325 protein-coding genes, 5 tRNA genes, 1 other RNA gene and 1 riboswitch (1 of these 332 cut by a window edge) are annotated in these 397,838 nt (G+C 42.8%); of the genes, 133 read left to right on the forward strand and 198 right to left on the reverse strand.

Annotated features, from left to right (window positions below; genetic code table 11):
• The 33 genes from NH399_RS05670 to uvrB form a co-directional block, all read right to left on the reverse strand.
• On the reverse strand, window positions 1-558 hold the 5' portion of the coding sequence (locus NH399_RS05670; RefSeq protein WP_253037731.1) for an acetyltransferase. Its footprint begins 66 nt before the window's first position; only the first 558 of its 624 coding nucleotides appear in the window; the start codon lies at window positions 556-558; its stop codon lies off the left edge, out of view.
• Window positions 555-1,379 carry an aldo/keto reductase gene (locus NH399_RS05675; protein ID WP_253037732.1) on the reverse strand — a complete coding sequence of 275 codons (825 nt, stop codon included), beginning with the start codon at window positions 1,377-1,379 and terminating at the stop codon, window positions 555-557. The genes NH399_RS05670 and NH399_RS05675 overlap by 4 nt, the downstream gene beginning before the upstream one ends.
• A gap of 26 nt (window positions 1,380-1,405) precedes the next feature.
• Window positions 1,406-2,212: a TauD/TfdA family dioxygenase gene (locus NH399_RS05680; RefSeq protein WP_253037733.1), complete on the reverse strand. Its 807-nt coding sequence runs from the start codon at window positions 2,210-2,212 to the stop codon at window positions 1,406-1,408.
• Complete coding sequence (locus tag NH399_RS05685) at window positions 2,196-2,801, reverse strand: sugar transferase (protein WP_253037734.1); 606 nt, start codon at window positions 2,799-2,801, stop codon at window positions 2,196-2,198. The genes NH399_RS05680 and NH399_RS05685 overlap by 17 nt, the downstream gene beginning before the upstream one ends.
• Before the next feature lie 41 nt (window positions 2,802-2,842).
• Window positions 2,843-4,054 carry a glycosyltransferase family 4 protein gene (locus NH399_RS05690; protein WP_253037735.1) on the reverse strand — a complete coding sequence of 404 codons (1,212 nt, stop codon included), beginning with the start codon at window positions 4,052-4,054 and terminating at the stop codon, window positions 2,843-2,845.
• Between the two features lie 4 nt (window positions 4,055-4,058).
• Window positions 4,059-5,855 carry a heparinase II/III family protein gene (locus NH399_RS05695; RefSeq protein WP_253037736.1) on the reverse strand — a complete coding sequence of 599 codons (1,797 nt, stop codon included), beginning with the start codon at window positions 5,853-5,855 and terminating at the stop codon, window positions 4,059-4,061.
• Window positions 5,852-7,948 (reverse strand): bi-domain-containing oxidoreductase, encoded by a 2,097-nt coding sequence (locus NH399_RS05700; protein WP_253037737.1) that lies wholly within the window; start codon window positions 7,946-7,948, stop codon window positions 5,852-5,854. The genes NH399_RS05695 and NH399_RS05700 overlap by 4 nt, the downstream gene beginning before the upstream one ends.
• A gap of 35 nt (window positions 7,949-7,983) precedes the next feature.
• Window positions 7,984-9,075 (reverse strand): glycosyltransferase, encoded by a 1,092-nt coding sequence (locus tag NH399_RS05705; protein WP_253037738.1) that lies wholly within the window; start codon window positions 9,073-9,075, stop codon window positions 7,984-7,986.
• A complete protein-coding gene (gene asnB, locus NH399_RS05710) occupies window positions 9,072-10,952 on the reverse strand; it encodes an asparagine synthase (glutamine-hydrolyzing) (RefSeq protein ID WP_253037739.1) in 1,881 nt (626 codons plus the stop codon). The genes NH399_RS05705 and asnB (NH399_RS05710) overlap by 4 nt, the downstream gene beginning before the upstream one ends.
• Before the next feature lie 22 nt (window positions 10,953-10,974).
• Window positions 10,975-12,063, reverse strand: coding sequence for a glycosyltransferase (locus NH399_RS05715; RefSeq protein WP_253037740.1), 1,089 nt, complete (start codon window positions 12,061-12,063; stop codon window positions 10,975-10,977).
• Between the two features lie 13 nt (window positions 12,064-12,076).
• The gene (locus NH399_RS05720) at window positions 12,077-13,531 is read right to left on the reverse strand and encodes a hypothetical protein (RefSeq protein ID WP_253037741.1); all 1,455 of its coding nucleotides are present in this window, start codon (window positions 13,529-13,531) and stop codon (window positions 12,077-12,079) included.
• A complete protein-coding gene (gene asnB, locus NH399_RS05725; protein WP_253037742.1) occupies window positions 13,452-15,344 on the reverse strand; it encodes an asparagine synthase (glutamine-hydrolyzing) in 1,893 nt (630 codons plus the stop codon). The genes NH399_RS05720 and asnB (NH399_RS05725) overlap by 80 nt, the downstream gene beginning before the upstream one ends.
• Window positions 15,345-15,349: 5 nt before the next feature.
• Entirely contained in the window at window positions 15,350-16,675 is a 1,326-nt protein-coding gene (locus NH399_RS05730) for a lipopolysaccharide biosynthesis protein (RefSeq protein WP_253037743.1), read from the reverse strand.
• Window positions 16,675-17,877: a glycosyltransferase gene (locus NH399_RS05735; protein ID WP_253037744.1), complete on the reverse strand. Its 1,203-nt coding sequence runs from the start codon at window positions 17,875-17,877 to the stop codon at window positions 16,675-16,677. The genes NH399_RS05730 and NH399_RS05735 overlap by 1 nt, the downstream gene beginning before the upstream one ends.
• The gene (locus NH399_RS05740; protein WP_253037745.1) at window positions 17,864-18,634 is read right to left on the reverse strand and encodes an AglZ/HisF2 family acetamidino modification protein; all 771 of its coding nucleotides are present in this window, start codon (window positions 18,632-18,634) and stop codon (window positions 17,864-17,866) included. The genes NH399_RS05735 and NH399_RS05740 overlap by 14 nt, the downstream gene beginning before the upstream one ends.
• Window positions 18,634-19,239, reverse strand: a complete 606-nt coding sequence (gene hisH, locus NH399_RS05745; RefSeq protein ID WP_253037746.1) for an imidazole glycerol phosphate synthase subunit HisH — start codon at window positions 19,237-19,239, stop codon at window positions 18,634-18,636. The genes NH399_RS05740 and hisH overlap by 1 nt, the downstream gene beginning before the upstream one ends.
• 4 nt (window positions 19,240-19,243) lie before the next feature.
• Entirely contained in the window at window positions 19,244-20,413 is a 1,170-nt protein-coding gene (locus NH399_RS05750) for an N-acetyl sugar amidotransferase (RefSeq protein ID WP_253037747.1), read from the reverse strand.
• A 41-nt stretch (window positions 20,414-20,454) separates the two neighbouring features.
• Window positions 20,455-21,024, reverse strand: coding sequence for an acyltransferase (locus NH399_RS25835; protein WP_253037748.1), 570 nt, complete (start codon window positions 21,022-21,024; stop codon window positions 20,455-20,457).
• Entirely contained in the window at window positions 21,021-22,886 is a 1,866-nt protein-coding gene (gene asnB, locus NH399_RS05760; RefSeq protein WP_253037749.1) for an asparagine synthase (glutamine-hydrolyzing), read from the reverse strand. The genes NH399_RS25835 and asnB (NH399_RS05760) overlap by 4 nt, the downstream gene beginning before the upstream one ends.
• Entirely contained in the window at window positions 22,887-24,032 is a 1,146-nt protein-coding gene (locus tag NH399_RS05765) for a DegT/DnrJ/EryC1/StrS aminotransferase family protein (protein WP_253037750.1), read from the reverse strand.
• Between the two features lie 11 nt (window positions 24,033-24,043).
• The gene (locus NH399_RS05770) at window positions 24,044-25,009 is read right to left on the reverse strand and encodes an NAD-dependent epimerase/dehydratase family protein (protein WP_253037751.1); all 966 of its coding nucleotides are present in this window, start codon (window positions 25,007-25,009) and stop codon (window positions 24,044-24,046) included.
• Window positions 25,010-25,026: 17 nt separating this feature from the next.
• Entirely contained in the window at window positions 25,027-26,223 is a 1,197-nt protein-coding gene (gene lhgO, locus NH399_RS05775; RefSeq protein WP_253037752.1) for an L-2-hydroxyglutarate oxidase, read from the reverse strand.
• Between the two features lie 5 nt (window positions 26,224-26,228).
• The gene (locus NH399_RS05780; RefSeq protein WP_253037753.1) at window positions 26,229-27,335 is read right to left on the reverse strand and encodes an aminotransferase class I/II-fold pyridoxal phosphate-dependent enzyme; all 1,107 of its coding nucleotides are present in this window, start codon (window positions 27,333-27,335) and stop codon (window positions 26,229-26,231) included.
• Window positions 27,336-27,337: 2 nt separating this feature from the next.
• Window positions 27,338-27,922, reverse strand: a complete 585-nt coding sequence (locus NH399_RS05785; protein ID WP_253037754.1) for an acyltransferase — start codon at window positions 27,920-27,922, stop codon at window positions 27,338-27,340.
• Between the two features lies 1 nt (window position 27,923).
• Entirely contained in the window at window positions 27,924-28,877 is a 954-nt protein-coding gene (locus NH399_RS05790) for a Gfo/Idh/MocA family oxidoreductase (RefSeq protein WP_253037755.1), read from the reverse strand.
• 21 nt (window positions 28,878-28,898) lie between these two features.
• On the reverse strand, window positions 28,899-29,879 hold the full coding sequence (locus NH399_RS05795; RefSeq protein ID WP_253037756.1) for a Wzz/FepE/Etk N-terminal domain-containing protein: 981 nt from the start codon (window positions 29,877-29,879) through the stop codon (window positions 28,899-28,901).
• A gap of 9 nt (window positions 29,880-29,888) precedes the next feature.
• Window positions 29,889-31,388, reverse strand: a complete 1,500-nt coding sequence (locus NH399_RS05800) for a capsule assembly Wzi family protein (protein WP_253037757.1) — start codon at window positions 31,386-31,388, stop codon at window positions 29,889-29,891.
• A gap of 19 nt (window positions 31,389-31,407) precedes the next feature.
• On the reverse strand, window positions 31,408-33,906 hold the full coding sequence (locus NH399_RS05805; protein ID WP_253037758.1) for an SLBB domain-containing protein: 2,499 nt from the start codon (window positions 33,904-33,906) through the stop codon (window positions 31,408-31,410).
• A 189-nt stretch (window positions 33,907-34,095) separates the two neighbouring features.
• The gene (rfaH, locus tag NH399_RS05810; RefSeq protein ID WP_371876059.1) at window positions 34,096-34,623 is read right to left on the reverse strand and encodes a transcription/translation regulatory transformer protein RfaH; all 528 of its coding nucleotides are present in this window, start codon (window positions 34,621-34,623) and stop codon (window positions 34,096-34,098) included.
• Window positions 34,616-35,167, reverse strand: coding sequence for an ABC transporter substrate-binding protein (locus NH399_RS05815; protein ID WP_253037760.1), 552 nt, complete (start codon window positions 35,165-35,167; stop codon window positions 34,616-34,618). The genes rfaH and NH399_RS05815 overlap by 8 nt, the downstream gene beginning before the upstream one ends.
• A gap of 118 nt (window positions 35,168-35,285) precedes the next feature.
• Window positions 35,286-35,362: transfer RNA gene (locus NH399_RS05820), tRNA-Val, on the reverse strand.
• Between the two features lie 95 nt (window positions 35,363-35,457).
• Window positions 35,458-36,474: a UDP-glucose 4-epimerase GalE gene (gene galE / locus NH399_RS05825; protein ID WP_253037761.1), complete on the reverse strand. Its 1,017-nt coding sequence runs from the start codon at window positions 36,472-36,474 to the stop codon at window positions 35,458-35,460.
• A gap of 36 nt (window positions 36,475-36,510) precedes the next feature.
• Window positions 36,511-38,511: an excinuclease ABC subunit UvrB gene (gene uvrB, locus NH399_RS05830; RefSeq protein WP_253037762.1), complete on the reverse strand. Its 2,001-nt coding sequence runs from the start codon at window positions 38,509-38,511 to the stop codon at window positions 36,511-36,513.
• Between the two features lie 339 nt (window positions 38,512-38,850).
• Between uvrB and NH399_RS05835 the strand changes: the two genes are divergently transcribed.
• Both NH399_RS05835 and rrtA read left to right on the forward strand, forming a co-directional pair.
• A tRNA-Asn gene (locus tag NH399_RS05835) sits at window positions 38,851-38,927 on the forward strand.
• A gap of 238 nt (window positions 38,928-39,165) precedes the next feature.
• Window positions 39,166-39,783: a rhombosortase gene (rrtA, locus tag NH399_RS05840; protein ID WP_253037763.1), complete on the forward strand. Its 618-nt coding sequence runs from the start codon at window positions 39,166-39,168 to the stop codon at window positions 39,781-39,783.
• A 23-nt stretch (window positions 39,784-39,806) separates the two neighbouring features.
• Here rrtA and wecC read toward each other — a convergent pair whose 3' ends face one another.
• From wecC to gyrA, 34 genes are all read right to left on the reverse strand, one after another.
• Window positions 39,807-41,048, reverse strand: a complete 1,242-nt coding sequence (gene wecC, locus NH399_RS05845) for a UDP-N-acetyl-D-mannosamine dehydrogenase (RefSeq protein WP_253037764.1) — start codon at window positions 41,046-41,048, stop codon at window positions 39,807-39,809.
• Window positions 41,038-42,171, reverse strand: coding sequence for a non-hydrolyzing UDP-N-acetylglucosamine 2-epimerase (gene wecB / locus NH399_RS05850; protein WP_253037765.1), 1,134 nt, complete (start codon window positions 42,169-42,171; stop codon window positions 41,038-41,040). Before wecB ends, wecC begins: the two co-directional genes overlap by 11 nt.
• Before the next feature lie 5 nt (window positions 42,172-42,176).
• Complete coding sequence (locus NH399_RS05855; RefSeq protein ID WP_253037766.1) at window positions 42,177-43,634, reverse strand: mannose-1-phosphate guanylyltransferase/mannose-6-phosphate isomerase; 1,458 nt, start codon at window positions 43,632-43,634, stop codon at window positions 42,177-42,179.
• Between the two features lie 116 nt (window positions 43,635-43,750).
• Window positions 43,751-44,101, reverse strand: coding sequence for a helix-hairpin-helix domain-containing protein (locus NH399_RS05860; protein WP_253037767.1), 351 nt, complete (start codon window positions 44,099-44,101; stop codon window positions 43,751-43,753).
• Window positions 44,102-44,182: 81 nt separating this feature from the next.
• Window positions 44,183-44,896: an orotidine-5'-phosphate decarboxylase gene (pyrF, locus tag NH399_RS05865; protein ID WP_253037768.1), complete on the reverse strand. Its 714-nt coding sequence runs from the start codon at window positions 44,894-44,896 to the stop codon at window positions 44,183-44,185.
• 6 nt (window positions 44,897-44,902) lie between these two features.
• On the reverse strand, window positions 44,903-46,084 hold the full coding sequence (gene lapB, locus NH399_RS05870) for a lipopolysaccharide assembly protein LapB (protein WP_253037769.1): 1,182 nt from the start codon (window positions 46,082-46,084) through the stop codon (window positions 44,903-44,905).
• On the reverse strand, window positions 46,084-46,389 hold the full coding sequence (locus NH399_RS05875) for a lipopolysaccharide assembly protein LapA domain-containing protein (protein WP_253037770.1): 306 nt from the start codon (window positions 46,387-46,389) through the stop codon (window positions 46,084-46,086). The genes lapB and NH399_RS05875 overlap by 1 nt, the downstream gene beginning before the upstream one ends.
• 97 nt (window positions 46,390-46,486) lie before the next feature.
• Window positions 46,487-46,780 (reverse strand): integration host factor subunit beta, encoded by a 294-nt coding sequence (gene ihfB, locus NH399_RS05880; RefSeq protein WP_253037771.1) that lies wholly within the window; start codon window positions 46,778-46,780, stop codon window positions 46,487-46,489.
• A 132-nt stretch (window positions 46,781-46,912) separates the two neighbouring features.
• Window positions 46,913-48,592 (reverse strand): 30S ribosomal protein S1, encoded by a 1,680-nt coding sequence (gene rpsA, locus NH399_RS05885; protein WP_253037772.1) that lies wholly within the window; start codon window positions 48,590-48,592, stop codon window positions 46,913-46,915.
• A gap of 144 nt (window positions 48,593-48,736) precedes the next feature.
• Window positions 48,737-49,423, reverse strand: coding sequence for a (d)CMP kinase (cmk, locus tag NH399_RS05890; RefSeq protein ID WP_371876060.1), 687 nt, complete (start codon window positions 49,421-49,423; stop codon window positions 48,737-48,739).
• Window positions 49,424-49,522: 99 nt separating this feature from the next.
• On the reverse strand, window positions 49,523-52,543 hold the full coding sequence (locus NH399_RS05895) for a fused MFS/spermidine synthase (RefSeq protein WP_253037773.1): 3,021 nt from the start codon (window positions 52,541-52,543) through the stop codon (window positions 49,523-49,525).
• A gap of 130 nt (window positions 52,544-52,673) precedes the next feature.
• Complete coding sequence (locus NH399_RS05900; protein ID WP_253037774.1) at window positions 52,674-53,267, reverse strand: hypothetical protein; 594 nt, start codon at window positions 53,265-53,267, stop codon at window positions 52,674-52,676.
• A 14-nt stretch (window positions 53,268-53,281) separates the two neighbouring features.
• A complete protein-coding gene (locus NH399_RS05905; RefSeq protein WP_253037775.1) occupies window positions 53,282-54,358 on the reverse strand; it encodes a PQQ-like beta-propeller repeat protein in 1,077 nt (358 codons plus the stop codon).
• Window positions 54,358-56,505: a polymorphic toxin-type HINT domain-containing protein gene (locus NH399_RS05910; protein WP_253037776.1), complete on the reverse strand. Its 2,148-nt coding sequence runs from the start codon at window positions 56,503-56,505 to the stop codon at window positions 54,358-54,360. The genes NH399_RS05905 and NH399_RS05910 overlap by 1 nt, the downstream gene beginning before the upstream one ends.
• Window positions 56,506-56,531: 26 nt before the next feature.
• Window positions 56,532-57,101, reverse strand: a complete 570-nt coding sequence (locus NH399_RS05915) for a hypothetical protein (protein ID WP_253037777.1) — start codon at window positions 57,099-57,101, stop codon at window positions 56,532-56,534.
• The gene (locus tag NH399_RS05920) at window positions 57,098-57,292 is read right to left on the reverse strand and encodes a hypothetical protein (protein WP_253037778.1); all 195 of its coding nucleotides are present in this window, start codon (window positions 57,290-57,292) and stop codon (window positions 57,098-57,100) included. Before NH399_RS05920 ends, NH399_RS05915 begins: the two co-directional genes overlap by 4 nt.
• A gap of 37 nt (window positions 57,293-57,329) precedes the next feature.
• Window positions 57,330-58,265 carry an OmpA family protein gene (locus NH399_RS05925; RefSeq protein ID WP_253037779.1) on the reverse strand — a complete coding sequence of 312 codons (936 nt, stop codon included), beginning with the start codon at window positions 58,263-58,265 and terminating at the stop codon, window positions 57,330-57,332.
• A gap of 29 nt (window positions 58,266-58,294) precedes the next feature.
• Complete coding sequence (locus NH399_RS05930) at window positions 58,295-59,020, reverse strand: TadE/TadG family type IV pilus assembly protein (protein ID WP_253037780.1); 726 nt, start codon at window positions 59,018-59,020, stop codon at window positions 58,295-58,297.
• An 8-nt stretch (window positions 59,021-59,028) separates the two neighbouring features.
• The gene (locus tag NH399_RS05935; protein ID WP_253037781.1) at window positions 59,029-59,481 is read right to left on the reverse strand and encodes a tetratricopeptide repeat protein; all 453 of its coding nucleotides are present in this window, start codon (window positions 59,479-59,481) and stop codon (window positions 59,029-59,031) included.
• Window positions 59,478-59,831 carry a DUF192 domain-containing protein gene (locus tag NH399_RS05940; RefSeq protein WP_253037782.1) on the reverse strand — a complete coding sequence of 118 codons (354 nt, stop codon included), beginning with the start codon at window positions 59,829-59,831 and terminating at the stop codon, window positions 59,478-59,480. The genes NH399_RS05935 and NH399_RS05940 overlap by 4 nt, the downstream gene beginning before the upstream one ends.
• 3 nt (window positions 59,832-59,834) lie before the next feature.
• Window positions 59,835-60,659 carry a type II secretion system F family protein gene (locus NH399_RS05945; protein ID WP_253037783.1) on the reverse strand — a complete coding sequence of 275 codons (825 nt, stop codon included), beginning with the start codon at window positions 60,657-60,659 and terminating at the stop codon, window positions 59,835-59,837.
• Between the two features lie 46 nt (window positions 60,660-60,705).
• The gene (locus NH399_RS05950) at window positions 60,706-61,557 is read right to left on the reverse strand and encodes a type II secretion system F family protein (RefSeq protein ID WP_253037784.1); all 852 of its coding nucleotides are present in this window, start codon (window positions 61,555-61,557) and stop codon (window positions 60,706-60,708) included.
• On the reverse strand, window positions 61,554-63,248 hold the full coding sequence (locus NH399_RS05955; protein WP_253037785.1) for an ATPase, T2SS/T4P/T4SS family: 1,695 nt from the start codon (window positions 63,246-63,248) through the stop codon (window positions 61,554-61,556). The genes NH399_RS05950 and NH399_RS05955 overlap by 4 nt, the downstream gene beginning before the upstream one ends.
• 12 nt (window positions 63,249-63,260) lie before the next feature.
• Window positions 63,261-64,562, reverse strand: coding sequence for a type II and III secretion system protein family protein (locus tag NH399_RS05960; protein ID WP_253037786.1), 1,302 nt, complete (start codon window positions 64,560-64,562; stop codon window positions 63,261-63,263).
• A gap of 17 nt (window positions 64,563-64,579) precedes the next feature.
• The gene (gene cpaB, locus NH399_RS05965) at window positions 64,580-65,551 is read right to left on the reverse strand and encodes a Flp pilus assembly protein CpaB (RefSeq protein WP_253037787.1); all 972 of its coding nucleotides are present in this window, start codon (window positions 65,549-65,551) and stop codon (window positions 64,580-64,582) included.
• Between the two features lie 39 nt (window positions 65,552-65,590).
• Window positions 65,591-65,827, reverse strand: a complete 237-nt coding sequence (locus NH399_RS05970; protein WP_253037788.1) for a hypothetical protein — start codon at window positions 65,825-65,827, stop codon at window positions 65,591-65,593.
• 2 nt (window positions 65,828-65,829) lie between these two features.
• Window positions 65,830-66,513: a hypothetical protein gene (locus NH399_RS05975; RefSeq protein WP_253037789.1), complete on the reverse strand. Its 684-nt coding sequence runs from the start codon at window positions 66,511-66,513 to the stop codon at window positions 65,830-65,832.
• A 13-nt stretch (window positions 66,514-66,526) separates the two neighbouring features.
• Window positions 66,527-67,408 (reverse strand): hypothetical protein, encoded by an 882-nt coding sequence (locus tag NH399_RS05980; RefSeq protein ID WP_253037790.1) that lies wholly within the window; start codon window positions 67,406-67,408, stop codon window positions 66,527-66,529.
• Complete coding sequence (locus NH399_RS05985; protein ID WP_253037791.1) at window positions 67,408-68,991, reverse strand: Tad domain-containing protein; 1,584 nt, start codon at window positions 68,989-68,991, stop codon at window positions 67,408-67,410. Before NH399_RS05985 ends, NH399_RS05980 begins: the two co-directional genes overlap by 1 nt.
• A gap of 2 nt (window positions 68,992-68,993) precedes the next feature.
• The gene (locus NH399_RS05990; protein WP_253037792.1) at window positions 68,994-69,425 is read right to left on the reverse strand and encodes a hypothetical protein; all 432 of its coding nucleotides are present in this window, start codon (window positions 69,423-69,425) and stop codon (window positions 68,994-68,996) included.
• Between the two features lie 59 nt (window positions 69,426-69,484).
• Window positions 69,485-69,766, reverse strand: coding sequence for a pilus assembly protein (locus NH399_RS05995; protein ID WP_253037793.1), 282 nt, complete (start codon window positions 69,764-69,766; stop codon window positions 69,485-69,487).
• A 35-nt stretch (window positions 69,767-69,801) separates the two neighbouring features.
• Window positions 69,802-70,737 (reverse strand): OmpA family protein, encoded by a 936-nt coding sequence (locus NH399_RS06000; RefSeq protein WP_253037794.1) that lies wholly within the window; start codon window positions 70,735-70,737, stop codon window positions 69,802-69,804.
• An 871-nt stretch (window positions 70,738-71,608) separates the two neighbouring features.
• Window positions 71,609-72,697 carry a 3-phosphoserine/phosphohydroxythreonine transaminase gene (serC, locus tag NH399_RS06005; RefSeq protein WP_253037795.1) on the reverse strand — a complete coding sequence of 363 codons (1,089 nt, stop codon included), beginning with the start codon at window positions 72,695-72,697 and terminating at the stop codon, window positions 71,609-71,611.
• A complete protein-coding gene (gene gyrA, locus NH399_RS06010; RefSeq protein WP_253037796.1) occupies window positions 72,697-75,330 on the reverse strand; it encodes a DNA gyrase subunit A in 2,634 nt (877 codons plus the stop codon). The genes serC and gyrA overlap by 1 nt, the downstream gene beginning before the upstream one ends.
• Before the next feature lie 288 nt (window positions 75,331-75,618).
• On the opposite strand from gyrA, the gene NH399_RS06015 reads away from it, so the two are divergent.
• From NH399_RS06015 to gph, 3 genes are read left to right on the forward strand one after another with little or no spacing between them, the layout of a single operon-like run.
• Window positions 75,619-76,941 (forward strand): TRZ/ATZ family hydrolase, encoded by a 1,323-nt coding sequence (locus NH399_RS06015; protein ID WP_253037797.1) that lies wholly within the window; start codon window positions 75,619-75,621, stop codon window positions 76,939-76,941.
• Window positions 76,942-76,958: 17 nt separating this feature from the next.
• On the forward strand, window positions 76,959-77,669 hold the full coding sequence (gene ubiG, locus NH399_RS06020; protein ID WP_253037798.1) for a bifunctional 2-polyprenyl-6-hydroxyphenol methylase/3-demethylubiquinol 3-O-methyltransferase UbiG: 711 nt from the start codon (window positions 76,959-76,961) through the stop codon (window positions 77,667-77,669).
• A gap of 40 nt (window positions 77,670-77,709) precedes the next feature.
• Complete coding sequence (gph, locus tag NH399_RS06025; RefSeq protein ID WP_253037799.1) at window positions 77,710-78,381, forward strand: phosphoglycolate phosphatase; 672 nt, start codon at window positions 77,710-77,712, stop codon at window positions 78,379-78,381.
• Between the two features lie 52 nt (window positions 78,382-78,433).
• Here the strand turns inward: gph and NH399_RS06030 are convergent, their stop codons facing one another.
• The 4 genes from NH399_RS06030 to pdsR all read right to left on the reverse strand — a co-directional run bounded on the left by NH399_RS06030 (window position 78,434) and on the right by pdsR (window position 84,381).
• Complete coding sequence (locus NH399_RS06030; protein ID WP_253037800.1) at window positions 78,434-79,630, reverse strand: amino acid aminotransferase; 1,197 nt, start codon at window positions 79,628-79,630, stop codon at window positions 78,434-78,436.
• Between the two features lie 258 nt (window positions 79,631-79,888).
• Window positions 79,889-81,067, reverse strand: a complete 1,179-nt coding sequence (locus tag NH399_RS06035) for a serine protease (RefSeq protein ID WP_253037801.1) — start codon at window positions 81,065-81,067, stop codon at window positions 79,889-79,891.
• Between the two features lie 518 nt (window positions 81,068-81,585).
• A complete protein-coding gene (locus tag NH399_RS25840) occupies window positions 81,586-83,607 on the reverse strand; it encodes an ATP-binding protein (protein WP_253037802.1) in 2,022 nt (673 codons plus the stop codon).
• A gap of 84 nt (window positions 83,608-83,691) precedes the next feature.
• Window positions 83,692-84,381 carry a proteobacterial dedicated sortase system response regulator gene (gene pdsR, locus NH399_RS06045; protein WP_253037803.1) on the reverse strand — a complete coding sequence of 230 codons (690 nt, stop codon included), beginning with the start codon at window positions 84,379-84,381 and terminating at the stop codon, window positions 83,692-83,694.
• A gap of 217 nt (window positions 84,382-84,598) precedes the next feature.
• Here pdsR and NH399_RS06050 point away from each other — a divergent pair, with 217 nt between their 5' ends.
• Window positions 84,599-85,312, forward strand: a complete 714-nt coding sequence (locus tag NH399_RS06050) for a hypothetical protein (RefSeq protein WP_253037804.1) — start codon at window positions 84,599-84,601, stop codon at window positions 85,310-85,312.
• A gap of 155 nt (window positions 85,313-85,467) precedes the next feature.
• On the opposite strand, the gene NH399_RS06055 is transcribed toward NH399_RS06050, so the two are convergent.
• The gene (locus tag NH399_RS06055) at window positions 85,468-86,841 is read right to left on the reverse strand and encodes a hypothetical protein (protein ID WP_253037805.1); all 1,374 of its coding nucleotides are present in this window, start codon (window positions 86,839-86,841) and stop codon (window positions 85,468-85,470) included.
• Window positions 86,842-86,924: 83 nt separating this feature from the next.
• On the opposite strand from NH399_RS06055, the gene NH399_RS06060 reads away from it, so the two are divergent.
• From NH399_RS06060 to NH399_RS06085, 6 genes are all read left to right on the forward strand, one after another.
• A complete protein-coding gene (locus tag NH399_RS06060; RefSeq protein WP_253037806.1) occupies window positions 86,925-89,000 on the forward strand; it encodes a winged helix-turn-helix domain-containing protein in 2,076 nt (691 codons plus the stop codon).
• A 122-nt stretch (window positions 89,001-89,122) separates the two neighbouring features.
• Entirely contained in the window at window positions 89,123-89,860 is a 738-nt protein-coding gene (locus tag NH399_RS06065) for a YciK family oxidoreductase (RefSeq protein WP_253037807.1), read from the forward strand.
• Between the two features lie 256 nt (window positions 89,861-90,116).
• Window positions 90,117-91,034, forward strand: coding sequence for a GGDEF domain-containing protein (locus NH399_RS06070; protein WP_253037808.1), 918 nt, complete (start codon window positions 90,117-90,119; stop codon window positions 91,032-91,034).
• Between the two features lie 326 nt (window positions 91,035-91,360).
• Entirely contained in the window at window positions 91,361-93,874 is a 2,514-nt protein-coding gene (locus NH399_RS06075) for an RND family transporter (protein ID WP_253037809.1), read from the forward strand.
• An 844-nt stretch (window positions 93,875-94,718) separates the two neighbouring features.
• Window positions 94,719-96,431 carry a hypothetical protein gene (locus NH399_RS06080; protein ID WP_253037810.1) on the forward strand — a complete coding sequence of 571 codons (1,713 nt, stop codon included), beginning with the start codon at window positions 94,719-94,721 and terminating at the stop codon, window positions 96,429-96,431.
• 163 nt (window positions 96,432-96,594) lie between these two features.
• Window positions 96,595-97,164 (forward strand): hypothetical protein, encoded by a 570-nt coding sequence (locus NH399_RS06085; RefSeq protein ID WP_253037811.1) that lies wholly within the window; start codon window positions 96,595-96,597, stop codon window positions 97,162-97,164.
• A gap of 59 nt (window positions 97,165-97,223) precedes the next feature.
• Here NH399_RS06085 and NH399_RS06090 read toward each other — a convergent pair whose 3' ends face one another.
• Window positions 97,224-97,784 (reverse strand): hypothetical protein, encoded by a 561-nt coding sequence (locus NH399_RS06090; RefSeq protein WP_253037812.1) that lies wholly within the window; start codon window positions 97,782-97,784, stop codon window positions 97,224-97,226.
• A gap of 341 nt (window positions 97,785-98,125) precedes the next feature.
• A riboswitch (TPP riboswitch) is annotated at window positions 98,126-98,236 on the forward strand.
• A gap of 54 nt (window positions 98,237-98,290) precedes the next feature.
• Between NH399_RS06090 and thiC the strand changes: the two genes are divergently transcribed.
• From thiC to NH399_RS06135, 9 genes are all read left to right on the forward strand, one after another.
• Window positions 98,291-100,123 carry a phosphomethylpyrimidine synthase ThiC gene (thiC, locus tag NH399_RS06095; RefSeq protein WP_253037813.1) on the forward strand — a complete coding sequence of 611 codons (1,833 nt, stop codon included), beginning with the start codon at window positions 98,291-98,293 and terminating at the stop codon, window positions 100,121-100,123.
• A gap of 5 nt (window positions 100,124-100,128) precedes the next feature.
• Complete coding sequence (gene thiO / locus NH399_RS06100; protein WP_253037814.1) at window positions 100,129-101,229, forward strand: glycine oxidase ThiO; 1,101 nt, start codon at window positions 100,129-100,131, stop codon at window positions 101,227-101,229.
• Window positions 101,226-101,444, forward strand: a complete 219-nt coding sequence (thiS, locus tag NH399_RS06105) for a sulfur carrier protein ThiS (protein WP_253037815.1) — start codon at window positions 101,226-101,228, stop codon at window positions 101,442-101,444. Before thiO ends, thiS begins: the two co-directional genes overlap by 4 nt.
• Before the next feature lie 3 nt (window positions 101,445-101,447).
• Complete coding sequence (locus NH399_RS06110) at window positions 101,448-102,224, forward strand: thiazole synthase (RefSeq protein WP_253037816.1); 777 nt, start codon at window positions 101,448-101,450, stop codon at window positions 102,222-102,224.
• Between the two features lie 35 nt (window positions 102,225-102,259).
• Entirely contained in the window at window positions 102,260-103,747 is a 1,488-nt protein-coding gene (gene thiE, locus NH399_RS06115; RefSeq protein ID WP_253037817.1) for a thiamine phosphate synthase, read from the forward strand.
• Window positions 103,744-104,856 (forward strand): HesA/MoeB/ThiF family protein, encoded by a 1,113-nt coding sequence (gene moeB / locus NH399_RS06120; protein WP_253037818.1) that lies wholly within the window; start codon window positions 103,744-103,746, stop codon window positions 104,854-104,856. Before thiE ends, moeB begins: the two co-directional genes overlap by 4 nt.
• A gap of 153 nt (window positions 104,857-105,009) precedes the next feature.
• Window positions 105,010-106,146, forward strand: a complete 1,137-nt coding sequence (locus NH399_RS06125) for an FIST signal transduction protein (protein ID WP_253037819.1) — start codon at window positions 105,010-105,012, stop codon at window positions 106,144-106,146.
• A complete protein-coding gene (locus NH399_RS06130; RefSeq protein WP_253037820.1) occupies window positions 106,139-108,040 on the forward strand; it encodes an EAL domain-containing protein in 1,902 nt (633 codons plus the stop codon). Before NH399_RS06125 ends, NH399_RS06130 begins: the two co-directional genes overlap by 8 nt.
• 606 nt (window positions 108,041-108,646) lie before the next feature.
• On the forward strand, window positions 108,647-109,690 hold the full coding sequence (locus tag NH399_RS06135) for an AraC family transcriptional regulator (protein ID WP_253037821.1): 1,044 nt from the start codon (window positions 108,647-108,649) through the stop codon (window positions 109,688-109,690).
• A 63-nt stretch (window positions 109,691-109,753) separates the two neighbouring features.
• Here the strand turns inward: NH399_RS06135 and NH399_RS06140 are convergent, their stop codons facing one another.
• The 3 genes from NH399_RS06140 to NH399_RS25735 form a co-directional block, all read right to left on the reverse strand.
• A complete protein-coding gene (locus tag NH399_RS06140) occupies window positions 109,754-112,261 on the reverse strand; it encodes a neutral/alkaline non-lysosomal ceramidase N-terminal domain-containing protein (RefSeq protein ID WP_253037822.1) in 2,508 nt (835 codons plus the stop codon).
• 134 nt (window positions 112,262-112,395) lie between these two features.
• On the reverse strand, window positions 112,396-113,346 hold the full coding sequence (locus NH399_RS06145; RefSeq protein WP_253037823.1) for a helix-turn-helix transcriptional regulator: 951 nt from the start codon (window positions 113,344-113,346) through the stop codon (window positions 112,396-112,398).
• 195 nt (window positions 113,347-113,541) lie between these two features.
• Window positions 113,542-115,641: a S8 family serine peptidase gene (locus NH399_RS25735; RefSeq protein ID WP_305885089.1), complete on the reverse strand. Its 2,100-nt coding sequence runs from the start codon at window positions 115,639-115,641 to the stop codon at window positions 113,542-113,544.
• A gap of 681 nt (window positions 115,642-116,322) precedes the next feature.
• Between NH399_RS25735 and NH399_RS06160 the strand changes: the two genes are divergently transcribed.
• Window positions 116,323-118,740, forward strand: coding sequence for a M4 family metallopeptidase (locus NH399_RS06160; protein WP_253037824.1), 2,418 nt, complete (start codon window positions 116,323-116,325; stop codon window positions 118,738-118,740).
• 63 nt (window positions 118,741-118,803) lie between these two features.
• On the opposite strand, the gene NH399_RS06165 is transcribed toward NH399_RS06160, so the two are convergent.
• A complete protein-coding gene (locus NH399_RS06165) occupies window positions 118,804-119,112 on the reverse strand; it encodes a hypothetical protein (RefSeq protein ID WP_253037825.1) in 309 nt (102 codons plus the stop codon).
• A 379-nt stretch (window positions 119,113-119,491) separates the two neighbouring features.
• Between NH399_RS06165 and NH399_RS06170 the strand changes: the two genes are divergently transcribed.
• Entirely contained in the window at window positions 119,492-119,878 is a 387-nt protein-coding gene (locus NH399_RS06170; RefSeq protein WP_253037826.1) for a hypothetical protein, read from the forward strand.
• Window positions 119,879-119,917: 39 nt separating this feature from the next.
• On the opposite strand, the gene NH399_RS06175 is transcribed toward NH399_RS06170, so the two are convergent.
• From NH399_RS06175 to NH399_RS06185, 3 genes are all read right to left on the reverse strand, one after another.
• A complete protein-coding gene (locus NH399_RS06175) occupies window positions 119,918-121,009 on the reverse strand; it encodes a winged helix-turn-helix domain-containing protein (RefSeq protein ID WP_253037827.1) in 1,092 nt (363 codons plus the stop codon).
• A 152-nt stretch (window positions 121,010-121,161) separates the two neighbouring features.
• On the reverse strand, window positions 121,162-121,953 hold the full coding sequence (locus tag NH399_RS06180) for a VOC family protein (protein WP_253037828.1): 792 nt from the start codon (window positions 121,951-121,953) through the stop codon (window positions 121,162-121,164).
• A 125-nt stretch (window positions 121,954-122,078) separates the two neighbouring features.
• Complete coding sequence (locus tag NH399_RS06185) at window positions 122,079-123,152, reverse strand: glycosyltransferase family 9 protein (RefSeq protein WP_253037829.1); 1,074 nt, start codon at window positions 123,150-123,152, stop codon at window positions 122,079-122,081.
• Window positions 123,153-123,235: 83 nt separating this feature from the next.
• On the opposite strand from NH399_RS06185, the gene NH399_RS06190 reads away from it, so the two are divergent.
• Window positions 123,236-123,952, forward strand: a complete 717-nt coding sequence (locus tag NH399_RS06190; RefSeq protein WP_256489311.1) for a 3-deoxy-D-manno-octulosonic acid kinase — start codon at window positions 123,236-123,238, stop codon at window positions 123,950-123,952.
• A gap of 66 nt (window positions 123,953-124,018) precedes the next feature.
• On the opposite strand, the gene recQ is transcribed toward NH399_RS06190, so the two are convergent.
• The 8 genes from recQ to NH399_RS06230 form a co-directional block, all read right to left on the reverse strand.
• The gene (gene recQ / locus NH399_RS06195; protein ID WP_253037831.1) at window positions 124,019-126,130 is read right to left on the reverse strand and encodes a DNA helicase RecQ; all 2,112 of its coding nucleotides are present in this window, start codon (window positions 126,128-126,130) and stop codon (window positions 124,019-124,021) included.
• A gap of 149 nt (window positions 126,131-126,279) precedes the next feature.
• Window positions 126,280-127,269: a sensor domain-containing diguanylate cyclase gene (locus NH399_RS06200; RefSeq protein ID WP_253037832.1), complete on the reverse strand. Its 990-nt coding sequence runs from the start codon at window positions 127,267-127,269 to the stop codon at window positions 126,280-126,282.
• Window positions 127,270-127,544: 275 nt separating this feature from the next.
• Window positions 127,545-128,546 carry a lipin/Ned1/Smp2 family protein gene (locus tag NH399_RS06205; RefSeq protein ID WP_253037833.1) on the reverse strand — a complete coding sequence of 334 codons (1,002 nt, stop codon included), beginning with the start codon at window positions 128,544-128,546 and terminating at the stop codon, window positions 127,545-127,547.
• Between the two features lie 232 nt (window positions 128,547-128,778).
• Window positions 128,779-129,273 (reverse strand): GNAT family N-acetyltransferase, encoded by a 495-nt coding sequence (locus NH399_RS06210; RefSeq protein ID WP_253037834.1) that lies wholly within the window; start codon window positions 129,271-129,273, stop codon window positions 128,779-128,781.
• 27 nt (window positions 129,274-129,300) lie between these two features.
• Complete coding sequence (mazG, locus tag NH399_RS06215) at window positions 129,301-130,131, reverse strand: nucleoside triphosphate pyrophosphohydrolase (RefSeq protein WP_253037835.1); 831 nt, start codon at window positions 130,129-130,131, stop codon at window positions 129,301-129,303.
• A gap of 53 nt (window positions 130,132-130,184) precedes the next feature.
• Window positions 130,185-132,395 (reverse strand): GTP diphosphokinase, encoded by a 2,211-nt coding sequence (gene relA / locus NH399_RS06220; RefSeq protein ID WP_253037836.1) that lies wholly within the window; start codon window positions 132,393-132,395, stop codon window positions 130,185-130,187.
• Window positions 132,396-132,479: 84 nt separating this feature from the next.
• Window positions 132,480-133,811, reverse strand: a complete 1,332-nt coding sequence (gene rlmD, locus NH399_RS06225; protein ID WP_253037837.1) for a 23S rRNA (uracil(1939)-C(5))-methyltransferase RlmD — start codon at window positions 133,809-133,811, stop codon at window positions 132,480-132,482.
• Entirely contained in the window at window positions 133,811-134,605 is a 795-nt protein-coding gene (locus tag NH399_RS06230) for a 3'-5' exonuclease (RefSeq protein ID WP_253037838.1), read from the reverse strand. Before NH399_RS06230 ends, rlmD begins: the two co-directional genes overlap by 1 nt.
• 331 nt (window positions 134,606-134,936) lie before the next feature.
• Between NH399_RS06230 and NH399_RS06235 the strand changes: the two genes are divergently transcribed.
• Both NH399_RS06235 and barA read left to right on the forward strand, forming a co-directional pair.
• A complete protein-coding gene (locus NH399_RS06235; protein ID WP_253037839.1) occupies window positions 134,937-135,911 on the forward strand; it encodes an ABC transporter substrate-binding protein in 975 nt (324 codons plus the stop codon).
• Window positions 135,912-135,913: 2 nt separating this feature from the next.
• Window positions 135,914-138,811 carry a two-component sensor histidine kinase BarA gene (barA, locus tag NH399_RS06240; RefSeq protein WP_253037840.1) on the forward strand — a complete coding sequence of 966 codons (2,898 nt, stop codon included), beginning with the start codon at window positions 135,914-135,916 and terminating at the stop codon, window positions 138,809-138,811.
• Between the two features lie 178 nt (window positions 138,812-138,989).
• Here the strand turns inward: barA and NH399_RS06245 are convergent, their stop codons facing one another.
• From NH399_RS06245 to NH399_RS06275, 7 genes are all read right to left on the reverse strand, one after another.
• On the reverse strand, window positions 138,990-140,030 hold the full coding sequence (locus NH399_RS06245; protein ID WP_253037841.1) for an IS481 family transposase: 1,041 nt from the start codon (window positions 140,028-140,030) through the stop codon (window positions 138,990-138,992).
• Window positions 140,031-140,096: 66 nt separating this feature from the next.
• Entirely contained in the window at window positions 140,097-140,480 is a 384-nt protein-coding gene (locus NH399_RS06250; protein WP_253037842.1) for a hypothetical protein, read from the reverse strand.
• Between the two features lie 153 nt (window positions 140,481-140,633).
• Entirely contained in the window at window positions 140,634-141,149 is a 516-nt protein-coding gene (locus tag NH399_RS06255) for an EF-hand domain-containing protein (protein WP_253037843.1), read from the reverse strand.
• A gap of 402 nt (window positions 141,150-141,551) precedes the next feature.
• On the reverse strand, window positions 141,552-142,343 hold the full coding sequence (locus NH399_RS06260) for a hypothetical protein (protein WP_253037844.1): 792 nt from the start codon (window positions 142,341-142,343) through the stop codon (window positions 141,552-141,554).
• A gap of 239 nt (window positions 142,344-142,582) precedes the next feature.
• A complete protein-coding gene (gene mtaB / locus NH399_RS06265; RefSeq protein WP_253037845.1) occupies window positions 142,583-143,932 on the reverse strand; it encodes a tRNA (N(6)-L-threonylcarbamoyladenosine(37)-C(2))-methylthiotransferase MtaB in 1,350 nt (449 codons plus the stop codon).
• Window positions 143,933-143,951: 19 nt separating this feature from the next.
• A complete protein-coding gene (locus NH399_RS06270; RefSeq protein ID WP_253037846.1) occupies window positions 143,952-145,742 on the reverse strand; it encodes a M61 family metallopeptidase in 1,791 nt (596 codons plus the stop codon).
• A gap of 142 nt (window positions 145,743-145,884) precedes the next feature.
• Window positions 145,885-146,670, reverse strand: a complete 786-nt coding sequence (locus tag NH399_RS06275; RefSeq protein WP_253037847.1) for a hypothetical protein — start codon at window positions 146,668-146,670, stop codon at window positions 145,885-145,887.
• A 337-nt stretch (window positions 146,671-147,007) separates the two neighbouring features.
• On the opposite strand from NH399_RS06275, the gene NH399_RS06280 reads away from it, so the two are divergent.
• The 8 genes from NH399_RS06280 to NH399_RS06315 all read left to right on the forward strand — a co-directional run bounded on the left by NH399_RS06280 (window position 147,008) and on the right by NH399_RS06315 (window position 157,219).
• A complete protein-coding gene (locus tag NH399_RS06280) occupies window positions 147,008-148,936 on the forward strand; it encodes a methyl-accepting chemotaxis protein (protein WP_253037848.1) in 1,929 nt (642 codons plus the stop codon).
• A 155-nt stretch (window positions 148,937-149,091) separates the two neighbouring features.
• Window positions 149,092-150,123 (forward strand): AraC family transcriptional regulator, encoded by a 1,032-nt coding sequence (locus NH399_RS06285; RefSeq protein WP_253037849.1) that lies wholly within the window; start codon window positions 149,092-149,094, stop codon window positions 150,121-150,123.
• A 149-nt stretch (window positions 150,124-150,272) separates the two neighbouring features.
• A complete protein-coding gene (locus NH399_RS06290; RefSeq protein ID WP_253037850.1) occupies window positions 150,273-151,481 on the forward strand; it encodes an acetyl-CoA C-acetyltransferase in 1,209 nt (402 codons plus the stop codon).
• 21 nt (window positions 151,482-151,502) lie between these two features.
• A complete protein-coding gene (locus tag NH399_RS06295; RefSeq protein ID WP_253037851.1) occupies window positions 151,503-153,635 on the forward strand; it encodes a 3-hydroxyacyl-CoA dehydrogenase NAD-binding domain-containing protein in 2,133 nt (710 codons plus the stop codon).
• A gap of 23 nt (window positions 153,636-153,658) precedes the next feature.
• Window positions 153,659-154,807 (forward strand): acyl-CoA dehydrogenase family protein, encoded by a 1,149-nt coding sequence (locus tag NH399_RS06300; protein WP_253037852.1) that lies wholly within the window; start codon window positions 153,659-153,661, stop codon window positions 154,805-154,807.
• Between the two features lie 8 nt (window positions 154,808-154,815).
• Entirely contained in the window at window positions 154,816-156,000 is a 1,185-nt protein-coding gene (locus tag NH399_RS06305) for a CaiB/BaiF CoA-transferase family protein (RefSeq protein ID WP_253037853.1), read from the forward strand.
• Between the two features lie 68 nt (window positions 156,001-156,068).
• Window positions 156,069-156,713 (forward strand): transglutaminase family protein, encoded by a 645-nt coding sequence (locus tag NH399_RS06310; RefSeq protein WP_253037854.1) that lies wholly within the window; start codon window positions 156,069-156,071, stop codon window positions 156,711-156,713.
• Window positions 156,714-156,796: 83 nt separating this feature from the next.
• Window positions 156,797-157,219 carry a hypothetical protein gene (locus tag NH399_RS06315; protein WP_253037855.1) on the forward strand — a complete coding sequence of 141 codons (423 nt, stop codon included), beginning with the start codon at window positions 156,797-156,799 and terminating at the stop codon, window positions 157,217-157,219.
• A gap of 54 nt (window positions 157,220-157,273) precedes the next feature.
• On the opposite strand, the gene NH399_RS06320 is transcribed toward NH399_RS06315, so the two are convergent.
• The 3 genes from NH399_RS06320 to NH399_RS06330 form a co-directional block, all read right to left on the reverse strand.
• Complete coding sequence (locus NH399_RS06320) at window positions 157,274-157,762, reverse strand: DUF4442 domain-containing protein (protein ID WP_253037856.1); 489 nt, start codon at window positions 157,760-157,762, stop codon at window positions 157,274-157,276.
• Between the two features lie 126 nt (window positions 157,763-157,888).
• Entirely contained in the window at window positions 157,889-161,293 is a 3,405-nt protein-coding gene (locus NH399_RS06325; protein ID WP_253037857.1) for an exodeoxyribonuclease V subunit beta, read from the reverse strand.
• Window positions 161,290-163,932 (reverse strand): PD-(D/E)XK nuclease family protein, encoded by a 2,643-nt coding sequence (locus NH399_RS06330; protein WP_253037858.1) that lies wholly within the window; start codon window positions 163,930-163,932, stop codon window positions 161,290-161,292. Before NH399_RS06330 ends, NH399_RS06325 begins: the two co-directional genes overlap by 4 nt.
• 539 nt (window positions 163,933-164,471) lie before the next feature.
• On the opposite strand from NH399_RS06330, the gene NH399_RS06335 reads away from it, so the two are divergent.
• Complete coding sequence (locus NH399_RS06335; RefSeq protein ID WP_253037859.1) at window positions 164,472-166,016, forward strand: bifunctional diguanylate cyclase/phosphodiesterase; 1,545 nt, start codon at window positions 164,472-164,474, stop codon at window positions 166,014-166,016.
• A 55-nt stretch (window positions 166,017-166,071) separates the two neighbouring features.
• Here NH399_RS06335 and NH399_RS06340 read toward each other — a convergent pair whose 3' ends face one another.
• Both NH399_RS06340 and NH399_RS06345 read right to left on the reverse strand, forming a co-directional pair.
• On the reverse strand, window positions 166,072-167,061 hold the full coding sequence (locus NH399_RS06340) for a YhdH/YhfP family quinone oxidoreductase (RefSeq protein ID WP_253037860.1): 990 nt from the start codon (window positions 167,059-167,061) through the stop codon (window positions 166,072-166,074).
• A 92-nt stretch (window positions 167,062-167,153) separates the two neighbouring features.
• Window positions 167,154-167,765 (reverse strand): alpha-ketoglutarate-dependent dioxygenase AlkB, encoded by a 612-nt coding sequence (locus NH399_RS06345; protein WP_253037861.1) that lies wholly within the window; start codon window positions 167,763-167,765, stop codon window positions 167,154-167,156.
• A gap of 79 nt (window positions 167,766-167,844) precedes the next feature.
• Between NH399_RS06345 and NH399_RS06350 the strand changes: the two genes are divergently transcribed.
• From NH399_RS06350 to NH399_RS06365, 4 genes are all read left to right on the forward strand, one after another.
• The gene (locus NH399_RS06350; RefSeq protein WP_253037862.1) at window positions 167,845-168,357 is read left to right on the forward strand and encodes a TlpA disulfide reductase family protein; all 513 of its coding nucleotides are present in this window, start codon (window positions 167,845-167,847) and stop codon (window positions 168,355-168,357) included.
• A gap of 184 nt (window positions 168,358-168,541) precedes the next feature.
• On the forward strand, window positions 168,542-170,029 hold the full coding sequence (locus NH399_RS06355) for a peptide MFS transporter (RefSeq protein WP_253037863.1): 1,488 nt from the start codon (window positions 168,542-168,544) through the stop codon (window positions 170,027-170,029).
• A gap of 111 nt (window positions 170,030-170,140) precedes the next feature.
• Window positions 170,141-171,517 carry a YfcC family protein gene (locus NH399_RS06360; RefSeq protein ID WP_253037864.1) on the forward strand — a complete coding sequence of 459 codons (1,377 nt, stop codon included), beginning with the start codon at window positions 170,141-170,143 and terminating at the stop codon, window positions 171,515-171,517.
• Between the two features lie 216 nt (window positions 171,518-171,733).
• On the forward strand, window positions 171,734-172,165 hold the full coding sequence (locus NH399_RS06365) for a CBS domain-containing protein (protein WP_253037865.1): 432 nt from the start codon (window positions 171,734-171,736) through the stop codon (window positions 172,163-172,165).
• Between the two features lie 24 nt (window positions 172,166-172,189).
• Here NH399_RS06365 and NH399_RS06370 read toward each other — a convergent pair whose 3' ends face one another.
• Entirely contained in the window at window positions 172,190-172,441 is a 252-nt protein-coding gene (locus NH399_RS06370; protein WP_253037866.1) for a hypothetical protein, read from the reverse strand.
• Window positions 172,442-172,456: 15 nt separating this feature from the next.
• A complete protein-coding gene (locus NH399_RS06375) occupies window positions 172,457-172,690 on the reverse strand; it encodes a hypothetical protein (RefSeq protein ID WP_253037867.1) in 234 nt (77 codons plus the stop codon).
• A gap of 397 nt (window positions 172,691-173,087) precedes the next feature.
• Here NH399_RS06375 and NH399_RS06380 point away from each other — a divergent pair, with 397 nt between their 5' ends.
• Window positions 173,088-175,271 carry a TonB-dependent siderophore receptor gene (locus NH399_RS06380; protein WP_253037868.1) on the forward strand — a complete coding sequence of 728 codons (2,184 nt, stop codon included), beginning with the start codon at window positions 173,088-173,090 and terminating at the stop codon, window positions 175,269-175,271.
• A 109-nt stretch (window positions 175,272-175,380) separates the two neighbouring features.
• Here NH399_RS06380 and NH399_RS06385 read toward each other — a convergent pair whose 3' ends face one another.
• Complete coding sequence (locus tag NH399_RS06385) at window positions 175,381-177,417, reverse strand: hypothetical protein (protein WP_253037869.1); 2,037 nt, start codon at window positions 177,415-177,417, stop codon at window positions 175,381-175,383.
• A 722-nt stretch (window positions 177,418-178,139) separates the two neighbouring features.
• Here NH399_RS06385 and NH399_RS06390 point away from each other — a divergent pair.
• Window positions 178,140-179,468, forward strand: a complete 1,329-nt coding sequence (locus NH399_RS06390; RefSeq protein WP_253037870.1) for a dicarboxylate/amino acid:cation symporter — start codon at window positions 178,140-178,142, stop codon at window positions 179,466-179,468.
• 105 nt (window positions 179,469-179,573) lie between these two features.
• Here the strand turns inward: NH399_RS06390 and NH399_RS06395 are convergent, their stop codons facing one another.
• From NH399_RS06395 to NH399_RS06405, 3 genes are read right to left on the reverse strand one after another with little or no spacing between them, the layout of a single operon-like run.
• A complete protein-coding gene (locus tag NH399_RS06395) occupies window positions 179,574-180,296 on the reverse strand; it encodes a hypothetical protein (protein WP_253037871.1) in 723 nt (240 codons plus the stop codon).
• A 56-nt stretch (window positions 180,297-180,352) separates the two neighbouring features.
• Entirely contained in the window at window positions 180,353-182,221 is a 1,869-nt protein-coding gene (locus NH399_RS06400; RefSeq protein WP_253037872.1) for an alkaline phosphatase, read from the reverse strand.
• Window positions 182,221-183,819 carry an alkaline phosphatase gene (locus NH399_RS06405; RefSeq protein WP_253037873.1) on the reverse strand — a complete coding sequence of 533 codons (1,599 nt, stop codon included), beginning with the start codon at window positions 183,817-183,819 and terminating at the stop codon, window positions 182,221-182,223. Before NH399_RS06405 ends, NH399_RS06400 begins: the two co-directional genes overlap by 1 nt.
• A gap of 795 nt (window positions 183,820-184,614) precedes the next feature.
• Here NH399_RS06405 and NH399_RS06410 point away from each other — a divergent pair.
• The 3 genes from NH399_RS06410 to NH399_RS06420 all read left to right on the forward strand — a co-directional run bounded on the left by NH399_RS06410 (window position 184,615) and on the right by NH399_RS06420 (window position 188,400).
• Window positions 184,615-186,612: a methyl-accepting chemotaxis protein gene (locus NH399_RS06410; RefSeq protein WP_253037874.1), complete on the forward strand. Its 1,998-nt coding sequence runs from the start codon at window positions 184,615-184,617 to the stop codon at window positions 186,610-186,612.
• A 50-nt stretch (window positions 186,613-186,662) separates the two neighbouring features.
• A complete protein-coding gene (locus NH399_RS06415; RefSeq protein WP_253037875.1) occupies window positions 186,663-187,031 on the forward strand; it encodes a hypothetical protein in 369 nt (122 codons plus the stop codon).
• 526 nt (window positions 187,032-187,557) lie between these two features.
• On the forward strand, window positions 187,558-188,400 hold the full coding sequence (locus NH399_RS06420) for a hypothetical protein (RefSeq protein ID WP_253037876.1): 843 nt from the start codon (window positions 187,558-187,560) through the stop codon (window positions 188,398-188,400).
• A gap of 9 nt (window positions 188,401-188,409) precedes the next feature.
• Here the strand turns inward: NH399_RS06420 and NH399_RS06425 are convergent, their stop codons facing one another.
• Window positions 188,410-188,625 (reverse strand): hypothetical protein, encoded by a 216-nt coding sequence (locus tag NH399_RS06425; RefSeq protein WP_253037877.1) that lies wholly within the window; start codon window positions 188,623-188,625, stop codon window positions 188,410-188,412.
• Window positions 188,626-188,962: 337 nt separating this feature from the next.
• Here NH399_RS06425 and NH399_RS06430 point away from each other — a divergent pair, with 337 nt between their 5' ends.
• Window positions 188,963-191,017, forward strand: coding sequence for a TonB-dependent siderophore receptor (locus NH399_RS06430; protein ID WP_253037878.1), 2,055 nt, complete (start codon window positions 188,963-188,965; stop codon window positions 191,015-191,017).
• 62 nt (window positions 191,018-191,079) lie between these two features.
• Here the strand turns inward: NH399_RS06430 and NH399_RS06435 are convergent, their stop codons facing one another.
• Window positions 191,080-193,173, reverse strand: coding sequence for a M13 family metallopeptidase (locus NH399_RS06435; protein WP_253037879.1), 2,094 nt, complete (start codon window positions 193,171-193,173; stop codon window positions 191,080-191,082).
• A gap of 496 nt (window positions 193,174-193,669) precedes the next feature.
• Here NH399_RS06435 and ccoN point away from each other — a divergent pair, with 496 nt between their 5' ends.
• The 8 genes from ccoN to NH399_RS06475 all read left to right on the forward strand — a co-directional run bounded on the left by ccoN (window position 193,670) and on the right by NH399_RS06475 (window position 202,147).
• Window positions 193,670-195,097, forward strand: a complete 1,428-nt coding sequence (ccoN, locus tag NH399_RS06440) for a cytochrome-c oxidase, cbb3-type subunit I (RefSeq protein ID WP_253037880.1) — start codon at window positions 193,670-193,672, stop codon at window positions 195,095-195,097.
• A gap of 18 nt (window positions 195,098-195,115) precedes the next feature.
• Window positions 195,116-195,727: a cytochrome-c oxidase, cbb3-type subunit II gene (ccoO, locus tag NH399_RS06445; protein ID WP_253038147.1), complete on the forward strand. Its 612-nt coding sequence runs from the start codon at window positions 195,116-195,118 to the stop codon at window positions 195,725-195,727.
• A 3-nt stretch (window positions 195,728-195,730) separates the two neighbouring features.
• Window positions 195,731-195,928, forward strand: a complete 198-nt coding sequence (locus NH399_RS06450; protein WP_253037881.1) for a cbb3-type cytochrome c oxidase subunit 3 — start codon at window positions 195,731-195,733, stop codon at window positions 195,926-195,928.
• 12 nt (window positions 195,929-195,940) lie between these two features.
• Entirely contained in the window at window positions 195,941-196,834 is an 894-nt protein-coding gene (gene ccoP / locus NH399_RS06455) for a cytochrome-c oxidase, cbb3-type subunit III (RefSeq protein ID WP_253037882.1), read from the forward strand.
• A gap of 170 nt (window positions 196,835-197,004) precedes the next feature.
• The gene (gene ccoG, locus NH399_RS06460) at window positions 197,005-198,402 is read left to right on the forward strand and encodes a cytochrome c oxidase accessory protein CcoG (protein ID WP_253037884.1); all 1,398 of its coding nucleotides are present in this window, start codon (window positions 197,005-197,007) and stop codon (window positions 198,400-198,402) included.
• Between the two features lie 24 nt (window positions 198,403-198,426).
• The gene (locus NH399_RS06465) at window positions 198,427-198,924 is read left to right on the forward strand and encodes a FixH family protein (protein WP_253037885.1); all 498 of its coding nucleotides are present in this window, start codon (window positions 198,427-198,429) and stop codon (window positions 198,922-198,924) included.
• Window positions 198,921-201,317, forward strand: a complete 2,397-nt coding sequence (locus NH399_RS06470; protein WP_253037886.1) for a heavy metal translocating P-type ATPase — start codon at window positions 198,921-198,923, stop codon at window positions 201,315-201,317. The genes NH399_RS06465 and NH399_RS06470 overlap by 4 nt, the downstream gene beginning before the upstream one ends.
• A 467-nt stretch (window positions 201,318-201,784) precedes the next feature.
• Window positions 201,785-202,147 carry a hypothetical protein gene (locus NH399_RS06475; protein ID WP_253037887.1) on the forward strand — a complete coding sequence of 121 codons (363 nt, stop codon included), beginning with the start codon at window positions 201,785-201,787 and terminating at the stop codon, window positions 202,145-202,147.
• A 52-nt stretch (window positions 202,148-202,199) separates the two neighbouring features.
• Here NH399_RS06475 and NH399_RS06480 read toward each other — a convergent pair whose 3' ends face one another.
• Together NH399_RS06480 and NH399_RS06485 are read right to left on the reverse strand one after the other, a co-directional pair.
• On the reverse strand, window positions 202,200-202,490 hold the full coding sequence (locus tag NH399_RS06480) for a YebG family protein (RefSeq protein WP_253037888.1): 291 nt from the start codon (window positions 202,488-202,490) through the stop codon (window positions 202,200-202,202).
• Window positions 202,491-202,620: 130 nt separating this feature from the next.
• Window positions 202,621-203,895, reverse strand: coding sequence for a CDP-alcohol phosphatidyltransferase family protein (locus NH399_RS06485; protein WP_253037890.1), 1,275 nt, complete (start codon window positions 203,893-203,895; stop codon window positions 202,621-202,623).
• A 293-nt stretch (window positions 203,896-204,188) separates the two neighbouring features.
• Between NH399_RS06485 and ccoS the strand changes: the two genes are divergently transcribed.
• The 4 genes from ccoS (at window position 204,189) to pdxH (ending at window position 206,576) form a co-directional block, all read left to right on the forward strand.
• Window positions 204,189-204,419: a cbb3-type cytochrome oxidase assembly protein CcoS gene (gene ccoS, locus NH399_RS06490; RefSeq protein WP_253037891.1), complete on the forward strand. Its 231-nt coding sequence runs from the start codon at window positions 204,189-204,191 to the stop codon at window positions 204,417-204,419.
• On the forward strand, window positions 204,412-205,098 hold the full coding sequence (locus tag NH399_RS06495) for a DUF2982 domain-containing protein (RefSeq protein ID WP_253037892.1): 687 nt from the start codon (window positions 204,412-204,414) through the stop codon (window positions 205,096-205,098). Before ccoS ends, NH399_RS06495 begins: the two co-directional genes overlap by 8 nt.
• An 81-nt stretch (window positions 205,099-205,179) precedes the next feature.
• Window positions 205,180-205,956, forward strand: a complete 777-nt coding sequence (locus NH399_RS06500) for a sulfite exporter TauE/SafE family protein (protein WP_253037893.1) — start codon at window positions 205,180-205,182, stop codon at window positions 205,954-205,956.
• Window positions 205,957-205,979: 23 nt separating this feature from the next.
• Window positions 205,980-206,576, forward strand: coding sequence for a pyridoxamine 5'-phosphate oxidase (gene pdxH, locus NH399_RS06505; protein WP_253037894.1), 597 nt, complete (start codon window positions 205,980-205,982; stop codon window positions 206,574-206,576).
• A 96-nt stretch (window positions 206,577-206,672) separates the two neighbouring features.
• On the opposite strand, the gene fnr is transcribed toward pdxH, so the two are convergent.
• The gene (gene fnr / locus NH399_RS06510; protein ID WP_253037895.1) at window positions 206,673-207,380 is read right to left on the reverse strand and encodes a fumarate/nitrate reduction transcriptional regulator Fnr; all 708 of its coding nucleotides are present in this window, start codon (window positions 207,378-207,380) and stop codon (window positions 206,673-206,675) included.
• A 157-nt stretch (window positions 207,381-207,537) separates the two neighbouring features.
• On the reverse strand, window positions 207,538-208,923 hold the full coding sequence (hemN, locus tag NH399_RS06515; protein ID WP_253037896.1) for an oxygen-independent coproporphyrinogen III oxidase: 1,386 nt from the start codon (window positions 208,921-208,923) through the stop codon (window positions 207,538-207,540).
• Between the two features lie 165 nt (window positions 208,924-209,088).
• Between hemN and NH399_RS06520 the strand changes: the two genes are divergently transcribed.
• The 3 genes from NH399_RS06520 (at window position 209,089) to NH399_RS06530 (ending at window position 214,949) form a co-directional block, all read left to right on the forward strand.
• Window positions 209,089-210,105 (forward strand): polysaccharide deacetylase family protein, encoded by a 1,017-nt coding sequence (locus NH399_RS06520; RefSeq protein WP_253037897.1) that lies wholly within the window; start codon window positions 209,089-209,091, stop codon window positions 210,103-210,105.
• Window positions 210,106-210,552: 447 nt separating this feature from the next.
• Window positions 210,553-213,672, forward strand: a complete 3,120-nt coding sequence (locus NH399_RS06525) for an amidohydrolase family protein (RefSeq protein WP_253037898.1) — start codon at window positions 210,553-210,555, stop codon at window positions 213,670-213,672.
• Entirely contained in the window at window positions 213,672-214,949 is a 1,278-nt protein-coding gene (locus NH399_RS06530) for an amidohydrolase family protein (RefSeq protein ID WP_253037899.1), read from the forward strand. The genes NH399_RS06525 and NH399_RS06530 overlap by 1 nt, the downstream gene beginning before the upstream one ends.
• A gap of 211 nt (window positions 214,950-215,160) precedes the next feature.
• Here the strand turns inward: NH399_RS06530 and NH399_RS06535 are convergent, their stop codons facing one another.
• The 9 genes from NH399_RS06535 to NH399_RS06575 form a co-directional block, all read right to left on the reverse strand.
• The gene (locus NH399_RS06535; protein ID WP_253037900.1) at window positions 215,161-215,556 is read right to left on the reverse strand and encodes a hypothetical protein; all 396 of its coding nucleotides are present in this window, start codon (window positions 215,554-215,556) and stop codon (window positions 215,161-215,163) included.
• A 76-nt stretch (window positions 215,557-215,632) separates the two neighbouring features.
• Complete coding sequence (locus NH399_RS06540; RefSeq protein WP_253037901.1) at window positions 215,633-218,269, reverse strand: reprolysin-like metallopeptidase; 2,637 nt, start codon at window positions 218,267-218,269, stop codon at window positions 215,633-215,635.
• A gap of 237 nt (window positions 218,270-218,506) precedes the next feature.
• Window positions 218,507-219,490, reverse strand: a complete 984-nt coding sequence (cydB, locus tag NH399_RS06545) for a cytochrome d ubiquinol oxidase subunit II (RefSeq protein WP_253037902.1) — start codon at window positions 219,488-219,490, stop codon at window positions 218,507-218,509.
• The gene (locus tag NH399_RS06550; protein ID WP_253037903.1) at window positions 219,490-220,851 is read right to left on the reverse strand and encodes a cytochrome ubiquinol oxidase subunit I; all 1,362 of its coding nucleotides are present in this window, start codon (window positions 220,849-220,851) and stop codon (window positions 219,490-219,492) included. The genes cydB and NH399_RS06550 overlap by 1 nt, the downstream gene beginning before the upstream one ends.
• A 326-nt stretch (window positions 220,852-221,177) precedes the next feature.
• Window positions 221,178-221,735: a DUF805 domain-containing protein gene (locus NH399_RS06555; protein ID WP_253037904.1), complete on the reverse strand. Its 558-nt coding sequence runs from the start codon at window positions 221,733-221,735 to the stop codon at window positions 221,178-221,180.
• A 101-nt stretch (window positions 221,736-221,836) separates the two neighbouring features.
• Window positions 221,837-222,358, reverse strand: a complete 522-nt coding sequence (locus NH399_RS06560) for a DUF805 domain-containing protein (protein ID WP_253037905.1) — start codon at window positions 222,356-222,358, stop codon at window positions 221,837-221,839.
• A 187-nt stretch (window positions 222,359-222,545) separates the two neighbouring features.
• Window positions 222,546-223,088 carry a DUF805 domain-containing protein gene (locus NH399_RS06565; RefSeq protein ID WP_253037906.1) on the reverse strand — a complete coding sequence of 181 codons (543 nt, stop codon included), beginning with the start codon at window positions 223,086-223,088 and terminating at the stop codon, window positions 222,546-222,548.
• 50 nt (window positions 223,089-223,138) lie between these two features.
• Window positions 223,139-223,945: a glucosaminidase domain-containing protein gene (locus NH399_RS06570; protein WP_253037907.1), complete on the reverse strand. Its 807-nt coding sequence runs from the start codon at window positions 223,943-223,945 to the stop codon at window positions 223,139-223,141.
• 2 nt (window positions 223,946-223,947) lie between these two features.
• Complete coding sequence (locus NH399_RS06575) at window positions 223,948-226,185, reverse strand: S9 family peptidase (protein WP_253037909.1); 2,238 nt, start codon at window positions 226,183-226,185, stop codon at window positions 223,948-223,950.
• Window positions 226,186-226,392: 207 nt separating this feature from the next.
• Between NH399_RS06575 and NH399_RS06580 the strand changes: the two genes are divergently transcribed.
• Window positions 226,393-227,325 carry a DMT family transporter gene (locus NH399_RS06580; protein ID WP_253037910.1) on the forward strand — a complete coding sequence of 311 codons (933 nt, stop codon included), beginning with the start codon at window positions 226,393-226,395 and terminating at the stop codon, window positions 227,323-227,325.
• Here the strand turns inward: NH399_RS06580 and NH399_RS25845 are convergent.
• The 8 genes from NH399_RS25845 to NH399_RS06620 form a co-directional block, all read right to left on the reverse strand.
• Complete coding sequence (locus NH399_RS25845) at window positions 227,317-228,972, reverse strand: HDOD domain-containing protein (RefSeq protein ID WP_253037911.1); 1,656 nt, start codon at window positions 228,970-228,972, stop codon at window positions 227,317-227,319. The genes NH399_RS06580 and NH399_RS25845 overlap by 9 nt on opposite strands.
• 43 nt (window positions 228,973-229,015) lie before the next feature.
• Window positions 229,016-230,908, reverse strand: coding sequence for a GGDEF domain-containing protein (locus NH399_RS06590; protein WP_253037912.1), 1,893 nt, complete (start codon window positions 230,906-230,908; stop codon window positions 229,016-229,018).
• A gap of 116 nt (window positions 230,909-231,024) precedes the next feature.
• Complete coding sequence (gene lpdA / locus NH399_RS06595; protein WP_253037913.1) at window positions 231,025-232,449, reverse strand: dihydrolipoyl dehydrogenase; 1,425 nt, start codon at window positions 232,447-232,449, stop codon at window positions 231,025-231,027.
• A gap of 225 nt (window positions 232,450-232,674) precedes the next feature.
• Window positions 232,675-234,270 carry a dihydrolipoyllysine-residue acetyltransferase gene (aceF, locus tag NH399_RS06600; protein WP_253037914.1) on the reverse strand — a complete coding sequence of 532 codons (1,596 nt, stop codon included), beginning with the start codon at window positions 234,268-234,270 and terminating at the stop codon, window positions 232,675-232,677.
• A gap of 23 nt (window positions 234,271-234,293) precedes the next feature.
• Complete coding sequence (gene aceE, locus NH399_RS06605) at window positions 234,294-236,975, reverse strand: pyruvate dehydrogenase (acetyl-transferring), homodimeric type (RefSeq protein WP_253037915.1); 2,682 nt, start codon at window positions 236,973-236,975, stop codon at window positions 234,294-234,296.
• A 696-nt stretch (window positions 236,976-237,671) separates the two neighbouring features.
• Complete coding sequence (ampE, locus tag NH399_RS06610) at window positions 237,672-238,460, reverse strand: regulatory signaling modulator protein AmpE (protein WP_253037916.1); 789 nt, start codon at window positions 238,458-238,460, stop codon at window positions 237,672-237,674.
• 53 nt (window positions 238,461-238,513) lie between these two features.
• The gene (gene ampD, locus NH399_RS06615) at window positions 238,514-239,068 is read right to left on the reverse strand and encodes a 1,6-anhydro-N-acetylmuramyl-L-alanine amidase AmpD (RefSeq protein WP_253037917.1); all 555 of its coding nucleotides are present in this window, start codon (window positions 239,066-239,068) and stop codon (window positions 238,514-238,516) included.
• Window positions 239,069-239,156: 88 nt separating this feature from the next.
• A complete protein-coding gene (locus tag NH399_RS06620; RefSeq protein WP_253037918.1) occupies window positions 239,157-241,466 on the reverse strand; it encodes a DUF1631 family protein in 2,310 nt (769 codons plus the stop codon).
• A 301-nt stretch (window positions 241,467-241,767) separates the two neighbouring features.
• On the opposite strand from NH399_RS06620, the gene nadC reads away from it, so the two are divergent.
• The 5 genes from nadC to NH399_RS06650 all read left to right on the forward strand — a co-directional run bounded on the left by nadC (window position 241,768) and on the right by NH399_RS06650 (window position 247,227).
• Window positions 241,768-242,637, forward strand: a complete 870-nt coding sequence (nadC, locus tag NH399_RS06625; RefSeq protein ID WP_253037919.1) for a carboxylating nicotinate-nucleotide diphosphorylase — start codon at window positions 241,768-241,770, stop codon at window positions 242,635-242,637.
• A 446-nt stretch (window positions 242,638-243,083) separates the two neighbouring features.
• Window positions 243,084-243,500: a pilin gene (locus NH399_RS25425; protein ID WP_256489319.1), complete on the forward strand. Its 417-nt coding sequence runs from the start codon at window positions 243,084-243,086 to the stop codon at window positions 243,498-243,500.
• A gap of 329 nt (window positions 243,501-243,829) precedes the next feature.
• Window positions 243,830-245,758, forward strand: coding sequence for a hypothetical protein (locus NH399_RS06640; protein ID WP_253037920.1), 1,929 nt, complete (start codon window positions 243,830-243,832; stop codon window positions 245,756-245,758).
• Window positions 245,751-246,608, forward strand: a complete 858-nt coding sequence (locus NH399_RS06645) for a glycosyltransferase family 2 protein (protein WP_253037921.1) — start codon at window positions 245,751-245,753, stop codon at window positions 246,606-246,608. Before NH399_RS06640 ends, NH399_RS06645 begins: the two co-directional genes overlap by 8 nt.
• Window positions 246,592-247,227: a bifunctional 2-polyprenyl-6-hydroxyphenol methylase/3-demethylubiquinol 3-O-methyltransferase UbiG gene (locus NH399_RS06650; RefSeq protein WP_253037922.1), complete on the forward strand. Its 636-nt coding sequence runs from the start codon at window positions 246,592-246,594 to the stop codon at window positions 247,225-247,227. The genes NH399_RS06645 and NH399_RS06650 overlap by 17 nt, the downstream gene beginning before the upstream one ends.
• On the opposite strand, the gene NH399_RS06655 is transcribed toward NH399_RS06650, so the two are convergent.
• Window positions 247,224-248,054 carry a hypothetical protein gene (locus NH399_RS06655; protein WP_253037923.1) on the reverse strand — a complete coding sequence of 277 codons (831 nt, stop codon included), beginning with the start codon at window positions 248,052-248,054 and terminating at the stop codon, window positions 247,224-247,226. The genes NH399_RS06650 and NH399_RS06655 overlap by 4 nt on opposite strands.
• A gap of 323 nt (window positions 248,055-248,377) precedes the next feature.
• Here NH399_RS06655 and pilB point away from each other — a divergent pair, with 323 nt between their 5' ends.
• The 6 genes from pilB to yacG are packed head-to-tail and all read left to right on the forward strand — an operon-like array spanning window position 248,378 to window position 253,818.
• Entirely contained in the window at window positions 248,378-250,093 is a 1,716-nt protein-coding gene (gene pilB, locus NH399_RS06660) for a type IV-A pilus assembly ATPase PilB (protein ID WP_253037924.1), read from the forward strand.
• 5 nt (window positions 250,094-250,098) lie between these two features.
• The gene (locus NH399_RS06665) at window positions 250,099-251,352 is read left to right on the forward strand and encodes a type II secretion system F family protein (RefSeq protein WP_253037925.1); all 1,254 of its coding nucleotides are present in this window, start codon (window positions 250,099-250,101) and stop codon (window positions 251,350-251,352) included.
• A complete protein-coding gene (locus NH399_RS06670) occupies window positions 251,352-252,236 on the forward strand; it encodes an A24 family peptidase (RefSeq protein ID WP_253037926.1) in 885 nt (294 codons plus the stop codon). Before NH399_RS06665 ends, NH399_RS06670 begins: the two co-directional genes overlap by 1 nt.
• Before the next feature lie 14 nt (window positions 252,237-252,250).
• Window positions 252,251-252,847, forward strand: a complete 597-nt coding sequence (coaE, locus tag NH399_RS06675; RefSeq protein WP_253037927.1) for a dephospho-CoA kinase — start codon at window positions 252,251-252,253, stop codon at window positions 252,845-252,847.
• Window positions 252,840-253,634: a cell division protein ZapD gene (zapD, locus tag NH399_RS06680; protein WP_253037928.1), complete on the forward strand. Its 795-nt coding sequence runs from the start codon at window positions 252,840-252,842 to the stop codon at window positions 253,632-253,634. The genes coaE and zapD overlap by 8 nt, the downstream gene beginning before the upstream one ends.
• Window positions 253,627-253,818 carry a DNA gyrase inhibitor YacG gene (yacG, locus tag NH399_RS06685; RefSeq protein ID WP_253037929.1) on the forward strand — a complete coding sequence of 64 codons (192 nt, stop codon included), beginning with the start codon at window positions 253,627-253,629 and terminating at the stop codon, window positions 253,816-253,818. The genes zapD and yacG overlap by 8 nt, the downstream gene beginning before the upstream one ends.
• 53 nt (window positions 253,819-253,871) lie before the next feature.
• Here the strand turns inward: yacG and mutT are convergent, their stop codons facing one another.
• The 3 genes from mutT to NH399_RS06700 all read right to left on the reverse strand — a co-directional run bounded on the left by mutT (window position 253,872) and on the right by NH399_RS06700 (window position 258,370).
• Window positions 253,872-254,255: an 8-oxo-dGTP diphosphatase MutT gene (mutT, locus tag NH399_RS06690; RefSeq protein WP_253037930.1), complete on the reverse strand. Its 384-nt coding sequence runs from the start codon at window positions 254,253-254,255 to the stop codon at window positions 253,872-253,874.
• Window positions 254,256-254,320: 65 nt separating this feature from the next.
• Window positions 254,321-257,110: a preprotein translocase subunit SecA gene (gene secA, locus NH399_RS06695; protein ID WP_253037931.1), complete on the reverse strand. Its 2,790-nt coding sequence runs from the start codon at window positions 257,108-257,110 to the stop codon at window positions 254,321-254,323.
• A 324-nt stretch (window positions 257,111-257,434) separates the two neighbouring features.
• A complete protein-coding gene (locus tag NH399_RS06700) occupies window positions 257,435-258,370 on the reverse strand; it encodes a M23 family metallopeptidase (RefSeq protein WP_253037932.1) in 936 nt (311 codons plus the stop codon).
• 95 nt (window positions 258,371-258,465) lie between these two features.
• On the opposite strand from NH399_RS06700, the gene NH399_RS06705 reads away from it, so the two are divergent.
• Entirely contained in the window at window positions 258,466-258,789 is a 324-nt protein-coding gene (locus NH399_RS06705) for a DUF721 domain-containing protein (protein WP_253037933.1), read from the forward strand.
• Window positions 258,790-258,858: 69 nt separating this feature from the next.
• Here the strand turns inward: NH399_RS06705 and lpxC are convergent, their stop codons facing one another.
• The 17 genes from lpxC to rnpB form a co-directional block, all read right to left on the reverse strand.
• On the reverse strand, window positions 258,859-259,773 hold the full coding sequence (gene lpxC, locus NH399_RS06710; protein WP_253037934.1) for a UDP-3-O-acyl-N-acetylglucosamine deacetylase: 915 nt from the start codon (window positions 259,771-259,773) through the stop codon (window positions 258,859-258,861).
• Between the two features lie 334 nt (window positions 259,774-260,107).
• On the reverse strand, window positions 260,108-261,250 hold the full coding sequence (ftsZ, locus tag NH399_RS06715) for a cell division protein FtsZ (protein WP_253038153.1): 1,143 nt from the start codon (window positions 261,248-261,250) through the stop codon (window positions 260,108-260,110).
• A 57-nt stretch (window positions 261,251-261,307) separates the two neighbouring features.
• Complete coding sequence (gene ftsA, locus NH399_RS06720; RefSeq protein WP_253037935.1) at window positions 261,308-262,540, reverse strand: cell division protein FtsA; 1,233 nt, start codon at window positions 262,538-262,540, stop codon at window positions 261,308-261,310.
• Window positions 262,541-262,548: 8 nt separating this feature from the next.
• The gene (locus tag NH399_RS06725) at window positions 262,549-263,430 is read right to left on the reverse strand and encodes a cell division protein FtsQ/DivIB (RefSeq protein WP_253037936.1); all 882 of its coding nucleotides are present in this window, start codon (window positions 263,428-263,430) and stop codon (window positions 262,549-262,551) included.
• A complete protein-coding gene (locus tag NH399_RS06730) occupies window positions 263,431-264,375 on the reverse strand; it encodes a D-alanine--D-alanine ligase (RefSeq protein WP_253037937.1) in 945 nt (314 codons plus the stop codon).
• A gap of 25 nt (window positions 264,376-264,400) precedes the next feature.
• The gene (gene murC / locus NH399_RS06735; RefSeq protein WP_253038155.1) at window positions 264,401-265,801 is read right to left on the reverse strand and encodes a UDP-N-acetylmuramate--L-alanine ligase; all 1,401 of its coding nucleotides are present in this window, start codon (window positions 265,799-265,801) and stop codon (window positions 264,401-264,403) included.
• Between the two features lie 35 nt (window positions 265,802-265,836).
• Window positions 265,837-266,937, reverse strand: coding sequence for an undecaprenyldiphospho-muramoylpentapeptide beta-N-acetylglucosaminyltransferase (murG, locus tag NH399_RS06740; protein ID WP_253037938.1), 1,101 nt, complete (start codon window positions 266,935-266,937; stop codon window positions 265,837-265,839).
• Window positions 266,934-268,121: a putative lipid II flippase FtsW gene (ftsW, locus tag NH399_RS06745; RefSeq protein WP_253037939.1), complete on the reverse strand. Its 1,188-nt coding sequence runs from the start codon at window positions 268,119-268,121 to the stop codon at window positions 266,934-266,936. Before ftsW ends, murG begins: the two co-directional genes overlap by 4 nt.
• Complete coding sequence (gene murD, locus NH399_RS06750; RefSeq protein ID WP_253037940.1) at window positions 268,118-269,461, reverse strand: UDP-N-acetylmuramoyl-L-alanine--D-glutamate ligase; 1,344 nt, start codon at window positions 269,459-269,461, stop codon at window positions 268,118-268,120. The genes ftsW and murD overlap by 4 nt, the downstream gene beginning before the upstream one ends.
• A 10-nt stretch (window positions 269,462-269,471) precedes the next feature.
• Window positions 269,472-270,554 carry a phospho-N-acetylmuramoyl-pentapeptide-transferase gene (mraY, locus tag NH399_RS06755; protein ID WP_253037941.1) on the reverse strand — a complete coding sequence of 361 codons (1,083 nt, stop codon included), beginning with the start codon at window positions 270,552-270,554 and terminating at the stop codon, window positions 269,472-269,474.
• Complete coding sequence (gene murF / locus NH399_RS06760; protein ID WP_253037942.1) at window positions 270,554-271,933, reverse strand: UDP-N-acetylmuramoyl-tripeptide--D-alanyl-D-alanine ligase; 1,380 nt, start codon at window positions 271,931-271,933, stop codon at window positions 270,554-270,556. Before murF ends, mraY begins: the two co-directional genes overlap by 1 nt.
• On the reverse strand, window positions 271,930-273,450 hold the full coding sequence (locus NH399_RS06765; protein WP_253037943.1) for a UDP-N-acetylmuramoyl-L-alanyl-D-glutamate--2,6-diaminopimelate ligase: 1,521 nt from the start codon (window positions 273,448-273,450) through the stop codon (window positions 271,930-271,932). The genes murF and NH399_RS06765 overlap by 4 nt, the downstream gene beginning before the upstream one ends.
• Window positions 273,443-275,068, reverse strand: a complete 1,626-nt coding sequence (locus NH399_RS06770) for a penicillin-binding protein 2 (protein WP_253037944.1) — start codon at window positions 275,066-275,068, stop codon at window positions 273,443-273,445. Before NH399_RS06770 ends, NH399_RS06765 begins: the two co-directional genes overlap by 8 nt.
• A 110-nt stretch (window positions 275,069-275,178) precedes the next feature.
• Window positions 275,179-275,508, reverse strand: a complete 330-nt coding sequence (gene ftsL, locus NH399_RS06775; RefSeq protein ID WP_253037945.1) for a cell division protein FtsL — start codon at window positions 275,506-275,508, stop codon at window positions 275,179-275,181.
• The gene (rsmH, locus tag NH399_RS06780; protein WP_253037946.1) at window positions 275,502-276,437 is read right to left on the reverse strand and encodes a 16S rRNA (cytosine(1402)-N(4))-methyltransferase RsmH; all 936 of its coding nucleotides are present in this window, start codon (window positions 276,435-276,437) and stop codon (window positions 275,502-275,504) included. The genes ftsL and rsmH overlap by 7 nt, the downstream gene beginning before the upstream one ends.
• A gap of 2 nt (window positions 276,438-276,439) precedes the next feature.
• The gene (mraZ, locus tag NH399_RS06785; RefSeq protein WP_253037947.1) at window positions 276,440-276,904 is read right to left on the reverse strand and encodes a division/cell wall cluster transcriptional repressor MraZ; all 465 of its coding nucleotides are present in this window, start codon (window positions 276,902-276,904) and stop codon (window positions 276,440-276,442) included.
• Window positions 276,905-277,292: 388 nt separating this feature from the next.
• Window positions 277,293-277,643, reverse strand: an RNA gene (rnpB, locus tag NH399_RS06790) — RNase P RNA component class A.
• Window positions 277,644-277,802: 159 nt separating this feature from the next.
• On the opposite strand from rnpB, the gene NH399_RS06795 reads away from it, so the two are divergent.
• Entirely contained in the window at window positions 277,803-278,093 is a 291-nt protein-coding gene (locus tag NH399_RS06795) for a hypothetical protein (protein ID WP_253037948.1), read from the forward strand.
• 287 nt (window positions 278,094-278,380) lie between these two features.
• A complete protein-coding gene (locus tag NH399_RS06800) occupies window positions 278,381-278,641 on the forward strand; it encodes a hypothetical protein (protein ID WP_253037949.1) in 261 nt (86 codons plus the stop codon).
• A 2-nt stretch (window positions 278,642-278,643) separates the two neighbouring features.
• On the opposite strand, the gene rsmI is transcribed toward NH399_RS06800, so the two are convergent.
• Window positions 278,644-279,498, reverse strand: a complete 855-nt coding sequence (gene rsmI, locus NH399_RS06805) for a 16S rRNA (cytidine(1402)-2'-O)-methyltransferase (protein WP_371876061.1) — start codon at window positions 279,496-279,498, stop codon at window positions 278,644-278,646.
• 222 nt (window positions 279,499-279,720) lie between these two features.
• On the opposite strand from rsmI, the gene NH399_RS06810 reads away from it, so the two are divergent.
• The 6 genes from NH399_RS06810 to NH399_RS06835 all read left to right on the forward strand — a co-directional run bounded on the left by NH399_RS06810 (window position 279,721) and on the right by NH399_RS06835 (window position 287,225).
• Window positions 279,721-281,556 carry a penicillin-binding protein activator gene (locus NH399_RS06810; RefSeq protein ID WP_253037951.1) on the forward strand — a complete coding sequence of 612 codons (1,836 nt, stop codon included), beginning with the start codon at window positions 279,721-279,723 and terminating at the stop codon, window positions 281,554-281,556.
• Complete coding sequence (locus tag NH399_RS06815) at window positions 281,507-281,917, forward strand: YraN family protein (protein ID WP_253037952.1); 411 nt, start codon at window positions 281,507-281,509, stop codon at window positions 281,915-281,917. Before NH399_RS06810 ends, NH399_RS06815 begins: the two co-directional genes overlap by 50 nt.
• A gap of 4 nt (window positions 281,918-281,921) precedes the next feature.
• Window positions 281,922-282,509, forward strand: coding sequence for a phosphoheptose isomerase (locus tag NH399_RS06820; RefSeq protein WP_253037953.1), 588 nt, complete (start codon window positions 281,922-281,924; stop codon window positions 282,507-282,509).
• Window positions 282,509-283,090: a BON domain-containing protein gene (locus tag NH399_RS06825; RefSeq protein WP_253037954.1), complete on the forward strand. Its 582-nt coding sequence runs from the start codon at window positions 282,509-282,511 to the stop codon at window positions 283,088-283,090. Before NH399_RS06820 ends, NH399_RS06825 begins: the two co-directional genes overlap by 1 nt.
• A gap of 244 nt (window positions 283,091-283,334) precedes the next feature.
• On the forward strand, window positions 283,335-285,821 hold the full coding sequence (locus NH399_RS06830) for a TonB-dependent receptor (protein WP_253037955.1): 2,487 nt from the start codon (window positions 283,335-283,337) through the stop codon (window positions 285,819-285,821).
• Window positions 285,822-285,890: 69 nt separating this feature from the next.
• The gene (locus tag NH399_RS06835) at window positions 285,891-287,225 is read left to right on the forward strand and encodes a TonB family protein (RefSeq protein ID WP_253037956.1); all 1,335 of its coding nucleotides are present in this window, start codon (window positions 285,891-285,893) and stop codon (window positions 287,223-287,225) included.
• Window positions 287,226-287,268: 43 nt separating this feature from the next.
• Here the strand turns inward: NH399_RS06835 and NH399_RS06840 are convergent, their stop codons facing one another.
• From NH399_RS06840 to rplM, 7 genes are all read right to left on the reverse strand, one after another.
• Entirely contained in the window at window positions 287,269-287,712 is a 444-nt protein-coding gene (locus NH399_RS06840; protein ID WP_253037957.1) for a ClpXP protease specificity-enhancing factor, read from the reverse strand.
• A 5-nt stretch (window positions 287,713-287,717) separates the two neighbouring features.
• Window positions 287,718-288,344 (reverse strand): stringent starvation protein SspA, encoded by a 627-nt coding sequence (gene sspA / locus NH399_RS06845; RefSeq protein WP_253037958.1) that lies wholly within the window; start codon window positions 288,342-288,344, stop codon window positions 287,718-287,720.
• Window positions 288,345-288,412: 68 nt separating this feature from the next.
• Complete coding sequence (locus tag NH399_RS06850; RefSeq protein WP_253037959.1) at window positions 288,413-289,117, reverse strand: cytochrome c1; 705 nt, start codon at window positions 289,115-289,117, stop codon at window positions 288,413-288,415.
• A complete protein-coding gene (locus NH399_RS06855) occupies window positions 289,117-290,340 on the reverse strand; it encodes a cytochrome bc complex cytochrome b subunit (protein ID WP_253037960.1) in 1,224 nt (407 codons plus the stop codon). Before NH399_RS06855 ends, NH399_RS06850 begins: the two co-directional genes overlap by 1 nt.
• Window positions 290,340-290,921, reverse strand: a complete 582-nt coding sequence (gene petA / locus NH399_RS06860) for a ubiquinol-cytochrome c reductase iron-sulfur subunit (RefSeq protein WP_253037961.1) — start codon at window positions 290,919-290,921, stop codon at window positions 290,340-290,342. Before petA ends, NH399_RS06855 begins: the two co-directional genes overlap by 1 nt.
• Before the next feature lie 253 nt (window positions 290,922-291,174).
• Complete coding sequence (rpsI, locus tag NH399_RS06865; RefSeq protein WP_371876064.1) at window positions 291,175-291,567, reverse strand: 30S ribosomal protein S9; 393 nt, start codon at window positions 291,565-291,567, stop codon at window positions 291,175-291,177.
• Between the two features lie 13 nt (window positions 291,568-291,580).
• Complete coding sequence (gene rplM, locus NH399_RS06870; RefSeq protein WP_253037963.1) at window positions 291,581-292,009, reverse strand: 50S ribosomal protein L13; 429 nt, start codon at window positions 292,007-292,009, stop codon at window positions 291,581-291,583.
• Between the two features lie 333 nt (window positions 292,010-292,342).
• Between rplM and NH399_RS25430 the strand changes: the two genes are divergently transcribed.
• Window positions 292,343-292,840 (forward strand): HU family DNA-binding protein, encoded by a 498-nt coding sequence (locus NH399_RS25430; RefSeq protein ID WP_256489320.1) that lies wholly within the window; start codon window positions 292,343-292,345, stop codon window positions 292,838-292,840.
• Between the two features lie 69 nt (window positions 292,841-292,909).
• Here NH399_RS25430 and zapE read toward each other — a convergent pair whose 3' ends face one another.
• Window positions 292,910-294,004, reverse strand: coding sequence for a cell division protein ZapE (gene zapE / locus NH399_RS06880; RefSeq protein ID WP_253037964.1), 1,095 nt, complete (start codon window positions 294,002-294,004; stop codon window positions 292,910-292,912).
• Entirely contained in the window at window positions 293,998-294,675 is a 678-nt protein-coding gene (locus NH399_RS06885) for an alpha/beta hydrolase (protein ID WP_253037965.1), read from the reverse strand. Before NH399_RS06885 ends, zapE begins: the two co-directional genes overlap by 7 nt.
• Before the next feature lie 119 nt (window positions 294,676-294,794).
• Here NH399_RS06885 and def point away from each other — a divergent pair, with 119 nt between their 5' ends.
• The 4 genes from def (at window position 294,795) to NH399_RS06905 (ending at window position 299,050) form a co-directional block, all read left to right on the forward strand.
• The gene (gene def / locus NH399_RS06890) at window positions 294,795-295,322 is read left to right on the forward strand and encodes a peptide deformylase (RefSeq protein WP_253037966.1); all 528 of its coding nucleotides are present in this window, start codon (window positions 294,795-294,797) and stop codon (window positions 295,320-295,322) included.
• A gap of 150 nt (window positions 295,323-295,472) precedes the next feature.
• Window positions 295,473-296,027, forward strand: coding sequence for a YhcB family protein (locus tag NH399_RS06895; RefSeq protein WP_253037967.1), 555 nt, complete (start codon window positions 295,473-295,475; stop codon window positions 296,025-296,027).
• 119 nt (window positions 296,028-296,146) lie between these two features.
• Complete coding sequence (locus NH399_RS06900; RefSeq protein ID WP_253037968.1) at window positions 296,147-297,481, forward strand: DegQ family serine endoprotease; 1,335 nt, start codon at window positions 296,147-296,149, stop codon at window positions 297,479-297,481.
• Window positions 297,482-297,910: 429 nt separating this feature from the next.
• Window positions 297,911-299,050 carry a S1C family serine protease gene (locus NH399_RS06905; protein WP_253037969.1) on the forward strand — a complete coding sequence of 380 codons (1,140 nt, stop codon included), beginning with the start codon at window positions 297,911-297,913 and terminating at the stop codon, window positions 299,048-299,050.
• Window positions 299,051-299,109: 59 nt separating this feature from the next.
• Here NH399_RS06905 and murA read toward each other — a convergent pair whose 3' ends face one another.
• On the reverse strand, window positions 299,110-300,369 hold the full coding sequence (gene murA, locus NH399_RS06910; protein ID WP_253037970.1) for a UDP-N-acetylglucosamine 1-carboxyvinyltransferase: 1,260 nt from the start codon (window positions 300,367-300,369) through the stop codon (window positions 299,110-299,112).
• Between the two features lie 29 nt (window positions 300,370-300,398).
• The gene (locus tag NH399_RS06915; protein WP_253037971.1) at window positions 300,399-300,653 is read right to left on the reverse strand and encodes a BolA family protein; all 255 of its coding nucleotides are present in this window, start codon (window positions 300,651-300,653) and stop codon (window positions 300,399-300,401) included.
• A gap of 348 nt (window positions 300,654-301,001) precedes the next feature.
• Between NH399_RS06915 and NH399_RS06920 the strand changes: the two genes are divergently transcribed.
• The 13 genes from NH399_RS06920 to mgtE all read left to right on the forward strand — a co-directional run bounded on the left by NH399_RS06920 (window position 301,002) and on the right by mgtE (window position 311,366).
• Window positions 301,002-301,979 (forward strand): calcium/sodium antiporter, encoded by a 978-nt coding sequence (locus NH399_RS06920; RefSeq protein ID WP_253037972.1) that lies wholly within the window; start codon window positions 301,002-301,004, stop codon window positions 301,977-301,979.
• 202 nt (window positions 301,980-302,181) lie between these two features.
• Window positions 302,182-303,156 carry a KpsF/GutQ family sugar-phosphate isomerase gene (locus NH399_RS06925; protein WP_253037973.1) on the forward strand — a complete coding sequence of 325 codons (975 nt, stop codon included), beginning with the start codon at window positions 302,182-302,184 and terminating at the stop codon, window positions 303,154-303,156.
• Window positions 303,156-303,698, forward strand: a complete 543-nt coding sequence (gene kdsC, locus NH399_RS06930; protein ID WP_253037974.1) for a 3-deoxy-manno-octulosonate-8-phosphatase KdsC — start codon at window positions 303,156-303,158, stop codon at window positions 303,696-303,698. The genes NH399_RS06925 and kdsC overlap by 1 nt, the downstream gene beginning before the upstream one ends.
• A 15-nt stretch (window positions 303,699-303,713) precedes the next feature.
• Window positions 303,714-304,280, forward strand: a complete 567-nt coding sequence (gene lptC, locus NH399_RS06935) for an LPS export ABC transporter periplasmic protein LptC (RefSeq protein WP_253037975.1) — start codon at window positions 303,714-303,716, stop codon at window positions 304,278-304,280.
• The gene (locus NH399_RS06940) at window positions 304,252-304,941 is read left to right on the forward strand and encodes an LptA/OstA family protein (protein ID WP_253037976.1); all 690 of its coding nucleotides are present in this window, start codon (window positions 304,252-304,254) and stop codon (window positions 304,939-304,941) included. Before lptC ends, NH399_RS06940 begins: the two co-directional genes overlap by 29 nt.
• Window positions 304,938-305,663: an LPS export ABC transporter ATP-binding protein gene (lptB, locus tag NH399_RS06945; protein WP_253037977.1), complete on the forward strand. Its 726-nt coding sequence runs from the start codon at window positions 304,938-304,940 to the stop codon at window positions 305,661-305,663. Before NH399_RS06940 ends, lptB begins: the two co-directional genes overlap by 4 nt.
• 172 nt (window positions 305,664-305,835) lie before the next feature.
• Entirely contained in the window at window positions 305,836-307,335 is a 1,500-nt protein-coding gene (locus NH399_RS06950) for an RNA polymerase factor sigma-54 (RefSeq protein ID WP_253037978.1), read from the forward strand.
• Between the two features lie 88 nt (window positions 307,336-307,423).
• On the forward strand, window positions 307,424-307,711 hold the full coding sequence (hpf, locus tag NH399_RS06955) for a ribosome hibernation promoting factor (protein WP_253037979.1): 288 nt from the start codon (window positions 307,424-307,426) through the stop codon (window positions 307,709-307,711).
• Between the two features lie 2 nt (window positions 307,712-307,713).
• On the forward strand, window positions 307,714-308,184 hold the full coding sequence (locus tag NH399_RS06960; protein ID WP_253037980.1) for a PTS sugar transporter subunit IIA: 471 nt from the start codon (window positions 307,714-307,716) through the stop codon (window positions 308,182-308,184).
• 20 nt (window positions 308,185-308,204) lie between these two features.
• Window positions 308,205-309,056, forward strand: a complete 852-nt coding sequence (gene rapZ, locus NH399_RS06965; protein WP_253037981.1) for an RNase adapter RapZ — start codon at window positions 308,205-308,207, stop codon at window positions 309,054-309,056.
• On the forward strand, window positions 309,049-309,444 hold the full coding sequence (locus NH399_RS06970; RefSeq protein ID WP_253037982.1) for a hypothetical protein: 396 nt from the start codon (window positions 309,049-309,051) through the stop codon (window positions 309,442-309,444). The genes rapZ and NH399_RS06970 overlap by 8 nt, the downstream gene beginning before the upstream one ends.
• Window positions 309,441-309,710 (forward strand): HPr family phosphocarrier protein, encoded by a 270-nt coding sequence (locus NH399_RS06975; protein ID WP_253037983.1) that lies wholly within the window; start codon window positions 309,441-309,443, stop codon window positions 309,708-309,710. The genes NH399_RS06970 and NH399_RS06975 overlap by 4 nt, the downstream gene beginning before the upstream one ends.
• A gap of 285 nt (window positions 309,711-309,995) precedes the next feature.
• A complete protein-coding gene (gene mgtE, locus NH399_RS06980; RefSeq protein WP_253037984.1) occupies window positions 309,996-311,366 on the forward strand; it encodes a magnesium transporter in 1,371 nt (456 codons plus the stop codon).
• 19 nt (window positions 311,367-311,385) lie between these two features.
• Here the strand turns inward: mgtE and pmbA are convergent, their stop codons facing one another.
• On the reverse strand, window positions 311,386-312,750 hold the full coding sequence (gene pmbA, locus NH399_RS06985) for a metalloprotease PmbA (protein WP_253037985.1): 1,365 nt from the start codon (window positions 312,748-312,750) through the stop codon (window positions 311,386-311,388).
• A 350-nt stretch (window positions 312,751-313,100) separates the two neighbouring features.
• On the opposite strand from pmbA, the gene NH399_RS06990 reads away from it, so the two are divergent.
• The 9 genes from NH399_RS06990 (at window position 313,101) to NH399_RS07030 (ending at window position 324,961) form a co-directional block, all read left to right on the forward strand.
• Window positions 313,101-315,239, forward strand: coding sequence for a TonB-dependent siderophore receptor (locus tag NH399_RS06990; RefSeq protein WP_253037986.1), 2,139 nt, complete (start codon window positions 313,101-313,103; stop codon window positions 315,237-315,239).
• 9 nt (window positions 315,240-315,248) lie between these two features.
• A complete protein-coding gene (gene yjgA / locus NH399_RS06995) occupies window positions 315,249-315,770 on the forward strand; it encodes a ribosome biogenesis factor YjgA (protein WP_253037987.1) in 522 nt (173 codons plus the stop codon).
• A 166-nt stretch (window positions 315,771-315,936) separates the two neighbouring features.
• Entirely contained in the window at window positions 315,937-316,332 is a 396-nt protein-coding gene (locus NH399_RS07000) for a hypothetical protein (protein WP_253037988.1), read from the forward strand.
• Window positions 316,333-316,503: 171 nt separating this feature from the next.
• The gene (locus NH399_RS07005) at window positions 316,504-317,790 is read left to right on the forward strand and encodes an extracellular solute-binding protein (protein ID WP_253037989.1); all 1,287 of its coding nucleotides are present in this window, start codon (window positions 316,504-316,506) and stop codon (window positions 317,788-317,790) included.
• Window positions 317,774-319,702, forward strand: coding sequence for a histidine kinase (locus NH399_RS07010; protein WP_253037990.1), 1,929 nt, complete (start codon window positions 317,774-317,776; stop codon window positions 319,700-319,702). The genes NH399_RS07005 and NH399_RS07010 overlap by 17 nt, the downstream gene beginning before the upstream one ends.
• Window positions 319,699-320,328 carry a response regulator transcription factor gene (locus NH399_RS07015; RefSeq protein ID WP_253037991.1) on the forward strand — a complete coding sequence of 210 codons (630 nt, stop codon included), beginning with the start codon at window positions 319,699-319,701 and terminating at the stop codon, window positions 320,326-320,328. Before NH399_RS07010 ends, NH399_RS07015 begins: the two co-directional genes overlap by 4 nt.
• 125 nt (window positions 320,329-320,453) lie before the next feature.
• Window positions 320,454-321,008, forward strand: a complete 555-nt coding sequence (locus NH399_RS07020) for a hypothetical protein (RefSeq protein WP_253037992.1) — start codon at window positions 320,454-320,456, stop codon at window positions 321,006-321,008.
• 104 nt (window positions 321,009-321,112) lie between these two features.
• Entirely contained in the window at window positions 321,113-322,174 is a 1,062-nt protein-coding gene (locus NH399_RS07025; protein WP_253037993.1) for a hypothetical protein, read from the forward strand.
• 372 nt (window positions 322,175-322,546) lie between these two features.
• Entirely contained in the window at window positions 322,547-324,961 is a 2,415-nt protein-coding gene (locus NH399_RS07030; RefSeq protein ID WP_253037994.1) for a CHASE domain-containing protein, read from the forward strand.
• Window positions 324,962-325,087: 126 nt separating this feature from the next.
• Here the strand turns inward: NH399_RS07030 and NH399_RS07035 are convergent, their stop codons facing one another.
• The 4 genes from NH399_RS07035 to NH399_RS07050 form a co-directional block, all read right to left on the reverse strand.
• Complete coding sequence (locus NH399_RS07035) at window positions 325,088-325,786, reverse strand: hypothetical protein (RefSeq protein WP_253037995.1); 699 nt, start codon at window positions 325,784-325,786, stop codon at window positions 325,088-325,090.
• Window positions 325,749-334,118 carry an RHS repeat-associated core domain-containing protein gene (locus NH399_RS07040; RefSeq protein WP_253037996.1) on the reverse strand — a complete coding sequence of 2,790 codons (8,370 nt, stop codon included), beginning with the start codon at window positions 334,116-334,118 and terminating at the stop codon, window positions 325,749-325,751. The genes NH399_RS07035 and NH399_RS07040 overlap by 38 nt, the downstream gene beginning before the upstream one ends.
• Before the next feature lie 246 nt (window positions 334,119-334,364).
• Window positions 334,365-335,141 carry a hypothetical protein gene (locus NH399_RS07045; RefSeq protein ID WP_253037997.1) on the reverse strand — a complete coding sequence of 259 codons (777 nt, stop codon included), beginning with the start codon at window positions 335,139-335,141 and terminating at the stop codon, window positions 334,365-334,367.
• Window positions 335,142-335,156: 15 nt separating this feature from the next.
• The gene (locus tag NH399_RS07050) at window positions 335,157-335,789 is read right to left on the reverse strand and encodes a hypothetical protein (RefSeq protein ID WP_253037998.1); all 633 of its coding nucleotides are present in this window, start codon (window positions 335,787-335,789) and stop codon (window positions 335,157-335,159) included.
• Window positions 335,790-335,983: 194 nt separating this feature from the next.
• Between NH399_RS07050 and NH399_RS07055 the strand changes: the two genes are divergently transcribed.
• Window positions 335,984-336,286: an MTH1187 family thiamine-binding protein gene (locus NH399_RS07055; RefSeq protein ID WP_253037999.1), complete on the forward strand. Its 303-nt coding sequence runs from the start codon at window positions 335,984-335,986 to the stop codon at window positions 336,284-336,286.
• A gap of 43 nt (window positions 336,287-336,329) precedes the next feature.
• On the opposite strand, the gene tldD is transcribed toward NH399_RS07055, so the two are convergent.
• The 8 genes from tldD to NH399_RS07095 form a co-directional block, all read right to left on the reverse strand.
• Window positions 336,330-337,769 (reverse strand): metalloprotease TldD, encoded by a 1,440-nt coding sequence (tldD, locus tag NH399_RS07060; RefSeq protein ID WP_253038000.1) that lies wholly within the window; start codon window positions 337,767-337,769, stop codon window positions 336,330-336,332.
• A 26-nt stretch (window positions 337,770-337,795) separates the two neighbouring features.
• A complete protein-coding gene (locus NH399_RS07065) occupies window positions 337,796-338,638 on the reverse strand; it encodes a carbon-nitrogen hydrolase family protein (protein WP_253038001.1) in 843 nt (280 codons plus the stop codon).
• 1 nt (window position 338,639) lies between these two features.
• Complete coding sequence (locus NH399_RS07070; RefSeq protein WP_253038002.1) at window positions 338,640-342,683, reverse strand: YhdP family protein; 4,044 nt, start codon at window positions 342,681-342,683, stop codon at window positions 338,640-338,642.
• Window positions 342,684-342,710: 27 nt separating this feature from the next.
• Complete coding sequence (gene rng, locus NH399_RS07075) at window positions 342,711-344,171, reverse strand: ribonuclease G (protein ID WP_253038003.1); 1,461 nt, start codon at window positions 344,169-344,171, stop codon at window positions 342,711-342,713.
• Between the two features lie 110 nt (window positions 344,172-344,281).
• Window positions 344,282-344,911 (reverse strand): nucleoside triphosphate pyrophosphatase, encoded by a 630-nt coding sequence (locus tag NH399_RS07080; RefSeq protein WP_253038004.1) that lies wholly within the window; start codon window positions 344,909-344,911, stop codon window positions 344,282-344,284.
• The gene (mreD, locus tag NH399_RS07085) at window positions 344,911-345,399 is read right to left on the reverse strand and encodes a rod shape-determining protein MreD (RefSeq protein WP_253038005.1); all 489 of its coding nucleotides are present in this window, start codon (window positions 345,397-345,399) and stop codon (window positions 344,911-344,913) included. Before mreD ends, NH399_RS07080 begins: the two co-directional genes overlap by 1 nt.
• Window positions 345,389-346,276, reverse strand: a complete 888-nt coding sequence (mreC, locus tag NH399_RS07090) for a rod shape-determining protein MreC (RefSeq protein WP_371876065.1) — start codon at window positions 346,274-346,276, stop codon at window positions 345,389-345,391. The genes mreD and mreC overlap by 11 nt, the downstream gene beginning before the upstream one ends.
• Window positions 346,277-346,462: 186 nt before the next feature.
• Window positions 346,463-347,506, reverse strand: coding sequence for a rod shape-determining protein (locus tag NH399_RS07095; RefSeq protein WP_253038007.1), 1,044 nt, complete (start codon window positions 347,504-347,506; stop codon window positions 346,463-346,465).
• A 722-nt stretch (window positions 347,507-348,228) separates the two neighbouring features.
• Between NH399_RS07095 and NH399_RS07100 the strand changes: the two genes are divergently transcribed.
• From NH399_RS07100 to NH399_RS07115, 4 genes are all read left to right on the forward strand, one after another.
• Window positions 348,229-350,094 carry a DUF1631 family protein gene (locus NH399_RS07100; protein ID WP_253038008.1) on the forward strand — a complete coding sequence of 622 codons (1,866 nt, stop codon included), beginning with the start codon at window positions 348,229-348,231 and terminating at the stop codon, window positions 350,092-350,094.
• A 25-nt stretch (window positions 350,095-350,119) separates the two neighbouring features.
• Window positions 350,120-351,025, forward strand: coding sequence for a DNA polymerase beta superfamily protein (locus NH399_RS07105; protein ID WP_253038009.1), 906 nt, complete (start codon window positions 350,120-350,122; stop codon window positions 351,023-351,025).
• Window positions 351,026-351,070: 45 nt separating this feature from the next.
• On the forward strand, window positions 351,071-351,664 hold the full coding sequence (locus tag NH399_RS07110) for a DUF488 family protein (RefSeq protein ID WP_253038010.1): 594 nt from the start codon (window positions 351,071-351,073) through the stop codon (window positions 351,662-351,664).
• 861 nt (window positions 351,665-352,525) lie between these two features.
• Window positions 352,526-353,731, forward strand: coding sequence for a VWA domain-containing protein (locus NH399_RS07115; RefSeq protein ID WP_253038015.1), 1,206 nt, complete (start codon window positions 352,526-352,528; stop codon window positions 353,729-353,731).
• Between the two features lie 20 nt (window positions 353,732-353,751).
• On the opposite strand, the gene NH399_RS07120 is transcribed toward NH399_RS07115, so the two are convergent.
• From NH399_RS07120 to NH399_RS07135, 4 genes are all read right to left on the reverse strand, one after another.
• Window positions 353,752-354,294 carry a DUF1439 domain-containing protein gene (locus tag NH399_RS07120; RefSeq protein WP_253038016.1) on the reverse strand — a complete coding sequence of 181 codons (543 nt, stop codon included), beginning with the start codon at window positions 354,292-354,294 and terminating at the stop codon, window positions 353,752-353,754.
• Between the two features lie 41 nt (window positions 354,295-354,335).
• The gene (locus NH399_RS07125) at window positions 354,336-355,157 is read right to left on the reverse strand and encodes a DUF4097 domain-containing protein (protein ID WP_253038017.1); all 822 of its coding nucleotides are present in this window, start codon (window positions 355,155-355,157) and stop codon (window positions 354,336-354,338) included.
• 296 nt (window positions 355,158-355,453) lie between these two features.
• Window positions 355,454-356,020, reverse strand: a complete 567-nt coding sequence (locus NH399_RS07130; protein ID WP_253038018.1) for an STM3941 family protein — start codon at window positions 356,018-356,020, stop codon at window positions 355,454-355,456.
• Between the two features lie 112 nt (window positions 356,021-356,132).
• Entirely contained in the window at window positions 356,133-357,296 is a 1,164-nt protein-coding gene (locus NH399_RS07135) for an AAA family ATPase (protein ID WP_253038019.1), read from the reverse strand.
• 276 nt (window positions 357,297-357,572) lie between these two features.
• Between NH399_RS07135 and NH399_RS07140 the strand changes: the two genes are divergently transcribed.
• Entirely contained in the window at window positions 357,573-358,634 is a 1,062-nt protein-coding gene (locus NH399_RS07140) for a Mut7-C ubiquitin/RNAse domain-containing protein (protein ID WP_253038020.1), read from the forward strand.
• 6 nt (window positions 358,635-358,640) lie between these two features.
• Here NH399_RS07140 and NH399_RS07145 read toward each other — a convergent pair whose 3' ends face one another.
• The 5 genes from NH399_RS07145 to NH399_RS07165 form a co-directional block, all read right to left on the reverse strand.
• Complete coding sequence (locus tag NH399_RS07145; RefSeq protein WP_253038021.1) at window positions 358,641-359,894, reverse strand: NAD-binding protein; 1,254 nt, start codon at window positions 359,892-359,894, stop codon at window positions 358,641-358,643.
• A 79-nt stretch (window positions 359,895-359,973) separates the two neighbouring features.
• Complete coding sequence (locus tag NH399_RS07150; RefSeq protein ID WP_253038023.1) at window positions 359,974-360,795, reverse strand: metallophosphoesterase; 822 nt, start codon at window positions 360,793-360,795, stop codon at window positions 359,974-359,976.
• Between the two features lie 64 nt (window positions 360,796-360,859).
• Entirely contained in the window at window positions 360,860-361,570 is a 711-nt protein-coding gene (locus NH399_RS07155; protein ID WP_253038025.1) for an RNA ligase family protein, read from the reverse strand.
• 48 nt (window positions 361,571-361,618) lie between these two features.
• The gene (locus NH399_RS07160) at window positions 361,619-362,890 is read right to left on the reverse strand and encodes an AAA family ATPase (RefSeq protein ID WP_253038026.1); all 1,272 of its coding nucleotides are present in this window, start codon (window positions 362,888-362,890) and stop codon (window positions 361,619-361,621) included.
• Entirely contained in the window at window positions 362,887-363,519 is a 633-nt protein-coding gene (locus NH399_RS07165; protein ID WP_253038027.1) for an RNA ligase family protein, read from the reverse strand. Before NH399_RS07165 ends, NH399_RS07160 begins: the two co-directional genes overlap by 4 nt.
• A gap of 831 nt (window positions 363,520-364,350) precedes the next feature.
• On the opposite strand from NH399_RS07165, the gene NH399_RS07170 reads away from it, so the two are divergent.
• Window positions 364,351-364,917 (forward strand): hypothetical protein, encoded by a 567-nt coding sequence (locus tag NH399_RS07170; protein WP_253038028.1) that lies wholly within the window; start codon window positions 364,351-364,353, stop codon window positions 364,915-364,917.
• A 136-nt stretch (window positions 364,918-365,053) separates the two neighbouring features.
• On the opposite strand, the gene NH399_RS07175 is transcribed toward NH399_RS07170, so the two are convergent.
• Both NH399_RS07175 and gltB read right to left on the reverse strand, forming a co-directional pair.
• Window positions 365,054-366,484 (reverse strand): glutamate synthase subunit beta, encoded by a 1,431-nt coding sequence (locus tag NH399_RS07175; protein WP_253038029.1) that lies wholly within the window; start codon window positions 366,482-366,484, stop codon window positions 365,054-365,056.
• Window positions 366,485-366,493: 9 nt separating this feature from the next.
• Entirely contained in the window at window positions 366,494-370,960 is a 4,467-nt protein-coding gene (gene gltB, locus NH399_RS07180) for a glutamate synthase large subunit (RefSeq protein ID WP_253038035.1), read from the reverse strand.
• A gap of 692 nt (window positions 370,961-371,652) precedes the next feature.
• Between gltB and NH399_RS07185 the strand changes: the two genes are divergently transcribed.
• Together NH399_RS07185 and NH399_RS07190 are read left to right on the forward strand one after the other, a co-directional pair.
• Window positions 371,653-372,021, forward strand: coding sequence for a hypothetical protein (locus NH399_RS07185; RefSeq protein ID WP_253038037.1), 369 nt, complete (start codon window positions 371,653-371,655; stop codon window positions 372,019-372,021).
• A gap of 143 nt (window positions 372,022-372,164) precedes the next feature.
• Window positions 372,165-373,214 carry a hypothetical protein gene (locus NH399_RS07190; RefSeq protein WP_253038039.1) on the forward strand — a complete coding sequence of 350 codons (1,050 nt, stop codon included), beginning with the start codon at window positions 372,165-372,167 and terminating at the stop codon, window positions 373,212-373,214.
• A gap of 109 nt (window positions 373,215-373,323) precedes the next feature.
• Here NH399_RS07190 and NH399_RS07195 read toward each other — a convergent pair whose 3' ends face one another.
• The gene (locus tag NH399_RS07195; RefSeq protein WP_253038041.1) at window positions 373,324-374,814 is read right to left on the reverse strand and encodes a FimV family protein; all 1,491 of its coding nucleotides are present in this window, start codon (window positions 374,812-374,814) and stop codon (window positions 373,324-373,326) included.
• 412 nt (window positions 374,815-375,226) lie between these two features.
• On the opposite strand from NH399_RS07195, the gene NH399_RS07200 reads away from it, so the two are divergent.
• The gene (locus NH399_RS07200; protein ID WP_253038043.1) at window positions 375,227-375,856 is read left to right on the forward strand and encodes a methyltransferase; all 630 of its coding nucleotides are present in this window, start codon (window positions 375,227-375,229) and stop codon (window positions 375,854-375,856) included.
• 30 nt (window positions 375,857-375,886) lie between these two features.
• On the opposite strand, the gene NH399_RS07205 is transcribed toward NH399_RS07200, so the two are convergent.
• The 5 genes from NH399_RS07205 to NH399_RS07225 form a co-directional block, all read right to left on the reverse strand.
• Window positions 375,887-376,597, reverse strand: a complete 711-nt coding sequence (locus tag NH399_RS07205; protein WP_253038045.1) for a hypothetical protein — start codon at window positions 376,595-376,597, stop codon at window positions 375,887-375,889.
• 54 nt (window positions 376,598-376,651) lie between these two features.
• On the reverse strand, window positions 376,652-378,235 hold the full coding sequence (locus tag NH399_RS07210; RefSeq protein ID WP_253038047.1) for a hypothetical protein: 1,584 nt from the start codon (window positions 378,233-378,235) through the stop codon (window positions 376,652-376,654).
• Between the two features lie 380 nt (window positions 378,236-378,615).
• Complete coding sequence (locus NH399_RS07215) at window positions 378,616-379,617, reverse strand: GAF domain-containing protein (protein WP_253038049.1); 1,002 nt, start codon at window positions 379,615-379,617, stop codon at window positions 378,616-378,618.
• A gap of 296 nt (window positions 379,618-379,913) precedes the next feature.
• Window positions 379,914-380,879: a lipopolysaccharide assembly protein LapB gene (locus tag NH399_RS07220; protein WP_253038051.1), complete on the reverse strand. Its 966-nt coding sequence runs from the start codon at window positions 380,877-380,879 to the stop codon at window positions 379,914-379,916.
• Window positions 380,880-380,896: 17 nt separating this feature from the next.
• Window positions 380,897-381,640, reverse strand: a complete 744-nt coding sequence (locus tag NH399_RS07225) for a hypothetical protein (protein ID WP_253038053.1) — start codon at window positions 381,638-381,640, stop codon at window positions 380,897-380,899.
• A gap of 135 nt (window positions 381,641-381,775) precedes the next feature.
• Between NH399_RS07225 and NH399_RS07230 the strand changes: the two genes are divergently transcribed.
• Complete coding sequence (locus tag NH399_RS07230; RefSeq protein WP_253038055.1) at window positions 381,776-382,933, forward strand: sensor histidine kinase; 1,158 nt, start codon at window positions 381,776-381,778, stop codon at window positions 382,931-382,933.
• The gene (locus NH399_RS07235) at window positions 382,933-383,580 is read left to right on the forward strand and encodes a response regulator transcription factor (RefSeq protein ID WP_253038057.1); all 648 of its coding nucleotides are present in this window, start codon (window positions 382,933-382,935) and stop codon (window positions 383,578-383,580) included. The genes NH399_RS07230 and NH399_RS07235 overlap by 1 nt, the downstream gene beginning before the upstream one ends.
• Before the next feature lie 8 nt (window positions 383,581-383,588).
• Here NH399_RS07235 and prmC read toward each other — a convergent pair whose 3' ends face one another.
• Genes prmC through hemA form a run of 4 tightly spaced genes read right to left on the reverse strand, consistent with a single transcriptional unit; the run spans window position 383,589 to window position 387,695 of the window.
• Entirely contained in the window at window positions 383,589-384,425 is an 837-nt protein-coding gene (gene prmC, locus NH399_RS07240) for a peptide chain release factor N(5)-glutamine methyltransferase (protein WP_253038069.1), read from the reverse strand.
• Window positions 384,426-384,427: 2 nt separating this feature from the next.
• On the reverse strand, window positions 384,428-385,330 hold the full coding sequence (locus NH399_RS07245; protein ID WP_253038071.1) for an aspartoacylase: 903 nt from the start codon (window positions 385,328-385,330) through the stop codon (window positions 384,428-384,430).
• Entirely contained in the window at window positions 385,327-386,415 is a 1,089-nt protein-coding gene (gene prfA / locus NH399_RS07250; protein WP_253038073.1) for a peptide chain release factor 1, read from the reverse strand. Before prfA ends, NH399_RS07245 begins: the two co-directional genes overlap by 4 nt.
• A 17-nt stretch (window positions 386,416-386,432) precedes the next feature.
• Window positions 386,433-387,695, reverse strand: a complete 1,263-nt coding sequence (gene hemA, locus NH399_RS07255; RefSeq protein WP_253038075.1) for a glutamyl-tRNA reductase — start codon at window positions 387,693-387,695, stop codon at window positions 386,433-386,435.
• Window positions 387,696-387,891: 196 nt separating this feature from the next.
• Here hemA and NH399_RS25435 point away from each other — a divergent pair, with 196 nt between their 5' ends.
• The 9 genes from NH399_RS25435 (at window position 387,892) to ychF (ending at window position 395,176) form a co-directional block, all read left to right on the forward strand.
• Window positions 387,892-388,014, forward strand: a complete 123-nt coding sequence (locus tag NH399_RS25435) for a hypothetical protein (protein WP_256489322.1) — start codon at window positions 387,892-387,894, stop codon at window positions 388,012-388,014.
• Between the two features lie 29 nt (window positions 388,015-388,043).
• Entirely contained in the window at window positions 388,044-389,984 is a 1,941-nt protein-coding gene (locus tag NH399_RS07260; RefSeq protein ID WP_253038077.1) for a CDC27 family protein, read from the forward strand.
• A 6-nt stretch (window positions 389,985-389,990) separates the two neighbouring features.
• A complete protein-coding gene (lolB, locus tag NH399_RS07265; protein WP_253038087.1) occupies window positions 389,991-390,590 on the forward strand; it encodes a lipoprotein insertase outer membrane protein LolB in 600 nt (199 codons plus the stop codon).
• Between the two features lie 3 nt (window positions 390,591-390,593).
• Window positions 390,594-391,445, forward strand: coding sequence for a 4-(cytidine 5'-diphospho)-2-C-methyl-D-erythritol kinase (ispE, locus tag NH399_RS07270; protein WP_253038099.1), 852 nt, complete (start codon window positions 390,594-390,596; stop codon window positions 391,443-391,445).
• 6 nt (window positions 391,446-391,451) lie between these two features.
• A tRNA-Gln gene (locus NH399_RS07275) sits at window positions 391,452-391,526 on the forward strand.
• 81 nt (window positions 391,527-391,607) lie between these two features.
• On the forward strand, window positions 391,608-392,555 hold the full coding sequence (locus tag NH399_RS07280) for a ribose-phosphate pyrophosphokinase (protein WP_253038101.1): 948 nt from the start codon (window positions 391,608-391,610) through the stop codon (window positions 392,553-392,555).
• A 255-nt stretch (window positions 392,556-392,810) separates the two neighbouring features.
• On the forward strand, window positions 392,811-393,437 hold the full coding sequence (locus NH399_RS07285) for a 50S ribosomal protein L25/general stress protein Ctc (RefSeq protein WP_253038103.1): 627 nt from the start codon (window positions 392,811-392,813) through the stop codon (window positions 393,435-393,437).
• 28 nt (window positions 393,438-393,465) lie between these two features.
• On the forward strand, window positions 393,466-394,056 hold the full coding sequence (gene pth / locus NH399_RS07290) for an aminoacyl-tRNA hydrolase (RefSeq protein WP_256489323.1): 591 nt from the start codon (window positions 393,466-393,468) through the stop codon (window positions 394,054-394,056).
• A gap of 28 nt (window positions 394,057-394,084) precedes the next feature.
• On the forward strand, window positions 394,085-395,176 hold the full coding sequence (gene ychF, locus NH399_RS07295; protein WP_253038113.1) for a redox-regulated ATPase YchF: 1,092 nt from the start codon (window positions 394,085-394,087) through the stop codon (window positions 395,174-395,176).
• Between the two features lie 71 nt (window positions 395,177-395,247).
• Here ychF and NH399_RS07300 read toward each other — a convergent pair whose 3' ends face one another.
• Window positions 395,248-395,889, reverse strand: coding sequence for a peroxiredoxin-like family protein (locus NH399_RS07300; RefSeq protein ID WP_253038114.1), 642 nt, complete (start codon window positions 395,887-395,889; stop codon window positions 395,248-395,250).
• Between the two features lie 156 nt (window positions 395,890-396,045).
• On the opposite strand from NH399_RS07300, the gene NH399_RS07305 reads away from it, so the two are divergent.
• From NH399_RS07305 to NH399_RS07320, 4 genes are all read left to right on the forward strand, one after another.
• Window positions 396,046-396,122, forward strand: a tRNA-Met gene (locus NH399_RS07305).
• Between the two features lie 95 nt (window positions 396,123-396,217).
• A tRNA-Gln gene (locus tag NH399_RS07310) sits at window positions 396,218-396,292 on the forward strand.
• A gap of 106 nt (window positions 396,293-396,398) precedes the next feature.
• On the forward strand, window positions 396,399-396,971 hold the full coding sequence (locus tag NH399_RS07315) for a HutD family protein (RefSeq protein ID WP_253038116.1): 573 nt from the start codon (window positions 396,399-396,401) through the stop codon (window positions 396,969-396,971).
• Window positions 396,972-397,038: 67 nt separating this feature from the next.
• The gene (locus NH399_RS07320; RefSeq protein WP_253038118.1) at window positions 397,039-397,479 is read left to right on the forward strand and encodes an NADAR family protein; all 441 of its coding nucleotides are present in this window, start codon (window positions 397,039-397,041) and stop codon (window positions 397,477-397,479) included.
• Here the strand turns inward: NH399_RS07320 and NH399_RS25850 are convergent.
• Entirely contained in the window at window positions 397,476-397,757 is a 282-nt protein-coding gene (locus NH399_RS25850; RefSeq protein WP_371876062.1) for a hypothetical protein, read from the reverse strand. The two genes, NH399_RS07320 and NH399_RS25850, sit on opposite strands and share 4 nt — an antisense overlap.
• Between the last annotated feature and the right edge of the window lie 81 nt (window positions 397,758-397,838).

Raw genomic sequence — 397,838 nt, forward strand, 5'->3', positions numbered from 1 at the left:
TGCAGCGCCCGCACCAACTATTACTTTTTTACCAATAATGATCGATTGCTTGACTGAAGCACCAATTCCGACCCATGAGCCTTCTCCAACAGACACATTGCCAGCTAAAGATGCTCCAGGACTAATATGAACGCCTCTGCTCAAGTGGCAATCGTGATCAACAGATGCTCCCGTATTCACAATGCATCCGTCTTCGATGGTTGAATCGATATTAACCGACGCATTTGCCATAACGCAGACACCAACTCCCAAGGTTACATAACGACTCACAAAAGCTTTTGGGTGTAACAGCGAAGTGATATTAGCACCAGCATCCACTAATAACTGCTGCTTTTCCAGTCTAATCGTATTATTACCGATTCCAACAATGCAGGCATCATATTGAGTACAGTCAGAAAGAAGCTGTTCAGTACTTCCAATAACAGGCCAAGGGTAATTTTCTGACAGCAACTGCCACCTGTCATCATAAAAGGTAATATTATCGTACCCGTTTAGTTCAGCAATCTCTGCCAGAACCTTTCCATGTCCACTCGCCCCCAAGATGGCCAGTTTGGTCATGACTTAAAAGCTCCTGCAAATGCTTTGTACTTCATGTGTAAGGACTCAGAAGGAACGACACTCTCCTCAATTGACAAAATATCGTCAACTTGCGCAGTAGTAGACATACTGACAACAATGTTTTTCACGAAAGGTGCGCTTAAAGATAATGCAAAACTGTGAAACAAAGGAGAACGGTCATATACACCCACAGACTTTTCGAGCTCGTTCAAATCACTAGCTGTTATGGATGATACCTTTCCTGCTCCTAAAGGTCTTAGAACAACGGTGCTCATTTCTTCTACATCAACGGCATCCGACTCCCAGAAGTTTAAATAGTTAATATGACCATCGAGTTGAGAATTTGGAATGACGTGACGCATAAATCGAGCAGAATAAGGAAAGCACATAAACGACTTTACTTTGCCCGACTGTTTAAGCTCTGCGAAACATTCTTCTATCTGTTGGGATTGCGAGTCATACCTTTCAATCCTCAAGTCATCATCCAGGGGATTTAACCTCCACATCCATTGGCATACATCAATATGCTCAAGACCCGTTTCTTTTAAAAACTGATCAATACGATACTCGAACGTAGACTTGCAAAACGTCGACTCATCAAAATGTGGCCCAGAGACTTTTACAATACTGTCAATCTTAGCTCTATCAGCTTGGCTTAACTGAGACAAAGCAGAACAAAATAGTTGATAAGATTCGTACTCGTGAGATGCATGCAAGCTGGTAACTCCAGCTTTTAGGCAATACTCGATAAGAGAAGAGACTTCTTTAGCTCTCATCGACTTTTCTGCAAACCTCATTGTTCCAAGAGCGATACGAGACATATTGGCACTCATCCTTCTATTAAAGGTTAATCATTCCAAATGACTCCAGTCTTCCAGATAAAGCGATCATTAGTATCATAGGCTTCAAACGGATTACGCCCATGAACCACAAAATGATCCCACCAATAAACACTTTCACCAGGCCTTAAACCAACAGCATGCTCCAAATAGGAACCCTTAACATGGGTTTCTAAAAACTCGAAAAAGCGACGATTCAAACTCTTATTGGCGTCACTTTCATTAGGTGAAATGCAATAGTAGTTGTAATTAAAAACAGGTTGTAGAGGATTTTCTAAATCGATGATCTTCTCTATTCGCTTGTTGCCTGCTTTCTCAAATATAACCGAAGTTTCACTTAGTTCAGAGAGTAGCTCTGGATCAACAACTTTCATTCGCTCGACAAGTTCAACACCATCAACAAAGAGTGTCTCTCCTCCTCTGGCAGCCTTGTTTTTGCAATAAAACACCATAACATCGCAAGGTTCTGCAATGTATGACTCATCGGTATGAAGGGGTTGTGCATTCTTGCTGTGACGGTACGCACTCATATCAGGAACATCAGCATCGTAGCGAATTTCCATCCAACGCTCACCTGTCTGAGCTCCACCAGCGGCATAATCCTCTGCTATGTCCTGTGCTCTACCTAATCTATCAGTGATTACATTATAAAATTCTCGTAAGTTTTCTACATGAAATCCTAAAGTGAGCTTTACTACTTTGTTTTTCTTCAGTGCTTGTTTTATTTGAATAGCGACTTTTTCTGGATCATCAGAACGAGACTCAACGACCTCAATAAAACCATTGAGTTCTGGCTTACTAATTTGTGCCATCATATTTCTCCATTGTTTCAGTAGATGACTGGTTAACAGACTCTCTGCGAACAACTTTAACAATAGTTAACAATACGATCTTGATATCGATCAATAGAGATTGATTTTCTACATACCACAAGTCTAGCTTGAACTTTTGCTTCCAGGTTAAAGTATTTCTCCCATTAACCTGTGCCCAGCCAGTGATTCCGGGCTTGACATTATGTCGTTGGCGCTCTTCATCCGTATAAATATCTAAGTAATCAGAAAGAAACGGACGTGGTCCCACAAAAGACATATCTCCCTTAAGGATATTAAATAACTGTGGTAATTCGTCAAGACTCAGTGACCTGACAACGGCCCCAAACTTAGTTAAACGCTCAGAGTCAGGTAAAAGCTCACCACTACTATCTCTTTCGTTAGTCATGGTTTTGAACTTTATTATCTTAAATACTCGATTTTTATATCCTCCCCTTTTCTGAAGGAAAAAGGGGTTAGAGCTTAGAGAAATGGCTAATCCGACGCTGACTGCCAACATAAAAGGAAAAAGCAATATAAGTAAAATAAAAGCCATCACCTTATCCGAGAAAGGTTTGACTATTTGAGCATACATCTTAATCCAACACCTCGATAATTTTAACGCTTTCAACTAAATCAGGGAAGAACGACTTCAACCCATTTTTCAGCAAGCTCTTTCCGATTAAACTTTTTGTGGGCTAATTGTCTAGCGTTCTCCCCCATCTCAAATAATACTTCAGGAGAACTAGCCGCGGATTCCAGAGCATCAGCAAAAGCAGCGGGATCATCCGGAGGCACTACCAAGCCGCAGTTTTCATCTAATATCATATCAGCTAACCATCCAGGGTAGTTATTTAGCACCGGTAGCCCTGCTGAAATATAGTCAAAGAACTTATTAGGAGATGTTCCGTAATAAAACGCGGGTACATTTGCTAATATTTGCATTCCTAAATCGGCACTAGCCATTAAGCCAGTTAATTTTATTTTATTGACAGGATCTAAGAAAATAACATTGTCTAGAGACATATCTTTTGCCATATGAACTAAATCAGGCTTTAGTTTACCTTGACCAACCAATACAAGTTTAATATCTTCTCGGCCTCTCTTTTTTAGAACCTCGGCTGTTTTTAATACCGCATCTAACCCATTTGCTATTCCATGAGTCCCCGTAAATATTGCCATAAAGTCACTATCAGAAACGCTATCAGGCCTCCATTTACGTTCGGAGCCTGATGAAAATATGCCCAAATCACAACCATTAGGAATCATTTCGATAGCTTCATCTTTTATACCTCGACTATGAATGCCTTTTACAATTCCAGGTGACAAACCAACACAAGCATGAGCAGAGCGATATGAAGACCATTCCAAAATAGACATTAACTTAAGCACGACAGGATTGGTGATAACTCCCATTTCTCTTGGTAGTTCGGGCCAAAGATCTCGCACTTCAAAAACAAAGCGCTTTTTCCTTAACCAGCGCGCAGCTATCCCAGGGATACCGGCTGTCAACGGAGTCGATGTAGCAAAGACAACATCATAATCATGCGTCAAAGAAATACCAATACTTTTGAAGGCAAACTTCAAAAAAGTCATCGACCTTTTTAAAAAGCCATCTTTGTTTGAATAAGCTAAATCAAATTCAATAATATAGATATTATCTACTAAACCTTCTCGACGACCATTACGAAACTCTGTTGCCAATCCAGTTTCTCCTCCGCCATAACTGCCGCAAACCATCGTTACATCATGGCCGTGTTCAATGAGCTTTTTCGCCATCTCGTAAGAGCGAATTCCAGTAGAACCAGAAGGAGTGGAAAAGTGCTGGTGAAAATATAAAACTTTCATTAAATTACCATTGAATTGTTGTTAAAACACTGGATTGTTTTTGAAGCTCTACTTCCAGAACTGGCAGCTGCTTTTTTTGATAATAAAAGCGTGATTCCCAACCATCAACAATACGCAGTAGAACAGGCTCATCAGAATCCACATTAATAACTACCTGTTCGCCAATAACATGATTGCCTTGAATAGAATACTTTCCAGGTAGAAGACGCCATCGAAAAACTACCTTGTCTTTAAATCCTGAAGGTTGGTCTTTGACTTCAAGTACTGCATCTTTCAAAGTAACCTGTCGACAATGGCGACCTCCAAGATAATCAGTGTAACAAGCAGAATATGAACTCCCATCCTTCTCTGAGTGTATCTCATCTTTAGAAATCGCAGTTAACCATTCTCCAAATAGAAATCTAGATATTTTTGGCATCTGCTCTCGGTCATCAAACTGCGCAGTATTGTGAGAGGCTACCCCTTGAAAATATTCGAGCCATTGCTCCCCAGCATTGTAGCTATAAGAGCCGCCATCTCTGAGAATATTTTTTTCATTAACCCATAAATCAACATGCATAGCGTCACATTGACTAGGGCGAAATCGAAACCTAGGAAATCGAAAAAACACTTTTGAATTGCCATGACGAAGCAATGCGAAGCCACCTTCTTTAGAAAGCTTTTCGTGACTTAAGTCTAAGCGTTCACGGCAAGATGGTAAAGATAGGAGCATGATTGGCAAGTTATAATCGCCTTCTCCCTCAAACGCCAAAGCTCCATAAAACAGGTTTGCTGCTAGTTGAACCGTAGGCCGATAATCTCGATATGGAGCAGAAGATAGAGGAATAAGACGCGCACCATCGTTTGCTCCTAAATTAGGAACGTCGCCAGATATAGGTTCAACTAAATCAAAAAGCCAAGAGGTCGCTTTTCTGGCTTTTTTATAAAAACTGCTTGAAAAATCTGGTTGGCCAAAATGCCTGCGAATATACTCGCAGTAGGACAAGGTATCTAACATCAAACGATGATAGTTCGTTGAATACTGACTAAAACTCCCATCCTCTAAAATGAGTCTATTAGTTCTATTTTCTAACCAATAGCGACCTTTATTTAACCATTTTTGAGCTCTCGAATCTTTGCCTCGAAGAAAGCATCCACCTACGAACAAAGCCGCAGCTTCACTGGTACCATGATTATTGTCTTGAGCCACCGCATACATCATTGAAGGAGAAATGCGCTCTAAATGTTGAGTAAGTAGTTTTACAAAAGAATCGGAGAGCTCTTGCTTAAGCAAAAGAGCAGCAAGAGTAAGATGAATTACTCGGATAGAAGCTTCTTGTCCACATTTCCAGTTAACGCCTAGGTTGCAAGGATTCTTTTCGCTCCAATCACTTAGCCATTGATTAAGCTTATTGAAGGAAGCTTCATCACCAGACAAATAATTCAAAGCATGATGAATTACCCAATCAAATCTTGATAATTCCCAATATAACTTAATATCACCTGCCAGACCGAAGTCAGGAATATCACTCCAATGGGTTAAACCCGCGTTATGTTTTCCTCCATCTAATACAGATGCATGCCAATCGGGTATTTCATTTAATGAAACCTCATGCCACCCAAAAGCACTAAAGGAATCTTTATAATCTAGTGCTTCAATAATAGGTAATGTCTGCTTTGTAAAAAAAGAGCCTGCTATCGGCTCTCTAGACTTAAAAAGAGCTTTAGCCCCTCCAAACTTGAGAGCAGAGCGATAGAGCACCACTCTTAACAAATTAGGAATACCAAGCTTAACTAGTGTTTTTATTTTTTGCAGCTTCATGAATGTCTTATCTGTTCCGCTGCATCAAGCGTTGCTTCAGCGACTTCAAACAACTCTTCGACTGTAATAGGTGTATTCATACCTAACTCTACAGCTTCTAAAAAGCATCTTGCACACTCGTTGTGCCCTTTATCTTGACGCCATAAATTCAATTTATTAAATCCGGCCCAACCATATCCTTTCATTTTTCTGAAGTTATCAAGCTGTAGCACTTTTCCAGCGGCAAAAACCTCTACTCTCTCTTTAGGAAAACTTGAAGCACCATTGGCAAAATAATGAATGGTACCGAAAGAGCCATCTTCGAAGCGTATCGAAATCGAAGCTTTGTCTTCAGTAATATCAATGCCTTCTGTTCTTCCCATGCTATGAGCTTCAACGGATAATATTTTGCTACCTGCTAGATGTCTCATTAAGTCTATAAAATGACACGCCTCGCCAATGATTCGACCTCCTCCGACTTGAATGTCTTGAACCCAATGTTCAGAAGGGACTTCTCCTGCATTTACCGTAATAATAAAAGATTTTGGCTCATTGACAGTTATCAGCAACTCTTTCATCTTCTTTATGTGAGGAGAAAATCGTCGATTAAAACCGACCATTAAATGGGGTCCCGAACCATCCTTACAAACACTCCTATATGTATCTCGAATCTTATCTAGCTCATCTCTAGTTATCGCTAGCGGTTTCTCAACAAATATATTCTTATTTGTCTTTAATGCGGATACTACAAATTTCGCATGAGAGTTATGGCGAGTCACAATTGCTACCGTATTTATCTCATCATTCTCTAACAACTTTTGAGTATCTGTAGTAGCCTCACCGAACCCCGCTTTTTCTCCATGAATAACTCCACTGGTACCTCCAGACGTGGATATAGAGTGCAATTGTGCTCCAGCCTTTTTAAAAGCAGGTATCAACATTCTAGAAGCGTAATTGCCGGCCCCAATAAAACCTACTACTGGCTTATTTTTGCTATACGAAGTAGGCTGTAGAAGGACAGAGGGTGTATGCCTCGACTCAGAAGGGCTCGAGTAGTTGATTATAATTCCGAGAGCAGAACTGTCTTCGGTCAATACTTGATAGGCAGATTCAGCATCACTAAAATCAAAGCGATGTGTAATTAATGAAGTAACATTCAGCTGCCCTCTAGCCATCATGTCAAGCACAGCTTCAAAGTTCCGTTGTTCAGTCCACCGAACGAAAGCATAGGGGTAGTCTTGACCTTTTTCTTCATAGTTAGGGTCATAACGACCAGGGCCGTATGAGCAAGATACTTGAAAGCTTAATTCTTTTTCATAAAAGTCGGCACGACTTAAACTCAGCCCAGTTACTCCAACTAAAACAATTCTCCCTCTTTTGCGGCACATATGAGCAGCTTGAGAGATAGGCTCATTAGACTTAGTTGAAGCAGTGACAATAACACCGTCAACGCCCTTACCACGACTAAAGCTTTTAGCAACGGTTATAGGATCTTCACCTTTCGCCAGATTACAAACTTCGGCACCAAAAGATTTTGCAAGCTCTAGCTTTTGACTATCAAAGTCCAAAGCTAGTACACGACAGCCATGTGCCAGTAAGAGTTGAACTGTAAGCAATCCAATCAGTCCAACCCCAGTAACAACAAAGCACTCTCCAAGAGTCGGCTTCAATAACCGAATACCCTGCAGTCCAATGCTAGCTACAACAGTAAAAGCAGCCTCTTCGTCAGATACACCATCAGGAATCTTTGCGCAAAGATTCTTCGACACTCGTACTACATCTGCATGTGGGCCATTAGACACCACCCTATCTCCAGCCTTGAAATTTTCAGCGCTTTCTCCAGCTACATTTACTACACCGACATTACAGTAACCTAAGGGTAAAGGTTGTGCTAGTTTAGATCTTACGGCATCAATAGTTGTCATTAATCCATCAGTCTTAACTTTTTCTAACACTTGCTTAACTTTATCAGGTTGTTGTTTGGCTTTCGCGAGCATAGAAGCTTTTCCAAACTCCACCAACATTCTCTCTGTACCTACTGATACTAATGTAGACTGGGTATCAATTAATAATGTATTTTTTGCTGCCAATGGAGACGGAGCTTCTTTTATCATAGTGCTACCGTTCGACAAATCTTGAAGAACCTGTTTCATGAATCACCAATTATTCTGTTAAGTAAAATAGAGCAGTTTTCGTACCTACTATGATTTTGCTTATAAACTTCAATAGCCGCTTGAGAATAACATTCAACAAGCTCCGGCTTCTCAATGTATGACTTCATCGCATTATATATACTTTCACTAGAGTTATTTGCAAGTAAGTGGCCATTCTCTCCATTAATAAGGGAGTCAGATACCCCTCCAACATTCGTGCATATTGCAGGAAGACCTAATGCTAGAGCTTCTAAAAAGGAATTAGGGAATCCCTCCGCTTCGGAAGGCAAAATGAATACATGTGAGTTTTTATATGTTTCTACAACATAGTCTTTATCTTGCCATCCATGCAAGGTCACATAATCTTGAAGCTGATTATTCACTACATAATCAGAGCAATACCCTTCTAAAGTCCCACCTCCAACAAGATCAACATGAAATGTGAATTCTTTAGACAGCTCACTTATAGCACTAAGCAATTGAGTGACGCCTTTCTCTTTTACCATCCACCCAACGAAAACAAACCTAATCAGTTTATCCTCTGCCTTTTTGGGGACTGTTAATGTAGGAAAACTTGCAGAGAGCCAATTTCTTACTACGAAAACCTTAGACTCTTTAACACCAATACTACTATAGAATAGTTTCCAGTCCTCTCCTTGAGCACCTATATTTTGGGGGACTTTCAAGAAAGTCGAGGCGATAATTCGATAAAACTTACTTTTGTTGACCTGATTCATAAAGTGACCAGATCTCATGAAAAAGACATCGGGAACTTTGCGAAGCCGACATATCATTGAGAGAACAATTCTTTCATAAAAACTCATCCCCGAGCTGCTAAAAATAATTACCCCCTGAACATTATCACTGCTCAAAGAGGAAAAGAGCTCAACAACTCTTTGCCAACCTCGTTTTAAACGAGCCTTTAAAGGAGGCACTGGAAAACTAGACTGCGTGGTATCTATTACTTTTACAGAGTAGCCTAACTTCTCCGCGTGTTCGATCAGTCCTATGGACGCTGTCAATTGGCCACCTGGATTGGGGACTGATGACTCAGGAACTCTTGCTCCAACCAATATTATTGACTTCATTGTATTTTAATACTTCTTTGGTTTGCCCATAGGGTAAAATTCAAAACTTTCCACAAGAGAAAACCATAATCTTTCTGTTGGGCTTTATGTTGATTGAACTTATCTGCAATTGCTTTCAAATCGATGACGTCTGGATTTCTATCATTAAATCTTTTTAAGTTGTCAAATAACAAGTCTCGCAAAGCCCCTTCTACCCAGTACGCAAATGGCACACCAAATCCTGTCTTTGGCCCATAAAGAACATCATTTGGTACAATACCTTCTAAACTCTTCTTTAGTAACCACTTTTGTTTACCATTCGGTATCTTGTGTACTGAAGGCAGCTCTTGAACAAACTTAATCAAGTCATTATCTAAGAAGGGAACTCTTACCTCTACACTAGATGCCATCGTAGCTCGATCCACTTTCTCTAAGAAAATATCAGGGAGTATTATTTGAGAGTCAACGATGAGCATTTGATCTGTAATATCCAAGTTAGCAACTTCACTTTGACACTTTTTATATCTTGAAAATGGATCAAAACATAAAAACTCATCTCTGAATGCCTTGCTAAATACATCAATAGGCGAATGCTTTTTATCTTCTACAGTCAGTAGCAAGGCCATTAGTTCATGTTCAGGAGAACTTAGAAGAGCATTAATATAACGCTGTCGTTGTTGATGTTTCTTATTTTTTGGCAAAAACTTATTCGCAACATTGGCAATTCTAGATATGAAACGCATTTTCTTAATGTTCATTAAGGTATTATACCGCTTATATCCTCCGTACAACTCGTCGCCACCGTCGCCTTGAAGTACTACTTTTGTCTTCCCTTTTACTTCCTCACAGAGTAAAAACAACGGTATATTAGCAGCATCACAAAAAGGGTGATCGTGGTGATATATCATTTTTTCAACCACATCAGCCACATCAACACCAGAGATATGAATTTCATGATGCTCAGTTCCAAAGTGAGTGGCTACGCTTCTTGCTCTAGGTAACTCATTTATTCCCTTATCAAAGTCAAACCCAACGGAATAGGTAGATAGTTTTTTCTCATAATGCTTTGAAGCAAACGCTGTAACGGCGCTTGAATCAACACCTCCAGACAAAAATATACCTATAGGCACATCACTGACCAACTGTCTTTTAACTGCATTCTCCAAGAGCTCTCTATTTTTTGCAACGATACACCCTTCTTTTACTGTTCCTACTACCGGTTTATGAGGCTTCCAATATTGTGAAACGCTAACTTGTGAAGAGTCTACTTCAAACTCAATGAAGCTACCTGGCATTAACCTTTTTACGCCTTCATATAAAGTTTCCTCTCCCAGAGTGTTACCAAAATAAACCCACTCATGAACACTTTGTTTATTAAAGTCATCCAACGCATCGTCCATAAAGCACTGAATCACTTTCATTTCAGAACCAAAAGAAAGAGCATCACTACTAAGCTTGTAATAGAGGGGTTTGATGCCCAATCTATCTCTTGCGAGCCATACTTTCCGCTCTTGCTTATCGTAGATAGCAAGGGCAAACATTCCATTTAACTTAGAAAATAAATCCGTACCAACTTTTGCAAACCCCTCGACAATTACCTCTGTATCGGAAGTGGAGCGGAGGTTACTGAGTCCTAAATCTTCGGCTAACTCTCTATAATTATAAACTTCTCCATTATATGTAATCACATAACGTTCACTGGCATCTGACATCGGTTGAGCCGCTTTTGAACTCAAGTCAAGAATACTTAATCTTGTATGAACAAAGAGTACATCATCATTAACAAAGTGCCCATTCGCATCAGGGCCTCTATGTTCTATAGCATCAGTACACTTTTTGATATAGAAATCGTCTAGCTCTGTACCGTGTCTGTTAACTATTCCTGCTATTCCACACATATTCCAATCCACTTAAACTTCATTATAGGGAGCCTAAAAGCTTGAGATAATTCTCTGCATATTTTTTTGAGGATAAAGTATTGACTGCATACTCTCTGCACTGTGCTCTCTTCTCAGCAAGATCACTTTCAGATAACTTCTCGAAAGCAACTAAAGATGAAGCGATACTTCTAGCATCCTGAGGATCAAATGAAAAGCCGTTAAGTCCATTGTTTAAAAGTCTATAGTTATCACATACATTACTAATTAGTATCGGCAGCCCGCAAGCCAGTGCCTCACAAGCGACATTAGGGAAACCTTCAAACAATGAAGGTAAAATTAGGGCTTTATGATTCTGCATGATTTTTTCAACATGCTTCTGCTCCCCCATCCAATTCCAGTTAGATTGGAGTTTATTTACATTGAGGTACTCATTGACCTCTTTCGTATATTGTAAACTATCTTCAGAAGGGTCTTGCTTTCCAACCCAGTTAATAGTTGGGCAATAACCATAATCATCTTTAATAAGCCGAAGTGCTTGAGCTAAACGTAAAGGATTTTTTCCTCTATCAATTCTTGCAACCACAAGAAAGTCGGTTTTTATACTCTTAGCATCCGGTGAAAAATGTTCGATATCAACGCCATTAATAATGGTTGTAATTTTTTTATTAATCCAAGGATTCTGCTCTATCATTCGTTCTTTCTGGTAAAAAGAATTGCAAACAATGGCATCTGCTAATCGATGAAGTTGCTCTCTTATTCTTGTCTTAGCATTAATACTATTACCTGGTGGATAACATGATCTTTCAGATACGACTAGTTTGGTAGTCCTTCGGTTAATAAGATTAGCCAATTCAGCATAGATATTCGGAGTACTCAAAAAAGAAATGACGCTGTCATACTTGTTAGTCTTCAATAAATTACTCAAATAAAGAATTGGCTTTATGGAGAACTTTGATGATTTTTCACAAGAATGCACTTTCAAACCATACTCATTCAATTTATCTTTATATATATTGATATTAGGGTAATAAACAAAGAACTCAACAATGCAGCCACTCTCGACAAGCTCTTTGGCAAGTAGTACCAGTTGTCGTTGAGCTCCACCGGAGCCAAAATGATCGATTACCAATAGAAGTTTCATACTAGCTTAATAATTTATTAGCGGCCCAAAGAAGATATATTGATGTTAGAAACAACCAATAAGAATACATAATTAATTGATCTAATCTAGTTCGGGATTTGTTAATAGAAAACAGAGCTGCAGACAAAAACAGCAAATAAAACTGCCCTACGTGGCGAGTTTCCAAGGAAGTAATGGCTACAGCAGAAAAAGTTAAAAAATAGGATAGTATAACAAAGCGCATAGACTGCTTAATGTTACAACTACGAGAAAAATATGATTGAATACAGTACTTTATAGAAATAAACGCATAAGGTGTCAAAAATAGAGCGACGATTCCATAAAGACCTTTAAACCAGTGATAAGGAGTAGCTCCAAAATACATACTTACCCAAAATGGCAAAGGGCTTACATGTTGATAAACGAACCCGAGAGGCCATCGTATGAAAAAGGGCTGACTAATTATTGCTGCGGTCGCTAAACCTCCGCTAGATTCATTGGCGGCTAACTGCGAGTAACTTTGATTAGCAAAATCAAAGATGGATAAAGTGAGCTTTAGTATTCCCGTAACGTGAGCGACTACAAAAACACTACCTAAAACGACACCCATTGACAGTACATGAAAACCCTTCAAGTGCTTAATCTTAGACACATAAATTAGTCCTAGGAATAGGACAGGTACAAATAGAAGCTTGTATCTTAAAAATGGCATTACTATAACGAAAACCGCTGTAACCGCTACTAAAGGAAAAACAGATGACTTACCTTCGATATATAAAATAATTCGATACACAAAATAACAAATTATGAATAATAAAAAGCTATCTCTCATGTGTAGTGTAGCGAAGAGCCAAAACATACCATTAAATAGGCAGAGCAGCGTCGCAAGCTTTTTTTTGTTAGAATTTTCAGGAAAGAGTAGTTCTACAGTATTAACAATATAGCGAATTGATAGAGCCACGAAGAAAATATTAACATATATACCAATCCACGGATTCGGCTTAATACCATAACTTTCAGCTACGGCATAAAACACCCCCCATATTTTCACTGCTAGTGGAGCATTAATTATTCCTAGCAAAAGTTGAGGAATACTCATATCTCTGTAGTAGGACTTTGACGAAAGCTCAAAAAAAGTCCACTCGTCACTCTTCCCAACGATTGGCTCTTGAAAGACACCTATAGAATAGGCCAGCGCAATACTATAAACAAACAGGAGAAATGAAAAAGCGTCCTGAAATATAGTTAAATTTTGAGACTTTATTTTGTAGTTAGCAAAAAATAAAGGGATAAATACAAGAGCAATATAAGGAGAAGCTTGATCATATATCAATGCAACAATGCTGCTGCTTATAACCACCAATAAGGATGAAATAAGAAGATGAAACATGCTTAACTTAACAGTGCCTGTTATACCATGACTGAAACATAAGGATATTCCATAACCGTGAACCATGGTTTGCTTTTCGAGAAACATGCTCTTTCCAGAGGTTTCTCACCTTTGTACTGTTAAACAACTCGTGTTTTGAAAGTTGGTCAGCACCAAGTAATTCTTCTGCCCATTCTCTCAACTCATTTCTAATCCAATCATCGATAGGAATTCCAAATCCTCTTTTAGGACGGTCCATCATTGACTCAGGTAAATAACGATAAAGTAACTGTCTTAGTGGCCACTTGCCTTTACCATCATAATTCTTGATCGTAGCAGGCATTCCCATAGCAAACTCTACTATTCGATAGTCAAGCAACGGTACTCTAGATTCTAAACTCACCGCCATTGAAGCCCTATCTAGTTTAACGAGAATATCGTCTGGTAGATATATTCCAAAGTCCAAATATGGGGCAATATCTCTTAAGTCATTTTTTAGTATGTGAGTCGGTAACTCATAAGGAGACGAAAATAAAGCACCTTTTGATTCAAGTAGCTCTTCTGGCCGTTGAAAATGGGAAATCGTAGCTAAATAATGCTCTAAAGGGTTGGCAGCGGCCAAAATTATACCTACACGAGAAAGCCGATCATCTGGTTGGGCTCCGCTTAACCTAGCTAACCTTTTTATACTCTTTCCGAGCAACTTCTTTGAAGGAATACTCGAAAGTTTGCCATGCTGTTTAATAAATCTCTCATAACGAGAGTATCCATGAAACAGCTCATCACCACCATCTCCTGAAAGAGAAACCGTCACTTGTGATTTCGCTAACTTTGATACCAAATAGGTTGGTATCTGAGAAGAATCAGCAAACGGCTCATCGTAGATATCGAAAAGCGAGGGAACAACATCCAAAGCCATCTGATTTGTCACATATAACTCGGTGTGCTCGGTACCTAAGTAATCTGCAGTTTGCTTAGCGTAATGCGCCTCATTAAATGCCTCTTCATCAAAACCAATACTAAATGTTTTTATAGCACTGCTAGATAACGACTGCATAATAGCAACCACCGTTGATGAGTCAACGCCACCAGAAAGAAAAGCTCCTAAAGGTACATCAGAAGACATCTGTTGCTGTATAGAACGTGATAACAATAACTCTAATTCGTCAACATAATTACTCGCTTCTTTTGGCTCTTCAATATTTGCTCTAGCGCGACCATTTACATCCCAATAGCAAAACTCTTCCACGTCTAACTTTGAGCCTATGGAATCAGCTTTTACCTGCAAATAGTGTCCAGGTCGGAGTTTGAAAATATCTTCGTAGATGGAATGAGGAGCAGGAATGTAACCATGGCGCAAATAAATAGAAAGTACACTTTCATTGATTACCTTTTTAACTTCAGGATAACTTGAAAGAGCAGTTAACTCAGATGCGAAAACGAAACTATTATCGATACAAGAGAAGTATAGGGGTTTTTCGCCTACTCTGTCTCTAAAGATCCAAAGCACTTTTTCAGACTCTGACCATATAGCATACGCAAACATACCAGAGAATTTTCGAGCGGCTTGAACGGGCCCAAATGCTTCAGTAGCTGCTAGTAGTACTTCCGTATCCGAATCAGAACGAAACTTAACCCCAGACTTTACTAACTCTTCTCTAATTTCTTTATAATTGTAAATCTCTCCATTAAAAACTACTGTGTAATTCTCATTTGAAGATGTCATCGGTTGATGGCCCAAACTACTCAGATCATGAATAGATAATCTCCGGTGTCCTAGGGCCACTCTTGCAGTGGATGATAGCCATGAGCCTCTATCATCAGGACCTCGATGCTCTAAAAGCGATGACATGTTCGTTACGATATTACTAGCTTGCTCTGAACTATATTTATCGCTTATAAAACCTACAATTCCACACATACTTTCTATTGATACCTAATAAGTAAAAGAGCCGAAGTTACTACCAATATAGCTACTATTTTTATCCAGCTATAACTGAACGAGTATAGCTTTTCAGAAACGTATAGATGTGATGTTATTCGCATAACGCTAACTAATAGCGTGCTAAGAAACACTCCCCATAGTCCCCACTGTAAAGCAAAGACATAACCAATTCCGAGATTTAGGATTAAGGCGAAAAAAGTAATATAAAAAATGTACTGCGTTTTTCGCTTAATGTTATAAGAAAAACCAGAAAGTTGAGTGGCAGACGTAACCAGTACACTGACAAGCATAATGCTCATAAAGTGTGCATTATCAGAGTATGCTTTTCCTCCCATAAATTCTACAATATAAGACTCAAGAGCTACGGATAGGAGGAAAGCGAGCGGTATAGCATAGAAATAAATATGAAGAACTTCTCTTATAAACTGTTTACCATTTGGCGTCTCATAATTTTTATACAATATTGGCAAAAAACCAGAGCTAGCTACATTTATAACTAAGTTTGGAATCGATGCAATTCGACTTAGCAAAGCATAGATACCAAGAGCTTTGGAATCTAACACAGCTAAAATAACTAAACGGTCAGCCATAACCATTAAAGTATTACATAAATAATTAGGCACATAAGGTAGCGATAAAGTTAAAATTTCTCTAATTTGCTTCTTATTGACTATCCTTCCCGATTTCTCTTTTAAACAATCTCGTAAAGAAAAAACAACAAGAAAAGCTCCTATTAACCCACCTATAGAAAGCCCTAAAAAATAGCTATCTATGTTTTTATCTATACTTAAAAGCGAGAAGCCAAGTATGATACCAAGAATCGTTGATATCATTCCTATATAAGCGGCCACTTTAATTCTGCCAATCCACCTAGAAAAATTGATACAAAGGTAACTGGTCAACGACGAAAAAGTAAATACCGAAAAATAGAAAGCTCGCTTGATACTTAAGTCTTCCCACGGTAAAAAAGGTACTATTGAAAGAAATACTAAACACAAAATTAGGCATGCACTCAAAGATAAGAGCAAAGTAATCTTTAACAAACCAGATAACTTCGCTTTATCATTTTTTTGCTCAGCTATCAAAATAGCTGTACCAGAGTCCATCCCCAAGCTAAGAAAAACTATTGCAAAAGCATTCGCAGATAAAAACAAATCGTATACGGCAAACTCCTCTATCGATATCATCCTAGTAATAATAGGAATAACTACAACTGCAAGAAGCTTAATCGCTAAATTTGCAATTAAATAGTGAGAACTATCGGTTAGCGCCGTTTTCCAAAGAGCGGAAAGCTTCAATGTTCGCATTATTGTCTTGTTTCTTGGACTTTTGTATCTATTAGCTTGCTAATAACTCGAATCGGCTCATCAACAACATATTGCCTAAACCATTGATTTGCAGACTTTCCAATCTTGAGCATATTCGCTCTGTTTTTATAAGATTCAATAAGTCTATCCACTATTTCGTCAACTTCCTTTGCGTTCAGCATTGGATACATCTCGGGATACTGTTCTTTGTATAGAGAATCTTCTCTGTAATGCAATATTGGCTTGCTAGCTACCATAGCTTCGTAGACAACGCCGTATGAAAACCAGCTCATATTAAACTCACCAGCAACAATATCAGACTTCATTATACCAGCCATCAATTCCTTCCTTGACATCTTAGGAAGCCATGTAACATGCTCCTCAATCGCCAGCTCCTTTATTAACTCCTTAGAACTAGATACATCCTCTCCGTACTCTAAAGTTATCAGATGTATATCTTTCAAGTGATGTTTATGCACTAATTCAGATAATGCCCTCAAAAGTCTATCATTTCTCTTCACTGAAATTGGATCAGATAAGCTTTTCCAGACGTGTCTGGAGTGATGAAATATGAGTAGCTTTTTTCTACTCCGTAACTCATCCATTATTTTAAAACTGGACATTTCTCCACAATATTTAGATATTTTTTCAGGTGAATACTCCGGAAAAAATATCATCGGCACGCCATTATTTAGCCTCACACCCTGATAATTTAATTTCTTAAAAGGCTGTTCGAAGATTTCATTAGAAGAGTCAATTAAAATGCATTTAGCCCTAAGAATACCTTTCGATTGAAGTGAAGAAAAAACAATCCTCTTCAGTATACGCTTAGGGTGTACCAACTTAAAAAACGGTGCAGAGTAAAAATCGCTGCCATAAGGAACAAAAATATCCATATCGATACCTGCCTTATTAAGATAAGCAGCGGCTGTTCCACATCCTATAAAAAAATCATATCCGTCGATTGCAGAACGAATCTCATCTGGCGAAAACTGATTGAGCTTATAAGCGTTACCCCAAGGTAGCTCTACTGTATAGTTTTTGTAGCTATCACAAAAGCTATCTTTGCTTGGATGGAAATGTTCTTTTTCATCCTCTAGCAAAAAAAGAGTTGCGTCATAGCCATTAAGCCTCAAGTACCTAACAATATTAAACATATTGTTATTCATATTTCCAATGCATGCAATCTTACTCGCAATCATTAGAAAGTCCTTTTAAACTCGACGGCTCAGGAAAGTTAACTAATACTCCCATTCCCTTTTTTTGAAAAACCACACAGCTCCCCATCGCCACAGCAGACGCATTTCCATCCTTAACCGCTTGACGAGCATGCTCTACTGAGCCAGCACCTCCATTAGCTATTACTGGCACAGATACAACTTCAGAAACTTGTTTTACTAGATCAATATCATATCCATCCCAAGTACCTTCCTTATCTATTGAAGTCAATAAAATTTCGCCAGCTCCTAAACTTTCCAATTCTTCGGCCCACTCAATGGGAGATCGTTTTGTACTAACTTTGCCATTGTTCGCCATTACCTCATACTTTCCAAACATATTTTTTTTCACGTCGATAGAAGCAATTACGGCTTGACTACCGTAGTGTTCAGATAACTTAGTCACGAGTTCAGGGCGACTAAAGCAAGAACTATTAAGAGACACTTTTTCAAAACCTATGTTGAATATTCTCTTTGCCTGATCAAACTCTGATATGCCACCTCCATAACATAAAGGCATGAAGCATTCATTAGCAATGTCAGTAAGCAACTCAAAGTTTGGGCCACATCCTGTCCGCGTAGCTGCAATATCCAAAATAATGAGTTCATCAACCTCTAACTCATTAAAAATTCGAAGCGTATTACATGGGTCTCCGATGTACCGATACTTACCAAATTGATAAGTTTTCACTAAACTCTCATTCAGCAAAAGTAAAGCAGGAATGACTCTTGTTCTTAACATTATAGACTCGCAAAATTCTTTAGTAATTGCATGCCAAACTTGTGGCTTTTCTCGGGATGAAATTGAGCGCCATAAATATTGGATTTCTGTATAGCGGCATCAAATTCGATACCATGCTTACAGGTCAAAATCGAGTCAGATTTATCTTTAACATGTACAGCATAGGAATGAACAAAGTAAAACCTAGGTTCTTCAGGCAAGTCTTTAGTTAATGAACTAGAGCTCGACGGTAATACAAGGTTCCAGCCCATGTGAGGAACTTTAATACCATCTATGGAAGGAATCTTTGTAGCTCTTGCATCAATCCATCCGAGCCCGTCTTCTTGACCTTCTTCGCTACCGCAGGTCAGTAACTGCATCCCAAGACAAATTCCGAGAATAGGTACCTTATCCTCTAAAGCTTTCTTATCGAGAGCTTCTCGAAGTCCACTCTCATTAATTCTTATCATAGCTTTATCGAAAGCTCCAACTCCTGGGAGAAGTATTTTTTCGGCGTCGTTAACCGCAGATATATCTCCAGACACATGAACTTTAACGCCAATTCGCTTGAACATATTGACAATAGAGCCTAGATTGCCCATACCGTAATCGATAATTGTAATCATAGTTCTAGACCTTGCTTGGAAAACAATATTTTAAATAGAAGCTCATTGGGACTAAATTTGCCTTTGCTAAAACTGCAAATAGAGGCCTTAGTCGCTCAAACCTTTTTTTGTAAGTAGGAAACTCATACCAAGATTTAGGAGGAGCCTTCATCATTTGCTCATACAACTCATCGTTCAACCCAAGTCTCTTCTGAAAATAACTAACGAGCTCTTCTTCAATCAAAGGTTCAGTATTATAGGTTTTCCATGCATCTTCTCTAGATAACCTCCCATTTCTAGCTAGCGCAGAAAGAGTATTATTTCTAAGATCTGCACCAAATTTTTGCGGCATATATACACTATGATAATAAGCTGTCATTCGGTTTTCTAAATGATGTCCACCATAATATTGCCAACCAAATTGTTGTTCTAAGAAACTTCTGGCATCCTCTTTATTGTAATTAATATACCAAAAAGGCCTAATTTTCCTTATCCTTGCGACTGTTGACCACCATATAAATCGGGAGAAAGTCATCAGTGGATAAGTAATCATTTTTCTTTTGCCAAATCGTTTATGGATCTCCTTGATATATTTACCGTCGAAGTAATTTCGACCAACAGGAGTTATTCCTTCTGTAATAAAGGAATGCCCTTCCAATACATACTTAACGCCATATTTAGAGGCTGCTCGATACATGGTTTCAGCTAACGCCAGATCAGTAGAGGCTTCAATTTCAGCTACACCAGCTAAGAAAAATGAGCGGAATATATCATCAACCTCCTTATTATCAACAACATGTGTATACAGGTCGACATCTAGAGCGCTAAGTACTTTTCGAATATTTTGAGTAGCGATAGCGGAGTTCCATGTATTATCATAATGTACGGCTAGTGGGCGTAACCCCCATTCTTTCGCAAGATAAACCATATAGGAAGAGTCAGTACCTCCACTAACTCCAATAATGCAATCATATTTCTTTCCTTTTCCTGCTGCCTTGATTTCCCTGACAATTGACTGAATCTCTTTATTACCTTTATCTAAGCCTGTGCCATACTCATCTTTTAATTCATCGACTTGGTGGCAATAATTGCATACACCATTCGCATCAAATGATATGCCATTGACTCTTTCATCATAGATGCAACGGCTGCACACCTTCACACCCGCACTAGTAATATCTTGATTTAATATCATCAAATTTGACCATAATATTAAGTTAAATGAACCAAACTGAGTTAAACTCGACCGATAATTTTAGCTGGATTACCTGCGGCTTTTACCCCAGCCTCAATGCTTTGATTGACAAAGCTGTTAGCACCAACGACACAACCATCCCCTACGGTAATACCCTTAGATATAACTACATTAGGGCCGATATAACAGTTATTACCAATTCTGGTTTTCGCGTATTCATACTTCTCAGTACCACCAGAAGTTGCCCAATTAACACTATCATGAGTATAAATTTGGACATTAGCAGAGATAGAGCAATTAGAACCAATTTCAAGTCCACCACTACCATCAAGCATGACGTTAGGACCTATCCATGTTGAATTTCCAACTGACACATCTCCTAATACAGTAGCACTATCATAAATACTAGATTTATCCCCAAAACCAAGGGCTGCTGCTCTTTGCCATCTATCAACAAAATATTCAGACATCGGAAGAGAACGATTGTATTTACGCAGTTTATTGTCGTGTAACTCTTCAATAATTCTTAAAAAGCGCTTCAACAACTCGACCTGCTCAGGACTTGAACAGGTTTCCAATAGTTCCGATACAATCCGGTTATCATCACTCACTTCAAAAATTTCCTACACCATTCCTCAACATTAAGGAGCGACCAGATCAGCAACCGCCTATTTAACTCACCGGACAAATGTTGATTGACCAACCTTTCAACTTCTTTTCTATCCATGAAGTCATAAATCATTGCATTACTATCTAGCAATTTAGCTCGAACATAATCGATGCTTTCACCTTTAAACCAAGATGCATCAGGAGAAGAAAATCCCTGCTTTTCTCTATTTGTCACCACTTCGGGAATATATTTCTGCATTGCCTTTCTTAAAAGCAGTTTGCCATCTTTTGTTCTTTGGAAGAACTTTTGAACTTCGTTCTCATCGACGCTAATAACTTTGTCTAAATTACCTAGCTTATGCTTTACGGGTACGCTCATGGCAAAATCGACAAGATCATTATCCATGAAAGGTACTCGTGACTCTAAGCTATGAGCCATACTTAATTTGTCTTCAACAACAAACAATCCATGAAGGAAAGTTTTAGCCTCAAAATATAGAGAATGATTAATATAGTCTTCCGGTTTGGTAAGATTATGCGCATGATGATGAAAGGTATCCCGCATAATATCTCTTGTCCAAACACCTTCAACATCTCCTTTAATAGGAGAAAATACTTTGTGAATGTCCTTGTTATCAATTAGTCGTTGCCAGAAAAGATAATACTTGTCGATATAATGCTCAAAATCATCGTTAACTACAGCTCGATAATATCTCCAAGGATAACCTGCGAAAAGCTCATCACCACCCGCACCAGAAAGAACAACTTTACCAAATTTGGAAGCTAATTTTGCTGCGTAAAAATTAGGGTAACTTTGGCCAACACGAGGCTCTTCTAGGTGCCATACCAAGTCGGACATACATCTTTCCATATCTCCAGCTTTAAGCACCATTTCATAGTGTTCAGTTCTAAACACATAAGACATATGTTCTGCTTTAGCACGCTCATCGAATGAGAGCTCCATTCCAGATGCAGAACTCATATCAAAACCAACAGTAAACGTTTTGATATAGGGTAGTTGTTGAGCGGCAAGTGCAGTAAGAGTACCAGAGTCCATTCCACCACTTAAATAAGAAGAAACTTCCACATCACTTACAAGTTGGCGGCTAACAGCTTGAACCATTAGTCGATCAAGCTCTTCAATGTATTCTTCTTCAGTCAAGGGTGTTTCTGGCTCAGAGAAATTGTAATCCCAGTATATTTCGATACGAGGAGCTTTATGTCTATTCGGACTTAAACGAAGAAATGAGCCAGCAGGTAAAATACTAACATCTTTATGTAAAGTTTGTTCAGTCAAGAAATTTTGAAATGTGAAGTACTCAATAAGAGCAGGCTTGTTCAATTCCGCGTTAGCATCGGGATGTGCCATGATAGCTTTTATTTCAGAACCGAATAGGAATGTGTTTCCCTGGGTACTATAGTAAACAGGCTTAACACCATATCTATCTCTGGCGATAAAGAGCTCTTGCTCAGCTCTGTCCCATATAGCCAGTGCAAACATTCCATTAAATTTGAGAAAAGCGTTTTCCCGCCATTCTCGAAACGCATTGAGCACAACCTCAGTATCAGTTTTTGATTTAAAACGATATCCTTTTGCCTCTAACTCAACGCGCAACTCTTTAAAGTTATAAATTTCACCATTATAAGATAATATGTATCGATTATCTTCCGACATCATCGGTTGATGGCCTGCGGGAGACAAATCAATGATTGCCAGCCGACGATGGCCAATACCGACATTATTTTCTATCCACTCACCTTCTCCATCAGGCCCTCTATGCCTGATAGCATCAGTCATCCTTTTTAATGCAATAGCCGATGATGGCTTATTATCAAGATGAATGACTCCCGCAATACCACACATTTATGCAAGCTCTCTCAAAACACGAACAACATATCGATAGTCTTCTTCACTCATTCTATTGTGCAAAGGAATTGCCATTGTGTTGTTATTGCAATCACGAGCTCCAGGATAGTCGTCTTCGTGAATATCAAACATCTCTTTATAGACATTCAGCATATGCACTGCATGAGTTCCAGGTCGAGTTGAAACACCTCGCTCTTGCAAAATCTCCATAATCTCATTTCGGCTCATAGGGGCTAGCTCAGGATCAACATAGGTCACAAATGACTGCCATCCATGTCGACCATTACTTGGTTCTCTCGGTAACTTTAACCAAGAAATATTAGCGAGCTCGTTCCTGTAAAACTCAGCCCACTTCGCGCGCTCTTCGATAAATGACTCAAGCTTTGGTAGCTGGATCAACCCAACAGAGCCTTGTAGATCAGTCATTCGATAATTAAAACCAACCATATTGAAATCAGGCAAAATATAAGGCTTAGGACCTTTATGACGCTGCTCTTCCGACATGGTGGCTCCGTGATTTCGCAACTGGTCCATCACAGTATTCAACTCGGTGTTGTTACTAGTAACCATTCCTCCTTCGCCCGTTGTAACAGACTTTCTCGGATGGAAAGAGAAAGAAGCCGCATCACCAAGCCCACCTGCATATGTTCCTTTATAAATGGCTCCGGCAGCACAAGCAGCATCTTCTAGAATCATAATGCCTTTGGGCAAGACCTTCTTGATCTCGTCCATATCTGCGCATAAGCCAAAAAGATGTACAGGTATAATAGCTTTCGTTTTATCCGTAATCTTATCTGCTATCTTTGTTGGATCAATGTTAAATGTGTCACGACATACATCAACAAAAACTGGTTTTGCTCCAAGGTGTGCTACAACATTGGCCGTCGCCACCCAAGTGAAAGCAGGAACTAATACCTCATCTCCAGGGCCGATACCCATTGCGGCTAACGCCAAATGGAGTCCAGTAGTACATGACGTAACTGCCAAGGCATGTTCGACCTGATGCATCTCGGCAAATAGCTTCTCAAACTCACTGACCTTCGGCCCTTGAGTTAACCATCCACTCATAATAGATTCTTTGATGGCGAGCCATTCCTCTTCTCCCGTTACAGGCAAAGCTATGGCAATATTTCTCTTTTCCATAATAGTGCCCCTTAATCTTTCTCTCGCCACGCAATCAAATTAAGCAACCCTTCTCTTAAAGAATCTTTATATTCAAAAGCAAGATCCCTTTTGGCTTTTTCTGGGCATCCAATACGATTTTGAACTAAACGACGAGCATCTTCTGGAGCATAAGGTTTATAAGTTACCTCTAGATCTGATTGTTTAAGATCCAAAATCAAATCACATAATTCTCTAATGCTTGTTTGAACGCCAGTGCCGACATTATAAAACTCATCGGTTACGGTTGCTTGCATCGCGAGAACATTGCTTCTAGCAACATCCTGAACAGAAACAAAATCATATGCCTGAGAACCGTCTCCATTAATCGTGGGAGATTCATTAGCGTCAATTTTGTTCAACATAATAGGTACAACACCAGTATAAGCTGCGGTTTGATCTTGATGCGGACCGTATACATTCATGTAACGCAGCCCTACATAATCTAAACCAAATCGATCATGAGTTGCACGACACATTGCTTCGCCTGCAATTTTCGTTGCGCCATAAAAGTTTTTGTTATTAAAAGGATGCTCTTCTGTCATAGGAACATTAACTGCATCACCATAAACAGATGCTGAAGATGAATAAACAAGTCTCTCAATATTATTTTTAACACAAGCCTCTAACACATTGTACGTACCCTGAATATTTACATCAAAGGCAGTTCTCGGATAATCCTTACAATGCAGCAACCACATAGCAGCTAAATGAAAAACACCATCCATACCATTCATGGCATCATTAAGAATATCTATTTCTCGTACATCACCACCATGGGGATACAGTGAGCAACGGCTATCTTTTAAGTATTCCTCAATATATTCTCGTTTACCTCGAGCAAAGTTATCATAGATAACAACTTCGGCGACATCAGTCTTAAGTAATTCAGCAACAACATGGCTGCCAATAAAACCAGCGCCGCCGATCACCAGCATTTTCTTTCCAGATAAGTTCATATTAAATGCTCCAAATTCTAACTATCTAATTCATTAACAATATAATCTGCCACGGCAAAAGAGCTAGTAAAGGCTGGCGAGATTGAATTTAATACATGTAAGGACTTTTTACCTCTTTCAAGTAAAAAATCCATTTCAAGTTTGTTTTTCTTCGTATTAATTAATTGGGGACGAATACCAACCTTAGGCGTTTTCTCAATCCAGTCAGGCTTTAGTTCGTCGATAAGTAAAGCAGCAGAATCAAGAAACCCGCTTTTCGATAAATGAGGTAGTTCTTTGTGAACCAATCGCCTAAAATTTTGTACGTTCTTCATATACAACATGGATAAGTGCCATAAAACAGAAGCAGACTCTCCTAACGAAACTCCTCCTAGGAGAGAATAGTTCTCTCGGCCTAAAGCGGGTATTGCGGTTGGGCCAATGTATACATCTCCAGTAATAACTCGAGTGAAATGAATGCCTAAAAATGGAAGCTCGGGATCAGGAACAGGATATATACTACCTTTCACTCGAAAAGCATGCTCACTTGACAATTTATAGTACAGCCCCTTAAAGGGTACTAACTTATATTCATCTCCAACACCAACCATCTTAGCAACTTTGTCAGCAAATGCTCCTGATGCATTGATAAGCTGATCGTAGTGATATGTATGATTATTCGTTGTAAGCTTGCCTACTGCATCATCAATAGATATCACTTCTTCTCCAAGAACTATCGAAACACCTCGGTCACTTAGTTCTTTTTTTAAAGAGTGAAGAACGGATACGCTGTCGATCACCGCTGTATCTTTGCAGTATATCCCTCCCCATTGCGATTTCGCGTGAGGTTCAATTTTACGAATACACTTTTCATCGAGTAATTCCGCAGAGATGCCATTAGCTTTCGCGTTATCCATTAATTTTGATAAACCGCGAGCATTATCCTCCGACCTAGCAACAATTACTTTGCCATCTTTTCTAACATCAATATTATTTTCCTGCGCATAATTGAATAGAGCATTAGCCCCTCTCCGGCAGAACTTTGCTTTAAGAGTTTCAGCAGGATAATAAATTCCTGTATGCAGAACTCCACTGTTTCTTCCACTTGCATGAACGCCTAGTGAGCTTTCCTTTTCTAGAATAAGAACTTTTACTTTAGGCCAGAGCATTAGAATTCGTCTAGCAATAGTTAGCCCAACAATACCTGCACCAACAATAACAAAATCGAACTTCAAACTATCTACTCCGCTAGCACACTGGTCACTTTATCAATTTCTTCATCACTCAAATAAGGATGCATGGGTAGACTGACTACCTGTTTTGCAAGAGCTTCCGCTTGAGGGCATTCAGCATTTTCCTTGCCCAAATGTTTAAAAGCTGTTTGCTCATGCATACATGTACGGTAATAAACCATGCTCGGAATATTGGCCACAGATAACTTATCAATCATTGCGTCTCTGCTGCTAACGGTCAACGTATATTGAGCCCATGAGCTAACCATTTCATCAGGCACTTGAGGCGTAGAATATAAAGAACTTAAAGCTAAGGTGTATTTATCGGCCACTTTGTTGCGTAATTTTATTTCTTCAGGAAATACTTGCAACTTTTCCAATAGTATTGCTGCCTGGATAGTATCTAGGCGACTATTAACGCCAACTCGGACATTATCATACTTGTCACTTCCTTTTCCATGGACTCGCAATGATTTTACGATTGAGGCTAGCTCATCATTACTGGTAAATATTGCACCACCATCTCCATAGCAACCTAAAGGCTTCGCAGGGAAAAAGCTTGTTGTTGCAATATCTCCGAAACTTCCGGCTCTTTTGCCGTTAATCTCTCCACCGAACCCCTGAGCTGCATCCTCAATTAATAGCAGGTCATATTTTTCGATAATTTTCTGAAGCTCGGGATAATTAGCAGGTAAACCAAAAAGATCCACCGCAATGACCGCTTTGGGAGTTAACTCCTCTTGCTCAAGGATGGTCTTTATTTTTTTATCCAAATCTTGGGGGCACATATTAAATGTAGACAGTTCTGAGTCAACAAAAACAGGGGTTGCACCGCACAGAGCAATGACTTCAGCAGTAGCAAAAAAAGTAAAAGTTGGACAAAAAACAGCATCTCCAGGCTTAACGCCAAGGGCCATCAAACTTAATTGCAATGCATCAGTACCATTTGCACAACCTATTGCGTATTTAGTTCCAGCAAATTCCGCTAATCTCTCTTCTAACTCATAGACTTCAGGCCCCATTATGAAGCCGCCGTGACTGAGTACAGTCTTAATTCTATTGTCAATTTTTTCTTGCAGGGTTCGGTACTGAGCTTTCAAATCGATAAACTGCACTGTTACTCTCCAGTCTTAAATAAGTTGCCATCCTTAAGCTCATAAACAGAGTTGGTATTTTCGCAAACAACCTTTGCATTACCGCTGAGGGGCAAGTCTAGTTGTTGTCCATACTCACTCATCCAACCAATTTGTTTTGCAGGGACGCCAACCACTAACGCGTAAGGCTTAACATCTTTGTTAACAACAGCCCCAGCCCCTACAAAAGCATACTCACCTATTGTCGTCCCACAAACAATAGTGCAATTAGCCCCTAATGTAGCTCCTTTCTTAACAAGTGTATCTAAGTATTCATCTTTTCTCTCAATTCCTGAGCGAGGGTTATAGACATTAGTAAAGACCATACTAGGGCCGCAGAAAACTTCTTCTTCTAAGTGCACATTATCATAAACAGAAACGTTATTTTGAATCTTGCACTTATTTCCTATCGTAACTTTATTACCTACAAAAACATTTTGTCCAAGAGATACTTCTTCTCCAATTTTTGCGCCACCGCAAACATGAACAAAATGCCAAACTCTTGAGCGAGCTCCTATCACAGCCCCTTCATCAACGATTGCACTTTCATGCTTAAAATATTCTTGCATGTTAAATCACCTTTGCAACAAATGGATGGGCATCAGTTATAGAGGTATCAACAGAATGGTTACGAATTTGGCTAACAATCTCAATACTTCTTCTTGCTTCTTCTAATCCAAAGCCTTCACCAGACAAGATTTTTTCATAACTAGCAGTATGCAGATCTGTAAATCCACCCGAAAACTCGATTTCTTCGCCATCAATAGTAATGGAACGATATGTTCTTTGTCCTTGGGACTTCACTTGCTCAGGAATGTAGTCATAATTCACAGATAAGAACCATCGTACACGAGCATGTTTTAGCTCCAAATATCCGGCATTTACATCCTGCTTCTTGATATGTGAAGAACTCTGATTCACATCGCCAAATATCCACGCTAGCATATCAAAAAAGTGAACACCTATATTTGTCGCTATTCCCCCAGATTTCTGCTCTTCTCCCTTCCAAGAAGTGAAGTACCAGTGTCCTCTGCTGGTTAAATAGGTTAAATCAATGTCATACACTTTAGTTGGGTTTTGCTTTAGCTCTCTTTCCACATCTTCTTTTAACTTAACAATACTTGGGTGTAAGCGAAGCTGCAAAATATTATAGACTTGCCTTCCGGTTTCTTCTTGAACTACTTTCAATGCATCAATATTGTGAGGATTTAAAACAAGAGGCTTTTCACAAATAGCATTAGCACCGTGCCGCAAAGCGAATCTTATATGAGAGTCATGTAAATAATTTGGAGAAGCAATACTAGCATAATCAATACTGACTCCACTGCGTTTTAACAGGTCTACATGCCTATCGAATCTTTCATATTCAACAAAAAAGTCTGCATTAGGGAAGTAACTATCAATAACACCAACGGAGTCATTTTTATCCAAGGCAGCAACGAGGTTGTTTCCCGTTTCCTTTATTGCCTTCATGTGTCTCGGAGCTATATAACCAGCGGCCCCGATCATTACAAAGTTAGACATAATTCCTCGATATGATTTTTATTAAGTATTAAGGTTATTTTTTTTAAACAAAAACCTGATAACTAATACGAAAATTCCCAGCGTAGCCCCTAGAATAGTTATTGATACGCAGAGTAAGGCTCTTTTGGGTTTTGATTTTTGTTCTGCTTCTTTTGCTTCGCTTAATATTTTGAAAACATATTCTTCACTTACTTCAGCTAGCATGAGCGTTTTGGTCTGTTCTTCAATTAATTGAAAGAATACCGTTTGCATTTCCCGAACACTTGTTTTCGGTATCTGCTCTTCTAAATATTTAATTTTTTTAGTTGCATCATGTTTATCCCTTTCTCTCATGAACTCATTAATTGATTTAATAAGTAGACTTGTCCACTCTTTAGCGACTTTAGGAGAAAAATACTCAACAGATAAATATATTAGCCCAGTTTTTTCGTCTTGTGATATTTCAATTAGCTGATTTAAGTTCTTGTATAACTTCCAACTGCTAGGCTCTTCGACATTCTCCTTCCAACGACTAGAGCCTATGTCATATAACTCATCATTAATTATCAGTTTATTAGTCTTTTTATCCCAGCCCTTTACTCCATATAGTTCTAATTGAATATTATTCTCAGTAATAAACTTTTCAAGAAAAGGCCATGTCTTAATTATTTGCATAGCAAATATGGCTTTATTCTCGGAGTTTCCACCAAGATTAATACCAGCAATCGATGCAAGTCCACCAAACTGACCGGATAGTTTAGACAATGAAGCTGAATTAGAAGACGGTGCCAAAATTGCAGTTGATTTGTATATGTTAGGTAACGACAATGCGTAAAAAACTGAAAGCCCCGCAGAAACTAAAGTTACGACCAAAATGATCCAAGATTTTTTTCTAATATAAGAAAGCAGCTCCCAAATATTAATGTCGTCTCTTTCTCTTAGAGACAATCCTTCAGGCTCGACTTTTTTAGCACCAAGTGCCTTGATTTTCTCTTCAGTTTTATCTGTAGAAATATAGCTCATAGATTTCTCTTAAAATGAATAGACCCAGTTCAAACCATAAGAAACACTATCAAAAGAACCTAACTTAGATTTAATATCTTTATCTCGATAGGCAAAGCCTAGTTCAACTTGGCCATAATCAGAATTATCTAACACCCATAACAATTTCAAACTATTGAAATCTATCTTATCAGCAACCAATGAATGCCCACCTGGCTCAGATAAATTGTTAGCATCTCGATTTAATTTTGAGTTTGAAATTGCTAGCTTAAACTTGCCATACTTATCCGTTTGATATATTCCAGTAACACTAACATTGGTAGAGTCATTATCAAAACTACTACCGATAGAACGTCGATTAAATCGATATCCATGATTATAAATAGAGTGTTCATAAAGAACGTTATAACCAGTAAAAGGCTGCCCCTCAATATTCCCATCGCCATCAACTTTTGTATCGCTTGCTTCAATATTAATAGTCAGAGGCAACTCGTCAATGAATGTTCTTAAAGACAATCCATAAATAAATGATTTTTTAGTAGGAAAATAACCGGCTTCATCTTCTCCAATCATTTGCATATAAATGTTTGACAAAGGCCCTAAATGAGCTTGCCACAATAGATCTATCCCAGCCAATTGATTCCCAGGTTCTCTACTATTGTCACTACAACTAAGATCACCTTCATCACAGTTATCTAAACCAATAAGCATATCTATCAGAGAATTAAAATCTTCAGGTCTACCATCTCCCCCCCACTGAGCAGTTCTTCTGAAGCCAACTTCGATCGATTCGAGAGGTTTAAATGTCAGAGACATTCCTAATAACTTTGCATCACTAATTGTTCTACTGTCATTAAGTTGGCCAACAAAAGCGTTCATGGTCCAAGGTCCAACCCAGCTCAGAATAGGAGTTTCAAAAGGATCACTATAATTACGCTGTAAAAGGATGCCAGGTACTGGTCTAGCATTATTCGATAATATAAGCGACGAATTCCAACTTGGCCCCCACCATTTCTCAATATAACCTCCAGCTATTACCCAGTTTCCGATGACTCCAGCTAAATACGAACCATCAAAATGCTTGTCATCATCGTCTATGGAATTAGGAGCGAAAGTTACTTCAACATTCCACGCATAGTGCTGTCCCATACCATCTGATTGAGTGGAAAGTTCAGATTTATTTCTTGATTTATCACCAAAACTTCGAAAAAGTTGAGTTTCATCCGACATTAATGACGCTCGAATACTTTTATTGACTTTTCCAAGTCTTGTTTCGTGACGCCCTCTCTTTAGTACTCTTAAGTAAGCAGATTTATAGGCATTTGGCACCTCAGCCAGTTTCGTTGAACTCAAATCTTTAATAATAGGAGCCCACATAAGAGGCCACGTTGTAATCGGACTTTTAATAATTCCAATACTAGCTAACTGCTCTATATCAGCACGCAGCCAAAACTCATCTGTTTTAATCCATGGTTCAGCACTTACGGCTGAACTCATTAAAAAAATGACAGCAAAATAAACTTGCCTCACAGTCACCACTCCCCCTTTTCTATAGAGATTTAACTGCTGCAGCCCCCAGGGCCAACTGATATATAACCTGACTAACCTGAGTCCATAAGCTCAAGCTGTCAACACTATCAACATCTAGCGGTACTACGATAGTATCCCCTGGTTCAATAGAAACTCCCTGCGCAGAAATCCACCCGGATTTGTTTGGTAACACAACAGAGCCATCAGCTTTTACTATATAGATTCTTGAGTCATCAGCCTTTTCTGTTTCACCACCACTTCTTTCTATGTAGTCTTCAAAGCTTAAATACGGATCAAACAAATGTGATGCAGGATGTTGAACTTCTCCAACTACACTCACTTCTTGTCTGAAGGCTGGTATTACTATCTTATCTCCATCCTTTAAAGTAACATCTTGAGATTTACTAGAAAGAATTGCTTTCATGTCAATAACAAGTCGTCCAAGAGCCTCAGTATTCTCTAGAGACTCAAATAGCTTCTCTAAACTACCGACATTCGCAGATTGGCCTATATTTTGTTTCTCTAACTGTGTATTAGCTATATCTGATTTCAATTTTGCTCTTAGATCCTGTAGTTGCTTTTCTTCTCTTTCTTTTAGCTCTTCTCTAGTAAAAACAACAGCATCCACATGTGCATACTCAGAAAATCCTCCAACTCTTTTCATTAACTGTTTTAGTGTTTCACCTCTTTTTATTCTGTATTCACCGGGAAACAAAACTTCTCCTTTCACCTCTACAGTTGCAAACTGCCTGTAATCAGGTTTTTGCCAAATGTTTATGGAGTCCCAAGACTGCAAGCTAATATCGGATGTTCTTTGTCCATCAAAGGACAGAGAAATGTGCTCTACAGATACCGATTGCGAAGGATGTTGTTGCAGCCGTGTAATTTCGCCTCCCAGAGTATAGGCAGATTCAGTTAGACCTCCAGAAAGTTCAATAAGGTCTTCTAGAGACATATCGTTTGCCAACGGGTATGCTCCAGGAAATTTAACTTGCCCAGAGATGGAAACTACTTTCGAAACAGAATCTAAACTAGCTTGTTTTTCTAGTTGTTCTTTTAAATTTTCTAATTTTTCGTTTCTATCATCTTCGTCAAAACTTAGCACAAGCAGCTTGTCTTGATTTTCAAGCACTAAGTCATATTCATCTTGTGGAAATTGGAGAGCTTTCTCTATATTAACCAACTCAATACTCAATTCTTGAGAAGGGAAACTTTGTCGAACTAGTATCGCACTATTAAGTTGAGCAAAGGGCTTTAGCTCATGCAATGAACGAACTAAATTACTTATACGCAAGCCCTTTTTCCATGCAATTGATTTAGGCCTATGAACATGGCCGGAAAGGGTTACTACATTTTTTAAGTCATCGATTGTTTCTTCAAGTGTGATTTTATCCCCGTCTCGAACTTTGAAGTTTTTCCCCTCTTCAATGGACATGTTTGCAACCAAGGAAGTTATAAAACCACTCTTTGTGATTCGAGTGATATTTGTTTCAGGAAGGAAAGCTTCTGGCTTCGCACCACCAGCAAGAGCGATAACATCTTCTAATCTATCTTCATCAGCAAGTTCATAAATTGCGGGCCTTCTAATGGCTCCAGAAATCGAGACGGTTGTACCTACAGGTTCGATGTAAATAACATCTCCAGGTAACAAGCGAGTATCTGCAGATGTATCGCCTTTTAGCAACAGGTCATAAAGGTCTAACGTAGCAACAGTTTGACCTTGTCGTTTGAGGTGAATATTTCTAAGCGAGCCGATTTCTTTAATACCACCACTGACAAATAGTGCGTTGGTAATGGTGGACAATGAAGAAACAGTATACGCTCCAGGACGATACGCCTCTCCCAGTACAAAAATTTGCATTGAGCGAAGTTCCCCTAGATTAATATCAGCGTTTACACCAATCATTTGTTCTCGAACTCGCTTTAACAATAATTGCTTAAGTTGTTCATACTCCAAACCAGCAACAGAAATTGGGCCAAGCTCCGGAAATTGAATATTGCCACTTCGATCAACTAACAATTGATAAGAGCTACTACTTTTACCAAATAGCTGAATATTAATAGTATCTCCAGGTCCAATGACATAGTTGGCTGGCACAGGAATGTTAGTAACAGGAGCAAATGTTGTAGGGACTCCTTCGAATAACTCATACCCAAAGGGCTTTAGTTTATCTACGTACTTCTCTTTAGTCTTCTCAAGCTCCTCCTTTGGATCGGAATTGATTTCCTTTTTATCCAAAGGCTCTTTGTCATTCTCAAAAATATCTGTCTTGCGAGAACGAGCTGGTCTCCGTTTAATGAGTTCTGGCTCCTTCAAACTATCCTTATCTTTTGATGTAAGAGATTCAAGTCCCGAACACAATTCATCCAAGTCGTAGCCAACAGCCTTAGCAGCCTGCTTTTGTTGTGCGGTTGCCTTAGCACACTGTTGCTTCAACTTATTAATATCGAGTTCTGCGGCTTCCAAGCCAGCAAAAGAGAAAATGACGGAAAAAAGAAAAAATAAACGCCCTAACATATCAATAGACAATCCTGAGTTATTTTATTGACTTTTTGCACGCTACCGCCCCTGAATTCAGGCTTCCAGCGTGCCTCAAGAAAAACAATATTTAAAGATTAACTAAATAACGACGCCGCTATTCTAATGAATGTACCTAGACATTGAAACACCGGGCACTAAATAGTTTTGTCACAAACCTGTTACAGATTAACTAACCACCAAGTCTTGAATATCCACCTGCAATCGTTGGGTTTTTCCCAAAACCTCAAGCAGGACATAAGCCCTAGAATCACCATCCGAGATTTCAAAAGCTGCTTGAAGTCCTGAAAACGCTCCACCAATCAAAAGAACGGCTTGGCCCTTTTGAGGAACTTGAGAAATTCTTTGACGAGAACTATATAAAGTAGACGTTTGACGGAGCTGTTCGATGACCTTGACGGGGATACTCGCTGGCTGTCCACCAAAGCGAACAAAATCTTTCAACCCTCGAGTTGATCGAATTTTGCCCCATAATGGATTATCTTCTTCTAACCGAATGAATACATAGCCAGGAAAAAGCGGTTCGACGACCACTCGAATTTTGCCTTTAACAACCTTTTCTACCTCCACTTCAGGGAGAAAAGCTTCAATCTCCTGATTGAGCAAATTTTCCAATGCTCGAGATTCCTGCTTTGGCTTGCAGGTGGCTAAGTACCAATGGTTCAAAGACAAATCCCCTAAAATAGTTTCAATCAACCTTTTTTGTGGTTTTAAAAAAGCTATTATTTTTGTTTTCTAGCTCAGCTATCAAGTGATTAATACTCACCTTTAACTGTTCAGAATACCAATTTCGCTTCATTTTACTATAACGAATGCCTTGGACTCTAATATCCTGTAGCAGCCATTTTTGTTCTTTATTAACAACTTTTAAATCAATAGGAAATGAAGGCAGATAATCAATCTCCACGAGAACCCGCAACCAACCTCGTGTCTTTTTTTCATTTAGGGTAACGCTACTCACCCGAATAGGTTGACCCTGGTAGTAAGCTAATGCTTCTAGAAAATAACGAGTGAGTGTGGTCTCAAAGGCTTTTTTAAGCTTATTTTGATTGCCAGGCTCTAGATCATCCCATTTAGCGCGACCAATCAAGAGTACCAGAGATCCTTCCACATCCCAATGTTTCAGTATGTTGTTCTCAACGATAGGGATAGCGACAGAATGAGAGCGCTTAGGCAACTTAATATAAGCAGCTAATTCGCTTTCCAAACCAGAGAGCATTTTGCTGAAATAGGATTCCACACTCGCTTCTTGAGAAGCACTGGAACAGGAATAAATAAGAATAAAAAAGGCTAAAAAGACTCGTAATATCATAGGAACCAAATAAACTTCACTGTTTAAAAAACCTAAATAGTTTATTTGGTAGGCGCGATTGGATTCGAACCAACGACCCCCACCATGTCAAGGTGGTGCTCTAACCAACTGAGCTACGCGCCTTCTTCGATATGACCTCGAAAAGTGGCGCGTATCTTACCCCCTAAAATTTATTAATGCAACTATTAAAGTTTATTTAATTATTAAAACGCTTCGACTTATGACGCATATCCATCTGGATTGCCAGACTGCCAACGCCAGGCATCAACTAACATATCGTCTAGTTGGAGTTGTGCGGACCAATTTAGTTCCGCTTTAGCCAATGACGCATCAGCCCAACACTCAGCAATGTCTCCAGGTCGCCGCTCTGTAACTTCATAAGGGACTTTTTCATCAGTTACCCTCTCGAAGGTCATTACTATCTCTAATACTGAGTAGCCTTGCCCTGTCCCAAGGTTGTACTTGCGTAGACCCGTCAAACGCTCAAGCTTTTCTGTTGCTTTGAGATGGGCATTCGCCAAATCCACGACATGAATATAATCGCGAACCCCGGTTCCGTCCTTGGTGGAGTAGTCATTACCAAAGATACTCAAGTGGGTTCTTTTTCCTACTGCGACTTGAGTCACAAAAGGCAGAAGGTTATTAGGAATACCTTTCGGATCTTCCCCAATCAACCCAGAAGGATGGGCGCCGATGGGATTAAAGTAGCGCAATAGAACGATGTGCCATTCAGGATCGGACTGATGCAGATCTGACAGCATGTGTTCGATAAATAACTTGGTACGGCCATAAGGGTTCGTTGCACTGGTTGGAAATTGCTCAGTAATAGGTACACTGGCGGGGTCGCCATACACGGTGGCAGATGAACTAAACACGATTCTCTTACAACCCGACTTGGCCATTACCTGACACAATACTAAGGTGCCATAAATATTCTGCTCGTAGTACTCTAACGGTATCTGTGAAGACTCTCCCACCGCCTTTAATCCAGCAAAATGAATGACAGCAGAAACTTTGTGTTTATTAAAAATATCAGTTAACGCTTGTTCATCACGAATATCAGCTTGGTAGAAAGTTGGCATCTTTCCTGTAATTTGCTCAACTCGTTGCAGTACAGCTTTACTTGAGTTGCTCAAATTATCAACAATAACGACGTTGTAATTTGACTCTAGTAACTGAACAACTGTGTGGCTTCCAATATAACCCGTCCCACCTGTTACTAATATCGTTTCCAAAAGACTATCCTCTGTTTAATGGTCGCTTTAGCAGCGCTAAGATTTATAAGCATTATCTCTCATTCTCTGAATTTGATCTCGAATTTTTGCTGCATCCTCAAAATTCAGATTCTTAGCGCACTCTATCATTTCTTTTTCTAGCTGCTTGATTTCTTTCTCTATAGCTGCAGGATCAGCAGCATAGGTTGCAGCTGGCTCTGCTACCTTATTCTTCTTGCGAGAAGCGGCTTTCTTATCGCCTCCCACTTCCATCACATCAGAAATATTTCGTCTTACACTACGCGGTTCAATGCCGTGCTTTTTATTAAACTCCGCTTGAACACTGCGTCGGCGATTCGTTTCGTCCATCGCTTTGCGCATGGACTGCGTCACCTTATCAGCGTATAAAATGGCTTTCCCTTGTAAATTACGAGCCGCTCGCCCGATGGTCTGGATCAGTGATCGCTCTGAACGCAAGAAACCTTCTTTATCAGCATCGAGTATCGCTACCAACGAAACCTCTGGCATATCTAACCCTTCTCGTAGTAGGTTGATACCAACAAGCACATCAAACTCACCGAGTCGTAAGTCACGAATAATTTCCATACGCTCAACCGTATCAATATCTGAGTGCAAATATCGGACTCTCACACCATGCTCGTCAAGATAGTCGGTCAAATCTTCTGACATCCGCTTTGTCAGCGTCGTTACCAACACCCTTTCATCTTCCGCTACGCGCAATCGTATTTCGGATAATAGGTCATCCACCTGAGTATGTACTGGCCGCACTTCTAATTCAGGGTCAAGCAAACCAGTGGGGCGAACCACCTGTTCAACGGTTTGATCTGTATGCTCCATCTCATAAGGGCCAGGCGTCGCAGAAATATAAATACACTGGGGAACCAAACGCTCAAACTCATCAAATTTGAGCGGACGATTATCCAAAGCTGAGGGTAATCGAAAACCGTATTCCACCAGGTTTTCTTTACGAGCGCGATCCCCTTTAAACATGCCACCAACCTGAGGCACAGTCACATGGGATTCATCAATCACCATCAAAGCATCAGGGGGTAGATAATCAATTAACGTTGGCGGCGGCTCTCCAGGAGCACGACCAGACAGATAGCGCGAATAGTTTTCAATACCAGAGCAATATCCAAGCTCTACCATCATTTCAACATCAAACTTAACGCGCTGCTCAAGCCGCTGAGCTTCGACCAGTCGATTTTCTTTTTCTAGGAAAGTTAGTCGCTGTGCCAGTTCTTCTTTAATGTCTTCGATAGCATCTAATACGGTTTGACGGCTGGTAACATAGTGACTTTTTGGATACACCGTATAACGAGTTAATCTCTTATATACCTCGCCCGTTAAAGGGTCGAACTGGCTGATCTGTTCAATTTCTTCATCAAATAGCTCGACACGAATCGCTTCTTTCTCAGACTCTGCGGGATATATATCAATGACATCGCCACGTACTCGATAAGTAGCCCGTTGCAACTCAGTATCATTTCGGGTGTATTGCAGTTCTGCTAGTTTTCGCAGCAACCCTCGCTGATCGATTTCATCCCCTTCTTTAATATGGAGAACCATCGAGTGAAACTTCTCTGGATCACCCAATCCATAAATGGCCGAAACTGAGGCAACAATGATGGCATCTTTGCGCTCTAATATCGCTCGCGTCGCTGACAAACGCATCTGCTCAATATGCTCATTAATGGACGCGTCTTTCTCAATAAATGTGTCGGTCGTTGGCACATAAGCTTCAGGCTGGTAATAATCGTAATAAGAGACAAAGTACTCAACAGCATTATCAGGAAAAAACTCCTTCATCTCGCCATAAAGCTGAGCTGCCAACGTCTTATTCGGTGCCATGATCAATGCTGGGCGGCCAGATTGGGCAATAACATTGGCCATAGTGTAGGTTTTTCCTGATCCAGTGACCCCTAGCAATACCTGATGTGCTAAACCATCTTCAAGCCCGCTCAATAATTCTTTTATCGCTTTTGGCTGATCACCAGCAGGAGGAAATGGCATATTAAGTTTAAATTCACTACTCATAAGTTTATTTTGACTCGAAAAAGCTTTTAGGGATGCTCCAATCAATATCCCTCATTCTAAAGAAATAAACCTTCCTTTTTAACCGTTCTAAGCATTTGTTGCGTAAATACTTTTAAAAATAGAGAAAAGTTAGATTCTAACACCAATCAATCTCTTCTCCTCGCATAGCAACAAACTCTCAAATACGTCCAATGTTTGGCCAACTTGAGTAGAATACGCCCAAAGCAGAACACTTATCCATCAAGAGGATAATTAATTTAAATTTTTTTAAATTTTCTGTTGACCGAGTCGAAGGGTTTCTATAATATTGCGCCCCGTTCCGGTAAGGAACAAAGCAATTCCCCCTTAGCTCAGTTGGTTAGAGCGACGGACTGTTAATCCGCAGGTCCCCCGTTCGAGTCGGGGAGGGGGAGCCAAATTAAGGTTGAAAAATCAACCGCTTAAAGCCCCTTTCAAAGGGGCTTTTTTGTTTCTATCGCTATAAAATCAGATATCAGCTCTCATTTCTTAATCGTTCAACATCCTTACAGCAAAGAAGTTTTATGTAGTAATATGGCTATTCAGGCTATTTGAGTAGAGACCTCAAAAGCTCATAATTTAAGCTTGCTGCATGTGCGATAAGCAGTACAACCACAAAAAGAGATTACCCGCTTCATGAGTAGTAACTTCACATTGAACATCCATACTCAAATATTGCGATATCACATCCCCTTGTTATTTACCCTCTGTATTTTTCTTACAGCCTACTTTCATTCAGAGCTCATTCATCAATTTAACTTTAATCGCTCGAAAATTATCGAGGGTGAGTGGTGGCGTCTCTTTTCTGCAAATCTACTCCATACCAATTGGAACCATGCGCTTTTGAATATCGCTGGGCTATGGATCATTTGGTATATCTACTGGGATATAGGTAATCGTTTGACTCAATGGGCATTTATTCTTATCCCAGTCCTTATTAATACTCTGCCCTTATTCCTGTTTGTTCCTCATATCGAGTGGTACGTAGGACTATCTGGTGCTTTGCATGGAACTATCGTAGCCTTTGGCATCGCCGATTTTAGAAACAGTAAGTTTTTATCTCTGGGTTTATTGGTAGGCGTGACAATAAAGTTGAGCTATGAAGTGATGATGGGCAGTTCAGAGTGGATTGAGAATTTTATTGGTGATGGCGTGGTCGTCGAAGCCCATGTCGCAGGAGCGTTATCGGGTATCATTGCAGGAATCGGCTATTTAATTCTGATACCAAAACTACAAACCGCTTCATCCAACTAGAGAATGAAGCGGCAAACAAGCACTTATATTTGAACAGCAAACATCATATTTAGCTTTTCAAAAGCAGCAGCACCCGCCTCTTTAAAATCTTTGTGGGCAACCAACAACACACCCGTGTTAGCAAGGCTAAGCGCATCTTCCAAAGAGACTAACTGGACATTGTCCATCCCTTGTAGTGACTTAGGCAATTCCTGGATATGCGGCTCTACCACCAGTACTTTATGGTTTAATTCTTTCGCCAGTGTTTCAATGATAGAAAGCGCAGGACTCTCACGCAGATCGTCAATATCAGGCTTAAATGCAGCACCAAAACAAGCAACAACAGGCTCAGAGACTTGCTCAGCCAGAGCTTTCACTTTGTTAATAACAAAGTGTGGCTTGCCATCATTGATATTTCGCGAAAGACGAGTCATCTTGGCTTGCTCTGGAGCACTATCAACGATAAACCAGGGATCAACGGCTAAACAATGCCCGCCAACGCCAGGTCCAGGCTGAAGAATATTCACGCGAGGGTGGCGATTAGCCAATGCAATCAACTCCCAAACGTCAATATTCATTTTGTCACATATCAGAGACAACTCATTAGCAAACGCAATGTTTACATCACGGAAGGTATTCTCTGTTAACTTGGCCATCTCAGCGGTTCTGGCATCGGTCTTGATACAGTCACCTTGAACAAAGGACTTATAAAAAGCAGTTGCTCTTTCTGAACACTGTTCGGTAATACCTCCAATCACGCGATCATTTTCGATCAACTCACGTAATACATGCCCTGGCAAAACCCTTTCTGGACAGTGAGCTAAGTTCACATCGATATCAGTAGAGTTCTTATCCGATGGGAATCTTAGATCACTTCTCTCTTCAGCCAACCATCCTGCAATTTTTTCAGTAGTGCCCACAGGAGAGGTAGACTCCAGAATCACCATGTCTCCTTTTTTCAGTACCGACGCAATGTTTCTAGTGGCGCTTTCTACATAGGCCAGGTCAGGCGCATTGTTTTCTTTAAAAGGTGTCGGTACAGCGATGAGAAAGATATCAGCAGGTTCAGGTATTGTAGTTGCTCGCAGATTTCCAGTTGTTACCACAGAACGGACAACAACATCTAAGTCGGGCTCAATAATATGAATATCACCTTTATTGATAGTATCTACTGCATGCTGATTAACATCAACACCAATGACCTGAAAACCTCGGCCTGCGACCACAGCCGCCGTAGGAAGGCCGATGTAGCCCAATCCGATTACCGATATCGTCTTATCTTGCATTGCTCAAAATCTCCAAAATTCTTTCTACTGCTTTCCCATCACCATAAGGGTTATGGGCTTGTGCCATCTTATTAAATAACTCATTGTCATTGAGTAAGGCTTTAGCTTCTCGATAGATGTTATCTGCATTGGCCCCAACCAAGTGAACGGTTCCCGCCTCAACAGCTTCGGGACGTTCAGTAGTATCTCTCATAACTAAAACAGGCTTTCCTAAAGATGGGGCTTCTTCTTGAATCCCACCACTGTCCGTTACGATAAAATGGCTTTTCATCATCAAGTAAACGAAAGGCAGATAGTCTTGTGGAGCAATGAGGTGAACATCAGGACTATCTCCCAAAATATCATACACAGGCTTTTGTACATTAGGGTTTAAGTGCACAGGATAAACCACTTGAACGTCTTCCTCTTGTGCAAGCTTCTTAAGACCTTCACATATTTCTAAAAAGCCATCACCAAAATTCTCGCGGCGATGTCCAGTAACGAGAACCATGCGTTTATCGCTGTCTAAGAATGGAAATGCCTGCTGCATCTTAGCCGAAAGCTCTTGGTCAGCTTCAATTTTATTAACTACCCACAACAACGCATCAATAACGGTATTGCCAGTAACCGAAATAGCCTCTGGATTAGTATTTTCTTTTAACAGATTTTCTTTTGCAGTTTCTGTCGGAGCAAAATGAAACTGAGTAATTGCACCAGTTAGCTTGCGATTAGCTTCTTCTGGCCAAGGGGAATATATATTTCCAGTACGCAATCCAGCTTCAACATGGCCTACAGCAACCTGTTGATAAAATGCAGCCAATGACGCAGCAAAAGTCGTCGTTGTATCACCATGAACTAAGACAACATCAGGCTTCCATTCACTAATCACTTCACCAACACCATGTAACACGCGAGATGTCACGTCATAAAGTGTCTGACCCGCTTTCATCAAGTTCAAATCATAGTCAGGCGTTAATTCAAACAACGCAAGCACCTGATCCAACATTTCACGATGTTGCGCCGTCACACAAACTTTGGTTTCAAAACGGCTATCTTTCAACAAAGCGTTGGCAACAGGAGCCATTTTAACAGCTTCTGGTCGTGTTCCGAAAACGACCAATACTTTCTTTTTAGGTAAGCTCATAAATATTACGACTCTTTCTCTCGACCATATATATCTTCGAAGCGAACAATATCGTCCTCTCCAAGGTAACTACCGGATTGAACTTCAATCAATTCCAGTGGCAATTTGCCTGGATTCACCAAGCGATGAGTTGTACCAATGGGTATATAAGTTGATTGATTCTCACTCATCAAAAAGACTTTTTCGCCACAGGTAACTTCAGCGGTTCCTTTCACCACAATCCAATGCTCAGCTCGATGATGATGCATCTGCAAAGATAAGGAAGCACCGGGGTTTACAATAATTCGTTTCACCTGATATCGACTGCCATAATCAACGGTTTCATAATTACCCCAAGGACGATAAACACGACGGTGAGTTTCATGCTCATCACGTCCTCTGCGCTTCAATTCAGCAACAATGTCTTTAACACCTTGAGCTTGAGATTTATCAGCAACCAATACCGCATCAGGGGTCTCTACAACCACCAGATTATCCACACCTACCGTTGCCACCATACGTTGCTGAGCTGTTACGAAGGTATTGCTCGTGTCAGACATAATGACATCGCCTTGGCTGACATTGCCCTGCTCATCTTCACCTAAATGCTCAGCGACACTTGGCCAGGCGCCTAAATCAGTCCAACCACAGTCCATGGCAGACATGACTAACGAAACGCCCATTGCTTTCAAATCATTAACCTGCTCGATGACAGCGTAATCAATGGAGTCAGAAGGAGAGGTTTCAAATGCACTCTTGTCTACCCGGAAAAAATCCAAATCCTGATGCCCATTCTTAATGGCATCAGCACAGGCTTCGGTCATCTTGGTATTAAGTTGCTTTAGCGCTTTCAACCAAACCGATGCACTTAACAGGAACATACCACTGTTCCAATAGTAATGGCCTGATTTTACATATTCTTCAGCAACTTCAAGAGAAGGCTTTTCTTTAAACCCAACGACGGTTGCCAAGTCTTGTTCAGCAGCGGCCTCGATATAACCATAGCCAGTATGTGGACTATTCGGTGTGATACCAAAAACCCCAATACTTTTCGAGTGTTCGAACGACTGCGTAAGGCTACTGATAGAGTTAGAAAAAGAAGGCAAATCTTCTACCGCATGATCTGCTGGCAATACCAACATAATGCCGTCAGACATGTATTGTTCAATATATTGAGCGGCAAGAGTCAAGGCAGGGGCCGTATTCTTGGCTAATGGCTCAAGAATAATCGCAGATAAATCGATATTGCTCTCTTGAGCTTGCTGAGCGATTAAAAAACGATGTTGCTCATTGCAGATAACAAGTGGTGATGCAAATTCAACATCGGTTATGTGATTTCGTAAGTACTCAATACGTTTAAGTGTGTGCTGAAACAGACTTTGGTCATCTACTAGTTTAACCAGCTGCTTAGGGAATAATTCTCTCGATACAGGCCAAAGTCGAGTGCCCGAGCCGCCAGATAAAATAACAGGAATTAGTTTCATTGTCGTCCCTTTAGGTTAAAGTTCCCGAAAGCATTATTTTAACCAATAAAACAACATTTGTCTCATTCACAAATAGCAAGGGCGCCCTTCAGCGCCCCTTAGATGATTAGCTTTCACTAAATCTTAATAATCGATAAATTACTATCGAGTATTTTTTGGCCAATCCCAGGCACTTCAAGCAATTGTTCTACCGATTTAAACTCTCCAACTTGCTCTCGATAAGCCACAATAGCTTTGGCTTTCACCATTCCCACTCCCTTCAACATGGCGGCAAGACGTTCTGCCGTATCCAGATTGAGATTAGCTCCCTGTTTGAGTGGAGAGTTCGATTTTTCAACCAGCACTTCCTGTGCCTGCTCTAATTTTGCAGCGGGTTCCGGACTTTCTTTTGTCTCTGCTGACACAGAGACATTCCATGAGAAAAGCGATACTAATGCCGCAACGGCTAAAGATTTTACAACTTTCATTACTACTATTCCTTTTTAATTCAACTTACTTTTTTAGGTTCCTTATCACAAAGGAAGCTGAATCTTAAAAGGATTAGTCAGTTAATCCAATAGGGGTGCAATGCTTTCAGAGATATCGCACAAGGCTTTCAGAGAATTCTCAGCTTTGGTTATAGGTCGGCCAATAACCAGATAATCAGAGCCATTCGATATCGCCTGCTCTGGTGTCACAATACGGGTTTGATCGTCGGCAGCAGCACTGGCTGGGCGAATACCGGGCGTGACCAGACAGAAGTCCTTGCCGAGTTTTTCTTTTAAAAAGCTCGCTTCTTGTGCAGAACATACAACACCGTCGATGCCCGATGCTTGCGCCAGTTGAGCTAAAGACAGAACATGTTGTTGTAAGGGACGCTCAACTCCCACGGCTTTAAGCTCTTCTTCTGACATACTGGTTAATACGGTCACAGCAGTAATCAGTGGCTTCGTTTCACCATAGCTATCTAGAGCTTTAGCAGCAGCTTCCATCATCGCTCTTCCACCAGAAGCATGTACGTTCACCATCCAAACGCCCAAATCAGCCGCCGCTTTACAAGCATTGGCAACCGTATTAGGAATATCGTGAAATTTAAGATCTAAGAAAACATCAAACTTACGCTCAACCAATTGACGCACAAAATCAGCCCCAAAATGGGTAAACATCTCTTTGCCAACTTTTAGGCGGCACAGTGCAGGATCGAGCTTATCGACTAATGCCAAAGCCCCACTCGTATTATTAAAATCCAGTGCGACGACAATACGTGGATTTTGTTGGCTCATAGTTTTTTATTCTCCTTCCAGACCAATGATGGGTTTTACTGATCCCCAGCACTTACAACTTGGACACTGCCAAAACAAGCTTTTACCAGAAAAGCCACAATGCTCACAGCGATAGACCGGTTTAATTTCGATTAATTTACTAACAATATTTCTGAGCATTTCCAAGCTCGGACGGGCGCCATGTTCGGCTTTTTTCAAATGAATATCAATAAGTTTGTGCAATCCTTTAAGCGAGGGCTTTTCGTGCAAATGAGCCACAATAAACTGTGTCGCTTTTTCGTCACCCTGCTCAAGTAATAAGTGCTCAGCCAAAGCAAGAACCACACTGACTCCAGCCCCTCGATCCAAACTCTGATTTAAAAATTGATAGTAACCTTTTTTGTCATCTAATGCTCGATAACACTGTTCAAGCTCAGGCATCACTTCCGAAATGAAGCCAGCATTCTGACGCAGAATATCTTTGTAGAATTTTATCGCCTGCTTATATTGGCCTTCTGACTGAGCCAACCGCCCTCGTATAATATTGGCTCGGACGCAATCGGTGTCTATAGCGACGGCTTTCTTTAACACCTGATACGCTTGTTTTGTCTGCCCTTTGTCTCGCATGGACTCTGCGAGCTCACAATAAAAACCTGCAATTTCAGCGGCATGACTCTCTCCATCCACAGACTGTAGCTGTTCAGCAACGGTCACGGCTTTATCCCAGTCTCGTGTTTGCTGATAGATTCTCATGAGCTGTCCAAGGCTCGCTGCTTTATGCTCTGACTCTAACGAAAGTTCTTTAAAGATGCTTTCTGCACGGTCGAATAAACCAGCAGACATATAGTCATGCCCTAATTCCAGTAACGCAATTTTACGGGCACTAGCAGGTAGAGAAGGACGTGCGATAAGATTTTGATGCAAACGGATGGCCGTATCGACTTCGCCTCGCTTGCGGCGAAGATTGCCCAAGGTTAAATGAATCTCAATGGTTTCTGAGTTCACCTCTAACATACGGGTGAAAGTATCAATGGCCTTGTCGGGCTCTTCGTTAAGAATATGCTTGAGGCCAACAAAATAGCGTCTAGATAAGCCGCTATAGTTTTCTTGATCACTTTTAGATTGGTTTCTTTTGCCTACACGATAGCCAGAATAAGCTGCAACAGGCAGCAAAAAAACCAACGCATAATAAAGTGATTCTGCCCACATTAATAAGCATCCTTGATAGGGAGTGTTCGTAAGTTTTCTATTTCTTGGGTTTGATTATTTAAGCGTTTTCTCAGCATTCTATTTTTTTGCCGAAGAACCAGATTAGCGCTTCCGATTAACACCACACCGAGTACCAAGCCTACAGCAAAGGAACACAAGAGTAAGCTCCATAAACTAAAACTGGACTCACCAATAAAGTAGCTTAGAGTCACTAGCTGTGTGTTTTGCATAAAAAACACACTTAGCCCCGATACGCCGATGACTAACAATAAAAACACTAAAATGAACACTAACAAACGGCGCACACAAAAATCTCCTAAATTACGACAATTTTTTTATTCTTAAGTATAAAAAAAGGCACGTCAACGACATGCCTCGTATATTCCTTAGTATAGAAAAAAATCAGGTACGCTGGATACTCTCATTGACACGTTCACGCAATTCTTTTCCGGGTTTAAAATGTGGCACATACTTTCCAGCTAACTCCACAGCATCTCCCGTTTTAGGGTTTCGTCCGACGCGAGGCGCTCTAAAATGAAGAGAGAAACTGCCAAACCCTCTTATTTCGATACGCTCACCGCGGGCTAATGCTTGCGCCATGTGCTCCAACAAACTTTTGACAACTAATTCTACATCTTTTGCAGATAGCTGAGTCTGGCGACTTGCCAAACGTTCTATTAATTCTGATTTGGTCATATTCTGAACCCGTTTCCATCGTTCTCCGTCAGGCTAACACCCTTAAAACATAGTACAAAACGGGGGTAGAAATCAAAAAAAAATGCACTTAATCAATAGATTAAGTGCATTTTTCTCAAATAGAGATAAAGATTATGCGTCTTCTTTATCCATTTGAGCTTTCAAGAGATCACCTAAAGTTGCTGGACCAGCATCTTCTTGGCCTTTGCTGAACTCTTTGATTGCAGCCGCTTCGTCAGCAGCATCTTTTGCTTTGATAGATAAGTTGATAACGCGATTCTTACGATCAACGCCAACAAACTTAGCTTCAATAGCATCACCAGCATTTAAGTGCTTACTAGCGTCTTCAACACGCTCAGAAGCTAGCTCAGAAGCACGTAAGTAACCTTCTACACTATCAGAAAGCTCAATCTTCGCGCCTTTTGCGTCAACTTCTACAACCGTACCTTTAACGATGTCGCCTTTAGCGTTGTTAGACAGGTAAGTTGAGAAAGGATCTTCGTCAACCTGCTTGATGCCTAATGAGATACGCTCACGCTCAGCGTCAACAGCCAATACAACGGCTTCAACTTCGTCGCCTTTCTTGTAATCACGAACAGCTTCTTCGCCAGACATGTTCCAAGAAATATCAGACAAGTGAACCAAGCCGTCAATACCGCCGTCAAGACCGATGAAGATACCGAAGTCAGTGATAGATTTGATCTTACCAGTAACTTTGTCACCTTTATCGTTTTTGCTAGCGAATTCGTTCCATGGGTTAACTTTACACTGCTTAACACCCAGAGAAATACGACGACGCTCTTCATCAATGTCAAGAACCATAACTTCAACTTCGTCACCTAGGCTAACAACTTTGCTTGGGTGGATGTTTTTGTTAGTCCAATCCATTTCAGAAACGTGTACCAGACCTTCAACGCCTTCTTCGATTTCAACGAAGCAACCGTAGTCAGTTAAATTAGTAACACGACCTGAGATTTGAGCACCTTCAGGGTAACGACGAGCGATATCTACCCATGGATCTTCGCCTAACTGCTTAAGACCTAGAGATACGCGCTGCTTTTCTTTGTCGAATTTAAGAACTTTAACGTTGATTTCGTCACCCACCTGAACGATTTCAGAAGGATGCTTAACACGCTTCCAAGACATATCAGTGATGTGAAGAAGACCATCAACACCACCCAAGTCAACGAACGCACCGTAATCAGTAAGGTTCTTAACGATACCTTTCGCTTCAACGCCTTCTTGCAACTTAGCAAGAAGCTCTTCACGCTCTGCACTGCTTTCGTCTTCGATAACAGAACGGCGAGAAACAACAACGTTGTTACGCTTTTGGTCTAATTTGATAACTTTGAATTCCAGCTCTTTGCCTTCAAGGTGAGCTGTATCGCGAACAGGACGCACATCAACCAAAGAACCAGGTAAGAACGCTCGGATTTTGTTGATATCAACAGTGAAACCACCTTTGACTTTACCAGTGATAACACCGATAACTTTGTCGCCAGCTTCGTGAGCTTTTTCCAATTCTTTCCATGTCTCGAAGCGCTTAGCACGCTCACGAGATAGACGAGTTTCACCAAATCCGTCTTCAATTGCGTCAAGAGCTACTTCTACAGTGTCGCCAACTTCAACTTCCAGCTCACCGTTCATGCCCTGGAATTGGTCACGAGGGATAACACCTTCAGATTTCAGACCAGCATTAACAGTAACTGTTTCGCTGCTGATAGAAACAACAACACCCGAGATGATTGCGCCAGGGCGCATTTCGACTTCTCGTAAGCTCTCTTCAAATAGTTCTGCGAAATTTTCGCTCATTACATGATTCCCGATTTTTAGTACCGATCACTCGATACACATACGTCCAGCGTTTCAAATCCTAAGCGGCTGGGTTTAATTAAAAAACCTGCACTCTATCCTTGCAGCAAGTACCATAAACCGTTACACTCGAAAGCGTCTCTGTTATGACAAAGTCAAATTTTTCGCAATATATTCATACACTTGCGAAAACACTTCATCAATAGAATATAGCGAGCTATCAACGACTAAAGCCCCGTCTGCCGGAACCAAAGGTGCCACAGTTCGGTTGCTATCGCGCTCGTCGCGCTCTCGAATGCTTTCTAAAAGGGCCGATAGACTAGCATTTATCCCCTTTTCTTTCAACTGGTTGTAGCGCCGTTCGGCTCTTTTTTCAGCACTGGCAGTAAGAAAAATCTTGGCATTTGCTTCGGGGAAAACGACCGTTCCCATATCCCGTCCGTCAGCGATTAAACCAGGCTCTTGCTGAAAGTCTCGTTGGCGTTGTAACAACGCACTGCGAACCTCTGGGATCACTGCAACCTTTGATGCTGCCTGCCCTGCTTCGTCAGTTCGAATATCACGGCTAACATTGTCTCCATCAAGCAGCACATCAACTTCGCCAGATTGGCTATTAGGAGAAAACACCAGTGGTAGAGAAGATGCTAATTGGGAAAGAGAAGAAATATCATTAAAGTCAACAGCTTGGCGCTGAGCAGCTAAGCCAAGAACACGATATATCGCGCCACTATCCAGAATTGGCCAGCCAAGTTTTTCGGCCAAAAGAAACGCAATGGTCCCCTTGCCAGCACCAGACGGCCCATCAATAGTCACTACAGGTGATTTGTTCACTATTTATACCTAGTTCAGCACAAGATGCGCTATTTTAGTCAAATAAAATGAAAAAACCACCTAATTTCACAAGGACCCTTTTTTTAAGAACTCTCAAGCCTAACGAATACGGCCATTAGGCATAGAGGATGCCGCCAATGTACTCCCTTCACTCAGAGACATCTCTGACAGAATTCGATACCAGACATTGGTTTTCTCACCTTCACCCAACTTTTCCTTCAGCTCAGACTGAAGCTCTTGAGCCTGATGATTGTTTCCAGAAACCACATGCACAGCCATCAAGGACTTAAGTACAAATGAGTTGAGCAAACCAGACTCAAACGGCTCTGCTTTCAACAACGATAACTGATGCTTCGCACTGTCCCAGTCTTTAACAGCAAGAGAGTAGTAAGTATCGAGTAAATGAGAGTAACGGGTCGGTAAAACACGGGCACAACCGTTATCTTTTATCCTTTGCCAAAAATGAGCTCGCTGGCCAGAAGGTAAAAAGCCATTCACTGTTGCAGCTGTAGAATGAACATCGTCCCACAACAAACTTAACTGGACACTGTCTGTTATTTCACAGCTAACCAATACCCGTTTGAAGTTGTCAGCATCCTTGTACCAGTCTTCTTGCTCTTTAAACTCGTCAAAGTGAGCAACACCCAGCAGAAACTGTTCTATCTCTAATGCAGTACGATACTGCTTAGTAAAAAAGTTATCGCTTTTTAACAGAGCTTTCTGCGATGGCGATGTAGAACCATGTTCGTTCAATAAATACCCTGCAGCAAAGTCTCTCTGCGCCAACTCTAAAACATCAATGGCACTGCTCTTCTTAAATCTGGCTCGAGAGGAATACACATCCAGTATCGGATAATAGTCACTGTTGGCTTTATCCGTCGCACTTTTATTCAACTCTTTAATCAGTAGATTGTCCGCAATATAACGAACTTTCAAATCGTTGAGAGAGTAAATATCAATACGAGCTAACAAATCACTCACACGCTTCATTTCAAATAAGCTTTGCTGAGGAGCCAGCTGGTTTGAGTTAGATGCGATGACAATCATGTCTGCCTCAGCAGAAAGATAAAGGTGGTAATGTTCAAAGTTTTCCGCCAGTGCATTCAGTACACTAGCAACAAGCTGCGGCTCAATTTCGTAGAGTTGAATCCACTGAGTAAAGATTCCATCCTCAGTGAGTTTGCTCTTCATGTGCTTATAAAATTCTCGAGTAAACAAACTGCTCACACCACTTACCCAAGGGTTTGATGGCTCCGCCACAATGATATCGTACTGATGAGCATTTTTAGCAAAATAGGATTTTGCATCATCAAAAATAACATTGTGTCGAGGATCGTCGTAGGCAGCCTGGTTAATAGGCATGAACTGTTTTGCCGCTTCATACATAACAGGCTCGATCTCTACGGTATCTAACGAAACCAAAGCATCAGAAGCTAACATGGTGGCACTGCCAAGCCCTGTGCCAAAACCTATCTGCGCCGCCGTTTTTGCATCAGGTTTATAAGCGAGAGGTAAAGCACTCAACAAAGTCATCGTTTCTTCGTCGGCTGCCTGTAGTCCACCTTCCTTTACATTGATGGCGCCATCACTTTTGCCATTAGTAAGTAATCCAAGAATGCCATCCTCATTTTTGATTAGGTGGACGGTAGAAGTCCGTCCATCACGAGCAAAAACAACATCAAAATCTTTATCCAGCTCGGCATTTCCATGCCGGAACACTCCAGATGCAAGTTGGCGCTGGTCAACGTCCACCGTAACATAGATGGCCACTAAACATGCAGCCGCGGCATAAACGCTACCAAAAGAAAAGTTTGATCGATTCTTTCTGATCAACATAAAGATAAGGGCGGCTCCAAGAGTAATGTCCAGGAAAGCACCAAAAAATAATGCGCCCTTTAATCCGATAAGAGGCATCAGCAGATAGACAGCCATCAATACCCCCAGGATCGAGCCTAAGGTATTAACGGAATAAACATAACCGACGGCTTTCCTTTTTAACTCCGACTTCAAAAGAACTTTTGTAACGAGTGGCAAAGTCATTCCAGCTAAGAAGGTGGTTGGAAACATAACAAGCAAATAAAGCAACTTACTCACTACGTTATAAATGACATAGCCTTCATTGGTTTGCGCCAGCCCAGAAATAACACTCTCCATCAAGCCGAAACAGAGATTATAAACAGGGAAAGTTAAAAGCGCGCACACCCCCATAAAAATCTGAACTTGAGCCAGCGTATAAATAGGCTCTTTAAAACGATCGATACGGCTTTTTATCCACAAGCCGCCACAGGCTAAACCTAAAATAAAGCTCGATAGCATGAGCTCGAACGAATGAGTAGATGCGCCAGTAACAAGGCTGAGCATTCGGATCCATACAATCTCATAAATAAATGAGGCCATCCCAGTTACAGCGCTAAGGATGAACAGGATTTTAACAGCGCTTCCTTTGTAACGCTCTTCAGTCTCCTGTTGAGCTTGATGCTCCTGATAAACCACTTTCTTACTGGCAATATACAAGATAACAGCAATTAACAAATTACCTAGCGCAGAAATTAACAGAGCGCCAGGCAGGCCAACACTGGGGATAAAGACGAAAACGCTGGCTAACACACCAAATACGGCACCTATACTGTTAGCAAAATAGAGAGATGATATTTTTTCTCCGGCAGACTCTGGAGAAATTTTGAGTACTGAAGACGACATCAATGGAAAAGTCGTACCAAGTAGTAAAGACTGCGGAAGAATAATCAGTGCCGCGATTAAAACCTGAGACCAACACAAGCCCGCATCACTACAATAGGCTGGTAATATTGATACATAAGAAAAGTCGATAACCGCTTTATAGATATCATGGAAGAAAAGAGAAATCACTCCAATGATTAGCTCAACTAAGGCATACATTAGCAGAGGATTTTTGATTCGAGTTTCAAACTTTCCTATAAGCCACGCACCTACAGACATACCACCAATAAAAACGACCAGAACGGTTACCTGACCGTAAATGGCATGCCCTAAAAACAGCTTGAGGTAGTGAGACCAGATAGACTCATAAATTAAGCCACAAAAACCCGAAAGGACAAATACAAAGTACAATGCCCTAATCATTTTATTATTCCCTTCCATTACTTCCCCCTAAAAAGGTCATACATCTCTTTCAAAGGTAACCCTTACTGTTAATAGAGTTATCTAAAAAAGGCAGCTTAACGCTGCCTCTTGAGTTACCAATAGTGCCATAAAAAAATAAATTGGAGACTCACTGTCTAATATCACCATTAATAGTCCAGTAAGTATCTCCCCAATTCATAGAAACTTTTTCTTTGTACTGTTTCTTCAACTCATCCCCAGCTGAAGTCTCAAACCCTCTAACAAACTCAAAGATATTCTCAGCTATCTTTGCACAAGGTTCTCCTTCTCCCCCCCAGTCCCAGGAAACTCGCCAGATCTCATCTTGATTATCAGGGCCAACACCTAAATAGATACCACCATCAGCAGGAATGGCGCACATACCTATTTTTAGAAGTCTTTTGTCCTGCCATAGATCTTCTTTTTCCTCCACGCCTTTCCATAGAAAAAGAATTTTTTCCAAACTATAAAAGTCTAAGATGTTTAATTCGCTATTGCCCGGAATATCGCCCGGACCATATTCAATACTGCTTAAAGCAAAAGGCATCTCGATTTCCGAGTCATAATAATAATCAAGAGCCAACTGATCTTCTTCGAGAATAAAAGACTGAGCAAATAGCCGATATAACGAGGGAAGAGCAAGCCCTAGTGCTTGCTCTATGGTCTGAAAGTCCACCGGATTATCCAGTGGACGGTTTTTTAAAAAACCAAAACCGCTTTTCATTCACAATTCTCAACTTATGTATCAAGTTTTTCGTATATATGCAGCTTTCCATCACTACAATGAACATACCACTTGTCACGGCTAAACTGCATTCCTTCAATTTTGCCAGGCAAAGAATGCTTCCAAACGACTTCATTAAGTTGTCTAGAGTAAACACCAAGCTCGCCATCTATTGAATTGCAAAAATAGATAAAGTCACTGTCAAACACCCCACCATTTCCTCTGCCAACAGCACGAACCTCAGCGTTATCTACTGTTTTATATCTACGCACAAGTTTATCTTCATTTAGATCAATAAATGTCATAAACGTGTGTGAATAACCAATTATTAGCTGGTTCTCTTTATCAATCGAAAAATACTCTCCCGGAACAAAAAACTCTCTCTCAACAGGAAAAGCGGTATATCCACTAGTATCAGTTTCTTCCCAACCTAGCGAATGTAGTATAGAGCCATCATTTACATCAATACCCACCAGCTTCCCTGATGATAAATGCAACCAAAGTGTCTCTTGATAACAACCAACGACCAAGTTTAAGCTATCAGCCACCTGTGTGCCAGAGTTGTCTTTAAAAAAGCCCTCTGGAGAATAACGCCAGATAACCTTTCCGTCATTAGCTTTAGCAACCAAGGTTTCTGTTCGTCCAAACTCAGTCTTTACTTCATCCATATCAAGAGCATATGGACAACCTGACTCAAAAGACCATGGCTCAAAACCAACCGTTTGTTTCAAACCAGTATCAGGATTCAACAGAGCGGTATCACAACTACCCGCTTGCATCCGGGTGAAGTGAATCTGGCCATCATTGGTTAAAGAAAAATAAGACGCCAGATAATATTGCTCATTCTTGTCATGGCAGCTAAATAACAACTCACCACTTTCTGAAGAAAAGATATCAACCGCCCCTAAGTCATCCTGATAGATAACATAAGGGGCTAACAGTGAGCACAATCCGCCGCTCTGGATATCATACAGAGATTTTTTTTCTCCACTGGGAAAAACAGCCTCGCCACTTTTAGTTAAGCAAAACAATCGTTCTCCATCGACTCCAAAACGCCGGATACTACTAAACTCACTTACTTTCTTAAACATTACTTCACCACTATAAAATCATACAACTTAGAGCTGGTATCATTAATCATTGCTTGCAGTTGCGCAGGATTACTTATACGCAGATTACTTTTCATAGAGTCACTCATTGCATCCCAGATTTGACCCGCATTATTTGATAATACATGCTTCATCTCGCCTTTGACCGCATTAACATCCGGTGTTTTTAAACTGTTGAAGACATACTGCATATCACCAATGGAGTCAGACGTTCTAAAATATTCCGCTAATTGTCTACCAGAGATATTTTTGATACCACCTAAACTCCAGCTTTTCAGCTCAACAAACTTAGGTTGACCACTCACCATTTCAATATCAAAACGACAACGGGTACATTGCACACCATCTCCAGAGAACTCATAGTCAAATCCAGCAATGGCTCTCGTATTACCTCGGGAGTATTCTAACATATGACTCAAACCATCCTGCATAGAGAAAGCAGGATTTTTCATATCGGTCATAACTCGATCAAAACCAGGTGTGTTGGAATGATTTTTAACAAACTGCTGAACATTTTCCAGGTGCCTGGTTAGACTCACCAGATTTGTAGCATTCCCAACTGGATTTTTAACCGCATCCATAATACGAGCTAAATCATCGGCTCCATTAGGTAGCTTACCCATAAAGTCAGCGTCTAGCATCATATTATCCAATTGACGCAGAGTGCCAATGTTCAAGCGGATCTGAGGACGTCCTGCGGCAACAACCCAAGCATCAGCTAAACGACCATCAGGCGAATTTTTCATAGCATCCAATAAATCTGGGTTTGCATCTAAATCGGCTTCTAATGTCGCTCTAAGATTTTCGGGCACACGATTTAATATTGCTGTAACTGACACACCAAAACTTACATCGCAGGCATCATTCGAGTTGTGCACCCACAAACCAAACTCAGAAACAAAGTAAGTATGATCATCCGCAACAGTTAAGTTGAATACATTCAAAGGACTGTTAATACGATCTGTTGCAGTAATAACAACATCACCATCCGCTACTGCTACCGCGTTTCCAGTTTTCAACTCTTGTGCTTGAGTCCAACCTTCACCCTGCAACCAGAATGGGTGCTCCTCGGTTACCTTAATTTGATTGTAACCGACTGCAATATTGTAATAATAGGGTGCTCGACGATTATGAAGCTTAGTAATAGGTTTATAGTGGTCCTCTTGAGTCTGTGAATTTCTAGATAGAACCAAATCACCCACTTTCAAGGATTCAATCGGCAGCAACCCATCACGAGTCCAAACTAATGTATCACCCGAGAATGAAGAACAACCGTTTACATCTGTACGATCATTATCTGGAACTCTGCGAGACAAATGGGCTAATTTAGGAACCAAGCGTCCTAAAGCAGCAGGACTTACCCACTCACCAATCACTTTACCTTTATCGTAAGCCGAACCATGAACCAAAGCCGTTAAATCTTTACCAATTTCATCCATGATGATCTGGAAAGTTTCTTCAGTATCAGTAACTAGCGCTTTACCTAATGCAATTAGGTTAGAAACAGTTTCAATTGGATGAGTGATCATGTGCCAAAGATCTTTACCTTGCTGCACAAGGCCGTCCCACATCCCTTCAGCAAAATCAACGAGATCACCAACGGTTAGAATGGAATCGCTGCTATCGTCATCCCCATTGCCAGTACCGTCACCATCTCCGTTGCCACCGCCGTCACCGCCGCCGGAGCCATCACCGTCACCATCTCCAGAACCTCCGCTTCCGCCAGAGCCTCCACCGTTACCGGAACCATCACCGTCGCCGTTTCCGTTACCAGAACCATCTCCATTACCGGAGCCATCACCAGAACCGTCGCCATTTCCGTTGCCAGAGCCGTCGCCATCTCCGTTTCCATTGCCAGAGCCATCTCCGTTACCACCTGAGCCACCGGATCCGCCTCCGCCATTAGAACCACCACCGCCGTTAGAGCCACTACCATTACCATAGTCAGCTGGATGACCACTTAACTCTTGAGCAATTTTTCCACCATGCTTTCTTACTTCATCTCCATACTGCGTGTAAGAAAAGATCGAAAAAATTGAAATCGTGGCAACCGTAATTACAAACTCTTTGATACTCGCACCGGTTATGCGAGAAAAACGACTTTTTTGGACAGGCTTAGAGTTTTTCATTTAACTTTTCCTCAAAATTAAGTCCATTACGCATCTGTTTTTAAAGAAGATGGAAAACGAATATTTTTCCATGTTCTATCGAGTACAGGTTGCAAATGAGCCATCTTGCCTGGCTCAGTAAATGCCATAAACAAAAACATCGTGTTATCGGGCGAACGGCCAACCCAAACCGTCATATCTTTTCGGTATTCATTTAAGCCAGTAGTGAAGGTGGAACGAAATCCCTCCATCTCGCCCAAACTAACCGAAACCAACTTTCCAACTGATTGTTCAGAGACACCAAAATTCTTGGCTATCGATTCAATGACTCCCATAGAAAAAGCATTGAATGCCATGGGATGCTCTGGGACTGTCTCTTCAACAAAATGCTGAGCTTGAATGATAGCTTTAGGGTAATAGTATTCGGGAGAAACAGCTTCAAACACCTCAGGCATAGAATCGCCTTTCTTTATTGACCAGTTCCATAAAGGATCATCGTCAATAGGAATAAGGAATGACTTCATATCAATGTAGTCAATACCACGAGACTGAACCGGTGGCTTAGCCAATGCGCAAAAGCAGCATAGCAAAGCAACAAAGCTGATTAACGCCTTCACACGGATGCTCCCATAGGCGCTAAAAACGGAATAAGGAAAATAGCCCATACGGCGGCCATTCCTCGGTAAGAATGCAAACGCTTTCTTAGCAACTCCAACTTAAAACGGCTAAAGATAAGCACAATGAGTGCAATCAATAAATAGGCAAATAAAAATCGACCTATTAATAATCCAACGGATGCAGAAAACATAACTCCCCTCCCCTATAATTCTCTGAGCTTTCCTTTACTACAGCTGTATGAGTTCAACTCTACGATTTAAAGCTCGGCCATTCTCATCACTGTTTGAAGTCAATGGCGACATAGGCCCCACACCATTAAACTTTATCCGAGCCTGATCCACGCCATATTTACTAATCAGTTCTTTAACCACCGACTCAGCACGCTTTTTTGATAGCGACATGTTATAGCTGACACCACCTACGTTATCGGTATGGCCTACCACCATAAAATTCATTCCAGTGTTTTGAGCGATCACATCACGCATCTCTTTTAAAGCTAAAGAAGACTCTTTTTTAAGCTCACTGGAATCTGTCGCAAAATAAATTCCGTTAACAATGACGCGACCGTCTTTTTCAAGGGTTCTGGCCATCTCTTTTGCTTTAATTACAACATCAAACTTATGATTAACTGGCTCAGAAATGATATCGATCATAGCTCTCGACTGCCCATCAATTTCATTAACATAAAATGAAACATAGTCGATTTTGGTATCACCCTTTACTACCTTACGTGCCGATACAAAATATTGAAATCCAGTGTGCTCTCCAACTAAATCCGTTAAATAAAGCTGCCAGCCTTCTACATTACCGCAACGCTCACCAGCACACCAAAACATTTCCTCGTAGCCTTGTGCTTCCAAACTTTTGCGTACTTGCTCAAAAATATTTACCGGACTTTGATTTACTGGGTAGTCAAAAATTTCTCTTACGATCTCACCAGATAAAAAGTTCGCAGACGATACACGGTATCCTTTACTGTGAAGGTCGGTATCTTCCTCTTGAAACTCAATGGGTCCGGTGATCAACATATAGTTGTCTTGAACACGATGCCACTTGCGAAACAGCTCAGCTTTCTGGCCAATATGAATCATGCTGGAGTCTGCCGATAAGGCACTACTCGACAATAATAAAAAAATACCTGATAAGGCCAAAATACGAAACATTACTTCTGCTCCCTGTCTTTCTTGTCAATTTACCACTGAATAATTGGGCTCTGCATTCTCACAACCGCATGAGAAGACAAAGCAAGATAATTCCCACCTGTTGCAACACCTAAAGCGTTACACGCCATTTGTTCCCGAGAAGGCTGAAACCACGGCGTTCGTCGTTCAAAACACCATCCACCGTTTACAACACACTGAATTAAATTTTTAATAATCGGAACCTTCATTTCATAACACCAATAAGTTTTTATCTTTAACAAATTGGCATCTTGGACAGAAATTTCCTTGCGGCCACCTCCACTTAACTCCTCAGTTTGGGTAGAACGCGTAAGAAGGTGATCATTAGGAATAAACCACTGCTCCCTTGGACGCGACTGATGGTTAAATCTAATAAGACGTTTTACCTTAAATTTATTAAACATATCTCGAGTAGGATGAATAATCTCGACGGATCGCCTTATTCGATTTATTCCCACCTCAACAGCTCGCGCCGACGCATAAGCTCTTCCTAGACCAGCAATACTACTATTACCCCGAACATAGAGCGGAGTCATATTCTTTGCCAAAGACTCTCTCATTTCACTGGAGCGAGCATGATTCAAAGCCCCTGCTCTTGCTGCATCAAATGTAGCGGTATTTAGTGTGGCCTTTGCTCGATAAATATAAGTGAATTCAAAAATGCCGAATAGCAATGCAAAAAATACAGGCATTATAATAATGAATTCAGTAATAGCCTGCCCGTTACTCGATCTCATAGTCATACCTATCTTGTTTTTTCTCGCATTCGTTTTTCTAAGCGAGTGTGTAAATCAAGAAAATACACCTGGTGCTCAGATTCGACGGGCACCACTTTTTCTGCCGTCTCTAATACATCTACTGCTTGCTTTACTCTTGTCAACGCCAAGTTATACCATGCGCGACCATCTTCTTTGTCTAACTTGATCGCTTCATTGAAACATCTCACGGCTGCTTTATATCGCCCTTGACGCACATAAATATTGCCCAGTTTTAACCATCCGTTCAGATATCCTGGTTTCTCTTTGGTAATGCCTAAAAATAATGTTTCAGCTTTATCCAGACGGGCTTCTTCATAAGCATGATTAGCCTCTTTGATTTTATCAATCAGCGATTCACCCTCAACATACCCCTTTGTCGTTGGCTTACCAGCGCATCCAGCTAAAATGCATACCAAAACCAAAATACCAATAAACTTCATTCCACTTCCTCTACTACCAATTTTTCGCCAAACACGATGTTTTGACTCTTAACAAAGCCATCTTTAAACTCAATCACATGCTTTGCATTCTTACTTGCTGCCATGCGATAGGGCTGTAAACTTTCAACAACCTTCACAACTTCATACTCTTCGTTCAAAAACACAATGTCCAAGGGTATTTTCATACCAAACATGTGTATCGACGCACAGTCTTTAAAAAACATCCCCTCTTTAACGCCAAGCTCTGTACGACCCAGAAGACCTTTTGCCCTCTGCAAAAACGATGTCGGTGTCCAGACGCTATCGGCTATTAATCGGCCGTTTTCTCCCACTACAACACTTCTTTTCATCACTTACTTCATCACCTCAACCAACTGGGTAACGATGGGGAAAAACAAAATAATGAACGTTGTTGGAAAAATAAACATAACCAAAGGACCAACCAATTTAACAGGAGCCTGCATCGCCAGCTTTTCAGCTCGCTGAAAACGTTCCACTCGACGTTGGTCGGCCTGTATTCTCAAAGTAACGCCAACCGATGCTCCTGATTTTTCCGCCTGAGCCAAAGCAGCGACCAAGTTTGAAATTTCCTTGATATCTAGCCGCTCAGCCATATTTCTTAAAGCACTTATTTTTCCAACGCCAGCTTTCATATCTCGCAAAACTTTTTGTAACTCAATATTCAGAGCCCCTTTAGGCCCTTTATCAACAGACTGAATCAACGCACCATTTAGATTCATACCAGCTTCTACCGCCATGGTAATAAAGTCCAAATAGACAGGTAACATTCTGATGATTTCATGTTCACGCTTTTTACGCCTGTCACTCAAATTCAACTCAGGAAACACAAAACCAAAGGCAGCAAAGAAAACGGGCACGATGCCAGGATCTTTTTCGAGCATGGCGAAACACCAATACACCATGACGCCAAAAATAATCGCAGAAACACACTGCAAACCAAAAAACTGTTGCGGAGAAAGCAAATAACCAAGACCAGAACGTTGAAGCTTAATTTTGCTTTTTTCTATGTATTCAACATTAAGCCTCTCACCGATGTGATGAGCGAACAAAGTTACCACAGGCCAGATTAATTTCATCAAGGGAGGTAAGGGGTCCATATACTCCCGATCATCTTCAGGCAACTGCTCTTTTATCTGATGAACAGACACTACGAACATCAGAACAGCCATTCCTATAAGTACAGCGATTATTATTGCTAAATTCTCAAACATCGATATTCACTATTTTTCTAATAAAGAAGTAACCCATGACTTCCATCAGTACAACAATGGCGATTACGATCCACCCATACCATTTTTCCCACAGAAGCGACATCTGCTCTGGTTCCATTTGATAAAGCACCAGGCCAAGTAAAATTGGCAATGCCGTCATAACAAAACCTTGAGCTCGCCCTTGAGCAGTCAACGCATCAATCTTGCCTTCCATTTCGATCTTGCGTCGCAACGTATCGGCTAGACGTTCGAGTGTATCAGCAAGATTACCACCAATTTCTCGTGATATTTGCATACCCGAAATAACCAACTTTAGGTCCATCATAGGGATGCGTGTATAGATATTGTTTAAAGCCTCATTAAAGTCAACGCCGACTCGAAGCTCTCGCAAAAACAAATCGAATTCCTGAGAAATGGGGCCAGTCTCTTCCATCACGACAGACTCAATCGCCTGGTTTAAGCTAGAGCCTGCTTTCATAGCCGTTGCTGAAGACTGCAACATGTCTGGCAATTGTTTGATGAAGGTTTCGTGTCGTTTTTTCTTTAGTACCTTGTACGAAATAGATGGGAAGAACCCCATAAGTACAGCAGCAATGATCGAAGGAACTAATGACTCAAACATCAAGAAAGCAAACAGAAAAGAAATCACGATCAAAATGATATTAAAAATAAAGATCTTCTCTGGCTCAACAAACAAAAAGAGATCAGCAGCTCGAACTTTTGCCTGACTGGTAAAGTTTTCGCGATAGCTAACAGCTGCTTTACTCAGCATCTGCCAACCGACATAAGTCAGCATCGCTGCAGTAAACGCAAATAATATGGCAACTAAAGTAATGACTGTCATTCTAGTGCCCTACCGCTGGAAAAAATTTCCATATTTACGTCAATGCCTCGTTTAGCAAGATTCTCGTAGAAATTAGGCACTAGCCCAGTCGCCACAAATTGCCCTTTCACTTTACCCTTTTCATCAAAACCAGTTTGTTGGTACTTAAAGATCTCGCCAAGTTGGACACGATTACCTTCTACACCAGACACTTCAGCAATGCTGGTTACTTTACGAGTACCGCAGGCAAATCGAGTTTGTTGAACAATAATGTTAACCGCTGATGCGATTTGTTCTCGAATCGCAATGACAGGCAAGTCCATTCCCGCCATCATAACCATAACCTCTAGTCTTGATATACAGTCGCGAGGGCTATTAGCGTGCGCCGTAGTCAATGAACCATCATGGCCCGTATTCATCGCTTGCAGCATATCAAGCGCTTCACCACCACGACACTCACCAACAACAATTCGGTCTGGACGCATACGCAAGCAGTTTTTAACCAGTTCACGAATGGGTACCGCGCCTTTACCTTCCTGATTTGCAGGTCGAGCTTCGAGTGATATCAAGTTCGATTGATACAGTTTTAATTCCGCAGCATCTTCCACGGTAATGATTCTTTCATCATCAGGAATAAAGTTCGATAAAACATTTAGCAACGTTGTTTTTCCCGAACCCGTACCGCCAGAAATAACTGCATTCTGCTTATTCTTAACGGCCGTTTCTAAAAAAGACACCATCTCGTTGCTTAAAGATTTAAAGCCAACAAGGTGCTGTGCAGTTAAACGATCCTTCATGAATTTACGAATTGTGATGCAAGGCCCTTTTAGTGCGATAGGTGGAATAACCGCATTCACACGAGAACCATCTTTTAAGCGAGCATCTACAGCAGGTGAACTTTCATCAATACGTCGGCCCAGAGGTGTAACAATACGCTCAATAGCAGAAAGAACCGCACGATCATCTGTAAAGGTAACATCAGACTTATAAAGCTCACCGGCTTTCTCATAGAAAATTTCGTCAGCAGCATTCACCATGATCTCACTGACATCTTCTAACGCAATCAAGCCTTCAAGCGGACCTAATCCCACCGCTTCATCTAAAACCTGCCTGGCAATTTTGACGCGATCAATTTCTTCTGGAATACCTTCGATGTTGCTAACAATATTGGCTATCATTTTGTCGGTATGAGCACGTAACTCATCATCTGACATTTCGTTAACATTGACTCGACGCAGATCCATTTGCTTAAGCAATTCTGCGTGAATTTTTCCACGCCACTCTCTTACCAAAGCTTCATTACTTTTAGGCGCTGATTCCTCAGCACTTTGCTCAGGGCTTTCTGTCGCTGCATTATCGTCGATTGAACTTGGTGTAGGCGGAGGTGTTTCTGGTTCTTCTCTCACCTTCTCAATAGTTCTGGCACCTTTTACCTTAATGCGGTAAGCATGGATCTCTATCTCATCTTCATCTTTGAGTGGCCCATAATCTTCGACAGCTTCACCATTCACCTTAGTTCCGATTTTGGTGCCAAGATCTTTAATGTGGACGCCAGATTCACCCCAATAAAGTTTCGCGTGCTCTTTTCCAACTTTCCAACCGTGCAGAGTAACGAAGCAGTTAGGGTCTTTACCAAGAAAACAAAACTCCGACGAACACATCAAGTCAGCGACTTTGGTTCCTTTATTTGTTTTTACATTTACCTGGAACATACTCTAATTACCCTAATCCAGAAGTTCGTCTTCAATGTCAGATTGTTCTTTCACTTTTCGCAAACTTTCAATATGACGCCTAAGTTTTTCTGGAACAGCAGAATCAGGCTTAACAATATGAGGTGTTACCAAAATAATAAGCTCGGTTCGGTTCTCACTAAAGTTTTTCGACTTAAAAAGCTCGCCAAGAATAGGTATGTCACCTAAAAACGGCATCTTTTCTACCGCTTTACTATCCGACGATTGCAACAAACCAGAAATAGCAATGGTTTCGCCACTTTTTAAGTTAACCACAGACTCTGTTTTGCGCTTTAAAAGTCCAGGAACACCGTTCACGATGGTCGAGAAGTCAATAGTGCTCATTTCCGCAGAAATTTTTGAAATGATGTTTCCATTTTCGTCAGACATTGGTTCTATATCTAACTGAACACCATAATCCTGCATTTCTACTACAGGCTGTCCAAATTCATTTAGTACTGCTAACGGGTATTCACCACCAGAATGGAAAGTGGCAGCCTCACCGCTACGAGTACTCAGCGATGGCTCTGCTAATGTGCGAGCCGCACCGTCTTCTTGAAGAATATTGATTTGCGACATAATACTCGTTGCAATTCCTGTATAGGTATAACCCGATGCAGAGTTAAAACCAATAGCAGCAGCAACATCATCAGGATCAAAACCCGAGGCTTCGTTTATCGTCATATAACGACGGTTAGGATTGAAGTGCTGAAGATAACTAACCGTCGGCCCCGCGATGGCTCGGTCCCATTTAATACCAAGGTTCTTCGCGTAATTTTTGTTAACCTCAAGAACTTGAACGCTCAGGCGAATCATATCCTTAATGACAACATCCTCTGGCTCAACTAAAGAAACGACACCAGGAAACTGAGAAAGAGTGCCTTGAAACATATCATACTTTTTGGGGTCAACTTTACCCTCAACAATCACAATACCGTTATAGTCTCTCACTTCGATATTACGAAAACTACGCATTACATTTTTAATAGTTCGAACTTGCTGTCGCATATTGGCAGCAGTAATGCTCACTCGATAAGAAAGCTTTCTCTCACCTTTTTTCCAAATATGCAGATCAGTTTCACCAGCTTCTTTTGGAATCAATAAAAGCTCGCCATTATCTAATATACTGGTACCAAGTATTTGATCACGGCCAACGGCAACTCGAACAACATCGCCAACTGCCAAAGTTTTTACTGATCCTACATGCAGCTTAATAGACTTCAAACGAGATGCAGCGCTGCTACTCACGCTAAATAAAATCAAGAAAATAACTAAAAAATGGTACAACGGTCTCATACATCATCCCCAAAAAATTACCGAATACTTACTTGTTTTGACTCTTTAGTTTTATCAGCTTTATAGATAGGCAGGCTTTTTATATATTTTTGTGACTGCGCGCCTGCTGCCTTTGAAACCGTTCTTAACTGTGCATTAATAGTTCCGCCTGAAGCTTGGCTACCGCCATAATACTTGTAGCTATTAGACGTACCACCCGATTTATTAAGAAGATCTTCTCTAGTTAAAAGATCTGCCTTAAGTAATCCTTTATCCTCCTGATTTCTAAGCATGAATACGAGATCACCAATATCCCGTGCCAATACTAATTTTGTTGCTTCTTCAAAGTCGACACCAACAGTAACACTTGAATATTCAGCAGAATCATTCGTCATCGTATTTTGAGCAATAAAGTCCTGTTCCTTTGAAACAAGAGATAGAGCGTCAACAGAAAGAATACGAACATTCTGCAATAAAGGCTTCAGGTTTTTGTTATCTTGTGACCCTGCCGCTGCTGAGACGAGATCAATTTCGTCAATCACCAACATAATATCAACAAAGTCACCAGGCAAAATCATACCTGCGACAGAATTAATATCATCGATTTCAAGAGTAACTGCCCGCTCTCCCTTATCTAACAAGTCAGAGAAACGATCGATGCCGAGTCCGGCTACGAAATGCCCTAACAAAGGCTCACCAGGCGTCATAAACTGACGAATAACTTGCTGCTCGTAAGCATGGAAATTCTCTGGCGTTACTGCCGAACCAGACACATTCGTTGCAGGAACTTTGGCAATCGCCATATTATCCAAACTGATAATATCCCCAGGGGCTAACGGCTGAGTAGCAACAACTACTGATACGTACTCCCCTTGTTCCTCTAAAAGCTGCATCCTTAAAGAGTCTTCTTTTGATGACAAATAGGTCCTGGTTAGCCAAAACGCTACCACCGCAATTACAATTGCAGCGACTAACAACCCCCAGGAACGACCAACTTTTGCAACTCCCACAATTAGACTCCTCTAAACTACTCTTAATCTAAACTTAATTTACTTATCAGCTTTATTTTGTGGATTATTTTGCTGAGCTTTGTTCTTCCGAATAAATCCATCCGGAAGATTATTTAATGTATGAGCATGAACATAGCCAGAGTGCTCTTGCTTGATCGCTTCCATTAAAATTTCTACTACCGACCTCCCATTGACATAGGGAGCAGAAAAAGCTGTCACAAGAACAACCAACCCAAGAACATACTCAGTAATGCCGTAACCTTTTATGCGTTTCATGATCACTCCGATATGACAGCTAGAATATGAGTATACTTACCCATCTTTTGAACAGACATATCCAAGCTAGAACCACCTTTGTTCATCATGAGTGCAGAACCATTAGATTCTGGCTTGGCTTTTTCTAAAACCGTCCAACCCTTGCTTTTGTAATATTTAGAGATATGCTCCAAATTTCTTGATACACCTTTTTCATTTACCATCCAAAGTGTTCGAGCTTCTTTGCCTAGGTCATTCTGCAAAATATCATTAAATACTTTCGTTCCCGGTAGCATAGGGAAACCTTTGCCTAGTTTGCGAGATAACTTTTTGATAGAAGGCAGGTTCGAAATCCCTAAGTATCCACGAATCACACTGCCTTTTAACCGCTTACCTTCTTTCTTTGGTATTTGAACAGTAAAAAGCATTCCTTTTTCTATATGAGAAGTTATTTTCCAACCGGGAATATCAGAATATTTTATTCCTTCACGTCCCCACTCCTTCAAATAGAATGCGTTGATTTCTTCCTCTGTGTCATCAGTTTCAAACTCCATTGGCTGCAGTTCAAAACCATTAAAATCCAAACTATCGGATACCATAGATATCTTAAAGCTATCAGGCACAGGAAAGATAGGGTCTTTTGCAGCCACATCAGAACAACTAACGACAAAAGCAACTAATATAGAAAGTGTTTTTAAAAGTTTCATAGCCACATCCCTTTTATCGATAACGGCAGTAACGAGGTCTGCGATTTCTACTATCAGACAAACGATTACAAGGTACAGGCTCTAAGGTCACTTCTCCCATATCGAAGTGCTTAAACTCATCGCCAAACTTACCTGGAAAATAACGAATCAAACGAATCATTCGTTCTAGTCGCATTCTCTCCATTAATTTAACAACTGGATTAAGGTCCTTAACCGCATTCTTCACATATTGAGGACCACCGGCAGTCCAACCTTCAGCTAACAAAACGTTATTGGCACCGATCTTAAGATTGGTAAAGCCATAATCCTTAAATTTAGCTAATTCGTTGTATTCAGCATTAACGGAAGAATCAAACTGACCTTTCAAGTTCAACTCAAAGGCAGGAGCAATAGTCCTTAAGGTTCTCATCATTCCATTTTCGAACTGGCTGGTAATCCCCTTGGACTTCTCATCCTTACTGGTTGATCCAATAAAGAAAGTTTTGTCGTCACTGTTCTTTGACTTCTCTTTAAAAATATCGATTGTCTTTCGATGTTGAGAATGATCGGCAACTCGCAACATGGGGTTGAGATCTTCTCTAACCGTATTGGTACTTTGCTTCTTATAAAAGCCTGTATCTTTTCCTGAGAAGACTCGATTCTGAATTTCAAATTGAAGTTGGCTATCCGTCTTTGTCGCGGTAAAACTTGCGCCATTAACTTTCTTTACATACTTAGGCGCAGTTTTATACCAAGCCGTTCGTTCCCAGGCAGCGTAACGGGCTGCCTGTTCAACGTACTGCCGAGACTCAATATATTTACTTAATATCGGCAGTAACATGGCTAAAGGCACCAAAATAAACAGACTGGCAATAACAAACTCTGTGAGCACAGCTCCTCTATTAGATAATCTCATTATCGTAGCCCCAATGTTCCAAGCGTTATCCAACGCTCACGATTAGAAGGCTCAACTAATCGAGTTTGCCAAAAAGGATTATACAAATTGCCGTACTCTCGTAGGCGATCGCTTCGTCCCCACTTTACTGACCATCGCTTAGAGCGCTTACCAAGCTCTTCCGGTCGACTATAGTAACTCTCTGCTTTTGCCAAAGCATAAATTCGATCTCTGGGTAGGCCACCTTTCTCTTCAATCTTGAAACGGTCCGCACGTGTCACATTAGCGTCAGTCTCTTCAATGGTTTCCATTGTTCTAATGTTTTCGCGCTTTTTCGTCATCAAAACAACTAAGTCAGGGCCAACGTCTTTTCGAGTATCATCTTTAAAATCACGGAAGGTTCTCAAACCTTGAGTGGTCGCTAGATTATTCTCGATGTCGCGTCGATTATTGCCAGAGAACCATGCTGGTCGATAAATTCCCCACGCAGCTCTGCGGTTACGCCATGCCTGTCCCCAAGCATCTGAAGATTGATGACGACGGGCATAATTTCCGTTGTGGTGCCATTGATTTTGTCGAGAATCAGCTCTTCTTTCCCAGTAATAGTTAAATGTGCCACGACGAGTATTGAAGTTGCGGTTAAGAGCATGTCCAGCTCCCCAGCCTAAAGGAACAACTTCACGGTCACGCCAATACCAACCACGACGCCAGCTCCATTTACGAACACCAAACCAGAAACTGTGCGTATCCATGGATGTCCACTGCCATTGCCATTGACGATTACGCATGCGCTTCATATAGAAATCCGTTCCGCCCGCCTTATTAAAGTGAAAGCGCACGAAGAAAAGGCTCGCGTTCCAGTATCGATACTCTCGAACAGGCAAAAATCTGTCTCGAGAATCTTTGACCATATTGGCAAATTCAGTAAATCGTTTTTGAGCTTTACGCCCCTGACGGTTGTAGCGCGCAGTTTGGCTCGGTGTGTAGCTCTCAAACTCATCTTTAAAAGCTTCAACAACCGTTGCGACGGCAAATCCGTTAAATGCAAGACCTTCTTCTATTTTAGGGTCATTTCTTTTTGCAACATCTTTGTAAACTTGAAAAGCTTTACCAACTGCAACGTTGTGATAAATAGTTTGAAGCCAGGAAAGTACGCCAATAATTCTATCTTGAATTGGAATACCAATTTTTGCCATGTTGTCAGTAATCATCATTAATATGTCTGTTATGTACTTCATAACAGCAGTCATTGCTCTTAAAATAGAGCCAATGATGGTTCCAATATAAGGAATTCTCTGAATATAACTGGCTAATTTGTCATAGTTATCTGCAGTAATGTCTGCCATGTGGCTCCATGAACTGAGTGCCACAAGATGTCCGATGGCAACTTGATTGGTCACCATTGCTCGATTGGTATAAGCAATGAAGTTCATGTCTCGAGTAACGATATTGACAGTACTATAAGCCACAGCATCTGCTGTATTCTGAATTTTCTGTTTCTCGGAGGTCACTTGCCCTACGTCATAAAGAGAAAACAATCCAAGTGCGACAGCTGCAAATAATAGAATGATAAAAACACTGGTGTAGCCATGTTGCTTTTTCATAGTCACATCCCATCTATGTCTTCTAGCGCTTTAACATCCTCTAGTCGATCATCTTTGTAGTAATGTTCTTTAACCGAAAAGCCCATACAGTATTCCCACATCTTATTAAAAGCTTCCTGTGGGGCTTTTTCATGCTCAAGAGCCATTTTAATCCGGTTACGATCAAGCAGATCATTAACCGTATTTTCGTTAAGAGGCTCTCTTCCCATAGTTTTTAGAATCGAACGTCTTTTTTGCTCTTGATTAAATTCTTTGAGTGTTGCAACACTTTCAGCATTAATCTTGGTTAGATCAGCAGTGTGCAAACAGGTTTCATGCTTTTCCCATTCAGGCGTACCAAATCCATGCGGATTATTTTCCGGTGATATTTTTTTATCTGACGCTTGAGCACAAGACGTTAATAAAAGAAAAATAAAAGGCAAAGATAATTTCATGATACTCCCTCAATATAAACAAGCGCGTAGCGAACTACGCGCTTACATTAGCAAAGCGATTAACGCTTACCACCCTTGGTAGCAGTTTTGCTGTAGTTGCTTAAGTTAACTTCTTCTTCGGCCAATGTCATTGCAGAGCGACCAGCTTGAGCAGCACGATTGTTACCATTAGCACTTTCGTTACCACCAAGTTCAGCAGCCATTGCACCTACTTGATTTTTAACAACATCACCAAATAATGTGAATACCCCAATAGCAGCAATTGCGATCAATGCTACGATGATGATGTATTCAGTCATACCTTGGCCCAGACTGCGTTTTTTTAGCTTCAAAGTTCTCATGATAGTCTCCTTAGTTTCATGATGATTGATTAAAGTTAAATTTTTACTAGCTCAACTCGACGGTTTTTTGCGCGTCCCTTTTCACTTTTATTAGTTGCAACAGGAACCCAGTCACCTACTCCTCGAGCTTTCAATTGCTCTTTTCTAATTTTGTATCCTTCAGTCAGCGCATTCACTACTGATGTTGCTCGCGCCTGTGACAGATCCAAATTAAAACGTTCGCTTCCATCACCGTCAGTATGCCCAACGACATAGAAGTTCATCGATTTATTTTGCTTGAGAAACTTTGCAATTTCATTGAGGGATTTTTTTGACTCGGATTTGATGGTTTTACTATTAGAATCAAAAAATATTCCATCTAAAACTATTTTTCCTTCGGACAATATTTTTTCTTGAATAAAGTCCGCGTTGATCGCTATAGAATCTTGTCGCATTGCCTCCTCAGTCAAAATAATATGATGAGCCGACGCGTTATAATAGCCTTCGTATAGAGACACAAAAATATAAGTCGATGTGTCACTATTTTGATGCTTAACCAAATAAATAGGTGATGTCCCGTCATAAGAATAAGAAATCTTTCCATTAAAATCGGGGTTAAGCTCAATATACTTTGCCATGCCCTGGCCACAATCAGAACCAGAACATTGAAAAACAATCTCCAAGTTAGCTTTATCAAAAGCCACTTCATAACTTTTTGCTAGTTCATGAACACTTACTTTTTCGGGTACCGTATAGCGATAAAAGCTCGCTTTCCCTTCTTTTGATAACCATTCACTTGTTCCGTCTGCTTTAACAGCCGCAACGGGAAATTTTATTTTATAATGCGAATATTCTTTATGATCTTTTACAGTAGAGTTTTTGAAACGACTAATCAGCGGATGATCTTTAACTTCCTTTGCACTCACATCAACACTTGATGCAACGATTAACCCCAGTAAACATAACCCTACTTTTTTCATTCTTATTAACATCTCAAACTCATTCCTTCTAACAGAGATGAAATACCCACATTAATCTTGAGAATAAAACAGCATTCCTTAAACAGCAGTATACAATCCCAAAGACCAATCTCAATTCTAATTTTAAATGATCCCAAAATATGTGAGAGCTCTCACAATTAAAAAAAATATCTACATTTGAGAGATATTACTAAAGGGCATATATGTGACTTAATGACTCTTTTTGTTAATTAAAGAGACGGATAAAGAATTTGGAAGGGAGATATGACAATTTGAAAGAAATGGAGTCTGTTACTTTGTAACAACAAAATGAGAAAAGTTTCTCACTTCATATTTCTACTACTAAACGTATAGATAACTTTTTAAAAAAGTAAAATACTCAATAGCTATTTTTTTAATTTTTTCATGCAGATATTTCAGCGGCCTATTGTATTTCTAAATGAATAGAATAAATAGGCACAAACCTACTCAATTCGTAATATTTATGACAAAAAGATTAAGCCGCTATGTATTTTTGCAAAAAATACTACGGATATTTGTAATGCTTTTATGAGACATATTTCGCAAAACGATAAAGTACTTGAATATTCAATGAGAAATTTAACGAGAAAAATTAAACATTGAGATGTATTAATCTCTTTATACGAAGTTTATGTGAACATACTTTTTTCAAAATCAAATAAAAGGAATAAAGGCACTCAAAAGGATATAACTTTTGCGATTTGAGATCGCCAAGATCTTAAATATAAGCACACTTATTATAAAGAACTGGGAACTGGGAACTGGGAACTGGGAACTGGGAACTGGGAACTGGGAACTGGGAACTGGGAACTGTAAAGATGATAGAGAATAGCTTTAATCAACGTAAAGCTATTCTCTAACTTTAAGCATAGTCTTTGGCAAAGCGCTCCATAAAACTCGTAAGCGCATAAACGCCTTCGATCGGCATAGCGTTATAAAGACTCGCACGCATACCACCCACACTACGATGTCCTTTTAAATAGACAAGACCAGCTTGCTCCGCTTCTTTTAAGAAAGTGTCATTCAATGACTCATTTGCCAGAATAAAAGGAATATTCATTCTTGAGCGAAAAGAAGGGTGTACAGGATTATGATAAAAAGCATGCTGATCAATAAATTGATAAAGATGCTCACTGCGCTGATGGGCTCTCCGTTCCATTTCGGCAACGCCACCCTGTTTGAGGAGCCAATCGAACACGAGACCAGACAAATACCAAGCATAGGTAGGCGGTGTGTTGTACATACTTTGATTATCAGCAAGCACTTTGTACTGCATCATGCTAGGTACATAAGAAGCTAACTCTCGCTGCAAAATATCTTCGCGAACAATCACCAGAGTAATGCCTGCTGGGCCAATGTTTTTTTGAGCACCCGCATAAATCAAAGCATGGTCTTCGATATTAATAGGCCGCGAAAGTATGTTTGAGGACATATCAGCAACCAGTTTCCCTTTCGCACTTTCGGGAAGCTCGTCGTACTCTACGCCAGAAATAGTCTCATTAGGCGTATAGTGTAGATAGTCATAAGAATCAGGTATTTCCCACTGCGCATGAGGTACGACAGCCGTTAACTCATCTTGCTTATCTAGAGCATTGATTTCGTGGACGGTACCGTATTTGCGAGCTTCTTTGACTGACTTAGAACTCCAGATCCCGGTATTAACATACACGGCCTGGCTTTGTAATAAGTTCATCGGAATGGTGGCAAACTGAAAGGTAGCGCCGCCTGTGGTGAAAAGGACTTTATAGTGCTCAGGGATCTCAAGTAACTGACGTAAATCCGCTTCAGACTTTTCTGCAATGCTGACAAAGTCTTTTCCACGGTGACTAAAGTCCATCACAGAAAGGCCAGTGCCCTGCCAATCCTGAAACTCAGCCTGAGCCTGATCCATCACCTCTTTGGGTAATAAAGCAGGCCCCGCACTAAAATTAAAGGGGGGCTGATGCTGCATTAGCTATCAGCTCCACTCTCATCTTGACTATCAGTGGCTTCATCGGCCGCAGCTTCATTGGATACATCAGACTCGGTGCCATCAAGCTCGCCGTCTTCTTCACTATCCAATTCTTCGATACGCTCAACACTGCACAGTGCGTCATCATCATCTAAACGAATAAGGCGAACCCCCTGAGTGTTACGCCCCATAATACGAACTTCATCGACACGAGTTCGAACCAAAGTTCCGCTGGTTGTGATCAGCATTAACTCATCGCCATCAAAACAAGGAACAGCACCTATTACATTACCGTTTCGCTCGTTAACAACGATAGAGATAACCCCTTGGCCGCCACGTCCACGAACAGGATGCTCAGACATCTCAGTTCGCTTACCATATCCAGCCTCGGTAACGGTCATAACCTGACCTTCTTCTGAAGCCACTACTAGAGCCATAACACGCTGTTCATCAAACAATTTCATACCACGAACACCACGAGCTGTACGCCCCATGGCTCTTACATCTTGCTCACTAAAGCGAATGACTTTTCCGGCATCACTGAACAGCATCAAGTGATCATCACCATTAGTGATGACGGTGCCGATGAGTTCGTCGCCTTCATTCAGATCAACTGCGATAATGCCGCCCTTACGTGGACGAGAGAATTGCTCAAGAGAGGTTTTCTTAACCGTGCCCGAAGCCGTCGCCATAAAGACAAACTTTTCGGCATCGTACTCTCGAATAGGTAAGATACTAGAAATGCGTTCGTCGGCTTCTAATGGCAAGACATTGACGATAGGCTTACCACGCGCTCCACGACTTGCTTGTGGTAACTCAAAGGTACGTAGCCAATAAACTTTACCTTTACTGGAGAAACACAGAATGGTGTCGTGAGTACTACAAACCAGAAGTTTTTCGATGAAGTCTTCATCTTTCATCTTGGTAGCAGATTTACCTTTACCACCACGACGCTGAGCTTCGTACGCAGACAACGGTTGATACTTCACATAACCCTCATGTGACAAAGTAACCACCACATCTTCTTCGGTAATCAAATCTTCTACTGACAAATCAGCGGTACTGTTAGTAATTTCGGTGCGTCGAGGGTCATTATAAGCTTCACGAACCTGGTGTAATTCTTCTTGAATCACTTCCATCAAGCGTTCGTTGCTGCCTAGAATTTTTAATAACTCAGCAATAACAGCCAACAATTCTTGGTATTCACCAATCAGTTTTTCATGCTCGAGTCCTGTCAGCTTGTGCAAGCGTAATTCAAGAATCGCTTGAGCCTGTGCAGGAGAAAGATGGTACTGGCCGTCATTAAATCCATAAATGTCTTCGAGATCATCAGGGCGACATGCGTCAGTCCCCGCACGTTCGAGCATGTCAGAAACCTGACCAGGCGCCCATGCACGACTCAATAAAGCTTCTTTTGCTTCTGCTGGTGATGGGGACTTTTTGATGAGTTCAATCACTTCATCAATGTTGGCCAGAGCAATTGCCAGACCTTCTAATACGTGGGCTTTTTCGCGCGCTTTACGTAGTTCATAAATCGTACGACGTGTAACGACTTCGCGACGATGTCGAATAAAGGCATCGAGCATTTCTTTCAGGTTAAACAAACGCGGCTGGCCATTTTCTAACGCCACCATGTTGATCCCGAAAACCGATTGCATCTGTGTTTGAGAATATAAATTATTCAGTACGACATCAGGCACTTCGCCACGACGTAACTCAATCACCATGCGCATACCGTCTTTGTCAGACTCATCGCGCAGACCAGTAATGCCTTCAATTTTTTTATCTTTAACTAGCTCAGCGATCTTTTCGATCAAACGAGCCTTATTAACCTGATAAGGCAGCTCAGTCACTACAATACTGGGCTTACCGTTCTTTTCGTCTTCTTCAACGTGGGTTCTGGCTCGAATATAAATACGGCCTCGACCTGTACGGTAGGCTTCTAAAATACCCGCGCGGCCATTGATGATACCTTCAGTTGGAAAATCTGGGCCTGGAATATGTTCCATCAGGCCTTGGAGATCAATCTCGGGCTCTTCGATCAAGGCTAAACATCCATCGACCACTTCACCCAGATTATGAGGAGGAATATTGGTTGCCATCCCTACCGCAATCCCAGACGAACCGTTCACTAATAAATTAGGAATCTTAGTTGGTAAAACAGTAGGTTCTTTTTCGCTTCCGTCGTAGTTGGGCTCAAAATCAACCGTTTCTTTATCAAGATCGGCCAATAACTCATGAGCCATTTTTGACATACGGACTTCGGTATATCGCATTGCAGCAGGAGAGTCGCCATCAACAGAACCAAAGTTCCCCTGACCATCGACCAACATATAACGAAGCGAAAACGGCTGTGCCATACGAACGATCGTGTCGTATACAGCAGAATCACCGTGAGGGTGATATTTACCGATCACGTCACCGACAACACGAGCTGATTTTTTGTAGGGTTTATTAAAATCATTGCCCAATTCATTCATCGCGTAAAGTACACGACGGTGAACAGGCTTAAGGCCGTCTCTGACATCGGGTAGCGCACGCCCGACAATAACGCTCATAGCGTAATCAAGGTAGGAATTTTTTAATTCATCTTCGATATTAATCGGAAGAATTTCTTTCGCGAACTCACCCATAAAATCAAAAAAACCTTATATTTCTGATAGTTACGATATTTTCAATATCCCTCACATAAGCCCTCGATTGTACCATAAAGCAGGGAGTACAGCGAGCTTCCTTTGCTTTATTTGTCGGTGAATTAATCAAGCAAACTAAATCTGTTGAGTTTTTGTTCAATCCAAAGCCATTCACCTACATTTAATAGTATCAATAAGCAAAATCAGACGCTCACAAGCCATTCTTAATTGACCAAATTCAGTGATATACTCGCCTCATAACATCAAACAATATAAAGAGCGATTACTGTGTCTCAATCTATTGATACATTAATTCTGGCCGACTGGGTGATCCCCGTCCAACCAGAAGACACCGTACTGCACAACTACGGCGTCGCCATCGACAAAGGAAGAATCATCGCTGTCGAGCATCATGATGAACTCACTAACCGTTTTGATGCCACTCACTTGCGACGCCTAAAAGGCCATGCCTTAATTCCAGGCTTAATCAACGCTCATACCCATTCTGCAATGAATTTACTACGTGGATTTGCGGATGATCTGCCCTTAATGACCTGGTTAGAGCAACATATATGGCCAGCAGAAGCCAAACACGTCAGTGAGGAATTCGTTGAAGATGGTACGCGACTCGCTATTGCCGAAATGCTACGCAGTGGCACTACCTGTTTTAACGACATGTATTTTTATCCGCAAATCGCGGCACGTGTTGCCACCGATACAGGCATTCGTGCCAATATTGGCATGGTCGTCATCGACTTCCCCACCGCCTGGGCTAATAATGCTGATGAATACATTCATAAAGGCCTTGCTGCTTTCGATAACTTTAAACATCAGGATGGCATCCGCTTCAGCTTTGCGCCTCACGCACCTTATACTGTTTCTGATGCGCCGTTAAAGAAAATCGCAACCTACTCGCAAGAACTGGATCTGGGTATCCACATCCACTTGCATGAAACTGCTTTTGAAGTAGAGCAAGCGGTCAAAGAAAAAGGCCAACGCCCCATCCAGCGACTGAATGATCTGGGTCTGCTTTCACCATCGTTACAGACGGTTCACATGACTCAGCTTAATGATGATGATATCCGCTTGGTCAGTGACAACGGTGTCCATGTTATTCACTGTCCACAATCGAATATGAAACTGGCCAGCGGTATTTGCCCAACAGCCAAGTTACTTGAGGCCGATGTTAACCTTGCCATCGGCACCGATGGCTCAGCAAGTAATAACGATCTCGACATGCTAGGCGAACTACAATCAGCCGCACTACTCGCCAAAGTGGGGGCTATGGATGCCAGTGCCATGCCTGCGTTTACAGCACTAAAAGCCGCCACATTGAATGGCGCTAAAGCTCTAGGTATCGATGAAGACTGTGGCAGTATCGAAGTTGGCAAATGCGCTGATCTATGCGCCATCGATCTGGATCGCATCGAAACTCAACCACTCTTTGATCCGGTTTCTCAAATTGTGTACTCAGCCACACGAGAACAAGTCACTCATGTTTGGGTTAATGGCAAACTGCAGTTAGATAATCGTCAATTAACTTCTATTGATGAAGAGCAACTGCTTGATAAAGTAAAGCATTGGCAAAAGACCATTACGCAAACGCAATAACCAAAAGTTAATTCATTATGACAACACAAAATGTCGATTTCAGTGAAATCAAAAAGTTTGAAGATTTAGCCGAACGCTGGTGGGATAAAAACAGCGAATTTAAACCTTTGCATGATATCAATCCTTTGCGTGTTGATTTTATCAATCAACATTCAGGTGGTGTAGGAGGCAAAAAAATTCTAGATGTCGGTTGTGGCGGTGGAATACTTGCCGATGCACTATCAAAAATGGGTGCAGAAGTGACTGGTATTGATATGGGTGAAGCACCTCTTTCTGTTGCACGTTTACATCAATTAGAATCAGGGCAATCTGTCCATTATCAACAGATTACAGCGGAAGAACTGGCAGCAACCGAAGGCCAATCTTTTGACATCGTTACCTGCTTAGAAATGTTAGAGCATGTACCGGATCCTGGCTCGGTGATCAATGCCTGCCAACAGTTGGTTAAGCCTGGTGGCGATGTGTTCTTTTCTACTCTGAATAGAAATCCCAAGTCATTTTTATTCGCCATCGTCGGTGCAGAGTACATACTCAATATGCTACCGAAAGGCACTCACGAGTTCGCAAAATTTATTAAGCCTTCTGAGCTGGATCGCTGGGCCCGTGCTTGCCATTTAGAGCTAAGAACCATGACAGGGATGCACTTTAATCCTTTGACAAAAAATTATTGGTTATCCGATAGTAATGTCGATGTAAATTATATCTGTCACTATCGCGAAACAGCTTAATAAAAGTCAACGTTCATTTTTATTTATCAAAGAGTGTTTTATGAATTACGCTGCTGTTTTATTTGATTTAGATGGAACCTTCGCAGATACCGCTCGCGATCTGGCATTTGCATTAAACGAATTGTTGGTGGCGCAAGGTCGCCCCCCCATGACGTTCGAAGATATCCGTCCTTATGTATCAAAGGGCACTCCAGGAATGCTTGGTATAGGATTTCAAGTAACCCCTGCAGACAAAGAGTTTGAACCTTTGAAGCAGCGCTTCTTAGCCATTTATCAACGCGCAGTATGTCGTCATACGGTTTTGTTTGACGGTATCGAAAAACTGATTACTGATTTAGAATCAGCCGGAATTCCCTGGGGAATTATTACCAACAAACCAGACTTTCTGACTCAACCATTAATCAAAGCGCTTGAGCTTGATGAACGCGCTGCGGTGGTTTATAGCGGCGATACTTTTGGCGAAAAAAAACCGCATCCATTGCCATTGCTTGAAGCAGCAAAAACATTAAATGTTGATGCCTTAAACTGCGTGTATGTTGGCGACGATGAACGCGACATGATGGCCGCGAAAGCTGCAGGAATGAAAGCCGTTGCGGCTTTATGGGGTTATATTCCACCACAAGAAGACCCACAAAGTTGGCCAGCAGATAGTTGGGTTGAAAACTCTGAGCAATTACAGGAAGCGCTGACTCAACTGAGTCACACTGACTAAAACAAAAAAGGCTGCATTACGCAGCCTTTTTTATATAACGATAAAACAACTACTAACCATCGATAACAGCTGTCAAAGCATCAGCAACATAATCTAAGCAGCTAGTACTTAAACCCGCCACATTAATACGGCTAGAGTCTGCCATATAGATGCTGTACTTGTCTTTTAACTCATGAACCTGCTCTTTAGAAATACCTAAGAAACTGAACATCCCTTTTTGTTCACGAATAAAGCTAAAGTCTTTGCTCACACCACGCTGGGCTAGCTTCTCAACCAAACCTTCACGTAATGATTTAACCCGTGTCGCCATAGCATCCAACTCAGTCATCCACTCTTGACGTAAGCTATCATCTTGCAACACAGCTTCAACCAGATAACCACCGTAAGCAGGTGACATAGAATAGTTCGCACGAGCGACATCCTGAATTTGAGTTTGAATAGCCGTCGCCTGTGTTGCGTTAGCTGTTTGTACCATCAAGCCACCAGTTCTTTCACGATACAAACCAAAGTTCTTCGAACACGACGTTGCCAGTACTAATTCGGGTACTCGCTCTGCCAGATAACGGAAGCCTTTGACATCTTCTTCAAGGCCATCGCCCAAGCCTTGATAAGCAATATCAACGAAAGGAATAAATCCTTGCTTTTCTGCACGAGCAGTAATTTGCTGCCATTGCTCAAATGATAAATCAGCACCAGTCGGGTTATGACAGCAGCCGTGTAACAACACAACATCATTAGGTCCAAGCTTGGCCAACTGTTCATCCATCTGCTCAAACTTAACGCCACCGGTTGCTTTATCAAAGTAAGGATAAGACTGGATTTTAAGACCCGCAGAACCAATCAAAGGCTCATGATTCGCCCAAGTTGGATCACTCACCCAAACGGTTAAATCCTGAGCATCACGATTTAATAACTCGCTGCCCACGCGCAACGCACCACATCCACCCGGAGTTTGAATCGCAGCAATGCGGTTATCAGCAACGATAGGCGAACCATTGCCAAACACCAATGATTTAATTCCATCAACAAAACCGGCAACGCCGACCGGGCCAATATAGGTTTTTGAGTCTTCTGTTTCCAAATGTTTGGCCGCAGCTTTTTGAATAGCGGACATAATCGGAGTGTTACCCTCTTCGTCACGGTAAACACCCACACCTAAATCTACCTTTTGAGGATTTGGATCATCTCGATAAGCAACAATCAAACCCAACAACGCATCAGCAGGTAATGCCTCAAAACGGTCAAACATTATTCGACTCCATAGTTCATACAAACGGATAAAAAGTAGCTAACAAATATGCTCTTGGCAACATCAACCACTCATAATTGAATGAGCGGATTGTAACGCTTTTGCAGCGGGTTAAGCCAGTCACCACTTATAATAAAAAGAGAATAATCCCGATCATCAGAGCAGTCATCGGTAAGTTTAGTGAAAATTCAGAAAATTAAGAGAGAAAATAGTCAAAGAAGAGACTCATGACCGCCAAGACGGCCATGAGGTTTAGAGCTAGCAGCCCTGCACGTTACACAGTGCAACAATGTTATAACTGCTAAAACGAGGGCCTACATAGGTATTACCAAATCCACCAATATGTGGGCCACTCACTACACCATTCACATAGTTGCCACCATGAGAATAAGGTAGGAAGTTACGTAACCAACCACCACCACTGGAGCCGTAGGTCATATCACAACCTTTAACCAAAACGTTAGTTCCTTCGGTACCAGAGTAAAAACTCTGAGCGGCACAGATATTAGTATATTGTGTGCTCAGATTACTGGCATAACCAAAAGAATGCATGTGCTGAGTGTAACCATAGTTCCAGGACTTACCTAACCAGCCAACGTAAGAAGTAACAGGAATACCTGAAGCGTTGTTGGCCAGCTTGATGATGCCCAGATCCGACTTACGATCACCCACATTAATCCAGTCATTCAACACTGTGGCAGAAGACCAGCCAAAACTACCGTAAGGTGCTGCGCCATAACGGTCGGCAGGAACAAAGCTGAAACTATTGTTAAATCCCTGTCCACGGGTGTATATACAGTGTGCAGCCGTTGCAATATGCCCAGTGCTACTGATCACATTGGCCGTACAGTAAGAGCTGCCACCAGAAGGGGTTTTAAAGTACAACTTGCCAATCTTATTAAATGGCGCATATTTCCACATCTGTGAATATAGGTTACCCGCATAACGAGTGAAAATGCCGTGAGTCCCATCCAATGCATCTATCGGCGATTGTTGATTTTTTGCAGCGATACGATCCTGCTCTTCGATAAATGCCCAGGCATCAGCAAATTCAATTTGCGCGCGCTGGTTGGCGTCAGCTTCGGGTTGTCCTCCCATCGAATCACCATTAGGCAAATTCATGGTTGGCGCTTCTAGTTGTTTTGTACCTACTGGAGCTGGGCTGCTTTCGTTCCATGATAAGGCCTCTATGGCAGCTCTTTGCGCACGAGTAGCAAATGGATTGATGGCACTGTTCTGCGATAGAACGCCTTTGCCTCTATCTTGATTATGCTTCACCACGACTTCGCCAAAAGACGTTCTCACCATTTCTTCTTTCGCAGTTGCTTCGACAGCAACAAACTGGCATAGCACAGCAGCCACTAACAAACCACTCTGGCGTGCCCATTGAGACGGATTAAAACGCCAAGCCTGCGACAATGAATAATTGGTTCCCATCTTCCTTTCTCCTTCATTATTTAGCTCTTGATTGAGCGTTAGGTTAGATAGATGATAAACAGCATCATGTATCCCTGTTTTGCGACGTGAACAGCCAATCACGAGGCAAATCTTCAAACCATAAAAAAGAGTGAAAAAGACAAAGGTAGTCAGTCATTTATTCTTTTAGCTTTCCGCTATTACCCAACATCAGCGACTCCATTCGCTACCTACGATCGTCCTTAACGTTATCTCAATTCCTTGGGTCACTATTAAACAAAAGCTCGTGAGCAGATACAACAGACAACCACGATTTGTCGTGTAAGCTTTTTGCTCATGATCATCTCATCTAATATCTACCCCTAAAATGAGATAGATCTAATTAATCTATGTAACTATTTCGCTTAGTAATAAGCATTCTAATAATTGCGATATATCTCAATAAGAAGTCTTAATAAGAGCTTGAAGTGAAAGTATTATTTCATTTCATAATAAAATGTGGCGATATCGGTAAAGTCAGATATTGTCACCAACTATCATCAGCGAGAAAAACGAATACCCACTCGCACTCCGGTGGCATCTTCTGTGTTATAAGCAAAATAATCACCGCCATGATACTCTGCAATCAAGCGCACTATGTAGAGACCTAATCCCATATTCACTTGTTCAGGTTGGCGATATTTGGGATCTCGTAAAGTAACCATAGAAGCAAATAGTTCTTTAGTGTCGACATCGGGCAAAGCCGGACCTCGATTCTCTACCGCCACTTCAATGTGGTCATTATTGTGCTCAACATAAAGTCGAATGACACTGGATGATTCGGCAAAATCCATAGCATTAGAAAATAATTTATCCAATAACTGAGCCATTAATTCAGGAGAACTTTCGATAGCGTTTAACTCTCCTGTTAAGATAACTTCAAAACTCCAATCTGGGTTCATCTGTCCGTAAGCATCAACATACTGGTGACAAAATTCTTTTAGATCAATTTCAGCTCGCTGTGAAGCAAAGATACTTTGCTCAACTCGAGCTGCTTCTTTCATTCGGTTAATGATGCCACTCATCCGTTGGATACCAGATAAAGCATTATTGATTGGCTGACTTAACTCTTCTTGATGAGACAATGCAATGTTATCGATAGATGATCGCACCATAGCAACGGGCGTTCTTAGCTCATGAGAAAGTCGCGATGCCAGCTTTTCCAGATAATCATGATATTCCGTCAGGCGAACGCTCATCGATTCAAAAGAACGACCAAGCTCTCCAATTTCATCTTTTGTTTTATCGGCATCAATGATGTTAATAACACGCCCATACTCATCCACAGATTCATTCACCGATTGGTTGAGTCGTGTAATTCTATGAGTAAAACGAGTAGCAATAATAATAGCCACCACAATCACCATTAGAATCATAAGCAGGGAGGTATTAACAAAAACGTTAAGCGCTTCTCGTTGCACCATCTGAATAGCCGCAACGGTTTCTTCTACTACCACAACCCCAATAACGGCACCATCGGCTATCACAGGCACACTCGCTAGAGCTATTGCCAAAGTTTGCCCCGCAACGGGCTCGAGATCTAACTGGCTTTGACCTTCTAAGGCTTGTTGCACAGCTGGCATAGACAAAGCAATAGAACGAGCTCGGGGATCATTAAAGTCGCCCGGTGGTGGCGCAAATAAAAAGTTAATAATGGGATTCACTCGCTGCAAGGGCAAATCACTTTTTACATTTCCTGCACGAGCAAGCAAACGCCCTTTAGCATCCAGCACCCAGATGCGCCGAGCATTGCGCGAATTTAATTGCTTTAGTTGAGCCTCAAGAGCCTGTGAAGGCCATATCAAAGGATTCAGTTGTTGTTCGAAGCTACTGACGGTTTGCACAGTACTCGATTGACCATCAGGATGGAAAACAGCAACGCCCAGCGCTTGCCACTGTTGGAATATAGGCAATTTGATCTCAAGCCCATAGCCCGTATTGGTTTCTTGCCACTTAGCATCACTCACCCACACATTTTGCTGAGCATCGCTACGAATAGAAGGATTGACTTTACCCGGAGCAAGAGGTGCAAACTTGAGTTCATAGTGCTCGCCTTTCTGGTTTATTAGACGAACAACCACTTGGTCACTTAAAGCATCAAGATCATGAGTTTGTCGATAGCCAATGCTTGGCACTTCAACATCAATCATCAAGCTAAAGCTATCTCCTCGTGTACCAGTCATTACCGATAAAGACAAAGATTCATTGCGATAGCGTTTAGTAAAATCACTGACCGCAAACCAATCATCATGGTAACCATCAATATCTAAAGGTTGTGGTAATGTAGAAACATAAAACCCCGACTGCGACGCTTCGCTTCCGAGCACGTCTCGAGAAAAAAGTGCTTTTTGTTGTGTTAAAGAAAATGCAATGGACTGAGCATACCCTTGCAAGTGTTGCTGCAAATTTTCAACAAGAATGCGCTCAATTTGCTGCAACAGGCTGATGCCTGCCAGAGGAATGGAGATCAGCGCCAAAGAGAATAATATTAATTTTCGTCTTAAGGTCCAGAAACGTTTCACAGATAATTACTCTCTTGATAAAAAACTTGGGGCCTGTTTATCTTTGCTTGGCTGTCTCTATTGTGTCTGAGTCAAATGCCCCAGTTAGCTCTTCCAGCGATAGCCCATACCGTAAACCGTATCAATACAATCGAAGGCTGAGTCGATCTTGATAAACTTCTTACGGATACGTTTGATATGAGAAGTAATGGTTGTGTCGTCTACAACAACATTGGCCGTTTCCATTAACTGGTCACGGGTTTTAACATGTCCAGGATTCTTTGCTAACGCATGAACCATCCAAAACTCGGTTAATGTAAGCTCCACAGGCTGTTGCTGCCAATAAATTTTAATGCGTTCAACATCAATCTTTAGACTATCAAACTCAATGATTTCGCTCTCGGTTGGCTCCGACTGTAACGCCGAGACCCGACGCAATAAAGCAGCAATTCGAGCCATCAAATGTGGCAAGCTGATATCTTTGGTCACATAATCGTCAGCACCGAGTCGCAACCCAGAAATAACATCAAAGTCACTATCCAAAGCTGTTAAAAACATGATCGGCAAAGAATTCGACTGCTGGCGAAGTTGCTGACAAAGCTTAAAGCCGCCTTCTGGTTCATCCCCCAGTCCTACATCCAGAATCGCCAAATCAGGCAAACGAGTTTGAAAACCACGCTCAGCTTCTTCTACCGAAGCATAGGCCATCACTTCGTAACCATATTTACGAAAAGCCGATACATAATTTTCGCGAATGACCTGTTCGTCTTCGACCAAAACAATACGTTTTGCCATAATACCAACACAACCCTCAATTTTTTGAAATCTGGAACACGAAGCGTCCACACCACAGACGCTAAAAACCACCTACTACTCTATCAACGCAATTTACCAGAATCTGTTTTTTTTGGGAATATCACTCCCCTGACTTATCTACAGCTGGTGTCATCCACACTTTTTCGCTAGGCTTAGCCTTTGTCACCGATAGTTAACAATAGGACCAAACTAAGGGATGGATATCATTGAACACTGTTTGACAGAACATATTCCTATTGGTGACGACTTCTACTATTGTTTTTTACGCAACAAAAAAGACACTGACGCGATTATTCGCCTCTCTCTGCTCAAGCTCTGGTTGCAATTGGCAACTAAATCCAACGAAAGTCAGGTAGTCACCGCTCAATTTCAATGGTGGTGCCAACAAAGTACACAGTGGTCTCAAGAGTCAGCTCAACATCCTCTATTAAAAGCATTACCTGACTCTCAATATAATCGAGATTGGCTTACGCAGGCAGAGCTTTGGCTAGCCTCTCAAATATCCTCAAGTCACGCTCAATCAACCTCGCATTCGACACGCCAGGAATTTGAAGCTATGACGGGCCAATTGATCGCCCAGGCACTTACGCCCAGCTCATTCCAAGCTGAGACTGACCGATGGGAAAAACTCGGACAATACTGGCTACTTCGCTCGGCTCTTTTTATTATGCCAGGCTCAATCCTTAGTCCATTGAAGCAAACGATGGCTTCGACGGATTTATCCAAGTTTGATGCTGACTACCACACTTGGTACAAAAATCAAACACTGGCTAGATCAGAACCATTGGCTCAATACTTTAAGCAAATTAAGCTTTGGTTAGCTTGTAACCGAAAGAACACACAATGGCAAACCGAAATGTATGAACCCAGCCCTATCCGCAAATTAGTTCATTGTTACCTTCCCTGGTAGTTATACCCGTCGCCTTTCAAGTTGCAGCGCTGATGTTCAAGTTGCAGCGCTGCGCGCACTCACCCCAATCACTTAGTAAAGCTAAGCTCAGGGGATTACCTGCACCTTGAAATGCTTTGGGTATAGAAACTGGCACCCTTTAATAACATTAAGAGTTAATCAAATCGTTTTAACCACTGGCTTAAATGACCAGAAAACGATGAAGTCGCCTTACTTCCTTCTTTAAACTGATATGCCTGCTCAATCGATGAGTAACGATATTGGCTGTGTCCGATACCCGTCTGCTTTACAAAGGTTGCAGAACCAGGTCGCCAGCGGTTAATCATATCCACTATCATTCGATGACCATGCTCTGACTCAAATTGATCAAACTCGTTAAAGACCACCAGTACCGGAACCTCTAGCTGATGCCACGCAGCTAAAAAGTTATGTTTTGCAGCTTGTTGATGCCACAGATAAGGTCTTCCGTAGTGGGTGCTTTGATTCATCCCCAATATGTCATTGCGGACCGCTTTCATAGCAGGCGATTGACTGGCGATGTCATCAGGATGTTTACCCATCACCAAATATTCATACTGAAACTGATGGCGATCCAACATTTGCTGATGAATGCTCTCAGGTGCTACTTGAGTGCGACGTTCAAGATAAATACGATCAAAGGCCAACATCCTTTCGAGATAAGTAACAGCTCCGCCTCCCTGAATCATGACACCTTCAACAGGCACACCTTCCTTCTGTAACTGGACGGCAATAAGCGGAGCTAAAGTGGAGCCCAAGCTGGATCCCCAGATAATAATACGTTGTTTATCGACCATCGGGTGCAGGCTTAACTTTTTAAAGGCGTCAACATAATCCTGTAATTCACGGTCATAACCTAACTGATGGCAGGCTGGCCCCTGACTATCACCGCTAGCCGCTCGATCCACTCTCACCAAAGCACGCCCCGAACTGTGTAGCAATTGAGCAAACAATTCACGAGAAGCGCTACGAGGATGATATTCTATGGAACCACAGGACACCCATTGCACAAAGAAAATGGCGGGCAGTTTCTGTTTTTTCTTTTCGGGTACCGAGACGATGGTTCTCAGGTGACTACCCCCACGAGTTACCAAGCTGTCATAATAACTATCGACCTTCTCGATCTTTTCTAAAGGTTGCTTATCGGGTACCCAGCTCAGCACTTTGGTCTTGCCTTTCCTTTTAATTGTCAGTTTAAGAGGCTTGCCACCAGGCACTCGCCACAAGCAAGTTTGGGCATCCAGCAACTGTTCGGCGTTAGAGTTCGCAAATGACCAGGTCTGGCCCTTCGCCGTCATTCCCACAATCACATCGCCATCTTTTACTCCCGACTTTTCAGCGAGCGACCCCGACTTTACTCGTCGAATGACAAGCTGTTGATCCTCAATAACCGGAGAAAAACCCAGATCAGCTCTACGCGGAAGCTCTCCCTCGATAAAAGATGCGGCAAAACTACTGGAAATGAACAAACAAATAGATAAAGATAAGCAAAATATTAAGAAGGTTTTCATTTTCGACCTCGTTTCATCAATGAAGTCGTAAGACTATGAAAACCAAGGCTTAATTTACCTGAGGAAAGTCCGATGATTTTCTGATGAATGCCAAGGATCCCGCATTGAACTCTGCCATTGATGTAAAAACATCCAACAGCCACGAACTATCACTCAACTATTGCCGCCTTTCTCTTAGTGACAACACACTCTACTTTAAAGATGGTCAGATTAAACTTGAGCCCAAAGTCATCCGAGTGCTTCATTGCCTTGCTACGGTTTCTGGTGAAGTGGTGATCCGGGAGCAACTCATAACGGCAGTCTGGAAGGACCAAGTAGTCAGCGATGATGCTATTACTCGCTGCATTTCAATTCTGCGCAAACACTTTAAGCAACACCCAGAGTTAGGGCTTTCAATAGAGACCATCGCCAAACAAGGCTACCGCCTTAATCAGATCACGGTAACTCAAGAGACTCCTCCCTCGCTTCTCAGCCGACACTATCGAGTGGTCGCCATATCCGTTGCTTTGGTAACGTTTTTACTCCTGCTTCTAAGTCAGTGGCTTCCTGTTGATCAAGAAAAAAACTGGGAGAGGAGCATTTTACTGGCCAGCGAGGCGAAGGAAAGGTACCCCAATCTCAGCCAGTCAGGACACTGGCTCACTTATGCTCGCTCTCACCAAAATGGCATGGCTATTTATGTAAAGTCACTCACCGATGAAGGTATTCAACAACTCACCACCGGTGAGTTTTATGATCACCAACCCACATTTTCGCCGGATCAAAAACGCATTGCTTTTGCCCGTATTACCGCAACTCAACAATGTGAAATCTGGACAGTTCCACTGATTGGTGGTCCAGAGAAAAAACTGGCGAGCTGTCAGCCCCAAGGTGTCTATGATATGAGCTGGGCCGCCGATGGACAGGAGTTATTGTATATTGATCGCCAACACCCGATGGCTCCAGGTCGGCTCAATAGATTGCACCTTCCCACTCTGACTCAACAGGTCATCAATATTCAATCAGGAGTGGGCGTTGATGATCTGGCGCTAAGTGCTGATGGCCAACAAATCGCCGTAACATTATCTCCGCTGCCGGGCGTTGAAGATATTTACCTCAATTCATTCCCCATAAACGCTCCCTGGAAAAGGCTCAGCAAGGAGCATACTAAAGTTCATGGCCTGGCTTTCGCAGCCGATAACCGTTCTCTGTTTTTTACTTCTAATCGACGCGGCCCTTTTTTCTTATGGCAGACGCCCCTATCAAAGTGGGAGCCCAAGAATATACACAGTGCTTTGCCTAACGGCGATGAAATATCCATTAATGCTCAACATACCATTGCACTCGAACGTTGGACCGAAAACAGCGAAGTCGTAGCACTAGCCCACGATGGCACAGAACTAAACATCATCGCGGACAAACAAATGAACTGGCAGGCTCAGCAGGCACCAGACAACAAAGCCACAGCTTTTATATCGGACCGCAGTGGCACCGCCGAGCTGTGGTTACAAAAAGGCTCAGAGTACCATCAGCTAACGCAGTTTAATGGCCCCTGGATATTGTCTTTTGATTGGTCGCCAGATAGCCGAGAGATTGCTTTTTCTGTCGCCGAAGCCAAGGGTTATAGTGTGTATCTATATAACCTGGACACTCAGCGCCTCACGCAGCCACAACCCTTAAAAAATGCCTACGCTCCATTCTGGCATCCTGTCTCTGGCGAATTATATTTTGGCTCAACTCGCTCTGGTGATTGGCAGATATGGCGTTGGTCTCCCATCAGTCAAGAACTGCAAAAAGTCACTCAGCAAGGCGGTAAAGTCGTCAAAATATCCGCTGATGGCTCCCTGTTTTATACCAAGGCCAACCAGACGGGGCTCTGGTTGCAAAACCAATCTCAGGAACAGCAAGTGTTACAACAACTGGCAGTATTTGACGAAGCCAACTGGGCGGTTACCAACACCGATATTTTTTGGGTCAAACGTGACTTCCAACATGGATCGCTACTGATTCAACACAGCCGTGCAAGCAACAGTGAAGTAAAGCAGTTGCCATTGAATAACCTGCTTTATTTTTCTGGATTAAAACTATCGAGAGATAAGCAACAGATATGGTATGCCCGAATTACTCGAGAAGATTCCGATATTGATCTGCTTCATTCTGAGATGGCCAATGCACTTTAAACAACTCATCCCTCAAATGGAGAAAAAAGCTAGCACAATCCCACAGTGTGTAGAACTCCTGCTACTCCATTGACTCACAATCAGTTACAATGCGGCTCAAACTGATCTGACGTAGAACAACAATGATAGAAAATTACCAAGCTGCCGACGACTTACTTAAAGACAAGGTGATTCTGATTACAGGTGCTGGCGATGGCATTGGCAAATCAGCCGCTCTGACCTATGCCAAACATGGTGCAACGGTTATCCTTCTGGGACGAACCACCGAAAAACTTGAGCAAGTGTATGATGAAATCGAAGCTCAAGGCGGCCCACAACCAGCTATCATTCCCGTCAACCTGTTAAACCTTTCAATAGAACAGGCGCAACAAATCGGTGAAAAAATTCTCTCTGAATTTGGTCGCCTTGACGGCCTGCTCCATAATGCCAGCCAACTGGGTCAGCTTTCACCTATCGACAGCTACAACGACGAACACTGGCTCAACATTATGCAGGTCAATGTTAACGCCACCTTCTTTTTGACCAAAGCCCTGTTACCGGCCTTGCGTCAATCTCCAGCCGCCTCAGTTATCTTTACCAGCTCTGGTGTTGGCAACAAGGGACGCGCTTTTTGGGGTGCTTATTCTGTCTCAAAATTTGCTACCGAAGGCTTTGCTCAAGTACTGGCAGACGAGCTAGAGAAGTCAAATATACGGGTTAACACCATCAATCCGGGCGCAACAAGAACCAAAATGCGTGCTAAAGCTTACCCAGTAGAAGATCCCATGACGGTAAAAACCCCGGCTGAAATAATGCCCCTCTACCTTTATTTAATGGGGGCCGATAGCGCAGAGGTCCACGGCCAGCGCATCGACGCCTAATAATTACTCGCTGATGGCAACGGCAATCTTGTGCCGCCGTTGCCGGGACAGCGTCATTTTTTTGAATACAGCGGAAAACCAGAACACTTTTTAACCGTATTTTTCAGTCAAAAAATTGACCTTAATTTTTTGACCAAAAAATTTCCTTTTCCAACTCTATGTTTTAGAAGCTGTTTTTTTAGTATCGCTAAGTTGGCACACAATTCGCTAATACCTTATCATACCCTTAGCTTAGCTGTTTAAAGTGATGAGATTTATGAAAAACGTGGCAACTCCCAAAACCATTGATGTCGTAGAAGCAGGTGTTGTGGAATACATCGCGCCTTATTTAAAGCAGTCTTCAGATGCGGAGCTTTGTGAGGCCAGCCAAAAATTATCGCTTTTATTACAAAGAACACTGGATCTGGACTTAATGCTCACCACTTTTTGTGAGCAAGCTTCTTATATCGTCCCCTGTGAAAGCGTGGCCTATCGAAATGATCAACATGGGCTGTTTTTTTATCACGGAGATAAGCACCAGAACCTTTGCCACTACCAACTCCAGCTTGATGGAGAAAACCTCGGTGTGGTTGAATGTTCTAGCGAGCGCAATTTTACAGAAAAAGAGTTAATGCGACTGGAGCTGTTATTAGAGCAATTGATTTATCCTTTACGCAACGCGCTCTTATACCACAATGCAGTGCAGATGGCGCATCAAGATCCTCTCACTCAACTAGGTAATCGTGGCGCTTACGATCACGCGGTAGAAACAGAAGTTTATCGTGCCGATCGCCATAAAACGCCGCTATCCATGTTGGTCGTTGATATCGACTTTTTTAAGCGCATTAACGATGACTACGGACACCTGGTAGGTGATCAGGTGCTTAAAAAAGTCGCTCAGATGCTCAATGCACAAGTACGCAAAAGTGACCTGGCTTTTCGTTATGGTGGAGAAGAGTTTGTTATTTTAATGACCAATACTCATTCTGATGCCGCTCATACCATCGCCGAAAGAATTCGTAGCAAGATAGCCGCCGCCGTTGTAAATATCATGGAGCAGACCATTCCGGTCACCGTAAGTATCGGCGTTTCTGAGTTTCAACATGGTGAAAGTGCCAGCACTTTATTTCATCGCGCTGACCAAGCTCTGTATCAAGCCAAACACGATGGTCGTAATCAGGTAAAAGCGGCATAACGGCACCTGCTTAAACGGTACATCGTCTTTAATTCTTTCTCTCACAATCATCACAAGCTGAGTTGCTTAAGTAACGCTCGTTAACAACTCGGCTTTTTCTGTTTAAAAGTCGTCCGTTTTATTAGAATTTCCTGCCTTATTCAGCTTTTATTCAGGCGAAATGGTCAGAATTTACAAGGGTCTGCACAAAAGCATACAATAGACCCATTTAAAGGGTTCTGACTGTACAAAATACGCTCACTAGAACACAGAGTGACCTTATTTGCTCAGCCAGGCTGAATGTGCTGTTTCCTACTCTAAAGTTAATAACCTATCAGGAACCATTAATGGAATCTCGTTCAAAAGTGGGTTTATGGATTGCTAATCTGGTAATGCATAAAACTCGAAGTATCTCGTTTTTTCTAATCGTCACTCTTATTGCACTCGCCATTGGCATCCCTAAATTTAGGCTTGATGCGTCTGCCGACTCACTACTTCTTGAGAACGATCCTACCCTGACAAGCTATCGCAAAACCTACCTTCAATACGGTAGTGATGATTACCTGTTCCTGGTATTTGCTCCTGAGTCAGAGCTATTCACCGAAAGCAATCTGACCAAGCTGGAAGAATTGCAATCCAAAATCGTTAAGCTGGATCATGTTAGCTCGATTACTTCGATACTTGATATTCCTCTATTTGACTCAGAAGAAGCCGACATATTTACCGTTGAAGGAAAAGTTCAAACACTGCGTGAACGCAAGATGCCATTAACTAAGGCGAAACAGCTGCTCATCAACAACCCTATCTATAAAGATCTGATTATTAGCCCTCAAGGCGGTCTGACCGCGCTACAAATCAATCTGAAAACCCCTGAAGCCTTAAAAGCTCAATTGCGCAAAGTTACTGAATTCCAGATCCAGAACGATCTAACCGCCCTGACACCAGAACAACAACAAAGTTTTCAGGCACTAAAGCAAACATTAAAGCAGCTCACGACTCAGAACAGTGCCGATGTTGAGCAACTGATCATAAAAATACGTTCTATCATCCAGCAAGAAGACACCGCTATAAAACTCTTCTTAGGTGGTGTTCCGATGATTGCGAATGATCTAACCGACTATGTCAGCAGCGATCTGGTGGTATTCGGTGGTTTGATTTTTGTTGTACTGATTCTGATTTTGACACTCATTTTCCGTCAGTGGCACTGGATTGTATTACCACTATTAGTTAGCACACTGGCCGTGGCAGCCATGCTGGGTTTGCTGGGCTGGTTAAACTGGCCAGCAACGGTTATCTCTTCCAACTTCGTTGCTCTGCTTTTGATCATGACGATCTCACTGACCATCCACTTAATTGTTCGCTTTCGAGAACTTACTTTTGAACACCATGTAACCTCGCTTTCGGAGCGCATCAAACGAACCTTGAGTTCCATGTTCATTCCCTGCTTATTTACCGCGTTAACTACCATGGTAGCTTTCGGTTCCTTGGTCGTCAGTGACATTCGTCCGGTTAAAGATTTTGGTTTAATGATGTCCATGGGACTGGCCCTGGCCTTCTCTCTGGCATTTGTTGCTTTCCCACTTTCGGTGTTTTTAAGTTACCGTGGCAATAAAGAAACCCCTGTAAAATCGAATCTTACCGAATTCACCAGTGCCCTTGGCCGTTGGACTCTTGGCAACCGAAGCATGATTCTGGTAACTGCAACCCTGGTTGCCACCTTCGCTATAACGGGCATTACTCAACTGACAGTAGATAACCGCTTTATCGACTACTTCAAATCCAGCACCGAAATTTATCAGGGAATGAAGCGTATTGACGATTCACTGGGTGGCACAACGCCACTCGATATTGTGATCAAAACCGATGCCCTGCTGCCTAAAGATGAGTTTGAGGACGAATTTGAAGACGAGTTCGAAGATGACTTTGGTGACGAGGAAGAAGAAACCATATCACCCTGGTTCACGCAAGCAGGTGCCGAAAAACTGGCTCAGGTTCAAAGTTATCTGGAGCAAAGCGAAGTAACGGGTAAAGTTTTATCATTAGCTTCAGGTTTCCGCTTACTGAATGATCTTAACAACGGACAACCACTGGATGACTTCTTACTAGGCTTATTCTATAAGCGAATGTCTGCGGACATTAAGCGTCAATTGATCGCGCCTTATCATAAGGATGATGGTTCTGAGATCCACTTTAATATCCGTATGATTGATTCTCACCCGAATCTAAAACGCAGTGAATATCTTGCCGAATTACATAATTACTTCCAGAAAGACTTAGGCTTAAGTCCTGATGATTATGAAATTACCGGTATGTTTGTTCTCTATAACAATATGCTAGAAAGCCTGTTCGACTCACAGATCAAAACGATCTTCACCGTATTTCTGATGATCTTGTTGATGTTTATTCCTATCTTCCGCTCGGTGAACCTAGCCCTCATTGGCTTAATACCTAACGCATTAGCCGCTGCTATGGTGATGGGGGCAATGGGTTGGTTTGGTATTCCACTTGATATGATGACCATTATGATAGCCGCTATCGCCATTGGAATAGGTGTCGACAATACCATTCATTATATCTTCCGTTTCCGTCGAGAGTTTACTCAACGACAAGACTATGAAGCCTGTGTGCAGGCCTGCCACAATACCATTGGTAAAGCGCTTTACTATACTTCACTGACCGTCCTTGCAGGTTTCTCGGTGCTGGTGTTCTCTAACTTTATTCCAACTATCTATTTTGGCGTTCTTACCAGCATCGCAATGGCAACAGCACTACTCGCTAACCTAACGCTGCTGCCACAGCTTATCCTGGTGTTTAAGCCGAAAATCCCAGAGCTACCCACCGGAAATGGTGATTCCAATTAAATACTTTGAAGCCCTGCAACGCAGGGCTTTTTTTATCCAGCCTATTATCAATTAACAGCTTTCCTTTATAAATCCTTCACGCAATTAGAACTCGCCCCTTGTCACTTATTTAAGCAACTCCTTAGTTGCCAATATGCCCCTCTTCTCACTCACGATTAAATAGCAGGCGGATCTCGCAGTGCAGTTTTCGCTTGTTACATGGCCTAGCAATACAAAAGAAGGCTCTTCCTTTGGTCAAAAAAATGCCAACTAAGTCACTCTTTTATTCCAATTTATATATAAAAATTAAGGTGTTATAGACAAAAGATATAATATATCAATTCAAAAAATCGCCCTTCTGTGGCGACACTCCTTGCGTAGAAACTAACGTAAAGATCGTAAATTTTCACATATCTATCTAAGTTAAAGGCTAAAAATATCCCCAAACTTTTATTTTTTGATTTATCAGAGAGTTAACTAAACTTTCCCAATCAAAGAGTGACATTTTTATGACACTTTTATGTAACTTAGCACCCAAAAACCCTGAGATACCCGAAGCGTCAAAAAATAACTCGAATTATTTAGTTACATATAAGAACCATTCATAGTAAGTGCAAACATACTCCAAAACACCCTTAAATAATGCACCAAACATTATTCATATAACAATATTAATAAAGTTCTTTTTATTTCTGTAGTAATAATTGTGATTTTCTTTCGCTTCGACGTTGACAGCAAGTTTAAAAAACGTACAATGCACCCCCAATTGAAGCAGGGACATATATCCCAAGCTTCCATACAGTTAGAAAGTTAAGTTTTTTACGCGAATTTGCCCTTTTAACATTGATTTTATTTGGAGTTATCAATGACTAATCCCCTAAACAAGAAAACCAAGCTAAAAACTCAGTTAACAGGCTTGGCTTTAGGTTTGATGAGTTCTGCAAGTGTTATGGCTTTTACACAAATCGGTGGTAGCGGCGCTATCCCAATGGGCCACGAGTGGTTAACACGTACTTCTGCATTGGAACTTTTAAATTCAGACCACCTGATCGCGGTCGACCCTAACGACCCTCGCGGCAGCTGGAGCAACGGATTAGCCAAAAACATCGACTTAACCAATGCGCAAAACGAAGTCGCTCGTCTTAAAAGCTTCTTAAACAGCAATTCTTTATATGAGCCTCGTTACGACTTTGTATTCTCAGCCATCATCGGTGAGCGCTGGGTAGACACAGCGGGCTTCAACGTTACTAAATCAACGGTAGGCAAAATCGACTGTTTTAACGCTGTTGCTCAAGAGCCAGCTGACTTACAGCAGGATCACTACATGCGTCGTTACGACGACAAAGGCGCTCAAGGTGGTGTTGACGCAGCTCGTCGCTCGCAGGTTCGCTTTATTAATCACTTCGTAAACGCAGCAATGGCCAAGCAGAAGCAAATCAAAGCTTGGGACGGTGGCGGATACTCAACGTCAGAAAGTGTTGACCAGAACTACTTCTTATTTGGTCGTGCAGTTCACTTATTCCAGGATTCTTTCAGCCCAGAGCACACAGTACGTCTTCCTGACGACAACTATGAGAAAGTACGCCAGGTAAAAGCTTACTTATGTTCTGAAGGTGCCGAGCAGCACACTCACGACACAACAGCAGCATTAAACTTCACTAGCGGTGACGTTATCTGGAACACAGGTACTCGTTTAAATGCAGGTTGGGGTTCTTATAAAGTGAGTTCTATGAAACCTGTTGCTTTGGTTGCGATGGAAGCAAGTAAAGACTTATGGGCAGGCTTCATCCGTACAATGGCAACACCTTATGCACAGCGTGAAGCAGTCGCTCGAGCCGAAGCTCAAACATTAGTAGATAACTGGTTATCTTTTGACGAAGCAGAAATGCTGTCTTGGTACCACGACGAATCTCACCGTGACCACACCTATGTATTAAATGCAGGTGAAAGTGGTAAAGGTATGACTCAGCGCGACTGTATGCTAGGTCTGGGTGTTGAATCAGGTAATCAGGCTGACCGTGTTGCTGAATTAGAAGACCAGCGTCGCCAGTGCTTATACAACGTACAAGCAAAAGAAGGTTACAGCGACTTAAACGACCCACACATGGATATTCCTTTCAACTGGGAATGGAAATCAGCAGTAACTTGGCAAACGCCTAGCTCAAGCTGGCAGATTCCTCAGCTAGTAGCTGACTCAGGTAAGACAGTGGTTATCAAGAACTCTATCGACTCTCAGCCTCTTGTTGTAGACGGTGGATTGAACAGCGGCGAGACTTTGTACTCTCAATCTGGTAACGCTATCGAGTTCATCATGGTTGAAGACGGTAACAAAACTTACTTCCGCACCAAAGACAACGCAGACTTATTCATGAGCTATACCTACGCTGGTCGTGGTCAGCTACATAACTCAGCTAACCAGAACTCATACGAAGTAAAAGCAAAAGGTGCTCTTTGGACTATCAAGAACATCTACTGGAACGACTACTTCTGGTTCTACCAGCCTAACCGCAGCCCTTACGTAACAGGTACAGGTAACGCGAATAAGGCTCACTCACAATGGATTATCGAAGCTAAATAATTGATAGTTAATTAAACTGAACTATAGCGAGAGCATAATGAAAAAGGATTTTGCTCTCGTTTTTTTTATTCTCACTCCCCTATCTTAAAATAATTATCCAACCCCATTTTTTCTGTATTGTCGTTAATTAAACTGACCACTTTATATTAACGGGAGTTACACAATGACTTTACGGAAATCGATTATTACCATCACAGTTTTATTTATCTGCTTTCCTTTATTTGCTCTAAGTTCCGGTCAGAGCAATCCAAGCATGTTAAGTGGATTAACACTGGTTAATGCAGTAGCCAAAAACACGGGAGAAACCTATATCGTTCCAGCCGACTTTAAAGTTCGTGTTCATACTTTTGAGTTAAACATCGAAAAAATGGACAAGAAGTCCTTGGCTGCGTTGTTGGGGCAACATAACTATTCCATTATCAACAAGAACCAAACTAACTATATTGTTTCTCTAAAACAACGAAAAAGAAACGCACCCAACCTGGACGATCTTGATCCTCAAACCCTGTCTCCCTATGACGTGATATCAAAAACCATAACACTTGAGCATGTTTATGCATCGACAATGATTCCGGCAATACGCCCACTTTTATCCACACATGCACACGTCAGTGGTATTGGAAAAAAGCTCATCCTTGTAGGCTTTAATACCAATATTCAAAAAGCTTCCAAATTAATTGATGATCTTGATGTAAAAGAAAAGGCAAAAGCTCGCAGCAAAAAGAAAGGCTAACTATTTATTGAATGATTGAAGACACAAAAAAGCCAGCGACATGCTGGCTTTTTTATCAACTAGAATGAGTAACGAAAACCGAGTATGAAACTCGTCTCATCGATCCAGTCGCGCACTTCCGCTTTAAACGAAAGTTGCTTTTCTAAATAGTATTGACCAGAAATGGCAAAACCCGCTTTGCTTTCAATTTCTTCAAAATCAGTATGGTTTGCTTCAATACCAAACTCAACTCTCTCTACGGGCATCGCACGATAACCAACAGTTACCATGTTCGCCTTCGCAGTGCTGTCTTTTACATTCACTCGAGCGAATGAACCAAATACAGACGACTTTTCGTCAAGGTCATGCTTGTAGCCTAGTGCAAAAAGTCGAAAGCCCAAAGTATATCCTTCATCAATGTCGCTTTCTAATTTGTGATTTTCTGCAGAAACAAAAATATTGAAGTCAAACTCATAACCAAACTTCAGATGTTGACCTTTTAGCTCGTTAGCATCATCCCACTGGGTATAGCCAAAATCAAAGTAGCTATAACTGGGAGCTTCTAAATATTGCGCCGGAATTTCGGCATGGGCCGATAAACTCAAGGCAGCTAATGACGCCGCGGCTAGTAATTTTTTCATGATAATCCCCTTCCAACTATGTAATAAGTTGTATTCCGATAACAAAATTAAGGCGCTATCTTACTGAAATCAGCACAAAAGAACACCTAAAAACCGCGATTGACGGCGAAAATTGTTAGATTGTTATCAATTTTTACGGTTTTAACACGTCAATCATAACGACTGACCCGCTATGTTCTTTCAATATTAGCAAGAATCTGTGCTTTTGTATAAAAAACAGGCATATATAATCTATTTCTCACCTAAAGTATTAATAATAGATAACCCCGCCACACAGGTCCGATATCAACACTGTAAGCTTTCACTTTCGCTCATGTGCAAAGTTTTCTATAATTACGACCAAATTGCTCTCGGGGTGCCTGTGTTACCGGCTGAGATGTTTCTAATAACGAAACAAACCCGCAGAACCTGATCCGATTAGCATCGGCGTAGGGATGAGCGAAATAGTTCATTAGGAAACTTTTCTTCGCCCCTCCGCTATCTGATCTTTATGGCGAGGAACAAAAATGAACAGTAAAGCCCCAATAGTCGATCCCAAAGCTTCCATTATCACTCGCGAGCCGCTTCCGGCCAGCACAAAAGTATACGTTCCATCACAAACATATAAAGACGTAAAAGTACCTATGCGTGAGATCCAGTTAACAGATGGTAGCAGTGTCACTTTATACGATACCTCTGGTCCTTACACCGACCCTAACGCAGAGATTAACGTTCATAAAGGTTTAGCGGATGTTCGTTCTCAATGGATAGAAGCTCGTGACGATACTGAGTTTTATGAAGGCCGAGAATTAAATCCACTGGATAATGGCCACCATGACGAAGAGAAGGCTTTCAAATATTTTAACGCGGATTTGCAACGTAAACCTCGGCGTGCAAAAGCGGGTGGCAACGTATCACAGATGCATTATGCTCGCAAAGGCATCATCACTGCCGAGATGGAATACATTGCTATTCGAGAAAACCAGGCACGAGAAGCACTCAATAACGAATTTACAACAGACGAACGCAATAAGCGATTGGCTGGCAATTCAATGGGGGCAAACCTGCAACCCATTACACCAGAATTTGTACGCAAAGAAATCGCCGAAGGTCGAGCGATCATTCCCGCAAACATTAATCATACTGAATTAGAACCCATGATCATTGGGCGTAACTTTCTGGTAAAGATCAATGCCAACATTGGCAACTCAGCGCTCACTTCGAGCATCGAAGAAGAAGTAGAAAAACTCGTTTGGTCGATACGCTGGGGTGGCGACACGGTTATGGATCTATCAACGGGCAAACATATTCATGCCACCCGCGATTACATCGTGCGTAATTCTCCAGTTCCTATTGGAACCGTGCCTATCTATCAAGCATTAGAAAAAGTCAATGGTGTAGCCGAAGATCTCACCTGGGAAATTTTTCGTGACACATTGATTGAGCAAGCAGAGCAAGGTGTTGACTACTTTACCATTCACGCTGGTGTTCGTCTGGCCTATGTTCCACTAACAGCCAATCGAGTTACAGGCATTGTTTCTCGCGGTGGTTCGATTATGGCAAAGTGGTGTATCGCCCATCACAAAGAGAACTTCTTATACACTCACTTCGAAGAAATTTGTGAAATCATGAAAGCCTACGATGTCAGCTTTTCTTTAGGTGATGGTTTACGTCCAGGCTCATTAGCAGACGCCAATGACGAAGCCCAATTTGGTGAACTCAAAACACTAGGTGAGCTGACTCAAATTGCATGGAAACACGATGTTCAGGTCATGATTGAAGGCCCCGGACATGTTCCCATGCATTTGATCAAAGAGAATATGGATAAGCAACTTGAGTATTGTCATGAGGCGCCTTTCTACACTCTCGGCCCATTAACCACTGACATTGCACCGGGATATGATCACTTTACTAGCGGCATTGGTGCAGCCATGATCGGATGGTACGGTTGCGCCATGTTGTGTTATGTAACGCCTAAAGAACATTTAGGTTTGCCTAACCGCGATGACGTAAAAGAAGGCATCATCACTTATAAAATTTCTTCACACGCAGCTGACGTCGCCAAAGGACATCCTGGTGCTCGTTATCGTGATGACTTGCTGTCGAAAGCCCGTTTTGAATTCCGCTGGGAAGATCAATTTAACCTGGGTCTGGATCCTGATCGTGCGCGCGAATTTCATGACGAGACCTTGCCGAAAGACTCAGCGAAAGTTGCTCACTTCTGTTCTATGTGCGGACCAAAATTTTGTTCAATGAAAATTACTCAAGAAGTTCGTGAGTACGCAGAAAAAGGCATGCAAGAAAAGTCGCAAGAGTTTAAACAACAAGGCGGCGATATTTATATCAAACAAGCCGACTAGGCAAGATGTTGAATATAGCAATCATTGGCGCAGGTATTATGGGACGAGTGCTGGCATGGAAACTCTGCCAGCACCATAACGTGAGCCTGTACGATCAAGATCCTATTGCAACGGGGCAAGCGGCAGCTTATACGGCAGCGGGTATGCTCTCGCCTTTTAGTGAACTCGAGTCAGCAGAAAACCTCATCTTTGAACTCGGCATGCAGTCACTTCCTTTATGGAAGCAACTGATGCAAGAACTGAATGCCTCTCATCTTCTGAACGACTCAGGCAGCATTATCGTTGCCCACACAAATGATCGGCCCGATCACCAACGCTTTATTCAACAGCTCCATCATAAGCTTCCTGACGGCAATAGTTTTCGCTCACTCAACTCAACTCAGTTACACACACTTGAGCCAGAGTTATGCCAGCGTTTTAATGATGCCACGTTTTTACCTCAAGAAGCCTCTGTGGATGCAGAAGCCACCATGCAGCAGCTGGCTAATCACTTGTTAGCTAATCCTAATGTTCAATGGTATGCAGAAATTGCGATCCATGCGCTAGAAGCTCATACCGTTAGTCATAACAACAAACGCAAACATTACGACTGGGTGATTGACTGTCGAGGCTTGGGTGCGAAACAAGAGATGCCAGAGTTACGAGGCGTGCGTGGTGAGGTCATGTGGTTTCATGCACCGGATGTTTCGTTAACACATGTAGTACGACTGATGCATCCTCGCTATCGTTTATACATAGTGCCGCGTGCAAATCACCATTATGTTATTGGTGCCACACAAATAGAAAGCGATGACATGGGCCCCATTACCGTTCGTTCTGCGCTGGAACTATTGTCAGCAACTTACAGTATCCATTCTGGATTTGCCGAAGCCCAGATCTTGCAAACGAAAACCAACTGTCGTCCAGCATTAAGAAATAACTTACCTCGTATTCAAGTCTCTCCAGGCTTAATGCGCATTAATGGTTTATTTCGCCACGGTTTTCTATTAGCCCCTATTTTGGCTCACGAAGCTATTGAAGCTTTGCAATCTGTTAACTATCAATCTCCATTTGAGCAACTGATTGATTGGCAGCAACCCACGCTTAAAGAACATCATTTCTTATGAAGACACAACAATCCATTACCGTTTCACTCAACGGTCAAACTCAACAAGCCCTGGCAGGCGTTAGCCTGAAAGAAAATCTTAAGCAATGGCAGCCAGATAGCGCCCGTTATGCCATAGCAATCAATGAAGAATTTATTCCAGAAAGCCAGTACGACTCAATTGAACTTAGCAACGGCGATCGTATTGAACTATTAGTTCCTATGCAGGGAGGATAAATCATGTGGACCCTGGCCGATAAAGAACTTAGCAGTCGTCTGCTTATCGGGACGGCACTTTATCCATCCCCACACATTATGCAAGAAGCCATTACCGCCTCAGCAGCCGAGGTGATCACGGTTTCTTTGCGACGGCAAAATCCTCAATCCGGTGGCGGTAAAGATTTTTGGCAGTTCTTACAAGAATTGAACAAACACTTGTTGCCTAACACCGCTGGTTGTCACTCCGTTAAAGAAGCGGTGACCACTGCGCAAATGGCCCGAGAACTGTTTGGCACTCACTGGATAAAGCTCGAAGTGATTGGTGATGACTATAACCTGCAACCGGATCCTTTTGCTTTGCTTGAAGCAACGCGAGAGTTAATCAGTCAAGGGTTTGAGGTCTTCCCTTACTGTACTGATGATCTGGTTCTCTGCGAAAAGCTGGTAGAAGCAGGCTGCCGTATCCTGATGCCATGGGGTGCTCCTATAGGAACAGGAAAAGGTCTCGTCAATCCTTATGCTCTACGCACATTGCGCGAACGACTAAAGCAAATTACATTAATTGTAGATGCGGGTATTGGCACAGCCTCTCACGCCGTACAAGCATTAGAAATGGGATACGATGGTGTACTGCTCAATACTGCGGTTGCTCAAGCCAGTGATCCAGTAAAAATGGCAACGGCTTTTCGTTACGCGATGGAAGCAGGTCGCCATGCCTACGAAGGTGGCATTATGCCAGAACGCGATCTGGCAGCCCCAAGTACTCCAACACTGGGCACTCCTTTCTGGAACCAGTAAGAAGCTGACACAACAAATATTTGAATGGCGGTATTATGCAACATAACCAAAGACCTCTAGTGGTATCCATCGCGGGCAGCGACAGTTCGGGCCTGGCTGGTATTCAAATGGACATTAGAACCTGTAGCGCATTGAAAGTGCATTGCGCTACCGTGATGACAGCAAACACCGTACAAGATAATTACGGAGTCGGTTCTGTTAATCCAGTAGACGCTTCGGTGTTTCAGCAACAACTGGAGAGCGTTCTTAGTTTGCAGCCCGATGCCATTAAAATTGGTTTAATAGGTTCCGCAGAACAAGTCGTCATCATGAAGCAATGTCTGTCGACCGTTAGCTGTCCTATCGTTTTTGATCCTGTGTTTGCCAGTAGCAGTGGGCATGTTTTTATTGATGACGACTTACAAGCGTTAATCGAACACGATCTATTGCCTTTATGCACCTTAGTCATGCCCAATTTAGAGGAAGCGGCACGGCTAGCACACATGTCTGTCGACTCGATAGCCGATGTAGAATTAGCCGCCGACATACTGCTGCACCATGAAGTTAAAAACCTGCTCATTAAAGGCGGTCATGGAGCCTCTCACTTAAGTCAGGACTATTTTGCCAGCCTGGAAAAATCCTTTTGGCTGACCAATAAACGCATCGAAACCATTAATCACCGTGGCACAGGCTGTGCTCTGTCAGCGGCAACCGCTGCGGCCTTAGCCCTGCATTACCCACTCTACGACGCGGTTGTGATTGGTAAGATGGCCATTCAACAAGCTTTAAGTTATGGCTACAGTCTGGCAACCGACAAAGGCCCTGTCTCGCTACAACATTTTCCGAATAAACAATTGCACCTTCCCTGCTTAACTCAAACAGCAGATTTCAACTTTCGCCAACCCGCTTTTCCGGAATGTGCAACGACGCCTTTAGGACTTTATCCCGTCGTCGATTCTTATGAATGGTTGCAGCGTTTGTTGCCTTTGGGAATCACAACGGCGCAATTGCGCATCAAAGACAAACAAGGCGATGACTTAGAAAATGAAATTCAACAATCAATTCAACTCGCCAAACAACATAACTGCCGCTTATTTATTAACGACTACTGGTCGTTAGCAATAAAATACGAAGCATATGGTGTTCATCTGGGACAGGAAGATCTAGACGACGCCGATATCGATGCCATTCGCAAAGCGGGCTTACGTTTAGGTATCAGTACACATTGCCACTACGAAGTGGCCAGAGCTCATAGTTTTAAGCCTTCGTACATTGCCTGCGGGCCTGTTTATCACACTAACACCAAACAAATGCCCTGGGTTCCTCAAGCCATTGCCGGTTTAAACTATTGGCAACAAACATTACACTATCCCTTAGTCGCCATTGGCGGCATCAACCAAGAACGCATTGATGCTGTCGCGGAGACTGGGGTAAGTGGCATTGCTATGATTACAGCAATAACGCTGGCCGAGGATCCCGAGCAAACGGCATCCCGCTTTATGCAACAAATTACTAATAGACAATCTTCTCAGGACAACGAATGACGCAATTCAGCGCTGACGAATGGCTCCGCTACACTCGACACATACAGCTTCCACAAATTGGTCCCCAAGGACAAAAACGATTGAAGGACGCTCATGTTTTGATAGTCGGTGCTGGAGGCCTTGGCTGCCCAGTCGCCTTATATCTGGCCGCAGCAGGCGTTGGGCAACTCACGATTGTTGATGCGGATCGAGTAGATGTCACCAATCTGCAACGTCAGGTGCTCTATACCACAGACTCCGTTGGTAAGCTAAAAGCCGAAGAAGCAAAAGCCCATTTGCTCGCGCTAAATCCCAGCATTCAGATCACCGCAATAACCGAGCCTTTTGCTCTGACCAATGGCCCAGCGCTGGTCGCAGATGCCAATCTAGTTATGGATTGCACCGATAACTTTGCCACACGCTATCTGATCAACGATCTCTGCATAGAACACAAAACACCCTGGATATTTGCCAGTATTCATCAATTCTCAGGTCAGTGCGCCTTATTTACTCCCGAGACGGCCTGTTTCCGCTGCTTATTCCCCGAAGCGCCACAAGACATACCCGACTGTAACGCCGCGGGCGTCTTGGGTGTATTGCCGGGCTTACTGGGAACTTTTCAGGCAAACGAAGCGTTAAAATATCTATCAGGCATGGCAACACCATTAAAAAACACTTTGTTGTTAGTAGAAGCGACCGACTTAACCTTTCGCAAGATCAAGCTGAATCGCAATGAACACTGTGTTAGCTGCCATCAGCTAAAATCACCACAGGAGTTGCAAAACGACTATCAATTGCTGTGCAGCTCGAATGATTTAGCTGACTACGAAGTTTCGAGTCAACAATTTGACCAATGGAAAACCGATAAGCACTATCGAGTGATCGATGTGCGCTCCTTAGCAGAACGTCAAGCATTTCATATTGGTGGAGAACATATTCCTCTTGATGATATCCAACAAGCTCTCCAACAGAAGCCACAAGCCGCCAACACCATTGTCTGTTACTGCCAATCCGGCAAGCGCAGCGCCAAAGCAGTAGCGGCGCTCAAAGAAGCAGGTATTGACGATTGTTATAGCCTTGCAGGTGGGATACAGCAATGGCTAAAAGAACATCAGATTCATACTGGCTAAGACAATGGATACTCAAGGATTCATTTTGGATCCTTGAAGTCTCAAAATCTCATAAATTTATTTTTACCACGGCAAATATCCACTCTATCTCATAAAACTCAACTACATTTATATACAGGTCTATAACATCCAATAACAAAACTGAGTTGTTTTATGAACGTTTCTCATTTTCATTTTGTCAACGGCCAATGGACTCCTTCCTTACCCGATAAATCCAATGCCAATTGGCTGTTAGCCTTTGGCCACAAATCCCTGATGCAGGAAGAAGGCTTTATCCAGTCGGTACGCGCAAGCTTTCCCAATGCAGAAATCATGGGTTGCACGACCAGTGGCGAAATCATTAACACTGAAGTCTATGATGACTCTATGGTCTTAACCGCTATCGAGTTCGCCAATACGCAAGTCAAAACGTCGCATGTTAATATCAAAGACTTTAATGATAGCTTTGCAGCAGGCGAGCATCTTTCTGCAACCATTGCCAAAGATAACCTGAAGCACATTTTTGTATTGTCTGACGGTCAACAGGTCAATGGCAGCTCATTGGTGAGAGGACTCGAAAAGAATCTGCCTCCAGGCGTATTAATTACGGGAGGATTGGCAGGAGATGGCGATCGCTTCGAAAGCACTTATATCTGGCATAACGAGCTGGCACAGGAAGGCTTAATTACGATAGGTGGATTATATGGTGACTCCATCAAGATTGGTCACGGTTCACTCGGTGGTTGGGATACATTTGGTCCTGATCGACTCGTAACGCAATCAGACGAGAACGTCCTTTACGAGCTTGACGATACCAATGCTTTAAAGCTTTATAAAGAATATCTTGGTGAGTATGTTCATGACCTACCCGCTTCAGCGTTGCTGTTCCCACTTTATGTCACACCTCCAGGTGGCTCTCCTGGTGTTGTTCGAACTATTTTGAGCATTGATGAAGACAAGCAATCCATGACCTTTGCAGGCAATGTTACTCAGGGTTCTTACGCCAAAATGATGCGAGCAAATTTTGATCGGCTTATTGATGGGGCCGGCGAAGCAGCAGAAAACGCATTAAGCCTATCTTCAACTGAGTCCGTTGGTTTAGCTATTTTGATCAGCTGCGTAGGTCGCCGCTTAATTCTAAAACAACGAACAGAAGACGAGTTAGAAAGTGTCAGCGAAGTCATTCCTGATACGCCTCTGTGTGGGTTTTATTCTTATGGTGAAATCTCTCCTCTATTAGATACAGGGAGCTGCAAACTGCACAATCAAACCATGACAATAACCATGCTAACAGAAGACATTAATGCATAAACTTTTAAAGCGGCAACTCAATAAAAACTTAAAGTCTATTGATGACTTAACGCCCTTACAAGCATTTCTGGAAGCAATAGACAGCGCTTATGAACAGGCCGATAAAGATCGCCTGTTACTTGAGCGCTCGCTTGATCTCACTTCAAAAGAATTAAACGAACGCAACCAACAATTACGAAGCCAGGTTAAAGAACTCAACCACACCAAAAGCGAACTGGAACAGTCGCTTTCTACACTCAACGCAACCTTTGACGCAACAGGAGAGGCAACACTGGTATTTGATAGCGATGGCAAGCTGCAAAAATACAACAAAATGGCCGCGATGAACTTTGATGTCATTAGCGCTCATGCGGGCTCAAACTTTGTTATTTCTTATCTGTTATCAATCCTGCGACAAATAAAAGAATCAGGAGAACTGGTTAGCAAGCTGCGTCAATTAAAAACAGATAAACTTAAACACATCTCTGGTACGATTGAGTTTTATAATGGCAGCATTTATGAATATCACTCTCTACCACAAAAACGTAACAATGAACTGCTCGGTCGAGTATGGTGTGCACGAGACATTACCAACAAAAAGTTAAATGAAGCAAAGATATTCCATCAAGCTCATCATGATGCATTAACAGGTTTACCTAATCGCACTTACCTGTTAAATCGGCTTGATATGGCCATTGACTATGCCGAAAAAAATAAGACCAAGGTAGTTGTTGCTTTTCTGGATCTTGATCACTTTAAAAAAGTGAACGACTCATGCGGTCACAAAAAAGGAGATATGTTGCTTATCGAAGCAACTTTGAGGATACAAAGTGTTTTGCGTAGGCATGATCTTCTTTCGCGCATTGGCGGTGATGAATTTGTGATACTAATGGAAAATATCAAATCTCCCAGCGTCGCAACCAACGTATGCAAACGCATAATGGAAGAACTCAGTACCCCCTTTAAATTAGAACAGCAAGAGTTTTATATCTCCACCAGTATTGGCCTGAGTATTTGTCCTATTGATGACAGCAATGCAGAAGAACTCATACGCAAAGCCGATATCGCTATGTATCACGCAAAAGAAAAAGGCCGAGGTAATTTTCAGTACTTTGACCATGCGCTAGAACGTCTGGCGCTGCACCAGCTAGATGTAGAAAGTAAACTTAGACAAGCACTCAAAGATAGCGAGTTTGTTCTCCATTACCAACCTAGAGTCGATACTCAATCTCACACAATCCACTCAGCCGAAGCACTCATACGTTGGCAACCTCCAGGTGAAACACCGATTCCACCGATGGAGTTTATTCCCATTGCTGAAAATACGGGCCTCATTATCGAAATTGGAGATTGGGTACTCAATGAAGTCTGTCGTCAACTGGTTGAATGGAGCAATAACAACATAGAGCCGATATTTATCTCTCTTAATATCTCAGTCAAAGAATTGCTCTGTGCGAACTTCGTTGACCGAGTAGAATCAACACTCAATGAATATCAGGTGTCAGGGAAGTTACTTGAATTTGAAATTACTGAAACCATCATATTGGAAGACATAGAGCTGGTTTTGCAGCATCTTAATCGGCTACATAAGTTGGGTGTTTCTATATCCATTGATGATTTTGGTACTGGCTATTCTTCTATGCAATACCTGCAAAAACTCCCAATAGATTGCTTAAAAATTGATAAGTCATTTATTTTAAATTCTGACAGAAGCGAACAAAATAGTGCTATTGTCAGCGCCATTATTGCGTTGGGCCATGGCCTGAAACTTAAAGTTATCGCAGAGGGCGTTGAAACTCTGACCGTGTCCGAAATCCTTTCAGAAAAACAATGTGATCTGCAACAAGGCTATTATCATTACAAACCTATGCCTGCTGCTCACCTCACAGAGTTACTTAATACTCAAACTCCATAAAAGGTACCCATTTCAAATTCCAGCGATATCCTTTGTTTTAATTGAAAGCAACGAAGTAGTGATCTCAAACTTAATTCAGCTTTGCCGTGGCCTTACCCCCACTCATCTCATGGAGAAATAAGCCAAACTTTGTCTATAACGCTGTCTATAAAGAGAATCATAACACCACAAAATACATGGTTATCAATCCCAATTTGATGAATCACTAAAACTTAATAACCTTATATTCTATGCGACAAAAATTGACGCACGAGCCGCTATACTTTGTCTTGCCTTAAAAATTTAAACAATTTGTCTAAATTTTGAAGTGAGTTATTGTTAACTGCTCATCTTTGGAGTAAAAGTGTGAATCGGAGTTACTTTCTCTCGTGATGAATCTCAGCAACGGAATCTCCATTTATTATAAATGGCCAAACTTGGGTGCCGAATTAACAATACTCAATCAAATTGAGTGTTTTTTGAACTCCTTACTTTTCATGTGTGATATAACAGAATAGAATGATTGAAAACTTATTGTTCGATGTAAATATTACACACATTGTTCGGTAGAATGTTCACAAAGCACATCCTAAAATTCTCTCGACACAGGATGGAACTGTAATAAATATGACAACACTTTATAACGGCCAACTTCGTACTATCAAACTTAAGTATGCGAGAAGTTGTATTGAGTTTGTTTTATCAGAGTACCTTGTACCTGTTGAGCACCTGTTACGGTGCACCAACATAAAATACAGTGCTATTCACAATGATGACTATCTGATTTCATCAGACGATTTTATTCAGCTTTGCCAAAATGCCATTGAGCTGACAAATAACCCTCACTTGGGTTTATTGATTGGTAATCGCTTGAATATCTGTTCGTTGAAAGAGTTAGGCTATGCGCTCATTAGCAGTGAAGATCTATGGTCTACATTGGAATTTGTGCTTGATGAAATTAATAAAGAGTTTTTAGCATTCCAGTTTGAACAGTCGCTCCATACCGACAAAGGCGTCGTCTATCTGGATGTTATGCCAGAAACACAGGCGATAGAACAATTTATTGTTGAAACGCTATTTTCTTTTGCGTTCAACTTAACTCGTTATTTAAAAGTTCCGCACAGCGACAAAATAGAGTACCACTTCGCCTTTGATGCCAATGACGACTATCCCTACGAAATGCTGTTTCCCAACGTTCGCACCAGCTCGGGCCGGAATTACATTGTTCTTCCCCAAGAAGCTCTACACACAGCATCTCCTCTAGCAGATAAAAATACGTTTCATTCTGCACGACAAGTACGCCTGAGAATGAATGAACACGAACATTGCAACTCATTAGAAGAAAAAATCAAAAATATTTTATTAAATGCTGAGTATGAGTTACCGACACTCGATATGGTTGCAGAGCAATTGTTTTCGACGCCATGGACTATCAGCCGCAAGCTGAAAAAGTCTGGCACATCGTTTCAAGCTCTGGTGGATGAAGTTCGTATTAACAAAGCATCACATCTATTAGCGCATTCCAAAGTCAATGTCAGTGATATTTCTCAGATGTTGGGCTATAGTGATGTGTCCAGTTTTCGACGAGCATTTCGTCGCTGGTTTGGTGTATCGCCAAGAGAGTATCGCGACTCTAAACGCAGCTCAACAAGCAATGAAGCCCTCGTTTAACTGATAAAGAACTCACAATAAAAAAGCAGCGAAAGCTGCTTTTTTATTGCCCGTAAATATTATCTACTGCACTAAGAAACGTTCCCAGCTACCTATCGCAGTCCGGTTGGCATTGGCTCTGCCATTGCTCTCTGCAACAACATAGCGGTTATGAGCACTTTTTAGTGAAATTCTATCTCCCCTTGCAAGACACCCTTGCTCATCACTATGGTTAACCAGTCGAAACATTTCCCAACTGCCCACTTGAGTACGGTCAGCATCTAACGCACCAGAAGGTTGAGCACTGAAGTAATAACCGGCACTGGTTTTTAAAGTCACCGAATCACCATGGCGAGCACAGCTATCCTGATTCAATTTTCGCAGTTCAAATTGCTCCCACGCTCCCACTTTGTTGCGATTGGCATTGACCGTATTCCCTCCATTACTTTCTGCCACCAGAAAAGTATTATGAGCCGACTTCAAAGCAACACGTTGGCTACGCGTATTTAAAGAAAAGCTTCTTGATGTACCGCTGTAAGCCTTAACCTTGCCAGTCCAACCGTTTTTCCAATTGCCTTTATGCACGATACGATAAGTTCCTGTGGGTGTATTCTCATCAGTATCCCAATGAATATCAGCAAATGAACAGGCAAGACAATCAAAGGCAGTATCACGACGCCATTCATAACGAGTCGAAAAGTCTTTATCCGTCAAAAAGGTCTGCCACTGTCCACCAACCCATCTTTGCACTTCTAGAAAACTATCTTGAATGCGAAAGTTATTCTTGGGATGACCAGATCGAAAAGACACTTTAATAGAATCCCCTTGCTGGTAACTGCTGCTTGCATTCGACATTACCTGCCCAAAAGATTCCCATAAACGTTTATCGTCATAAACCACACCAATGGTTGGAATAATTTGCAAAGACTCACGATCTTGTGGCGTAGGCCCAGCAGCGACATTAGCGTTGGCAACAATGGCGTTGGCTAAACCAGCATAAACTTGAAGATAAGCAGGCAGTGTATTAGGCCCAAAGAGAGTATGCCCCCCTTCGTAATGCTGCATGCTGAACTCTTCTGGCGTGGTAATGTAACCTTGATAAGAATTCGCTAAACCAGCAATCACAACTTCAGTCACACCCACGGCTGTTAATCGGTCCAACACTAACCGCTTAAGACGACGTCCAGCCATTGTCGTCATCTCACCATTAACCGCAACAATAGCTAACGAATCCACAACAAATAATTGAAAAGGCGCTATACCCGCATAAAGTTCTGTCCCCAGTGCTTTGCGGTTAACTAATGTTGGCTTAGGGTACTGGCAAGGATCATTATCGGTTTCGCCAAATAACCCACTGGCAGACACGGCATCTAATAATGCAAACAAAGGATAACCATCGATAATGGCTTCAAAGAGATTGCTGCTTTTATTCCAGACAACACCTTCGTTATCAACAGTCATGCCTTCTACCACACCAGGAATATTAGAAGGGCCATCCCATCCCGCACCTGCCGCCATCGACCAACCCAATGCACCTTCACAAACGGATTGAGTTCCGCGTTGAGTAAATTCATTGGATACTGAGTAACCCGGCATAAAAACATGTTGATGACGGTAATCAAGGTGACCAGACAACTTTTGCGACGCGTTGTTATACAAACTCATTGCTTTGTTAAGTTGTTTGGTCGCAGAAATCATGGTGTTTTCAAGTCCATTGCTACCACACCCATTCTCGGGCCCACACACGTGAGGCGAAACATCCCCCTGATTACTATTGGCAAATGCAGCAACAAAGGTTAGTGCTTGGTCATAACGAGTTTGCTTGTCTTTCTCAAACAACATAGAAGCAACGCCTTTGTTATCTGAGCTAATAAATCGTTGTTGATTACTATTGGAAGTTGTGTGAACAGGAAACCAATTAAGCATGCCAATTTCGGTACCGTCATCACGAACAAACTTTAATAAGGTCATTGTTTTGTCGGTGTTGTGCGAAAACTGCTGATGCTCTGGGTTTTTACTATAAGGCAATGGACTTCGGTTAATGCTGGTATTTAACAACTCACCACGATTAACAAAAATGTTACCTGAAGCTAGCGTAGAAGTTGCCCTAACAATCGATTGAAAAATACCTTCGGTAATCGCGTTAAAATTATCTTTGTCATAACCTAACGCTGTCATATTAAGCATTAAAAAATGATCGTAACCACCTGGGCCAACATGTGTGTGCGTTGCGGTTAACATAACGTTACTGGCATCGTAACGGCTGCCATAACGATTCTTTAGCTTTTTAACGACAGCTAACTTCACACTTTGTGGAATACTCATCAAGTCAGCGCTAACAAAAGCCACTCGCTTGCCACTGGATGGATGCTCAATAACATAAGCTCGCGACCAAAGACGCGTGTGGATGCCTTTTGTCTTTTGCCCGATCTCGCCATATCCGACCATTCCAGCTTCGGCAGCAGGTCCGGTCACATCATAAATACCGCTACCGACTAACCAATCCCCGGCACTAACCCAGGATGAAAAAACAAAAGCTATCAGCAACGTTAACCGTTGATTACGATTTAAGAATACATTCTTTTGACTCACACTCTTCCCCTTATTACTCAGTAAACTGAGCCGCGTGACGACAAAACAATGCAAGCGTAAGTCGTTTACGACATCAGTGAATGATCTATAAAGGTGTACTATGAGTAGTGGTATTCAACTATAGTAAAAACAACCTAATCAACAGGTTCTGTTTCACTACGATTTAAATGTAAGCGAGCTAATTCGCCACGACTGGATATGTTGAGTTTTTTATAAATACGATACAAATGGTTGGATATGGTGGATGGTGCCACGCACAACTCTTTGGCAACTTCTTTAAATGTTAAACCTCGTACAATCCAGTCAACAATTTGTGACTCTCTACTGGTCAATTGATCAAGCGGGCTAGCAGAACAAATCATCACCTGAAATAAACTGCCTAAGGGCTTAATAACGAGCTTCCAATCTGCCATCAGATAAAATGTTTTTTCTTCTAACGGCAAAGTCAGTCGTTGCTCTTCATTACTAACACCCGATGCTCTTAAATAATCAAAAAACCCGGCCTGAGTTTCTAAATAATATCCTTTGCTGTCACAAATTGCGGCAGCACAACATGATTTAATAGTGCCTAAATGTAGAAAATAATTATGTGATGAAGCCGCCATTAAATGATAAGTCAGACGATTCATGGTTGTTCTTTCGGCTTCATTAAAATCATCATCCAATGCAAAACGATACAGACTGAATAAAGTATACAAACCACTTTCAGTTTCACGGTGCAATGTAGACAAGACACGAGAGATACCATAAGGCTGGTAAAGTTGCTTATATAAAGAGGACTGAAAGAACTCCTGATCAGGAATGACCTTACTCATAATGACGGGACGGTCAAGGTTTGCTAGTGCCCGATCTTTAACGGGATTTAGCTCTAGTGTGTCACCAAAACGTCGATAAAAATGTTCATCTAAACCATAGTGTTCGGAGTAATGAAACTCTTTATTTTTAAAGTGACCAGTGCCCCAAAAAGCAGCATCAAAACGCATCACTTGGCGCAAGGCCGTTAGCACCCAAGGCCTAAACTCGGCGACATTCAAGCAAGAGGACTGAAGATAAAGATCACGAATAAAAGCCTCGATATTCAACATCAACTCCACACACTGCCTGAAATAAAAATTATCGTTTTATAGTTATCGACTTCATACAAAAGCAGAACAGAGTGAGTGTCAAGAGGTCTAAGGGTTGAAATATTTACGATAAATAATTTAGCAAGAAAAGGACTGGTAATATCTCAATAAAAAGCGAGCGAAGCCGATCACTCGGCTTCGCTTTCTTTCACATGCTTACTGTGCTTCACCTCGTAAAGTTACACCAGAATAGGAACTGTATGCTCGAATACTGATGTACCAGGTTCCGCTTTGTGGATTGTTGATAGTACAGGTTTCATTGTTGCCCCAACGATAAGGACGACAGTTGTATTGGCTGGTAGTTGGCTCTGAGCCATAACGTACATAAAGATCACCATCACCACTGCCACCGGACATTTCTGCCGTCAATGTACTCACTCCAGCACCAACATTCAGCGTGTAGTGTTTCCACTGGCCCTGACTGTCGGATAAGTTGGTCTCTTCGAAGCTTCCGCCTCCACCACCACTCACAGTGTAATCAGCGACCAACTGAACATTATCAAAAGTACTGTAGGCACGTAACATCACATAATAGCGACCTTCTTGTGCGGTGGAGAAGCTACAGTTTTCTGTATTACCCCAACGATAAGGACGGCAATCATATTGGCTCGTAGTCGGCTCCGCACCAAAGCGCACATAAAGATCCGCATCACCACTACCGCCACTGGTATCGAAAGTTAAGTTAGAAGCGCCTGCAGGTACATCGATATAGTAATGAACTACATCGCCTTGAGTAGCACCGATGCCGCTAACGGGAACACCTTTACTTAGCTCACCACCTTGAGGAATGCTGACAGTCACCGACTCGGTATGAGTATTGGTTTTGCCATCGTTATCGGTTGCCGTTAAGCGCACTGTGTAAGTGCCATTTGCAGCGTAAGTATGTGATGGGTTTTGAGCATTTGAACTGGCGCCATCACCAAAGTCCCAACTCCAACCAACAACACTGCCATCGCTATCGGTACTAGAATCCGTAAACTGAACCATCAGCGGATTGTTGCTATCAACCACATAACTGAAATTGGCATTAGGAGCACCACTGCTGCTACCCAACGAATCCACTGCAGCACGTAAATCAATACGCCCATAACCATAAGTGTTATCAAATCCTGCACTGCCTAAATCCACCGCGGTATCGCGCAGCACTTGACGCACTTGATCATGAGTCAGCGTGTTGTCAGCGCCTAACACAGCCGCCGCAGCACCAGCGACATGAGGCGTCGCCATGGAAGTACCCGACATGGTGGTTGTGCCACCGCCATTACGATCAGACAGCACGCTCACACCAGGAGCAGTTACATCAATTTCTGGTCCACGCTGCGAGAAGCTGGCAATGCCATCACTGCTATTGGTCGCACCAACCGCCATTGTGGTTGGATAGCGAGCAGGATATGAAATCGGAGCCGATGCACCCGAGTTCCCCGTTGCAGCCACCATTAATACACCGGCATTATAAGCTGCCTGATAAGCCGCTTCTTCTGCGCTGGTAGAACCGCTGCCACCATAACTCATATTTATCACTTTAGTGTTTTTGTTCACACACCAGTCCAATGCATTCAAAATGCTTTCGTCCGTTGCCTGACCGCTGGAGTTAAAAGCCGCAGCAATGTATAACTGTGCATCAGGAGCAACACCCACCACATCAGAACCATTTTGTTCTGCAGCGATGGTTCCCGCCACGTGGGTACCATGTCCATGCACATCGTCAGGGCCAGGCTCTCCGGCAGTACTGACACCTTCAACAAAGTTGGCGTCCAGATCAGAATGATCCGTATCTAAGCCTGTATCGATAATACAGACTTTTACACCAGACCCCGTGGTATCGCCCCAGGTTTCGTTAGCACGAACTTTAGAAATACCATAAGGAATGGTGTCAGCCTGAATACTGGCATCAGCCGTCACTGGGCCCGGCACCGGATTGATCAAATATTTGTAGCCAGTTTCTTCAACGGTATAACCCGCTTCTTGAAGTTGCTTGGCTTGAGATACCGTCATCTTGGCAAAAGAAATGGCGCCTAGATTTTGCAGTTGTGATGAGATAGCAACTCCCGCATTCGACGCTTCACTCATCATATCGTGCTGTGCGTTTTGAATCAGTTGCATGCGAACCATCTGCTGAGTAATCGAGGTTGACGCTGCACTCATAGAAGGTAATTCTACATTGGAAGAAATGACGTAGTTCTTCACTTCTTCTCCGGCAATGGCCGTTGACATTAATGCCGATAAGGACAGCACACCTGTCATTAGCTTTTTCATCGTTATCTTCTCCATTTAATGAAGTTATTATGAGGTTTCCCTCTTTATACATTTCAGGAGTCAAGCACAGCGATCAAACAACATCCTCATAAAACCACCCCATGTACTACTCAGATCACGATCCTATCTGTCTTATGATATTCGGATGAATCACAACAAACTGGTCTTTACACCTGAACGCGAAACGTTAGAGTTCATCAATGACGACTTGTGGATAATGAGCCTTTAATAAAAAACTCAAAAAATGAATGGGTATCCCCTTTTTATGTGTTCATTTTTATCCTGCAAAACAATTTTTCATCACAAAAAGTAGTTTTCAATATCCAAATCAGCAAGGGCATCTGATCACAATTTTTCTTGAAATTTGTACCTTGAAAATATCAAGTTCTTGCACTTCAAAAGTTATTCAATAATGCCCTGTTTTTGGTGAAGAAATGACCTCACCTTTTTTTAAATTCTGTCTTATAGATAGATGTGCAGTCAGGATGTCTCATTCGTAAAATAATTATAAAAGTCGATATAAACACTTAATATGCGAATGAGTTCTGCATTTGGGGCAAATATATTCATTACAAAAATAGTGATTATTAATTAAAAGTATCGATGAATTATTTGCGTAGGAACTGAGATAAAAACCAACATCATTTTTTATCTCGCACTGTTATTGGAGTAATCCAAGTTATGAAAATTCGATCTCTCAAATGGTTTACCGCTGCCAGTTTAGCGGTTGCTAGTATCAGTTCCTTGTTTGCGGCCGAAAAAGTCAATTTAAGGCAACAATTGACCGCTTCAACTCAAACATTGCAAGCTCAAAGTTTACAACCACTATCCGATCAACAATTGCTCGCTCACTGGACTCAAGAAAACGGTCACAGTCTTCAAGCAATACGCACAACCACGGATTCTCAAGGTAGAGAATTTAAACGTTACCGCCAGCTTTTTCAGGGAGTTCCGATTTGGGGAGAGCAAATTATTATTGCTCGAACCAACACACAAGAGATTCATCGACTCAGTGGTCATGTTATTTCTGATCTCGCCGACTCACTCACTCAGTTAAATGCAACCTTCAGTAAAAAGCGTGCTGTTAACTTAGCTCGCTCCCAACATATACTCAGCCATGATGAGCATGCTGCTTATAGCAACGAGCAATCAGAACTGGTGATTTATATCGATGATGGCGGAGCGGCACAGCTAGCCTGGAGTGTTAACTTTTTTGCCGAAAGCCCCAATGGTGGTGAGCCCACTCGGCCTTTCTTTTTAATCAATGCTCGTAACGGCCAAATCATTAAGCAATGGGAAGGATTGGCCCATCAAGATGCAACTGGCCCAGGCGGAAATCAGAAAACAGGCCAATACGAATACGGTACTGACTTTCCCGCGATGGAAGTCGACAGCAACTGTCGTATGAATACAACCAATGTTCAAACACAAGATATGAATCACAGCACCTTTGGTGGCTCAGTTCATCAATTCACCTGTCCTCGCAATACACACAAAGCCATCAATGGCGCTTTTGCTCCCCTCAACGATGCTCATTATTTTGGCGGTGTGGTATTTTCTCTTTACAGCGACTGGCTAAACACCAGCCCTTTGACTCAGCAACTATTGTTGCGCGTTCACTACAGCAATAACTATGAAAATGCCTTTTGGAATGGCTCATCCATGACCTTTGGTGATGGTCAAAATACCTTCCACCCGCTCGTGAGTCTCGATGTGGTAGCTCACGAAGTTAGCCATGGATTTACCGAACAAAATTCTAACCTGACTTATTCAGGACAATCAGGAGGTATTAACGAAGCTTTCTCTGACATTGCAGGCGAAGCAGCAGAGTTCTTTATGACCGGACAAAATGATTTTCTGGTCGGTGCGCAAATTATCAAAGCCGCCAATCAAGCATTGCGTTACATGCATAACCCACCTCTTGACGGAAAATCCATTGGTCATGCAAGCGACTATACATCGGGTATGAATGTCCACTATTCCAGTGGCGTGTTCAACAAAGCGTTTTATCTGATTGCCTCTTCAAATAATTGGAACGTGCGCAAAGCTTTCGAAATTTTTGCAAGGGCAAACCAAAACTACTGGACTTCTAGCACCAACTTTGTAGAAGGTGCTTGTGGTGTTCTCGATGCAACATCAGACTTAGGTTACGACGCGGCGACTGTTGTTGATGCTTTTAACCAAGTGGGTGTGGTGTGTCCTAATAGTGGCCCACAAGCGCCAACGGCTAACTTTAGCCATCAAGCTTCTGGTGCAGATCCATTGTCCATTCAGTTTACTGACACCAGTTCTGATACGGATGGCAATGTTGTTTCCTGGTCGTGGAATTTTGGCGATGGCAATACTTCTGCCAGTCAAAATCCCAGCAACCTCTATGCAAATGCAGGTAATTATTCTGTCTCATTAACGGTCACTGATAACGATGGGTTAACTAACACAAAAACAGAATCCATCAGTGTGGGTGGTGCCACTGGCAATGGCGAGTTAACGAAAGGGGTTCCAGAAACAGGATTATCTGCCGCTCAAGGTGAGGAGCTTCGTTATTACATTGACGTGCCAGCAGGTGCAAGCAATTTAACCTTTGATATTTCGGGCGGCTCAGGTGATGCCGATATTTATGTGCGCTTTGGTTCGGAGCCGACGACCTCACAATATGACTGCCGACCTTATCGCTGGGGTAATAGCGAAAACTGTACCTTCAGCACCGCACAAGAGGGTCGTTATCATGTGATGATCCGAGCCTACAGTACCTTTAGCAATTTACAGCTAGTCGCTAACTATGACGAAGGTTCCAGTGGCTCCGAGTTTACCGAAACCAATGTCTCGGCTGCTCAAGGTGAGTGGCAACACTATACGATTCAGGTAGGTGCAAACTTCAGTGAGCTGCTTGCAGAGATCAGCGGTGGCAGCGGTGATGCCGATCTTTATGTCCGCTTTGGCGCGCAACCTACTACGAGTCAATACGACTGCCGTCCGTATCGTTGGGGCAACGCCGAAACCTGTACCATCAATAACCCACAAGCAGGTACCTGGCATATCAGTGTGAGGGCTTACAGTGCTTTTAGTGGACTCACGGTTCATGGTAAGGCGACGCCTTAATTTATTTTCGTAAAATAGAGCCTCCTACCTCATGTGGGCGGCTCTTGATTCCATCTAAAGAGATTATTCAACTTCGACAATTTTCTTCTTTATGACATAGCATCTCGCAATCACTTCTCCCAAAATCTCAACAGGAATGCAAGTTTCGTCTAAAAAGTTATTTCCCAACGATTCAGGAGATAGGACTACCAATGTTCCAAAACCTTCCTCACCTGCACTGATGCATGGAGGATCTATATTTTGGATACTAGCTAAAGTTCCTTTTCCATCGTACTTCAAAGAAAAGTTGCTGTTATGGAGAATTAGATACTCTTGCCCCACGAACTTATCTCTGACAATTTTTACTTCCGCAACGAGCTTTGTTAATGCCATGACTGAATCTCCTGAAGGTCGGGTCATATATCAGAGAAGTCACGACTCAAAAATTACACTCTTTTGAATCGTGATTTTCATGTAACTCTCGAGAATTACACTGTGACTCTATGCAGCTTAACCTGAAGTCACCAGCTCCAAAATGCCTCTAAAAAGTGAGAGCAACAACAAATCCTATTTAACTTTCTCATTAACTTTTTTATTAGCCCTTTATTACGCGAATAAAAACAATCAATTACCGACTTAACCAAGACATTAACTCAAATATATATTTAAGTTAACTTTTTCAACCACTGACCAGATACATTGGCGCTCGCTGAATCGCTAACCTTAGCAGACTCAGTTATGATCAAAACAATTAACAGGAAGGATATAAAAAATGAAAATATTTGCAACTGCGATAGCCTTGTTACTAAGTTCAGTCAGTGGCTCAACTTATGCAGCCTCCGGCGAGTTTTCGGGTAACTGGACGATCACTCTGGATAAAACACTAGATAACTATGTATCATCTCAACTTGTTTATACTTTTGATATGAACTCTCATCACAATATGTTTACGGCTGTTTATACCGGAATTAATAATGATAGTTTTCTGGAAGGTAGAACCTACTTTAGCTCTGCCCGCACCACTCAATTAATTCAAGCGGTTCACGTAGACAGTACTTATTATCGTGTGTACTCAGGAAAGAAAGTAGCACACAACCATTATGAAGGTGTTTGGTACGACAATGCAGGTCAGTCTGGTGACTTCCGTTTAAAAAAATAAGTACCAGGGTGGTGGCCGAAAGCTACCACCCATTTAGTGCTAAAGCTTCGAGTGATTTGATTTCACCAAGTCTTGTTTGCCAAGTCTCCCTTTAAACAGATAAAGGTCTTCTATTTCACCAATAAATGCCACGTTTTCATTTTGATGTCGTCCAATCAATAAATTCGCTTTATTATCGATACCGCCCTGTAGCGAAAATTGATGAGTTTGATAGATCACTTTTCCATCAAGATAAAGTTTTATTTCTGGACGGTTGTGATGTCGCTCAACGCTGACTCCTATCTCATGCCAATGACCATCAGCGACGTTAGGAGAAGATGGTAAAAAAATGTTTTGCCAACCAGCATAAGCATCCCCTAGCTGAAAAAGCAAACGGCCTTCATAGATCATGAATAAAAACCCAGTCACCGGAGGCTCCATATCTCTCTTATCTACAACAGTTGCATGCGCTTTATTTGTTTTCACTCTCGCAGATATAGAAAAGTTAGAACCATTAAAATTCAGCGCATCACTATGTTCTATAACAATAGCATCATCAGCACTATTAAACTTTCGACTTTCGATTAAAGAAAAAGCCATAGGGCTTGAATTAGATGCTTGCTCAACATCTATGATAACGGGCTTCTTAAATTCACTATCAAAAGCCTTGTGATAGATAACAGCAACGATTAAGCAACAAACAAATGCAGCAACCACTCCCTGAGCAAGCCCTTGGCTTTTCTTAGTCTTCGGAGTTAAAGGCTCTACCTCAACTTCTTCAAATGTTTTATTAGCATCTTTTGAGCAAGATGGCAGATTAAGTTGGTACCCTTTTTTGGGGTGGGTAGTAATCCACTCGGCCTGCTCATCTTGTTGCTGAAGCAGTTTTCTTAATTTATTAATGACGCGATAAATTGCATGATTGCCAACACATTTTCCAGACCATACCTTGTCAGAGAGTTCATCCAGACTCACAGGTGTATGAGCATTCTGATAGAGATAATAAAGTACCTGCATCTGTCGAGCTTCAATAAAAAGAGACTTGTCATTGATGATGACTTGGTTTTTTAATGGGACAAACTGCATTGAGCCAACAAAAAAACTGGCAAAAACGGAGTCATCAACAGCATCGCAAGATAATTGAGTGTTCATCCTGAAAATATAAAAATGCGTTAGATAAGTGCTGATGATAACACTATTTAAACTTGAGTCTGTTTTCTTGCAACAAAATAACTCAGATAGAAATTAAGAAAAGAGCCAGAGAAAACTCATGGCTCTTTTAATTGCAATGATGTCACGGAGTTTTAAGGTTCAGGCTGATTCAAGCTGATAAGAGAAAACACCGCGTCGTTGGTATCATTAATGACAGCAAAGCGACCGACTTCAGGAATATCGAAAGGCCCGACACATACCTTGCCGCCAAGCTCTTTTACTTTTTCACACTGGGCATCACAGTCTTCTACCGTGAAGTAATTCATCCAATGTGAAGGCATGTCACCCCACTCTTCGGTCATTTGCAACATGCCTCCCATCTTGCCACCGTTAGGATGAATAAATGAGGTGTAGGGCCCCATCTCCATTTCATTGGTTTCGGCCGTCCAGCCAAACAACTGACAATAAAATTCGCTGGCCGCTTTTGCATCTTTGGCCGCGAGTTCATTCCAACACAAAGAACCAGGATCATTAACTAGCTCAGCTCCGTGCATGGTATTTTTTTGCCACACGCCAAAGCGAGCACCAAAGGGATCATCCAATTGAGCCATGCGACCTGCATCTCCGGCATCTGTCGGTGGAACCACGACCGTGGCACCCAACTTAACAGCTTGCTCTACTGTCGCATCCACATTCTCTACGGATGCATAACTGATCCAGTTAGAAGGCAACCCTTGCTCTTCCTGAGCCTCTGAACGCTGATACATGGCCCCTACGTTTAATCCTTCTCGCTGCAACATAACATATACGCCTGCATCACTCGGCATTTCAACACCTTGCCACTGCAGCAGACTGCCATAAAACTCACGCGCTTTATCCAGATCTGATGCGCATAATTCTGGCCAACAAAATACACCTGGTTCGTATGAATCTCGTTTTCCCATGTCTTCGCTCCGCCCTTGTCAGTATTGTTATAAATAAAGATATCCAGCATTGATGATAAATCAATTAGAGCAAAGCCCACAGAAAACGCCAAATGATTAAATGTAAAAATTCTGTTATGGCTTGATTAAGATGGTATCGATTCCGGTAATAAAATTCCTTCTTGCACTATGACCTTTTCGAGCATTTCAGTGACCTGCGCTACCGATATGTGTGACATCAACTCGTCCCCTTTGATACGTGCTCCCCAGGGCAGCTCAGAAACGGGTTTTCCATACTGCTTTTCGGCATTCGCAGCATAAACTTCTACCACATAATCCTGATACAGATACGGACCCGTTCGCTTAGGGTTACTGTGGGCATAGAGCCCAATAACAGGCGTGTTTTGAGTGACAGCAATATGAGCCGGACCAGAATCTGGAGCCAACACTACCGACGCTCGCTTTAACAATGCGAGTAGCTGTTTGAGAGACGTTTGGCCAGTCAGGTTGATCATCGAATGCTTGGCATAGGACTCAATACTGGCCGAAAGCTCTTTTTCGAGCGTACTTGGACCACCACTGATCACGACCTGGAATCCTCGTTCTGCCGCATAATCAGCCACAGCCGCATAACGCTCGGCCAACCAGTTGCGTTCTGCTTTGCTGGCTGCGGGCGAAATCACTAACACAGGCTGATTGCTTTGAGGCAGTATCGAGCCTGCCCACTGCAGATCGTCATCGCTGATGGGCATATCCCACTGAGGCGGTGTATCTGGAACACCAATCGCTCGTGTAAAATCGCGAAAGCCATCTAACACATGAAACCCTTGTTCTGAGTCAATATGATCGCTCACAAACCACGAGTGCAACTCTTTGCTACGTTGACGCGCAAACCCTATTTTTCGGTCAGCGGGAATGCACCCAGCAGCAAGATTTGCTCTCAGCGCTAACTGCATGTGCAGTAATACATCGAAGCGTCGTCCTTTGAGCTGCTTCCGCAGTGCCTGAAAAGCGCGCCACCCCTGCGACTTATCAAATACTATCAGCTCGACCCCTTGCAGCCCCTGTAGCATCTGGGCTTCAATCTTACCTACAATCCAGGTGATTTTAGCCGTCGGATAATGACGCTGAATCGCCTGGACAGCCGACACTGCATGGCAAACATCACCAATAGCCGACAGGCGTAAAACACACAGTGACGATGGGGCTAACTGCGGCAAAATATTCCTCTTATAAAATTGTCAAAAATTTACATTGAAGTTATTGTATCATTAGCGTTACATAAACCTAAATCTGTTGTATTTTGAGTAAAATTCATTCACCCAATCATCACGAATTCATTGTGACGGCTAACCATGTCGCCCATGAAGTTCATCCCGACTATTTTGATGCTTCTTATTGGCAGCAAAAAAATCAGATCACAGGATCGTCTGTTGGCCGTAATACAACTTGGTTTTTCCAACTGGATCAGCTGCAGTATGTATTGCGCCACTATTACCGTGGGGGAATGATTGGCAAACTGCTGAATGACACTTACGTATTTACGGGTGTCACCAAAACACGCGCTTTTAGAGAGCTGCATCTATTGGAGCAACTCTCAACAATGGGCCTCAATGCCCCCAAACCCTTTGCCGCTTTCATTAAACGACAAGGTCTTTACTATCGAGCCGACTTAATCACTCAACGCATCGAAGGTGCACAAGATATCTTCCACCTTCTGCAAGCAGAGTCTTTGCATCAGCAGCAGTGGATGAGCATCGGTCATACAATCCGCCAGTTTCATGACAAAGGCATTTATCATGCCGATTTGAACATCCATAATATCTTGATGGACGACAAAGAAGACATCTGGTTAATCGACTTTGATAGAGGTGAGCAACGTAAGCTTGATGATATCTGGCCGCAAGCCAATCTGGATAGACTATTACGTTCTCTCAACAAAGAAAAAAATCAGCAAAAACGATTTTATTGGCAAAAGAAAGACTGGGAATATCTGCTCGAGGGATACCACGGGAGTTAGGGCTCTTAGGCCCTGAACATCATAATCATCAGGCAGCTATCTCACAAAAAGCACCCAACGTTCGATCTAAGTCATCATACTCGCTTTAACACACTTTAAGATATCGTAGCTGTAAGTTCCTTCAAAGGTTTCAAACACAGGTTTCAGACGCCCCTCTTCGCCCTGCAATTCAAAAGCCTGGCGGATCTGATCTAACTCATCATCTTGTATATCAATCACCTGCTCCAGCTGCAATTGACCCGTTTCGATGGCTTTTGCCAGATGATTGTAGATGGTCCCTTCTTTAACTTGTTGCTGTTCTGCAATGGCTTCAACTTCATGGCCATCAAGAAACAAGCGAATGCTCACCGCCGGGTCCGATCGGCGTCGTTCATTTTGCGCGACATAATCGGCAATCAACTCAACAAACACCTCACCATAAGTGTCCAATTTTTTCGCACCGACACCGGTTATCATACTCATTTGAGTAAGAGATACAGGCTTTTGCTCAACCAATTCTAACAAGGTTGCATCATGAAAAATCATATAAGGTGCCAGGTCGTTTTCTGCCGCCAGTTGTTTACGTAATGCACGCAGAGCTTCCCAGAGTTTATTTTCTGACGTTCTTTCTGGCGCTACTTTAGATGTTTGACGTCGAGACTCGCGTTTTTCGATCAGCTCTTTACGCAACATCAATGTTTGTTCGCCTTTTAGAAAAGGACGGCACTTTTCGGCCAAACGCAAACTTCCGTGACCTTCGATATCCACCAGCAACAAGTCTCGCGAAATCAACTGTCGAAACACACTGCGCCATTGAACAACATTGAGCTCGCTACCAATGCCAAATACTGACAGTTTGTCGTGTCCAAAACTTTTGATGCGTTCATTGTCTTTGCCTAACAATACATCCACCAAATAATTCACACCAAAGCGTTCTCCGGTACGATAAACACATGACAAAGCTTTTTGTGCTACGACGGTGGCATCCCAGGTTTCTACAGGGTTTAGACAAGTATCACAGTTACCGCAAGGCTCAGGCATCTGATCACCAAAATAACTGAGCAAAGCCTGACGCCGACAGGTGACCAACTCACAAAAACCTAAGATCGCATCCAGCTTGTAACGCTCAACGCGTTTAAATTGATCATTCGCCTGTGAGCTTTCTAACATTTGGCGCAGAGTAATGACATCTTGCAAGCCGTAACTCATCCAGGCTGATGATGGCAATCCATCTCGTCCGGCACGCCCGGTCTCCTGATAATAAGCTTCAATACTTTTTGGCAAGTTTAGATGGGCAACAAAACGCACATCCGGTTTATCAATACCCATTCCAAATGCAATGGTCGCAACAATAATGACTTTGTCTTCTTGCAAAAAGCGTGTTTGATTTTGTTGACGAACTTCCGCTGAAAGACCCGCGTGATAAGGCAGCGCAGTTAATCCTTTGTCGGCTAACCATTGTGCTGTTTGTTCTACTTTTTTGCGCGACAAACAATAAACAATACCCGCATGATCTTCATGCTCACTGCGAATAAAACGTAACAGAGCGTCACGCGCATTAGGAGACTGAGTGATCTGATAACGAATATTGGGTCGGTCAAAACCACTGATAAACATTCGCCCTTGTTGCAACGATAACCGTTCGGCAATTTCGTTGCGTGTATTAGCATCAGCCGTTGCGGTTAAAGCAACACGAGGAACATGAGGATAGCGCTGAGCAAGAATGGATAATTTAATATATTCTGGACGAAAATCATGCCCCCACTGCGAAACACAGTGAGCCTCATCAATCGCAAACAATGACAATGAAGATTGATCCAGTAAGGACAAAAATCGATCCGTCATTAAACGTTCAGGGGCCACATACAAGAGATCAAGTTGGCCATCACGCACTTGTTGCTCAACATAGTACGCCGATTGGGCATCCATCGTGGAGTTTAAAAACGCCGCTTTAACACCATTCTGAACTAATGTAGCCACCTGATCTTGCATCAACGCAATTAAGGGAGATACCACAATGGCAACACCATCACGAACCAGCGCAGGCACTTGATAACACAAAGACTTACCGCCGCCCGTTGGCATAATCACAACCGCGTCACCGCCATCAATTAGGTGGTTAATCACTTCATCTTGAGGTGGGCGAAAAGCATCATAGCCAAATACTGTTTTTAATGTCGCTAATGCTTGCGATGACATCAATGTTTTTCCGTAATACCAGGGCAACATGCCCTAAATTCTGTCTATAGAAAGCTACCATACTTTACTTTAGAGTTAGAGCAAAGGAGATATTGTCGATAAAACAACTAAGAGATTGCACCAATAAAACAAGCCTGTTCACAAAACGGTCAACCTTTCTTGACTGAATCTTCTGTGGCCTGTTGCTTTTGTTCATACATAAGCCGATCCACAAACCGCAACATGTCTTCTAACTCGTTGGCTTCTTCGGGTTCAAATAAATGGCATCCAATGCTCACTTTTAAATCCAACCGTATATCCAAACGTTCAGATGCTCGATCTAACGAACGATGAATGCGCTCAACTAAATGCTCCAGCGCTCCAGTGTCCTGAGAAATCGCCATAATCACAAATTCATCACCACCTAATCGAGCAGCAAGATCCGACTCTCGCACATTAGATTGGATAACATCGGCCAATTCCCTGATGGCTTTATCTCCCACATGATGGCCAGACAGATCATTAATCGACTTCAATTTATCCAGATCTAAATACAGCAGCCCAACAGGAGAACCAAAACGTTTGGCGAGTTTGAGCTTCTGCTCACCCAGAGTAAAAAAACCGCGACGATTAAATAGTCCCGTCATATCATCAGATAATGACATCACCTTGAGTCGTTCGCACTGTTGAATCAACTCCAAATCCGCTTGCACCAGTTCCTTGAATTGTTCGAGCAATTGAATATAAGCATCTTTATATTCTGTACTCTGCTTATCGAGCACGCAGATAGTTCCAAACGGCTTACCGTCGGGCCAGCGCAACTCCATGCCTAGATAAGATTGAACACCTCCTTCGCTTACCGGAGATATATTTTTCCACCGCTCATGATTAGGAGCATCCTTTACGTACAAAGACTCAGAACGTTCAATAATGTGACGACAGAAACTATCCATTTCCCACGGAAAACTCCCCCCCTCCTTCATAAAGGCATTATCGTGACGAGTAGTCACCACCGTCTTAAATTCATTCCCGATATACTGAACAATCGCCCCGCAAGGTGCATCATAAAGTTCAGCGATCAAATCAACAATTTTCTGCCACTTGCCCACATTCAACGCAGGTGGAGAATTATCGAGTATGTATTTATTGTGCTCAATCATGTTACATCTCACTACCGCTAACCGCGACACAAAAGGTAATGGGAATCAAGAACGTCACTGTGCGACTAAAAACAGCATCCTCCAAACTAAGGAGTATCAGCTGATAGAAACGCTCAAAGGAAGCTCTACAAGCCCTACTCTTTAGTATGAGATGTGAGGTCAATACACGTCAAATTGCCGAGGAAAAAACAGGCAAACCAATAAGAATAAGAGAAAGTTTTTTAATAAGAAAACTAACTAAGAGGGAGACTTCTCCCTCTTAGTTGGGTAGATAGCTATTGACCACAATAAGCATTAGCCGTTGGCAAAACAACGTTAAAATAATGGTGAGAATAATCGCCGCCTAAATCGTTAGTGCCACTATTCCCTGCATTTTCACCAATAATATAAGTGTCGGAAGCCGGAATACCAGCGTCACGGTAAGAGGATATATCAGTACTGGCATTACCGTAGGCGCGGATGATTTCTAGTCCCACATTGTTAATCAGGTTTTTAATGTAATCCCGCTTATACTGCTCTGTATTAGAAGGAAACGGCTCGCTGCCATTAGGATTGGTGCGTAAATGCCACTGATTAAGTCCCATGACATCCCCCAACCAACGACGCGTCGTTTTTGCTTGCCAGTAGGAGCGGCCTGTTAAGTAAATAACCTGATAACCTTTGGCGACATAAGCTTCTACAGTTTGCTTAGCATAAGCATGTGGATCGGCGGTATCCGTTCCCAGATAATCTCCCACACCTTCAAAATCACTCAATGTCAGTGTGCCATCAATATCAAATAGAACCGTCTCACGATTCGGATTAACAACGGTCAAAAAACCATCCGCAGAAGACAGATCCCCTTCTACAACCATGCGGACACGATATTCGCCGGTAGGACGAACACCGACAGGAACATAAATTTTACCATCAGAGTTGGTGCGGTACTCACCAAGATATTCCCATCCTTGAATTGAAGCCCCATGAATGTAGACATGAACGTCTTCACCTTCGAGATCTTTGTGAATCACCTGGCCGTAATCGAATTTACCAACAAAAGTCGCCGCCTGGTTTTTTGCTACGATTTGATCATGCACCATGTGAAAAGGTGCCGCAGTCCATGACAACCAACGGTTACCCCAATGACGAAACTTTTTCTTTGCTGGTCCCTGCAAGGAAGGTGGATTAAGTGCAGCACTGTAATCAGTACACTGTTGAGCGGAGGCAGTGCCGACCAATGTTATTCCTAACACCAGGGCTGCTAATTTTTTGATGCTTCTTGATTGAAAAACGGTCATAAATACTCCTACCTGAAAATTTATCGTTATGGTTATCAGGGGCCTGATATAAAAACAGGCGTGAACTATATTTGTTCAACTTGAATATTTTATTACCGAATTTTTAAGCTTTGTCTAATTTACTGTCACAAAAATGACCAATAAATCTCACAAAAGCATGAGGAATCTCATTAAAGATTATGATTTGAAATGTAACGAAAAGGCGCGTTCGGTGGGAATAATGATTTCTTATTCAACTATCTTCCAATAACCACTTATACATCACAAAAGAGTCAACCAAGCCCAGGCGTTTATGAGCATAAGCTTTAGGCAGCGTTCCTACGATCTCAAACCCTAAAGATTGCCAAAGCTTAACAGCCACTTCATTCGTCGAAACCACCGCATTAAATTGCATGGCTTTAAATCCCAGTTCAATGGCCTGTTGCTGAGAATGCTGACACAACTGTTTGGCAACACCTTTACCACGAGCTGCTGGAGCCACCATATAACCACAGTTACAGACATGACCTCCTGGCCCACCGGCATTAGGTTTTAAATAGTAAGACCCCAGAATCACCTCTCCCTGTTTTGCCACGAAAGTGCGCAACGGCAGTTCACACCATAAATCAAAGGCTTCATCCATAGACAAACCAGGATCGAAAGCGTAGGTTTCTTGAGCTTGAATAACAGACTCAAACACCGGCCAAAAGGCTTCAAAGTCAGCTCTGGTCATCGATTGAATGATCATTCTTATAACTCCTTAATCAAAAGTGACCTACTTCTTGGCCAGTTGTGCTTTTGCCAGCTCCCAAAATTCATCCATTCGTTGCAATGACATGGCATCCAACTGTTCATCTTCATTATCAACCAACGCTTCCATCACACGAAATCTTTGCGAAAACTTCTTGTTGGCTCGAGCCAATGCCGACTCAGCATCAATGCCCAGATGACGCGACAAATTCACACAGGCAAACAGCAAATCCCCCACTTCGTCTTCGAGTCTGTCTTTGTCAGGAGATTGACTGGCATCCTGTGGGATTTCCTGATGAATTTCTGCAATCTCTTCATCGATTTTTTCCCAAACACCGCTAACATCAGGCCAATCAAAACCCGCCCGCGCCGCCCGCTTTTGCATCTTTTGCGAGGCTTTTAATGCGGGTAAGCTTTTGGGAATATCATCCATCATGCTGGCCTGCGACGCTTCATTTTTTTGTTCGCGCTCTTTGTGCTTTTGCGACTCCCAGGCTTTATGAAAAGCTTCTTCCGATTCATAAGTGACATCGCTAAACACATGAGGGTGACGCGTAATGAGCTTGTGGCAAACGCCCTCGACTACATCATCAAACTCAAAATGTTGATCTTCTTTGGCCAGCTGACAATAAAAAACCACCTGAAAGAGCAAGTCTCCAAGCTCGCCTTTCAAGTCAACAAAGTCTTCGCGCTCGATAGCATCAGCAACTTCGTAGGTTTCTTCGATAGTATAAGGAACAATGGTCGAGTAACTCTGCTTCAAATCCCAAGGGCATCCTGATTCAGGATCTCTCAGTTGAGTCATAACATCGAGCAAGGATTGCATGGAGGAGTGATTATCTTTGAGCTTGGTCATAAGTTATTTATCTGTGACAACGGCCTTCAAGTTCATTGCAGGCCGTTCTGTTTTTATTGTTTACGTTGAACTTCGATTACATTTTGGATCTGGCTAAGATGAGCGATCACTCGATAGAGCTTTTCGGTGTTTTCGATATTCACCGTTGCCGTAATGTCCGTTGTTTGAAGTTTTTTGTTTAGGTTGGTATTAAAGGATTCAACACTGACTTTTTCGTTAGCAAAAACCGTGGTTATGTCTCGCAACAAGCCTTTACGGTCATAAGCTCGAATTTTAATATCAACATCATAAACATCGTCGGTATCTTCCCCCCAGTTCACTTCGATCAGTCGATCGGCTTTGTCGTTGTCCACCGACAACACATAACTGCAATCCTGACGATGAATCACCACTCCACGTCCCTGAGTGATGTAACCAATAATGCGTTCACCAGGAACAGGTTTGCAGCAACCCGCAATTTTCGTTAGTAAGTTGCCCACACCTTGCACATGAATGTCATCTGATGACGTTGACTTTTTGGTTTGTGGCCGTGCTGCCACTTTTTGCTGACTGGTGCGTGGAATATCAAGCAAAGAACGAATCGAGTTAAGCACTTGTGTCATGCCGATATCACCGGCACCAATGCCAGCATATAGGTCATCTACCGCATGATAATTAAAACGCTTGGATAACTTATCTAAGTCAACATTTTCGAAACCATAGCGCTGCAAATCTTTCTCTAAAATGGTGCGTCCAGCGGCAGCATTTTTGTCTTTGTCTTGATGACGGAACCATTGATGAATTTTACTGCGCGCGCGCGAAGAACGAATATAGCCACTGTGCGGACTTAACCAGTCACGGCTTGGCCCACCAGACTTGCTCGTCAGGACTTCAATTTGCTCACCCGTGTTCAAGGCTTGTGTAAGCGGAACAATGCGGCCATTGACCTTAGCACCACGGCAACGATGCCCGATGTCGGTATGCACATGGTAGGCAAAGTCCAACGGTGTCGCACCGAGTGGCAAATCAATAACTTTACCTTGAGGTGTGAACACATAAATACGATCTTCAACCACCTCACTGCGGAACTCTTCTAAAAACTGATTAGCATCAGCCACTTCTTCTTGCCATTCGATTAACTGTCTTAACCAGGCAATTTTGGCTTCAAAGCCAGACTGTTGTGCCTGACGGCCTTCTTTATAGCGCCAATGAGCCGCAACCCCCAGTTCGGACTCCTGATGCATGGCCTGAGTACGAATTTGTACTTCCAGTGTTTTGCCTTCCGGGCCGACCACCGCCGTATGCAACGAGCGATAACCATTTTCTTTTGGGGTCGCAATATAATCATCAAATTCTTTGGGTATATGCTTCCATAAGCTATGAACAATCCCCAATGCGGCATAACATTGAGGCTCGTGCTCTACTAGTATACGAACAGCACGCACATCATAAATCTCTTCAAATCCCACACCTTTGCGTTGCATCTTTTTCCAGATGCTAAAGATGTGTTTGGCTCTGCCCATCACATCGGCTTTGATGTGCACCTTTTCTAATTCACTGGTGAGCTTATCCAATACGCGAGCAACAAAACGTTCGCGATCAACGCGCCGTTCATCAAGGCTTTTTGCAATTTTTTTGTAGTTAGCAGGCTGCAAGTAACGGAAGGATAAATCTTCCATTTCCCATTTCAGCTGTCCGACGCCCAGACGATTTGCTAGCGGCGCATAAATATCTTTAACTTCTGTTGCAACCAAACGGCGAACCGCTTCGCTGTCATTTTTTACTTCGCGTAACACCGATAACCGCTCAGCCAGCTTAATCAACACTAGACGGACATCATCAACCATAGCCAACAACATACGACGTAGATTATCAATATGTTGACTGTCGTTTAACGGCTTAGCATCCTGTTGTTTTTGCTGAATCGCACGAATAGACTCCATGGCACTCACACCTTTACACAGATGCGCAATGTCCTTAGTCAGTACCGAAGTCAATGTATCCAGATCAATGTATTCTTCTTGATAAAAGGGAAAAATAATCGCTGTAGCCAAGGTATCTGCATCAACACTCAGTTGGACCAAGATATCCGCAATCACTAAACCTTGTTTAAAAATTTGCTCAGCTTCTTCGTTTTCAACCACCACTTTTTGCGCTAGTGAAAAGGCATTAGTAATAATACCCTGCTGCTTTTCACTATAATCCATTGGCAAACGAGCCAACCAATCTCTGGGATCGTCTTGGTGAGAAAACTCGGTAAATTGATTACTTGCAACTTTAACCATCGAACACCTTTTTATTTTTCCATCTCATTCGCTGGCAAACGCCAGATCCTCAATTTAGATTCTGGCGTTGTCGTTTAAGTCTGACTATTTTTCGAAAACAGCAATCGACTCAACATGTGCGGTATGGGGAAACATATCCATCACGCCCGCTTGCAGCAATTTATAACCATGCTCTTTCATAACGCCAGCATCTCGCGCCAAAGTAGCAGGATTACATGAGACATAAACAATACGTTTAGCACCAAACTTAGGAAGATATTGAACAACATCGAGCGCCCCACTGCGTGGTGGATCGATCAAAATCTTATCAAAACCATCTTTCGCCCACTCTTTGTCGCTAAAGTCTTTTTGTAGATCGGCCTGATAAAAATCCACATTGCTCAACTGATTATGGCTGGCATTTTCGTAACCACGTTCAACCATGGTATCAACGCCTTCAACCCCCACAACGTGATCACATTGCGTCGCCAGAGGAATCGTAAAGTTTCCTAAGCCGCAAAACAGATCGAGTACTTTGTCACCGGGCTCTGGGGCCAACAATTCAATCGCCAGCTTGACCATTTTTTGATTAATTGACGCGTTTACCTGAGTGAAATCCATGGGGTGGAAACGTAATTCCACATCAAAATCATCCAGACGATAAGTCAGACGCTCTTCACTGCCTTCTGGTAAAACCTTGTGGACAGTTGTTGGACCCTTAGGTTGGAAATAGAGTTCCACCTCGTGTTCTTTTGCAAATGCCATCCAGGCAGCCTGATCACCATCGGATAAAGGCTCCATGTGACGAACCACTAACGCGGTTTGCTTGTCACCCACGGCAATTTCGATTTGTGGCGTACTTTGACGAGAATCCAATGATCCGATCAATTCTCGCAGTGGCATGATCAAACGATCAACGGACTTAACCAATACCGGGCAATCGCTGATTTCAGCTAAAAAACTGCTGCGTTTTTCGCGAAAACCGACCAAGCAGGTTTCCTTCTTCATCACATATTTTGCACCTAAGCGCGCTTTCTTACGGTAGCCTAAGGTATCCGCCTGCAATGGCTCTAACCACTCATTAGGCTCGATACCGCCAAAGTGATTGAAATGCTCGGCCAATATCGACTGTTTGAAGCTAATTTGATCCGCCGACGACATATGTTGCAGGCTGCAACCACCGCAAATTTCAAAGTTTGAACAAGCCGGTTCAATACGAGACTCCGAAGGCTCGAGGATCTCTTCGCTGTAACCCTCGTCAAATTTGCTGCTTACGCGAGCATATTTCATCATTATTTTTTCGCCTGGTAAGGCGTTATCAACAAAAACGGTTTTGCCGTCAATGTGGGTGATTCCACGACCTTCATGTGATAATTTTTCTATCGTGACTTCTACCGGCAATTCCGGTATCGGTTTACGTTTACGTCGTCTAGCCATTAATTGGTCCCCTTGCCGGCACTGCCTGATTCCCAGTGTTGTAAAAAGCTCTGTAAATGGGTCTCACCGGAAGTTGTTAATATGTCTTTAAGTAATTCGCACTCTCGTTCATAACGAGTTTGATCAATTCGTCCGCGCATCAACTCAAACCGTAAATACACGAGATAAGTGTTCAGAACATCAGTTTCGCAGTAGTCTCGAATACCTCGAATATTTCCCGCGAGAAACTCATCCCAAACTTTTCCACCACTCATTCCCATTTTGCCTGGGAATCCAAGCATAGTCGCAATATGGTCAAGTGGCGCATTTGCTCGCCCGGTATACATTGCCATCACATCCATCACATCAGTGTGGCGGGCATGGTAGCGGCTTGTGTAGTTATTCCAGCGCGAGCTGTTATCCATTTCTCCTGTGTCCCAATATTGCGGTGCACTGATTCCATACTTAAGTGCTCGATAATTAAGAACAGGTAAATCAAAACCGCCCCCGTTCCATGACACCAGGGTCGGAGCGTACTTATCGATACCATCAAAGAAGCGCTGTACCACTTCTTTTTCGTCAGAATCCATATCGCCCAGGGTCCAGACCTTGACGCTATCGCGAAATCGAAACACAGCTGATATCGCCACAATTTGGTGCAAATAATGCGGTAGAAACTCTGACCCAGTCTTTTGTCGGTTCAGATGAAACATGGCTTGAGCCACTTCGGCATCATCCAAATCGTGCAATTCATAAATGGCGCGGCCCGCCTCTACATCTGGGACGGTCTCAATATCAAATACAAAAACATTCATTATTCTGTTACTTAATGGGTTGCCTTAGATCCTGGCATATCGAGATATTTAATAACTCAATAGACTCAGGTGTAAAACTTCTTATTTTCAATAGGTTAGTTTATTATTAGTAGAACGAACCCGATTTCGGTACTACAGCTATTCTAAGGACTGGTAGAAACGGCCAGAAAGGCGCCTATCGGCCAGTTGAAGAACGCTCGTTTGGAACACATTACTGACTCAATGAAATCAGCAGGGAGGGTATTTTACCTTTCCCAGGACGACGGCTCCAGTTAAGATATTAGAGTCGCTTGAAAAATAACCCGAATCACAGGAAATAACTCATTTGCCAATGAAAGGACAAGCTTCTTACTCCATCGTCAAAGCCTGGTGTTTTAGGGTACTTTTGGTGTGGCTACTGCCCACAGCCATACAAGCAGAAGATCGTGTCGCTTTTATTTATGACGATGACGTTGGCAACTACCATCCTATTCTTAAAGGTTTTCGCGAATATACGCGTAAACAGGCGGGTCGTATTATCCAAACCGATATACTCAACGCAGATCAGCTCTCAACCGCCGAGCTCAGACATAAGCTGGCCAGTAACTATCAACTGGTTATTACTCTGGGTGCCAAAACCACTCGCCTGATGGCTTCTTATGACAACCCTCCCCCTATTTTTGCCATTCAGGTCGCTCAATCAGAACTGCGGGCCTTACATAAACAAGCCAATAAAGAAGGCCACTACTTAACCGGGATTTTTCGTGATCAGCCTTTTCATCGTCAGGCCGCTCTGATAAAAGCCGCCCTGCCAGAACATCGAAAAGTAGGCTTATTGCTTAGCCAAAAAACCAAAACACTTAAGCCTTTATTTGATGCATCCTTTCGTCGGGTTGGACTAAAACCCATCGTTACCATTGTACGAAACAATGATATTCCGCAGCGAGTCATGGAAAAACTGGCTATCAAAAGCGATGTCATCATCGCTATTTTTGACGACAAACTTTACGCACCAGAAAACGTCAAAAGCCATTTGCTGGCAGCTTTTCGACACCAACGCCCTTTCGTTGGCGTCACTCGCGGTTACACCGAAATTGGCGCTATTGCGGCGATTTATACAGATAACTACGAACTCGGTAAACAAACAGGCTCAGAAGTCTTACGCATTATTGATGACAAAGGCAGCGCCAAAACCCCGAGTTATCCAAACAAATTTTTGATCAAAATGAATTCATCGGTTGCCCGCTCATTGGGCATTAAATACATTACTGACTCAAACTTATACCTGGCGGTATCCAAGTCAGACGACCAACTTAAAAAGAACTGAATATGCTCGATTGGGGAATACGCACACGGGTTTTATTATTAGCGCTCATACCCACCATGTTGATCGCCCTGGTGATGGGGGTCTACTTTATTGGTGCGCGCATTCAAGATCTGCAAACATCGCAGCTTGAACGAGGCCAAACCATTGCTCGGCATCTGGCCTATTCCAGCGAATTTGCTGTTAGCACGCAAAACTTCCGCGTAATAAACGACTTGCTCAATAAAGCGAAAGACCGCGAAGACGATATTACGGCCATTGTTGTTTTTGATAAGCACAACCGATATTTTGCCCGCGCAGGTAATCGTAACCAGCACCATTTACTCAAAGCCACTCCCGAAAACTTCCCTCGTACAGACCAATCCATTGTGGTTGAGTCGGGTGTGGTTATTCGCTCACCGATATTGGGCTCCACCCATCAGATTAATGATAATCCCGACGATACGGTTCCAACAAAAGAGCAAGTTCTCGGCTATATATCTGTACACATGACCAACGACTTTGCTGCGGTTCGTCAATACGAAACTGTGATTGCTTCTATTGTTATTCTGCTCGCAGGTCTGTCTGTTGGTGGGATCTTGGCACAACGCATGGCACGATCGGTCACCATCCCGATCATTCAGCTTGCCCACGCCATCAATCGAATCAAAGAAGGCAAGCTCAACACACGAGTCAGAACCAAAGCCACAGGCGAGCTAAACACACTGATCCACGGTGTGAACGACATGTCGAAATCTTTGTACGAAGCCCGTGAAGAAATGCAAGCGGCTATCGAACAGGCGACCTCCGATCTCAGCCAGACACTTGAGACACTGGAAGTACAAAACGTGGAACTCGATATGGCCCGTAAACAGGCGCTTGAAGCCAGCCGGGTAAAATCAGAATTCCTTGCCAATATGAGTCACGAAATCCGCACACCGATGAATGGTGTACTCGGTTTTACCAACCTGCTACTCAGAACGCATCTCGATGACAAACAACGTGAGTTCCTTTTTACCATCCATAAGTCAGCTAACAATCTGCTTTCGATCATTGATGACATCCTCGACTTCTCTAAAATCGAGGCGGGTAAGATGGAGCTGGATCAAACGCAGATGGATATTCGCGAGTCAGTCGAAGAAGTACTTAGCTTGATAGCACCACTGGCCCAAGAGAAAAATCTAGAACTTGCTGCACTCACTTATCAAGATGTCCCCGATTCCATTCTTGGCGACCCTGTGCGTATCAAACAAGTTGTCACCAATCTGGTTAACAACGCCGTTAAATTTACCGAGTCTGGCTCGGTGGTTGTACGCATCATGTTAGAAGCCGAAGATAATGAACGGGTAAAGCTTAAGTTCACGGTCACCGACTCCGGTATCGGTATGACCAAAGAACAACAAAATGTTCTGTTTCAAGCTTTCAGTCAGGCCGATACCACAACCACTCGTCGCTTTGGAGGAACAGGGTTGGGTCTTGTTATCTCCAAAAAACTGGTAGAAAAAATGGACGGTAATATCGGCCTTGAAAGTACACCAGGCGAAGGTTCTACCTTCTGGTTTACCATTTATTGTGATCGTGACTTCGAAACTCTTATCGATCGTGATTCAGAATTGAATCTGCTCAAAGATCACCGCATCTTATACTATGAAGGTCGAGAAACCACGCGTCTGGCGATTCAACACATGCTCACTCGATGGAATATGAACAGCCGCTCGAGCGACACATTGGACGATCTCATTCAGAATGCAGAACATGCAGCTAATAGCAATAAAACCATTCACTACTTACTCATTGATTGCTCTGACTATCTTAACCATGAAGAAGAAATCAAACACTTACTCGACATCGCCAACAATCGCTTGAATTGTGCTGTGATTGCCCTATTGAATACACCCGATAACGCCTTGATCGGTACTTTAACAAGCCTGGGGGTTCATGATTGTTTGACCAAGCCCGTTGGTAATAAACAGTTACATCACTCGCTCTTCGAATTACTGGACGAAAAACAACGTCAAAAACAAAGTACCACAATAATCAGCGAAGAAGCCCTCTCTCCTTTTGAAGAGTTGTCCATACTTGCTGTCGATGATAATGATGCTAACTTACGATTGATTGCCGTCTTCTTGGAAGAATATCATGTGAAAGTCGAGCTGGCTTCGAACGGAAAAGAAGCCGTTGACTATGCACAAAACCAATCATTTGATTTGATCTTTATGGATATTCAAATGCCAGAAATGGATGGCATTGAAGCAACTCGTAGAATTCGCAAAACCAAGCTTAATCAACGAACGCCAATCGTTGCATTAACAGCACACGCAATGGTAGGAGAAAGAGAGAAGCTTCTGGCTGAAGGTATGAACGATTACCTGACCAAACCTATTGCGTTGGAGCAAGTTGAAGATACCTTGTTCAAATGGACACATTCTCGCCCAACATCAGGCAAACCTTTGGAATCGACTCCACTGCGCTCAAATGTTGTAACACAACCACCACAACCCGTAGTCAAACCAGAAGTAGAAGAAGCCCATTTCGAAGAAGTGAAAGAAGAAGTGGAAGAAGAAGTGGAAGAAGAAACCACAGACAACAAAGCCATTGACTGGGAGCTGAGTATAAAAATGGCGGGTGGAAAAGAAGCGCTTGCTAAAGAAATGTTAGAAATGCTCGTCGATCACATTCCTGACGCAAGAGAACAGATAGAAGAAGCCTTCGACAAACAATCCTTAGATGATCTCAAACATCATGTTCATAAATTCCATGGAGCAACCTGCTATGTTGGCGTTCCTTCACTCAGAGAGTCTGCCAACGCCTACGAAACGGAACTAAAAGCCGAAGGACTATCCAGCGATATTCCAGAGTTACATCAAAAACTCATGGAACAAATGGAACGGGTTCAACAAGAAGTTTCTGTCTTAAAAGGTTAAGCATCAGCACAAAGCCTTTGTTAAAAAACAAAGGCTTTTTATCTACTTTAAGATACCTTTATATTATTCCCTACGGATAGCCACTTTATTATTTCTATACTCTTTCAAGAACTTCTGTAAAGTGTAGTAGCTCATACTTGATCTGACAGTTACCCGTTTTTTAACGGTGCCTGTCAGGTTAGATTTGAGCTAAATTCTTTTCTACCCAAACCGATTTACCATCAAGAAGTGTTTCCATCGGCGTTCGCCCACAGCACATTTTTCCCTGATGGGTTCTATCATTGTTATAGTATTCCATCCAGACGTCCAGATCTTTTTCTAACTCCTCCAAACTTGTGTAGAGCTTTTTGCGAAATGTAACCTGATAAAATTCATTCAATATGGTTTTATGGAAGCGTTCACAGATACCATTTGTTTGTGGAGACATCGCTTTTGTCTTGGTGTGATCAATGTCGTTAATTGCCAAATAAAGCTGGTAATCATGTTGATCAACGCGACCACAATACTCTGTTCCACGATCCGTCAAAATGCGAAGCATAGGCAGCTCGTGCTGCTCAAAGTACGGTAGGACTTTGTCATTAAGAATATCTGCAGCAGTAATTGGCGTCTTGGTCGTATAGAGTTTACAGAAGGCTACTTTGCAGTAGGTATCGATAAAGGTCTGCTGGTAAATACGACCAACGCCTTTTAAGTTGCCCACATAAAATGTGTCCTGAGAGCCTAGATAGCCTGGGTGCTCGGTTTCAATTTCACCACAGGCCTCATCATCGAGCTTCTTTTTCTCAAGCGCTGCAACCTGAGCGTCGCTTAAAACTATGCTATCGTTTGCCACCTTTTCTTCGAGTGCTTTTAGGCGCTTTTTGAAGTTTTCCAGGTTGTGGCGGACCCAGATCGAGCGAACTCCGCTGCCTGAGACGAATACTCCAGACTTTCTCAGTTCATTACTGGTACGGTGCTGACCGTGAGCAGGCTGCTCAATGGCATAAGCCACAACAGCCGCCTCTGTAGCTTCATCAACCCTATTCTTAGGGTTAGGTGCTCTACGGCTCTTGTTGAGTAGATTGTCTATACCACCGTCTTCTACAAGTTCTTGATAACGGTAAAATGTATCACGAGATACGCCCATTACCTTGCAAGCTTTGGATACATTACCTAATTCTTCCGCTAAATTGAGTAATCCTGCTTTGTGTTTAATGATGGGATTGTTAGTATGGAGCATGAGAGTTACCTTTTGTTTTGAATTAAAGATTCGACACCTTTATCAAAACGGGTAACTCTCTTCTTTTCAAGTCGAAGTGTCAGATCTAGTCTGAACTAATACATGTAAAGACATTAAATCGGACTGGGATAGCTCCCCCCAATCAGTTTCGATCCTGGCTTTCACTTTAGACAGAGCAGACAGCGTATCAACCCGATCACCAATCACTGAAGATGTCTCTTCATCATCATAAAATCCTATACACTCATTCCACTCTTTAACAATTTGTAGATAGGGAACTTGATTCTCTTTAAAACATAGCTGATGAAGCTGACTGGCGAGCCAATCAAACTCGGCTTCATGCATCTGAAAACTTGCACCAGAATCTACATCAAAAATAACATAATCATCAAAGGCTCCATAGGGTGCAGGCTCCTTTGCCCATTGAGTTCGATAGATGAACTTCTCCATAGCTTTGTTCTTTCCTGGTAAATTGACACAAAAAAGCCCTGGCAGTCAAAACAACCAAGGCTTTTTAACATGGGAATAAAAAAGCAGATGTTAGTCCTTCTCAGGAAACAGTTCGACCCGCTTCATCCCATGAACTTTTAACTGTACGGATCACTAAATTTGACTTGGCCGTTTGGCGATAGCACAGTACTCCTCGAAGCTCACTTGGTCATCACCATCGGTCGATGCCGTTCTGATTATATCCATAATCGCAGCATCATCGGCAGACTGATTTTTTGCTTTAAAGTCCGCGAAATTAAGGTAACCTTTATTGCCGATATCCATCTCTTTGAATTGTCTATGCAGATCGGGATAAATTCGCGCTAATCTCTCTTCCTCCGACTCTGCAACATCAGTAAACTCCGCGAAGGTGGTCAAGTCGTTACCATCCTTTGATGCCATTCGGATCATTTCTTTGATCATAGCATCATTGACAGGTAAGTTCCTTTCCTTAAATCCAGCTTTAAGATCCTCAAAAGTGAGATAGCCTTTGTTACCGGCATCCAGCTCTTTAAACAGTTTATGTGGATCGTTCGATTGGAAAGCTTGTTCTAATCCCGCTGCATAAACGGTGTTGATAGACAGCAGGCTTGTGGACAGCCCCAGAATAAAGGGGAGAGATCTCTTCATGATAAACTCACTAATGTTAGGGGCTTGTAGTTCAAACTACATGCTCTTATGTAAATTTTTTTTAATTTTTGATTAGCTCATTGCGCTGAAACAAACTACCAAATATGAAAATAGATCACAAGTTCTAGCTATTTGCTGTGTTAATTACTTTTAAAGTTCTTCTTGATAACAATAATCTGATTGCACACTAACAAGTTTACCCTTTCATCCTTTAGATAGCTAAAAAATTCGCAAAGAAGCCAGATTGTATAACCATATAAAAACAGAGTTTTTTTGTTCTCGAAGACTTTTAAATTAGAAGACTTTAGATTAAGCCAACGATGTAAAGTTTAAGCTCTCTTTCACTGTCTGACTTTTAAGTACGAACGGACAAATAAAGCAGCAGCGCTCTTTAGCTAAAAACTAATACTGGCGTTCTAATTCAATACCCAACCTTTCTCGCTCTTCCAATAAACGTTGGTAAAGTTCTTCTCCTTGAATTCTCATATCATCTACCATGGCACTTTCGGGGTTTTCGAAGCGATTTTCCAGGCTGCTGCCCTGGATATGAATACCATCGAGTGACATGGCATAAAAATAATGAGCAAAGGAGGCTTCGTCATGACGATTCGTATCATCCATCTCGCTAAACGCCATAAACATCAAACCAATGCTTTTTCCATGAAGTGCTGCTTTCCATCCCATGTCTGAGAAACGTGTTTTTTCTTCTGCTGTGAATGAATCAAAATTCCGTCCACTCTTATTTAGCTCCGTCACAGACTTAAACATTAACATCAACATAGCGTCAGCATCGCCGTAATCAGACAGGCTTTCTAGCTGCTCAATCGTGTAACTAAAATATTCATGTTTTTGAAAGTCGTGTTCTTCGATCAAACCTCGTTCGCGGTTTCTTAATCGAATGCGCTCTTTTTCGGCTTCTGCCAATGCGTTCTCTTCGGCGTCTTTCATAATATGCTCAACAGACTCGGTCACTTCTGGCTGTTTTGCTTCTGCTTTTATTACGTCCTGTTTATCGCTTTCAAGCTCAATGTCAGCTTTCACTTCAACTGGCTCAACAGGCGTTGAAACTTCTTCAGCCACAGCCATCGGTTGAGGTAATTCGTTTTGAGATTCTAAAGACTCTTCTTTGCTCCAATTGATGACAACACCAATAATGATCAATATAGAGAGAACCACAGCGATCAAGGGTTTCATCTTCAATAACATCCTTAACATCAATAATAAAAATACATGCACAGACTCACTTTTTATGACAGGTCAATATGTCATAAGGTTCCCGAACTTACGTCAGTCGGTACCAGTGAAAAACTAAAAAGCTAACGCCTCAAAAAATAAGCTCAACCGAGGCTATCGCGGTGGTGAACATTAGGAAAAAGCGATTCACCACCACTTAATATTGAATATCCTTACCCAAAAAAGTCAAATCTTGATTTCTAATGAGCACTCACATTAACAGCAATAGGCGCGCCCATCTTATTGATCTGATTAAGGTCTGCTTCGCCACGGAGCATATTAGCCGCATCATTCACTTCAACAAGCTGAGTCAACAATATTTGATTAGCAGGATTATAAGAAGCAGGTACATCAATAAAAACACGATGGTAGTTGGGCGTGTGACCAACATAACGCATCAAACCGTTTTCCTGCGGCTGAGGATTGCCTTCCCATAATACATCAACAGATTGCCCCACTTGCTGTTGCATCAACGACTGCTTCTGATTGGCCGCCAGAGCATGCAAACGCTGACTACGAGACTTCTTAACGTCGTTATTCAAATGTCCTGATAGACGAGCCGCTTTGGTGCCCTCACGAGGAGAATAAGAGAAGATATGAATATGGCCAAAGCCCAGCTCTTCGATATAGGCCATGGACGCATCGAATTCTTCGTCAGTTTCACCAGGAAAACCCACAATAATATCGGTCGTCACATTAAAGTTAGGAATATTTTCACGAGCTTCTGTTACAAGCTTCTTAAAGGCTTCTGTTTTACAACGGCGCGCCATACGACGCAGAACGCTATCGGCTCCACTTTGCAAAGGTAAATGCATGTGAGGCATTACTCGTGGATTTTCAAACAGAGTAAAGAAATCTTCGGGCAAATCCCAGGGCTCTACCGATGCAAAGCGAATTCTTGGCACTTCGGTTTCGTCAAGAATACGTCGCACCAGAGTAAATAAGTCGGTATCTAAATCACTGCCGTAACCACCAACATGCACGCCTGCCACTACGATCTCTTGAACACCTTCGGCAACGTGCTTGTTGACCTCATCAATGATTGACTCTGGAGTACGGCTACGCTCATCACCTCGAGCAACGGTAACGATACAGAAAGTACAGCGATAACGGCATCCATCTTGCACTTTAATAAAAGCACGCTCTTTGTTACGAGCAAACAGTGCAGGTTCGCCAGGCTCTGTTGCCATTGTCGGCATGGTAGGCAACTCTAATACTTGCTGAGTTTTTGCCACTAGCTGCTCTTTCTCAGTATTAGGAACGACCAAGTCAACGCCCAGTAGCTCGTTGGCTTGCTCTTCTTCTAAGGATGCATAACACCCAGTCACCACCAGTTTGGCCGAAGGATTGGTACGATGCTGTTTACGGATCAGCTGACGCGACTTACGCGCCGCTTCACCGGTTACCGCACAGGTATTGATGATCATCAATTGTGCATCCTCAGAACGCTGCACTAACTGGTAGCCAATCTGTTGGTACTCTTGCGCCCAACGCTGCAATTCGGCTTCATTTAATCGGCAACCTAGCGCCGTGAGGAATACATTACTCATGATGTTACAACCTTATCATTTAACCTTTAGATGCCTTAGACTGATACTCATGTCCAGACCAAGACTTATAAACCGCCTTCTGCTGTTCAGTAGCTGACGACTTTTGTTTCACTTTTAACTTTTTGTACGGATTCTTTTCGATTTCCAACGACACCGACATGAGCTCATCACGACGGAAAATCGTCAACGACACCTCGCTGCCAACTTTCAGCTCGTTCAATTTTTTATTGGTGTTTGCCGCTGTTAAACGCATGTCATTCATAGCAACCAATATATCCCCTGCCGTCAGTCCTGCTTTCCAGGCGGGTGAGTTTTTCTTCACACGGGTCAATTGCATAGTTTGTTTATTGAAGCTAAATCCGGCATCCACTTTCTGTTTTGCCTCGTCTTCTACTACTAACTCAAGACCAGCAATATCAAGAAGCGCATCAATATCGATGTCTTTTGTGCCTTCAATGTATTGATTCCAGAATGCAGAAAAGTCATGCCCAGTGATTTCTTTCAGCAAGTCTTTTACATCTTGTGGCGTAAACCCTTTTTCTGTTGAAGGGAAGCGCTCGTACAACAAACGGTGCAAGTCATCATAAGACTTCTGATTGTTCGTCACTTTACGCATTTCGAAATCCAGCAACCATGACACCATAGAGCCTTGAGAATAGATATTCACACTAAAGTTACTGGTGTAATCAGCGCCTTTTTCGATCCATTTGTCAAAACTGGCTTCGGCGGCCGACATAGTGTCATTGCCCGGACGATTTTTGTATCTCTCAATATTTTTGGCGAGCTCTTTCAAGAACTCTTTTTGATTCATCACATCGGCTCGACGCGGCAATAATACGTGGTAATAGCTGGTAGAGCCTTCTGCCATCCACAAGAGTCGAGTATAGCCTTCTGCCTGGTAGTCATAAGGAACCAAACCCGCTGGACGATAAGCTTTAACATTCCAGGTATGCACAAACTCATGGGCCGCAGTCATCATAAAGTCCAGGTAATCACTGCGTTCATGAAACTTGTCGCGATGCTTCTGGATAATCGTTGAGTTCATGTGCTCCGTTGCACCACGAGGGCCGCTAGTCGCATGAACCATATAAACATAACGTTCAAAGGGATAGTTATTGCCCCAAATGTCAGCAGCGGCGGTATCCAGCTTCTTTAAATCTTCCACCATCTTTTTGCTGTCATAGTTGCCTTTACCCCAGATCACCAGTTCGTAATCGCGATCGGCAACAGAAAAGTGATGTTGTTCGTTAATGCCAACTTCAATAGGCGAGTCCACCAACACATCGTAATTAGGCGCATAAAAACGCTTTTTCGACAATGACTTCAAACCCGAGGATGCGCGCCATTTGCGCGGGGTTTTAAGAGACACTTCGAGAGGAGCCGCTCGAAACTGAGGGCTATACATAAAGACGGCGGACGCATCAAGAAACGCATGGGTATCGTCAATGTGACGGGTACGATTGCCCAACTGGTTAGCATAGACCTGATAACGGATAGAAAACGGCTTGCCTTGGGCAAACACTCGCCATTGGCTTTTATTGACCTTTTTCCATTTAAGCGCTTTTCCTTTGCTGGTCGCCTTAAAATGACGAATACCGTTCGCCAAATCCAGGATTTCATAACGTCCAGTGCGCCATGCTGGCAACATCACATCCAGATAGTCCCCCTCATAAGCGGGAAAACTCACTTTTACCTCAGCAAGATGATGTTCTGGCTGGGTCATCGTAATGGTATAGTGCACCTGTGGTTTATCAGCGTATGCAATACAGCATAAGAAAGATAAAGCTATATATATCAACCACTTATTCATTTATTTATCTCAATGCATCGATCAAAGCTGGCTATTTTACCAAATCGCAGGAAACTCACGCCAGTTTATATTTAGGCCAGATGATCTTTCTGCACTCACAATCCTTTGCAGCAAATGATTCCACTCCTGTCGTATCAGCTCCTCACAGCTGAACAACAAATAGAAATTGGGCGGTGTTTTCCTTAATAGCGCTGTCTCCAAGCTTATTGCGCCAGTACTGATACTCAATACCAATAAAGGTTTTGCCCGCATCGTTCCACAGCGCTTTACCTAAATCATAACGAAACTGAGGCTGCGCCAAAATCCAGTCACTGACCTCATTACCCAACTCGTCGGTGCGTTCACCGATATATTCCGCATGTCCAGTAATCTGAAAATCATGCTCACCCACAGAGAAAGGATAATTAAAGCTCACATCAATCATATAGCTGTCATCTTGAATAGGCGCACCACCGTCGTTTACCCCCTCACTGTCATCAATATAGGCAGTAAAATCGGTATTTAGGTAAGCAAACCCCTCTATGTTCCAAGAAAAACGAATACCTGGTAAATATTTGGTGACGCTAGAATCTGCGGCAAAATTGAACCCCATAATAGGTCCCCAATCAGCCAACCATTCACCGGGCTGACGTCCGCTCATCTTGTTCATACTCAGATTGGTATACCATTCGCCGTACCAATCTTGATCATTGAAGCCATCAGGACGATTATCATCGATACGATCAACAAAGAAAAAATTGCCACCATACTTCCAACCACTGGCATGCTGAAAAGTAATAATGGATGTATCCGCCTCAACGCCTCCGGCAAAAGAAAGTGCTTTTAGCTTACCGTATTGAAAATGGATTTCTGTATTGCTCCATTCAGCAGAGGACGCCGAAATGGATGCCAATGCAATGACACCTAACGCAATCTTGGAAGTACGCATAACCTTTGCCCTTTTATTTATTGTTGGGTGACCAAGCGCGCTCAATACTATAAAAAACAATATCTTGGCTTTCATATTTCGCGCTAAGTCATAGAAAATTTAGTTCAAGGGTGATGGTTAAGCAAGTCAGTAGCGGCCACTCCAAGTTTCTCTTAAGTTGCCAATTTCATTTCCGATAACCTAGATAAATCACCGTAAATCGCGGCATGAGAGTAAACAAACTTAAAACTCGGCAACAAGCGGACACTTTATTAATTCAAGATATTGACTAATATTAATTTAAATCAATGACCTATCGCTTTAAGCTCGATTTTATCCGAAAAAGAGAAAGACACTAATGAATGCTTGGCAATCACTCAGTATCAAACATAAGCTCACTCTGGCCATAGGTGGCTCGCTCTTCTTGAGCATCATCATCTCAACCATCATATCGAATAGCTTGATGCGTACTACGGCTCAAACTCAAATTGAACAAAATGATTTACCGCAAATTCTGTCCAGTATCGCCAGTCAACTCGAGTTAGAAATATCTATCCCACTCAATACCGCTTCACAAATGGCAAACAACACCTATGTCAATGATTGGTTAGCCAATGGCGAAGTGGCTTCTGGACAAAATAAAGTTCAAGCCTATTTAAATCATGTCAAAGAGACATCTCAGTCCAGTTTTGCGTTTTTAATCTCGGCCAATAGTGGACACTACTTTTCGGCACAAGGGCTCGAAAGAACTTTGAGTCGAGATCGTGAGCGCGATCAGTGGTTTTACAATTTTTTGAACAGCGGTAAAACTTACGAAATGACTTTAGACATTGATGAAACATCGGGCGCTTACACGCTGTTTATTAACTACCTGACTCACAATAAACAAGCTGTGACCGGAATCGGAATCAAAGTCACTCAACTATCTAACTTAATTCGTTCTTATCGCATTGGCGAAAAAGGCAAGGTGTTTTTGATTGATAATGAAGGCTTGGTGAAAGTTCATTCCAACTCTTCTTTCGTTGGAAAAAAGAACATCAGAGATATGGGGTATCAAGGATTAGACACAACCAAGTTGCTATCAAAGTCAGGAACAAACGTTATTGAAGTGTCTGGAGAAACCGACCTATTTATGGCATCAAAAAACTTCCCGTCTCTAGACTGGTTTGTGATCGCAGAAATTCCTAAAAAACAAGTGTTCGCACAAGTGAACGCGACCTCGCAAAAAGTGATTATTGTCAACATTTTAGTCGCCACCCTGTTCCTATTTTTAGCGACTCTATTGGCGCGATCTATGGCTAAGCCTATTGTACGCACTTCTGAAATGCTGGATGCAATTTCCAGAGGAGATGCCGACTTATCAAAAACATTAGATGTAGAAAGCAAAGACGAAATAGGCCAGTTAGCCATAGCCTTTAACCGCTTTGTTAATAAAATGCGCGATCTGGTTGTTAATATGACCAGCACCGCAAGAGAAGTCGAATCAACCACCCAGCAAGTACAAGTGCTTGCAGAAACCACACAAACCAACACCGATACTCAAATGGCCAGTGTTGACTCGGTTGCCACGGCTATCACCGAAATGGGCGCAACGGTACAAGAGATAGCTCGTAATGCAGCGGATACTGCCAGAGCATCCAGCTCATCTGCTAGCGAAGCAACCGACAGTCAGTCCGTTGTAGAATCGACACTTAATAACATTAATATTTTAAATACTGACATCAAAGATGCAGCGCAGGTTATTGAAACCCTGGCACAAGATGTTGGACAAATCAGTAATGTTTTGGAAGTCATTCGCTCTATTTCAGAACAAACCAACTTACTCGCGTTAAACGCAGCTATTGAGGCTGCTCGAGCAGGTGAGCAAGGTCGAGGATTCGCTGTAGTCGCCGACGAAGTAAGAACACTCGCTAGTCGAACTCACGAGTCCACGGAAGAAATCAGTAGCATGATAGACAAGTTACAACACGGTGCCAGTGATGCTGTGCAAGCAATGGAAGTCGGTATTGGTCGTGTAGAGCAAGCGGTACAAGGCGCTAATTCGACAGGGACTTCACTGACAGCCATTACGGGATCGGTTCAATCTATTTCTGATATGAGCTTGCAGGTTGCCACAGCAACCGAAGAACAAAGTACCGTGGTCGAAGATCTTAACCAACACATCACCGCCATCAATAACAAAACCATCGAAACCGCCGATGCCGCACGCCAAACGAATGAGTCTTGCGACATTCTTTATGAAAGTGTGACTTCGCTGAACTCTCTTGTGAGTAGCTTTAAAACATAAACCATGTTTTCGTGTATCTGGAATCCAACCAGATACGCGCTCTATTTCTGACGCCAGCCAGTCATATCTTATCTCCTGACTTAAACACTTCGATTGACAGCTAACGCTGTTGTTAGAAATAATAACTAAGCCGTTTTCTACCTATAACCATCTTGATGATTGAATCACTCACCATATCCAACGCTTATGTCAAAGGCCTTCTGTGCGGCGCTCGAGCACACCAGCTCAACTATCAAGACTGGCTGGCCGAGCTAAATATCGAAGAAGCCGCTCTGGATCAAGTCAATGATGCCTTAACCATGGATCAGTTTTCTTGGCTAATGCGCCAGATATGGAACACTCTTGAAGATGAGTCTGCAGGTTTTACCCGCAAACCTCTAAGAGTCGGCACCTTTAAAATGATGTGTCATATTGCCGTTCACTGTGGTCAACTTGGCAAAGCGCTTAATAAAATTGCTGAGTTTTTCTGTCTGCTCAGCGACGAGTTTCAATGGAATCTGACTATCGAAGGTGAGCAAGGTATTTTTACTTTGAAGCATCAACCTCGTGACGACATCAGCAATGATTATTTTCAATTGAGTACCAGTGTCATTCTGCTACGTTGGTCGTCCTGGTTAATCGACTCTCCTATTTTGTTGAGCCACGTTAATCTTAACTTCCCTGCCAGCGCCTTTGATGCGGATCTGAGCGAGCTCTTCCAGGCTCCTGTTTATTGTGATCAAGCAGACACCCAACTGATCATTCCGCGCCGATATTTGCAGCAATCCATTCGACAAAACCAACAAACTCTGGCTCCCTTTTTAACCAATGCGCCGGAGAATCTACTCACGCATTTTCGCCAGAACACTAGCCTGTCCGCACAAGTACGGCAACACCTTGAGCATGAAGAAGAGTTGGAGCAAGCCACCATGGAGAAAATTGCCGAACACTTTGGTATCGGTAAACAAACCCTCGCACGACGTCTAAAAAAAGAAGGCCATCCTTTTCAGGAAATAAAAGACAAAGTCCGCAAAACCAAAGCCATTCACCTGCTACTAACCACCAATATTGCCACCAGCGACATTACTCAAGAATTGGGGTTTTCTGAATCATCGGTTTTTTATCGTACCTTCAAAAAGTGGACAGGATTAACGCCTGGCGAATATCGCCAACGCTATCAGTTCACTCGCTCGGTCTCATCTGACTGACCAGAACCTCAACATGTCCCACAATAGCCTCTGGTATCACAGGCCCCAATAATTGATACTTTTAGTCACTCATAGTGACGATTTATATCATTTTTTCCCTACTCCAGATTCTTTAAAGTGGGCTTAACCTCTTTATTCTGGAGTCACTCATGACGCAAGACGCTCTTATTTTTGACGCTATACGCACCCCTCGAGGGCGCGGCAAAGCCAACGGCAAACTGCATGAAGTCAAACCGGTTACCTTGGTCGCCCAACTACTGTCCAGTTTGCAACAACGTCAGTCTTTCGAAACTCAATCCGTTGATGACATTCTACTGGGATGTGTGACCCAGATTGGCGATCAGGGCGCCGACATTGCTAAAACAGCCGCCCTGGTCGCAGGCTGGGATGACAATGTTGCCGGTGTCACATTGAATCGCTTTTGCGCCTCGGGTCTTGAGGCCGTCAATATGGCCGCCATGAAAGTGCGCTCAGGCTGGGAACAGTTAGTCGTCGCTGGTGGAGTTGAGTCTATGTCACGAGTACCAATGGGCAGTGATGGCGGCGCCTGGGCACTGGACCCAGAAACCAATTTGACGGCTGGTTTTATGCCACAGGGTATTGGTGCCGATCTGATTGCAACCCTCGAAGGTTTCTCGCGCCAGCAAGTCGATGAGTTTGCCGCCCATTCTCATCAAAAAGCCACCAAGGCAATCGCGGCGAACGCTTTCGAATCCTCCATTATTCCAACCGTCGATCAAAATGGTCTCACTCTGCTAAACCATGATGAGTTAGTTCGTCCTGATTGTTCCGTTGAAGGGCTAAGCCAACTAAAAGCCTCTTTTAAACAAATGGGAGAAATGGGTTTTGACAGCGTTGCCAAAGAAAAATATCACTGGATAGAACGCATTAACCACGTTCATTCACCGGGCAACTCATCGGGCATAGTCGATGGTGCCGCTCTGGTGTTGATAGGCAGCCAAGCCATGGCCGACCAATACGGCTTAACACCACGAGCGAGAGTACTCTCTACAGCCTTAGTTGGAACCGATCCCACCATTATGTTAACGGGTCCGACACCCGCCGCACAAAAAGCTTTAGCGCTGGCTAACCTAACTGTAGATGATATTGATCTATTTGAAGTGAATGAAGCTTTCGCTGCTGTGGTGATGAAGTTCCAGAAAGATCTAAATATTCCCGCCGAAAAAATCAACGTCAACGGTGGCTCTATTGCGATGGGGCATCCACTGGGAGCAACGGGAGCCATGCTCATTGGAACGTTACTCGACGAACTCGAGACTCGTGATCTCAAACGAGGACTTGTCACACTCTGTGTGGGTGGTGGCATGGGTATCGCCACCATTATCGAACGCGTGTAAAGCATTCAAGGAGCTTTGATCATGACTGCTATTGTAATCGAAAGAGATGAACATAATATTCTTCACCTCATTCTGGATAAGCCAGATTCAACAACCAATCTGATGGATACCGCCTTTGCTGATGACTTCGCCGCAACGGTAAAACAGTTACAAGAAGAAGACTACAACGGAATTATTATTCGTTCGGCCAAGCCAACATTTTTTGCTGGAGGCGACTTAAAACAACTCAGCCAGACGCAACCAGAAGATGCCGACGCTTTATTTAATATGTTGTCCTCTATTAAAGCCAGTATGCGTTGGCTAGAAACTCAAGGCAAACCTGTGGTTGCCTGTATTAATGGTGCCGCGTTAGGTGGCGGTTGGGAAATGGCGCTCTGTTGTCATTATCGTATAGCGGTGAATCAACCCACCACACAGCTAGGCTTGCCCGAAGTGACGCTCGGTTTATTACCGGGTGCTGGCGGCACTGTCCGTAGCGTACGTTTGTTAGGGCTGGAAGTCGCTTTACCTTTACTTACAGAAGGCAAACTTTTCAAAGTTGAGAAAGCCTTACAACTAGGCCTGCTTCATGCAACAGTAGAAGAACAAGCCGATCTTGTTCCTGCTGCTGTTCAATGGATTCAACAACAAAAAGAAGCACGACAGCCTTGGGATCAAAAAGGCTATCGCCTGCCTGGCGGAACCCCTTCACAACCCAAGCTCGCACAGAAGCTACCGATTGTGCCTGCCATTTTAAAAGAAAAAACTCGCGGTGCTTTACCCGCTCCCGAAGCCATTCTCAGTACCATGGTCGAAGGCGCACAAGTGGATTTCGATACCGCTTGCCGCATTGAATCCCGTTACTTTGTGCAACTTGCCTGCGGACAAATTGCCAAGAACTTAATTAATACCTTCTGGTTTCAGCTCAATGAAATTAAAGCAGGAGTGGGCCGACCACAAAATGTTCCCACTCAAAAGATAGTCAAAGTCGGTATCCTGGGCGCAGGAATGATGGGTGCAGGCATTGCCTATTCTGCCGCATCTGCTGGTGTATCCGTTGTATTAAAAGATCGTTCACAAGAGCTGGCGGAAAAAGGCAAAGATTACTCACGCAAACTACTGGCAAAACGACTCGCGAAGGGTCGCTCGACGGATGTCAAAAACGAAACCATACTCAATCGAATTCAAACAACCGATAATACTCAAGACTTAGCCGACTGCGACCTGGTCATCGAAGCGGTTTTTGAAGATAGAGAATTGAAAGCCAAAGTTACACGCGAAACAGAAGCGGTACTGACAGCAGATGCCATCATCGCATCCAATACCTCGACTTTACCCATTACCGGATTGGCTACCGCAAGCGAGCGACAAGAAAACTTTATTGGCCTGCACTTCTTCTCACCCGTCGACAAAATGCCTTTGGTCGAAATTATTTGTGGCGAACGTACCAGCGAAGCAACACTGGCAAAAGCCTATGATTTCGTCTTACAGATCCGAAAAACGCCTATTATTGTAAAAGACGCTCGAGGCTTTTATACCTCACGAGTCTTTGGCACCTTTACCAACGAAGGCATGGCGATGCTAGAAGAAGGCATTCATCCCGCTTCTATAGAAAACGCAGCATGGCTAGCGGGCTTCCCTGTTGGGCCCTTAGCAGTGAGCGATGAAGTTTCACTGACTTTGTTAGAAAAAGTTCGCAACCAGACCCGCTTAGACCTAGGCCAAGATAAGGTAGCCGACATAGCCACTGACCGAGTGGTAACCACCATGAAAAATGCCGACCGACATGGGCGCGCTCATGGCAAAGGTTTTTACGATTATCCACAAGAGCCCGAGCAACGTAAGGCATTGTCGCCAGACTTAGCTGAACTATTCGAACTCGAGTCAAACGTGAGCAATGTTCACGATCTGAAAGATCGCCTGCTTTATATTATGGCACTCGAAACCGCGCGCAGTGTTGAAGAAGGTGTATTAAAAAATGCTCGCGATGCCAATATCGGCTCCATCTTTGGCTTAGGTTATCCTGCCTGGACAGGGGGAACCTTGCAGTTTATTAATCAAGTCGGCCTTAAGCAGTTTGTCACTCGAAGCCAAGCGTTAGCCGAGCAACTGGGAGAACGCTTTAGTCCACCTCAGTTATTGATTGATATGGCCGCTAACGAACAAACTTTTTAAAACATTATCCAAGGAACAAAACCATGATCCCAAGAACCGTTTATGAAAGTGAACACGAAATTTTCCGTGACAATGTACGCAAATTTTTAGAAGCCGAAGTGGTCCCCTATCATGCCGAGTGGGAAAAACAAGGTCAGGTTGATCGTGCACTTTGGACCAAAGCCGCACAACAAGGTTTTTTAGCTCCGACGATGCCAGAAGAGTACGGCGGTGTAGGCGCTGATTTTCGTTACAACGCCATCATTGATGAAGAGTTAGCAAGGCTGTCATTAAGCGGCGTAGGTTGGGGCTTGCACTCTGATATCGCAGTACCTTACATTCTTAATTATGGCTCCGAAGAACAAAAGAAAAAATACATTCCTCACTGTGTGAGTGGCGAAGTGGTGACCGCCATTGCAATGACAGAGCCAGGAACCGGTTCAGACTTGCAAGGAGTAAAAACAACCGCAGTGAAAGAAGGCGACCATTATATTTTGAATGGTTCTAAAACGTTTATCACTAACGGTCAGCACGCCAATCTTATTATTGTTGTTGCCAAAACGGACTCAAAAGCAGGCGCCAAAGGCATCAGCCTGTTTTTGGTGGATACTCACCTTGAGGGTTTTCAGCGTGGGCAAAATTTAGAAAAGATCGGAATGAAAGCGCAAGACACCTCAGAATTATTTTTTGATAATGTCAAAGTACCAGCAGATTGTTTGTTGGGAGAAGAAGGCAAAGGTTTTGTGTATCTAATGCAAGAATTGCCTCAGGAGCGTTTATCCGTTGCTGTTAACGCCATTGCAAACACCGAATCCATTTTGCTACAAACCATCGACTATGTAAAAGAGCGCCAGGCATTCGGCAAGCCCATTGCCGCTTTGCAAAATACACAATTCAAACTGGCCGAAGCCGATACCGAAGTCACCGCCGCTCGTGTTTTTATTGACAAGTGTTTAGAGCTACATGTTGATGGCAAGCTCGATATTCCAACAGCCGCCAAAGCCAAGTTACTGGCGACGGAACTGCAAGGCAAAGTACTCGACGAATGTCTGCAATTGCACGGTGGATATGGCTACATGTGGGAATACCCAGTGGCACGCGCTTTTGCTGATGCTCGAGTACAAAGAATCTATGCTGGTACCAGCGAGATCATGAAAGTCATCATTGCTCGTGCTTTATTAGAACAGGAATAATAACTCTCATGACCAGCGGACCTTTGAGACAGCTAAAAGTACTGGACTTTTCTACTCTGCTACCCGGCCCCTATGCCACCATGTTGCTGGCCGACATGGGTGCAGAGGTACTACGTATAGAGTCGCCCACGCGCAAAGATCTATTAAACGAACTGCCACCTCATGTAGGGAAACGTTCTGCCGCGCACTTGACCATTAACAGAAACAAAAAATCGCTAACACTGGATTTAAAAAACAGTGCCGCACCAGACATCGTGTTTCAGTTGATTCAATCTTATGATGTGGTTGTTGAGCAGTTTCGCCCAGGCGTCATGCAACGCCTGGGATTAGATTATGAAACCTTAAAAGCCGTGAACCCTGCTTTGATTTATTGTTCTATCACAGGCTACGGTCACACAGGTCCGCTAAAAGACAAAGCCGGTCATGATATTAATTATTTAGCCTTAAGCGGCTTAGCCAGCTATAGCGGCCGCAAAGAAACAGGCCCGGTGTTGTCAGGCACACAAGTCGCCGATATTGCCGGAGGATCTCATCATGCGGTCATGGCAATTATGGCCGCCTATATAGAAAGAACTCAAACAGGTACAGGGCAGTTTTTAGATATCAGTATGAGTGATGCTGCCTTGAGCTTAAACGCCATGTACAGTGCAGCGACGCTCGCCGTAGAACAAACGCCACAGTGTGGCCATGAATCATTAAACGGCGGACTTTTTTATGATTACTATGCCACCAAAGATGGTCGTTATTTTTCTGTCGGAGCTCTCGAACCACAATTTGTTATTGAGTTCTTTAGCAAAATAGGTCATCCCACCTGGGCACTCAGAGCAAAGAAGCCAGCTGGCAAACAAGATAAACTGAAAGCCGATATCGCCAAAACCTTTGCTAAAAAAACCTTCGCCGAATGGCAAGTGATTTTTGCCGACAGCGACTGTTGTGTCGAACCCGTTCTTAATCTGGATGAAGCCTTAAACCATCCACATTTTGAACAACGCAATATGCTACAAGACTGCACATTGGAGTCTGGCCAATCCATACGGCAGGTCGCTCCCGCTATCAAGTTTTCGCAACCGTTTAATGAATGTACCCCAGGACCGATTCCCGGCCAGCACAGTAGCGAAATATTGCAGCAATTAGGTTTTGAACAGAGCCATATTCAGCAGTTGATAAAAAACAAAGTCACGACTCAAGCCTAGGTATAGATACTGTCTATACCCAAAGCATAAAGCAACGGGTATATTTAGTGATTAACAGGAGTATTAATATGTTGTCTCCAGAAAACTCGCAGCGCTACCTTAAAGAAACTGATTTTTTTAATTTCAGTCACCCAGCGGTGCAGGAGTTAATCTCACAGGTTAAGGGTGATACCGATAGCGATAAAGCGGTTTCTATTTACTATCTGGTTCGCGATAGTATTCGATATAACCCTTATACCGTTGAGTCAGGTATAGCCAGTTTAAAAGCCAGCTTTGCTATCGAAAAAAAAGAAGGTTACTGCATTCCCAAATCTGCCTTGATGGTGGCCATGTGCCGCTATTTTAATATTCCTGCTCGCATTGGTCTGGCCGATGTAAAAAATCATCTGTCCTCTCCACGCATGGTTGAGTGGCTCGGTACTGATTACTTTGCCATGCACGGCTATGCTGACGTATGGCTCAATGATCGTTGGGTAAAGTCTACTCCCGTTTTTAATCGTGACTTATGTGAACGTTATAATGTAGAGACTCTAGAGTTTGACGGACAAAACGATGCGATTTTTCAAAGTAATTCTGACGATGGTACAGAGTACATGGAATACTTAAAAGAACATGGCACTTTTGACGACATTCCCGTTCAGTTTATTATTGAAGGCTTTAAGCAACACTATCCTCATCTTGTTAACTCATCCCTTGAAAAATTAACACAATAGATACACACTGAAAGGGTTGTTGTTTTCTAAACGGGATAAATATGAAAAGAGCTTATCGAAGGTTCATCATACTTAGTTTAATAGTGATAAATCTATTGCCCTGTAACGCGAATAATGCCTCGGGGTTGATGCCATTACTGCACTATTTAAATGCCATGTTGGACAACCAAAACTATAATTTTATTGTTTATGAAGAATTTGGTGGTGATGACTTCGTTCAGTTTGGTATTAATGACAATGGCAAGCTCTATATCGATATACCACAGGCCATTCTCAATAAAGAAGAATTAGCAAGGGCTCAGATTGTCTTCAAAAACTTTCGCATGACCCAACAAACAGAAACCTTTTATACGGAAGAAAAACAAGATGCGCAGTTTCTGGTTACCTGGCAAAAAGTGCTCGACTGGAATGATTTAAATACCGCACTGGATATTACCGAAGCCATGTTTAACGATGTTTTTGAAAGTGATGTGCGTTTGGGGCAAATAAAGGTGGGATATCAGTAACATTGAAAACCGTTGATCAGCCACTCTTAAGTAGCCGACCAACTAAAATACCCATTAACGCTTCTTAGGTATCCAGGCCCAGATCATTTCACATTCGATAGGCTCTTGCCCTTCTGAATCTGTAATGGTGACAGGTACGGTTACTTCACCTTTCTCGGTGTCATAAATGTTTTGGATCTGCTCAGGCGTCAATGTAGCCTCGGCACGCAAATCACCTTTCACACGTTTCAGGTAATCTACCTTCAGTGTTTTGATAACGGGAATACGGTCATCAGGAACATTCATTCCCACTACCATCCCCGTGGCTGTCTCGGCCAACAAAGCCATAGCCGCCGCGTGAATACCTTTGATGTGATTACGTACTTTACGTCGATTTTTTAATACAAAGATGCTTTTTTCTCGAGTAAGTAATTCGCACTTTACGCCTGCTGTGCCAATAAACTTAACCGTTGAGCCTAACGCAAAGCTTAATACCCACTTACGATACCAGGCTGGCTTGTTCTCTAACTTACTGACAATCGTGGCAAGTTGATTCTTTTTCATACAAATAATCCCCTAAACTGTATCCAGTGGGTCTATGCCCGTTATCTTCCACAGCACAGCGGTGTTGGCTGCATCTTGAAATTCTTTGGATAGGTAGTGGTTAACTATTAACTGGTCGGACCTATTCTAAAAACTTTCTGGGTACAAAGCCAGCTTTCCGTGAAAAGGAAAGTAAAGCCCGCAACGAATGGGCCGAGACTCAAGCTTTCGGTAGATATTCGCGTACTTCTTTAGCTGCAACCGATAACGCTCTAATTCATCGTCAATAAACTGATCCAGGCCGCCACCCTGGTGACGCCCGGTCTTGTAATCAATAATCCAGCGCACGCCGGATTCATCAACAAAGGTTCTATCAATCACAAAAGTGGCGAACTGATTGTTTTCTTTAATGGTTAAAGACTGCTCGCAGGCTTGCTCAGAATAGGAAGCCAATATCCAGCGTCCCTGATCATCCGATAAAGTGCGTTTTAACGCCTCACAACAGGCAGCAATCAACGCATCGATATCTTCATCAGCCACCATAGCCTGAACAAAATAGCGCCTCATGTGCCCCTTGCGGCGATAAATCTCCTCTTCACTCCACTGATCAAGGCCCTGCTCCGCCATCAACTGCAAATAGTAATGAATAAGTGAGCCCAGCAAAGGCGCATTCGGGCTGGCCCAGTCAAACTCGATATCAGGCTCTTCACTGGCCAAAGTATCACGATGCCACCATTCTGGTAGTGGCGACTCGGGCAGCATGGGTTCAATTGATGTATCCATTCGACGGAAACGTGGCTCAGTCACAGCGGTGTCAGAAATCTCTTCGTCTGCTTCCTGAAAGTCTTGAGCCAGGGTTTCGACCTCGGTTTGCACAACTGGCCAAAGTTGCTCCAGCAACGACCCGGCTGGCGGTTTACTCACTTTAACTTCGTCGTCTTTAACCGTCGCTTTGCTTTGTGCTAACAGAGTTAAAGATTTTTTCGCCCGTGTTGCAGCCACATAAAGTAGACGGCCGTTTTCATAAAAAGATTTTTTACGATGAATACGATCCAACAAGTGATAAATATTATCCTGCTGTGGCTGATGCACTTTCATCGGCGCGACCACAAAATTGTGTTGATATTCCGTTTCGGGTAGTTCCTGCCACAGGATCAATTGCGCGGCATCCCGTTGCGACATTTTCTCCAGATGAGGAATAATAACCACGTCGAACTCTAAGCCTTTCGACTTATGAATACTCATGATTTGCACAGGATTGTCTGCAACAGAAGCATCAGACTGTGAAAACAAACTGGCGATCATCTCATCAAGTTGAGCCACTTTGTTAATCGCTCCCCTTCCACTCCAATCCTGCAGTACCTGAAAAAACTGTTCGGCGTCGAGTAAATCTCTAGGCTCGCGATTCAATGACAAACCGCCCAGCGCTATCCAGGCAGACTTAACCAGATCACTCAATAGATGACGGTCAGCATTATCCACTTTGTCATGAATTCGACGATAAAAGTTTTCCAGACGTTGCATTTCATCAGCAGGCAGTGCGCTGTCTGCCAACAAAGTTACCATCGCAGATAACATCGACATGGGCTGCAAAGAGACAAGCTGATGAATCGAAGGCAAACTTAACCCACAGAATGGACTGCGTAACAATCCCACCCAGGCCAGCCGATCACTGGCATTAATCATAATGCGCGTTAAATTGCGTAAGTCTTGAATCATGGGTCGTTCATGCAGTCGTTCCATTTCAACGGCATGAACCGGAATACTTTTGTCTTTTAACTGCCGAATGATACTCTGAGCGTGGGCTTTGCCTCTTACCAACACTGCAATACTTTGTTCGGAATCGGCTGTTCTTTTTTGTTCAACGAGCTCAACTACGCGCCGCGATTGAAAATCAGCATCGACATTAAATACATGCTCATAATGAATGTCGCCACCGGTTTTATCCTCAATAAAATCGGCATGACTCACACTCACCGCGCCTAACATTCCATCTTCGTGTTGCGGGAATACTTTTTCAAAGGTGTTGTTAACCCACTGCACAATTTGGCTTTGAGAACGGAAGTTAGTGGTCAGGTTCAATGTATGAAGTGAAATTTCTCCCAATCCTTGCTGCCAACATTTTTGATACAGCCCTACATCCGCTTCACGGAAGCGATAAATGGATTGCATAGGATCACCCACCACAAACAATGTGCGACCATCGTCCGGAGTCCATCCTTGCGTTAAGAGTTTTAGCAGTTCATATTGACCATGAGAGGTGTCCTGAAACTCATCTACCAAAATATGTTGAATTTTATAATCCAACTTCATAGCCAACTCAGTCACTCCGACTTCATCGCTTAGAGCATGCTGGGCCGATTGTGACAGCTCAACAAAATCGACTTTGCCCTGCTGTTGAAACTCAACGCGTAAAAAGGCAACCGCTAAACTTAAACAGACATTAAGCGATTGAATAATTTGCCACTGTTCGTCACTGTAGCGAGCATGAGGGAGCTGCAATGTTTGCCCAAGCATAGATACAAAGTCAGGATAGTTTTCTAACTCGAGGCATAATTCTTTAAGCTTGCTTTTTTGCTCTTTTAATTTTTCTGAAAGCTCTTTATCTTTCTTTACCGCAGAAGGCGCTCGAATACCTTGCTTAGCAGTAAAACTGCGACGGACACCGCCATCTTGTTTAAGCAAGAAACTGGCTAACGCTTGCCATCTCTCGAGCTCTTCATCTTGCTCCCCTGGCCAACGATTATCTTGCGCTAATATAACCAGTGGATGCTCAGCCTCTATCTCGGCATAGTGATCAACAATATCCTGAAACAAGGTAAACAGTTCATAGCCTAGCTGCATGGGAGCAGCCTGAGCCAATTGCCCTAACTCAGCGCCTACCAATTGGGCTAAAGCACCTTCGAGAATGTCTTGATTCAGCAATTTTTGGTCGGTATAAAAATGACGCATCCATTGATCGCGCCTTGCTAGCATGGACGCTACTAGACTCACCAACCAATCAACTCGATTATCCAGATAGCGCAACAATACCGCTAGATGTTCCACCTCTTCACTGTCATCAACTAATGACAATACATACTCGATAAAAGACTCGGCAGCTCGCAAATACAAAGCCTGAGCATTTTCTTCAATGCCTGGCTGCGCGCCAAAACGAGCCAGTAACGGCATTTGCTTAACAACAGAAGCACAAAAGCTGTCAATGGTTTGTATTCTTAGACGCTTGGGATTATCGATGATTTGCCAAAGCTTTTCTTGATCGCGAGCCAATGCTTTTTGCGCCAGACGCCAGGTATTTTTTTCGTGCTCAGCTTCAGGCTCCGGTTGATGTCCTGCTTCTAAAGCTTCGATGATTCGCTGTTGCATTTCGTTGGCGGCTTTACGCGTAAAGGTAATCGCCAGGATGTCTTCTGGCTGCTCTACAATGCTAAGCAGCGCTAAAAAACGCTGAGTAATTAAACCCGTTTTGCCTGACCCTGCGGGAGCCTGAACAATAAAAGAGCAATCGGTTCGTAGCGCTTCTTGACGTGCAAAGGCATCTTTTAAACTCATAAGGAAGCCTCCTGTGACTGCTCAACTTCATTAATACGGCACACAGAATCATAAGGACAAAAGTTACAAGCATTGAGTGTGCGCGCAGGCGTCACACTGGCCTCTCCATCTTGTATTTCTGTAATGGCGACATGGAGCTTTGATTCAACTTGTTGCAAAAAGTCATTCCAGGATTCAGGAGGATGAGCAACCCGTTGCTTATCGACGGTTTTCACTCCCGGTAGCCAGTCAGTTTCTTCTGTCACACCGGCAAAGCCGACTTCTCTTGGTTTTAGTCGAGCAAAGCAAAGGCCCCCCACATTATCTTTATCGGATAAGGCATACAAAGGTAGCTGCGCATCACCTAGACGCTCACTAAACCATAACGATGTTTTGGGACTTCCGGTTTTGTAATCCACAATAACCTTCTGGCCAGAGTCAATCTGATCGATGCGATCAATGCGTCCAGAAATGGTCATTCCCTGAATCTGAATATTAACAGCGGATTCTCTTTCTATTACTTGAAAGCCCGGTCGTTGTTTTTCTAATTCGAATAACTCAAGAATTACCTCTCGGCAACGATCGATTTCTAAACGCCGTTCAACTTTTGAATCACTGACCGAGTAATCGACCACGGATTGCAAGGTATCGTCAACCAGCCCCAACAAGTCTTCTTCACTCATCTGCAGTAAAGTACTTTGTCGTTGCAGTTGCTCCCAAAGAATTTGCAGTGCTTTGTGAACCGCATGCCCACGATCACGCGCATCAATACCTAAGCCTGATTGCTCTTGCTCTCGAATACCTAGACGAAATTCCATGTAAGCTTTAAAAGGGCATAAAAACTGCGCCTGAATAAAGCTACTGCCGCCTTTTAATAAAGACTCTTCGTATCGCCACCCTACACCATCATTGAACCATTCATAGGGAATTTCATTAACACTTAACAGAGGCCGTGAGTCCACTTCTTTAGGTGACCAATGCTCAATCCACTCCGCAGTCAAACGACATGGGCCTAACTCTCGATCACCATCACCAGCAAAATAACTCATCACAACTTGTTCGCTACTCTGAGTTAAAGCCCCCAGCAAAGTTTTAGCATATTCTAATTCTCGCTCAGGGCCAGCACCCGGCATTTGATTTTGACGAACTAAAGACAAAGGTAAAAAAGAATTAGCCGCAGGTGCTTCGGGCAACACTTCATTGGATAAACCCGATATCCAAAGGCCATCAAAACGCAAGCCAACCGCTTCATATAATCCGAGAATTTGAATCGGCTCGCCAGCACTCTTAGCCTGAAAAACCTGTCCTTCTATTTGCCCTTCCAAAAATCGAATAACCGTTTTAAAAGAAGTCTCTGATTGCAAGTGATGGAGCTGACGCACCAACTTGATTTGCTCAACAAGTTGCTGATACAACTGATACTCAACACTGGATGATGTGGTATGTCCTGGCCATTGCCAACGTTGCAACCATTGTGTCATTTCAGCAGCCCAAAGTTCAGGGGCTAAAAGTGCTGATTCGTAATCCGTTTGCTCTACCAACTCTGTGAGTAATTCAATAAAGGTAGAAAGTTGCTCTGCCAACTTATGATGACTGAGCCAGTGCAAAAGATGTTTTAAAGTCCATTGCTGACGACGCATGTCTGGCAACTGATAAGCAAGAGAGCGACATAAGTTGCGCTCGTTAACCTGCATAAAAATAAAACTGCTTTTAAGCAGCTCAGCCAGTTCATCCTGTTCGATAGAACCAGCCATCAGCTTAAGCAAACACAATGTATGACGAACGAAAGGAAACTGGCGCAAAGGCACGCCCACAGAAATATTAAACAGGGGTACCTCAAGCAAAGGCAGAGATAAGGTTTCTGGATGCAGATGTTCTCGCAAAATAGCGGCGACGGTTTGCCTCTTTTTATCGAGATCAGGAACAACAACGGCAAATTGTCCGTCTGGTTTTCGCTCTAATTGTTCAAGCAACCAATCACAAATACCACGACACTCATCATCAAACTGGTTAAATTGTTGGCCGCCAAAACTGATGGCTTCAGCTGTCGGTAACGTATCGACAATAGAAGGAGCCGTCTCTGCTGCTCGCTTCATTAATGATTCTTGCGCTGGTGTTTTTTGGTGGAAACCAATAAAAGCGATGGATTGATGAGGCTCAATGGCCAGTTGCTGTGCCTTACTTGCTAACCAACCGTTGAGCTGCTGTTCGTCCAACCATCGATGTTGCTCTAATTGTTGTTCATAACTGTGAGCCCACTGGATAAAGGCTTCGTGATCCACCGACTCGGGCAGCACTTTGCTCAAAGGCAGTTGCCACTGTTGCAGTTGCTGCCAACCTTCATAAGCCTTGGCTGCGGTTTGCTGAGAACTGATTAACCAGTCAGCGTATTGACTCTGCTTAATGATCTCATCCCACAGCCATAAAGATTGAGCAGAGGTAAGTAATGTAGGCACTGATTGATGATAAGCGCACTGGTTTAATAGATAACGAGTCCAGGCAGACCAGGGAACAATTCTTGGACTAGGCCAGGCGGGTCGAGATTGCGACTGATATTCGTGGTATTCCTGTAACCAGAAACGGCTTTGGCGATTGCTGGCTGTCACCCAGATAGCATTGCCTTGTGCTAGTTTTTCGAATTCTGTTGCCAAGTCCAGCAAAAGTACAAACCTCTATTCTTTTAATTATGGCTGAAAGATATACCCGTCGCCTTTCTAAGTGCAGTGGTATTGGCTGCGCACTCCCCAATCACTTAGTCCATCTAAGCTCAGGGGATTCGCTTGCTGGCGACCTACCTGCACCTTGAAATACTTAGGGAATAGGATTATCTATCCGTCATTTTAACGCGCTTTTTTCCGTTAGCCTAACTCTCTAGCGCCCAGTGTTATTGCAATCAGTATGGATCACCACGTTTGAGTTTAGCAATGCAGCAATCTCAATTTTGCAATATTCAAAATTATCTCACTAAACGCAAGTAAGTTTCTGTTTTTTTTATTGATTGGCAATTCAAGATAAATTTACTTAAAAAACCATTAACAGAGTCAGCCTTCGGTGTTAGTCTTTGTGCTCAATTGTTGCTCAAGTCTGTTTTTTGAAAATAATAACTCAAAGATAAATAGACTATAAAAATACATAAAGTAGCTCAGAGCACACCTCTTTTAGATTTTGGCACAAAAAATGTTAAGAGATTAAGAGTTACATGAGATATCAGCAGGACTCGATGGATACTCAAGATAGCACGCTATTGCCTCTATTAAAGCAGTTGGAAGCTCAACTTATCTCTCACTCGGCACAGCCGGGAGGAGTTGACTACCATCAACTGGTGCTGAATCTCATTCGTCAGAACATTACGCTTAAAGCTGAGCTAGAAAAGCGCAATCACCTCAAAGACAGCGAAGTACTCGATATTGCTCCGCCTCAAATCGATCCGCTCACTCAGCTACCTAATCGAGACTTTCTGGCGCAGATGGTGGTGCAATCCATAAACCGAGCACAGCGACATAAAACTCAATTTGCCTTGATCTTTATTGATATAGATCACTTTAAAACCATTAATGATACTCATGGCCATAGTACGGGCGATGCACTGCTTAAAGCCTTGACAGAACGTATTACCCACTCCCTGCGTCAGTGTGACTTGCTGTGTCGACTCGCTGGTGATGAGTTTTGTCTGATTGCCGAAGACATCGAACATCCTAATGCTATTTTTCGTATCTTAAATTCTATTCGTCAGTCAGTGACCGAGCCCTTTGTACTGAAAGAGTTAACCTTAACCATTACATTGAGCATGGGAGTGAGCCTATACCCTACTGACGGCGAAAACTTTGACGAGCTACTTCACTTTGCCGATCTGGCAATGTATGAAGCTAAACGAGCGGGCCGTAACTGCTCACAGATATTTACGCCAGAAATTGCCCAACAGCTGCACAAAATGTCAGAACAACAGCAGGCACTGACAGAATCATTGTGTATGAATCAATTGCAGTTTCACTTTCATCCCGAATTAAATCTGGGCAGCGGCGATGTGTGCGCCGTACGCCAGATAGGCAGCTTGCCTAAAGTAGAATTAGCGACAGAAGCGGCACTTTACGAAACGGCAAAACGAAGCCATCAACTGAGCCGTTTGAATATAGAGTTGATTAAGTGCGCTTTCGGTCAATTAAAGCATTGGCAATCGCTCGCAACCAACGTCCCTCGAATCGTCATTCCCCTCTACAAAGATTTGCTGTGCTCCGACTATTGCACAGCCCTGATCACCGAGTTGCTCACCACCCATGATCTTCAAGGAGCAATGTTAGAATTCGAAATCGAAGAAAATGATTTGTATGCCATGAACGACATTGGCTATCAAACCTTATCAAAACTTCACGACATGGGTTGCAAAGTCAGCTTGATCAACTTTGGTATTGGTCCATCATCCTTTCAACTATTGTCATCAGGCAAAATCCACAAAATCAAAATTGATAGCTCATTAGTTGCCGAACTTAAAAAAGACAATGGCTGTCACTTAATGATGGATGCCATCATCCAGCTAACAGGTAAACTGAACATTAAAACCGTAGCGCTGGATGTCACCTCAATTAATCAGGTGCGCTTACTAAAGAATCTTAACTGTGATGGTATTCGAGGAGAGTTTTATTGCGCTCCATTAACATCCGAGCAATTCGAAAAAACCTTGATGAACCTTGATCGTCAAAAGCAGTTATCTGAACCATCCTCTTTTATCAATCAAAGTATTGCTTGAGCACAGAGCGAACTTTGAGTCATCCATATCATGACGACTCAAAGCGATTGTGAGTTTACTGACAATCAATAACGATACGGCCACTCAATCGGCGATCTAATAAATCATCAAACACACGAGAAACATCTTTTAATGGCACCACTTCGGTAATAATCTCGTCCAGGTGTTGCGGCTTAAATTCATTTCCCATACGTTGCCAGATTTGTCGGCGCAACGGCATAGGACAATTGGTTGACGATACACCTAACAAACTGACACCACGCAATATAAATGGGAAAACAGTCGCCTCAAGTTCATGACTCAACGCCATACCAATGCTGGCAACATTGCCCCATAAATTAACGTGGGCAATCAGCTTTGAAAGAACCTCACCACCGACATTATCAATCACGCCGCCAAAGCGAGCTTTTTCTAATGGTCGCGAGCCTAACATGAGCTGTTCAACGGTCATCACTTCATTGGCACCCAGGCGAGTTAAAAACTCTCGGTAGTTTTCTCGTCCCGATACGGCCACTACCTCAAACCCATTGTTTGATAATATATCAACGGCAATGCTGCCAACGCCGCCACTGGCTCCCGTCACAACAATAGGGCCTTTGTCGGGCGTTTGATTATTTTCTTGCATGCGGTGTAATGCTAACGCGGCAGTAAATCCTGCGGTCCCTAACGCCATGGCCGACTTGGCGTCCAATCCCTCTGGCATGGGAATCACCCAATCACTTTGAACACGGGCATATTGCGACAGACCACCATCAAACTGCTCACCAATACCACAGCCATTAACCAGAACCATTTGTCCGGGTTTAAACTCACTGTTTTCTGACGATACAATTTCGCCCGCTAAATCAATACCGCTGTTGAGTGGAAACTGTTTTAAAATTTTGCCACGACCTGTAGCACCTAGAGCATCTTTGTAATTAACACTGGAATAGTGAACACGGATCACCGTGTCTCCAGCAGTTAAATCTTCTATCTCTAAATCATCGACCAGGCGATGTGCGACTTGACCCTCTTCATTGAATGTACGGCAAGCTAAAAAACCCATAAGTATTTTCTCTTTATTGGTCATCAATGGAATGGCACTCTACTCTGCGCAAGTGACAGGCGCAAGCCAAAATCTCAGCAATAGAAATGCATTTAGGCGATAATGTGACGGAAGGTAAGGTTAATTCTTGGCTGATCAATTTTTAGCTGTTTCGGCACCTGATGTTGCCAGTGTTGTTGAAAGCTCCCTTTCATCACAATGAGCTGTCCACTGTGCAAAGGGATACGATGTTTTTCACCAGTGCGTTTGTTACGAACATCAAAGAATCGACTTTGCCCCAGCGACAAGGATGCAATCACAGGCGCATCTCCCAACTCAGGTTCATCATCACTATGCCACCCCATACTGTCTTTGCCATGACGATATAGATTACATAACACGCTATTAAATGATTGCTGTAATGATGTTTGTAATAATTCGCGCAACTGTAACAATGGCTGAGCCCATGGCAAAGGTTGATGCATTTTTCCTGAATAGGTATAGGTTGCATCTTTGTCACCGTACCAGGCGACCAGACGCGGAACGGTAACCTCACGGCCATACATTGTTAACACTTCTTGTTGCCAGTTTAGAGTTGACTGCAACTCGCCAAACATCGCATTGGCTTGATGGGCATCCAACCATTGAGGATAGGAGCATAACTCACCATCCTGCACTATGAGCTGCTGCTCACCTGGTTGTTCAAATAAGTCCATATTATTCATGTTAAGACCTGTTGACCTATTCGTAACATTTCTGCATCTCGGCTCTCGAATAGGTACAGTTTAAAAAAGAAGGCACTGTATGAGAACCGTTAAATATTTATCTTTAATCGTCTTGCTCCTAAGCACATTATCAACCAATGCAACAACAGCACCGAAAGCCGCCCCCTGGACATTGCAAACACTGGCGGGAAAATCCCTGTCTTTAAGCGATTTAAAAGGCAAACCCGTACTGATGGTATTTTGGGCAACCTGGTGTCCCTATTGTAAGAAGTTGCTACCCGGAATCGAACGCCTCCATCAAAAGTATGGGCCTCAAGGTTTGCAGGTGGTAGGGATCACGATTCGTGAAGACGGTGATCCGGCAGCTTACATGAAGCGATACGGTTATACCTTCACTGTTGCTCTGGATGGCGACGGTTTGATGAAAGCCTATCATGTGCCAGGAACACCAACCATCGCAGTGATAGATAAAGAGGGTTTCTGGCACGCTCATTTGCGCACCTCGGATCCCAACAGCACTGAGCTGGAGGATGCTGTTCGTACCAGTTTGGGGCTTGCTAAATTGCCTAAAAAAGCCGCTCCAGCGCAGTAGAGACGTCCGATTTCTTGGTATTTTTATAAAAAACGCTTGAATAAGGCTGAAATACATAAATTCCTGACTCAGTCAATCTTGTGCGTCACATCGTGACAGGTTATAAAGGGTCGTTTAGGGGCAGCAAGCCGCCTATGATGCGGCGCACAAGCATTATAATGACGATTACAGGAGAACATGTTCAATGACAACCAGTGTTTCAGATGCGGCACCGATGCCGAAAGAGCACAAAGACTTTATGGGTCATCCCAAAGGTCTATGGATGCTCTTCTCTGCTGAATTTTGGGAACGATTCAGCTACTACGGCATGCGTGCCATCCTCGCACCATACGTTGCACTTCAATTTTTCTCACATTTAGGCAACCAGGCCGATGCAGAAGCCAGTTTAACCTATGGTGGTTATACCTCCATGGTTTACATGACGGGTATTTTAGGCGGTTATGTTGCTGACAAGATGTTGGGGTACCAACGTTCGATAATGCTCGGTGGCTCGTTAATGGCTGCTGGTCTGTTTATGTCATTGTCTCCTGACTTAACGATGTTCTTGATGGGTCTGGCATTACTGGTTGTTGGTAATGGTCTGTTCAAGCCAAACATTTCGACCATGGTTGGTAAGTTATACGACGACGGCGATCCTCGTCGTGATTCTGGCTTCACAATCTTCTACATGGGTATCAACGCGGGCGCTCTGATTGCTCCTATCATTTGTGGTACCTGGATTGGTGCTGTTTACGGCTACAAATGGGGATTCTTCACAGCAGGTATCGGTATGGTACTTGGCCTGATGGTATTCCAACTGTTAAAAAGCTGGTTAGACGGTGTTGGTAAAGCACCTGAAGGCGTTGATGGTAAGAAATCTTTCATCCAAGTTTTGATTGGTGCCGCAGTTCTGGTTGCTCCAGTTTTCATCCTGTTAAGCCGCAGCCATATCTTAGGTATCATTTTGTCAGTAATGATGCTGGCACTTGCAGGATACTTTGTTTATAGCGGTATCCGAAGTGGTTCAAAAGAACAGCTACATCGCTACATCGCTATGTTGATTTTGTTTGTTGCTAACATGTTCTTCTGGGCATTGTTCGAACAGGCAGGTTCTTCTCTTAACTTCTTTGCTCGTGATTATGTGTCTATGCCTGAGTGGATGGACTTCACGTTATTCCAATCAGCCAATCCTATATTCATTATTATTCTAGCCCCTATTTTTGCTTACATGTGGCCGCGTCTGGATAAGTGGAATATGAATCCTTCTACACCACGTAAATTTGCGTTTGGCCTGTTGGGTGTAGGTCTTGGTTTCTACATTCTGGTATTCGCTATTCAGTTTATGTTGGTTGACGGCAAGGTACCTTGGCAGATGCTGGCACTATGCTACTTGATTCATACTATGGGTGAACTTTGTTTATCTCCTATTGGTCTATCAATGGTAACTAAACTGGCTCTACCTAAAGAAACTGGTTTAGCGATGGGAGGATGGTTCCTTTCTATTGCAACGGCTAACTACATGGCTGGTCGTATCGCAGCAATTGCAGCTGGCGGTGGTGGTCAAGCAGAAGCAGGCTCTATCGAAGGTTATGCGGCAGTATTTGATCAACTGTTCTGGGGTGGTTTGATTGTTGCCATCTTCTTCTTCGTGGTAGCACCTTTTGTAAACAAGTTGATGCACGGCGTAAAATAAGAGCCTGCTTAACGATTAAAAAAGAGCCCGGGGTTTTCCGGGCTTTTTTATAGAAAACTAAAATCTCGGTGATAACCAAATTGTCACTTATTTATCTGGATACAATAAACAATGAAATCAATAAAAGTTCCGCACACCCTTGTGCTGCTCTTTTCCATGATGATTTTTGCTTATGCATTAACCTGGATTCTACCGGCGGGTAGTTTTGAAACCAGTGTTGATGCCAATGGAAAAGAACTGGTTGTTCCTGGCACTTACAAAGTATTGGAAGAACAAAAGAACCTCCCAGTCTGGAGTGTTTTCACCGTCATTCCACGTGCATTGGGTGAAGCACAAGGTATTATCTTCTTTCTATTTTTGATCGGTGGTTCGATTGCTGTACTACGCTCGACTGGAGCCATTGACGCTCTTTTAGGCAAAGTTCTTAATCGCTTTTCTCACCAACCAGCCATGTTGCTGTTTATGGCGATGTTGTCCTTTACTCTAGGCTCAACTTCTATCGGGATGGCCGAGGAATATATTCCTCTGGTACTCATATTGATTTCGCTCTGTGTCGCTTTAAAGATGGATACCGTATCAGCAGTAGCAACCATGGTTGTTGGTTACGGTATTGGTTACGGCACCGCGATTTTTAATCCTTTTACCGTGCTTGTTGCTCAAGGGGTTGCAGGCGTCACGCCAACATCAGGGTGGGAGTATCGACTGATCTTGATGGTGCCTTTAGTCGCTATTGGTTTTCATCATGTATGGAAATATGCACGTAGCGTTCAGCTCGATCCTAAAAACAGCCTGGTCTACGACGTACCAGACGCTCAGCCGCCTGCTGCCAGCGACTATCCAGAACTGAATGGCCGCCGCAAAGCCGTTTTGTTTGCTACTTTAGGCGCACTGATTCTTACCGTATTTGGTATTGCTAAATTCCAATGGTATTTCGTTGAGCTTGGTGCTGTGTTTTTTGTACTGGGCATTATTACCATGCTGATTGCAGGCAAAAATGTGAATGAAACAGCACAGACTTTTATTAGCGGGGCATCCGAGCTGACAGGAACGGCTTTGTTAATAGGTTTTGCCCGCAGCATTGAGCTGATTCTGACCGACGGGCAAGTACTGCATACGGTTGTTGCAGGATTGGCAGAACCGCTTTCTTACGTGGGTGCCGAGCTATCCGCAGTGGGCATGTTGTTGATTCAGAGCATACTCAACTTCTTTATTCCCTCAGGTTCTGGTCAGGCTTATGTCACTATGCCGTTGATGGCTCCTATCGCTGATCTTGTGGGTGTCTCTCGTCAGGTCGCCGTATTGGCTTATCAGATGGGTGATGGGCTCATGAATATGATCGTACCAACCAATGCGGTACTTATGGGTATCTTAGGCATGTGTGGGATTCCTTATGATCGCTGGTTCCGATTCGTATGGCCTCTGGTATTGAAGCTATTAGTCGCAAGTGCTTTAGCTTTGGTGATTGCCGTACTCATTGGTTATCAATAACCACCTATACCCATCGCCTTTCAAGGTGCAGCGGTGTTGGCTGCACCTTGAAATACTTTGGCTATATATTCAATGCCTTACCTCTTTAAATTTGTTTTTTGAGGTAAGGTACTTCTCTCTTCTTGAAGCAAAACTCCTACGAATTCTCAGATGACACTTGTTGATTTGTTATCGGCCTTCTATAAATAGAAAAAGAACAACTCAACGAGTCTTGCTATGAACGTTGTCGAAGATATCATGACGGTCAAACCCATTTGTCTGAAAGACAATGACAGTCTGTTTTTAGGCCGAACGACCATGCGCAATCATGGCATTCGCCATATTCCTATTATCTATGCAGACAGTGGATACTTTGCTGGTATATTGACCCAAAAGTCGGTTTTGTCAAAGGCAATAGAAATTACCAACAAATCGGGATTACATCATCTGGAAGAAGAGGAAAAAAAGATCAGTATTGAGCTGGTTATGGATACCGATGTCACCACTGTGGGGCCATCAACTCCTTTATTGAAAGCGGCTCTGTATTTTCGTGATCACCGCCACGGTTGTCTGGCGGTTGTATCTAATGACAAGGTGGTTGGTATTTTGACGTCAGGCGATTTCGTTAAGCTCTCGATTCACTTCTTAGAAACTTACGCAAAAATCTAATCCTCTGCGCCATTAACAGCCCTCTTAGGTGGTAAAGCTGGGTGCAAGAGAATCTGATGACAGCCTAAACAGTCGTACATTTTGGTTTAACTCCTGTTCACAAGTGAGCAATAGCAACTGGCGAAAAAGTCGTTGTATTTCTTTACCTTCATCACCCGACTGCTCATTGGCTAGCTGATAATCCCATTCGACACAGGCGGTATCAGAGTCGTCTTTGTATATTCTTAAACATGGTTTACCTTCGTTTAGCCATGCGTAGATTCGATAGCCCATCATTCATTCTCCCTCTTGCTAATGGTGTATACCTCGTCGTAGATGTTCAACAACCTCACGTTCTCCATACAAGGCGTTAAGCCCCTGAATTCCATCACGTAATGTTGATGCCAATGCCGAAAAACGCTCATGACTTAAATGTAATGACGTTTCACCTAAACGTATATGAAACGAATTACAATCAGCACAATGCCATAGCTCACACCCTTCGGATATTGCTAACGGTTCTGGATAACAAGGTGATTTGCTCACAGTAGGATTCTCTATTTACCTTTCATTAATACAAACGATAATCATTATCATTTAATATATCAATGTTAAATTTCTCCATTTATTGTCTTTCACAAAACATCCTTGATTTAGATAAAACGAGTCACACGCTTAATAAAATATGACTTGAGTAACCAAAAAACATTTAGGAGTCAGAATCTTTTTCGTTTTATCGTACTGAGGATATCTCGAGATCATGAGATTCTACAAAATAGGTATAAAAACTCATCCTTTTTAGCACAAAATTTGCCCTGTTTAAAAAATAGCTTCTACACTTATTCATTAAAGTCGCGCTTAGTGTTTGATTTTTTTGAAGTGTTTGAAATCTCTTACTAAGCTTATATCGCATACCCTAATAAACACAAATCAGGGATAAATTATGAAACGCTTAACCCCCAATCAACTTGCGATGTCCGTTTCCTTATCTTTGTTGTCTACCTCATTACTTGCCACCCCCGATGACGATACCCTTGGCTCCGTGTCCTTGGAAGATCTGTTGAATATAGAAGTCACCACCGCCTCTCGCTCGAAAGAAAGCGCTCAAGATGCGCCAGGTACTCTGGTTGTTATCCCCGCTTCGACGATCAGAGAAAGAGGCTACCGACATCTTGAAGATGTCCTTAAAGATCTTCCTGGCTTTGAAGTTCAATCACAGTCAGATGCCCAAACATTTAACCGTGTGACGATTCGTGGTATCACCGCCAATAACAAGTTCGTTATTCTGCAAAACGGGATACGAATCAGCTCGCCAACGGGAGAAGAAATACCGATCAACTATAACTTCCCTCTTTATCATGTAAAACAAATCGAGGTGGTTTATGGTCCAGCGTCAGCACTGTATGGTGCCGATGCATTTACTGGTGTAATCAATATCATTACGCACCAAGATCCAGAGAGTGCCACTTCATCAGTAGCCGCAAGAACAGGCAGTGATGGCCTTCGTTACGCCGACTTCCACTACGCTCACGCCTTCTCTGAAGACCTGAAATTATTTGTTGGAGGTCATACAGAAGAAGGCGATCATCAAAACCTCGCAGCGATCTATCCCAATTCTTATCCGGCTAATGACCTGGTCACTTTTGGTGGCAATACGGTGGTTAATGGTCAAGACCGTGTCTTGGGAGAATACCCAACCAAAAGTAAAAGTTTGTTTGCCAACTTACTCTACGCAGATACTTATAAATTAGGCTTTAACAAAAAAGTGTTCCGACACTCTACTGCTGCTGGTGATACTGCTGATATTGTAGACTACGGGCAGTTTCCACACTGGCAGACAGAAATCGAAAATATTTACTCAACTTTTCGAGTAAAATTTAATGACGAGCTTTCTTCAGATATCCAAATCAGCTATTCAACTTATGAAGTTGCTCCAACGTCATCTTTTACTAATATATTTACTGAGTTTGTTCACGGCTACAAATACGCCAAAGGTAGCGAGTTTGAGCTAGGGCAACAATTTTATTACAACCCATCAGAAACCACTCAAATAATAGTCGGTTATGTGTGGGAGCAATTTAGTTCATTACCTAAAACGGCAGACTTGCCCTTTCCTTTTAACCCCGACGTACCCACTGCCAGTCAAAACTTTCTTTATGGTGGAACTGATCTTCCCATCAAGATATTTAGAATTGACTACGATAATACGGGCGCATTTGTTCAGTGGCGAGAAAAATGGACTGACAAAGTAAGCTCTGTATTTGGCTTACGTTACGACGACAGCTCTACTTATGGCAACACTCTAAATCCTCGGGCTGGTTTGGTATTTAAAGCAACCGAAAAGCTCAATGTTAAAGTCTTGTACGGCGAAGCTTTTTTGGCTCCCTCGCCATTGCGTACTTACGAACACTTTGGCTCATTTGTTCCCGTGCCCGATGCCAACGGCATTTATCAAAGCTTCTTCTTCCAGATCCCTAATATCGATCTCGAACCCGAAGAAATGCAGACACTCGAAATTAATGCCAACTATCGCGCCACAGATAACCTAAACATTACGTTAACTGTGTATCAAGAAGAAGCAGAGAACTTGATAGGCCAAACGGCAGCGAATCCACAACAACCCGGCTTTATTCCTGGCGGTAACATTGCCTTTACTCAATTCAATGACAATATAGGGTCATTAGAAGCTACGGGAGCCGATTTATCTTTTATTTATCAGGATCAGGTTGGTGATGGCACGCTTAATTTATGGGGTAGCTTTAGTTATGTTGACGGTGATTTCGATCAAGGTTCTGGTATTGCGGCCTTACCATTTACAGCGAAGAACAAATTGAAACTCGGCTCGACTTATCGCTTAGGCAGTTGGTTTATTTCTCCCAGCATTCACAATCACAGCAAAACCGCCGGCTCGGAGATTGGCAACCTTGCAGGCCAAACCGTCGACAGTTACACACTCGTGAATCTTTATACCGGGTTTGATAATGTATTCGAAAACTTCTCAATTTTCTTCCGTGTTAACAACCTTTTGGATGAAGAACATTTTCATGCAGGCTTAGGCGGTTTGAGTCAGTTAGAAGTGCCACAAGAAACGCGTACTTATGAGGCGACTTTCCGTTATAACTTTTAATCGATTATTCTAAATAACGTCCCAGAAAGGCAGGTTTATTAACCTGCCCTTTTTAATCAACAATCAAAACATATCCATGCTTTAGCTAATCAAAAAACTATCCTTCCATCTACAACTTGATAATAAAACCCCAAAACACTTGATCTAAACCAATAAAATAGCCAGAGAAAGGAACATCATCAGAGACCGTCAGCTCAGGGACTTTTTCTACAATTTTGTTATAGGTATCGATATTAAGTACTTTGAGCTCTGCCATTTTTTTCAAGTGATGTTGATTAATTTTAGGGTGAAACTTCATTAGCTCAGCGACCAAGTTTTCTGGAGTGCGAAGATTTTTATTAGGAGAATAATCTTTTCCATTAACTCTAACCCTTGAGCAAGGCGGAGAAGATAATCCGAGCCGCCGAATAGTTTCACCCAAAGGGTCATCCCCTACTTGACTCTTATGATAAGCATACTCCTGACGGTTTAAATAACTCAACAACTCTATATTACAATACCCTGCAGCATAATAAACGAGAGTTTTCTCTCGTTTATCCATGTTATTAAATGGCAGTCCATAGTTTATGAGAGTCTTAAGTTGCTCAGGAGTCACTCTTCCCGCTTTAGAATAGTTATCGTCAGCAGTAATAAACTGATTATCCAAAAGTATCTTTAGATCAACGCCTTGCTTTCCTGCTACTTTCCAGAAAAGCGACTCCATTTCTAAATCTTTAAATTGATGTTTCTCGATAAAGTCTTCAACTTCCTGATACTTTTCTTTCTCCAACAATGTAGCCAAAATAATCTCTTCATGACTGATGACGATATTTCCTGATGAAGGAGGCAAGTTTTCTTCTATTATTCGATATGCATCGACCAAACCGGGCTCCAGCGAGTTTAAATACTCTAGTCGGTCTTTTCTATCAGAGTACATGGAATCGGCGTCACGAATAACTTGTAGCAAATCATGCTTCAATAGATTCCGAAAAATTTGCTTCACAAATGCTACGCAGTCATCGGCTTCTGCTTTTGAAGATCCCGACTTAGAATACAAGTGTTCATTTGACAAGGTTATAATCTTCTCAATTAATGCGGGCTCAGCAAGATCACGATAGGATTCGTCATTGACTCTAGATTCAAAATCAATTCCAACACTGGCTAGAAGCTCCTTTTTTTCATTTGACAGTTCATCAAAAAACTCTCTATTACCTGAGCCTATATACAATCGATGAGGGTCGTATTGGCTGCCTTCCTTCACCCTAAAGGGCAAGCTGTAATTCATAAGAGTTTGTAGAATCAACTTAAAAGACTCAGGTGACTCTTCTAGCTTTCCATACTTTATCACTCTCTCAAGAATATTAGGTTCCAAATAGGTACTTTCTATTTTCGCATCTTGCTTTAACAAAAACTCAAATATCTCCACGTTGCCAAATATAGCGGCCACTTCGACTAATGATAATCTTTGAGATAAGCTTGATGTAGGTGCATCAATATTTCTTATATATCGAATAAGCTCTTTTATTTCTTGGTTAGAAAAGTAAGCACTTTTAACCATCTGATAGTATTCTTTTTCTATCTTGTCCTTATTTTTTTCAATATATGCCAAGCTCTCAAGGTTTCTTTTTTGATCTCCTAAAAGAGAGGTGATATTTTGCGCATATATAGGACGTTCTTCTAGCATCTGTAACTTGGTATTTTCATCAGCAACGAGGAAGTCTTTTAAATAGGCTTCAGTATTGGACACATTTGAAGACATTAATCCCTTATCAAACTCCTCATAATCGAAACGTGCATCCAGAATTTTATTAGCATAGGGCCGAGCATCCAAACCTAGCGACTGCAACGCAACAACAATTTCATCACTCGAATATTGGCTTGAAATTTCTTCAGGCAAGGTAATATTAAAATCTTGTATATCCCTAAAAGTACTTGAGAGAGAATAGAAAAGACTTTTGCACCTAGCAAACTCTTCTCCTGGTGATGTACTCAGCGACGTCATATCAAATGGAGGCGAACTGTCTGAAGCTAGTTTTTGAGCAATATTAATTATTTTAGGTTCATCACTCTCACTTTTAACTTTGACTTTTTTATTCTCAGTTTTAAGAAGAAAGTAGCCTGTAACTACAACCAAAGTGAGCCCGCCTACCAGGTATCCTTTAATCATTTAACTTCCCCCAATCTTTCCCAACGACAAAAAGGTTTGATGTTGACATCTTATTAATATGTATCATTCATACCGATGAATTAGATATAAGCGATTTTGCCAAGTCACTCTATATGACATAAATTTACGAACTAACTATTTATGCTTTCCATAACGTTTAGTACCAACTCCCGCCAGCACGCGTAAATCTTACCAATTCAGAGACATGTTTGGCAATAATCCCTCCAGCACACAAACTTGCAACAAGATTACTATTCCAGTGAAATCTTTTAACTGGACTCTAATTCACTGTTCACTTTTCAAACAGAAGCTGAGATGAAATAGGCTGTACCCAGCGTTAAAAACTCTATCTTCAGGCAAGATAAACGCTTTTGATTGCCGAACACAAATACTAGGAAGAAACTAACATAAAAGAGCAGTCCAAAGTGCTCCAATGGCTCACATGTTTGCTTGGTTGTATTTTTGAACGACATTGACTGCTTTAGTTTTTTAGCGTTCAACTGACTTATATCAATACATTAATGCTTATTAGGACTTTAAATAGACTATTACCTCTCAGCTTTATTTTGGCCGCCATAAAACTCAGAGATAAAACATCTGCAAAGAGTAACGATAAGTCAATTCAATATGCAGTAGGATAATTAGATGTTTTATGACTTGCTCAATAAGCTACCCCAAAAGTAATGACTTGAGTAAAAACAGTATTAATGAGGAAGGTTTCAATGGGTGATAATCAAAGTAGTATGAAACGAAATTTAGAAATCATCTCCATTATGATCCGCAAAGCGCTTTGGGCTCAAATTATACTGGCGATGATATTGGGATTGAGTGTTGGGCTGCTGTTGTCACCTGAAGGTGGTGCGCTGGTTTCTAAAGATATGAGTTTGGCGATAGCTTCGTGGTTAAAGCTCCCAGGATCGATTTTTCTAAACCTGATTCAAATGGTAGTGATACCGCTTATAATATCATCCATCATTCTAGGCATTTGCTCAAGTGGTGATCCAGATTATCTAAAAAGAGTAGGCTTGAGAATTTTTCCATATTTTTTAGGCACAACGACCATTGCAGTTAGTATCGGTGTAGTGCTTGCTCTACTTATTGAGCCAGGCGCTTATATTGACTCAAACCTATTAAGCTCATCTGGTGCACAAGCCAGCGCAATCGGTATTAAAGCATTGGAGACAACCTCAGCTCCTGAGCAAATCGCAGCACTGATTCCAACCAATATCACCGAAGCCAATATCAAAAGAAATATGCTACAGATTGTTATCTTTTCTATTATTGTTGGTGTAGCAGTCATGTCACTGTCGAAGGAGAAAATGCAGCCATTTCTATCTTTTGGTGAATCCATTCAAGAAATTGCTCTTAAGATTGTGAGCTGGGCAATGCTTTTGGCTCCTTATGCCGTCTTTGGTTTGCTGGCTGACATCACGATACGCGTAGGTTTTGAAGCCATTGTTGGCGTATCCGTTTATGTAGGGACCGTCTTGCTGGGATTGATAAGCCTGTTGGCTTTCTATTTACTGATTGTGAAGTTTGTAGCAAAGAAAAACATTCTGTCATTCATAAAAAGTGTACGTGAAGTACAGCTATTGGCATTTTCGACATCGAGTTCGGCTGCGGTAATGCCTCTTTCTATGAAAACAGCAACTCAAAAACTGAATGTTAAACCAGCAATATCCAAGTTCATCGTGCCGCTAGGAGCAACGGTAAACATGGATGGCACGGCATTGTATCAGGTTGTGGCGGCACTATTTCTGACACAGGTTTATGGCATAGACTTATCGGCGATAGAAGTGATTATTTTGGTTCTCACAACCGTGGGAGCTTCCATAGGCTCACCCAGCACTCCTGGAGTTGGAATTGTTATTCTGGCCACTATATTACAAGGACTAGGCATACCACCCAGCGGAATCGCTTTAATCATTGGCGTTGATCGAATTCTGGATATGTGTAGAACAACGGTCAATGTAACAGGTGATTTAACGGCTTGCAGTGTGATGAACAAGTTATTAGAAGAACCAACGACTAAGCAAACAGCGAAAGCCTAGCTGCTAAACAGGTAAGAACGTGTTCCAACTGATAAATAAAGGACAACTCGATATTCATCTTGAGTTGTCCTGGTCAATATATGGCTAAACTTATACAGCTAAAACCTAGTGCTTATGTCCATGACTATCACCTTCTGCATGATAAAAGCCAGAAGCGCCATGTTCAATAAAGCCAAGGTTAACCATATTATTTAAGAAAGGATCTGTATGATCATCACCAATGTCTGCATAATCCGTTGTATCATAGTCCAATAAAGTCTTAAAGAATTGACTAACTTGCTTAGCATCGTAGCTGACCTTGTCCAGAGTCCAAAGCTGAGTTTTATGTTTACCTTTAACGACAAAGCCTTTGATCAAATGGCTTGATGAAAGCCAATCTAACTTCAGGTGATTGTGAGCATTATTTAACACATAGTGCTCTAATACTTCACATGCTTGCTTGGTTGTGTTTTTTAACGACATTGACTGCTTTAGTTTTTCAGCAATCAATTGATGGCGCGCTGACCAATCGGTTTCTTTTTTTCCATGAACCGCTTCGCCGGGCTGATATTCGATAGCACGTTGATGTTTTTCAAAATAACGAGTGGGCTTGATCATTTTTTTATTAATAAAGTCCCAACCTTCTACAATCTGTGTATCAGGATATTGATGGGCAACTTGTTGACCTTTGCGCCATAAAATAAGTTTAACTTTTGACAACACTTTATCGCCTTCATTGGCAACCGTGGTAATGGTGTACTCTGCTTTTAAGGCATCAGAGGAAATATTGCATGAAGCCTGACCATAAACAGAAAACAGACTCAAAAATAAAATAACGATTCGTTGCATAGCTCAATACTCAAACAAGGGGCTCTAACGAGCCCCTATTCATTACACTTACTTAGTTACTTGGGTTGGTTAACAACCGCATTCGCTTTTGTTACCAGGTCCGCAGCATAATCCATGATATGGAAAATCATGTTTTGCTCATTAGTACCTGTTACCAGGTGAGCACCCGGTCCTTGAGCATAGATACCCACATCTTCACCAGCGTGAGTTTCTGAGCTTTTAGGAACCAAAGCTTCTTGGTGATAACCAGGTGTGGTTGTATCAATCATGCTGATGTCCATACGACCCGCATTAATATCTTCACCATAACCTTTATCAGCATTGGTTTCGGCGCCCAGGTTCATGTGACCACGACCATTGGTATAACCTAGAGTCGTATAAGGCATGCCATCAGAAGCCAAGCTTGGCTCTTCACTGCCAATACCAACCACTTTACCCAAAATAGGATTACCACGCTTAGGATAACCAGCGATAGTAAATACGTGGCTGTGATCGGCGGTAACGATGATTAAAGTATCTTCCAAGTTAGTCATCTCAGCCGCTTTAGCAATAGCTTTATGGAACTCAATCGTGTCCGTCAAAGCACCGTAAGCACTACCAGCGTGGTGACCATGGTCAATACGACCCGACTCAACTGTCAAGAAGAAGCCTTTATCATTGTTGTCCAGAACCTGAATCGCTTTTTCTGTCATTTCAGTTAACGAAGGCTCTCCGGCAACGTCATTTTGGCGATCCGCTTCGTATTGCATGTGTGATTCATTAAACAAACCAAACAGATTGTTAGTTGTTTCAGTATCAATCGTGTTAAAGCCAGCCTGATCATACACATAAGTTCCAGCAGGATATTTAGCTTTCCACTCAGCAGTCAGATCACGACCATCGGTACGATCACCTTCAACACTGCTTACTGCATCAGAACTGTTGAACGAAACATCTTTAGGTAAGAAGTGACGACGTCCGCCGCCCATAACCACTTCAATACCATCAACGTTTATTCCCGCAAAACGCTTTTCTAATTCTTCTTCAAAGTTAACTAACTGATCAGCGATGTCTTTGCAACCAGCAGTAACCGCAGCTTCTGGCATATCAGAAACATCTTCCCAGTTACGGTCGGCAGACTTTGCATAGTTAGAAGCAGGCGTTGCGTGGGTGATACGAGCCGTAGATACAATACCCGTCGACATACCAGCAATCTCAGCAAGCTCTAATGCAGTTACTAACTCATTACCAGCAACCGTTGAGCAATCACCACGAACAATATCTTCGTCAACACCGATAACACCAACGTCTGTTTTAACGCCAGAAACCATGGCTGTCATAGTACCAGCAGAGTCAGGCGTCTGAGCATCAACGTTGTAAGTTTTCGACAAACCTGCAAAAGGAAACTTATCAAAGCTTAGCTGATATTCTTCGCCACTCAGGTTGTTATTCTGACCTTCAAGAATACGTGCAGCCGTTACTGTCGACACACCCATTCCATCACCAACAAACAAGATAACGTTTTTGGCTTTGCCACGTAACTTAGCCAACTCTTGCTCATCAACTTTTGTCAGGCTACCTAATACGTTTTGCCATTCTGCTTGGGCGTTATTCACTTCGGTTTCACCAGCTTTGTACCAGTCATTGTTAATGCTGGTTAAAAGCTCAGTGGTATTAATATTTGTGTTGCCAGGGCTACAAACATATTCTGTTGATGCAATCTCGTCAGCTTCTAATGTTCCGTTCGCATTGTTATCCAAACCAGAGTCAATCTGAACACCGCTGTTAGGACAGTTGTCATTGCCAACAGGTAAAGCCGTTTGCACAACCAGGCTATTTAAACCGTTTGCGCCGTTAGCACCATTAGTACCATCTTTGCCATCGTCGGCACAGCCAGCTAAACCCGCTACTGCGACGGCCATTACACTTAATTTAAACAGTTTCATTATTTTTTACCTTGTTGTGGACCCATCAAGTTTAATGCTTGATTGATCACATGAAACACGACGCTCTGCTCAATCGTACCTTGAACAAACTGCGCACCAGGGCCCATCGCATGTAACGTGATATCTTCACCAGCATGAGTTTCAGAACTCTTAGGAACCAGAGCTTCTTGGTGATAACCAGCAGTTGTCGTATCTATGGTCGAAATGTCTTTACGACCCGCATTGATGTCTTGACCATAACCCGCATCGGCATCAGTCTCTGCACCCAGATTCATGTGGCCACGACCATTGGTGTAACCAAGAGTGGTATAAGGCATACCATCAGAAGCCAAAGCAGGCTCGTCTTTGCCAACTTCAACCACTTTGCCCAGAATAGGATTGCCACGCTTAGGATAGCCCGCAATGGTAAATACATGGCTGTGGTCAGCGGTGACAAGAATTAAAGTTTCATTAGGGTCCGTTGTATCAACTGCGGCTTGAACAGCTTTTGCAAATTCGATGGTGTCGCTCAATGCATTGTATGCGTTACCCGCATGGTGACCGTGATCGATACGACCCGACTCAACGGTTAAGAAGAAACCTTTGGGGTTGTTATTAAGAACATCGATAGCTTTTGTCGTCATCTGACTTAAAGAAGGCTCGCCAGAGGTATCGTTTACACGATCGGCTTCGTAATGCATGTGAGACTCGTTGAACAATCCAAATACACGCTCTACGTTGTTAGTGTTTAATGCATCAAAACCGGCCTGATCAAAAATATACTGTCCTTTAGGGTATTTCTTTTTCCATTCATCAGTTAGATCGCGGTTATCAGTCCGGTCACCTTCAACGCTGCTTGAAGCATCTGGGCTGTTGAACGCTTCATCCTTCGGCAAGAAGTGACGACGACCTCCGCCCATGATAACTTCGATACCGTCAACATCGATACCTGAATAACGCTTCTCAAGATAAGTCTCAAAGTTAACCAGTTGATCGGCAATGTCTTTACAACCCGCTGCAACGGCTTCTTCTGGCATGTCAGAGACATCTTCCCAGTTGCGGTCAGCTGACTTTGCATAAGTGGCTGCTGGCGTCGCGTGTGTAATACGAGCTGTGCTAATAACGCCCGTTGCCAAACCTTTTACTTCAGCCAATTCCAGTGCCGTAACAACTTCGTTACCAGCCACTGTTGAACAGTTGCCACGAACTACATCTTCATCAACACCGATAACACCAGCATCCGTTTTAAGACCAGACATCATCGCAGTCATAGTACCAGCAGAGTCTGGTGTTTGCGCATCAACGTTATACGTTTTAACCAGCGCAGAGAAAGGAAACTTTTCGAAGCTTAAGTAACCTTCTTCACCTGAGTTACCCGCTTGTTGTCCCTGTAAAATTCGTGCCGCAGTCAGAGTTGAAACCCCCATACCATCACCAACAAACAAGATAACATTCTTTGCTTTATTAGCAGGGCGTTGTGCAAGCTTTGAAGTTAATTTACTTTGAGCGTCAGTATACCAACTGCTGTTCTTTTGACTTTCTGGTAGTACGTCGGCAGAAACAGAAGTGGAAACAGCAAACGCTAGCGCGCTAGATATGGCAATCCAGTTCGTTTTCATTTTGCTTATCCTAATTATTTAAATTAAGTATTTCTTTGCTAACTCTGGGAGTAAGAAATTTGAAAACCCAAAGCAGTACGAACGCGAGATATTCACTACATCGCGGAAGGTAGGGTAGAAAAGTTTTATGACTATTTATCGACTGTTAGATGAAAGATAAATGTCATCATTACTAATTAGCGATTTTTTGTGCTGTTTGTTTATAACCTGTTCAACAGATAATTAAAAAGAGATGTTATATCATTTTTTAGTGAGAGAAAAATGCATTTTTATGACTAAAAAGTTTCAAGTAGATGTATTACTTCTCTTTGAAAAAAACACAAAGCCAGAAAAATAAATGAATAAAAATGCTAGATGCTCTCGCATGAAACTTCAATGGGGATAACTTTTATCACCAACAACCTTTTTTATCCCCCCACAGTGAAGCTCCATTTTGTTAACTGGCAAAACACTCTGCTCTATTAATCAGAATTATCTAATATTTAAAACATGGCTGACACAATAACGAAAGTTAATATAAAAAAGAGCCAAAGAAAGCAGGAGTAATAAAAAGGGCTATATTTATAATGACGATTAGCTGGCTTTGGCCTGCATATCTCAAAATATCTATTATAATTAATTCAATAAAAACGACAAAAATATGACAGTAAAGCTTCATAATCACACACATAGTAATCATAGCCGTCATGTGACCATTTACAAAACTTAATATAACTTATTCTATTTATTAAGTTTTCTGAAGCTTTATCAGTGATGAGTTCGTTTTGTTCAACGTCTACCGATAAGGATCAACTAGTGCTTAATTTAACAGTTACTGGTCGCATTATACTAGGTTACACCGTTGTTCTATTTCTTTCTGCAGCTATGTTGTTCTCAGGCATTTCTGGCATAAGTAACATAAGCGCAAATTTTAGTGAAGTTGTTAGTAACACTATTCCGATGGCTAAGTCCTCACGAGAAATAACATCATCGTTCTTACAAGCGAACATTTTGCTTGTTCGCTACCAAAACACCCAATCTTCCAGCGAGCTTTCCGCTATCGAAAAACAATATCAAACTCAAAAATCAGTCAATGACAAAGCGTTAAAGAGCCTGAGAAGGCTAACCGAAGGCAACAATTCGCTAAAAAAAGTCCTTAGTAACATAGCAACTGAGCAACAAAAGATTTTTTCTAATGGCGATAAAATAATTAATGACCACAGAAATAAACTGACGGCCATAGGTATCGCCAACGAACAGAGTAGTTTTTTCTCTGATATGGGTGACGAGATACTCAGCTACTCTATCGATCTTGAGGGAGTGTCTAACAGCAGTCAATCACGGCAATTGATCTCCGACATTACAGAATCACTTGATTCAACGACTATTCAAATTTTAGAAACAGCCGAGATGCTGCTTAAAATGGCGGTGCTCGAATCCATGAGTGAAGTACAAGGCTCGTTAAGCGACATAGAAAACCAATTAACACTGATTAGTAACGATACTCAGATTAAAAACTCCAGCCACTTTAAAAGTCTGACAGACTCCTTCGCACTCTATAAGGCAGCATCTTCTAAGCTTATTCGTTCACATATGAAACGGCTAGACTTTCAAAAGCAAGTAGACGAGGATTTGGCAGCGATTGACGCAGCCAGCATTAATGCAATGAGCGAACTGGATAAGCTCAATGCAACCCTTCAGTCTCTCACCGAACAAGTAGAAAGCGAAACACTTGACTCCATTGATAGCAGCAAAGCTAGCCTTATTCTTTTTGCCTTCATTGCATTGGTATCTGCCATCATTATCAGCTACTTTGTCATTCGTTCCATTAGCCAGCCGCTTAACAGTACCGTTAATACCATTCATGAAATTGCCAAAGGCGACCTGTCTGTTAAATTTGATTTGTCCTCAGATGATGAACTTGGAAAACTGGTTAAAAGCATGCAAAATCTGGTAGATGCGCTCTGCGGTATGCTGTCAGAAATCAACTCAAACTCAGAACAGCTAGCTGCAACAGCCGAACAAAGCGCTAATATTTCTCAACAAACAACCAGCAATATTAATCGTCAAAAGCAGCAAACAGACATTATCGTTACTTCTATTGAGCAAATGTCTGCCGCCGTTAATGAAGTATCCCAAAACTCCAGTCAAACGCTTCATCAGGTAGAAAGTGCTTATACCGAAGTCACAAAAGGCGAAGCCATTCTCAACCAAAATATTTCACGCATTCAATCTTTAGCTAATGATATTGATGACGGAGCCAACGTCATTCAAAAACTGAATGAAGACTGCACCAACATAGGCAGCGTTCTGGATGTGATCCAAGGTGTTGCGGAACAAACTAACTTATTGGCATTAAATGCAGCAATAGAAGCTGCTCGAGCGGGAGAGCAGGGTCGTGGATTTGCCGTTGTTGCCGATGAAGTAAGAACACTAGCCAGTACAGCCCAAGATTCGACAACTGAAATACAAGAAATTATTCAGCGCTTACAACATGCCGCCAGAGAAGCAGTGGCAATTATGACGAAAAGTCGGCAAGAGGCCCAAAGCAGTGTTGAGAGCATACAGGAAGCAGGGGATATGTTGGCGCATATAGCTAACGCCGTTAATCAGATAAAAGACATGAGCCATCAAATTGCCAGCGCAGCAGAGCAACAAGCAGTATCAACCAAAGATCAGCAAGAAAATGTCTCTGCCATCGCCGCCTTTGCCGAAGAAACCTCAGCAGGCGCACAGGAGAACCAAGCAGCCAGCCAAGAGTTGGCACGAATGGCAGAAACTCAAAGAGCGCTTGTAAGCCAATTTAAACTTTAAGATATTGCAATTTAAAATAATCCGATAAAGCCTTACGTAAGGAGAAAGTAATGAAAAACACTCTAGCCCTGATTGTGGCAGCGTTTATATTAAGTCTATTAAGTTCTCATGCCACAGCTGGAACTTGTGAAATCAAATACACTCGCACCGCTTGCGATGGAAAAGAAAAAATCAGCTATAAAAAATGCAAAGGCAAACAATCTTGCTCGAAGTTTAAAGAGGCAGCCGATGCCGCACAGTGCAAAAAACTAGCAACAAAATCTTGCGCAAACAAACGCTATAGTATTACAAAGTCAAAAGTAATTAATGCTGTTTTCGACGGTACTGCTCTGACTACCGATTCAGGCAGCGACGACTTTTGTACTATCTATGAAAACAAAGCTACAGAATTTAACCAATGCCCAGAAGATAAAAAATAACCTTCGTTGTGAGTGAACACTCTTGTTCACTCACATTAACTCTCTTTATCAACATCTTACTGAACAATGTTAATCTCAAAGCAATATCTTATGAACTTCCAACAAGAAATTCCGACTCTCCCTATTTTGTTACCAACCAGATAAGCCACAATCTCAATAATAGTTAGGTAGAAGAACACAGCGATAACCACTACAAAAACAGTGGCTTTCAGAGTATGCTTTAATGGTAAAGCCCTATTGTTTTACCTAAAATATCTTTTCTTTGATAAAAAAATTCATACCTTTATTAGTTTTACTTATAACTTGTTTAAAATAATATTATTTGCGATATCTACAAAAAAAATATTGTCTTTCTATCTCTTAGAACATTAAAAAAATAATTTTCAAGATAAATTTATGTGATGGTGATCTCACACTTTACAAGTTCATTTCATTTAATTAGTATTCCGTCTCGAAATTACATACCTAATTGGTAAAAAGCCGTGCATGTCTCTTGCGACATAGAGCTGACGTATTGGAGTTTGTTATGACGGATGAATATCCTGAGCAGAATTTGAAACGAGATCATTCATCCAGCTCAAAAACTCAATCACTTATTGCAACAGTATCTTTGGCTGGCTTAGCTTTCATTGTATTGTTAGTTTTGTTTTACAAACAAAGTTGGAGTAATGCGCAACTACAATCCAAAATTGTCGAATTGGAGAAAGAGAAACGTATTGCAAATCAAGAACTCGATATCCTAAGAACGTTAAGTCCTTATCCGATAGACACCAATCAATCCGTTGCAGAATCTCTAAAAGATATGACACTAGCTCCGGGTTGGGTTGCACGCGTTTATCCCGTACCTAATCATTTAGATGAGTTAAACAATAAACTGGACATGGGCTCGTTTGTTCTCGATGAAAGACAGTTCACTTTAACCAGCCATAAACAATATGGTGTTAAACACCTTGGCAGTGCTCTATATCGACTTAACGCCCTCTTCCCAACTCTTTCAAGGGGCCGTCATCAGATTGGAGTTCAAATTGGATTATCAGAAGCGTTCCTCAATAATTACTCCAGCAGCCTCCTTGATGTTACCTGTTATATCAAAGTGTCTATCGACCAAAATCAGTTAATCGACAAGAGAATTAAACTCGCTAACGAAAAAGAAGTAATTCTTACTGGAGAGCTACACTTAGAGCCTGGAACCCATCCTATCTCATCCATTTTCTATTGCGACAAACATTCTGATGCCAATGGAGAAGATATTATTATTTCCTTGAGTTTTCGCAATCCCGGAGAGCATAGCTTATCCAACCACCGAAATTCTGTTTACCACATTTATAAAAACCAGTTCAGTATCAATGGCATTCAACATCAAAGATAATTAGATGTTCTAGTTAAGGCGGACAACATTGGGGTATTCTTCGCTTGCCAGCTCGTGGAATAAATCAGAAAAATACTGACCCAGCTCTGACTCCTTAATATCTTCTGGGATGCAAATAGAAGTCTCTTTAACAATTAAGCCCGTTCCATTGTTTTTAAAAACACTCCAACCGTTGTTTTCTCGCTGCACCGATAGCCTTTTTCCGTAAACATTGAAATGAATCATATAAAACCCAGCTAAAAAATCATCAAGGAGTTTTGTAATGCAATCTTGTCAGACCTTTGGCTCTCTACTTTCTGCATTATTTTTAGTGTTACAGAATATCAAAGTGCTTTCATAACCTAAAGCTGAAGCACAAAACGTTGGGCTTCAGTTTCTTTTGACCTGAGAATGATTATCAATTTTCCTATCATTGCTCTTCGATTTCGATGCAATACACCACAAAAATCTCAATAGACAAAGTTATTTCCTACCAAAACTTAACTAACTAGAATAAATTGAGATTATATACTAAGAAAGGATAAGTCATTTGATTATAAAATAAACGCCTCAGGTGTAAATAATGAAAAATCACATTATCACTCTACTAATCCTCATGTTATGTCAGACAGTCTCTTTCTCATGTTATGGCCAAGAAGATATCTCTGACGAAATTTCGCTTGAAGACCTACTGTCGCTCGATGTTTCTGGTGTATCCAAGAAAAAGGAAAGTGTTGAAAAGGCACCGGGCATTGTCACTGTAATCTCAGCAGAACAAATTAGAGAGTTGGGAGCAAGAAACCTCACTGATGCGTTAGCTCGCGTTCCTGGCGTATTTAGTTTTGACAATTACTTCTCCCTTACTGACCAATTTTCCATAAGAGGAAATTTAAGCGAAGACTACAACACAAAAATTCTTTTTTTAATCAATGGTCATCCTTCATATCATACACTTACAGGTACATTCTTTTCGGATATGATCCCCATCGAAGCAGTAGAAAGAATTGAGGTAGTTCGAGGACCGGTGTCTGTTCTTTATGGTACCAATGCTCTCACGGGTGTTATTAATATCATCACTAAACAATCTTTAGAAAATGATGCTAAAGCAACAGCCTCTGTAGAAACTTCAAGCCATGATACCTTTACCGGACAGTTTAATGTAATTCAGCAGTGGGATGAAAATAGCCAAGTTTTTATTGCTTTAGAGGCCAAACGAACCGATGGCTTTGTGCAGGGGTTTGATGCCGATCAAGATGATTCTTTTTTCAGTTTTAAAGACGGCTTTGTAAAGTATCCAGGTAATGGAGGTAGCGCCGAGCTGGGAGAAGAACACACGAGTTTATTTACGCAGCTTAAAGTCAATGATTTCGAATTAGATCTGAGCTACTTTGATCAAGAACGGCAGACCAAGCAAGGTATTCAACCATCTTTTTATTTCAGAGGCGGTCCATTCGACATCAATTTACTGTCTCTAGATGCTCGCTATAAAATGGAGCTAAATGAAAATATGTCACTTCGATTTATCGGTCGATATGACGACTATGAATACAGCTATACCGTCGGCAACTATCAAGAACTCGATAACGGCATTACTGATACTGTTAGAACCGCCGTAGGTGATTGGTTAGGCAGCAAGCACGGCCTCGAAGTTATCGCCGACATTGCTTACGACAAATGGGACGTCATCGCAGGCATTATGTGGGACCAATACGAAGCCGACGCTGTTAACTTTAAAACAGGCCAACCATCAACCCACTGGATTACTAATACGCCTCTCGCTGAAGCAGACTTTCCTTTAATTCCAGAAGACTCAGAGAACAGTGACACCGCTATTTATGCCAATGGCCGTTATCGCTTCTCAGAAGATGTCGAAGGCATTGCGGGATTCCGATTTACAGACAACGATGCATCTGGCACCAATACCGACTTTAGACTCGGCGGAATATTTAGTTTAACTCCCAAAACCATCTTCAAAGTACTTTATGGGACTTCTTATCGAAGTGCTAACTTAAACGAGTATAACGTCAACGCTTTTCCAGTAATTGTCGGGAATTCAGAGTTGGACTTTGAAGTATTGAAAGGACTTGATCTTTCAATTAGTCATAGAGGAGATAAATACAAAGTAGAGTTGGTTTACTTTATGAATGAAACTGACGACGAAATAAATACCGTCGCCGATGTTTCTTCTGGCTTCCCTGTTCCTACCTTCTCAAATATTGAAGGAAAAGAAACCAAAGGGGTTGAGTTTGATGCAACCTATATCTTTTCTGAACGAACAAAAGCTTATGTAAGAGGCTCCATTCTTCTTGATGTAACCGACACAAGTACAAATTCAGATATATCTAATGGAACCATCAACGACGTACTGGCCTTTGGAATAACATGGTCACCACAGGATAAAGTCACATTGGATCTCAATGGGTTCCATAACGGAGATTGGCTAACCGAAGGCTCTTATTCTGTCTATAACATGGGAATTCTTTACGAAGCGACAGACTCACTTGATGTTTATCTGTATGGTCACAATATCACTGACAAAGATTATGACTACGCCATCTGGCAAGGTGCCTGGCAATCGACTAGCGTTCCAGCAGCTCGCCCTATGACACTCCATTTGGGATTTACTCAACAATTTTAAGAATCACAAAAAAGCCGAAGTCAGTTGCCTGACTTCGGCTTTGTTTTCAAGTAAAGCTCAACTTACCAGATTTTTACACGCTCTTCTGGTTTCAAGTAAAGTTTGTCACCTTCTTTTAAGTTAAAGGCTTTTTCAAACTCTGGCATATTACGTAATACACCATTGGCTCTAAACTCACTGGGAGAATGAGGATCGGTGCTGATACGACGGCTTAACTCTTCGTCTCGATATTTACGTGCCCAAACCTGGGCCCATCCAATAAAGAAACGCTGATCACCAGTAAACTTATCCATTTCTGGAGCAGGTTTATCGCCTTTAGACATTTGATAAGCTTTATAAGCAATGGTTAATCCACCTAAGTCACCGATATTCTCACCAAGAGTAAACTCACCATTAACAAATGTATCAGGTAAAGCCTCGAAGCCATCGTACTGTTTTACCAAGTCACCAGTACGCTTTTTAAACTCAGCTAAATCGTTTTCGGTCCACCAGTTACGCAGTACACCGTCACCATCATAGCTAGCGCCCTGGTCGTCAAAACCATGGCCCATTTCGTGACCGATAACGCCACCAATAGCGCCATAGTTAACGGCATCATCAGCTCCCATGTCAAAGAAAGGAGGCTGTAAGATAGCAGCAGGGAAAACAATTTCATTCATGACCGGGTTGTAGTAAGCATTCACCGTTTGCGGTGTCATAAACCACTCATTGCGGTCAATAGGCTTACCCAGCTTGCCTAACTGAAGGTTGTAGTTAAACTCACGAGCCTTCATGTAGTTATCTAGCAATGCGTCGGAAGCGATAGATAATTTAGAGTAGTCTTTCCACTCATCTGGGTAACCAATTTTTGGCGTAAACTTGCTTAACTTATCCAACGCCTGAGTTTTGGTTTCTTCGCTTAACCAATCCAGCTGCTTAATGGCTTCGCCGTAAGCGGCGCGCAAGTTCTCAACTAATTGCAGCATGCGCTCTTTGGCTTCTGGCTTAAAGTGCTTAGCTACATACACCTTGCCTACCATTTCGCCTAATAAACCATTAATGGCATCAACGCCACGCTTCCAACGAGGCTTTTGAGTAGGCGTACCTGATAAGGTTTTGCCATAAAATGCAAAGTTCTCGTCTTCAATGGCTTTGTTCATTAACTCAGCATTACCTGTAAGCAAGTGCCAGGTTAGGTAAGTCTTCCAGTCTTCCAGAGATGTTTTTGCCCAGATACCATCAAACGCTTCGATGTAGCTTGGTTGGCGAACAATGATATGAGATTCATTGATACCCGCAGCCTTGAAGAAAGCCGCCCAATCAAAATTGCCTGCCAGCTCTGACATTTTGGCAATTTCTTTCTTGTTGTAAGTTTTAATACTGTTGCGATTGTCTACTTTTGACCAGTGAGCATCGGCGATTTCTGTTTCGAGCTTAAGCACGTTTTTGGCCGCTTCGGCACCATTGCTCAGTCCAGCCAGTCCGTACATGGCTTCGATATGCTTTACATAAGCGTCTCGAATAGCGACTGACTTCTCATCGTCTTTAAAGTAGTACTCTTTGCCAGGCAAGCCCAGACCCGTTTGAGTCAGATACACAATGTAAGTATCGGGTTGCTTGGCGTCATTATTAACGAACATTCCAAAAGGAGCCGTCGCGCCGCGTTTTGCAACCGTTGCCATATAAGCCGCTAATGCCTGCTTATCTTTAATGGCCGCAATATCATCAAGGTAAGGTTTTAGAGGAGCAACACCCAGTTTCTCGAGTGTTGCTGTGTCCATAACGCTGTTAAATAAATCGCCCACTTTCTGAGCATCTGAGCCCGCTTTTTTATTCGGATCAGCGGCTGACTCTTCGATAATGGCTTTAATGTCTTGTTCTGCTTTTTCTGCCAACACGGTAAAAGAACCGTAGTTTGAACGGTCGTCTGGAATTTGCGTATTTTTCAGCCATGTTCCGTTAACATAACGATAGAAGTCGTCTTGCGGACGAACACTGCTATCAAAGTTCTCAGTGAATACACCTGAACTCAGTGCTTTTTCAGCAGCTTGCTTTTTAGGCTCAGCTTTTTGCGCTTCAGCTTTAGGCGCAGCGCTCTGGTTAGACGGATTGGCTGGCTGTTCACAAGCAGCCAACAAAGCAATGCTGATCGAAGCAGCAATTAATTTAAGCTTCATAGCGTTCCCCAACTGGTAATTATTAGAATGAATAGAGTGATTTTATTGTCGAGGTAGAAGCGAGCTACCCCAATATTGGCGGCTGATTATACCGTAGCGTCTTCACTTTGACGAAACTAACTTGTAATGCTTTATTTCGACTTGCTATTAATTTCAATAACCTATGCTGTTGCAGAGGATGCCTGAATAAAACTTAGACATATACCGTTTTTTTATCTCATCTGCTATTTTTTTGTGCGCCGCACACTCTAATTTACTGTATAATGCCGCGCGATGTCAGATAGGCCAGTTATTAACCGCTTAAAATAGCCAAGCAACTGCTTAACTTTTAAGCGAATAGATCAGTGAGATTCCTACGATATTCTATACTTTAGTCAACTAAGTATCCTGAGTTTCGGATAGCTTATGACTTCTCATTGACCTATATCAACTGGCGATGACAAAAAAATAGGCAAAATTAAATCGTTTTAACCATCAATCATAAACGGAAACACATATGTCTGAGACACATGCACCGACCTACAACTATGAGGTCGTTCGACGCTTTGCGGTCATGACCGTTATTTGGGGTATAGTCGGAATGGCGGTTGGAGTGTTGATTGCAGCACAACTACGCTGGCCCGAGCTAAGTTTTGATCTTCCTTGGCTTACCTACTCTCGTTTACGCCCACTTCATACCAACGCCGTTATCTTTGCATTCGGTGGTTGTGCATTAATGTGTACCTCTCTTTATGTCGTTCAACGAACCTGTCAGGCTCGCTTGATCAGCGACCGCCTCGCCAGCTTTGTATTCTGGGGGTGGCAGCTTGTTATCGTACTTGCCATCATTACTCTTCCGATGGGTTATACCTCTAGTAAAGAATACGCAGAGCTAGAGTGGCCTATTGATATTCTCATTGCCTTGGTCTGGGTGGGTTACGCCATATTGTTCATTGGAACCATCATGAAGCGTAAAACTCCACACATCTATGTTGCTAATTGGTTCTTTGCTGCCTTTATTCTTACGGTTGCCGTTCTGCACATTGTTAACAGTGCAGCCGTTCCTGTGAGCATGACCAAATCTTACTCTGCTTATGCTGGTTCTGTTGATGCAATGGTTCAGTGGTGGTATGGCCACAACGCGGTAGGCTTCTTCCTGACAGCTGGTTTCTTGGGCATGATGTACTATTACATCCCTAAGCAAGCAGGTCGTCCGGTTTACTCTTACCGTTTATCGATTGTCCACTTCTGGGCATTGATTGGTATTTATATGTGGGCTGGTCCTCACCACCTACATTACACAGCGTTACCAGACTGGGCACAAAGCTTAGGTATGGTTTTCTCGGTGATCCTGTTGGCACCTTCATGGGGTGGTATGATTAACGGGATGATGACGTTATCGGGCGCATGGCATAAGTTGCGAACCGATCCTATTTTGAAATTCCTGATTGTGTCTCTTTCTTTTTACGGTATGTCGACGTTTGAAGGCCCAATGATGGCTATTAAAACCGTTAACGCACTGTCTCACTACACCGAATGGACTATTGGTCACGTACACTCTGGCGCTTTGGGTTGGGTTGCGTTCATCTCTATCGGTTCTATGTACTACATGATCCCACGTATGTTTGGTCGTACCGAAATGTACAGTATCAAGTTAATTAACTGGCACTTCTGGATTGCAACCATCGGTGTTGTTCTTTACATCGCTTCTATGTGGATTGCTGGTGTAATGGAAGGTCTTATGTGGCGCGCCTTTAATGAAGACGGTACTTTGACTCACACCTTTGTTGAATCCGTTACGGCGAAAAAACCTTTCTTAACCATTCGTTTTATTGGTGGAGCTTTATTCTTGTCTGGCATGATCATCATGGCTTACAACATGTTTAAAACTATGGGCGCTCCCCGGCAGCAACCCAGTTCTGATGCAACACCGGTTGCCGCATAAGGAGAAACAGACATGTCAATGACACACGATACCATTGAAAAAAATATCGGTTTAATGGGCATACTGACGCTGATTGTTATCAGCTTCGGTGGCCTGGCAGAAATTGTTCCTCTGTTCTTTCTTGAAGAAACAACGAAGCCAGTAAAAGGATTAAAACCTTATACCGCGTTACAGATGGAAGGCCGCGACATTTATATCCGTGAAGGTTGTAATACCTGTCACTCACAGATGGTACGTCCATTCCGTGCAGAGACTGAGCGTTACGGTCCTTACTCTGTTGCTGGCGAGCACGTATGGGAACATCCTTTCTTGTGGGGTTCTAAGCGTACTGGTCCGGACCTCGCTCGTGTTGGTGGTCGCTACAGTGACGAATGGCACCGTGTTCATCTGATTAATCCGCGTGATGTAGTACCAGAATCCAATATGCCATCTTTCCCTTGGTTGGCAGAAAATGTGTTAGATGGCGAACTCACTGCAAAAAAACTGTCCATCTTTAAGAATCAATTTGGTGTGCCTTACAAAGATGAAGATATTGCTGGCGCAAAAGAAGCCGTTGCAGGCAAGACAGAACTCGACGCTCTGGTTGCTTACCTTCAATCTCTGGGCCATGCAGCTGAAAATCGGAGATAAGCCATGGATATGAATCTCCTGCGCGGCATATTAACGGCTGTGCTTTTGGTACTTTTTATAGGTTTAGTCTTGTGGGCCTATAGCAAAAAACGTAAATCAGTGTTTGACGAAGCATCTCAGCTCCCCTTTGTGGGAGATGAGCACAGCGACCGTATCGTTGTGAGTAAAGACAACAACTCAGATACAGCTGAAAAACATTAAGGTGAGTTAGAAATGAGTGAATTTTGGAGTTGGTGGATCATTGCAATCACCCTTATCTGTATTTTTGGTAATTTTTGGTTGCTCCACTTTACAAAAAAGACTGAAGCTGACGAATGCGAAGACGGAACAACTGGCCATGCTTACGATGGTATTCAGGAATACAACAATCCATTGCCTAAGTGGTGGCTAAACCTGTTCTATATCACCTTGGCGTTTGGTATTGGTTATCTGATTCTTTTCCCTGGCCTGGGTAAGTTTGAAGGTACTTTGGGATGGACCAAAGAAAACCAGTGGGAAGCCGAAGTTCAACAAGCAGAGTCTGTTTATTTGCCTTTGTTTAAGCAATACGAAAATACTCCCGTCACCGAGCTAGTCAACGATGAGCTGGCAATGGATATGGGACGTCGTATTTTCTTGAATGTTTGCTTTGCCTGTCACGGTTCTGATGCTGCAGGTAGCCCAGGTTATCCAAACTTAACCGACAATGATTGGTTATACGGTTCTACTCCAGACATTATTGAAGAAAGTATTACCAATGGACGTAGCGGACAGATGCCTCCGTTTGGTCAACAGTTTAATGAAGAACAAATTACTTTCTTAACCAGTTATGTGGTTTCCTTATCTGGGCGTAATGCTCCAGAAAATGAAATAGCAAAAGGTAAAGCTTTGTATGACACCAACTGTGTTGCCTGTCATGGAGCGGACGGCAAAGGTAGCCATGCCTTTGGTGCTCCCAACTTAACCGACACAACCTGGTTATTTGGTGGCTCTCGAAAAGTGATAGCCAGAACCATAAGAAGCGGACGTAATGGTCAAATGCCAGCCCATAAAGATATTTTGGGCAAAGCAAAAATTCGACTGGTGACCGCCTATGTTTACAGCCTCTCACAAGAGAAAGCTGAATAAACAAATAATTAAAAAAGCGCAGCGAAGTCTGCGCTTTTTTTTGAATAAAATTTTAGCTGTTTAATTTGTGTTTATACCCCTATTAGTCCAATAGATTCACACAAAAGATCTGTTTATCATTCGGGCCAACCAGTCGTATAAACCCACCCCTTGCGAAGATTTAAGTAGTTATGAGCAAACCCGATAAAACCGTTAAGCGCACACGCGATCTCTACGTCAAAGCAGAGAAAATTTATCCCCGCCAGGTCAGAGGATTGTTCGCTCGATTGCGAGTTCTCAGTGTCTGGATGTTGTTAGGTCTTTACTACGTTGGTCCCTGGATCACGTGGGAAGGTCGTCAGGCCATATTACTTGACCTGCCTGCTCGACAGTTTCATATTTTTGGTATTACTTTTTGGCCTCAAGATTTTATTTATTTAGCCGTTCTTCTCATTATTGCGGCTGTCGCCCTATTCTTTTTTACAGCACTCGCTGGACGAGTCTGGTGTGGCTTTGCCTGCCCACAAACGGTTTGGACAGAAACCTTTATCTGGATCGAACGTTTTGTTGAAGGTGATAGAAACCAGCGAATGAAATTGGATAAGGCTCCCTGGTCTTTCAACAAAGTATCCACCAAAGCCACCAAACATTTTTTATGGCTTAGTTTTGCGTTATTTACTGGTTACACCTTTGTTGGCTTCTTCTCACCGATCCGCGAACTGACAGACAATTTAATTCTGTTTAATTTAGGCCCCTGGGAAGCCTTCTGGATTGGCTTATACAGCTTGGCCACTTATGGCAATGCAGGCTTCTTACGGGAGCAAATTTGTCAGTACATGTGCCCCTATGCGCGTTTTCAAAGTGCCATGTTTGATAAAGATACGCTGATTATTTCTTACGACACTCAAAGAGGCGAGAGCCGCGGTCATCGTAAACGCACCGATACCGAGTATAAAATCAAGGGCCTGGGTGACTGTATCGACTGTAAACAATGTGTTCAGGTTTGTCCCACAGGTATTGATATTCGTGACGGCTTGCAGAGCGAATGTATCGCCTGTGCATTGTGTATTGACGTCTGTGATGACGTCATGGAAAAAATGGATTATGAGAAAGGTCTGATTCGTTATTCCACCGAAAATGCAATGGAAGGAAAAGAAACCAAAGTACTGCGTCCCCGTACTTTTATTTATGGTGGTCTACTGCTCGCTCTTATCATTGGCTTCTTTGCTTCCATCGGCACGCGAACGCCACTTGAGCTGGATGTCATTCGTGATCGCAACAGACTTTACGTTGAAACCTCAGAAGGCTTGGTTGAAAACGTATATCGGATTAAAATAGGCAACATGGCGCAAGAACCCTATACCTACAATATTTCGGTAGATGGTTTGCCTGATATGAGTATTGCAGGTCCGACTCAGATCCATGTAAAACCAGGCGAAGTAAAAGCCATCGCGTTACGCGTTCGAGTGGATCCAGGTGATCTGACCAAAACCGCGAACACCATTTTCTTTAATGCAGTCTCCGTTGAGGCTCCAGATATTAGAATAGAAACAGAAGCACGATTTATCGGCCCAGCCTTAGGCCGATAAGTCAGCGTTAACTAAGAGAAGTTTATGGAACACCCACAGGACACCAAACCCTGGTACAAGCAGTTTTATCCCTGGATGATCATTGCTTTGCCAGCATCATCAGTGGTCGCAGGTATCACAACGGTTATTATTGCAACGACTGGCGCAGACAGCATGGTAAAAGCCGACTACTACAAAGAAGGTCTGGCGATTAATGAATCCATTGAGAAGCGCGAAAAAGCCGCTGAATTACAACTTAAGTTCGACATCGAATACCAGGCACCAGATGCCATGATATTAACTTCAGCTCAGCCTCTGGATGTTCCTGTATTGTATCTATCGATTCAACACCCTGCCAAAGAACATAAAGATCAGGTAGTCGTGCTTAATCGTACAGAAGACAGCTTGATCTACAAAGGGCAAAGTCTTCCTCTGGAGCCTGTAAACTATCGCCTGAAACTCTCCACCCCTACTCAAGACTGGGAAATGATGTCTCGTTGGCCGCTAAAACAATCCAATAGTATTCAATTAAAACCCCGATGACTTCACGCTGTTTTCACTGTCACGAACCCGTTCCAGATAATTTAGACATTACGCTACAGTGGGAACAGCAAACTCGAGAATTTTGCTGTTACGGCTGTCATAGTGTTGCTTCGGCTATTATCGATAATCAACTAGACAGCTACTACCGCTTTCGAACAGAAGCGTCAGTAACGCCCACCGACTTAATTCCCGAAGAGCTGCGTAATATTCAGCAACTTGATAACGAGCGTTTACAAAAAGAATTTGTCGATACTCACGAGCATCAGTCCAAAGCTCTATTGGGTGTAGAAGGCATTACCTGTGCTGCATGCAGCTGGCTAATAGAATCCAGCTTATTGAAAATGCCAGGAGTGCTCTCTGTTCAGGTTAACCCGATCACTCATCGAATGAATATTTGTTGGGACTCACAACGGCAACGATTGAGCCAAATACTCACGCGCCTTTCGAACATGGGCTTTAAAGCTTACCCTTTTCGTCAGAGTGACTTTGAACGAACCGTTCGTACCGAAGACCGATGGTTTTTGATGCGTCTGGGAGTCGCCGGATTGGGCATGATGCAGGTCATGATGTTCGCAATTGGTCTTTACTTTGGTGAAGCTCAATATATCAAAGCCGAGTACCAGTCGTTTTTACATTGGACCAGTTGGCTAGTGGCAACGCCCATTGTCTTTTTTTCTGGTTTTCCTTTTTTTAAAAATGCCTGGTATGGACTTAAACAAAAACGCTTGGTGATGGATTTTCCTGTCGCTTTGGCGATCTCACTGGCTTATACATCAAGTGTTTGGGCTACCATTAATGCAGCAGGACAGGTTTATTTTGATTCTGCGACCATGTTTATCTTTTTCTTGCTTTGTGGCCGCTATCTGGAACATCGAACACGCCTGAAAGCCGTAACAGAAACTCAGACACAACGACAACTACTGCCTATCGCTGTAACTAAAATAGAGGGAGCTCAACAAAGTGATCATCCCATTCATGATGTTGTCCCTGGAGATCGCTTATTGGTACGCGCAGGAGAAGTGATTCCAGTCGATGGGATTATCGTTGATGGAACAACCAACATTGATGAATCTTTGCTATCAGGTGAACACATACCCTTGCGTCGTAGTATTAATGACAAAGTATTTGCTGGCTCTTTGAATCAAAGCAAACCAATCCACATAGAAGTAACGGCAACCTCCGACAATACTTATTTTTCGGCGTTGGATCGTATGGCTAGCAACGCCACACAACACAAACCTAAACTCACCTTGTTGGTTGATCGTATTGCGCAGTGGTTTGTTTCGATACTCTTGATGCTCGTCGGTATGACTTATTTTCTTTGGAGTACTATCGATCCCGAACAGGCTTTTTGGGTTGCACTTAGCGTCTTGGTGGTTAGTTGTCCTTGCGCTTTGTCACTTGCCACCCCCGCAGCGTTAACAGCAGCAACGAATCGACTGTCTCAACTCGGCTTATTATTGCTAAACGCCCAAACTCTCAATCGACTGGCAGACATAACTCACATCGTTTTTGATAAAACAGGCACCTTAACCGAAGGCAAATTACATTTAGAAAAAACGATCATCCATCAACCGGATGCTCAACTAGACTATTTACAAATTGCCTGTGCACTCGAGCGGCAAAGTCGCCACCCAATCGCCAAAGCTTTTCAAGAAAAAGACGATAAACAAGTTCATTTTGAGTCTGTTGATGAACAATTCGGGATGGGAATAGAAGGTCAGTGGAATGGCAGTCACTGGTATTTAGGAAAACCCAAACAAGAAATCTCTCTTGATACTGATAGTCAGACCATGCCGATTTTTTTATATCGTGATCAAGTATTAGTCGCGACCTTTGAGCTTTCGGATAAGATCAGAGAACAAGCAGCGGATCTTGTTAAAGAACTTCATCAGTTGGGTTTAAAAACCAGCTTACTTAGCGGCGATCATTCTTCTCATGTTAAAAAGGTAGCCGATGAACTAGGTATTCAGCATTACTACAACAATCATTTGCCGCAACAAAAAGCAGAAAAAGTCATGCAGTGGCAACAACAAAATGAAATCGTATTAATGCTCGGTGACGGACTCAACGATACTATCGTGTTAGCACAAGCTAATGTGGGCATCGCGATGAACACGTCTGCCGACCTAACGCAGCACAAAGCTGACGCAGTGCTCATGCATCAAAATTTGTACTCTCTTGCACAATCAATGGAGCTTGCCAAAAAAACACACGCCGTTATTAAACAGAATATCGTCTGGGCAATTAGTTACAACCTATGCGCCATTCCCATTGCCATGCTCGGTTGGGTTCCCCCCTGGTTGGCAGCCATCGGGATGACAACCAGCTCGCTCATCGTTGTACTTAACGCACTGAGGCTGAATCGTTCAAATAACGAAACGTCTCAATAAAGTAAAACATTATTGCGGCAACTATGCCGCAATTTTTTGGTTATAAAACCTTCATCCTTTTAACTATAGATATTGCGCTGCACTGACATAATTTGTTGCACTCTTCCGCTTAAATCATGCTCTGTTATCGCTGAATAAACGGCCTCCCATATTCAAAATAATTGTTTTGTGATGTATTTGTTCGATATCACTTGTGTCTCTATCCATCTAGTGATAGATCTATAGATAGACATCTTAAACATGCGATGCACATGGCTATCTCGCCGCAATAATAAGCGTCTTAGTCGTATTAAATGATTGATGTCTTTTTAATCGGGAATACATCAATGATGTAAGTTTTGCAGCCAAAGATATCGTATTGAATTTCTGCACTATCAAACGATATGTCGTCTTTTGTTGTAAGTAAGCAGAAACCGAATAATAGCTAATAGCCGTACATAAGCTATTAATAATAAAAGGAAATGCGGATGCTAAAATTAACAAGCTTTAAAAAGTCACTTCGTCCAATTAAGCCCGTAATCGACACCAAGTGTTATCACTGCAATAACGAAACCACTTGGGATTTAATCCAAGCAACAGACTGGCTCACTTTCCTCTCTTTTAAAATCATTCCTTATTACAGCCAGTACCATCTATGCTGTACCGTTTGCACCGACCTCTATGACATTAGCCGCTCAGAACTTAAAGGCGTCAACTCTCTACACCAGCTTTCTGATCAAGCATCAAATCAACTCCATGATGACTTAGTTCGAAGTATGAAACGCTACCAACTCAAAGGCAAAACCGAAGTTCAAAGAAACTTCTTACGCGTCACTAACCAGCACTATTAATTATCTCCAGAACAAATAAAAAGCTGGCGAAGATAACGCCAGCTTTTTATTTTTAGCCATTCGCGCTAATAGGCGTTACCTTGTCTTCAGATGCTTCTTCTGGCTTTTCCAATAATTGCTCGGGGCGAGCTTTAAATGCTTTGGCCAGCACATCTTTATTTTGAGCAATTAACAAGCCTAATGCTTCAACCTGCTGCTCATTAAGGTCTTCGATTTCACGCTCAACCCACAGGCTTACATTCTCAGCCAGTTCAAGCATTTTATCGTAGTTGTCAGCTTCTTTTTTATCCGTAAACGTCTTAGATTTATCGCGATCAGACATATATAAGGTCACCACTGCCATAGGAAAAACTCCAAAGGGTTATCAAATCATCAAGTTCAACAAAATACTACTTAATTGAGTAGCTAAATGCAAGCTGCATTCTCTGTTGATTTCACGCAAGGTAACATGATTTTAATAAAAGTCGGTTATTTTATTTGTTCACCACGGCATTTTTTAAATGTTTCGCAGCAGGTGTCAGTCCGTAGATCAAAACTAAGGCCAAAAGCAGAGCAATGGATATCTTGCTGCCCCAGATAAAACTCCCCAATATTAATACTAGACTATAGATGGGCAAACCGAACAAATAACGTTTACGTCGTGACGAAATCGCTCTTCCTAAATGACGGTAATAGGCATCAAAGGAAACCATCAGCACCATCGCAACGCCCACCAAAGCACCAGCAATCAAAGGTGATTCCAAAAACAATATCAGCGCACACAATACCACCAACCCTCCAACCGTACTGGGAACACCACGAAAATACTCTGGGTCATCGTTCGATTTGTTAAAAGTAAAGAAGACTAATCGAGAAATCGTAAATATCGAGAAGAAGGCCCCAACAATAGCCCCCTCAACACCGCCAAAGGCGTAATAGAGCGCGACTCCGGGGGCGACTCCATAATTCACACCGTCAGCAATATCATCAGAATAAACACCAAATCGGGTTCCTCCCCACTTTCTGGCGGCAGCGCCGTCCAGGCCATCAAAGAGTGCTCCCACCAACAATAACAGCAGGCTTATATCAAAACGCAGTTGAGCCGCAAAATACATGCTGGCGAAGCCACAGAGCAGATTGGCCAATGACAACATGTCGGCAATAAAACGAGATTGTAAGATACGGGCATTGTACAAAATAACAACAAGACTAAAGGTAATATTCACCAACAGTAAGATAACAACCAGATCATAGGTGATGACGTTTTCGGCCCAGCCTTGACTAAAAAACAGCAAGGCGATGAGCGCAGTATAAGAAAGTGTGGTTCGAATACGATTTTCTGTTGTTCCCTTCTTGAGCAAGTATTGAATAAAAAGCAGGCTATCCAGAGCAACCTTAGAGATCAGCAACCATAGCGGAATACTATCGACACATTGCCAGGAAACAATAAACAGTAGTGGATAATCGGTCAGGCGATCAAAAATACGCCCAAAATGTGTATCTAAATCTCGTTCTCGCGCCACAATACCATCAAGGTAATCTAATCCACAAAACACCAGAAACAAGGCAAAAATAAGTTCGGAAGAATTAGGTAACACATCCACTTGTTTTAGCGACAAAAATAACAAGGGCGTAACCACAAACAATTTAATCGCCGACAAAATATTGGGATGAACAGCAATACGTTGTCCAATCCAGGCCTCCCACTGCGAGAGCCACTGAGGCTTATGCACCATTGATTTGCGCGGAGAGGTATTCGACTCTGTCATACAATATTATCCAATCTTCCATTTATCATAAAAGCGACCATCTTCAGTCGCTCAAAACAGCCAACAGCTTAGCAGGTTTCTTATACACCAGAAACCCGTTCTGAATCATCTACCCAAAGTATTTGAAGGTGCAGGTAGGTGGCCAGCAAGCGAGTCCCCTGAGCTTAGATAGACTAAGTGATTGGGGTGAGTGCGCGCAGCGCTGCAACTTGAACATCAGTGCTGCATCTTGAAAGGCGACGGGTATAGACAATTCACACAGCTAAGTACGAATTTGGTAGAATAGGGTTAAAGTGTCTCTGTTAGGTTTTAAGGTAGCAGATGTTATGGAAGTGATTTATTGGCTAATTCCTGTCGCCATTATTTTCTTATCGGTGGCAATAGCCGCCTTCGTCTGGGCGGTGAAAAACGATCAATATTCTGATCTGGAGTCTCCAGCCTATCGCATACTGCTAGACGATGATTCTCCTACTACAAAAGAGCCCGCAACAAAAGCACAGTCTCACAAGGCTGAAAATGAATAACACGGTCAAAGTTGCTCCAATTTCTCGCCGCAACCATCAATTATTTATCGCGATTGCTTGTGTCGCTGGTTTCATCGCGTTCTTATTGCTCCTTACTGAGCTTAAACTAGCGGGTTACATTACTCTGGTACTTGCGATTATTTTTCTACTTTTTGGTTTTGCCAAAAAATGGGAACCAGAATTCAGCATGACACTCAATCAAGAGCAACTCACCTGGCATCTAAAGCAAACAGACATCCACATACCCTGGGATAATTTAAAACAATGTTGTCTGCTCAAAGCCAGCAAAGGCGATAAGCTCATGGAGTTACAGTATATTGGAGTCAAGCTATGGGATCTGACCCCTATCGTCGATCAAATCAGCCCTAGAGCTGCGAAAAGTCTCTATCACGAATACCGCAGTCTGCTTCATGTCTCTTTGCTCGAAAGCCAGTCGCGAGCAGAAAGCCTAAGTTATGTACAAGAAGATGCCGAATACTGGACTAATTCCCGTAAAGAAAAAGTATCGGGACTTAAGGGTATGTTTGCAGCTCGACTCAATCAGCTAAAACATGGACTAGGTTCTGATCTTTATATTCCACTGACCTCTCTCGATAGAAACGAGCAGGATTTTGTGCGAATGATCAACGACTACAAACTGCAGGCTGAAGCCACAGCCAACGAAAACCAAACCCAATAGAATAATCACGGTGATTTAGATCATTCCTATTGTTCAAAGATGAGGTAAAATGACCCCAACTTTGAATAACCACTTTTCATCATGCTCGAAACCATCATCCCCGCCTTTCTTATGGGACTTGGCGGCTCGCTTCATTGTGTAGGTATGTGTGGAGGCATTGTTACGGCTTTGTCCATTTCAACTCCCTCATCTTCCTTCGCTCGCTCCAGTCTTATGGTCGTCCATCATAACCTTGGCCGACTTTTGACGTATTTGTTATTAGGCATGATTGGTGGCCTTATGGGCACCATGATCAGTGATGCAGGCGCACTTAACTACCTTCGAGTGATTGCTGGAGGCTTGCTGATTTTAGTAGGTCTGTATCTGTTTAATGTTTGGAACGGTGTTCTCTACCTCGAGCGCCTGGGTCAATCGACCTGGAAAAAGATAGCCCCTTTGCTTAAGCGTATTCAGCCAGGCAAATCCCCACTTCATGCGGTCACCGCAGGAATGTTATGGGGTTTTATTCCTTGCGGTCTGCTTTATTCTGCTTTGGCCATCGCCATTGCTCAAGGCTCGGTTGATCGGGCTATTCTCTTCATGCTGTTTTTTGCGTTAGGGACATCGGGCCCTATGTTGCTGATTGGCATTGGTTTTTCGAGCATTACTCAATGGATGAAAAAAAAGCCCGTCAAATTGCTCATTGCCGCCAGCATGATTGTTATGGGTTGCTGGACGATTTGGAGTGTGTTTCAACATGATCACAGCGGACATGCTGGACATACAGGACACGAACATACTGGACACAAACATCAGGGCGCAGAAGATCCGTCCGAGGAGCAAAGCGATGCTCATGATCACAACCACCATCACCACTAAAGTAGTCAAAGATTGAGGTCACAATGTTATTACACGAAGCCCCCCTCGACACACCTTTTCCATTATTTGAAAGCTGGTTTAAACAAGCCAAAGAAAAGGACCCAACCTATTACTGTGGTATGACCGTTGCGACAGTCGATACAAATGGCTGCCCTTCATCTCGCGTCGTTTTTCTGCGCTCATTTGACGATAACGGATTTATTTTTTATACCAATTATCACAGCGATAAAGGTAAGGATCTGGCAGAGAATTCCAATATCTGCGCCAGCTTCTGGTGGTCAGCTTTTCAGCGTCAGGTTCGTATTGAAGGACGAGCAGAAAAAATCTCTGCCAAAGAATCCGATGAGTATTTTTATGGTCGCCCTCACCTTAGTCAAATAGCTTCAGCGATGTCTGATCAAAGTCGTACCATCGAATCATTTGATGTCTTACAACAGAAGTTCGACGAAGAAGTAGAGCGACATAAAACCGACCCAGTCGTACGACCAGAACATTGGGGAGGTTATCGCATTGTCCCTAAAAAAATAGAGTTTTGGCAGGGTCTGGATCATCGATTACACCACCGACAGGTTTATCAACAATCTGAGCAAGGGTGGCAAGTTAATTATCTACAGCCGTAAATAGGCACTTTATAAAACGTAAACAGGGCCTTGATAGGCCCTGTTTACTCTACACATTCTGCTCGAAACTAAAAATAGACAATAAATAATGACGAGTTATGAATAACACATAACACCAGCAAGTTCTGATAGTTTTTCTGGATTGGTGAAAGTAATTTCTTTATCGTCTACCAATATGTATTCCTGCTTCTGTAACTTTGTTAAAACACGGCTCACTGTTTCTACCGCTAAGCCTAAATAATTACCAATGTCGCGACGACTCATGGTCAAACGAAAAACTCTGGAAGACAATCCTCGCTGGCCAAAACGAATTGAGAGATTCACTAAAAATGCCGCCATTCGTTCTTCTGAGGTTTTTTTATTGAGTAACAGCATCAGTTCTTGATCATCACGGATCTCATTACTCATTACATTCAGTAGTTGACGCTGTAATGAAGGGATCCCTGTGGCTAATGACTCCAGAGATTCAAAAGGCAGTGCACATATCATAGAAGTTTCGAGTGCTTTGGCATAACTCGGATGTACCTGAGAACTGATCGCATCCAGCCCGATGATTTCACCCGGCAAATAAAAGCCAGTCACCTGCTCAATACCATCTTCGCTGATAGTATAAGACTTTAAACTGCCAGAACGCACCGCATAGATATTTTCGAACTTATCACCACTACGAAACAGGTTTTCGTCCGTGTTAAGCGGCTTACCACGTTGAACAATAGAGTCCAGGTGCTCTATCTCAGAATCAGCCAACATAACGGGCAAACATAACTTACTGATACGACAGTTTTGACATTTAATTTCTTGCATTTTAGTTTACCTGGAGCTCACACCGATAAATTATCACTGGGACCAATAGCTCCCAGCATAAAAGTTTATGACGGATAATTCAAAACAAACGCCTCTACCTTTGCCCAAAGTAGTTCACAAGGCAAGAAATATAGATAAAGGCCTGTCTACAGTATGATTATATCGCATTAGAAAAGGATTGAATATCGATAAGCTCTTCCATGCTCTTATCAAATAACATAGCAATATTACGAATTAACAACCTTCCCTTTGGCAATACCTCAATAGTAGATGGCGTGTACTTTACCAACCCATCCCTTTGAAATATCTCAAGCCGAGGAACAATATGATTAAAGTAATTCCAGAAAGATATATTGAAGGTCTTTTCGATGTCTTTAACAGATAGATTAAAGTAACACATTAACTGAAAAATAATATGACGTCTTAGTTCATCATCTTCATCAAGTTTCACACCACGCCAAACAGGTAAAGCTTCACGCTCGATAGCATCATAGTAACTACTCAGTCCTTTTTCATTTTGAACATAATACTCACCCACAGAGCTAATGGAAGAAACACCCAAGCCAATAAGCTGCGTGTGCTTTCCGGTCGCATAGCCTTGAAAGTTTCGTAACAACTGTCCTTGCTCTTGAGCAATACTAAGTTCATCTTCGGGCAAAGCAAAGTGATCCATCCCAATGTATACGTATCCTTGTTGCTGTAAAAACTCGATGCATAGTTTTAATATTTCTAACTTCTCTTCTGGCTCCGGTAAATGGCGTTTTAATATTTTTCGCTGTGCTTTAAATCGATGCGGTAAATGCGCATAGTTAAACACAGAGATGCGATCAGGTCTCAGCTCAGCAACCAACGCTAAAGTTTCACGATAAGACTCAACACTTTGGTGCGGCAGTCCATAAATTAAATCAAAACTGATAGAGCGATACCCACTCACTCGAGCAGCATCTACCAGTTCTTTAACACTTTCATAACTTTGTTCACGATTAATGGCTTGTTGTACTTTTGGGTCAAAGTCTTGAACCCCAAGACTGACTCGATTAAAGCCCATGCTTTTTAGCTGCGCTATATCTGATGGAGTTACCGTTCTTGGATCAACTTCAATAGAAGCATCCAGCTGCTCAGGTTTAATCTTAAATGCTTGAGTGAGTTTGGTCATTAACCACTGACGATCACGAATGTTCAGATAGGTAGGCGTACCACCTCCCCAGTGCATCGATACAACCGATGGGTCTTCAAGTTGATCGGCCACATGATCGATCTCTTTGCCCAAAGCCTCAAGGTATTGGGTCGCCTTACGATAATCTCTCGTTACTTGCTTATTGCACCCACAGTAATAGCAAATGTTAAAACAAAACGGGATATGTACGTAAAGCGATAGCAGTTCATTGGAAGGTATCGCTGTTAACGCTGCACGATAATCGGTCTCAGTCACAGCCTGATTAAACGCCAGAGCCGTAGGATAGGAAGTATACCGAGGTCCACGTGAGTTATAACGCTCGATAATCTCATGGTCCCACTCTATGGTATGGCTAAAATCTGACATAGAAACTCCTGAAGTTTTTTTCAGTCCTCATACTATTCCGTTCGTTATATGAGGCGCTTGATCAAGATCAATTTAGACTTGGTTCTCTTTAAAAACATCGTAAAGCCCGTCACAGAGTTAATTATGTTAGTCTTATCATTCCTTCACTCTCGATAGTTACCCCACATGCGTATTGTTTGGTTCTTTATTCTGTTGTTGTCGTTGCCTTTAATGGCACACAATCAGACTGTTATTTTGGTGTATCACCACATCAGTGACCAGACGCCCCCTTCGACTTCAACAACACCAGCCCTGTTCAAACAACATCTGGACTATCTGCAAGCGAATCAGTTTAAGGTTATTTCTCTACAGCAAGCCATTCATTCTGTAGAAAACAATCACTCAAAACACCCAGAAAAATCGGTGGTGCTTACTTTTGATGATGCCTATTTGTCCATTTATGAGCAGGCGTTTCCCATACTGAAGAAGCGAAAAATACCTTTTACGGTGTTTGTATCCACCGAAAGCGTCGAAAAGCAATACAAAGCCATGATGAACTGGCAACAACTAAAAGAGCTGAGTGAAGCCGGAGTCACCATCGCCAACCATAGCCACACCCACGCACATCTAACACAAGAAAACCAAAACTCAGACGTTCTCGGACGACAGCTGGATATCGCACAACATTTATTAACTGAGCGACTACAGCAAACGCCGCCGCCTTTGTTTGCTTATCCTTATGGAGAATTTAATAGTAATCTACAAACTCTGCTCAACACGCGAGGATGGTATGGGTTGGCGCAATACTCAGGGCCCTTCTCTCGGTATTCCCAAAAAACTCGTATCCCAAGGTTTGCGATTGGCGGACATTACTCAGGCATGACCGCCTTTAAATTGCGGGTTAATACCTTAGCCATGCCCGTTGTAGAAGAACTACCCGGTGATCCTCATGTCGAAAGGATGCCAGAAGCTTTCCACTTACGATTTGACGATCTGCCCTTTGCCCGACAAAACTTCCAGTGTTTTTATAACAATCATCCCGTTTCCAATATGGTCTGGAAAGACAAAAAGGTGAGTTTTTCTGTATCAGCGAATCTATCAGTGGGACGCTCGCGCATCAATTGCACGGCAAAAGACAGCAAAAGCGCTCGTTACTACTGGCACACATTGCCTTTATTTAACCTAAACCCGAACTCAGACTAAAATTAAAGGAACAGCGAGCGCTAAATCGATATCAATATTAAGGGTAATTTGTAAAAAAATATTACCTTTCAACATTTAGCATAAAAATAACGATTACTTTCAATAAGTTAGCAACTCAAACCTTTAATCAAGATACGCTTTAGCAGAATAGCGAGATATTCATTAATGTGACAGTATTATCACTTGCAATTTACTGCCCTATGCCCAGTATTTCTGCTTTATTAGAGAGACAAGCAACTTCATTCTATAGCCAAAGTATTTCAAAGTGCAGGTAAGCTGCAAACAAGCGAATCCCCTCAGCTGAGATGGTCTCAGTGATAGGGGTAAGTGCCGCCCAGCCAATACCGCTACACCTTGAAAGGCGACGGGTATACTTTGAAAAACCTACTTGATTGATTGTCTTTCTACCTGTCAGTTACTCGGGTAAAACAATAAAAAAGAGAGCCTATGTCTAAAGCAACCGTAAAGACAGCCTCAGCAGCGTTTTTTGCTCTGGCAATGTCAGCATCTTACGGCGATCAGACCAGCCATCACAATGGTATCCATGATCGTTCATCCAGTCTCATTGCGTTTACTAATGCCACTGTTACGACTGAACCAGGAAAAACACTAGAGAATGCAACTTTGGTGATTCAACACGGCAAAATTGTCAGTGTTAAAGCCAAGGGCAAAGCACCTGCAGGTGCTCGCATTATTGATCTGAGCAACCATCACGTTTATCCAGGTTTTATTGATCCTTACAGCTATTACAGCTTCGAAGAAAAACGCTCAAGCTCAGGGTTTGGTGGCTCGCCCAAATACCATGGCGATCGCACTGGCGCCAAGGGTTGGAATGATGCTATTCATGCAGAGGTCAATTGGATCTCAGAATTTGAAGCCGATCCCAAAGCGGCTAAATCTTATATTAAGAACGGTTTTACCTCCGTACAAACTGGTACAATGGATGGCATATTTAGAGGCCAGGCAACGACGGTATCACTAGCCGACGGCATTCCTAATGATTTGATTTACAATGCCTATAGCCGACACTATCTTGCTTACAATAAGGGCAGCTCCAAACAGAATTATCCTAGCTCATTGATGGGCAGCATTGCCTTAATACGCCAATCATTGTCCGATGCCAACTGGTATCAAAAAGCTCAAGGAAAAACCGACGCATTAATCACTGGCACTGCGGTAGAAACCAATACCGCTCTTGAAGCGATGGGTGAATTAAAAACAGCTGGCATTATCTTTGAGCCCGAAAACACTGCGTCACTGATAGCTGCCGATAAGCTACTGGATTCGTTCAAACTTTCTGCGGCTTTTGTTGGGCGAGGTTTTGAGTACGCTCACCTAAAGGATATTAAAAATACCAAATCGACTTTGGTATTACCGCTTAATTTTCCAAACAAACCCGATGTCTCCAGCTTCGAAGCTCAACAAGATGCCAGCTTGCGCGAACTCAGACACTGGGAACGCGCACCTGCCAATGCCGCCATTCTGGCAGACAATGATATTCCTTTTGCGTTCACACACCATAAGCTTAAAAAGAAGTCGGATTTATGGCCAGCCATTAAAAAAGCCATCAAAAATGGTCTTAGTGAACAACAGGCATTATCTGCAATAACCACGGTCCCAGCTCAGTTAGCCGGAATAGCTAACAAAGCAGGAAAAATTAAAACGGGCATGATGGCCGATTTGGTTATTGTTGATGGCAACGTGTTTAAGGATGGCAAGATAAAAAGTGTCTGGTTGCAGGGAAAAGAAACCTCCTTTAAACCACTCGCTAAGAATTCGCTACCCGGTCAATTTACTTTAAACATTGACGGAAAAGAGCTGACTTTAAAACTCACAGCCCCCAAAAACAAAACTCAGGCAAACTTTTTAGTGGGCGAAGAAAAAGTCAGCGCAACAGTTATGAATGCGGCCGATGGTCACATTCAGTTGAAAGCCGATCTGAAAAAAGTCGGGCTAGAAGGCGTTTATCGTCTCACTGCACGCCTGCAAAACAAGCAATTAACAGGACATATCGTTAATGCTCAAGGACAACGTGTTGCTTTTAATAGTGAACAAAAGCCGTTAGATAGCACTGAAGAAAAAGACAAGAAGTCGGCGGACGATGAAAACAAAGGCGTTGAATTTTTGGGCCAACTCACCTACCCCAATCGAGCCTTTGGTTTGAATAAAATCCCCAAACAAGAAAAGCTGCATATTAAAAATGCAACTCTTTGGACTTCGGAAGACAAAGGTATTTTAGAAAATGCCGATCTATTGATTGCGAAAGGCAAAATCAAAAAAGTTGGCAGCAAACTATCAACACCTCGCGGTTACACAACCATTGATGGAACTGGCTTACATGTTACTGCCGGAATCATTGACGAGCATGCTCACATTGCTATCAACATGGGTGTTAACGAAGGTTCTGATGCTATTACATCAGAAGTTGCTATTGGCGACGTTATCAATCCAGAAGATATTAACATCTACCGTTCTATGGCAGGTGGAACCACCATCGCACAACTGTTACACGGTTCAGCGAACCCCATTGGCGGACAAGCTCAAGTGATCAAATTACGCTGGGGCCATAATGCAGAGCAACTGAAATTTAAGAAAGCGCCTGGCTCCATCAAATTTGCTTTGGGAGAAAATGTAAAGCAAAGCAACTGGGGTGATAACTATAACATACGCTACCCACAATCTCGTATGGGTGTAGACACTATCGTGCGAGACGGTTTTGAGCGAGCAATAGAGTACCGGGATGCCTGGGAGAAATACGACGACTTGAGCCGTAGTGCAAAGAAACAGGTTGCACCACCACGTAAAGATTATCGTCTTGATGCACTGGTCGAAATTTTAGAAGGAAAACGTTTTGTTCATTCTCACTCTTATGTAGCTTCAGAAATTTTGTCGCTCATGAAAATTGCAGACGACTTTGACTTCAACATTCAAACCTTCACTCACATATTAGAAGGTTACAAAGTAGCCGATGAAATGGTTAAGCATGGTGCAACCGCATCAACTTTCGCTGACTGGTGGGGTTATAAGTTCGAAGTGTATGACGCTATCGCGCAAAATGCCTGTTTGATGCACGAAAAAGGCGTGAACGTCTCTATTAATTCAGACAGCAACGACTTAATGCGACGCCTCAATACTGAAGCAGCAAAATCAATTAACTATTGTGGAATGTCTCAAGAAGATGCGTGGAAAATGGTAACCATCAACCCTGCAAAACAATTGAAAATCGATCAGTGGGTAGGCAGCCTGAAAGCCGGAAAAGACGCAGACTTTGTTATCTGGGACGGCAATCCTTTATCTATCTACTCAAAGGTGAAGCAAACCTGGATTGATGGACGTAAGTACTTTGACAGAGAAGAAGACGCACAAACTCGCCTGGCTCTGGCTAAAGAAAAGAACGCACTCATTCAAAAAGCACTCGGCGCTGGCAAGGCAGATAAAAGTGAAGGCAAAAAAGCATCTGCTAGTCAGCCTGTTTTTTATATGCACGAAGCCCCAACTTGGCACTGCGAAGATAACTTCGATTATTGGCACTGGCAGTCAGATCAGCATCAAGGACATCATCACTAATGAAAAAATTAACTACACTTATGTCGCTTTGCATCGTGTCAGGCTCAGTACTGGCACACGACCTGGTGCCTGGTAAAAAACAAGAACAAGCGATCTTAATTACCAATGCAACCTTGCATACCGTCACTCAGGGTACTCAGGAAAATACCGATATTTTGTTGTTAGATGGAAAAATCAAAAATATCGGCAAAGGCTTGAATATCAAAACCTCTCGTACCATCGATGGAACTGGAAAACATGTGTACCCAGGACTTATCGGTATGGTCACCAATTTGGGTATGGTTGAGGTCGATGCTGTTCGTGCGACTCGAGACACCTCAGAAGTAGGCAACATCACTCCAGAAGTGAAAGCCCATATTGCCTACAATACAGACTCTGAAATTACTCCAACGATACGCAGTAATGGAGTGACCCATGTTCAAGTTACTCCTCAAGGCTCAGGATTGCGCGGACAGTCAAGTCTGGTTCAACTGGATGCCTGGAACTGGCAAGACGCACTGGTGAAAGAGCAAACGGGTATGCACATGTCGTGGCCTAGCATGAACATCAACAAGGCACCGTGGGAAAAACGCTCAGCAGAAAAACAACGCGAAGCACAGCAAAAAGCACTCAGTGCCATTGACGATGCGTTTACAGCAATTAAGGCCTACCATAAAGCTCGTAATGCCGACAAAAAGACACCTGTAGATCTACGCTGGGAAGCCATGCGACCAGTATTGGATGGCACTATGCCCCTGTATATCAGAGCTGATGAGTTTCGTCAGATAGAAGCAGCGATTCACTTTGCTCAAAAACAGGGGATGAAGCTGGTTATTGTTGGTGGCCGTGATGCCTGGCAAGCTATCGACTTGCTTAAACAATCAAAGACACCTGTCATCTTTACTGCTGCCTGGGGACTTCCTTCTCGTTCTGATGAAGGCATCGATCAGGTATTTAACGTACCCGCTGAACTGGCAAAAGCAGGCATTCCTTATGCTCTAGCCGTTAGGGGTAGCTGGCAGGTTCGTGATTTACCTTTTGCTGCTGGTCAGTCTGTTGCTTATGGTGTTGATAAAGAACAAGCATTAGCTTCCATCACATTAGCACCCGCCAAAATGCTTGGTGTTGATGATCAACTAGGTTCATTAGAAGTTGGCAAAAATGCAACGTTAGTGATCAGCAATGGTGACATCATGGATCACTTAGGACATAGAGTAGAAGCCATGTTTATCGATGGCAGAGAAGTTGATTTGGATAATCGACAAAAAAGACTCTATAAGAAATACGGTAACAAGTAACGAAAAAGAGCCCGGGCAGGTCCGTCCGGGCAAACATTGAGACAACTAAGTTAACACATTCTCAATCAATAAACCGCAAAGGAGTAGCGATAGAAACAAATTAAGTACTATAGGATTAGAGGGATTATTTTTTATTAATGAGCGTCCTATTTTTTCGATAAGACCTAACAAGCGCAGAGCAACTACTCGATACCACCTGTTCTCACCCCACCTAGTAAGACGCTAAACAATAACGAAACATCTTTGTGTTGTATTCTTTAGCAAAAAACAAAGCTCTTTGAGCATATTCTTTATGAACTTCACCATAGCGAACATCCGTTAATCCTGGAATATTCTTTACACCACAACGCTTACGCGCCTGTGCCTGCATATCAGCCCTAATGCCAACTACCTGACGACTGCGATTAGGAGACAGATACAAACGATAGTCCTTTGTTGCTGTCGCCTTTGATAATTCAGCTTTAAAGTCAGTGCTATCCAACCAACGCAACTGCTCAACGGCAATGCGCTCTCGCTCACCGCTTACTGATGGCTTTTTCTCACTCGTTTGGCAACCAGTAGATACCAGTAAACTTGCAGCAGATAAGATTCCAACAATTAATTTCATTACGTAATACCTGATTATTGTCGCCAGTGCTTGCTCACAAACACTGGCGACAAGGTTACTTAATAGGTGTCATAGTCTATGACTTACGACGGGCCAGTTTCAGTAACAATAGTAGCGAAATAAAGATTCCCATACTACCACCACCGCCTGAGCTGCCTCCGCCATTATTGCCACCGTTGTTTCCACCATTACCACCACCGCTCGCTTGTACGGTAATACTCAGGTTAAAGGTGTTGCTGTCGGCTTGACCATCGTTCACTTTTACAGGAACCGTCAGTGTTCCGCTAAAGCCTGCTGTCGGTGTAACAACCAAACCACTGTGAGTGTAGTTGCTGCCATCCATAATCGTCATGGTGAAGTCGGCAGGATAGTTGTTATCTGGATCGGTCACCGTTAAGTTCGATAACGCCAGAGTAATCGACTGTCCCTGCTGCACGCTCAAGGATGACTGGCCGGTAATTTGTGGAGCCTGGTTACCACCGCCGCTCGCTTGTACGGTAATACTTAAATTAAAGATATTACTGTCCGCTTGGCCGTCGTTCACTTTTACAGGAACCGTCAGTGTTCCGCTAAAGCTCGCTGCCGGCGTAACAACCAACCCACTGTGCGTGTAGTTACTTCCGCTCATAACAGTCATAGTAAAGTCGGCAGGATAGTTATTATCTGGATCAGTCACGGTTAAGTTTGATAACGCCAGAGTAATCGGTTGTCCCTGTTGCACACTCAAAGATGACTGGCCAGTAATTTGAGGCGCCTGATTGCCTCCACCGCCACTGCCTGAGATCGTGATGTTTTGGCTGTTAATAGCAAAAAATACATTATCAGAACAGGTGACACGAATACGTCCCTGACTGGTTGAAGCAGAAGGTACGGTGATGTTTTCACTTCCGTCATTTGCAGTTGCTTTTAAAAGCTCAGTTGGGAAGCTTTGGCCGCCATCGCTTGAGTAATGCACATCCACACTCGTACAGTTAATCGGACTGGTATTGGTGTTAGCCACATCCCACTGAATGCTTTGTTGGGCGCCACCCGTCCAGTTAGCCGCTGCCGCAGGAGAAGTGATCTTAAATGGGCCCGCGTTGGATTTAACCGTTAGTTTTGCATCATCATAAGCAACACCACCTTTGGTATCTCTAACCGTTAAACGGAAGTTCAGATCACGATTAGTCGTTGGCAGGTACTCTCCTTTTGTTGTGCCACCAGATAATACATCCGACAGTTGTGGGAAAATTCGAGTACCGTGACTCACTGGTACAAAAGAACGGAAGATAGGACGCGATCCATCATCTACCATTGATGCAGCATCTGAGGACTCAGTCCCTAAATCAATCTGTTCCCAGATGTAGGTTAACAATGATTGATCGGCAGAATCGGCATCTGTTGCTGAGCCAGTCAGCTTAAATGGAGTTCGCGCAGGAATCACATAGTCACTACCCGCGTTAACCACAGGTATATTGTTACCGGTGTTCTGTTTAGTTGCACAGGCATTACCACCACCAGCACTGGCAAACTGGAACATCTGCGAAATACTTTTGGTATGGAAAAGCGCATCAGAATTACGCTGAAGATCCGTGTCACCACACAGTCCTGCATAACTCATGATTGTCGAGCCACTACCAGGCTCAAAAGCCCATTGTGCAACACGGTTGCCACCGCAACCATTAAAGGAGTGCTCAGCACCAAACTGGTGGCCGATTTCATGAGCCACATAATCAATATTGAAGGCGTCTCCCGTTGGGTTACTGGTCCCTGTCAGTCCAGCACCTTTTTCGGCACCACAAACCACCTCGAAACCAGCAACACCGCCATCTGCCGTCTGAAAGATATGCCCAATATCATAATTGGCTGCACCGATAACGTTATTAATGTTTCCGGTATTCGTATCCAGATCGGTGTCTGTATTGGTGTAAGGATCAGAGCTTGCGTCGGTATAAATCAAACTGTCATTGTTAGCCACTAAAACTAAACGAATTGCCAGATCATTTTCGTAAACCTGATTCACTCGATTAATAGTCGTAGTAACCGCAGCCATCCCTTTCTCTTTAGTACCACCATGAAACTGAGTGTATTCACCGGTAACTGCAACTGCTATACGATAGCTTCTCTGCACACCATCGGTAATAGAGGTTGAAGCTTGAGAGGTACGTTCTGCTTTGTGCGAATGTTTATCAACACCACGTTTAACACGATCTTTAAACTTCTTATGAACGTCTTTAACAATCGCTTTTGAACGATAATAAGCAATGTAGTTTTCTGACTGTTGCTCAGGATCGATGTAAACAATATCGCCATTGTATTTGAACATTCCGTGGAAACCTTGAGGAGTTAAGTCAAAGCGTCCTTTGTTCTCAGGCTTATCAACTTGAAAACCAGAGAAGGTTTTAATCGATGGAAACTTTTGTGCCAGGCCTGGCTCCATGATTGAGGACTCAAACATCTGGAAACGAGCAAACTTTCCATCAGGCAATGGAAGCTCTACTTCTATACCGTGACTTGCTTGTGCTTTTTGAGGAGCTTGCAACAGTTGTGCAGCTAGTAAATCTTTTGCTAATGAAAGTCGACGTTGTTCTACAGCGACGGGGATCGATTTGTGCTTTTCTAACTGGCCGTCAAGTTTTACATCTTGCCAGATATCAGATAGACCATTGTCAGCCAGGACTGACATGGGTAACAACATGCTTATGATGGAACAGCTTATTCGTTTCTTCATCATTAGACCCTCTTTAGTAACGAAATATGTCTTGCTATCTACTCTATGAAAACCAGCAAAAATAAAAAGTGTATTAATTCACAAAACATTTGAGGGCTACAAAAGTCAAAAGACCTGTTACAAAAGACTACATAAAATATTGGCTTCCTTGCCGTTATTTTTTACTAACCAGAGTAAGCTCTAGTTCACACATCCACTGTTAAATATTAACACTCAATTGCGAGTATTTATTTATAAAAATCACTCTACTTTTCCTGAAAAAACCCGGTAGTTATACGCTGTATATCCGAGCACCATAGGCATTAAAATAGCAACACCTACTGATAAAAAGTTTAGAGACTTTTCATCAGCAACCGCATCCCATATGGTTAAGTGGCCAGGTATAATAAATGGGAAATAAGAAATTAAAAGTCCCATAAAACAAAGCACAAACAAAGAGATAGAGTAATAAAATGGTTTACGCTCTTCTTCTTCAACAAGTGAACGCCAGATTTTCCAGATAACATATACCGTTAGTAAAGGCACTGGAGATAACAACAAAATCATAGGCCAGCTAAACCATCGCTCACGAATGTTTTCGAACGCGATAGGCGACCACAAACTAATAAGCGCGACAAAAACACTCACGGTCACCAAAATTCGCTTAGCCCACAGTCGGCACCAATGTTGCAGTTCACCATCACACTTAATAATCAGCCATGTCATGCCTAATAATGCATAACCAGCAACAACGCCCAAACCTGTCATTAACGTAAACGGCGTAAACCAGGCTGGACTGCCTAATACCAGTTCTCCATTCGCATCAACAGGAACGCCTTGAATAATCGCGCCCAATATCATGCCTTGAGTGAACGCGGCAAATATGGACCCCATGGCAAAAGCACCATCCCATAAACGACGTCCTTGCTGTGTTTTAAATCGAAACTCAAAGGCCACACCACGAAAAATCAGCGCGACTAACATCATAATAATAGGCACGTAAAACACAGATAGTAAAAGATGGTAAGCCTGAGGAAACGCAGCAAAAAGAGCGACACCTCCCATCACTAACCAGGTTTCATTGCCATCCCATACGTGAGCAATGCTTCTGATCATACGATCTCGATGTTCATCCGCTTTGGTAAACGGAAACAAAATTCCAATACCTAGATCAAATCCATCCAAGACAACGTACATTAAAATAGAGAAGCCTAAAATAAAGTACCAGACTAACGCCATATCCATTACGCTTCTCCTTTTGCCAATGTGGGTGATGATTCGTTTTGTTCAGAAGGCGGTGTCGCAGGCCCTCTTCTAACTAAGCGAAAGAGATAAAATAAATAGGCAATGAGCAGTAAACCATAGGTTAAAACAAACAACATTAATGATTCGAGCACACGTTCTGGAGCAATACGAGAAAATCCTTCACTCGTTCGATACAGGCCATAAACCAGATAGGGTTGTCGACCGACTTCAGCAACCCACCATCCCGCAACGGTCGCAATAAATCCAGAAGGAGCCATCAATACACACCAACGGAAAAACTTCGGTTTATCAAACAGTTTTTTTCGTATTGCCAGATAACCACCGATAACAGCCGTTAACAACATCAACATACCAATGCCAACCATTACACGAAACGAAAAGAATACCAGTGGAACATTCGGTCTGTCTTCTGGAGGTACTGACTTTAGACCCACCAACTCGCCTTCTAGATCATGGGTTAATATTAGGCTGGCAGCCTTGGGAATTGTGATGGCAAAATCATTGGTTTCTTTTTCCATATTAGGCCAGGCAAACAGAGTAAAAGGAGCCCCTTTTTGGGTATCCCATACAGCTTCCATAGCGGCAACCTTCATCGGTTGATGTTCCAATACATTGAGCCCATGTAAGTCCCCGATAAATATCTGAACGGGTGCGGTAATCAAAGCAAACCAAATGCCGCAAGTGAAGCTCAGCTTTGCAAAAGCTTCATTTTTCTTTTTCCACAACATCCATCCAGAAACGCCAAGAACAAAAAATGCTGTCGTTAAGAAAGACGCCACCACCATGTGACTAAAGCGATAAGGGAACGATGGATTAAATACAACATCCCACCAGCTTTTTACAAAAAACTTGCCATCGATAAATTCGTGCCCTGCTGGCGTTTGCATCCAGGAGTTAGCAGAAAGTATCCAGAAAGCAGACATCATGGTGCCAAAAGCCACCATACAGGTCGCAAAGAAGTGTAATTTGGGAGAGACCCGATTCCAACCAAATAACATGATGCCTAAGAAGCCAGCCTCCAGAAAAAAGGCAGATAGCACCTCATAACCCATCAATGGGCCGATCACGTTACCAGCCGCCTCAGAGAAGCGTCCAAAGTTAGTCCCAAACTCATAGGACAATACAATCCCTGAAACCACTCCCATACCAAAGGTTATGGCGAATATTTTACTCCAGAAATCATAATGCTGGCGGTAAATAGTCTTTTGAGTGCGAAGATGAAGAAATTCGAGAAAAGCGAGAAACCAGGCAAGGCCAATGGTGAGGGTAGGAAACAAAATATGATAGCTGAGAGTAAAAGCCATCTGAATCCGCGAGAGGAGTTCTGAATCTATTGCCATAGACTGCATCCTTTATCTGATGAAGTTATCTGATTATAGAACTGGTCAGGCCATATCTCGAACGCTATTTGCTAATGTTTCACATAAAAAAATGTAGCGAGACAACCATCTTCAGATTAGATATAATTATCTTTCCCTCGCAAAACTATCCTTTGCATCCCTTTTCAAAAAAGCTTTAAAACTCCCCTTCCTTTTAACTTTATTATAGAAAAACAAGCCACAGAGCTCTTGATCTCCGTCAATCGTTCAGCCCAAAGGAACCAATATATCCTTAATAACGACCACTTTTATTTTAGTGAGCAGACTTATAGGCAGTAAGTCTTGCCTCAATGATTATCTTTCTGATGAGCCTCAGACGGCTCATAGAAAAAGGCTGGGCCAGCAATATAAGTGGCAATAGCAATATTTGCTATCACAATAAATACAATGACTGGAGCCAAAACTCCAACAATCCAAATTGAAGCAGTATTATGCTCTGGTTTTTTACCGTATTGATTAGCGCCCTTGCTTCCAGGAAAGAACATCAAATAAATAGCGAAGGCAAGATTAATGAGTGGCATAAACATTAGCAAAGAAAGCCAACCAGAATATCCTAAATCATTCAGTCGACGAATCATCATGATAAAGCTGATAAAAATAAATACGCAAGAAATCACGGCACTTGCTCCAATATATGACTTGGGGTTGATACCATCAATACCTCCCCCCAATGCTATGATAGTCGCCATAAATACGATAGCCACCAGAGCAGTAGCACCAAAAGAATAAGCAAGGTAACGGACTCTACCGATACGACTCATGCTAAAGAACCTAACTGGCTCTAGTTCATTCTCTTTAACTCCAACATGTTCTGCTGGGCTTTCGTAAGGATTAAGTTTATCCATGAGATATATACCCTCTGATAGTCACTATTATCATTCAAAAAAGCGTTGCTAAGCCACGCTTTCACACTCCAGTAACTCAAACTACATCATCAGGATACTACCTAATAATGAAGGTAGCTAGGAACCATAAGCATCTCAACAACGCCAACAACAGCTAAAACAGGAGTTAATAAGCCCAAGATCGTAATCAATAAGGTATTAGGAACCGGTTTATTACCATATTGATTGACTTCACTGTCTCCTGAGAAAAAAACGAGGTAAAGGATTAACAACACATTCAAAACAGGAACAAAATAAAGTAATGAGATCCAACCTGTTTTACCCAGATCATTTAACCTACGGATCATCATAACGAATGACAAAGCAACGAAAAATATATTCGTAAAGAAGAGCAATCCAATTGACCCAATGAATAAGATTTCAGGCACTTGCTTTAGGCTTTCTCCTGAAGTAACGAGCAAAGACATAAAGCCTGCGAACAATAAAGATGGCACTCCATAAGAAAAAACAAGAAAACGCATTCGTCCTATTCGATTCATACTAAAAAATGAAGCTTGATTCACAATAAACTGCTGCATATTTATTGTATTTTCAGAAACTCGATTAGGTTTAACAACTTTCATAATTCTGACTCCTTATTTTAGATAAACTACAATCCTGTATTACTCTGTTCAATCTTAATCTTGAAACTGCATTTGCGCCAGCGGTATGAGTTATAAAGAAACAAGACTAGCTGCAAAGTTATATAATTTAGTACTTAGAAAAAAGCGCAGCTAAGCTGCGCTTTTTAGTCTCGCGTTACTATCAACACTACCCTTGCTGATGAGCCTGAGCACGCTGCACGTAATCAGAATAGGCAGGAATCGCGACAGCAGCTAGTATACCGATAATTACAACCAATGGCGCAATCAGCCCTACTATCCATGTTAATGCAGTATTAGGAACTGGCTTACCACCGTACTTATTGGCACCTTCATCACCAGGAAAAAATACTAAATAGATTGTGAGCAGCAAGTTCAGCAATGGAATTAGATACAACAGTGAGAGCCAACCACTTTGTCCCAGGTCATTTAGACGACGGATCATCATCACAAATGTTAAGACAATGATCCCTACATAAAATACTGCTCCTAGAATCATGGTGATTCCACCACTAAGGTTATCGAAACTACCTCCAGTAATAGCAAACACTATACCTAGCAGCATTGCCATCAAAAATGTCACTCCGAAGGAGTAAGCTAGATAACGAATACGACCAATGCGACTCATACTAAAAATCTTAGCAGGATCTTGTGCATCCTCTTGCACATAAACATTATCCGTAGGACTTTCATAAGGATTAACAGTACTCACAATAATAACTCCTATTTTATTTTTATCTAAACATGCGAAATCTTCGCAAATTACTCCAAATGATTTTGCTCGATCATTAAACGAATTTCTTTTACGTACGCTTCCTTTCGCTCAGAATAATTCATTAAACCAGCCGCTAATGCTTTGCCTGTAACTGGCTTCTGACTAAATTCCAATGCCTGTCTTAGAAGTCTCAATGACTCATAGGCAGGATGAGTGTTCAAATTCATCATATAACTACGTACCGACGCTTTGGGCGAAGGAAACACGGCCACTTCATGATGTTGTCCCTGACCACGGCGTTTAGGCACAATGCCACATCCTTCTTTAAAACACCACTGACCAAATAAGTTATTGCCTTCTTGAGCAAACCGAGACAACCCCCAGGCCGATTCATTAGCGGCCTGCGCTAGTACTAACGACTCAGGGAGCGTATCGATACGTAACCGCAGGGTTTTAAATAGCTCCGGTTTGTTTTCATACAGTTTTTCATCTACCCGATATTTATGGCTTAGCTCCTGAAGTTGAGCCTGATAACGAGTAGGCAACTGATCTGTTTTATCATAGATATCAGCAAAATTAAGTAGAAGCTGACGGTCCTTCGCAACTTCTTGATTCATGTCCAGAATCATTGGCTTCAAGTAGGTAAAAAAAGCCTCTTTACGCTCGCTTATAATCTGGTACTCATTAAAGTCGGGTAGTTTTGATGCCAACGAGCGAGATTCATTACCCTCTTTTGTTGTTGAGTCCGATTTCTGCTGTGGCCAGATAAACAAGTATATTAAGGCCGAAGTCACCAACAAGCTAATGACCATCAGCTTATTGGTGTCTTTTGATTCTTTACCGTATTGATGCATGACTACTTCTTTAACTTCTCTTCAAAAAACTCAGTGATCGTATTGAATAAATGAGTTCTTACTTCTTTACCCCAAATTGAGTGCTTGCTACCGGGGTAGTCCATCATTTGGTACTGTTTATTTTTATGCTGCAGCTGAGCATAAAGCTTAGTGCTGTTGGTATAAAGAACATTGTCGTCTGCCATACCATGAACATTCAGCAGAGAACCATCTTTTAAACCATCAACATAAGCAAATACGTTGCTCAGTTCGTAACCTTTGGCATTATTTTGAGGTGTGCCCAGGTAGCGCTCGGTATAGTGAGTGTCATAAAGCGTCCAGTCAGTCACTGGAGCCACCGAAACACCCGCCTTAAACACATCAGGATGCTTCATTACCGACATCAATGTCATGTATCCACCGTAGCTCCAACCAAAGATACCAATATTATCCGCATCAACGTAGGGGAGTTTTTTCAAGAATCGGACGCCTTCCAGCTGATCTTCAACTTCTACCTTACCTAGATGGCGATAGAGTGCATCTTCAAACACTTTACCACGATTCGTTGAGCCACGATTATCCAGAGAAAATACAACGAAGCCTCTATCAGCCATCATCTTATGCCAGTAGCCATTACGAGCAGCCCAACGCTTAGTCACTCGCTGAGCACCGGGTCCACCATAGACATCAATGATGACAGGATAACGTTTGCCTTTTTTAAAGTGCGTTGGCTTGTATAAGCGGTAATACAGCTTTGTTTTATTATCGGCAGCAGTTAAAGTGCCAAACTCGGCTTTCGACTCACCTTGATAGTAGGGCCAGTAAGGATGAGTTTTATCAAGTTTATTTTCATCCAGATAAGTAATGAACTCACCTTTATTATTTCGAATGCTTACCTGAGGTGGAACTTCGGGAGCCGAGAAGTAATGCACATACACTTCTGCGTTATCAGAAAAAGTAACCTCATGAACACCTTCTTGCTGTGTAATAGCTGTAACTGCAGGAGACTTATCAGCCAATGACAATCGATAAAGATGCTTCTCTAACGGAGACTTTTTGGTCGCTGTGAAATATAAAGCCTGAGACTCCTCATTCAGCGCCTTTATGTCATGAACCATCCAGTCGCCTTTAGTCAGTTGGCGTACAAGCTTGCCATTAGCATCATGTAGATAAAGATGAAAGAAACCTGATTTTTCAGAAGCCCAGATAAACTGACCATTCTTTAGAAAGCGTAAGTTGTCATGTATATTGATCCAGCTGTCGGAGGTTTCATTCAATAATGTTTTTTGCTTACCAGAATTTTTATTAAAGCTGATCAAATCGAGACGTTTCTGATCTCGGCTTTGTCTTTGAGCAACAACCTGCTGGCTGTCTTTAGTCCAGTTAACGCGAGCCAGATAGATATCTTTATTTGCGCCCAAATCAAACCAACGGGTTTTACCACCCTTGCTGCCGATAACGCCCAACTTAATTTCTACGTTAGGTGTTCCTGTCACTGGATAACGCTGTTCGAATACATGAAACGAGTCAGCATTGATTTCGTAACGCTTTTCTACATTAACAGGAGACTCATCAATTTGAGTATAAGCAATGCTGCTCTCATCAGGAGACCACCAGTAACCTGTTAGTCGGCTCATTTCTTCTTGTGCAACAAACTCAGCCATACCATTTTTGATGGTTCCTTTGCCATCATGAGTCAACTGAATTTCTTTGCCCGACTTAAGATCAATGACAAAGATATTTTGTTGGCGAATAAATGAAATAAAATGGCCTTTGGGCGATAACTTAATATCGGTTTCGTAAGCATCGGTTTTAGTAAGCTGACGAACCGCTTTGTTAGCAGGCTGCTTTAAGTCGTAGTAATAGATATCACCCGCTAAAGGAAATACCAGCGCATCACTCTCTGGCGACCAGAAATAAGAAACAATACCGCGAGCAAACAGGCGCATACGCTCACGACGTGCTTTTTCTTCATCGGATAATTCCTCGTCTGCTGCAAGTGCTTTTGAATCAACCAACATTCGATGCTTCTTGCTGCTGACATCATAGGCCCACAAATCCAGGCGTTCCTGCTCATCTTTACGATTTTTCAGATAGGAAATAAGCTGCCCATCGGGGGATAATTTAACCGTTCTAGGGGCTGAGCCTGTTAAGGAAGGATCACTATAAATTCTTTCTACTGTAAGCTGCTTTGCGTAGCCAGGAAGGAGTACCAGGCAGCTTACTAATCCAATGACGCCAATTATTTTATTTTTCATCATTATCGTATCGTTTAAAGTGGTTAATTTTGCCGCACCATACCATAATCTGAACCTTGATCACAGGGATGAGCCAGGCCAGTCGTCTCCTTGGTCAATAATCATCCAGAGCAAATAAGAGTATCCTCCCCTGACCTCATCGATACTGGCTTTTCACTACAAAATCTATGATAATTATTTACCGATTATTGACTCCCCTCTTTGCCTAATATGCACCAAACTAGCGGTCGCTGGAAACTCGGCTTATTACTTTCGTTGCTCACTGCCATTTTATGGGGGTTACTGCCCATCGCACTCAAGGGCCTGCTCCAATACATGGATTCTGTCACCATTACCTGGCTACGATTTTTGATCGCTGCTTTGCTTCTTGGTGCCTTTTTGAAACACAAAAAACAATTGCCCGATCTTTCTTTATTAAGCTCCAAGTCGATAGCCATACTCATGGTAATTGCAGTGATCGGATTAACAGCAAACTATATAACTTATATGTATGGGCTCTCAATGATCACGCCAGAGAGCGGGCAGGTTGTCATACAGCTGGCTCCATTGCTATTGCTTTTGGGAGGGCTGTTTTTCTTTAAAGAAAGCTTCTCGTTACGTCAGTGGTTTGGATTAGGGCTGTTTTTAACGGGCTTGGCGTTGTTTTTTAATCAGAGAATGGACGAATTATTGCAGGCTCAGGGCGACTATTTTAATGGTGTCATTTTGATCATTATTGCTGCAGTGCTATGGGCAGCCTACGCACTCGCCCAAAAGCAGTTACTCAAAGTCTATTCATCCGAAGCCATCATGTATTTCATTTATATTGCTGGCATTGTCATCTTTCTACCAGGGTCTACTCCTCAGGTCATATCATCCCTGGATGCTGTAGGTTGGGCTTTATTGCTCTTTTGCGGCTTAAATACTCTGGTTGCCTACGGCGCTTTTGCTGAAGCATTAGAGCACTGGGAAGCTTCAAGGGTTAGCGCAGTCCTCGCCATAACGCCTTTGCTTACGTTACTCTTTATGCAAATAACCAATGTATTCTATCCAGACTATCTGGAGCCAGAGCCTATTAACAGTCTCAGTATGATAGGGGCAGTTGTATTGGTGATTGGTTCTATGATGACAGCCATTGCAAACAATAAGAAAAAATCATCCTGATAACACCATCAGCGTAATATCATCCGTTTGCTCAACAATCAATTCATCAAATTGTTGCTGAACATAATCAATCTGTTCAGCAAGGGTTTGGTTAATAGATTTTAATAACCACTGTAGCAGGCCTTTTTCTCCTAACTCTCCACCTGTTTTTAGATGTGCCTCGGTGAGGCCGTCTGTGTATAGAAATAATTTAGCCCGCTGAAAGGGATAATGCTCGGATGCATAACTTGCTCCTTCAAGTACTCCCAAAGGAGGCCCCATCGCATCAATTTTTTGGATGCCTTTTGACGACACCATGATCCCAGGTAAATGCCCAGCGTTGATAACTTGCATATCGCCCGTCTCAGGATCTAACCAGCCAGCAATCAGCGTCACAAATAATCCGCGCGTCGATGTTTCGCATATTTCATCATTGATAAGCTGGACGATCTCTTCAAAATTATCATCGACACGACACATACAACGAAACAAAGAAATGGTCTTAGACATTAACAAAGCTGCATAAGCACCTTTTCCCGATACATCCCCCAGGCAAAAACAGATACGGCCATCATCCCGATAAAAATAGTCGTAAAAGTCACCAGACAAGTGAGTCGCGGGAATGTTAATAGCATCGACCCCCTCCTCATCATCAAGTTTAGGTTGCAGACTTTGCTGAATTTCACGGGCGATATTCAACTCCTGATTGAGCTTCTCAGAATACTCGTCACGCTCTTTTAAGGTTCTCTGCAAACGCCAGGTGAGTTCCTGATAACCGATATTATCTTCTACCAGTTTTAAATTGGCGACGGACAAAATAGAGGAGAGATCTTCTTTTGACGTAACCGATACACGCAAAATTTGCGCCGCCTCATCCACCTGTTGAGGTAAAACATCCAGTAGTTCCTCAATCTGCTTAGAGTCGATATTTTGCCATTGCTGCGCTTCTTTTTTTAAACGCTCTAAAATATCCGCCTTATCGTGACCGCTAAATAACGCATTACACCAGTCAGCAATCCACATGATAGAACACAAAGCAGGACTGCTACTTTCTAACTTATGATGCAGCTCAATGGCTTGTTGATATTTCTCTGGTAGCTTCCAATTTTTAGTTAACATCACTCCCACTTCGTCGTGAGTGATATTAAACAATTCTTTTTCCATCTCGTAACGCTGCTCTGGAGAGTTAGCTCTCAATAACAGCCAACGATCCGCTTTCTCTGGCTCAACAATGAACAACGCTAACAAGCCAATATCCAGCAACATTCCCGCCGTAAAGGCTTCATCCTGAGGGTACCCGACTAGTTGCGCAACCAGTCGACCAACAACGGCACGGCGAATAGAATCTTCCCAGAAAAGCTCAATATCAAACCCCTCGATAGATGCATTGTTAAACGCACTTTTCATGGCAAAACACAAGACCAGATTTCTTAAGGCTTCATGACCGATCACGACAATAGCATGTGCAACGGACTCCACCTCTTGCTGCAAACCATAAAAGGAAGAGTTAACTAAACTTAATAGCTCACTCATGAGTGAAGGATGTGCCGATATAATTTGCGCCAGTGCATCCGCATCAACATCTGGATGAGTGCAATATTCGATTATCTGCAACGCCTGATGATCGGGAGATGGTAAGTCCTGTGGGTTGATATCATGATAAAACACTAAATGCTCCTATCGTTCCTTGTCGTTAACAAAGCCAGCTGATTTATGCGGACCACTGATTACGTCCGTTTTCTTTTGCTCGATAAAGGGCATCGTCAGCTCTTTTAATAAACAGGCCAATATTATCGTCTTCACTTCGAAGCTGTGCTACACCCATCGAAAAATTAATTTTAGTGCCATCATCTACACCATCAATTACTTGAGAGTGAGCAAACTTGCGAATACGATGAAACACAAAGGACATTTGATCTTTTGCAATCCCAGGCATAACGATCAGCCATTCTTCTCCTCCCATCCGGCCAACGCGATCAACGCTACGAATAGAATCTTTAACAGCTTCATAAAATGCCTGTAAAACTTTATCACCAATATCATGGCCATATTGATCATTCAGTTTTTTAAAGTGGTCCAGATCCAACATAGCAATAGTAAGAGAAGTGGCTGTTTCTTTAGACATTTTAAATTGGCGACGCGCGTACTCCATGATATGGCGACGGTTAGGAGCTCCCGTCAGGTCGTCTGTCAAAGCAAGAGAACGAAACTGCTTATTAATTTTTATCTGACGATAAAAGCTGAAGAGAATCCATACAACTAAAAGCAGCGAAAGGCCAATAATAGCCAGATAATATTTCTGCTGAACCACCTTTTGGTCTATCTCGCTTTGTTTGATCATATTTTCTTGTTGGAGAATCTTATTCCTTTGTGCCTTAGCATCAGAGTCATACTCCATCATCAGCTCCGATAAAGACTCTTCATCCTCCAACCGGTGATTCTCTTCCATCACCCACACATATTTTTTATAGGTTGATAAGGCTTTCTTGTAATTATCTTGCTGCTCATAAAGTTTTGATGCCTGAAGATACACTTCGGACATTGATGCGTTTTCAACCGCGTATTGAGCAGCATCAAGTGCATGATCGATATACTTATCTGCCTGAGTGAACTGCTTAAGAGAAGCATAAGCCGTTGCCAAAGCAATGTGATTGGTAACAATAAGCTCAATATCATTATGCTCTTTTATGTAAGCCAGAGCTTTTTCGTAGCTTTTAATTGCCGCTTCAATTTTTCCCTGCCTGTACTCTACATCTCCCATTTTCGAAACCACATAAGCCAAACCAACTTTGTCGTCTAGCTTCAAACTGATTTCAAAAGCCGCATCGAAGCTTTCTTTGGCTTTTTGAAATTCTTTTAACTCAAGATAACAAAGCCCAACATTTAGCGATAGAATAGAAAAGATATGTTGGTGTTTTTCTTTATCAATATAAGTCATGGCATCAAGATAATATTCGAGCGCTTTAGTATACTTGCCGGAGCCAAAGTGGATATTGGCAATAACAGCAGTCGAGTGGCCGACTTCAAAGGCATTATTCATTTCTTGAAACATGTGATAAGCCCGCAACAGGTGCTCCATCGCTTCGTCGGTATTGCCGATGCGTTTAACAATCATTCCTTTGATAATATGAGCACCAGCAATGGACTCATTGGCTCCCAGATGCTCGAATATACGAATCGCTTCATCCATTGTGTTAGAAGCTTCTCGCAAATTCTGTTGGCGCATCTCTGCATGGGCTTTGGCGACAAGGAATTCACCTTGGTAAACTTTTCTGGATACCTTGTGAATCTTATCCGCCATCGCGTTAACAAAGTCCAAGGCTTCTTCCGTTTGATGTAGATGGTTATAGATGGATGCGATCAACAACTGGCCATAGAGAACTTCTGACACAGCTTCGGGATCGGTTGTTTTGACTTTCTCACGGGCAGTACGAATCGCCTCGAAAGGATCTTGATAAGAAAGATGTCGTATCGCTTCCCAGTCAGACAACTTGGCGCCATCCAATCCATAGAGCCTGATTTTCTCATCGCTTACATCGGCGTAACCACTTAGGGTTATACCACTACAGAGTAATATGATTGTTATCAGACGAAAGCAGGACATAAAAACGATTTTCTGGGACGTTTTTATAATAATAGCGCATATAAAAAAAGGCGCTATGAAAGCGCCTTTTCTACTAAGATTAAAAGCCTATTAAGCTGGCTACAGCTCTATCTGGCTTATTTTTTCTTACGTTTTGGTGGCAAATCAGTACAAGTACCTTCAACAACCTCAGCAGAAAATCCAATCGACTCAGATAACGTTGGATGCGGGTGTATCGTTAAGCCGATATCTTCAGCATCACATCCCATTTCGATAGCCAGAGCTACTTCAGCAATCAACTCACCTGCGTTAACACCGACAACGGCACCACCAATAATACGGCCATTAGCTTTGTCGTATAACGTTTTGCTGAAGCCCTCAGTACGACCAACACCGATAGCACGGCCGCTTGCAGCCCATGGGAAAGTGCCTAACTCGTAATCGATGCCTTTTTCTTTTGCTTCTTTCTCTGTCAGGCCAACCCATGCAATCTCAGGATCAGTATAAGCTACAGAAGGAATACATTTTGGCTCGAAGAAATGCTTTTTACCGCTGATAACTTCAGCTGCTACATGAGCTTCATGAACCGCTTTGTGAGCAAGCATTGGTTGACCTACTAAGTCACCAATCGCATAAATATGAGGAACATTGGTTCTCATCTGCTTGTCGACGGCGATAAAGCCACGTTCGTCAACGTTAACACCGGCCTTGCCTGCATCAATCAAGTCACCGTTTGGACGACGACCCACAGCTGACAAAATACGATCGTAACGCTGAGGTTCCGCTGGGGCATTCTTGCCTTCGAAAGTTACCCATAACCCATCGTCTTTCGCTTCGACTTTGGTTACGCTGGTTTCAAGCATGATAGATTCGTATTTCTTGCTAACAAACTTCTGCAATACTTTAACAACGTCTTTATCAGCTGCAGGAACCAATTGGTCAAACATTTCTACGATAGAAATACTGGAACCTAATGCACGGTAAACAGTCGCCATTTCCAGGCCGATGATACCGCCACCGATAACTAATAGCTTTTCTGGTACGTCTTTAAGCTCAAGCGCGCCAGTAGAATCCATAATACGAGGATCTTCTGGTAAAAACGGCAATTGAACCACTCGAGAGCCAGCTGCAATGATCGCATTGTCAAAGCTAACAACCTGCTTGCCGCCGTCGCCTTCTACTTCCAGAGTATTAGAAGAAGTAAAACGGCCAAATCCTTGCACAACTTTTACTTTGCGCATTTTTGCCATGCCAGCCAAGCCTTTAGTCAGCTGACTAACAACACCATCTTTGTAGCCACGGATTTTATCGATATCCAAACCAGGCTTGCCAAAGCTTACACCGTGAGCCGACATTTCTTCGGCTTCATCAATTACCTTTGCAGTATGAAGCAGTGCTTTCGAAGGGATACAACCCACGTTCAAACAAACACCACCCAACGTTGAGTAACGCTCAACCAATACTACGTCCATTCCCAGATCAGCAGCACGAAACGCAGCTGAATAGCCTCCAGGTCCAGCACCTAATACCAGTACCTGCGCGTGAATATCACCTTTACTCATGAGACCCTCTATTCTGTTCTAATGCAAAGCAAAAAAGTGTGCGAATTGTAGCCCATCGGAGCTAACAACCCAAACGTTATTCACCACAAAGCGACCTCCCGTACAAAAGAAACGTTCAGAATTGCTAAAATTTATACAGCTTTAAGCAAATCGATTAAAACAAATACAATTGTACAGCGCGTTGTGGCCGCAGCCCCGGTAACAACAGAGGAGCTGCTCCAAAATTTATAGTAAGACGCGTCGAATATCAGCCAGCGTCTGGCTTAAATGCACACAGAAGCGTGCGGCGTCAGCGCCATCAATCACTCGATGGTCATACGACAATGACATAGGAAGCATCATGCGTGGTTCAAACTCTTTACCATTCCACACTGGCTTCATCTGATTGCGTGACAAACCAAGAATGGCTACATTTGGCCAGGCTACAATGGGTGTAAAGCTAGTACCACCAATGCCTCCCAGCGAAGAGATCGTAAAGGTACTGCCTTGCATTGCATCAGCACCTAGTTTCTTTTCGCGCGCTTTGGCGCTCATCTCGCCCAACTCGTTAGCAATTTGATAAACCGATTTTTGATCCACATCGCGCACGACTGGAACAACAAGTCCATCCGGCGTATCAACCGCGACACCAATATGGAAGTACTTTTTCAAAATGATGTTTTCGCCGTCATTCGCCAACGACGAATTAAAACGTGGAAACGCTTTCAACGTATGGACCAAAGCTTTCATGATAAAAGCCAATGGTGTTAATCGTACGCCCTGTTTTAATGCTTCCTCTTTCATCGATTTGCGGAAGGCATCCAGCTCAGTAATGTCAGCATCCTCATGCTGTGTCACATGAGGAATCGTTATCCAGTTTCTGTGCAGGTTAACGCTACTGATTTTTTGAATTCGAGACAGTGGTTTCTCTTCGATTTCTCCCCACTTGCTGAAATCAATCTCTGGCATTTCTGGCATAGCAAAGGAGCCAGTCGCTGCCGTTGCCTTAGGACGCGATAGTTCGTATTTAACAAACTTTTGAATGTCGTCTTTAAGGATTCGATTTTTGGGGCCGCTTCCATTGACTTTGGTCATGTCTACACCCAACTCTCGAGCAAAGCGACGCACTGCCGGACTGGCATGAACGACGCCTTCGCCACGAGACCGGCGCTGACTTGGATAATCCGGCACAGGTGCCACTTTGGTTGAAGGCACTGAAGCAGGAGCAGGCGCTGATGGTGTCGGCGCAGGCGCAGGGGCTTTTGCTGGCGCAGGAGCGGCTTCGGCAGCACTCACCTGCATGCGGCCAATCACATCACCCGCATTCACCTTATCACCCACTTTAACGCTGAGCGATACTACTTTACCGGCTTTAGCAGCAGGCACTTCCATAGTGGCTTTTTCAGTTTCAAGCACTATCAAAGTGTCGTCTTTGGCAAAACTATCACCAGCGGCAAGAGAGACTTCAATAACATCAACATCAGCCGCATCACCAATGTCTGGAATGATGATGTCTTCTTCTGCACCTGCCGATTCGCTCGCATCTGTTGTAGGGCTTGCAGCAGGAGCAGGCTCAGCACTGGTCGTCGCTGTTTCGGCAGTGGTTTCTTCAACCACTAAAATCACCGAGCCTTGCGACACTTTGTCGCCAACTTTCACTTTTAATTCTTTGACGACTCCGCCTTGCGAAGCCGGCACTTCCATTGTTGCCTTATCTGTTTCTAAAGTAATTAGAGCGGCTTCTTTTTCGATTTCATCGCCAACCGCCACTAATACTTCGATTACGTCGACATCAGCTACATCACCAATATCAGGAACTTTAATTTCAACTAAATTCGCCACGATTTTCTCCGTAATCTTCTTGTTTATACCGTCAGCGGATTAGGCTTATTAACATCGATATTGTACTTCTTAAGCGCTTCAGTCACCTGACTGGCTTTTAGTACGCCCTCATTAGCTAATGACTGCAACGCAGCTACGGTTACGTAATAACGATCAACTTCAAAGAATCGGCGTAGATTTTCCCGACTATCAGAGCGACCAAAACCGTCGGTTCCTAGTACTCGATAATGTCCAGGCACCCAGGTTCGAATTTGATCAGCGTAAGCTTTCATGTGATCCGTTGATGCAATGACAGGTCCTTGATGACCTTCCAGGCACTGGGTAACGAAAGCTTTCTGCGGTTCTGCTTCTGGGTTCATCAGATTCTGACGTTCGGCTTCCAGACCATCACGGCGCAGTTCATTAAAGCTGGTTACGCTCCAGATATCGGACTCAACGCCCCAGTCATCGCGCAGTAATTCAGCAGCGGCTTCGACTTCTCGCAAGATGGTTCCAGAACCTAACAGCTGAACGCGTTTTGCTTTTGCCTTACCTTTGTTTTCGCCGCCCTGTTTGAGCAGATACATACCTTTAATAATGCCTTCTTCGGCACCATCAGGCATTTCTGGCTGAACATAGTTTTCGTTCATGGTCGTGAGGTAGTAGAAAACGTTTTCCTGGTCTTCGTACATGCGACGCATACCATCGCGAATGATCAATGCCAGCTCGTAAGCGTAAGTTGGCTCGTAACTGATACAGTTAGGAATGGTCGATGCCAGTATGTGGCTATGCCCATCCTGATGTTGTAGGCCTTCACCGTTCAAGGTAGTACGCCCAGCGGTCGCACCAATCAAGAAACCACGGGCCTGCATATCACCCGCCATCCATGCCAGATCACCAATACGCTGGAAACCAAACATAGAGTAGTAAATGTAGAAAGGCACCATGGGTAAATCATTGGTTGAATAACTGGTTGCAGCGGCAATCCAACTCGAGAAAGCCCCGGCTTCGTTAATACCTTCTTCCAGGATCTGACCTTTCTTATCTTCGCGATAGTACATCACCTGATCAGAATCTACAGGTTCATAAAGCTGACCAACCGAAGAGTAAATACCATATTGACGGAACATGCCTTCCATACCGAAGGTTCGCGCTTCGTCGGGAACAATCGGAACAATACGCTCGCCCATTTTTTTGTCTTTCAACAAAGTATTTAGAACGCGAACAAACGCCATAGTCGTAGAAATTTCTCTGTCGCCTGAGCCTTTCATTACCGCATCAAAAGCTTTCAGAGGAGGAATATCTAATGACTCAGACTGTGCACGTCGAGCTGGCAGATATCCGCCTAATGCTTTACGACGCTCTTTTAGATATTTTATTTCTGGGCTGTCTTCACCGGGGTGATACAGTGGCACATCTTCTAACTGCTCATCAGGGATCGGAACATTAAAGCGATCACGGAATTGCTTTAATGCCTCTACGTTCATCTTTTTAACCTGGTGAGAAATGTTTTTCCCTTCACCACTGTCGCCCATGCCGTAACCTTTGACGGTTTTGGCAAGAATAACCGTTGGCTGACCATTATGGGTTGTTGCTGCATGGTAGGCGGCGTAAACCTTACTTGGATCATGCCCGCCACGGTTTAAACGCCAGATGTCTTGATCAGACATATTCGCAACCATCTCCAGCAACTTAGGATGTTTGCCAAAGAAATAATCACGGGTAAAGCGACCACCTTTGGCTTTATAGTTTTGGTACTCACCATCGACAGTTTCTTCCATGGTATTGAGCAATAAGCCTTCGGTATCACGCGCAATCAGAGGATCCCAGTAACGTCCCCAGATGACTTTAATAACGTTCCAACCCGCACCACGGAAATCACCTTCCAGCTCCTGGATGATTTTACCGTTACCGCGAACAGGACCATCTAAACGTTGTAAATTACAATTCACAACAAAGATAAGGTTGTCGAGTTTTTCGCGACCCGCCAAAGAAATAGCACCTAATGATTCTGGCTCATCCATCTCGCCATCACCCATAAAGGCCCAGACTTTACGACCTTTAGTATCGGCAAGACCACGATTCTCAAGATACTTTAAGAATCGAGCTTGGTAGATGGCACTAATCGGCCCAAGACCCATAGATACGGTTGGGAATTGCCAGAAATCAGGCATCAACCAAGGGTGAGGATAAGACGAAAGGCCATGCTCTGGGCCTGCGGTTTCTTGACGGAAGTTGCCTAGTTTCTCTTCTGACAAGCGTCCTTCCAAAAAGGCGCGAGCATAGATACCTGGAGAAGAGTGTCCCTGGAAGTAAACCAGGTCGCCACCAAAATCAGGATTTGCGCCACGGAAGAAGTGATTGAAACCGACATCGTATAGAGTCGCAGCAGAAGCAAAGCTTGATAAATGCCCGCCCAGCTCTAAATCTTTTTTGGTTGCCTTAAGCACAATGGCGATCGCGTTCCAGCGGATGATAGAGCGTAACCGTTGCTCCATTTCTTGATCACCAGGAATGTGCGCTTCTTGCGAAGGTGGAATGGTATTTAAATAGGCCGTCGTAGCGTCATAAGGCAAATGCGCTCCAGAGCGACGAGCTTTGTCGATCAATCGTTCTAATAAATGATGCGCTCTTTCGACACCTTCTTCTTCAAGTACAGCTTCTAGTGCATCTAACCATTCTTGCGTTTCGACTGGATCTACGTCATGTTTCAGATCAACCGCCATGGATAGCTTTCCTCTTTAATTTTATATTTTACCAACGCTGTCAGCGTTACCCGCTCAATATCCGCGCCGTATCAAAGGCGGGTATGACCGAGTCAGCAAAACCAACACAAACTCGATAAGCATGATATAAGGCCAATAAGTCCTGAGTGTGATAATAAAAAACGAATAAACACAAAAAAATATCTCAAAGCAAAGATGTCACCTCGAGATTACCATTGTTTACCCAGTTGTCACTTATGCCCGTCGCCTTTCAAGGAGCAGCGTTATTGGCTGCACCTTGAAATACTTTGGGTAATTAGCCAAGCAAAATGCTTATCAATTAACCATCGCAAACATAGTTGTTCATTTACAAAAGAACACCAGATTGCAGCCATTTCGCTCAAGAAAAACTCGATAAAGCCAATCCTGCTAGCAAAGATCCCCAAACGTGGGCGAAATGGCTGTAAACTGCTTTGTTTACACAAGTAAAGACTATAATCCCCAGTTACGCGAATAACACTGCCAAATTACAATTTGGGACTATGATGGAGCAGACACCTTATCGGTCTGAACCAAACGCGGCTATCATAACAAAGGTAGGGGCAAAAGAAAGGACGTACCAGTTAAAGCACCAAAGCTACATGGCTCACATATAAGATTAAGCTATAACCTTCGAACAGATCTTTTTGTAGAGCGAGAACCTTTGTTTGCTGATGCTTAAGAAAACAAACTGCTGAGAGCCACAAAAGTCATTAACAGAATTAAACTGCGCTCAATTAATGCACTCACTTCTGTTAAAGAAGAGGAGTCATCCTGTGCGTTTGGTAACACCTGTTGGCCAACATCGATAATGAGTTCACAACTTTTGATACTGGCATCCAGTGCTTTCTTGGAATAAACACTAAACCCAGCAATAAAGTTTCCCGCCAACAAAAACAACAATGTTGTTAGACGGCCAGGAAGCCAATCAGCAATGTGGAACAGTTTCTGCCACCATGAGATTTGCGCCGATTCTATCATTGGCTTTTCAGTCAAAGCTACAACAGACATCAATCTATAGGCTAAAACGGCGACTGGTCCGGCCAGTAAAAACCAAAAAATTGGCGCGATGTAACCAACATGCCCATAAAGCAGTAGTGAGCTGTTGTCATTTTGTTCAATCTGCCCACCAAAGAAGTTCGCGTTATTCTCAAGAACCTCACCATACTTTGATCGATTAAATAAAGCCGTCGGTCCTAAGCACCAACTGAGTAAAACGATTTCGATGAGTAATTCAAATAACGAACTTAACAAGCTGTGATGGTTATCTAACAGCAACCACACTAAGAAAAGCGGAGAAGCCAAAACAATGGCAACAACAAAGTAAGCGGGAACATCAAAGGTTTTTGTCAGCTTGGCAGAAAACTCATTAGCATAACGTGAAATCCAGGAATGTTGACGATAATGAGTGAGTGGCGACCAATAATACTCCACGACCAAAACGATCACCAAAACCAGTAACGTCATTCTATCTGCTCCATTATCAAACTCTGTTCATAATGGGCAGCATACTACGTGATTTATTCACCGTCTAAAAGACGTCGAAAGTACGACCAGTTGAAGGCAGGCCCAGGATCGGTTTTTCTTTCGGGGGCAATATCGCTATGACCCACGATTCTCTCAGGCGTTATTTGTGGATACGCCAACATCAATGTTTTTGTTAAGCTGGCTAAAGATTGATATTGCACTTCTTCGTAGGGGATATCATCTGTCCCCTCAAGCTCAATACCAATGGAAAAATCATTACAGTTTTCTTGGCCTTGCCACTCAGAGACACCTGCATGCCAGGCTCTGTCATCACAAGAGACAAACTGCAATACTTCACCAGTACGCATGACTAAAAAATGACTGGAGACACGCAGATCTTTTATGGTTTCAAAAAAAGGATGAACACTTGTATCCAAGCGTCCTTGAAAAAATGCTTCTATATGCCCTCCTCCGAATTGTGCCGGAGGTAAACTTATATTATGGATAACAAGCAGATCGATAACTACCTCGGCAGGTCGCTGATTGAAATGAGAAGAAAGACAATGACGAACGTTGGTAAGCCATCCATTAGATACTGTTAATGACAAAATTAACTCGCTATCAGCTTGTTGATACACAGGCACGAAGAATATAGCGATTAGCTTGGCTAATGCAACAACCGAAACGGCTTCTTAACTACGGATCAGATTTCATAGAACGCAAATTGGTAATTACGGATTCCAATGCACGATCAAATAAAGCCGCATCATCAAGCAACACAATGGTTTCATTCTTAAAGGCTGCGGCGAGCTGTTCACGACTCACTTCCGTAATTTTAACGCCAGCACGATTAACAAATATGTACTTTTGTGACGAGGCAATGTAGGCCGCCAATTTACAACGCTGGCGCTCATCCCCTTCTCGGCAAATTTCTACCCAGGCACCCGCTTGAATCTGATCCACCTGTTGGTACACAGGATCTGATTCGTTAACCTCTTCGCCAACATCCAACCAGCTTTCTCTTTCTTGCGCCACTCCCACGGTAGGCTGCTGCGACGCTAAAGTCAGCTCTTCAAGAGTTTGTTCGGTTGCCGTTTCACCAATTTCTTGTGCAACCGCTTTATGTTCTTGAGCAGCCAACTGCTTCTGTTCGGAATTAGCGGGGCTCTCAATCGCTTGCGAAGATAGTCGCTGTTTAGAAATTTCTAAGACTTTACGATGACACTCTTCCAACTCACTCAGTAGTTGAGAAGCTCGGAAGGTACTGAAAGAAATTTTATCCATTCCTAGTTTTAGGTTTTTAATTAAACTAGGCATGATTTTTCGAAGCTTATTACGAGCATCTTCTGTTTTCTTAGGTTGCACACTCCAAACCAAGAACTCAGCAACCTTCACAGCTTTATCCCACCCATCGTGAGAATCACGCTTTAAGCTCTCAATAAATAGAACATTGGTCCAGGCTTCTTTTAAAATTGCCTTAACAGGAGCGGCAATGACACGACGGTGGCACACTCGCTTGATTTCTTCGTTCACTGCCTTACGAGCGCTTTCTGCTCTTGCTTTGCCTTCTTCTGTTTCACGGACGCGCTTTTCGAGAATCCCCGAACGGCGGCTATCGGTGCGCTGGAACGATTCGAATTCCTGACATAACTCTTCGAATAGCCCCATGTCATCTTGAAATTCTGTAACCACTCTTTCTACAGCATTGGTTACTTTGGCTAACAATATGTCGCTGTTTGCTGATGCACCCGGCTGCCAGCCAATGCCCGCTTGAGCCAATAGATTCAACAAACGGCGTGCAGGGTGATTGCGGCGACTGAAAAACTCACGGTCAACCAGACCGATCTTGAGCATAGGAATCTGTAAGCGGGCCAATATAGCTTTGATATCGTTATGCAGGTTTCGATCTTCCAATATAAAATCGAACAACATAGTCACAATATCAATAACATCATCGTTCACATTGCCAACAACACCGGCATGAACCGTACCCTGAACCGTAGGTAATAGTCCTCCGATGGCCTGTCGTATCTCTTGCGGCGCCGTAAAGTCTCCAGCAATATGCGCTTGTTGCTGTAAAGAATTAAGAGCACCAACTAATTGAGATGTATCAACGGAAGGTCGCCCTCTTGCAAGTGCTGGCGATTTCTGAGAAGACAACAGATCACGTAACATATAGAAGACTTCGTCACGCACACCATCTTGTCCATTCCCCTGCTCTTGGGGCTGAACAAAATCAGGATCATCAAACGATTGCTCATCAGCATTCGCGTTATTTTCTGATCGTGAAGCCTGCTTCTTTGGTTTTGGTCGACGTTTATGTAAATCCGGTAATACGCCTTTCTCAGCAAGCAGCTCATTAATATCGCTATAAACTTCGTCAAGCTGCTCAATGACACAGCGCTCAAACAACTTAAAAATAATAAGTAATGACTCAATGTCCAAGTCTAGAACTTGAACACTGATACGAAACGCTTCGCAGATAGCCTTAGGATCAATAGGGTTGCTGTTTTCGTTAACGGAAACTGTCACACACAAAGTATCAAGGCGAGTTTCAAGATGACGTAAAGCATCTACATTGGCCGCTCTGGCCTTGGCTATCATACCTTCAATTGCCAAATCTTCTTCTAGATCATCATCTTTGACCAGGGCAATATTGTCCAACGAAAAGCTTTCTACGTTGTCTCCAGTAGGAGACTCTACAGACTGGTCTGTGAGGTTGCTTTGAAATGCGGAGGAAATTTCTTGACGAAATGAGTTGATAAGTCCTTTTCGTTTAATACGAATCATTCTCATGGAGTGAAAGAAAATCACTTCATTCGACTTATCAGCCATATCAAATAAACGATCATCTGCGGTATCTAACATTTTATTCAAGCGGGTTTCGAGCCCTTGACTAGCCTGCTCTCGGACTTGCTGTATTATGTTAGACAATGTACTGTGGCCGCTCTTAACTGATGAACTTGATGTAGCAGATAGGCGAACAACATGTGGCTCTTCGCTCACGAAAACAACCTCGACTTGAAACTGTTGCAGACAATACGACAAACATTATCTCATAGAATAGACAACTAATATGTCAGTTTAGAGTGACAATGTTCACACTTTAACTAAATTTTATACTGCTTAGTCACTGTTTTACACTAATTGTTGCACAGATAAAAGGCGCTTTAAGAGGCATTTGGTGGTAATTATCATCAAAAAGCCACGCAAATCTCCAAGTTAGATAATTTTACGTTTTATTTCTCTAGTAACCCCCTTAAAATAGCGCGCTTTTGATAGAACCAGCCTCCGCCGGAGATCTTCGATGTATCAGTCACCCGAATTTAAGCAATACATTACAGAAACCACCCTGCTTGCACTCGCAGAAGACTTGGGCTCCAGCGACGGAGTAGACATTACTGCCGAACTGATACCCGCCGTAACCAAGGCACAAGCGACACTTATCAGCCGCGAGCCAACCATTGTTTGCGGCAAAGCCTGGGTTGAAGAAGTTTTCCGGCAGTTAGCCCCAACTACGGAGCTACAATGGCACGTAGAAGAAGGCGAGCAGGTTAGCGCCAATACCAAACTACTCGACATTGAGGGTTCTGCTCGAGCTATTCTCACGGCAGAGCGAACAGCAATGAACTTCTTGCAGTCGTTATCAGGCACTGCAACGACAGTAAGCACTTACGTAGAGCAAATAAAAGACACTCATTGTCAATTGCTGGATACTCGAAAAACCATTCCAGGACTGCGTATGGCCCAAAAATACGCAGTGACCGTAGGTGGTGGATACAATCATCGCATTGGATTGTTTGACGCGTTTCTTATTAAAGAAAATCACATTGCGACCTGCGGTGGCATCACTGCGGCCATTACATTAGCGCGCAAAAACCACCCCAATAGAAAAGTCGAAGTCGAAACAGAGAACTTTACAGAACTTACCGAGGCTCTGGATGTCGGCGCAGATGTCATCATGTTAGATAACTTCTCTATTGAAGACATGAAAAAAGCCGTCGAAATGGCAAAGTTGCATCAAAATGCTGTAAAACTTGAAGCTTCAGGCAACATCACTGACGACGAGCTGGCCGCTGTTGCGGCAACAGGTGTCGACTTTATCTCTGTAGGCGCCCTCACCAAACACATACGAGCCATTGATCTGAGCATGCGCGTAGCCCTACTTGCAGAGTAATCTCCTACATCTGTAGCGATTCAATCCAAAGGGGCCAAGGTGCCCCTTTTGTTTATCTTTTGAGCGACAATTCCATCTACTCATCAACAAATCGTCTAGTTTTCATTCTGTTGATCAATATTCCTAGAATTAGCACGCGAAATCTTCAATAACGGGTGGAGAATTAGCGTCAATTATTCTATGGTGAAAGAACTCTTTGATCGCCCAAATGTGTCACTCACTGTGTAAACTGACACAAATTGTCACACTAAAAGTGACTCTATGTGTCATAGTGACCATCGCAGGTAATAACATTGTGTAATAACTAAGACTTTGCTCACAAAAATAAAAATATAATTATCAAAGAGTTAGAGTAAAATCTGAGTTACACAAAGAAAGTTGGCATGTCGCTTGCGACTACCTTAGCCAAGAAACTTCAAACTTTAACTCTACTGGAGATATGAAACATGAAAAAAGCGAGTGCAGGTTTTACTCTTATCGAATTAATGATCGTTGTTGCAATCATCGGTATTTTGGCTGCGGTAGCACTTCCTGCTTACCAGGATTACACAGTTCGCGCTAAAGTCTCAGAATTGCTTCTTGCTGCAGCTAACGCAAAAACAGCTGTTAGTGAATTTGCTCAAGCCGAAGGCACATTGGCAGGTTCTGGTACAGGTCTGACCATCCCAACTGAAGGTGCATACGTTAGCTCAGGTACGGTCTCTGCAGCTGGTGTTGTTACAGTAACTGGTACCCAAGCTGATTTAGGTTCTGATTCAGATGTTACTATCACTTTGACACCTACTCGTAATAATAACGGTGTTGTAACTTGGGCTTGTACTTCAAGTAGCTCTGCTAAATACTTACCAGCTACTTGCCGATAATATCTGGTAAGCAGATACAAAAAAAGCTCTGATATATCAGAGCTTTTTTTTTGCCATAAATAATATACGCTTTCTCAAATGCAGCTTTAAAAGAATGCTTATGCAGCGTATGTTAATGTGCAAATGCTCTTAGCCTTATTAAAATCTATTAAGCACTGCTTTAAGTTTTGCAATAGACTACCTGAAATGACAAGGAGGTGAACACCCAATTCTTCTATACAATCCAATAGTTAAAAACTTTATCAAGCTTTGAATTAACTCGACTTAGTATTTATATGAAGCTTACTACTTTGTTACTAGTATTTTTATTAAAACGAATTCATAAATAGATGAAAAAACACATAGCTCTCTTTTACCTAATAGTTGCATCTCTACTAACATATATCTGTTATCTACCTAGTCTAGATGGAAGTTTCCTATTTGATGACTTTGTAAATATAGTTCAAAACAAATCTCTAAAAATGGAGACTTTTAACGCTGAGAACTTAGTTTCAGCAGCTTACTCTGGCGATTCAGGGCCGCTTAAAAGACCCATTAGCTATGCTAGCTTTGCCATTAACATCCTATTTACTGAATACGACACTTATCCTTTCAAGCTTGTAAATTTAATCATACATATACTAAACGGTTTATTAGTTTTTTATTTAGTACAGGCTCTATTTAAAACGCCCTATTTCCCAGTAAAGACAAAGTCTCAGAATTTTTCTGCCTTTTTTATAACAACAATCTGGCTTCTTCATCCAATTAACATAACAAACGTTGTTTATATAGTTCAACGAATGAACTCCTTGAGCAGTTTCTTTGTTTTAGTTGGGTTAAACATTTATGTTTACGCCAGGCTCCATGGATTTAATCGAACAAAGCTCTATCTGGCTTTGTCAGGTATTTTGATAAGTACTCTCCTAGCGCTATTCTCAAAAGAGAATGGCATTATTGTTATAGCCTTGATCATACTTATAGAAAGATTCGCTTTTCGGTTTGAACATGCGCCACAGTTCCTCTCCAGACTGGCAGATAAATTACTAACGCCCCTGTCACTTCTGATTGTAATAGTCATGATGTCTTTATTGGCATCTCAACTTGATTGGCTCAATAATAACTACGCTTATAGAGACTTTTCTCTCACAGAAAGGCTACTTTCTGAAGCCAGAGCTTTATTTTATTACATCTATCTTTTTATAAACCCAGCTTCAACGGATTTTAGTATCTACCATGATGACTTTGTCATTTCTAGATCACTATTGACCCCCATCACAACGCTACTATCAGTTACAGCACTTTTCGCCATAGCTATCTATTGTCAGCGTCAAGAAAATCGCTCCTCTTTATTTAGCTTTCTTGTACTCTGGTTTTTGACTTGTCATATTATTGAGTCAACGTTTTTGCCGCTCGAACTCATCTTCGAACACCGCAATTACCTTGCTTCAATAGGACTTATTTTAGGCGTATTGGGATTGTTTGAATGGCTGAACGAACGATACAAACTAAAGCCCTACCTATTACTTACCTCGGTTATTATTGTTATAGCCTCTTTTAGCTACATTCGAATTCTGCCCTACCAAGACAAATTCTCATTAGCAATAACCGATGTTGATGCACATCCCAATTCAGAGCGAGCAAATTATGAATTAGGACGAATCTATATGAGGTTTTTTGAACTAGAACGAGATCAACTAATGTTCGAACAAGCCCAATACTATTTTGATCGTTCAACTCAAAGCTATGAAGCCTCTGGCTCTGGTTATTTTGGTAATCTATTCCTATTTAGTATTGCAGGAAAAACAATCACTTCTAGCGAAATAGACCCTCTACTTGAACGTCTGGAAAACAAAACCATACGAGCAAGCACTTATAATTTTTTACAAGGGCTTACTCTTTGTGTATTGCAAAAAAAATGTACAGTACCCAGTGAGTACATGGACGCAATCTATAGGACAGCATTAAAAAACAGCAACTCAATACCAAAGAACAAGGCAAAGCTGCATACTCTTTATGCCGATTTCTTGTTAAATATTGAAAAGAACTTGATAGAGAGTGAGCAACAACTACTTAAGGCTTTAAAATTTGCCCCTCAAGATCCCTTCTTTACATTAAAACTAGCTGTGCTATATCTTTCGAATGATCGGCTCGAAGAAGCAGCAGAATATTTAAACCGCTCAAAAAAGGCCGATGTTCATCTCCAATATCAAAAAGAAATCGAGGAAGCGATGTCGGTTATTAGTAAAAAAACAGCGATGGAGGAAGTCTCCAATGGATAACATAACGATTGCTATCCCAGCTAAAAACGAAGCCATCAGTTTGGATAAACTCCTACCACAACTAACCAATGAGCTACCAAACGTCAGTATATTAGTTGTCAATGATGGTTCTACCGATAACACACCAGAAATCTGTGAAAAACATGGTGTGGGCGTAGCAACTCACCCCTACTCTAAAGGTAATGGAGCCGCGATTAAGACAGCTGCACGAACAGTAACAACAGAATATATACTCTTTATGGACGCAGACAGCCAACACAGAGTGTCCGATGTTAAGAAGTTAATAGACCATATTGATGACAACACGGATATGATAGTTGGTGCAAGAGACAATAAGTCACAGGCGAGCCTTGGGCGGCTGTTAGCTAACAAATTTTATAATTGGTTATCGTCTAAAATCGTTGAGCACAAGATAGAAGATCTAACATCTGGCCTAAGACTGGTTAAAACAGAAAAATTCTGTTCTTTTTTACACCTGTTGCCTAATGGCTTCTCATACCCTACAACCATTACCATGGCTTTCTTTAGAGCCGGTTATTCCATTCGCTATGTTCCTATTAAAACGGAAGATAGAATTGGAAAAAGCCATATTAATTTACTAAAAGATGGCTTTCGATTTATTATTATCATATTCAAGATCGGCACACTCTACTCACCACTAAAACTGTTTACCCCTATCAGTATGATGATGTTTATTGCAGGGTTAACTAACTATATCTACACGCTAACAACTAGTGGTCGATTCACTAACATGACGGTGTTGCTCATTGTTTCTGCCGTCATTGTGTTCTTGATTGGCCTGGTTTCGGAACAAATTAATAGCTTGCAATACGATGAACGAAGAAAATAAACAATCACTGAATACTGACATTGATTATATTGGAAAATATGAACAGTCAGGAAAGATCGGCACCTGGTTGATTGATAACTTTTATCAGCATATCGATGAATTGATTAAAATCGCTGCGCCTTTAAGCTGTCTTGAAGTCGGTTGCGGCGAAGGCATAAGTACACAGAAAATACACAGAAGCCTTAAATCAGAGAGCTTCTTTGAAGCCTGCGAGTTGGAACCCAGACTGGTCGAAAGTGCACAACGCAGAAATCCATCAATTCAGGTAAAACAAGACTCGGTTTATAACCTGCACTATGAGGATAACCAATTTGATCTGGTAGTTTGCCTTGAAGTACTGGAACATCTTGATGATTTTTCGAAAGCGCTCGAAGAACTCTCCAGAGTCAGTGCTCGGTGGGTGTTAACCTCTGTTCCAAGAGAGCCGTTGTGGTGTTTTTTAAACCTATGTCGTCTAAAGTATGTATCTCATCTAGGCAACACTCCCGGCCACCTCAATCATTGGAGTACCAGTGGCTTCAAACGTTTGCTTTCTCGCTACGGAAAGATTAATGCAGCACGAACACCGATTCCTTGGAGTATTGTTTTATGGGAAGTTAATCCTCCCACAAATGATTAACGAAACAAACGATAAACAAGAACTGACACTAATTCATAAATGATCTGCCATATCCTCATGAATAAAATATAAGAAACCAGCAAAGAATAATTAATGTCTATGTTGATGATGGATGGCAGATAAATAAACACCCATTCTTTAACGCCTAAGCCAGCAGGAAACACAAAAGAAAGAATACCTGCCGCCCAACTAATGCCCGACAGTCCGACCAACTCGGTCATACCAGCAGCAATCGAAAGATCCCAAGCATAAAAATAAAAGTAAATCGCAGTTAAATACCCTGCGCTAGCGACCAATGCCAGCAAAGTAAGCTGCCAAGAGGTTTTAATGTCCGCAGACATACGCAAGGAAACGAAGGTATATCCTGCACCGACCAATATCAGGCTAATAAAGCTCAAAATAAATAAAAAGGAGTCACGAGCATAAAACAGCAAGCAACCAGATAGCCCTCCCACAAATGCCACAAGTACGAGCATAAACTCGATATTAACGAGAAATACACGTGTCTTATTATGACTCTCTGAAACATAGAAGCTCTGAAATAAGAACTGCCATATTTTGCCAGGAATGTACTTCACTGGCTGGCTATTGATGTAGGCGCGTATTCCATCTTTGACCAAATAGCTCTGAGTGGAGTGCTTTTTTAAGATATTAGAGAAAAAAACGGCCAATAAAAAATTAGATAACCCGCCTACCAATAAAGCAAACAACATCCATCCGACATGAATAGATTGACTGTACTCAACAATAACGGACCAATTTTGCACTAACAGCCAAATAATAAACGCAGCACCCAACAAAAACATGACTGTTTTTACCGCTGACATTGATTTGCTCATGTAGGTTAAGGCTTTATTTTCAATAAGTTGCCTTAATCATATTGTAAAATGGGCAAGAGTAACAGTTTTGCATAGCAACCGATCATATAATGCAATTAAGAAGGTGCAGCTCGAATTGCATGCTGAAAGTGCAGTCTGTTGTTTAGAAAAATACGATAACTGCCTAAAGATATAACGATTTTTGGCCTCTAAATTACCTAATCCTTCGTTCTTTGACTAGAATAATAACGAAGCTAGGTATTTTTAATGGAAATTCGTTAAAAAATGCTATAACTTACGGAAATTACTTACAATTTTGGCTCGAGGGCAGTATGGTAACACCACAAGAGAATGTGTCATTGAGTGGTTTGGCAAAACGTTTAGTCAGCGAACGCTTACTTACAGAAAGTGAAGCGATGGATGCTGCAAGCGAAGCTCAAAAAAATAGTCAGTCATTTGTCACATACCTCACTGAAAAGGGGTATATGGAACCCTATCAATTAGCCTCTCTTGTTTCTAATGAATTTGGTGTTCCTTTATTTGATCTCAGTTCTATCGACTACGAGCAAATTCCCAAAGGAACCGTAGAAGAAAAACTTATCCTGAAGCACCATGCACTCCCCTTATACAAAAGGGGTAAACGATTATTTGTTGCAGTATCTGATCCAACCAACCTGGTTGCACTTGATGAGTTCCAATTTCACAGCAAATTGACAGTAGAAGCAGTTTTAGTTGAAGACAATAAACTTCAAGAGTTTATCGACAAAGTTCTGGATGAACGTGAAAACGAAAGTTTGGCTGACTTTGACGACGCCGATCTCGAAAATATTGACGTCGACAGTGGCGAGACAGATCCCAGTGACGACAATGACGCGGCGGGTGCCGACGATGCGCCCATTGTGCGCTTCGTCAATAAAATTCTCCTTGATGCGATTAAAAAAGGCGCATCGGATCTTCATTTTGAGCCTTACGAAAAGTCCTATCGAGTGCGCTTTCGTATCGACGGCATTTTACACGAAGTATCTAGCCCTCCTTCAAATTTATCAGGAAGAATTGCTGCTCGCTTAAAAGTTATGTCACGCTTAGACATCTCGGAGCGTCGTGTGCCGCAAGATGGTCGTATCAAACTAAAGCTTTCTAAAAACAAAGCCATCGACTTTCGTGTAAGTACACTACCAACCCTATTTGGTGAAAAGATCGTAATGCGTATCTTGGATCCTTCCAGTGCCATGCTAGGCATTGAAGTACTTGGTTACGAAGATTTTCAGCGCCAATTGTTTGAAGACGCGCTATTTAAACCACAAGGCATGATTCTGGTAACAGGTCCAACCGGTAGTGGTAAAACGGTTTCGCTTTACACCGGTGTGAATATGTTGAATTCACCAGAGCGAAATATATCCACAGCGGAAGACCCAGTAGAGATTAACTTAGCGGGTATCAATCAGGTTAACGTGAATCCCAAAGCGGGTATGGACTTTTCATCCGTTCTGCGGGCCTTTCTGCGTCAGGATCCGGATGTCATTCTCGTGGGTGAGATTCGAGACCTCGAAACCGCCGAAATTGCTATTAAAGCGGCTCAAACAGGTCACATGGTACTGTCGACTCTGCACACAAACAGTGGCCCAGAAACATTAACTCGTTTGGTGAATATGGGCGTTCAACCCTTCAACATAGCAACCAGTGTTAATTTGGTAATTGCACAGCGCTTGGCGCGACGATTGTGCCAGCACTGCAAAAAACCTGTCGATATTCCAGAAGAAGCGCAAATTAAATATGGCTTTGACAAAGAACGCATTGGAAAATTCGAAATTTTTGAACCAGTTGGTTGTGATCAATGTACAAACGGGTATAAAGGAAGGGTTGGCATTTATCAGGTAATGCCGGTTTCCGAAGAAATGGGCCGCATTATTATGGGTGGTGGCAATGCAATCGATATTGCCGACCAAGCACAAAAAGATGGCGTGAACGATTTACATCAATCAGGGCTCCTGAAGGTGGAACAGGGAGTAACTTCTCTGGCGGAAATTAATCGCGTAACACAGGATTAATTTATATGGCTTTGCAAACAGCAGCAAAAAAACAATCAGGCAAACAAGCAGCGGCAAAAGTATCCACTTTTGCGTACAACGGTGTCGATAAAAAGGGTAAAAAAGTATCCGGCGAAATTATTGCGGACTCCCCGACTATCGCAAAAGCCCAATTGAGAAAGCAGGGGATTATTCCTCAAAAAATTCAAAAGAAATCGAAGTCTTTACTAGGCAGCAGCAAAAAACCGATCAAACCTGTTGATATCGCGATTATGTCGCGCCAATTAGCAACAATGATGAAAGCGGGTGTCCCCTTAGTTCAATCATTTGACATCATTGGTAAAGGGCACGAAAACCCATCGATGCAAGATCTGGTACTAGCTATCAAAGCCGATATCGAGTCAGGTACTTCCATGGGGGAAGCGTTACGAAGAAACCCCAAGTACTTTGATGATCTTTATTGTGATCTGGTTCTTGCAGGGGAACAATCCGGTGCATTAGAAAACATGCTTGACCGAATTGCTACCTATAAAGAGAAAACCGAAGCGTTAAAATCGAAAATTAAAAAGGCGTTATTTTATCCAGTAGCCGTTGTGGTTGTCGCCATCATCGTAACAGCAATTCTCTTGATCTTCGTTGTACCTCAGTTCCAGGAAGTATTTGCTGGATTTGGTGCTGAGCTACCCGCCTTTACTGTTATGGTAATCAACTTATCAGAGTTTATGCAGGAATATTGGTGGTTAATGCTCGCAGCCATTATAGCTTTTGGTTTTGCCTATAAAACAGCTCACCAAAAATCAGAAGAAGTCAGGAATGCCCAAGACAGAACCATACTTAAGCTTCCTGTAGTTGGTGATATTCTACACAAAGCTGCCATTGCTCGATTTGCTCGAACACTATCAACCACCTTTGCAGCAGGTGTACCTTTGGTGGAAGCTTTAGATTCAGCCGCTGGTGCTTCAGGAAACTATATTTATCGTACTGCCATCCTCAATATTCGTGATGAAGTCACAACAGGTACCCAAATGCACTTGGCGATGTCGAATACGGGTGTTTTCCCTAACATGGTCAACCAGATGGTAGCCATCGGTGAAGAGTCAGGTTCTATTGATGCCATGTTAGGCAAAATTGCAGACATCTATGAGCAAGAAGTAGATGATGCAGTAGACGGTTTAAGCTCGCTATTGGAACCACTCATTATGGCAGTATTGGGTGTATTGGTAGGTGGACTGATCATTGCTATGTACCTGCCGATATTCCAGTTAGGGGCCGTGGTTTAATGCAAATAATAGAAGTATTCCAAACCCAACCCGTAGTCTTCAATATTGTTATGTTAATTACCGGCCTTATGGTCGGTAGTTTTTTAAATGTAGTCATATACCGCTACCCACTCATGCTCTTTCGCGAATGGAAGGAAGAGTGCTTTGAAATGCTTGAAGAGTTTGGCTACAAAGTAACAGGCGAGAGCAACGATCCACGTCTCGTGGATGATAATTTTAATCTGGTAGTCCCACGCTCACATTGCAGAAAGTGTAAAAAGCTCATTCGCTTTTGGGAAAACATTCCACTCATCAGCTACTTGTTCCAAAGAGGCAAGTGCACTCAATGTGGTACTCCCATATCTTTACGCTACCCTTTTGTTGAGTTATTAACAGGTATTGCTTATTGTTGGATAGCCACTCAGTTTGGTTTCAGCTGGTTAACGTTAATTTATCTCGTTGTTATCTCCATCTTCATCGTACACTTCTTTATCGATATTGATCATCAGATACTTCCTGATCCCTTCACCTATATTGTCCTTTGGTTAGGGCTTGGCGCTGCAACTTTTGGACTGACCATTCCATTGCAAGATGCTGTTATTGGCGCTTTGGTGGGATATCTATCTTTGTGGACATTAAACGCCTTGTTCAAATTGCTACGAAAGAAGGATGGTATGGGAGCAGGAGACTTCAAACTATTTGCTGCAATTGGTGCGTTTGTCGGTTGGCAGTTCCTTCCTTTAGTTCTCCTAATGTCATCCGTTGTTGGAGCTGTATTGGGTATTATTATGCTGCGTTTACAGTCAAAAGGCTTAGAAACCAGAATATCTTTTGGTCCTTATCTAGCAACTGCGGGCTGGGTTACCATGTTTTGGGGTGATACAATACTGCAATACATTCGTTAATTATCGAGGCAAGAGTGTTAAGGATAGGACTGACGGGCGGAATAGGAAGTGGAAAAACCGCTGTTTCGGATTTGTTTCAATCGCTCGGCATCACTATTGTTGATGCCGACCTGGTTTCTCGAGAAGTCGTTGCTTCCGGCACAGATGCTTTAAAAAAAATAGCGCAACGTTTCGGCTCACACATTCTGGATGATGACGGACAACTCAACCGCTCAGAACTCCGTCAACACGTTTTCAATTCAGAAGATGATCTCAACTGGCTTAATGCACTGCTTCATCCATTGATTCGAGAAAGAATGGATGCGCTATGCAACCAGGCAACTAGCGACTATGTGATTATTGTTGTCCCTCTTTTAATCGAAAATGGTCTCGATAAAACCGTCGATAGAGTATTGGTAGTTGACGTTCCTGAATCATTACAAGTTCAACGCGTAATGCAACGAGATAATGTTGACGAATCTAACGCAAAAGCTATTCTATCAAAGCAAGCATCTCGCTCGGAGCGTTTGGCAAAGGCAGATGATGTTATCGAAAACAACGCATCTTTCGAAGCGCTTGAAGTACAAGTCAAACAACAACATCAATTTTACTTATCACTAGCCCATGACTGATACGGTTTCTGACATACTTTTTGAACACCCTCTAAACCAGCCGATGCGTAACTTTTTACGTTTGGAGTCCATGCTACGACACTTATCTCAATCCATTTTTGAAGGCACAAGAGATAATCATCAATCTGCTGTTTTAGTACTGATTAAACTCCTTGATACTCTGACTCGAGGAGACATTAAAGGCGAACTTATTAAAGAGCTGGAGATTCAGCAGCACCACTTTCAACAACTGGTCGACAATCCTGCAGTGGATAGCGTCAAGTTAAAAAACTTTCTTAAACAGCTAGAGAAACTCCATCACTGGGCTATCAATTCAAAGGGACGCATCGGCGATGAGTTAAGGCGACAACCATTTATTGAATCTTTAGTGAAGAAAGAAGGGTTACTGGCAGGGGCAACCTCTTTTGATTCGCCAGAGTTATGTCGATTTATCGCTCTGTCAGAAAAGTCTCGGAAAGAATATTTTAAGCAATGGATGACGCAACTTAATGGGCTGCGTACCAGTATTGAAGTATTACTGCGCTTAACTAGGGAGATGTCAGCTTTTGAGCCTGTTACGGCACCACTGGGTGACTATTTAATAGAAAAACCAGACCTAGGAGCCAGCTTACTAAGAATTGCTCTACCCGCTGATTCTCGTGTGTTTCCAGAAGTCAGTGCTGGCAAGCACAGAATTTCCATCCACTTTTATACCTTATCAACAGACTTGATAAAAAAGAAAGTTTCTGGTGAAATCCCTTTTAAATATGCCACTTGTGGTTGGAAAGTATCGAGTACTCATGAATAAAGAACTTATTGTCAGTTGTCCTACCTGCAAAAAATCCGTTGCCTGGAATGATCAATATCCCTACAAACCATTCTGTTCAGAACGCTGTCGCCTGATTGATCTGGGAGAGTGGGCAGATGAACAAAAGCGCATTCCTGGTGAAGACGCACATATCGATGAGAATCAAAAGCCTCAAGATTACTGAGGTTGAAGGATTAAAAACCATCTAAGAGTTAAATAAGATTGTTAGCTAAACTCCTAAGAGTTAGCTAACAATTTTTTGACCACCGCTTTATTTGCTTTGGGAAAATCTAACTCAGCAATGTCATTAAGCTCGAACCATCGAACTTCTTGTCCTTCGTTTCCTTTAGGCTCTCCATCAAATCCACGACTGACCAGAAATTCGATAGACACCTGTTTGTCGCCATAGTCAAACTCAACACGGTCAAAAAGCTCAGGCGCTTTAAGCGTAATATTGAGTTCTTCTTCGCACTCTCGAATCAGAGCTTGCTCTGAACTTTCTCCGGCCTCTTTTTTCCCGCCAGGAAACTCCCATTTTCCCCCCTGATGTTTATCATCAGGACGTAGGGCTAACAACACTTTATTTTTCTGCAAAATAATAGCAGCAACAACGTGAATCATAATGAAGCTCTAAAGATAGGATAAGAGAACCTCTCCTTCAGAATGAAGGAGAGGTGAATAAAAATTTATTTTAAACGACCGTGACACTGCTTGTATTTTTTACCCGAACCACAGAAACATGGATCATTACGGCCAATTTTTTCGCCCTCACGAACAAAGGTTTCTGGTCTTTGCTCAGCGGGTGCTGGGGCTTCACCTTCCGCTGCCATACCACCAGCAGCTTGATGTTGGAAGTCCATGCGCTTAGCTTCTTCTTCCAACGCACGACGACGTTGCTCTTCCATCGCCTCAACTTCTTCTTCGGTTCTAACCTGCACTTTGCACAGCATAGTAACCACTTCTTGCTTTAAGGAGTCGAGCATTTCAGAAAACAGCTCAAACGCTTCACGCTTGTATTCTTGCTTAGGATTCTTTTGCGCATAACCCCGTAAATGAATCCCCTGACGCAAGTGATCCATCGCCGCTAAATGTTCACGCCAATGTGTATCTAAGGTTTGCAATACAATGGCTTTTTCGAAATGTCTTAACGCAGGTGCGCCAGCAATTTCTTCTTTGCGTTGATAATCGTCATCAAATGCAGCAACGACTTTATCACGTAGCTTTTGCTCATCCATTTCATCGTCGGCATCTAACCATTCTTGGATACTTAACTCTAGACCAAACTCGAGTTTTAAATGCTCTTGCAATCCATTAATGTCCCACATGCTATCGATGCTTTGTGGTGGAACATAACCACTAATTGCCTGATTAATCACATCGCCACGGAACGCATTGGCGGTTTCAGAAATATCATCAGTCGCCATCAACTCACGACGCTGTTCATAAATGACCGTACGTTGATCATTGGCAACATCATCATACTCAAGAAGTTGCTTACGCATATCAAAGTTACGCGCTTCTACTTTACGCTGTGCATTCTCAATCGCGCGCGTTACCATTTTGTGCTCAATGGCTTCGTCTTCTTCCCAACCCAGTCGACGCAACATATTAATCATACGTTCGGGAGCAAAGATACGCATAAGATCATCGTCAAGAGACAAGAAGAATCGACTCAAGCCCACATCACCTTGTCGACCCGCACGACCACGTAGCTGGTTATCAATACGGCGAGACTCATGACGCTCAGAACCTAGAATAGCAAGACCACCGGCTTCCAGAACCTGATCCTGGCGCTGCTTCCACTCTTTTTCTAAAGCATCTACCGCCTCTTTAAACTCTGCACTGTCTTTGGCTGGGTGACCTTTTGCTTCCCACTTTTCTTCCAGTTCAGCAATTTCAGCTTTTAGGTTACCGCCTAAAACAATATCGGTTCCACGACCCGCCATGTTAGTAGCAATCGTCACGTTGCCAGGACGTCCAGCTTCAGCGATGATACCGGCTTCTTGTCCGTGGAATTTTGCATTCAATACTTTGTGATCAATTTTTTCTTTCTTTAATAGCGTAGAAACCAACTCAGAAGACTCGATTGAAGCGGTTCCCACCAAGACGGGCTGACCTTTCTCCTGACACTCTACAATTTGCTCAATAAGTGCTTTGTATTTAGCTTCTTGCGTCAAGAAAACTAAATCAGGCATATCATCACGTGCCATCGGGCGGTTGGTTGGAATAACAATTACTTCCAATCCGTAGATCTGTTGTAATTCTGGCGCTTCAGTATCAGCGGTTCCTGTCATACCCGATAGAGTGTTATAAAGGCGGAAGTAATTCTGGAAAGTAATCGATGCCAGTGTTTGGTTTTCTTTCTGGATCTGCACACCTTCTTTTGCTTCAACGGCTTGGTGCAAACCATCAGACCAACGACGTCCAGCCATTGGACGTCCAGTGTGTTCGTCAACAATAACGACTTCACCGCCACGAACCATGTAGTCGACATCTTTCTTGAATAGAGTGTGCGCTCGTAAAGCCGCATTAATGTGATGCAGCAGAGCGATGCTTTGAGGCTGAGCACTGTATAAAGACTGACCTTCTTCCATCAGTTTCTTCTCAACCAGTAACTCTTCTACACGCAACTGACCATCTTCAGTCAAATGAACCTGGCGACTTTTTTCGTCAATAACATAATCGCCTGCCTCTTCGACAACTTCTTCTTCACCTTCGCCAGTAGAAACTTGTTCTTTCAGCAAGGGGATCAGCTTGTTGATTTCTTGATATTGCTCCGAGCTGCCTTCGATAGCACCCGAAATAATCAAAGGCGTACGCGCCTCATCGATTAAAATAGAGTCAACCTCATCCACGATGGCAAAGTTTAATTCGGCCTGAACTTTCTCTTCCAGGTCAAACGCCATGTTGTCGCGCAGATAATCAAAACCAAACTCATTGTTGGTTCCGTAGGTAACATCTGAGCCGTAGGCTGCTTTTTTCTCTTCGTGATTTTGCCCTGATAAAATGACACCGACACTCAACCCCATGAATTCATAAAGCGGGCGCATCCAGTTAGCATCACGCTCTGCGAGGTAGTCATTGACAGTAATAATATGAACGCCTTTACCAGAAAGTGCATTCAGATAAGCGGGAAGTGTTCCAACCAGCGTTTTACCTTCACCCGTACGCATCTCGGCAATGTTACCTTCGTGCAATACAATTCCGCCCACCATCTGAACGTCGAAGTGACGCATTTTCATCACTCGAACACTGGCTTCACGTAAAGCAGCAAAGGCTTCTGGCAATAGAGAGTCGAGAGTTTCTCCGTTAGCAACGCGTTGACGAAAATCTTCGGTCTTCGCTTTTAACGCATCATCGGATAATTGTTGATATTCCGGCTCTAATGCGTTGATGGCATTAACTTGCTTTTGAATTCGTTTCAAAATGCGCTGATTTCTGCTACCAAAAATTTTGGTTAAAAGTTGCCCTAACATAGAAGTTCTCTTATTTTATAAATTATTCGCCAAGCGCTGGAAACACTAAAGGATGCGGAATTGTACCCCTAATAAATCCTAAGGTAAAACGCCGTTTCACTTGAAACAGCTGGATTAAGACATGGGGATGAATCTGAGAAAATCAAGCAAACCCGTTGAGGTAAAAATTACTGACTTGCCTGCTTTTCGTTGAAGCTCTCTATTGTGACTAAAATAGCAGCAATCGCGAGGTGAGAAGTGCAAATAGCTTAATCAAAATAGCCTGTTAAAACTGATAATCAGTAACAAAGGTAAGGCTATTTTAGCCTCACCTAAACTATCCAATTATTTTGCTTTGCGATTTACATAGCGCAAAGGATTAATTTGCTTACCATCTTTGATGACTTCGTAATGAACATGAGCACCGGTAGAACGCCCAGTATTGCCCATCAGTGCTACCTTTTGTCCTTTGCTGATCACAGCACCTTCTTTCACCAAGATCTCTTTGCTATGTCCGTAGCGGGTAACATAACCATCCCCATGGCTGATTTCGACCAGCAAGCCGTAACCATAACGCTCCCCAGCATAAGTCACAACACCCGCCGCAGTAGAGATAACAGGCGAACCTTCATCACCCGCAAAATCAATACCCGCATGCCAGGCAGGACGCCCACTAAAAGGATCATTACGACGGCCATAAAAAGATGACATCCAACCTTTTTTGATTGGACGACCAGAAATATAGCGCTCAACGCCCATGTGCTTATCAAGAACTAAAGATTCCAACGCAGATAGCTGCTGCTCACGATTGTTTAGCTGATAATCCAAATCATCTAGCATGGAAACAAAATCAGGAACCGATGTTTGTTTATGAATATCCTGAAGAGACTCAGGACCACCAATAGCAGGTGTATTATTAAAGTTAAATTCGTCAGCATCGAGGCCAGATACAGCAGCCACGCGAGCTCCAGCCGCATCCAAACGACGGACATGAGCTTGAAGAACCCCCAAACGGGCTGTTAAAGCATTGAGTTGCTGCTGAGAATTTTCTTTGGCGTTGTGAAGAATTGTTTTTTGTTGCTCAAGCTGTAGTCGCCAGCTTTCAATGGTCTCGTTATCAACACTGGCGATATGCCCCTGATAGCGGGCAAACATATAACCGCCAGCACCCGTCACCACAGGCAAAAGAACCGCTAAAATCGCAAAGGTCCAGATCCCACCGGTCCGTACCTTAATACTTCTCATTCCACGATTAGAACGATGTAAAATAGTAAAACTCATTATCTCTCTACCCTGTGTGTTGATTCATGCAACATCTTTTTATTGTTATAATTTGCCAAGCCTACATCTAATTTGCCGCATAAGCCGTATTACGAATGACTAAAAAGCGCCCACAAACGTTAAATACCATTACCGATAACGCCACAGGCTCTCTTCGGTACTTGCTTGATAATATCAACAGAATCAAACAGTTGGACAAAACGATAAAGTCATTTTTACCAGACAACCTAACAGAACATTGTCACGTAGTGAACTATCGAGACAGTCGCTTAGTTCTCGGTGCCCATGCAGCGGCTTGGGCAACCCGACTCAAATTTGAAACCCCTCAGCTGCTGTCTCAACTGCGTCAAAATGGCTTCGCGGGCTTGAAAGGCATTGATATTATAATAACGCTTAACTCAATACCAGAAAGTAAGTAACTCTTAAGTATATAAAAAAACGCCAAAGTATCCACTTTGGCGTTTTTTTAACCTCACATTCTAACGTAACTAAACAGAGAGAATGGGGTTCATAATATAAGAGATTGGTGCGGCACTCGCATCTTCAAAAGTTACCGTCTCCCATGCCTCTTTATCGGCAATCAATGCTCGTAGCAATGCGTTATTAAGAGCATGGCCTGACTTAACACCAGAGAATGCGCCGACTAAGCTATTGCCTAATAAGTACAAATCACCAATGGCATCAAGGATTTTGTGCTTTACAAACTCATCATCGTAACGCAAACCATCTTCGTTAAGCACACGATAGTCATCCATTACAATGGCATTATCTAAGCTACCGCCCTGCGCCAGGCTTTTAGAACGTAAGTACTCAATATCGTTCATAAAACCAAAGGTTCTCGCACGGCTAACTTCTTTTACGAATGAGGTGCTAGAAAAGTCAACACATGCTGTTTGTGGGCGATTTTTGAAGACCGGGTGATCAAAATCGATAGAGAAAGAAACTTTAAAGCCGTCAAAGGGCTCGAAAACAGCTTTCTTGTCGCCATCTTCAACAACAACACGTTTCTTAATACGAATAAATTTTTTCGCTTTGTTTTGCTCTTCCACACCTGCAGATTGGATAAGGAAGACAAAAGGACCGGAGCTACCGTCCATAATAGGAACTTCTGGAGCAGATACGTCGATATAGGCATTATCAATACCTAAACCAGCCATAGCTGCTAATAAATGCTCAACGGTTGAAATACGAACATCGCCTTTCACTAAGCAGGTTGATAACGTGGTATCACCTACATTTTCAGGCTTCGCGTGGATTTCTACAACGGGATCGAGATCAACTCGACGGAAAACGATTCCTGTATCAACAGGTGCAGGCCGTAAAGTTAAGTATACTTTTTCGCCTGTGTGCAGGCCAACACCAGTCGCTCTAATTGCAGTACGTAAGGTGCGTTGTCTTATCATTAAGTTGATACTCCGATTGTTTTCTGGAGGTTCCATCTCGGCGTGATCCATGAAGGGCCAACATGCTACCAGATATAACGCTTGTTTGAAAATCTTTTTAGTTCATTTTTTACTCAATTCACCAAACCAGTCACATTTTATGCCAATTTCTTCAATTAGTCGCTAGCAAATGACTGCCAGCACTAAAAAACCTCAAAATGAAATACACAACATTAAAACCTTCCCCTAGAACCAAATCAATGCTCACAACTGAGCAAAAGCAGACCGTAGAAGGGGACGATCTGCCTTTATTCCGACCTGAGAGCAACTGTCGGTTCAGTCAGGAAATGTTAGATTAATCTGCCTGCTTTCTTAAAAATGCAGGAATATCCAGATAATCCATGTCGCTTCCTACCGCTTGTTTGCTGTCTCCGCCATTCTGCTGACGTAAAACTGTAGGTCGGTCAAGCTTCTGGTAATCCGTCGAACCATCAGCTTTTGTGGTATTGGCAGAGGCCACTAGCTTTACTGAGCCTTCATCATCTTTGCTACCTAAACCTGTAGCTACCACTGTGACTCTCAATTCATCATTAAGTTCCGCATCAATGGCAGTACCCACGACAACCGTCGCTTCGTCCGATGCAAAGTCCTGAACGATGCTACCAACTTCAGCAAACTCATCGATGCTCAAGTCTTCACCACAAGTAATGTTGACCAGAATACCGCGAGCGCCTGCTAAATCCACATCTTCTAACAGTGGGCTTGCCACAGCAGTTTCTGCCGCTACTTTAGCTCGAGTTTCGCCAGATGAAATACCTGTTCCCATCATTGCCATGCCTTTTTCTGACATAACAGTACGAACGTCGGCGAAGTCAACATTGATCAAACCAGGGCGTGTGATCAACTCAGCAATACCTTGTACCGCACCGTGTAATACATCATTCGCTGCACGGAACGCTTCTGTTAACGCTTTACCTTTTAAAACGCTTAATACTTTGTCATTAGGAACAATGATCAAAGAATCAACGTGACGGCGTAAATTTTCAATCCCTTCTTCCGCCACTTTCATACGCTTCTTTAATTCAAAGAAAAACGGCTTAGTAACAACAGCAACTGTCAAAATGCCCATTTCTTTGGCAATTTCTGCCACCACAGGAGCAGCACCGGTTCCTGTTCCACCGCCCATTCCAGCCGTGATGAAAACCATGTCGGTATCACCTAATACTTCCTGGATACGTTCACGATCTTCCAGTGCAGCCTGACGACCAACCTCTGGGTTAGCACCAGCACCTAAACCTTTGGTGATGCTGCCGCCTAACTGAATAGTTGTACGTGCATTAGAACGACTCAACGCCTGCGCATCCGTATTGGCACACACAAACTCAACGCCGTCGATATTAGCACTTAGCATGTGCTCAACAGCGTTACCGCCGCCTCCGCCCAGGCCAACCACTTTGATAACAGCCGATTCTTGGCAGTTATCGACTAGCTCAAACATATTTGGCATGTCTAATTCCCCTTCTTTCATGTTTGCTCTTTCTATACTCTAAAAATTTTAAAATCCGCTAAACCAGTTTTTCATTCGCTGTACAATGGATGAAAAACCACCTGATTCTTCTCTATCAAAATGCGTCTCGCGACTTTGCTGATGACCGTACAATAACAATCCAACCCCAGTTGCATAAATCGGATTACGGACCACATCAGCCAGGCCTTTCACATACTGAGGCATACCTAGACGCACTGGCATGTGGAACACTTCTTCAGCCAGCTCAATCAGGCCTTCCATTTTGGAAGAGCCGCCAGTCAGAACAATGCCCGCAGGAATAATTTCTTCAAAACCACTGCGACGCAATTCTGCTTGAATTAAATTAAATAACTCTTCGTACCTGGGTTCTACAACTTCAGCCAAAGTTTGTCGCGATAAACGACGAGGGGCTCTCTCTCCCACTCCAGGTACTTCAATCGTATCTTCTAACGAAGTTAATTGTCGTAAAGCACAAGCGTACTTAATTTTGATATCTTCAGCGTGTTGCGTCGGTGTTCGCAAGGCAACCGCAATATCATTAGTGACCTGATCACCCGCAATGGGAATAACCGCCGTGTGGCGAATAGCACCTTCGGTAAAAATAGCTATATCAGTCGTTCCACCACCGATATCAACCAAACAAACGCCTAACTCTTTTTCATCTTCGGTCAGTACCGAATAAGATGAAGCAAGTTGCTCTAAAATAATGTCGTCAGTATCCAACCCACAACGACGTACACACTTAATAATATTTTGAGCGGCACTGACAGACCCAGTTACCATATGAACTTTTGCTTCAAGACGCACACCCGACATACCAATAGGCTCACGAATGCCTTCTTGATTATCGATAATAAACTCTTGTGGCAATACGTGCAGGATCTTTTGGTCAGCAGGAATCGCAACCGCTTTTGCTGCATCGATAACTCGCTCTACATCCTGAGCATTCACCTCACTGTCTCTTATGGCGACGATGCCATGAGAGTTCAAGCTATTAATATGACTACCTGCAATACCAGTAAAGACAGAATGAATCTGGCAGCCCGCCATTAACTCGGCTTCTTCAACAGCGCGTTGTATCGATTGAACCGTTGATTCGATATTAACAACGACACCTTTTTTCAATCCTCGAGATGGGTGAGAACCAATACCGATAATATCTATTTGTTCACCAATACCGACTTCGCCCACAATAGCAACGACCTTGGATGTGCCAATATCCAGTCCAACAATTAATTTTTTTTCTGGTGACTTAGTCATAATTTTCTCTAAATGGCCTCCGTTGCGATGAACTTATTAGCTTTAGCAACTCGAGTCATGGAGGACTCCTCCTGCCAACCAATCGCGGCGCCCGACTGGTAACGCAAATCCACATAAGCAATTTTTTGTTGTTGATGTTTATTCATTTCTTTTAATAGAGCAAAAAAACGTTCCATACGTTCAGTTAATTGCTGATTACCCAGATATAGATGAACCCCATTTGCCAAGGTAATCGCCCAGCCATTTTCTGCTTTAAACTGCAAATGTCGTATTTCAAATTCTGTCGAAGGAATTTGCTCCGAGAAAAAATGATACATATCCAACAAATCTTTTAACTCTCCAAACTCACCTTCTAACAAAGGCAAATGACCAAACAACGCAATATTGTCTGGCTCAAAGACCGTACCCTGCAAACTGATCAAACGTTTATTATTTAAGTTCAACCAAGGCTCATGCTCAGAAATTTCAACTAACAAGGTTTCTGGCCAAACTTTACGAGCGACAGCTGTCTTAATCCATGGATGTGACATTAAAACTTCAGCCGCTTCATTCACATCAAGCCCAAAGAAGCCATCACCTAACTTTTCTTTTAAAAACTCTTCCAACTCAATCGCTGCAACATATTGAGCATCGCTATCAATAGCGACTTTCCAGTTTCTATCGTCGGTTTCAGAAGACTCCTCAGCTTCTACTGTCGGCTGCGCGTCTGCAACAACCTGAAACTCAACACTCTCCCACCATGACAACAAAGGCGCATAACCGAAATAAATACCAACAATAACGCTACTTAAGACACAAAAAGACGCCACAAATGCCAGCGCCTTGCCAGCTTTTGTCTGCCCTTTTGGTTCTACTGTAGTCGCCATGCGGCGTTTATTTTTTGTCATCATTTACCTGTTTACAGCGGTCTCTAAAATCTTCAATACCAAATCACCGAAAGAGACTCCCGCTTCTGCTGCGGCTTTCGGAACAAGACTCGACTCGGTCATGCCAGGAACAGTGTTAGCCTCCAGTAACATAAACTGTCCGCTTGCCTCATCACGAATAAAGTCAACTCTTCCCCAACCTTGGCACCCAAGAGCAGAAAAAGCCGTTTGCGCTAACTCAGCGATCTCTTTTTCTTCCTCAGGGTTTAAGCCACTGGGGCAAAAATATTGAGTTTCGTTCGAGTGATACTTCGCTTCGTAGTCATAAAACTCTCTGGGCGTTACCATCGAAATACTGGGTAATGCTTTGTTACCGAGTATCGACACCGTATATTCTTTGCCAGTAATAAAAGACTCAACTAATACTTCATCATCGTATTTTTTGGCCTCGATTAGGGCAGCCTTTAAACTATCAAGAGACGTTGCCTTATTCATGCCAACGCTAGAGCCTTCACGAGAAGGCTTCACAAATACAACAGGTCCGAGGCGAGCAACCAAACGTCTGACAAGCGCATCATCGACAACAACAGATTGATCTACGAGAGTATGATTAGCTACTGGCAATCCCATCGCCTTCCAAATCATCTTGCTTCGCCATTTATCCATCGCGATAGCCGATGCGGAAACACTACTTCCTGTGTATTTAATATTTAAAAATTCCAATGCAGCCTGTATTGTACCATCTTCTCCCCCCCTTCCGTGAAGAGCAATCCAAACATTTTTTACATTTAATGCTTTTAATTGCGTTAACTCCTGTTCAGAAGGATCGAATTTTATACAATCAACACCCTTTTTTCGCAGCGCATTGAATACCGCTTCACCCGAACGAAGTGACACTTCGCGCTCAGCAGAGTGCCCGCCCAGCAATACGGCAGTCTTACCAATCTGTGAAATATTCAATTCGCTCATGTTTATCTTTTTCTCTTTCTCAAACTTAACGCTTTAAAATCGTATTTTTTTCGCTGGCCCATTGCTTTGCAATGCGACCAATATCGCCAGCACCTTGTGTCAGAACCAAATCGCCGTTTTGTGCAACACCACTTAAGATTTCAGCCAATTTCTCTTTCGAATCTACATAGATAGGATCTAATTGCCCACGTTGACGAATGCTGCCACACAATGACTTGCTGTCTGCTCCTGTAATAGGCTTTTCGCCCGCCGGATAAACATCCATCAACAACAAAACATCGACATCAGAAAGAACCGAAACGAAGTCATCGTACAAATCTCGAGTACGCGTGTATCGATGCGGCTGATAAATCATAACCAGACGTTTATCAGGCCACCCTTCACGAACTGCATCAATGGTTGCTTTCACTTCCTTAGGATGGTGACCATAGTCATCAACGACTTCTACTTCTCCATTCTCAATTGGGAACACACCCAATGAATGGAAACGGCGACCAATACCTTCGAAGTTTAACAAGGCTTCTTTAATGGCATCTTCTTTAACACCTTCTTCGATTCCCACAGCAACAGCGGCCAAGGCATTGAGCACATTGTGTTTGCCCGGCAAATTCAGATCGAGTTGCATCGGACGAGAAGAATTCTTACGCCACACTTTAAACTGACTGATATGCCCGACCTGCGTGAAGTCAGACGCACGATAGTCGGCTTTTTCGTTAAATCCATAAGTCACATAAGGACGCGCCACTTCGGGCAAAATTTCTTGAACAATCGGATCATCAACACAAAGGACTGCTAGCCCATAAAAAGGTAGATTGTGTAAGAACTCGACAAATGCTTGTTTCAAGCTATTAAAATCACCACCGTAAGTTTCCATGTGATCAGCATCAATATTGGTGATCACAGAAACCATTGGCTGCAAATGTAAGAAACTCGCATCACTTTCATCAGCCTCAGCGATGAAATAACGACTGTTACCCAATCGAGCATTACTTCCCGCACTGTTTAGAACACCACCAATCACATAAGTTGGATCTAAATCACCACGTGCGCAGATGGTAGAAATCAAACTGGTAGTCGTGGTTTTTCCGTGCGTGCCTGCAATTGCAATTCCGTGACGGTAACGCATTAACTCAGACAACATTTCGGCACGACGAACAACAGGGATTCGACGAGTTCTTGCAGCTTCTAACTCTGGGTTTGTACTTTGAATCGCTGTCGAGACAACAACAACATCTGCGCCCAATACATTGTTAGCAGCATGACCAAATACAATGTCTGCACCTAAGCGGCTAAGGCGGTTAGTTACAGGTGTTTCCTGACGGTCCGAGCCCGAAATGTCGTAGCCCTGATTTAATAGAACTTCTGCAATACCGCTCATACCAACACCACCAATTCCAACAAAATGAATACGTCGAATACGTCTCATCTCTGGAATAGGAAAATGTTTATTTTTCTGGTTGTTCACGCGGCTTTACTCCCAATCACTTCTTCACAAATAGCAACTATGTTGTCTGTTGCTTCCAGTTCTGCTTGTTGTTGTGCCATTTTGGCCATACTGTCTAATGTCGTTGGTTGTTCGACCAACGACTGAATGTGTTTACTTATTTCACTAATATCACTTTGCGGAACCAAAAACGCGGCTCCTTTATCCGATAAAAATCGGGCATTCATCGTTTGATGATCATCAACCGCCCATGGGTAAGGCACAAAAATCGCTGGTTTGCCCATTGCTGCAACTTCAGACACTGTCAAAGCACCAGCTCGACAAATAACAAAGTCACAATCACTGTAGGCTTGATCCATGTCGTGAATGAATTCTGTCACAGTTACCAGTTTTTTACTTTGTACTTCGTCACCATATTGTTGACTTACTGACTCGAAGTTTCCTTTGCCAGTTTGATGTACGACTCGAATATCATTATTTTGAATCCATTCAACCAACAGCTTTGGTAATTCATCATTAAAGATTTTCGCGCCTCGACTCCCACCAACGATTAATAGACTTAATGGTTTGGTCACCGTTTTTGCTTCTGAGTTCTTAACCCAGTCAATAATATTCTTGCGCAAGGGATTCCCTGTTGCCTGGGTAGCCTGTGTTGCTTTAAAAGCGCCAGCAAACGCTTCACATACGGTGTTAGCCCAACGCGCCAAAATACGATTCGTCAAACCAGCGGTCGCATTTTGTTCATGAATAATAAGTGGCTTACGCGCGATCCCCGCAGCAAACCCACCAGGGCCACTGGCAAAACCGCCAAAACCAATAACCAGCTGAGGCTGAGTTTTACGAACAATCGCTAACGCTTTAGAGATTGCCGAAATTAATCGAAAAGGCGCTTTAATTAATTCAAGCATGCCTTTTCCACGCAAACCTTTAATAGGCAACAAATGCAACGTGATATTGTCGTCAGACACCAACTCTTGTTCCATGCCACCGACAGAACCTAGCCAATGAATGCTGTAGCCTTTTTCTATCAACGCATGAGCAACAGCCAATCCAGGAAAGATGTGTCCCCCTGTTCCTCCGGCCATGACTAAAATATTTTTTGTAGAAGAAGTACTCACTCAACCTTCTCCTTCTTTGATTTTTTGGGTTTCTTTTTCACTGTTTCGCTGCTGCTAGCGGCCATTACCGTTTCGTAATGCACTCGAAGCAAAATGGCAATAGCCACACAACAGATAATTAAGCTGTTACCGCCATAACTAACAAAAGGCAGTGTTAAACCTTTAGTGGGTAAGGCTCCACTGCTGACGCCAATATTGACCAATGCCTGAGCCGTCAGCCAAATGCTAATACCGTATCCAAGGAAAGCAGCATAAGATTGCTCCGCCTTCAACGCTTCTCGAGCGATCTTCATACCGCGGAACAATAACGCGGCAAATAGTATCAGTACGATTATTACACCGATAAAACCGAACTCTTCGGCAAAAACCGCAAACACAAAATCGGTATGAGCTTCGGGCAAATAAGATAACTTTTGGATACTGTTCCCCAAACCTTGTCCAAACCAGTTTCCGCGTCCATAAGCCACCAGCGACTTAGTTAACTGATAACCGGCACCATAAGGATCTTGCCAAGGGTCAAGAAAAACCATCAACCGCTTCAAACGATAAGATTGACTAATTGCCACTCCGAACAAAGCGACACCAACACAACCGCTCAATACAATAAACTGCCACAGCTTAGCGCCAGCTAAAAACAACATGGCTAACGCCGTAAAAGTAATAACGGCAGCCGCACCAAAATCCGGCTCTAATACTAGTAATACCGTTATCAAGCTAAGTATTAATAGAGGTTTAATAAATCCTCGAATTTGAGTTTGCAGTTCATCAGAACGGCGAACTAAATACCCAGCCATATAGGTGATAACAAAGAGCTTAACCAACTCAGACACCTGCAGAGTTGCGGGGCCGAGAGCGATCCAACGACGACTACCATTAACAGTTTTTCCGACAACTAAAACTGCCACCAACAGTACAATACTCAGTACGAGTAACCATGGCCCATACTTGCGCCACATCTCGATAGGGATAGCCAAAGTAACGAATCCGGCTATTAACGCTATCATTAAATAAATGAAGTGCCGCTGAATAAAATAAAAGCTGTTACCAGGAACATTTTTTTCTGCATAGGGAATAGATGACGATACAATCATCACGCAACCCAACGCCAACAACACCATTACGATAGCGATGAGTTTATTGTCGATACCTTTAAAATAGTCAGGTGTCATTGCAGCAGAACTCATGCCTTGCCTCCCTGAACCAGAGAAACAAAGTGCTCACCACGTTGCTGATAATTCTTATACATATCAATACTGGCGCAGGCTGGCGAAAGTAAAACATAGTCGCCTTCATTGGCTGCTTCTTTTGCTGCCGTGACAGCTTGCTCCATGTTGGTTACCTGGCGACATAATGTTTCGGGTAACAAATGACTAAACAAACCAGCATCTTTACCAAACACCCAACATTGACTCACATTCTTTTGAATAAGCTCAGCCAGCTCGTCAATATCTGCGCCTTTAACGTCACCACCAGCAATCAGATATAAAGCATGCTTTTGTGAGCGGAAACTTTTAATGGCTGCTTCAGCAGCACCTGGATTGGTTGCTTTAGAATCATTAATCCAGACAATGCCATCTTCTGTTAGTACACGCTGACAGCGATGTTCCAATCCGGCATACGATGCCAAATGTAGACAAAATGTTTTCAGCTCCGAAATTCCCAAAGCATCTGCAACGGCAATGCATACAGCAAAGTTGTATCCATTATGAGCACCTTTTAAAAGGGTGTCGTTTTCGCTTAAGAACGGTTTGCCCTTTTGCTGAATCTCAAAACCGTCGACTCCAGAATGAACGTGCCAATCAGAATCCTCTGTCAGCCCAACACTGGTTACTTGACCAGATACATCCTGAGGATGGGTAGCAGAATCCTCGATGTTATAAATAGCATGCTCGGCATTGCGATAGATTCTGCGCTTTATTGCAGCATAGTTTTCTACCGTATGATGGCGATCAAGATGATCTTCTGAAACGTTCAAAACAACAGCGACTTTAGCTTTTAATGAGTAAGTACTTTCTAGCTGAAAACTTGAAAGCTCAAACACGTATAGCTCAGGCTGAGGTTGCAACAACAAATCCAACACAGGCGTACCAATGTTGCCAGCAACCAGAGTTTTAATTCCCGAGCGATTCAATGCATAACCTAATGCATCACAAACGGTACTCTTACCATTAGAGCCTGTGATCGCAACGATAGGTGTCGAACATTCATCAACAAAAAGTTCAATGTCACCAACGATTGAAATGCCTTGCTCTTTAGCAGCTATTAAAGCTGGAGTATTTAAATCAACACCAGGACTCACAACAATTAGCCCAGCGGTTGATATAACGGTTTGATCGAGTCCGCCAAGCTTTAACTGTTCTGCACCAAAGGTTTCAATAAATTCCAATGCAGCAGGTGGCTTTTCTCGAGTATCCAGCATCAAAAACGGCAACTGCTTGCGTTGACAATAACGCGCGCACGCCATGCCCGTTAGCCCAAGGCCAACAATCATGACGGGATTTTTTTGCGTTATTGCTTCAAACATAAATCGATGATTACCTGATTTTCAACGTTGCTAAACCAACCAGCACCAGCACTACCGAGATAATCCAAAAACGTACGATCACTCGTGGCTCGGGCCAACCTTTTAGTTCATAGTGGTGATGTAATGGCGCCATATTAAAAATTCGCCGGCCAGTGAGCTTAAACGAGCTCACCTGCAAAATGACAGATACCGTCTCCATAACAAACACGCCGCCCATAATGACCAGAACCAGTTCTTGACGAACAACCACCGCGATAGAACCTAATGCAGCGCCAAGACCTAAAGCACCCACATCGCCCATAAAAACTTGCGCGGGATACGTGTTAAACCATAAAAATCCGAGACCGGCACCGACAATAGCGCCACATAAAATAACCAGCTCACCAACCCCGGCCACATAAGGAATCGCTAAGTAGTCCGAGAACTTAACGTTACCCGTTAGATATGCAAAAATTCCAAGAGCGCCGGCAACTAATACGGTTGGCAGAATGGCTAGACCATCCAAGCCATCGGTTAAGTTAACCGCATTACTGGTGCCCACAATGACAAAGTAGGTCAAAAGAATAAACATTACACCCAGCTCAATAGCTACGTTCTTAAAAAATGGAACGATTAACGTTGTCTCTTCGACCGATTGAGCGGAATAAAACAAGTAGAATGCCGCAGCAAATCCACAAACCGACTGCCAAAAGTACTTCCATCTAGCAGGCAAACCCGTTGGATCTTTTCGAATTAGTTTTCGATAATCATCGACCCAACCAATAACTCCAAATGATAAAGTTGTCAGTAACACGACCCATACAAAACGGTTTTCTAAATCGCCCCATAGCAATGTAGAGAGAGCGATAGCGATTAATATCAAAGCCCCACCCATCGTCGGCGTGCCGGCTTTAGATAAATGAGTTTGTGGTCCATCGGTTCTTACCGTTTGACCAATTTGATAATGCGCCAGTTTGCGGATCATGATAGGTCCGACTATTAGAGAAATACCTAACGCCGTGATAATGCTTAGGATTCCTCGAAACGTCAGATACTGAAAGACGTTAAACGCAGACATATATTGTTGTAAGTATTCTGCAAGCCACAATAACATTATTGTGTTCCCCCTGATTGAGTATCAGCCCAGCTCAAAAGTTGTTTAACAACCTCTTCCATGTGAGCACTGCGTGAGCCTTTTAACAAAACCGTTCCTTGTGATTGTTGTAGTTTTTCTATAACCCATTGCGTCAGTAATTGACGCGATGAAAAATGAACAGCATTGTCCCCAAAAGCATCAGTTGCAAATTGACTTAACACACCAACTGATAATAAATAATCAATACCTGCCTGCTTGGCTTTAATTCCTGCCTTAGCATGATATTCGCGAGCTTCTTCGCCCAGCTCAGCCATATCACCGATGGCCAATATCTTGATGCCATCAAATTGTGAAATCACATCAATAGCGGCAATTAACGATGAGTAATTCGCATTGTATGTATCATCAACAATACGAACACCAGCGGTAGGTTGATATACCTGAAGACGTCCACCCACTCCGTTAAACTTTTCTATAGCGCTAACAATGGTTGTTAATGGAATATCTAAAGCAACACAACAAGCAGTAGCCGCTAAAGCATTGTTAACGCTGTGCTCACCCGGTACCGACAACCTAACAGGCAGTTGTTGCTCATTAACATGTAAGGTGAACGAAGCGAATGCCGTTGCGTCTAGAGAAATATCACTCGCAGTTACTTGTGCTCCTTCTGAACGACCAAATGTCAACGAAGGACATTCAATTTTATTCAACCAGAAGTCAGCAAAAGCATCATCACGATTAATGATTGCCACACCCGTTTTAGGATCGAGGCTATTAAAGATCTCTCCTTTAGCATCGGCGACGCCTTGTAGATCGCCGAACCCTTCTAAATGAGCGGGCGCTACATTATTAATTAACGCGACATGGGGCCGGGCAATATCCGTTGTGTATGCAATCTCACCCGCGTGATTAGCACCCATCTCGATAACGCCAAACTCGTGTCCAGCTTCTAGCTCGAACAAAGTAAGTGGAACACCAATGTCGTTGTTAAGATTGCCTTTTGTTGCCAGCGTATCACCACACTCAGACAAAATTGCAGCAATCATTTCTTTTACAGTGGTTTTACCGACACTTCCAGTTAACCCAACAAATTGAGCCGACGACTTTTCACGTACCAAGCGAGCGATATCGCCTAATGCTTTACGACAGTCAGCAACTACCACCTGTGGCACACCAAAAGCAACTTCATGCTCAACAACCAGTGCCGAAGCTCCACCATCAATAGCGTCTTGTAAGAATTCATGAGCATCGAAATTTGCGCCTTTAAGGGCAACAAAGAGTCCACCATCACATGAAGCTCGCGTATCAGTGATGACTCGATTCACAGAGGTTTCAGCAACTCCAACCAAACGGCCTTTTGTCGCAGCAGTGATATCTTGCAAACTTAAAGAAATCATACGCTCCTCCTCGCCAATGCTTGTTCTGCCGTTTCGATGTCACTGTAAAAAATCTTTTCTTTTCCGATCACTTGATAGTCTTCGTGACCTTTACCCGCCAACAGAATCACATCACCAAGATGAGCTTTATCGATGGCGTAATCGATAGCCTCTTTTCGCTCAGCAATGTAAGGAATAGCATCCGGCTTTTTGGTGCCAGCACGCATCTGTTCAATAATAACTTCTGGTGCTTCTGTTCTTGGATTGTCGTCGGTAAAAATTACTTTGTTAGCAAGCTTTTCTGCTACTCTCGCCATCAGTGGACGCTTACCGTTATCTCGGTCTCCACCGCAACCAAAAATGCACCAAATTTTTCCACTGCAATGCTCACGAACAGCGAGTAATGCTTGCTCAAGTGCATCTGGCGTGTGTGCGTAATCAATAACTATCAAAGGCTGCTGTGATTGTTGAATCAGTTGCATACGCCCTTTAACAGATTCAAGTCGATTCACTATATCCATTACGGCAGGCATCTTTTTTAGCTGAATACCTAAAACCGCAATCGTCGACAACAAATTGTAAAGATTAAACCCACCAATAAGCGGAACCTTTAACTTGCCCGAGCCCCATGGAGAGTGCACCGTCGCACTGATTCCAGAAAGAGTCAGTTGAACATTTTCAACCCATAACCACTGACTTAAATCAGCACCATTAGCAGGCTCATTGATAGAAATAAATAACTTATTCGCCGTTATGCTGGGATCTTTTTTCAGCTGACGTCCAACGCGATCATCCGCATTAATGACCGCCCATTTTAATTCTGGCTGCAAAAATAATTGTTTCTTTGCATCAGCATAGGCTTCCATCGTTTGATGATAATCCAAGTGATCACGGGTTAAATTAGTAAACACTGCAGTGTCAAACTGAATAGCTGCGACACGATGCTGTACCAAACCATGAGAAGAAACTTCCATCGCAGCCTGATGACAATTTGCATCTACCGCAGCGGCAAGTTCCTGCTGAATGCGAATAGGATCCGTTGTTGTATTTTCACCAGGTTGTTGATTTCCGTAGCGACCGTAACCCAGTGTGCCTAACACCCAGCACGCACCATCAAGCAACGAAAACGCTTGCGCAATAAGTTGCGCGCAACTGGATTTGCCATTCGTTCCAGTAATACCCACAACATTCATGCTGCGAGAAGGATGGCCAAAGATCTCTCCACAAATAGCACTTAAACGTAATGACAGATCAGGCACCAAAAAACACGCGATGTTGGCTTCCTGACATGACGCCAATACAGACTCATCTAACTCATTGGCTTCACAAATAATCAGAGAAGCCCCCGACTCAACCGCTTTGGGAATAAATGTTCGACCATCAAGCGAATATCCGAGGCACGCAACAAACGCATCACCACTTTCTACTTTACGACTGTCTAACTGAATTTCTTGTACCACAACACTGGTGTTGCCTGACCATACAGAACAATCACCCCAGTGCGAAAAAACTTGATTAAAATCGATAACTTTAGCCATGATTTTTGCGCTCCTTTACAACTTGAGCTACATTTTCTTCTTTTTTATCAGGCGCAATATTAAGCAGACGTAATGCTTTTTCTGCAACATTGGCAAAAACAGGGGCAGCTACATCGCCGCCGTAATAAGCATCACCCGCCGGTTCATCGATAAATACGACCATGGCAATCTTAGGTTGGCTGGCAGGAGCAATACCGGCAAAAAACGTCATATACTCATCACCGTAACCGCCTTTTACTGCTTTTCTTGCGGTGCCTGTTTTACCTGCAACACGATAAGATTCCAAAGAGGCAGAGATTGCCGTACCACCATCATTTACTACGGTTTCCATCATAGAAATAACTTGCTGAGCAACTTTTTGTGAAAACACCCGCTCTTCAGATAGAGGTTTGTCTGTCTTTAAAAAAGAAATGTCGCGTTTAACGCCACCACTACCTAAAGTCGCATAAGCTTTTGCCAACTGCAAAGGCGTAACCTGCATACCGTAACCATAAGATAAGGTCGCTTTTTCAAACTTGCTCCAATTAGGACGGATAGAAAACTTCCCAGAACTTTCGCCAGGAAATCCGCTTCCTGTATCAATGCCAAAACCTAACTTATAAAACACATCCAAAAACACATCATCTTCAAGTGCCAGAGCTAATTTGCTCACCCCAACATTGCTCGATTTTTGCAACACCTGAGTAACCGATAAAGGACCAAGATTACGATAATCCCGCACCCAGTTACGGCCCACTCGGAATCGACCTGGCGTTGTAGTAATCACGGTTCCTGGACGAACAATACCAGCTTCAAGAGCGGCAACAACGGTGAATGGTTTGGCCGTTGAACCGGGCTCAAACATATCGGTTACCGCCCGATTACGAGTGAACTCTGGTCGACGTAAATCACCTCGATTAGGGTTATAGGATGGTTGATTAACCATCGACAAAATCTCGCCCGTATCAACATCAATAATCACTGCGCTACCTGCACGAGCGCGATGACGCAGTACCGCGGCTTTTAACTCTCGATAAGCATAAGCCTGAATACGAGAATCAATACTCAGCTGAATATCTTCGCCCGTTTTGGCTTCATCAACGATGCCTTTGTTTTCAATCACTCGCTGGTGCAAATCTACAACAACTTTTTCTTTACCTGGCGTGCCAGACAGTTGTTCATTAAAAGCGCGCTCAATGCCTTCGAGCCCGCGCGAGTCAATGCCAGTGAATCCCAGTACATGAGCATTAATTTCGGCTGTTGGATAGTAGCGTCTTTGCTCTGCTTGCAAATAAACACCAGGGATTTTCAGTCGATTAATAAATTGTGTTTGTTCAGGACTTAACTGTCTCTTTAGCCAGATAAAACGTTTGCTGCGTTTCTGTTGTATCAGAGCATTAAGATCCGCCAACTTCATATCCAGAACAGAAGCTAACTTTTGCCAATCTTCACGATGAAAGACATCCGCATTGGATACTAAAACTTTAGGATCGGCCCACATAGAGCTGACGGGAATACTACGAGCCAGTTCAGTGTTATTTCGGTCAATAATTAAACCGCGACGAGTATTAATGCCTTTTAATTTGATGCTGCTTGAATCGGCAACATGGTTGAGCACTTCTGATTTATAAATTTGCAAATAAGCCGCTCTTGCCGCCAACCCAATAAACGCGCAGGAAAATACACTTAACGTTAATACATAACGCCAAGTGCATAATGGTATTCCTTTTGGTTTACGCGCCTGTCCCATCAATGTGCCTCAATGACTTTTTCGTCTTTACGAGCAACCGCTCGCATGGCCAGTTTTTCTTTTGCTAATTCAGCAATACGGTGGTGCTCAGCTAAAGCGCCCTGCTCTAAACGTAACGCTTCCCACTCCATTTCTAGTTGGTACTGCTCGTGTTTAAGTTGCTCGAGCAATGCCGTTTCAGTTCTTGACTGGTGAGTAAATAAAGCCACAAGAATTGCATTTACCCACGCCAATAACGCTAATAAAATTAACCAACGCGCACGCACAAGCTGCTTAATCGCCAAAACGGGCAAAGCAAACTCTAATAGCGCGGTGATTTTTTTTACCATAGCTTTTCTGCCACTCTCATAATTGCACTGCGTGAACGAATGTTTTCGTCCACTTCATCGCCCGCAGGTTTTTGCGGCTTACCTAGCAACTTCATCTTGGGCTTAATCTCATCGGCCGTAATTGGGAAGTCTCTTGGAAAGTCATCCCCTTTTGCCAACTTCTTAAAGAAACGCTTTACGATGCGATCCTCTAATGAATGAAAACTAATAACCACCATCCGGCCACCAGGCTTAAGGATGCTCATGGCTGCATCAAGACCTGCCTCTAAATCAGACAGCTCTTTATTAATATGTATCCGAATCGCTTGAAAACTTCGTGTTGCCGGATGTTTTCCTGGATCTTTTTTGGGTACAGCTTCATCAATAATTTTGGCGAGCTGTGCCGTTGTTGTTATTGGTGTTTCTTCGCGTATCTCTACAATCGCTCGTGCAATACGCGTGGCAAAACGTTCTTCACCATACTCTTTAATGACTCGACGAATTTCGTCGACACTGGCCCGAGCCAACCATTCTGCCGCACTCCAACCTTGCGATTGATCCATACGCATATCTAATGGACCATCGTGCATAAAACTAAATCCACGCTCAGCTTCATCCAACTGCGGAGACGAAACGCCAAGATCCAGCAACACACCATCAACTTGACCATCCAGGCCGCGCTGTTTTATCTCTTCTTCCATTTCAGCGAAGCTACGGTGAGCAATACTAAAACTGTCGTTTGCTCCCAATATTTGCTCGGCATGCTTTATCGCCTGCATGTCTTTATCAAAAGCAATAAGCTGACACTGATTATCAACCTGCTTCAGGATCAGCTGGCTATGGCCACCTCGGCCAAAGGTACCATCGACGTACAACCCCTCAGGCTTGACCGCCAACGCATCAACCGCTTCTTGTAGCAAGACCGCTTTATGCTGATATTCTGTATTCATTATTAAAATGCCAAATCGGGTAGTTGCCCGTGATCAAAATCTTCATCAGCCAGAGCAGCAAGATCGTCTTCTTCTTGTGCTTTCCAGCTGGCCTCATCCCAAATTTGAAAGGTTTCGGCTTGTCCGACCAACATGATGGACTTGCCTAAACCCGCAAACTCTCGTAACTCTGCGGGTATCAATAGACGGCCGTTAGCGTCCATATCTACCTCTTTTGCGGAACCAATAGTGACACGCTTAAACAGGCGGTATGCGGGGCGACTGTTAGGTAAGCTACGCACCTGTTTTTCGAAATCTTCCCAGTTGTGGAGCGGGAATAGGAGTAAATTTGGGGTATCGAGTTCGTAGGGATTTTTTGTGACAACCATGTGGCCGGTACAAATTTCAGACAGGCGATCGCGATATCGGGCCGGAATGGCTATCCGACCTTTCGCATCAAGATTTATAGAATTCGCCCCTCGGAACACGGCTTAACCTCTCTGACATACACAGCGTCCCATGCATGCCATTTCGATCCACAATTTGTCACTATTCTCCACTTCTGCACACTATAGTGTCAAAATACCAATTTCGCAAGCGGAATTCATCGAGGTTTTGAACAATTTGTCTTATTTGACAATGACTTAGCGCAATTTACACATACATTACTTTGAGATATGAAAAATACTGCTATTTTTTCAAGATATTATTTCTCTAACTTAAAGTAGATTGTTAAGTTGCTTGTTAGACTGATTTAGAATAGATAATGAAAGATCTATGACAAATGGTGCTAGTGCAAACTTTGATCAAGTTAGTCCATATCTAGCGACGCATAAGAGAATGCGCTGAAGAGAACATCAGTAATGTGCAGTAATAAAAAATGGCTGGCCTATAAGCCGGATTCTGTCGTGGACAATCATTCATCTAGGCCTTACGTCGCCATAAGGCTCAAGCAACCTACCCGGATCCAACGCGGGTCACGTCAAAGGATCCCTATTTGGTCTTACTTCGAGTGGGGTTTACCTCGCCACTGATGTTACCACCAGCGCGGTGCGCTCTTACCGCACCATTTCAACCTTACCTGTGCCTTTGCAGGCCATCGGCGGTATTCTTTCTGTTGCACTTGCCGTGGGCTTTCGCCCCCCAGGCGTTACCTGGCACTCTACCCTGTGAAGTCCGGACTTTCCTCTCCTTGATAAATCAAGCAGCGACTGCCCGGCCAGCCGAGGCGAAGAATGCCTGAATCTCGCTTTAAAGACAAGGATAAATACCAAAGCCCCCTGCAGCCAATCGCTTTAACGTCAAAAAACATTATTCTTTCGCATCTTTGACGATAGAATTACGATGCACTTTAATTATTTCCTTTCACCTCAATCGAAATCAGATATGAAAAAACACGTAACCTACTCTGCATTGATCATCATGATGTTAACTGGTTGTAGCACGCAAAAAGAAACCTACAGAGCAGAAACACCTCCCCCAGCCAACTCTAACGACCTATATGGTCTTGCTTTGGATAAACTTAATGGAGAAGTACCCAGCGAAAGCATTCCCTATTTGATTGAATGTGCTTCTCAACGGCATGGTGGCTGTGCAGTGAGGGCCTGTTTGTCTTTGATAGATGGTCTCTGCCAAATCCCATTTTTTGTTCAGCAAGGCAGAGCGAGCGTGGTGTAGTTATTCTACATAAGCGAGCTTCTAACGCAGCGGAATGAAAAATGGGATTGGCCCTGTGGGTTGCGGCTAAAATGGCGTCACTCTTTGTTGCTCCTCGTTTATTTGGAACAACCAAACCACACTCATCGCGCCGCGATTGACGCCATTTTTGACGTAACAAAGACACTCAATCAAAGACAAACAGGCCCTCAGGTTGGGAGTACTACTATGGCACGAATGTCTCTAGTGATATCAACAAGGCTATAAAGTGGCTAAAAATTGCGGCCTCAACAAAAAACCACTACGGATTGGCAGGCGTTTCCGGTTATTTAGGTATTGCTGAAATCTACTGTGATCATAAAGAATTGAACCAATCCTACACAGAGGTTAATACTTGGCTTAACGGTGCACGTACAGAGCTGTACACACTGGCAGTCACCGCCTCCAGTGAGTGGATAAGCCAAGTCCAAGAGTCCTTGCAAGAGGTTGATGAACGTATACAAACTCTAGATAAGCGCATTCAAAGCAAAAGTTGCTTTGCAACCGACTCGGCAGATAACCAATTATAACCTTAGTCACCCTCTTTAAGCTGAACAGCCAGTTGATAGAGTTCCTTTTTGGGTAGCCCTGTCAGACTGGCACCTATTTGGGAAGCCGTTTTAGTCGATACGTGAGGCAATAGCAACTTCAGCACATCTTCACTGCTCACATCCAGCGCCGATGTATTGTCTGATGGCACACCTTTAACCATCACAACAAACTCTCCCTTGCGTTGATCAGTATCCTCATTTAACTGAGCAAGAACGTCTTCTACCGTACCACTAATAAAGGTTTCGAAACGTTTGGTCAGCTCACGGGCCAACACCAGATAGCGCTCTCCTCCTAGTACTTCCTGCATGTCCTCCAGCATATCCATAATACGGTGAGTCGACTCATAATATACAGTTGTGCGAACTTCTTGCTTTATAAGCTCCAACGCCTTTTTACGAGCTCCGCGTTTGGCGGGTAGAAAGCCTTCAAAACAGAAACGATCCGTTGGTAACCCCGCAGCAGAAAGTGCCGCAATCAATGCACAAGCACCTGGTACAGGCACAACATCAATCTCCTTCTCACGCAACTGGGATACCAGAGCATATCCAGGATCACTGATCAAAGGTGTACCCGCATCGGATACCAGCACCAACGACTCTCCCTGTTGCGCCCACTCAGCGACCTGCTCCACTCGTTGTTTTTCATTATGATCGTGCAATGACACCAGCGAACCTTTTATCCCTAAATGGGTCAAAAGTTGCTGTGTACGCCGGGTATCTTCTGCCAAGATTCGATCAGCAGACTTCAAGGTTTCAATCGCGCGCATAGAAATGTCACCGAGATTTCCAATAGGAGTGGCGACAACATATAGGGTACCAGGTTGAGAATTCATCATTAGGCCGTAATTTGTGCAATTATTCAGCAACTACAAGTTATTAGCTCAAAGAACCTCATCAAATGCAAATGAAGCTAAGAGAATAGCCGTGTAATAAGATATAATGTGCGCTTCGACACTGACAATTCGTGGCAGCGCAGTAAGCTGACAAGCTGAGTAGTTACGTGTTAATTTTAATGGGCTTCATCATAAAACGAAAAGGTAGGCAAGCGGAAGAGATCTATGCGTAGTTTAATTGTCCTAATTTGCATCATTACATTAGCCGCCTGTGGTCCTAGAACCAAAGGACCGGCACATCCTCCAACTGCCGCGGATAATGCTAACTATTATTTAAACTTAGCAAAGCAAAGCAGCCAACCCGAGAAGAGTGAATACTTACTAGCGGCAAGTAAGATACTAATTGCACAAGAACGATTTTTGGAAGCTCAGGAGACTTTATCTTACGTAGATCCTGAGTATCTATCTCCCACTGGGAAAGAAAGCTACTGGCTGTATTATGGCCACACACTGCTTCAGCTTCAGCAAACCGAAGCCGCACTGACTTTTTTACAACGTATCAGTCAGCCACAACAACATGACATTGATTGGCAAATTTTTTATCGCCAAACTTTGTCGTTAGCTTACTTGGCAGACTCTAACTATTACGAAGCTGCGAAGATTCGCATTGAGCTTGAAGATCTACTGTTGACCGAAGAGCAAATTACTGAGAATCATCGCTTTATTTGGGACGCACTTGGCCAGTTGTCTGATCACGCATTACTGACCTACAGCAACGACTTAAATAACCCGCTCACTAACGGCTGGTTAGAAATCGCTAGCATTACTCGTAACAACAGAAACACTCCCGATCTGTTATTAGCACATCTGGAACAATGGCGTTTAAAGTACCCAACGCACCCTGCCAATATAAAGATGCCAGAAGAACTGAGCCGAATTGCTCAAGCTAAAACTTATAAGCCCAATCAAATAGCGCTATTGTTGCCTCTGTCAGGACGGCTATCTAGAAGTGGCCGAATGATTCGAGATGGCTTTTTGGCAGCACATTACGCGACTGAATGGTCAGAGCATGCGCCGATAGTAAAAATTTATGATACTTCCTTGTCACTGTCGCCTCTCACTCCTTATCAACAAGCTCTAGAAGAAGGCGCTGACTTTATTGTTGGGCCGTTAACCAAAGAAGCCGTTGAACAAGTTACCAATCAAGAGTTTTTACCGAAGCCCATGCTGAGCTTGAATCGTGTTGGGGCAACGGCGATCACTCACCCTGAGCTTTATCAGTTTGGTCTGCCTATTGAAGATGAAACCGTCCAGATAGCTCAACGCAGCATAGAGAACGGACATAAAACCGCTGTTGTTGTGGTTCCTGCCAGCGAACAAGGCAATCGCATTGTTCAAGCATTTACACACACATTTGAAGAACTCGAAGGAAAAGTAGCTGAAGTACAGCAGTTTGCTAACGAAAAACAGCTAAAAAACATCGTTAAAGAGCTGCTAAATATTAATAATAGCGAAACTAGAAAACAGCGCTTACAACAGTTGCTAGGTACTCAGTTGGAATATGTTCAGCGACGTCGTCAAGATGCTGACATGATCTTCATTGCAGCGACACCAGATCAGGGGCGTCGGTTAAAGCCGTTTTTGAATTATTATTTTGCTCATGACTTACCAGTGTATTCCATATCTTCGATCAATAATGGAACCACTAACTCGCAACTTAACGTTGATCTGAATGGCATAACCTTTACTGACAGCCCACTATTGATTAGCAAAGACGAAGAAATCAATGCGCTAAGAGAACAGCTAACAACGACTCTCCCTATGGTAAAATCTCCTTTTGGTCGCTTATTTGCTCTCGGCTTTGATGCCTATCAGCTGATTCCGGAACTTAATAAACTGCAATCGTTCAGCCAATATAAGTTAGCTGGACTGACTGGCCAACTCACCGTTAACGAAAATGGAGAGGTTAAACGCACACTGTCATTGGCCGAATTCAAACGAGGCGTAGCTCGTGAAATTACTCAGCCAACTGTTCAGCAAGCAACAGAAGAACGCCCTTAATAAATATTCGCCAACTCGAGACACTGGCAATATTTATGAACAAAAAGCACTAGACTATCTACTAGCTCATCAATTAGAGCTGGTAGAAAAACAATTCAGTTCAAAGCTCGGCGAACTGGATTTGGTGATGTTAGATAATGATGAACTGGTCTTTGTAGAAGTTCGATATCGAACTTCAAGCCAATATGGCTCGGCAGAGGCCAGCGTTGATCATCGCAAACAAAAAAAGTTAATAAAAACAGCGGAGTTATTCTTAAAACAGCGCCGCTGGCAAAATCAATATCCTTGTCGTTTTGATGTTATCGCCTTTGATCAAAATGGCATTCAGTGGATTAAACACGCTTTTGAAGTACAGGTATAAATACATGATAGACCGTATAAAGAACGCTTTTACCGAAAGTATTCAAACCAAAATAGCTGCTGCGGATACGCTTCCAGAAACGATAGCCCAGGCAGGAGAAACTCTTGTAAGAAGCCTGCTTGATGGAGGAAAAATATTATCATGTGGTAACGGTGGTTCGGCAGGCGATGCACAGCACTTTTCTTCTGAAATGCTCAATCGCTTTGAACGCGAACGTCCCAGTTTGCCAGCCATTGCGCTCACAACCGACACGGGAACACTCACCTCGATCGCAAATGACTACAGCTATGATGAAGTATTTGCCAAACAAGTCAGAGCTTTAGGCCAAGCAGGCGACATCTTACTGGCGTTTTCAACCAGTGGAAATTCTCGCAATGTTATCAAAGCGATGGAAGCAGCCTTAAGTCGCGATATGCTTATTGTTGCCGTAACCGGCAAAGATGGCGGAGAGATGGCAGGCTTAGTTGGTCCAAATGATGTAGAGATCAGAGTCCCTTCAAACTCAACAGCCAGAATACAGGAAGTTCATCTATTAGTTATTCACTGTTTATGCGATTACATTGATAACTCATTGTTTGGAGAGCAAGTATAATGTTGATTCGGCTCGCTTTTGTTGTTGTTGTAAGTTTAACACTTAGCGCTTGTGCAGGCGCCTATCTTGCTGGAGCAGCAGGCGGAGCCGTGGTTGCTAGTGATCGACGTACCGTCGGAACTATCGTAGAAGATGAAAACATTGAGCTAAAAACGCTTAACGGTATGTTTAAAGAAAACGATATTTGGGACAACAGCAATATCGAAGCGGTCAGTTTTAATCGTGTGGTTTTACTGGTCGGCCAAACCCCAACTCAAAGTCTTAAACAGAAAGCATCTGAGTTTGCCAGAAAAGTAGAGAATGTTAAGAAGGTCTATAACGAAATAAAAGTAGCAGCGCCATCCAGTAGCTTTGCTTATATTAATGATCTGTATCTTACAACAAGAGTTAAAACTGCATTATTAACGGCAGAAGGCGTCGATTCGTCAAAGATAAAAGTTGTCACTGAAGATGGTGAAGTGTATTTAATGGGAATTGTATCCAAGGAAGAAGCGGATAAAAGCATTGATATCACTCGTAATATTGGTGGTGTAGAAAAGGTGATCCAAGTATTTGAAATTGTTGATATAACTCAAAGCTAAATTAATTTAATGGAAAACTTAAAATAAATATTCAAAAAGTCGCATATTTACCTAATTTTATTTGAAAATTTACAAATTCTAACAAATACTTAATTTGCATTTTTTTTGCACATTTTGTACCCAATCGATTGTTTTTTCTCCTATCGTTTGATAGCATGCGGCGCGTTTGTAACCTCATGTAGAGATTTCGATACAAAGAGGTACAGTCTGCTTATTTTTATCCTTTTTTCCGTCTGGAGGAATAATGAATTCTAAAGTTGCTTGCGCTGTTTCTGGCGCACTGCCATTAGCGCTATCTTTAACATCACTTCTAACTGTTGCACCAGTAAATGCAGAAGAAGAAAGTGATCGTATTGTTATTACCGGTTCTCACATCAAACGAATCGATCAAGAAGGCGCTCACCCTATTACAGTCATCGATCGTGACTACATTGATGGCTCAGGTGCAACTTCAACATTTGAGCTGCTCCAGCTTTCTGCCTTTAACGGCGGTGGAACTTTCAATGAACAATCTACACAAGGTTTTACACCTGGTTCTGCAGCGTTTGACTTACGCGGTTTAGGTCCTGATAAAACACTTGTTCTTGTTAATGGTCGTCGCCTTCCGATCCATCCTTTTGGTTCTGCAGGTGCAACTCCTTTCGTTGACATCAATACGATTCCAGTCGCAATGATTCAACGAATTGAGATCTTAAAAGATGGTGCTTCTGCTGCTTATGGTTCTGATGCTATTGCAGGTGTTGTAAACATCATCACTTACAAAGGTTTCAAAGAAACTAAAGTTTCTGCTCTTGTTGGTGACACTTCTGATGGTGGTGGCGCAGAACAAAGAGTAAGTTTTACTACTGGTGCTTCTGGCGAAGATTATGAGCTAGGTGTTGCAGTTGAAGTTTCTCACCGCGACGAAATCCTAGGTGGTGATCGTGACTATGCCTCTACCTTATTAGGCACTGTTCGAGACGAGCGTAATGCTTATAGCTTCCCTGGTACTTACAACTTCTTCGATGCAAACTTCAACATCATTCGTATCGAAGCTCAACAAGGTTGTCCAGCAGGATCTGTTCGCCAATCTCCATACGCGGGTATTACTGGAACAGAATGTTCTTACGACTTTGCTCCCAATGCACAGCTTTCTCCAGAAACGGATAAAGCGAACATTGCCGTTAACTTTAATAAAGAATTCGGTGAGATGACTTTTGGTGTTGAGTACTACTACAGCTCATTAAAAACTACATCGACAGGTTTCTTTACCTCTGCGACGCCAAGTGCAGACTTTATTATTCTTACGAGTAACCAGTTTAACCCTTTCAACGAGATCATTACTTATTCTCGTCGATTGACAGAGCTAGGTGATCCAACCATCGAAACAACGAACGACTCGCATAACTTCCAGTTAAGTTTAGAAGGTCTGGTTGGCGATTTCGATTGGAAAACTCGTGCTTACTACGTTGTTAGTAACGTTGACAACGAATACGCAAAAGGCTGGGTTAAGCGTGATGACTTTACTGCTTTTGTAAACTCAGTACAAAACGGTGACATCAATATTTTTGAACGCCTATCAGATACTCAGATCAACAGCTTGCAAAGCAGCTTCTTGCAAGAAGGTAAGTCTGACGTACTTGCGGGTGATGTAAGCTTCTCTGGTCCATTAATGGACTTGGAGCAAGGTCCAGTTTGGATTGCGACAGGTTTTGAAGCCAAGCAAGAAGAGTTCTATGACCGCTCTGACGCCGACATCTTAAATGACAATGTTGTGGGCTTAGGTTCTTCTGCTGCAGAAGGCGAGCGTGATACTTGGGCTGTTTACGCCGAACTTGCGATTCCATTAACTGAAGATCTGGAATTATCACTAGCAGGTCGTCACGATAACTATGATGACTTTGGTTCTACTACCAATCCTAAAGTTGGCATTCGTTATAATCCTTCCGATGAGTTCTTATTCCGAGCTTCTTGGGGAACAGGTTTCCGTGCACCAGGTCTACACCAGTTGCACTCAGGTGAAGTAACAGGTACTTCTGGTGGTGTTCCATTTATCACTGTTGGTAATCCAAATCTTGAAGCAGAAGAGTCAGAGTCTCTATCGGTTGGTTTTGTTATTGAGCCATCTGAAAATCTGGCACTGTCATTAGATTTCTGGGCAATCGAAGCAGACAACTTAATCACTCGATTAGGTGTTAATACCATCACAACAGCTCGAGATGCTAACGGCAACTTGATCTTTGCAGACTTGATTGATGCGAACGGTGTTGTTCACAACAACTTCTTTAATGTTGCTGGCTTAGAAGCTGACGGTATTGATTTAAACATCAAAACCTCTTTTGACACTGAGCTTGGTAAAATCAGCTGGGTTAATGACATCTCTTATGTTAGCAATCTAAAGCGTGAGCCTTACGCTGGCGCAGGCTTAATTGACATCATCGGAAACGACAGCAACCCAGAGTTACGTGCAAACTCATTTGTTAAGTTAGCTCATGGTGACTGGAATCATGCATTGGTTGCTAAGTATGTTGGTGCTCATGCAGAAGGACAGTTTGAAGTTAAAGCCTATACAGCTTTCGATTACCAAATTGGTTACAACTTTAACCCAAGCAGCCACGTTGCTTTCGGTATCAAAAATATCGCTAACGAAGAACCACCTGCAGATATTTTTGCCCTGTGGCCAAACTACAACAACAGACTATACAATCCACAAGGTCGCTTCATCTACGTAAGTCTCGACCACACTTTCTAAAATAGTCGACAATCTAGAGGCCTGCTTGCAGGCCTCTTTGCTATTATTAATGAAGTACAGGATAACTTGATGCTAAACAAAATATTTACAACGTCTTCCTTCTCCTCGGTTTTATTGCTTACGCTGGTTCTAATAATCACTGCCAGCTTTTACAGTTCTGATGTGAGAGCTGAAAAACAAAAAGTAATATTAAATGACAATGGCATCACACTAAATCTTCAAGGAACGGCTGTTTACAAGAACTTGCGCGAAGATATTTACATTGCTCAATTATTCGCAACAGGAAACTCATTAAAAATTAAAGAATTAATGCAAGATGACGTCGCCAAACGAATGTCATTGCGCATCATGCAAGACAGAATTTCTGCTCGAAGCTTTACCCGACTTTGGAAAGAAAGAATAGCCATCAATAATGAACGAGCAGTTTGGCAACCCTTCGGCTCAGAAATCGCTAAATTTACCAAAGCCATTGCATACACCTACGAAAAAGGCGATCAGGTTGACATCGAGCTACTACCTAATGAAGCAATAAAAGTTTATATTGATAAGGTAGAGTTTTACAAAACAACCAACCTTGCTTTTTACAACCTGCTTTTATCAACATGGATTGGAGAAATACCTCCAACCAAAGCATTTAAAAAAGACATTACAAGCGATAACTCTACAGACAAGCAGGAAGAGCTGCTTGCTTTATATGATACTTTAGTTCCTATCGAAGGCCGCATTCAGCCAGAGTTTAGTGAACCAGCCATTGTAGACGCAACCAATATAGCCGCAAACGCCACCAAGGCAGTGACAGGAGCTACCAATGTAGCCGCAGCTCCTACGGAAAAAAAGCCAGAAGTAAAAAAACCCGTCAAACAAACTAAGAAGCCAGCACCTAAGCCCAAACAAGTAGCAAGCACAAAAAGTAATAACAAATCCAGCAAACCAAAAACCGAAACGCCAAAGAAAGTTGCAAAAAAAGAACCTGTCAAAACTTCAAGAAACACAGCTCCTAAAGAAAAAGCAGTTGCGGCAACACCTCCCCCCAAAGTTGTTCGCAAGCCTAAGATCAAAGTTGCTCCTCAAATAGTGGTCGATGAAGCCGATCTCGAGCTCGATACCGCATTAATTCAGGGTGAGTACATACGAAAGCTGGTACAAACGATTAAAAGAAATCAGAAGTTTCCATCGCGCGCCTGGCGTTTAAAGATGGAAGGTGACGGTGCAGCGATTGTTACCATTAATAATGGCAGAATTGTTGGTCAGCAGATTTGGGAATCGACCAACTACAAATTACTTGATAGAGCTATATTGGACATGATTAAAAAGACAGAGGAACTGCCACCACTACCTAAAGAGCTGAAAGGTGAAACCTTCGAGTTCACAATCAATGTGAGCTTCAGTCGACGAGGCCGCTAGTAGGTTTTACAGAAGGGAAATTCGAAAAAATAGTGAAGTAAGATTACTTCACTATTTTAAGATGACTTTTTGATTTAGCTTTTGCAGGTTGCTCAGAAGGAGCCGAAGCAGAATTCTGCTCAGGCTCTTTTTCTTCTTCAATATACTCTTCAGATATCTCTTCAGGAGCATTTTCGGCAGGAAATGGCATTCCTAATCCATTCTCTCTAGCCCATATAGCAGTGACTGCATATATAGGCACATGAATAGAACGAGCAACACCAGAGAATCGAGCGTTAAAAGTAACGTAGTCGTTTTCCATCAGTAGTCCTTGAACAGCCGATGGAGCAATGTTTAATACAATTTCGCCATTGTTAACATGCTCGTTAGGCACCTGAACACCAGGCATCTCTGCATTAACCATCAAGTGGGGCGTACCGCCATTATCAACAATCCACTCATACAGAGCACGGATCAAATAAGGCTTATTGCTCGAAAACTCTTTCATAATGCTTAACTATTTAATTCCCGCTCGGTAGCCGTCAAACTCACCTGGAAGGAATCTCTTTCGAACAGACGCTCCATATAACCTTCAACTTCTTTAGCACCACGACCCGTTAACTCAATACCCATCGCGTTCAAGCGCCACAATAAAGGAGCAAGGCAGCAGTCAACTAATGAGAACTCTTCGCTCAAGAAGAAAGGTGTTTCAGAAAATACCGGAGCCAAGGTAATCAAGCTTTCTTTAAGCTCTTTGCGAGCTCGCTCAGCTTCTTTATCTTTACTGCGGTTGATAGTAGTAACCAGACTGTACCAATCTTTCTCAACACGATGCATCATGAGTCGCGAACGAGCTCGAGCAACCGGATAAACAGGCATAAGCGGAGGATGCGGAAAACGCTCATCCAAATATTCCATAATAATACGGGCTTCGAACAAAATAAGTTCGCGATCAACTAAAGTAGGAACCGTATTGTAAGGATTCAGATCCATCAGATCTTCCGGCTTATACTCATCTGTTACTTCGATAGTTTCGAAGTTAACACCTTTTTCTGCCAGTACAATACGTACCTGATGGCTGTATAAATCATCAGCACCAGAATAAAGCGTCATCAGAGAACGTTTGGCTACAACTGCCATAAAAAATATCTCCGCGTGTAAATCAAAAAGTTAATAGAGTAGCGGCCACAATGACCGCTACCGAAAGACTAGTGAATATCTTTCCAATATTCTTTCTTCAGGAAGTAAGCAAAAATGAAGAAAATCAAGATGAAGATAAGGACTTTAACCCCAATCTGCTGGCGTTCCAATTTGATAGGCTCACCCACATAATCAAGGAAGTTCACTAAGTCACGAACCGCAAGATCATACTCTTGTGGTGTCATGGACCCTTCTTCAATGATCTTTAAATCGCCTTCTTCAGTTTTTACTTGAAGTCCCTGTAATGGCTGCAATACATGAGGCATACCAACGTCTTTAAAGACGCTGTTATTGACACCATAAGGGCGGGTTTCGTCTTTATAGAAACCTCTCATGTAGTTGTACAACCAGTCAGCACCGCGTGAACGGGCAATCAAGGATAAATCAGGAGGCGCAGCACCAAACCAGTTCGCAGCATAGCTTTCTGGCATAGCAATCTTAATATGCTCACCTTTTTTCGAACCATCAAAGATGAAGTTTTCTTTCAAGATATCCACAGAGATACCTAAATCTTCACCGGTTCGCTGGTAACGTTGGAAGCCCAAAGAGTGACAGCCCAAGCAATAGTTAAAGTACAGCTGAGCACCACGTTGCAATGAAACTTTATTACCGTAAGGCAAGTTTGCTGGATCATTAGGCTTATAGTCACCGCCACCAGCAGCCAGAGCGCTTAATGAAAAGACGCTCAATGCAATCGCAATTATCTTTTTCATTAGTCTGTCACCCTCTCTGGAACTGGTTTCGTTTTGTCGAACTTGTGATAGAACGGCAAAAACGGGAAGAAGAAGAAGAAATAATAAGCCGTTGTTATTTGAGCCATCACTGTACGACCAGGAGTCGGCGCTTTCATTCCTAGATAACCCAAGATGAAGAAAGAAATAACAAACAAAGCTAATGCCAGTTTAAAGATAGGTCCTTTGTAACGAATCGACTTAACAGGACTGCGGTCCAGCCAAGGCAAGAAGAACAAGATAACCAACGACAAGCCCATCGCAACAACCCCAAGATCTTTATCTGGAACCGCACGTAATACTGAGTAGAACGGAGTAAAGTACCAAACAGGAGCAATGTGCTCAGGAGTCTTCAAATTGTTTGCAGGTGTAAAGTTTGGTGGCTCAAGGAAGAATCCGCCGCCATCTGGGAAGAAGAAAATAATCATGCAGAAGAAGAACAAGAAACCAGCCACACCCACAATGTCTTTTACTGTGTAGTAAGGGTGGAATGGGATTCCATCAAGAGGAATACCTTTATCATCTTTAAGCTTTTTGATTTCAACACCATCTGGGTTGTTAGAACCCACGGCGTGAAGCGCCACAATGTGCAAGAACACCATCAACAACAAAGCGATAGGTAATGCCACAACGTGCAACGCAAAGAATCGATTCAAAGTAGCGCCAGAGATTAGGAAGTCACCACGAATCCAGGTTACTAACTCATCGCCGTAAACAGGTACCGCACTAAAGAGGTTGATAATTACCTGTGCACCCCAGTATGACATGTTACCCCATGGCAATAAGTATCCCATGAAAGCTTCAGCCATCAACAATACAAAAATCACCATACCAAACAGCCACACAAGCTCTCTAGGCTTTCTGTAAGAGCCATAAATCATGCCGCGGAACATGTGGAGGTATACAACGATAAAGAAGGCAGAAGCGCCCGTAGAGTGCATATAACGCAATAACCAGCCATAAGGTACATCACGCATGATGTATTCTACTGACTCATAAGCGCCTTCGGCAGACGGGTTATAGTGCATTGTTAACCAGATACCAGTTAATAACTGATTAACTAAAACTAATAGAGCCAAAGAACCAAAGAAATACCAGAAATTAAAGTTCTTTGGTGCGTAGTATTCGGCCAGATGCTCATTCCAGACCTTTGTCAGGGGGAAACGATCATCAATCCAGCCGATCAATTGCTGTGTTCTGGTCATTATGCAGCTCCCTTGTCAACGCCAATCAAAATGACACTATCACTTAGATACGTATATGGAGGTACTTCCAGATTATCAGAAGCGGGGACACCGGCGAGTACTCGACCAGCTAAATCGAACTTAGAACCGTGGCATGGGCAGAAAAAACCACCGCCGATAGCAGGCTCAACCTGTTCTTTTTGCTGAGGTACACAACCAAGATGGGTACAGATACCAACAACAACCATAACGTCGTCTTTGATCGAACGCTTAACCTTATCAACATAGGTTGGTTGCTGGGCAGGATTACTGGACTCAGGATCTTTTAACAGACTACCAATTTTTTCCAAATTGCTAACATCTGCAGCAGAACGACGAATGACAAAAATAGGCTTACCGCGCCATTCTGTTTTAATCGCCTGACCAGGCTTTAATTTACTTACATCAACTTCAACTGGTGCACCAGCGGCTTGTGCTCTTGCGCTGGGACTCCAGGATTTCACGAATGGCACTGCAATCCCTACGGCACCCACTGCTCCGACAGCAGAGGTTGACCAAAGAAGAAAGCGCCGGCGGCCGTTATCGACACCGTCATTGCTCATACAGAATGTCTCCCCATTGGACTAAGATGAATCTTCTGTTCACTCTTTATTTTATCTGAAAGCTTCAGCAGTAGGGTTCTCCCCCACAGTCCTCATCTGAACTTTCAAATCGCGCAATAATATAGAAATAGCCTTGATTTTACAAGAAAAAACCTGCGATACGACTCTAAACGCCTGTTTATTATAGACAAAAAAAACGCCCGATAAAATCGAGCGTTTTTCGCAAAGCCAATTTGGCGACTGAGCCGCACAATTAACGTTTCGAGAATTGTGGACGCTTACGCGCTTTGTGTAGACCGACTTTCTTACGCTCAACTTCACGAGCGTCACGAGTAACGTAGCCAGCTTTACGAAGATCAGGACGTAATCCTTCGTCGTAGTCCATAAGGGCACGAGTGATACCGTGGCGAATTGCACCCGCCTGACCAGTACCGCCGCCACCAGTTACAGTAACGTATACGTCGAATTTCTCAGTGTTTTCTGTCAACTCTAAAGGTTGACGAACAACCATGCGTGAAGTTTCACGACCAAAGTATTGATCTAGAGTCTTACCATTGATGGTGATAAGGCCAGAACCCGAACGCAAGAAAACTCGAGCTGTTGAGCTTTTGCGGCGGCCTGTACCGTAATATTGTTCTGCCATGATGACTAATACCTTATTAAATGTTTAGTTCTTTGGGCTGTTGAGCAGCGTGAGTGTGCTCGGTACCCGCAAAAATACGTAACTTACGTAACATAGCGCGGCCTAATGGGTTATGAGGCAGCATGCCCTTTACAGCGTTTTCTAAGATACGCTCAGGTGCTTTTTCACGCAGTTTATCTAAGGTGATAGAGCGAATACCACCAGGGAAATTGGTGTGGTGGTAATAAGTTTTCGCTTTCTCTTTGTTGCCAGTCACAGCAATTTTCTCTGCGTTGATAACAACGATGTAATCGCCTGTATCAACGTGAGGAGTGTATTCAGGCTTGTGCTTGCCACGTAAACGGCGTGCGATTTCAGTTGCAAGACGACCTAAGGTCTTGCCATCAGCGTCGACAACATACCAGTCGCGCTTCACAGTTTCAGGTTTTGCAGTAAATGTTCTCATTGTCTTTTCTCAGCTCCTAAACGGGCTTTGCTTCGTTTAGAAAAATGACCATATAAAAAGGAGCGCGAATTTTACAGAAACGCCTCGACGATTACAAGTCTTTTATATTACGAAAATGCCCAGGCGACGGATCATAGCATCAAACGGGATGGGAGCGAAATCCCTATCGTTATTTGTCTTTTCACGCTGATATTTTAACCTAATCTGCGAAAATAACACTTTTTTTTCGTATTACTCTTTATTTATCGGGAATTTTGGTATAAAAGTGCCCTTTAGAATAGAAACAATGATGTTTCTAGGAGCTTAAAATAAACCAACAAGGGGCTTTAGACCATGGCTGTCAAAAAGAAAAAAGCTGCTGCTAAAAAGCCAGCTGCTAAAAAAGCACCAGCAAAGAAAAAAGTTGCTGCGAAGAAAACTGCTGCTAAAAAAGCACCGGCTAAAAAGAAAGCGGCTGCTAAAAAAGCACCAGCTAAGAAAAAAGCTGCTGCTAAAAAGGCGCCAGCAAAAAAAGCGACAGCAATTTCTGAACGTTATAACAAATCTCAGATCCTTAACGAGATTGTTGAGCGCACAGAGTTGTCTCGCAAAGAAGTAACATCAGTACTGGACGAGCTGTCTGTATTGATCGAGCGTCACGTTAAGAAACGTGCCTGTGGTGAGTTTGTTATGCCTGGTCTGTTTAAAGTTCAGACTGTTCGCAAACCAGCAACTAAAGCTCGTAAAGGTATCAACCCCTTTACTGGCGAAGAAACAACGTTCAAAGCAAAACCTGCTCGTACCGTTGTTAAAGTTCGTCCATTGAAGAAGTTGAAAGAGATGGCCGAATAAGCTCTGCCCTCTTAGCAAAAAAGGAGACCTAAGGTCTCCTTTTTTCGTTATACCTCGGCGTTTATGTACCTATGGTAGATGTGCCTGCGCTAAATAATCTTCTGATTGCATTTCTTTAAGACGGCTTAGTGTACGCTTAAACTCAAACGCTAATCCCGTCCCGATATACAACTCATCCAAAGCGACTTCAGCCGCGATCATCAGCTTTACATTACGCTCATAAAACTCATCAACCAGGCTGATAAAGCGTCTCATAGCGTCATTATTTTCGTTATTGAGCTGCGGCATTTCGCCCACTAATACAGAATGAAAACAGCGCGAAATTTCAATGTAATCAGCATGACTTCTTGGTGTGTTGCAGATGGCATCAAAATCAAACCAGACGACACCTTCGGCTAAACGAACCGTGTCAATAAGGCGACCTTCTACTTCTAGAGGCGTGCCATCAGCTTGTTCTTCAGTCGCTAAATGCTCAAAACTGAAAGTTAAATTTCGGTGCGCAGCAGCATCTAACGGATAATGGAAAATTTCGGCCTGTTTTAAGGTTCGTAAACGATAATCGACACCACCATCAACATTCACGACATTCGTATACCGTTGAATCAAGTCAATAGCGGGTAGAAAGCGATCTCGTTGTAGACCGTTCCAATAGAGTTTTTCTGGTGGAATATTGGAGGTCGCGACTAAAGTGACTCCATGCTTAAAGAGCTCTTTAAATAAGCCAGCAAGCAACATAGCATCCGTGATATCACTGACAAAAAATTCGTCAAAGCAGATGACATAAGTGCCTTCGGCCATATCAGCAGCAATCTTGTCTAAAGGATTTTTTTCGCCTTTACGTTGCTTTAACTGATGGTGCACCTTGTGCATAAAACGGTGAAAGTGCAAGCGCTTTTTTTGTTCAAAAGGCAAGCTGTCAAAAAAAGTATCCACCAAATAGGTTTTCCCTCTTCCGACACCGCCCCAAAAATATAACCCTTGCTCAGGTTCTTTATTACCAAACCAGCGAGCTAATTTGGCACTTAATCCAGAACCTTCAGCATAACGTTTTACCAACCTCTCGTATAAATCATCGAGCAACTTTACCGCTTGCTCTTGAGCAGGATCATGCTGAAAATCATCACGTAAAAGATCTTGTTTATATTGTTCGACAGGTCTTAACATAGCTTTTCTAATTGCTCACATTCAAAACTTAAATGGCTTTCTAACTCTGCCTTGAGGTCGAGCAAACGACCATGAAAAAAGTGCCCTGCAGATTCCATGACTACAAACTCAGGAGCTGGTAAAAGAGAGGTTATCCACTCTTCTACACCATCAAAATCAACCACTTCGTCAGCATCCCCCATAACCACTAACCAATGACATCCTGGGTGTACAAAATCGCTGAAATCAAATCGATGGACAGGAGGAGCAATACTAATAAGCTGAGCCAGTTCGTATTCATGTGCAATCATAGCGGCGATATAAGAGCCAAACGAGAAACCACTTAACCACAATGTATAGTCAGGCCATTGAGTTTGCGCCCAGGCAATAACAGCTCTTAGGTCATCTCTTTCGCCCTGGCCTTCGTCATATTCGCCAGCGCTTTTACCCACTCCACGAAAGTTAAAACGCACAGCAGCCAATCCCATTTCTGCAATGGTCCGAGCCACGGTATGAATCACCTTATTGGTCATGGCGCCACCATGAACAGGATGTGGATGGCAGCAAATAACCATACCTTTACGTTGTAACTCCGCAGGCGGCAAATCAACAACGACCTCGATTTGCCCAACGGGCCCGTCTATTAAATATTTTTCGCTCGTTAAAGTTGGAGACACTGTCGCTTCTTTCATTTCGTTATCAATTGCAATTGATAATATTTTCTCATGAATACATAGTATGGACAAATATCCAAAAAACGCTGATGCAATCACTCACGTGATCTTGTCGTTAAACAAAAGGATGTCAATTCATGGCCGTTCGCCCTATTTTAAAAATGGGAAATCCCTTATTGCTGCAACAAGCCAAGCCTGTTGATAACTTTAATAGCCCAGAACTCTCCGAACTGATTGAAGACATGCGAGATACCATGGCCGCTAACAATGGAGCAGGGCTTGCTGCTCCGCAAATTGGTATCTCATTGCAAGTCGTTATGTTTGGCATTGACCATAACCCCCGTTACCCAGAAGCAGAGCCAGTTCCCTTTACGATTCTCATTAACCCACAAATAGAGATACTGGATAACACTTTAGAGGAAGGTTGGGAGGGATGCCTCTCTATCCCTAAAATGCGAGGTCTCGTTCCACGGGCTCAAAAAATCCGTTACTCTGGTTTTGACCATCAGGGACAACCGATTGAACGAATGGCAGAAAATTTTCATGCACGTGTAGTGCAACATGAAGTGGATCATCTTTGGGGGCTCCTCTATCCCTCCCGTATGACCGATATCCGCCTATTTGGATTTGAAGACGAGTTGTTTCCAGATACAAAAACTGATTAAAATAGCTTCAAAAGAGCCTTTGCAGCCCCCATCTCGGCAAGCAGTGAGCCTAAAATTTAGCTTTATCCATAAATACCTAAGATAAGACTTAATTTATCGCTAGCAGGGTTCTATAATTTGATAAGGCACATAGATTAACGGAGCGTGAGTATGGAGTGGTTAGTAACTTTGGTTTTAGTCGCATTAGCAGCAACCATAGGATATCTGGTAGGCCAAAGGCGCTCTCCTGATCAAGAAAAATTTAAGCAGCTCGAAAATCTGGTTTTAGAGAAAGAAGCTGAATCCGAAGAATATAAAGAAAAAGTCGCTGCTCACTTCGAAAAATCTTCTGAGCTCTTCTCAAAAGTGACCAACGATTATCAGGCTCTGTACGAGCACATGGCTAAAACATCTCAGCAGTTAAGCAAGCAAAAAACCTTCAAACCGGCTCTCGAAGCCAATACTGCGGATACTGGCTTAACTCATGAATCTCACAAAGAAGATACTTCATCGGCAGCCTTTAACACCGATACTTTCTATAATGCTCATGAATATCGAAATCAAGATGAGCAAGAACCAGAAGAAACACCCAATCAGGCATCCGCTGATATCATTCAACTAGACGCAGCACGAGAAGACTCAGAACAACCACTGGATTATGCAATCAAAGCGAAAGGTGTTATTAACCATAACAGCCTGGAGCAAGAAGATGTGCAAAAGAGCTAGGCAGATATAGCCAAAGCAAAAAAGGGTCTTGTTGACCCTTTTTTTATTTTACGAACCAAATCAGGTTTATTAGTGTCTTATATTTCAACGAAGCGAAAAAGTAAAAAGGTTACTCAAGCATGTATCGCAGCATCATCACAAGCTTACTCTTTGTTTTACTGATAACCTCTGTTAGTTTGAACGCACAGCTACCTAGCAGGGTTGGAACGACCCCCTTACCCTCATTAGCACCTATGTTAGAACAGGCCAATCCGGCGGTGGTAAACATAGCGACCAGTTCGGTAGTAGAAACCCCCTTAATGCGCGATCCTTTTTTTGGAACATTGATTCCTCGCAAAAAACGCCAACAACTGAATAGTCTGGGATCCGGTGTCATCATTGATGCTCAGAAAGGCTATCTGTTGACCAACCATCATGTCATCAAAGACGCCGATGAAATAAAAATCACCTTGCATGACGGCCGCGAGCTCAATGCTCGATTGATAGGCTCAGACGAAAAAACCGATGTTGCTGTTTTGCAAATCAAGTCAAAAAAGCTAACGGCTATCCCCATCGGTAACTCTGATGCCATTCGCGTCGGCGATTTTGTGGTAGCCATAGGAAACCCTTTTAGTTTGGGTCACAGTGTGACTTCGGGCATCGTCAGTGCCAAGGGTCGCTCAGGGCTAGGAATAGAGCAATATGAAGACTTTATTCAAACGGATGCCGCCATTAATCCCGGAAACTCAGGCGGTGCTCTTGTTGATCTTAACGGTAACCTGATTGGTATCAACACAGCCATACTCGGCCCTCAAGGTAATATAGGCATTGGTTTTGCCATTCCCATTAATCTGGCCAAAACCATCATGCAGCACTTAATCCAGTATGGCGAAGTTCGTCGTGGATTACTGGGAATTTCGGTACAAGAACTCTCACCGGCGTTGGCTCGCGTATATGGTGTCGATACCCGTTCAGGGGTTATTGTCACCGAGGTGAATCCGTCCTCCCCTGCTGCGAAGGCTGGTATTCAAATTCAAGACATTATCTTGAGTTTAAACGGTCGCAAATTGAAAACCCGCTCCGACTTATTTAACCAGCTGGGTCTTCTGCCCACAGGCAGCGAAATTGAAATCCGCTTAATTCGAGGCAATAAAACGCTTTCTATCAAAACTATCATTGAAGAACCCGAAGTCATCCGAGAAAACGGCGATACTTATCATCCTCTGCTCACCAATGTCATTTTGGGACTGAGGGTAGGTTTACCCAGTGAACAGGCAGGAATTGAAGTCTTGCAGGTGGATCGTCGTTCACGAGCGGCTTATTACGGTTTGCAAAGCGGTGATGTTATTGTTGGAGTCAACCGCTACCGCATTCGTAATTTCGAAGAATTTGAAGAAGCCTTACCCAGCCGCCGTCGGGCTTTGGCGCTTAATGTTAAACGAAATAATGAGACACTCCTGATCATTATTCGCTAACTCGAACACCGTCATGTTTTGAACAAGTATACCCGTTGCCTTTCAAGGTGCAGCGGTGTTGGCTACGTGTACTCACCCCAATCTCTTAGTGTGCCTAAGCTCAGGGGATTCGCTTACTGGCCGCCTACCAGCACCTTGAAATACTTTGGGTATAACTAGACCATTTGTTCAAAACATCTCGTTTAACAGATAGTACACTGATAGACTTTTTCATTAAGTTTCGGTTAATCATCAGAGTAAATCGGTGTACTATTAAAGGCAAAATTTAAGACTTGGTTCGAATACCAGTCAGAAAATCAGTAATTTCAAACGGTGTAACTAACATCTATGCTGTTTGAAAAACAACGGTGATACTTGGAGATAAACTCCCAGAAAACGGGGCGTTTGTCAGCAACAACAATAATAACGAAATACAATCAGTTGGCGACTTTGAAATTTTGGATTAAATACACACTCAGTGGCCTAGCCATTGCACTTTTTTATCTCTTGTTCTTTTCTGAATCAGAACAAAGCTTGGCATTGCGCCAATGGTTAGCACAGCGCTTTGTTTATTCTGTTCAAGAGCCGGTTAAAGAACCAGCCCCCATTGCTTTACCCACAGTATCCTACGCTGATGCCATTGCCAAAACCGCCCCATCGGTGGTCAGCATTCAAACCGTAGGTCAAGGCCAATTGGTTCGCAACCCTTACCCTAAAAATATTGATGACCAATTTATTGTCAATGTAGGTATCAATGTAGGCTCTGGCGTTATTATTAATGATCGAGGCTATGTGGTAACCAACTACCATGTTGTGCGCAATGCAAAGTCTATCAGCGTTCAACTGTCTGATGGCCGCAAGAAAATAGCCACTCTGGTAGGCAGCAATAAAGATCTGGATCTGGCGGTTCTGCATATCGACCTGCCCAGTCTACCAACCGCGCTCATTAATACGTCGCGTAAAATTCAAACAGGTGATGTGGTATTTGCTATCGGTAATCCCTATGGCGAGTTTGATCAAACAGTCACCATGGGCATTGTGGGTGCGACACGAGCTTTTATCAAAGAAGGGATCGAGTACCTACTGCAAGTCGATGCAGCCATTCATCCAGGCAATTCTGGTGGTGCTTTGATTAATGCTTATGGTGAGCTTATCGGCATCACTAATATGCAGTTAACTCCAAAAACAGGCGGTGGAGCTCAAACAGGTATTAGCTTTATATTGCCTTATAGCGAAATAGAGAAAAAAATCAGCGCCATCATTAACTCAGAGAATGCCTGGCTGGGTATGACAGCATCAACAATTTCACCGAATGAATTCTCACGCTACGCCCCAGAGTTTATAGAGCCTGGCATGGGCTTCAAAATAAGCGGCATTGCTCCAGAAGGCCCCGCTGCGCTGGCAGGCTTACAAGAGAATGATTTTGTCTCACATATCAACAATCGCCCGGTAAAATCTTTTGAAGCCATGTATGATTTTATTTCTGATGCGAAGCCTGGCGACAAAATAGCTTTAACCATCTACCGTAACAGGCAAGAGAAGCACGAAGTTTTATTAACGGTAGAAAAAAAGAAAGTCGCAGCGGAATAATAAAAAAAGCCAGTACTCGATGAGTACTGGCTTTTTTGACAAGCGTAAAAACTGGCAATCTAAGGAATACGGCGGATACGCGCCCCCATCAACTGCAGTTTCTCTTCAATACACTCATAGCCACGATCAATATGATAAATACGGTCAACAATCGTATCGCCATTAGCAACCAGTCCCGCTAATACCAAGCTTGCTGATGCGCGCAAATCCGTAGCCATCACTTGCGCTCCATTCAAACTTTGAGCGCCAGAAGCAAACGCTGTGTTACCTTCGATACGAATGTTAGCACCCATTCGGCACATTTCAGGAACATGCATAAAACGGTTTTCAAAGATCGTTTCGGTAATAGTCCCCGAACCTGTCGCGATAGCATTTAAGGCAGTAAACTGAGCCTGCATATCGGTTGGGAAGCCAGGGTAAGGTGCCGTTCGAATAGAAACAGCTTTGGGCTTCTCTCCCTTCATATCCAACTCAATCCAGTCTTCACCGGTTGTGATATGAGCACCCGCTTCTTCAAGCTTGGCTAATACCGATTCCAGGATATCTGGATTGGTGTCTTTTACCTTAACACGTCCGCCAGTGATAGCCGCAGCAACAAGGTAGGTACCTGTCTCAATACGATCAGGCAATACACGATAATGCGTGCCTTTAAGCGTCTCTACCCCTTCAACGACCAGAGTATCGGTGCCAGCACCAGAAATCTTTGCGCCCATTGAGTTCAAACAGTTGGCCAGATCAACAACCTCAGGCTCACGTGCTGCGTTCTCAATGATCGTCGTACCCTCAGCCAGGGTCGCCGCCATCAAAATGTTCTCGGTGCCTGTCACACTCACAAGATCCATAAAGATGTGTGCGCCTTTTAAGCGTCCATCACAGCGCGCTTTGATATAACCGCCTTCAACAGTAATCTCGGCACCCAGCGCTTCTAATCCTTTGATGTGCAAATCAACGGGGCGTGTTCCAATAGCACAACCACCAGGAAGAGAAACATCCGCTTTACCAAAGCGAGCAACCAGAGGCCCTAACACCAAGATTGAAGCTCGCATGGTTTTTACCAATTCATAAGGCGCTTCAAAACTATCAATAGTGCTGGTGTCTATCTCAACATTCAATTTTTCATCAATCGTCAGCCCACACCCCATACGACCAATCAGCTCGATTGTAGTCGTTACGTCATGTAAGTGAGGCACATTGCCAACCGCTGTTTTGCCCTCTGCCAACAAAGTCGACATTAAGATTGGCAATGCAGCATTTTTGGCGCCTGATATACGAATTTCACCTTCCAGGGGAGCGCCCCCTGAAATTAACAACTTATCCATACATTACTCCGATATTCAGATGGCTTAACTTAGCCAATTTGTAACTTACTGGCTTTTTTCCACTCTTCGTGAGTAAAGGTTTGCATTGTGAGCGCATGAATCGCACCACTTTGAATATGCTCATTAACAGCCTGATAAACTCTCTGTTGTTTCTTTACAGCCGATAGGCCTTCGAAATCATCTGAGACAACGCGCACGCTAAAATGGCTTCCGTCACCGTCACAGGCAACCTCAGCATCCGTAAATGACTGTTTTAATAGTGATTGAATTTCTTCTGGAGACATAATGTTATGCTTAGAATCTTTCGCAAAAGAGCAATTGTGACCGATGCCGAAGGAGCTGTCCAGCAAACCCGCCGCAAATCATAGACTGAGCCATCGCTCAAAAACACAAATGCCTCTCCTTACTCTGAACATTTATTAGTCAAGATAGGCTAAATATGTACAATATTCATCATTCGTAACAAAGTAACGGCAAAAAATAGTCCCTTTTTTGCTTAAAAAAACATATACATATCGAATAAACTTAATCAAAGAACAAAACAATAGTGCAAAAACCGCTTGATTCATTTGGCTCCAGCCTCTTTAATAGGCGCCTTTTTGCGTGTCGACCATAACAACGTCAGGAATAGAATGTATTTATCGTTAGCCTTTATCATCTCTGGAATAGCCTTGTTAGTCTGGAGTGCAGACCGATTTACCGATGGTGCGTCTGCTCTGGCACGCAATTTTGGCATTTCACCACTGATTGTTGGCTTAACCATTGTTGCTATTGGTTCCTCCGCTCCAGAGATCGCCGTCTCTCTTAATGCCGCCTGGTCAAATCAACCAGGGCTCGCTATCGGCAACGCTTTAGGCTCAAATATTACCAATATTGCTTTTGTTCTAGGTATTACCGCCATTATTAAGCCGCTGCATGTTCAATCCAGTACCTTGCGGCGTGAATTCCCTATCTTGTTTATGGTCACTCTGGTTGGCGCCTATATGCTTTATGACAGCCAACTCACCTCGATTGAAGGCTGGGTGCTATTAGGCATGTTAGTGGTTTATGTGGGCTGGTTAATTCACGCAGGGCTAAGCAAGCGAACCAAAGACGATCGCATGCTAGAAGAGATCGTCGACGAGCTACCTGAAGGCATGTCGAACGGAAAGGCTATTTTGTGGCTGGTTGTGGGTATGGTTGTGCTGCAACTCAGCTCACGCCTGTTGGTCATTGGTGCCGTCGATACCGCCACCCATCTTGGCATCAGCGATGTAGTTATCGGCTTAACCATCGTAGCCATAGGTACCAGTTTGCCCGAACTGGCAGCCTCTGTTGCAGGAGTGCTGAAAGATGAGCATGAAATGGCCATTGGTAACGTTATTGGCTCCAATATCTTCAATTTGCTGGCGGTAATGAGTCTGCCCGGTATCGTTGTGGGCGTTCAAGGTCTCGATGACAGCGTGTTCTATCGCGACTCGCTCACTATGATAGGTTTAACGGTCGCCATGGCGATCATGGCCTATGGTTTCCGTGGCAAGCCCGGACACATTAACCGCTGGGAAGGCGTATTACTGTTCTCAACCTTTGGTATATGGCTAACATTTGTTGCGTTAAGCTCCATTCACTAAGGCTTGCAGCTCCAAGACAAGCCGTCTTTTAGTGCGGCAAAATGTTAGTACAGTAGAACAACAAATGAGGTGTGCTAGCCTATCCATCACTGTTAGCAAGCCTCGTTGATTCTGCCTATTTTTCCACCGTTAAATTCCGCTGACCGCTCGAGGTCAATTACGGTATAATCCTCAATACTTTCCTTATGTAAGTGACATTTGAATGACGCGAACTCAACAATACATAGCTCGTGCACGTGCAGTCATCGATATCGAACTCGAAGCTATCGAACAACTTAAGCAACGGATCGATGAAGATTTCGTAGCCGCCAGTGAACTCATGTTTCAATGCAAAGGCCGCATTGTCGTAACGGGCATGGGCAAATCTGGTCATGTCGGTAGCAAAATTGCCGCCACTCTCGCCAGCACAGGAAGCCCAGCTTTTTTTGTTCACCCCGGTGAAGCCAGCCATGGCGACTTGGGAATGATCACCCGTGATGATGTGGTACTCGCCTTATCCAACTCTGGTGAGACAGGCGAAATCACGGCATTATTGCCGGTCATTAAACGTTTAAATGTCCCTTTGATTAGCATGACAGGACGGCCAGAATCCACGTTAGCCCAGTTTGCCAACGTCAATATCAATACTGGCGTCGAAAAAGAAGCTTGTCCCCTTAACTTGGCTCCAACGGCATCAACAACCACCGCTCTGGTTATGGGCGATGCGCTTGCCATTGCGTTACTCGATGCCAAAGGCTTTGGCGCAGACGACTTTGCCCTTTCTCACCCTGGTGGCAGCTTGGGCAGAAAGCTATTACTTAAAGTCGAAGACGTAATGCACAAACAACATGAAGTCCCCCGAGTTCATAGCTCAACGGTGTTAAAAGATGCACTCATCGAAATGACTGAAAAACGTCTGGGGATGACCACCATAGTTGACGATGATAATCGGGTAATCGGTATATTCACCGATGGTGACTTGCGCCGCACACTCGAAAAATCACAAGATTTTTTAACCTCTCCCATCGAACAGTTAATGACTTCCAGTTGTCAAACGATCATGCCGCACTTTTTAGCCGCCGAAGCGGTTCAGATAATGGAAGATAAATCGATTAATGCATTGGTCGTCGTCGACCACGAAAGTCGTGCAGTCGGCGCACTCAATATGCATGACTTATTAAAAGCCGGAGTGGTCTAATGAATTTGCCAAATCTTTCTCAGGCCCTGCTCGATAAAGCCAGTCAAATAAAGTTGGTTATCTTGGATGTCGATGGTGTACTGAGTGACGGAAAAGTCTATTACACCAACAGTGGCGACGAAATAAAAAGCTTCAACATCAAAGATGGGCTAGGCATTAAACTGCTGCATCAAAACGGTATCAAGACTGCAATTATTACTGGTCGAGAATCTAAAATTGTTGAGCGCCGAGCACAAGAGCTAGGCATTTCTCATTTATATCAAGCTTGTCCAGACAAACGCGCCGCGTTTCAGGAACTACTGCAAAAAGAATCGCTTTCTGCCGAGCAAGTTGCTCACGTCGGTGATGATCTTCCAGATGTTCCTTTAATGAAAATGGCCGGCTTAGGTTTTGCCGTAAAAGATGCAAACTGGTTTGTATGTCAGCAGGCAGACTGGATAAGCCCAGTCAACGGTGGTCAAGGTGCAGTGCGTCCTATCGTTGAACTATTGCTCTTTAGTCAACAGTTGCTAGATGCAACCTACAACCAGTATCTTGCATAAAGGAAGCACACTGCCATGAAACGTCTGCTTTATGTCGCTATATTGATTGCCGTGAGCATCGCAGGCGGCTACCTGTTGGTTGAAGAGCCTAAAAAAACGAAAAAGCTCTCAGAGTTACAATCCAACAGCGAACTCTACATGGAACAATTGAGCATCTATCAATACGACGCTCAAGGAAAACGCATACACAAAATAAAAGCCGACCGTGCTGACTTTTTCGAAAATAATAAAATGGCCACCTTAGATAATCCTCAGGTTTTTACCGAATACAAAGACCATCAATGGAAAATATCGTCTTATCAGGCCATCGCAAATGATAACTACCAGGCCATCGATTTAACCAATAGTGTTCATGTGCAGACAATGGAAGAAAACGAGTCAGATCAACTCCATGTTATCACCAGCAACTTACACTATGACGCTGCCAAGCAGATATTGAGTACAGAGCAATCGGTGCAAATTAAAGATGGCAGTCGAAATCTGAGTGGTATTGGATTCAGTGCCGATATGGCACAAGAAGTCTATCAATTAAAACAACAAGTGGAAGCCAGCTATGAAACGCGCCCGTCAAAAACTCAATAACTTGATTGCTTTGTCGATAGCACTGCTATTGACGGGTCCGTTAACCGCTGCAGAGCAAGGTAGTTTGTCATCCGACAGCTCTCGCTCGGATCGTAAAAAAGGCATTACTCAATACATAGGCAACGTAAAGTATAACGAGCCGAACCTGAAGCTGACAGCTAACGAATTAAGAGAGCTCACCAAAGAACAACGTGAACTCATTGCTAGTGGTATTCCTGTTACTGTTACACAGACAAACAGCAAAGGCATTCAGACGACTCAAGCACTGACTGTTCGCTACTATCCTAAGTACGATAAAATTCTTGCTAAAGATCAGGTGCTATTAGACATTAAGTCCAAAAATGGACAATCCATTTTGGTCAAAGCAGATGATATGGAAATCATTAAAACGGCTAATTCAGAATTTCGCTTTGTGGCTTCCGGAGCCCCTATTCAGCTAACACTGCGAAAACCAGGTTCAGAGACAGTCGAAGCCTATGCAGGCTCAATGGCATTTGATTCGGCCAGCGGACAGGTTGAACTCAACAAAGATGTAAAATTTGAACGCCAACAAGAACTGGTGAAAGCCGAGAAATTCCTATATAACGTTAAGACAGAGGTATGGGAAGTTCCTGCCATTAAAAATAAACGTGTTGAAGTCATAAAAAGAAAATCTACATGAGTCATCTTTCAGCCAAACACTTGGCAAAATCTTATAGCGGCCGGCAAGTCGTAAAAGACTTCTCGATCGATGTTCAACAAGGACAAATTGTTGGACTACTAGGCCCCAATGGAGCGGGTAAAACGACTTCATTTTATATGATTGTTGGGCTGGTCCCTCAAGACTCCGGCAATGTCTTCATCGATGGCCAAGATATATCTTCCATGGCCATGCACGAGCGAGCCAATATGGGTATTGGCTACCTACCACAAGAGGTATCCGTATTCCGTAAGCTCAGTGTCGAAGATAATATTATGGCTGTACTTGAGCTGCGGCAGGATCTTGACGATAAAGCCAGAGAAGATCAACTGAACCACCTGTTGGGTGAGTTTCAGATTGAGCATATTCGTAATAATATGGGTATGAGCCTCTCAGGCGGAGAAAAACGCAGAGTTGAGATTGCCCGAGCACTGGCGAATAATCCAAAATTCATTCTTCTAGATGAGCCCTTTGCAGGTGTTGATCCGATTTCTGTACAAGACATCCAGAGAATTATTCAACAGCTAAAACAACGTGGCCTGGGTGTATTAATTACCGATCATGATGTAAGAGCCATGCTATCGGTTTGTGAACAGACCTATGTTGTGAATGCTGGGGAAGTCATTGCCCAAGGTACTCCCAGCGAGATTGCGACCAATAAAGCCGTAAAAGCGACTTATACAGGTGAAGATTTCAGCCTATAAAAAGCTCGAGAAATATTGCGCAATCACTTGAAAAAGTTACAATAATCCCAATGACATATATATATGTGCTCTATTAGAGAAAAAGAAAGTTAGATACAACAGAACAGTAGTTGCTATTATTACTTTAAGAGCGCGGTATCAATGAAGAAAAGCAAACCGCTGACGACACTCAATGAAGCCATCTTTACAACTAAAAATTGGTCAACATCTGACCATGACCCCTCAGCTGCAACAGGCGATACGTCTGCTGCAACTTTCTAGTCTGGATTTGCAATCTGAAATTCAGGAGGCGCTGGACTCTAACCCTATGCTGGATGCTTCAGAAGAGGCAGAAGCAGCGTCAGCTCAAGAGACATCAGATTCTACCAACAGCAAAGAGACTTCAACCAAAGAAGATTCAGCGGAGCGTCAAGAAGAGCCGACTCTGGATACTACTGATGCCCTCAACCGCGACACCATCGAGAACGAACTCCCAGTAGATACCCAATGGGAAGACTGGCAGCTTAGCGCGCCAACCAGCTTAAGCCGTCCTGACGAAGACAGAGAGTTTGAGTTTCAGGGAGCAACCACCGAGTCACTTCAAGATCACTTGGTCTGGCAACTGGATTTAACCCCTATGACCGAGCGTGACAAAGTGATTGCGACGGTTATCATCGATTCAGTGGATGAAGAAGGCTATATGCGCGCTACCTGCGAAGACATAATGAATCAATTGAACGAGTCATTTGATGAAGATGACGAGCTGATTGAAGAAGATGAAGTCGAAGCTGTTCTACATCGATTACAAAATTTTGATCCCATTGGCGTGTGCGCGCGCGATCTAAGGGAGTGCTTGTATTTACAACTGGTTCAGTTTGATGAAGAAACACCGCATCTAAAACAAGCACTAACATTACTCGATAACCATTTCGACGCATTGGCAAGCCGCAACTACAAACAAATTATGCGTTTGATGAAGTTGTCGGAGAGCGAATTAAAAGACGTCATCAGCCTTATTCAAAGTTTAAATCCGCGCCCTGGCAGTTCGGTTGAATCAGGCCAGCCAGAATATGTTGTGCCCGATGTCTTTGTTAGCAAAAAGAAAGACCGCTGGGTGGTCGAACTAAATCCAGATTGTGCGCCCAAGCTCAGAATCAATAGCAATTATGCTTCGTTGATTAAACGAGCGGATTCCAGCGCCGATAACACTTACCTAAAAAATAACTTGCAGGAAGCCAAGTGGTTTATCAAAAGTTTGATGAGCCGTAACGACACTTTGTTAAAAGTCGCTACCTGCATTGTTGACAAACAGATGGGCTTCTTTGAATATGGAGAAGAAGCCATGAAACCCTTGGTGTTGCATGATATTTCTGAAGAAGTCGAAATGCATGAATCAACGGTTTCTCGTGTAACAACACAAAAATACATGCACACGCCAAGAGGTATTTTTGAATTAAAGTATTTCTTCTCGAGTCATGTAAGCACAGCCTCCGGTGGCGAATGCTCATCTACCGCGATCCGTGCACTGATAAAAAAATTAATTGCCGCAGAAAATCAGGCAAAACCTTTGAGCGATAACAAAATAGCGAACCTGTTAAAAGAACAAGGCATTAATGTCGCTCGCAGAACCATTGCGAAGTATCGAGAGGCGATGAATATTCCGCCCTCAAATGAACGTAAATCGCTGATTTAGGTCAAACACAAAGAGATTGATAATCAATTTAGGTTAGGCGTTCGTTAAAACGTCTTACAAAGTTGTCAACAACAGAAGGAAATCGACTATGCAAATCAACCTAACTGGCCGCCATGTTGATGTTAGTGAATCTTTACACGATTTCGTAAATGAAAAGTTCCAAAAATTAGAACGACACTTTGATCATATCAATAATGTTCATGTTATTTTGAGTGTTGAAAAACTCCGGCAAATCGCCGAAGCAAAACTCAATGTCAATGGCGGAGAAATCTTTGCCAACTCTGAACATGAAGATATGTATGCCGCCATTGATACACTGGTTGATAAACTGGACCGTCAGGTTATCAAGCACAAGGAAAAATTAATTCGTCATTAATTATGGATGTTTTATCTTGTCTATCGCCGGAGCGCACCCTAGCGGGTGTCTCCGCAAGCAGTAAAAAACGAGTATTTGAAATACTCAGTCAAGCCATCGCTGGCGCCTGTTCAGAAATATCAGAACAAGATGTATTAGAAAGCCTCTTTGCACGAGAACGTATAGGCTGCACAGGTTTGGGTCAAGGTATCGCATTGCCTCATGGACGTGCGAGTTGTTGCGACAACATCATTGGTGCCCTCCTCCTGTTAGAAGACCCCATCAGCTATGATTCTTCTGATGGTCAACCCGTCGATATTGTTTTTGCACTTCTTGTGCCTGAGAAAGCGCACGATGACCACATCAGTTGTCTTTCCAGTATTGCAAAATTGTTACGCCAACCAGGAATTACCAATCAAATCCGCAATGCCTATAGCAATCAGGCCTTATTTGATATAGTCTCTACTGCGAGTAAAAAATCAGCAGCTGAATAACTTCATCATACAGGAAGCCTATGAAACGGATTATCTTGAGCGGACGTTCAGGCTCTGGAAAAACGGTTGCCCTTAGAGCGTTAGAAGATCAAGGATTCTATTGTGTCGATAATATTCCTTTATCTTTAGTTCCATCACTTGTAGAAACCTTTGAAGATCAACCACAAGATATCGCATTAGGTATTGATGCACGCAGTTTTTCTAACGAGCTGGATCAGTTCTCCAATATTTTGGAACAACTGAACGAAAACGATGAGCCTTTTCAGGTCTATTTTATTGATGCTGATGATCGTTCTCTCTTACAACGCTTTAGCGAAACCCGCCGTCGTCATCCATTAACTCAAAATGGCTTATCGCTAAAAGAAGCCATTGCTAAAGAACGAGAGCTGCTAGAGCCGATTGCTCTGTGTGCCGACTTGCTGGTTGATACAACCTCAATGACGCCCTACGCTCTACGTGACTTTATTCGCGAGCGAGCCTTATCCAAACGTGAATCCTCTATGGATATTATGTTTGAATCGTTCGGTTTCAAAAACGGCATACCGACCGAAGCCGATTATGTGTTTGATGTGCGTTGCCTTCCTAACCCCTACTGGGATCCCGATCTACGTTCTTACAACGGAACGCAAGGTCCGATAATTGAATATCTTGAATCCCAACCGATGGTTAATGAATTTTTTTGGCAACTGAAAGTATTTCTCCATACCTGGATCCCACGATTTGAACAGAATAATCGCAGCTACTTAACCATTGCTATAGGCTGTACGGGTGGTCATCATCGCAGCGTTTATATGGCAGAGCGCTTAGCAAAAACCTTTAGCAACGAGCGTCAGACGATACAGATCAGACATCGGGATTTAAAAGATGATTAGTGTGTTACTGCTAACCCGTTCTAACTCGGGTCAACAATTACTGGATACGGTAACCAAACGTCTTGGCACCCTGCCACTGGATTGCCACACGCTAACGTTTAACCCAGAAGCCCAAAGTCATATTGTGTTCCCGCATATTCAGGGACGTATTAAACGAATAGATAAAGGCGATGGTGTATTGATATTGATGGATTGTGTTACTGATCATCAGGAACTTGTCGACCAACTGCTAGCGACCAGTCAAATTGCCTGTGTTTCGGGATTAAATGATCCTATGATTGCAGCGCTCTATCAGTGTGAACATCTTTCTTTGATCGACGCCAGTGAAGCAGTAGCCAAACACGCACGCTCAAACATTCAGACGTTTATTCGGAGTGCTGCGGATTGATTAAAAAACTGTGCACCATTGTGAACCAAAAAGGATTGCATGCTCGAGCTGCGGCAGAAGTAGTTAACTTAGTCGAGCAGTATGACGCACAAATCACCTTGCATCTTGATGGCAATGAGGCACAGGCAGATAACTTAATTCATTTGTTAACTTTGGCAGCTTACCAAGGTAAACAGGTCGAAATTCGGGCGGATGGCACTGACGCACAAGCAGCGATCAATGCACTGGCTTCACTCATCGAAAACCGTTTTAACGAAGTCAGCTAATCCAATACGCTCCTTATCACCCGTCTTTCTTATTAAATATAAGCTCTTAATAATTTATCCTTTTTTCAAAGTCCAAGCTAAAGTTATAATAGCCACAAGAAAAACCAGAACACATTGCTTCTCTTAGTCATTCAGCATACAGAACAGTGTGATGCTGGATTACCTAGTGCTCTCTTGCAGGAATCATGTGAATGCCGCTCAGAACAAACTCTGAAGGTTAATCACAAACAAAAATAGAGAGACACCTATTCACCGCGTTCATTGCGTTAGCTATTGGGGTCGTACATGCTCGAAACTTACGAACAAGAACCGACACAAGATCGCATTCAACAATTGAATGACGCTCTTGAAAGCGGAATGTTTGTTCATGTTCGTCACATGCTCAACAATATGCCTGCCGCTGACGCAGCCCACCTTCTGGAATCTTCAACACCACGGATCAGAAACCTGCTCTGGAAGTTGGTCGATAATGAAAACGAAGGGGAAATCCTGCAATACCTCAACGACGAAATTCGTAACTTTTTCGTCGATAAAATGGGTCCAGAACAACTCGCCCATGCGGTTAAAGATCTAGAAACCGATGATTTGGCCGACATCCTCGGCGAACTCCCAGAAAGCGTCTATCGCAAAGTGATAGTGTCCATGAAGGATCAGGATCGACAACGTGTCGAGGCCGCGCTGGAGTATCCCGAAGACAGTGCTGGCGGCTTGATGAACACCGACACCATTACGGTGCGCCCGACCATCACCATTGAAGTCGTTCTACGCTACCTTCGCCGCCGCAAAGAGCTGCCTAAATCAACGGACAGTATCTATGTTGTTAATTCAAGTGATCAACTGCTAGGAGCCGTCAGCCTGGCGACGCTTATTACCAGCAAACCTGACATGATGGTTGAACAGGTAGTCGACCCTGATATTCAAAGCATTGCAGTGGACATGTCAGAAACCGAAGTCGCCCAATTGTTTGAGCGTCGCGATCTGATCTCCGCTCCTGTCGTAGATCAAGAAAACCATTTATTAGGTCGAATTACGATTGATGATGTTGTTGACGTTATCCGGGAAGAAGCCGAACATTCGCTCATGAGTATGGCTGGTCTGGATGAGGCTGACGATACCTTTGCCCCAGTCTGGTCATCAGCCAAACGTCGAGCGGTATGGTTAGGTGTCAATCTGATCACCGTTTTGATTGCAGCGCAGGTTATTGGTCTATTTGAAGACACCATTAAAATCGTCACCGCTCTGGCCATCTTGCAACCCATAGTTCCCAGCATGGGAGGCGTAGCAGGAACACAAACACTCACTCTGGTTATCAGGGGCCTTTCTCTCGGCCATATAGGTCAAAGTAATACTCGCTGGCTACTGATGAAAGAACTGGGCGTCAGTCTGCTTAATGGCACCTTATGGGCCTTTGCCGTGGGCAGCTTAACCATGGTTTGGTTTTATGAAGAAGTGTTTGCCGCAAAACTGGCCATTGCGATCTCTGGTGCCATGATCATTACAATGGTAGTAGGAGCGGTAACAGGCGCATCATTACCGCTAATTCTTCGCAGGCTCAATATGGATCCCGTCTTGTCAGGTGGTGTAGTGCTCACCACCATGACCGATGTTGTCGGATTCTTTTCTTTACTGGGTCTTGCGACCCTAATGTTTTTCTAATTAGAAAGAACAACAGATCCTAGCTACCCGCGAGCGTCATACCTTCAACCAAAATTGAGCCAGTCACAATGGACGAGCGGTGATCTTTATCATTGCCAACAGCGGCAACATTAGCAAACATGTCGCGTAAATTGCCTGCGATGGTAATCTCTTGAACTGGGTGTTGTATTTCGCCGTTTTCGACCCAGAATCCCGAAGCACCACGAGAGTAATCACCCGATACCAGATTCACACCCTGCCCCATGACCTCAGTGACTAACAATCCTGTTCCCATCATTTTTAACAGGTCTTCAAACGAGTGTCCGGTGTCATTAATATAAGTGTTGTGCAATCCTCCGGCGTTTGCCGTTGTTGTCATACCGAGCTTACGCGCCGAATAACTGCCTAAGATATAGCCCTGCAAAATTCCATCTTCGACAATGTTTCGAGCAAAAGTAGCGACACCTTCATTATCAAAACTGGCGCTCGATAAGCCACCAATTTCGTGCGGCCTCTCATCAATCACAATGCCCTTTGGAAAAATCGGTTGGCCCAATGTATCCACCAAAAAGGATGAACGACGATACAAAGCGGCACCACGAATCGCTCCAAAAAAATGTCCCAATAAACCACGGGCCGTATCTGGCGCAAAAAGAACCGGAACTTTGCAGGTATCAACCGCACGTCCACCTAATCTTCCCACTACTTTTTCAGCTGCTTTACGCCCTACAGCGGCAGCCGACTGAAGCTTGTCAAAATCGCGGCTAATGGTATACCAGAAATCACGCTGCATACCTTTAGCATCCTCAGCGATCATCATGCAGCTTAAGCTATGACGAGTACTCACCGAATCACCGACAAAACCGTGTGAATTGGCATACACACGAATAAATCGGTGGCTAGAAACACTGGCACCATCAGATTGACGAATCGAAGAATCATAAGCCAGACCAGCAGCCTCACAGTCTTTGGCTAAATGAATCAAGTCATCTACGGTCTTTGTTGTAGGATGATCCAATTGTAAATCATGAATGTCTTTTGCCATTAAAGCGGCGTCAGCTAAGCCAGCATAAGGATCCGGAGAGGTGTAACGAGCAATATTACACGCTGCTGCGACGGCGGCTTCGATGGCTTCATCGCTGGTGTCCGTTGTGGTCGCCGAGCCTTTACTTTGATCGAAGAAAACCGTAATGCCGAAGCTGGAGTCTTGATTAAACTCAACGGTTTCTACGTCAGCATCTCGAACTTGAATACTTAAGCCAGCATCTTGGCTAACACCAACTTCCGCGCTGGTTGCTCCATGCTTTTTGGACAGCTCCAAAATGCGCTCACAAATATTTCGCATTTGATGGTTTTTGTCGACCACATCCATCGCATCCAACGTTTTTACGGTTTGATTAACCACACAGCACCTCTGGGAAAGACATCATTTGAAGCAGACCATTTGCAAATAGTGATCGAGCTGATACAGTTACTTCTTAAGCAACAAAGGCTTATACATCCGCTGCCTCTCAAATTGACAGATATTGGCTGCGCGCATTCACTCCAATCACTTAGTTCGTCTAAGCTCTGGGAATTCGCTAGCTGGCCATCCTCATGTTCTTTGAAAGGCTTTGGGTACAGTACTCGAACTGACTTAACAAAGCCGAAACTCAATAGCTAATGTTCTACAGCAGTTTTTTATTGAATAGGTTATAAATAATAACACGCGTAACCCAAACTCTGTAGCACCAGCAAGAAAAGCAGGCAATATACATGACGTGCTCTCAAGGCAATCACAACAATAATATTTTGAAGGCTCTTACCTTATTGCTATTAAGTGGATCAGCACTGGCAGATGATTTATCAGATGACTCACTGGATGAGTTGTTTGTCGATGATCTGCCCGTTGTTCTTAGCGCCACGCGCCTGCGACAGCCACGCGCCGAGGCACCCGCTTCTATTACAACCATTGATGCAGAAACCATTAAAAACTTTGGCATTCGCGGTATCCATGAACTGTTCCGGTTAGTACCTGGTATGTTCGTTGGCTATGAGCGAGGTTCGGTTCCAGAAGTGGGCTATCATACTTTGGCTGGCGAGAACTCTCATTACCTGCAAGTGCTAGTTGATGGGCGCTCGGTGTACCAACCCGCATTAGCCAGAATTCTTTGGAACGATTTACCCCTGATCGCAGACAATATTGCGCGAATAGAAGTCATTCGAGGTCCAAACACCGTTGTCTATGGAGCCAACAGCTATCTCGCCGTTATTAATATTATTACTCGTCAGCCTGACGACTTGTTGGGTTGGAGTGTCAGCACCACTCACGGCCCAGACAGCGGTATCCATGACACTCAGTTTCGCTGGGGTGGTCAACACAATGAATTTTCATTGGCTGTAACCGGGGCTTTTCATAGTGATGATGGCTTTGACATCAATAGCGAGAACGAACTCCGCAATGATCAACACGAAGGCCATTTTGTTAACGTGGATGCACTGTGGCAAACGCAAGAATCGAATTATATTCGCCTGCAAGGCGGGATGAGCGATACCGATAAAAACATTGATGACATCAATTCCCTGCAAGAAGATCCCTTTCATTCTCTAAATACCAAGAATCAGTTTTTTCAATTTACCTGGAACCACCCTTTAACAGAACAACATGAGCTGAAAGTTCAGGCTTATCACTCTCGGCAAAAACTGTCGCAGGTGTTTGGGGTTTGCGCTCCGGCTTTGTTTCTCTCGGATGAACTGTTCCAACTTTATGATGTAGCCCCAGCTTATACCAACAGCCTGGTCGCCGCGCTGCTCTCTGGTCAGCCAGCTCCTACACCAACGGATCCCGCTATTATCCCGGCCATTCAACAAGTACTCCTTCGTGCCGCCAATGGAGGAGCCGATACCGTCTGTGGTGACGCCAATCAAAATCTAACCGAAGAACGCTTCGATATAGAAATTCAGGACACCTGGACTATCGATAAAACCAAGCGCCTTGTCGGTGGTATGAGTTATCGAGAAGACGATGTTAATTCGAAAACTTACTTAAACGGTCGTGTCAGCAAAAGCATCCTGCGCGCATTTGCTAACTTTGAGTGGAAGCCATCGGATCACTGGGCCATTAATTTAGGCGCCATGTTTGAAGACGATGATCAAATAGGTGCAGAAACTTCTCCTCGGGTTGCGGTGAACTATCTTTTATCGCCCCAGCAAAGCTTTCGATTTATTGTCAGCCGAGCCAATCGCAGCCCCGATCTGTTTGAACAGGATGCCGATTGGAGCTATCAGTTAACGGATCTTTCACAACCGGTTAATCCTCAAGGCTCAACCAACTCGTTTTATATCCACTCTAACAGTTCCGGTAATCTGCAATACGAGCAAATACTCTCAAAAGAAATTGGCTGGTATATGCGCTCTAACGATCAACTTTGGGAAGTCGATGTCAAACTCTATAAAGATCGGCTCTACAACCTGCTCGAAGGTCTAACCCAACTTGATGATTTTCGCTTAGAAAACACGGGGGCCGCAGACCTGTCAGGTATCGATACACAAATACGCTGGATGCCAACACCAGAAGCGAATTTGTGGTTGTCGGTTTCGCACGTTGATATTGATCATGCAACGAGTGATGTTTATGAACGTAGCGGCAGCCCTATTAATGTGTCTTTAAATGGCTTTTATCGCTTTAACAACGGCGTGCACCTAAGCACTGGCTATTACTACTACGAAGAGTGGCTTGGTGCTGAGTTTAGACGGTTAGATACCTCCATAGCCTACACTTTCAACATTTTTGACCTAGATATAAACACTCGATTGACCCTGGAGCATCGATTCGATGATAATTACCTGCTTGATACGCGGAGTCGCTATGACTCGCCGAATAAAGTCTATGCAACCTTCTCCACTCAGTGGTAATCAGTACCTATGAACGAACATGACTCAGATCTGCCCTATGAAGCAGACGAAGAAGAATATATAAGCAAAACTCAGATCAAAAACGAGCTGAAAGAACTCACGCACCTGGCGCTTGAACTTCATGCCATGGGAATGACCAATCTAAAAAAGTTGGAACTGGGCGAAAACGCTATTGATGCCTTTGAAAACCTGGGCCGCGCGCGCGGCAACGAAGGTAAGAAGAGACAGCTCAAATACGTTAGCAAGCAGCTTCGAGAACTGGATAGAGAAAAACTAGAAACTGCGGTAGCCCGCTTTAAGCGAGGACAACCCGTTGTTCCCAAAGAAGACTCTAAAGCTGGCAAACTTGAAGCGCTTTACAACCAACTGCTCAATGACGGTAATACCGCCATGGAAGCCGCTCTTAACGAGCATCCAGAATTGGACCGTCAGCAACTAAGGCAACTATTACGCAATGCTGTTAAAGAAAAAGGCACTTCCAAAACGAAAGCCCAGCAAAAGCTACAGCTCTACTTAAAAGAAAATCTATAAAGTACAACTTATCTGCCGTGCTAATTGAATTAGCACGGCATTCCCTCGTAATTAAAATCCCATCATAAAACTCATTTCGCGAAAACGACGGCCGATAAACAATATAAGCCATACAACTTCCCTGACTCACCTGTTACTAAATGAACAGAGTTAAGGAGATAAAGCGATGAAACAGACAATCAGCCAAACTATTACAGCATCATTACTGGCCGAAAATTTATCGGACATTCAAGACAAAACGCATTCAATCGAAGTCAGCAACGGAAACATGCTAGCGTATTTAAATCGACAGAATGATGAATTCGAAGGCGAGATTTTCATAGCTCAGTTAATGCACGATGCGATTGATCGTCTGCTTTGTCTGGTTCATCACTGGAATATCGAATTTGCGCCCAGAAAACCTTATCAGTTATGTGTATCAGAGTGCGGTGAACATTTGGTTTTAAAAATGCGATATAGCAGCAAAAATCCAACCAAACTGGAAAACAAAATTGACGAGTTTCTTAATGCCGCCGATGAGGCTCGAGAAATGATTCGCCTACGCATGCTAGGAGGTTACTAAAGACTGTTGGTTTGTAGTTAACAAACCATCTCAAAATAATGGACTCAGAGATACGGCTGAGTCCAATCGATGTTTCCAAACGACATGAGGATGTTTTGAAATACAATAAATACCGGCATAATAGAAACAAGGTAAAACTTTAGGGATAAAAACAGCGCAAGGATTGGGCTAATGACCTCAATAAACCCACACTTTTTCCGGTGGTCTAAGATAGGTAATGCTTTCCTACTCATGTTAACGAGCATTGTTAGCATGGCGTTGCACTCGTCTCAAGAATCTCAACTATCCAATAAAACTTCGTCATCAAAACCGACAGAGATCGTCTGGTCTTTTTGGGGCGATCCTTGGGAGATAGAAGTTAATCATCGAGTGATTAAGCTTTTTGAATCAGAAAATCCAGACATCACCGTGCACGCTAAATACGAACACTGGTCAAGTTACTTTAGCTCAGTGGATAACTGGTTTGCTTCATCAACACCACCCGATGTGCTATTTCTTTCTCATATTGAGAAATATGTTCAACGAGGAGATATACAGTCACTTGAGCCTTATATCGCCAAGGCCCCTATTGATGTTAATGATTTTTACCCGGCTTTATTGGATCAATTTAAATCCAATGGTCAAATTTATGGATTCCCTCGTGATAACGATACTAAAGTTATTTTCTACAATAAGACTCACTTTGATAAAGCACAGCTTCCTTATCCTGATTGCCAATGGACCTGGGATCAATTTCGAACTGTTGCAGAAAAGCTAACAAACGAAAAACAACAATTTGGCGTTGCCTATTTAAAAGATTGGATAGACCTTCTTTTTTGGCAAAATGGTGGGTATAAATATCATACTCAAACCTATCCCGATATCGCTCTGCTCGACTCCAATGAAGGCATAGAATCCCTTACCTGGTTTACCCAATTGATTGAACAATACAGCCCGGTGCGTAACCTCAATCTCAGTTCTTATGATGCCGCAAAACTGTTTATGGAAGAGAAAGTATCTATGGTGTTTGGCAACCACGCTTTAGTTCCGTTTCTTTCTCGCCAAAAACACCTGGACTGGGACGTAGTATGTTTACCATCAAAAAAGCTGCGTGTTAACAAGATAGGTGGCGCTGGATATGTTATTAGCCATAAATCAAAACAAAAAGACGCTGCATGGCGGTTTATTAAGTGGCTGGTGAGTATTCAAGGACAAGCCATATTTACAGAGTCAGGAGCCATCGTCCCCTCCAGAATATCCGTCAGCGAATCTCCAGTATTCCAAACACTAAGAAGCCCCCGACATGCCAGAGTCTTTATAGAAGAAACTCGACATGGAAAACCGGAGCTCGCTTATCCAGAAAAATCAAAGATACGACGCGTAATTAATCAGAAAATAAACCAAGTTATCCTTGGCGAACTGAGTCTGGAAAACGCGATTAATGAGGCAAAAGAAGAGATCAATGTTATTACTCGATAAATTCAAAGAGTTATTGACAACATCCTCTTCGATTCAAAACCGGATACAACTGGGCTTTATCATAGCTATCGGTATGGCTTTGGTAATCACCTACCTAACCCTTAACTATATTCGAAGCGTCCACCAACACTTTACAACAATAGGAGAGGAGCATCACCGCGCTCAGGTTCTTATATATCAACTATATTTGGCTTTCTCTGAAGAAAACGAACGAATTGTTTCTTATCTTCTTTCGGGCGAAAAAAGCTATCTGGATAAATACGAAGAAGCACACGATTGTTACAAAGATTTAGAAAGTCAATTGGTACAAGCCAATACTTTTAATATAACGACGGAACAACTCAATCAGATAACCAATAAACATGATATTTTTGAGCAAGAGGCTCAAAAGCACTTAAACTTGATTGATCATGGCTTTCCTAAAACCGCTATTTTTCTATGGGGAGAAAAAGTCACTCCCTTACGTTCACAAATAAATGACCACTTTCAAGTTTTAGTAAAAGAAATAGATAACCATATTGAATGGCATAAAAGAGAAGCAAAACAAGAAGAAATTAAGGTTATCTACAATGCCACTTTTTGGGCGATTGTTGCCATCATAGCTTCCACCATTATTGCGATTCAAATAAGTCAAAGCTTAATTCGACCGATAAAAAAACTGGTGGACTCAACACAACAAATATCCAAGGGGAACTTAAACATTGAACTGCCTGTATCAGGTAGCAATGAAATAACCGCGCTCAATGAATCCATGAACCAGATGGTTATCGGTCTATCTGAATCACAGCAGAAAGCCAAAGCAGTAGAGAGAGATTCGAAGCAACAGATCAATCAGCTCAAGTGGTTGCAAAATACTGGTAGAGAGATCGTAAAACAGATGAACCAGGACTCATTATTTGAAACCGTTGCTCTTAAAATCAATCGTTCAATAAAGTGCAAGCAAGTCGCTATTATGGTATTTGACGAAGATTGTATTCACATCAAAGCAATTACAGGAAAACCGATTCTGTCCCAACAACATTTGAATCATTGGAGCAGAGAGTTTAGTAAGGATCATCATAAGGCCATAAGTTCAGCTAAGATAAAGTCTATCTATCTTACTCCCCCCAATATGTGGCTGTCATTCTTTCCGATTGAAGAAAATAACAAGCTTTATGGCGTTATTCTTACCCTAACTCTGTCTGAACTCGCGGATGATGAAAAAATCTATACAACCAAGTCATTAGCCAATCAATTATCTACAGCCGTTAATTTATGGGAGGTTTTTTCTCGAGAGAAGCAGATAGCAGCAACAAAGGAGCGCGAACGAATTGCTCACGACTTGCATGATGATGTTACACAATCTCTATTTTCGGCTCACTTGATGGCGAAGAGCTTAGGAAAAGCATGGACAAAGTCACCAGAAAAAGCTCAAGAATATTTACACGAGCTGCAACAGCTGACGCAAAGTACCCTATCAGAGATGCGTACGCTACTACTGGAATTAAAACCCAAAACCTTATTGGATACCGATATTCATCATCTGATGCATGAGCTCGCCAAGGCACTAACTCAAAAAAGTGGCATTACAGTGGCACTTGATATACAGGAAGTTTATTCGCTTCCTGAGTCCGTACACTTAACATTCTATCGCGTAGCTCAAGAAGCCATGAACAATATTTATAAACACTCACAAGCAAACAGCATGAGCCTACAACTTGCGCACTCGAATAATAAGATTAAGCTAGTCATCATCGACAACGGCAAAGGCTTTGATTCGAAAAATATCGCTGCATCATCACTAGGCTTTTCGATTATGCAGGACAGAGCCGATGCTATCGGAGGAAAAGTCACCATTCATTCCTCACCCGATGATGGCACAGAAGTTCATTTCGTTTGGCCCACCAAGGAATCAGGAGCATCAATAATATGAACGCCCCTATAAAAGTCGTGATCATTGACGATCATAATATTGTACGCCGAGGCTTAATAACACTCATCAACTTAGAAGACGATATAGAAGTTGTTGCAGACTCTGATAATGGAGAAGAAGGACGCAGGCTTATTATGGAATATAAGCCCGATGTCACCGTATTAGATCTTTCCATGCCGAAAGGCAGCGGCATCGATGTGATGAAAAAGCTTAAGCAACATCAGTCAACCACAAAGATAGTGGTATTAACCAGTATTTCAGGATCAGATATCCTTTACTCTACTCTTGCTCTGGGAGCAAAGGGGTTGCTGTCAAAAGATATTGATGCGGATGAGCTGCTCACCATCATTAGAAAAGTACAAGCTGGCGGAGAATACATTCACCCATCCATATCCCATCAGCTAACCAATTTGCAGTCAGAACGCTTTACTCAGCAAGCACTTACACGACGAGAATCTCAAGTTTTAGGGTTAATTGGCAAAGGTCTGACAAACCAGGCTATCTCAGACAACCTCACCATCAGTTTAAAAACCGTCAAAACTCATGTGAGCCACATATTGTCAAAGCTCGAGTTAAATGACAGAACACAACTGGCTATCTATGCCATAAAAAATGAAGTAGTTTGATCGATCTGTATTGATACATATTCAATAAAATAAATATAAAAATCAGCCTTAGGTCTGATGTGAGCCCACATTAGACCGCTTAATCTATCTCCAGAGTCGTTACACGTAAACCAATGGAGAAAACAATGAAAACAACACTTATCTTTACCGCCTGCGCGCTTGCCGTATCTCTTGGCACAACAGCAAAAGAGTTTGAAAAGTCATCTACCATTAGCAAAAATGAGAACACCCAAATCCGAGAGGATATTGGCTTTCAACAAAAAGATGATATCGCTGGTATTAATGGTTATAAGGAGTTTAAGCCGGGAGCTATCGTTTCTGCCAATGTACCGTCTAAAGGAGCAACTCAGATGCAAAGCATAAAGCGTAGAGGCTCAACTGATGCCTGGCTATCCTGGGTTTGGTCATGGGACTGGAAAGAATTTGGTTGGGATCACTCCGGCTCACATGTTAGCAGCTCCGATTTATGGGAAGGAAAAATATGGATTGATGGGTATCTAAAAATTACAACCGATGGTGGTTGGAGAGAAACTTGTAACAATCATACTTCAGGCAACTATGCGCATTGTGGTACTCGCTTTTTTCAACTAATACCCAGAACCATCCGCGCCGAGTCTCGCCATTACTTCCACAGTAGCGGTTATGTTGATCAAACATTCAATTCCAGTGATAACGCATAGCCTTTGTTAACACAGTTAATGTTGTAACTTCATTTGTAAGAAAGTTATCTGCTAACGGCTCTATCTTCGCAGATAGAGCCAATATATCTAAAGGAAGATAAACCGTGAGTTTATTAAAGTTTTATCAGAGTATTTCTACAGCCACATCACCGGGTAAGCTTTTTGCAGCCTTTCTATTAGCAACATTGTCATTCAAAACTCATGCTCAAATGCGCACAACCGATGATACTCTGGCGCCCATAAAAGATGTCGTGAAACACTCTCAATTCTCTCCAAATGTCCGCATCGGGCCCGAATGGAAAAAGCCCAGAGGTGTGGGCATAGGCTTTTTAAAACCATCAGAACGCAACATAGTTCCAGAATACCGCTCTCAAACGACCGAAATAGTAGTTGAGCAGAACAAACTCTTTAACCCACTACTTATTTTGCACAGCAAGCAGCCAACGACAGTATTGATAACCGCCTTGCTTAACTATCAACAGACTTCCTTTACTCTGGACAATCGTGAGGGGCTGCTTCACGAAGTCACTATACAGCCCGGTGGTGACTATGAAATCCCAATAAGCCTCAACATTAATCATTGCGGATATCATGATCTAATTATCGCAGCTTTTATTGATCCCTATAATAGCTCAATGGACAATCACTATCGGGCCTCAAGAAGTGGACGCGTTGCAGGTCGACGTACCGTCATTCACAAACGAGGGTGTGACACCATCAACAACAATTTGCCAGCCACATTAAAAGGTTCACCAGTACCCAAAGATATTCGCCTGAACTTAAATGCTAACTTCGCAAAAGTCTCAATAGACGAACACCCCTCTCAACTCAACCAGCAGCTTTACACAGATACATTATCATCAGGCAGTCCATATCAACTTCGCAGCTGGGTCTCAAATCTAAATGGTCGTTCAGCATCAGACTACGCACTGATGTTCTTTCACAACTATCGTCAAATAAAGATCAAAAAACGGTCAGCGCTCAAGTTTCATTTACACCCTGATGAGGAGTTTACTAGCCTGCTTTCAACTGAAGAAGCATTGACTCAAGGCATACATCAATTACAAACGATTCATGTCTTTGATCCCTACCGCTCGATTCTAGAGGGAGAAGTACGCGCTGCATTTGTTTTTTCCTCTCCTCGAATTGCCATACAAGCACGATGAAAATTTATTGGAGCAACAAACCAGTAATGATTGCTTAGTTCATGCAAAGGACTGTCACTAAAAATTCGATATTAAAGTGCTATCCAAATTTAATTCAAGTTAAGATATACCAATGACCATTAATAACAACTTCATCGGCGTAATCATAAAGGTAAAACGCCCTCTTAAGGCGCTATCGTAGTTTAGAGAATAAATTCGTCAGGCGAAATAAACTCGCCTTTAATAGAACTTACCGACATTAAGAAAATGTCTTCATTCCATCAAATTATAAGCTATATTCAATAAAGCTAACTTGAGTTTATGATATCTATGAGAAGGAATATCTTCTCTCCCACGAAAAGTTCGTAACCTATTGAGTTTATTAAATAAATTATGCAACCACCGGCTCATTCAAATGACTCCAAGGTAATAAAAGCTTTTACAATTCTCGGCGTAGCAGCGGCATACTACAGCCTCGCCTACTTAATACTGGAGTTGTCTCGAACAGGAGGTTATATCAGCCCAATCTGGCCATCTGCCGGATTAGGTTTGGCAGCGGTCATTTTGGCAGGTCGCTATGCGGCTTTGGGGGCGGCTTTAGGAGCTTTTTTAGTAAACTTCAGCCTGGGTGCAATTTCTCAATACCCTTTTATCACTTGTGTTTTTATTGGTATCGGTGCGGGCTCACAGGCGCTATTTGGCCTTGCCTTACTCAATCAATATACCAACTTCGATAAAACGCTTATCAACGAAAAAGCCGTCGTTCAATTTATTATCTATGCGGGCTTACTCTCAGCAACGGTGAGTGCATCAGTTAGTTCTATGTCACTGTATGCCAGTGGCAACATGCAACTGGATGAAATTCCCAGAAGTTGGATGATTTGGTGGCTAGGAGATTGCTTTGGCATCATTGTCGCCACGCCGATGATATTGAGTTTGTTCTTAAAAAACACTCCTCAATGGAAAGACCGCTCACTCATTGTTAATACAGCATTCATTGTACTGCTCTCTGCAACCTCTATCATATTTCTGCTGGCTCGATCTCAAGAAACAGCCCGCCTGAATTACCTGATCGATCAAACCTATTACTCCATCAAAAACTCTATCGACTATCATTTGAAAGCACATGTTAACTCGCTCTACGCATTAGCCCCCTTATTAAGCACTCATCAATCAACAGACATCGAAAACATAAGAGCTTTCACTCTCAATACCATGAGAAGAACACCAGGACTTACGGCTATATCTTGGAACGATGTCGTTACTCATAAAGATTTGGAGTCTTATCTAAAAGATAAGCCCAAGGGCTTCATGATCTATGAGACAGCACAAGATGGAAGCAAACAACAAGTTAGCTCTAGAGATAAATATATTGTTGTTTCTTTTACAGAGCCCTATGAGCTCAATAAAAGAGACATTGGCTTTGATATCTTAAGCGATAAAGTCCACAAGGAAGCAATTAAGAACACGATAAAAAGAGACACTGTAACGGCAAGCCAGAGAGTTCGACAGGTACAGGATAAAAAAGTTAGTTACGCGATAATACTATTTTTGCCACATCACACAGAAAATAAAATTGCAGGGTTTGTAACGGGAGTATTGAGACTCGATAAATGGATACAAGATTCTGTCAGTGACTTTGACACAGACAATATCAACTTGAAACTTCTGGACCGTACTTATGACAACGAAATCTTATACAACAACCATGCTATTAAAGAGAAAATTACTCAGCATGCAATAACAGACTCTACCCCGGATATGTGGTTGAGACAGGCTGTAATAGAGATAGGGGGACGGGTATTCGCTCTGCATGTGCAACCTTCAGAAGACTGGATCATTGAGCACAAAACACATCTAGCCTGGTTGCTATTGATTTTTTGTATGTCTTTGACGGTGATCATTGGTAGTCATATTTTAATTATCACAGGAAAACACCATACGATTAAGCAATTGTCAGAAACAAAGGAGAAAGCCAATCAAGCGCTAGAAAAAAGCAATAAAGAATTAGAGAGCACACTATCAGCTTTAAAAGTAGCCCAAACAAAACTCATCGAACAAGAAAAGTATGCCTCCTTAGGCCAATTAGTTTCTGGAGTAGCTCATGAAATTAACACACCGATAGGAAGCAGCGTCACTGCCTCTTCCTTGGCCTGTGATAAGTTAAAGGAGTTTGAGAGAAAAATGGAAGCAGGCGATCTGAAAAAGAAAGATTTAGTTTACTTTCTTGAAGACTTAAAAGATGCACTAGAAATCGTATTAAAATCCAACAGCCGATCCGCAGATATAGTAAGAAATTTTAAACAGATAACAGCCGACCAACAAAACGAAAAGCGCAGAGTGTTCAAACTTAAAGAACATATCGAGTGCATACTTTCATCTGTTGATGTAAAGCTTAAAAATGACAACCATAAAATCACTTTAAAAATGGACGAAATCGAACTGGACAGTTATCCAGGAGCCTTTACATCCATTTTCACTCACTTAACAATGAACTCACTGCTTCACGGATTCGAAAATAAAACAGGAGGTAATATTTATATCAGTGTCACCTTCGATGACAAGCTTTTACATGTCTATTACTCAGACGACGGTAACGGCATGATTGATGGAAGCACACAAAAACTCTTTGAACCCTTCTATACTACCAAGCGAGGCACTGGCGCCCCAGGGCTTGGCGGCACAACTATCTTTAATGCCGTCACCCACGTTCTTGGTGGCAACATCGTTTGCCGCAGCGAACAGAGTGAAGGCATTGAGTTTCACATGACGTTCCCGGTGCCTAGTGAGAGTATTATCATTGTTTGAGTAATTTGCATTTTTAAGAAACTAACCACTACTTTAAAAGTCAATACACTTAGTCAGAGAAAAAACTGCTGAAGAAGCTCTTCAGTCTACTTTAGGCAATATGCGCTACTCAAAATAGTAAAAGTTTTATTTTGCACGCAACCTTTTCAGTTCATAAAACAAATCACTTTTCAACTTATCTTCAAATTCATCAAGCTCAATGTTAGGTTCTCTTGGCATAAAGGCTTTCTTCAAATCGTTATTTTGGTAGTCAAACTTTGATACTAAATAGCCCCTTACATTGCCAAGTATCTTTGCACCAACCCCTTTGTCGTTTAGATCTGCGTTTACAAGACTAAAGTTATGTAGCTCTCCTTTATCTGATACTTGAAAGAAATTGCAAGTAGATGAAAGTTCACGTTCTTTGTATAAATCTTTCGCACTCCTATAATCAGGAGTAGCCAGCCCCAAGAGTAACTGCTCAGCTTCGGAATGCTCTAGATATCTAGTACTCACTCCTAGTCCTGATATATATGTAATTACTTTAGCCTCATCATTACCTATAACGAGCAAGAGATAAACTAGTCCTAAATCAGATACCTCTTTCATAGCAAAATAGCTAGATGACTTATTGCTCTCTTTTAGCTCACTTATAACTTTTTCGACTTCATGAAGCCTGCCATATAGAGCACTGATACATAATTGCTTTGTATAAGCGACATTAAAGAACTTTCTATACAACTCATCATCTGAACTTCTTAATAAAAAAACCATGAGTGCCGTTGTGAGTAGCACTGTAACAATTATTTTACTGTGTTCTTTCAATAACATCATTAAAGCTGTCAACTCTAGGCCCTCCTATGCTGTATTGTACTCGTACTATTTTAGAACGGTGCTCTCGTCGAATTTGATTAGTATATCTAGTAGCATGAACTTCCAGGCCATTCTCACCACGCACTGAATCACCGATAACCGGCGCATCGTTGAAATAGGAAGAAAATTGCCATGCATGATAAAGCTCATGAGCAAGAACATACTTTGGATTAAACGAAGTAGAAACCTTATTCCCAGCTCTATTTTCAAAAACAACAGGGGACTTTATTGAGTTAGGGTTAAAGGCAATAGTTGAACCTTCCCAGCTAAAATCAGTCCAATATCTTTGTGGAATAGCACTAGCTCCACTGCTCTCAAAAATATTGATTTTAGTTCCACTTTTAGCTAACTCAGTCAATAACTTGTTGCCATACTTTCTGGTTTTAATGCTATTGAGATAACTCTTGACTTTTTGGCTAAACCCTTTTGAACCACTAGTGTTGTACTTAAGTGACAAATCACTAGATAGTTTAATTTCTCCTTGAACAACTCCATACTTCTTAATGCTTGCATCATAGTGCTCAACAATATCTTGATCTGACTCAAAATGTCCTCCCACTGCACCTCTTGAATGACGGGAAAATAAATCTCTACTACTACTACTTAACCAAGATTGTATACCATCAGCGATAGATCCGCTAATCACACCATTAAACTTACTGATAGGATTATATAAACTCATAGCCCCCTGAGAAATCGCAGCTCGTGCACCGCCATATTTAAATGCAGTTACAATACCTTCTGCCATCTGAACGTAAGAATATATTTCATACAAGGTAAATAGCCACTGAACATACTGGTAGGCTCTATAAGCTTTTAATACAGCGACAACAACCGCCTGCCAAAAATATCCACTCGGATCCGTTGCATTGAGTGGATTATTTAACACATAAGAATAGCGGTTAAAGTTCTGCATATTTTCCGCAACTTGAATAAAAGGATCAGCAGAGAGGAAACGACCTAATCTGGGATCATAAACGCGCCCGTTCATGTGAATTAGACCAGCTTCGTCAATATGTTCATGTCCTGTGTAACCACGACGGAAATGCTCTCTGGCAAATTGACTGGCGGAATCCACATTAGCGAACCCAGCGACTATAAAGCCAGAGGTGTCACGGCGCTGCCCCCAAGGGTCATAGCTAAACTTCTGAACAATCTCACCATCCAAATTTGTGATTGCATCAATGGAGCCCAAGTGATCTTTATGCAAGAACTCCATGGTTCTCTCTTCATTGGCTGCCAAATAGGTCTCTAACACCATCCCATCCAGGTGTCTTAAGCTCTTAATAAAAACACCATTTTCCGAAATAAACTCAACATTTCCTACATAGAGAGTGTCTGTTGTTTTGCCATTTTTATCTATATCGCTGCGCTTAAAGCGTTTACCGGATGAATCATAGTGGTAATAAATAGCATGGTTTTTCGTGGTCTTTATATAAGTTGGCTTATCTAATGTGTTGTAGTGAATGGTCTCTCGTCCTCCACCACTAACCATATTGCCATTAGCATCGTAACAGAACGAATCATTACCCGCCTTTGTGACTGCATGAGGCCCTGCAACAATGGCTCCACACTGCTCACCGTAAGCATAAGTTCCAATACCTGTTTTAGTGCGAATGTTGCCAAGATGGTCATAAGAAACCGAACTATCCATAGTGTTCCCACTGACCGTTAACTTCCACGAAGTCACTCGATTAACATTATCATAATCAAAAGACTCTTCCATACCGGCTAATAAATCATGACGATACTCTAGATTTCCGACACTATCGAAGTCGTAATCCAACATTTGTACCGAGCCGCTGCCGCTTCCACTATCAGTATAAATAGATGTAAGAGTGGCATCGTAAGGATCGTACGCTTGAGCGGTTACCAGCCCATTACCATTTCGATAACGAGTTACTTTCTGATTCGCATCAGTACTAAGCAACTCCCAAATCTTAACAGATGACCTAACATCAGTTTTACTTACAAGTACGTTTTCATGATACTCAAAGCGAATACCTGACTTAGCAGAACCAGCATCATAGCTTTCTAATAACTTGAATTCGTTGTCATGAACATTGTCGATGTAATGAGCGAGGCCATTTGAGTAGGTCATCTTCTCACGGTAGACCTGTGACATAATATTGTAGAAAAACTCTTTCTTAATATTATTTTTCTTGTCATCAATTAATGATGCCAAACCTACCCCATTGTTTTTTGAGTCATAGGTCCAAACATTATGTTGATCAAGAGTTTCGTCTGCATAGGTAGCTTTGTGTTCAACTTTCCGTCCAATCCCATCATAACGAATATGAGTTTCCTGCCCTTTGTTATCTCTTTGCCAAGTCAGCTCTCCCAAAGCATTATAACGATAACTAATAGTTCCTTTATCAGGGTCTTGTAGTTGCACTTTGCGACCTAGATGATCACTCTTAATAATGGTTTGTATGTTGCCAGTTCCACCCGATATATCACTATGCTCTCGCAGCGCTAAGCGCAAACTTCCTAAAGCGTCATACTTGTAACTGATAGTATGACCGTTCGCATCAGTCACCAAAACGAGCTCACCGATAACATTCGTTTTCTTGGTTGTTGTTTTGAGCAAAGGATTTGTTATGGAACTAGAAAGGTCATCGTAACTACTTTTCCAGACAGAACCATCAGGCTTAACATTAGTCGTCACTCGACTATGTTTATCATATTGATAGAAACTGTATCCTTTAGGAACCGAGTTTACGTCAATATTTTCTGGCGCATCATTAAGCTCCCCAGAAAAGAAAGGGATCGATTCTAAAATCACTCGCCCCAGAAAATCATAACGCTTAGTTGAGTGGCTCCATTTAATCGTTGCTCCAGAGTCATTATCAGCTAATACTTGCTGAGAAACCTTCACTTCACGCCCTAGCTCGTCAAAATAAGCTATCGAATCTAATCCTCGAGATAAGTTAACTTCTTCCTTATAGTAAGCGCCATCAGGGCAGCCTGCAGCGCATAGAGTTTTAACAACGGTGCGATAACTCCCATCAGCAGCGTTTTCAAAATTCAACCTTCCTAATACGCTATAACCATAACGAGTTTTTTGACCATTGGGAGAGGTAATAGTTTTCTTTACCCCAAATACAGGGTCATAAGCAATGGATTCGGTAATACTCTTAGCCATTGATGGGTAATCTGGATAAGATGTTTTGCTGGTTGGGTAGCGGCCTTTAGTGTCATAAGCTTGCTGTGTAGCTCGCATAACACCATCACCAGAGATAATAGTCCAGGTGATATTTCCATAGCTATCTCGCTGCAACTCAGTCTTAAGTCCGTAAGATTGATTATCAGGATCATTAACTGAAGAGCCTGTATCACCTTCAGGATCTATTTGGCTCCACTTTAATAATCCAGAGTCAGAAAAATAGCCAAAAGTTGTGACCTTACTAATATCGTTTTCACCCGTTCGAGTATAGGTAGTTGTATTTCTAGTTTGGCGACCACCAAAATGAGAGTCATACAACCCATAAGTATTAGACTCAAGCGTTTTGTATATTGCATTACTTTGACTATGATCATTTATCTCTGTCGTCATAGAAAGCACATTACCAAAGTTGTCTATATCCGTAATTTCAACAGTTTTTTCAGACAAAATGGTTTTGCTAAAAGCATCTTTCTCATAGCTTGTGACTTTGGTTGTCTTAGCATAGGGTAACCCTAGAGGTGTTGTAGTATATTCTATTTCTGTTTTCTCTATATCTAATCCAGAGCAATAACCACCAGAAACCAGATCCAGAGCATTGCTATTAGGTGAGTTTTGTCGAATCACCGATTTAGAGACCATGCCGCGGTAAGGAAAGTCTTGACGATAAGTTACAAAAGAACAAGTACCGCTTAACACATCTTTTGCAGATACTTCTTTAAAACCTAATAATCCTCGACCAACCTGTGCTTTTAGCCCTGAATACCAGTAGTTAACCTGAGAATATGCATCTTCATATTTAGCACCATATTGTGTGACTTGATTAACTACGTAAATAGGCCCATAAACATCGGTAACCATGCTGCCATTGCCCCAGTTCATTTGAGGGGCATCAATATGCCTTTGATACAGTGAAGAGGTCTTATTTATTCGAGAGTATTTAACTTTTGTATGATGTTCAGCACCATTATCGATCAGCGTAATGAGGTCCCTCTTTTCACTTTGATTAAGGTGTTGATACATTCGACCATATAGATACAACACATCAATCATTCCATCGCCATTAACATCCGTTAACTCATGAACAGGAAAGTCAAGAGGCCAGCCAAAATCAACTTCTACGCCAGAAGCAAATCCTACACCATTGTAATAATGAACCGTTGCACTAGAACCATCCTTTCTCATAATCAAATCAGCATAACCATCTGAGTTATAATCGGCTAGAGAAAATCTTGCATTGCTGATGGTATCTCTATGAAATGGACTGTACTCACAATGGCGATATATCTCGTCCCTTATAGTTGAATCTACAAAGTTTAGGTTCCCTTTATTAAGTATCACAGAGCCATCTAATGTCGTGGTATACCACCAAAGGAACTCAGCATCGTCAGAGTTATCTTTCTCAATTAACGTATCGGCTCGAGTGTAGTAAATATCAAGTAATCCATCGCTGTTAATATCTGTTAGTAAAACAGATTGCCAAATTTCTGAATCACTCAAATAAATATGTTCTTTTTCATCACTGTCTTCATATTGGAAGAAACGCTTAGATTCCCACTCACCGAACTCTCTAACCTTACTTAAGGAACTACCATCCTTCTTGTACAAAACCCATTGACCATAGTGAATATAAAGACCGGCCAGCAACTTTTTATACCCTCTAGGCTCTGCAACTAAGTACTCAACAACACCATCTCCATCAAAATCAGCAGTTTTAACTAATGTGTCAATATTTGAATAAAAATAGCTTGTTGATAAACTCTCTAGTCCACTTAAGCCGGGAAAACTCAACACAACAGGATCATTGAAGAGAGTACTCTGATTTACGTCTCCACCACGATTGTATCGAATCAAAAACTGGCTTCCCTGAACATAAGAGAAGTCAGGGTATCCGTCAGCGTTATAATCAGCGACAAAGATGTTATTATTATCAACACTGATGCCTGTTGAGACAGGGTTGTCAAAGTCATAGAAACCAGTCGAACGGTTTCCGCCAATCTTTGCCATGTACAAGTGCCAAATGTTATTTTTCTTAAAAATAACATCATCACGTCCATCATGGTTGAAGTCCATAACTTCTGCACTGTATCGAAAAGCTTCGTCGGCATAGTTACTCTTCACCCTAACTTCCGTTACCGTGTCTCCACCTTCAATAATATGAATATCATCATGGCCAGAGTTTCTGTCATTACGAATTTTCCAGTAATCTAATACTCCATCACCATCCATATCCAATAGCAAATAACCTTTGGGTTTTCCATAACGAGTATTGTGATAAGCCGTTGTACCAGGATCAAACTTCACTTGCTCTCCCATAGTGAGGTTGCCCTGCTGCCAACTGAAAGTCGTTTCTGGTAGACAGTGATTGCTACGACATGCCGTTACACCTGCAAGCAAGCTACGTTTGGTGACAGTCGCCTGATCATATCTAAGAGTATAAGTACGCAACTCGTCACCCGCTGAACCATCTTCAGCGGTGTTAACATAAGATTTTATTTTAGCCAGTCTTAGTGTTGTATTAAGAGGAAAGCCTGTAACAAACTTATAGATATCATCGCTTCTCTCTTCGTATTCAAAACGAATGGCATTATAAGGTAGCACTCCAGCCGCCGAGTTACCCGTATATAAAACACGATCTAAGCGGAAAAATATGTTATTAGCTTCTTGAGTGTACTGATAGTCAATATAATTTCCAGAAGCATCTTGCTGCTTAGTTAATGGCCATGTAAAAACTTTACCATCTAACGCAACCGGAGCATCTTGGCTACCATATGTAGAAATCACTCCACTGGTACTTTTGACCGTAAAGTGAGTGATTTGTGAAGAATAGATACCGCTACCCGCATGAGCTGTAATTTTTATTGGAGACTTATCTTCTAACTCATAAACAGAGCCATCACTCCAATAGCTTCCAGATTTGGCAAATAATTTTCGTCCATCAAAACACAGCCTATCGTTGCTATCTAGTCTCAGTGTTCCAGCAGAGCCTTCTTGTTCTTTATTTTTCGGGCAACGAGAAATAGCCGATAGTCCATTGATATTCCATCCTACACCAACAATACCGTTAGACGACGAGCTGTCGTAATCCAAAGTTAACTGTGGAATAAGACCGCCGCTTCCTGGTGCCACCATGATTGGAATACTATAGTTTGCCGTACCTGAAGGGGTTGCCTTAAACTCTCCGGGCAAGCTACCGACTGCAGTTGTAGTTACACCGCCTCCAGTATCAGCCAAAGGATTTTCAATAGCCGCTGGAAGCTGTTCTGGTTCTTGTGCTAATTCATATAACTCAGCTCGAGCATAAACCACTCCTTTGTTATTAGAGCAGATAATCTGATTCTCTAATAAAGAACTGGCACCAGTTCCTACATAAGAATGCTGGCCAGATACGGCGATTTTGGTTCCACTTTTATCATAACAAGCCGCTGTTGCAGTCCCACTCCAAGAGAAAGTAGCCGACTCGCCTGGCCGTACTCGCACAGGCTCCCAGCTCGCGGTCACTTGCGGCTTAGTCGAGAATGTCTGACCACCGCCAACAACGACAACATCTCGAGAAATATCTGTTGTTTGTCCTAAATGGTCAACGGCTCGCACTTGAACTTTTTGGTTACCCAATGACAATGCGTGAAAATAGGCTGAATAAGGGGCCGTAGCGTCAATCTTTCTTTGACTGATATCATCATTCAACCAAAACTCCACATGCTTTATGCGAACATCATCAGTCGCACTAACACTCACATACACGAGCTCTCCATGCTTGATACTTTCATCTGGCTGTGGCTTTATAAATGATACTGACGGCGGCTGATTTTCGAGGACCGTAACATAAAAGCTAATCGTTGAAGGCAGCGAATAAGCTCTATTGTGGCTAGCTGTGATCGTAATAAAATAAGTCGCCCCGATATCTTGCGCAGAAGGAATTCCAGATAGTGTTCCTGTAGTCGGATTGAAAGACATCCACGATGGCTTTCCTGATACACTTAAAGTTGTAGGATAACCGTTATTGCTAATGCTAGGGGCAAAGTAATATTCCGCTCCACGGTGAGCTTTATTCGTAGGGTTTCCACTGATGGATGGTTGGCTAATAGTATTTTCTAACGAGCCTATCGTGCCTCCTCCGCCAGCAAAGGCAACATTATTTTGATAGATTGGATCACTCGCCGTTAGTAACAAGCCACCAGAAAATATTTCTAACGAGAAGCTCTCAACGGACCAATCAAGATTAAGATAGCCATTACGCAGCTCTTGAAGTAGATTTCCTTGATGATCCAGAATGTAAGAAGAGCTGCCCTTTGTTTTACTCTGTAGAACAATTTCACTCAAACCATCATTGTTCATATCTCCCAAAAGTACTTTATAATCTTCTGGATTAGCATCGAACTGGAACTCATGAAGAGAAATCTTGCCCTGACTGTCCCATGATATAATAGCATTATGCACAGTTGGAAAAATAGAAATAGGGGTAATGATGTCGCCATGGAGCAGAACAATGTCTCGATGACCTAGCAACAACAATTCATCGCCGGGATGAGAAGACAAATTCCCAGAGAAAGCAGCATAGCTCTGCAAACTCCAGTTAGATATCTCTGGTAATAGAGGGTTATTACCTACCCACGCACCGTGAAAGCCCGACGCGTATTGTTCGTTAGTATTTTGTGGCAACAAGCCTGCATTACCGTCTTTGTGAACAGGCTGTACAAAAAGATCATTGTCGCCATCACCATCGAAGTCTCCGATAACTTCTATATGAGTTGAGTCATCCCAGCTAAATGGTGGCAAATAAGCATCGTATTTGATATCAACAAAAGAGCCAGCCAGCGTTTGACCAACCACATTTTTTAGGTAAAAGAAATTGTTTCCGGCTTCAACACTAACCGTTTCGTTACCTGTATTAGCGCATCGAACAACTTGACCGTTATGGTACAAGCAAGGAGGGTTTCCTAGGGTTTTTAGCGGATCTCCGGAGCCAATCACATGAGAAGGCCCATACCAATTTACGGTAATATTACAGCTCGTAGCATTATTGCTCTGAGCAATTGAGCAATTAGTCGTATTAACATAAGGATCGGTAGCTTCTACATTTTGAATATAGAAAGCGGCCGCAAGCGCCCCAACGGATAACAATTTCCAGGTATTTTTCATAAAAAATTTCCAGATGAACCTAACTCAAACAATATACGTATATTTTTTGCACAGCAAACTTATTTAAAGAATATTTACTCTCTCGGTGAACTCCTTTTTGTTCAATAATCAAACAGCCTTAATATTCCGAGAGAGCATGATCACGCGCCGCAATAATAATGTAGTGTAGAGCAGACTTCAACCAGATTTAGCTTACTTGATATAGAGTTTCAACTTTATTATTCCAGGCAGAAACTTATGATATAGCTACCACTCACAACTTTCTTCTTCCAGTTCCTTCTCTATAGATAAAACCTCGTCGATAGACAGCTTTCTGACTTCATAAAATGGGTCAACTAATAGTTCATTTAAAGCGGCTAGCTCTCCAACATTCATACGTCGTGCAGTGAGCTTTTTTGACGCATCACAATAACTCAGTCCTTTGGTGTTAAGAATCAATTGTTTCAGTAAGATAGATGAGTTCGAGATATGTTGTATATCGCCTTCAATGACTAAAATATTATCCCAATCATTGTCTTCAATAAAGTATTGTAGATTCTTCATGACGCCATCAATCGATTCAGAGTAGCTTAGCCCAGTAAAGCACTCGTCATAATCCATCTGGTAACATTCTTCTTTAGCATTCCATAGTGCATAAAAGAAAGGGGTCTCTTTGAACTCAACCAGTCGATATGCTTCAATACCGGCACGCTTCACAAATTCATAAATATCATCGTCATCCATATTAGGAGGAAAATCTTCCAGCTGTCCATCGGATAAAATTGACTGCCCTGTCTTTTCAATCACAAAAAGGTCCAACTCCTGTAAGGATTTTTCATCCATGTCCCATAACTTTTCATGTTCACATAAATAGGCATTGCGAGCTTGTGCAACTTCTAACGCCCGATAGCGCTCTTGGGCTTCTTGCTCATCTTGGTAGATACTACGAATACGACTTCCACTCACATAATAGCACTCATCATTATAACCAAACTGACTTTCACGAATAACATAGGTTGCTTTTGCTTCGGTAACACCAGGCATTTCGATACTCCTTTTCTAAATAATAAATGACGTTGTTGCTGAGTTTTCAAAAGCTTTCATTTTTTCTGCACTGGGAGGATAGGCTAATGCATTATCCATCCAGGGCTCAAAATTCATTGAACCAAATACATCAAACGGGGAAAGTGAAAAATCCATGAGCATTGGCTTTAAAGAAAATAGTCTTCCAGCTATCGAATTGATAAACCAACTGTTATGAGTAATTAGTAATGACTTTAACTTCCCGGTAACCGCCAATGGAGATAGCAACAACTCACTAATCATAGGAAGACCGGATAAATGAGAATGAAACCACTCAACTTTCTTTTCCAAATCAACAACCATCTGCTCATCAATTGCCATCACAAAATCACCTAATGTTGGAATAAACTTATTAGCGTAATCCACTAACAAATGATCTCGCTCACATAAGTCCTTAACATCGACTTCCTTACCATCTGCGTTAACAATCTGATCACCAAACATGGGGACAACGACATGTTTTATTCCCCACAAGGTATGCAACACTCGATGTCGTCCGTCACTACAAAGCACCTTTGTGGAATCAATAAAATCATGGATAGCATAATAATCAGACTCTAGTCCGCCCCAGCGGCGAGCGGAAATTTTACAGTGCTTAATGGTGTTCATAACCTTTCCTGGATTGACATCTCACTAATGAGTAAAACTAATTATCCATGCAGGAACGACAAATAACGTCGCATAAATACCACCATCCAAAAATCAAAGAAAAACATAACCTTTTGATAAATAAGGAGCTTTTACTTAAAGATTAAATTACACTAAACTATTGAGTTAAGTTAGACCTTCAGGAAATAAGCAATATGAAAATCATTGTCGACTTTTGCCTTATCCCTATCGATGTAGGGCTATCGCTGTCACCTTATATCGCTGAGTGCGAAAAGATACTGACACAGGCGGGTCTGAAGATACAGTTGCACGCTTACGGGACAAATATTGAAGGAGAATGGGATCAAGTTTTTTCTGCGATAAAGCTATGTCACCAGAAAGTTCATGATATGGGCGCGCAAAGGATCACTACGACCATCAAGATGGGCAGCCGCACTGATAAAGAACAAACGATGGAAGATAAAGTCAACTCAGTGGTCAACAAGCTTGGGAGTTAGCCATAAAGGACGGCACGAAAAACATCCTCTATGGTCAGAGAGATTACTGAGTGCCGCCTACAGTCATTTCGTCAATCTTAAGAGTCGGCTGACCAACGCCGACAGGCACGCTTTGTCCTTCTTTGCCACAGACACCCACGCCTTGGTCTAGTGCCAGATCGTTACCCACCATTGACACTTTATTCATGACTTCGGGTCCGTTGCCGATCAGGGTTGCTCCTTTAACCGGTGCGGTGATTTTGCCGTCTTCAATCAGATAAGCTTCGCTTGTTGAGAAAACAAATTTACCAGAAGTAATATCTACCTGACCGCCACCAAAATTAGGCGCGTAAATGCCTTTCTTAACACTGCTAATAATATCTTGAGGATCGTCTTTGCCCGCAAGCATGTAGGTATTGGTCATGCGTGGCATCGGCAAGTGTGCATAAGATTCTCGACGTCCATTTCCGGTGGCTGCCACATTCATCAATCGAGCATTACGTTTATCTTGCATGTAGCCTTTTAGAATTCCATCTTCGATAAGCACATTTTTTTGAGTCGGCATGCCTTCATCGTCAATCGACAAGGAGCCTCTTAAACCCGCCAGAGTTCCATCATCCACAACGGTGACTAAAGGCGATGCAACTCGCTCGCCGATACGGCCAGAGAAAGTGGACGACCCTTTACGGTTAAAGTCTCCTTCTAATCCATGCCCAACAGCTTCATGCAATAACACACCAGGCCAGCCGGCGCCCAAAACGACGGGCATTTGCCCTGCCGGCGCATCAATTGCTTCTACGTTGACCAGAGCTTGTCGAACGGCTTCCTTGGCATATTCCGTCGCTTTGTTTTGTTGTACGAAAACATCGTAACCATAACGACCACCACCGCCGCTCGCACCTCGCTCCCGTCGTCCATTGTGTTCAACGATAACATTAACATTGAGTCTCACCAGTGGGCGAATATCAGCCGCCAGAGTGCCATCGCTTGAAGCCACAAGAATTCTTTCATAAACCCCACTGATAGAGGCCATCACCTCTTTGACTCGAGGATCTTCCGCTCGGGCAATGTGATCAATTTCTTTGAGCATATTGATCTTTTGTTCTTCGGATAGGGAATTCAACGGATCAATATCTTCGTACAAACGCGTGACAACAGGTTGATTCCAAGCCTTCATCTTTGCGACAGCGCCAGCTCGCGCAATACTACGAGCTGCATTTGCAGCCTGATGCAAAGCGGGAGAAATGATCTCTTCGGAATAGGCAAAACCCGTTTTTTCGCCAGTCATCGCTCGAACACCAACGCCTCGGTCAGCGTTGTAGCTGGCATCTTTAATAATTCCATCATCAAGAACCCACGACTCATGTCGCGTGCTCTGAAAATAAAGCTCACTGCTATCAATCTGGTGGCCCAAAACGCTTTCCATCACTTTAGCCAGATCAGTAACATCCAACCCAGCAGGTGCCAGAAAATAATTTTTTACTTGTTCTAATTGTGAAGTCATAGCTTACCTGATGAAAAATTCAGTTATCAATTTTGCTTCAATTGACGATGAGTCAACACAGGCATTTGGCTGCGAACTTCTGTCAATCGATGAATATCCAGCTCACATATCAGCAAGCCAGATTCTTGTTCTAGTTCTGCGACAGTATCACCCCAAGGATCGATGATCATAGAGTGTCCCCAGGTTTCACGACCATTTTGATGACGCCCACTTTGAGCCGCAGCGAGTATAAAACATTGGTTCTCTATGGCTCTGGCACGCAGTAACACTTCCCAATGGGCTCTACCTGTAGTCACGGTAAAAGCCGCAGGCAACACTACAAAAGCCACTTCTTCTTCGGCATAAACCCGAAACAGCTCTGGAAAACGAATATCATAACAGATAGCCAGGCCAACCTTCCCCCAAGGAGTGTCGCAACTCACTGGTTGGTCGCCGGGCAAAGTATTCGCCGACTCTCGATAAGTTCGATGCCCGTCATCAACGTCAACATCAAACAAATGAATCTTATCGTAATGAGCGCACTGCAGCCCTTTGTTATTATAGACTGACAAACGACTGAACGGGCGCTCGACATCCCCTGATGCGATAGGCATACTTCCGGCGAAGATCCAGAGCTTGTATTGACAGGCTAATTGCTCTAGTCGATGCTGTATCGGTCCACTACCAGCCTTCTCCACAATACTCATTTTATCCTGCTCGCGCTTAGCAAATAATGGAAAGTACTCTGGCAATACGAGCCACTCAGCACCTTTATGCCAAGCTTCTTTTGCCAGCTGCTCGACAAAAGCAAGATTGTCACTAACATCCGTGCTGGAGCACATCTGAACAACAGCGACTTTAAGTGATTGAGTGCCCGTTTCGATAGTCAATTCACCCACTCCCCAAGTTCACAGAAAGCAGATAACGAGATTCCGGTTGATCGGTATCTTCTGCCTCTTCAGGCGAGTCTTTATCATTCGATTGAGGCTTAACTTCTTCTGAGCTTTGCTCACTTTTCGGGTTGTTTTCTTGCCCGTTTTGTTGTTCTTCATTTGAACTGGGTAAGTTCTGTTCCAATTCTTCTTTAGGTACCTTCACTTCGCGAGTTGTTTTCTTTAACTCAACCACATCAGGATTATCCCAGGGCCCTGAAACTTTGTACTCAATGCGAGTAATGACTTCTACCGCAGGCTCAAAAACTTTACTTAATAAATAAACCAGAATACCTGTAGCGGGTTCAACCGCCCACCCGGCAAGTACCGGCAAACTTGAAGTCACCTTTGGTAATACATAAACACGCTGATCGAATGTCTGCTCCGCAAGATCAACACTGCCTTCTACATCAACAGCTGCCGCGTTACCATCGATTCCAAGGTTGTTAGTAAAAACGCGACCGTTCTTCATCGAAAAGTCACCTCGGATCTTGTCGTAGAAAAAACCTTCTTTATAAATATCTTTAAAATCTAACGTTAAACGGCGACGAATGGACTGTAAGCTAAACAAAGAAACTATCCGAGCTTTTGCATCCGAAATTTCTTCAATGTAACCAGCGCCTAATTCTAATGACAAACCACCATCAACTTTACTGATGTCGAAGTCAAAGGGCGACCCCGGCCAATTCAAAGCAACAACCCCGGTTCCCTCGCTTTCCTGTATTCCGACTTTAACTCCCCAAAGGCGCATCAATCCACCCATATCATCAGAGCTAAGCCGCGCTTCCATGTGAGTATTTTGCTCTTCTCCATTGGCAAACCAACGAATGTTAACAGGCGCGTTAATCAACTGCTTTTGAGTCACTTGCCCATCAAACTCCAGCTGGTGCGTAGCAGGTCTTAAAACACCTTTTATTTGTCCAAGTGAAATTCCAAGAATATTGCAGTCATCACAAACAACTCGTATTTGAGGCCAGCCACTGAACCCTTGAGGGATTTTTTTGTAAGGATTCGGTTCGATGTTTATCTCTTCAGACTCATTCTCTGCCAATAAACTTTGAGGCAAATTTAACTGATAAAAGTGCATTTCCATATTGCCATCATCGAGCCACCGAATAACTCCATTTCCCTCATTGGCGAGAAAACTAATATCAAAGCCACCAAGTTCTCGCGGAGACATCTTAGCCTTAACTTCAGACAGGTAGATGCCTTCCATAGTTAGCTTTTCGACATTAATATAGAAAACAGAGGGTAAACCTTTACCCTCGCCCTTATCCCAGTCGGTTTCTTGAAAAACATCACTTAACGCTTCAATCCACTCAATCAATGACAGTTCTTCGTAGTTAATATGAAAACCCAGTTCAGGTTGTTCGGTAGGCTCTGGTGATATAGCTTCGCCAAACAACAAGTAGCTGCTGGTCATGGTGCGTTCGTCACTTTCCAGGCGATAAACCAACTCTGAAGACAGTTGTTCTCCAACATTAATCTTCATGACTTCTTTCTGATCGGTTTGCGATAACTCAAATAGCAAGGGCCATGACTCTTCTGACAGCTTAGTCAGAGGCTCCGGCAACTTAACAGCAATATCCGTTAGCTCACTTTTAATATTAAACGTAAGTTTTTCTTTGCCACAGTTATCAATACATATAAGTCCAGATCCAACGTAATCCGTTACACCCGAAACAGGAAACTTCATATCATCGGCCAACCATTGATTGACCTTTACGACATCGAGATTGCCGGACATTCCCAGTTTAATATGCTTTTTCTCATCGCGCTCGATGGTGGAAAGATCAATCGTAGAATTTCCTCCCATCACGGCAAGCTTTACTTTTTTTGCCGACACACCACTCTCAGTAAACTTAACCACACCATTGACTTTTTCCGCCTCTAACTCCAGAGCTGGCAAAGTGATTCGGGAATCCTCTAGCGCAACTTTTCCATCGATAGTTAAGTTTTCTGAGTGCTCCAGAGGAACGTCGAGTTTGATAGCCACATCTAAACCATTTTCTACCTGCAAGTCATGTAGCAGAGTGCCCAGATTATTTTTTAACGGCGATTCATCGACAAATCGGCGACCACTCATGCCATCTAGCTCTGCCGCGATATCCAGCGACAGTAAAGTTTCTTTTGCAGAAAAGTCATCAATACGAGCAATAGCTTTGTTAACATCAACTCCCCAGAGCTTACCTTCAAGTGCAGTAATGCGCATGGCGTTTTGATTGAAATATAACTCTGCCGATAATCGCTCCAATTTCGGCCATTCAGGAAGGTATTCGTAGTTTAAGTTGGGGGCATAACCCAAGATATCAAAGGTAACATCGGGCTGTTCTAACATCGCGCTAACAAGCCGCCCCTGAAAATTAAACTGAGCAAAATCCAGACGGCCACCAATAACCGAGGTGTCAAGATACTCAACCAGCTCATCTCCCATCTCTGTGACTGGGAAGTACAACGACTTATTTTTTAAGTCAACATCACTAAGCTCTGCATATAAGCTAATTTCAGCATCCGCATTCACAGGAAAGTATAAATTGCCCATCGCCTCTAACGATAAGTCTGGCGTTAACAAAGAAAGTCGCTCAATCAATAACTGCGAACTTTCTTCTAACAAATAGTACTCTCCTTCAATCACCAGTTTTTTTAGCGGAATGTCGTAGCGAAACATAGGACGATAGCTGACGATACCTTGCTCGCTTACAATTTTGTAATGCACGGTATCATCGCGAAACTCTACGGTGGTAGAAATCGATGGCAAAGAGGGTGTGGATTCTGTGGCCTCAACTTTCAGCTCGTCGATATGAACGATTCCATTGGTCAGGTTCCAGCCGGACTCTTCACGCACAAACTCAAGCACCACTTTACCAATATCGATCTGAGGGTTGGCTCGTAAAAACCATTGGCGCAATTCTTTTTCACGCAACAACAGAGCCCACAAACCATTAAGTCGGCCAGGGGATATATCGCCATATTTGACTAACATTGATTCACGTTCAAAATGATTAAAGCCAAGTTCCAGTCCACTCAGGTCTGTTTCTCGTCCATCACTTTCTGTCACTTTGAGTTGGCTTAAACGAACATTTTCATGAAACTCATCTTCTTTATCCCAAACCAATTCCATGGCTAACGATGGATAGTCGTATTTTTTATCATCTAATACATACTGAAAATCGGCCAACTCTCCACCCATCCAGGCATTTGACCAACCACGAGAGTAAGTCCAATCGGCCCATAGTTCAGCACTCAACTTACCTTCTTTGATATCTTCGCCCGTCAAAAGACTAATAAAGGGCAACTGTGGAATCGATATGGCTTCACTTTTGATGTAAAAACGAGCGGCCGATTCGGGATGTCTAGGATCGCCGTTAATCTCTGCAATGAGCGTTAATGCACCTTCTCCATCTAAAAGCAGCTCACCTTCTACCTGATGCAACTTGTCGTAGTTAGCAATACTAAGATGATCCAGCTTTAGTATTTGCGGAGAGGTGCCAGGTTGATAGAACTCAACTTGCAAGTCATGGATCTGAACATCATTTTGACCTAGCAAAACATCCACGAAAAAGTCATTACTGTCGTAGCTTTCGGCTTCTTGCTCTGTCCCCAACAAAGCCAGAGACACATCATCAATATTTAATTTAATCGAACTGTTATTTAATGAAAACTGGCTGGTCACCAATGTCTGACTAAGCACCGAACGCCAGAAATCAAAACGCACCAATACAGACTCAACAGTCAGAGGTTGTTGACCATTGGAAGTTTCAACAGAGATTCCTTCTACCCGAATCTCTGGACCTTCGCCTTTCCAGTAGCTGGCAATAGACTCCATCTTAACGTTCACGCCCAATTTTTGGGTTAGAAACGCTTCGATATCGTGATGAAAATAATGAGTAAAAGGCAATGCTGCTCGTGCAATACTAAACAGAACAGCTAACGTAATAACCAAAGATGCAAAGGCCAACCATAATCGATTGATCCATTTAGTCATAAGCAACTGAACAGGCATTACAACCTCAAAGACCTAAGCATCTTATTACAGGAGCACAACATCAAACTGTTCCTGTGTATAGAGAGTTTCCACCTGGAAACGAATAGGAATATTAATAAATGATTCAAGCTCTGCAACGCTGCTGGCTTCATCATCTAGCAGACAATCAACCACCTCTTGCGAAGCAAGAACCAGCAGTTTGGGCGCTTCATAAGCACGGGCAGCACGGGCTATCTCTCTGAAGATATCGTAACAAACCGTTTGAGCGGTTTTTATCGAACCACGTCCGCTACATGTAGGGCAAGGCTCACACAATACATGCTCTAAGCTTTCACGTGTGCGCTTACGTGTCATCTGCACTAATCCCAATGCAGACACTTCAGAAATATGAGTTTTTGCGTGATCATGCTCAAGGGACTTCTCGAGCGTACGCAACACTTGGCGTTTGTGCTCTTCATCTTTCATGTCGATAAAGTCGACAATGATGATCCCGCCCAGATTTCGTAGTCGTAATTGTCGAGCTAACGCAGAAGCGGCTTCTAAATTGGTTCGAAAAATAGTTTCTTCAAGATTGCGATGACCGACAAATGCGCCGGTATTAACATCAACGGTTGTCATGGCTTCTGTTTGATCAATGATCAAATAGCCACCTGACTTCAGCGGCACCTGACGATGCAGAGCTTTTTGAATTTCATCTTCAATGTTATACACATCAAATAAAGGACGCCCACGCTGATAATGCTCCAGACGACCTTTTAAGCTAGGTGCAAACTCAGCAACAAACTGGCTAATACGCTGAAAGCTTTCTTGCGAGTCTACGCGAATTTTCTCGACATCAGCGACCACCAGATCACGCATCATGCGTAGCTCAAGACTCAGATCTTCATGCACCAGCGAGGGACACTTGGCTTTTTTGAGCTTATCTTCTATTCGTTGCCACAATTTCTGCAAAAAATCAGCGTCATGCTGAAGCTCTGCTTCACCCGCTCCTTCGGCGGCAGTCCGAATGATATAGCCTTTATTGTCTTGTTCTTCATCATTCAATATGTCACGTAAACGATTACGCTCTTCTTCGTTTTCGATGCGCTGTGACACACCAACATGGGGATTGCGAGGCATAAGGACCAAGTAGCGACTGGGAACCGTAATATGAGTTGTAAGACGAGCGCCTTTAGTGCCTAGCTCATCTTTAATGACTTGAACAATAATCTTTTGCCCTTCGTGCAACAAACGCGTGATATCTGGCTGTGGCACATCGTCTTTGTCGCCATTATCGTGTTGCGGCAAAATTTCAGAAACATGAAGGAAAGCACTGCGCTCTAGACCAATATCAACAAAAGCTGCCTGCATTCCTGGCAATACTCGCTTTACCTTGCCTTTATATATGTTACCAACCAAACCTCGGTTTTTACTTCGTTCGATCAACAGCTCTTGCAACATGCCATTTTCGACAACACCAATACGTGTTTCTTGTGGCGTCACATTGATCAATATTTCTTCGCTCATAGCGTCTACTCAACAATAAAAACGGTTGTAACAATGCAACTAATAAAGGCTTATACCTTTTGTCTTTCAAAATGCGACAATGTTAGCCGCACTTCAAAATACTCGATGATCTAGTCAGCCTTCGATGGCCAACACTTAACACCAGCAGCCACTAGCAATTGCGTCGTCTCTAGCAAAGGCAGTCCCATAATTGCTGAGAAACTTCCCTCAATGTTTTCGATAAAACTTGCGGCCATTCCCTGAACAGCATAACAGCCAGCTTTATCATGACCTTCTCCGGTTTGCCAATAACGCTCAATGAGCTCATCGGTCAATTCACTGAAGGTCACTTGATTCTTACTGAGTCTGTAATAGCACTCTTGTTGCCATACTAACGCCACCCCAGACAAAACCCAATGCGTTCGACCAGACAGGGCTTTTAGCATCGCCACACCATCGGCCTTATCAACAGGCTTGCCAAGTATAGAATGGCCGTTAATCACCGCCGTATCAGAAGCTAAAACCGGAACACTCTGATGATAGTCAGGGGCTTGCCAAATGGCCGTCGCTTTGGCTTTTGTAATTCGCTCAACATAATCGGTTGGGGCTTCGTTTGCCAACTGACGCTCATCAATATCAGCAGGCATCACATCGAAAGCCGCCCCTATCTGAGACAATAGCTCACGTCTACGAGGAGATTGAGAGGCCAAACACACCTTCTCGAACTGATAATGACTCTCTGAGCATAACGGATGTTTCATTAATTGATCCTGAACTGGCGTCGCAAATCGCGCAACAATATAAAAACCCAGGGCCACAAAATAGCATTCGACATCAATGGCAACCAATAGCTCATGGTGCGCTCAATCGGCTGTGTCAGATTTTTAAGCCAAAGAGTCAACAACATTTGGACCCCTATCAGTAAAGCAACCACTAAAGCCTGCTTCACTCGAGGAAATAGTCGAATACGTTGGTACAGTAATAACGAAAAATACGCCATGATAGAAAAGCTCAATGCATGCAAGCCGAGAACTGAGCCTTCCAGTGCATCAATAAACAGCCCAATCAACCAGGCCGTAAGAATGCCCACTCGATGGGGTATCGCAACAATCCAGTAGATAAGCGCCATGGCGACCCAGTCGGGCCAAAACAGCTCCAGCGCTTTGGGTAGCGGCAACAGGTTTAATATCATGGCAACAGCAAATGACATCCACACCATGTAGTAATTATTGCGAGCATCAGGATTCATGGGTGGCCTCCGTTGTTACTGGCTCTGGCTCATCGACGACATTCAAAACATCGCTGCTTTCATCTGGCCAGATTAACAATACCTGCCCTGTTCGAGCTAAATGAGCCACTGTAGTTGCCTCAACAACCGCATAAGAACGATTAGAGTCGGTCACTAACTTGGTCACACTGGCCACGGGGTAGCCATCAGGGAATCGCTCGCCAATTCCGGAACTCAACAATAGGTCACCTTCTTTAATGTCTGCGGTACTGCGCACATACTGCAAACTTAAATGGTTCAACTGCCCGCCCCCCAAAGCCACAGCACGTTCACCACTGCGCTCCACTCGCACAGGGATCGCATGACGAGAATCGGTAATTAACAAGATTCGACTGTGCAGACTCGACACACTGATCACCTGGCCAATGACGCCATAAGCATCAAGCACCGCCTGTCCAACAAAAACGCCTTGCACTGAGCCCTTGTTTATCACAATTTCGTGAGCGCCTGGCTCAGTAGCCACGTTGATGATATCGGCAACCAGACGTCGTCCATCAAGCTTCTGTTGGGTGCCTAACAAGTTGCGTAATTGAGCATTCTCGGCTTTGAGCGCAACCAGCTTTTGCAACTGTGTACGTAATATAAAAATCTCATCTTTAAGTTGCTGATTACTCTTAGACAACTGATCGCGAGTCATAATGCGCTCTCCCCCCCAAAAGAAGAACTCACTGGGCAGATCAGCAACGTATATCAAAGGCGTAAGAAAGGTAGAAAGCGTATGACGAAAAGTTTCTAAATGACGATCACGATGATCGAAGAACATAAGCACAGCAGAACACACCACTGCAACGAACAGTCGCACCAGATAAGATGAATCTTCTGCAAATATCTGTTTAATGGGACACTCTCCAAACCTAGTACGACAGCGCTCTCTCTACACCTTGGCGAGCTTTTTATTTGCAGCATCGCTTAAGGCGTTAGCAGGACTATGATGGATTTTCCTGCAAACCTTAATAAACAAGTGAGACTTAGCTTGCAGTATGCATGCTAAGTCTTTGATTATAGATAGGTTAGATTAATTTGACTAGTCGTGTGAGAAGAGATCACCACCATGAGTTTCGATGGTTTCGAGTACTTTTCCACCACCACGGGCAACACAGGTTAAAGGATCTTCGGCAACGATAACGGGCAAACCCGTCTCTTCCATAAACAAGCGGTCGATATCGCGAATAAGAGCACCACCACCGGTCAGTACTAAACCTCTCTCAGAGATATCAGCAGCTAACTCTGGAGGCGACTGTTCAAGTACCGAGCGTACCGCTCGAATAATGCCAGAAAGCGGATCAGTCAGCGCTTCGAGCACTTCATTACTGTTAATCGTAAAGCTTCTTGGAACCCCTTCTGCCAGGTTACGACCACGTACATCGATCTCCATGATGTCGGTGCTTGGATAAGCAGTACCAATCTCATGTTTGATTCGCTCAGCCGTGCTTTCTCCGATGATGGTGCCGTAATTACGGCGCACATACTCGATAACGGACTCATCAAAGCGATCACCACCAATTCGAACAGACTCAGACTGCACCACACCATTCAGTGACAAAATAGCAATCTCGGTCGTACCACCGCCGATATCTACAACCATAGAGCCGCGGGCTTCACCTACAGGCATACCAGCCCCTACTGCGGCCGCCATGGGCTCTTCAATCAAATAAACTTCTCGTGCACCTGCACCATAGGCAGATTCTCTGATCGCACGGCGCTCAACCTGCGTAGAACCACAAGGAACACAAACCAGTACGCGAGGACTCGGTCGCATCATAAAGCTGCTGTCATGAACTTTACGGATAAACTCTTGCAGCATTTTTTCGGTAACTTCAAAGTCGGCGATAACACCATCCTTCATTGGACGGATGGCTTCGATGTTTCCTGGCGTACGACCCAGCATCATTTTTGCTTCATGGCCTACCGCAGAAATGGTTTTGTTACCGTTGCGCTCGCGTCGAATGGCGACAACAGATGGTTCGTCAAGCACGATACCTTTTTCACGAACATAAATCAGAGTATTAGCGGTGCCCAGATCGATGGATAAATCAGTAGAAAATAACCCGCGGATTTTATTTAGCATCTTAGTTGTAATTCCAAGCTATTAATTCAGTTATTGCTGTCAAAGAGTACTCGTTGGTCGTTTGATATGACACTAAAAACAGCGAAAGTGTTCCTTTCTTACCAATAAATACTATGCAGTTCAGGGCAAGTAAGGATTGAATTCGGTTAGCGCGCTAATTTAGCAAGGCCCCCGCACCTCTGCAAGCCTTGCATGCAGATATCCTGCGGAAATGGAGCGGATTTCAAATCTAATGTAATGAACAGAGACAACCAAATCAGACGCAGCTGCTCCTTTAGCGAAAAGACCCCTTGTGTCTAAAATAGCATTAGTCGCAGCGCAAGGAGTACAATTTGATTAATCCAAATAAGAGATGGGTAACAAAGATTGCTGCCTTTTTAGCCGCCCACAAAAAACTACTTGCATAAGCAGCATCTTTTAAACTAGTATAAAAAGGCATCCCTCGGGAAGCGTCACTACACCACTATGACCACAAGCCCTGCTCTGACGGAGAGCCAGTGTTGTATTGATACATTGTTATCACTACCTCACTGAAGGGTTTGCCGGTCATCTATTCTTCCAACATATAGCCTCAAAAAGCCTCCCCGGTCAGATAACTTCGTCACTATTTTGAGTATTATTATCGAATTGGAATTAACAAAACTCGCATAACCGATTATTTTTATATATGGTACGCTCTGAATCAGGGAAAGGCAGGGTCAGGCTTGGTTGTCGGTTAATGTATGAATAAAGTAATTTTTGAGCAAAGTCGTAAAGCAAGAGAACTGGAAAGTAAGCTATTCCGGGAGCACGACAAGAAAAAAGCGCTACATGATGTAGAGCTGTCAGCTCAGGATGTGTCCAGTGTTTTGCAAAACATCTATCGCGATGTGCTCAAAGCACCTACCCCCGCAGAATCCCCACTAGCCAATTACGAGATCGTTCAGACCCTGTACAACTATTTGGCGAAAGATAAAGATTTTCATATTCCTCCTGTTATCAAAAGCAGCTTGCAGCTCATTGAACTCAGTTATCAGTTTTTGGCCGGGCTGACCGAACAACACGAAGAAATACAACGCCTGATGCAACTGATGGCAATCAGCTGGGCACAGCTGGCTGTGCATACCCCTGAATTCCTTCAAATTAAGCAACACTCATCCAAGGTGGCCTTATCAAAAATACTGATGCTGGGAGAGTGCTGGGACAAACGTGGCGGTAAACTTGCCAAGAAGCTGCTGGAAGGCATTCGCATGGTTCTGACTCAACTGAACCAAAAAGGCTGTAATCCGCGTTTGTACGAACAGGCCACCAACCGTATTCTCTCACTGGAAAATGCTTTTAATCAGTATCGAACCGATCGCTTGAAGAAAATAGTCGAAACCAAGCGCATGCAAGAGCGAGAGATTAAGGCCGATCAGTTCATTACCGATTACATAAAAGAACAAACCGAAGCCAAAGAGCAGCCCGTGTTTCTGTTGGAGTTCATGGAAAACTTCTTGAGTCCTTATCTGAAGAAAATTTTCATGGAAACAGGACCCGTTGGCCAGAAGTGGCACCAAGCCATCGAAGACGCAGAAACTTTGATGTGGAGTATCGACAGCCCATTTAGCAACCAGTTTGTAGAAGAATACAATGAACGGGTTCCTCAAGCACTACGCCGTCTCTATGAAGCCATTGACGCTATGATGCCCGAGTCCAACAACTTACATGATTTCTTCTACGAGCTGGAAGATGCTCATATTAAAAAGCTAAGGGGTGAACGACTGGATTATCACACCATGATAACCAGCCCTATCTTTGAAGATCTGGATACCACAAAAACCCAGCCAATCATCGTCGACTTCTCCAGTGAGCTTGATGAAATGCTTGATGACGATGACTGGTATTACCTGATCCAGGAAGGAAAACGCTTCCGCTGCCAGCTGGTACCCAGAGAGTACACAGGCAAATGGTTGGTTTTCGTTAATCTTTCAGGTGCATTGATTGCCAGTATTGATACCCAGTCGCCAAGCTTTCACCCCAGTAATTTGCCTTTGGTTGCGATAGAACCTCATAACTACTGGGAAGAGTTGACCGAATATCTGGAGCGAATTTTAAGCCGTCGTGTGCGCCTGCTCGAAGAGCAATTCCAGCGAATGGCAGCAGAAATTGCCGCCGATAAAGCTCGTAAGCAAGCGGCTGAAGAAGAAGCCAGAGCTCAGATACGTAAACGTCTTGAAGAAGAAAGAGAACGCCAAGAGGCTCAACGACGTCAAGCCGAAGAAGAACGCGCCAAGGCCATTGCTAAGGCTCGAGCAGACGAAGCTCGAATGGCGCAAAAACGATTAAAAGCCAAGAAAACCGTCGAAAGCCTGATGCCTGGAGCAGTGATCAGCTATCAAGGAGAAGGCATTATTGAGCAGCAACTCACACTCAATATTATTTCGACAACCACCAGCAAGTATATATTTACTGATCAAAAAGGGGCTCGTCGTCTCGATCCTAAAGAAAACGACCTGATTGAACTCTTTGCCTCTGGTCGTGCCAAGCTGTTAGAACAAGGCGAAGATTTTGAGCAAAAACTACAGCTTCTCGTTGCCGACCAAAGAGCAGCAATGAAAGATAAATAAACTGTTAATAAAGTAAGCAATAGCCGTGGCCAGTGTCTACCATACCCTCCGCAATAAAGGATTCCTTAAGTCCGCTCCCGAGTATTTAACAGACTCAGTACAGTACGAAGTCATCATGGGTTCTATGGCTTATGGTGTGTCCAATGATTCTTCGGATATGGACGTTTACGGCTTTGCCATCCCTCCCAAGGAAATACTTTTTCCCTATACCCAAGGCAAAGTGCTCGGCTTTGATGACTTCACACCAGAGTTCGAACAGTTGCAGGAGCACCATATTCAAGACAAAGAAGCTCTGGGTGGCCAAGGTCGAGTTTACGACATCACACTGTATTCCATTACCAAGTTTTTTCGTCTACTCACCACCAACAACCCGAACATCATAGATAGCCTATACGTTCCAGATAACTGTGTTCTGCATATAACCCCCGTTGGAAGAATGGTAAGAGACGAACGAAAACTGTTCTTGCACAAGGGATGTTGGGCAAAGTTTAAAGGATACGCCTACAGCCAGCTGCATAAAGTGCGAACCAAGCAGCCACAGGGCAAACGTAAGGCACTCGTTGAGCAATTTGGTTATGATGTAAAGTTTGCCTATCACATCATACGTCTACTGGGAGAAGTCGAGCAGTTGCTATTAAAATGTGATATGTCACTCACTCAGAATAAAGAGCAATTAAAATCCATCCGCCGAGGTGAATGGAGCGAACAACAAATATTTGATTATTTTGAGCACAAATCATCGGAGCTGGAGCATTTATATCTGCGCTCATCACTACCCGATGAACCTAATATCGAAGCCATCCGCAGCCTGTTGCTCAACTGCCTTGAGCAACACTATGGCTCACTGGATAATTGCATCACATCAGATAGCCATCAAACTCAGGCGCTGAAAAAAATCGAAGCCATCACTCGGCAAGCGCTGGGCCGATAGCAATTCTCACACCCGTCCCTAATTCACAGCAACTCATCACAGAAAATGCACACAGTTTATACAATTGGCTATGCCACTAAAGCAATAGATACTTTTATCAAACAACTACAGCAATATGACATTACCGTGGTTGCCGATGTGCGCTCAGTGCCTTACAGCAAGGCTTTTTACGATTATCATCAAGAGGCGCTACAACAACACTTAAAGTCCAATAATATTCGCTACGTGTATCTGGGAGAAGAGCTCGGCCCTCGTTCAAAAGACCCCAACCATTACGATGAAAGTAATCAGGTTCAGTTTGAAAAGCTAATGACTTCGGCGTTGTTTTCGACAGGTATTTCGCGCTTAAAAACAGGACTGGATCGCCATTTTAATATCGCGCTTATGTGCGCCGAGAAAGATCCAGCCAACTGCCATCGCTCCACGCTGATCGCCTATTATCTTGCACGTAATGAATCTATTCAGATAAAACACATAACTCATGATGGCCACATAGAAAGCCAGACGCAGTTAGAAGAACGCCTGTTAGAATTGACTCAAACTCAACCTGATTTAATTTCCAGCAAAGAAGAATGTTTACAGAGGGCCTATTACAAACACATAAAAACCACAGCCTATAGAAAACCAGCCGATGATTAGGGGCTGTTGCTAATCGAGCTTGCTGAACTTATCAGGCCTCAAATAGCTCATTAAGACGTAAAAAATAAACGGTAGGATCACAGTTACAAAAGCGATCACCCCAAATAAAATAAACAGTCCTAACCGACCATAGCCATTAGGCCCAAAGTCAGGAACCCATATTAAGGCGGCGAGTAGAGCAACACACACACAAAACGCAAACTTAAAATAACCTTTCACAAAAAATCCTAAATGCTTTCTTATCAATTCTTTGTTTGAACGGACGACTCGGCTCGCTGGTTGACGACTTCCCTATTTAAGTAATAATAGATGAAGACGATATTTTCAACCTTTAAGCTAACTCTATATCAATCAATATTAAAAAGCAGTTCAAGACTGCTAGATAGAGGAATTTGTCACAGAATTATTGGTGTAATTCAATATGAAATATAAAACTCCACGACCCAAGGCCCTCCTCATATCAATAAGAGCCCTTCGTCCATTTATATAACAATGTTTAACGAACCATCTATCCATGAAGATTCGGAGGGTATTTTATCGGTTTTATAAAATACTGCAAGATTAATTCCGTCGCACTAACCTCATAACTTACCCTATACTTTTATAGGTTTTATCTTTGTTTATTCAGTTTAGGTTCAGATTCATTTTTGCCCATCATAAATATCTCAAAATAACCAAGCGCACTGTTATTTAAACCGCAATAGGCAGCAAACACTGGAATACCGGTCGTTTCATCCTCTTATTACTCGATGTAAACAGAATGTAAACTCCTCACCAGCAATTTTACTTCTTTAGGTCTCAAAATACACTTGGGCAAGGATTATCCTGATAGCAAGTTAAATAGTCGAACAGGACATTCCCATGAATACTCGTTTTCGAACCGCCATAACAAGCTCAATGATAGCTCTTTGCTTAACTGGAACCTCTTTTCACCTGTCTGCCAAAGAGGATACACTCATCAGACAAATGCCTCCGATTACTCAGGATCAAAGAGCACTTCATCCCAAAGTGCAGCTGGCCATCTTACTTGATACCAGCAGCAGTATGGATGGCCTGATTAATCAAACACGTACTCAGCTATGGCAAATCGTTAACGAATTTTCGTCAATGAAAAGAAATGGTGTGACGCCCACATTGGAAGTCTCAGTCTACGAATACGGAAATGATCGATTGAATCAACAACAGGGGTTTATACGCCAACTGACGCCATTGACTAAAGAGTTGGACAGAGTCTCAGAAGGACTATTTGCACTCACAACACAAGGGGGTAGCGAATATTGCGGCTTCGCCATTCGCAAAGCGGTTAATCAACTAAAATGGAGCCCATCAAAAAATGACCTGAAAATCATTTTTATTGCAGGCAATGAGCCTTTCAGCCAGGGCCCAATTGGTTTCGATAGCGCCATCAAAAGTGCTCACCAAAAAGGAATTATCGTTAACACAATTCATGCGGGAGACTATCAGGAAGGTATACGCACAGGCTGGAAACAAGCAGCGCAACTTGCTGGCGGAGACTATATGAATATTAATCCCGATGAACAAATTGCTCAGATATCCACTCCAATGGACCAAAAACTGCTAGAGCTAAACCAGCAATTAAACACAACCTATGTGCCTTATGGCCAAGAAGGAGAAACATCGGCTCGCCGTCAGGCCGCTCAAGATGCCGAAAGCAAAAAAGTGTCCTCAGCTTTACTTGCAACACGCGCTAAAACCAAAGCGTCATCCTATTACAATAACTCAGAGTGGGACTTAGTGGATGCATTTGATAGCAATCCCAATGTACTTGAAGAAGCGCCGGCCACCGCTCTGCCACAACCCATGAAAGCAATGAATAGAAAGGAGCAAACTCAATACCTTAAAGCAACAAAAGAGAAGCGTAAAAAGATTAAAGAAGAAATTCTGGCCGTGACAGAAAAGAGAGAGGCCTATATTGCTAAAGAAGCAAAGGCGAAATCACAAACCAAAGAAACCATGTCAGATGCCATGGTCAGTATTGTGAAGAAACAAGCTGCAGAAAAGGCTTTTGTAATAGAAAAGTCGCCAAAACCCAAAAAAGAAGACTAACGCAATAGGACAGTGGGACTTTATAGTCCCACTGTTAATACGACGGCTTTATCTTGAATAGCAACGGTTTTAAGGCTTTTACCAGCGGTTAACCAACGGGATTGCCCCTGATCAAGAGAATAGATGGGCGTTTTTTCAAAATGTCGACCGAGGGCTTTTTCTAGTAACGATGACACTTTTCCTTCATATCGACTTGGCATTCCATCAAAACTAAAAGACTCTACACTCGCGTTACCTAAAAACAACTGCTGTTGATCCGCTCGATAATCAAACTCTCCAGACAAAATAATATTGCCTCGATAAGGCCCTAAATCATCCAGGAGTTCTGCCTGAAGTAAAATATCAAACATGAGCTCAACGCGCTGTGACTTATCATCTAACAAGATAAATGGCTTTTCTAAAACAACATCCAGAACATATAAAAATGTCTTTTTAACAGGCATCTTTTGCTCTAATTTCTGTTGTATTTGTTGCTGCGAAATACGAATGCTTTTGTCGCTTAATCCCCAATAGGCAAGAACACTGATGGTAACAAGAGATAAAACAATAATGGTTTTCTTCATAAAAAATCCCAAAGAAAAGGAGGACAACGCCTCCTTTATAGCTAAAGTACGCTTACCGGGCCAGTAATATTATCAAACGTAAGGTCCCCACTCCCCGCTTCAAGAATATTAAGTCCTTGAGCAACATCATGAACACTGATACCACCAGAACCATCGCTGATGGTCACATGCCCAGATATCTCTCGGATCCCTAAAAATCCAGAACCATCGTCAACCACAACATTACCTGTGATCTGTTTGGCAGAAATACTGCCAGAACCGTCTTCTATCGTTAAGTTTCCTTTTACTTTACTCACATCAATGTCGCCTGAGCTATCATCAATAATCACATTAGATCCAGCTTCAGCTACCGACAAAGAACCGGAACCGTCTTCAATACTGATAGCCCCTTGAATATTCTCTAACTCGATGCTGCCCGAGCCATCCTTAATACTGACACTTTGTAGCAAACGCTTAACAGCCATGGAACCTGAGCCATCATCCACCTCTAGCGCCATATTTTCTGGCATATAAACGACTAAATCAATTTTAGGGCTGTTACCAGGGCCAAATGACCAACCTCCACTTCGAGTATCAGCTACCAGAACAGCAGAGTCATTGCGTTCTGATAGTGTCAAAATATACTCTCGATCATGACTGACAATATCAGCTTTCACTTCTATTACCTGGCGATCTTGTTCACCGATAACAGTGAGAGAGCCAGCTCCGGCATCAATTTTAAAGCGTTCTAATTGCTCAGTATTCAATCGAAGTGTTTTGGTTTCGCGAATATCGGCAACACGGTGACCATCGGTCACAATAATGCAGCCAGAAAGAAGTAATAAGCCCGACGCAGATAAAATCAGTTTTTTAAAATCAAACATTGATAGCTCCAGATAATAGATGTTGTGGCAGTATCTGCAAATGCCGCGCCAAAAAAAATAACTATCAACTTCAAGCAGTTAGCTAAAGGTTGGCACTAGTACACTGGCGATATCACAACTTAATAGTCAATTACACCAACCAATGTAGCGAATCATCAATGAATAAATACTGAACTAAGAAACAGTTGTTCTTTCGTTAAATGTCATTGTTGTAGCTAAAGTGGCTTTAACACGGATGCAAGAACGAGGCTCGGTGACTCCGACCACACAATGAGCAACAAAAAAATGAAGACGCCTTAAGAATCTTGCTTTTGAGTATCAGAATGATAATGCTCTAAATAAGAATTAAAACAGGACTGCAATTCATCAAAGGTAATATTCAAAGCCGAAGAAGATATCAAACAAGGAGAACCATGATTACGTATGTTCATCTGACGTAACATTCTGATCCAATAACGTCGATGATGAACATAATGAGAAGGATTTCGTAATGTCACTTTCATCAGCTGATGTTGGCTAACCGTTACAATGGATACAGCTTCAATATCTTGCCAGGGAATCAGACCGAGCGAAGTGATACTGGACAAATCCGTTACCCCCTCGGCATTCAAAATCAAACCATAATGAGTATTTTTGATACGAAACCAGGCGAAGATCGCGGTAATAGCAAACACCACCAAAATAAAAAGAGCACCAGAAAGCGGTGCTGATGTGACTTTATCATCAGTCAGCCATGCCATAACATTGTCAATAATCATCCACAAAGCCACTAATACGAACGCCATGGATAATAAAAAAATAACGCCAAAGCGCGATTTATTTAACGGAATTTTCAGTTCTTCTTTTACTTCTTGTTGAGGCATAACTTTCTGCTTCGAATAATGATTAATGACCACCCATGGCTACTGGAATCACTCTGCTGGTGGCGTACAAGCCCTAGTTTACCTGATGGCAGCCTACAAGTGCTAGCTACCATTAACTCCAGTGCCAGGCAGGTTGGTCAAATTCTGACTGACCACAAATGATAGTTTGTCCTAATTGCTTTTCTAGTTGAATCGACGAGCAATCACTTTCGCGAACTAAAGCCTGATTTAAACGATTAGCATGTGACACAACCCATACCTGAGTATAACGAGACACTCGCACAATCAAACGAGCTAAAGCGGGTAACAAGTCAGGATGCAAACTGTTTTCTGGCTCGTTTAGCACTAACAGTGTAGGTGGCCGAGGGGTCAACAAAGCCGCGACTAAGAGCAAATAACGGAGTGTACCATCTGACAACTCAGCAGCACTGAGTGGACGTAGTAAACCGTGCTGAGAGAACTCTAACGTAAAACGTCCATCACTTTGCGTCAAAATACTCACAGAAGCCCCAGGAAAAGCATCGCTAATCGCGGCATCAAGCGCTTCCTCATCACCAATCTCTTTGATGGTCTGTATTGCAGCAGCCAGATCTCGACCGTCATGATGCAGAACGGGTGTTCGCGTTCCCAACTGGGGTTGTCTGGCAGGCGCATCTCGGTCCGTTCTGAAGTGATCATAAAAACGCCAGCCGGCAATCATCTCTCGCATCTGAAAAACCGCCATGGTCGTATCAATGCCAGCGGCAACATCAAACATTGAGTCATAATTGGGAATATTATGGACCACTGCTTTCCAACTGCGCCCTTCTCTCGCCTTAACCAAAGGGCCCGCTCGCTCTACAATAGAGCTGGCTCTACGGTAACTGTCTCCCACCCAGATACATTCACGTTTTATTTCTGGATCACGCTCAAAAGCAGAAGGATAAGGCAAAGGTTCTGGCAGTCCCAGCTCAATTAAGTATCCCAGTTCTTCGCTGGCAAATCCGAGTTTTAGCCGAACACTTTTTTGTCGAGGCGTACCCTGAACAGGGACATCGCCACGGATCATGGCTTTAGATAAAGTTTCTGGTCCAGCCCAGAAGGTTGAGTCAAGCCCTCCTTCTGACGCCAATGCAGCAATGACGCCTCCCCGGGCAGTTTCGGCCAGCAGCCGTAACGCTCGATAAATATTAGATTTACCGCTCCCGTTTGGGCCAGTAATCACATTTAATCCAGTCAATGGCATTTTAAGCGACAGTAGTGACCGATAATTACTAACCGCCAGTTTAGTCAACATGCGACACTCCAAAAGAGCAACTAATAACAACTCAATGGCAAAACTGAGAGCATCTTTACCTGTCTCAGGAATGAAGTCAATTGACAGTGCATTATTTTAAGTTTACATTCTCTGGAACAAGGGCATCTCAGTGTCCATCTTCCCACAAGAAAAGACTTATGAGTCCTGAGTAAAAATGAACACCCAATCATTATTGATAATGTCTATTACTGTTTCGCAACAAGACGGTTAGCGAGTGGGACTTTAACTGCCTTGTATGCACTGGAGACAGAATCGATGAATAGGCTTTTTCTTTCTAAACGCACATTTTCACAGCAAGCTAAAAAGCTACAAAATCTTTGGCCTTACCAATCATTAAAGCTCACTCAAGCCCGAGAAGTTTTGGCACAGCTGTATGGTTTTAGAAATGCTCATCAATACCATAGCCTGATTGAGCAACAAACCATTAGCTCGTCAAAACATACTGAACAGCAGATCCACCAGCACTTTCCTTTACTGGTTGCTCGCCTTGCCGAACAGCAAAATATGGAAGGACAAGTATCCAAGTACATTATCAAGAACTTGTGGTCACAATACATTGCCTCAGAAATTCAGCAATGGAAGCAGTTTCAAAGTCACTTTACCTTTTATGGTAATCTGAATGATTTTCTTCATAACACAACGACAACCACAATTGACTACTCATTTGATGGCTCGCCCTCTGTCAAAGACTCTATCGAAGCCATTGGAATTCCTCATACCGAAGTAGCCCAAGTTTTGATAGGCGATCAAGCCATCGATCTCAACACTAAACTAGAAAACCAGCAACAGTTAAGTATTTATCCAGCTAACTACGCCAATACTCATATAAAACCTTGTCCGCCGCACAAGCCAGCAGAACTCAAGTTTATTCTAGACGTACACCTAGGCAAGCTCGCTCGTTCTCTGCGCATGTGCGGATTTGACTGCCTCTATTATTCACAAGATATTATTGATGAAAACCTGGCTCGACTGAGTGCTGAAGAAGACCGAATTCTCTTAACCCGAGACATAGGCTTACTAAAAAGAAGCAATGTAACTTATGGCTACTTTGTTCGAAATACTCGTGCCGAACAACAATTAGAAGAAGTACTCAGCTACTACGACTTAAAAAATAAATTGGCTCCTTTGTCAGTATGTCTGGATTGCAATGGCCAGCTTTCCTCTATCCATAAAGACAAAGTTGCGCGCCTGCTGCCAGGCAATGTAGCGAGTGAATACGATGAGTTTAAACATTGTCAGCAATGTGACAAGGTTTACTGGGAAGGTTCTCATTTCGATAATATGAAAAAGAGTCTGTCTAAAATAGCGACCACTTGAGGGTCGCTACGATGGCTTTTGATACCAATGTTCAGGCATCCCCAGTTCAACCAGCTCGGTTAAACTGATATTCACAATTTCATGTTGAAGGCAAACATCCTTAGCAAATAGAGAAGGCGTTTGAGTTCGAGCAATGATCAAGGCTTTTGGATAGTGTTGATGCAACCAGACAGCTGTTCTTAAGTTTTGCGCATCATCTCCAGTGCCCAAAATAAAAACGGGCTCTTCAATTCGCAACGCGGGAAGATTCAAAATTGTCTGCCACGCTTTAGGATCACGAACATCACCTTCAACCACATCACGTTGATACCAACTTTTTCCGGCGGATTGTTCATCAGCAACCAATACACGACGTTGCGCATCTTTATCCATGATGATAATTCGCTCAAAGGCTTCGACGGCATTTTCTTGCAGCTCTTCTAAAATACTCTGACCGAAGCGTCCAAAGCCAGCAAAAACCACCACGTCTTTGGGTTTTGTTTTTAGAAAGTGGCGCAATAATTCGGCTTTTACTAACTGAGCCGCTGACATGTGATACTGATTAAAGGTAGTGGACTTTTTATCAACCAGAGAGTTTTTCATCACCCGCATAAAGCGCAAGTCTGATACATGCACAATGACCTTACCAGCAACATCGGGATAAGAGGTTAAAATATTACTCGCCGTTTCATAGTTAACAAAGTCAGCCTTTGAAAACAGTAATATTCTCTTGGCATGCTCAACTCGCAAACGAGATAACACAAAATCATGAGTCGCATTAGCAACAATCACTCGCACCTGATACAAAGATTGCAGCTCAGCGATCTCTGCTGTTTCTGCGTCTCGAACGACAACAATAATGGGAGTAGATGCATCACGCTGACGAAAATTCTTTAGATAAATAGGTGTTAACTCAGAGTTACCAATAACGATGACATGATTTCGTAGCCGTCGTAGCCCCCAACTATCAGGCGCTAGTAAATTCACCAAGGTATCTATCAAAGCCGACGCAGTTAATATAGGCGCAGCAAAATAAGCAAACCACAACAGTATTTTGCCTAACAAAGGCCCCTCAGTTGGGGTACCAAGATCCATCCCACCGAGCACGAACAATCCAAGGGTATAATAAGCTTTAGTAAACACATCACTGGTTGCAACACCAGGACGCTCTGACACTTCAACCCCAAGATAAAAGCCAGCAAATCCGGCAATAAATACTAGAATGGCGATCCACCACTTCCAGCCTATATGATGTTTTTTCTTTAAGAATTTAATATTCATATTTTACACATCGATTATTTTGCCCATCGGCAAGCCAACAGAAGCTACCATAATTAATAGTGATTCGCCACCAAGTGGACTACTCAGCGACAAAATACTCCACCGCTCCACTTGGTGATAATTTAAACACCCGAAAAGACTCCCTTCCCTGACACACACTTGATAAACAGCAGATATTAACCTGATGTCCATCTCTGAGTGTCACCTGAGTTCGATAGGGCACATGCATGTGACCACAAAACACCCATTTCGGTTTTAGAGTTTCGATAAGCTCCCAAGTTGCAGGGCTCCCCAGAGACTTATCTTCGAGTAGTTTTTTCTTTGGCGACAATGCCAGATATTGCTCCGTCGATATAATGTTTGTGGGCCAATCATGCAATAAGATCACCTCAATATTTTTGCATGTCGACAAAGCTGCTAAGTCATTCCAATTATAGTAAGCAAACAATTTATTAGGTACACCAGCAATACACTCAACCGCAGGTCTCGATTGGTAAAAAAAATCTTCTCTATAAATTCCCGAAAGTCCTGCAACGTTTATTCCTTCTATTTTTATAACTCCAGTGCGACCTAAATACACACAGTTATCGGCAACCAAAGAGCCACTCGCAGTGGATTCCAGATACCCATAAGGCTCGTGATTCCCACCAATGAAATAAATAGGCCATGGGAACCTCGAGTGATAGGGAGCCAGATAACGATGAAAATCTCCAAGCTGTTTGTATTTCGAAGGAGCCGCCATGGTACTTAGATCGTTCTCCGAGCGGTGCGGCTCAAAGTCCCCAACTTGCAGTACGAAGGATAGTTTCTTGTGATGCTTCTTCTCCCAGCCCGTTAACTGAGACACCATTCTATCCATGTGGCCGTGAACATCCCCTACCACGGCAAAATATTTTTCCATAATCATTCTCCAATATAATGCATTTTCCCTTTATAGAGGCTTGTTAAAGATTTCTCTAGGAGCATTAGGTGGGTAATATTTGATTTACGACCTTTAAATTCTTTGACCAGTGCCTTTGACTGCAAACAAAATCAATAAACGATTGTCGAGTCCATTTGTAACGACCTAAAACGCACTCGGAGTTTTCCCATTTTAAATACAGCCCTTCCATCATTCTTGATGCTTCAGTAAATTGCTGTGACATTTTATTCAGTTGTTCAAAAGCCTGCTCAGAAATAAAAGAGGAATTGGAAATCATCTCTTCAAGTGCCTCTTTGTCAAACCGAGTTTGAGACCCCATCACATGCACTGAACAAATAAACGGAAAGTTCTTTAGCAGCTCATGACGACGAGCGGTACTGAGAAAGTAGCCATCTTTGGTATCGTATAAGTCATATTCCATAAAATAATCAGGCAACTGATCATAAAAAATGGAATGCTTAAAGTACAACCACTCACCAAACAAAATATATCGACTTCCGAGCAATTCTCGCAGCTCATCAAGATGCGTGTATAACCATTGTTTTAATAGAGAAAACTCCGGCTCATTACCTACCCATTGACCTCTTGATTGCAAACAAGGCTCACCGTTCTCAGAAAAACGAATGCCAACCTGAGTGCCATCCATCTTTTCTTCAATAATCAATGGATTTTCGTTATCTATCAGCTCAGATAAAAAAATTCCTTTTTCTTCTAGCTGATGTACGGATTCCGTCCTAGGATATTTTATAAACATAATAATACCTTGACAATAAGCCTCTTTGAACCAGAGGCTTATTCCTTTTTATGCAACGAATGCTGGGTGATAAACACCAGACTGATAGAGAGTTTCACCATAAGAGTCCAACACAACGAACCGATGATAATCATCCAATAATGGCCATTGAAACGTATCCATCTGTTTGACGATAACTTTATCAGGCACCGCATTGTTACGTTGCTGATTTCGCAATTTGAAGGTTTCAGGCGGCTGTTGAAAAACAATTAAAGTCACCAAAGCTCCATAATTCATTGCCATTGAAACCAAAGGCTCTCGAAAGTCCTCTCTTAAGCAAGTGGCATCCCAAACAACAGAGCGTTTATTTCTAAGAGCGGCCTTCAACCTTTCTTTGGCAATGTGCAGTATCTTGCCATGATTCTTTTGTACGCTCCGACTGCCAAAGACGTCACGACGAATATCATCTAGACAAATGATTTCATATTCAGCAAAATGCTTTTTTGCGTAGGATGACTTTCCACTGCCACTAATACCGCAGAGTATGATCACTTCCGCATAACGCTGATGACTTTTGTAATAGCGAGCCTCAACTTCTTCAGGAAGAGAAATAACACTATGAGACATTTCATAGATGGCCTGGGCATACAAAAATTCTTGTGATGTTTGACTCATCACGCTTAGATGCTCCATCCAGCTTTTTGGTAGCCGAAAGCTCTGTGTCCACACATCATATTCCTGACAAAACAATTTAAACTCTTCCAGATGCATCAACTGAGCATCAAGATCAGGACAAATTCTTCCCTTCATATCGGCAACTTCGAGCCAGTACACCAGCTCACAATCCACTCGACGAGACAATCGCCAGTAATCTTGTTTGCTTGCGTTTTTAACTACCAGCCTTTTGGGCATGTGATGTTCGCCTACCAATCCTAGAATTGACCACACAACATGATAAGGGAGCTCTAACGCCATTAGCCGAAATGCCAGGTATGAACGGCCATTAGCTTCGTGCGAAGGCGCAATCACTCTGGAGACACCGTTGATTTCGGCATCTTTTGTGCAAACACATTTGGCAATATCATGAAAAGCCGTCCCCAATATAAGTGCAAGTCTTCGCCACCCAGTAATATGTTGGGCTTTATTATTCAAAAGCTGATAAAGCTCTGTTAAAACCCAGTCGGTATGGATATGGACATTCCCCTCACCATGCCACTCAGAGTCTTGCCTGGTATCTTGAAGCCGATACAGCCAAGGGAGTAACTCACCTAACTCAGATACAAAGTCATCCATAGAAGGGGTTGCATCTACTAACAACTGTTTTAAAAAAGTATTCATCATTCACTCCTAGCTAATCCATTAGCAATCACTTCACTATGCATCCAATGCTTATCGGTAGAAACGTGATGATGTCTCACCCACTTAGCGACGCTTGCCGAAAACTCCCGATAATGAAATGCGCCAGCAAGACGAACGACATAGCCTTCCATACATTCCGTATCAACTTTCAGCTTCTTAAGCTGTTTCTCATCCCACAGTCCTTGATAGAGAACCTTCGGAGCCACAATGTTTAATAAATCAAACCACTCCAGAGTTTGCTTCCAATCAAGGCAAAAGTTTTCTTCATTCCATACGGAAAAACCATAAAAATAGCTTTGTAAAGCGTCATAACCAATAGAATGCTTGGCATATAGATTTTCACCACAGATACGCCAGCCTACAGGTATTTGATAAGCCATAGCGCCATGAAACGTTTTAATCCAATCCCGTGACGGATGATGCGCACTATCCAACGAACGCGCATGGTTAGCATCACGATATAAAGAAGTATTCTCACCATCCATTTTTTCGGTAACAATGACTTCTTTTCCTGTAAAAACACTCACATCCATGCATCGCACATCATCTCCAGTATATCCTGGCGACCAAGGTAAGTGAGGTGTTCTAGGGTATTTAAATTTTAGAGACATCACTCTAACTCCTTATGAAAAACCATAGTCCCCCTTTCCCTCTCCAACGAGAAGAAAAAGGCATAAAATAAGGGTTAAAGTAAAATAATTACATGATCTTCTTAGAAAACGAGCTTTAGTATGCTCTGCTCTCATTCCTTTTAATAAACATTAAACACTATGAAAAAATAAGCTCATCCAATCGAGCACTGCTATTATTGACATCTTGTCATTTATTAGCTTTCGTCCTTAAGAGTCTAACCAAGCTAAGTTGCGCGCAAGGATACTTGATCATCTATCTGAGTGCAACCCTAAGCCACTTACATTAATGTTAACGGAAGAGTTTCATTGAGCGGCCCGTCACTCAACCCCTGTACCATCGTTACTAATCAAAAAACTGCGATAGGAGACATATAAATATATCCAATGTTCACAATAGCCCTATTATTTAACGCTTATGTACGACATCTACTTTCTGACACCTGGAGCATATATTTCATGAATCAATAAAAAATACCTTTCATATCCCCCACCCAAATCCTCAAATAACAATGCCCTGTCGAACACAACATATCGAGATGGTCTGACAAGATATTGAACCTAAAGAAAGGTTTTGACAGTCATTTTTTTACCCATTATATTCGCTTCAGACCAAAAGGTACTCCAATAGTAGTAAGAAGCCAATACAAGTGATTTAGCAACTTTATTTCAACATCATTCTATTTAACTTGGAATTATTCTATGTACTACCGTTGCCTGAGAAATATTGAAATCAAAGTTAACTACTGCTCCGAAAATAAAAGCATGTTTTTGGCAGAGTCTAAGCACTTGCTATATCTACTTAAAGAGTTCATGGGAAAAAGCATTGGCAGTGATTATTTCACTATCTCTATCGGGCTATGGGAAAAAGGAAAACTCATAAAGCCTTATACTCTGCCATCTAGTAAAAGAAAAGGAGGAAATATACTGCAACTCGATATTGTTTATGACATAAAGAAATACTTTAAGCTTTACAATATGAAGGATCGTCTGGGTGAGCTATGTGGAATCATACAACAAGCACTCTCACACTCTCTAAATAGCATGGATGTTGACAAAAATAAGTTAACGGAATTGTTTAATATTGCAAAAAGAGGTGACTTTTCTCTCTATAAAGAAGCGAATCAAGTCGTTAGATCGCCAAGCAACATTTATTCAGCCCGTTTATTTTCGGAGTTTTCCTTGTCCAATATAAGGCTCGGTGTTTGTATTGAAAAAAATAATGATAGCTATAGCTACAAGAAAACACTCAAAAACTATAATCTCAACACGCCCCCTGCGATTGATGACATTGGCAGCATACACTTCACTGACGACTACTCGCTAATTTATAAAACGAGCCGTGGAAATCCGCTCTGTATTGATCTCTCATCAATATAAAACATGCCAATTCGCATGGATATTAAAGCACTGTCAGGGAGATTTTCTTTACAACATAGCTTTAATAAGGTGAGTAAAAGTAAGCGATCTTTCCTTTTAGAAAAACCGCACTTTAGCTTTTGACGGTTAAACGCACTCAAACAAAGACTTCAAGGTCTTCACAAATTGCCTGAGCAGCCTTACGTCCATCAGCAATTGCGGTAACAACTAAGTCAGCACCACGGACCATGTCTCCACCTGCATAGACTTTATCAAGATTTGTTCGATAAGCATTCGTTTCGGTCGCCACTACTCGTGACTGGTTATCAAGCTCAATGCCCAAGTCCTGAAGCCATTGTGGAGGGTTGGCTTTAAAACCGTAAGCAACAATTACCGCATCCGTGTCGATAACTTCGCTTCTACCCGATGATTCCAGCTTTACCGTTCCGTCAGCTTGAGAAATCGGCTCTTTAATATCAAACTCGATGGCTTTGACCTTGCCGTTACCATCCAGATCAATATGTTGTGCCTGACGATACCATTGAAACTCGACACCTTCTTCTATAGCATGATTAAACTCACGCCTTGACCCTGGCATCGCTTCTTCATCACGGCGATAGGCACAGATAACCTGCTTTGCACCCTGGCGTATCGCCGTTCGCACGCAGTCCATCGCGGTATCCCCACCACCCAACACAACCACTTTTTTGTCTTTAAGATCGATAAAGGGATACTCTTTATAATCCCATTCCTGTTGCTTAACCGTATTACCAATTAAATAATCCAGAGCTTTGTAGACGCCTTTACCTCGCTCGCCTTCAATGCCACCGGCAACGGCCTGATAAGTTCCCATACCTAAGAACACAGCATCATATTCAGAACGCAGTTGCTCAAAAGTCACATCTCTCCCTACCAGTGTGTTCAAGCGAAACTCAACGCCCATAGACTCAAACACTTCGCGCCGCTTTTGGATAACTTCTTTTTCCAATTTAAATTCGGGAATACCAAATGTTAGCAACCCACCGATCTCAGGCTGGCGATCAAATACGACTGAGCGAATACCAGAACGAGCCAATACATCGGCGCACCCGAGGCCTGCGGGTCCAGCTCCAACAATGGCCACACGATAAGGTTGCTCAGGAATGTGGGACAAATCTGGTCGCCACCCTTGAGCCAGCGCATTGTCGGTAACAAACTTTTCTATCTGACCAATAGTGACAGCACCAAAACCTGTATTCAATGTGCAGGCTTGCTCACACAATCGGTCTTGCGGACAAACACGTCCACAGACTTCAGGCAAAGAATTAGTTTGATGGGCCAACTCGGCCGCTTGTATAAATTGCCCCTCCGAAGCCAGATTGAGCCAGTCCGGAATGTAATTATGCAATGGACACTTCCACTGACAATATGGATTTCCACAATCAAGGCATCGACTAGCTTGTTGCTTAATCCGAGGTTGCTCGAGAGGTTGATAAATTTCTTTGAATTCTATTTGTCTGGATTCTATGCTGTGCTTTTCTGGCTCTTCTCTTCCAACATCTACAAACTCAAATAAAGGGCGTGCTTTTTTATTTTCATCAATTCCCATAATGCCCTCCTAACCCGCTTTAACTAGCGATATTAACTTTCCCGCGCTCTTTTTATCTGTCTTTGGCTGCGACATAGATTCTGCCGACGGTTTAACGTGGCAAAAAGACGGCAAATAATGTTCAAAACTATCTAACACTTGATGAGCCCATTCGCTTTGTGTTAGTCGCGCGTGCTCCTCTATCCGTTGATAAAGCTTTTGTGTGATCTCTTTATCGGTTTGCGCTGACAAACGATGAATACTGACAAACTCAGTATTACAATGTTTATCAAAATTACCTCGTTGATCGAGAACAAAAGCTTCCCCCCCAGTCATACCCGCAGCGAAGTTCCACCCCACACTGCCCAGTACAACAACGCAACCGCTAGTCATGTATTCACAACCATGAGCACCTAAACCTTCAACAACAGCAACCGCTCCAGAGTTACGAACAGCAAAACGTTCGCCAGCTTTTCCAGCCGCATACAAAACGCCACCAGTCGCACCGTATAAGCAGGTATTCCCAACAATAACGTTACGTCGACTAACTAAATGAGAGTCACTGGCAGGGCGAATAACTAAACGACCACCAGACATACCTTTACCTACATAGTCATTTGCATCACCTTCGACGGCGATATGAACACCAGGCATGTTCCAAACGCCCAAGCTCTGCCCCCCAGTTCCCGTCAAATTCAACTGTACGGGATGTTGTTCAGCCCCCTTCTTGCCAAAGTTTTCTGCTATCCAACCATTTAAGCGAGCTCCCAGAGAACGCTGATAATTTTTGATCCGATAACTCAGAGCGATAGATTGCCCAGAGCTTAAAGCGAGCTTGGCATCTTCCAGGATCTGTTCATTCAGTAGACCTTTATCAAAGGATGGATTCGATGCTTCAACGCAGTAGTTAGGGAACTTACTGACAACAGAAGCACTGGAAAGCACAGCATCCAACGAAATCGCTTGCTGTTTAGCAGTTCCACCTTCAATACGTTGTAAGAGTTCTGTACGCCCAATAATATCTTCTAATGAGCGAACGCCTAGTTTAGATAAAAGTTGTCTTACTTCTTGTGCAATAAAATGAAAGTAGTTCTCAACTCTTTCGGGCAAACCGTTAAAGTGCTTTTTTCGCAGAACCGCATCTTGAGTTGCAACACCGGTTGCGCAGTTATTTAAATGACAAATTCGCAAATATTTACAACCGAGTGCGACCATAGGGGCCGTACCAAAGCCAAAACTCTCTGCGCCCAGTATGGCGGCCTTAATAACATCTAATCCTGTTTTTAAACCGCCATCCACTTGCACTTTAACTTTATGGCGTAACCCATTTTCGATAAGCGCTTGCTGAACCTCTGCCAAACCAAGTTCCCACGGAGAGCCTGCATATTTAATGGAGGTCAGCGGACTTGCCCCCGTCCCCCCATCGTAACCTGAAATGGTGATCATATCGGCGTAGGCTTTGGCGACTCCCGCTGCAATAGTTCCAACGCCCGGCTCTGCGACTAATTTAACGGATATCTTAGCTTGTGGATTAACTTGCTTTAAGTCAAAAATAAGTTGCGCCAGATCTTCAATAGAATAAATATCATGATGCGGCGGTGGTGAAATCAAAGTCACTCCAGGTACAGAGTTGCGCAGTTGGGCGATCAAAGCTGTCACCTTATGGCCAGGCAACTGACCTCCCTCACCCGGCTTAGCCCCTTGCGCTACTTTTATCTGGATAACATCGGCGTTCACCAAATAATGAGCATTAACGCCAAACCGCCCCGAGGCAACTTGCTTAATGCGCGAATTTCGCAAGCTGTTAAAACGCGCTTCGTCTTCTCCGCCTTCACCAGAGTTCGAAAAACCTCCCAGACGGTTCATAGCTATAGCCAAAGCTTCATGAGCTTCTGGCGATAGTGCACCAATGGACATGGCTGCGCTATCGAAGCGACGATATAGATCTTTAGCCGCAACCACATCATCCAATGGCAAGGCTTTATCAGAGAAGTTGAGCGTCAACAGATCTCTAAGCGCTAACGGTTTACGTTGATTAACAGCGTTTGAATATTGTTGGTAGTCGAGGTACTTGCCGCTAGTAACAGCCTTCTGTAATAGGCTCACCACATCAGGATTATAAGCGTGTTCCTCACCACCATGTTGGTATTTGAGTAATCCACCATGGGCCAGTCCTTGTGACACGCGGTTGGCAAAAAATGCGCGTTGCCTTGCTTCTTCTTCTAGCAACTCAAACGTCACACCAGCAATGCGAGATGGTAAACCTTTAAAACACAACTCGATGATTTCTTGCGATAATCCAAGTCCCTCAAATAACTGCGCGCCTCGATAACTGGCAATGGTAGAAATTCCCATCTTGGACAGAATTTTTCTTAAGCCAGCTTCAATACCATTACGATAATTACTCAATGACTGATTGAGTTTATCGCTAGCTTCTTTCGCTGAAAGATCGGCAATTGCTTCATAAGCCAGATAAGGAACCACTGCTGTTGCGCCCAAACCGATCAACACAGCAAAATGATGAGGATCACGCACGAAACCACTGTTAACAACAATGTTACAGTCGCAACGTAACCCGGCTTCGATCAACGCATTATGAACAGCTCCCGTTGCCAGTGCTGGATGAACAATCACATCACCATAATCTCTCGGGTTATCCATTAATACAATTAGCACAGCACCATCTTCAACAGCATTAATGGTTGTTTGCACAATTCGAGCAATCGCACTTTTTAAGGTCTCGTTCGGCAGCATTGCCAAATCTATTTTATAGTGACGATAGTATTTTCCTTTTAAACTCAGCAATTGTTGATATTGCGGAATAGACAGCACAGGACTCGGCAAAACTACTCGGTAGGCATGGCCTGTCGTTTCCTGAAAAACGTTGTACTCGCCACCAATGCAAGTTTCTAAACTCATGGATGACTTTTCGCGTAGAGGATCGATTGGAGGATTGGTTACCTGGGCAAACTGCTGGCGGAAATAATCAAATAAGTTTCGGTGCTCAGAAGATAAAGCCGCAATAGGAGTGTCATCCCCCATAGACCCCGTTGCCTCAACAGCTTTGCCCGCAAGCGGAGCTAATACCAACTTTTTTTCTTCTTGAGAGATGCCAAACAACTTTTGTTGATATAGAAGTTCTTCTGGGCTTAATTGAGGTTCATACAGGTTTTCATCAACAGACAGTTGAATAACATTTTCTTCAAGCCAGGCGTGATAGGGATGGCGCGCCTTGAGTTCATCATCAATTTCGCGACTGCGCCACAGCCGACCTTTTTCCGTATCGACAGCCAACATTTCACCAGGACCAACTCGGCCTTTTTCAACAACATCGGCTTCTTCATAGTCCCATACACCGACTTCAGACGCTAAGGTAATAAAATCATCTTTAGTGATCACGTAGCGAGCTGGTCGTAGGCCGTTTCTGTCTAATGTACACGCAGCCTGGTAACCATTGGTCATCACAATGCCTGCTGGCCCATCCCAAGGTTCAATGTGCATTGAGTTGAATTCATAAAACGCTCTTAAGTTTGGATCCATATCCGGCAGGTTTTGCCATGCAGGTGGTACAAGCATGCGCAAACTTCGAAACACATCCATTCCACCCGCAAGAAAAACTTCGAGCATGTTATCGAGAGATGATGAGTCAGAGCCGATTTGATTCACTAACGGCTGAATTTGTTTTAGATCAGGTAATAAAGGAGTAACGAACTTGCTAGTTCGAGCCTGTGACCAATTACGATTGCCTCGTATTGTATTTATTTCGCCATTGTGAGCCAAAAAACGAAACGGCTGAGCAAACTTCCATTGAGGTAATGTATTGGTCGAAAAACGCTGATGGAAGAGTCCAATAGCACTTTTAAAATCGGGTTGCTTTAAATCAGGATAAAAATCGGCAAGGTAGCGAGGCATAACCAACGCTTTATATACCATCACCAGACAAGACAATGTTGCTACGTAATAGACAGGATCTTTAACCTCTTTACTCACTCTTTGAGCGGCACGGCGGCGCGCCATAAATAAACGCCGCTCCATATCATGCTGATGCCATCCTGGCATACCTTGCACAAATACCTGTTCAATTTTGGGTAAAGTAGATAAAGCAATGTCACCGCATACGGAGGTATTAACAGGAACACTGCGCCAGCCAACAACCGATAGTGTTTCGCGTTTTATTTCTTGCTCGAGAATGTCTCGAGTTTTGGCGGCCATCTTTTCGTCAGGGTTCAAAAAAACCATGCCGCAGGCAAATTCGCTGCCTAGCTGAAATCCTTCTTCCGCCGCAACACGTCGCAAAAATTCGTCTGGTTTCTGAATGAGTAAACCGCAGCCATCTCCTGACACGCCGTCAGCAGCAATGGCTCCTCGATGAGTCATGCGGTTTAACGCCTGAAGCGATGTCTGCACCAGACGATGGCTCTTCTCGCCCTTCATTTGCGCGATCATGCCAAAACCACAATTATCTTTCGCCTGATTGTGGTGATAAAGTTTGTTCATGCGCACCTTCCCGTTGTCATTGTCGGCGTCCATTTACTTAACCGAAAATCGGCCCTTTCTACCTACCATAGAAAAGCAAAAGGTAAATCAACACGCTTTATAGTTAGAACGGCGTTCGCTATACCGTTATATATGAGGATTTCAGGCTGTACCTGAAAATCTTAAATTTTCCCGCGGGTGGTGATGACATGCTGCTTAGCAGCAACAACCAGTCTATAATGAATAATTATTCATTGTAAAGAAACACGCCAATAAAATTTATGATTAATTTGTTATAAGCCCACACCGCCCAAGCCCTCTATTTAACGCCTCCATGTTTAAAACAATAAGCTAAGTGCCTATAAACAATATAATTTATAAACAGGACTTTTTTCTAATTTTCAACGATTAAAAGCTGACTATGCGTTTATCAAAAAAGTTTTTTAGACAAGATATTTGGCATGGCAAAAGAAATAAGAGCGGAATATCTCATAAAGTAGCTCTTTTTTGATGTGGTTTAAGCACACGCATAAACCCACACCATTTATGCATAATATTTCAAATCTTATGCATACTCCTTATCAACCCAAATAACTCGTATATACAAGAAATAACAACCAACCACCTAGATGGGTTGCAGTGCTAAACCAACCAATAGTATAAAGAGAGACTATTTGAGATTTTGGAAACATTAGTAAAGGAAGAACCTACCAATGCCGAAACGATTGGAGTTTGAATGGCCCAATGGACGTGCTCCCTTACACAAAACAATCATTACCGTCCATGCCATTCGCAAGCCTAATCTCCTACAGAGTGTCACTCGCTCCCCTTCTATCAGTAAGCTTCCGAATCCTATCACTATCGAAGCCAAGGTGTACCTGAGTAATCACTTCGTCTCTGGTGAAACGATCCATCTAACCTTGCCAGAAGCAGAAGTGACTCCGTTGATTGAAGGGCAATTATTGGCTATCGGAACTCAAAAGGCTCCTGTTTGCACTCAGGTTACTTTAGTGCCAGCCGATGCCTCAGATCATGCTCTTTGGCTAGAGCACTGGGATGGACAGATTACTTCAAACGACTAAAAAGACATTCACCTTTATCTAGCGATGCTCAATATTCTCTTTGATTCTCTTTAAACTCGGCCAACACGAGGCCGATAACCTAAACAGAAGATACGATAGAGGTTAACGAGTTCATGAGATTTTTCGGCTTTATAGCGTGCTTAATGTTTGCAGCAGAATCCCTTGCAGCCCCAACGGTGTTACGAGAACCCGAACACCTGCATGGCAAAATGACACGTTATTACAGTCACGTTCACTGGCAGAAACAGCCCGGTAATCCTATTCGGGTACGTTTGTTACCGGGGGTCAACTACACTGGCAAGTCTGGTTTTGACATTAATGCCCTCAGCGGCAAAGAACACAATACAGAAGTGCGTACTATCCCCAGCACTTTAGAACACCTCTATGCTCAGCTAATCAATAACTCTAACATCCTTAAAGTAGATAACAACCAATTCGAGTACTACTTCCAAATTCATATTCAGGACTACAATACGCTTTATGCCCCCAGCGATTCCAATGACTTGCTATCACTCTGGTTTGCCCATATTGATCGAGCCTGGTCAATGATGAGTTATGACGATACCCCAGGTTATAGCGCTATTTCATTGGTGCTTTATAACAAGGAGTTGGAGCCTGTTCTAGAAATCCCGGTAATGAGCCACATGTACCCCTGTGAACGGGCCTCTAAGCCCATGACTTTTTCGCCGGGCCAGTATCAGGCATTTTTTGACGGATTAGCAACGACAGCAACAGGTCAATCTCTTATTAGCGCCGTCAACCGAGGTTTAGTAGAAGTGGCTGCTTTTTTTAAGAATCGCTCCGTAAGAGGTCAGATTTTACGAGTGGATAACCAGGATATTTTTATTAACATTGGTATGGGACAGCTGTATAAAAATGAAAGAGTCAAACTGATGTACAAAGACGACCCCGTGTTGCCAGCCTATGCTGTTGGCGAGTTGCAAGTCGAAGAAGTTTATGATGATTATGCGTTGGCTTATGCCGTTGACGTTCGAGCTTCAAATGTTGTGGCAGGTGACGAAGTTGTATTAAACAAAATCATAAAGAAAAGACAATTTGTTAGTGTTGCAGGCAAGCCGATTCGCTGCAAAAACCCAGATACAAGAGAACAAAGACATTTAGCAAAACCCAAACAGCAAGACACGGCCAACAACTATGGTTTTCAGTGGCAGTTACCTGATCAGGAGCATTAGTTAGGAATTTACTTAATCGATAAGTGAAGCCTCCGCCTATGCTCATCGTCAGATAATAAGCAAAGCGGCGGCCAATAGACTTTTTTACTCAAGATAAAAGAGCACTAGCTCAAGAAACCTTCTTCATTATACTTAGATTATCAATGCTGTATTTTTCTTCCCAACTATCGTCTTGTACGATCATATCAGGCTGTCCATAATCAACATCCTCATCTAACTTATCAGCAACGGCCTGTTGCATCTTTCTGTCTATTTTTTGCTGAAGCGTTACACGCAACTTTTCTAATTGCTCGTGCATCAAAAACTGTCCAGCATACTCAGAGAGTTTTTGATTAATCAACAAACGAGCTAAATCGTATCGCTCATGTTGGATATAAAGATCAGCCATATTTTCGTATAACTCTAGCTGCTGTTCCATCGAGTAATGAGGCGATAATGGAAGCACCAACTCTGGTGCTTCTGATACTTCAATTTTATGAGAGCGAACATCATTACGTAATTGCTTTTGTAATTGCAGCAATGATTCTCGAGCACGAAAACGCCACCAGATATAAGACATAAAACTCAGACTGACAAAAAGCATCAGAGATCCAATGACCAAGGGCGTCGTTGATTTCTGTATTGGGATCTCTGCCAGCAAAATAGGAGAACTACTGATGGGAGGCATAGTATCCGGTGAGCTATCCCCTAGCGTTTTTGCAGTTTGGGATGCCAGCTGCTGAGCCTGATAACGTTGCATGTCTTCAACCTGTTGAATCATTTGCTCCGCAACTTGAAGTTGCTGCTTCAACAATCGATTGTTAGCCTCAAGTCGGCCTAGCTCATTGGAAGACTCTTTAACTAACTTATCTAATCCTTTGGTTTTCGTATTTTCATGTTGTGCAATGAGCGTATCACCGTAAGATGTGTCTGGTTTAGAAAAAGAGGGAAGCATTATCTTAACACCCACTTTCAAACGGGCAGAATCTCCATTAGTAAATGCGTGTGGATTATGCCTCAAGATAATGTCCATTTTTTCTTGCTGACTTAAAATAGTCGTTTTCCATTTAGCGGCAATCGCCCATAAACTATCACCAGTTCGAGTCATGTGATAATCGTTATTGCTAGAGTTATCAGCGATTACCTTGGCAGCGATTTTCTGTCTTTCGGGTTGGAGCTTTTTGTTTGAGTACTGAGCAATCTGCTGCTCTGATGATGGCGCGATTCCGTTAGGTTGTTCTGGCTCAGGCAACAATACCACTTCACGAACCACAGAAGCGTCTCCAGTCTGAATATCTAGTACCAACTGAACAATAGGCTCACTCACCGCTTCAGTGCTTTCAACATGCAACCAATAAGAGTTTCCTTTTCTGACCACCTTATAGGTCAGCTCAGACAGGTAAGAAGGATAATTTAACGAGAATTTGTCGTGCAGGCTCCGGTTGGCAAGGTGCACATGGAGCTCATTCGTATTTTCGGGTCTTCCAATTAAAGGAATTTTCAATTGAAGTGGTTGTTCCATCACCGCTTTTGACTCAATAGGACCAATGCCTATTGCCACGGCAGAGCTTACTTGGGTCACTCCCCAGACAAACATCCCCACCAGCAAAGCCTTCTGCATAACCTTCCCCCCCAATCATCAGTTTCGTATTTATACCCCTACTACTAAGTATGAAAGTGAATCAAGGTTTCTCAAGTCGAGATTTATACAATTAACTAATATCCTGCTCCGTTTTTAATACTCCAAGACATATTCAGCGCCCTAAGATGGCAGATAATACCTTGGCTACATGTGCTAAAAAACGATGGGCACATTCTAAGAACCACGTCACCTATCCCCCATCGTCTCTACAGCCTCCAAATCCGTAAGTTTGGCTGGAAATTTGTCAATAAAAACAGCAAAATGCGAGCACAGGATCAGAATGACCAATTTTTTACATTGGTTAGCTCTGATCTTAGCCAGTTCCCGATATCAACAGGCCCATTGGCTCAGATAATTTTGGGTAGAATAAAAACAAATTGAGGATTGAGCATTGCCAGAGTTAATTGAAGTACCAGAAGAAAACCTGTTTTACGCCTATGACGTTTTATTGATGGAAACAAAGCATCGTCTGGTAAAGAAATTGAAGAAGTACTACGAGCCCAATGTTCACGGTCATAAAACCTGGTCTTCGAGCTTTTTGTTAATGGATTACTTTTTACACAACAATGTTATGAAGCGAAGCTCCAAGGTATTAGAGCTAGGCTGCGGCTGGGGAGCAGCCTCCATCTTTTGTGCCAAGAAAGGAGCAAAAGTCAGCGGTTTAGACATCGACGAAAACGTTTTTCCCTATTTAGAAGTTCAAGCAACAATGAACGGTGTCGAAATTACTCCCATTCAAAAAGGCTATGAAAAACTAAAAGGTAAAGAACTCGGTGAATACAATATCTTAATTGGTGCTGATATTTGCTTTTGGGACGAGCTAACAGAATTACTGGTCAAACTCATTCGACGTGCCATGCGTAATGGCGTAAAAAGAGTCATCATCGCAGATCCAGGCCGCTCCCCTTTCCTTGATCTGGTAGAGAGCTGTAAATCGTTTGCCAAAGTATCTGTGCACGAATGGTACTCGAGTGACCCAGAAATGTACGAAGGGTATATCGCAGACATTAAAGCAATATAATTCGAACCCTGGCTAAGGACACAAAGGTCCTTAGCTTTGTTCACCCACACCATCCATACTTTCTCCATCCACCGGCGCTTCTATCTGAGTATTGTATTGATACTCGTCTTCAGTATTAAGCAACAATATCGATAAGCTCCCTGATGATTTATTTGGCATAACATACCCTACCGATCGCCACCATAACTGAGAGGTCAGTTCCTGGTAAGCTGTATTAAATGCGTCAGCATCGTCCAGCGAAAATTCTACAAAGCAATAGCGAGTTTGGCATTGCAGAGAGCGCAAAGGATTAAGGGCCTGCTGAGCAAAATAGTCGCTGATTAACTGCTCGTGCTGGTAGTCGTGATCGCCTTGATTGAGTTCAGCCTGATAGTCTTCCCATAGAGCCAACCAATCCTCAGAACTCGCCGTCAAGAGTACCGACGTTATAGCGGGTAAGCTTTCTTCTTGAGCTATTGCATATTCTTTAAGAGAACGAGCCTCTACGGGCGTTGCTATTGATTCCACTTCAGGCTCACTGGCCACGTCTGCCACTTCGGTAGGACTTTCTTCAAGCAGTGAAGGATCATGATCGTGCCACTCATGATGTTTATGATCATCCATGATGGAACCATGACTCTCATGTTCACAACTCTGCGAATGTACCATGTCTGGATGATGCTGAGCAGAGGCTCCAGCCAAATAGCCCAACGCACCGGCACCCAAAACACTTATCAAAATATATCCATACATTAATTTCATTACCCAACTCCTTTAATAAGAGTCTGCACTTATGCACAGACTCTTAAGGTTCGATTACTTATGCCAAATACCACCAAAACGATGCGAACCATAACCATCAATTGCGGCAACGGCATCGGCCTTAAAGCCTTGCCCTCCATACAGATTGAAATAAGTCTGGAATGAAGAGCCCGTTAAACCATGCTTTGCTCTCCAGGAAGTTGCTGGTTTGCTAGCAAAAACGGCTGTGTAATAAGGAGTTCCATTATGAACATAAGCGTTCAAATACACAGGGTGCTTACCCAGGGCTTTTTGCTGGTTCACCTTGTTTTGATAAGCCGAAGACGTCAACCGAGAACTAATGGTCCAGCTACCGATATGACGCTTTTGATACAACACGGTGTAACGGCGTTGTCCATTGTGTGACAGTACCGAGATGCTGGTTGGTGTCATCCCCGCAGCTTTGGCTTGATTCATTACATTAATGTGTTCGTTATAACTGATGTAATGACGAGCTTTAAAACCAGTGGACTTTTTCTCAAAGATGGCACTAAAGCGTGGTCCTGATGACGACTTGTGAGAATCCACATGCACTGGCACATAACCAGCATTGACAGCACTATTAAAGGCGGCCTGATAACTGGCAGAAGAACGTCCAACGTAAGCTCTCCAAGCAATATTGGCAGGCTTCCAAACCATATTATAATAAGTATTGCTCCCCACTCGATAACCATCAAACCAACTGGCTTTGAATCCCGAATCGGCTAAGTGATCAAACATCGCCTGGAACCCCGCCGCTTTAAACCCATGACGAACATAGCGTTGGGTAACCGTTCTCGGAGCCCATAATAGAGTCGATCCAGCAGGTATTTTTTTACCAGCAAAACGCGTCCAGGTACCGTAGGGATTATTATCAGAAATAGGCGAAGCAATGCCACGACGGAATTTAATTTCTTGTCCTACACCTGCCAGTTCCAAGTGAATATGTAAGTGAGGTCCAGTGGAGCTGCCACTGTTACCCGTGCGTCCTAAATACTGCCCCTTAGATACCCATACTTGATCGGCAGGGTCGAGACCGACAAAAGTATTCATTTCATTTTCTCCCGCACGACGGTTAATCTTGCGTGGGAAGTAAGTGTCATTGTTCGCACAAAGTTGACTGCTGATGGTGCCAGGGATCATGTGAGCATAGAGCATGCGAGTGCCATCGCTATGTTCAATCCACAACATATTGCCACCACCGGGAATCAATCCATCTTTAAACTTACTGTGCAACCATTCGCGTCCTGTATCCGTATCTGAGCCGATTTTAGGCCGAGGATTTTCTGGCGCATTTCTCCAGCAGCCAACGATCTTTCCACTGCGCATGGCATAAATAGGTTTGTTATAGACAACCTTTTTGCTGTTAGTTGGATTGTTGTTGTAATTAGAGACAGTGCCCGTCACACTGGTCCAACGATCATTATCAAAATCATAGCGTCGAGCGGAAATATCGTATCCATGCTGTTGAGCGGTTGTGACAGCATGATCCCGTGTATAAAGCTTTTCGTGATCCGAAAAGTTTTGCCCCTTATAAGGCATATCATATAAGACCGCAGATGATGCAGAAGCAGTCATAATCAATGCAGCGAGTTGTGCTGACCATTTTAATAATTTCATAGTATATCCTCCATGTTGTGCTTCATTTATCCATTAAGTTTGATTTCCCTAATGAACAAATACGTAACGCGAAGAATTGTAATCAAATGGCAGCTCTTGAAGTGCTCAGCTTGTGCTCTACTTTTGCCAAATAGAGAATTAGAAAAAATATAAGTGCGTCTTTCTTCTTGCTACTCCAATACATTGTTGAATATCTTCACTGAGTCGCCCGTTAAATAATGGGGCGCTTGCTTGATACACCGATTTAGCTCACCAAAGTTCAAAGCCTCTGTGCACTTGTCATCTAGTATCATTTGAAATACTTTGGTAGGCGAGTAAAGCATTTCGGGCATAAAAAAGCCCGCGTTAATAAGCGGGCTTTATAGACGACCTTATTCCTTTTAATTTCGATGATGGCGTAAGGTTTCTTCCAACGCCCATAACTCTAACGCCAAATGACTGCGAGCTTTGGCAAGATGACGGCGAAACGTACTGTATCCCATATTAAATTGTTCAGAGAGCGTATGTTGATCGGCACCCGCCTGAATATAGCTGCGCTCTAATATACGAGACCATAGTTGCGTTGCCGGATTCTCACGAAAACTTCGAATCAAATGCGACACATGCAATTTAAGATTTTTTAAATGTTGGCTTTCACTACTTGAGCTACCTTCAATTTGGTGTCTGGCTATTAAACATTTCATTAAAGGTGAGCTGATTAACTCTTGAGAATCATTATAGTGTTTTAGTAGATGATTAGTGGCGTCACAAAATTCTTTTTGTGATAGCTCAGAGAGTTGTTGGTTGCTACCTAACAATGGTAATGCAGAATCCAGACGACGAGTATCAGAAAACTGAGGTTCAAAACTATCAATAAGCTGTTCATTCAAAGCTGATACTGCTCGCTTAAGAGAACTTTTTGCCATTAAGTGCGCTATTTTTGGAGTGACCATAGCAGCGATAGCATTGAGCATAACTTCATCTTCTTCAGAAAAATAAGCCAGCTCAGGGTGCTCAGAATCAATCACTCCATACACTTCGCCATCATACACGAGTGGCACCGCTAATTCTGACAGTCGGCATTGATCATCAACAATGTAGTGCTCATTTTCACGAGTATCTTCTACACGAATGCTGGACTTGTTTTGAGCAGCCATACCGACAACGCCTTGCCCGCTACTTAAAGAAAGTGGTGCAATAATCTGCCCCTGCTCGCTGCATTTATTGCTGCCCGCAGCGACCTGAACAAAGGTGTCTTTGCGGGTGCGTAAATAAATGACGTTATCGGGCAATGATAGTGTTTCTTGTAACGAGGAGGCTAAAGCCATGCAAACCTGATCGACAGACTGTAACCCCGATAGCTGGGTATTGATATCCAGAGCTTTTTGCAGCAAAGCGGTCATAAGAACATTCCGTGTAAAAAAAATCTCAATTTAATAGTAATGTACTGCAAAGCCATCGCCTACCGCAACTGAAAAAGTCTGAAATTGATTTAAGAAATCTCTTACAAATAGCCTTATTGTTCATAAATGGAATATAGCGCACACTTTTGATGACAATAGTGAGAGTGGAACCTCAGTTTCGCTTTTCCGTAAATCATAAAACCATAAATATGATGTGTTTTAAAAGTCACCAAACATCCATTAAAAAAGGCCTTAAACAAGGCCTTTTTCATATAGCAGGATAAAACCATCTTGAATTAAAACCAATTTCTTTGCGCACTTTTGATTTGTCGTCTCAGCCCTTTATCCTTAATATCTTTACGTTTAAGCTCGGTAATAATTGCTTTTGCCTGATCGGTTTTTTGGGATTTGTAATACAAAGACGCAAGTCGAAATTTAGCCCAGTCTTTATCCGGTAAACCTTTGGGAACAGGAGCACTGATATATTGACTTAAACTTTTAATGCCTTTTTCATGCTCTGAGTCACTAAACACAGCGGTTCGTCCAACCTGATAGAGGGCGGTGTAGTAATCATTACTCTTAGTCGCCTCCATTCTTTCTGCATCAACCGCTTGAGTAAATGCAGCAAACGCATCTTCGTATCGTTGCATCTGCTGATACGTAAAACCAGCCTGTGCCATCGCTCTTGCAGATGATGGAAACTGTTGTGCCAACTCTTTGGCAACACGCAGCATGTTATCTTCATCATCGTCATCTCGATAGTAACGAGATTCACTCACCAGGCCTTCAAGTTCATCCACCTCTTTGAGCTTTGCAATCATAGCCACCGCTTTTTTATTAGAACCTCCAGCGATCACAGGTACATTAATATAAAACTGAATCAGCCCCTGAATGGCTCTGGTATGACTGGGCTCTAACTCAATACTTTTTAACAGGTGATTTTTAGCATCTGTCGCATAACTTGCCGCCGAAAAAATGGAAGCATTTGCCGCCATTCTCATACTTAACATTCCGTAAGAGTAGTGATAATCAGCATTGTCTGGCTGAAGCTCTAGCGCTTTTTTAAATAACTCTGCAGCGACTTCCAAATCTGCATCAGCAGCAGCCTTTTTCCCTCTCTCAAAATAGTCTGAATGATGATTTTCTGCGGCTCCATCTTGTACAGTGGCAGCGGACTGGGGTGAAGATGGTGCCAACAACGCATCTGAAGTCATTGGAAGAAGTAACCCACCAATCAAAATCAAAGTGTTTAATTTATGCATTGTATTTCCTCCGAAACTTACGCAATACGATATTGTTGAATGTATTTTTTCTTGAATGCAGACATTGAGATAACACCAATCACGGCTGGCAAAATCCAAGGTATCACCATTAAGTTGCCAGTTAGTAGCTCGGCAAATAACTGACGTCCACCAAAAGCAAAGAATGCCGTATAAGCTCCGATACCACTGCCAACAATGCCTCTCATGTGAGCAAGAATCCACTCTCGCTGCTTTATCTCGGCTTTATAGATGTAGTGCGCCATACCAATCGAGTTGGCCAAACTCAATCCAGCAAATACCTGCAATAACAGCATGCCTTCCAGAGTTCCGATAATCGCCGTCACAATACTTAATAAAAATAGCCCAATGATCAAACTCAGGTGTTTCCAGTTGCGCATCAGTTGTCGATTAGCTTTAGCTCTTAATACCTGAATCGAGTGATAGGTACTATTAAATACCAAAACCGAAAGCATCAACAAAAACCAGGAAAACTCTCGGTACCCTTCGGCCATTCGAGTCGCGGCTTCAAAACTCAGGTTTCGTTCGGGGGTTCGAACGCCAATAGGATCCATAAGAGCCAGAGTGGTCAGTAGCACCCCACTTACTGCAATAATAAACATGGAGTTAGCAAACCATCGACCATAGCGCAAATGTGGCTTAGAACCTTTCTTTGCGAATAAGGGCAGCCAAAAGACAATTAAGGCAAAGCAACCAACGCTCACGTGCAAATAGAAGGCAACCTGATGAATAATATGTGACATGTTAATCCCCTGTGTCTACAAACTGAGGACCATGGTAATCCTTTGCTTATCTCAATATGAGTGCCAAAAGTCATGTTTATCAATCGTGACTTTTGGCCTATAGGCATGATCAGGAAATTTAGTCATACTATAAGGATGAAGCTATTTAAATTAGAACTGGTTGCCAGTCTTGCCGGCATCGCCACCTGGGCCATAGTTGCGGGAATTACCCTCTATATACTCAGCAACCCAGCATCACCTTTTCACCATGAACGCCCCTACGTTATTGGCGGCTTTCTGGTTTACTTGTTGTGCTTTCTACTTGTAACTCGACATCACATTAGCCTGCCCTTTGAGCCTTATACACGTTACTTGTTGAATATAGGCCAGCTTCTTAGCGCGTTTTGGATCCACTGGATTATTCCGATCAATTATCTTCCTATTCTGACCATTATATGGGTAGCAACACTGCCACACTTTGTCAGTTTTCGCAGCGCATTTGTATTAATGCTCTTAACCATATTCTCATGGTATGCCATCAATGAATGGCACTGGGAAGAAGATCACTCGGTGTTTTCTGCCATGCTTTATGGCTCCTTCCACCTGTTTGCAATTTTAACCAGCTATCAGACTCAACGATCAGAGCAGGCAACCGCCGAGGCCGAACGATTGAACCGAGAGCTTCTGGCCACTCAACATCTATTGGCAGAAGCATCCAAAGAAAGTGAACGCACTCGAATTGCACGGGATCTACATGATTTGTTAGGTCATCACCTCACCGCTTTGATTATTAATCTTCAAGTTGCAGAGCACTTAACATCGGGTCAGGCAAAAGAGAAAGTCACTCAGTGTCACTCTCTGGCAAAGTTACTGATGAGTGACGTGCGAGAGGCGGTTAGCACTCTCAAGCAACAGCATGCACTCAACCTGTCAAATGCGATAGAACAAATCGCTCGGCAGCTTCCTCAGCTGACCATCCATACTGATATCGATGAACACATTCATATCAAAGATCTTGATCACGCCGAAACCGTTTTGCGTTGCATTCAAGAAAGCATCACCAACAGCTTAAAACACAGCAAAGCGACAGAGCTATGGGTGTCGATACAGCAACATCCCAGACAGCTGACAGTGAATATTCGTGACAATGGCCTGGCTCCCAAACAGGTTAACGCGGGTAATGGATTAAAAGGGATGCAAGAACGGGCAAGCCTTTTAGGTGGTAAAGTGCAATGGTCTACTCAAAAAGGTTCTTTTGAAATTAACCTCAGTATACCCATGCACTCATTAACAGAAGCAGGCGCATTTTACTAATGACTATAAAAGTACTACTCGTTGACGATCAGATGCTGGTTAGAGAAGGGATAAAAAGCCTGTTACAGCTTTCAGAAAAAGTGCAGGTGATCGGTGAGGCTCAAGATGGACAACAAGCGCTGCAAAAGATTAACGAATTAACTCCTGATGTTATCTTACTGGATCTCTCTATGCCCAAAATGGATGGCATAGAAACCCTTGAGCAATTACAAAAAGAGTGTAGTCAAATCCCAGCCATTATTCTAACGACTTTCGATGATCACGATTTAGTGCTCAAAGGTATTCAGGCATGCGCTAAAGGCTATCTGCTAAAAGACGTATCTTTAGACACTTTGATCGATGCTATTGAAACCGTCAATCAAGGCGACACCCTGGTTCAACCCGCGCTCACTGAACGATTGATGCAAGGATTGCAAAATGTGCAAACCGACTACACATTGCCAGAGAATATTGAAGATCTGACTCCTAAAGAGAGCGAAATCCTACGCCTGATGGCCAGTGGCTATTCGAATAAAGAAATATCTTCTGCACTGTGCAAATCTGAAGGCACCATCAAAAATCATGTGTCCAACATTCTCTCTAAACTGGGTGTTCGTGATCGCACCCGAGCAGTGCTCACTGCTATTGAAAAAGGATTACTACAGTAGAAGTAGAATTATGAAAAGAATCCAAGTGTCACTCTGTCCTGTCCGGCAAAATCTTTAATGCCTTCGACCTTTTGATAGCCTTTTTGAACAAATAAATCACGAACAACAGCGCCTTGATCGTATCCGTGTTCCATGATCAAGATCCCCTCTTGATTTAAGTGTTGCCGTCCCTGCTCAAGGATTTGAATGATGTCAGCGAGGCCATTATCTTGCGCACTCAGTGCCGTATCTGGTTCAAAACGTAAATCACCACGACTAAGATGCGGATCGTCTGGCGCAATATAGGGCGGGTTACTCACAATGACATCAAAACGTTTATCCTGAGGCACAGTTGACAGCCAACTGCCTTGAACAAAATGAACCTTGCAGTTGTTGCGGTCAGCATTTTGGCGGGCTGTTTTTAACGCTCCCTCCGAAATATCGACGGCATAAACGTCAGCGTCGTCTCGCTCATACTTTAACGCTATGGCAATGGCGCCTGTTCCAGTGCCAAGATCAATAATAGATGGTGCTTTTTTTCCACGAACGATTTCCAATACTTGCTCAACCAGCAACTCAGTTTCTGGACGAGGAATTAAGGTATCTGGCGTCACGCTGAAAGGCAGCGACCAAAACTCCCACTCCCCCAGAATATAGGCCACGGGCTCGCCCAAGACTCTGCGTTCAATGTAGTGGTTAAACGTTTGATACTGTTCGTCAGTGAGTAATTTTTCGGGCCAGGTTTTAAGATAAGTGCGATTGCTTCGAATGACAGCAGCCAGTAGAAACTCCGCATCTACCATCGCGGAATCAGAATCAACTAACTTGGATTCTGCCGTCTTTAATGCATCTGCAATAGAAAGCATGGTTAACCATCCTCGAACTTATCAACACCCACCTGCTTTTTTTGCAACAGGCAAAAAGCCAGTTTTTTATCGTAGTAGGCCGCTTCATTCACAAAGCTGATATAAGCAGGCTCCTCACCTTTATATCCGATGTCTTCATCATTTAAAGTTCGGAAGATGGGCTCACCTGGCTGAATGATCTGATAATCCTGACCATCAATGTTCTGGTGAACAAAGCCAATAATGTTGCCTTGTTCGTCTTGAGGTAGTTCGACTTTTCCGGTGTAACAAAGCACTTCAATACGAGAAGGCAATTGCGGAAGTGATTCTTGATTGTATTGCTCAACAAAATCCAACAGGCAATAAACCGCTTGCTCGGTTTTTTCGATGGTTTCGTGCTTCAAAACACCTTGAGGAACAGGACCAATTTCTACAACTAGATTTTTATCGGCGAGAGCGCATAAAAAATGGTGATCGGGAATAAACTCTGCTTCTGATGTGATCACAACATCCTCAAGCGTTTGCTGTGCATAAGCAACCATTTGTGTATGAAACGCATCGTGCTTGGTTAACACCAGATTCGTTTTCATATTCGCCGTAGATGTGTGCAGATCGATAATCAGGTCATATTGGCAATGACCTTTGCCGCCCAGCTGTTCGACAAGTTGGTGAGCTCGTTGCAATTCCTGATTATTATCTGACGCCATCGCCAAAGCTTCAGAACTAAAACAGCGATTAAGATCTTTATCCACATAACGTCGATTAGCGGCAACAGCCTCTGGATTGCCTAACAGCCAATCCACCTCAAAAGATTCTCGTTGAATTAGCTCTGGTCGCTGCTGCCATTTATTCAGTAAGAAAACACCTGTGACCTCATTACCATGAGTGCCGCCAACAATCAGTACTTTCTTTATTTTGCTTATCATGACTCGTCAGACATCGCCGCCAATTGATCAGCCTGATGCTCATTACTCAAAGGTTCAACCACCTGATCCAGATCTCCTTCAATAACTTCATCCAGTTTGTACAAAGTCAGATTGATACGATGGTCGGTGATGCGTCCTTGTGGATAGTTGTAAGTACGTATTCTTTCACTACGATCACCACTACCCACCAAACTACGACGAGCTTCGGATTCTTCGGCTTTGGCTTTGTCTTCTTGCGCAACCAATAAGCGAGACTTCAACATCGACATCGCTTTTGCTCTGTTTTTATGTTGCGAACGCTCTTCCTGACATTCAACCACCACACCCGTTGGTAAGTGAGTTAAACGAATCGCCGAGTCGGTTTTGTTAACGTGCTGTCCACCCGCACCGGATGCACGAAAGGTATCCACACGTAGATCCGCTGGATTGATCTCAATGTCATCCATTTCATCCGCTTCGGGCAAAATGGCCACAGTACACGCTGACGTATGAACGCGTCCCTGAGACTCAGTTTCTGGTACACGCTGAACACGGTGAGCACCCGACTCAAACTTTAATCGAGAATAAACACCGTCACCGGCAATGCGACAAATAACTTCTTTGTATCCGCCGTGCTCACCCGCGTTTTCACTCATCACTTCGAGCTGCCAACGGTTTTTCTCGGCATACTTACTGTACATACGGAACAAATCGCCAGCAAAAATTGCCGCCTCATCGCCACCAGTGCCTGCTCGCACTTCTAGATAAATATTTTTCTCGTCATTGGGATCGCGAGGTAGCAGTAATTTTTGTAATTCAAGCTCAAAAGCTTCGATATCTACCTTGCCTTGCTTTAACTCTTCCTGTGCCAACTCACGCATATCAGGATCAGAATCCTTTAACATCTCTTCAGCAGCAGCGACGGAATCAACAGCGCTTTGATAATCCTTAAAAGTTTTAACAACATCTTCAAGTTGTGAGTATTCTTTAGATAAGTCACGAAAACGGTTTTGATCGCTGATCACTTCTGCATCGCTTAACAAAGCACCCAGTTCTTCATGACGCTCAACCAATGACTCTAGTTTAATAATAATGGATTGTTTCATTGCTTTTTATCAATACCTTAATCTTCTAATTCATTAATACCGAGTACACGGCGCATGAGTGACATTGACTGAGTGTCGTGATGCTTGTCAGCTTCGCGTAAATAACGGGTGGGGGCATGCATAAACTTGTTAGTCAATCGATGAGCTAACTGCTGCACCACTATTTCGGCATTCTCACCTTGTTGTAACAGTAATAAAGCTCGCTCCACTTCGGCTTGCTTTAGTCGTTCGTATCGAGTGCGATAGTCTTTAACCAAATCAACATTGCGCAACGACTGTATCCACACCATAAACTGCTCAGATTGAGATACCACAATATCTTCAGCTTCTTCGGCTGCCTGTGCGCGCGCTTTAATATTCTCTTCTATCACTTCTTTTAAATCATCAACCGAATACAGATAAACATCTTTTAATTGACCGACTTCGGTTTCAATATCTCTGGGTACTGCCAAATCAACCATAAACATAGGCTTATGACGACGCTGTTTGACAGCATGCTCGACCATTCCTTTTCCAATAACGGGTAAAGGACTTGCCGTCGACGCAATAACAATATCCGCTTTCGCTAACCACTCATGCAAGTGCGATAAACTAATCGCCTTGCCAGAAAACTGTGCCGCTAACTCTTCTGCTCGCGACAGAGTTCGGTTAGCCACGATAATATTATTGACGCCCTGATTGTGTAAGTGCCGTGCAGCTAGTTCAATCGTCTCACCCGCCCCAACAAACAGCGCAGTCGATTGTTTGAGATCTGTGAAAATTTTCTTTGCCAGCGTCACAGCAGCATAGGCAACCGATACCGCACTGCTGCCAATCTCAGTATCCGTTCTTACTTTTTTTGCCACCGAGAAAGTTTGTTGGAACAGCTTATTTAATAAAGTACCGACTGTACCGGCTTGTTTAGCCTGATGAAAAGCATCTTTCATCTGCCCCAGGACCTGCGGCTCACCCAACACCATAGAATCTAAACCGCTGGCCACTCGCATCATGTGAGCGACGGCTTCTTTATCTTGATGGTCGTAGAGGCAATGATCTAATGCGCCCTGTTCGAGAGTATGATAATCAATCAGAGATTGCTTCAAGCGCTGCGTAGCCTCGTCGCCACCACGAAAATACACTTCCATTCGATTACAGGTCGACAGCACTGCCACCTCTTCAAGTGCTGCATTTTGCAACAACAGAGGCAGTGCTTCCTGTAAGGAAGAGGGTTCGAATGCAACCTTTTCTCTTATTTCTACAGGTGCTGTTTTGTGATTTATCCCCAAAACGGAAACAGGCATACGGTACTTTGAGAAGCCTTACATCGGTATACCACCACCAATTACGCCTTTGAGGGAATTTACCGCCTCGAACCGGGTCATAATTAGGAGCAGCTCTATATTAGTCATCTGGCTATTATATCACTGCTTATGGACCGATGGGTAACTTATGGTAATTGGCTTTTGATAACAAAAGCCCCATAATGGAAATTACTCTGTGCAGATTTCAAGGGCCGCTGATTTTTCGTTGATTATCACTATTGCTCCTGCCGAACAAAAAATAGGCATTGGCAGTGGAACACCAACGAAAGACAAACAGCCCCTATCAATAGGTGTATGACTGATTTGAACCTTTTAAAAAAGCTCAAAATGCGCTCAGTTTCGGTGGCCGTCATGACGATATTGCTCACCTCCTGTGCGTCTGTCGAGAAAACAGAACCTTCGTCGACTCCCACCAAACAACAAGAAACCGCTCAACTAAGTGACCGAGCACGCGCGGAACTGTATCAAGCCATATTAGCGGCCGAAATCGCCGAATCCAATCAAGATAAAGAGTCTGCACTCACTCACTATCTGTATGCACTGAGTTACTATGCAGACGAAAAAGTAGCCAAAGATGCCGTTAGGTTGGCTATTGGCCTAAACGACTCAGTCGCATTACTTGAAGCATCCAAAGCTTGGTTGAGTGGCGCCCCAGACAGCGTCCAAGCACAACAAAACATCATTTTGGCTTATATTCGGCTAAACGAAGTCAACAGTGCTCTCAACTACGTTAAACAACTCATTCGTCAATCAGACAGCAAGACAAAAGCCTTTGAACATCTTTCTGCGATGGTACGAGCAGGACTAAGCCCAGCCATTGTTGAGCTTTGGCAGCAACTTCACGAAGAGCGGGCCGACGAATTAAGCCAGACTTTACTCGCCTTTACCTGGCGCGAAGCCGCTGTCGTAGCCAAAAATACAAACTACCTGCATAAATCCAGTATTGCCATCGATCAGGCATTAGCCATTAATCCCGACTTCAATTCTGCGGTCCAGCTTAAATATCAAATATTGCGCGATTTAAACACTCAAGATGAAGCCCTTGACTATCTCATCTCTTTAACGCAAAAAAAGACCAAAAGCAGCTCCGCCTACTTTTTGTTAGCTCAGCATTATTTTAAGCAAGGTGAGTATTCTAAAATTGTCGACCTGGTTCCTCAGTGGCAAGACCATGCCCCAGAAGATAAAGATGCAGCTTATCTGTTAGCCATCAGCTATTACAGCCTGGAGCAATACGACAATGCTCTTGAGCAATTTAAATTGCTGGCAGCGAAAGACTATCAACCAGATACCTCTTATTATTACTGCGGTGATAGCGCAGAACGTCTCAACCAGACAGAAGACGCCCTCGCCTGTTTAAGTAAAGTAGGTTATGGAAAATACTGGCTACCAGCACAACGCAAACAAACGCAGCTGCTGTTAAAACAAAACCGCTCCTCACAAGCGCTTAAACAACTCAAAGACTTAATCGACAAAGCGCCGCCCGAGTACACTGAGCAACTGGTCACTCTACGCGCGGATTTGTTGCAACAACTTGATCGCTCTCAAGAGGCTCTGGACTGGTTATCGCCTTTTATTACTCCAGCACTGACTTCGCTCGATATTCCTTACGTACAACTAGAGATCACGCTAAAACAGAATCCACAGGCTGACGTTCTTGACTCTATAGACTACGTCGGTCAACGTTTGAACAACTCCTTAAGAAAACAATGGTATCTACAGGCCAGTAATCTGTTAACAGAACAGAAGCAAGCACATACAGGGCTAAAGATCCTTGATAATGGGTTGAAGCTTTATCCTCAGGACATTGAGCTTCAATATGCCCGCGCCTTAACGCGCGAACAAACAGGACAATACCAGCTCATGGAGCAAGAATTAAAATCCATTCATGCTCAGGATCCCGAAAACCCTCACATAAAAAATGCGCTCGGCTACACTTTGGCGGATCAAAAGAAAGAACTGGACTTTGCCCTCACACTGATTCAGGAAGCCTTTGATGAGCTACCCGATAGCGCAGCAGTACTGGATAGTCTTGGGTGGGTTTACTACCGTTTAGGCAAGCTTGATCAAGCGGAAGAAAAACTCAAAGCTTCTTATAACAAAAGCTCAGAGCCAGAAGTTGCCTCTCATTTGATAGAAGTCCTATGGCAGAACGGCAAAAAAGAAGAAGCTCGTACTATCCTGACGCAAAACTGGAAGCTTCATCCAGACAATAAGCATTTAAAGGCTGTACTAGAACGCCTGAACATACAAATACAAACCGACTAACTCATTATGAAAAAGTTTATCTTATGCCTGATATTGACTGGCTTATTATCAGGCTGTTCTTTGTGGAAAACTCAAAACAGCATTAGTATTCCGGCTAATATGACCGTCGAACAACGCCAGACCTTCTTATCTAAAAGACATTTTTGGACCATGCAAGGCAGAATCGGCATACTGACAGCAGAAGAATCAAACAGTGCCAGCATCGAATGGCGCAAAGAAGGAGAGCGAACTCACATTCGTATCTCTGGCATGCTAGGGCAAACCTACGCTCGGCTAAGCAAAGGACCAGAAGGCGCTAAGGTCGAGTTGTCTGACCAAACTTACACAGGAACAAATGCACAACAGCTTCTGTATCGAACCACTGGCTGGAACATTCCAGTGGATCAGCTAGAGCAATGGATTCTGGGCATCTATACCAACAACGCTAACTATCAAAATAATACCGATGGTTACGTCGAGCATATTTATTTCGATCAATGGCAGATGCAGTTTCGTACCTACAAAGATTTTGCAGGACTCATCATGCCCAAAAAACTGCGTGTCACTCATCCAGAAGTGACCATTAAATTTTCTGTCCATGGCTGGCAGTTCACCAAAGAGTCTTAGTGTATGCAAAATCATTCTCTGTGGCCTGCTCCAGCAAAGCTGAATTTGATGTTACGTATCACTGGTCGTGCACCCAATGGCTATCATTTATTACAAACCGTTTTTCAACTGCTGGATTATGGTGATGAGTTAAGTTTTGAACTCACCTCGCAAAGCGACATTCGATTAACCTGCTCTATTCCAGAATTAGAAACAGACGACAATTTAATCACTCGAGCCGCTCGCGCACTAGAACCCTTTCGCAACAATAAAAAAGGGGTTCATATACACCTCGATAAAAAGCTACCTATGGGTGGCGGCGTTGGAGGCGGTAGCTCAGATGCAGCCACTACCTTGGTGGCACTCAATCAACTCTGGCAATGTGAGCAATCAACCGAACAGTTGGCTGATATCGGCAAAACCTTAGGCGCTGACGTCCCTGTTTTTGTGCACGGAAAAACCGCCTGGGCAGAGGGCATTGGTGAAGAGTTAACGCCCATAGACATACCGCCCCAGCACTATCTGGTTGTTTATCCTGAGTGCTTTGTATCGACCCCCAGGATTTTCGGTCACCAAGCATTGACACGAAACTGCGAAACGTGGAAAATACGCGACTTTCTCGCACAGGGTCAGCCTTACATCGGCGAAAATGTAATGGAAAGTGTGGTCTTTGACCTCTACCCTGAAGTCAAAGAAGCGTACGATTGGCTAATACAGCACAATCCAAACACACGAATGACCGGTAGCGGAAGTTGTTTGTTTTCAACCTTTGACAATCAGCGAGAATTGCGTAAAATAGCGGCCCTGTGCAGATGGCCACACTTTATTGCCTCAGGCGTTAGTGAGTCTGCACTGCTTTCTAAGGTTGCTAATTAGCATTACTGGGATGTCGCCAAGCGGCAAGGCAGCGGGTTTTGATCCCGCCACTCGCAGGTTCGAATCCTGCCATCCCAGCCATTTTCTTTCTGGTTTCAATATTTGAAAAATCAAGCTAAGCTTTCTTCACCAAGTTAAATCTTTATCAACCTGGGGCTATCCATGTCTGACATGATGCTATTCCGTGGCAACGCCACACCCGACCTCGCCCATGAAATCGCAGAAAAACTAGATATAGAATTAGGCGAAGCCACTGTAGGCCGCTTTAGCGATGGCGAAATTAATGTAGAAATTCTTGAAAATGTTCGTGGTAAAGACGTTTTCATTATTCAATCCACATGCGTACCTACAAACGATAGCGTCATGGAACTGGTCGTTATGGCCGATGCATTGCGTCGTGCCTCTGCAGGCCGAATCACGGCTGTAGTACCTTATTTTGGTTACGCTCGTCAGGATCGTCGTGTACGTTCTGCGCGTGTACCAATCAGTGCCAAAGTGATTGCCGATATGATGGCGATTGTTGGCATCAACCGTGTACTCACCGTTGACCTTCACGCAGACCAAATTCAGGGCTTCTTCGATATTCCGGTAGACAACGTTTATGCAACGCCTGTTTTACTTGAGCACATCGAAAAGCAATCAACTGAGAACCTGATGGTGGTTTCTCCGGATGTTGGCGGTGTTGTTCGAGCGCGTGCTGTAGCCAAGCGCTTAAACGATGCAGACTTGGCCATCATCGACAAACGTCGCCCGAAAGCCAACGAAGCTCAAGTAATGCATATCATTGGTGAAGTTGAAGGCCGTGACTGTATTATCGTTGATGATATGGTCGATACAGCAGGCACTCTATGTCTGGCTGCGAAAGCTCTGAAAGACCACGGTGCCAAATCGGTTGTTGCTTACTGTACTCACCCAGTACTTTCTGGCAAAGCGATTGCGAACATCAACGGTTCAACCCTTGATAAGCTAGTCGTTACCGACACCATCCCATTGAGTGACGACGCCAAAGCATGTGAGCGTATTGAGCAAGTCACCATGTCAGACATTCTTGCTGAAGCAATTCGTCGTGTAAACGAAGAAGAATCTTTGAGCACAATGTTTCTAGATTAAGTAAGCACCTGCTTACTTATGAAGTAAAAAGCCTGCCTTTGATTGCAGGCTTTTTTATATCTGCGCCAAAAACCAAACATTTGTTGGCAGTAATTTAAATAGTTTGCCCCTTAGCTATAAAACCTCCGTTTTATCCCACTTAACATCTTTACCCTCTCCTCCACAAACTGTATAATTTGCCGCCCCTTACTTAGGGGATCGTTCAGCTCTGGTCGCGGACGCTGGATAACTAATCGACATTTTTGGAGAAATAACATGAATTTATTTGAACTGAATGCTGAATTGCGTACAGACATGGGGAAAGGTGCGAGCCGCCGCCTACGTCGTTTAGCAGACAAAGTCCCAGCCATCATCTATGGCGGTGACAAAGAGCCTCAAGCGTTAACTCTGGATCACGCAGAAGTACTACAACACGTTGAGCACGAAGCATTCTACTCTCACATCCTTAAGCTGATCATCGACGGTGAGAAGCACAAGGTTATCTTGAAAGACATGCAGCGCCACCCTTTCAAGCCTAAAGTTACTCACATGGATTTCCAGCGTGTGTCTGACAACGACACTATCCACATGGCAATTCCTTTACACTTCATCAACGAAGATGTATGTGCAGGCGCGAAAGCTGGCGGTACTATCCAACACCACATGAACACTGTAGAAATCTCTTGCTTAGCAAAAGATCTTCCTGAATTCATCGAAATCGACTTGGCTGATCTGGACGTTAACGGTGTTCTTCACTTATCAGACATCAAATTGCCTGAAGGTGCTCAGATCCTCGAATTGAATCACGGTGCCGATCACGACCAAGCTGTTGTTTCAGTACACCGTCGCGGTGGTGCAGCTGAAGAAGCAGAAGAAGGTGCTGAAGCCGAAGCAGATGCATAATTTGCTGAAGCCTTAATAGAATTACATCATGTCATCTATTAAGTTAATTGTGGGCCTGGCTAATCCAGGCTCACAATATGAAGATACCCGCCATAATGCAGGTGCCTGGTTTATCGAAGAACTGGCACGAAGCTATCAGATTTCGCTTAGCAGCGAGTCTAAATTTTCAGGCCTCACAGGCCGTGGTCTTATCCACAATCAAGACATTCGTCTACTCATTCCAACTACGTTTATGAACTTAAGCGGTCAAGCCGTTGGCGCAATGGCGAACTTTTTTAAGTTGGCACCAGAAAATATTCTCGTTGCACACGATGAGTTAGACATTGGCCCTGGCCAAATACGCCTAAAGAAAGGCGGCGGCCATGGTGGTCACAATGGATTGCGAGACATCATTGCAAAACTTGGTAACCAAAAAGATTTTTATCGACTGCGAGTTGGGATAGGCCACCCAGGCGACAAAAACAAAGTCACTAACTTTGTACTTGGTAAACCACCCGCAAAAGAACGCAAAGCCATTGACGATGCAGTTTATGAAGCGGTCAGAAGTATTGAACCTATCATTACTGGCGCTCATGACAAAGCTATGCAACATTTACATAGCTTAGATCTGCTAAGCTAAACCCAAACAACCTGAGCGAGAACAAGCCATGGGATTTAATTGCGGCATAGTTGGATTACCCAACGTAGGTAAGTCAACTTTATTCAATGCATTAACCGACGCTGGTATTGATGCACAAAACTATCCTTTCTGTACTATCGATCCCAATACGGGCGTTGTGCCAGTTCCAGATCCCAGACTGGATAAACTCGCCAGTATTGTAAACCCTCAAAAGATCCTGCCAACAACCATGGAATTCGTGGATATTGCGGGTTTGGTTGCAGGGGCTTCTAAAGGTGAAGGTTTAGGAAATAAATTCCTTGGTAACATCCGCGAAACCGATGCCATTGCTCATGTCGTTCGTTGTTTTGAAAACGATGATATCGTTCACGTTGCAGGGCAAATTGACCCAATTTCTGATATAGAAGTCATCAATACCGAATTAGCTTTAGCGGATTTAGAAAGCGTAGAAAAAGCGATTTTAAAGAACACAAAAGTCGCTAAAAGCGGCGACAAAGATGCTAAGGCCGCTTTAGTCATTCTAGAAAAATGCAAAGCGGTATTAGACGAAGGTGAACCAGTGCGTTCCGTTGAGTTTGATAAAGAAGACCTTCCTTTCCTTAAGAGTCTTCAGCTGATTACAGCAAAGCCAACCATGTACATTGCTAACGTTAACGAAGATGGCTTTGAGAACAATCCTTACCTTGATTCTGTCAGAGAGTTTGCTGCCAAAGAAAACGCAGTGGTTGTCTCTGTATGTGCTGCGATGGAATCAGAGCTGGCCGGGCTAGAAGTCGATGAGCAAGCTGAGTTTCTTGAAGAAATGGGGTTGGAAGAGCCAGGATTGCACCGAGTTATCCGTGCTGGCTACGAACTACTTAACCTTCACACCTACTTTACGGCAGGTGTAAAAGAAGTTCGAGCATGGACTATTCCGGTTAACGCATCAGCTCCTCAAGCGGCAGGCAAAATCCACACGGATTTTGAAAAAGGCTTTATTCGCGCCGAAATCGTTGGCTACGATGATTATGTCGAGCATAACGGCGAGCAAGGTGCAAAAGACGCAGGTAAATGGCGTTTGGAAGGAAAAGACTACATCGTAAAAGACGGCGATGTTATCCACTTCCGCTTTAATGTTTAGATAGCCACCTCTATCTCACAAAAAAGCCTGCATATTGCAGGCTTTTTTGTGTCTGGCTGACCAACAGCGAATTATTTCTTCAGTGGTAAATAAGAGCCACCCAATGAAGTCTCTGCGGCCTTTAGTAATAATTCCGGATGTAAACGCACGTTATAGCTTGGATTAACGTAACTGAACTGAATCACACCGTCTGTATCGACAATGAATACCGATGGCGCAGGCAAGTTGCCGTTAGTTTCAGTTTTGTGCTTAGAGAATTGAATACGGTTTTTATAACGCTCCATCATCTTATCATCCAGACGAAAAGCAATGCCGAAACTCTTGGCAACATCCAATTGAAAGTCAGACATGAGTTCATAATTCAAATCATTCTTCTCGCGCATGCCATTAATCTTATCGGGCACTTCAGGGCTGATAGCCATCAACTGATAGCCCATTTTTAGTAACTCAGGCTCAATGCTATTTAGTTGACCTAACTGAGCATTACAGTAAGGACACCAGCCTCCGCGATAAAACACCATAATTGTTGGTTTTTTGGCGACATATTTACGCAATTTTACCGGCTTGCCTTTTTCATCCCACATAATGACGTCAGGCACTGACTGGCCATTAAGTAAAGGCGTCACATTGTCAGCAGAATCAGCAATTTGCGTACGATCAAAGGCCATAGTAGACGTAGCCCAGAAGAAGAATAAAACTAACCACTTTTTCATCAAAAATTCTCTTAAAATCAATCTCTTGAGTTCAAATGATGCACAAGGTTCAGGTTTGTTACAGCAATTTAAAATAAAGGTGAAATTGTTTGAAATAAGGTGTTGACAGTTTTCAGAAAAATAGGCAGAATACGCGCCTCTCACAGAGAGAGCAGTGGCAAGGTAGCTCAGTTGGTTAGAGCACATCACTCATAATGATGGGGTCGGTGGTTCAACTCCACTCCTTGCTACCACTATTTCAAAAGCCTGCGGTTAGCAGGCTTTTTTCACTTTCAGAGTGGTGTTTATTGAATAATCCTTAATCACACTCTAGGCTTTAAAGCACTACTGGGATGTCGCCAAGCGGCAAGGCAGCGGGTTTTGATCCCGCCACTCGCAGGTTCGAATCCTGCCATCCCAGCCATTTTCCTTTCTTATTTTTACATCACCTAATACCTTAAAGTCACAGTAGTTTCTCGCTGTTCGGCTGTTTATACTATTGATTAAAATTATCCATGAAAGAATCTTAAATGAACGTTACAGCACCTCATCAGTACAAATCGACGCCCTGGAAAAATGGCAAAGGCGAAACCATTGAACTCGCCATTAGCCCAAACAGCACCCTGGATAACTTTGATTGGCGTTTAAGTATTGCCACTGTTGCAGAAGACGGTGCATTTTCTAACTTTTCTGGTTTAGAGCGTAATCTGGTTCTAATCGAAGGAAATGGGCTCACACTGGAACATGACGAACAGTCAGTTGATAAGTTAGATACTCTACTCAGTTACGCTACCTTTGATGGCGGCAGTCAAACTTTTGGAACATTACACAATGGAACGATTAGAGATTTTAATATTATGCATCGTCCAGATAAGTTCGCTGCCATAATAGAAACAGTAACAGAGCAAGCAGAGTTAAAAATGCCATCCTGTGATTTTGGATTTGTGTATCCTTTAACGACAGATGTAGAAATTACTTATACTCAGAAAGAGTCCAAAGAAACACTCTTACAAGGCCATCTGGGTCAGTTCAATTCGGTACAAAAGGATAACGTGTTGATATCAGGTAAATCATTTATATTAGTTTGCTTCATAAAACGTTAAACAAACTATAGGCTGTGTTATTGAATGGAGAAATACGCTCTTAAGTAATTAATTCAAGGAAAAACTCATGAATCAGGAAATAAAGTTTTATAGCACTACGGATGAATACGGTGAGTTTTCAAACTTTGCCCCCTACCCCATTAAAATAAAAAGCAAAGTCTGGCCTAGCAGTGAGCACTACTTTCAAGCAATGAAGTTTGATAATGCAGCTGACCAAAACGAAATAAGAAAGGCTAAAACCCCAATGGAAGCAGCCAGAAAAGGCCGTGACAGAAAGAGAAAATTAAAACGAAGTTGGGAATCGATAAAAGATAATGTTATGCGTGAAGCAGTGTTACAAAAATTCATGCAACATGATTATCTGAAAGCGCTTCTTCTCGGCACAGGGTCAGCCAAACTGATTGAGTCAACCGAAAACGATAGCTACTGGGGAGATGGTGGCGATGGTTCCGGCAAAAATAAGTTAGGACTCATTCTGATGGAAGTTAGAGAAAAGCTGAAAAGTTAACCTCCCGTCAATGACTCATTTTTCAGAAAATTGTTAATAAACGAAGGATACTGTTTGAGGAACTTAGTCGTCTCTCTATAAGTCGCATTAGCCACCGCTTGATATACTTCTACGTTTATCAAGCGGTCCTTTGTTGGAGATGCAAACTCTGGATTTGCAATGTTGACATGAACAACAAAATAAAGACCGTGTTTTATAAATTTAGAAAGCTCCTCAATACTGAAAGAAGAATGACCCTGTAAATTATTCTGTGTATCTGCCAGTTCACATATATTCATCTAAGCGGCCATCAAAAACAATCATAAAATGATTTAAGGCCGCTTTCCAATTTCTAATCGGCATAGTCCACTTTTTTGAAG

It is taken from the genome of Pleionea sp. CnH1-48 (genome assembly GCF_024124665.1).
Taxonomy (GTDB): Bacteria; Pseudomonadota; Gammaproteobacteria; order Enterobacterales; family Kangiellaceae; genus JAMXSB01.

Coding starts and splice junctions, on each gene's coding strand:
- NH399_RS06270 (WP_253037846.1), bottom strand. CDS start 145,742: ATGAATAAGTGGTTGATATATATAGCTTTATCTTTCTTATGCTGTATT.
- NH399_RS06255 (WP_253037843.1), bottom strand. CDS start 141,149: ATGAAGAGATCTCTCCCCTTTATTCTGGGGCTGTCCACAAGCCTGCTG.
- NH399_RS06050 (WP_253037804.1), top strand. CDS start 84,599: ATGGATATCATTGAACACTGTTTGACAGAACATATTCCTATTGGTGAC.
- NH399_RS07130 (WP_253038018.1), bottom strand. CDS start 356,020: ATGCCTCAACAAGAAGTAAAAGAAGAACTGAAAATTCCGTTAAATAAA.
- NH399_RS06530 (WP_253037899.1), top strand. CDS start 213,672: ATGAAAAAATTAACTACACTTATGTCGCTTTGCATCGTGTCAGGCTCA.
- murC (WP_253038155.1), bottom strand. CDS start 265,801: ATGAGACGTATTCGACGTATTCATTTTGTTGGAATTGGTGGTGTTGGT.
- NH399_RS06335 (WP_253037859.1), top strand. CDS start 164,472: ATGAGATATCAGCAGGACTCGATGGATACTCAAGATAGCACGCTATTG.
- NH399_RS06500 (WP_253037893.1), top strand. CDS start 205,180: ATGCTCGAAACCATCATCCCCGCCTTTCTTATGGGACTTGGCGGCTCG.
- NH399_RS06825 (WP_253037954.1), top strand. CDS start 282,509: ATGTTGATTCGGCTCGCTTTTGTTGTTGTTGTAAGTTTAACACTTAGC.
- NH399_RS06060 (WP_253037806.1), top strand. CDS start 86,925: ATGAATGCCAAGGATCCCGCATTGAACTCTGCCATTGATGTAAAAACA.
- tldD (WP_253038000.1), bottom strand. CDS start 337,769: ATGACTTCACAATTAGAACAAGTAAAAAATTATTTTCTGGCACCTGCT.
- NH399_RS07095 (WP_253038007.1), bottom strand. CDS start 347,506: ATGCTAAATAAAATCCGCGGGTTATTTTCTACTGATTTATCCATCGAT.
- lpdA (WP_253037913.1), bottom strand. CDS start 232,449: ATGAGTAAAGGTGATATTCACGCGCAGGTACTGGTATTAGGTGCTGGA.
- NH399_RS06465 (WP_253037885.1), top strand. CDS start 198,427: ATGGAACACCCACAGGACACCAAACCCTGGTACAAGCAGTTTTATCCC.
- NH399_RS06415 (WP_253037875.1), top strand. CDS start 186,663: ATGAAAAACACTCTAGCCCTGATTGTGGCAGCGTTTATATTAAGTCTA.
- NH399_RS06230 (WP_253037838.1), bottom strand. CDS start 134,605: ATGAATGTTTTTGTATTTGATATTGAGACCGTCCCAGATGTAGAGGCG.
- NH399_RS06110 (WP_253037816.1), top strand. CDS start 101,448: ATGTGGACCCTGGCCGATAAAGAACTTAGCAGTCGTCTGCTTATCGGG.
- murA (WP_253037970.1), bottom strand. CDS start 300,369: ATGGATAAGTTGTTAATTTCAGGGGGCGCTCCCCTGGAAGGTGAAATT.
- NH399_RS06130 (WP_253037820.1), top strand. CDS start 106,139: ATGCATAAACTTTTAAAGCGGCAACTCAATAAAAACTTAAAGTCTATT.
- NH399_RS07195 (WP_253038041.1), bottom strand. CDS start 374,814: ATGCAGAAGGCTTTGCTGGTGGGGATGTTTGTCTGGGGAGTGACCCAA.
- NH399_RS05970 (WP_253037788.1), bottom strand. CDS start 65,827: ATGAAACGCATAAAAGGTTACGGCATTACTGAGTATGTTCTTGGGTTG.
- rrtA (WP_253037763.1), top strand. CDS start 39,166: ATGAGTAGTAACTTCACATTGAACATCCATACTCAAATATTGCGATAT.
- NH399_RS07045 (WP_253037997.1), bottom strand. CDS start 335,141: ATGCCTGGTGTTACCGAAGCAAAAGCAACCTATGTTATTCGTGAAAGT.
- NH399_RS06250 (WP_253037842.1), bottom strand. CDS start 140,480: ATGGAGAAGTTCATCTATCGAACTCAATGGGCAAAGGAGCCTGCACCC.
- hemA (WP_253038075.1), bottom strand. CDS start 387,695: ATGCCTGTTTCCGTTTTGGGGATAAATCACAAAACAGCACCTGTAGAA.
- NH399_RS05960 (WP_253037786.1), bottom strand. CDS start 64,562: ATGAGACCGTTGTACCATTTTTTAGTTATTTTCTTGATTTTATTTAGC.
- pilB (WP_253037924.1), top strand. CDS start 248,378: ATGGTAACACCACAAGAGAATGTGTCATTGAGTGGTTTGGCAAAACGT.
- ihfB (WP_253037771.1), bottom strand. CDS start 46,780: ATGACCAAATCAGAATTAATAGAACGTTTGGCAAGTCGCCAGACTCAG.
- NH399_RS06145 (WP_253037823.1), bottom strand. CDS start 113,346: ATGTTGAATATCGAGGCTTTTATTCGTGATCTTTATCTTCAGTCCTCT.
- NH399_RS05985 (WP_253037791.1), bottom strand. CDS start 68,991: ATGAAAAAGCAACATGGCTACACCAGTGTTTTTATCATTCTATTATTT.
- asnB (WP_253037739.1), bottom strand. CDS start 10,952: ATGTGTGGAATAGCAGGAATAGTTAACAGACACGGTACAGAGCTAGAC.
- NH399_RS06235 (WP_253037839.1), top strand. CDS start 134,937: ATGAAAGGACAAGCTTCTTACTCCATCGTCAAAGCCTGGTGTTTTAGG.
- NH399_RS06765 (WP_253037943.1), bottom strand. CDS start 273,450: ATGGCTAAAGTTATCGATTTTAATCAAGTTTTTTCGCACTGGGGTGAT.
- NH399_RS06705 (WP_253037933.1), top strand. CDS start 258,466: ATGACTAAAAAGCGCCCACAAACGTTAAATACCATTACCGATAACGCC.
- barA (WP_253037840.1), top strand. CDS start 135,914: ATGCTCGATTGGGGAATACGCACACGGGTTTTATTATTAGCGCTCATA.
- ychF (WP_253038113.1), top strand. CDS start 394,085: ATGGGATTTAATTGCGGCATAGTTGGATTACCCAACGTAGGTAAGTCA.
- NH399_RS25735 (WP_305885089.1), bottom strand. CDS start 115,641: ATGAAAAAGCTAATGACAGGTGTGCTGTCCTTATCGGCATTAATGTCA.
- NH399_RS06915 (WP_253037971.1), bottom strand. CDS start 300,653: ATGTCTCCAGAAGAAATTCAATCACTATTAAAACAGTCATTTACGGAT.
- hemN (WP_253037896.1), bottom strand. CDS start 208,923: ATGTCAGATTTTAGCCATACCATAGAGTGGGACCATGAGATTATCGAG.
- mtaB (WP_253037845.1), bottom strand. CDS start 143,932: ATGAGTAATGTATTCCTCACGGCGCTAGGTTGCCGATTAAATGAAGCC.
- NH399_RS25430 (WP_256489320.1), top strand. CDS start 292,343: ATGGCTGTCAAAAAGAAAAAAGCTGCTGCTAAAAAGCCAGCTGCTAAA.
- nadC (WP_253037919.1), top strand. CDS start 241,768: ATGTATCAGTCACCCGAATTTAAGCAATACATTACAGAAACCACCCTG.
- NH399_RS06065 (WP_253037807.1), top strand. CDS start 89,123: ATGATAGAAAATTACCAAGCTGCCGACGACTTACTTAAAGACAAGGTG.
- NH399_RS06555 (WP_253037904.1), bottom strand. CDS start 221,735: ATGGATAAACTTAATCCTTACGAAAGCCCAGCAGAACATGTTGGAGTT.
- ccoN (WP_253037880.1), top strand. CDS start 193,670: ATGTCTGAGACACATGCACCGACCTACAACTATGAGGTCGTTCGACGC.
- NH399_RS07055 (WP_253037999.1), top strand. CDS start 335,984: ATGAAAATCATTGTCGACTTTTGCCTTATCCCTATCGATGTAGGGCTA.
- NH399_RS05685 (WP_253037734.1), bottom strand. CDS start 2,801: ATGTATGCTCAAATAGTCAAACCTTTCTCGGATAAGGTGATGGCTTTT.
- NH399_RS05795 (WP_253037756.1), bottom strand. CDS start 29,879: ATGAGCTATATTTCTACAGATAAAACTGAAGAGAAAATCAAGGCACTT.
- NH399_RS06385 (WP_253037869.1), bottom strand. CDS start 177,417: ATGATTAAAGGATACCTGGTAGGCGGGCTCACTTTGGTTGTAGTTACA.
- NH399_RS07080 (WP_253038004.1), bottom strand. CDS start 344,911: ATGAAACATCCGTTATGCTCAGAGAGTCATTATCAGTTCGAGAAGGTG.
- def (WP_253037966.1), top strand. CDS start 294,795: ATGGCCGTTCGCCCTATTTTAAAAATGGGAAATCCCTTATTGCTGCAA.
- NH399_RS05995 (WP_253037793.1), bottom strand. CDS start 69,766: ATGAGAACTTTGAAGCTAAAAAAACGCAGTCTGGGCCAAGGTATGACT.
- NH399_RS07005 (WP_253037989.1), top strand. CDS start 316,504: ATGACCTCAATAAACCCACACTTTTTCCGGTGGTCTAAGATAGGTAAT.
- NH399_RS06560 (WP_253037905.1), bottom strand. CDS start 222,358: ATGAAAGTTGTTAAACCTAATCGAGTTTCTGAAAATACAATAAATATG.
- yjgA (WP_253037987.1), top strand. CDS start 315,249: ATGAACGAACATGACTCAGATCTGCCCTATGAAGCAGACGAAGAAGAA.
- NH399_RS06835 (WP_253037956.1), top strand. CDS start 285,891: ATGCTAAACAAAATATTTACAACGTCTTCCTTCTCCTCGGTTTTATTG.
- NH399_RS06450 (WP_253037881.1), top strand. CDS start 195,731: ATGGATATGAATCTCCTGCGCGGCATATTAACGGCTGTGCTTTTGGTA.
- serC (WP_253037795.1), bottom strand. CDS start 72,697: ATGCAGCATCAGCCCCCCTTTAATTTTAGTGCGGGGCCTGCTTTATTA.
- NH399_RS06310 (WP_253037854.1), top strand. CDS start 156,069: ATGTTGTCTCCAGAAAACTCGCAGCGCTACCTTAAAGAAACTGATTTT.
- NH399_RS06640 (WP_253037920.1), top strand. CDS start 243,830: ATGAAAAAACACATAGCTCTCTTTTACCTAATAGTTGCATCTCTACTA.
- NH399_RS06495 (WP_253037892.1), top strand. CDS start 204,412: ATGAATAACACGGTCAAAGTTGCTCCAATTTCTCGCCGCAACCATCAA.
- NH399_RS06520 (WP_253037897.1), top strand. CDS start 209,089: ATGCGTATTGTTTGGTTCTTTATTCTGTTGTTGTCGTTGCCTTTAATG.
- NH399_RS06175 (WP_253037827.1), bottom strand. CDS start 121,009: ATGAACACTCAATTATCTTGCGATGCTGTTGATGACTCCGTTTTTGCC.
- prmC (WP_253038069.1), bottom strand. CDS start 384,425: ATGCTTTCTATTGCAGATGCATTAAAGACGGCAGAATCCAAGTTAGTT.
- zapD (WP_253037928.1), top strand. CDS start 252,840: ATGACTGATACGGTTTCTGACATACTTTTTGAACACCCTCTAAACCAG.
- yacG (WP_253037929.1), top strand. CDS start 253,627: ATGAATAAAGAACTTATTGTCAGTTGTCCTACCTGCAAAAAATCCGTT.
- NH399_RS05895 (WP_253037773.1), bottom strand. CDS start 52,543: ATGGAAGGGAATAATAAAATGATTAGGGCATTGTACTTTGTATTTGTC.
- NH399_RS06575 (WP_253037909.1), bottom strand. CDS start 226,185: ATGATGAAAAATAAAATAATTGGCGTCATTGGATTAGTAAGCTGCCTG.
- ispE (WP_253038099.1), top strand. CDS start 390,594: ATGCAAAATCATTCTCTGTGGCCTGCTCCAGCAAAGCTGAATTTGATG.
- NH399_RS05900 (WP_253037774.1), bottom strand. CDS start 53,267: ATGAAAAGCGGTTTTGGTTTTTTAAAAAACCGTCCACTGGATAATCCG.
- NH399_RS06035 (WP_253037801.1), bottom strand. CDS start 81,067: ATGGGAACCAATTATTCATTGTCGCAGGCTTGGCGTTTTAATCCGTCT.
- NH399_RS06900 (WP_253037968.1), top strand. CDS start 296,147: ATGTATCGCAGCATCATCACAAGCTTACTCTTTGTTTTACTGATAACC.
- NH399_RS06950 (WP_253037978.1), top strand. CDS start 305,836: ATGAAGCCATCTTTACAACTAAAAATTGGTCAACATCTGACCATGACC.
- NH399_RS25425 (WP_256489319.1), top strand. CDS start 243,084: ATGAAAAAAGCGAGTGCAGGTTTTACTCTTATCGAATTAATGATCGTT.
- NH399_RS06395 (WP_253037871.1), bottom strand. CDS start 180,296: ATGCAACGAATCGTTATTTTATTTTTGAGTCTGTTTTCTGTTTATGGT.
- NH399_RS06645 (WP_253037921.1), top strand. CDS start 245,751: ATGGATAACATAACGATTGCTATCCCAGCTAAAAACGAAGCCATCAGT.
- NH399_RS06090 (WP_253037812.1), bottom strand. CDS start 97,784: ATGAAAAAATTACTAGCCGCGGCGTCATTAGCTGCCTTGAGTTTATCG.
- NH399_RS06850 (WP_253037959.1), bottom strand. CDS start 289,117: ATGAAAAAGATAATTGCGATTGCATTGAGCGTCTTTTCATTAAGCGCT.
- NH399_RS07165 (WP_253038027.1), bottom strand. CDS start 363,519: ATGTCTCTAAAATTTAAATACCCTAGAACACCTCACTTACCTTGGTCG.
- NH399_RS05955 (WP_253037785.1), bottom strand. CDS start 63,248: ATGTTCCAGGTAAATGTAAAAACAAATAAAGGAACCAAAGTCGCTGAC.
- NH399_RS07050 (WP_253037998.1), bottom strand. CDS start 335,789: ATGAACACCATTAAGCACTGTAAAATTTCCGCTCGCCGCTGGGGCGGA.
- NH399_RS06970 (WP_253037982.1), top strand. CDS start 309,049: ATGATTAGTGTGTTACTGCTAACCCGTTCTAACTCGGGTCAACAATTA.
- murD (WP_253037940.1), bottom strand. CDS start 269,461: ATGTTTGAAGCAATAACGCAAAAAAATCCCGTCATGATTGTTGGCCTT.
- NH399_RS07110 (WP_253038010.1), top strand. CDS start 351,071: ATGCACACAGTTTATACAATTGGCTATGCCACTAAAGCAATAGATACT.
- NH399_RS06430 (WP_253037878.1), top strand. CDS start 188,963: ATGAAAAATCACATTATCACTCTACTAATCCTCATGTTATGTCAGACA.
- NH399_RS06895 (WP_253037967.1), top strand. CDS start 295,473: ATGGAGTGGTTAGTAACTTTGGTTTTAGTCGCATTAGCAGCAACCATA.
- rapZ (WP_253037981.1), top strand. CDS start 308,205: ATGAAACGGATTATCTTGAGCGGACGTTCAGGCTCTGGAAAAACGGTT.
- NH399_RS25850 (WP_371876062.1), bottom strand. CDS start 397,757: ATGAATATATGTGAACTGGCAGATACACAGAATAATTTACAGGGTCAT.
- NH399_RS07015 (WP_253037991.1), top strand. CDS start 319,699: ATGAACGCCCCTATAAAAGTCGTGATCATTGACGATCATAATATTGTA.
- NH399_RS06210 (WP_253037834.1), bottom strand. CDS start 129,273: ATGATCATTCAATCGATGACCAGAGCTGACTTTGAAGCCTTTTGGCCG.
- NH399_RS06820 (WP_253037953.1), top strand. CDS start 281,922: ATGATAGACCGTATAAAGAACGCTTTTACCGAAAGTATTCAAACCAAA.
- pth (WP_256489323.1), top strand. CDS start 393,466: ATGTCATCTATTAAGTTAATTGTGGGCCTGGCTAATCCAGGCTCACAA.
- NH399_RS05910 (WP_253037776.1), bottom strand. CDS start 56,505: ATGAAAAACTCTAAGCCTGTCCAAAAAAGTCGTTTTTCTCGCATAACC.
- NH399_RS05750 (WP_253037747.1), bottom strand. CDS start 20,413: ATGATATTAAATCAAGATATTACTAGTGCGGGTGTGAAGGTGTGCAGC.
- ftsL (WP_253037945.1), bottom strand. CDS start 275,508: ATGGTAAAAAAAATCACCGCGCTATTAGAGTTTGCTTTGCCCGTTTTG.
- NH399_RS05920 (WP_253037778.1), bottom strand. CDS start 57,292: ATGTTTTCTGCATCCGTTGGATTATTAATAGGTCGATTTTTATTTGCC.
- relA (WP_253037836.1), bottom strand. CDS start 132,395: ATGGTTAAAGTTGCAAGTAATCAATTTACCGAGTTTTCTCACCAAGAC.
- NH399_RS06920 (WP_253037972.1), top strand. CDS start 301,002: ATGTATTTATCGTTAGCCTTTATCATCTCTGGAATAGCCTTGTTAGTC.
- NH399_RS06380 (WP_253037868.1), top strand. CDS start 173,088: ATGAAACGCTTAACCCCCAATCAACTTGCGATGTCCGTTTCCTTATCT.
- lptB (WP_253037977.1), top strand. CDS start 304,938: ATGAGTCATCTTTCAGCCAAACACTTGGCAAAATCTTATAGCGGCCGG.
- NH399_RS07040 (WP_253037996.1), bottom strand. CDS start 334,118: ATGAAAAATACCTGGAAATTGTTATCCGTTGGGGCGCTTGCGGCCGCT.
- NH399_RS06300 (WP_253037852.1), top strand. CDS start 153,659: ATGATCCCAAGAACCGTTTATGAAAGTGAACACGAAATTTTCCGTGAC.
- NH399_RS06580 (WP_253037910.1), top strand. CDS start 226,393: ATGCACCAAACTAGCGGTCGCTGGAAACTCGGCTTATTACTTTCGTTG.
- rsmH (WP_253037946.1), bottom strand. CDS start 276,437: ATGAATACAGAATATCAGCATAAAGCGGTCTTGCTACAAGAAGCGGTT.
- NH399_RS07220 (WP_253038051.1), bottom strand. CDS start 380,879: ATGCATAAATTAAACACTTTGATTTTGATTGGTGGGTTACTTCTTCCA.
- petA (WP_253037961.1), bottom strand. CDS start 290,921: ATGAGCAATGACGGTGTCGATAACGGCCGCCGGCGCTTTCTTCTTTGG.
- NH399_RS06340 (WP_253037860.1), bottom strand. CDS start 167,061: ATGGGTTTTTTAGCTTGCCGTACATTCAATGAAGAGGGTCAAGTCGCA.
- NH399_RS06590 (WP_253037912.1), bottom strand. CDS start 230,908: ATGTCCTGCTTTCGTCTGATAACAATCATATTACTCTGTAGTGGTATA.
- NH399_RS05930 (WP_253037780.1), bottom strand. CDS start 59,020: ATGAGATCGAGTAACGGGCAGGCTATTACTGAATTCATTATTATAATG.
- mreD (WP_253038005.1), bottom strand. CDS start 345,399: ATGAATCCTGATGCTCGCAATAATTACTACATGGTGTGGATGTCATTT.
- NH399_RS06305 (WP_253037853.1), top strand. CDS start 154,816: ATGACCAGCGGACCTTTGAGACAGCTAAAAGTACTGGACTTTTCTACT.
- pdsR (WP_253037803.1), bottom strand. CDS start 84,381: ATGGCAAAACGTATTGTTTTGGTCGAAGACGAACAGGTCATTCGCGAA.
- NH399_RS05855 (WP_253037766.1), bottom strand. CDS start 43,634: ATGAAACTAATTCCTGTTATTTTATCTGGCGGCTCGGGCACTCGACTT.
- asnB (WP_253037742.1), bottom strand. CDS start 15,344: ATGTGTGGAATTGTAGGTTTTATAAGCGATAAATATAGTTCAGAGCAA.
- pyrF (WP_253037768.1), bottom strand. CDS start 44,896: ATGAGCCAACAAAATCCACGTATTGTCGTCGCACTGGATTTTAATAAT.
- NH399_RS05950 (WP_253037784.1), bottom strand. CDS start 61,557: ATGACAGTCATTACTTTAGTTGCCATATTATTTGCGTTTACTGCAGCG.
- kdsC (WP_253037974.1), top strand. CDS start 303,156: ATGAATTTGCCAAATCTTTCTCAGGCCCTGCTCGATAAAGCCAGTCAA.
- rsmI (WP_371876061.1), bottom strand. CDS start 279,498: ATGATGAATTCTCAACCTGGTACCCTATATGTTGTCGCCACTCCTATT.
- NH399_RS07260 (WP_253038077.1), top strand. CDS start 388,044: ATGCGCTCAGTTTCGGTGGCCGTCATGACGATATTGCTCACCTCCTGT.
- fnr (WP_253037895.1), bottom strand. CDS start 207,380: ATGCAAGAAATTAAATGTCAAAACTGTCGTATCAGTAAGTTATGTTTG.
- rlmD (WP_253037837.1), bottom strand. CDS start 133,811: ATGGCTAGACGACGTAAACGTAAACCGATACCGGAATTGCCGGTAGAA.
- NH399_RS05700 (WP_253037737.1), bottom strand. CDS start 7,948: ATGATAAAAGAAGCTCCGTCTCCATTGGCAGCAAAAAATACATTATTA.
- NH399_RS06180 (WP_253037828.1), bottom strand. CDS start 121,953: ATGGGAAAACGAGATTCATACGAACCAGGTGTATTTTGTTGGCCAGAA.
- pdxH (WP_253037894.1), top strand. CDS start 205,980: ATGTTATTACACGAAGCCCCCCTCGACACACCTTTTCCATTATTTGAA.
- NH399_RS05935 (WP_253037781.1), bottom strand. CDS start 59,481: ATGAAGTTTATTGGTATTTTGGTTTTGGTATGCATTTTAGCTGGATGC.
- thiE (WP_253037817.1), top strand. CDS start 102,260: ATGCAACATAACCAAAGACCTCTAGTGGTATCCATCGCGGGCAGCGAC.
- mazG (WP_253037835.1), bottom strand. CDS start 130,131: ATGACCAAGCTCAAAGATAATCACTCCTCCATGCAATCCTTGCTCGAT.
- NH399_RS06990 (WP_253037986.1), top strand. CDS start 313,101: ATGACGTGCTCTCAAGGCAATCACAACAATAATATTTTGAAGGCTCTT.
- NH399_RS06655 (WP_253037923.1), bottom strand. CDS start 248,054: ATGTCAGCGGTAAAAACAGTCATGTTTTTGTTGGGTGCTGCGTTTATT.
- NH399_RS07100 (WP_253038008.1), top strand. CDS start 348,229: ATGAATAAAGTAATTTTTGAGCAAAGTCGTAAAGCAAGAGAACTGGAA.
- NH399_RS05975 (WP_253037789.1), bottom strand. CDS start 66,513: ATGAAACTTTTAAAAACACTTTCTATATTAGTTGCTTTTGTCGTTAGT.
- NH399_RS06345 (WP_253037861.1), bottom strand. CDS start 167,765: ATGAATAATATGGACTTATTTGAACAACCAGGTGAGCAGCAGCTCATA.
- NH399_RS07115 (WP_253038015.1), top strand. CDS start 352,526: ATGAATACTCGTTTTCGAACCGCCATAACAAGCTCAATGATAGCTCTT.
- NH399_RS06275 (WP_253037847.1), bottom strand. CDS start 146,670: ATGCGTACTTCCAAGATTGCGTTAGGTGTCATTGCATTGGCATCCATT.
- NH399_RS05790 (WP_253037755.1), bottom strand. CDS start 28,877: ATGTCTAACTTTGTAATGATCGGGGCCGCTGGTTATATAGCTCCGAGA.
- NH399_RS06960 (WP_253037980.1), top strand. CDS start 307,714: ATGGATGTTTTATCTTGTCTATCGCCGGAGCGCACCCTAGCGGGTGTC.
- NH399_RS06355 (WP_253037863.1), top strand. CDS start 168,542: ATGACAACCAGTGTTTCAGATGCGGCACCGATGCCGAAAGAGCACAAA.
- NH399_RS05690 (WP_253037735.1), bottom strand. CDS start 4,054: ATGAAAGTTTTATATTTTCACCAGCACTTTTCCACTCCTTCTGGTTCT.
- ftsW (WP_253037939.1), bottom strand. CDS start 268,121: ATGAGTTCTGCTGCAATGACACCTGACTATTTTAAAGGTATCGACAAT.
- hisH (WP_253037746.1), bottom strand. CDS start 19,239: ATGATTACAATTATCGATTACGGTATGGGCAATCTAGGCTCTATTGTC.
- NH399_RS07020 (WP_253037992.1), top strand. CDS start 320,454: ATGAAAACAACACTTATCTTTACCGCCTGCGCGCTTGCCGTATCTCTT.
- NH399_RS06070 (WP_253037808.1), top strand. CDS start 90,117: ATGAAAAACGTGGCAACTCCCAAAACCATTGATGTCGTAGAAGCAGGT.
- NH399_RS06725 (WP_253037936.1), bottom strand. CDS start 263,430: ATGATGACAAAAAATAAACGCCGCATGGCGACTACAGTAGAACCAAAA.
- gyrA (WP_253037796.1), bottom strand. CDS start 75,330: ATGGGTGAGTTCGCGAAAGAAATTCTTCCGATTAATATCGAAGATGAA.
- NH399_RS06125 (WP_253037819.1), top strand. CDS start 105,010: ATGAACGTTTCTCATTTTCATTTTGTCAACGGCCAATGGACTCCTTCC.
- rpsA (WP_253037772.1), bottom strand. CDS start 48,592: ATGAGCGAAAATTTCGCAGAACTATTTGAAGAGAGCTTACGAGAAGTC.
- NH399_RS06665 (WP_253037925.1), top strand. CDS start 250,099: ATGGCTTTGCAAACAGCAGCAAAAAAACAATCAGGCAAACAAGCAGCG.
- lpxC (WP_253037934.1), bottom strand. CDS start 259,773: ATGATAAGACAACGCACCTTACGTACTGCAATTAGAGCGACTGGTGTT.
- NH399_RS07230 (WP_253038055.1), top strand. CDS start 381,776: ATGAAGCTATTTAAATTAGAACTGGTTGCCAGTCTTGCCGGCATCGCC.
- NH399_RS06700 (WP_253037932.1), bottom strand. CDS start 258,370: ATGAGTTTTACTATTTTACATCGTTCTAATCGTGGAATGAGAAGTATT.
- NH399_RS06540 (WP_253037901.1), bottom strand. CDS start 218,269: ATGATGAAGAAACGAATAAGCTGTTCCATCATAAGCATGTTGTTACCC.
- mutT (WP_253037930.1), bottom strand. CDS start 254,255: ATGATTCACGTTGTTGCTGCTATTATTTTGCAGAAAAATAAAGTGTTG.
- gph (WP_253037799.1), top strand. CDS start 77,710: ATGAATTACGCTGCTGTTTTATTTGATTTAGATGGAACCTTCGCAGAT.
- NH399_RS06290 (WP_253037850.1), top strand. CDS start 150,273: ATGACGCAAGACGCTCTTATTTTTGACGCTATACGCACCCCTCGAGGG.
- NH399_RS07185 (WP_253038037.1), top strand. CDS start 371,653: ATGCCGAAACGATTGGAGTTTGAATGGCCCAATGGACGTGCTCCCTTA.
- mraY (WP_253037941.1), bottom strand. CDS start 270,554: ATGTTATTGTGGCTTGCAGAATACTTACAACAATATATGTCTGCGTTT.
- NH399_RS06055 (WP_253037805.1), bottom strand. CDS start 86,841: ATGAAAACCTTCTTAATATTTTGCTTATCTTTATCTATTTGTTTGTTC.
- ampE (WP_253037916.1), bottom strand. CDS start 238,460: ATGACGTTACTGGTTTTGGTGATCGTTTTGGTCGTGGAGTATTATTGG.
- NH399_RS06730 (WP_253037937.1), bottom strand. CDS start 264,375: ATGAGCGAATTGAATATTTCACAGATTGGTAAGACTGCCGTATTGCTG.
- rplM (WP_253037963.1), bottom strand. CDS start 292,009: ATGAGAACATTTACTGCAAAACCTGAAACTGTGAAGCGCGACTGGTAT.
- NH399_RS05705 (WP_253037738.1), bottom strand. CDS start 9,075: ATGAAGTCAATAATATTGGTTGGAGCAAGAGTTCCTGAGTCATCAGTC.
- NH399_RS07225 (WP_253038053.1), bottom strand. CDS start 381,640: ATGTCACATATTATTCATCAGGTTGCCTTCTATTTGCACGTGAGCGTT.
- NH399_RS05720 (WP_253037741.1), bottom strand. CDS start 13,531: ATGTTTCTCGAAAAGCAAACCATGGTTCACGGTTATGGAATATCCTTA.
- NH399_RS06405 (WP_253037873.1), bottom strand. CDS start 183,819: ATGAAAACGAACTGGATTGCCATATCTAGCGCGCTAGCGTTTGCTGTT.
- prfA (WP_253038073.1), bottom strand. CDS start 386,415: ATGAAACAATCCATTATTATTAAACTAGAGTCATTGGTTGAGCGTCAT.
- NH399_RS07210 (WP_253038047.1), bottom strand. CDS start 378,235: ATGAAATTATTAAAATGGTCAGCACAACTCGCTGCATTGATTATGACT.
- wecB (WP_253037765.1), bottom strand. CDS start 42,171: ATGAGCTTACCTAAAAAGAAAGTATTGGTCGTTTTCGGAACACGACCA.
- NH399_RS05730 (WP_253037743.1), bottom strand. CDS start 16,675: ATGCGAACATTGAAGCTTTCCGCTCTTTGGAAAACGGCGCTAACCGAT.
- NH399_RS07010 (WP_253037990.1), top strand. CDS start 317,774: ATGTTATTACTCGATAAATTCAAAGAGTTATTGACAACATCCTCTTCG.
- lapB (WP_253037769.1), bottom strand. CDS start 46,084: ATGTGGGCAGAATCACTTTATTATGCGTTGGTTTTTTTGCTGCCTGTT.
- NH399_RS06000 (WP_253037794.1), bottom strand. CDS start 70,737: ATGTTAATAAGAATGAAAAAAGTAGGGTTATGTTTACTGGGGTTAATC.
- asnB (WP_253037749.1), bottom strand. CDS start 22,886: ATGTGTGGTATTGCGGGAGTCATTCATCTTGATAATAAGCCATCATCG.
- NH399_RS07320 (WP_253038118.1), top strand. CDS start 397,039: ATGAATCAGGAAATAAAGTTTTATAGCACTACGGATGAATACGGTGAG.
- NH399_RS06485 (WP_253037890.1), bottom strand. CDS start 203,895: ATGACAGAGTCGAATACCTCTCCGCGCAAATCAATGGTGCATAAGCCT.
- recQ (WP_253037831.1), bottom strand. CDS start 126,130: ATGTCATCGCAAGCATTAGCGACATTAAAAACAGTATTTGGCTATGAT.
- NH399_RS07300 (WP_253038114.1), bottom strand. CDS start 395,889: ATGAAAAAGTGGTTAGTTTTATTCTTCTTCTGGGCTACGTCTACTATG.
- NH399_RS06280 (WP_253037848.1), top strand. CDS start 147,008: ATGAATGCTTGGCAATCACTCAGTATCAAACATAAGCTCACTCTGGCC.
- lolB (WP_253038087.1), top strand. CDS start 389,991: ATGAAAAAGTTTATCTTATGCCTGATATTGACTGGCTTATTATCAGGC.
- NH399_RS05905 (WP_253037775.1), bottom strand. CDS start 54,358: ATGTTTAAGAAAGTAAGTGAGTTTAGTAGTATCCGGCGTTTTGGAGTC.
- NH399_RS06425 (WP_253037877.1), bottom strand. CDS start 188,625: ATGATTCATTTCAATGTTTACGGAAAAAGGCTATCGGTGCAGCGAGAA.
- ubiG (WP_253037798.1), top strand. CDS start 76,959: ATGACAACACAAAATGTCGATTTCAGTGAAATCAAAAAGTTTGAAGAT.
- NH399_RS07135 (WP_253038019.1), bottom strand. CDS start 357,296: ATGTTGACTAAACTGGCGGTTAGTAATTATCGGTCACTACTGTCGCTT.
- NH399_RS06370 (WP_253037866.1), bottom strand. CDS start 172,441: ATGATGGGCTATCGAATCTACGCATGGCTAAACGAAGGTAAACCATGT.
- NH399_RS07160 (WP_253038026.1), bottom strand. CDS start 362,890: ATGATGAATACTTTTTTAAAACAGTTGTTAGTAGATGCAACCCCTTCT.
- lptC (WP_253037975.1), top strand. CDS start 303,714: ATGAAACGTCTGCTTTATGTCGCTATATTGATTGCCGTGAGCATCGCA.
- NH399_RS06080 (WP_253037810.1), top strand. CDS start 94,719: ATGACTAATCCCCTAAACAAGAAAACCAAGCTAAAAACTCAGTTAACA.
- NH399_RS06350 (WP_253037862.1), top strand. CDS start 167,845: ATGAGAACCGTTAAATATTTATCTTTAATCGTCTTGCTCCTAAGCACA.
- NH399_RS06925 (WP_253037973.1), top strand. CDS start 302,182: ATGACGCGAACTCAACAATACATAGCTCGTGCACGTGCAGTCATCGAT.
- NH399_RS05945 (WP_253037783.1), bottom strand. CDS start 60,659: ATGTTCGTAGTGTCTGTTCATCAGATAAAAGAGCAGTTGCCTGAAGAT.
- NH399_RS07000 (WP_253037988.1), top strand. CDS start 315,937: ATGAAACAGACAATCAGCCAAACTATTACAGCATCATTACTGGCCGAA.
- uvrB (WP_253037762.1), bottom strand. CDS start 38,511: ATGAGTAGTGAATTTAAACTTAATATGCCATTTCCTCCTGCTGGTGAT.
- NH399_RS06435 (WP_253037879.1), bottom strand. CDS start 193,173: ATGAAGCTTAAATTAATTGCTGCTTCGATCAGCATTGCTTTGTTGGCT.
- NH399_RS07125 (WP_253038017.1), bottom strand. CDS start 355,157: ATGTTTGATTTTAAAAAACTGATTTTATCTGCGTCGGGCTTATTACTT.
- ftsA (WP_253037935.1), bottom strand. CDS start 262,540: ATGACTAAGTCACCAGAAAAAAAATTAATTGTTGGACTGGATATTGGC.
- NH399_RS05695 (WP_253037736.1), bottom strand. CDS start 5,855: ATGAAGCTGCAAAAAATAAAAACACTAGTTAAGCTTGGTATTCCTAAT.
- NH399_RS05925 (WP_253037779.1), bottom strand. CDS start 58,265: ATGTTTCGTATTTTGGCCTTATCAGGTATTTTTTTATTATTGTCGAGT.
- NH399_RS06135 (WP_253037821.1), top strand. CDS start 108,647: ATGACAACACTTTATAACGGCCAACTTCGTACTATCAAACTTAAGTAT.
- NH399_RS06475 (WP_253037887.1), top strand. CDS start 201,785: ATGCTAAAATTAACAAGCTTTAAAAAGTCACTTCGTCCAATTAAGCCC.
- NH399_RS05735 (WP_253037744.1), bottom strand. CDS start 17,877: ATGATTGCGAGTAAGATTGCATGCATTGGAAATATGAATAACAATATG.
- NH399_RS07155 (WP_253038025.1), bottom strand. CDS start 361,570: ATGTTTATAAAATATCCTAGGACGGAATCCGTACATCAGCTAGAAGAA.
- zapE (WP_253037964.1), bottom strand. CDS start 294,004: ATGTTAAGACCTGTCGAACAATATAAACAAGATCTTTTACGTGATGAT.
- NH399_RS07285 (WP_253038103.1), top strand. CDS start 392,811: ATGAATTTATTTGAACTGAATGCTGAATTGCGTACAGACATGGGGAAA.
- gltB (WP_253038035.1), bottom strand. CDS start 370,960: ATGAACAAACTTTATCACCACAATCAGGCGAAAGATAATTGTGGTTTT.
- murF (WP_253037942.1), bottom strand. CDS start 271,933: ATGATTTCTTTAAGTTTGCAAGATATCACTGCTGCGACAAAAGGCCGT.
- NH399_RS05805 (WP_253037758.1), bottom strand. CDS start 33,906: ATGTTAGGGCGTTTATTTTTTCTTTTTTCCGTCATTTTCTCTTTTGCT.
- NH399_RS07170 (WP_253038028.1), top strand. CDS start 364,351: ATGGGAAAAAGCATTGGCAGTGATTATTTCACTATCTCTATCGGGCTA.
- NH399_RS07030 (WP_253037994.1), top strand. CDS start 322,547: ATGCAACCACCGGCTCATTCAAATGACTCCAAGGTAATAAAAGCTTTT.
- NH399_RS07120 (WP_253038016.1), bottom strand. CDS start 354,294: ATGAAGAAAACCATTATTGTTTTATCTCTTGTTACCATCAGTGTTCTT.
- NH399_RS06420 (WP_253037876.1), top strand. CDS start 187,558: ATGACGGATGAATATCCTGAGCAGAATTTGAAACGAGATCATTCATCC.
- NH399_RS06325 (WP_253037857.1), bottom strand. CDS start 161,293: ATGAGTTTAAAAGATGCCTTTGCACGTCAAGAAGCGCTACGAACCGAT.
- cydB (WP_253037902.1), bottom strand. CDS start 219,490: ATGGATATGGCGTTAGTCTGGTACTTTATTTTAGGCTTCTCTATTTTA.
- hpf (WP_253037979.1), top strand. CDS start 307,424: ATGCAAATCAACCTAACTGGCCGCCATGTTGATGTTAGTGAATCTTTA.
- NH399_RS05680 (WP_253037733.1), bottom strand. CDS start 2,212: ATGATGGCACAAATTAGTAAGCCAGAACTCAATGGTTTTATTGAGGTC.
- NH399_RS05940 (WP_253037782.1), bottom strand. CDS start 59,831: ATGAAAAGAAGTGTTGTAGTGGGAGAAAACGGCCGATTAATAGCCGAT.
- NH399_RS06245 (WP_253037841.1), bottom strand. CDS start 140,030: ATGCTCCATACTAACAATCCCATCATTAAACACAAAGCAGGATTACTC.
- wecC (WP_253037764.1), bottom strand. CDS start 41,048: ATGCAAGATAAGACGATATCGGTAATCGGATTGGGCTACATCGGCCTT.
- NH399_RS06160 (WP_253037824.1), top strand. CDS start 116,323: ATGAAAATTCGATCTCTCAAATGGTTTACCGCTGCCAGTTTAGCGGTT.
- NH399_RS06670 (WP_253037926.1), top strand. CDS start 251,352: ATGCAAATAATAGAAGTATTCCAAACCCAACCCGTAGTCTTCAATATT.
- NH399_RS06205 (WP_253037833.1), bottom strand. CDS start 128,546: ATGACCGTTTTTCAATCAAGAAGCATCAAAAAATTAGCAGCCCTGGTG.
- NH399_RS07215 (WP_253038049.1), bottom strand. CDS start 379,617: ATGACCGCTTTGCTGCAAAAAGCTCTGGATATCAATACCCAGCTATCG.
- mgtE (WP_253037984.1), top strand. CDS start 309,996: ATGCTCGAAACTTACGAACAAGAACCGACACAAGATCGCATTCAACAA.
- NH399_RS05740 (WP_253037745.1), bottom strand. CDS start 18,634: ATGTTAAGAACAAGAGTCATTCCTGCTTTACTTTTGCTGAATGAGAGT.
- NH399_RS05770 (WP_253037751.1), bottom strand. CDS start 25,009: ATGAACTTATCTGGAAAGAAAATGCTGGTGATCGGCGGCGCTGGTTTT.
- NH399_RS06885 (WP_253037965.1), bottom strand. CDS start 294,675: ATGAAAGAAGCGACAGTGTCTCCAACTTTAACGAGCGAAAAATATTTA.
- NH399_RS06570 (WP_253037907.1), bottom strand. CDS start 223,945: ATGCATCAATACGGTAAAGAATCAAAAGACACCAATAAGCTGATGGTC.
- NH399_RS06170 (WP_253037826.1), top strand. CDS start 119,492: ATGAAAATATTTGCAACTGCGATAGCCTTGTTACTAAGTTCAGTCAGT.
- thiC (WP_253037813.1), top strand. CDS start 98,291: ATGAACAGTAAAGCCCCAATAGTCGATCCCAAAGCTTCCATTATCACT.
- NH399_RS07235 (WP_253038057.1), top strand. CDS start 382,933: ATGACTATAAAAGTACTACTCGTTGACGATCAGATGCTGGTTAGAGAA.
- NH399_RS05765 (WP_253037750.1), bottom strand. CDS start 24,032: ATGGAAAAGAGAAATATTGCCATAGCTTTGCCTGTAACGGGAGAAGAG.
- aceE (WP_253037915.1), bottom strand. CDS start 236,975: ATGGCGGTTGATCTGAAACATGACGTAGATCCAGTCGAAACGCAAGAA.
- NH399_RS06295 (WP_253037851.1), top strand. CDS start 151,503: ATGACTGCTATTGTAATCGAAAGAGATGAACATAATATTCTTCACCTC.
- NH399_RS06030 (WP_253037800.1), bottom strand. CDS start 79,630: ATGTTTGACCGTTTTGAGGCATTACCTGCTGATGCGTTGTTGGGTTTG.
- NH399_RS06855 (WP_253037960.1), bottom strand. CDS start 290,340: ATGACCAGAACACAGCAATTGATCGGCTGGATTGATGATCGTTTCCCC.
- NH399_RS07315 (WP_253038116.1), top strand. CDS start 396,399: ATGAACGTTACAGCACCTCATCAGTACAAATCGACGCCCTGGAAAAAT.
- NH399_RS07150 (WP_253038023.1), bottom strand. CDS start 360,795: ATGGAAAAATATTTTGCCGTGGTAGGGGATGTTCACGGCCACATGGAT.
- thiS (WP_253037815.1), top strand. CDS start 101,226: ATGAAGACACAACAATCCATTACCGTTTCACTCAACGGTCAAACTCAA.
- NH399_RS06810 (WP_253037951.1), top strand. CDS start 279,721: ATGCGTAGTTTAATTGTCCTAATTTGCATCATTACATTAGCCGCCTGT.
- NH399_RS06260 (WP_253037844.1), bottom strand. CDS start 142,343: ATGAAACCCTTGATCGCTGTGGTTCTCTCTATATTGATCATTATTGGT.
- NH399_RS06525 (WP_253037898.1), top strand. CDS start 210,553: ATGTCTAAAGCAACCGTAAAGACAGCCTCAGCAGCGTTTTTTGCTCTG.
- NH399_RS07280 (WP_253038101.1), top strand. CDS start 391,608: ATGTCTGACATGATGCTATTCCGTGGCAACGCCACACCCGACCTCGCC.
- thiO (WP_253037814.1), top strand. CDS start 100,129: ATGTTGAATATAGCAATCATTGGCGCAGGTATTATGGGACGAGTGCTG.
- secA (WP_253037931.1), bottom strand. CDS start 257,110: ATGTTAGGGCAACTTTTAACCAAAATTTTTGGTAGCAGAAATCAGCGC.
- NH399_RS07245 (WP_253038071.1), bottom strand. CDS start 385,330: ATGATAAGCAAAATAAAGAAAGTACTGATTGTTGGCGGCACTCATGGT.
- NH399_RS06535 (WP_253037900.1), bottom strand. CDS start 215,556: ATGAAATTAATTGTTGGAATCTTATCTGCTGCAAGTTTACTGGTATCT.
- NH399_RS06360 (WP_253037864.1), top strand. CDS start 170,141: ATGAAATCAATAAAAGTTCCGCACACCCTTGTGCTGCTCTTTTCCATG.
- NH399_RS05785 (WP_253037754.1), bottom strand. CDS start 27,922: ATGCAAGAATATTTTAAGCATGAAAGTGCAATCGTTGATGAAGGGGCT.
- NH399_RS06840 (WP_253037957.1), bottom strand. CDS start 287,712: ATGAAAGAGTTTTCGAGCAATAAGCCTTATTTGATCCGTGCTCTGTAT.
- moeB (WP_253037818.1), top strand. CDS start 103,744: ATGACGCAATTCAGCGCTGACGAATGGCTCCGCTACACTCGACACATA.
- NH399_RS06085 (WP_253037811.1), top strand. CDS start 96,595: ATGACTTTACGGAAATCGATTATTACCATCACAGTTTTATTTATCTGC.
- NH399_RS06940 (WP_253037976.1), top strand. CDS start 304,252: ATGAAACGCGCCCGTCAAAAACTCAATAACTTGATTGCTTTGTCGATA.
- NH399_RS06285 (WP_253037849.1), top strand. CDS start 149,092: ATGATTGAATCACTCACCATATCCAACGCTTATGTCAAAGGCCTTCTG.
- NH399_RS06650 (WP_253037922.1), top strand. CDS start 246,592: ATGAACGAAGAAAATAAACAATCACTGAATACTGACATTGATTATATT.
- NH399_RS07175 (WP_253038029.1), bottom strand. CDS start 366,484: ATGGGAATTGATGAAAATAAAAAAGCACGCCCTTTATTTGAGTTTGTA.
- NH399_RS06365 (WP_253037865.1), top strand. CDS start 171,734: ATGAACGTTGTCGAAGATATCATGACGGTCAAACCCATTTGTCTGAAA.
- NH399_RS05675 (WP_253037732.1), bottom strand. CDS start 1,379: ATGTCTCGTATCGCTCTTGGAACAATGAGGTTTGCAGAAAAGTCGATG.
- NH399_RS06390 (WP_253037870.1), top strand. CDS start 178,140: ATGGGTGATAATCAAAGTAGTATGAAACGAAATTTAGAAATCATCTCC.
- NH399_RS05980 (WP_253037790.1), bottom strand. CDS start 67,408: ATGAGATTATCTAATAGAGGAGCTGTGCTCACAGAGTTTGTTATTGCC.
- NH399_RS07205 (WP_253038045.1), bottom strand. CDS start 376,597: ATGAAATTAATGTATGGATATATTTTGATAAGTGTTTTGGGTGCCGGT.
- NH399_RS07140 (WP_253038020.1), top strand. CDS start 357,573: ATGAATAGGCTTTTTCTTTCTAAACGCACATTTTCACAGCAAGCTAAA.
- NH399_RS05990 (WP_253037792.1), bottom strand. CDS start 69,425: ATGAAATTATCTTTGCCTTTTATTTTTCTTTTATTAACGTCTTGTGCT.
- NH399_RS07145 (WP_253038021.1), bottom strand. CDS start 359,894: ATGAATATTAAATTCTTAAAGAAAAAACATCATATAGGCTGGAAGTGG.
- rng (WP_253038003.1), bottom strand. CDS start 344,171: ATGAGCGAAGAAATATTGATCAATGTGACGCCACAAGAAACACGTATT.
- sspA (WP_253037958.1), bottom strand. CDS start 288,344: ATGGCAGTTGTAGCCAAACGTTCTCTGATGACGCTTTATTCTGGTGCT.
- ccoP (WP_253037882.1), top strand. CDS start 195,941: ATGAGTGAATTTTGGAGTTGGTGGATCATTGCAATCACCCTTATCTGT.
- NH399_RS06830 (WP_253037955.1), top strand. CDS start 283,335: ATGAATTCTAAAGTTGCTTGCGCTGTTTCTGGCGCACTGCCATTAGCG.
- NH399_RS06200 (WP_253037832.1), bottom strand. CDS start 127,269: ATGATTGAGCACAATAAATACATACTCGATAATTCTCCACCTGCGTTG.
- NH399_RS07190 (WP_253038039.1), top strand. CDS start 372,165: ATGTTTGCAGCAGAATCCCTTGCAGCCCCAACGGTGTTACGAGAACCC.
- NH399_RS06795 (WP_253037948.1), top strand. CDS start 277,803: ATGAAAAAACACGTAACCTACTCTGCATTGATCATCATGATGTTAACT.
- NH399_RS06470 (WP_253037886.1), top strand. CDS start 198,921: ATGACTTCACGCTGTTTTCACTGTCACGAACCCGTTCCAGATAATTTA.
- NH399_RS07070 (WP_253038002.1), bottom strand. CDS start 342,683: ATGCCTGTTCAGTTGCTTATGACTAAATGGATCAATCGATTATGGTTG.
- ftsZ (WP_253038153.1), bottom strand. CDS start 261,250: ATGTTTGAGCTAGTCGATAACTGCCAAGAATCGGCTGTTATCAAAGTG.
- NH399_RS06165 (WP_253037825.1), bottom strand. CDS start 119,112: ATGGCATTAACAAAGCTCGTTGCGGAAGTAAAAATTGTCAGAGATAAG.
- NH399_RS06400 (WP_253037872.1), bottom strand. CDS start 182,221: ATGAAACTGTTTAAATTAAGTGTAATGGCCGTCGCAGTAGCGGGTTTA.
- NH399_RS06480 (WP_253037888.1), bottom strand. CDS start 202,490: ATGGCAGTGGTGACCTTATATATGTCTGATCGCGATAAATCTAAGACG.
- ccoG (WP_253037884.1), top strand. CDS start 197,005: ATGAGCAAACCCGATAAAACCGTTAAGCGCACACGCGATCTCTACGTC.
- NH399_RS06075 (WP_253037809.1), top strand. CDS start 91,361: ATGGAATCTCGTTCAAAAGTGGGTTTATGGATTGCTAATCTGGTAATG.
- NH399_RS06320 (WP_253037856.1), bottom strand. CDS start 157,762: ATGAAAAAGAATCAACTTGCCACGATTGTCAGTAAGTTAGAGAACAAG.
- ccoO (WP_253038147.1), top strand. CDS start 195,116: ATGACACACGATACCATTGAAAAAAATATCGGTTTAATGGGCATACTG.
- NH399_RS06550 (WP_253037903.1), bottom strand. CDS start 220,851: ATGGCAATAGATTCAGAACTCCTCTCGCGGATTCAGATGGCTTTTACT.
- NH399_RS05860 (WP_253037767.1), bottom strand. CDS start 44,101: ATGAAAGTTGTAAAATCTTTAGCCGTTGCGGCATTAGTATCGCTTTTC.